Annotated in this window: 368 protein-coding genes, 4 tRNA genes, 3 rRNA genes, 1 other RNA gene and 13 pseudogenes (1 of these 389 running past the window's edge); 250 read left to right on the forward strand and 139 right to left on the reverse strand. The window is 71.2% G+C overall.

The annotated features are described in order from the left end of the window. Positions 1–93: 93 nt before the first annotated feature. Positions 94–417 (reverse strand): plasmid stabilization protein, encoded by a 324-nt coding sequence (locus tag OHB04_RS24140; RefSeq protein WP_326689744.1) that lies wholly within the window; start codon positions 415–417, stop codon positions 94–96. 779 nt (positions 418–1,196) lie between these two features. Here OHB04_RS24140 and OHB04_RS24145 point away from each other — a divergent pair. The 12 genes and pseudogenes from OHB04_RS24145 (at position 1,197) to OHB04_RS24200 (ending at position 13,723) form a co-directional block, all read left to right on the forward strand. Then, positions 1,197–2,381 carry an FUSC family protein gene (locus tag OHB04_RS24145; protein ID WP_326808285.1) on the forward strand — a complete coding sequence of 395 codons (1,185 nt, stop codon included), beginning with the start codon at positions 1,197–1,199 and terminating at the stop codon, positions 2,379–2,381. A 208-nt stretch (positions 2,382–2,589) separates the two neighbouring features. Next, positions 2,590–4,080: an aminotransferase class I/II-fold pyridoxal phosphate-dependent enzyme gene (locus tag OHB04_RS24150; protein WP_326808286.1), complete on the forward strand. Its 1,491-nt coding sequence runs from the start codon at positions 2,590–2,592 to the stop codon at positions 4,078–4,080. A gap of 58 nt (positions 4,081–4,138) precedes the next feature. After that, positions 4,139–4,813 carry an HAD family hydrolase gene (locus OHB04_RS24155; RefSeq protein WP_326689748.1) on the forward strand — a complete coding sequence of 225 codons (675 nt, stop codon included), beginning with the start codon at positions 4,139–4,141 and terminating at the stop codon, positions 4,811–4,813. Positions 4,814–4,930: 117 nt separating this feature from the next. Then, on the forward strand, positions 4,931–5,599 hold the full coding sequence (locus OHB04_RS24160) for a hypothetical protein (RefSeq protein WP_326689749.1): 669 nt from the start codon (positions 4,931–4,933) through the stop codon (positions 5,597–5,599). A 757-nt stretch (positions 5,600–6,356) separates the two neighbouring features. Continuing rightward, complete coding sequence (locus tag OHB04_RS24165) at positions 6,357–6,485, forward strand: LPFR motif small protein (protein WP_326689751.1); 129 nt, start codon at positions 6,357–6,359, stop codon at positions 6,483–6,485. A gap of 78 nt (positions 6,486–6,563) precedes the next feature. Further along, positions 6,564–6,777 (forward strand): annotated as a pseudogene (locus OHB04_RS24170) (SDR family oxidoreductase); the annotation flags it as partial. Between the two features lie 199 nt (positions 6,778–6,976). After that, the gene (locus OHB04_RS24175; RefSeq protein ID WP_326808287.1) at positions 6,977–7,723 is read left to right on the forward strand and encodes a maleate cis-trans isomerase family protein; all 747 of its coding nucleotides are present in this window, start codon (positions 6,977–6,979) and stop codon (positions 7,721–7,723) included. A gap of 383 nt (positions 7,724–8,106) precedes the next feature. Then, positions 8,107–10,617, forward strand: a complete 2,511-nt coding sequence (locus tag OHB04_RS24180; RefSeq protein WP_326808288.1) for an FAD-binding and (Fe-S)-binding domain-containing protein — start codon at positions 8,107–8,109, stop codon at positions 10,615–10,617. Positions 10,618–10,773: 156 nt separating this feature from the next. Next, on the forward strand, positions 10,774–12,588 hold the full coding sequence (locus tag OHB04_RS24185; protein WP_326809507.1) for a thiamine pyrophosphate-requiring protein: 1,815 nt from the start codon (positions 10,774–10,776) through the stop codon (positions 12,586–12,588). A gap of 244 nt (positions 12,589–12,832) precedes the next feature. Then, on the forward strand, positions 12,833–13,150 hold the full coding sequence (locus OHB04_RS24190; protein WP_326692873.1) for a hypothetical protein: 318 nt from the start codon (positions 12,833–12,835) through the stop codon (positions 13,148–13,150). Further along, positions 13,102–13,395, forward strand: a pseudogene (locus tag OHB04_RS24195) (enolase C-terminal domain-like protein); the annotation flags it as partial. The gene OHB04_RS24190 and the pseudogene OHB04_RS24195, both read left to right, overlap by 49 nt. A gap of 25 nt (positions 13,396–13,420) precedes the next feature. Further along, positions 13,421–13,723, forward strand: coding sequence for a tyrosine-type recombinase/integrase (locus tag OHB04_RS24200; protein ID WP_405804107.1), 303 nt, complete (start codon positions 13,421–13,423; stop codon positions 13,721–13,723). 1,598 nt (positions 13,724–15,321) lie between these two features. On the opposite strand, the gene OHB04_RS24205 is transcribed toward OHB04_RS24200, so the two are convergent. Together OHB04_RS24205 and OHB04_RS24210 are read right to left on the reverse strand one after the other, a co-directional pair. After that, on the reverse strand, positions 15,322–15,795 hold the full coding sequence (locus OHB04_RS24205; protein WP_326808289.1) for an ATP-binding protein: 474 nt from the start codon (positions 15,793–15,795) through the stop codon (positions 15,322–15,324). 45 nt (positions 15,796–15,840) lie between these two features. Then, positions 15,841–16,248: an NUDIX hydrolase gene (locus tag OHB04_RS24210; protein WP_326692874.1), complete on the reverse strand. Its 408-nt coding sequence runs from the start codon at positions 16,246–16,248 to the stop codon at positions 15,841–15,843. Between the two features lie 114 nt (positions 16,249–16,362). Between OHB04_RS24210 and OHB04_RS24215 the strand changes: the two genes are divergently transcribed. From OHB04_RS24215 to OHB04_RS24265, 11 genes and pseudogenes are all read left to right on the forward strand, one after another. After that, positions 16,363–17,151 carry a GntR family transcriptional regulator gene (locus tag OHB04_RS24215; RefSeq protein WP_326808290.1) on the forward strand — a complete coding sequence of 263 codons (789 nt, stop codon included), beginning with the start codon at positions 16,363–16,365 and terminating at the stop codon, positions 17,149–17,151. 204 nt (positions 17,152–17,355) lie between these two features. Beyond that, on the forward strand, positions 17,356–17,706 hold the full coding sequence (locus OHB04_RS24220) for an SCO3933 family regulatory protein (RefSeq protein ID WP_326808291.1): 351 nt from the start codon (positions 17,356–17,358) through the stop codon (positions 17,704–17,706). Between the two features lie 2 nt (positions 17,707–17,708). Then, positions 17,709–19,052, forward strand: coding sequence for an FtsK/SpoIIIE domain-containing protein (locus OHB04_RS24225; protein ID WP_326808292.1), 1,344 nt, complete (start codon positions 17,709–17,711; stop codon positions 19,050–19,052). An 84-nt stretch (positions 19,053–19,136) separates the two neighbouring features. Next, positions 19,137–19,775 carry a DUF2637 domain-containing protein gene (locus OHB04_RS24230; RefSeq protein WP_326808293.1) on the forward strand — a complete coding sequence of 213 codons (639 nt, stop codon included), beginning with the start codon at positions 19,137–19,139 and terminating at the stop codon, positions 19,773–19,775. 19 nt (positions 19,776–19,794) lie between these two features. Next, positions 19,795–19,980 carry a hypothetical protein gene (locus OHB04_RS24235; protein WP_326808294.1) on the forward strand — a complete coding sequence of 62 codons (186 nt, stop codon included), beginning with the start codon at positions 19,795–19,797 and terminating at the stop codon, positions 19,978–19,980. Continuing rightward, the gene (locus tag OHB04_RS24240; RefSeq protein WP_326808295.1) at positions 19,980–20,171 is read left to right on the forward strand and encodes a mobile element transfer protein; all 192 of its coding nucleotides are present in this window, start codon (positions 19,980–19,982) and stop codon (positions 20,169–20,171) included. Before OHB04_RS24235 ends, OHB04_RS24240 begins: the two co-directional genes overlap by 1 nt. Positions 20,172–20,184: 13 nt before the next feature. Next, the gene (locus tag OHB04_RS24245) at positions 20,185–20,379 is read left to right on the forward strand and encodes a hypothetical protein (RefSeq protein ID WP_326808296.1); all 195 of its coding nucleotides are present in this window, start codon (positions 20,185–20,187) and stop codon (positions 20,377–20,379) included. 14 nt (positions 20,380–20,393) lie between these two features. Further along, positions 20,394–20,705: a SpdD protein gene (locus OHB04_RS24250; RefSeq protein WP_442814934.1), complete on the forward strand. Its 312-nt coding sequence runs from the start codon at positions 20,394–20,396 to the stop codon at positions 20,703–20,705. Between the two features lie 154 nt (positions 20,706–20,859). After that, on the forward strand, positions 20,860–22,191 hold the full coding sequence (locus OHB04_RS24255; RefSeq protein ID WP_326809509.1) for a replication initiator: 1,332 nt from the start codon (positions 20,860–20,862) through the stop codon (positions 22,189–22,191). Beyond that, positions 22,184–22,363 carry a helix-turn-helix domain-containing protein gene (locus OHB04_RS24260; RefSeq protein ID WP_326808297.1) on the forward strand — a complete coding sequence of 60 codons (180 nt, stop codon included), beginning with the start codon at positions 22,184–22,186 and terminating at the stop codon, positions 22,361–22,363. The genes OHB04_RS24255 and OHB04_RS24260 overlap by 8 nt, the downstream gene beginning before the upstream one ends. Then, a pseudogene (locus tag OHB04_RS24265) lies at positions 22,363–23,509 on the forward strand (tyrosine-type recombinase/integrase). The gene OHB04_RS24260 and the pseudogene OHB04_RS24265 overlap by 1 nt, the downstream one beginning before the upstream one ends. A gap of 1,484 nt (positions 23,510–24,993) precedes the next feature. Here OHB04_RS24265 and OHB04_RS24270 read toward each other — a convergent pair. The 3 genes from OHB04_RS24270 to OHB04_RS24280 all read right to left on the reverse strand — a co-directional run bounded on the left by OHB04_RS24270 (position 24,994) and on the right by OHB04_RS24280 (position 27,720). Continuing rightward, positions 24,994–25,069: transfer RNA gene (locus OHB04_RS24270), tRNA-Arg, on the reverse strand. 318 nt (positions 25,070–25,387) lie between these two features. Beyond that, on the reverse strand, positions 25,388–26,335 hold the full coding sequence (locus OHB04_RS24275; RefSeq protein ID WP_326808298.1) for a hypothetical protein: 948 nt from the start codon (positions 26,333–26,335) through the stop codon (positions 25,388–25,390). 545 nt (positions 26,336–26,880) lie between these two features. Then, on the reverse strand, positions 26,881–27,720 hold the full coding sequence (locus OHB04_RS24280) for an SDR family oxidoreductase (RefSeq protein WP_326808299.1): 840 nt from the start codon (positions 27,718–27,720) through the stop codon (positions 26,881–26,883). Between the two features lie 91 nt (positions 27,721–27,811). On the opposite strand from OHB04_RS24280, the gene OHB04_RS24285 reads away from it, so the two are divergent. Further along, positions 27,812–28,183: a winged helix-turn-helix transcriptional regulator gene (locus OHB04_RS24285; RefSeq protein WP_326689769.1), complete on the forward strand. Its 372-nt coding sequence runs from the start codon at positions 27,812–27,814 to the stop codon at positions 28,181–28,183. A gap of 118 nt (positions 28,184–28,301) precedes the next feature. Here the strand turns inward: OHB04_RS24285 and OHB04_RS41905 are convergent. Together OHB04_RS41905 and OHB04_RS24290 are read right to left on the reverse strand one after the other, a co-directional pair. Further along, positions 28,302–28,552: pseudogene (locus OHB04_RS41905) on the reverse strand (Tn3 family transposase); the annotation flags it as partial. 112 nt (positions 28,553–28,664) lie between these two features. After that, positions 28,665–29,108 carry a DUF6228 family protein gene (locus OHB04_RS24290; RefSeq protein WP_326689770.1) on the reverse strand — a complete coding sequence of 148 codons (444 nt, stop codon included), beginning with the start codon at positions 29,106–29,108 and terminating at the stop codon, positions 28,665–28,667. Positions 29,109–29,318: 210 nt separating this feature from the next. Here OHB04_RS24290 and OHB04_RS24295 point away from each other — a divergent pair, with 210 nt between their 5' ends. Beyond that, positions 29,319–29,468, forward strand: coding sequence for a hypothetical protein (locus tag OHB04_RS24295; protein ID WP_326689771.1), 150 nt, complete (start codon positions 29,319–29,321; stop codon positions 29,466–29,468). A gap of 298 nt (positions 29,469–29,766) precedes the next feature. Here the strand turns inward: OHB04_RS24295 and OHB04_RS24300 are convergent, their stop codons facing one another. The 3 genes from OHB04_RS24300 to wrbA all read right to left on the reverse strand — a co-directional run bounded on the left by OHB04_RS24300 (position 29,767) and on the right by wrbA (position 34,078). After that, positions 29,767–30,648, reverse strand: coding sequence for a S1 family peptidase (locus OHB04_RS24300; RefSeq protein ID WP_326689772.1), 882 nt, complete (start codon positions 30,646–30,648; stop codon positions 29,767–29,769). 763 nt (positions 30,649–31,411) lie between these two features. After that, the gene (locus OHB04_RS24305) at positions 31,412–33,238 is read right to left on the reverse strand and encodes a glycoside hydrolase family 3 protein (RefSeq protein WP_326689773.1); all 1,827 of its coding nucleotides are present in this window, start codon (positions 33,236–33,238) and stop codon (positions 31,412–31,414) included. 171 nt (positions 33,239–33,409) lie between these two features. Further along, positions 33,410–34,078, reverse strand: a complete 669-nt coding sequence (gene wrbA, locus OHB04_RS24310) for an NAD(P)H:quinone oxidoreductase (RefSeq protein ID WP_405804100.1) — start codon at positions 34,076–34,078, stop codon at positions 33,410–33,412. 265 nt (positions 34,079–34,343) lie between these two features. On the opposite strand from wrbA, the gene OHB04_RS24315 reads away from it, so the two are divergent. The 6 genes from OHB04_RS24315 to OHB04_RS24340 all read left to right on the forward strand — a co-directional run bounded on the left by OHB04_RS24315 (position 34,344) and on the right by OHB04_RS24340 (position 42,829). After that, the gene (locus OHB04_RS24315; RefSeq protein ID WP_326808300.1) at positions 34,344–35,015 is read left to right on the forward strand and encodes a TetR/AcrR family transcriptional regulator; all 672 of its coding nucleotides are present in this window, start codon (positions 34,344–34,346) and stop codon (positions 35,013–35,015) included. Between the two features lie 450 nt (positions 35,016–35,465). Continuing rightward, the gene (locus tag OHB04_RS24320) at positions 35,466–37,016 is read left to right on the forward strand and encodes an MFS transporter (RefSeq protein WP_326689775.1); all 1,551 of its coding nucleotides are present in this window, start codon (positions 35,466–35,468) and stop codon (positions 37,014–37,016) included. A gap of 565 nt (positions 37,017–37,581) precedes the next feature. After that, positions 37,582–38,598, forward strand: a complete 1,017-nt coding sequence (locus OHB04_RS24325) for a sigma-70 family RNA polymerase sigma factor (RefSeq protein ID WP_326808301.1) — start codon at positions 37,582–37,584, stop codon at positions 38,596–38,598. Positions 38,599–38,877: 279 nt separating this feature from the next. After that, the gene (locus OHB04_RS24330; RefSeq protein WP_326689777.1) at positions 38,878–39,639 is read left to right on the forward strand and encodes a DeoR/GlpR family DNA-binding transcription regulator; all 762 of its coding nucleotides are present in this window, start codon (positions 38,878–38,880) and stop codon (positions 39,637–39,639) included. 104 nt (positions 39,640–39,743) lie between these two features. Next, on the forward strand, positions 39,744–40,712 hold the full coding sequence (pfkB, locus tag OHB04_RS24335; protein ID WP_326808302.1) for a 1-phosphofructokinase: 969 nt from the start codon (positions 39,744–39,746) through the stop codon (positions 40,710–40,712). Beyond that, on the forward strand, positions 40,709–42,829 hold the full coding sequence (locus OHB04_RS24340) for a PTS fructose transporter subunit IIABC (protein WP_326689779.1): 2,121 nt from the start codon (positions 40,709–40,711) through the stop codon (positions 42,827–42,829). Before pfkB ends, OHB04_RS24340 begins: the two co-directional genes overlap by 4 nt. Positions 42,830–42,966: 137 nt before the next feature. On the opposite strand, the gene OHB04_RS24345 is transcribed toward OHB04_RS24340, so the two are convergent. Beyond that, positions 42,967–44,085, reverse strand: coding sequence for a P1 family peptidase (locus tag OHB04_RS24345; protein WP_326689780.1), 1,119 nt, complete (start codon positions 44,083–44,085; stop codon positions 42,967–42,969). 47 nt (positions 44,086–44,132) lie between these two features. On the opposite strand from OHB04_RS24345, the gene OHB04_RS24350 reads away from it, so the two are divergent. After that, the gene (locus OHB04_RS24350) at positions 44,133–44,330 is read left to right on the forward strand and encodes a hypothetical protein (protein WP_326808303.1); all 198 of its coding nucleotides are present in this window, start codon (positions 44,133–44,135) and stop codon (positions 44,328–44,330) included. A 274-nt stretch (positions 44,331–44,604) separates the two neighbouring features. Here OHB04_RS24350 and mscL read toward each other — a convergent pair whose 3' ends face one another. The 6 genes from mscL to OHB04_RS24380 form a co-directional block, all read right to left on the reverse strand. Continuing rightward, entirely contained in the window at positions 44,605–45,171 is a 567-nt protein-coding gene (gene mscL, locus OHB04_RS24355) for a large conductance mechanosensitive channel protein MscL (protein ID WP_326689782.1), read from the reverse strand. Positions 45,172–45,318: 147 nt separating this feature from the next. Continuing rightward, positions 45,319–45,885: an RcpC/CpaB family pilus assembly protein gene (locus OHB04_RS24360; RefSeq protein WP_326808304.1), complete on the reverse strand. Its 567-nt coding sequence runs from the start codon at positions 45,883–45,885 to the stop codon at positions 45,319–45,321. Between the two features lie 341 nt (positions 45,886–46,226). Then, complete coding sequence (locus tag OHB04_RS24365; RefSeq protein ID WP_326689784.1) at positions 46,227–47,063, reverse strand: S-methyl-5'-thioadenosine phosphorylase; 837 nt, start codon at positions 47,061–47,063, stop codon at positions 46,227–46,229. 66 nt (positions 47,064–47,129) lie between these two features. Beyond that, entirely contained in the window at positions 47,130–47,453 is a 324-nt protein-coding gene (locus OHB04_RS24370; RefSeq protein ID WP_326692877.1) for an FmdB family zinc ribbon protein, read from the reverse strand. Between the two features lie 118 nt (positions 47,454–47,571). Continuing rightward, positions 47,572–48,951, reverse strand: coding sequence for an MFS transporter (locus tag OHB04_RS24375; RefSeq protein ID WP_326808305.1), 1,380 nt, complete (start codon positions 48,949–48,951; stop codon positions 47,572–47,574). A gap of 322 nt (positions 48,952–49,273) precedes the next feature. Further along, entirely contained in the window at positions 49,274–50,782 is a 1,509-nt protein-coding gene (locus tag OHB04_RS24380; RefSeq protein WP_326809510.1) for a potassium/proton antiporter, read from the reverse strand. A 464-nt stretch (positions 50,783–51,246) separates the two neighbouring features. Here OHB04_RS24380 and OHB04_RS24385 point away from each other — a divergent pair, with 464 nt between their 5' ends. Further along, positions 51,247–54,072, forward strand: a complete 2,826-nt coding sequence (locus OHB04_RS24385) for a penicillin acylase family protein (RefSeq protein WP_326808306.1) — start codon at positions 51,247–51,249, stop codon at positions 54,070–54,072. 46 nt (positions 54,073–54,118) lie between these two features. Here OHB04_RS24385 and OHB04_RS24390 read toward each other — a convergent pair whose 3' ends face one another. Beyond that, on the reverse strand, positions 54,119–54,733 hold the full coding sequence (locus OHB04_RS24390) for a 5-formyltetrahydrofolate cyclo-ligase (RefSeq protein WP_326808307.1): 615 nt from the start codon (positions 54,731–54,733) through the stop codon (positions 54,119–54,121). Between the two features lie 91 nt (positions 54,734–54,824). Here OHB04_RS24390 and galU point away from each other — a divergent pair, with 91 nt between their 5' ends. The 7 genes from galU (at position 54,825) to OHB04_RS24425 (ending at position 60,925) form a co-directional block, all read left to right on the forward strand. Next, on the forward strand, positions 54,825–55,727 hold the full coding sequence (galU, locus tag OHB04_RS24395; RefSeq protein WP_326689788.1) for a UTP--glucose-1-phosphate uridylyltransferase GalU: 903 nt from the start codon (positions 54,825–54,827) through the stop codon (positions 55,725–55,727). 3 nt (positions 55,728–55,730) lie between these two features. Further along, entirely contained in the window at positions 55,731–57,071 is a 1,341-nt protein-coding gene (gene glp, locus OHB04_RS24400; protein WP_326689789.1) for a molybdotransferase-like divisome protein Glp, read from the forward strand. Between the two features lie 66 nt (positions 57,072–57,137). Beyond that, the gene (gene moaC, locus OHB04_RS24405; RefSeq protein ID WP_326689790.1) at positions 57,138–57,647 is read left to right on the forward strand and encodes a cyclic pyranopterin monophosphate synthase MoaC; all 510 of its coding nucleotides are present in this window, start codon (positions 57,138–57,140) and stop codon (positions 57,645–57,647) included. Continuing rightward, positions 57,644–58,318 carry a MogA/MoaB family molybdenum cofactor biosynthesis protein gene (locus OHB04_RS24410; RefSeq protein WP_405804089.1) on the forward strand — a complete coding sequence of 225 codons (675 nt, stop codon included), beginning with the start codon at positions 57,644–57,646 and terminating at the stop codon, positions 58,316–58,318. The genes moaC and OHB04_RS24410 overlap by 4 nt, the downstream gene beginning before the upstream one ends. Continuing rightward, on the forward strand, positions 58,315–58,944 hold the full coding sequence (locus OHB04_RS24415; RefSeq protein ID WP_326692880.1) for a GNAT family N-acetyltransferase: 630 nt from the start codon (positions 58,315–58,317) through the stop codon (positions 58,942–58,944). Before OHB04_RS24410 ends, OHB04_RS24415 begins: the two co-directional genes overlap by 4 nt. A gap of 166 nt (positions 58,945–59,110) precedes the next feature. Then, on the forward strand, positions 59,111–60,778 hold the full coding sequence (locus OHB04_RS24420; RefSeq protein WP_442814937.1) for a hypothetical protein: 1,668 nt from the start codon (positions 59,111–59,113) through the stop codon (positions 60,776–60,778). A gap of 73 nt (positions 60,779–60,851) precedes the next feature. Further along, positions 60,852–60,925: transfer RNA gene (locus tag OHB04_RS24425), tRNA-Ala, on the forward strand. A gap of 790 nt (positions 60,926–61,715) precedes the next feature. On the opposite strand, the gene OHB04_RS24430 is transcribed toward OHB04_RS24425, so the two are convergent. Continuing rightward, the gene (locus OHB04_RS24430) at positions 61,716–62,405 is read right to left on the reverse strand and encodes a hypothetical protein (protein WP_326808309.1); all 690 of its coding nucleotides are present in this window, start codon (positions 62,403–62,405) and stop codon (positions 61,716–61,718) included. A gap of 230 nt (positions 62,406–62,635) precedes the next feature. Between OHB04_RS24430 and OHB04_RS24435 the strand changes: the two are divergent. Then, positions 62,636–62,968 (forward strand): annotated as a pseudogene (locus OHB04_RS24435) (transposase); the annotation flags it as partial. A 3-nt stretch (positions 62,969–62,971) separates the two neighbouring features. After that, positions 62,972–63,877: pseudogene (locus tag OHB04_RS24440) on the forward strand (IS5 family transposase). A gap of 7 nt (positions 63,878–63,884) precedes the next feature. Here OHB04_RS24440 and OHB04_RS24445 read toward each other — a convergent pair. Beyond that, positions 63,885–64,652, reverse strand: coding sequence for an SDR family NAD(P)-dependent oxidoreductase (locus OHB04_RS24445; RefSeq protein WP_326689793.1), 768 nt, complete (start codon positions 64,650–64,652; stop codon positions 63,885–63,887). A gap of 140 nt (positions 64,653–64,792) precedes the next feature. Here OHB04_RS24445 and OHB04_RS24450 point away from each other — a divergent pair, with 140 nt between their 5' ends. The 4 genes from OHB04_RS24450 (at position 64,793) to OHB04_RS24465 (ending at position 68,071) form a co-directional block, all read left to right on the forward strand. Then, entirely contained in the window at positions 64,793–65,389 is a 597-nt protein-coding gene (locus OHB04_RS24450; RefSeq protein WP_326808310.1) for a TetR/AcrR family transcriptional regulator, read from the forward strand. Between the two features lie 550 nt (positions 65,390–65,939). After that, positions 65,940–67,172 (forward strand): sulfotransferase family protein, encoded by a 1,233-nt coding sequence (locus tag OHB04_RS24455; RefSeq protein WP_326808311.1) that lies wholly within the window; start codon positions 65,940–65,942, stop codon positions 67,170–67,172. Between the two features lie 366 nt (positions 67,173–67,538). Next, entirely contained in the window at positions 67,539–67,712 is a 174-nt protein-coding gene (locus OHB04_RS24460; protein WP_326689796.1) for a hypothetical protein, read from the forward strand. Further along, entirely contained in the window at positions 67,709–68,071 is a 363-nt protein-coding gene (locus tag OHB04_RS24465) for a DoxX family protein (protein WP_326689797.1), read from the forward strand. The genes OHB04_RS24460 and OHB04_RS24465 overlap by 4 nt, the downstream gene beginning before the upstream one ends. A 315-nt stretch (positions 68,072–68,386) precedes the next feature. On the opposite strand, the gene OHB04_RS24470 is transcribed toward OHB04_RS24465, so the two are convergent. Then, positions 68,387–69,199, reverse strand: coding sequence for a DUF2637 domain-containing protein (locus OHB04_RS24470; protein WP_326689798.1), 813 nt, complete (start codon positions 69,197–69,199; stop codon positions 68,387–68,389). Between the two features lie 541 nt (positions 69,200–69,740). Here OHB04_RS24470 and OHB04_RS24475 point away from each other — a divergent pair. Then, a complete protein-coding gene (locus OHB04_RS24475) occupies positions 69,741–70,946 on the forward strand; it encodes a macrolide family glycosyltransferase (RefSeq protein ID WP_326808312.1) in 1,206 nt (401 codons plus the stop codon). Positions 70,947–71,056: 110 nt separating this feature from the next. Here the strand turns inward: OHB04_RS24475 and OHB04_RS24480 are convergent, their stop codons facing one another. Then, positions 71,057–71,362: a hypothetical protein gene (locus OHB04_RS24480; RefSeq protein ID WP_326689800.1), complete on the reverse strand. Its 306-nt coding sequence runs from the start codon at positions 71,360–71,362 to the stop codon at positions 71,057–71,059. Continuing rightward, the gene (locus tag OHB04_RS24485; protein ID WP_326689801.1) at positions 71,359–72,324 is read right to left on the reverse strand and encodes a LysR family transcriptional regulator; all 966 of its coding nucleotides are present in this window, start codon (positions 72,322–72,324) and stop codon (positions 71,359–71,361) included. The genes OHB04_RS24480 and OHB04_RS24485 overlap by 4 nt, the downstream gene beginning before the upstream one ends. A gap of 114 nt (positions 72,325–72,438) precedes the next feature. Between OHB04_RS24485 and OHB04_RS24490 the strand changes: the two genes are divergently transcribed. Both OHB04_RS24490 and OHB04_RS24495 read left to right on the forward strand, forming a co-directional pair. Next, positions 72,439–73,083, forward strand: coding sequence for a maleylpyruvate isomerase family mycothiol-dependent enzyme (locus OHB04_RS24490; RefSeq protein WP_326689802.1), 645 nt, complete (start codon positions 72,439–72,441; stop codon positions 73,081–73,083). A 53-nt stretch (positions 73,084–73,136) separates the two neighbouring features. Beyond that, positions 73,137–74,018 (forward strand): putative RNA methyltransferase, encoded by an 882-nt coding sequence (locus OHB04_RS24495; protein WP_326689803.1) that lies wholly within the window; start codon positions 73,137–73,139, stop codon positions 74,016–74,018. On the opposite strand, the gene OHB04_RS24500 is transcribed toward OHB04_RS24495, so the two are convergent. Further along, positions 74,002–74,373, reverse strand: coding sequence for a MerR family transcriptional regulator (locus OHB04_RS24500; protein WP_326689804.1), 372 nt, complete (start codon positions 74,371–74,373; stop codon positions 74,002–74,004). The two genes, OHB04_RS24495 and OHB04_RS24500, sit on opposite strands and share 17 nt — an antisense overlap. 67 nt (positions 74,374–74,440) lie before the next feature. Between OHB04_RS24500 and OHB04_RS24505 the strand changes: the two genes are divergently transcribed. Next, positions 74,441–75,244, forward strand: a complete 804-nt coding sequence (locus OHB04_RS24505; protein WP_326808313.1) for an alpha/beta fold hydrolase — start codon at positions 74,441–74,443, stop codon at positions 75,242–75,244. Positions 75,245–75,340: 96 nt separating this feature from the next. On the opposite strand, the gene OHB04_RS24510 is transcribed toward OHB04_RS24505, so the two are convergent. From OHB04_RS24510 to OHB04_RS24520, 3 genes are all read right to left on the reverse strand, one after another. Next, entirely contained in the window at positions 75,341–75,889 is a 549-nt protein-coding gene (locus OHB04_RS24510; protein WP_326808314.1) for a hypothetical protein, read from the reverse strand. A 96-nt stretch (positions 75,890–75,985) separates the two neighbouring features. Further along, positions 75,986–76,828 carry a D-Ala-D-Ala carboxypeptidase family metallohydrolase gene (locus OHB04_RS24515; RefSeq protein ID WP_326808315.1) on the reverse strand — a complete coding sequence of 281 codons (843 nt, stop codon included), beginning with the start codon at positions 76,826–76,828 and terminating at the stop codon, positions 75,986–75,988. Between the two features lie 196 nt (positions 76,829–77,024). After that, positions 77,025–77,315 carry a helix-turn-helix transcriptional regulator gene (locus OHB04_RS24520; RefSeq protein ID WP_326808316.1) on the reverse strand — a complete coding sequence of 97 codons (291 nt, stop codon included), beginning with the start codon at positions 77,313–77,315 and terminating at the stop codon, positions 77,025–77,027. A gap of 77 nt (positions 77,316–77,392) precedes the next feature. Here OHB04_RS24520 and OHB04_RS24525 point away from each other — a divergent pair, with 77 nt between their 5' ends. Next, positions 77,393–77,965: a class I SAM-dependent methyltransferase gene (locus tag OHB04_RS24525; RefSeq protein WP_326808317.1), complete on the forward strand. Its 573-nt coding sequence runs from the start codon at positions 77,393–77,395 to the stop codon at positions 77,963–77,965. Between the two features lie 52 nt (positions 77,966–78,017). On the opposite strand, the gene OHB04_RS24530 is transcribed toward OHB04_RS24525, so the two are convergent. The 3 genes from OHB04_RS24530 to OHB04_RS24540 all read right to left on the reverse strand — a co-directional run bounded on the left by OHB04_RS24530 (position 78,018) and on the right by OHB04_RS24540 (position 80,938). Continuing rightward, complete coding sequence (locus tag OHB04_RS24530; RefSeq protein ID WP_326689810.1) at positions 78,018–78,689, reverse strand: response regulator transcription factor; 672 nt, start codon at positions 78,687–78,689, stop codon at positions 78,018–78,020. Further along, a complete protein-coding gene (locus tag OHB04_RS24535; protein ID WP_326689811.1) occupies positions 78,686–80,092 on the reverse strand; it encodes a sensor histidine kinase in 1,407 nt (468 codons plus the stop codon). The genes OHB04_RS24530 and OHB04_RS24535 overlap by 4 nt, the downstream gene beginning before the upstream one ends. Positions 80,093–80,419: 327 nt before the next feature. Next, positions 80,420–80,938 (reverse strand): DUF1269 domain-containing protein, encoded by a 519-nt coding sequence (locus tag OHB04_RS24540; RefSeq protein ID WP_326689812.1) that lies wholly within the window; start codon positions 80,936–80,938, stop codon positions 80,420–80,422. A 183-nt stretch (positions 80,939–81,121) separates the two neighbouring features. On the opposite strand from OHB04_RS24540, the gene OHB04_RS24545 reads away from it, so the two are divergent. After that, positions 81,122–81,865 carry an ACP S-malonyltransferase gene (locus OHB04_RS24545; RefSeq protein ID WP_326689813.1) on the forward strand — a complete coding sequence of 248 codons (744 nt, stop codon included), beginning with the start codon at positions 81,122–81,124 and terminating at the stop codon, positions 81,863–81,865. A 39-nt stretch (positions 81,866–81,904) separates the two neighbouring features. Here OHB04_RS24545 and OHB04_RS24550 read toward each other — a convergent pair whose 3' ends face one another. Continuing rightward, on the reverse strand, positions 81,905–82,390 hold the full coding sequence (locus tag OHB04_RS24550) for a GNAT family N-acetyltransferase (RefSeq protein ID WP_326689814.1): 486 nt from the start codon (positions 82,388–82,390) through the stop codon (positions 81,905–81,907). A gap of 22 nt (positions 82,391–82,412) precedes the next feature. On the opposite strand from OHB04_RS24550, the gene OHB04_RS24555 reads away from it, so the two are divergent. The 4 genes from OHB04_RS24555 (at position 82,413) to OHB04_RS24570 (ending at position 86,665) form a co-directional block, all read left to right on the forward strand. Then, entirely contained in the window at positions 82,413–83,213 is an 801-nt protein-coding gene (locus tag OHB04_RS24555; RefSeq protein WP_326689815.1) for an exodeoxyribonuclease III, read from the forward strand. A gap of 200 nt (positions 83,214–83,413) precedes the next feature. Continuing rightward, a complete protein-coding gene (locus OHB04_RS24560) occupies positions 83,414–84,214 on the forward strand; it encodes an alpha/beta fold hydrolase (RefSeq protein WP_326808318.1) in 801 nt (266 codons plus the stop codon). After that, positions 84,211–85,578: a cytochrome P450 gene (locus OHB04_RS24565; RefSeq protein WP_326808319.1), complete on the forward strand. Its 1,368-nt coding sequence runs from the start codon at positions 84,211–84,213 to the stop codon at positions 85,576–85,578. The genes OHB04_RS24560 and OHB04_RS24565 overlap by 4 nt, the downstream gene beginning before the upstream one ends. 391 nt (positions 85,579–85,969) lie before the next feature. After that, positions 85,970–86,665 carry a hypothetical protein gene (locus OHB04_RS24570; protein ID WP_326808320.1) on the forward strand — a complete coding sequence of 232 codons (696 nt, stop codon included), beginning with the start codon at positions 85,970–85,972 and terminating at the stop codon, positions 86,663–86,665. Positions 86,666–87,171: 506 nt separating this feature from the next. On the opposite strand, the gene OHB04_RS24575 is transcribed toward OHB04_RS24570, so the two are convergent. After that, positions 87,172–88,068, reverse strand: a complete 897-nt coding sequence (locus tag OHB04_RS24575) for a MerR family transcriptional regulator (protein WP_442814938.1) — start codon at positions 88,066–88,068, stop codon at positions 87,172–87,174. 347 nt (positions 88,069–88,415) lie between these two features. On the opposite strand from OHB04_RS24575, the gene OHB04_RS24580 reads away from it, so the two are divergent. The 3 genes from OHB04_RS24580 to OHB04_RS24590 are packed head-to-tail and all read left to right on the forward strand — an operon-like array spanning position 88,416 to position 91,929. Next, on the forward strand, positions 88,416–90,005 hold the full coding sequence (locus OHB04_RS24580; RefSeq protein WP_326689820.1) for a flavin-containing monooxygenase: 1,590 nt from the start codon (positions 88,416–88,418) through the stop codon (positions 90,003–90,005). Next, complete coding sequence (locus OHB04_RS24585; RefSeq protein ID WP_326808321.1) at positions 90,002–91,045, forward strand: alpha/beta fold hydrolase; 1,044 nt, start codon at positions 90,002–90,004, stop codon at positions 91,043–91,045. The genes OHB04_RS24580 and OHB04_RS24585 overlap by 4 nt, the downstream gene beginning before the upstream one ends. Then, positions 91,042–91,929 (forward strand): SDR family oxidoreductase, encoded by an 888-nt coding sequence (locus OHB04_RS24590; RefSeq protein ID WP_326689822.1) that lies wholly within the window; start codon positions 91,042–91,044, stop codon positions 91,927–91,929. Before OHB04_RS24585 ends, OHB04_RS24590 begins: the two co-directional genes overlap by 4 nt. A 238-nt stretch (positions 91,930–92,167) precedes the next feature. On the opposite strand, the gene OHB04_RS24595 is transcribed toward OHB04_RS24590, so the two are convergent. Together OHB04_RS24595 and OHB04_RS24600 are read right to left on the reverse strand one after the other, a co-directional pair. Then, positions 92,168–92,341 carry a hypothetical protein gene (locus OHB04_RS24595; RefSeq protein WP_326689823.1) on the reverse strand — a complete coding sequence of 58 codons (174 nt, stop codon included), beginning with the start codon at positions 92,339–92,341 and terminating at the stop codon, positions 92,168–92,170. Between the two features lie 96 nt (positions 92,342–92,437). After that, positions 92,438–96,022: a S41 family peptidase gene (locus OHB04_RS24600; RefSeq protein WP_442814939.1), complete on the reverse strand. Its 3,585-nt coding sequence runs from the start codon at positions 96,020–96,022 to the stop codon at positions 92,438–92,440. 229 nt (positions 96,023–96,251) lie between these two features. On the opposite strand from OHB04_RS24600, the gene OHB04_RS24605 reads away from it, so the two are divergent. After that, the gene (locus OHB04_RS24605; RefSeq protein WP_326808322.1) at positions 96,252–98,495 is read left to right on the forward strand and encodes an MMPL family transporter; all 2,244 of its coding nucleotides are present in this window, start codon (positions 96,252–96,254) and stop codon (positions 98,493–98,495) included. A 127-nt stretch (positions 98,496–98,622) separates the two neighbouring features. On the opposite strand, the gene OHB04_RS24610 is transcribed toward OHB04_RS24605, so the two are convergent. Next, positions 98,623–99,036 (reverse strand): SsgA family sporulation/cell division regulator, encoded by a 414-nt coding sequence (locus OHB04_RS24610; protein WP_326689826.1) that lies wholly within the window; start codon positions 99,034–99,036, stop codon positions 98,623–98,625. 491 nt (positions 99,037–99,527) lie between these two features. Between OHB04_RS24610 and OHB04_RS24615 the strand changes: the two genes are divergently transcribed. The 6 genes from OHB04_RS24615 to OHB04_RS24640 all read left to right on the forward strand — a co-directional run bounded on the left by OHB04_RS24615 (position 99,528) and on the right by OHB04_RS24640 (position 105,537). Next, the gene (locus OHB04_RS24615) at positions 99,528–100,850 is read left to right on the forward strand and encodes an energy-coupling factor ABC transporter permease (protein ID WP_326808323.1); all 1,323 of its coding nucleotides are present in this window, start codon (positions 99,528–99,530) and stop codon (positions 100,848–100,850) included. Between the two features lie 12 nt (positions 100,851–100,862). After that, entirely contained in the window at positions 100,863–101,627 is a 765-nt protein-coding gene (gene cbiQ, locus OHB04_RS24620) for a cobalt ECF transporter T component CbiQ (protein WP_326689828.1), read from the forward strand. Continuing rightward, positions 101,615–102,415, forward strand: a complete 801-nt coding sequence (locus tag OHB04_RS24625) for an energy-coupling factor ABC transporter ATP-binding protein (RefSeq protein ID WP_326808324.1) — start codon at positions 101,615–101,617, stop codon at positions 102,413–102,415. Before cbiQ ends, OHB04_RS24625 begins: the two co-directional genes overlap by 13 nt. 80 nt (positions 102,416–102,495) lie before the next feature. Next, positions 102,496–103,752: a serine hydrolase domain-containing protein gene (locus tag OHB04_RS24630; protein WP_326808325.1), complete on the forward strand. Its 1,257-nt coding sequence runs from the start codon at positions 102,496–102,498 to the stop codon at positions 103,750–103,752. Positions 103,753–103,846: 94 nt separating this feature from the next. Beyond that, positions 103,847–104,518 carry a hypothetical protein gene (locus tag OHB04_RS24635; RefSeq protein ID WP_326808326.1) on the forward strand — a complete coding sequence of 224 codons (672 nt, stop codon included), beginning with the start codon at positions 103,847–103,849 and terminating at the stop codon, positions 104,516–104,518. Then, a complete protein-coding gene (locus tag OHB04_RS24640; protein WP_326808327.1) occupies positions 104,515–105,537 on the forward strand; it encodes a hypothetical protein in 1,023 nt (340 codons plus the stop codon). The genes OHB04_RS24635 and OHB04_RS24640 overlap by 4 nt, the downstream gene beginning before the upstream one ends. Before the next feature lie 57 nt (positions 105,538–105,594). On the opposite strand, the gene OHB04_RS24645 is transcribed toward OHB04_RS24640, so the two are convergent. From OHB04_RS24645 to rsmI, 6 genes are all read right to left on the reverse strand, one after another. Continuing rightward, positions 105,595–106,536 (reverse strand): 4-(cytidine 5'-diphospho)-2-C-methyl-D-erythritol kinase, encoded by a 942-nt coding sequence (locus tag OHB04_RS24645; RefSeq protein ID WP_326689833.1) that lies wholly within the window; start codon positions 106,534–106,536, stop codon positions 105,595–105,597. Between the two features lie 31 nt (positions 106,537–106,567). Further along, positions 106,568–107,491 (reverse strand): 16S rRNA (adenine(1518)-N(6)/adenine(1519)-N(6))-dimethyltransferase RsmA, encoded by a 924-nt coding sequence (gene rsmA, locus OHB04_RS24650; RefSeq protein ID WP_326692881.1) that lies wholly within the window; start codon positions 107,489–107,491, stop codon positions 106,568–106,570. 152 nt (positions 107,492–107,643) lie between these two features. Next, positions 107,644–109,215 (reverse strand): ubiquitin-like domain-containing protein, encoded by a 1,572-nt coding sequence (locus tag OHB04_RS24655; protein ID WP_326809513.1) that lies wholly within the window; start codon positions 109,213–109,215, stop codon positions 107,644–107,646. 137 nt (positions 109,216–109,352) lie between these two features. Then, on the reverse strand, positions 109,353–110,306 hold the full coding sequence (locus OHB04_RS24660) for a TatD family hydrolase (protein WP_405804020.1): 954 nt from the start codon (positions 110,304–110,306) through the stop codon (positions 109,353–109,355). 126 nt (positions 110,307–110,432) lie between these two features. Continuing rightward, positions 110,433–110,720: a hypothetical protein gene (locus tag OHB04_RS24665; protein WP_326689835.1), complete on the reverse strand. Its 288-nt coding sequence runs from the start codon at positions 110,718–110,720 to the stop codon at positions 110,433–110,435. Positions 110,721–110,967: 247 nt separating this feature from the next. Then, on the reverse strand, positions 110,968–111,816 hold the full coding sequence (rsmI, locus tag OHB04_RS24670; RefSeq protein ID WP_326808328.1) for a 16S rRNA (cytidine(1402)-2'-O)-methyltransferase: 849 nt from the start codon (positions 111,814–111,816) through the stop codon (positions 110,968–110,970). A gap of 60 nt (positions 111,817–111,876) precedes the next feature. Between rsmI and OHB04_RS24675 the strand changes: the two genes are divergently transcribed. The 7 genes from OHB04_RS24675 (at position 111,877) to OHB04_RS24705 (ending at position 123,622) form a co-directional block, all read left to right on the forward strand. Then, complete coding sequence (locus tag OHB04_RS24675) at positions 111,877–113,631, forward strand: dolichyl-phosphate-mannose--protein mannosyltransferase (protein WP_326808329.1); 1,755 nt, start codon at positions 111,877–111,879, stop codon at positions 113,629–113,631. Positions 113,632–113,961: 330 nt separating this feature from the next. Continuing rightward, positions 113,962–115,602, forward strand: a complete 1,641-nt coding sequence (locus tag OHB04_RS24680; protein WP_326689838.1) for a penicillin-binding transpeptidase domain-containing protein — start codon at positions 113,962–113,964, stop codon at positions 115,600–115,602. A 239-nt stretch (positions 115,603–115,841) separates the two neighbouring features. Beyond that, positions 115,842–116,702, forward strand: a complete 861-nt coding sequence (locus tag OHB04_RS24685) for a DMT family transporter (protein WP_326689839.1) — start codon at positions 115,842–115,844, stop codon at positions 116,700–116,702. 153 nt (positions 116,703–116,855) lie between these two features. Then, positions 116,856–118,709, forward strand: coding sequence for an ABC-F family ATP-binding cassette domain-containing protein (locus tag OHB04_RS24690; RefSeq protein WP_326689840.1), 1,854 nt, complete (start codon positions 116,856–116,858; stop codon positions 118,707–118,709). Between the two features lie 136 nt (positions 118,710–118,845). After that, entirely contained in the window at positions 118,846–120,459 is a 1,614-nt protein-coding gene (locus tag OHB04_RS24695) for an outer membrane protein assembly factor BamB family protein (protein WP_326689841.1), read from the forward strand. Between the two features lie 317 nt (positions 120,460–120,776). Further along, positions 120,777–122,540: an outer membrane protein assembly factor BamB family protein gene (locus OHB04_RS24700; protein WP_326689842.1), complete on the forward strand. Its 1,764-nt coding sequence runs from the start codon at positions 120,777–120,779 to the stop codon at positions 122,538–122,540. A 398-nt stretch (positions 122,541–122,938) separates the two neighbouring features. Further along, positions 122,939–123,622, forward strand: a complete 684-nt coding sequence (locus tag OHB04_RS24705) for a LuxR C-terminal-related transcriptional regulator (protein WP_326689843.1) — start codon at positions 122,939–122,941, stop codon at positions 123,620–123,622. 18 nt (positions 123,623–123,640) lie between these two features. Here OHB04_RS24705 and OHB04_RS24710 read toward each other — a convergent pair whose 3' ends face one another. Both OHB04_RS24710 and OHB04_RS24715 read right to left on the reverse strand, forming a co-directional pair. Continuing rightward, positions 123,641–123,982 (reverse strand): hypothetical protein, encoded by a 342-nt coding sequence (locus tag OHB04_RS24710; RefSeq protein WP_326689844.1) that lies wholly within the window; start codon positions 123,980–123,982, stop codon positions 123,641–123,643. Positions 123,983–124,005: 23 nt separating this feature from the next. Next, the gene (locus OHB04_RS24715) at positions 124,006–125,676 is read right to left on the reverse strand and encodes a sodium:solute symporter family protein (RefSeq protein WP_326689845.1); all 1,671 of its coding nucleotides are present in this window, start codon (positions 125,674–125,676) and stop codon (positions 124,006–124,008) included. A 527-nt stretch (positions 125,677–126,203) separates the two neighbouring features. Between OHB04_RS24715 and galT the strand changes: the two genes are divergently transcribed. From galT to OHB04_RS24735, 4 genes are all read left to right on the forward strand, one after another. Continuing rightward, on the forward strand, positions 126,204–127,340 hold the full coding sequence (gene galT, locus OHB04_RS24720) for a galactose-1-phosphate uridylyltransferase (protein ID WP_326808330.1): 1,137 nt from the start codon (positions 126,204–126,206) through the stop codon (positions 127,338–127,340). Then, the gene (gene galE / locus OHB04_RS24725) at positions 127,337–128,314 is read left to right on the forward strand and encodes a UDP-glucose 4-epimerase GalE (protein WP_326689847.1); all 978 of its coding nucleotides are present in this window, start codon (positions 127,337–127,339) and stop codon (positions 128,312–128,314) included. Before galT ends, galE begins: the two co-directional genes overlap by 4 nt. Beyond that, positions 128,311–129,441 (forward strand): galactokinase, encoded by a 1,131-nt coding sequence (gene galK, locus OHB04_RS24730; RefSeq protein WP_326689848.1) that lies wholly within the window; start codon positions 128,311–128,313, stop codon positions 129,439–129,441. The genes galE and galK overlap by 4 nt, the downstream gene beginning before the upstream one ends. 215 nt (positions 129,442–129,656) lie before the next feature. Continuing rightward, entirely contained in the window at positions 129,657–130,472 is an 816-nt protein-coding gene (locus OHB04_RS24735; RefSeq protein ID WP_326689849.1) for a response regulator transcription factor, read from the forward strand. Positions 130,473–130,577: 105 nt separating this feature from the next. Here OHB04_RS24735 and OHB04_RS24740 read toward each other — a convergent pair whose 3' ends face one another. Together OHB04_RS24740 and OHB04_RS24745 are read right to left on the reverse strand one after the other, a co-directional pair. After that, positions 130,578–131,333: an SDR family NAD(P)-dependent oxidoreductase gene (locus OHB04_RS24740; RefSeq protein WP_326809514.1), complete on the reverse strand. Its 756-nt coding sequence runs from the start codon at positions 131,331–131,333 to the stop codon at positions 130,578–130,580. 149 nt (positions 131,334–131,482) lie between these two features. After that, positions 131,483–131,980 (reverse strand): MarR family winged helix-turn-helix transcriptional regulator, encoded by a 498-nt coding sequence (locus tag OHB04_RS24745; RefSeq protein WP_326689850.1) that lies wholly within the window; start codon positions 131,978–131,980, stop codon positions 131,483–131,485. Between the two features lie 73 nt (positions 131,981–132,053). On the opposite strand from OHB04_RS24745, the gene OHB04_RS24750 reads away from it, so the two are divergent. From OHB04_RS24750 to OHB04_RS24760, 3 genes are read left to right on the forward strand one after another with little or no spacing between them, the layout of a single operon-like run. Then, positions 132,054–132,890, forward strand: coding sequence for a methyltransferase domain-containing protein (locus tag OHB04_RS24750; RefSeq protein ID WP_326808331.1), 837 nt, complete (start codon positions 132,054–132,056; stop codon positions 132,888–132,890). Between the two features lie 47 nt (positions 132,891–132,937). Next, a complete protein-coding gene (locus tag OHB04_RS24755; RefSeq protein ID WP_326692884.1) occupies positions 132,938–133,327 on the forward strand; it encodes a VOC family protein in 390 nt (129 codons plus the stop codon). 52 nt (positions 133,328–133,379) lie between these two features. Then, the gene (locus OHB04_RS24760; protein ID WP_326808332.1) at positions 133,380–136,130 is read left to right on the forward strand and encodes an outer membrane protein assembly factor BamB family protein; all 2,751 of its coding nucleotides are present in this window, start codon (positions 133,380–133,382) and stop codon (positions 136,128–136,130) included. Here the strand turns inward: OHB04_RS24760 and OHB04_RS24765 are convergent. After that, positions 136,108–136,467, reverse strand: a complete 360-nt coding sequence (locus OHB04_RS24765; RefSeq protein ID WP_326808333.1) for a hypothetical protein — start codon at positions 136,465–136,467, stop codon at positions 136,108–136,110. The two genes, OHB04_RS24760 and OHB04_RS24765, sit on opposite strands and share 23 nt — an antisense overlap. A 407-nt stretch (positions 136,468–136,874) precedes the next feature. On the opposite strand from OHB04_RS24765, the gene OHB04_RS24770 reads away from it, so the two are divergent. The 5 genes from OHB04_RS24770 to OHB04_RS24790 all read left to right on the forward strand — a co-directional run bounded on the left by OHB04_RS24770 (position 136,875) and on the right by OHB04_RS24790 (position 139,629). Further along, entirely contained in the window at positions 136,875–137,726 is an 852-nt protein-coding gene (locus tag OHB04_RS24770) for a helix-turn-helix domain-containing protein (protein ID WP_326808334.1), read from the forward strand. Then, positions 137,702–137,905: a DUF397 domain-containing protein gene (locus OHB04_RS24775; RefSeq protein WP_326689855.1), complete on the forward strand. Its 204-nt coding sequence runs from the start codon at positions 137,702–137,704 to the stop codon at positions 137,903–137,905. Before OHB04_RS24770 ends, OHB04_RS24775 begins: the two co-directional genes overlap by 25 nt. Beyond that, positions 137,902–138,090, forward strand: coding sequence for a DUF397 domain-containing protein (locus OHB04_RS24780; RefSeq protein WP_326808335.1), 189 nt, complete (start codon positions 137,902–137,904; stop codon positions 138,088–138,090). The genes OHB04_RS24775 and OHB04_RS24780 overlap by 4 nt, the downstream gene beginning before the upstream one ends. Next, positions 138,087–138,731 carry a GNAT family N-acetyltransferase gene (locus OHB04_RS24785; protein ID WP_326808336.1) on the forward strand — a complete coding sequence of 215 codons (645 nt, stop codon included), beginning with the start codon at positions 138,087–138,089 and terminating at the stop codon, positions 138,729–138,731. The genes OHB04_RS24780 and OHB04_RS24785 overlap by 4 nt, the downstream gene beginning before the upstream one ends. A gap of 256 nt (positions 138,732–138,987) precedes the next feature. Further along, on the forward strand, positions 138,988–139,629 hold the full coding sequence (locus OHB04_RS24790) for a class I SAM-dependent methyltransferase (RefSeq protein WP_326689858.1): 642 nt from the start codon (positions 138,988–138,990) through the stop codon (positions 139,627–139,629). Positions 139,630–139,667: 38 nt separating this feature from the next. On the opposite strand, the gene OHB04_RS24795 is transcribed toward OHB04_RS24790, so the two are convergent. After that, complete coding sequence (locus OHB04_RS24795; RefSeq protein WP_326808337.1) at positions 139,668–139,928, reverse strand: hypothetical protein; 261 nt, start codon at positions 139,926–139,928, stop codon at positions 139,668–139,670. Positions 139,929–139,975: 47 nt separating this feature from the next. Beyond that, positions 139,976–141,472: a MocR-like pyridoxine biosynthesis transcription factor PdxR gene (gene pdxR, locus OHB04_RS24800; protein WP_326808338.1), complete on the reverse strand. Its 1,497-nt coding sequence runs from the start codon at positions 141,470–141,472 to the stop codon at positions 139,976–139,978. 112 nt (positions 141,473–141,584) lie between these two features. Between pdxR and OHB04_RS24805 the strand changes: the two genes are divergently transcribed. The 5 genes and pseudogenes from OHB04_RS24805 (at position 141,585) to OHB04_RS24825 (ending at position 146,290) form a co-directional block, all read left to right on the forward strand. Beyond that, positions 141,585–142,202 (forward strand): mycothiol-dependent nitroreductase Rv2466c family protein, encoded by a 618-nt coding sequence (locus OHB04_RS24805; protein ID WP_326808339.1) that lies wholly within the window; start codon positions 141,585–141,587, stop codon positions 142,200–142,202. Between the two features lie 16 nt (positions 142,203–142,218). After that, positions 142,219–143,565 carry an MFS transporter gene (locus OHB04_RS24810; protein ID WP_326808340.1) on the forward strand — a complete coding sequence of 449 codons (1,347 nt, stop codon included), beginning with the start codon at positions 142,219–142,221 and terminating at the stop codon, positions 143,563–143,565. A 100-nt stretch (positions 143,566–143,665) separates the two neighbouring features. After that, positions 143,666–143,889 (forward strand): annotated as a pseudogene (locus tag OHB04_RS24815) (IS5 family transposase); the annotation flags it as partial. Positions 143,890–144,013: 124 nt separating this feature from the next. Continuing rightward, a complete protein-coding gene (locus tag OHB04_RS24820; RefSeq protein ID WP_326689863.1) occupies positions 144,014–146,029 on the forward strand; it encodes a hypothetical protein in 2,016 nt (671 codons plus the stop codon). Between the two features lie 48 nt (positions 146,030–146,077). After that, positions 146,078–146,290: a hypothetical protein gene (locus OHB04_RS24825; RefSeq protein ID WP_326808341.1), complete on the forward strand. Its 213-nt coding sequence runs from the start codon at positions 146,078–146,080 to the stop codon at positions 146,288–146,290. 481 nt (positions 146,291–146,771) lie between these two features. Here OHB04_RS24825 and OHB04_RS24830 read toward each other — a convergent pair whose 3' ends face one another. Further along, entirely contained in the window at positions 146,772–147,374 is a 603-nt protein-coding gene (locus OHB04_RS24830; RefSeq protein WP_405807387.1) for a TetR/AcrR family transcriptional regulator, read from the reverse strand. Positions 147,375–147,540: 166 nt separating this feature from the next. After that, positions 147,541–148,713: an acyl-CoA desaturase gene (locus tag OHB04_RS24835; RefSeq protein ID WP_326808342.1), complete on the reverse strand. Its 1,173-nt coding sequence runs from the start codon at positions 148,711–148,713 to the stop codon at positions 147,541–147,543. Between the two features lie 328 nt (positions 148,714–149,041). Here OHB04_RS24835 and ppc point away from each other — a divergent pair, with 328 nt between their 5' ends. Further along, positions 149,042–151,891: a phosphoenolpyruvate carboxylase gene (ppc, locus tag OHB04_RS24840; RefSeq protein ID WP_442814941.1), complete on the forward strand. Its 2,850-nt coding sequence runs from the start codon at positions 149,042–149,044 to the stop codon at positions 151,889–151,891. A 162-nt stretch (positions 151,892–152,053) separates the two neighbouring features. Here ppc and OHB04_RS24845 read toward each other — a convergent pair whose 3' ends face one another. The 7 genes from OHB04_RS24845 to OHB04_RS24875 form a co-directional block, all read right to left on the reverse strand. Continuing rightward, on the reverse strand, positions 152,054–152,575 hold the full coding sequence (locus tag OHB04_RS24845; protein WP_326808343.1) for a hypothetical protein: 522 nt from the start codon (positions 152,573–152,575) through the stop codon (positions 152,054–152,056). 96 nt (positions 152,576–152,671) lie between these two features. Then, entirely contained in the window at positions 152,672–153,268 is a 597-nt protein-coding gene (gene pth / locus OHB04_RS24850; RefSeq protein WP_326808344.1) for an aminoacyl-tRNA hydrolase, read from the reverse strand. Positions 153,269–153,388: 120 nt separating this feature from the next. Then, positions 153,389–153,988, reverse strand: coding sequence for a 50S ribosomal protein L25/general stress protein Ctc (locus OHB04_RS24855; RefSeq protein ID WP_326689869.1), 600 nt, complete (start codon positions 153,986–153,988; stop codon positions 153,389–153,391). Positions 153,989–154,223: 235 nt separating this feature from the next. Further along, positions 154,224–155,201, reverse strand: coding sequence for a ribose-phosphate diphosphokinase (locus OHB04_RS24860; protein ID WP_326689870.1), 978 nt, complete (start codon positions 155,199–155,201; stop codon positions 154,224–154,226). A 123-nt stretch (positions 155,202–155,324) separates the two neighbouring features. Beyond that, positions 155,325–156,803: a bifunctional UDP-N-acetylglucosamine diphosphorylase/glucosamine-1-phosphate N-acetyltransferase GlmU gene (gene glmU, locus OHB04_RS24865; protein WP_326808345.1), complete on the reverse strand. Its 1,479-nt coding sequence runs from the start codon at positions 156,801–156,803 to the stop codon at positions 155,325–155,327. Between the two features lie 114 nt (positions 156,804–156,917). Then, positions 156,918–156,988: transfer RNA gene (locus OHB04_RS24870), tRNA-Gln, on the reverse strand. Between the two features lie 5 nt (positions 156,989–156,993). Beyond that, complete coding sequence (locus OHB04_RS24875) at positions 156,994–157,881, reverse strand: hypothetical protein (protein ID WP_326808346.1); 888 nt, start codon at positions 157,879–157,881, stop codon at positions 156,994–156,996. Between the two features lie 178 nt (positions 157,882–158,059). Between OHB04_RS24875 and OHB04_RS24880 the strand changes: the two genes are divergently transcribed. Further along, on the forward strand, positions 158,060–159,661 hold the full coding sequence (locus OHB04_RS24880) for a sensor histidine kinase (RefSeq protein ID WP_326808347.1): 1,602 nt from the start codon (positions 158,060–158,062) through the stop codon (positions 159,659–159,661). Positions 159,662–159,954: 293 nt separating this feature from the next. Here the strand turns inward: OHB04_RS24880 and OHB04_RS24885 are convergent. Next, positions 159,955–160,425 (reverse strand): annotated as a pseudogene (locus OHB04_RS24885) (SUKH-3 domain-containing protein); the annotation flags it as partial. Next, complete coding sequence (locus tag OHB04_RS24890; protein ID WP_326808348.1) at positions 160,422–161,117, reverse strand: YwqJ-related putative deaminase; 696 nt, start codon at positions 161,115–161,117, stop codon at positions 160,422–160,424. The gene OHB04_RS24890 and the pseudogene OHB04_RS24885, both read right to left, overlap by 4 nt. A 221-nt stretch (positions 161,118–161,338) precedes the next feature. Between OHB04_RS24890 and OHB04_RS24895 the strand changes: the two genes are divergently transcribed. From OHB04_RS24895 to OHB04_RS25005, 23 genes and pseudogenes are all read left to right on the forward strand, one after another. Then, positions 161,339–162,241: a hypothetical protein gene (locus OHB04_RS24895; protein ID WP_326808349.1), complete on the forward strand. Its 903-nt coding sequence runs from the start codon at positions 161,339–161,341 to the stop codon at positions 162,239–162,241. 79 nt (positions 162,242–162,320) lie between these two features. Next, positions 162,321–163,331, forward strand: coding sequence for an SMI1/KNR4 family protein (locus OHB04_RS24900; RefSeq protein ID WP_326689877.1), 1,011 nt, complete (start codon positions 162,321–162,323; stop codon positions 163,329–163,331). Positions 163,332–163,338: 7 nt separating this feature from the next. After that, complete coding sequence (locus OHB04_RS24905) at positions 163,339–166,029, forward strand: SUKH-4 family immunity protein (RefSeq protein WP_326808350.1); 2,691 nt, start codon at positions 163,339–163,341, stop codon at positions 166,027–166,029. Positions 166,030–166,142: 113 nt separating this feature from the next. Beyond that, entirely contained in the window at positions 166,143–167,174 is a 1,032-nt protein-coding gene (locus OHB04_RS24910) for an LCP family protein (RefSeq protein ID WP_326808351.1), read from the forward strand. Positions 167,175–167,266: 92 nt separating this feature from the next. Continuing rightward, the gene (locus tag OHB04_RS24915) at positions 167,267–168,190 is read left to right on the forward strand and encodes a cellulose-binding protein (RefSeq protein ID WP_326808352.1); all 924 of its coding nucleotides are present in this window, start codon (positions 167,267–167,269) and stop codon (positions 168,188–168,190) included. Positions 168,191–168,539: 349 nt separating this feature from the next. Beyond that, entirely contained in the window at positions 168,540–169,364 is an 825-nt protein-coding gene (locus tag OHB04_RS24920) for an ABC transporter ATP-binding protein (protein ID WP_326808353.1), read from the forward strand. Then, positions 169,361–171,949 (forward strand): ABC transporter permease, encoded by a 2,589-nt coding sequence (locus tag OHB04_RS24925; protein ID WP_326808354.1) that lies wholly within the window; start codon positions 169,361–169,363, stop codon positions 171,947–171,949. Before OHB04_RS24920 ends, OHB04_RS24925 begins: the two co-directional genes overlap by 4 nt. A 462-nt stretch (positions 171,950–172,411) precedes the next feature. Beyond that, on the forward strand, positions 172,412–175,951 hold the full coding sequence (gene mfd, locus OHB04_RS24930; protein ID WP_326808355.1) for a transcription-repair coupling factor: 3,540 nt from the start codon (positions 172,412–172,414) through the stop codon (positions 175,949–175,951). Between the two features lie 162 nt (positions 175,952–176,113). Continuing rightward, the gene (locus OHB04_RS24935; protein WP_442814943.1) at positions 176,114–176,914 is read left to right on the forward strand and encodes an HNH endonuclease family protein; all 801 of its coding nucleotides are present in this window, start codon (positions 176,114–176,116) and stop codon (positions 176,912–176,914) included. Positions 176,915–177,232: 318 nt separating this feature from the next. Beyond that, positions 177,233–177,895, forward strand: coding sequence for a SurA N-terminal domain-containing protein (locus tag OHB04_RS24940; RefSeq protein WP_326689884.1), 663 nt, complete (start codon positions 177,233–177,235; stop codon positions 177,893–177,895). A 143-nt stretch (positions 177,896–178,038) separates the two neighbouring features. After that, the gene (locus OHB04_RS24945) at positions 178,039–179,097 is read left to right on the forward strand and encodes a nucleoside triphosphate pyrophosphohydrolase (RefSeq protein WP_326808356.1); all 1,059 of its coding nucleotides are present in this window, start codon (positions 178,039–178,041) and stop codon (positions 179,095–179,097) included. A 557-nt stretch (positions 179,098–179,654) separates the two neighbouring features. Beyond that, on the forward strand, positions 179,655–180,464 hold the full coding sequence (locus tag OHB04_RS24950) for a lysoplasmalogenase (RefSeq protein ID WP_326689886.1): 810 nt from the start codon (positions 179,655–179,657) through the stop codon (positions 180,462–180,464). Positions 180,465–180,513: 49 nt separating this feature from the next. Next, positions 180,514–181,770 carry a cytochrome P450 family protein gene (locus OHB04_RS24955; RefSeq protein WP_326809516.1) on the forward strand — a complete coding sequence of 419 codons (1,257 nt, stop codon included), beginning with the start codon at positions 180,514–180,516 and terminating at the stop codon, positions 181,768–181,770. A 127-nt stretch (positions 181,771–181,897) separates the two neighbouring features. Next, entirely contained in the window at positions 181,898–182,824 is a 927-nt protein-coding gene (locus tag OHB04_RS24960) for a transglycosylase family protein (RefSeq protein WP_326808357.1), read from the forward strand. 288 nt (positions 182,825–183,112) lie between these two features. After that, positions 183,113–183,442 carry an SH3 domain-containing protein gene (locus OHB04_RS24965; RefSeq protein ID WP_326689888.1) on the forward strand — a complete coding sequence of 110 codons (330 nt, stop codon included), beginning with the start codon at positions 183,113–183,115 and terminating at the stop codon, positions 183,440–183,442. Positions 183,443–183,710: 268 nt separating this feature from the next. Further along, on the forward strand, positions 183,711–184,991 hold the full coding sequence (gene eno, locus OHB04_RS24970; RefSeq protein WP_326689889.1) for a phosphopyruvate hydratase: 1,281 nt from the start codon (positions 183,711–183,713) through the stop codon (positions 184,989–184,991). 176 nt (positions 184,992–185,167) lie between these two features. Further along, positions 185,168–185,683: an FtsB family cell division protein gene (locus tag OHB04_RS24975; RefSeq protein ID WP_326689890.1), complete on the forward strand. Its 516-nt coding sequence runs from the start codon at positions 185,168–185,170 to the stop codon at positions 185,681–185,683. A gap of 141 nt (positions 185,684–185,824) precedes the next feature. Beyond that, a complete protein-coding gene (locus tag OHB04_RS24980; protein WP_326689891.1) occupies positions 185,825–186,370 on the forward strand; it encodes a DUF501 domain-containing protein in 546 nt (181 codons plus the stop codon). Further along, positions 186,367–187,329, forward strand: a complete 963-nt coding sequence (locus OHB04_RS24985; RefSeq protein ID WP_326808358.1) for a Ppx/GppA phosphatase family protein — start codon at positions 186,367–186,369, stop codon at positions 187,327–187,329. The genes OHB04_RS24980 and OHB04_RS24985 overlap by 4 nt, the downstream gene beginning before the upstream one ends. A gap of 215 nt (positions 187,330–187,544) precedes the next feature. Beyond that, positions 187,545–187,891, forward strand: a pseudogene (locus tag OHB04_RS24990) (helix-turn-helix domain-containing protein); the annotation flags it as partial. A 359-nt stretch (positions 187,892–188,250) separates the two neighbouring features. Then, positions 188,251–188,772, forward strand: coding sequence for a hypothetical protein (locus OHB04_RS24995; protein WP_326808359.1), 522 nt, complete (start codon positions 188,251–188,253; stop codon positions 188,770–188,772). Next, positions 188,772–193,337, forward strand: a complete 4,566-nt coding sequence (locus OHB04_RS25000; RefSeq protein WP_326808360.1) for a putative T7SS-secreted protein — start codon at positions 188,772–188,774, stop codon at positions 193,335–193,337. The genes OHB04_RS24995 and OHB04_RS25000 overlap by 1 nt, the downstream gene beginning before the upstream one ends. Positions 193,338–193,360: 23 nt before the next feature. Beyond that, positions 193,361–194,293, forward strand: coding sequence for a hypothetical protein (locus OHB04_RS25005; protein WP_326808361.1), 933 nt, complete (start codon positions 193,361–193,363; stop codon positions 194,291–194,293). 101 nt (positions 194,294–194,394) lie between these two features. On the opposite strand, the pseudogene OHB04_RS25010 reads toward OHB04_RS25005, so the two are convergent. Then, positions 194,395–194,626: pseudogene (locus OHB04_RS25010) on the reverse strand (transposase); the annotation flags it as partial. Here OHB04_RS25010 and OHB04_RS25015 point away from each other — a divergent pair. Next, positions 194,607–195,134: a hypothetical protein gene (locus tag OHB04_RS25015; protein ID WP_326809616.1), complete on the forward strand. Its 528-nt coding sequence runs from the start codon at positions 194,607–194,609 to the stop codon at positions 195,132–195,134. The pseudogene OHB04_RS25010 and the gene OHB04_RS25015 overlap by 20 nt on opposite strands. A 278-nt stretch (positions 195,135–195,412) precedes the next feature. Here OHB04_RS25015 and OHB04_RS25020 read toward each other — a convergent pair whose 3' ends face one another. Next, on the reverse strand, positions 195,413–196,378 hold the full coding sequence (locus OHB04_RS25020) for a hypothetical protein (RefSeq protein WP_326808362.1): 966 nt from the start codon (positions 196,376–196,378) through the stop codon (positions 195,413–195,415). 815 nt (positions 196,379–197,193) lie between these two features. On the opposite strand from OHB04_RS25020, the gene OHB04_RS25025 reads away from it, so the two are divergent. Both OHB04_RS25025 and OHB04_RS25030 read left to right on the forward strand, forming a co-directional pair. Continuing rightward, positions 197,194–197,334, forward strand: a complete 141-nt coding sequence (locus OHB04_RS25025; protein WP_326689897.1) for a hypothetical protein — start codon at positions 197,194–197,196, stop codon at positions 197,332–197,334. Continuing rightward, on the forward strand, positions 197,331–197,627 hold the full coding sequence (locus OHB04_RS25030) for a hypothetical protein (RefSeq protein ID WP_326808363.1): 297 nt from the start codon (positions 197,331–197,333) through the stop codon (positions 197,625–197,627). The genes OHB04_RS25025 and OHB04_RS25030 overlap by 4 nt, the downstream gene beginning before the upstream one ends. A gap of 61 nt (positions 197,628–197,688) precedes the next feature. Here OHB04_RS25030 and OHB04_RS25035 read toward each other — a convergent pair whose 3' ends face one another. Continuing rightward, positions 197,689–198,288 carry a TetR/AcrR family transcriptional regulator gene (locus OHB04_RS25035; protein WP_326689899.1) on the reverse strand — a complete coding sequence of 200 codons (600 nt, stop codon included), beginning with the start codon at positions 198,286–198,288 and terminating at the stop codon, positions 197,689–197,691. A gap of 115 nt (positions 198,289–198,403) precedes the next feature. Between OHB04_RS25035 and OHB04_RS25040 the strand changes: the two genes are divergently transcribed. The 4 genes from OHB04_RS25040 (at position 198,404) to OHB04_RS25055 (ending at position 202,874) form a co-directional block, all read left to right on the forward strand. Then, positions 198,404–199,225, forward strand: coding sequence for an SDR family NAD(P)-dependent oxidoreductase (locus OHB04_RS25040; protein ID WP_326808364.1), 822 nt, complete (start codon positions 198,404–198,406; stop codon positions 199,223–199,225). Between the two features lie 56 nt (positions 199,226–199,281). Next, a complete protein-coding gene (locus tag OHB04_RS25045) occupies positions 199,282–199,467 on the forward strand; it encodes a hypothetical protein (RefSeq protein ID WP_326689901.1) in 186 nt (61 codons plus the stop codon). Positions 199,468–199,888: 421 nt separating this feature from the next. Beyond that, positions 199,889–201,379: an NAD(P)/FAD-dependent oxidoreductase gene (locus OHB04_RS25050; RefSeq protein WP_326689902.1), complete on the forward strand. Its 1,491-nt coding sequence runs from the start codon at positions 199,889–199,891 to the stop codon at positions 201,377–201,379. A 178-nt stretch (positions 201,380–201,557) separates the two neighbouring features. After that, positions 201,558–202,874, forward strand: coding sequence for a cyclopropane-fatty-acyl-phospholipid synthase family protein (locus OHB04_RS25055; protein ID WP_326808365.1), 1,317 nt, complete (start codon positions 201,558–201,560; stop codon positions 202,872–202,874). Positions 202,875–202,967: 93 nt separating this feature from the next. Here the strand turns inward: OHB04_RS25055 and OHB04_RS25060 are convergent, their stop codons facing one another. Together OHB04_RS25060 and OHB04_RS25065 are read right to left on the reverse strand one after the other, a co-directional pair. After that, the gene (locus tag OHB04_RS25060) at positions 202,968–205,505 is read right to left on the reverse strand and encodes an ABC transporter permease (RefSeq protein ID WP_326689904.1); all 2,538 of its coding nucleotides are present in this window, start codon (positions 205,503–205,505) and stop codon (positions 202,968–202,970) included. 108 nt (positions 205,506–205,613) lie between these two features. Continuing rightward, positions 205,614–206,327 carry an ABC transporter ATP-binding protein gene (locus tag OHB04_RS25065; RefSeq protein ID WP_326692888.1) on the reverse strand — a complete coding sequence of 238 codons (714 nt, stop codon included), beginning with the start codon at positions 206,325–206,327 and terminating at the stop codon, positions 205,614–205,616. 549 nt (positions 206,328–206,876) lie between these two features. Here OHB04_RS25065 and OHB04_RS25070 point away from each other — a divergent pair. The 3 genes from OHB04_RS25070 (at position 206,877) to OHB04_RS25080 (ending at position 211,242) form a co-directional block, all read left to right on the forward strand. Further along, positions 206,877–206,958 (forward strand) — tRNA-Leu (locus tag OHB04_RS25070). Positions 206,959–207,275: 317 nt separating this feature from the next. After that, positions 207,276–208,244 carry a WD40 repeat domain-containing protein gene (locus OHB04_RS25075; RefSeq protein WP_326808366.1) on the forward strand — a complete coding sequence of 323 codons (969 nt, stop codon included), beginning with the start codon at positions 207,276–207,278 and terminating at the stop codon, positions 208,242–208,244. 2,059 nt (positions 208,245–210,303) lie between these two features. Then, complete coding sequence (locus tag OHB04_RS25080; RefSeq protein ID WP_326689907.1) at positions 210,304–211,242, forward strand: aminoglycoside phosphotransferase family protein; 939 nt, start codon at positions 210,304–210,306, stop codon at positions 211,240–211,242. Positions 211,243–211,422: 180 nt separating this feature from the next. Here the strand turns inward: OHB04_RS25080 and OHB04_RS25085 are convergent, their stop codons facing one another. Further along, a complete protein-coding gene (locus OHB04_RS25085) occupies positions 211,423–212,601 on the reverse strand; it encodes a UDP-N-acetylglucosamine--N-acetylmuramyl-(pentapeptide) pyrophosphoryl-undecaprenol N-acetylglucosamine transferase (protein ID WP_326689908.1) in 1,179 nt (392 codons plus the stop codon). Between the two features lie 154 nt (positions 212,602–212,755). On the opposite strand from OHB04_RS25085, the gene OHB04_RS25090 reads away from it, so the two are divergent. Both OHB04_RS25090 and OHB04_RS25095 read left to right on the forward strand, forming a co-directional pair. After that, on the forward strand, positions 212,756–213,532 hold the full coding sequence (locus OHB04_RS25090) for a class I SAM-dependent methyltransferase (protein ID WP_326689909.1): 777 nt from the start codon (positions 212,756–212,758) through the stop codon (positions 213,530–213,532). Positions 213,533–213,679: 147 nt separating this feature from the next. After that, a complete protein-coding gene (locus tag OHB04_RS25095) occupies positions 213,680–214,258 on the forward strand; it encodes a dihydrofolate reductase family protein (protein WP_326808367.1) in 579 nt (192 codons plus the stop codon). 135 nt (positions 214,259–214,393) lie between these two features. On the opposite strand, the gene OHB04_RS25100 is transcribed toward OHB04_RS25095, so the two are convergent. Then, positions 214,394–214,753, reverse strand: a complete 360-nt coding sequence (locus OHB04_RS25100; protein ID WP_326689911.1) for a hypothetical protein — start codon at positions 214,751–214,753, stop codon at positions 214,394–214,396. A 29-nt stretch (positions 214,754–214,782) separates the two neighbouring features. Further along, entirely contained in the window at positions 214,783–215,400 is a 618-nt protein-coding gene (locus OHB04_RS25105; protein ID WP_326689912.1) for a DUF3662 domain-containing protein, read from the reverse strand. 402 nt (positions 215,401–215,802) lie between these two features. Here OHB04_RS25105 and OHB04_RS25110 point away from each other — a divergent pair, with 402 nt between their 5' ends. Beyond that, on the forward strand, positions 215,803–217,074 hold the full coding sequence (locus OHB04_RS25110) for an aminotransferase-like domain-containing protein (protein ID WP_326808368.1): 1,272 nt from the start codon (positions 215,803–215,805) through the stop codon (positions 217,072–217,074). A 263-nt stretch (positions 217,075–217,337) separates the two neighbouring features. On the opposite strand, the gene OHB04_RS25115 is transcribed toward OHB04_RS25110, so the two are convergent. Then, entirely contained in the window at positions 217,338–217,793 is a 456-nt protein-coding gene (locus OHB04_RS25115; protein ID WP_326808369.1) for a MarR family winged helix-turn-helix transcriptional regulator, read from the reverse strand. A gap of 103 nt (positions 217,794–217,896) precedes the next feature. Here OHB04_RS25115 and OHB04_RS25120 point away from each other — a divergent pair, with 103 nt between their 5' ends. The 4 genes from OHB04_RS25120 (at position 217,897) to OHB04_RS25135 (ending at position 223,099) form a co-directional block, all read left to right on the forward strand. After that, positions 217,897–218,472 carry a DoxX family membrane protein gene (locus OHB04_RS25120; RefSeq protein ID WP_326689915.1) on the forward strand — a complete coding sequence of 192 codons (576 nt, stop codon included), beginning with the start codon at positions 217,897–217,899 and terminating at the stop codon, positions 218,470–218,472. A 166-nt stretch (positions 218,473–218,638) separates the two neighbouring features. Continuing rightward, the gene (locus tag OHB04_RS25125; protein WP_326809517.1) at positions 218,639–219,424 is read left to right on the forward strand and encodes a dioxygenase family protein; all 786 of its coding nucleotides are present in this window, start codon (positions 218,639–218,641) and stop codon (positions 219,422–219,424) included. A gap of 177 nt (positions 219,425–219,601) precedes the next feature. After that, positions 219,602–222,124 carry an ATP-binding protein gene (locus tag OHB04_RS25130; protein ID WP_326808370.1) on the forward strand — a complete coding sequence of 841 codons (2,523 nt, stop codon included), beginning with the start codon at positions 219,602–219,604 and terminating at the stop codon, positions 222,122–222,124. Positions 222,125–222,238: 114 nt separating this feature from the next. Next, positions 222,239–223,099 carry a Bax inhibitor-1/YccA family protein gene (locus OHB04_RS25135; protein WP_326808371.1) on the forward strand — a complete coding sequence of 287 codons (861 nt, stop codon included), beginning with the start codon at positions 222,239–222,241 and terminating at the stop codon, positions 223,097–223,099. Positions 223,100–223,229: 130 nt separating this feature from the next. Here OHB04_RS25135 and OHB04_RS25140 read toward each other — a convergent pair whose 3' ends face one another. Further along, a complete protein-coding gene (locus OHB04_RS25140) occupies positions 223,230–223,457 on the reverse strand; it encodes a DUF4287 domain-containing protein (RefSeq protein ID WP_326689918.1) in 228 nt (75 codons plus the stop codon). Positions 223,458–223,555: 98 nt separating this feature from the next. Here OHB04_RS25140 and OHB04_RS25145 point away from each other — a divergent pair, with 98 nt between their 5' ends. Then, positions 223,556–223,888: a hypothetical protein gene (locus OHB04_RS25145; RefSeq protein ID WP_326689919.1), complete on the forward strand. Its 333-nt coding sequence runs from the start codon at positions 223,556–223,558 to the stop codon at positions 223,886–223,888. A gap of 100 nt (positions 223,889–223,988) precedes the next feature. Here the strand turns inward: OHB04_RS25145 and OHB04_RS25150 are convergent, their stop codons facing one another. From OHB04_RS25150 to OHB04_RS25160, 3 genes are all read right to left on the reverse strand, one after another. After that, a complete protein-coding gene (locus OHB04_RS25150; protein ID WP_326808372.1) occupies positions 223,989–224,987 on the reverse strand; it encodes a hypothetical protein in 999 nt (332 codons plus the stop codon). A gap of 240 nt (positions 224,988–225,227) precedes the next feature. After that, positions 225,228–226,448, reverse strand: coding sequence for an acetyl-CoA C-acetyltransferase (locus tag OHB04_RS25155; protein WP_326808373.1), 1,221 nt, complete (start codon positions 226,446–226,448; stop codon positions 225,228–225,230). Between the two features lie 137 nt (positions 226,449–226,585). Beyond that, complete coding sequence (locus OHB04_RS25160; RefSeq protein WP_326689922.1) at positions 226,586–227,677, reverse strand: SGNH/GDSL hydrolase family protein; 1,092 nt, start codon at positions 227,675–227,677, stop codon at positions 226,586–226,588. A 243-nt stretch (positions 227,678–227,920) separates the two neighbouring features. On the opposite strand from OHB04_RS25160, the gene OHB04_RS25165 reads away from it, so the two are divergent. Next, the gene (locus OHB04_RS25165) at positions 227,921–229,309 is read left to right on the forward strand and encodes a cystathionine beta-synthase (protein WP_326692890.1); all 1,389 of its coding nucleotides are present in this window, start codon (positions 227,921–227,923) and stop codon (positions 229,307–229,309) included. Between the two features lie 468 nt (positions 229,310–229,777). Here the strand turns inward: OHB04_RS25165 and OHB04_RS25170 are convergent, their stop codons facing one another. After that, positions 229,778–230,218 carry a hypothetical protein gene (locus OHB04_RS25170; protein WP_326689923.1) on the reverse strand — a complete coding sequence of 147 codons (441 nt, stop codon included), beginning with the start codon at positions 230,216–230,218 and terminating at the stop codon, positions 229,778–229,780. Positions 230,219–230,622: 404 nt separating this feature from the next. On the opposite strand from OHB04_RS25170, the gene OHB04_RS25175 reads away from it, so the two are divergent. From OHB04_RS25175 to OHB04_RS25185, 3 genes are all read left to right on the forward strand, one after another. Then, positions 230,623–231,855, forward strand: a complete 1,233-nt coding sequence (locus tag OHB04_RS25175) for a Gfo/Idh/MocA family protein (RefSeq protein WP_326808374.1) — start codon at positions 230,623–230,625, stop codon at positions 231,853–231,855. 148 nt (positions 231,856–232,003) lie between these two features. Further along, positions 232,004–232,849 (forward strand): MurR/RpiR family transcriptional regulator, encoded by an 846-nt coding sequence (locus OHB04_RS25180; protein WP_326689925.1) that lies wholly within the window; start codon positions 232,004–232,006, stop codon positions 232,847–232,849. A gap of 212 nt (positions 232,850–233,061) precedes the next feature. Continuing rightward, positions 233,062–233,715: a GNAT family N-acetyltransferase gene (locus OHB04_RS25185; RefSeq protein WP_326689926.1), complete on the forward strand. Its 654-nt coding sequence runs from the start codon at positions 233,062–233,064 to the stop codon at positions 233,713–233,715. Positions 233,716–233,737: 22 nt separating this feature from the next. Here the strand turns inward: OHB04_RS25185 and OHB04_RS25190 are convergent, their stop codons facing one another. Then, a complete protein-coding gene (locus OHB04_RS25190) occupies positions 233,738–234,520 on the reverse strand; it encodes a TIGR03086 family metal-binding protein (RefSeq protein WP_326808375.1) in 783 nt (260 codons plus the stop codon). A 4-nt stretch (positions 234,521–234,524) separates the two neighbouring features. Next, a complete protein-coding gene (locus OHB04_RS25195; protein WP_326808376.1) occupies positions 234,525–234,935 on the reverse strand; it encodes a VOC family protein in 411 nt (136 codons plus the stop codon). Between the two features lie 198 nt (positions 234,936–235,133). Between OHB04_RS25195 and OHB04_RS25200 the strand changes: the two genes are divergently transcribed. Next, on the forward strand, positions 235,134–235,643 hold the full coding sequence (locus tag OHB04_RS25200) for a pyridoxamine 5'-phosphate oxidase family protein (RefSeq protein ID WP_326689929.1): 510 nt from the start codon (positions 235,134–235,136) through the stop codon (positions 235,641–235,643). A 216-nt stretch (positions 235,644–235,859) separates the two neighbouring features. Continuing rightward, the gene (locus OHB04_RS25205) at positions 235,860–236,297 is read left to right on the forward strand and encodes a hypothetical protein (protein ID WP_326808377.1); all 438 of its coding nucleotides are present in this window, start codon (positions 235,860–235,862) and stop codon (positions 236,295–236,297) included. Here the strand turns inward: OHB04_RS25205 and OHB04_RS25210 are convergent. Continuing rightward, positions 236,248–236,892, reverse strand: coding sequence for a TetR/AcrR family transcriptional regulator (locus tag OHB04_RS25210; RefSeq protein WP_326809518.1), 645 nt, complete (start codon positions 236,890–236,892; stop codon positions 236,248–236,250). The genes OHB04_RS25205 and OHB04_RS25210 overlap by 50 nt on opposite strands. On the opposite strand from OHB04_RS25210, the gene OHB04_RS25215 reads away from it, so the two are divergent. Beyond that, positions 236,782–237,447 carry an aldo/keto reductase gene (locus OHB04_RS25215; protein ID WP_326689930.1) on the forward strand — a complete coding sequence of 222 codons (666 nt, stop codon included), beginning with the start codon at positions 236,782–236,784 and terminating at the stop codon, positions 237,445–237,447. The two genes, OHB04_RS25210 and OHB04_RS25215, sit on opposite strands and share 111 nt — an antisense overlap. 156 nt (positions 237,448–237,603) lie before the next feature. On the opposite strand, the gene OHB04_RS25220 is transcribed toward OHB04_RS25215, so the two are convergent. The 5 genes from OHB04_RS25220 to OHB04_RS25240 form a co-directional block, all read right to left on the reverse strand. Then, positions 237,604–238,524, reverse strand: a complete 921-nt coding sequence (locus tag OHB04_RS25220; protein ID WP_326808378.1) for a carbohydrate ABC transporter permease — start codon at positions 238,522–238,524, stop codon at positions 237,604–237,606. After that, positions 238,521–239,453 carry a carbohydrate ABC transporter permease gene (locus OHB04_RS25225; RefSeq protein ID WP_326689932.1) on the reverse strand — a complete coding sequence of 311 codons (933 nt, stop codon included), beginning with the start codon at positions 239,451–239,453 and terminating at the stop codon, positions 238,521–238,523. The genes OHB04_RS25220 and OHB04_RS25225 overlap by 4 nt, the downstream gene beginning before the upstream one ends. Then, positions 239,450–240,901, reverse strand: a complete 1,452-nt coding sequence (locus tag OHB04_RS25230; RefSeq protein ID WP_326808379.1) for an ABC transporter substrate-binding protein — start codon at positions 240,899–240,901, stop codon at positions 239,450–239,452. The genes OHB04_RS25225 and OHB04_RS25230 overlap by 4 nt, the downstream gene beginning before the upstream one ends. Before the next feature lie 104 nt (positions 240,902–241,005). Then, the gene (locus tag OHB04_RS25235) at positions 241,006–241,878 is read right to left on the reverse strand and encodes an aldo/keto reductase (protein WP_326689934.1); all 873 of its coding nucleotides are present in this window, start codon (positions 241,876–241,878) and stop codon (positions 241,006–241,008) included. A 310-nt stretch (positions 241,879–242,188) separates the two neighbouring features. Further along, entirely contained in the window at positions 242,189–242,902 is a 714-nt protein-coding gene (locus OHB04_RS25240) for a type 1 glutamine amidotransferase domain-containing protein (protein ID WP_326808380.1), read from the reverse strand. A 360-nt stretch (positions 242,903–243,262) separates the two neighbouring features. Here OHB04_RS25240 and OHB04_RS25245 point away from each other — a divergent pair, with 360 nt between their 5' ends. After that, positions 243,263–244,213 carry a LysR family transcriptional regulator gene (locus tag OHB04_RS25245; RefSeq protein ID WP_326689936.1) on the forward strand — a complete coding sequence of 317 codons (951 nt, stop codon included), beginning with the start codon at positions 243,263–243,265 and terminating at the stop codon, positions 244,211–244,213. Positions 244,214–244,327: 114 nt separating this feature from the next. On the opposite strand, the gene OHB04_RS25250 is transcribed toward OHB04_RS25245, so the two are convergent. After that, on the reverse strand, positions 244,328–245,707 hold the full coding sequence (locus OHB04_RS25250) for a diaminopimelate decarboxylase (protein ID WP_326808381.1): 1,380 nt from the start codon (positions 245,705–245,707) through the stop codon (positions 244,328–244,330). A 157-nt stretch (positions 245,708–245,864) separates the two neighbouring features. Between OHB04_RS25250 and hutU the strand changes: the two genes are divergently transcribed. The 4 genes from hutU (at position 245,865) to hutI (ending at position 251,455) form a co-directional block, all read left to right on the forward strand. Continuing rightward, positions 245,865–247,553 carry a urocanate hydratase gene (gene hutU / locus OHB04_RS25255; protein WP_326689938.1) on the forward strand — a complete coding sequence of 563 codons (1,689 nt, stop codon included), beginning with the start codon at positions 245,865–245,867 and terminating at the stop codon, positions 247,551–247,553. A 95-nt stretch (positions 247,554–247,648) separates the two neighbouring features. Continuing rightward, positions 247,649–248,827 carry an allantoate amidohydrolase gene (locus OHB04_RS25260; RefSeq protein ID WP_326808382.1) on the forward strand — a complete coding sequence of 393 codons (1,179 nt, stop codon included), beginning with the start codon at positions 247,649–247,651 and terminating at the stop codon, positions 248,825–248,827. 83 nt (positions 248,828–248,910) lie between these two features. Continuing rightward, positions 248,911–250,266: a formimidoylglutamate deiminase gene (locus tag OHB04_RS25265; RefSeq protein WP_326692892.1), complete on the forward strand. Its 1,356-nt coding sequence runs from the start codon at positions 248,911–248,913 to the stop codon at positions 250,264–250,266. A gap of 10 nt (positions 250,267–250,276) precedes the next feature. Next, entirely contained in the window at positions 250,277–251,455 is a 1,179-nt protein-coding gene (gene hutI, locus OHB04_RS25270) for an imidazolonepropionase (RefSeq protein ID WP_326689940.1), read from the forward strand. 40 nt (positions 251,456–251,495) lie between these two features. Here the strand turns inward: hutI and OHB04_RS25275 are convergent, their stop codons facing one another. Next, complete coding sequence (locus OHB04_RS25275; RefSeq protein WP_326689941.1) at positions 251,496–252,677, reverse strand: serine hydrolase domain-containing protein; 1,182 nt, start codon at positions 252,675–252,677, stop codon at positions 251,496–251,498. Positions 252,678–253,046: 369 nt separating this feature from the next. On the opposite strand from OHB04_RS25275, the gene OHB04_RS25280 reads away from it, so the two are divergent. Further along, entirely contained in the window at positions 253,047–254,612 is a 1,566-nt protein-coding gene (locus OHB04_RS25280) for an MFS transporter (RefSeq protein ID WP_326808383.1), read from the forward strand. After that, entirely contained in the window at positions 254,609–255,136 is a 528-nt protein-coding gene (locus OHB04_RS25285; protein WP_326808384.1) for a MarR family winged helix-turn-helix transcriptional regulator, read from the forward strand. Before OHB04_RS25280 ends, OHB04_RS25285 begins: the two co-directional genes overlap by 4 nt. A gap of 147 nt (positions 255,137–255,283) precedes the next feature. Here the strand turns inward: OHB04_RS25285 and OHB04_RS25290 are convergent, their stop codons facing one another. Both OHB04_RS25290 and OHB04_RS25295 read right to left on the reverse strand, forming a co-directional pair. After that, positions 255,284–255,682: a nuclear transport factor 2 family protein gene (locus tag OHB04_RS25290; RefSeq protein WP_326689944.1), complete on the reverse strand. Its 399-nt coding sequence runs from the start codon at positions 255,680–255,682 to the stop codon at positions 255,284–255,286. 92 nt (positions 255,683–255,774) lie between these two features. Beyond that, positions 255,775–256,224: a winged helix-turn-helix transcriptional regulator gene (locus OHB04_RS25295; protein ID WP_326808385.1), complete on the reverse strand. Its 450-nt coding sequence runs from the start codon at positions 256,222–256,224 to the stop codon at positions 255,775–255,777. Between the two features lie 458 nt (positions 256,225–256,682). Between OHB04_RS25295 and OHB04_RS25300 the strand changes: the two genes are divergently transcribed. Further along, on the forward strand, positions 256,683–257,552 hold the full coding sequence (locus OHB04_RS25300) for a MerR family transcriptional regulator (protein WP_326808386.1): 870 nt from the start codon (positions 256,683–256,685) through the stop codon (positions 257,550–257,552). After that, positions 257,549–258,799, forward strand: coding sequence for a glycosyltransferase (locus OHB04_RS25305; protein WP_326808387.1), 1,251 nt, complete (start codon positions 257,549–257,551; stop codon positions 258,797–258,799). The genes OHB04_RS25300 and OHB04_RS25305 overlap by 4 nt, the downstream gene beginning before the upstream one ends. Positions 258,800–259,020: 221 nt before the next feature. On the opposite strand, the gene OHB04_RS25310 is transcribed toward OHB04_RS25305, so the two are convergent. Beyond that, the gene (locus OHB04_RS25310) at positions 259,021–260,019 is read right to left on the reverse strand and encodes an RNA polymerase sigma factor SigF (protein WP_326689948.1); all 999 of its coding nucleotides are present in this window, start codon (positions 260,017–260,019) and stop codon (positions 259,021–259,023) included. Between the two features lie 259 nt (positions 260,020–260,278). On the opposite strand from OHB04_RS25310, the gene OHB04_RS25315 reads away from it, so the two are divergent. The 5 genes from OHB04_RS25315 (at position 260,279) to OHB04_RS25335 (ending at position 264,899) form a co-directional block, all read left to right on the forward strand. Beyond that, on the forward strand, positions 260,279–260,659 hold the full coding sequence (locus OHB04_RS25315; protein ID WP_326689949.1) for an STAS domain-containing protein: 381 nt from the start codon (positions 260,279–260,281) through the stop codon (positions 260,657–260,659). A gap of 196 nt (positions 260,660–260,855) precedes the next feature. Next, positions 260,856–261,509, forward strand: coding sequence for an ATP-binding protein (locus OHB04_RS41910; protein WP_405803937.1), 654 nt, complete (start codon positions 260,856–260,858; stop codon positions 261,507–261,509). Between the two features lie 259 nt (positions 261,510–261,768). Continuing rightward, complete coding sequence (locus OHB04_RS25325; protein ID WP_326689950.1) at positions 261,769–262,533, forward strand: LPXTG cell wall anchor domain-containing protein; 765 nt, start codon at positions 261,769–261,771, stop codon at positions 262,531–262,533. A 216-nt stretch (positions 262,534–262,749) separates the two neighbouring features. Continuing rightward, positions 262,750–263,826: a COG1470 family protein gene (locus tag OHB04_RS25330; protein ID WP_405803935.1), complete on the forward strand. Its 1,077-nt coding sequence runs from the start codon at positions 262,750–262,752 to the stop codon at positions 263,824–263,826. Beyond that, positions 263,823–264,899 (forward strand): hypothetical protein, encoded by a 1,077-nt coding sequence (locus OHB04_RS25335; protein ID WP_405803933.1) that lies wholly within the window; start codon positions 263,823–263,825, stop codon positions 264,897–264,899. Before OHB04_RS25330 ends, OHB04_RS25335 begins: the two co-directional genes overlap by 4 nt. 133 nt (positions 264,900–265,032) lie before the next feature. On the opposite strand, the gene OHB04_RS25340 is transcribed toward OHB04_RS25335, so the two are convergent. Beyond that, positions 265,033–266,559 carry a peptide MFS transporter gene (locus OHB04_RS25340; protein WP_326808388.1) on the reverse strand — a complete coding sequence of 509 codons (1,527 nt, stop codon included), beginning with the start codon at positions 266,557–266,559 and terminating at the stop codon, positions 265,033–265,035. A 294-nt stretch (positions 266,560–266,853) separates the two neighbouring features. On the opposite strand from OHB04_RS25340, the gene OHB04_RS25345 reads away from it, so the two are divergent. Next, the gene (locus OHB04_RS25345; RefSeq protein ID WP_326689952.1) at positions 266,854–267,534 is read left to right on the forward strand and encodes a response regulator transcription factor; all 681 of its coding nucleotides are present in this window, start codon (positions 266,854–266,856) and stop codon (positions 267,532–267,534) included. A gap of 12 nt (positions 267,535–267,546) precedes the next feature. Further along, complete coding sequence (locus OHB04_RS25350) at positions 267,547–268,827, forward strand: ATP-binding protein (RefSeq protein ID WP_326689953.1); 1,281 nt, start codon at positions 267,547–267,549, stop codon at positions 268,825–268,827. On the opposite strand, the gene OHB04_RS25355 is transcribed toward OHB04_RS25350, so the two are convergent. Next, positions 268,747–269,349 carry a GtrA family protein gene (locus tag OHB04_RS25355; RefSeq protein WP_326692896.1) on the reverse strand — a complete coding sequence of 201 codons (603 nt, stop codon included), beginning with the start codon at positions 269,347–269,349 and terminating at the stop codon, positions 268,747–268,749. The two genes, OHB04_RS25350 and OHB04_RS25355, sit on opposite strands and share 81 nt — an antisense overlap. A 392-nt stretch (positions 269,350–269,741) precedes the next feature. On the opposite strand from OHB04_RS25355, the gene OHB04_RS25360 reads away from it, so the two are divergent. The 4 genes from OHB04_RS25360 to OHB04_RS25375 all read left to right on the forward strand — a co-directional run bounded on the left by OHB04_RS25360 (position 269,742) and on the right by OHB04_RS25375 (position 276,501). Beyond that, positions 269,742–270,887, forward strand: a complete 1,146-nt coding sequence (locus OHB04_RS25360) for a 5-(carboxyamino)imidazole ribonucleotide synthase (protein WP_326689954.1) — start codon at positions 269,742–269,744, stop codon at positions 270,885–270,887. 203 nt (positions 270,888–271,090) lie between these two features. Next, positions 271,091–271,645, forward strand: coding sequence for a 5-(carboxyamino)imidazole ribonucleotide mutase (gene purE / locus OHB04_RS25365; protein ID WP_326689955.1), 555 nt, complete (start codon positions 271,091–271,093; stop codon positions 271,643–271,645). Continuing rightward, a complete protein-coding gene (locus OHB04_RS25370) occupies positions 271,642–272,865 on the forward strand; it encodes a dipeptidase (RefSeq protein WP_326808389.1) in 1,224 nt (407 codons plus the stop codon). The genes purE and OHB04_RS25370 overlap by 4 nt, the downstream gene beginning before the upstream one ends. A gap of 378 nt (positions 272,866–273,243) precedes the next feature. Beyond that, entirely contained in the window at positions 273,244–276,501 is a 3,258-nt protein-coding gene (locus tag OHB04_RS25375) for an amidohydrolase family protein (protein WP_442815106.1), read from the forward strand. Between the two features lie 184 nt (positions 276,502–276,685). Here the strand turns inward: OHB04_RS25375 and OHB04_RS25380 are convergent. Both OHB04_RS25380 and OHB04_RS25385 read right to left on the reverse strand, forming a co-directional pair. Next, positions 276,686–277,495 (reverse strand): annotated as a pseudogene (locus OHB04_RS25380) (glycoside hydrolase family 16 protein); the annotation flags it as partial. Between the two features lie 410 nt (positions 277,496–277,905). Continuing rightward, positions 277,906–279,072 (reverse strand): acyl-CoA dehydrogenase, encoded by a 1,167-nt coding sequence (locus OHB04_RS25385; RefSeq protein WP_326689957.1) that lies wholly within the window; start codon positions 279,070–279,072, stop codon positions 277,906–277,908. Positions 279,073–279,232: 160 nt separating this feature from the next. Here OHB04_RS25385 and OHB04_RS25390 point away from each other — a divergent pair, with 160 nt between their 5' ends. Beyond that, positions 279,233–280,576, forward strand: a complete 1,344-nt coding sequence (locus OHB04_RS25390) for a UDP-glucose dehydrogenase family protein (RefSeq protein ID WP_326808390.1) — start codon at positions 279,233–279,235, stop codon at positions 280,574–280,576. Positions 280,577–280,843: 267 nt separating this feature from the next. Here the strand turns inward: OHB04_RS25390 and OHB04_RS25395 are convergent, their stop codons facing one another. Next, positions 280,844–281,389 (reverse strand): CGNR zinc finger domain-containing protein, encoded by a 546-nt coding sequence (locus tag OHB04_RS25395; RefSeq protein ID WP_326689959.1) that lies wholly within the window; start codon positions 281,387–281,389, stop codon positions 280,844–280,846. Between the two features lie 152 nt (positions 281,390–281,541). Between OHB04_RS25395 and OHB04_RS25400 the strand changes: the two genes are divergently transcribed. After that, positions 281,542–281,928 (forward strand): VOC family protein, encoded by a 387-nt coding sequence (locus OHB04_RS25400; RefSeq protein ID WP_326689960.1) that lies wholly within the window; start codon positions 281,542–281,544, stop codon positions 281,926–281,928. A gap of 98 nt (positions 281,929–282,026) precedes the next feature. Here the strand turns inward: OHB04_RS25400 and OHB04_RS25405 are convergent, their stop codons facing one another. Further along, complete coding sequence (locus OHB04_RS25405) at positions 282,027–283,271, reverse strand: LCP family protein (RefSeq protein ID WP_326689961.1); 1,245 nt, start codon at positions 283,269–283,271, stop codon at positions 282,027–282,029. Between the two features lie 355 nt (positions 283,272–283,626). Here OHB04_RS25405 and OHB04_RS25410 point away from each other — a divergent pair, with 355 nt between their 5' ends. Next, positions 283,627–284,166 carry an acyl-CoA thioesterase gene (locus OHB04_RS25410; protein WP_326689962.1) on the forward strand — a complete coding sequence of 180 codons (540 nt, stop codon included), beginning with the start codon at positions 283,627–283,629 and terminating at the stop codon, positions 284,164–284,166. Between the two features lie 43 nt (positions 284,167–284,209). On the opposite strand, the gene OHB04_RS25415 is transcribed toward OHB04_RS25410, so the two are convergent. Continuing rightward, entirely contained in the window at positions 284,210–285,730 is a 1,521-nt protein-coding gene (locus OHB04_RS25415; RefSeq protein WP_326808391.1) for an LCP family protein, read from the reverse strand. A 199-nt stretch (positions 285,731–285,929) separates the two neighbouring features. Between OHB04_RS25415 and OHB04_RS25420 the strand changes: the two genes are divergently transcribed. Beyond that, complete coding sequence (locus tag OHB04_RS25420; protein WP_405807378.1) at positions 285,930–286,985, forward strand: glycosyltransferase family 2 protein; 1,056 nt, start codon at positions 285,930–285,932, stop codon at positions 286,983–286,985. Positions 286,986–287,107: 122 nt separating this feature from the next. On the opposite strand, the gene OHB04_RS25425 is transcribed toward OHB04_RS25420, so the two are convergent. The 4 genes from OHB04_RS25425 to OHB04_RS25440 form a co-directional block, all read right to left on the reverse strand. Then, the gene (locus OHB04_RS25425) at positions 287,108–288,850 is read right to left on the reverse strand and encodes an LCP family protein (RefSeq protein WP_326689965.1); all 1,743 of its coding nucleotides are present in this window, start codon (positions 288,848–288,850) and stop codon (positions 287,108–287,110) included. 70 nt (positions 288,851–288,920) lie between these two features. Then, positions 288,921–290,684, reverse strand: coding sequence for an LCP family protein (locus OHB04_RS25430; RefSeq protein WP_326689966.1), 1,764 nt, complete (start codon positions 290,682–290,684; stop codon positions 288,921–288,923). A 124-nt stretch (positions 290,685–290,808) separates the two neighbouring features. Further along, complete coding sequence (locus OHB04_RS25435; protein ID WP_326689967.1) at positions 290,809–292,113, reverse strand: LCP family protein; 1,305 nt, start codon at positions 292,111–292,113, stop codon at positions 290,809–290,811. Positions 292,114–292,283: 170 nt separating this feature from the next. Beyond that, positions 292,284–293,039 (reverse strand): TIGR03089 family protein, encoded by a 756-nt coding sequence (locus tag OHB04_RS25440; protein WP_326689968.1) that lies wholly within the window; start codon positions 293,037–293,039, stop codon positions 292,284–292,286. A 147-nt stretch (positions 293,040–293,186) separates the two neighbouring features. On the opposite strand from OHB04_RS25440, the gene OHB04_RS25445 reads away from it, so the two are divergent. From OHB04_RS25445 to OHB04_RS25455, 3 genes are all read left to right on the forward strand, one after another. Beyond that, positions 293,187–294,743 (forward strand): peptidoglycan recognition protein family protein, encoded by a 1,557-nt coding sequence (locus tag OHB04_RS25445; RefSeq protein ID WP_326689969.1) that lies wholly within the window; start codon positions 293,187–293,189, stop codon positions 294,741–294,743. A gap of 151 nt (positions 294,744–294,894) precedes the next feature. Next, complete coding sequence (locus OHB04_RS25450; RefSeq protein ID WP_326689970.1) at positions 294,895–295,977, forward strand: NDP-sugar synthase; 1,083 nt, start codon at positions 294,895–294,897, stop codon at positions 295,975–295,977. 158 nt (positions 295,978–296,135) lie between these two features. Continuing rightward, positions 296,136–297,041, forward strand: a complete 906-nt coding sequence (locus OHB04_RS25455; RefSeq protein ID WP_326808392.1) for a DNA-3-methyladenine glycosylase family protein — start codon at positions 296,136–296,138, stop codon at positions 297,039–297,041. Between the two features lie 86 nt (positions 297,042–297,127). Here OHB04_RS25455 and OHB04_RS25460 read toward each other — a convergent pair whose 3' ends face one another. From OHB04_RS25460 to OHB04_RS25470, 3 genes are read right to left on the reverse strand one after another with little or no spacing between them, the layout of a single operon-like run. Continuing rightward, positions 297,128–298,528 carry a coenzyme F420-0:L-glutamate ligase gene (locus tag OHB04_RS25460; RefSeq protein WP_326809522.1) on the reverse strand — a complete coding sequence of 467 codons (1,401 nt, stop codon included), beginning with the start codon at positions 298,526–298,528 and terminating at the stop codon, positions 297,128–297,130. A gap of 11 nt (positions 298,529–298,539) precedes the next feature. After that, on the reverse strand, positions 298,540–299,508 hold the full coding sequence (gene cofD / locus OHB04_RS25465) for a 2-phospho-L-lactate transferase (protein ID WP_326689972.1): 969 nt from the start codon (positions 299,506–299,508) through the stop codon (positions 298,540–298,542). A gap of 34 nt (positions 299,509–299,542) precedes the next feature. Further along, positions 299,543–300,034: a cysteine dioxygenase gene (locus OHB04_RS25470; RefSeq protein ID WP_326689973.1), complete on the reverse strand. Its 492-nt coding sequence runs from the start codon at positions 300,032–300,034 to the stop codon at positions 299,543–299,545. Positions 300,035–300,680: 646 nt separating this feature from the next. On the opposite strand from OHB04_RS25470, the gene OHB04_RS25475 reads away from it, so the two are divergent. The 3 genes from OHB04_RS25475 to OHB04_RS25485 all read left to right on the forward strand — a co-directional run bounded on the left by OHB04_RS25475 (position 300,681) and on the right by OHB04_RS25485 (position 306,701). Then, on the forward strand, positions 300,681–300,944 hold the full coding sequence (locus OHB04_RS25475) for a WhiB family transcriptional regulator (protein WP_004952403.1): 264 nt from the start codon (positions 300,681–300,683) through the stop codon (positions 300,942–300,944). A 235-nt stretch (positions 300,945–301,179) separates the two neighbouring features. Then, positions 301,180–305,046, forward strand: coding sequence for a glycosyltransferase (locus OHB04_RS25480; protein ID WP_326689975.1), 3,867 nt, complete (start codon positions 301,180–301,182; stop codon positions 305,044–305,046). Beyond that, the gene (locus OHB04_RS25485) at positions 305,043–306,701 is read left to right on the forward strand and encodes a DUF5719 family protein (RefSeq protein ID WP_326689976.1); all 1,659 of its coding nucleotides are present in this window, start codon (positions 305,043–305,045) and stop codon (positions 306,699–306,701) included. The genes OHB04_RS25480 and OHB04_RS25485 overlap by 4 nt, the downstream gene beginning before the upstream one ends. 85 nt (positions 306,702–306,786) lie before the next feature. On the opposite strand, the gene OHB04_RS25490 is transcribed toward OHB04_RS25485, so the two are convergent. Further along, positions 306,787–307,236 (reverse strand): metallopeptidase family protein, encoded by a 450-nt coding sequence (locus OHB04_RS25490; protein ID WP_326689977.1) that lies wholly within the window; start codon positions 307,234–307,236, stop codon positions 306,787–306,789. 363 nt (positions 307,237–307,599) lie between these two features. Between OHB04_RS25490 and OHB04_RS25495 the strand changes: the two genes are divergently transcribed. From OHB04_RS25495 to OHB04_RS25520, 6 genes are all read left to right on the forward strand, one after another. Continuing rightward, positions 307,600–308,049: a DUF3499 domain-containing protein gene (locus tag OHB04_RS25495; RefSeq protein WP_326689978.1), complete on the forward strand. Its 450-nt coding sequence runs from the start codon at positions 307,600–307,602 to the stop codon at positions 308,047–308,049. An 87-nt stretch (positions 308,050–308,136) separates the two neighbouring features. Further along, complete coding sequence (locus OHB04_RS25500; RefSeq protein WP_326808393.1) at positions 308,137–309,495, forward strand: phosphomannomutase/phosphoglucomutase; 1,359 nt, start codon at positions 308,137–308,139, stop codon at positions 309,493–309,495. Between the two features lie 200 nt (positions 309,496–309,695). Then, positions 309,696–309,869: a Trm112 family protein gene (locus tag OHB04_RS25505; RefSeq protein ID WP_326689980.1), complete on the forward strand. Its 174-nt coding sequence runs from the start codon at positions 309,696–309,698 to the stop codon at positions 309,867–309,869. Between the two features lie 88 nt (positions 309,870–309,957). Continuing rightward, entirely contained in the window at positions 309,958–311,253 is a 1,296-nt protein-coding gene (locus tag OHB04_RS25510) for an SIS domain-containing protein (protein ID WP_326808394.1), read from the forward strand. A gap of 106 nt (positions 311,254–311,359) precedes the next feature. Then, positions 311,360–312,607 carry a mannose-6-phosphate isomerase, class I gene (gene manA / locus OHB04_RS25515; RefSeq protein WP_326689982.1) on the forward strand — a complete coding sequence of 416 codons (1,248 nt, stop codon included), beginning with the start codon at positions 311,360–311,362 and terminating at the stop codon, positions 312,605–312,607. A 38-nt stretch (positions 312,608–312,645) separates the two neighbouring features. Beyond that, positions 312,646–313,602, forward strand: a complete 957-nt coding sequence (locus tag OHB04_RS25520; protein WP_326689983.1) for a cation diffusion facilitator family transporter — start codon at positions 312,646–312,648, stop codon at positions 313,600–313,602. A gap of 98 nt (positions 313,603–313,700) precedes the next feature. On the opposite strand, the gene OHB04_RS25525 is transcribed toward OHB04_RS25520, so the two are convergent. Then, positions 313,701–315,917 (reverse strand): fructose-specific PTS transporter subunit EIIC, encoded by a 2,217-nt coding sequence (locus OHB04_RS25525; RefSeq protein ID WP_326808395.1) that lies wholly within the window; start codon positions 315,915–315,917, stop codon positions 313,701–313,703. A 403-nt stretch (positions 315,918–316,320) separates the two neighbouring features. On the opposite strand from OHB04_RS25525, the gene ahcY reads away from it, so the two are divergent. Both ahcY and OHB04_RS25535 read left to right on the forward strand, forming a co-directional pair. Continuing rightward, entirely contained in the window at positions 316,321–317,781 is a 1,461-nt protein-coding gene (ahcY, locus tag OHB04_RS25530; RefSeq protein ID WP_326689985.1) for an adenosylhomocysteinase, read from the forward strand. 192 nt (positions 317,782–317,973) lie between these two features. Next, the gene (locus tag OHB04_RS25535; protein WP_326689986.1) at positions 317,974–318,588 is read left to right on the forward strand and encodes a hypothetical protein; all 615 of its coding nucleotides are present in this window, start codon (positions 317,974–317,976) and stop codon (positions 318,586–318,588) included. Positions 318,589–318,601: 13 nt separating this feature from the next. On the opposite strand, the gene OHB04_RS25540 is transcribed toward OHB04_RS25535, so the two are convergent. Then, positions 318,602–319,624: an RDD family protein gene (locus OHB04_RS25540; protein WP_326808396.1), complete on the reverse strand. Its 1,023-nt coding sequence runs from the start codon at positions 319,622–319,624 to the stop codon at positions 318,602–318,604. Positions 319,625–319,731: 107 nt separating this feature from the next. Between OHB04_RS25540 and OHB04_RS25545 the strand changes: the two genes are divergently transcribed. The 4 genes from OHB04_RS25545 (at position 319,732) to rrf (ending at position 326,383) form a co-directional block, all read left to right on the forward strand. Continuing rightward, positions 319,732–320,739: a stage II sporulation protein M gene (locus tag OHB04_RS25545; RefSeq protein WP_326689988.1), complete on the forward strand. Its 1,008-nt coding sequence runs from the start codon at positions 319,732–319,734 to the stop codon at positions 320,737–320,739. Between the two features lie 474 nt (positions 320,740–321,213). Beyond that, positions 321,214–322,742, forward strand: a 16S ribosomal RNA gene (locus OHB04_RS25550). Between the two features lie 302 nt (positions 322,743–323,044). Beyond that, positions 323,045–326,167, forward strand: a 23S ribosomal RNA gene (locus tag OHB04_RS25555). Positions 326,168–326,266: 99 nt separating this feature from the next. Further along, positions 326,267–326,383: ribosomal RNA gene (rrf, locus tag OHB04_RS25560) — 5S ribosomal RNA — on the forward strand. Together the 16S, 23S and 5S rRNA genes form the textbook arrangement of a ribosomal RNA operon. Positions 326,384–326,529: 146 nt before the next feature. On the opposite strand, the gene OHB04_RS25565 is transcribed toward rrf, so the two are convergent. From OHB04_RS25565 to OHB04_RS25585, 5 genes are read right to left on the reverse strand one after another with little or no spacing between them, the layout of a single operon-like run. Then, positions 326,530–327,840 carry a DUF58 domain-containing protein gene (locus tag OHB04_RS25565; RefSeq protein ID WP_326808397.1) on the reverse strand — a complete coding sequence of 437 codons (1,311 nt, stop codon included), beginning with the start codon at positions 327,838–327,840 and terminating at the stop codon, positions 326,530–326,532. An 18-nt stretch (positions 327,841–327,858) separates the two neighbouring features. Further along, entirely contained in the window at positions 327,859–328,824 is a 966-nt protein-coding gene (locus OHB04_RS25570; RefSeq protein WP_326689990.1) for an AAA family ATPase, read from the reverse strand. Then, the gene (locus OHB04_RS25575) at positions 328,821–330,077 is read right to left on the reverse strand and encodes a DUF4350 domain-containing protein (protein WP_326808398.1); all 1,257 of its coding nucleotides are present in this window, start codon (positions 330,075–330,077) and stop codon (positions 328,821–328,823) included. Before OHB04_RS25575 ends, OHB04_RS25570 begins: the two co-directional genes overlap by 4 nt. Continuing rightward, complete coding sequence (locus OHB04_RS25580) at positions 330,074–330,811, reverse strand: DUF4129 domain-containing protein (protein WP_326808399.1); 738 nt, start codon at positions 330,809–330,811, stop codon at positions 330,074–330,076. The genes OHB04_RS25575 and OHB04_RS25580 overlap by 4 nt, the downstream gene beginning before the upstream one ends. 4 nt (positions 330,812–330,815) lie before the next feature. Then, the gene (locus OHB04_RS25585) at positions 330,816–332,129 is read right to left on the reverse strand and encodes a DUF7544 domain-containing protein (RefSeq protein ID WP_326808400.1); all 1,314 of its coding nucleotides are present in this window, start codon (positions 332,127–332,129) and stop codon (positions 330,816–330,818) included. 138 nt (positions 332,130–332,267) lie between these two features. On the opposite strand from OHB04_RS25585, the gene mtnA reads away from it, so the two are divergent. The 7 genes from mtnA (at position 332,268) to OHB04_RS25620 (ending at position 340,894) form a co-directional block, all read left to right on the forward strand. Next, complete coding sequence (gene mtnA / locus OHB04_RS25590; RefSeq protein ID WP_326808401.1) at positions 332,268–333,407, forward strand: S-methyl-5-thioribose-1-phosphate isomerase; 1,140 nt, start codon at positions 332,268–332,270, stop codon at positions 333,405–333,407. Beyond that, on the forward strand, positions 333,404–334,081 hold the full coding sequence (gene mtrA / locus OHB04_RS25595; protein ID WP_326689995.1) for a two-component system response regulator MtrA: 678 nt from the start codon (positions 333,404–333,406) through the stop codon (positions 334,079–334,081). The genes mtnA and mtrA overlap by 4 nt, the downstream gene beginning before the upstream one ends. 1 nt (position 334,082) lies before the next feature. Then, positions 334,083–336,140 carry an MtrAB system histidine kinase MtrB gene (mtrB, locus tag OHB04_RS25600; RefSeq protein WP_326808402.1) on the forward strand — a complete coding sequence of 686 codons (2,058 nt, stop codon included), beginning with the start codon at positions 334,083–334,085 and terminating at the stop codon, positions 336,138–336,140. Then, entirely contained in the window at positions 336,130–337,977 is a 1,848-nt protein-coding gene (locus tag OHB04_RS25605; protein ID WP_326689997.1) for an LpqB family beta-propeller domain-containing protein, read from the forward strand. Before mtrB ends, OHB04_RS25605 begins: the two co-directional genes overlap by 11 nt. A gap of 414 nt (positions 337,978–338,391) precedes the next feature. Continuing rightward, on the forward strand, positions 338,392–338,973 hold the full coding sequence (locus OHB04_RS25610; protein ID WP_326689998.1) for a ComF family protein: 582 nt from the start codon (positions 338,392–338,394) through the stop codon (positions 338,971–338,973). Positions 338,974–339,295: 322 nt separating this feature from the next. Further along, positions 339,296–339,994: a ribosome hibernation-promoting factor, HPF/YfiA family gene (hpf, locus tag OHB04_RS25615; RefSeq protein WP_326689999.1), complete on the forward strand. Its 699-nt coding sequence runs from the start codon at positions 339,296–339,298 to the stop codon at positions 339,992–339,994. A 153-nt stretch (positions 339,995–340,147) separates the two neighbouring features. After that, a complete protein-coding gene (locus OHB04_RS25620; protein WP_405803899.1) occupies positions 340,148–340,894 on the forward strand; it encodes a response regulator in 747 nt (248 codons plus the stop codon). Between the two features lie 332 nt (positions 340,895–341,226). Here the strand turns inward: OHB04_RS25620 and OHB04_RS25625 are convergent, their stop codons facing one another. Further along, complete coding sequence (locus OHB04_RS25625; protein WP_326690000.1) at positions 341,227–342,417, reverse strand: winged helix-turn-helix domain-containing protein; 1,191 nt, start codon at positions 342,415–342,417, stop codon at positions 341,227–341,229. A 154-nt stretch (positions 342,418–342,571) separates the two neighbouring features. Then, the gene (locus OHB04_RS25630) at positions 342,572–343,159 is read right to left on the reverse strand and encodes a GNAT family N-acetyltransferase (RefSeq protein ID WP_326808403.1); all 588 of its coding nucleotides are present in this window, start codon (positions 343,157–343,159) and stop codon (positions 342,572–342,574) included. 184 nt (positions 343,160–343,343) lie between these two features. On the opposite strand from OHB04_RS25630, the gene secA reads away from it, so the two are divergent. Further along, on the forward strand, positions 343,344–346,187 hold the full coding sequence (secA, locus tag OHB04_RS25635; RefSeq protein WP_326690002.1) for a preprotein translocase subunit SecA: 2,844 nt from the start codon (positions 343,344–343,346) through the stop codon (positions 346,185–346,187). A 467-nt stretch (positions 346,188–346,654) separates the two neighbouring features. On the opposite strand, the gene OHB04_RS25640 is transcribed toward secA, so the two are convergent. Next, entirely contained in the window at positions 346,655–347,128 is a 474-nt protein-coding gene (locus OHB04_RS25640; protein WP_326690003.1) for an Rv3235 family protein, read from the reverse strand. A 287-nt stretch (positions 347,129–347,415) separates the two neighbouring features. On the opposite strand from OHB04_RS25640, the gene OHB04_RS25645 reads away from it, so the two are divergent. After that, positions 347,416–347,970, forward strand: coding sequence for a DUF6912 family protein (locus tag OHB04_RS25645; RefSeq protein ID WP_326808404.1), 555 nt, complete (start codon positions 347,416–347,418; stop codon positions 347,968–347,970). 112 nt (positions 347,971–348,082) lie between these two features. After that, positions 348,083–348,826, forward strand: a complete 744-nt coding sequence (locus OHB04_RS25650) for an HAD family hydrolase (protein ID WP_326808405.1) — start codon at positions 348,083–348,085, stop codon at positions 348,824–348,826. A gap of 86 nt (positions 348,827–348,912) precedes the next feature. Here OHB04_RS25650 and OHB04_RS41915 read toward each other — a convergent pair. After that, positions 348,913–349,234 (reverse strand): annotated as a pseudogene (locus OHB04_RS41915) (DJ-1/PfpI family protein); the annotation flags it as partial. A 379-nt stretch (positions 349,235–349,613) separates the two neighbouring features. Here OHB04_RS41915 and OHB04_RS25660 point away from each other — a divergent pair. Both OHB04_RS25660 and OHB04_RS25665 read left to right on the forward strand, forming a co-directional pair. Beyond that, on the forward strand, positions 349,614–354,686 hold the full coding sequence (locus OHB04_RS25660) for an NAD-glutamate dehydrogenase (protein WP_326808406.1): 5,073 nt from the start codon (positions 349,614–349,616) through the stop codon (positions 354,684–354,686). Between the two features lie 201 nt (positions 354,687–354,887). Beyond that, on the forward strand, positions 354,888–357,047 hold the full coding sequence (locus OHB04_RS25665; RefSeq protein ID WP_326690007.1) for a hypothetical protein: 2,160 nt from the start codon (positions 354,888–354,890) through the stop codon (positions 357,045–357,047). Here OHB04_RS25665 and OHB04_RS25670 read toward each other — a convergent pair. Beyond that, a complete protein-coding gene (locus OHB04_RS25670; protein WP_326808407.1) occupies positions 357,005–359,644 on the reverse strand; it encodes a glycosyltransferase in 2,640 nt (879 codons plus the stop codon). The two genes, OHB04_RS25665 and OHB04_RS25670, sit on opposite strands and share 43 nt — an antisense overlap. A gap of 261 nt (positions 359,645–359,905) precedes the next feature. Between OHB04_RS25670 and OHB04_RS25675 the strand changes: the two genes are divergently transcribed. The 3 genes from OHB04_RS25675 (at position 359,906) to OHB04_RS25685 (ending at position 363,785) form a co-directional block, all read left to right on the forward strand. After that, positions 359,906–361,204 (forward strand): acyltransferase family protein, encoded by a 1,299-nt coding sequence (locus OHB04_RS25675; RefSeq protein WP_326690009.1) that lies wholly within the window; start codon positions 359,906–359,908, stop codon positions 361,202–361,204. Further along, positions 361,204–362,595, forward strand: coding sequence for an acyltransferase family protein (locus tag OHB04_RS25680; RefSeq protein WP_326690010.1), 1,392 nt, complete (start codon positions 361,204–361,206; stop codon positions 362,593–362,595). Before OHB04_RS25675 ends, OHB04_RS25680 begins: the two co-directional genes overlap by 1 nt. A 263-nt stretch (positions 362,596–362,858) precedes the next feature. After that, positions 362,859–363,785, forward strand: coding sequence for a class I SAM-dependent methyltransferase (locus tag OHB04_RS25685; protein ID WP_326690011.1), 927 nt, complete (start codon positions 362,859–362,861; stop codon positions 363,783–363,785). Between the two features lie 67 nt (positions 363,786–363,852). Here the strand turns inward: OHB04_RS25685 and OHB04_RS25690 are convergent, their stop codons facing one another. Continuing rightward, complete coding sequence (locus OHB04_RS25690) at positions 363,853–365,823, reverse strand: hypothetical protein (RefSeq protein ID WP_326808408.1); 1,971 nt, start codon at positions 365,821–365,823, stop codon at positions 363,853–363,855. Positions 365,824–366,157: 334 nt separating this feature from the next. On the opposite strand from OHB04_RS25690, the gene OHB04_RS25695 reads away from it, so the two are divergent. The 8 genes from OHB04_RS25695 to OHB04_RS25730 all read left to right on the forward strand — a co-directional run bounded on the left by OHB04_RS25695 (position 366,158) and on the right by OHB04_RS25730 (position 379,243). Beyond that, complete coding sequence (locus tag OHB04_RS25695; RefSeq protein ID WP_326692899.1) at positions 366,158–366,772, forward strand: acyltransferase; 615 nt, start codon at positions 366,158–366,160, stop codon at positions 366,770–366,772. Positions 366,773–366,925: 153 nt separating this feature from the next. After that, positions 366,926–368,041 carry a DegT/DnrJ/EryC1/StrS family aminotransferase gene (locus OHB04_RS25700; RefSeq protein WP_442814946.1) on the forward strand — a complete coding sequence of 372 codons (1,116 nt, stop codon included), beginning with the start codon at positions 366,926–366,928 and terminating at the stop codon, positions 368,039–368,041. Further along, complete coding sequence (locus OHB04_RS25705; protein ID WP_326690014.1) at positions 368,038–369,168, forward strand: Gfo/Idh/MocA family oxidoreductase; 1,131 nt, start codon at positions 368,038–368,040, stop codon at positions 369,166–369,168. Before OHB04_RS25700 ends, OHB04_RS25705 begins: the two co-directional genes overlap by 4 nt. Further along, positions 369,165–371,945, forward strand: coding sequence for a glycosyltransferase family 4 protein (locus tag OHB04_RS25710; RefSeq protein ID WP_326808409.1), 2,781 nt, complete (start codon positions 369,165–369,167; stop codon positions 371,943–371,945). Before OHB04_RS25705 ends, OHB04_RS25710 begins: the two co-directional genes overlap by 4 nt. A gap of 140 nt (positions 371,946–372,085) precedes the next feature. Beyond that, a complete protein-coding gene (locus tag OHB04_RS25715) occupies positions 372,086–374,797 on the forward strand; it encodes a glycosyltransferase (protein WP_326808410.1) in 2,712 nt (903 codons plus the stop codon). A gap of 354 nt (positions 374,798–375,151) precedes the next feature. Further along, positions 375,152–376,990, forward strand: a complete 1,839-nt coding sequence (locus tag OHB04_RS25720) for a glycosyltransferase family 4 protein (RefSeq protein WP_326809523.1) — start codon at positions 375,152–375,154, stop codon at positions 376,988–376,990. Next, entirely contained in the window at positions 376,893–378,140 is a 1,248-nt protein-coding gene (locus OHB04_RS25725) for a nucleotide sugar dehydrogenase (protein ID WP_326809524.1), read from the forward strand. Before OHB04_RS25720 ends, OHB04_RS25725 begins: the two co-directional genes overlap by 98 nt. Beyond that, the gene (locus tag OHB04_RS25730) at positions 378,137–379,243 is read left to right on the forward strand and encodes a glycosyltransferase family 2 protein (protein WP_326690017.1); all 1,107 of its coding nucleotides are present in this window, start codon (positions 378,137–378,139) and stop codon (positions 379,241–379,243) included. The genes OHB04_RS25725 and OHB04_RS25730 overlap by 4 nt, the downstream gene beginning before the upstream one ends. Before the next feature lie 114 nt (positions 379,244–379,357). Here the strand turns inward: OHB04_RS25730 and OHB04_RS25735 are convergent, their stop codons facing one another. The 4 genes from OHB04_RS25735 to OHB04_RS25750 form a co-directional block, all read right to left on the reverse strand. Then, entirely contained in the window at positions 379,358–381,679 is a 2,322-nt protein-coding gene (locus tag OHB04_RS25735; RefSeq protein WP_326808411.1) for a bifunctional glycosyltransferase/CDP-glycerol:glycerophosphate glycerophosphotransferase, read from the reverse strand. A gap of 54 nt (positions 381,680–381,733) precedes the next feature. Continuing rightward, positions 381,734–384,085 carry a bifunctional glycosyltransferase/CDP-glycerol:glycerophosphate glycerophosphotransferase gene (locus OHB04_RS25740; protein ID WP_326808412.1) on the reverse strand — a complete coding sequence of 784 codons (2,352 nt, stop codon included), beginning with the start codon at positions 384,083–384,085 and terminating at the stop codon, positions 381,734–381,736. 139 nt (positions 384,086–384,224) lie between these two features. Beyond that, positions 384,225–384,998: a decaprenylphospho-beta-D-erythro-pentofuranosid-2-ulose 2-reductase gene (locus OHB04_RS25745; RefSeq protein ID WP_326690020.1), complete on the reverse strand. Its 774-nt coding sequence runs from the start codon at positions 384,996–384,998 to the stop codon at positions 384,225–384,227. A 134-nt stretch (positions 384,999–385,132) separates the two neighbouring features. Then, positions 385,133–386,521 (reverse strand): FAD-binding oxidoreductase, encoded by a 1,389-nt coding sequence (locus OHB04_RS25750; RefSeq protein ID WP_326690021.1) that lies wholly within the window; start codon positions 386,519–386,521, stop codon positions 385,133–385,135. 146 nt (positions 386,522–386,667) lie between these two features. Between OHB04_RS25750 and OHB04_RS25755 the strand changes: the two genes are divergently transcribed. From OHB04_RS25755 to OHB04_RS25765, 3 genes are read left to right on the forward strand one after another with little or no spacing between them, the layout of a single operon-like run. After that, positions 386,668–387,174 (forward strand): phosphatase PAP2 family protein, encoded by a 507-nt coding sequence (locus tag OHB04_RS25755; protein ID WP_326692902.1) that lies wholly within the window; start codon positions 386,668–386,670, stop codon positions 387,172–387,174. Next, the gene (locus tag OHB04_RS25760) at positions 387,167–388,153 is read left to right on the forward strand and encodes a decaprenyl-phosphate phosphoribosyltransferase (RefSeq protein ID WP_326690022.1); all 987 of its coding nucleotides are present in this window, start codon (positions 387,167–387,169) and stop codon (positions 388,151–388,153) included. The genes OHB04_RS25755 and OHB04_RS25760 overlap by 8 nt, the downstream gene beginning before the upstream one ends. Positions 388,154–388,160: 7 nt before the next feature. Next, positions 388,161–388,616: a GtrA family protein gene (locus OHB04_RS25765; protein ID WP_326808413.1), complete on the forward strand. Its 456-nt coding sequence runs from the start codon at positions 388,161–388,163 to the stop codon at positions 388,614–388,616. Positions 388,617–388,676: 60 nt separating this feature from the next. On the opposite strand, the gene OHB04_RS25770 is transcribed toward OHB04_RS25765, so the two are convergent. From OHB04_RS25770 to OHB04_RS25785, 4 genes are all read right to left on the reverse strand, one after another. Next, complete coding sequence (locus OHB04_RS25770; RefSeq protein ID WP_326690024.1) at positions 388,677–389,630, reverse strand: carbohydrate ABC transporter permease; 954 nt, start codon at positions 389,628–389,630, stop codon at positions 388,677–388,679. Beyond that, entirely contained in the window at positions 389,627–391,096 is a 1,470-nt protein-coding gene (locus OHB04_RS25775) for a carbohydrate ABC transporter permease (protein WP_442815108.1), read from the reverse strand. Before OHB04_RS25775 ends, OHB04_RS25770 begins: the two co-directional genes overlap by 4 nt. 334 nt (positions 391,097–391,430) lie before the next feature. Further along, the gene (locus OHB04_RS25780; RefSeq protein ID WP_326690025.1) at positions 391,431–392,780 is read right to left on the reverse strand and encodes an ABC transporter substrate-binding protein; all 1,350 of its coding nucleotides are present in this window, start codon (positions 392,778–392,780) and stop codon (positions 391,431–391,433) included. A gap of 260 nt (positions 392,781–393,040) precedes the next feature. Further along, on the reverse strand, positions 393,041–397,375 hold the full coding sequence (locus OHB04_RS25785) for an FHA domain-containing protein (RefSeq protein WP_326808414.1): 4,335 nt from the start codon (positions 397,373–397,375) through the stop codon (positions 393,041–393,043). Positions 397,376–397,956: 581 nt separating this feature from the next. Between OHB04_RS25785 and OHB04_RS25790 the strand changes: the two genes are divergently transcribed. The 4 genes from OHB04_RS25790 to OHB04_RS25805 all read left to right on the forward strand — a co-directional run bounded on the left by OHB04_RS25790 (position 397,957) and on the right by OHB04_RS25805 (position 403,351). Further along, entirely contained in the window at positions 397,957–399,696 is a 1,740-nt protein-coding gene (locus tag OHB04_RS25790; protein WP_326808415.1) for a serine/threonine-protein kinase, read from the forward strand. 111 nt (positions 399,697–399,807) lie between these two features. Then, the gene (locus tag OHB04_RS25795) at positions 399,808–401,046 is read left to right on the forward strand and encodes a serine/threonine-protein kinase (RefSeq protein ID WP_326690028.1); all 1,239 of its coding nucleotides are present in this window, start codon (positions 399,808–399,810) and stop codon (positions 401,044–401,046) included. 110 nt (positions 401,047–401,156) lie between these two features. Continuing rightward, entirely contained in the window at positions 401,157–402,272 is a 1,116-nt protein-coding gene (gene prfB / locus OHB04_RS25800) for a peptide chain release factor 2 (protein ID WP_326808416.1), read from the forward strand. Positions 402,273–402,553: 281 nt separating this feature from the next. Beyond that, positions 402,554–403,351, forward strand: a complete 798-nt coding sequence (locus OHB04_RS25805) for an LPXTG cell wall anchor domain-containing protein (protein ID WP_326690030.1) — start codon at positions 402,554–402,556, stop codon at positions 403,349–403,351. Positions 403,352–403,458: 107 nt separating this feature from the next. Here the strand turns inward: OHB04_RS25805 and OHB04_RS25810 are convergent, their stop codons facing one another. Then, positions 403,459–403,653: a hypothetical protein gene (locus OHB04_RS25810; RefSeq protein WP_326690031.1), complete on the reverse strand. Its 195-nt coding sequence runs from the start codon at positions 403,651–403,653 to the stop codon at positions 403,459–403,461. 346 nt (positions 403,654–403,999) lie between these two features. On the opposite strand from OHB04_RS25810, the gene ftsE reads away from it, so the two are divergent. The 6 genes from ftsE to OHB04_RS25840 all read left to right on the forward strand — a co-directional run bounded on the left by ftsE (position 404,000) and on the right by OHB04_RS25840 (position 409,281). Further along, positions 404,000–404,689 (forward strand): cell division ATP-binding protein FtsE, encoded by a 690-nt coding sequence (ftsE, locus tag OHB04_RS25815; RefSeq protein WP_326690032.1) that lies wholly within the window; start codon positions 404,000–404,002, stop codon positions 404,687–404,689. Positions 404,690–404,783: 94 nt separating this feature from the next. Next, on the forward strand, positions 404,784–405,695 hold the full coding sequence (gene ftsX / locus OHB04_RS25820; protein WP_326690033.1) for a permease-like cell division protein FtsX: 912 nt from the start codon (positions 404,784–404,786) through the stop codon (positions 405,693–405,695). A 67-nt stretch (positions 405,696–405,762) separates the two neighbouring features. Continuing rightward, positions 405,763–407,058, forward strand: a complete 1,296-nt coding sequence (locus tag OHB04_RS25825; RefSeq protein ID WP_326690034.1) for a S41 family peptidase — start codon at positions 405,763–405,765, stop codon at positions 407,056–407,058. A gap of 27 nt (positions 407,059–407,085) precedes the next feature. After that, the gene (gene smpB, locus OHB04_RS25830) at positions 407,086–407,601 is read left to right on the forward strand and encodes an SsrA-binding protein SmpB (RefSeq protein ID WP_405803877.1); all 516 of its coding nucleotides are present in this window, start codon (positions 407,086–407,088) and stop codon (positions 407,599–407,601) included. A gap of 119 nt (positions 407,602–407,720) precedes the next feature. Then, positions 407,721–408,092: a transfer-messenger RNA gene (gene ssrA, locus OHB04_RS25835) on the forward strand. Positions 408,093–408,360: 268 nt separating this feature from the next. Next, a complete protein-coding gene (locus OHB04_RS25840; protein ID WP_326809526.1) occupies positions 408,361–409,281 on the forward strand; it encodes an oxygenase MpaB family protein in 921 nt (306 codons plus the stop codon). Here the strand turns inward: OHB04_RS25840 and OHB04_RS25845 are convergent. Beyond that, a complete protein-coding gene (locus OHB04_RS25845) occupies positions 409,263–410,597 on the reverse strand; it encodes an MFS transporter (protein ID WP_326808417.1) in 1,335 nt (444 codons plus the stop codon). The genes OHB04_RS25840 and OHB04_RS25845 overlap by 19 nt on opposite strands. A 340-nt stretch (positions 410,598–410,937) precedes the next feature. On the opposite strand from OHB04_RS25845, the gene OHB04_RS25850 reads away from it, so the two are divergent. Then, complete coding sequence (locus OHB04_RS25850; protein ID WP_326808418.1) at positions 410,938–411,918, forward strand: LysR family transcriptional regulator; 981 nt, start codon at positions 410,938–410,940, stop codon at positions 411,916–411,918. Between the two features lie 503 nt (positions 411,919–412,421). Here OHB04_RS25850 and OHB04_RS25855 read toward each other — a convergent pair. Continuing rightward, complete coding sequence (locus OHB04_RS25855; RefSeq protein WP_326690039.1) at positions 412,422–413,192, reverse strand: SDR family NAD(P)-dependent oxidoreductase; 771 nt, start codon at positions 413,190–413,192, stop codon at positions 412,422–412,424. Between the two features lie 104 nt (positions 413,193–413,296). Between OHB04_RS25855 and OHB04_RS25860 the strand changes: the two genes are divergently transcribed. Beyond that, positions 413,297–413,905: a TetR/AcrR family transcriptional regulator gene (locus OHB04_RS25860; protein WP_326690040.1), complete on the forward strand. Its 609-nt coding sequence runs from the start codon at positions 413,297–413,299 to the stop codon at positions 413,903–413,905. Positions 413,906–413,981: 76 nt separating this feature from the next. On the opposite strand, the gene OHB04_RS25865 is transcribed toward OHB04_RS25860, so the two are convergent. Further along, complete coding sequence (locus OHB04_RS25865; RefSeq protein ID WP_326690041.1) at positions 413,982–414,881, reverse strand: aminoglycoside phosphotransferase; 900 nt, start codon at positions 414,879–414,881, stop codon at positions 413,982–413,984. 436 nt (positions 414,882–415,317) lie between these two features. On the opposite strand from OHB04_RS25865, the gene OHB04_RS25870 reads away from it, so the two are divergent. Further along, positions 415,318–415,524, forward strand: a complete 207-nt coding sequence (locus OHB04_RS25870) for a hypothetical protein (protein ID WP_326690042.1) — start codon at positions 415,318–415,320, stop codon at positions 415,522–415,524. Here the strand turns inward: OHB04_RS25870 and OHB04_RS25875 are convergent. Beyond that, entirely contained in the window at positions 415,515–416,066 is a 552-nt protein-coding gene (locus OHB04_RS25875; RefSeq protein ID WP_326690043.1) for a hypothetical protein, read from the reverse strand. The two genes, OHB04_RS25870 and OHB04_RS25875, sit on opposite strands and share 10 nt — an antisense overlap. A gap of 333 nt (positions 416,067–416,399) precedes the next feature. Then, positions 416,400–417,956: an MFS transporter gene (locus OHB04_RS25880; RefSeq protein ID WP_326690044.1), complete on the reverse strand. Its 1,557-nt coding sequence runs from the start codon at positions 417,954–417,956 to the stop codon at positions 416,400–416,402. Positions 417,957–418,076: 120 nt separating this feature from the next. Between OHB04_RS25880 and OHB04_RS25885 the strand changes: the two genes are divergently transcribed. Both OHB04_RS25885 and OHB04_RS25890 read left to right on the forward strand, forming a co-directional pair. Next, a complete protein-coding gene (locus tag OHB04_RS25885) occupies positions 418,077–419,024 on the forward strand; it encodes a helix-turn-helix transcriptional regulator (RefSeq protein WP_326809527.1) in 948 nt (315 codons plus the stop codon). 187 nt (positions 419,025–419,211) lie between these two features. Next, positions 419,212–421,524 carry a HelD family protein gene (locus tag OHB04_RS25890; RefSeq protein WP_326808419.1) on the forward strand — a complete coding sequence of 771 codons (2,313 nt, stop codon included), beginning with the start codon at positions 419,212–419,214 and terminating at the stop codon, positions 421,522–421,524. Positions 421,525–421,760: 236 nt separating this feature from the next. Here the strand turns inward: OHB04_RS25890 and OHB04_RS25895 are convergent, their stop codons facing one another. After that, entirely contained in the window at positions 421,761–421,967 is a 207-nt protein-coding gene (locus OHB04_RS25895; protein ID WP_326690046.1) for a cold-shock protein, read from the reverse strand. Between the two features lie 288 nt (positions 421,968–422,255). Between OHB04_RS25895 and OHB04_RS25900 the strand changes: the two genes are divergently transcribed. Further along, entirely contained in the window at positions 422,256–423,698 is a 1,443-nt protein-coding gene (locus OHB04_RS25900) for an NAD-dependent malic enzyme (RefSeq protein ID WP_326808420.1), read from the forward strand. 307 nt (positions 423,699–424,005) lie between these two features. After that, positions 424,006–424,287: an HU family DNA-binding protein gene (locus OHB04_RS25905; RefSeq protein WP_326690048.1), complete on the forward strand. Its 282-nt coding sequence runs from the start codon at positions 424,006–424,008 to the stop codon at positions 424,285–424,287. 126 nt (positions 424,288–424,413) lie between these two features. Here OHB04_RS25905 and OHB04_RS25910 read toward each other — a convergent pair whose 3' ends face one another. Both OHB04_RS25910 and OHB04_RS25915 read right to left on the reverse strand, forming a co-directional pair. Continuing rightward, entirely contained in the window at positions 424,414–425,073 is a 660-nt protein-coding gene (locus tag OHB04_RS25910; RefSeq protein WP_326690049.1) for an HAD family hydrolase, read from the reverse strand. A gap of 67 nt (positions 425,074–425,140) precedes the next feature. Then, the gene (locus OHB04_RS25915) at positions 425,141–425,920 is read right to left on the reverse strand and encodes a GntR family transcriptional regulator (protein ID WP_326808421.1); all 780 of its coding nucleotides are present in this window, start codon (positions 425,918–425,920) and stop codon (positions 425,141–425,143) included. Positions 425,921–426,291: 371 nt separating this feature from the next. On the opposite strand from OHB04_RS25915, the gene OHB04_RS25920 reads away from it, so the two are divergent. The 4 genes from OHB04_RS25920 to OHB04_RS25935 all read left to right on the forward strand — a co-directional run bounded on the left by OHB04_RS25920 (position 426,292) and on the right by OHB04_RS25935 (position 428,558). Then, positions 426,292–426,807, forward strand: coding sequence for a methylated-DNA--[protein]-cysteine S-methyltransferase (locus OHB04_RS25920; RefSeq protein WP_326690051.1), 516 nt, complete (start codon positions 426,292–426,294; stop codon positions 426,805–426,807). A 25-nt stretch (positions 426,808–426,832) separates the two neighbouring features. Beyond that, a complete protein-coding gene (locus OHB04_RS25925) occupies positions 426,833–427,570 on the forward strand; it encodes a 2OG-Fe(II) oxygenase (RefSeq protein WP_326692905.1) in 738 nt (245 codons plus the stop codon). A gap of 65 nt (positions 427,571–427,635) precedes the next feature. After that, a complete protein-coding gene (locus OHB04_RS25930; protein WP_326690052.1) occupies positions 427,636–427,962 on the forward strand; it encodes an Ada metal-binding domain-containing protein in 327 nt (108 codons plus the stop codon). Continuing rightward, positions 427,959–428,558 carry a hypothetical protein gene (locus OHB04_RS25935; RefSeq protein WP_326690053.1) on the forward strand — a complete coding sequence of 200 codons (600 nt, stop codon included), beginning with the start codon at positions 427,959–427,961 and terminating at the stop codon, positions 428,556–428,558. Before OHB04_RS25930 ends, OHB04_RS25935 begins: the two co-directional genes overlap by 4 nt. Positions 428,559–428,736: 178 nt before the next feature. On the opposite strand, the gene murA is transcribed toward OHB04_RS25935, so the two are convergent. Beyond that, on the reverse strand, positions 428,737–430,065 hold the full coding sequence (gene murA / locus OHB04_RS25940; RefSeq protein ID WP_326690054.1) for a UDP-N-acetylglucosamine 1-carboxyvinyltransferase: 1,329 nt from the start codon (positions 430,063–430,065) through the stop codon (positions 428,737–428,739). Positions 430,066–430,354: 289 nt separating this feature from the next. Here murA and OHB04_RS25945 point away from each other — a divergent pair, with 289 nt between their 5' ends. Both OHB04_RS25945 and OHB04_RS25950 read left to right on the forward strand, forming a co-directional pair. Next, complete coding sequence (locus OHB04_RS25945) at positions 430,355–431,176, forward strand: YqgE/AlgH family protein (protein WP_326690055.1); 822 nt, start codon at positions 430,355–430,357, stop codon at positions 431,174–431,176. A 172-nt stretch (positions 431,177–431,348) separates the two neighbouring features. Next, positions 431,349–431,651, forward strand: coding sequence for a DUF3039 domain-containing protein (locus OHB04_RS25950; RefSeq protein ID WP_326690056.1), 303 nt, complete (start codon positions 431,349–431,351; stop codon positions 431,649–431,651). Positions 431,652–431,765: 114 nt separating this feature from the next. On the opposite strand, the gene OHB04_RS25955 is transcribed toward OHB04_RS25950, so the two are convergent. Continuing rightward, positions 431,766–432,617: an alpha/beta hydrolase gene (locus OHB04_RS25955; protein ID WP_326690057.1), complete on the reverse strand. Its 852-nt coding sequence runs from the start codon at positions 432,615–432,617 to the stop codon at positions 431,766–431,768. 242 nt (positions 432,618–432,859) lie between these two features. Between OHB04_RS25955 and OHB04_RS25960 the strand changes: the two genes are divergently transcribed. The 3 genes from OHB04_RS25960 to OHB04_RS25970 all read left to right on the forward strand — a co-directional run bounded on the left by OHB04_RS25960 (position 432,860) and on the right by OHB04_RS25970 (position 434,369). Continuing rightward, a complete protein-coding gene (locus OHB04_RS25960; RefSeq protein WP_326808422.1) occupies positions 432,860–433,363 on the forward strand; it encodes a hypothetical protein in 504 nt (167 codons plus the stop codon). Then, positions 433,360–433,803, forward strand: a complete 444-nt coding sequence (locus tag OHB04_RS25965; RefSeq protein ID WP_326690059.1) for a MerR family transcriptional regulator — start codon at positions 433,360–433,362, stop codon at positions 433,801–433,803. Before OHB04_RS25960 ends, OHB04_RS25965 begins: the two co-directional genes overlap by 4 nt. A 176-nt stretch (positions 433,804–433,979) precedes the next feature. After that, entirely contained in the window at positions 433,980–434,369 is a 390-nt protein-coding gene (locus OHB04_RS25970) for a hypothetical protein (RefSeq protein ID WP_326808423.1), read from the forward strand. Positions 434,370–434,386: 17 nt separating this feature from the next. Here the strand turns inward: OHB04_RS25970 and OHB04_RS25975 are convergent, their stop codons facing one another. Continuing rightward, on the reverse strand, positions 434,387–434,581 hold the full coding sequence (locus OHB04_RS25975; RefSeq protein ID WP_326808424.1) for a hypothetical protein: 195 nt from the start codon (positions 434,579–434,581) through the stop codon (positions 434,387–434,389). Positions 434,582–435,081: 500 nt separating this feature from the next. On the opposite strand from OHB04_RS25975, the gene OHB04_RS25980 reads away from it, so the two are divergent. From OHB04_RS25980 to OHB04_RS25990, 3 genes are all read left to right on the forward strand, one after another. Next, a complete protein-coding gene (locus tag OHB04_RS25980) occupies positions 435,082–436,434 on the forward strand; it encodes a DUF1266 domain-containing protein (protein WP_326808425.1) in 1,353 nt (450 codons plus the stop codon). 173 nt (positions 436,435–436,607) lie between these two features. Further along, a complete protein-coding gene (locus OHB04_RS25985) occupies positions 436,608–437,312 on the forward strand; it encodes a hypothetical protein (protein ID WP_326808426.1) in 705 nt (234 codons plus the stop codon). Between the two features lie 44 nt (positions 437,313–437,356). After that, complete coding sequence (locus tag OHB04_RS25990) at positions 437,357–438,355, forward strand: hypothetical protein (protein WP_326808427.1); 999 nt, start codon at positions 437,357–437,359, stop codon at positions 438,353–438,355. Between the two features lie 210 nt (positions 438,356–438,565). On the opposite strand, the gene OHB04_RS25995 is transcribed toward OHB04_RS25990, so the two are convergent. The 3 genes from OHB04_RS25995 to OHB04_RS26005 all read right to left on the reverse strand — a co-directional run bounded on the left by OHB04_RS25995 (position 438,566) and on the right by OHB04_RS26005 (position 441,237). Then, positions 438,566–439,414, reverse strand: coding sequence for a M55 family metallopeptidase (locus tag OHB04_RS25995; RefSeq protein ID WP_326808428.1), 849 nt, complete (start codon positions 439,412–439,414; stop codon positions 438,566–438,568). A 201-nt stretch (positions 439,415–439,615) separates the two neighbouring features. After that, entirely contained in the window at positions 439,616–440,530 is a 915-nt protein-coding gene (locus tag OHB04_RS26000; RefSeq protein WP_326692906.1) for a GlxA family transcriptional regulator, read from the reverse strand. Between the two features lie 68 nt (positions 440,531–440,598). Beyond that, the gene (locus OHB04_RS26005) at positions 440,599–441,237 is read right to left on the reverse strand and encodes a cysteine hydrolase family protein (RefSeq protein ID WP_326808429.1); all 639 of its coding nucleotides are present in this window, start codon (positions 441,235–441,237) and stop codon (positions 440,599–440,601) included. 267 nt (positions 441,238–441,504) lie between these two features. Here OHB04_RS26005 and OHB04_RS26010 point away from each other — a divergent pair, with 267 nt between their 5' ends. From OHB04_RS26010 to OHB04_RS26025, 4 genes are all read left to right on the forward strand, one after another. Next, positions 441,505–443,181 (forward strand): beta-N-acetylhexosaminidase, encoded by a 1,677-nt coding sequence (locus OHB04_RS26010; protein WP_326692907.1) that lies wholly within the window; start codon positions 441,505–441,507, stop codon positions 443,179–443,181. Between the two features lie 243 nt (positions 443,182–443,424). Continuing rightward, positions 443,425–444,360, forward strand: a complete 936-nt coding sequence (locus OHB04_RS26015) for an FAD binding domain-containing protein (RefSeq protein WP_405803866.1) — start codon at positions 443,425–443,427, stop codon at positions 444,358–444,360. After that, a complete protein-coding gene (locus OHB04_RS26020; RefSeq protein ID WP_326690066.1) occupies positions 444,357–447,398 on the forward strand; it encodes a 2Fe-2S iron-sulfur cluster-binding protein in 3,042 nt (1,013 codons plus the stop codon). Before OHB04_RS26015 ends, OHB04_RS26020 begins: the two co-directional genes overlap by 4 nt. 145 nt (positions 447,399–447,543) lie before the next feature. After that, a complete protein-coding gene (locus OHB04_RS26025) occupies positions 447,544–449,907 on the forward strand; it encodes a xanthine dehydrogenase family protein molybdopterin-binding subunit (RefSeq protein WP_326690067.1) in 2,364 nt (787 codons plus the stop codon). 80 nt (positions 449,908–449,987) lie between these two features. Here the strand turns inward: OHB04_RS26025 and OHB04_RS26030 are convergent, their stop codons facing one another. Further along, positions 449,988–450,884, reverse strand: coding sequence for an alpha/beta fold hydrolase (locus OHB04_RS26030; protein WP_326690068.1), 897 nt, complete (start codon positions 450,882–450,884; stop codon positions 449,988–449,990). Between the two features lie 183 nt (positions 450,885–451,067). On the opposite strand from OHB04_RS26030, the gene OHB04_RS26035 reads away from it, so the two are divergent. The 9 genes and pseudogenes from OHB04_RS26035 to OHB04_RS26075 form a co-directional block, all read left to right on the forward strand. Next, entirely contained in the window at positions 451,068–452,546 is a 1,479-nt protein-coding gene (locus tag OHB04_RS26035) for an FG-GAP and VCBS repeat-containing protein (protein ID WP_326690069.1), read from the forward strand. A 547-nt stretch (positions 452,547–453,093) separates the two neighbouring features. Next, positions 453,094–454,197 (forward strand): annotated as a pseudogene (locus OHB04_RS26040) (N-acetylmuramoyl-L-alanine amidase); the annotation flags it as partial. A gap of 229 nt (positions 454,198–454,426) precedes the next feature. Next, positions 454,427–455,119, forward strand: coding sequence for an HAD family hydrolase (locus OHB04_RS26045; RefSeq protein ID WP_326690070.1), 693 nt, complete (start codon positions 454,427–454,429; stop codon positions 455,117–455,119). A gap of 59 nt (positions 455,120–455,178) precedes the next feature. Beyond that, positions 455,179–455,697, forward strand: coding sequence for an NUDIX domain-containing protein (locus tag OHB04_RS26050; RefSeq protein WP_326690071.1), 519 nt, complete (start codon positions 455,179–455,181; stop codon positions 455,695–455,697). Positions 455,698–455,882: 185 nt separating this feature from the next. Beyond that, on the forward strand, positions 455,883–457,700 hold the full coding sequence (locus tag OHB04_RS26055; protein WP_326808430.1) for a serine/threonine-protein kinase: 1,818 nt from the start codon (positions 455,883–455,885) through the stop codon (positions 457,698–457,700). A gap of 148 nt (positions 457,701–457,848) precedes the next feature. Continuing rightward, entirely contained in the window at positions 457,849–459,387 is a 1,539-nt protein-coding gene (locus tag OHB04_RS26060; RefSeq protein WP_326808431.1) for an MFS transporter, read from the forward strand. A gap of 59 nt (positions 459,388–459,446) precedes the next feature. Continuing rightward, complete coding sequence (locus OHB04_RS26065; protein ID WP_326690074.1) at positions 459,447–460,352, forward strand: LysR family transcriptional regulator; 906 nt, start codon at positions 459,447–459,449, stop codon at positions 460,350–460,352. A 261-nt stretch (positions 460,353–460,613) separates the two neighbouring features. Continuing rightward, complete coding sequence (locus tag OHB04_RS26070; RefSeq protein WP_326690075.1) at positions 460,614–461,198, forward strand: cysteine dioxygenase family protein; 585 nt, start codon at positions 460,614–460,616, stop codon at positions 461,196–461,198. After that, positions 461,198–461,373, forward strand: the 5' portion of a protein-coding gene (locus OHB04_RS26075) for a YeiH family protein (RefSeq protein WP_326690076.1). The gene runs 940 nt beyond the window's last position; 176 of the gene's 1,116 nt are visible here — the first part of the coding sequence; it begins with the start codon at positions 461,198–461,200; the stop codon falls past the right edge of the window. The genes OHB04_RS26070 and OHB04_RS26075 overlap by 1 nt, the downstream gene beginning before the upstream one ends.

The following is a 461,373-nucleotide window of genomic DNA, read 5'->3' on the forward strand; positions in this document are numbered from 1 at the left end:
AGAGCCCGTCAATACGCGCATCCGGTGACGGAAAACGGCCGACCGTCTGCCCTGCCGGGCTTAGCGGCTGGGTGCCGCAGCGCCGTGGCGGGGTCAGCGGCCCAAGGCGCGCTGTAGCTGCTTCTTGTTCATCCGGGAGCGGCCCTTGACGCCCCGTTGGCGTGCCTCGTTGTAGAGCTGCTCGCGGGTGGGGCCCTGAGGGCCGGTGTGCGAACGTTCGCCGCCCCTCTTGGGTGCCGGCTTGTCCCGGACCGAGGTCCGGCTCGCGCTCTTGGCCTCGCCGGTCTGGGCCCGTTCCTTGTTCACCGTCCGCGAGGCGATCTCCTTCGCCCTTCGCGTGGACGTGCCCTGCTCCTCAGCGCCCTTCTTGATGTGCTCGTACTGCCGCTCGCGCTTCGCATTGGAACCCGCAGGCATGATCCCTCCTCATCGCTCCATTTGTCCTGATTCTCAATATTTGCGTATCGGATTCGGATCGGCGACCGCTGTTTCCAGGGTGTGGGGCCTACGGGTGCCACAGCTGTTCGCCGTTACGCGCAACATGTCGTCTTCACCGACGCCGACCAGGGCAGGAGTGGTCAGCGTGCGCAGCGCCGCTGTTCCTTCGCCGAGCGGGTCCGCCGCCGGTGACGGCTCGCCGTGGACGAGCTGTCAGCTGGCCGCGGAGCATACGGGCCGCGTGCGCGCGTACTTCGCCGGTCGTGCCGGCCGAGGTCCATGCCCCGACGCCCGCTGTGCACACGTGCGCCCCCTACTGGCGCTGGACGACCACACACGCCCCCGTCCCCGGCTCTTGGCATCGTCAGCTCCCCGCGCCCAGGGCAGTCCTACCGGGCCACCATGCGGGTCCTGCCTCTTGCCGCCACCGACGAGAGGTTCGTCGGCCGGTGAACTTCGACTGCGACCGTGCCGACACCGACGCGCTGACGAAACTTTCCGGACCCGCATCTTCACAGCCTGACTCCGGGCGGGGTCGCGTGCCGTGAGCCTGCCGGTATGGAACCGAGGTGCTTCCCGCTCTTTCGTGAAAAGTGGGGCACTCGGACATGCCATCGATAAATCCCGGGGTGGACCTGTGGCCCGGGGAGGGCATCCGGTCGCGGGACTCGGGCAGGAGAAGTGGAGGAGCGGGCGTGTCTCAGGACGACGGTCGGAGGACGGCGTCGCGCGGCCGGTGGACGCGGGCGCGAGGATGGGTGCGGCGTGCGAAGGGGGCCGGGGGGCTTGAGCGGCAGACCGTCGAGCTGATCGGCAAGAGCGCCCTGGCGGCCAGCGTCTGCTGGTACATCGCTCACGACCTCATGGGGGCGCTGACGCCGGCGTTCGCGCCGTTCTCGGCCGTGCTGATCATGCAGGTGACCGTCTACCAGTCGCTGCTGCAGGCCCTGCGGTACGGGGCGGCCGTCTGCGCGGGAGTGTTCGTCCAGGCCGGCTTGGGCTTCCTGGCCGGGCCCGACCTTCTGACGTTCGTCCTGGTAGCCCTGATCGCCCTGGTCATCAGCCGTTGGCGGCGCCTGGGCTCCCAGGGCGTCCAGGTGGCGACCGCGGCGTTCTTCGCGTTCTCCACCTACACCTCCTCGACCGGGAACCTGCAACGCGTCGAACAGCTCAGCCAGATCCTCGCCCTCGTGGGGATCGGCTGTGGAATCGGTGTGCTGATCAATCTCACCATTCTGCCCCCGGTCCGCTACCGCAGCGCGGAGAACGGTATCCGGACCCTGTCGCACTCCCTGTGCGACCTGCTCAGCGACATCCCGCCGGTCCTGCGGGAGGGCGACCTGGGCGAAGAGAACACCGAGGGCTGGCGGCAGCGGGCCGCAGCTTTGGGCACCACCGTCGGCCACAGCCGCTCGGCCCTCCTCACGGCGTGGGAGAGCCGGCACTACAACCCCCGCCGGCATCTGCCCGGGCCTTTGCGGGACCAGGACTTCTCCGGCTACCAGGAGGTGGCCGACGCCCTTGAACGCGTCACCTACCAGGTGGCGTCGATGACACGCACGCTTCACCAGTGGCCGCAGGAGGAGGACGGCGAAGAGTGCCGCGAATTCCTGGCGCACTACGCAGACATGCTGGACGCACTCGCCCAGATCATTCGCCGGTTCAGCGAGATCGACCTCAAGCGTCTCGCCCGGCAGACGGCCCAGGCGTGCGCCTGTGCCGAGGCCGCACGGGACAAGCACAGGCAGCTGCTCGAACGGGCCCGGGACACCGCACTCCCGCTGGGCGATCCTTCCAGGCCGTACGGCATCCTCCTCGTTGAAGCGACCCGGCTGATGGACGAAGCCCAGCACTCCTGCGATGTCCTCCACCACTCCGCCCGCGAAACAGAGCAGCGCGAAACAGAACAGTCTGCGCGCACCGCGCGTGAACAGGCACGATGAAGACCGGACGGCGCCGCATCCGGCGACGGGGTACCGACTGACCGGCAAGTCCTCCTCCCGCTGTGTACTGGCCGCCGGTACGAGCACGCCAAGCTGCTCGCGCCGCGCGCGGGGCCGGATGAGCGGGCGCCCGGGAAGGCCGATGGGCGCGGCGGCCGGATAGGAAAAGGCTGGTTCCTTTCCGCTGTGCCGGGGCACCCCGGGACACATGGATCACGATGCCGCACCGGTGCTGGAGGCGCTGGCCCGATATCAGAAGGCGGGAGAGCTGCCGTTCACGCCGCCGGGACACAAGCAGGCGAGGGGCGCCGATCCGCGCGTGCGCCAGGTGCTGGGCGACGCCGTCTTCCACGGCGACGTACTGGCCTCCGGCGGGCTGGATGACCGGCGCACCCGCGGCGGCGTCCTCCAGCGCGCCGAACACCTGATGGCCGACGCTGTCCACGCCGAGCACACCTTTTTCTCCACCTGCGGCAGCTCCCTGTCGGTGAAGTCCGCGATGCTCGCGGTCGCGGGCCCGCACGAGAAGCTGCTGGTCGGCAGGGACGCGCACAAGGCCGTGGTCTCCGGGCTCGTCCTGTCCGGCATCCGCCCGGTGTGGGTCGAGCCCCAGTGGGACGACGAGCGGAAGCTCGCGCACGCCCCCTCCGCCGCGTCCTTCGAGGCGGCGTTCGCCGAGCATCCGGACGCACGCGGCGCGCTGGTCACCAGCCCCACCCCCTACGGCACCTGCGCCGACCTGTCCGGCATCGCCGAGGTCTGCCACCGCAGGGGCAGGCCCGTCATCGTCGACGAGGCATGGGGCGCGCACCTGCCCTTCCATCCCGACCTGCCCACCTGGGCCATGGACGCGGGCGCCGACGTGTGCGTCACCAGCATCCACAAGATGGGCAGCGGACTGGAGCAGGGCTCCGTCTTCCACCTCCAGGGCCCGCACATCGACCCCGCCGTCCTCGCCCAGCGTGCCGACCTGCTGGGCACCACCAGCCCCAGCGTGCTCCTCTACGCGGGCATGGACGGCTGGCGCCGCCAGATGGCGCTGCACGGCCGCGAACTGCTGGGGCACGCACTGGAACTGGCGGCCGAGGTCAGGGAGCGGCTTGAGGCCGTGGAAGGCGTCCACGTCAACGGCCGCGAGGACTTCACCGGCGAGGGCAGGGCCGCCGACCTGGACCCGCTGCCCATCGTCATGGACCTCTCCCAGCTGCCGGTCACCGGCTATCAGGCCGCCGACTGGATGCGCGAGCACCACCACATCGACGTGCATATCAGCGACCACCGCAGGATCAACACCCAGCTCACACACGCCGACGATCAGGAAACGGCGGGTGTGCTCATCGACGCCGTACGCGAACTGGCCGCCCGCGCCCATGAGTTCCCCAAGGCCCCCACCATTTCCCTGCCCGCCTCCTCGGCGCTGCGCATGGAGCAGGCGTGCCTGCCCCGGGACGCCTACTTCGGGGGCGTCGAGGACGTCCCCGCGAGCGAGGCGACCGGGCGGATCGCCGCCGAGATGATCACCCCTTACCCGCCCGGCATCCCGGTCGTGCTCCCGGGCGAGCGCCTCACCGACACGGTCGTACGCTATCTGCGCAGCGGGGTGGAGGCGGGCATGAACCTCCCGGACGCCGCCTCCACCGACCTGGACACCATCCGGGTGCTCATCGAGGACCGACCGGTCCCGCCGGCGGACGACTGACCGCGAGGCTGTCACTTCCGGATTCCGCTGGGCCAGCACCGAGGAGGAAGGAGACTCCATGCCGCGCGCCGCGCTCTTCGACGTCGACGGAACTCTCACCGACACCACCTATCTGCACGTGAACGCCTGGTGGGAGGCGTTGCGGCAGGCCGGACACACGGTGCCGACAGCGGCGCTCCACGGCGCCGTGGGGCTCGGCGCCGGTGACCTGCTCGACCACGTGCTCGGCACCGGGCGCGACCACAGCCGGGACGCGTCGATCAGCGCCGCGCACAAGACGCTGTACGGCACCTGTCACGAGCGGCTGAGCGCGCTGGAGGGCGCCCGCGACCTGCTGTATACGTTGCACGGTCGCGGCTGGCGGATCGTACTGGCCACCTCGGCCCAGGGCTCCGAGCTGGAGGCACTGCGCCGGGCGCTTGACGCGGACGCCGTCATCTCCGGCACTTCGAGCGCCGACGACGTCTCCGAGGGCAAGCCCGCGCCCGGCCCCGTCGACCAGGCCAGGCAGCTGGCCGGGGCGGCGCGGGAACAGACCGTGTTCGTCGGCGACGCCGTGTGGGACATGCGCGCCGCCTCCCGCGCCGGGGTCACGCCCCTGGCGGTCCTCTCCGGCGGCATCCCCCGCGCCGATCTGGAGGAGGCGGGTGCCCAGCAGGTGTACGCGAACCCCGCCGACCTGCTGGCCGGTCTCGACGGGAGCGCCTTCGCCCGGCTGGAGCGGGAGGGCTGAGCGCGAGCCGAATGCTTCGGTCGAAGTTCTGTCCGGGCGGGCGGTTACCACCGGGGATCACTGCGTACGGGCCGCGCCCCCTGGGTACCCGGCGGCCCGAAGCGAGAGGAGGCCCCCATGACGGGAGAGAGCGGCGACGACCTGCGCGCCCAGGACGCCGAGGACTCGCGCGGTACCGGGGACGTCAGCACCGATGACGCCGCGGAGCTGGGCGAGGGCCCTGTGGAGGGCGCCGAGCCCGGTGAGCGGGTGGCGCGGGGTCCTTGGACGCCGCCTGTGGAGGTGGATCCGCCGCCGCGTGTGGGGGGCGTGGAGGGCGAGGGTCCGGACAGCTCTTTTGTGGCTCCTGTCCCGGAGGGCGCGAGTGGGTGGGCGGGGCCTTCCGATCCGGGCGGGGATCCCGAGGAGGAGGGCATTCCCGATCTTCAGGACGGTACGCCCGAGCAGGAGCGCTCCAGCGACCCGCAGCAGCAACCGGTCCCCGGTGACAGTCCCACAGCGCCCACTCTGGCCGCGCCGACCCCCGCCGAACTGCACGAGGGCGAGTCCCTGGAGGAGCGGCTCGCCGAGGAGGAGCCGGAGGAGACGGTGGCCGAGGCGGTCTCCGGCACTCCCAGTGAACCGGCGGGGCGGCTGCACGAGGACGTCGAGCCGATGCCCCCGCGCCGCCAGGACGTGTACGGCCGCCAGACCGGCACGGGAGGACTCTCCGCCGAAGAAGAGGCCATCCGGAACGTGGGCGAGGGCGAGGGCGAGGGCGGGAACGTGGACGAGGGCGAGGCGTAAGGCCGCACGGGCGGCCGACGACCGCGCTGAACGGCTCACGGTGGACAGCTCACCGTCCACCGGGTGTGCGCCGTCCACCGGGTCTACGCCGCAGCCCCGTGGCCTCTCCCCGGAACGGCGCCCGAAGTTCCCACATGAGTGAGCCCCTCGCGACGGCGTCGAAGTCCTCCCACACCAGCCGGCCGGAGCGCTCGCACTCGCCGAGCGGCTGCGCGACCTCCTCGCGCACGACGCCGGTCAGCCGGCCGGCAGCCCGTGCAGCGGCTGGGGGGGGTCTCCAGTACCTTCTCGGCGAACTCCCGGTGCCACTCGCGCTCCCGGCCGCCGGAGAGGAGCACCCCGTGCGGCTGGAACTGGCCCAGCGCGCCGCGCTTTTCCAGCGTGGCGGGGGAGAAGGGCTCGGGCGTCTCGCACAGGATGCGGTGCGCGTCCCCGGGATCGAGGACCAGCGCGTACGCGCGTCCCCGTACCGTCAGCGGCAGTGGCGTCGCGTGCGTCGTTCACGAGAGACCCGCGGTGCCCGTCGGACCCCGTGGCGAAACGACGTGCCCCTCCCGCGCCCGGGGGCGCAGGCGGGGTGGTCTGCTGAGCAGATCGATGCCGGTACGGATATGCGGTCCGTGCCAACGAGGACCTCGTGACGTCGAAGACGTCCGGGTGTTTCGGGCCGGGGCGCCGGGACACCCGGCTGATCCCCTACGGGAGGGCTGGTGAGCGTGAGCCCTCCCGCTGTCGCGTACTCAAGAGAGGTGCAGCCATGCTCAAAGCCATCGCTGACATATTGCGCTCGATCGGCGGAGCCGTCGCCACCGTCGTCACTCTGCCCTTCCACGCCATTGCCCGCCTCTTTGGCGGAGCTTCCGACAGCGCGCACGGGCGGCACTGAGCCCCCGGGGCGTGTTCACGTCGGCCGCTGCTGCCCGCTCCTGCCCCGGCCGACCGCCGGGCGGTCGCCCTCGCGTGCGACACCACCGCCGTGGAGGCATACCAGCCCGAGCCGCCCCTGCTGGACTACGCCATGACCAAGGGCGCGAGCGTCACCTTCATCCAGGGGCTGGCCCGCGTTCTCGCCGAGCGGGGCATCCGCGTCAACGCCGTCGCCCCCGGGCCGGTGTGGACCCCGCTGACCCCCGCCGACCCTCCCCGACACCACACAATTCGGCAGCGGCACCCCTGTCCGGGAACTGCGAACCAGGTGACGCTCTCAGGCCCGACAAGAACGCTCAGGAGCGGACGTATGGTGAAGCACCCGGCTGAATTCCTGCGCCTCGGCGCGGCGACGGTGGCTGCTCGGATGCTCGGCTCTGCCGGGGGCGGCCCATGGGCGGCGGGGGCCGCCGAGCGGCTGTGAGGCCGGCCGCTCCGTCCACCGGCGCCATGCGTCTGCGCGGCCCGGGCACCGCGACGAGGCGGCACGTGGGCGTGGTCGCTTCGTTCGACTTCCTGCGCGAGGAGGAACTGCGCCGGTGGTTCCCGCCGGAGGTGCGGTGCACGCTGACCTTTACGGAGGAGGTCGCTTACAGCAGCAATGAGGAACTCGTCTCACGCCTGGGTGAGCCGGGTCTGCTGCGAGGGCCGGTCCACGAACTCCTGGAGCGCGGGGCAGAGGCTGTGGCGTACCTGTGCACCGCGTGCACCTTCGCCGGTGGCGAGGCGGGGGAGTGGGCGTTGCGGGAGGCGATGGCCTCGTACGGCGCGCGGCAGGCGCTGACGACCAGCGGCGCGGTCCGTGACGCCTTGCGTGCCGTCGGCGCTCGTCGCCCCGCCGTCGTGCACCCTTACCAAAGGCCGGTCGACAGTCTGCTGTCCGCGTACTTGGAGACCTGCGGTTTCGACGTCGTGGCGCTCACGTCGCTGGGCCTCGACGCGGTTGAGGACGTGTACACCGTCGACGAGCAGCGGGTGCTGGACCGCGTCGCCGACGGAGATCGTCCCGGGGCCGACGCCGTGTTCATCAGCTGCACCGCGCTCCCCACCTACGACGCACTTCCCCGCCTCGAAGACCGGCTCGGCAAACCCGTGATCAGCGCCAACCAAGCCACGGCCTGGGCTCTGCTGGGCGCCGTGGGGCGACGCGCCCGCGGCCCGGGGCAGCGGCTCCTCTCCGCCGGACCGCACACCTAACCCGTTCGGGCGGGGAGCGGGCGGGACGGGACAGGCGGGGAGGCCAAGACCAGCGCGCAAGGCCGCGCCGACGCCGGGACGCGCCGCCTGTCCTGTATTCCGCGCCTCTTTGCCCCCCGCGACGAGCGGCACGGGAGCGGGAGCACTCGTGAGGACCGAAGCCATTTCTCTTCGTGGATATGTTGCTTATTGTCTGAATTGGCCGGTGGTTTCCTCGCGAGTACCGCCTCGGGAGTACCGACCCCTTGGCCCTCCCCCAGGCCCGCAGGCCGACGGCTCTGGAGCGGAGCGGCCCGGGGCCCACAGCGGGGCGGTACCTGGCGGCATAACCGGGCCGCATAAAGGGGTGGCTGCGGAGCACTCGCGGTGGGAGGAGGCAGCGCATGAAGACCGATGGCAGGGTGCGACGGGCCCGGGACGACGGAGCCGAGCGCGGTGAGATCGACCTCGCCGCTCTGGAGGCGCGGCTTCGCGAGCGGGTGCGGGGCGAGGTGCGTTTCGACGCGGGCAGCCGGGGTGCCTACTCCACCGACGGTTCGAACTACCGTCAGGTCCCGATCGGCGTGGTCGTGCCCTACGACGTGGAGGCGGGGGCCGAGGCCGTCGCGGTGTGCGCGGAGTTCGGCGCTCCTCTGCTCTCGCGCGGGGGCGGTACGAGCCTGGGTGGGCAGGGGACCAACGCGGCCGTGGTCCTCGACTGGACGAAGTACTGCCACGGGCTCGTCTGCGTCGATGCCGAGGCGCGGACGTGTGTGGTGGAGCCGGGCATCGTGCTGGATGAACTGAACCGGCAGTTGTCCGGCCATCGGCTCATGTTCGGGCCGAAGCCGTCGACGCACAGTCACTGTTCGCTGGGCGGCATGATCGGTAACAACTCCTGTGGCGGGTCGGCCCAGGCTTACGGTAAGACGGTCGATAACGTCCGGCGGCTGGAGATCCTGACCTACGACGGGATGCGCTGCTGGGTCGGGCCGACCTCCGAGACCGAGCTGGTCGAGATCGTCGCGGGAGGTGGCCGCAAGGCCGCGGTGTACCAGGGGCTGCGTGAGCTCGCCTCGCGCTACCTGGGCGATATCCGGCGGGGCTTTCCGCGCATTCCACGGCGGGTGTCGGGCTACAACTTGGACTCCCTCCTGCCGGAGAACGGCTTCGACCTGGCCCGGGCCTTGGTGGGCAGCGAGGGCACTCTGGTCACGGTGCTGCGCGCCGAGCTGGACCTGGTGCCGGTGCCGCCGTACGAGGCCCTGGTCGTGCTCGGGCACGAGGACATCTGCGCGGCGGCCGACGAGGTACCGAAGATCCTTCAGCACAGCGCCCCGGAGCAGCTGGAGGCCCTGGTCGGAGCGTTCGGCGAGGTCAAAGCGCTGTTCGACCCCTGGGACAGGATGAATCCGGGGAAACTGGTGGCGCCCGCCCGGGTGGACCAGCACCTACGTCTCGGCGCGTCGTGGCGGCCGGAGGGCCACGAGACCCACTTCGGCTACCCGGACGACGAGGGTTCCTTCACCCGGGCGGTGACGCGGTGCGTCGGCATCGGGAACTGCCGCAGCCACAGCGGCGGAGTCATGTGCCCCTCGTATCGGGCGACCGGTGAGGAGGAGCACTCCACACGCGGCCGGGCCCGGCTGCTGTTCGAGCTGCTGAACGGACACGCTGACTGCGTCGTCACCGACGGCTGGCGCTCCACCGAGGTCAGGGACGCTCTCGATCTGTGTCTGGCCTGCAAGGGCTGCAAGAGCGACTGTCCGGTCGGGGTGGACATGGCCACCTACAAGGCGGAGTTCCTCTCCCACCACTACGCCGGCCGGCTGCGCCCGGTCGCGCACTACTCGCTGGGCTGGCTTCCCCTGTGGGCGCGGCTGTCGCGGTCGGCCCCCCGCGCGGTGAACGCGCTCCTGCACGCCCCCGGGCTCGCCCGGGCGGGCAAAGCGCTGGCGGGTGTGGCCCGGGAACGAGACGCGCCGGTCTTCACACGTCAGTCCTTCCTCCAGTGGTGGACCGCACGACGGGTGCCCGAACCCGACCCGGCCGATCCCAGGACGGTGGTGCTGTGGCCGGACACCTTCAACACCTACTTCCATCCCAGCGTCGCGAAGTCCGCCGTCCGGGTTCTGGAGGACGCCGGTTTCCAGGTGGCGGTGCCCACGCGGGCGGTGTGCTGCGGGCTGACGTGGATCTCCACCGGCCAGCTCGACACCGCCAAACGCGTACTGCGCCGCACCGTCGAGGTGCTGCGCCCCTGGATCGAGGCCGGCACTCCGGTGGTGGGCCTGGAGCCGTCGTGCACGGCTGTCTTCCGCTCGGACGCGCCTGAGCTGCTGCCCGAGAACGAGGACGTACAGCGACTCTCCGGGCAGTTCCGCACCTTCTCCGAGCTGCTGCTCAACGAGGCACCGGACGACTGGCGTCCGCCCTCGCTGACCCGGGCGGCGACTGTCCAGACGCACTGTCACCAGCATGCGGTGATGCGGTACGACGCCGACCGTGAGCTGATGCGACGCGCGGGGATCGACGCCGATGTGCTGGATGCCGGGTGCTGCGGTCTGGCAGGCAACTTCGGCTTCGAACGGGAACACCACGAGGTATCCATGGCGGTGGGAGAACAGGGCGTCCTCCCCGCGGTGCGGGAGGCCCCGCCCGGCGCCGTGGTCCTCGCGGACGGCTTCAGCTGCCGGACGCAGATCGAGCAGGGCGGCACCGGACGCCGCGCCCTGCATCTGGCCGAGGCGCTGGCCCTGGGGCTGGACGGCACCCTGCCGGCCGACCACCCTGAGAAGCTGGCCGAACGCCCGGCGTCCTCCCCGCGCGCCGCCCGTCTGGCCACCGCGGCCGTGCTCGGCACCGGGATCACGGTGGCCGCCGCCCTGGCCTCCGTACTACGGCGCCGCATATGACGTGCGGTCAGGGCGGCTAACCCAAAGAGGCCACCTCCACCCCGAAATCGAGTGGCGTGCCCTTCGGCCCGGCGTCGTTCTCCTACCGTCCGCCGCAGGACGCATCAGGGCCACGAGAGCTGCGGATCCCCATGAGGAAAGGAATCACCCGTGTCGATGAAGGTCTCCGACTACATTCTCCAGCGGCTGCGCGAGTGGGAGGTCGAGCACGTCTTCTCCTACGCCGGCGACGGCATCAACGGCCTGCTGGCCGCCTGGGAGCGCGCGGGCAACGAGCCCCGGTTCATCCAGGCCCGGCACGAGGAGATGGCCGCCTTCGAAGCGGTCGGATACGCCAAGTTCACCGGCAAGGTGGGCGTGTGCGCCGCGACCTCGGGGCCGGGCGCCATCCACCTGCTGAACGGCCTCTACGACGCCAAGCTCGACCGCGTCCCCGTGGTGGCGATCGTCGGGCAGACCAACCGCAGTGCCATGGGCGGCTCTTACCAGCAGGAGGTCGATCTGGCGAGCCTCTACAAGGATGTCGCCTCGGACTTCTGCGAGACCGTCACCGTCCCCGAGCAGCTGCCCAACGTCCTCGACCGCGCCATGCGCACCGCCTACGGGCGGCGCACCGTCACCGCCGTCATCATCCCCGCGGACGTGCAGGAACTGGACTACAGCCCGCCGACGCACGCGTTCAAGATGGTGCCCTCCAGCCTCGGCATGGCCCACTACGCTCCGGTCCCCCAGGAGGACGAGATCGCGCGGGCGGCGCAGGTGATCAACGAGGGTGAGAAGGTCGCGGTCCTGCTCGGTCAGGGTGCGCGGGGCGCCAGGGCGCAGGTCGAGGAGCTGGCCGACATGCTGGGCGCGGGGGTCGCCAAGGCCCTGCTCGGCAAGGATGTACTGCCCGACGACCTGCCGTATGTCACCGGCTCCATCGGGCTGCTCGGCAGCCGCCCCTCCTACGAGCTGATGCAGGGCTGCGACACTCTGCTGGTAATCGGCTCCAGCTTCCCCTACACCCAGTTCCTGCCGGAGCTGGACCAGGCGCGCGCGGTGCAGATCGATATCGACCCGCACCTGGTCGGCATGCGCTACCCGTTCGAGGTCAACCTCGTCGGGGACGCGGCCGAGACGCTCAAGCGGCTGCTTCCCATGCTGGAGCGCAAGAAGCACGGCGCCTGGCGCGAGAAGATCGAGAAGGATGTCGGCCGCTGGTGGGAGGTGATGGAGCGGCGCGCCAGGGTGGAGGCCGATCCCATCAACCCCGAGTACGTCGCCCACGCCCTGGACGCGCTGCTGCCCGAGGACGTGATCCTCGCCGCGGATTCCGGTTCGGCGGCGAACTGGTACGCCCGCCACCTGCGCATCCGGGGGACGATGCGCGGCTCCCTGTCCGGCACCCTGGCCACCATGGGCCCGGGTGTGCCCTATGTGATCGGCGCGAAGTTCGCCCACCCCGAGCGGCCGGCGCTGGCGCTGGTGGGGGACGGGGCCATGCAGATGAACGGCATGGCCGAGCTGATCACCGTCGCGAAGTACTGGTCGGAATGGCAGGACCCGCGGCTGATCGTGGCGGTGTTCAACAACCATGACCTCAACCAGGTCACCTGGGAGATGCGGGCCATGTCCGGAGCCCCGCAGTTCCTGCCCTCCCAGGCCCTGCCGGACGTGCCCTACGCGGACTTCGCCCGGTCCATCGGCCTGGACGGCGTCCGCGTGGACCAGCCCGACGACGTCGAGGACGCCTGGCACCGGGCGCTGGCCGCCGACCGGCCCTTCGTGATCGACTTCCGCACCGACCCGGACGTCCCGCCCATCCCGCCGCACGCCACCCTCGACCAGATCGAGGCCGCCGCGGCCTCGATCATCAAGGGCGACAGCAGCCGGACGGGCGTGCTCAAGCAGGGCTTCAAGGCCAAGGTGCAAGAGGCCCTGCCGGGCAAGGGCAGCGGCAAGAACCAGCCGGGCAAGCAGGAGGGCTGATGCCCGCCGCCTCGGACATCCGCGCGGGCCCGGTCGTCGAAGGGATCGAGACGGTTGTCTACACCGTCCCCACCGACACCGCCGAAGGTGACGGCACCCTGGCCTGGGACTCCACCACCCTCGTCCTGGACCGTGTGCGCAGCGGCAACACGACAGGGATCGGTTTCACCTACGGCCCCCGGCCACCGCGCAGGTCATCGACCAGCTGCTGGCCGGGCAGGTCACCGGACGGTCCGCGTGGGATGTGCCCGCGGCCAACGAGGCGATGCACCGGGCGGTCCGCAATGCGGGCCGCCCCGGTCTCATCGCCGGCGTCCTCTCCGCCGTGGACATCGCCCTGTGGGACCTCAAAGTACGCCTCGTCGGCCTCCCGCTCGCCCGTCTACTGGGCGCATGCCGTCCGGAGGTTCCTGTCTACGGCAGCGGAGGCTTACCCCCTATACGGCGCGGCAGCAAGATCGCCAACTACGCGACTGGACCCAGGAACTGGGCATTCACAGGATCAAGATCAAGATCGGAGAGGACTGGGCCCAAAACGAGCCCCGCGACTGCGAACGCGTAGCTCACGCCCGGGCCGGCATCGGCGACGACGCTGAACTGTATGTCGACGCCAACGGCGCCTACAGCGCCAAACAGGCCATCCGCCTCGCCCCACGGCCGGCCGACCAAGGCGTGACCTGGTTCGAGGAACCCGTCTCCTCCGACGACCTCACCGGCCTCGCGCAGGTCCGTACCGCTGTGGCCACGGACGTGGCCGCAGGCGAGTACGGCTACGTACTCCCCTACTTCTGGCACATGATCAGCGCCGGAGCCGTGGACTGCCTGCAGGCCGATGTCACCCGCTGCGGAGGGCGGACAGCTGCGGCGCAGCAATTTCCGGGCCACCTGGGTCAAGGCGCTGAAGGCGGCCGGCCTTCCGGCCGAGGTCCATTTTCACGACCTGCGGCACACCGGGAACACGCTGGCGTCCAACACCGGAGCCAGCACGCGGGAGCTGATGACCAGGATGGGGCACAGCACCTCGCGGGCCGCGCTGATCTACCAGCACATGACCGGCGACCGTGACCGGGCCATCGCGGACGGGCTCGGGGCCATGATCCGGCAGAGCCGCGAGGAGGACGACGACCCCGCGTAGTGGCACGGGTGTGGCACGACCCCAAAAACGATGAAGGGCCAGCTCCGGCGGATAACCCCGCTGAGCTGGCCCTTCGTCGTGTGCCCCCGGCAGGATTCGAACCTGCGACACCCGCTTTAGGAGTTCGATCCGCGCCCGCTCCGGCTGCTGCCGTCGACTGGCGCGACAGCCGGACAGAGGTACTGGTGTACGTCCCTGTCCGGCATCGTTGATGTCAGCCGTTGATGTCAGGAACCTTCTGATCCGTAGCTATAGATGGGTCGGTCATTTTCGGTCATGCGGGCCGGACAATGGCATGCAGCGTCCAGGTGTGGGCGCTGGTGATTGCTGTGGTTGCTGTACTTCGCTGCTGTACGCCTCTGTGTCGTAGAGCTGGGTGCTAGGTCAGTGGAGTCTTAACGCCCGAGTCAATCCTTCGGGATGCTGGTCTCTTCTTCCCATCCCCACTCGTGGCGACAGTCGGCGCAGGTGAGATAGGTGGGTAGGGACTCTGTGGTGCTGTGCGTGATGCGGAAGAGTTCCTGCTCGTCTGTGGTGGTCGGCACGATCACGGTCAGGACGCGGTCTGTTGCTGCCCCGCAGCTGGGGCATGGTGTTGGCGGATGAGAGCGTGGACGCATGGATCACCTGCGCGGTCGGTTTAGCGCCAAGGTAGTCAATGCTGGTGCGCACTGGGGGTGATCGGGGTTTCGTTCCTGGGTCAGGACGCTCTGGTTGTCGCTGTTCTTGTTTGCTCCGGGCAACGAGGCTTCGAGGCGGAACGGCCATGGACTGTCCAGCGAGTGACACTGATGCTTCAAGTGGGGAAAGTCAGCCACGACGGCGGGACAGACGCCTGAGCACCTGCACGTGGTCTCCTCAGCCATCCACCGGCATCAGCCACGCTTCCCGCTTTTGGTCTTTGACCCGCAGACGCCTCCGCGAAGCCTCGGCCGGCCACTTTGGGATGGCAGGACCGGCCCGCAGACCGCGACGAGACCGGGCGCCGCGGGACGAGCCTTCCCGGTGTTCTATGACCGGTGGTGCAGGGTCATCGGCGTCGTGCTCCTGGTCATGCTCGTGCTGGTATGCCGAACCGTGGAATCCCAGGTGTTCAGGAGCTACCTTGCAGACCATGCGGGTTGCTGCGTTGGGCTGCGCGCTGAGCGGTCCGGGGCCGTCGCGAGCGGGGCGGAGACATGAGCGGGCGGCGGCCCCGGACCGCTCAGCGCGCGCGGCCCGCGTCAGCGGGCCGCCTTGAAGTCGTAGAGAAAGTTGTTACGCACGAGTCTGATGCGCTGTTGTCGTACTCGGGCGCAGAGGCAGGTAGATGACTGGCCTCGTGGTCCAAGTGACCTGTGTGGTGCGTTGCTTGAGTGTGAGGGTGTGTGGCCGGCCTTCGGTGAGGAGTTGGGCGGCTTGCTCCTGGTCATGGTCGAGCCATCGTCGGGCTCGGCGGTAGGGCCCCTCGTCCAGTGTCCTCACGATCATCATCAGGCTGGTTCGGATCCAGTGCAGGGCCTCGTGAGGGCTGTAGGCGTCGAAGATGCCGAGTCGGCGTTCGTTGATGTAGCACTCGCAGTAGAAGCCCCGTTGCGGTACGAGGGACCTGGTGGAGGTCATGGCGTTCGCCGCTGTGTGGGCAGCGTGCAGTGCCCGGCTGGTGGTGACTGTGGCTCTAGCTCTTCGGTCTTGTCGTTCATCTCGACGGTGACTGTCCGGCCGTAGTCGTCTCCGCTGACCTTCACCCGGCTGGCCAGAGTCGTCACCAGTCCCAGGCCACGGCCGTGGATCTCCTCGTCGTTCGGCGTCTCCACGTGTGGCTTCGTCGGGCTTCCGCCGGTGTCGGTCACCGCCAGGACCACCACCCCGGGGGAGCGGTGCAGTGAGACGTGGAGGGTCCCGTTCGTCGTGCCGCTTGCCGAGTGCAGCAGTGCGTTCGATCCCAGCTCGCTCACGATCAGTGCGGCGTCGTCCGCGTGGGGGCTGTCGCGCAGCACGTCGCGGGTCCAGCGGCGGACTCGGCTGACCTCTTCGGGGAGTCCTGGACAGGTGAGTTCCCAGATCCGCTCCGTACTCATATACTCGTGCATACAAGTTCCTTCGTGCTGGTGGCCGCTATGGGTAGTGGGTGTGTGCTAGACGAGTCGTACGCCGTCGTGGGCACGCACGGCTGGCGGGGATGTCCCGTCGAGCGCGTCCAGGACGCGGATCGCGTATGCCTCGTCGGCGAGCTGGGTGACCTCTTCGCGGGTGGCCCAGCGAAGGGCGTAGGTCTCATCCCCGGTGGTCGGGGAGCCGTCGGCCGCTTCGCAGCGGAAGACCATGGAGACGATCAGGCCGGTCATGTTCTTGTAGACGCCGGTCAGGGTCGCGGGGAGAGCGATCTTGTATCCGGTCTCTTCGAGTACTTCGCGTTGGAGCGCGTCCGGCAGCGTCTCGCCGGGCTCGACGACGCCGCCGGGCGGCTCCCACTGGCCGTTGTCGCGGCGCTGGATGAGCAGCGCTCGGCCCGCGTCGTCAACGATGACCCCTGCGACGCTCACGGAGTGGGGGCGCTCTACGGTGCTCACGTTCCTCGGTCCCCTCAGATGGCTAGGCTTCTCCACCGTAGCAACGGCACTCAGCATCTCGTCTAGATATCCAAAGGAGTACCCGCTATGGCAGCACTCCCGTCCGGCATCCTCGGTGCGCTCGACCCGACCAGCGACCGCGCGGTCTTCCGCCAGATCGCCGACCAGATCCGCGAGGCCATCGACCGGGGCCGCTTCAAGGAGGGCTCCAAGCTGCCCTCTGAGTCTGAGCTGGTTGAGCACTTCGGGGTATCCCGGATGACCGTCCGCAACGCCCTGTCCATCCTCCAGAGTGAAGGGCTGGCCTCCTCCGAGCATGGCAGGGGTGTCTTCGTGCGGCCTCGGCCTCCTGTGCGGCGGCTGGCCTCCGACCGGTTCGCGCGGCGCCACCGCGATCAGGGAAAGTCGGCCTTCACGGTCGAGGCGGAAGCCGCGGGAAGCAAACCCGAGGTGGACAGCCTGGAGGTCAGGGAAGAGAAGCCCGCACCTGACATCTCCGCACGGCTCGGCTCGCCACGTAAGGTCCTGGCTCGTCGGCGCCGGTATCTGCTGGATGGTCGCCCGGTCGAGTCTGCTGTGTCGTATCTGCCTCTGGACCTGGCGCGCGGTACCCAGATCGCCGAACCGAACCCGGGGCCTGGTGGCATCTACGCCCGTCTGGAGGAGCTGGGTCACCGGCTCGACCACTTCGACGAAGAGGTACGCGCCCGGATGCCCTCGCCGACCGAGGTCAAGTCGCTGCGGCTCTCCTCCGGTGTCCCCGTCATCAGCCTCATCCGGACCGCCTACGACACTGAGGGGCGCGCCGTGGAGGTCTGTGACACCGTCATGGCCGCTGACGCCTACGTACTGGCCTACCAACTCCCCGCCAACTGAGAGCCCTTGCGGCTCTCGTTGTGGCGGTGCGGGGTCGTTCTTTGTGGACTCGTACACACCAAGAGGCATACTCGTATAGACGAGTAGCCGTGAGGTGTGGCAGAGTATCCGCATCCCCAAAGAAGCAAGCCGGGGCAGTTCATCGCAGTTCTTGTATAGATGAGTAGCTGAGATGGTTCCGGCGTACGAACAAGGAGAACGACCTTGCGCACCATTCGAGTTGAGACCTCCACCGCCACTGTCTTGTTGACCGAGGCGCCTGAGCCGAAGGTTCGGGACCGTCAGACCGGTGAGATCGCCAAGGATGCGACCAGCGGTGAGACGTTGATGAAGGTCGGCGTGGTCTACATCGATGAGGGTGAGTCCTCGCTGATCCACGTCACCGTTCCGGAGAGCGGCGTGACGGAGGGCCTGGCGCTTGGGTCGGCGGTTTCGTTGCCGGGGTTGGTGGCGCGGCCGTGGGATTCGGTGTTGGGCGGGCAGCAGCGGCACGGCATCGCCTACCGCGCCGCCGCCGTCGCGCCGGGCGCCCTTCCGACGGGCGGGCAGGGCTGATCATGCCCGACCTGATGACCCTGATGGAGGTGGGCGGTCCGGTTGCCGCACTGGGTGGCGGGGCCGCCTACCTCCGGGCCAAGCACCCCGCCGCGTACTGGTCCACGGTCGGCATGCCGGCCTCGGCCGCCCGCTTGCTGGGTTCGTACGGGTCGGTCATGGACTCGTGCGGGCTGACCGTCCCGCCGTCCCGGCTGCGGGCCTTGGCCGTGCACGCGACCACCCGGCGTGAAGTGCGGCCGGTGCCTCCGCGTCGTGGCCTGCTGCGGCCGACCTCGACCGGGATGCGGATACGGCTGTGGCTGGCTCCGGGGCAGGAACCCGCTGACATAGCGGCGTCCGCTGAACGTCTGCGGCATGCCTGGGGCGTTCACGGTGTCTACGTCGAGCCGGTGAAACCTGGTGTGGTCGAGGTGCGGCTTGTGGGCTTCGATGTGCTGCGGCGGGTCCGGATGCCGCGCAAGGCGGGTGGTGGGTTTCTGCGGGTGCCGGTGGCGCTGCGGGAGGACGCGACCGCGTTCATACGTGACTACCGGGCCATACCGCATGAGCTGGTGCTTGGTGCCACGTTGTCGGGCAAGTCGATGTACCTGCGGCACCTGATCACCGGGCTTGCGGGACAGCCGGTCGCACTGGCGGGTATCGACTGCAAGCGCGGGGTGGAGCTGGCCCCGTTCGCTTCTCGGCTGTCGGCGCTGGCGACTGATCCGGGGCAGGCGGCTGAGCTGCTGCCCGCACTGGTCCAGGAGATGGAGGACCGCTACGACCTCATCCGCGCCCGTCAGGGCATCGCCCCCACCACACCGGATGAAGAGATCACCTCCGACGTAGGGGGCCTGCCCGAGAGCGAACGCCCGGTACCGATCGTGCTGTTCGTCGACGAGGTGGCCGAACTCTTCCTCGTCGCCTCCCGTAAGGACGAGGAGCGGCGGGATGAGATGGTCACCCAGCTCATCCGTCTCGCCCAGCTCGGCCGCGCCGCCGGAATCTACCTGGAGGTGTGCGGACAGCGGTTCGGGGCCGAGCTGGGCAAAGGCGCCACCATGCTGCGGGCCCAGCTCTCCGGCCGCGTCTGCCACCGCGTCAACGACGAAGCCTCGGCCAAGATGGCGCTCGGCGACATCGCCCCCGAAGCGGTCGGGGCCGCCTGCAGCATCGCCCCGGAACGGCCCGGCCTCGCGGTCGTCGGGGATACCTCCGGCGGCTGGTCCCGCATCCGCACCCCGTACCTCTCCCTGGCTGACGCTGCCGCGCGTTGCGCCGAGTCCGCGCACCTGGTGCCCGAGCTGCCCGCGCTCAAGCCCTTCCGGCCCACCGTTCCGGCTCCCCGGCCTCTGACCGGCTGACTCTCACTCTCCGATTCGGCCGGCGCGTCCGCCTCGCGCCACCTCCCTACCCCTGCCATGCCAAATCCCGGAAGGAGACAGCCCGTGCGCGCCTACCTGGCCCGTGTCGATGCCGTGCTCGTCCAAGCGGTCATCGCTGCCGCGCTGTCCTTCGCGCACCTGCACGACCTGGCCTCGGCCGCCGGACAAGACGGCTGGAAAGCCTGGGCCTACCCGGTCTCCGTCGATCTGCTGCTGGTGGCGGCCTGGCGTCGCTTGCGGACCGGCCGGGACAAGGCGGCGGGCTGGTGCTGGTTCCTCGTCGCCCTGACCGCTTCCCTCGGTGCCAACATCGCCACCGCCGGGCTCCTCGACCTGGACGACGTTCCCGACTGGCTGCGCATCCTTGTCGCCGGATGGCCCGCCCTCGCCTTCCTCGGCGGAACCCTCCTCGCACACGGAAGCGGGGAGCCCTCGTCACCGGCTGTCCCCGATGGCGCGGAGCCCGTGCCCTTCGTCGAGCATTCAGCGCCGGAGCCGGAGCCCGCACAGGCAATGCCTTTGGCCCCTGAACTGCCGCTCTCGGACGCTCCTCCCATACCGGCCGCCCTGGTCGAGCACGCCCGCAAGATCGCCGACGCACACCAGGCCCGCACCGGCGCCCCCATCGACACCGCCACTCTCCGTGCCCGCCTCGGCGTCCCCGCACCCCTCGCCGAGCAGATCGCCGCTCAACTCACCTGACCGAACTGGAGGACCCGCCATGGCTGGACGTATGCCGGACGGCTTCGACTACCTCGACGCGGCCTATGAGATGGCCGCCACCGGCCGCCCCACCCTGGCCCGGCTGCTCGCCGAAGAAGCCGCCGCACTCACCACCGACCCCGACGAAGCCGCCCACATCCTGCGCGACTTCCCCGACAACTCCCTGCGACTGAAGGACTGCTGATGCCACTCAACCGCCGCTTCCGCGCCGTGACCCGCATCGGCCCCGTGCAGGTCGGAACCGCCCACGACGGCCGGGGACGTGAGAAGCACACCGCCGCTTGCACGGCCCCGCGCTGCGGCTTCTCCGCCGACTACGACTCACGCGCCGCCGCCGAACTGGCCGCCCGTACCCACCGTTGCCCCGCCCGCTGAAAGGAGTTCCTACGTGTCCGTGAACCTGCCCCTGGTCGTCGTCCTGGGCCTGCTCGTGTGGGGCGCTGTGAAGTTCCTCGGCGTCCGCGTCTGGCTCGTCGTCGTGATCGCCCTGTTCGGCTTCTACCTCGCCGACACCTTCCTTGCCCCCGCCATCGACAACGGCACCCGCAACGGAGTCGAAACCGTCAACGGCACCCACGACTGAAAGGAGACCCCGCCATGCTCTTCCGCCCCCAACTCCCGCCCAGCCCCACCGCAACACACCACCCGGCCGTGACGACGCAGCACGCACACCAGATGGCATGCGCCTGCCAGCACGCCCAGCCGGCCCCGCCCATGGCCCCTGCACGTCGCGCGCTGCCTTCGATCAGCACGGGAGCGGTGGCCGTGGTCCTGGTGGGCGGCGTCGTCCTGACCGTGTTGCTGACCGCTGTCGCCGTCTCGGCCATCTCCGTTGCCGTGGTCGCCGTCGTCCTGCGCTCGCTCCTCGGCTCCGGCGGCTCCACCAACTTCCGGCACCGCCGCCGCTGAGCGGCTACCGGGGCGGTCTCGATACCGCCAAGCATCCACCGCCCCGGCAGCCCAACCCCCTCCCGACCGAAGCCTGAGAAGGAGAAGCACCATCATCACCCGCACCACCCCCGCTCCGCTCACAGAGCTGGGAAACCTCGCCGCGACCGGGACCCTGCCCGGTATCCTCCGCCAGCTCTCCGGCCTGGGCGGCTGCACTCACCCCGTCCGCCTGGCCGGACAACGGACCGAACACCGCGTAGACACCGCAACCGGCGAAATCGGCCCGGCCCTGCGCCGTCTCGACTCCAACGACCTGCCTGCCGGTGACCTCCTGGTCCGCTGCGGCAACCGCCGCACCACCCGCTGCCCGGCCTGCGCCGAGACCTACCGCCGCGACACCTTTCACCTCATCACCGCCGGACTACGCGGCGGCAAAGGCACCCCGGAAGCGGTCACCACCCACCCCCGGGTCTTCGCGACGTTCACCGCTCCGAGCTTCGGCCCGGTCCACAACCGCCCCGGCACCCGCCCCTGCCGCTGCGGACGCCACCACCCCCCCGACGAACCCGCCCTCGGCACTCCGCTCAACCCCGGCCGCTACGACTACGAAACCGCGGTGCTCTGGAACGCCCACGCGGGCATGCTCTGGCGCCGCTTCACCATCCACCTCCGCCGCGAAATCGCCCACCGCGCGGGCCTGACCCAGCGGGAGCTCCCGGAGCGTGCCCGCGTCTCGTTCGCCAAGGTCGCCGAGTACCAGAAGCGCGGCGCCGTCCACTTCCACGCCGTCATCCGCCTCGACGGCCCCGCAGGCGGCCAGTCCCGGCCCCCGCACTGGGCCTCCGCCGAGCTGCTGACCGACGCCATCCGCGCCGCCGCATCCCGCGCGGTCGTGCCCGGCCCGGTCCTCGACGGCCGAACGCACACCTTCGCCTTCGGCCGCCAGCTCGACATCCGCACCATCCACGGCCCCGACCTCAACGGCGCCCAAGCCCTCACCGACCGCGCGGTCGCCGCCTACATCGCCAAGTACGCCACCAAAGGCGCCGAGACAGCCACCGGCACCCTCGACCGCCGTCTGCGCTTCATCGCCGAGCTGGCGGGCATGGACCTGCCCGCGCACGCCGAACGCCTCATCCGCACCGCCTGGGCCCTCGGCGCGCGCAAAGACCTCGCCCATCTCCGACTGCGCGCCTGGGCACACATGCTCGGCTTCCGGGGCCACTTCTCCACCAAAACCCGCCGCTACTCCACCACCCTCGGCGCCCTCCGCACCGCCCGCGCCGAATGGCAACGGCTCCAAGTCGCCATCCAACGCGGCGACGATCCCCACCCTGTGGACGCCGACGACGTCGACGAGACAACTCTCGTCCTCGCTCACTGGACCTACGCCGGAAGCGGCCTCACCCCCACCGAGCAATGGCTATCCGCCTCCCTCTCCGACACCTCAACCACCCCAACCAGCCCCACCACAGCCCCGGAAGGAGCGACCACCCATGGCTGACGAACTGCTCACCGTCACGGACGTGATGGCGCGGCTCAAGCTCGGCCGCTCCACCGTCTACGACCTCATCCGCTCCCACCGCTTGCCCTCGATCACCATCGGGCGGTCGCGGCGCATCCCTGCGGCGGCCGTAGGGGACTTCATCCGCAACCAGCTTGCAGAGGCGGCGTGATGGCTCAGCAGAGGAAGCGGAACCCCAACGGCGCTGGCACCATCACCAAGCGCAAGGACGGGCGCTTTCAGGCGGCCGTTTACGTGATGCAGCCGGACGGAACACGCGCACGGAAGTTCGCCTACGGCAAGACGTGGACCGAGTGCGACACGAAGCGCCGTGAGCTGCTGGCCAAGGTGGACCAGGGTGTGCCCGTGCCCACGCGGTCGGCGAAGCTCTCGGAGTGGTTGCCCTACTGGCTGGAGAACGTCATACGGCCGCGCCGGAAGCTGAGCACCTACGACAAGTACGAGGCGCACGTACGGCTCTACCTCACTCCGCGCATCGGCACGAAGCGGCTGGAGTCCCTGGGCGTCGCCGACGTTCGGCGCTTCCTGGCCCGACTGGAGCGGGAGACCACGGCGGCCACTGCCAAGGAGACGCACCGCGTGCTGCGCTCGGCGCTCTCCGCTGCCTGCCGGGAAGAGCTGCTGACGCGGAACGTCGCCAGCCTGGTCGAGCCGCCCCGCGTCACCTCCCGGGAGCTGAGTCCCTGGACGCTGGACGAGACGCTGACGTTCCTGGGCGCCGCCCGTAAAGATCGGCTCTACGCGGCGTTCGTCCTGGCCGTCACGATGGGTCTGCGGCGGGGCGAGATCGTGGGGCTCCGCTGGTCGGATGTGGACCTGGAGAACCGTGTCCTGTACGTCCGCCAGCAGACCCAGCGCAGGCGCGGCCAGCTCTACCAGGACGACCCCAAGGGGCGCCGTCGTCGCGCTGTCCCGCTGCCCGCCATGTGCGTCGCCCCTCTCCGCTGGCACCGTCTGCGGCAGGCCGCTGCCAAGCAGAAGGCGGGGGAGCGGTGGCAGGAGAGCGCGTACGTCTTCACCACACGCACCGGGCGTCCGGTCGAGCCGCGCAACGTGTACCGCTCCTTCACCCCGCGTCGCCGAGTCGGCCGGCCTCCGCGTGACCCGGCCGCACGACGCCCGGCACGGCTGCGCCACGCTCCTCGTCGCAGCCGGGGTCGCTCCCCGCGTCGTGATGGAGATCCTCGGGCACAGCCAGATCAGCATCACGATGGACGTGTACACGCACGTGGTGCAGGACACCCAGCGGGAGGCCATCAGCCACATGGACCGGCTGCTCAGGAGGCGCTGGCGTTAGTAACCGCCAGATGACAAAGGGGAAGCCCCCAGCCTTTTCAGGCTGGGGGCTTCCGCTGGTGCTGGTGAGGCTCAGACTCATCACCCGTAGCACAACAACTGTGGCTGGACGATCAGCGAACGGACCAGATCCCCGTACCTAGTGTCAAAGCCGATGCGCTGCTGATGAGCGCCAGCAGTCCGTACGGGATGCGCTCCACAGTCACACGAACACCACCGCAGCGGAGATCGAAGATGGGCCCTGTTGGGGTGGTTGCATCAGAGCTCGGCTCCCGCCTATTGGTTGTCGTCACTTGGCGCTCGTCTACGCAGCTGGCCACGAGACCTCCTCTTGATCGAAACGCATGATTAGAGCAGCACCCAAGTGGGTGGTGCTCCTCTGGTGCGCCGACTTTGAGGGAGGGGCTACTTAGCCGCGCAAGTCGGTTCACGGATCAGCGCCACTTGTTCCAACAGGGGGATGAGGCTGAACCATGGAGCGATACCTGCCTGACCTGCGGCTATACGCCTCTTCCCTGTAGTTAGAAGAGAGGAGGCGACTAGCAAGCAGTTGCGGGAGTGCGATCACTCCTTCCGAACTGACAACCCTGGTTACCGTCAAGCGACAACTATGGTTGTCGCTGTGAAGCAACAGGAATCCGTTGGTACCGATGCGTCGGCAGGTGATGCCGCACGGCTGCGTAGCCCAGCCTGGCGCGAACCTGACGATCTTGAAATCGCCGAACTATGTGACCAGATGCGATCCGCGGCCAAGACTCTGGCGCGAAGAATCTCTGCGCGGAGTCGAGAGTGCATGGGCAACGGCCACACTGCTCCGGCTAGCGTGACTCAATACGCCGACTGGCAGCTCGCTCACCTGCGTGTGCTGCGGTACATGCAAGAAGCTGTGCAGGACATTGCAGCCGACACGACGCAGGCCGCTGGCGAAATGGGGGCTAGCTACAGTCAGGTTGGACTCGCCTGGGGGATCTCCCGGCAGGCTGCTCGGAAGAAATGGCCCCAAGCGGGTGGCGTCGGGGAATACTTGACGGAGACGTTTTCCATAGAGAGGTATGGAGGGAGCGCGGAAGTCAGCCGCGTACCGGGGCAATCCACGTGGACGTGGACGGGGCGCGGTTGCGATGGCGCCGACCAGCAGGCAGCGCAGAGCTGCGACAGCCCATGGGCGGCCCTGGCCGCAGCTGACGCTTTTCTGCGAGACCACTTCGTGGCGCTTGGGTGGCGTGATGGCGTCGACGTGCCGTTCGTCCTGTCGGTCCCTGATCGCGAGTCTTGCTGGTGTGCCAACATCGACGACTGATGCTTGCCATGAGTGACATGGGCGACTCGGCTTCAAGCTGGTCTGGGGTCGGTAGCGCGCAGCGCGGGTCATGAGCCGGGTGGGTCGGCTCTTGCTGGGAGCCCAGGTCGTCTGTCTCCGCTCGCGTTGATGTCAGATGTGGATGTCAAAGACCCCGGACCATGATCGGTCCGGGGTCTTTCCGCTGGTGCCCCCGGCAGGATTCGAACCTGCGACACCCGCTTTAGGAGAGCGGTGCTCTATCCCCTGAGCTACGGAGGCGGGGCGGGGCTTGCTGGAGGGCTTGGAAACTCCACGCCGGCCGGCAAGCGCCTGGGCGCCCCTGAAGGACCGCCCAGGACAGGTTAGCGGATAGACGAGGATCATGGCGCGGGACCGGGGTGAGGCGGCGCTGTCTCCGGGGGGAGCTGTCCCGGGCCGGTGACGCGAGGCGGCGGAGCCGGGGTGTGGGGGCCATTCCCAGGGGCTCTTGGCGGTGCTGCAACGCAGAGCACCGGCACGGCACTTCAGTGGCCACCGAGGGGTAGCCCCATGAGCATGCTCGTGATCAAGCATGAGCATGCTCGTGATCAAGGGGGACTACCGGGTCGTCGGGGCGAGCCCCGACGGGGATTGGTCCGGTTCTATCCCGACAACCCGGAGCTGTGGAAGCGGGTGCCAGGCGAATACGTCACAACCGTGTTCGTCGATCTGCGTGAGGAACTGACCGGGGCGGCGGGCGCGGCAAAAAGGGGGGAAGGGGTTGTGGCCCGTGGACGTCAGTGAGGCGGGCGGCAAGATCCAGGGAGTGGAGTCGCTCACCGACGACGTGGTGATCCTGCCGAAGCTCTTCCGTCGGCTCGCCGACCACGGCCTCGGGGAACATCGGTACAGCGGTTGGCGCTGAGAACGATCACGGTCCGATCGGCGCGTGGGTGCTGACGCGGTTCTCGTACTCGCGACGGGCCTTGCGCTGGGCCGGAACAGCCGGGACACCCTGGCCGCCGTCGAGCGCGGCCCGCTCGGCGGGCTCCAGGCCGGCCGCGCGGAGGACGTCGGCGACCTTGCCGGGCATGCGAGGGTGACCGGCAGCTCCGGGGCGGGGGCGTCCTCCTTGATGGCGGTGTGGTCGGGCATGAGGTCGGCGACGGCTGTGCGGATGGCGCCGCGGCTGACGCCGTGTTCGCGGGCGAGGGCGGCGATGGAGCGGCCTTCCAGGTACGTGGTGCGTACGGTGTCGGTCTTCGCAGTCGCCACGGCGGGGCGGCGTCCGTCCTTGCTGCCCTTGGTCTCGGCGGCCCGTAGTCCGTCGTAGGTGAGTTCACGCTGGAGGTCGCGCTGGAGTTGGCCGGCGGCGGCGAGGGTCTGCACCGTGAACTTCACGGTGGGCAGGAGTTCGCCGGTGCGCGGGTGGCGGGTGGTGAGGTCCATCGCGGAGAGCGCGCCGTCGTGGATGCGCGGGGCGAGGCGGTCGCGGTGGAGGACGTCGAGCACGTCGAGGATGTGGCCGGTGCCGCGTACGAGTCGGAACATCTCGGAGATGTGCACGGTGTCGGCCGGCCGCGCGTAGGTGAGCAGTTCGCCGAACTTCGGGCGCTGGAGGGAGAGAGAGGCGGCTGGAGGTGCCGGTGTCCTCCTCGAAGACGACCGGGTCCTCGATCCCGGCCTCGTGAAGGACGAGGCTCTGCCGGGCGGTCGACTGCTGGTCGGTCGAGACCCGCTTGTAGACCAGGTTCGCCACCGAAGGGCCCCTTCCGTACGGAGGATCGGACCCTGTCTGTCGTCAAACCCTGTCAGCGATCACCATCGGATCTGCTTGGATTCGAGCCGCCGCGAACCCCCCGGATCGCACGGGTTCATCGGACACGCCGCCCATCTGTCGGCAAACGATCGTTTGCCGACAGGACGGGGTTGATCGGAATGTTCCTGGGCTCGCAGGGCCAACGGGTTTGGCTGCCCGTCGTTCGCTGCGGCTGCGGCTGCGGCTGCGGCTCGGCTGGGGGCCATGTCAGCGTCTCAGCTTCGGGTCAGGTCCCTCGGCTGTCAGCAGTGGATCGCCGAGCGCGAAAGCAGTTCCGGCGGCGTGACCAGTCTCAGCGGAACGCGGCGACATTGCGGGTGGCCCAGTCGGCGAAGGGGTGCGGGGCGCGGCCGAGGACCTGCTGGACGTCCGGGCTGACGCGCAGTTCGGCCGGGCTCGGGGATCCGAGGATGTCCAGAGTGTCGTCGGCGAGCTCCGCCGGCATGCTCTGGGTCATGGCGGCCTTGGCCTCGTCGCGGGTGAGCTCGTGAAACCTCACCGGCGAGCCCAGCGCGGCGGCGATGGCCTCCGCCTGCTGGCGCGGAGTGATCACGTCCGGGCCGGTCAGCTCGTAGACGCCGCCGGTGTGCCGGTCATCCAGCAGGCAGGCTGCCGCGACCGCGGCGATGTCCGCCGGGTCGATGATCGGCACCCCGACGTCGCCGAAGGGCGCGGCGACGACCTGTTGCGCGCGGACGGACTCGGCCCACCACAGGGCGTTGGAGGCGAAGCCGCCCGGCCGCAGGATGGTCCACTCCAGGCCGGACTCCCGCAGCATGTCCTCCAGTGCGCGCATCGCGATCCGCGTTTGGCCGGAGGGCCTGGTCACCACGCCCAGCGTGGAGAGCAGGACGACCCGGCGGACCCCGCTGGCCTCAGCTTCGCTGATGATGTCGGCAGGGTTGGCTCCAGTGGCGTGCAGGTCGCCGGACAGCAGCAGGAACAGCGCCTTCGTCCCGGCCATCGCGGGCTTGAGGCTGGCCGGCTTGGCCAGGTCGGCCGTCACGTGGCGGACGCCGTTCGGTACCGCCGCCGTGTGCCGTGACACCGCCGTCACCTGGTGGCCCGTCTCAGCCAGTGCCTGCGTCAACGGCCGGCCGATATTCCCGGTAGCTCCGGTCACTACGATCATGATCAGCTCCTTGTCGGATGTCCTCTGTGGCCTTCACGCTAGGAGCGGGGCTAACTCTTGGTAAGGACATACCTTGAGGTAAGCTCATGTCATGGTGGGAAGCGTGCAGCACAGGCAGCCCGCGACGGGGAAGCCGTATGACGTGTTTCACACCGACTGCCCCGCGCGCGACATGGTCGACCACGTGACCAGCAGGTGGGGCGTCTGGGTGCTGATCTCGTTGCGGAGCAATGACCTCCGGTTCTACGAGCTGCGCGAGAGCATCCAGGGCATCAGCGAGAAGATGCTCGCCCAGACCCTGCGGGCGCTGGTCCAGGACGGCCTGGTCTGGCGGGAGGTCGAGCCGACGACGCCGCCCCAGGTCACCTACGGGCTGACCGAGTTCGGCCGGGACGTCGGCGAGCCGCTGACGGAGCTGTTCGACCGGATCACACTGCGACTGTCGCCGCGCAGCACGGGATAGCGTGATAGCGGCTGGCGCACATTCGCGACGCGATGGACGCCCTGCTGAACCAGATCTTCGCCCTGATCCCATAGCGCCCTCTGGTCACCCTGAACGCGCTGCGTGACCTCCAGGCCGACTCGTCCTCGTCCTGGTCCAGTTCGGGCGCGTCCGGGTCACGCAGCGGGTGCAGGGCGCAGGGCGCCGGCGGCCGGGGTGGAGGCGGGGAAGCTGTAGCGGCCGAGCAGGTTCAGGTTGCGGTGCTTGTGCGGGGGCAGGCGGGCGACGGTCCTCGTCGGGGATCTCGTGGCCCTCCGCCTGGAGCTGTTCGACGGCGGCGTCGGTGTATTTCGTCGTCCAGAGCACGGTGGCGTTGAGGACCAGGCCGACAAGGTCACCAACAGGCTGGGTTCCTCGGGGAAGCAGCGACAGTTGAATAAGAGCCCACAGGTTCTGAGGGCTTGAGAGCGCGTGAGTGCTTGCTTCAGGGGCGCTGGGACGACTACCCCTGGCGGAAGAATTCCTGCATGTCGGCAGCGACAGTCGTCAGCTCTTCGCCAGCCTCAATCACGGTCGTCACAGTGCACTCCCAGCCGCTGGAGAAGACCCCAGCTCGCAGGGTCCAGCTCAGGTGCACGTGACCACCCGAACCGAACGTCGCTGCCACGACCAGCTCGTTGTTGACCCAAGACCGCTCGCCCTCCCAACCGGTGAAGTCGCGCGCAAGACCGTCGAGAAACTCGGTCAGGTATCCCGCACCGTCCCAGGCAGACACGGTCACGGCCCCGATTCGTGCGCGCAGGCCGTCATCGACAGCCTCCACGGCGAATACGACCTCGAACTCATCTGTCCGCGACCAGTCGAACAACCGGATAGAGGGTGCTTGCGACCCCACCCCCCGAACGACGAGCTCGACCTGCCCAGGAACCACCTCGATCAGACTCACCAACCGAGGATAAGGACGCCAACACGGCCCGGCCATCGCCATTTACGACGCGGTGCTACGTCCCGCCGTCGTTGGGGGCTCCACCCCCAGATCCCCACCAGGAGCATCACGGTCGGTAGTGATTCCGGAGCCAGATTGATCAACTGGCGACACTTGAATACGCGAGCTCACCAGTACCGAGGCCGGACTACTTCGCGCTGAACGACGGCGATGCCGGTCTCCGGATTCCCCGACTACCTGGAGAAGCGCGAGGACCGGCTGTTCATCTCCAACGGCCAGTCGACCGGTTTCGGGACCGTCGTGGACGTCACGAAGCAGCACCGTTCGGATGAACCGGCCCTCTACGGACCTGGTGTTTGAAGAGAAGTAACGACAGAAGGGGGAGGGGAGTGTGGGCCGTGGGCCGTGAGGGCCCGCCGTGGGGCGTGGGGGCTTCGGAGTGCTGGAGTGCGTGACAGGTGGATGTCACGCACTCCGTCCTCATGGGGGGCACGTGTGACGGCACGTGTGACGGCACGTGTGACGGCACGCTCGCCGTCCGTGCGCCGTTGTCCGGGCGCTCGCCGTCTGTGCGCTCGCCGTTCGTGCGCGCCGTTCGTGCGCCGCCGTACGCGTGTCGGGGCGTCGGAGTCAGCGTGCCGGCGTCAGCGTGCCGGCGTCAGCCGATCTGGCTCTTGATCCACTTGTAGTAGGCGCCGACGCCGGTGGAGATGTCGGCGCTGGTGCCGCAGTCGCCCACGCCTCGGCTGTTGAGACCGGTGGCCTGCCAGCGGCCCTTCACCTTCTGGACGACCGGAGTGCCGGAGTCGCCGCCGCAGCTGCCGCCGGTGCTGCCCTCGTCCCCGCAGAAGTCGCCTTCCTGGATGCCGAAGGAGTCATCGCCCTGCTCGTCCTTGTGGCATTTCTGCGTGGAGGGGTCAAGTACCTTGAGGTCGATTTCGCGCAGCTTCTTGGGAAGTTGCTTCGGGTCGTTGTCGGTGGGCTTGGTGTAGCCCCAGCCAATGGTCTTCACTGTACTGCCGACGGAGGGCAGCTTGGTGGCCATCGGAGCCGGCTTGTTGGACACCTTCTTGGAGAGCTGGACGAGTGCGATGTCCCGTCCGTCATTGCGGTCCCAGGTGGTGAATTTCCATTTTGGGTGAACCTTGAACTGTTTCACCTTCGCGACGGTTCCACCTGAGGTGCGGTCGTTGGAGCCGATCCGGGTGTGGACCGTGGCGGGATCCATGAGCTTGTACGGCTCGCCGTTCTCGCCCGGGTCGGTGACGCAGTGCGCGGCCGTCACGATCCAGTCGGGGGCGATGAGCGTGCCCCCGCAGAGGTGGCTGTTGGGGTCGCCGTCACGTTCCCACTGGAGGGAGGCGGCGAAGGAGTAGTTCTCGGTCGACTCGACGCCGCCGATTATCTTGGCGTGGTTCCCGCCACGGGCCCCGCTCCCGTCCTCGTTCCCGGAGGCGGCGGGCGGCGCGGTGATCTCGGTGGCCGAGGCGTAGGTGCCCGCGGCGGTCGCCACGAGTCCCAGGGTCAGCGCGGCGACCATGCCGGAGCGTACGCCCGCACCTTTCCATGTGCGACGAGTGCGATGTCCGTTCCTGGCACTGTTCAACGTGTTAATGGACTTTTTCCTCTCAGGACTTCATCCCGGATACAGCGCTGCATTGCGCGGCGGAGTCAGGTGGTGGCAGGCCGCGAATGCGCCCACCGATCAGCACACGGCTTCTGCTCTCTTTGTCTGTAACGCACTTGAGCGCTTGCTGGCCGGGTGCCGGTGAGGCGTAGAGGACACTATTGGCTCAATAGAGCGAACTCAAGGAGTATTTGACCTCAACGAAAGCTGTGGACCTGCGAGTTGACATGACGTCGCCCCGTCGTCGCTTCGGCCCTGTCGGAGCTCCGTTCCGCCCTCGCTCCGTTCCGCCGGTCAGGCGACCGCCTCACCCGCCGCCGCGGAGGGCAACGTGCTCCAGTGCGGCACCCGCATCGCCGACGGCCTCGCCTGGGGTCGCTTCCACAATCCGGGCATGCAGACGCGCGCAGACGCGCGCAGACGCGCGCGGACGCACGCAGAGGCACGCGGACGTGCTCAGAGGCACGCAGAGGCACGCGGACGACGCGGGCTGCCGCGAAGCTGGGAGCGGTTGCTCTGCCACCGGCGGAGCCTGCCAGGGGTGCGAACGTTGAGTATCTGACTCACGGCCCGCCCACCCCGCGAGACCGCAAGACTCTGCCCAGGCATCCGGTTGCGCGATTGAGGGCGCCCCGCTGAGGCGGCGCGCCCTTGGTACGCAGGTTTCGGGGTACGGCTAGTACCGCAGCCCATGACCGAAGCGGTACAGGACCCGGTCCGGGTCGTCCAGAGCCGCGACGGCGACGGGGAGCCGTCCGCCCGGATTGAGGTCTCCGTACAGCGCCTCGGAGAGCGCCGTCATGGAGGGTGCGCCGTAGGAGTACGTCGCCAGGTAGGCCGGCACGTCGGGGTAGCGCTGGATGTCGTACGGGTTGCGTACGGCGGCCACCACCAGGCGCGTGCCGGTGGCGTGCAGAGCCTGGATCAGCTTCGCTTGGGCCGCGCCCTTGTCGGTGGGGGCCGCGGCGGCGTTCGCGAGGACGACCGTCACCTCGTGGTCGCGTGCCGCCGAGACGGCCTCGGCGATCTTCGCGGCGTCGGGTGCGAGACCGGTCTCCAGGGTGGTCGCCGACTGCCCGCGCCGCTCGTTGATCGCACGGGTGAGGGCTGCGAGGGGTGCGGTGCCCCATCCGGTGACCAGGACCTCGCGCGGGGCGCCGGACAGCGGAAGAGCACCGCTCTCGTTCCGGATCAGCGTCACGGTCCGCTCGGTGATCGCGCGTGCCTGCGACCGGTGCCGCCTGCTGCCGACCACACGGGCGGCCCGCCGCTCGTTCACGTACGGGGAGGGGAACAGCCGCCTGCGCAGCTTGTGTTCGAGGATGCGGGTCACCGAGGCGTCCAGCCGCTTCTGTGAGATCTTCCCCGAACGCACGGCGGACAGCACCGCCGCGAACGCCGTGTCCAGCTTCGGTGCCAGCACCAACTGGTCGCAGCCGGCCTCGAAGGCGCGCACGGGCGCCACATCCGGCGGGAAGTCCCCGGTGGCTCCTCCCATGTCCAGTGCGTCCGTCGCGATGACGCCTTGGAAGCCCAGCTCCTCGCGCAGCAGCCCGGTCACGATCGGCTGCGACATCGTCGCGGGGACCAGCGAGGCATCCAGGGACGGCACGACGATGTGCGCTGTCATGATCGTGTCGACGCCGCGCCGGATGGCGGCACGGAACGGCGGCAGGTCGATGCGGTCCAGTTCCTCGCGGGTGTGGGTGATCTTCGGCAATCCGGTGTGGCTGTCGACATCCGTGTCGCCATGGCCGGGGAAGTGTTTGCCCGCGCTGGCGACTCCGCCGTGGTGGTAGCCGCGTACGGCGGCCGAGACGAAGTCCGCGCACAGCCGGGTGTCCGACCCGAACGAGCGAACGCCGATGACCGGGTTGGCCGGGTTGATGTTGACGTCGGCCACGGGCGCGTAGTTCTGATTGATGCCGACGGCGGTCAGTTCGGTGCCGATGATGTCGGCCGAGTCGTAGACATCCTGGGCGGAGCGTGACGCGGCCAGCGCCATGTTGCCCGGGAGCTGGGTGGCCGGCTCCAGCATCCGGTAGACGACGCTTCCGCCCTCCTGGTCGATGGAGACGAGGAGCGGGATGCGGGCGCCGCCGTGCAGGGCCGCGCGCTGGAGCCCGTTGGACAGCCGGGCGATCTGGCGCGGTTCGCGGACGTTGTCGGGGCCGCGGCGGGCGTCGAAGTAGATGACGCCGCCCGGTCGGTACTTGGCGATGACCTGGGCCGGTGTGGAGACGCCGTACAGCTCGCGGTTCTTGGCGTGCTCCGTGTCGGCCGTCTGTCCGTAGATCTCGACGACGAAGAGCTGCCCGACCTTCTGTTCGAGGCTCAGTCGGCCCAGGAGCGAGGCGGCACGGGCGCGTACGGCCGCCGACGTGGTTGTGGACGACGGCGCGGTGGACGGCTCGGCTGCCGCCGTCCGGCCCGCGACACCGATCGCCGCCGCGGCACCTGCCGCGGCGGCGATCACATGTCTGCGGGATGTGGGCTGCTGCATCGGAACGCTCCTCACATGTGCGGGGTGTTGCTGCACGTGGTGCATGTGGGGGACATCGCTGGATGCGCATCGTCGCAGCGGGGACACCGGCCCTACCAGACGGCACGCGGAACTTCATGGGTCCAGTCCAGTGGCGCCACCGGAGGATGCCGGAAAAGGGCGACGCTGACGTCAGCTCGCTGCGAGGCCGGAGGTGAGGGCCTGGGAGATACGGATGACCCGCTCGCACTGCACCCGTGCGGCCTTCAGCGTGGTGCCGTCGACCGGACTCTGGCCCTGTGCGTCGACGTGCGAGGTGCCGTAGGGGTTGCCGTCCACGAACTTCGACGGGTCCGTGTATCCGGGAGCCACGACGATGCCGCCGAAGTGGTGGACGGTGTTGTAGAGCGCCAGCAGGGTGCTCTCCTGACCGCCGTGCAGCGTCGCGGAAGAGGTGAAGCCGCTGTAGACCTTGTCGGCCAGCTTGCCCTCCTGCCAGAGGGGGCCGAGCGTGTCCAGATACTGCTTGAGCTGCGAGGTGACGTTCCCGTAGCGCGTCGGGGACCCGAAGAGGACGGCGTCGGCCCAGGCGATGTCGTCCGGGGTGGCCTCCGGGAGGTCGGCCGTGGCGCGGGCGTTCTCGGCCCAGGCGGGGTTCGAGTCGACGGCCTCTTGCGGGGCCAACTCCCGTACGCGGCACAGCCGTACGTCGGCGCCCGCCCTCTTCGCCGTCTCAGTCATCTCCTTGGCGATCGTGGCGACGGTTCCGGTCGCCGAGTAGTAGATGACGGCGAGCTTCACGGGTGCGGACGGGGAGGTGGGTGTGGCCATGGTGACTCCGTTCTCGATGTGCGGTGGCATCGCCTGGTGTCTGGTTGAACTTTAAAAGTTTTCGCTGACGGCGCTCCGATATCCCGGAATCGGATCAGGATCTTACGGGTGACGTGAGTCACACGAGGCAGGGAAATAACCGGGGATCGCGTCCCCGTTTACATAGGCGTCTCCACGAAACGGGGACACGGTCCCCGGATGGGGGATGGCACAGCACGACCCACGTACAAGCCACGTACGACCCAGGCACCACAACCGGCGGGACACGCCGGACGACGACCACGAGGAGCGCAGCATGAGCAGCGCGAGCGCCACCATCGCCGCCAAGCGGGGCACCGCGACCGGTGCCGCGCCCAAGGCGCGTGCCGACGCCGCCCGCAACCGCGAGCGCATCCTCAACGCCGCACGCGAGGCTTTCGTCGTCCACGGGGCGGACGCGTCCCTGGATGAGATCGCACGCACGGCGGGCGTCGGCAACGCCACCCTCTACCGCCACTTCCCGGACCGCGACACGCTGATCCACGGAGTCATGCACTTCGTCACCGAGCGGATCGCGAACCGGGCGGAGGAAGCGCTGGCCCAAGAGGATGACCCCTTCGAGGCCCTGCGCAGCTACGTCTTCGGGGCGGCGGCAGAGCGCATCGGCGCGCTCTGTCCCATGCTCTCCGGTCGCTTCGACCCCTCGGATCCCGAGTGCCTGGCGGCACGCGTAAAGGTCGAGAAGCTGACCAAGGACCTCATCCGCCGGGCGCAGCGCGCCGGTGCGGTGCGCGACGACATCGACGTCGGCGACATCATGATCACCCTCAGTCAGCTCACCCGTCCGCTCCCAGGCGTCGGATGCCAGGGGATCGAACGCTTCGTCGAGCGCCATGTGCAGCTCTTCCTCGACGGGCTGCGCGCACCCGCCAAATCCGAACTCCCCGGCCACGCCGCGACCCTGGAGGAACTGCGACAAGAGAACTGACCGGCGGGCAGCCGCCCCGCTGAGGGCGAAGCAGCGGCCGAGCGCTCGACGGGTGCGCGACCTCGCACCGTCGAGTGGCTGAAGCGGACGGCCACCGGATGGTGGCCGCGAAGCAGGGCAGGCCGCGAAAACAGCGACCGGAGGATGCAGGCCGGAGGAAACGACCGGAGGAAGCCGGAAAAGCAGCCAGTGGCCGGGCGGGGGACGCTCACCATCTGGCTCGGCGACCGGGTCTTCAGCCCACCACAGCCCGAGACCTCCGGCTCACGGGCTGGGACCTCCAGGCACTTCGACACCTCTGTCACTTCAGTCACTCCATTTACCTACGTACACGTTGCTACGCATTCGTACGAGCACAGGGGGCTCGTACGCATCTGTAGGCGCACATATCCATAAACAGACCCACAGCAGTCCGTTTTTCCTAATCCGCACCGTGAGGTAGACACACCCATGCCAGAAGCACCCTCCCCAGCCGCCACACAGGCCGGGCCCGATCCCCGGAGATGGAAGGCCCTCGCCTTCATCGCCATCGCGCAGCTCATGGTCGTCCTGGACGCGACGATCGTGAACATCGCGCTCCCCTCCGCCCAGACCGACCTGGGTATATCCGACGCCAACCGGCAGTGGGTCATCACCGCCTACGCCCTCGCCTTCGGCGGACTGCTGCTCTTCGGCGGCCGGATCGCCGACATGTGGGGCCGTAAGCAGGCCTTCGTCACCGGGCTCATCGGCTTCGCGGCGGCCTCGGCGATCGGCGGCGCCGCCACCAACGAGGCCCTGCTGCTGGGCGCACGCGCGCTCCAGGGCGCCTTCGGCGCACTGCTCGCGCCGGCTGCCCTGTCCCTGCTCGCCGTGATGTTCACCGACGGCAAGGAGCGGGCCAAGGCATTCGGCATCTACGGCGCCATCGCCGGCGGTGGCGGCGCCATCGGCCTGATCCTGGGCGGCGTCCTCACCGAGTACATGAACTGGCGCTGGACGTTCTACGTGAACATCCCGTTCGCCGTGATCGCCGCCGTCGGCGCCGTACTGGTCGTCCGCGAGCCCAAGGCCGCGCGCAACCGCTCGGCACTCGACATCCCCGGCGTCGTCCTCTCCACGCTCGGCCTGGTCTCCCTCGTCTACGGATTCACCCGCGCCGAGTCGGAAGGCTGGAGCGAGGGCGGCACGATCGGCATGTTCGTGGCCTCTGCCGTGCTGCTGAGCGCCTTCGCGCTCGTCGAGTCCAAGGTCAGGGCGCCGCTGCTGCCGCTGCGCGTGGTCACCGACCGCAACCGTGGCGGGGTCTTCCTGTCGCTGGGCCTGGCCACCATCGCGATGTTCGGGCTGTTCCTCTTCCTGACGTACTACCTCCAGATCGTCAAGGACTACTCACCGGTCCGCACCGGTGTGGCCTTCCTCCCGATGGTCGCCGGAATGATCGCCGGATCCACGCAGATCGGCGCCCGCCTGATGACGCGGGTCCCGCCGCGCATGCTGATGATGCCCGGCTTCCTGGTCGCGGCGCTGGGCATGCTGCTGCTGACCCAGCTGGAGGTGGACAGCTCCTACCCGGCGCTGATCCTGCCCGCAGAGGTCCTGCTCGGCCTGGGCCTGGGTACGGCCTTCATGCCCGCGATGTCACTGGCCACGCACGGGGTGCGATCGACCGACGCCGGTGTGGCGTCCGCGATGGTCAACACTTCGCAGCAGGTGGGCGGCGCCATCGGCACCGCGCTCCTGAACACCATCGCGGCGAGCGCCACCACCGCGTACGTCACCTCGCACGTCGCGGGGGCCACCACCAAGCCGGCACAGCAGATGCTGAAGCTGGAGGCCATGGTGCACGGCTACACCTCGGCGATCTGGTGGGCGGTCGGCATCCTGCTCGTCTCCGCCGCCATCGTCGCGGTCTTCGTGAACACGCGGAGCCAGGGCGGCGCCGTGGAGAAGGCTTCCGACGGTGAGGCACCGGCCGACGGTTCCGGCGAACCGGAGCCCGTGCTGGTGGCGATGCACTGAGCGACGGTCGAGCGGCGTCCGGGCGCTTCCGTCTCCAACCCTGTTCCAGGCGACTGGAGGGGGCGCCAGGACGTCTGTGGCCCTCATCCAGACCCTCGGATATCGAGGGCTCCGGCTGAGGGCTGAGCGAGCCGGAGCGGCCCGAGGATGGGGCCGGACCGCGTCACCCACTGAGGCGGCCCCCGCACCACGCGTGCGGGGGCCGCCTCAGTGCTGTCCGGCCGCAGACGCGGTGACCATGAGGTGACCTTGTGGACGCCACGCAACCAAGAGGGGGCTTCCGCCGTCTACACAGGTGAACGGACGGCCGAAAGCGACGTCCCTCCAGGGTTCCAGGCCCCGAACGTGGGCGGCCTCGATGCCGCTCCGACCAGCGCATTAGCGCGCTCTGTCACCGTCGAGCCCGCATGAGTGGTCGCACAGGGTACTGCATGATCCGAAAAATGATGCGCGAGTTGGGAATTTAGTCCGGATTCCAGCCGTTGACATCTACGCAGGACGGGCACTCGGGGAGTGTCCAACAAGCCACCAGGCCAAGCTTTAGACCACTCGCAAGGGAGCACGCATGGCAACCCGTGCCGTCGCCCGTCGTCAGGAGCGCGCGACCGGTGTCTCTGACACGGCAGGCAGTGTTCGCGCCGCCGGCAGCGAAGTCGCGGACCGCGACCTGGTCGGCATGTATCTCGACGAGATCGCCCGGACGCCGCTGCTGGACGCCGCGAAGGAAGTCGAGCTGTCGCTCGGGATAGAGGCGGGCGTCTACGCCCAGAGGATCCTGGACGGCCTCGAGGAGCCCCTCGCGGGTGACTCGCCCAGCGCGAAGGCGAGCCGCGAAGAGCTGGAAGGGGTCGTCGCCGAGGGAGAGCGCGCCAAGGATGTGTTCATCCGGTCCAACCTCCGTCTTGTCGTCGCCGTCGCCCGCCGCTACCCACGCAGCGGCCTGCCCCTGCTGGACCTGATCCAGGAGGGCAACGCGGGCCTCGTCCGCGCCGTGGAGAAGTTCGACTACACCAAGGGCTTCAAGTTCTCCACCTACGCGACGTGGTGGATCCGCCAGGCCATCACCCGCTCGATCGCCGACCAGTCCCGCACCATCCGGCTCCCCGTCCACCTTGTGGAGGAGCTGGGCCGGATACGGCGAGTGCAGCGCGAATTCAATCGCGAGCACGGCCGCGATCCGGAGCCGGCAGAGATCGCCCAGGAGCTCAGCTCCACCCCCGAGCGCGTCACCGATGTCCTCGACTGGGCCCGAGACCCGGTCAGCCTGAACATGTCGGTCGACGACGAGGGTGAGACCCAGTTCGGTGATCTGCTGGAGGACACCTCCGCGGCCTCGCCCGAACAGTCGGTGCTCACCGTGCTGCGACGGGAAGAGCTGGACGAGCTCATAGGCAGGCTCGATGACCGTACGGCCTCGATCATCAAGGCCCGCTACGGAATGGTCGACGGCCGCGAGCGCACACTGACCGAGGTCGGCAAGCAGCACGGCCTGACGCGTGAGCGCATCCGCCAGATCGAGAAGCACGCCCTGCTGGAGCTGAAGAAGATGGCCCACGACACGGGTTTCGACGCGGCGGCGTAACCCACAGCCCCCGTCCCACAGACGAGCCCCGGTGCCTTCCCCCGAGCGCCGGGGCTCTTTCCTGTCCGCTTCCCCTCCCCGGGCCCCCGCCCCCCGCCCACCTCCACCCTCACCACCCGACCCCTCGCCGCCACCCGCTCGGAGCCCCAGCCCTCCCGTGGCGCCCCCGGATGTTGGTCCGTGCCCGGGTGAATGCCCGAGTGTGTTTACTTTGCGCCAAGCTCGCCGTAACCTCGCCGATAAGTCACATGAGCGGGCATAGAACGGACCTGAATCCACATGTACGCACCGGAGCGTCAGCAGGCCATCCTCCGAATCGCGCGGGAGAACGGCCGGGTCGACGTGCTCTCGCTGGCCACCGAGTTCGATGTCACTGCCGAGACGGTGCGCCGCGATCTCAAGGCCCTCGACCGGGCCGGCCTCGTCCGCCGTGTGCACGGGGGTGCCATCCCCGCCGGGCAGCTCGACTTCGAGCCCGACCTGGCGGCCCGCGAGTCCGCCGCCACCGACGAGAAGGAGCGCATCGCGCAGACTGCCGTCGAGGAGCTGCCCGCCGAGGGGAGCGTGGTGCTCGACGCGGGCACCACCACCTCCCGGCTGGCGACGGCCATCCCCCTGGACGCCGCGCTCACAGTCGTCACCCACGCTCTCCCCACGGCGGCCCGGCTCGCCGATCACCCCCGGATCGAGCTGCATATCGTCGGCGGACGGGTCCGGCACCGCACCCGGGCCGCTGTCGACGCGTGGGCCTTGCGGAACTATGGCGAGATCAAGGCAGATGTACTATTTCTTGCCACCAACGGCTTCTCCCTCGACGGCGGGCTCACCACCCCCGACCTCGCCGAGGCCGCCGTCAAGCGCACGATCATGGCCGCGGCGCGGCGCGTGGTCCTCCTGGCGGACTCCACCAAAGCGGGCCAGGAACATTTCGCCCGTTTCGGCGACCTCTCACAAGTCGACCTCCTCATCACCGATACCGGCCTGGGCCCCGACGACGCGCGTCTGATCGAGGCGCAGGGCACCTGCGTCAAGCGGGTGTGAGCCGTGGCCGTCATCACCCCCTTTGCCTCCACATCCCTCTGTTCCCTCCATCCCGCTCACGCCCCTTCTCCCGCACCGCCGAGACCACTGACTGGAACTCCCGTATGACCGTCCTCACCGTTACCCCGAACCCCAGCCTGGACCGCACGTACGAGATACCGGTCCTCGGCCGGGGGAATGTGCTGCGGGCCGGCGGCGACCGGGTGGACCCCGGCGGCAAGGGCGTCAACGTGTCCCGCGCGGTGGCCGCCGCCGGGCACCGCACGGTCGCGGTGCTCCCGCTCGGCGGTCCCGAAGGAGCCCTCCTGGCCCAGCTCCTCGGTGACCTCGGGATCGACGTGGCCGGGGTACCCGTCCGCGGTTCGACCAGGGTGAACATTTCTCTCGCCGAGCCGGACGGAACCCTCACCAAGATCAACGCGGCCGGCCCCGACCTCGACGGCGACGAGTCCCGGGCCCTGCTGGACACCGTCGCCGCCGAGGCACTCAGCCACCACGCGTCCTGGCTCGTGTGCTGCGGCAGTCTCCCCCGCGGCCTCGACGACCAGTGGTACGCGGCCCTCGTCACCCGAGCCCGCTCGGCAGGCGTGCGCGTGGCCCTCGACACCTCGGGCCCACCGCTCCGTGCGGCCCTCGCCGCACGGCCCGATGTCGTCAAGCCCAACACCGACGAACTCGCCGAGGCCGTCGGCCGCCCCCTCGCCACCGTCGGCGACGCGATCAAGGCGGCCGAGGACCTGCGGGAGGCAGGCGCGGGGGCGGTGCTGGCCAGCCTCGGTGCCACGGGACAACTCCTCGTCGACACCACCGGCGCCTACTTCGCCACCGCCCCCGTCGCCTCCGTCCGCAGCGATGTCGGCGCGGGCGACGCCTCGCTCGCGGGCTTCCTCGCAGCGGGCGGAGCCCGCGCCGAAGCACTGGTCTCCGCCGTCGCACACGGTGCGGCAGCGGTGCAGCTGCCAGGCAGCCAGATGCCGAGCCCGGACGACGTCCGTCCGGAAACGGTCACCCTCACCACCCACGTCCCCCTGGACCTCCCCCTGTCCCACAACGTCAACGGAGCCGTTCGATGAGCCAGTTGATAACCGCGGAGCTGGTCGATCTCGATCTTTCCGCACCTACCAAGGACGAAGCAGCACGCTCGCTCGCGGAGCGGATGGTGGCACTCGGCCGTGTCACAGACCTCGACGGCTTCCTCGCCGACGTCGCCGCACGCGAGGCCCAGATGCCGACCGGTCTCGAAGGGGGCATCGGCATCCCGCACTGCCGCAGCGCCCATGTCACCGAGCCCACCCTGGGCTTCGGGCGAGCGCCCGCGCCCATCGACTTCGGGGCCACCGACGGGCCGGCCGATCTCATCTTCCTGATCGCCGCACCGGACGGCGCCGACAGCGACCACCTCAGCATCCTGTCCTCGCTGGCGCGGCACCTCGCGGACCCTGACTTCACCGCCGCCCTGCGCGCCGTCACCGACCCGGACCGCGCCGCCGCACTCATACGCGGCGAAGCCCCCGCCGCCACCCCTGCCCCGGAACCGACAGCCGAGGCCACCGAGCCCACTCCGTCGGCCGACACGTCGCAGGAGACCGACGAGACTCCGCCCCGCTCTCCGGCACCGGAAAACGGCCGGCCGGAACCATCGGACCAGCACGCCGGGGCATCGGAGACCCAGGCCCAGGACACCTCCGGGACCGCCGCTCCTTTCCGGATCGTCGCCGTCACCTCCTGCCCCACGGGCATCGCCCACACCTACATGGCCGCCGAATCCCTGGAGCGTGCGGCCGAGGAGAGCGGCCGAGGGGTCGAGATCACCGTCGAGACTCAGGGCTCCGCGGGCTTCGAACGGCTTGCCCCGGGCCTCATCTCCGCCGCCGACGCTGTGATCTTCGCTCATGATGTGGAAGTACGGGAGCGCGACCGCTTCGCGGGCAAGCCCACCGTCGACGTCGGTGTGAAGGCTGCCATCAACCGCCCCGCCGAACTCATCGCCGAAGCCCGTGCCAAGGCCGAGCGGGGCGACGTCACCGCCGCCGTTTCGACCACCGCACCCATGGACAGCGGCGGGGCACCAGGAGACAGCTTCGGTACCCGGCTGCGCACCTGGCTGATGACCGGCGTCAGCTACATGGTGCCGTTCGTCGCGGCCGGCGGACTGCTGATCGCGCTCTCCTTCGCCATCGGCGGCTACGAGATCGCCGACGCCAAGTCCGTCGCCGACCACTTCGTGTGGACCGAGGTCCACAGCTGGGCCGCGCTCCTCAACCAGGTCGGCGGGCTCGCCTTCAGCTTCCTCGTGCCTGTCCTCGCCGGATACATCGCCTACGGCATGGCGGACCGGCCCGGGCTGGTGCCCGGCTTCGTGGGCGGCGCGGTCGCCGTGCAGATCGAAGCGGGCTTCCTCGGCGGCCTGGTGGCCGGACTGCTCGCCGGTGCACTGGTCATGGCCATCCAGAAGGTCAGCATCCCGCCCGTGCTGCGCGGCATCATGCCGGTCGTCGTCATCCCCCTGATCTCCTCGGCGATCGTCGGGGCGCTGATGTTCGTCGTGATCGGCAAGCCCATCGCCACCGCGCAGAAGGCCATGACCGACTGGCTCGGCGGGCTCACCGGCACCAACGCCATCCTGCTGGGTCTGCTGATCGGCCTGATGATGTGCTTCGACCTGGGCGGCCCGGTCAACAAGGTCGCCTATGCCTTCGCCACCGGCGGCATCGCCAGCGCCGACCCCGGCAACGGCAGCCTGATGGTGATGGCAGCCGCCATGGGCGCCGGAATGGTGCCGCCCCTGGGCATGGCCCTCGCCACGACAGTGCGCGGCGGGCTCTTCACCAAGACCGAGCGGGAGAACGGCAAGGCCGCCTGGGTGTTGGGCGCCTCCTTCATCACCGAGGGCGCCATCCCGTTCGCCGCCGCCGACCCGCTGCGCGTCATCCCTGCCTCCATGGCGGGCGGCGCGGTCACCGGTGCGCTCTCGATGGCTTTCGGAAGCACGCTCAGGGCCCCGCACGGCGGCATCTTCGTGGTGCCGCTGATCGGCTCCCCGCTGCTCTACCTCGTCGCCATCGCCGCCGGGACCATCGTCACCGCCGGTCTGACCGTGCTGCTCAAGGGCGCCCGCAAAACGGCTGCCAAGCCACAGGGCACAGCCTCTGAGAAGAGCGAAGAGACACGCGTTCCCACGGCGGCCTGAACCGTCGTCCCCGCCCGGCCCGCCTGGTGGCGGCCCCGTCCTGCGAGTACGGGGCGTCGCCAGGCCCGCCCGCGCGGACGACCGGCACACCGGCGGGCATCCGCGCCGAACTGGCCGGCCCAGCAGGCCTGCCGAGGTCAGTCGGCCGGGCCGTCCTCCGGGAAGTCCTCGGCGTAAGGATCCGGCGGCACCTCGCCGTAAAGGTCGCGGTACGAGGGGAAGACGCCGCCCGGCCCGTCCACGCCCTCCGCCGCGCGGACTGCCTTCACCACCGCCCGGGTCACCACGTCGGCCCCCGCCGCCAGCACGTCGTTGAACTCCCCCTCGACCGGTTGCCGTTCCCCCGTCGACAGCGCGAAGACGGCGTCCCCGTCGTGCATCAGATGGATCGGACGCACCGCCCGGGCCAGCCCGTCGTGCGCGCTGCCCGCCAGGCGCTGCGCCTGCGGGCGGGTGAGGGACGCGTCGGTCGCCACCACCGCCAGCGTCGTGTTGAGGGTCGGCCGCAGCGATCCCGCCGTCCGCCGGCCGGTCTCCTCCCGCGCCTCCGCCAGCAGCATTTCCGCCTCGGCGTGCTCGTCCTCCGTCGGGATCCGCGGAACGCCACCCGTCAGTTCGCCGTAGAGGGCGCCCGTGGCGGGATCTGTCGCCGAGCCCGCGGCGTTGAGTGCGACCAGGACGCCGACGACCGCGCCGGAGGGCAGTGTCGTGCTGGCGGTGCCGATTCCGCCCTTGAGCCCGCCGACGACCGCCCCCGTCCCGGCACCCACACAGCCTTCCGCCACCGGTGCCCCGGGTGCGGTGGCCGCCGCCTCCTCCACCGCTTTCCTGCCCAGACTCGCGTCCGGCCTTGCTTTCCAGCGGCCCCCGCGCCCCAGATCGAAGATGACCGCCGCCGGCACCACCGGCACCACCTGCGAGGGGTCCGGGCCGACCCGTACGCCGCGGCTCTGTTCCTCCAGCCAGGCCATCACACCTGAGGCCGCGTCGAGACCGAACGCGCTTCCGCCGCTGAGGACGACGGCGTGGATCCGCTCCACTATGTTCTTCGGATCCAGGGCGTCGGTCTCGCGGGTGCCCGGCGCCCCACCCCGGGCGTCCACCCCTGCGACGGCGCCGTTCTCGGGGGTCAGCACCACTGTCGTGCCCGTCAGCCAACCGTCGTCCGTCCGCTGCGCGTGACCCACGCGCAGACCGGGCACGTCGGTCAGCGCGTCCCTCGGAGCACGCGTTCCCTGAGCGTCGTGAGTATCCATGAAGCATGGATACCAGGCAGTCGGTTCGGTGGTCGTACGCTTGAGGCATGAGCGTCGATCCGCAGTCCCCCGGCAGGCAGAAGCGGCGGCGGGACGCTGCCGCCTCGCTGGATTTCGACGACCCGCTGAGCCGGCCGTCATCCGACGACACCGACCAGGGCTGGGGCGAGGGAACGGGCGGCGCCGGGGGCGAGGAGTCGGACCTCGCGCGCTTTCTCGCCGAGAAGCCGCCCCACCACATCTGAACCCGGCGCCACGGCAAAGCCTTGCAGCCCCTGCGGCCCCAGGGCCACCGCGCAGCACCATCCACCACCCGAAAGCGGCACACCGCCCGGCTCGGACTCAGGCGTGCCACCCGGCTCCGGGGCGCCGCCCCGTGCAGGATTCCCACCCGGCTCAGCCGCCGCCTCGCCGTCCTCATGAGCCACTCCCACACGGCCCCGAGGCGTGAATACACGGCCGCGACAACCCCGCTCCGCCTGCCGCCTGGCGCTCCGGAGGCCCTCGGGCGCCCTCGCGCTACTTGTCCGTACTGACGCCCCCGTCGCGCTGCCGTGCCACCGACGCGTCCGAGCCGCTCTCGGGCGAGGCGGAGGCCGGTGCGGAGGCCGGTGTGGAGCCATCGCTCCCGGGCTCGCCGGTGCGCTGCGCGACCAGCACGTCGCGGATCTCCGTGAGCAGCTCGATCTCGGTCTTGGGGACCTCGACCGGGCCTGCCTTGGCGGCTTGCCGCTCCTTGTACTTGTTCATGGGCAGGATCATGAGGAAGTAGACGACAGCCGCCGTGATCATGAACGTCAGCGTGGCGCTGAGGACCGGGCCCCAGTTCAGTACGACGCCCTTTGCCTCGCCGCTGCTGTCGATCGAGCACGGGCCCTTGAGACACGAGTTGTACTTGTCCAGGTCCTGTGTGCCGACGGCCCCCACCAACGGGTTGATGAACCCCTTGACGACGGCATCCACGATCTTGCTGAAGGCCGTTCCTACGACAACGGCAACGGCCAGCTCGACCACGTTGCCGCGCATCAGGAACTCCCTGAACCCGGTCAGGATGCCGTTTTTCTCGGGGGTTTTCTCGTTGCTCAACGAACTGCCTCTTCCACAACCTGACGGTGCTGACGACGACGGGCGGGAAGCGGGTGGCACGCACACCGTGGAACGTGTGCGAACGGCGCTGACGGCATGCGCACCCCCGAGAACAGGGGCCACAAGGAGGTCGGGAGCGGTCACGGCTCAGCACAGCGTCACCGCCAGCCGGGATTCCGCCGCGGCACCCGCGAGGGCCGTCGCCGTCCGCCGGGTCACGGCAACCACGATCAGCGCACCATCGGCTTCATCGCCCGTGACAGTGTCGCTGGACTTCGGCACCTGGACCACTCGGACACTTCTGGCCACCATCCGTGCCGAAGCGTTCTTGGATTCGCTCGCCAGCACATCGATCCGGTCGCCAGGGCTCAGCAGACGGACCGTGGCCGCGTCGGAGATCCGGACCGGGGCGGATACCGCAGCCGGATCCGACGGTTGAGGCGTGACAGATCTCTCACTGGCAGGCCCGCGCCCGTCCGCCCGCCGGGGCTCGCTCTCCCGCGCCGTGCCGCTGTCGGGGACGGCGACCGCGATTCCCGCGGCACAGACCGCCAGCCCGGCTGACAGCACCCGCCGCCGGGGGGCCGGCGCGCCTCGGCGGCGCGACCTGCGGCTGCCCCGTCCCGCCCGCACGGGCGGGAACCCGGGGACAGGCGCGGAGAGGGACGTACGGGACGGAAAAGAGCTTCGGGATCGGGGCACAGCGCTCACCACCAGCCATCACAGGTGAAGTACCGCCTGGTCACGGCCTTCTGTGGCTAGATTGCCCTCGCCTGCGAAATCCCGCTGACGGGCCCTGAGATCTGTGGACGGCGTGGCTTTTGTGGATAACCCCGCCACCCGAACGTGTCCCTCCGCACCCCAGAATGGCCGCTCCACGCCCCACGGGCCCCACGCCTCACCACGGGCCCCCACGCCCCACGGGCCCCCACGCCCCGCGGGCTTCCGCCCCATGGACCCCCGCGGTTCACCGCAGCCCGGCCCCCGGCGGCTCGCGAGCCCAGGCCCCAGGCCGCAGGCCCAAGCGCCCTCAAGCCCCCGACGTCCTGAGAGTCTCAGGGCAGTGTGAAGCCCGGCTCCTGCCCGCCCAGTGCCGCACCGCAGGCGCACTTGCGTTCGTCGGCGGTGGGCAGTTCGCGCACCGCGTCGAAGAGGACATCGCGCAGGCGGCCCACGTTCTCGCCGAAGACCCGCAGCACCTCCTCGTGGGAGACGCCCTCGCCGGTCTCCGCCCCCGCGTCCAGATCCGTGACCAGCGCCAGCGAGGAGTAGCACAGCTCCAGCTCCCGGGCCAGGATCGCCTCGGGGTGGCCCGTCATGCCCACCACCGACCAGCCCTGCGCGGCATGCCAGAGCGACTCGGCGCGCGTGGAGAAGCGAGGGCCCTCGATCACACACATCGCGCCCCCGTCGACCGCTTCCCAGCCCTGTCCCCGCGCCGCACGCAGGGCAGCCTGGCGGCCCGTCTCGCAGTACGGATCGGCGAAGGTGACGTGGATGACCTGGGGCACGCTGCCGTCGGGCAGCGGCTCGCCGTCGAAGTAGGTCTGGACCCGCGACTTCGTGCGGTCCACGAGTTGGTCGGGGATCACAAGCGTGCCTGGTCCGTACTGGGGCCGGAGGCCGCCGACAGCGCAGGGCGCGACGACCTGGCGTACTCCCACGGAGCGCAGCGCCCACAGGTTGGCGCGGTAGTTGATGCGGTTGGGCGGCAGGTGGTGGCCGCGCCCGTGCCGGGGGAGGAAGGCCACCCGCCGGCCGCCGGTCTCACCAAGGAAGAGGGAGTCGCTCGGAGGTCCGTACGGCGTTTCTACTGTGACCTCGGTCACGTCGTCGAGGAAGGAGTAGAAGCCGGATCCGCCGATGACGCCGATCTCTGCCTGTTCGCTCATGCCGTCACCCTAAAGGGGCGCGTAGGCCCCCCTGGCAGGGGGCCGTGAGGGGCGTCAGGGCCGGTCTCAGGCCGACGTGCTCGCCTTCGGAGTGCTCTTGCTCTCACTCTTCCCCGAGGACTTCGACTCCGAAGAGGAGGAGCTGGACGAGGACGAGTCCGAGGTGGACGAGGAGGACGAGGAATCCGAGCCCTTGGAGTCGCTGTTCTTGGCGGACGAGTCCGAGGAGGAGCCGGCCGGGGCAGGGCTGCTGCTCGATGAGGAGCTGCGGCTGTCGTTGCGGTAGAAGCCGGAGCCCTTGAAGACGATGCCGACGGCCGAGAAGACCTTCTTGAGGCGCCCCTCGCAGTTCGGGCACACGGTCAGCGAGTCGTCCGTGAACTTCTGCACCACTTCGAGGCCCTCGCGGCACTCGGTGCACTGGTACTGGTACGTCGGCACGTTCTTCCTCCTGGCACTCTCACTCGTTGAGTGCTAACGACGGTCCATAGTGCAGTATTCCCGCGCGTCAGTCCACCGGGACCGCCGTTCGGTGACCCAGCCCACGCGCCGCCACCCGCCCGCTGTCCGGGGAACGGAGCGCCTTCCGGAAGGCCAGCAGCACAAGGAGCGCCAAGCCTGTTCCGGCGAAAGGGGCGAGGAATCCGGTGACGGCTCCCGCACGGTCCGCCAATTGGCCCGCCACCGTCGAACCGGCGGCCTGGCCCAGCGCGATGGCTCCGGTCAGCCAGGTGAACGCCTCGGTACGCGCTCCTGCGGGCACCAGCGTCTCGATCAGCGTGAAACAGGTGATCATGCACGGCGCCACACACAGTCCGGTCAGCATTCCGAGCGCGCCCAGCAGCGCCGTCCACGGCCCCAGCTGCGACGCCACCGCCATCAGCGCCGCTGCCGCCACGAGAGCGGGGTAGGCAATCAGCAGCCGGGATTGCGGCCCGCGCTTCCACCGGATGGTGCCCACGGCGACCGCCGCCAGCATGTTGCCCGCAGCGAAGACGCCGTACATGACGCCGTTGATGCCCGGCTGCCCTGTCGACTCGGTGAACGCCGTCAGGGAGACCTGCATTCCGCCGAAGACCATTCCGATGCCGAGTACGGCGGCGATCAGCACCCGCGTACCGGGCACGGCCAGCGCGGACGCCGGAGAACCGGCTTCATCCGGTGCGACGGAACCCTTCGCCCCCTTGAGGTCTTCGCCGTCCTCGCCGGGTCCCCGACGCCGGGCGAGGCCGGCCCGGGCCGGGACGGGCTGGGTACGGCGCTGCGCGGCGAAGACCAGCCCTCCCAGGAGGGAGACCGTGGCCTCCGCGATCAGTCCGGCAGCCGGATGAACCCCGGTGCACAGCGCTGTCGCCAGCACCGGTCCGACGACGAACGTGAACTCGTCCGTCACCGACTCGAAGGCCGCAGCCGTGTTCATCAGGGGCGAGCCCCGCAGGCGCGCCGCCCAGCGGGACCGCACCATGGGACTGATCTGCGGCGCGGTGGCTCCGGCGGGGACGGTTGCCGCGAACAAGACCCACAGGGGGGCGTCCAGGAGCGCCACCGTGATCAGAACGCCGACGGCAAGCGCGTGCAGGAACACCTGCGGCACCAGCACCGCGCCCTGGCCGAAGCGGTCGGCGAGCTTGCCGCTCTGCGGCGCGATGAGGGCCATGGAAATGCCGGCCGTGGCCGACACGGCCCCGGCCAGCCCGAACGAGCCGGAGGTGTGTTCCACCAGCAGGACGATGCCGATGGTGAGCATCGCGAAGGGCTGTCTGGCCAGAAAACCGGGAAGGAGGAAGGACCAGGCGCCTTCTGTGCGCAGGAGGTGTCCGTATCCGGGGCGTTCGGGGGAGCGCCGGTCGGGGCGCGCGTCGTCAGTCGTGGTGGCCGGGGCTTCCACGGCCGGGCCTTTCTGCCGCCTGGTGGCGCGTGTCACGGTGACGCGCCGAGAGCTGTCCTCTCGCGCATGACCGGGGTAGATACCCGGTCCGTTGCGGGGTGGGCAGTCGGACCGTGGCCGCCGAGCGGTCGCGCCAGCTCTGCTTCAGACAGAGTTGGGGTGAATCTTTCCGTTATGAGGATAACCGCTCTGGTCAGGCTTGGGTAAAGCGAGCCGGAGGGCCCGGGACGGCGGCCCGGCAGGGCCTGAGCCACACCGGACCACCCCGGGCCACGCCGGACCACTCCACTCCACTCCGGGCCGCCCCGCCTCGACCCGGCAGCTACCCCCGCAGAGCCGTACTCCCGCCCGTGCCCAGCCATCCGGCGAGCTTGCCGCCCCGGCTGACCGACAGCAGGCGGCGCTCCGCGGCGTCCCGGACCTCGTTCGTCGCGACCACCAGCAGTTCGTCGCCGTGGCGCAGCACTGTTGTGGGCGAGGGGACGAAGCTCGTCCCGCCGCGTACCACCAGGGTGACGGCCGCACCCGTGGGAAGGCGCAGTTCGGCCACTTCTACGCCGTGCATCCGGGAGGACTCCGGGATGGAGACGGACAGCAGATGGCCCCGCAGCCGCTCCAGGGGCGCCGATTCGATGTCGACGTCCTCCGCCTCGTCCGCCTCGTTCAGCCGCAGCTTCTGCGCGAGCCAGGGCAGGCTGGGGCCCTGGAGGACGGTGAAGACGACGACCAGCACGAAGACGATGTTGAAAATGCGCTGGCTTCCGGAGACATCGGCGACCATCGGGATGGTCGCCAGCACGATGGGCACCGCGCCGCGCAGCCCTGCCCAGGACAGCAGCACCTTGTCCTGCCAGGAGATGCGGAACCGCTCCAGGCAGAGGAAGACCGAAAGCGGGCGCGCGACCAGGGTCAGTGCCAGCCCGATCAGCATGGCCGGCCAGAAGTCCTTCCACAGGTCGTGCGGAGTGACGAGCAGGCCCAGCAGGACGAACAGTCCGATCTGCGCTATCCAGGCCATGCCGTCCGCGAAGCCGCGCACCGCGGGACGGTGCGGCAGTTTTCCGTTGCCGAGGATGAGCGCCGCGACGTAGACCGCCAGGAATCCGGATCCGTGCGCCAGGGCGCCCCCGGCGTACGCGAGCACGCACAGCGCCAGTACGGCGATCGGGTAGAGGCCGGAGGCGGGCAGTGCCACATGGCGCATTCCCAACTCACCCAGCTTGCCCACAACCAGTCCCACCAGGAGGCCGATGGCCAGTTCCATGACGATCTCGCCGGCCAGGAAGTACCAGGGGTGGTGCAGGGCGTCGAGCGAGGAGAAGGTGACGACCAGGAGCACGACGGGTGCGTCGTTGAAGCCGGACTCGGCCTCCAGCACTCCGGTGAGCCGCCGGGGGAGTGGCACCTTGCGCAGCACTGAGAAGACCGCCGCGGCGTCCGTCGAGGAGACCACGGCGCCCATCAGGAGCGACGCCTGCCAGTGAAGCCCTACCAGGTAGTGGGCCGCGAGGGCGGTGACGGTGACGCTCACGCCGACGCCGAACGTCGACAGCACGGCAGCCGCCGGGACAGAAGGTCGGATGTCGCGCCATTTCGTACTGAGCCCGCCCTCGGCGAGGATCACCACAAGGGCGGCGTATCCGAGAACCTGGGTCAGCTCGGCATCCGAGAAGCCGAATCCGATTCCGTCCTGCCCTATGGCCACGCCTATCCCGAGGTAGATCAGCAGGCTGGGGAGCCCGCTGCGGGAGGAGAGGCGGACGGCCGCGACGGCGACGAGCAGGACGAGGGCGCTGAAGAGCAGTAGTTGGTTGAGGCTGTCGACGGTCAGGGCGCGGTCCTCTCTTCCGGGGGCTTCTCTCCTCGGTGCACGGCCGGTGTCTGGTGGGCGCGGTCCGTGCGGTTCGGCGTGTATCCGGTGTGCTCTTGGGAGTTGGCCGTGGGCCGGTCCGCCATAGGGCTGCGTCCGGGTGGGGCGGACGGGGAACCCGGTGGCGGGCACGTGGGGTACGGCGGCGGCGGTGCGGGTCGTTCTGACGGCCTCCTGATGTCTTCCTAACGGATTCTTAACGCCCTGCCCATGGCTGACCCACCGCTTCCGGACAGTTGTCCCCGAACCTCTAGTTCGTTTGGGTAGCTAACAATTTACCATCGCTTGAATATGCCCACCCCGGAGATCCGCAGTTGGCGACTCGCTGTCCGGGCGCGCCGAAGGTCGTCCTATGGTTGCTCCGTACGGATCGATCCCGTCCGCCACCCAGCCCAAGGTCCGCCCTGCCCCCTCGAAGGACAGCGATGCCCGCCAAGAAGACCTCGCGACGCGCCCGTCTGATCGTGATCGCAGTCGTGCTGCTGCTTGTGGCAGGCATCGGAGGCGGGACCTACTGGGGCGTCAGTACCGTCCGCGACTCCTTCCCGCAGACGACGGGCTCGCTCAAACTCAAGGGCCTCGCCGCCCCGGTGAGCGTGAAGCGGGACGGAAGCGGAATCCCCCAGATCTACGCGGACAAGGCCGAGGACCTCTTCCTGGCTCAGGGTTATGTCCAGGCCCAGGACCGCTTCTGGGAGATGGACGTACGCCGCCACATGACCGCCGGGCGTCTGTCGGAGATGTTCGGCGACAGCCAGGTGGAGACCGACGCCTTCTTGCGCACGCTCGGATGGCGCGAGGTCGCGGAGAAGGAGTACAAGCAACTCCCGGCCAAGACCAGGGACTTCCTCAAGGCCTACTCGGCGGGTGTCAACGCCTACCTCAAGAACCACAAGGGCTCGGCGCTCTCCGCCGAGTACGCGGCACTCGACCTGGAGGGCGACGGCTACAAGCCGCACTCCTGGACACCGGTCGACTCCGTGGCCTGGCTCAAGGCGATGGCCTGGGACCTGCGCGGCAACATGTCGGACGAGACCGACAGAGCGCTGATGTCCAGCCGGCTGACCAAGAAGCAGATCGAGGATCTGTACCCGAGCTACCCCTACGACCGGAACAAGCCCGTCGTCGACAAGGGCGCGGTGGACCCGGCCACCAAGAAGTTCGACCCGAAGGCCAAGGACACTCCCGGCTCCCGGGGCGGGGCAGGAGGGACTGGGGGACCCGGCGCCCCCCGGTCCCGCACAGGCTCGCAGGGGCCCTCCACGGGCACCGGGGGGGACGCCCCGGCTCCCGGGGCCCGGAGTGCCGGGAACGGCGCTCAGGGCGCCGGACAAGCCGCTCAGGGTGCCGGCACCCAACTCGACACCGTCGCCAAGAAGCTGGACGAGATCCCCGGTCTGCTCGGGCCCAACGGCAGCGGGATCGGCTCCAACTCCTGGGTGGTCTCCGGGAAATACACGACCACCGGCAAGCCTCTGCTCGCCAACGACCCGCACCTGGCGCCGCAACTGCCCTCGGTCTGGTACCAGATGGGCCTGCACTGCCGCACCGTCGACGCCTCCTGCCCCTACGACGCCTCCGGTTTCACCTTCTCCGGCATGCCGGGAGTCGTCATCGGCCACAACCGGGACATCTCCTGGGGTCTGACCAACCTCGGCGCCGACGTGACCGACCTGTACCTGGAGAAGGTCAAGGACGGCAAGTACCTGTACGACGGCAAGGAAGTGCCCTACCGCACCCGGCAGGAGACCATCAAGGTCGCCGGCGGCAAGAGCCGCAAGATCACCGTGCGGGAGACCAACAACGGGCCGATCGTCTCCGACCGCGACAAGGAACTGCGCAAGGTCGGTGACGAGGCCCCCGTCGGCAACGCGGCACCCGACAGGGGCGACGGCTACGCGGTGTCGCTGAGATGGACGGCCCTGGAGCCCTCCAAGACCATGGACTCCGTCTTCAAGCTCAACAAGGCGAGCAACTTCAAGGAGTTCCGCGAGGCCGCCAGCGGCTTCGCCGTCCCCTCGCAGAACCTCATCTACGCCGACACCAAGGGCAACATCGGATACCAGGCACCCGGCCGCATCCCGGTGCGCGGCGCCGGCGACGGGCGCTACCCCGCACCCGGCTGGGACAGGCGCTACCGGTGGAAGGGGTACATCCCGCAGCGCTCCCTGCCCTGGGAGTACAACCCGTCGCGCGGCTACATCGTGACCGCCAACCAGGCCGTCGTGGACCGCGAGAAATACCCCTACCTGCTGACGGACGACTGGGGCTACGGGGCGCGCAGCCAGCGGATCAACGACCTCATCCAGTCGAAGATCAAGGACGGCGGCAAGATCTCCATGGGCGACATGGAGACGATGCAGATGGACAACAGCAGCGAGATCGCCAAGCTGCTGGTGCCCTACCTGTTGAAGATCGAGGTCGACGACAAGTACGTACGCGAGGCGCAGGAACTGCTGGAGGGCTGGGACTACACCCAGGACTCCGACTCGGCCCCCGCCGCCTACTTCAACGCGGTATGGCGCAACCTCCTCATGCTCGCCTTCGGCAACAAGCTCCCCAAGGAGCTGCGCGTCAAGGGCGACTGCCTGAACGTGGCACCCTCCGACGAGTCCGGTCCGCTCGACGACCTGGACGGCAACGCCCGCCTGGTGCGCGAGTGCGGGCAGCGCCCGGCCGACACGGCGCAGCCGGACGGCGGCGACCGCTGGTTCGAGGTGGTTCGCAAACTGGTGAAGCATCCGGACAGCGAGTGGTGGAAGACCCAGGGCACCCTGCGGCGCGACGGCGACAAGAACCGTGACGACCTGCTGGCGCACGCCATGAAGGACGCCCGCTGGGAGCTGACCTCCAAGCTCGGCAAGGACATCAACACCTGGAGCTGGGGCAGGCTGCACCGGCTGATGCTGAAGCATCAGACGATCGGCACCTCGGGCCCCGGCTACATGCAGTGGGTCTTCAACCGGGGCCCCTGGGACCTCGGCGGGGGCGAGGCCGCCGTCAACGCCACCGGATGGAACGCGGCAGGCGGATACGACGTCACCTGGGTGCCCTCGATGCGGATGGTCGTCGACCTGAACGACCTGGACAACTCCCGGTGGATCAACCTCACCGGAGCATCCGGTCACGCCTATCACGAGCACTACACGGACCAGACCGACAAATGGGCCAAGGGTGAACTCCTGAAGTGGCCCTACGGCGAGAAGGCCGTCAACAAGGCCACCGAGGACCAGATGGCCCTCACGCCCTGAGGCCGCACTCCGGAGAGTCCCTCGGAGGCCGCCCTTTGAGGGACTCTCAGGCCGGGTCGCCCCCGAAGCGGTGCACGCCGCCGGGGGTGACCGCCAGTCCGACAGGGCGGTCGTGCGCCTCGCCGGGCACGTGGTCGAGCAGTTCGCCCTCGTAGAGCAGCACCGCGCGCACAGGCCCCGCCCCGGAAGCCGCCAGCCGGGCCAGGACACGGTCGTAGCATCCGGCGCCACGCCCCAGACGCAGCCCGCGCCGGTCGGCCGCCAGGCCGGGCAGCAGCACCACGTCGACCCCGGTCACGGCGTCCGGGCCGAGCCTCGGCCCGGAGGGCTCCAGCAGCCCGCGTTCGGCCCGTACGAGCGTCTCAGGGCCCTCGTACGGCGCCCAGTCCAGGTCGTTGTCCGGTAGCAGCAGCGGAAGCAGCACGGACACGCCGCGGTCGCGCAGCGCCTCCAGGAGCGGCCCGGTGCCGGGTTCCGTACCGACCGAGACGTAGGCGGCGACCGAAGTGACGTGTGCCAGCTCCGGCAGCTCCAGCACGTGCCGCGCCAGGGAGCGCGCCGACTCCTGTACGTCATCCGCGGTCAAGGCGGCCCTCACCGCGAGGACACCGCGCCGCAACTCCCGCTTACTACGCTGGTCCGAGGAAGCCGACTGGCTCATCTGGTACTAAAACCCTCTCTTGTTCGCATACAGCAACAAACTTGGTGGGCGCTTACCTTCCAGGTACAAGTCAGCGGTTATCGTGCGGGATATGACTACTACCCGTACTCGGATCACCAAAGCTGTCATCCCGGCGGCGGGCCTGGGCACCCGCTTTCTGCCAGCCACCAAGGCCACGCCGAAAGAGATGCTCCCTGTCGTCGACAAGCCCGCGATCCAGTATGTGGTGGAAGAGGCCGCGACAGCCGGTCTCTCGGACGTCTTGATGGTCACAGGCCGCAACAAGCGCCCTCTTGAGGACCACTTCGACCGCAACTACGAGCTGGAGCAGGTGCTCCGCGACAAGGGAGACGCCGCCAAGCTCGACCGTGTCCAGGAATCCAGCGACCTGGCCACCATGCACTACGTGCGTCAGGGCGACCCGCGCGGCCTCGGCCACGCGGTCCTGTGCGCGGCCCCGCACGTGGGCGACCAGCCCTTCGCGGTGCTGCTCGGAGACGATCTCATCGACCCCCGCGACCCTCTCCTCGCCAAGATGATCGAGGTCCAGGAGGAGCACGGCGGCAGTGTGATCGCGCTCATGGAGGTCGAGCCCGAGAGCATCCACCTCTACGGTGCCGCCGCGGCCCACCCCACCTCGGACCAGGACGTTGTCCGGGTCTCCGATCTCGTGGAGAAGCCCTCGGCGGACGAGGCCCCCAGCAACCTCGCGATCATCGGCCGCTACGTCCTCGACCCCGGCGTCTTCGAGGTCCTGCGCAAGACCCAGCCGGGGCGCGGCGGCGAGATCCAGCTCACCGACGCCCTCCAGTCCCTCGCCTCTGACACCTCGCTCGGCGGCCCCGTACACGGAGTCGTCTTCCGCGGCCGTCGCTACGACACCGGTGACCGGGGCGACTATCTGCGTGCCATCGTCAGGCTCGCGTGCGAACGTGAGGACCTGGGCCCGGACTTCCGGGACTGGCTGCGCAGTTACGTCAGCGAGGAGATGTAAGTCTTGAGCAAGACCTGGTCGGTCGATGAGCATCTGGAGGACATCCTCCGCAGCATCCGTCCCCTGGACCCCATCGAGCTGAAGCTCCTCGACGCGCAAGGGTGCGTCCTGGTCGAGGACGTCATCGTGCCGGCGGCCCTCCCGCCCTTCGACAACAGTTCCATGGACGGCTACGCCGTACGCATCGCCGATGTCCAGGGCGCCAGCGAGGATTTCCCCGCCGTGCTCACCGTCATCGGCGACATCGCGGCGGGCAGCGCGGACCTGCCGTCGATCTCCTCGGGCCAGGCAGCCCGCATCATGACCGGCGCCCCCCTGCCTCCGGGCGCCGAGGCCGTCGTCCCCGTCGAGTGGACCGACGGCGGCACTGGAGAAGGCCCGGCCGATGCCATGCGGGCGCGCAGCGACGCACCGGAGGATGCATCGGGCGAGGTCCGCGTGCACCGCCCCGTCATCCCGCACCAGCATGTGCGCACCAAGGGAAGCGACGTGAAGGCCGGCACGGTCGCACTCACCGCGGACACGGTCCTCGGGCCCCCGCAGATCGGCCTGCTCGCGGCCATCGGACGCGGCGCGGTCAAGGTCCGGCCGCGCCCCCGGGTGGTCGTCCTGTCCACCGGGAGCGAACTGGTCGCTCCCGGGGAGTCGTTGGGCCCCGGCCAGATCCACGACTCCAACAGCTTCGTGCTGACCTCGGCGGCGCAGGACGCGGGCGCCATCGCCTACCGCGTCGGCGCCGTCGCCGACGACGCCGAGACCCTGCGCTTCACCCTGGAGGACCAGCTCATCCGGGCCGACCTCGTCGTCACCAGCGGAGGCGTCAGCGTCGGCGCCTACGACGTCGTCAAGGAAGCACTCTCCCGCGTCGACGCCTTCGGCGGCGGCGAGGACGAGGAGGGCCAGGACGGCGCGAGTGACGGCGTGGAGTTCCGGCGCCTGGCCATGCAGCCCGGCAAGCCCCAGGGCTTCGGCCTGATCGGCCCCGACCGCACGCCGATCCTCACTCTTCCCGGCAATCCGGTGAGCGCCTACGTCTCCTTCGAACTGTTCGTACGCCCGGCGCTGCGCGCCCTCATGGGGTACGAGCCCGTCCGGCGCCGGACCGTAAACGCCCGCCTGGAGACCGAGACCGCGCTGACCTCCCCGGAGGGGAAGCGGCAGTTCCTGCGCGGCGACTACACCCCGCCCCAGGACAGCGGCGAAATGGGCACCGTACGGCCCGTCGGCGGCGCGAGCTCCCACCTGATCGCCTCCCTGGCGCAGGCCAACGCGCTGATCGACATCCCCGAGAAGACGGCCGAAGCCGCCTCCGGCGAGGAAGTGACCGTCATCCCCCTCGACTGAGGCAGCGGGTCCGGCTCTTGCCCGTGCCGGTACCGTGTCTGGGCACAGCACCGGACCGGGAGAACGATGAGCAGCCCCCAGCAGCAGCACCTCACGCACGTCGACGCGTCCGGGGCTGCCCGGATGGTCGATGTTTCCGCCAAGGACGTGACGGCGAGGACAGCCCGGGCCACGGGACGCGTGCTGGTGTCGTCCCACGTCATCGAGCTGCTCAGGGGCGAGGGGATGCCCAAGGGGGACGCGCTCGCCACCGCCAGGATCGCCGGGATCATGGGCGCCAAGAAGACGCCCGAACTGATCCCCCTGTGCCATCCCCTCGCGGTATCCGGTGCGAAGGTCGACCTCGCGGTTGCCGACGACGCCGTGGAGATCACCGCCCAGGTGAAGACCACCGACCGCACCGGCGTCGAAATGGAAGCCCTCACGGCGGTTACGGTCGCCGCTTTGACGGTCATCGACATGGTGAAGGCCGTCGACAAGTCGGCGACCATCACGGATGTACGAGTGGAGGAGAAGACCGGCGGGAAGTCGGGAGACTGGACACGGGAACTCCCGGCGGACGAGGAGGACGCGTGAGCGGTCCCGACCAGCACCAGCCCGATCGGCGCCAGCCCCGCCACGACGGCCACGGGCAGCCGCAGGCCGGTCACGGCGAGCAGGGGCGGCGCCTGCCCGTGGCCGCCGCACACCGCGCCTTGGCCGTCACCGCCTCCAACCGCGCCTCCGCCGGCGTCTACGCGGACAAAGGCGGCCCTCTTCTTGTCGAAGGTCTGACAGAGATGGGCTTCGTCGCGGAGGGCCCAACGGTCGTACCGGATGGTGAGCCGGTCCAAAAGGCGCTCCGGGAGGCGGTCGAGGCCGGATACGCCGTCGTCCTCACCACAGGCGGCACCGGAATCTCGCCCACCGACCGCACTCCCGAGATGACCCGCGCCGTCCTGGACTATGAGATCCCCGGAATTCCGGAGGCCATCCGGGCACAGGGCCTCGCCAAGGTGCCCACGGCCGCACTCTCCCGCGGCACGGCAGGCGTGGCGGGCCGCACTCTCATCGTCAATCTGCCCGGCTCCACGGGCGGCGTCCGCGATGGACTGGCCGTTCTGGCACGCCTGTTGCGGCACGCCGTCGACCAGATCCACGGCGGCGACCATCCGGCTGAACCGAGCCGCTCCGCCGGGCCAAGGCATCCGGTTGAGCCGAGCGCTCCCCTGGAGCCCGGCGAACCCAGAGGGGACGACCCCCGCTGAACGCACCGTGGCCTGCCGAGCTGGCGGACGGCCCCACAGCCCTCCGTCCTATAAGGCTGCGCGACCAGCGTGCCTGGCGCGACGTCAATCAGCGCAACCGCGACTGGCTGCGCCCCTGGGAGGCCACGATCCCGCCGACCCCGCCCGGCCAGCTGCCCCCGCGGCGCCCCACCTACCGCCAGATGGTCCGCCATCTGCGCGGCGAGGCACAGGCCGGCCGGATGCTGCCCTTTGTCATCGAGTACGAGGGGCAGCTGGCCGGCCAGCTGACGGTCGCCGGAATCACCTGGGGATCGATGTGTTCGGGCCATATCGGATACTGGATCGACCGCGCCGTCGCCGGCCGGGGCGTCATGCCGACGGCTGTCGCGCTCGCCGTCGACCACTGTTTCCGCTCCGTCGGGCTGCACCGTATCGAGATCTGTATCCGCCCGGAGAACGCTCCGAGCCGTCGCGTCGTGGAGAAACTCGGCTTCAGGGAAGAGGGCACCCGCCCGCGTTATCTCCACATCGACGGTGCCTGGCGCGACCACCTGGTGTTCGCCCTCACGGCGGAGGAAGTACCGGAAGGGCTGCTTACGCGCTGGCACAGGGCGAGTCCCGGACGCTCAACGGAAATAAAATAAATGTTCGATATTGAGCACTGAACGGTCTCACCCCGGCCATTAATCGGCCACATTTCGCGTTGTGTAGCTCAGCAATCACAAAAAAAGTTGGAGAGATCAGCCAGATCGTGCGACACACCGCAGTATTTGGCAGATGGGCTCATGCAATCCCCTCTACCGTGTGAGGGTGAGCAGCAGTGGCCTCATCTACGCAGTCATCGTCGGGGCCTGGGCCGCCTACTTGGTGCCGATGTGGCTTCGCCGGCAGGACGAGTTGAACGAAGCCCGTCCGACGGAACGCTTCAGCACCGCTATCCGGCTGTTGTCCGGCAAGGCCGGGATGGAGCGTCGGTACGCGAAGGACGCGGAGCGGCGCGAGGCGCGCGAAGCGCGTGAGACCGACGACCCGCCCGCGCCGGGAGCGCACGCCGGGTCCGGAGCCGGACGGAGCGGACCGGCCGAGCCCGACGGCTACGACGATGACGCGCACCGGAGAGACCCGGACGCCGCCGAGGAGGCAGTGGACGTCCGGGGATTCGCCGACCCCAAGACCATGGTCAGCGCGCTCGGCTCCGAGATGCCGACCGAGGTACGCGCATACCGCCCGGTCGAACGTCACGGCCGCGCTGCCGAGCCCGGCGCGGGTGACTCGCGGGGACAGCAGCGCCGCCAGGAGGTGCGTGAGCGCGGGGACGTGGCCGAGCGCCGCTCCGCGCGGGGGCAGCGCGAGGCACGGGATCAGCGCAGGCCGCACGACCCGCACGGCGAGTACGGCTCGCATGCGGAACGCGGCGATGTGCGGAGAGCGCCGGACGGGTCGCACGGCTCGTACGCGTCTCCGGACGGGGCGCACGGCGCCTACGAAGAGCCCGGCGCCGGGCAGGGCCAGCTGGGGCGCGAGCAGGCCGCCCCGGGTGCTGTCCGTGACCAGGCGCCCTCCGGAGCGGAAGCGCGCGCTGCGGCGCTGGACGCCAAGCGTGCCAAGCAGGCCAAGCGCGCCAGACTGCTGGCCCGGCGGCGGCGCACGACCATGCTCCTCTTCCTGGGCTTCACCGCCGGTGCCGTCGTCGCGGCCGTCGGCGGACTCGCGCTGCTGTGGGTGCCCGCCGTGCCCGCGGTGCTGCTGAGCGCCTACATCGCCCATCTCCGGGGCCAGGAACGCCGTCGGTTCGCCTTCACCATGGACCGTCAGCGCGCCGAGGCCGCGGCCCGCCTGCTGCGCGAGCGCAGACCCCCAGGCGGCGGAGCACCGGCCCCCTCCGGCCGACGCCAGGCCCCGCAGTACGAGGTGGAGGCCGGCCCGGAAACCGAGCCCGGCAGAGACGGACACGTCGTACGGACCGGCCGGGGCGAGGCCCGGGACGCTCGTGACGGCTTTGTCGCACCGGATGAAGCATCGAATGCCCGGCAAGGCCCGCACGGAGAGGCCCGTCGTGAGGCTGCTCCGGATGAAGCACAAGAACGGCGGGCCCGCGCCAGGGCCGAGGAGCAGGAGGCCGCCGAGCGGCGCGCGCTCGTAGAGCAGACCGACCACGCCGAGTGGGTCGACCAGCAGCGCGCACGGGACCGTGAGAACGCGGAGGGCGAGGGCTGGGAGCCCGTTCCCGTGCCCCTGCCGACCTATGTGAGCGCCCCGGTCGCGCCCCGCACCACCCGCGGAGTCGACCTGGAGGCCCCGGACGCGTGGAGCTCGGCCCGCTCCAGCACCGTCCCGGCGGCCGAGCAGTCGCCCACCACCCCTGACCAGACCGAATCCGAGCAGGCCCACCGCCCCCGCCGCACCCGCGACCGGAGCCGGACCCCCCTCTTCGACCAGTACGAGGAAGAGGACCGCCCCCGCGCCGCCAACGAGTGATCGCCCCTGTGACCAGCACAGGAACGGATTTCCTCACGGCCCGACCAGGATGCTAAGGTTTCACACGTCGCAAGGGCCTGTGGCGCAGTCCGGTAGCGCATCTCGTTCGCAACGAGAGGGTCAGGGGTTCAAATCCCCTCAGGTCCACCGCACGACCGTTCTTGAGTTCGCTCGGGAGCGGTTCACGAGATCCCGCTGATCTTCATGATCGGTCGGGATCTTCGTCGTTTCCGGGGTCTGTTCGACGGCGTTCGGGGTGGGAGATGAGGTCCGTCGAGGGTCTGGTCGGCCCGGCCCGGCCGGGGCGGTGCAGGGTGTTGTGCGCATCGCAAGGTGCCCCGGGGGCCCGGGGCTGGTGGTGGCGGTCTGCGGTTGTTGTGTCTGCTCAGGGTTTGGCGGGTTGCCGTGGGGGTGGCAGTCCGGCTGGGACGACCGGTGCGGCTTCGGCGGGCGGCGTGTGGCGGGGCGTCGATACGGGAAGACACCGAGTCCCCAGGGCCGGTGCCACCCCAGCGGAGCGATCCGCTGGCGTTCCACACGCGCACACGACCGGGCACTGAATCCGCAAAGCCGACCTGAACATGCAGGTTGGAACGAGCCCGGCCTCCACGCGCACGGAACGGTCGACCCGTTGAACGGGCGCCCGCCCCCGTAGACATGCCCGGCCCCCGCGCGCACGGAACGGTCGCGGCCTACCGTCAGAGCAGGTCCAGGAGGCCGGTTACGCCTGGCCCCCCACAGGCACGGAACGGTCGCAGGCTCCACTCTTCGGGGATCGCGCTTTGCCGGAAGGTTCGAGGGTCCGGTGGACTCTTCAGCCATGAGGCTGCTCCGCGCCGCCTACGGCACCTCGTTCAAGACCTTGGGCGCTGCCTGAACGCCGCAGGGGGTCAATCCGGGGTCCGCCCTGAGGAGGGCCGTGGGACCACCCGACGGATCAGGTGCGGGGGTCTGCGTCCGGCTCGGCCGCGTCGCTGTCCGCCACCAGCGGTCCGTCGCCATCACCGCTTGGCGGTGCGTCGTCGCTACCACTGTCCGGCCTGCGGCGGTGGGCACTCCGTAGAAAGAAGAGTCCGGCCGCGCCGAAAACCACCACGCAGGCGGCGATCTTCCCGACGAGCCACCACAACCGGTGCGGGTCGGTGTGACCGGACAGAGTCACGAGGTCGACGTCTTTCTTGTCGATGGAGGTGATGTCGCGCGGCACAACGATCTTGTCGTCTTCAGTGAGCAGCTCGTTGTTGGCCCGGAAGTCGTCGATTCCCCCGGTGTAGACCTTGCCGTCCGGGTCGATCAGCGCAGTGGGCTCGCCCGGCTTGCGGACCACAACCAGGGCCATCCACTCCATCTTGTCGTTGCTGCGCTCGACCAGGATCCTGCGCGCGTAGAACTTCCCGTCGCGGCCCGCGTACTCCTTGGCAGCCTTCACCTGGTCATCGACATCGTCCGACCCCGACGAACCCACAGCCGACGGCCCCAGGGCAGATGCTGATGCCGACGCGTATCCGGCACCGCCCAGCACCAGAGCCAAGGACATCACGACGGTCGCCACAGCAGAGCGGATGATCCAGACCCTCCGCACCGTCCCGGCCCCTCCGCCCGACACCTCTCCCACCGAGAGTCCCACCCGAACCGCCCCTTCCCCCGTCGAACTCGCTGCGGGGACACGCGAATTCACGCACAGTAATTCGCGCGCAGTATTCCACCTGCCGGTATTCCCTGACGATCCGCGAACACCCGACCGAGAAGGGGCGCGCGGTGGCAACGGTGGGTCTCGCGCACGTCGTTGAGGGTGTGCGCGGCGGAGTTCATCACGGGCAGACTGCTGGCTCCCACGGGCAGACTGCTGGCTCCCAGGCCGTCCTTGACCAGCGGAAGCCGCTGGCCGTGCGGATCGAGGAACTCCTGGAGGCTCCCCCTCTTTCGAAGGTCCTGACCTCGATGCCGGGAGTCGGCGTCAGGACCGGAGCCCGCGTCCTGACCGAGGTCGGCGACGGCAGCACCTTCCCGACCGCCGGCCATCGCCGCCTACGCCGGTCTCACCCCGGCGACCCGGAGCTCGGGCTCATCGATCCGCGGTGAACAGCCCTCCCGGCGGGGAAACAAGCAGCTCAAACGGCCTTCTTCTGCTCCGCATTCGCTGCCCTGGGCGACCCGGCATCGCGGGCCTACTACGACAAGAAGATCGCCTGTCTGATAATTGATCTTGTGATGGGTCGTGGTGAGCTGACGGATGTGGCATGGGAGCGGATAGCGCCTTTGCTGCCTGGCGTTGATGGTCGTGGGCGGCCGTGGCGGGATCACCGGCAGGTGATCAATGGGGTGCTGTGGCGGTTGCGGACCGGTGCTCCGTGGCGTGACCTGCCGGAACGCTATGGGCCGTGGCAGACGGTCTATGAGCGGTTCGCCCGCTGGGAGGCGGACGGGGCCTGGGCCCGTCTGCTCGAACAGGCCCAGGCCCGGGACGACGCAGTCAGAGCCGTGGAGTGGACGGCGTCGGTCGACTCCACGATCAGCCGGGCCCATCAGCACGCCGCAGTCGCCCATAAAAGGGGGCGGAGGCGGGGGACGGACTGGAAGATCCGGCGCGCGCGGCGGCTCGCCAGGCGCTGGGCCGGTCCCGCGGGGGACTGACCACCAAGGTCCATCTCGCGTGCGACGGCCGGGGCCTGCCCCTGGCCGTCGTCCTCACGCCGGGCAACGTCAACGACTCCACCGTTTCGACACCGTCATGGGCGAGTTGCGGGTGCCCCGCCGGGGAGCCGGACATCCCCGTCGCAGACCTGATGCGGTCCTCGCGGACAAGGCGTATTCATCACGGGCGATCCGCCGCGGCCTTCGCAGGCGGGGTATTCGGGCCGTGATACCCGAGCGGGCCGACCAGAAGGCCAACCGTCGGCGACGCGGCGGGCCGGCGGCAGACCGCCGGTCTTCGACCGAGAGCTCTACAAGGCCCGCAACGTGGTCGAACGCTGCTTCAACCGTCTCAAGCAGTTCCGTGCGATCGCGACCCGCTTCGACGAACTGGCCGCCCACTACAAGGCCGGACTCCAGCTCGCCTCACTCACCCTCCGGCTCCGCGAACCCGCCCAAGATTAGACAGAACCTAGCGCACGGTGAGCCCGCCGTCGACGGTGAGGACGGTGCCGGTGGTCCAGCGTGCGGCTGCCAGGTAAGCGGCTGCCTCGGCGACGTCCCCTGGGGTGCCGATGCGGCCCAGCGGATAGGCGGCCTGGATGCCGGAATCGTGCGCCGCGCGCTGGCGCGGCGTCATCGGGTCGAGGTAGGAGTGCTGGTAGGTGGGGGTGTGGACGGCGCCCGGCGCGAGAGCGTTGACCCGCACGCCGTCGGCGCCGAGTTCGTTGGCCAGGGCCATGGTCAGGGAGTCGATGGCTCCGCGGGTCGCGGAGTAGGCGGCCGAGGCGCGGCCGGCCGTCATCCTGCGCGCCCAGTAGCTGCTGATGTTGATGATGCCGCCCTGGGCCCTTGTGAGTTCCGCGAGGAGCGCCCGGCTGAGCAGCAGTGGCACCTTGACGTTGAGGTGCAGCATGGCATCGATCATGTCCGGCGTGGTTTCCGCGAGAGGCGCGAAGTGCGCGGCGCCCACGTTGTTGACGAGCGTGTCAACGCGATCAGTCAGTGCGTGGACGGCCTCGCCGACCGCTTCTGCGGCGCCGGGCCCGGCGAGGTCGGCGGGCACGGTGTGGATGGCGGTGCCGTGCCCGAGGAGGGTTTCGCGGGCGCGGCCGAGTCTGTGCGGATCGCGTCCTACGAGGATCAGGTCGGCGCCCTGTGTGGCCAGCGCTCCGGCGATGGCGTAGCCCAGGCCGTCACTTCCGCCGGTGACGACCGCGGTGTTCCCGCGAGACGGCATGTCGCTTTCCTCTCGGGGAGCCGGTGAGGGCGAGGTCATGGCTACCGCCTCTTTCTTCCATCGAAACGGACAGAACCTGTCCGTTTCATCAGACTAACGGAAGCGGACGGAACCTGTCCATTTCTGTGTACGGTGACATCATGAACGCACGACGACAGGCAGCGACCAGCGACGCGTCGGACCGGAAGACGCCCCGCGCCGATGCCCAGCGCAACGCCGCGCTCGTCCTGGCCGGGGCGCGGCGCGCTGTCGCCTCCAAGGGCCTGGACGTCAGCTACCACGAGATCGCCCGCGAAGCGGGGGTGGGCGTCGGCACGGTCTACCGCCGCTTCCCGGAACGCGACCAACTCATGGCGGCCGTGCTGCGCGACATCCTGAACGAACTGATCCGGACCGCCGAGACCTCTCTGGAGTGCGCGGACCCGTGGGAAGGCTTCACCCGGCTGTTCGGCGATCTGGCCACCCGCACGGCGGAGAACGCGGGCCTGTCCGGAACACTCGACGCACACGGCGGCCCCGGCATCGTCGCGCTGCGCCACCGCCTCCTGGATCTCATCCGGCAAGCCACCGAGCGCGCCCAGCAGGCCGGCGTGCTCCGGGACGACGTGGACTGGCAGGACATCCCGTTCCTGACCCAGGCAGCGGTCACGCCCGGATGCTTCCTGGGCCTACCCGCGGACCCCGCCCGGGGGCCGCGCACGCTCCGCGTCATCCTCGACGGGCTGCACGGCTCCTGAGACAGTCCCGACTCTCCGCCAGTCGGTCGGCGACCTGTGGACTATCCGGAGCGCATGACGTGAGACGGCGGCCGAGGAGGCGAAGAGAAAGAGGGAACGGTCGTGTGCCTCTCGCCGAACAGCCCTACGCGATCCGCCTCGGCGGGACGGGCGCGGCAGACTCGCCGCACGTCACCGAGCCGGACTCCAGCTCGCCTCACTCACCCTCTGACTCCGCGAACCGGCCAAGTTCAACTATCAGACAAGCTCAAGCGGCCTCAAGCCGCTGGTCGTAGTCAGGTGCGAACAGCTCAGGAAGCGCTTTGTCCAGCGTTCCGGCGATTCGATGTATCGGTGCCCACACCGCCGGAACACATAGGCGCCCCCGCCCAAGACAAGGCCCGGGAGAACCCCGGCGGGTGGCAGCTGCAGCCACCCGCCGGGGCCGAGAACACGCAATGGAACTCGCGGGCGTGGGAGCATGATTGAAAAGCGCCACGTCACACCAGCAGACCACCCCGCCCACCTGCCGCGCCTTGGTCCACCCGCCCCGTAGAAGGTCGCAGCCGCTGTGTCTTCCGATTCCTCTGAAGCCTCTGGAGCCGCTGACTTCCGTCAGCCGCTGGCTCGCGTCCTGGCGAACGTCGCGTCGCGTCCCGTTTTCGGCTCCCGGCGTGATCCGGACCGCGTCTTCGACCGGCTCCTGGCCGATGCGGGAAGACTCGGCGAATTCCCGGGTGACGACGAGTTCATCGACGGGTTCCGGCCCCTGCTGCGCGAGTGGGCGGCGGTGCCCGACATGGCACCGTTCGGATGGCAGCAGGCGCAGGGCCACGTCAGGCGGCATCTCACCAACCGTGCCCAGGTCGAGCACCTCATCGCCGAGATCCCCGCGATCGAGCAGGAGCCGATCGAGCGGCCGGTGTTCGTCGTCGGGCTGCCGCGTACGGCCACCACCCTCACCCACTCGCTCCTGTCCCTATCGGAGCAGCACCGATCACCGCTGCTGTGGGAACTGATGACGCCCGGCTTGGCGCCGACACCGAAGGAGCGCCGCCGAGCGGTGCTGGCGGCACGCCGCATGGAGCGCGCCATCAACCTCCTGATACCACGCTTCCGGGACATCCACCCGATCTTCGCGGAGGGCCCCGAGGAGTGCACCTTCGCACTGCCGCACGCGCTGCAGCCGCTCACCCAGGCTCATATGCCCGGGTACCTGGACTGGCACCTGGGGCACGACATGCGCCCCGACTACCGCTACCTCAAGCGGTTCTACCAAGTCCTCCAGTACGGCCGCCCACGCCGCCGATGGATGTTCAAGTCACCCATGCACCTCGGGCAACTCGATGCGCTGCGCGAGGTGTTCCCCGATGCCACGCTGGTGTGGACCCACCGCGATCCGGTCACCGTCGTGGCCTCGTACTGCAGCCTCATCGAGACCGGTATGGGCGTCGGCCTGAGCCGCACCGATCCGCACACCATCGGCCAGGACTGGCTGCGGCTGCTCGGCGAGACCATGGCGCGGGCGCTGCGGGCCCGATCCGCCATGCCGCCCGACGCGATCGTGGACGTGCCCTACTCCTGGCTCGGCACCACCCCGGAGGTCGGGGCCCCGAAGCTGTACGAGGCGATCGGCGCGCACTGGACGGCCGCGGAGGCCGCCCGCCTCCCCGAGGCGGCGGGACGCCCCCGCGGCGCGCGCCGCCACACCTACGACCTGGCCCGGTACGGCCTGAACCGCGAGGCCGTCGAGATGGCGTTCGCGGACTACAACGCGCTGCGCGCAGAGGTCGAACGGGTGTAGGTGCCGTCCACCTCGGCTGTGACAAGCACGATTCGGCAGGCAAGGACCGCGGCAACTCCCGCAAGCCCTACTACCGGTACACAGGACTCCATCTCGAGCTCCACGAGGACGCCCCGCCGTCCGCACGCCGGCCGGCTGGATGGGCTCCGTCGCACGACCCAGAGGTGCTGATCTCCCGCATGGACGGCCTGGTCCCCGTCTGTGTCCTCGGCGCGATCACGGACCAGCAGCGAAACGACCTGCAAGAAGCACTCGACCGATACGGTCCTCCTTCGACCCCGGGACCCGCGTAGAGAGTCTCGGCGGGGCAGAGCAACCACGCAGAGCCCACCGCACGTCGGAGCCCCTGTCGGAGAGATCCGGCAGGTGCTCTCCCGAACGGGGCACGACGAGGACCATGCGGGCAGGGCAGCCCGGTCGATCTGCTTCGCCTGCCTCGGCATCCTGATGACGGTGTCGAACGGGGCGCTTCCCGATGACGTCGGGCGCGAGCAGTTTCGCGACGTCGTCAGCCTCATCGTGAACCGGCCGGAGGAATGAGGTTCCACGTCCCGGGTCTTTGGTGGCCCACGGCACTGCTTGCCCTCGCCCTGTTCGTCGACGCGCTGCTGTCGATCCGTCCACCTGCCTTCATCCGAGGCTGCCTCGACGGGGCAGGCCTGGCCCGTGAATGGTGGTGGGCACTCATCGTGATCAAGCTGCTCGCCACGGCGGGCCTTGTCGCCGGACTGGCGTACGACGGGATCGGTCTCGCGGCGAACATCGGGGCCGTCGCCTACTTCCTGTGCGCCGTCTGCGCCCACATCCGGGCACGGTTCCTCCGGCAGGAGTTCTGGCTGAACTGCCTGGGGATGCTCTCCCTCGCCGGCGCCGTCCTGACCGTCTCGTACGTCGTGTGAGAACGACGGTGAACAGCCCGCGTACTCGCGCGGTCGCTGATGGTGGCCGCGTCGACGCCGCACCCGCGCCGGTCGAACACCGGGTCTGTCAGGGCGTCCCGCAGATCCGCGTGAACTTCGTCGCGGCGTGTTGTCGTAGGTGAGCTGGGTGAGCTCGGTGCTGTCGCCGTGCGTGCTGACCCTGGCCCGGCAGTCCCCGTCGAGCTGCTCGGCGTTTTCGGCCGCCAGGGAGAGCGCATGCGCGTACGAGCGAAGCCACGTGGCTCCTCGGCGGACTGACCCTCGCCCCGGCGGACCGACGCCCTGCGGAGGGCCTCAGCGGACCGGGCGGTGGCGGTGGGTTCCGCGAGCCGGGCGTGCGTGGCGGGAGGCTGTCGGCGGGACGGCCGTCAGGTCGAGCTGGCGGACGAGCTGGTGGAAGCAGAGCAGGGCTGTTACGGGTGGCAGGCCCGCCACGGCGACGCCGGCCGGGGTGGCGGGAGCGGCGGCGACGCACAGCAGCGAGGCCACGGCGGCGAAGAAGAGCACGACCAGCCAGGAGTGCACGCTGCGGCGCCGGTAGGCGCGGGTGCGCAGGATGGAGAGCGTGGCGGCGAGCCAGGGTGCGTAGATGAGCAGCGGCCAGGCGTGGGCGACTCCCGGCGGCGCGGTGTCCCTGGCGAGGTCGTAGAGCGGCGGGTAGGAAGCCTGGGCGCCCAGCAGGCTGACGAGCACCACGATCAGGGCTGTCAGGGTCACCGCGAAGGCGCTGAGGGCGCGCCGCCACGACAAGTCGACCGGATGCTGCTTGATTCGCTCCAAAGGGCGGTCCTTGCGATGACGCGCACCGGTGAAACCGCCCTGGGGGTCGGCGTAGAGGGGCTGCTCGACCGTGTCGAGGAAATAGGCGATCTCGGCCTCCAGGTCGGCGTGTTCGCCGTCCGGAAGCCGCTCCGGATGGCCGTCCGCGAGGCCGGTGAACCTGGTGTCGGGGGCGTCGGTGAGCCCCGAGAGGTCGTCGGGGGCGGTGACCCGGCTCGCGGCCGAGGGGGAGTCCAGGTCCGGTTCAAACGACTTCCTCGAACCGGGCAGACCGGTGTCGGGGTCTCGAGGCACGTAGGACGAGTACGTGTGAGAAGTCTCGGTCAAGACTGAACTCTCTTCTCTGAGGGCAGGTTCAGACGAGTTGTGTCGAGACCGGTCCCACCCGCGCATGGCCTTGCTGATCAATGGCCAATAACCCATAAATATGTGTTGTCTATGACGAGATCAGTGTTATGGGGAAGATGCCTGGGATGACCGTCTCGGCGACAAACCGTCAACGAATGCCCCAGCTAGCGGAAACCCCTGTTCGCAGTACTCAGACTTATGAGCATGCGGTTTTCAGCATGGTGCTGATTCTTTCGGAACGATGGTCTTAGCGCTGCTGGCGGGCCATGAACTCGCCTCCGTGGAGGCCGGCCCCCGAACTCGGGCCGCAGACTCGCGCCGTGGGGCCGGATCGCGAATCCATGCCTCGCCGTCCGCTTCTGATCGTTTAAGGTGCGGGTATGTATTTCCATCAGATCTACGGCTGACACGGGCGGGGCGATCGCCCCGCGCCGCTTCTCGCGCACCGGATGCCCGACGACACGGCACTCCGGTCCGCTGCGTGTGTCTCCGTCCGCAGATCTGAATCGAGTGATCATTCATGTCCCGTACACCCTGCCCGTCGCGCCGTCGTGCACATATCGCGATGATCGGTATTCCCATCGTCAGCCACGTCCTGCCCAGCCTGGAGCTCATCCGGGAGCTGGTGGCCCGGGGACACCGGGTGACCTACGCCAACGACCCCGCCGTGGCCGGGCTCGTCGAGTCCTCCGGGGCGCGGCTCGTGCCGTACAAGTCGGGTCTGCCCGTCGCGGACAACGACTGGCCCGAGGACCCCGTCGCGGCCATGGACCTCTTCCTGGACGAGGCCGTCGCCGTGCTGCCCCAACTGCGGGCCGCCTACGCGGAGGACCGCCCGGATCTGTGTCTGTACGACATCGGCGCCATGGCCGCCCGCGCGCTGGCCGAGGAGCAGGGCCGGCCCCTGATGCAGCTCTCGCCCACCTATGTGGCGTGGGAGGGCTACCAGGAGGACGTGGGAGCGCAGCTGTGGGGCCTGCCGGGGGCGGATGCCTTCCGAGCCAAGTTCGCCTCGTGGCTGACCTCCTGCGGGGCCACAACGACAGACGTCGACACGTTCATGGGCCTTCCCCCGCGAGTGCTGGCGATGATCCCGCGCGCCATGCAGCCGCGGGCCGAGAGCGTCGACGCGGACCGCGTCACCTTCGTCGGCTCGTGCTTCGGCGAGCCCGGCCACCGGGGCACCTGGGAGCGGCCCCCGGGTGCCGAACACGTGCTGCTCGTCTCGCTGGGCTCCGCCTACACCAAGCAGGCCGCGTTCTACCGGCGCTGCGTCGCCGCCTTCGGCGGGCTGCCCGGATGGCACGTCGTTCTCCAGATCGGCAAGTACACCGACCCCGGGGAGCTGGGAGAGGTTCCCGGAAACGTGGAAGTGCGCTCCTGGGTACCGCAGTTGGCGATCCTTGAAGAGGCCGACGCCTTCGTCACCCACGCCGGTATGGGCGGCAGCGCCGAGGGGCTGTTCACGGGAACGCCGATGATCGCGGTGCCGCAGGGAGCCGAGCAGTTCGGCAACGCGGACCTCCTGGCCGGTCTCGGTGTCGCCCGGCGTATCGACACCGAGGAGGCCACTCCCGAGCGGCTGCGCGAGGCGCTGACGGCGCTCACCAGCGACCCGGAGGTGGCCCGCCGCTGTGCGCGGCTGAAGGCCGAGTCCCGTTCGGAGGGTGGTACTTCGCGTGCGGCCGACCTGGTGGAGGAGTACGGGGGCTTCGCGGGGGCCTGATCCGGGTGCCGGCCGGAGAGAGCGGGCGGCCGATGAGAGCGGGCGGGCGGTGGACGGGGTGACGGCCTTTGGCGGCGGGTCCGCGCTGTCCTCCGCCCGTCATCCGCCTGTCAGCGACGCCAGGGAAGGCGCTCTATCCGGTCGGTCTCCCCGGCGGCCAGGAGTGTGAAGAGCCGCAGGGTCTCCTCCTGCGGCACGTCGCGCAGCTCGCCGGGGGCCCAGCGGTCGTCCTCGGGGTTCTCCCAGATCAGGCGGCCGTCCTGGAAGGCGGTGAGCGACCATCCGGACGTGTGGGAGAGCGACACGTCCGGATGCTCGTCGTCAGCCTGCGCGAGGCTCTTCAAGACCGCGCGGACGGTGTCCGGCCCGGGGTCGTCAACCACGCCGCCCATCAGGTCGTACATGAAGCAGCTCATGCGCTTCTCTCCTCCTGGTCGTCCTTGTTGTCCTGGCCTCCGGTGGGCCCCGGCACGTCATGAGTGGTCTCGAACGAGGCGCGCAGGCGGGCCAGCAGGGCGCGGGCGGCCGGGGTGGTGGGGCCTCCGGCGCGCCAGGTGAGACCGATGCGGCCCCGCAGCCGGGGAGGCAGCCGCAGGGTGTGCAGCCCGAGGGCGGGGCCGGCCGCGGGTGTGGCTGCCGGGAGCACCGCCGCTCCCAGCCCGCGCGCGGCCAGTTGTGCCAGCAGGTGCGGGGCCGCGGCCTCGAAGGTGACGCGCGGCCGGAACCCGGCCTCGGCGCAGGACCGCTCCAGTACCCCGCGAAGCCCGGTCCCGCGCGGCAGGCTGATCAGCGCGCGGTCGCGCAGTTCTTCGAGCCGGATGCCGGTGCGGTTCCCGTCGGCGGCCAGGGGATCGCCGGCCGCCACGGCGACGACCAGCGGCTCGTCGACCACGATCTGGGTGGCGGTTCCCGGCGGCGGCTCCTCGTCCGTGAGGCCCAGCAGGGCGATGTCCAGCTCGCCCTGGCGCAGTGCGCGCAGCATCCGTTCCGAGGAGTCCTCGGTGAGGGCGATGTCGACGTGCGGGTGGGCGTCGTGGAAGTCGGCCAGCACGGACGCGACGTCGAAGCCGCCTGTGGCGCCGGAGACGAGTCCGATGGCGACGTGGCCGCGCAGCAGGCCGGTGAACGAGTCGGCGGTCTGCCGTACGCCCTCCACGGCCTCCAGAGCCGTTCTCGCGTAGGGCAGGACGGCCTCGCCGGCCTGGGTGAGGGTCACGGAGCGGCCGGTGCGGTCGAGGAGCGGCTGGCCCAGCTCACGTTCCAGCTGCCGGATCCGGGCGCTGATGCCCGGCTGGGCCAGGTGCAGCCGCTCGGCGGCCCGCGTGAAGCTGCCCTCCTCGACGACGGCGACGAGGTACCGAAGCTGCCGCAGATCCATGAGCGGGAGCTTATAACTGGCGCTTCTGACATCGAGAAGCACTGGGTCTTGGACTTATGAGCGGCCCGGTGGCCACCCTGGAGGGACCTGCCGCCGATCGATCAGGGAGCAGCGATGGACATCAAGAGCGCGATCGCGGCTGAACGCGGTGAGTTCGCCGAAGTACTGGACGGACTGGCGGCCGAGGACTGGGACGCGCCGTCGCTGTGTGCCGGATGGCGGGTGCGGGAGGTCGCCGCGCATATGTCGCTCGGATTCCGCTGTCCGCTGCCCCGGATGATGCGGGAACTGCTCGTTGCCCGCGGCAGTCTGCACCGGATGACGGACCAGTGTGCCCGCAAGGACGCCGCCCGGATGACCACCGGTGAGATGGCCTCGGCCCTCAGGGACAACGCCCGCCATCCCTGGAAGCCTCCGGTGGGTGGGATCACCGCCGCGCTCGGCCACGACGTGGTGCACGGGCTGGACATCACCGTCGCACTCGGCCACGAGCGCGAGGTCCCCCAGGAGCGGGTGGCGGCCCTCCTGGCGGTCGTGACGCCCAAGACGGTCAAGTTCTTCGGCGCCGACCTCGGCGGCGTCGAGCTGTACGCCGAGGACCTCGGCTGGTCCTACGGGACGGGCTCGCGGCTCTCCGGGTCGGCGCAGGATCTCCTGCTGCTCACCTATGGGCGCAAACTGCCGCCGGGGCGGCTGCGCGGGGAGGCCGCCGAGCGCTTCGCGCTGCGGCTCCCGGAGCCCACCGGCTCTGACGGCTGACGGCTGACGGGTGCGCCGGCTGCACGGGCACGCGGGTAATCTGCGGAAACACCATGTCCGAACCGCACCCCATGCGCCGCGAACCGTGGCGCACACTGTTGACCGTCATCCGGTGCCCGCTGTGCCGGGCGAGGCTCGAACCGGATGAGCGCTCACTTCGCTGCCCGCGACGCCACACCTTCGACATCGCCAAGCACGGCTATGTGAGCCTGCTGAGCGGCGGGCGGCGCGGGGCGAGCGCCGATACCGCCGCGATGGTCCAGGCCCGCACTGACTTCCTGGAGGCCGGACACTACGCGCCGCTGGCCCGCACGCTGGCCCGGACGGTCGCCTCCCTCGGACCGGAGGACGGCACCCTGCTGGACGCCGGCGCGGGCACCGGCTACTACCTCGCCGCCGCCCTGGAGGCGCTGCCGGGAGCCACGGGCCTCGGGCTGGACGCTTCGCCGTACGCGCTGCGGCGGGCCGCGCGGGCACATCCGCGGGCAGGGGCGGCCAGTTGGGACGTGTGGAAGCCCTTCCCGGTCCAGGACGGCGGCATCGACACCGTGCTGAACGTCTTCGCACCGCGCAACGGCGCCGAGTTCCACCGGGTCCTGCGGCCCGGGGGCGCACTGGCCGTCGTCACGCCCACCGGCAGGCACCTGGGCGAGCTGCGGCGGGAAGTGGGGCTGCTGGAGGTCGATCCCGACAAGGAGGAGCGCCTTGAGCGCACCTTGGCGGCGCACTTCGAGCGGGAGCGGACCGAGCCCCTGGAGTACACCGTCGAGCTGTCCGGACGCGATGTGGAGAACCTCGCCTCCATGGGGCCCGCCGCACGCCATGTCCGTCCGGAGGAACTGCGCGAGCGGGTCGCGGCACTGGGAGACCGCGTGAGCGTCACGGCGTCGTTCGGCGTCTCCGTGTACCGGAGGGCCGCTACCGCGCCGCGGTGAGTTCCGCCGGGGCCGCGTCGAGAACCGCGTCCAGAAGGCCGCGTGAGGTGCTCAGCGCCTCCATTCGGGCGGTCATCCGGTCGCGCTGTTCGCGCAGCTGGGCGAGCAGGTCGGGGCAGGTGGGCACCAGACGGTCGTCCTCGTCGCGCAGGCAGGGCAGGATCTGTGCGATCGCCGCCGTCGGCAGCCCCGCCGCCAGCAGACAGCGCACCCTGCGGACCGTATCTACGTCCGCCTCGCTGTAGACGCGGTATCCGCTGGGGAGCCGCTCCGGGTGCAGGAGCCCCTGCTGTTCGTAGTAGCGCAGCAGCCGCTCGTTCACCCCGGTGCGCCGCACCATCTCCTTCATGCGCATCCGGATGCTCCTCGATTCTGAATGCTCCTTGACTCTGACATTGATGTCGGAGTTTAGCTTCGGCCGCATGACCAATGAACACCCGACAGCAGCCCCGCTCGCCTCCGTGATGGACGTACGCGTGCACGGCACCGGCCCGGCACTGCTGCTGGCGCACGGAGCGGGCGGCGGGATCGAGGGCAATTTCGGGCTCGTGCTCGACGACCTCGCCTCGGACCACACCCTCATAGGCCCGCACTATCCGGGCGCGGGGAACACTCCGGCCGCCGCGACGCCGCTCGACCTCGACGAACTGGCCGACGCGGTCGTGGAGTCGGCCGTCTCGCGCGGGCACGAGCGCTTCGTCGTCATGGGGGAGTCGCTGGGCTCGGCCGTCGCCGTCCGGGCGGCGACGCGGCATCCGGAGCGGGTCCGCGCGCTCGTACTGACCGCGGGCTTCCCCGTCGCGGATCCCGCGTTGGCGCTCGCGGCGCGGCTCGTCACCACGCTGGGGAAGGCCGGGGAATGGGACGCTGTCGCCCGCTTCGCCTGCCTGTCGTGCCTCACGGACCGGGACCTGGCCGAGATGCCCGAGGAGGCGCTGGAAGCGGCTGTGGCGGCCACCCGTGCGAGCCTGCCGGCGGGGATGGTGGACCACTTCGCGCTGTTGCCCGAGATCGACGTGCGCGGCGACCTCGCCGGGATCTCGGTGCCCGTCCTGGTGCTGGCGCCCACCGGCGACCGTCTCGTCCTGCCCGACAGCTCCCGCCGCCTCGCCCGGGGCATTCCCGGGGCCACGCTCGTGGAGATCCCGGGCGGTGCGCACGTCCTGAACGAGGCGGACCGTGCGGTGTGGCTGAAGCACGTGAGGGGCCTCCTGGGCGGGCTGTGAGGCGGGGCCCTCGCGGGGCAGGGACTCTGGCAGCCGGGGCCCGACGGCCCTGGCGGGCGGGACGGGGGCCCCGGCGGCCAGGACCTGACCGGATGGTCAGCAGCCGCCGCAGTTGTAGTACGTCACGTCCCAGTGGTTGCCCTCGCGGTAGTAGACGTTGCCCGAGGCGGACTTCCATTTGGAGCCGCCTATGGAGGTGAAGGTTCCGGTGATGTAGTTGTCCAGGCAGCTGGAGAGGGACATGTCGAGCTTGTAGCCGTTCCAGTGGCTGTACGTACCGGAGGCGTGGCCCGTCTCCGTGCCGCCGGTGAGGCGGATGGCGCAGCCTGAGGCGCTCTTGAGGGTGACGGCGCCGTCGGCAGTCGCGGAGTTGAGCTGGTCGAAGGACGTACAGCTGGGGTTGTTGCGGTCCGAACAGCCGCCGCTGGACGTCCAGGTGATGCCCGCGGAACGGAACTTGGCCGTCGACTGCGCGTGGGTGAGTTTCGCGAGAATCCGGTGGCCGCTTCCGGCGGTCGACGCCGCGCTCACCGGATGGGACGAGGTGTTCACCGGGACGGCCTGGGCGGGCGTTCCGGCCAGCGCGAGGCCGGTGGCGGCCACGGTGCCGAGCAGGGCGGTGAGCACACGGCGGGTAGGTCTCATATGGGGCTCCTGCCTCTGTGGGGTTCTCTGGAGTTCCAGGGGGCCTGTGGGGGATGGGGGAACGGGGGCGGCCGACCTCGCGGGGCGGCGTGGTGGTCAGCCGATGCCGCAGTTCGGCGCCGACCAGAAGCGGCTGCCGCGGTGGTCCACGTGTGTGTGGTCGCCGTGGCCCGGGTAGCCGGGCCCGAGGATCCCGTTGAAGCCGCGGTTCCGGGCCTCCTGCGCGAGCGAGCACAGGGTGTGCGGGCCCGACGCGAGGTCGGCGGCGTCGCCGTACAGGTGGCGGCTGGAGGGCGCTCCGCCGACCTGGTCATTGCACGCCTTGGAGCGGAAGCCGCTGGTGACGGTGATCGGCTTGTCGCCGAGCGCGTGCCGGAGGGCCTCCAGCTTCCACATGGTGCGCAGCGCGTTGGACTTGGCCTGGGCAGCGCTGACGGCTCCGCCGCTCCAGTCGGAGTTGCAGTCGTTCAGCTCGTCGAAGTCGAAGTGCGCCGGGGAGCAGTCGTCGTCCTGGAGGGCGTAGAGCTTCTCGTAGGTCGCGCTGTTCGCCGTGCCGCTCGCGGGCAGCCCGTACGCCTGCTGGAAGCGGGTGACGGCGGCCTTGGTGGCGGGGCCGAAGTCGCCGTCCATGGTGAGCACCTCGCCGGGTGCCGGGTATCCGGCGACGCGGATCTGCAACTGCGTGACGTCCTCGCCCTTGGCGCCCTCGGACAGGTCCCGCTGCCAGCTGTAGCAGCCGTCGGCGGCCCTCCCCGCCACTGTCGCCCTCGCGCTCTCCGGCGGCGCCGAGGCGGTGGCCGTGACCGTACCGGTGAGCACGGCGGCTGCCAGGAGCGCGAGGGAGAGGGCGAGCCCGCCCAGGCTGCGGCGGGCACGGACTCCGAAGCGGCGGGCACGACTGCTGAAGGGGGGCGTGCTGTCTCTTGGGGGTGTGCGCATGGCATCTCCGTACGGTGGGGGCCGGGTTGCGCGACGCGCGGAGAGAACGGGGACGGGGCCGGGCGGCGTGTGGGCGTCAACGTAGTGGGGTGACAGGGTCATGTAAACAATGCGCAAAGGTGGTCCGACCATTGGTGGCGGCGAGGCAGAAACCCCTTGCTGGAGACCGGTGTTGAGGAGCCGCCCCGGACTCCGGTCAGCGGAAGAACTGGCCCGGTGTGAGCCCTACCGTGCGCCGGAAGGCGGCGATGAAGGCGCCGGCCGAGGCGTAGCCGACTCTGCGGGCCACCGATTCCACCGGCCCTCTCTCGGCCAGCAGCGACATCGCCTCCTGCATGCGGAGGTGTTCGCGCCAGCGGCCGAAGCCGAGCCGGGTCTCGGCGGTGAAGAGGCGGGCCAGGGTGCGGGAACTGGCGCCCGCCACGGTGGCCCAGGCGGCGAGGGGACGCCCGTCGGCGGGGTCGTCGCGCAGCGCTTCAGCGACCATCCGGGCACGCGGATCGACGGGCCACTTGGCAGCGTAGGCCGTGGCGGACACTCCGGGCGCGGCCTAGCGTCGGTCTCATGCCGATGAACAGAGCGCACCGGAGACTGTGCAGTTCGGAGAAGTGGGCGGCCGGAGTACGGGACCGGCTGCTGCCGTGGGCCCTGGACGGGGTCGAACTGGGCGAGGACATCGTCGAGATCGGACCGGGCTACGGCGCGAATCTGCGTGTCCTGATCGAGCAGGTGCCAAATGTGACCGCCGTGGAGATCGACGCCGGCACGGTGGACCTGCTGCGCGCCAAGTGGGGCGATCGCGCGCGCGTTCTGCACGCCGACGGGGCACAGTTGCCGCTGCCGGACGAAACGTACTCCGCCGTCGTGTGCTTCACGATGCTCCACCACGTGCCGACCGCTGAACACCAGGACCGGATCTTCGCCGAGGCGTTCCGTGTGCTGCGCCCCGGCGGCACGTTCGCCGGCGCCGACAGCCAGCCGAACTTCCGCTTCCGGCTGCTGCACATCGGCGACACCATGAACACCCTCGACCCGGCGAAGCTGCCCGCGCGGCTGTCCCGCGCGGGGTTCACCCGCGTGTCCACCTCGCTTCATCCGGAGAGCGGCGGGCTGCGCTTCAGCGCCAGGCGGCCGTGAGAGGCCCCAGGTCGTGTCGTCGAAGTCCCGTCTGCCCGGCGGGCGGACGACGCTACTTTGAAGACACTCCCCAGCCGCCCGGTCGCACCAGACCTCGCTCGTACGCGAAGACGGCCGCCTGGGTGCGGTCGCGCAGCCCCAGCTTCACCAGGACGCGGCCCACGTGTGTCTTGACCGTGGAGTCGGCGACGACCAGACGCTCGGCGATCTCGTTGTTGGACAGGCCCTGGGCGACCAGCACGAGCACCTCGGTCTCCCGTTCGGTGAGGTCGCCGATGCGTTCGGCGACCGGGCGCGGCGCTCCCAGCTTGGAGAACTCCGTGATCAGCCGCTTTGTGATCGTCGGCGCGAGCAGGGCCTCCCCGGCCGCCACGACCCGGACGCCCTCCGCCAGTTGGCCGACCGAGGCGTCCTTGAGCAGGAAGCCGCTCGCTCCTGCGCGCAACGCCTGGTAAACGTACTCGTCCAGATCGAAGGTGGTCAGGACCAGCACCTTGGTCTCCGTACCACCGGCGACGATTTCCCGGGTGGCCTCCAGACCGTTCATGCCGGGCATCCGGACGTCCATCAGGACGACGTCGGGGCTGAGCGCGGCGACCTTCTCCACCGCCTCCTCGCCATTGACGGCCTCGCCGACGACCTCGATGTCCGGCATCGCGCCCAACAGCACCGAGAAGCCCTCGCGGACCAGCTCCTGGTCGTCGACGAGCAGTACGCGAATCACGCCGCCCCCTCTCCCCACGCCGGGTTCCCTTCGTGCCGTGCCGTGTGCTCTTCGCCCCGCGCCGGGTTCCCCTCGGACGCCGGGGCCGGAGCATCCGGTGTGACGGGAACGAAGGCCAGCACCTCGAAGCCGCCCTCCTCCGTCGGATCGGCCGTCATCTCCCCGCCCAGCAACTGCACCCGCTCCCGCATGCCCAGCAGGCCGTGTCCCGAGCCGGGGGACGGCGTGACCGGGCGCTCCGGCCTGCCGTTGACGACGCGCAGTCCCAGGCCGCCCAGGACGTAGGAGATCTCGACGCGGGTCTTGGCCCCGGGAGAGTGCCGCAGCGCGTTGCTGAGGGCCTCCTGGACGAGCCGGTAGGCCGACAGCTCGACGCCCTGCGGGAACGTCCGGGGCGCGCCGGTGATCACCGCGTCCACCTCCAGGCCCGCCTCCCGCACCCCCTCCAGGAGCGTATCGAGGGCGGCCAGGGTGGGCTGTGGAGCCTCCGGGCCGGTGACGGCGAACGTGTCCGGGTCGTCGGCCCGTACGAGGCCCAGGATGCGGCGCAGCTCGGTCAGCGCGGCGACGGCGTTCTCCCGGATGGTGGTGAAGGCGCCCGCCAGCTCCGGCGGGGTGTCCTTGACGCGGAAAGGGGCGGCTTCGGCCTGGATGGCGATGACGGACATGTGGTGCGCCACCACGTCGTGCAGCTCGCGGGCGATGAGGGCGCGCTCTTCCAGCAGCGTGCGGTGGGCGCGCTCCTTGGCGGTGACGGTCTCCGTCTCCACGACGTGCCGGCGCTCCTCGTGCCAGGCCCGCCCGGCGGCGGCGGCCACCAGGACGACGGCGGAGAAGAGCGCGACGAAGGGCAGGTTCCCGTCGATGTCGTCGGCGAAGGCCGAGAGGAAGGTCGCGGGGACGATCGTCAGCAGCCACATCTCCGGTGCCGTGCGCGGCCGGGTCCGCAGCACGACCGACACCATCACGATCAGGTGGCACACCGGCGCCAGGTCCGCCCAGGGGGAGCCCTCTCCGGTGGGCAGCGCGACCAAGAACCCCGCGAGCGAGATCCAGAAGGCTCCCACCGGACGGAAGAGGACCAGGGCGATCGGCGCGGTCAGCAGCAGGCACAGGATCAGCGCGAGGAGGGTATCCGGCGGGCCGATGCCGACCGCCTCGGGCATGGCGACGAGGAAAATCAGGGCGGCGCCTCCTCCGAGGACCCAGTGCCGGATCCACCGGAGGCCCTGCCGGATACCGGCGGGCACGCGCCGGAGCGCGCTGGAGGGGCCTGCTTCCGGCAGGGGCGGGAGCGGCCGGGAGGCGAACGCGCCGGTGAACAGGTCCTGCCGGAGCCCCGACAGCATGCCGCGGGCGGATCCCGCCTCGGCGTGCGGGGCGGCCATGGATGTCTGGGTCATGGGGTCAACGCTAGGCAGTGTGGCGGGCGCTGGCGTCCCCACCAGTGAGGATCCCCGGTGTTCTCCTCTGGTACGACGTGCCGTGCGCCAGGGGTCCGTGCCGTGCCGTGCGCCCAGGGGTTCGCGCCGTGCGCCAGGGTCCGTCCCGTGCGCCACGGGCCACAAAGGCACGGCGCCACGGGCCACCGGGGGCACGCGCTCAGTGGATGAGCTTCAGCCCGACCACCCCGACACGATCAGCACACCCCAGGCCAGAGCCATCGGAACGTCCTCCGTTCACCCTTCGGTTCCGTTCCTCCTTCGGACCCGTTCACCCTTCGGTTCCGTTCACCCTTCGGACCGGGATTCGGGAGTATCCGGTGCTGAGAGTGCCGCCTTCAGCTCCTTGCGGACCTGGGAGGCCGCGTAGCGCCGGATGCTCGGGCCCAGTACCTTGTCCGCCGGACCGGGAGCGTCTTCGTCGACCTCGGCGACCAGGACCGTGCTGCCCGGCGGGATCTGCGAGGTCAGCTCCTCCAGCGCGGCGTTGGTCTCCGTCACCCGGCGCACGTCGTGGCCACCGCCGATCAGCCCGCCGGCGCCGAAGCCGATCATGGCTCCCACCGGCCCTCCCACCAGGCCGACCAGCGCGCCGACGAGCCCTCCCACGGCGAAGCCCGCGGAGCTGTTGGTGTGGTCCACCTCGCCGGGGATTTCGACGTTGCCCTCGGGATCGCGGCCGATCACCCGTGCCTCGCGCAGCTTGAGCTTCCCCTCGGTATGGGCGCCGGCCAGATCGTCCAGCGCCCCCAGGGCCGCCTGGGTGCCACGGTCGGTGAAGTCCGCGAACAAGATGTTTTCCGGCATACGCCCACCATCAAGGCTCAAGGGGCGCACGGCATCCGCAGGGGCGCAGCGGCGCGCCCCTTCCGCGCATGGCACCGCCTGCCCGCACTCGGCGCACCCCCTCCGCACGCGGCGCACCGGCGGACGCCGCCGCTGGGTGGACGCCACTGGCGCAGGCCGGGCCCGACGGGTGAGGGTGATCCCATGAACGTCGCGTTCCTCTTCCCCGGCCTGGGCTCGCAGCGGCCTGGAATGCTGCACAGGCTGCCCGACACCTCGGCCTCGGCGACCGTGCTCGCCGAGGCCGAGTGGAGCCACCCGGGAGGGATCGCCGAGCTGGACACCGCGCAGGCGCTGGAGGAGTCGGAGGTGGCCCGGCACGTATGCCTGCTGATCGCCGGGGTGGCCGGGGCGGGCGCGCTCATGGAGGACGAGGAGATCTCCCCCGCGCTCCTCGCGGGCCACGGGCTCGGAGGCTACGCGGCTGCCGTCGTCGCCGGGCTGCTCACGTTCGCGGAGGCGCTGCGTGCCGTACGGCTGCGGGCTGAGCTGCTGGAGCGCGCGGAGGAGTCGGAGCACGACATCGGCATCCGGATGGCGCAGCATCTCGCCACGATCAAGCGCCGCTCGTTCAGGCTGCCGTATGTGACGAGCACGGAGGGCCGCTGTCTGCGCGGTGCCACCAACGCGGTCTTCGACGACCTGGCCAGGTCGGTGGCGCTGCCGGTGCGCTGGAAGGAGATGACGATGACGCTGATCGAGGCAGGAGCGGACTGCCTGGTGGAGCTGCCGCCCGGGCGGGTGCTGACCCGGCGGCTGGCCGAGGAGCTGCCCGGGATGCGGGCCGTCTCCGTGGAGGAGCGCGGGATCGCGGACGCGGCCGACTTCGCACGCGGGACGGCGGAGGGCGGCGAGTGGGGGGCCTACGGGGCCGGGACCCGGGCCTGAGAACCGGCTCGGGGGCCTGGGGCCTGCTGGGCCCGGGGCTCAGCGGAGAGGCTTGACGTAGCAGCGGCTCTCGTCGTGGAAGCGGTAGTGGCCGAACTTGGCCTTGGCGGGCTCGTACCCGGACGAGGTGTACAGCGCGATGGCCTCGGGCTGTTCGATTCCCGTTTCCAGCACCATCCGGACGCGGCCCGCGGCCCGCGCGTCGTCTTCCAAAAGCGCGAGTATCCGGCGGGCCAGCCCCAGGCCGCGGGCCTCGGGCATGACGAACATGCGCTTCAACTCGGCGTCGCCGTCCGTGTAGTTCTCCTCGCTCGCGTCCATGGAACGCCAGCCGCCCGTGGCGACGGGCCGCCCTTCGTCGTCATGGGCGAGCAGATAGAGACCGCGCGGCGGCTGGAACATGGCGGCATCGAGCGGAGTCGCGTCGCCCTCCGTGTTGCCGTAGCGCTCGACGTACTCCTGAAGCACGATCTCGTTGAGCTTCCGGACGTCCGGATGGTCGAAATGGGCGGGAACGATCTCCATTCCGGCATCGTAAGGTGCACTGATGCGCAAGGTCACCACAGTTAATGTCAACGGCCTCCGGGCTGCCGCCAAGAAGGGCTACGCGGAGTGGCTGGCGACCACCGAAGCGGAGGTGATCTGCTTGCAGGAAGTCCGCGCGGAGCCGGAACAGCTCCCCGAGGCGGTGCGGTATCCGGAGGGCTGGCACGCCTTCTACGCCCCCTCCTCGGCCAAGGGCAGGGCGGGCGTCGCGCTGCTCACCCGGCGCGAGCCCGACAGCGTGCGTGTGGGATTCGGCACAGCCGAGTTCGAGACCTCGGGCCGCTACGTCGAGGCGGAACTGCCAGGGCTGACCGTCGCCAGCCTGTACCTGCCCTCCGGTGAGGTCGGCACCGAGCGGCAGGAGGAGAAGGAGCGCTTCATGGCGGCGTTCTTGCCCTACCTGTGCGACCTGCGCGAGCGGTCGGCAGCCGCCGGACGCGAGGTGCTGGTCTGCGGTGACTGGAACATCGCCCACCAGGAGGCCGACCTGAAGAACTGGCGCGGCAACCGCAAGAACGCCGGTTTCCTGCCCGAGGAGCGCGCCTGGCTCTCCCGTGTCCTGGACCCGTCCGACGGGGGCTACACCGACGTGGTCCGCTCGCTCCATCCGGATGCCGAGGGACCGTACTCGTGGTGGTCGTACCGGGGGCGCGCCTTCGACAACGACACGGGGTGGCGCATCGATTACCACATGTCCACCCCGGGCCTCGCCGCGCGCGCGGTCAAGGCGTACGTGGAGCGAGCCGCCACGCACGAGCTGCGCTGGAGCGACCACGCGCCCGTGACGGTCGACTTCGACTGACCTCGGCCTGTGACCGCGCCCCGGGCGGGCGTGAGAGGCGCTGCGCAGCGCAGCGCCGCCGGAGCTCCCGCGGCGCCGCCTGGCTCTCCGCGGTCTTGTGCCGCTCTCCGGGGGCGGTCAGTGTGGGGCGGGTCACTGAGGGGTGGGCGCGCGGGGCGAGGGCGCTCCGTCGGCTCGTCATCCGTGGGGAGGGCTCTGTCATGGCCGCTGCTGGTGTCGCTTCATCCGGACCGGTCGTCCTGCCGTGCACGCGGGTGGGTGAGGGCCCGCACCATGTGATCGCCGTGCACGGCTGGTTCGCCGACCGGGGCGCCTACGGCCCGGTGCTCGACATCCTCGACCGGGAGGCGTTCAGCTACGCCGTGCCCGATCTGCGCGGCTACGGCGAGGCCCGAGAGGTCTCCGGAGCCTGCTCCACCAGCGAGGCGGCAGGCGACATACTCGCGCTCGCCGACTCCCTCGGCTGGGACCGCTTCTCGCTCGTGGGGCACTCCATGGGCGGCTCCGTCATCCAGCGCGTACTGGTGGCGGCGCCGGAGCGGGTGCGCCGGATGGTGGGACTCGCGCCGGTGCCCGCCGCGGGTGTGCCCCTCCAGGGCGAACAGTGGGAGCTGTTCGCCGGCGCCGCCGAAAGTCCCGCCGGCCGCAAGATGATCATCGACTTCAGCACGGGGGGCCGCAGACCGGATGCCTGGGTCGACCTCATGGTCGAGCGCTCCTTGGCGTGCGTCGCCCCCGAGGCGTTCCGCTCTTGGCTGGACTCGTGGGCCCTGGAGGACTTCCACGAGCAGGTGCGGGGAGCGAAGGTGCCGGTGCGGGTCGTGGTCGGGGACGGCGATCCGTCGCTGTCGGCCGAGCGGATGCGGGAGACCTGGCTCCAGTGGTATCCGGCCGCCGAACTCGTCGAACTGCCCGGTGCCGGGCACTATCCGGTGGACGAGACGCCGCTGGAGACGGTGCGCGTCATCGAGGACTTCCTGCACGCGGACGTCGGCCGGTGAGCGGTCCGGTCACCGGCGTCCCCGATGTGTTCGACCCGCGCCGCTACGCCGCCGGTATCCCGCACGAGGCGTTCCGCGCGCTGCGGGAGGAGCATCCGGTCGCGTGGCAGGAGGAGTACGAGCTGCTCGGCTGGCCCGCCGGACCCGGCTTCTGGGCCGTGACGCGCCACGCCGACGTGCTGCGCGTCCTGCGCTCGCCCGGGGACTTCTCGTCCTGGGAGGGCGCCACCCAGATCCGCGACCCGGAGCCGGAGGATCTTCCGTTCATCCGGAGGATGATGCTCAACCAGGATCCGCCCGCGCACAAGCGGCTGCGCACCCTGGTCAGCAGGGCTTTCACCCCGCGCCGTGTGGAGCGCTTCGAGGCGGAGGTGAGGGCGCGGGCGCGCCGCTCGCTCACCGCGGCGCGCGAGGAGATGCGGGAGCGGGGGAGCTGCGACCTGGTAGCCGCCGTCACCGACGACTTCGCCCTCTTGAACCTCGCCGACCTGCTCGGCGTCCCTCCGGAGGATCGCGGACTGCTCCTGGAGTGGACCGAGCGCGTCATCGGATACCAGGACCCCGAGCAGGCCGTCACCGCGCTGGGGCCGGACGGCCGGCCCGCCAACCCCCGTTCCCCCGCCATGCTGCGGGAGATGTTCGACTACGCCGGGGAACTCGCCGCCCACAAGCGCGAGCATCCGGCCGACGACGTGATGACCGCGCTCGCCCACGAACTGACCGGGCCCGAGCTGGAGATGTTCTTCTTCCTGCTGACGGTCGCGGGCAACGACACGGTGCGCAGCGCCGCGCCCGGCGGACTGCTGGCACTCGCGGAGCATCCGGTGGCCCAAAAGCGGCTGCGCGCCCTGGTCCCTCTTGGCACGTCCGACCGGCCACAGGCCGGAACGTCCGACCCGCCGCCACCCCGTACGCCGGACCGGCGCCGCCCCGGACCGGCCAGCACACCCGGAACGCCTCCCACCCTCGCCACCGCCCTCGAAGAGCTGCTGCGCTGGCACACCCCCGTGCTGAGCTTCCGCCGCACCGCCGTCCGCGACACCGAACTGGCCGGGCGGCGCATCAGGGCGGGCGAGAAGGTCGTGGTCTTCCACGCCTCGGCAAACTACGACGAGCGGGTCTTCCCCTCGCCGCACACCCTGGACCTGTCCCGCAGCCCGAACCCCCACCTGGCGTTCGGCGAAGGCCCGCACGTCTGCCTCGGCGCCCACTTCGCCCGCCTCCAACTGCGCGCCCTCCACGAGGAGTCGGCCCGCCTCCTGCCGCCCTACGAACGCGTCCCGGGCCCCGGCGGCGAAGTGCGCCGTCTGGTCTCCAATTTCATCCACGGGGTGAAGTGTCTGCCTCTCCGCCTTGCTCAGTAGCGGCGCGGGGCAGAAGCCCGGAGGCCGGGGGAGAGCCAGATCACGGCTCGCCGTGCGGCGATCGATCAAAGGCGCGAGTAAGGGTCGTCCCTATGTACGGGTGCCGCTTACGCACTGACGAGGTCGGCACTGACAGGGCCCGGAGGGACACGTGCGAGGGCACAGGCGCGGCGACCACAACGAGCTGACCGGGACCGTGCGCGGGTCCGCCGTGCAGACGGGGACAGCGCACGGCGGGATCCACATCCATGCGAAGACGCCCCGGCCCCAGGACCCGGACCCGCCCTGGCAGTCATCGCCTGCCATGCGCATGACGGACCGAGTCGGGGAGCCGGCCAGGCTGGAGAAGCAGCGCGAGTCAGCCCCGCGGCTCAACCAAGGAGGACAGCAGATGACCAGCGACAACTCTCGCGCGGATGGTGAGGTCTGGGACCCCTTCGGCACATTGCACCGCGCGTTGTGGATCGGAGGCGGCCAATGGGCCGGCAAGTCGACCGTCGCCCGGCTGCTGGCCGTTCAATACGGCGTCACCGCCTACCACTACGACTACCACGACGCCCGCGGTCACAACGATCGCAGGATCGCCCGCCGCGTCGCTCTTGGCGAGCCCGCCACCGAGCCTGACCTGGACAGGACTTGGGTCCACACCACCCCGGAGGAGATGGCCGCCGAGACCTTGGCCGGCTTCCCGGAGCGGTTCCAATGGGCTCTCGACGACCTGCGCGCGCTCGTGTCCGGCCTCCCGATCATCGCCGAAGGCTGGGGACTTCGACCCGAACTCGTCGCACCCGTCATCGACTCACCGCGCCGGATGATCGTGATGGTGCCCGCGCCCGAGTTCCGCGACCAGCAGGTCCGCGAACTACCCCGAGCCGCCTCATTCGGGCACCGCGTCAGCGACCCCGCCCGGGCACAGGCCAACCGCCTGGCCCGCGACCGACTCGTCGCCGAGGACGCGGTCCGCCAGGCCCACCAGCTCGGCATCCGCGTGATCGCAATTGATGGTTCCCGCGATGCCGCAGCGATTGCGGAGATTGTCGCTGATCACTTCGGCCCCTGTCTCCGAGAGCGAGATCGCAACTCTTGATCACCGGAGGCATTCAGGGAGTTCCAACATCCGATGTCACCGTTGAAGCGCGTGGACGTGCACCGGATCTGCCGGGCCGCCTGGGAGAAGACGTCGAGGCGGCCCGGGCCGGACTCGCCTGGCGGGACGGATCCAGCCGGCCCGCTTCGAGGACGATGTGTAGCTGCTGGTGGGCTGGGCCGGTACAGCGGTTATCGGTGAGAACGCCCATGCATCCGGCCACGGAGCCTCCGCGAAAACTCGTCGGCGGACCACGCGACCATTGCTGCTTTTCCGGAGGCCGTGCGAGAGAACGAGGAGGTGGTACCCGTGAACGCAGTATCGGCATGGGTGCTTCCCTCCGGGGTCACGGTCGGGCGAAAGGTCGTCCGGGAGTGCCGTCTTTGAGCACTCCCGAAAGGCACGACCATGCAATTCACTTCCGAACAGCGCCTCGACGACGGTGTCCGAACCGTGCCTGTGGACCACTCGTATGGGACGAGGGCATCCGCACAAGGGGAGGCACCTCACGGCGCGGAGGACTCACCCGCGCCCGGGGTCTCACCCGCGTCCGGGGCGTCCGGGGCCTCGCTCCCGCCCTCGCTCTCATCCCCGCTCGCGCAGCGCCCGCTCAGCCACTCCTCCAGTTCCGCCCGCACGCGGCGGTCCAGGGCCAGGCCCAGTTCCGCTTCCACGACCTGTTTGGCGATGGGGCCCACGCGAGCGAGGAGGTCGTTGAGTTCGGTGGGGTCGGTGGTGTTCTGGAGGGGGAGGAGGTGGGTGCGGAACAGGCGGGCGAAGAGGGCGGCGATCTCGTCCGTTGTGGAGCGCAGTTCGCGGCCGGCTTCGAGGACGGCGGCCAGCGGGATGCCCTTGGCGACCAGTTCGGCCGAGCCCTCCAGCAGGCGGCGGCTGGTGTGGACGAACTCGTCCCCGTCGATGGCGACATAGCCGATGTCCAGCGAGGCGGCGAGGTTGTCGACGGTCACCTCGCCCTGGAAGTAGTCGGCCAGCTCTTCCGGGGTCAGCCGCACGGGGGTCTCGTCGGAGAACGGGGTGGCCAGGGCGCCGTCCAGGCCCATGACCTCGGCCGCCGTGCGTGCGTCGCGGCCCTTTTCGAAGGCGTCCATCAGGTCGGCGATGCCGCCGAGGGTGTGGCCGCGCGCGAGCAGCGCCGTGATGCTGCGCAGCCGCGCGAGGTGGTGCTCGTCGTACCAGGCGATACGGCCCTCGCGGCGGGGCGGCGGCAGCAGTTTGCGTTCGCGGTAGAAGCGCAGGGTGCGCGTGGTGATACCCGCCGCTTCGGCCAGCTCGGCCGCGCGGAACTCCCGCTGCCCATCGGCCGCGCGGAACTCCCGCTTCCCGTCGGCGGGTCGGGGCGCGGGCGCCGAGGCTGGCGGGGCTGACGGGGACGCTGGGGCCACCGGACCTGGCGAGGGCGCCGGACCTGGCGAGGTCGCCGGGGCCGCCTGCCCCTCCTGCCCCGTCTGTCCCTCCTGCCCTGCCCGTCCCCTCTGCCTCGCCCGCGTAGGCGAGGCAGGCGCGGCGGCCTCGTCGGCCGTCCCGTCGCCGTCCGCCTGGGGTTGCTCGTTCGCGCTCGCCACGGACTCAGCCTATGCGGCGGGATCCGGCGGGAGGGTGGGTGCGACCGCCGGTAACTTTCCCCCGCGCCGACCCCTACCCACGAGTATCCGACTGTCCTACTCTCAAAAAGGCGCCAGTAATCACTGGCGCGGTCTGAGTCCACTGCGGATCTCCGGGAGGCGGCGGCATGGCGGCCGAGCACGAGCAGGAGCACGTACGGGTGGCGGTGATCGGATCCGGATTCGGCGGCCTGGGGGCCGCCGTCCGTCTGCGCCGCGCGGGAACGACGGACTTCGTCGTCCTGGAGCGCAGGGAGTCCGTCGGCGGGACCTGGCACGACAACACATATCCCGGGTGCGCGTGCGACATCCCCTCGCACCTGTACTCGTTCTCGTTCGCGCCCAACGCCGAGTGGCCGCGCGCCTTCTCGCCCCAGCCGGACATCCAGGCCTATCTGGACCGGGTGGCCGACACGTTCGGCATACGTCAGCACATCCGCTTCGGTACCGAAGTCCAGCGGATGAGCTGGGACGCCGAAGAGCTGCACTGGCGCGTGGAGACCTCGACCGGGACGCTGACCGCCGACGTGGTCGTCTCCGCCACGGGCCCCCTCTCCGAGCCGAAGCTGCCGGCCATCCCGGGGCTGGACTCCTTCGAGGGAAAGGTCTTCCACTCCTCCACCTGGGACCACTCCTGCGACCTGCGCGGCAAGCGCGTCGCCGTCATCGGGACCGGAGCCTCCGCCATCCAGATCATCCCGGCCATCCAGCCGGTCGCCGGCGAGCTGACCGTCTTCCAGCGCACCCCCGCCTGGGTACTCCCGCGCAACGACCGCCGTATCACCAGGATCGAACAGAAGGTGCACGCCAAGCTGCCCGTCACCCAGAAGCTGCGCCGCTTCGTGCTGTGGGGCGTACGGGAGCTGGAGACGCAGGTGTTCGCCAACTACCCGGGGCTGCTGCCCGCGGTGGAGAAGGTGGCCACCGCGCACATGAGGCGCGCGGTCAAGGACCCCGCGCTGCGCCGCAAGCTGTCCCCCGACTACCGCGTCGGCTGCAAGCGCACCCTGCTGTCCAACGACTACTATCCGGCGCTCGCCCGGCCCAACGCGCACGTCATCGACTCGGGTCTCAAGGAGATCCGCGGAAACACGCTCGTGTCCGCCGACGGCCGGGAGGCCGAGGTCGACGCCATCGTCTTTTGCAGCGGCTTCCACGTCTCCGACATGCCCGTCGCCCACCTCGTCAAGGGCGTCAACGGCGAGACGCTGGCCGAGTCCTGGGCCGAGGACGGCATGAACGCGCTGCGCGGGACGACCAGTAGCGGCTTCCCCAACTTCCTGTTCGTCATCGGCCCCAACACGGGCCTGGGCACCAGCTCGATGATCCTGATCATCGAGGCCCAGCTGAACTACATGGTCGACTACCTGCGCAAACTCGACACCCTCGGCGGCGGTGACAAGGCCGCGCTGGACGTACGGCCCATCGCCCAGCACGCCTACAACGCCAAGCTGCGCGAGCGCATCGGGTCCAGCGTGTGGGAATCCGGCTGCACCAGTTGGTATCTGGACGCGCGGGGGCGGCCGGTCGCGGTGTGGCCGGGTACGACGGCGGAGTTCCGCAAGGTCACCCGCGAGGTGTGGCTGGAGGAGTACGAGGTGCTGCGCGCGCCGCGCACGGGCGGGCAGGGCGCGCGGCGCAAGGCCCCGCTGCTGGCGGGCAGCGTCAGCAGGGGCGCGGCCACCGACGCCTTCCACACGGCGGAGGACGGACGATGAGCGCGTTCGCCCGAAGGGGTACCAAGTCCGCGTCCGCGCACGCCGTCGGCCGTACCGGCCCTACTGGCCTCACCGGCCTCACCGGCCGCAATGGCCGTGTGAACCTCCCCGGCCGTTACGCGCCGCCCGAACCGGCGCGCGAGCTGAGCGCGCGCTCCGGGGACGGGGTGCGCCTGCCCGTCGAGGTGCACGGTCGCGACCACGACCCCGCCGTCGTCCTCGCCCACGGCTGGACGTGCAGCACCGTGTTCTGGGCGCCGGTGATCCGCGAACTGACCGCGAGCGGCCACCGCGTGATCGTCTACGACCAGCGCGGCCACGGCCGCAGCCCCGCGGCGGCTACGCCCCAGGCGTACAGCACGGCCATGCTCGCCGACGACCTGTGCGCCGTCCTCGACGCAGCCCTGGAGCCGGGCGAGCGGGCCGTCGTCGGCGGGCACTCCATGGGCGGCATGACGGTCATGGCAGCGGCCGGACGCCCTGAACTGCGGGAGCACGGCGCCGCGTTGATGCTGTGCAGCACCGGGGCGCAGCACCTCACGGGGGAGGCGCGCGTACTGCCCTTCCGCTCCGAGCGCGTGCGCGCCACCGCGCACAAGCTGCTGCTGGGCGCCCACGCCCCGCTGGGGCCCGTCACCCCGCTGACGCGGAAGGCGCTGGCCTACGGAACGCTGGGAACGGCGCCGGCGCCGGACACCGTCGAGGCGACGGCGCGCATCGTGCACGCCTGCCCCACCGGAGTGCGCTCCGCGTGGGGCGGGGTGCTGGCCGGGCTCGACCTCTCGGCGAAGGTGCCGCGCCTGGACGCGCCCACCGCCGTCGTCATCGGCACCCACGACCGCCTCACCCCCCTCCCCCACGCGCGCCGCCTCGCGGCACTGCTGCCGCGCTGCACCGGGGTCCACGAGCTGGCCGGGCGCGGCCACATGACACCGCTGGAGGAGCCGGAGACGGTCGCCGACGTGCTCGCGGGCCTCGTCAGGGACCACCTCACGACCGCGGTCACCACCACAGTCGCCACCACCGAGGAGAGCGTATGAGCCGGGTCGGTCTGGAGGGGCAGGTCGCCGTCATCACAGGTGCCGCCCGGGGCGTGGGCGCGCTGCTCGCGCGCAAGATGGCGGCGCGCGGCGCGCGGATCGCGCTGGTCGGGCTGGAGCCCGGCGAACTGAAGCGGGTCGGCGAATCGCTGTACACCGACTCCGCGTACTGGCACGCGGACGTCACCGACCACGAGGCGATGGCGCGCGTCGCCCGCGAGGTCAAGGACCACTTCGGGAAGGTGGACATCGCCGTCGCCAACGCCGGGGTGGCCGCCGGCGGACCGTTCATGGACTCCGATCCCGTCGCCTGGCGGCGCGTGATCGAGGTCAACCTCATCGGCGGCGCCGTCACCGGACGCGCCTTCTTGCCCGTCCTGTGCGAGTCGCGCGGCTACTTCCTCCAGATCGCCTCGCTGGCCGCCATCACCCCGGCCCCGATGATGACGGCGTACTGCGCCTCCAAGTCCGGCGTCGAAGCGTTCGCGCACAGCCTGCGCGCGGAGGTCGCCCACAAGGGCGTGAAGGTCGGCGTCGGCTACCTGAGCTGGACCGACACGGACATGGTGCGCGGCGCCGACGAGGACGAGGTCCTGCGCGACGTACGGCAGCGGCTGCCGTGGCCCACCAACAAGACCTATCCGCTCGGCCCCGCCGTCGACCGCCTGGTCGCCGGCATCGAACGCCGCTCCCCGCACGTCTACGGGCAGTGGTGGCTGCGCGGCATGCAGGGCATCCGCGGCTACCTCCCGCCGGTCATCGGCGGGCCCCTCGGCCGGCGCGAGATCAGGGCCATCGCGCCGAGGCTGGACGCCAAGGGCGTGTCCACGGGGCTGGTCGGCGCGGGCGGCCAAGCCGATGAGAAGGCGCGCGCTTCGCGCTAGACCGCCACCTGTCCTGGCCTTGGCTGAGGCCCGCCGCCCTCTTTCCCGCCGCGAACGACCTGTTCGCGCCCGGGAGGGGGGCGGCTTCCTTTCCGCCGCGACGGCGAGAAGCCTCGTATCGGTGTGCGGCGGTGCCCGCCGGGGTGCGCGCCGTCGCGGCGGGAAGAAGGGGGGCGTTGGAGCCAGGGTGCGGGCTTGCGGCCCGCACCCTTGGGGGAACGGCTCCCCGCGAGGGGGGTCAGCGGTCCCTGTCGGGCATGTCCTGGCCCTTGTCCTTGTCCTTGGCCTTGTTCTTCATCTCCCGGGTCCGGTCGTCCTGGTGGGCGGAGCCCTTGGAGTCGTCGTCCTTCTTGCCCTTGGCCTTGTTCTGAAGCTGCTCGGCCTTGGTCTTGAACTGGTCTGCCAGGCCCATCGTCACTCCTCGGGGTGTGGGTACTCACGGGTCCCTCCAGCCTGGCATGCCGTGGCATAGCTCGCATTCCGCAGTAAAAGGTGCAAGAGGGTGCCGTCAGTGCCGGGGTGGGAGCGGCGGGCGGGAGCGGTCGGGGGTCTCGCTGTAGTCGGGCGGGACGTGCGCGGGGTGCCGCTCCAGCAGGTCGAGCGCGGTGCGGACGGCCGTCTCCAGTACCGAGTGGCGGCCCTCGGCCCAGTCCAGCGGGGTGCGCAGGGCCTCGATGTCCGGGTCCACGCCGCGGTTTTCGACCGACCATCCGTAGCCGTCGAACCATGCCGCGTTCATCGGCACGGTGATCACCGTGCCGTCCCCGAGCTGGTGGCGGCCGGTCATGCCGACGACCCCGCCCCAGGTGCGCGCGCCGATCACGGGGCCGAGACCGAGCAGCCGGAACGCGGCGATGATCATGTCGCCGTCGGAGGCGGTCGCCTCGTCGGCCACCGCGACCACCGGGCCGCGCGGCGCGTTGCTCGCGTAGCTGACCGGCTGTGCGTTCCGCGTCAGGTCCCAGCCGAGGATCGTGCGGGTCAGCTTCTCCAGGACGAGTTCGCTGATGTGGCCGCCCGCGTTGCCCCGTACGTCCACGATCAAGGCCGGGCGCGAGACCTCCATGCGCAGGTCGCGGTTGAACTGTGCCCAGCCGGAGCCGCCCATGTCCGGGATGTGCAGGTAGCCGCAGCTGCCGCCGCTCAGTTCGCGGACGAGGTCGCGACGCCGGGAGACCCAGTCCTGGTAGCGCAGCGGGCGCTCGTCGATCAGCGGTACGGCGGCCACCCGGCGTGGGCCCGCCTGCTGGAGGGTCAGCTCGACGGTCGTCCCCCCGGCGGCGGCCAGCAGCGGACCGGGCCCGGCGACGGGGTCGACGGGCCGCGCGTCGATGTGCGTGAGCAGCGCGCCCTCGCGCACGGGGGCGCCCGCCAGGGGTGAACGCGCCCGGGAGTCGGAGGAGTTGCCCGGCAAAATGCGCGCGAGCTGCCACGCGCCCTGCGGCGTGTGGATCAGGTCGGCGCCCAGGAAGCCGATGGGCCGCTGGTAGTGCGAGGGCCCCTCGTCGCGCCGGGCCGGGGTCACATAGGCGTGCGAGGTGCCCAGCTCGCCCAGGGCCTCGCGGATCAGGTCGGCGAACTCGTCCGGCGAGGCGACCCGTTCGACCAGCGGGCGGTATTGCGCGAGCACCGCTTCCCAGTCGACCCCGCTCATCCCCGGGTCCCAGAAGTAGGCGCGGATCAGCCGTCCCGCCTCCTCGAACGACTGCCGCCACTCCGCCGCCGGGTCGACGTCGTGGAGGATGCGGCGCAGGTCGATGTAGGTGGTCGAGTCCGCGTCGGCCTCCTGGTCGGCGGGGACCACCCGCAGCTCGCCCTCGTCGTTGACGACCAGCCGCGAGCCGTCGCCACTGAGCGCGAACCCGTCGATTTCGCTGGTCAGTTCGGTGCGCTTGGCCATGATGAGGTCGAAGTGTTCGAGGGTGGGACGGCCGGTCGTGTCGGCCGGGTTCACGAACGTCTCACCCAGCGCGCCCGAGATCGGATACCGCAGCCAGATGAGGCCGCCGCCCGCGACGGGGTACAGCGCGGCGTACTTCGAGGCGGTGACCGGGAACGGCGTCACCCGGCTCGCCAGCCCCTCCGCCTCCACCAGCACCGTGACCTCGGGCCCCTCCTCGGCCCCTGCCCCGCTCTCGTCCGCCCGGTCCTGCGGATCGAGCCCGCCGGCGGCGGGTCGGCCCTCGGGCGTCAGTGCGAACGGCGACAGCGTCGCGGAGGAGAGCGGCACCAGGTACGGGCGACAGCCCAGCGGGAAGGACAGGTCCCCGGTGTGCACGTCGTACACGGGGTCGAAGCCGCGCCAGGACAGGAACGCGAGGTAGCGCCCGTCGCGGGTGAAGACCGGCTGCTCGTCCTCGAACCGGCCGTCCGTCACGTCCAGGGCCGTGCGCTCCGCCTCCGGTCCGCCGACCTTCGCGATCTTGATCTGGGACAGTGAGCGCCCGATCCCGGGGTGGGCCCACGCGAGCCACCGCGAGTCCGGCGAGAACGCCAGATCGTGCACGGGCCCGTTCGCGGAGCGGATGACCTCGGTGATCTCCGCAGCCGCCCCGCTCTTGGCAGCCGTCCCGTTCTCGGCCGCCGTCCCGCTCTTGGCAGCCGTCCCGTTCTCCGCAGCCGCCCCGCTCTTCGGGCCGGCCCCCTCGCCCGGCCCGCCACCATCGGTTCCGGCGCCGGACGGCGGCTCCTCCCCGGGGTCGGGAACCGTGTCGGGGACGTCGATGAGCAGCAGCCGCCCGTCGTGCGAGGCGACCGCCACCCGCTCGCCGTCCGGCGAGGACACCAGCTCCAGCGCCCGCCCCAGGCGTCCGGCGGCCAGCCGGCGCGGGGGCCTGGGCCCGCTCGCGCGCGGCAGGTCGGTGATCTCGATCGCGTCCTCGCCCTCCGCGTCGGTGATGTAGGCGATGCGCCCGGTGTCGCCCAGCATCTCCGGCAGCCGCACCCGCACGCCCGGCCGGTCGGCCAGCGCCCGCGCGGGCCCGTCCCGGTGCGTGAGCCAGTACAGGCTCCCGCGTACGCCCACCGCGCTCGCCCGGCCCGTCGGGTCGACGGCCAGCGCGTCCAGGTGTGCCGCCGCCGGCACCTGGTAGGGGCGCCGACCGGCGCGCGGGCCGCCGAGCCGGACGGCGAGCCGCCTGGGCCGGGCGTGGTGCGCGAAGTCGTCCACGAGCCACAGCTCGCCCGCGCACTGGTAGACCACCCGCCGCCCGTCGGTGGCCGCGTGCCGGGCGTAGAAGGCGTCGTGATCGGTGTGCCGCCGCAGGTCGGAGCCGTCGGGGCGGCAGGAGTAGAGGTTGCCGATGCCCTCGTGGTCGGAGAGGAAGGCCACCCGCCCGCCGACGAACATCACCGAGTCCAGATGCCCCTCCAGGTCCGGCAGCAGCCGCTCGCCGTGCAGCCACAGCCGACCCGTCGCGCCACCCCGGTAGCGCTTCCACGAGGCGGGCTCGTGCGGGGGCGTGCCGGTCAGCAGCAGCGTGCGCCGCTCGCCGTCCTGCTCGGCGACGGCGATGTCGGAGACGGGTCCCCAGGGCAGCCTGCTGCCGGGGCAGGGCGCCTCGGGCCGCTCCCGCGGCGGGCCGTCGGGCCCGGCCACCGGCACGCGGTAGGACCACGAGTAGTGCGCGAACGGCTGCCCGTGCGAGGCCACGGCCAGTACGTCCCCCTCGGGGGTCCAGCCGCGGACGCGGGTGTCGGTCGCGCCCCAGTACGTCAGCCGCCGGGCCGACCCACCCTCGACCGGGACGAGGTAGATCTCGGGGTCGAGCGTGCGCCAGTTCGTGTAGGCGATCAGCCGCCCGTCGGGGGAGAAGCGGGGGTGGCTGAGGCGGGTGCGGTCCACGGTCAGCCGCCAGGCCCGGCCCGGCAGCGCCACATCGGCGCCGGCACCCGCACCGGCTCCGGCACCCGCACCGGCTCCAGCGCCGCCACCCGCACCCGCACCGGCTCCGCCACCCGCACCGGCTCCAGCACCGGCGCCGGAGACGGAGCTCTCAGGCAGCGGGGCGACCCACAGGTCGTCCTCGGCGGCGAAGGACAGGAGTCCGCCGTGCAGGTGGGGAAAGCGGAGATAGGCGCCGTCGTCGGTCACCTATCCCATGGTTCGTGGGGAATTGAGGCCCGGCAAGTTGTGACGTACCCCTCATTTCCTGTCCTGGAGTCATCCTCCGGCTGGGAGAAAGCGTCGATTGACATGAGCTGTCATTAGTGCCGCGACCGGGCAAAGCCTGCCGGGAAGGGCACCAGCTTCGCCCGCTCTCGGCGCCCGCTCCACCGCGTGCGTCCGTGCCCTGTCCTATTCCGACCGGAGACCAGCACCCGTGGCCACCTTCCTGTACAAGCTCGGCAGGCTCGCCTTCCGGCGCCGCCGCATCGTCGCCCTCATATGGGTGGCGCTGCTGGTCGCGGCCGGAGTGGGAGCGTCCACCGCCTCGACCCCGCCTGACGACGACTTCGCGCTGCCCGGCACACAGGCCCAGAAGGCCTTCGACGTGCTGGAAGAGCGCTTCCCCGACGCCAACGCCGAGGGCGCCACCGCCCGGATGGTCTTCCGCGCCCCGACGGGCGAGAAGATCACGGCGACCGACAACAAGGCTGCCGTCAAGAAGACCATCGGCGAGCTGAGCGGCGGCCAGGCCGCCGCCGTCTCCGACCCCTTCGCCAAGGGGAGCGGGGCGATCAGCAAGGACGGCAGCATCGCCTACACCTCCGCCACCTACAAGGTCCCGGCGCAGGACATCACCGAGAAGACCCGCGAGGGCATCGAGGACGCCGCGAAGGAGTCGCGCAGCGCGGGCCTGACGGTGGAGACGGGCGGTGACGCGCTCCTCGTGGAGCCCGAGATGGGCAATGCGGAGATCATCGGCATCGCCATCGCGGCCATCGTGCTCCTGCTGACCTTCGGCTCGCTGCTGGCGGCCGGACTGCCACTGATCACGGCGCTGATCGGCGTGATGATCGGCATCTCGTCGATCACAGCGCTGGGCGCCACCCTGGGCCTGTCCGCCAACACCACGACCCTCGCCATGATGATCGGCCTCGCGGTCGGCATCGACTACGCGCTGTTCATCGCCTCCCGCTACCGCGCCGAGCTGACCGAGGGCAGAGACCGCGAGGACGCGGTGGGCCGCGCCGTGGGAACGGCCGGCTCCGCCGTGGTCTTCGCGGGCCTGACGGTCGTGATCGCGCTCGTCGGGCTGTCGGTGGTCAACATCCCGGTGCTCACCAAGATGGGCATGGCGGCAGCCGGCACCGTCGTGATCGCCGTACTGGTCGCGCTGACGCTCGTGCCCGCGGCGCTCGGCATGGCGGGCAAGCGGATCTTCGGCCGCCGCGTGCGCAAGGCCAACCCGGAGACCGGCGTGCCGCCGGCCGCCGACGCGGTGGGCCAGCGCCCGAAGATGGGTGTGCGCTGGGCCTCCTTCGTCCTGCGCCGCCCCGTGATCGTCCTGGTCACGGCGGTGCTGGCGCTGGGTGCCCTGGCGCTGCCCGTCAGCGCGATGAAGCTCGGCCTGCCCGACGAGGGCAACCAGCCGACGGACACCACCCAGCGCAAGGCCTACGACCTGCTCTCGGACGGCTTCGGCGCCGGGTTCAACGGCCCGCTGATGACCGTGGTCGACACCCGCGGGGCCGACAACCCCGAGGCCGCGGCGGCCGAGGTCGAAAAGCGGCTGAAGAAGGTCGACGGCGTGACCGCGGTGACGCCCCCGGTCTTCAACAAGGGCGGCGACACCGCCACGCTGAGCGCCGTGCCCGACTACGGCCCCAGCGACTCGCGCACCGAGGACGTCGTCCACGACATCCGCGACCAGGCGGGCGACATCAAGCGGGGGACCGGCGCCACGATGCTCGTCACCGGCTCGACGGCGGTGGCCATCGACTTCTCGCAGGTGATGAACGACGCGCTGGTGCCCTACCTCGCGCTGGTCGTGGGCCTGGCCTTCGTCCTGCTGATGCTCGTCTTCCGCTCGGTGCTGGTGCCGCTGAAGGCCGCGCTCGGCTTCCTGCTCTCGGTGCTCGCCGCGCTGGGCGCCGTGGTGGCCGTCTTCCAGTGGGGCTGGCTCGCGGGGCTGATCGGGGTGGAGCAGACCGGTCCGATCATGAGCATGATGCCGATCTTCATGATCGGCGTGATCTTCGGCCTCGCCATGGACTACGAGGTCTTCCTGGTCACGCGCATGCGTGAGGCATACGTCCACGGGGAGGGCCCGGGTCAGGCCATCGTCAGCGGCTTCCGGCTGGGTGCGCGCGTGGTGACGGCCGCGGCGGTCATCATGATCAGCGTCTTCGCCGGGTTCATCGGGGCCTCCGAAGCGATGATCAAGATGATGGGCTTCGGGCTGGCCATCGCCATCCTCTTCGACGCGTTCATCGTCCGGATGGCGATCGTCCCGGCCGTCCTGGCCCTGCTGGGCCGGCACGCGTGGTGGCTGCCGCGCTGGCTGGACCGGGCGCTGCCGAACGTGGACGTCGAGGGCGAACGCCTCCGGAAGACGCTTCGGTCCGAGGAGGCGACGCCCACCATTCCGCACCAGCGCGAGCCGGAGGGCACGAAGGTGTAGGGCTGCGGCCCGCCCCGTCGGCGCATCGCGCTGAGGTGCCCCCGGACGGGCTGGAATTCAGCCCGCCGGGGGCACTTCGCTGCCGGAGACCGGGGGAGGGGCGGAGCGGGGGAGGAGCAGGGCTTGCTCACACGCCGCGCAGCAGGGCGGTGAGCCCCTCCTCCAGGTCGAGGCGCGCGCTTTCGCTGCCCGCGCCGACCAAGTCGTATGTGCAGCGGAGGAAACCCCACAGGTCCGCGCTGCGGAACTCAAGGACGGCCACCCCCTCCCCGGCGTGCAACTCGATCACTGTCTGCTCCACCCCGCAGGGCCACACATGGACATCGCCCTCGCCGGCCGGCCCCCGCAGGCCGGCATCCAGCAGGTCCCTGGAGAAGGCCCAGACGACTTCGCCCCCGTCGAGGGAGATGTCGGAGGGGAACACGATGTGCACGGCGAGCGGATCGTCCTGGTCATAGCGGAGGGCAGGCGAGAGGGGCCGGGTCGCTGGGGGCCTGGTGATCAGTTGGGCCTGCACGGTGTGGTTGATGACCTTGGACACATCTGCTCCTCTGGGTCGGGGACACCCGTTCCGCTCACAGCTCGGGACGGGTTGCCCCTTCGTCCTGTCAGACGCGTAGCGCGCCGGGACAGTCACCCAGGGAGCCAGGTGAGCTGTACCACAGATTGCAAAAATGTGACCTACGTCACTCATATTTCGGGCATTCCGGCCGCATTGCGCTGCCCTCGGCGCGACACGTACGACGCTGGAGTCACAGAGGCAAGCGAGAGCCTCGGCGGTATCACTCGCCCCGACTGTCCCGAATTTCCCATTGGCCCCCGGTGTGCGTCGCCGCGCGGGGCGGTGCGCTCACGTGGCCGACCGCCTGGGGCGCGTGGCGCTCGTGGACGCTCTGGTGAGCGCTCCCGCGGAGGCCCTCTTGCGAGCCCTTTGCAGTTGACCGCTATTCTCAAATGGCTGGATTCCGCCGAACCAGCCCAGGCTCGGCCGGGCCGAGCCGCGAGAAGCAGCCGCGAGAGGCGGAGCGCGTCATGCATGTGCCCGACGGATTCATCAACGCACCCGTCTCAGCGGGGACGGGCGCTGTGGCGGCCGTCGCCGTCGCGGTCTCGCTGCGCGGGGCGCGGCGCGAGCTGAGCGGCGGTCCGGGCGAGGCGGGCGAGCGGACGGCACCGCTGGCCGGGCTGGTCGCCGCCTTCATCTTCGCCGTCCAGATGCTCAACTTCCCCGTGGCCGCCGGCACCAGCGGCCATCTGCTCGGCGGTGCGCTCGCCGCGATCCTCGTCGGCCCGTACACGGGTGTGCTGTGCGTATCCGTCGTCCTGCTCCTTCAGGGCGTGCTGTTCGCCGACGGCGGGCTGACCGCGCTGGGCGTGAACATCACGGACATGGGCGTGGTCACCGTCCTCGTCGCCTACGGCATCTTCCGGGGGCTGCTGCGGCTGCTTCCCCGCGCACGGAGCTCGGTGACCATCGCCTCCTTCGTGGCCGCACTGGTCTCCGTGCCCGCCGCCGCCACGGCCTTCACCGGCATCTACGCACTCGGCGGCACGACGGACGTCGCCCTCGGCAAGGTCTTCGCCGCGATGGTCGGCGTACACGTACTGATCGGCATCGGCGAGGCCGCGATCACCGCGCTGACGGTGGGCGCGGTGGTGGCCGTACGCCCCGACCTCGTGTACGCGGCGCGCGACCGCCTCGCCGTGCGCCTCGAACTGCGCACCTCCCCGCTCGCGACCCCCGGCGCGGCTGCCCGAGCCGCTTCCGGGCCCGCTCCTGAGCCCGCATCCGCCCCGGAATCCGAGTCCGCCCCCGAATCCGCCCCGGCATCCGAGTCCGCCCCCGAACCCGCCCAGGAACCCGAATCCGCCCCCGGAGCCGGACCCGCCCCCGGGCCCGCTGCCGGCGCTTCGCCGCGCCGCCGGTCGGTCCGGCCGCTGTGGATCACCGGGATCATCGTCACCGTGCTGTGCGCGGGCGGGCTCAGCTTCTACGCCTCGGCCAGCCCCGACGGGCTGGAGAAGGTCGCCGCCGACAACGGCATCGACGAGAAGGCGAAGGACCACTCCGCCAAGGACTCCCCGCTCGCCGACTACGGGGTCAAGGACATCTCCAGCGCCCGGCTGTCCGGCGGCCTGGCGGGAGTCATCGGCGCGGGCGCCACCTTGGCGCTCGGCTCGGGCGTCTTCGTCGTCCTGCGCCGCCGCCGCGCGGAGCCCTCGTCCCGGGAGGAAGCCCCGTCCCGGGCGGAGGCCCCCTCCCGGGCGGAGCCCTCGTCCCGCGCCACGGCTCAGGATCCGGCCCGCCCGTCGGACGGGTCCGGGGCCTCCGAGCCCTCCGGCGCCGAGCGGTAGGCGGGGGCCACGATGGGAGCGGGGCACTCGCACACGCTGTACCGGCACAGGCACTCACCCGTGCACGCGCTGCCCGCGCACTGCAAGCTGGCCGCGGTCTTCTGCTTCGTCCTGCTCGTCGTCGCCACCCCGCGCGAGGCGGTGTGGGCCTTCGGCGCGTACGCGCTGCTGCTGGCCGTGGTCGCCGTCGTCGCGCGGGTGCCGGCGCGGCACGTGCTGACGCGGATGCTGATCGAGGTGCCGTTCGTGGCCTTCGCCGTGCTGCTGCCCTTCGTGGCGGAGGGGCAGCGGATCACGGTGTGGGGGCTGTCCCTGTCCGAGTCCGGCCTGTGGGGCGCATGGAACGTGCTGGCCAAGGGAACGCTCGGAGTCGCCGCCTCGGTGCTGCTGGCCACCACGACCAGGCTCGACGAACTCCTGCTGGGGCTGGCACGGCTGAAGCTCCCGCCACTGCTGTGCCAGATCGCGACGTTCATGGTCCGCTACGGCGACGTCATCGCCGACGAGCTGCGCCGCATGCGCACAGCGCGCCTCTCGCGCGGCTTCGAGGCCCGGGGCCCGCGCCACTGGGGTGTGCTGGCCAAGTCGGCCGGCGCGCTGTTCATCCGCTCCTACGAGCGCGGCGAACGAGTCCACCTCGCGATGCTCAGCAGGGGCTACACGGGCAGCATGCCGCCCGCCCTCGGTGACGGGCCCGCCGGCCGTGCCGTGTGGGCCCGCTCGGCCGCGCTGCCGCTCACCGCCCTCGTGATCTGCCTGTTGGGATGGACCCTGTGACACGCTCCGCCGACGATGCGCCCCAGCCCTCCGCCGAGGTCCCCTCGCTCCAGGTGAGCGGCCTCGCCTATGCCTACCCGGACGGGCACCAGGCGCTGTTCGGCGTCGACCTGACCGTCCCGCGCGGCCAGCGCCTCGCGCTGCTGGGCCCCAACGGCGCGGGCAAGACCACGCTGGTGCTGCACCTCAACGGCATCCTCACGGCCGGCGCCGGCAGTGTGACGGTCGGGGGCCTGCCGGTGGAGCGCGCGCAGCTGGCGGAGATCAGGCGCCGCGTCGGGATCGTCTTCCAGGACCCCGACGACCAGCTGTTCATGCCGACGGTCCGGGAGGACGTCGCCTTCGGCCCGGCCGCCGCCGGGATGCGGGGTGCCGAGTTGGAGGAGCGGGTGCGCGAGGCGCTGGAGCGGGTCGGCATGGCCGAGCACGCCGACCGGGCGCCGCACCACCTCTCCTTCGGGCAGCGCCGCCGGGTCGCGGTGGCCACGGTGCTGGCCGGCCGCCCGGAGATCCTCGTCCTGGACGAGCCCTCCTCCAACCTCGATCCCGCCGCACGCCGCGAACTCGCCGACCTCATCCGTTCCCTCGACCTGACCGTGCTGATGGTCACCCACGACCTGCCCTACGCGCTGGAGCTGTGCCCCCGCGCGGTCGTACTCAGCGACGGGGTGCTCGTCGCCGACGGCACCACCCAGGACCTGCTCTCCGACGATGAGCTGATGCGTGCCCACCGCCTCGAACTCCCCTTCGGCTTCGACCCCCGCTCCGTGAGTGTCCCCGTCGCGTAGCACCATGGAAGGCGCGGCGGAGGCGAAGCCGTATAAAGGCGGCTCAAAAGCGCCATGAAGGCGACAGGAGCGAAACAAGCGTGACAGAGGTCGTTCAGGGGACGGTTGCGGACGGATACGAGGCCGTCAGGGACGCCTTCATACGCAATTTCGAGGAACGCGGCGAGCGCGGCGCGGCCCTCACCGTGCACCGCCACGGCCGCACGGTCGTCGACCTGTGGGGCGGCACCACCGACCCCGCCGACCCCGAGGCCCCGCCCTGGACGGCGGACACCGCCGTCGTCATCCGCTCCGCCACCAAAGGGCTGGCGGCGGCCGTGCCGCACCTGCTGCACCAGCGCGGCCAGCTCGATCTGGACGCCCCGGTCGGCACGTACTGGCCCCAGTTCAAGGCGGCCGGCAAGGAGCGCGTCCTCGTACGGCATCTCCTCTCGCACCGCGCGGGGCTGCCCGCGCTCCCGGAGCCGCTGACCCCCGAGCAGGCCCTCGACGGCGTCACAGGGCCCCGCACGCTGGCCGCGCAGGCCCCCGCCTGGCAGCCGGGCACCGCGCACGGCTACCACGCGCACACCTACGGCTGGCTGCTGGCAGAGCTGGTGGGGCGCGCGAGCGGCGGTCGCAGCCTGGGGCGCTGGTTCGCCGAGGAGATAGCCACACCCCTCGGGCTCGACCTGTGGATCGGCCTGCCGCCGCACCTCGCCGCGGCGGACGCGCCCGGGGGAACGCAACGCGTGGCCCGGGTCGCGGAGATGACGGCCCCCGCCCCGGAGCCCGGGGCGCTGCGGCTGCGGCCCAAGCGCGCGGTGACCGACGCCTACGCCGACCCGCGCTCCCTCACCCGCCGCGCCTTCGACGCGCTGACGCCGCGCCCCGACGAGAACGACCCCGCCTACCGCGCGGCGGAGCTGCCGGCCGCGAACGGCATCGGCACGGCCCGCTCCCTGTCCGCCTTCTACGCGGCACTCATCGGCACGGGTGCGGGCACGGACACGGGTGCCGGTGCCGGTGCCGGCACCCGCGCCGGCGTGAGCAGGGGCGCCCGGCGGCTGTTCACTCCCGCCACGCTCACCCAGGCCCGCTCGGAGGAGTCCGGCGGGCCCGACCGGGTGCTGATAGTCAACACCAGCTTCGGACTGGGCTACATGCTGCACGGCTCGGCCTGCCCCCTGCTCGGTCCCGGCTCCTTCGGCCATCCCGGCCGGGGCGGTTCGCTGGGCTTCGCCGACCCGGAATCGGGCACCTCGTTCGGCTATGTGACCAACACCCTGCACCGCTCCGTCACCAGCGACCCCCGCACCCAGGCGTTGGTCCGCACCCTGCGCACCGTGGTGCGCTGAGTACCGCTGCGGGGTGGCAGGGGTCGCCCTGTTGTTCACGTGACTGGCTGACTACTCTCGGAACACTGATGTCGTTATCGGGAGTTGGCACAGGATGAGCAAGCGGACCACCTGCCGTACCGCCGCCGCGCTGGCGCTCGCCGGCACGCTTTCCGTCGGTCTGTCCGCCTGTGGCGGGGGCAGCGACGATTCCGGCTCGGGGGAGAAGGAAAAGATCGCGGGCGCGGGCAAGGGCGGCGACGACTCCTCCAAGTCGCCCTCGCCGGGCGAGGGTTCGGAACCGGGCGCGCCGACGTTCGACCTGCCCAGTGATGTCACGTTGAAGTTCGACGTGCCCAAGACCGGCGAGAAGGCGAAGGACGAAGTCCTGCGGGACGTGGTGTATTCGACCCGAGCGAGCCAGGAGGCGTACGGCAAGGGGAGCCCAGGCACGGCGAACATGATCCGTTACTGGAAGCACCCGGCCTTGTCCACCGTTGGCAAGGACGTCAAGCGGGTCCATGACGAGGGGCTGACTATCACCGGCAGATACCTCTACTACGATTTCAAGGTCGCCGACCTTGCGTCGAAAGAGGCCTGGGTGACGTTCTGTGAATCCCAGCGCAACGGATACGGGAAGGAAATCAAGGGCGGGGAGGTCCTTAAGACCAAGCCCACCAAGAAGGATTTCGTGCTCCACACCCTTGGAATTGTGAAGAACGGCAAGGGGGACTGGCAGGCCGTTCAGGTCAAGACCGAGAAGGGGGTGGCGAGATGCGCCCGGTGAGGACCTCGCGACCCGGTGTGGTCGTCGCAGTGCTGGCGGCGTTACTGATCATTCCCCTGGGTGAGGCGCACGGCGGCGACCCCCAGGGCTCGCTCGATTCCACTGAGCGGAAGCCGGACGTCAGTCCGGGCGGCGGTGCCGTCGGTGCCGGTGCCGGGGTCCGGATATCGACGAACGCGCCCGAGGCGGGAAAACCGATGGCACCGGCGCGCGATGTCGCGTGGGAGCCGCCGGCATGCTGGTACAAGCCGATGTGGAAGCCGAAGGAGTACAAGGAAGCGCTGGAATCCTCCAGCCCGCCGGGAGCGGTTCTGGGGGACTATGCGGATGAGTTCTACGCGTACAAGGAGAAGCGGAAGAAGCAGAAGTACAACGTCGGCAAGAAGGGCACCTGGTGGGCGCTCTTCCACGACGGGGACCGTGATCTGAAGGCGGCGGGCTGTCTGGATCTGGAGCCCGATCTGTGGGTGCCGGAGGGCGAGAAGCCGGACGATCCGCATGCACTCAACCCGAAGATCCTCGCCATGATCGCGTACAAGAAGACGCGGCTGCCCGCGCCGCCGGTGAAGCTGAGCCCGGCCACGGACCGGCAGGTCGTCAATCTGGACACCCACGTGTCGTTCAAGGCGCCGCTGGATCGCGTGTGGGTGACCGCGAGCATCGACTATCCGGGTATGGATGTCGCTGCCACCACCGTCGCGACGCCGGCGTCCTTGAAGGTCGACGCCGGAACGGCGGACGCGGATCCGCGCACCTGTACCTATGACCTCACCAAGGCCGACGGCAAGGACGGCTACCGGGTGGACTCGAAGAGCGCGGACTGCAACATCACCTACAAGCGCGCCACCGCCAAGGGGGCGCCGCACACCTTCACCGCGTCCCTGGTCTGGGACGTCACCTGGACCGACTCGGCCGATCCGGACGGCGCGCCCGTCGGTGAACCGGCCCTGCCCGACGGGCAGTCCACCTATGAGCAGCCCGTCACGGTCAAGGAAGTCCAGTCCATCGTCCGCGACTGACGGGCCTGTCCGACGGGCCCCCTCCGCGACTGACGGCCCCGGGCCGCCGAAGGCGGCTCAGGCCGCCGTCACTGTCGCCCCCGGCGCCGGACCCGTGGTGGGGCGGGCGGTGCGGCAGGTGCCGGAGGCCAGCAGCGCCTGTGCCGTACGGGTCGCCGAGTCCGCGTCGTTCATCAAGAACGCGCAGGTCGGGCCCGAGCCGGACACCAGCCCCGCCAGCGCGCCCGCCGCGATGCCCGCCTCCAGGGTCTCGGCCAGTTCGGGCCGCAGGGAGACGGCAGCGGGCTGAAGGTCGTTGTGCAGCGCGGCGGCCAGCGCGTCCGCGTCCCCGGCGCGCAGCGCCTCCAGGAGTTCCTGCGACGGCTCGGGCTCCGGCACGCTCGCGGCGCCGGAGCCCGTACCCGCGGCCTCCCGCAGCCGGTCGCACTCGCGGTAGACCTCGGGCGTCGACAGCCCCCCGTCGGCGACCGCGAAGACCCAGTGGAAGGCGCCGTTCACCTCCAGCGGCGTGAGGATCTCGCCCCGGCCCCGGCCCAGCGCGGCCCCGCCCAGCAGGCTGAAGGGCACGTCGGAGCCCAACTCGGCGCACAGCTCCAGCAGTTCCTCCTTGGGTGTACGCGTCCCCCACAGCGCGTCACACGCCAGCAGGGCGCCCGCCGCGTCCGCGCTGCCGCCCGCCATGCCGCCGGCGACGGGGATGTCCTTGGCGATGTGCAGGTGCACGTCCGGCGCCAGGCCGTGCCGCTGCGCCAGCAGCCGTGCCGCGCGCACCGCGAGGTTGCTGTCGTCCAGCGGGATCTGTGCGGCATCCGGCCCGGAGACCGTCAGACGGGGTGCCTCGGCGCGGGTGGCGCTGACCGAGTCGTAGAGGCCGACGGCCAAGAAGACGTTGGCCAGGCCGTGGAAGCCGTCGGGCCGTACGCCGCCCACCGAGAGCTGGACGTTGACCTTGGCCGGTACGCGGACGGCGACGGTGCTGGTCGCGGCGGGCTGGGTCACGGGGTGTGCTCCTCCTGTGCGGCGGGCTGCGTCACGGGGCGTGACCTTCCTGTGCGGCGGCTGCGGACCGCGGGGCCCGGGCCGCGGATCGCGGGTCCTGGGCTTCCGGGGAGCCCGCGCGGCGCGGGCCCCGCTCGGCGATGGCGGCGAACTCCGCGACCGTCAGCGACTCGCCGCGCGCCTTGGGGGAGACGCCCGCCGCGAGCAGCGCCTCCTCGGCCGCCGCGCCCGACCCGGCCCACCCGGCGAGCGCGGCGCGCAGCGTCTTGCGCCGCTGTGCGAAGGCCGCGTCCACGACGGCGAAGACCTCCTCGCGGCTCGCGCCGGTCTCGGGCGGACGGGGCCTGCGCACCAGCGAGACCAGCCCGGAGTCGACGTTCGGCGCGGGCCAGAAGACGTTCCGTCCGATGGCGCCGGCGCGCTTGACCTCGCAGTACCAGGCGGCCTTCACCGAGGGCACGCCGTACACCTTCGAGCCCGGCGGCGCCGCCAGCCGGTCGGCGACCTCCGACTGCACCATCACCAGCGTGCGCTCGATGCTGGGGAACGTCGCCAGCATGTGCAGCAGCACCGGAACGGCCACGTTGTAGGGGAGGTTGGCCACCAGCGCGGTCGGCGCCTGCCCCGGCAGCCGCGTCACCCGGAGGGCGTCCTCGTGCACGAGTGAGAACCGCCCGGCGCGCTCGGGCACGCGGGCCTCGACCGTCGCGGGCAGCGCGGCGGCGAGGACGTCGTCGATCTCCACGGCGGTCACCCGCTCCGCGGTCTCCAGCAGCGCCAGTGTGAGCGAGCCCAGCCCGGGACCGATCTCCAGCACGACGTCGTCGGGCCGGACCCCGGCCGTGCGCACGATCCTGCGCACCGTGTTGGGGTCGATGACGAAGTTCTGGCCGCGCTGCTTGGTGGGGCGCACCCCCAGGGCTCCGGCCAGCTCACGGACGTCGGCGGGTCCCAGAAGGGCACCGGTGCCGGCGGATCCGGCGGCGGCCGAGGGGTCGGAAGGGAGCTCGGAAGGGAGCTCGGAGGAGGGCCCGGAAAGGGACTCGGAGGACAGATCGGACGACGGATCGGAAGGTGGGTCGGGAGGTTGCTCGGAAGGGGCGGGGCTCACCGCGACAGTTTACGGCCGCACACCGGCCACGGACTCGCCCCCCGCTTCACGTAGAGCTTCTTCGCGCGCAGCGTCTGCTCCCCGGCCGGTGCGTCCTGCGGGCGCCCGCTCCCGCCGAGGCTGTGCCAGGTGTGGGTGTCGAACTGGTACAGCCCTCCGTAGGTGCCCGTCGAGTCCACCGCGCCGGGCCTGCCGCCGGACTCGCACTGCGCCAGGTCCTGCCAGTTGAGCCCCTCGGCGCCCCGCACGGCCTCGGGCAGCTTCTTGGTGCCGACCTTGATGATCTGCGTCTGCGGCGCGCGGATCAGCTCGCTGCCGGTCCTGCGCGGGTGCTGCTCGACGCCGTTGACGGTGCGCAGCTCGAAGGTGACCTTCCGCAGGCCCGTCCTGCCCTGCCGCGCGACGACCTCCGTGCCCTCCTGGAGGTCCGGGTCATCACGGCGCACCGTGCGGAAGGGGATGCGCTCCTCGCGGGTCTGCTCGCTGCCCGTGATGCGCATGACCGTGATGGTCTGCCCGTCGCGCGGAAAGCTGGGGAGGGGCACGGAGGCGGTGTCCTCGTCGCGCAGCTCGATCCCGGCGTCGTCGAGCGCGTCCCCGACGGTCGCCGCGTTGGTGCGCACCTGCTGCTCACGGCTGTCGACCAGGAACGTGAGGGTCCGCTCCGTCCACACCTCCAGCTGCCTGCCGCTGCGGGGGATCGGCGCGGAGCGCGGAGTGGAGATCCGCGCGCCCTCGGCGCGTACCCCCAGCTCGCGCAGCGCGCCGCCCACCGTGTCCGCCGTCGCCCACACCTGGCGGCGGTGCCCGTCGAGGGTGAGCGCGAGCGGGCGCCCGTAGCGGACGGCGACCTCGTCGCCGTGGGTCAGCCGCGCGGCCCTGCCCGGCAGCACCGTGTCATGGCCGCCCAGCCGCACGCCCTCGTCCTCCAGCAGCTCCGTCACATCGCCCGCGAAGGTGTGCAGGGTGCGCCGCTGGCCGTCCACCTCCAGCTCAACAGCCTTGTCGTAGGCGACAAAAGCCGAGGTGCCGCCCGCGAGGAACGCCACCACCAGCGCCTGGGGCAGCAGTTTGCGCAGCAGGTCGCCCTGCCCGCCCCTCCTGCGCCGCCGCCGCGCGGCGGCCCGCCGCCCCGGGGACCGCCGCGCGGCGGCCCGCCCCCCGCGCTGCTCGGGCACCCACGCGGGGGGCTGCGCGACCACGGGGGTCTCATACGCCACGGGCTTGCCGTACGCGCCGGGCTCCCCGTACGCGGCCGGCTCCCCATATGCCGCCGGCTCCCCGTACGCGGCGGGTTCCCCATATGTGGGGGATCCGTCGTACGCGGCGGGTCCCCCGTACGTGGCGGCCTCCCCGTACGTGACGGGAACGTCGTAGCGCGTATCGCCCCCGTAAGTCCCGTCTCCGTAAGTCCCGCCCCCATGAGTCCCGTGCGGCTCGTACCCGTATGGCTCGTACCCGTATGGCTCATACCCGTACTGCTCATACCCGTACGGGGCCTGCGAAGGAAAAGGCGAAGAGGGTGAAGGGGGTTGCGCCGTCGGCGACTGGCTCACACGTACTCCCAGCGGTCCGGCCTGAGTGAGCCTGTAGGACAGGCCCGCCGGGCGGGGACTGTAGCGGAGCTTTCGTCACTCTCCCAAGCCGGTCGACCACGCTGTGTCGCGGCGGCTACCCGGCGCGCGGGGCGCGGTGGCCGGAAGCCTCAGTAGCCGAACGCGCGCGCCGTGTTGGCGGCCACGTGCCTGGCCAGCGACTCCTCCGTCATGCCCTTGGTCTCGGCCATCGCGCGCAACGTGACCGGAATCAGATAGGGCGCGTTGGGCCGACCGCGGTAGGGCGCGGGCGTCAGGAACGGCGCGTCGGTCTCCACGAGCACCAGCTCCGGCGGCGCGACCGAGAGCGCGTCGCGCAGCGGCTGGGCGTTCTTGAACGTGACGTTCCCCGCGAAGGACATGAACCAGCCCTTCGCCGCGCACAGTTGTGCCATCTCCGCGTCGCCCGAATAGCAGTGGAAGACGGTCCGTTCGGGCGCGCCTTCCTCCTCCAGGACGCGCAGCACGTCCTCGTGCGCCTCCCGGTCGTGGATGACCAGCGCCTTGTCCAGCCGCTTGGCCAGCTCGATGTGCGCGCGGAACGAGCGCTGCTGGGCCTCGACGCCCTCGGGCCCGGTGCGGAAGTAGTCCAGGCCGCTCTCGCCGACGGCCAGCACCTGGGGCAGCGCGGCGAGCTTCTCGATGCCGGCCAGCGCCTCGTCCAGCAGACCGGCGCCGCCCTCGGCGGCCAGCCGCGGTGCCTCGTTCGGGTGCAGCGCGACCGCCGCCCACACGTTCTCGTGGTCGGCGGCCACCTGCGCGGCCCAGCGCGAGCGCTCCAGGTCGCAGCCGACCTGGACGACCGTCGTCACCCCCACGGAGGAGGCCGCGGCCAGCGCCTCGGCGACGGAGGGCTCCTGCATGTCGAGATGGGTGTGGGAGTCCGCGACCGGCACCGCGAGCGGCTCGGGCAGCGGGGGCGCCACCTCGGCGCGCGCCCGCCGCTCGATCCGCTCCGGCCTGTGGGGCCGTTCGGGCTCGGCGGGCCCGTCGGACCTGTCGGCCCTGGCGGGCTCGTCGGGCTGGCGGGACCCGTCGGGCCCCTCGGTCGCGGAAGTCGGCATGCCCGCGATGATAAATCGCGGCCAGGAGCCGTTACGCCGCGCCCCTTGCGCGACGCCTTTGCACTGCGCCCTCGTATGGCGCCCGGTATCCCGCTCGTACCGCGCTCATAACGCCGCGCCGGTTATTCAGTGGTGCGGAAGGGCGGCCGTCGCCGTGGAGACGGAGCCGGAGCGCATGATCCGCACCGCGTGCCCGTCGCAATAGTCACAGGTGGGCCTGGTGAGGGGGGAGGGGACGCGTTCACCGTTCGCGTAATACACGACCAACGGCTTGCCGTCGGCATATTCGCGGTGCGCTATCTCGTATTCCTGCTCCCACCCGTGCCCGCACTTCATGCAGGCGAAGGAATATGCCTCGTGGACCGTGTTCTGGGTGGTCCCGGCGTTCGTGCTCATGCCGCTGTCGTGCTTCATCGCAGCTCCTTTCCCTGGGCGAGGACGCCCACTGACAGTGGACTCCTCCGCCACGGGAAACGCAGCAGCTGTTCCCTGCTGTTGAGGGAGATTTTGTTCCGGCGTCAACCTGGAGGCCGTCAGCGAGGCCTTCTCTTTGCCTTTTCGCGTGACTCCTTTACCCGGCCGATACTGGATCGGGAGATACGCGGGCCGGGCCCGGCGGGATACTCTCGAGCCCTCCGGATGCGCACCCGTCAAGAAGGCGTTAAGAATTCGCTTTCTTTCCGGCTACAACGGCGTCGAATACCTCCCGCTTGGGCACCGACGCCTCCCGCGCGACCTCCGCGATGGCCTCCTTGCGGCGCTCGCCCGCCTCCTCGCGTACCGCGACCCGGCGCGCCAGCTCCGCCGCGTCCAGCTCGCCCGGATCCGGCGCGTCGGCGCCCCGCACGACGACGGTGATCTCGCCGCGCACCCCCTCGGCGGCCCACACCGCCAGCTCCTGGAGAGGGCCGCGCTTGACCTGTTCGTAGGTCTTGGTCAGCTCCCGGCACACCGCTGCCTCGCGTCCCGGGCCGAAGGCCTCGGCCATCGCGAGCAGCGCGGCCTCCAGGCGGTGCGGCGACTCGAAGTACACCAGCGTGCGCCGCTCGCCGGCCGCCTCGCGCAGCCTGCTGAGGCGCTCGCCCTGTTTGCGCGGCAAGAAGCCCTCGAAGCAGAAGCGGTCCACGGGCAGCCCGGAGACCGCTAGAGCCGTCAGCACCGCCGAGGGCCCCGGCACCGCCGTGACCCGCACCCCGCGCTCCACGGCGGCGGCCACCAGCCGGTAGCCGGGGTCCGAGACGGACGGCATGCCCGCGTCGGTCACCAGCACCACGCGCGCGCCGCCCGCCAGCGCCTCGGCCAGCTCCGGGGTGCGCGCCGACTCGTTGCCCTCGAAGTACGACACGATCCGGCCCGGGGGCTCGACGCCCAGCGCCTGCGTCAGACGGCGCAGCCGACGCGTGTCCTCGGCCGCGACGAGGTCCGCCGCGGCCAGTTCGGCCGCGAGCCGCGGCGGGGCGTCGGAGGGGTCGCCGATGGGTGTCCCGGCCAAAACGAGCGTTCCAGTCACCCGCCCATCCTCGCAGCGGCGGCCGGGCGTCCGCGCACGGCGCCCCCCGCTATCCCTACGATGTCCCGCGTGACGACCAGTGACACCGTGGTGGACGCCCGGCAACCGCAAGGCGGCCCAGACAGCCTGCCCACATGGCAGGTCCGCCTGCGTCGGTTCGGGTATGCGCCCAGGCGCCGCCCGGGCCTGCGGGAGCGGCTCGTACCGCCCTTCCCCAAGCCGGAGCCCCGTCTGGCGGCGGTCTTCGGGCTGGGCCCCGAGACGGCGGCGCGGCTCGCCCGCTGGGCCGCGTGGGGCGGGCCCCTGCTGGTCGCGCTGGTCGCCGGGGTGCTGCGCTTCTGGCAACTGGGTTCGCCGCACGCCGTGATATTCGATGAGACGTACTACGCCAAGGACGCCTGGTCGCTGCTCCACCAGGGATACGAGGGCACCTGGCCGGACAAGGCCAACGACCGGATCCTCGCCGACCCGCAGCACATCCCCCTGTCCGAGCGGGGCTCGTACGTCGTCCACCCGCCCGTCGGAAAGTGGATCATCGCGCTCGGCGAGGGGCTGTTCGGGCTGCACCCCTTCGGCTGGCGGTTCATGATGGCCGTGCTCGGCACCCTGTCGGTGCTGATGCTGTGCCGTATCGGCCGCCGGCTCTTCCGTTCGACGGCGCTGGGCTGCCTGGCGGGCGGTCTGATGGCCGTCGACGGGCTGCACTTCGTGATGAGCCGCACGGCGCTGCTGGACCTGGCGTTGATGTTCTGGGTGCTGGCGGCCTTCGGCGCTCTGCTCGTGGACCGCGACAAGACCCGCGCCCGGCTGGCCGCCAGACTGCCCCGCCGGGACACCGAAGCGGGGCCCGGCACCGGCGACGTGCTGACCGACGCCCTCGTCGGGGACCGCGCCGGACTGGGCTGGCGCCCCTGGCGGCTGCTGGCCGGGCTGTGCCTGGGCCTGGGCTTCGCCACCAAGTGGAACGGCCTGTACATGCTGGCCGCCTTCGGCATCCTCACCGTCTTGTGGGACATGGGCGCACGCCGTACCGCCGGAGCCGCACGCCCCTTCGTCGCCGTGCTCCGCAAGGACGCGCTGCCCGCCTTCGTCTCCTTGCCGATCGTGGCGCTCGGCACCTATGTGGCGTCCTGGAGCGGCTGGTTCGCCACCTCCGGCGGCTACTTCAGGGACTGGGCGGACAAACAGGGCGCCGCGGGCTCCTGGGCCGCCTGGCTGCCGGGACCGCTGCGCAGCCTGTGGCACTACGAGCACGAGGTCTACGAGTTCCACGTCAACCTCACCTCGGGGCACACCTACCAGTCCAACCCGTGGAGCTGGCTGGTCCTGGGCCGTCCCGTCTCCTACTTCTACGAGTCGCCCAAGGTGGGCAAGGACGGCTGCACCGACCAGGCCGAGGGCTGCGCGCGCGAAGTGCTCGCGCTGGGCACCCCGTTGCTGTGGTGGGTCGGCTGTCTGGCGCTGCTCTACGTCCTCTACCGCTGGTTCTTCCGCCGCGACTGGCGCGCCGGCGGGATCCTGTGCGGGGTGGCGGCGGGCTATCTGCCCTGGTTCATGTACCAGGAGCGGACCATCTTCCTGTTCTACGCCGTGGTGTTCCTCCCGTTCGTATGTCTCGCCCTGGCGATGGCGGCCGGAGCGCTCGCCGGGCCACCGGGCTCCAGCGACAGACGGCGCATGGTGGGCGTGGTCGCGGTGGGGGTCGTCGGGCTGCTCATCGTGTGGAACTTCATCTATTTCTGGCCCATTTACACCGGCCAGACGATCCCGATGTCCGAGTGGCGGCACCGGATGTGGTTCGACACCTGGATCTGAAGGCCCGGGTCCGCCACCGGGATTCGAGGCGCGGCGCCCCGCTCCCACCGGCCCTCAAGATCGCGTTTCGGACACAAAGCCGGATTCTGGAACCGTTCGTACCGCGCGGTTCGTCTGCCCCTTAAGCCACAGGAGTCCGGCTACCGCACCCGAGCGGTTCCACTCCTGGGCTCAAACCCCCAAAACCGGTGAATCCTGGATTCCTCATCTCCGGAAAAGGGGGCTCAACGGGCATACCGGGACACGGGTCATCAGGGTCGTGCTCTAGGGTGCCTCGCAACAGGACCTCGGCCCGCATCGGGCGAGGCGGGGTGGAGGGGCAGAATTCGGATGCGCGACTCTCAGAAGATGGCCGTGATCGGCGGGGTGGCCGCCGTCGTCGTCGGGCTCACCGGCGTCGGCGTCTACGCCCTCGTCGGCAGCGACGACGACAAGGGCGACGGCAGCGTCACCGCGGCCGGGGAGGGCAAGGCGCCGAGCCAGATCAAGAAGGGCCCGCTCAGCGCGGCCGAAGTCCGCACGGCCGGCAAGCAGTTCCTCGGCGCCTGGTCCGGCGGCGACACGAAGAAGGCCGCCCGCCTCACGGACGACGCCGACGCCGCGGCCAAGGCCCTCGCCGGCTTCCGTTCCAAGGGCCACATGAAAAAGGTCGCCCTCACCCCGCACGCCGCCGAGGGCGAGAAGGTGCCCTTCGCCCTCACCGCTCGGATCGCCTACAAGCAGAAGAGCTCCGCCCTGTCCTACGCCTCCTCGATGGAGATCGTGCGCGACAAGAAGACCGGCGAGCCGGTCGTCGACTGGAAGCCCTCCGTGCTGCACCCCAAGCTCAAGGCCGGGCAGACCATCAAGACCGACCAGTCGGGCACCCCGCCCATCAAGGCGGTCGACCGCGACGGCACCCCGATCAGCAAGGCCGACCACCCCTCGCTGGCCGGCGTCATGGCCGACGTGGGCAAGCGCTACGGCGACAAGACCGACGGCTCCTCCGGTGTGCAGACCCGCATCGTCGACGCCAAGGGCAAGAACCAGGCGATACTGCGCCAGTTGTCCAAGCCGACCCCCGGCGAGCTGAAGACCACCATCGACAGCAAGGTGCAGACGGCGGCCGAGGCAGCCGTGCGCGGCAAGCCGAAGGCGTCGGTCGTCGCCGTCAAGCCCAGCACCGGCGAGATCCTCGCCATCGCCAACTCCCCGTCGAGCGGCTTCAACAGCGCGCTGCAAGGCTCCCTCGCCCCCGGCTCCACCATGAAGGTGATCACCGGCGCGATGCTGCTGGACAAGGGCCTGGCCTCGCCCGGCAGGGCGCACCCGTGCCCGAAGTACTTCACGCACGGCGGCTTCAAGTTCCAGAACGACGACAAGTTCGACATCAAGGGCGGCACCTTCTCGCAGAGCTTCGCGCGCTCCTGCAACACCGCGTTCATCTCCCAGGCCCCCAAGCTGAAGAACGACGACCTCACCAAGGAGGCGCGGGACGTCTTCGGCATCGGCCTGAACTGGAAGTCCGGCATGGGCACGTTCGACGGCAGTGTGCCGGTGCAGTCCGGCGCGCAGATGGGGGCCTCGCTCATCGGCCAGGGGGCCGTGCGGATGAACCCGCTCACCATGGCGTCCGTTTCCGCGACGGTGCAGAGCGGCAGCTTCAAGCAGCCGGTGCTCGTGCCCGCCTCGCTGGACGACCGCAAGCTGGCCAAGGCCTCGCGCACGATGAAGCCGCAGGTCAACAAGGACCTCAAGTCCCTGATGAAGACCACGTCGATCAGCGGCACCGCGGTCGAGGCCATGAAGGGGCTCAGCGGCGACTTCGGCGCCAAGACCGGCTCGGCGGAGGTCGACGGCCAGAAGAAGCCGAACGCCTGGTTCACCGCGTACCACGGTGATCTCGCCTCGGCGGCTGTCGTCCCGGCGTCGGGTCACGGCGCCGACAACGCGGGCCCGGTCGTCCGCAAGGTGCTCGACGCCGCGGGCTGAGCCCGCTTCTCGCTCCTTTCGGGGGCGTCTCCCGGCTTCGGCCGGGAGGCGCCCCCGACGCGATCGCCCGAACGGGAGCGTGAGCAGGGGCACAGCCCCACGGGTTCACCGGGCGGTAGCGTCCCGTTCATGACACAACCCACCACCGCCCGCCCCCGCTTCGCGGAAGCCCCCGTCGCTCCCGGGCCCGACGGCGGCACCCTCGTGGAGATGCGGGAGGCGACCGCCTCCGGTGCCCGGTGACCCCCATAGTCGTCGCCGCGGTCCTGGTCGCGGCGCTCACCCACGCGAGCTGGAACGCCGTCGCGCACGGCATACGGGACCAACTGCTCGCCTTCACCCTCGTCGGGGGCGGCGGCACCCTCTGCGGGGCGCTCCTGGCCTGCTTCGCGCCCCTGCCCGCCGCCGGGGCCTGGCCCGCGCTGCTGGCCTCTGTGGTGCTGCACATCGTCTACCAGATGCTGCTCATGCGCTCCTTCCAGATGGGGGAGTTCGGGCAGATGTATCCGATCGCGCGGGGTACGGCGCCGCTCGTCGTCACCGTGCTGGCCGCCGTCTTCGTGCACGAGATGCCCGACGTCTGGCAGCTCGCGGGCGTGCTGCTGAGCTCCGCCGGGCTCGTGGGCGTCGCGCTGTGGGGGCTGCGCGGACGGCGGGAGAGCGGCGGGCCCTCGCAGGCGCCCGCGCTGATCGCCGCCGTGTGCACCGGGCTCGCCATCGCCTCGTACACCGTCGTGGACGGAGTGGGCGTACGGGCCTCGGGCACCCCGCTCGGCTACATCGCGTGGCTGATGATCCTGGAGGGGCTCGCCATTCCCGGCTACGCGCTCGCCACCCGGCGCGGTGAGCTGGTGGCCCAGCTGCGGCCCATCGCCGTGCGGGGCCTGCTGGGGGGCGCGCTGTCGGTGGTGGCCTACGGGCTCGTGCTGTGGGCGCAGACCCGCGCGCCGCTCGCGCCGGTGGCGGCGCTGCGGGAGTCCTCGATCATCGCGGGGGCCGCCATAGGCGCGCTCTTCTTCAAGGAGCGCTTCGGCTGGCCGCGTACGGCGGCCTCGGTGCTCATGGTCGGGGGCATCGCGCTGATGCTCCACGGCGGCTGAGCCCCGCCGCACGGCAGCCGAGGCCCGCCGCACGGCGCGGAGCCGTCCCGTGGGGAGCCCGCCCGGGAACGCCTGGGAGCCCGGGGGAACCCCGTGGGAAACGGGCCCCTCCGCACGGGGCTACCCTGGGAGGCTGCCCCCTACAGGAGTGAGATGGCTGTCAATCTCGTCAATCTGGAAGCCGTCGACAAGGTGCACGGCACCCGCGCTCTTCTCGACGCCGTCTCGCTCGGCGTCAGCGAAGGCGACAGGATCGGCGTCGTGGGCCGGAACGGCGACGGCAAGACCACGCTCATCCAGGTCCTGTCCCGCCTGGAGGAGCCGGACAAGGGCCGGGTGACGCACGCGGGCGGCCTGCGCCTGGCGGTGCTGGCCCAGCACGACGCGCTCGACCCGACGGCGACCGTCCGGCACGAGGTCATCGGCGACATGGCCGACCACGAGTGGGCGGGCAACGCCAAGATCCGCGACGTGCTCACCGGGCTGTTCGGCGGCCTGGAGCTGCCCGGCTTCCCGCAGGGCCTGGACACCGTGATCGGCCCCCTCTCCGGAGGGGAGCGCCGCCGTATCGCGCTGGCCAAGCTGCTGATCGGCGAGCAGGACCTGATCGTGCTGGACGAGCCGACCAACCACCTCGACGTCGAGGGGATCTCCTGGCTCGCCGGTCATCTGCGCACCCGCCGCTCGGCGCTGGTGTGCGTGACGCACGACCGCTGGTTCCTGGACCAGGTGGCGACCCGGATGTGGGACGTGCAGCGCGGCGCGGTGCACGAGTACGAGGGCGGCTACTCCGACTACGTCTTCGCGCGCGCCGAGCGCGAGCGCATCGCAGCGCAGGAGGAGTCCAAGCGGCAGAACCTCATGCGCAAGGAGCTGGCCTGGCTGCGGCGCGGCGCCCCGGCGCGGACGAGCAAGCCGCGCTTCCGTATCGAGGCGGCGAACGAGCTGATCGAGGGCGAGCCGCCGCCGCGCGACACCGCCGAGCTGATGGCGTTCGCCAACTCGCGCCTGGGCAAGACCGTCTTCGACCTGGAGGACGTGACAGTACGGGCCGGTACGAAGGACTTGCTCAAGCACCTGACGTGGCAGCTCGGTCCGGGTGACCGCGTCGCCCTCGTCGGGGTCAACGGCGCGGGCAAGACCTCGCTGCTGCGGGCCCTGGCCGATACCGCGCGCACCGGCGGCGAGGTGGCCTCACCGCTGGTGACCGCCGGACGCGTCAAGGTCGGCAAGACGGTGAAGCTCGCCTACCTCTCGCAGGAGGTCGCCGAACTGAAGCCGACGCTGCGCGTGCTGGAGGCGGTCGAGGCCGTGCGCTCGCGGGTCGACCTGGGCAAGGGGCGCGAGATGACGGCCTCACAGCTGTGCGAGAAGTTCGGCTTCGTCAAGGAGAAGCAGTGGACGCCGGTCGGCGACCTGTCGGGCGGTGAGCGGCGGCGGCTACAGATCCTGCGGCTGCTGATGGACGAGCCGAACGTGCTGTTCCTGGACGAGCCCACCAACGACCTGGACATCGAGACCCTGACCCAGCTGGAGGACCTGCTGGACGGCTGGGCCGGATCGCTGGTGGTCATCTCGCACGACCGGTACTTCGTGGAGCGCACCACCGACCAGGCCTACGCGCTGCTGGGCGACGCCACGCTGCGGATGCTGCCGCGCGGCATCGACGAGTATCTGGAGCGCAGGGCGCGGGTGGCGGCCCGCGAGCAGGCCCCGGCGCGCGCGGCGTCGCCGTCGGCCTCGGCCTCGTCGTCCGCCCCCTCCGCTCCCTCTTCGCCGGCCTCGGGCTCCTCGCTGTCGCGGGCCGCGCAGAAGGAGATGCAGCGCATCGAGCGCCAGTTGGAGAAGGCCGAGCAGCGCGAGGCCGGGCTGCACTCCCAAATGGCCGAGCACGCCACGGACTTCGAGCGGGTGGCCGAACTGGACGCCGAACTGCGCGAGGTGCGCGGGCGCCGGGAGGAGTTGGAGCTGCGCTGGCTGGAGCTGGCCGAGGCGGACGGGGCCTGAGAGGACAGCGGGGGCCGGTGGTAGAAAGAGCCGCACGGAACTCGTTCGATGGCGGTCTGCATGTCCGGTTCGGTTGACCCTGTGGAGGTTCAGCAGCGGGCGCCTGGCCCGCCCTCTCCCACCCCCAGGGGATCCCATGTCGCAGCCTCCGCCCCCACCGCCGCCGAACCAGCCCCCAGGCCCGCCGCCGAACCAGCCGCCGGGCCCCCAGGGTGGCGGTTTCCCGCCCCCGCCGCCCCAGGCTCCGCCCCCGCAGTCCCCGCCCCCGGGTCCGTACGGCCCAGGACCGTATGGACCCGGGCCCTACGGGCAACCCTCGTACGGGCAGCCCCCCTACGGCCCGCCCCCGCAGGCGCCCGGCGGCAGCGGAGGCAGCGGGGGCGGTGGCGGCCAGGGCCCCAACACCCGGGTCCTGGGCATCATCGCCGCCGTTGTCGCCGTCGTGCTGGTGGCGGGCGGCATATGGATGTTCAGCGGTGACGACGACAACGGCGGCGGAGGCGGAGGCAAGGGCGGCGGCGCCGTGGCCGGGGGCAAGCCCGCCAAGCAGCTGTTCAAGCTGGACCCGCCCGAGACCCACGTCAAGGACACCCAGATCGCGGACGGCAGCTGGGCCACCGGGAAGATCTACGCGAAGTCCACGATCAACGCCGTCGCGGGGCACACCGTCACCAGTGGCAAGGAAGCGTGGCGCCTCCCCCTGGACGGCCCGGTGTGTGCCGCCTCGCCGCACATGACCAGCGCCCACCTCACGGCCGTCGCCTACGAGAAGGGCAGCGGCGGCTGCAACACCGTCGCCGTCTTCGACGTCGACACGGGCGACAAGGTGTGGAGCAAGCCGATCCCCAAGGGCGAGCAGATCTTCGGCGGCGGCATGACGAACCTGACCGTCGCCGAGGACACCGTCGCCATCTCCTGGAACGGCGGCTATGTCGCCTACAACATCAAGGGCGGTCCGCCGCTGTGGAAGAGCAAGGAGACCGGCGAGACCTGCGAGCACGGCAGATACGGCGGCGGCGCGAAGCTGATGACCGTCCTGGAGTGCGGCGAGGGCCGCGCGCTGAGCGTCAACCGGCTCGACCCCAAGACCGGCCAGTCCACCTGGGACGTCAAGCTGCCCAGGGAGATCGAAGGCGCGCGGGACGTGCGGATCGTCGACACCGACCCGGTGGTGCTGGTGCTCGGTACCGATGACTCCTCGGCGTCGGAGATCATGACCGTCGACGACCAGGGGAAGATCGCGGCCACCATCAGCCTCGGCAAGCGCTACGAGCCCGGCTGCGGGTTCGGCGGCATAGGCAGCGAAGCGTGCTTCCACGTCCTGGCGACCGACGACCAGGTGTTCATCGCCACCGAGCGACGGCCCGGCTCGGACTCGGCCATCGGCGAGACCAACGACGTCATGGCCTTCGACTTCCACACCGGCAAGACCAAGTGGAAGTCGAGCGTGGCCGACGGGCGCGAGATCTACCCCATCGCGATCGAGGGCGACAAGCCGGTGGCCTATCTGCCGCCCACCTTCGACAAGGGCGGCGAGGTCGTCAGCCTGGATCCGGCCAACGGGAAGCAGCACGGGCTGCTCAAGCTGCCGGACGAGACGGCCAAGGCACAGGACGACTTCCTCTTGCCGAGCAGCGGCTGGAGCCCGACGGTGCTCTACGACCGCGGCCGACTCTTCCTCCAGGAGGGCCTGCTGAACGGCAAGGGCGACACGGGCGGGGCTTTCGTCATGGCGTTCGGGCCGCGCTGAGGACCGAGCTCAGGACCAGAGCTCAGGACCGAGCCGAGCTCTGGTCCGAGGGCTGGACCAGGAGCGTGGAGGAGTGCTCACCGGGGGTCCGGGGCCGGTCGGGTTCCGGTCCGGGGCCGCCGAGAGGCGCGCGGCGGTTCCGGTCCGGCTTCGACTTGGTGACCCGGCGGGAACCGGGACCGGGTTCGTTCGTGTCCGATGGTAGAAAGAACTTCCGCTCAGTTGTCTGCCATTGGCAGGCCATATGTCCGATTCGCTCGACCCTACGGGGGTTTGAGGGTCAGGGCGTCCGGTCTGCCCATACCGAGGGATCGTTCATGTCGCAGCCTCCTCCGCCGCCTAGCCAGCCGCCATCCGGAGGCTACGGCGCCCCGCAGGAACCGCCCCAGGGCCAGCCGTCCTACGGGTACCCCGCGCAGCCGGGCCAGACGCCGCCTCCGCCCCCGCAGGCCCCCGGCACGCCCCCGCCCGCTCCCGGCACCCCGCCGCCCGGACCCTACGGCCAGCAGCAGCCCCCGGCCGGGTACGGATACCCGCAGGGCCAGCAGCAGCCCGGGTACGGCTACCCGCAGACGCCGGCGCCGCAGGCCCCCACCCAGACCGCTTTCGGCGCCGTCCAGCCGCCCTCGCCGCCCGGCGGCCCCTACGGGCAGCAGCAGCCCGGCGCCTACCCGTACGGCAACGCGGCGGGCCCGGTGCCCGGCGGCGGTGGCGGCGGGAACAACTCCAAGGTCATCGGGATCGTCGCCGCCGTGGTCGCGGTGGTGCTGGTGGCCGGCCTCGGCGTCTTCTTCCTGACGAAGGACGACGGCAAGGAGGACGAGGCCAAGAAGGACGACAAGAAGTCCTCCCAGGCCGACCCCAACGCCAAGCCCAAGAACACCAGTGGCAAGCAGATCGTCGACATGAAGGCGCCGGAGGTCAACGACGTCACGACCGTCACGGGCGCCTGGGCGACGGACAAGGTGTACGCCAAGTCCTCGGTCCGGAACATCATCGTCCAGGACCTGAAGACCAAGCAGCAGTCCAAGATCCCGCTCAAGGGCAACGTGTGCGCGGCCTCCAACGGCATGACGAAGGACCACAAGGTGGCCGTCGTCGTGCAGGAGACCATCTCCAACAGCGCGGACTGCACCCGCATGGTGATCGTCGACCTGGACAAGAAGGCTGTCGCCTGGGACAAGACGATGCCCAACTCCGACACCCGCAGCAACGAGAACGTCGCCATCAGCGGGGACACGGTGGCCTCGGCGTGGATCGGCGGCTCGGTCGGCTACAAGATCTCGACCAAGAAGAAGCTGTGGGAGGCCCAGCCCAGCAACTGCCGGGACACCGGCTACCAGGGCGGCAAGTCGCTGGTCGTGGTCGTCGAGTGCGGCAACGACCTGGACAACCCGGAGGTCTCGGTCCAGAAGCTGGACCCGAACACCGGCAAGGCGAAGTGGAAGTACGAGCCCCCCAAGGGCATCAAGAACGTCCGGGTGGCCTCCACCGACCCGATGGTGCTGGTCGCCGGCGCGGGTGACGAACTGGCCAGCGACGTCCTCACCGTCGGCGACGACAAGAAGCTGAAGGCCAAGATCTCCCTGGGCAAGCGCTACAACAAGCCCTGCGAGCTGGAGGTCGACGGCTGCTACGGCATGGCGGTCGGCCCCGACACGGTCTACCTGTCCACGGCCGAGCACCCGGGCGCGTCCGAGTACGGCGACACCAACGAGATCATGGCCTTCGACTTCAACACCGGCAAGACCAAGTGGAAGGCCGCGGCCGGCGAGAAGCGGACGATCGTCCCCTTCAAGATGCAGGGCCAGAACGTCCTCGGCTACAAGCCGCCCTCCTACGACTCCGGCGGCCAGGTCGTCACGATCGAGCCGAAGGGGGGCAAGCAGACGAAGCTCCTCCAGATGCCCGTCTCCGACATCGGAAAGGGCGAGCAGGCGTTCTCCGTGGACACCTACTCGGTGGACACGCAGATCATCTTCGAGCACAACAGGCTCTTCCTCGACGACAAGCTGATCTCCGAGCGCAGGGCCAGCCAGGAGGAGATTCCGAGGCTCGCCGTCGGCTTCGGCGCGGAGTAGCGCTCCGCGCGGGGTGCGGTGAAGTGCGGGAAGTGCCGGGGAGCTGCCGTCGTTTGTCCGCGGGCGCTCCCCCAAGCTCTTCGAGCAGGGAGGTACCCCCGGTTGAGCGCGCCCACGCGGCGGAGCCGCATCTGACGCTGCCCCGCGCCCCTTCGGGGCCCGCACGAAATCGGCCCGCCACGGACCCCCGTGGCGGGCCGAGTGCCGTTTCCGGACGGGTCGAATGCGCCTTCCGGAGGGTGAGTTCCGTTCCCGGGTGGCGCGTTCCGGCCCTCCCTTGGGGATTTCGCCTCGTAAGGGGCGCGGAACGGCGAGTGAGCGTGTAGCTTCCCGGAGCAGGAGAGGGGTTGCGCCTGGGGGGTGCCGGCCCTCAAGGCGTGTGTGTGGGGGGAGCTTCTATGAGCGTACGGCTCATGGTGGTCGACGACCATCGGCTGCTCGCCGAGGCCCTTGCCTCGGCGCTCAAGCTGCGGGGCCATCGCGTGCTGGCTGCTGCCGCACCCAGTGGCGGGGCCGCCGAGCTGGTGATCAGCAGGGCACCCGAGGTGTGCCTGCTGGGGACGGCGACACCGGCGGAGCCGGGCGCCTTCGACCCGGTGGTGCGGATCAAGAGGGAGAAGCCGCAGATCGCGGTGGTCGTGCTCGGGCCGGTGCCCAGCCCGCGCGGCATCGCCGCCGCCTTCGCGGCGGGCGCTTCCGGCTATGTGCGGCACGACGAGCGGATCGAGGGGGTGGAGCGGGCCATGGTCAAGGCCCGCGCCGGGGAGGCGGCGGTCGCGCCGCAGCTTCTCCAGCAGTCCTTCGCCGAACTGCTCAACCCGGCCGCCGAGCCGGACGACGAGGGAGCGCGGCTGTTGCAGATGCTGACGCCGCGCGAGGTGGAGGTGCTCGTGCGGGTCGCGGAGGGGGAGGACACCCGGCTCATAGCCGCGGGTATGGGAATCGCCCCGAGCACCGCGCGCACCCATGTGCAGCGCGTGCTCATGAAGCTGGGCGTCGGGTCGCGGCTGGAGGCCGCCGCGCTGGCCGCCCGTACGGGGCTGCTGGATCGCGCGGCGGGGGCCGGGGGCGCGCGCGAGTAGCGCACCCCCGGCGGCGGTTCACTCCCGGGCGCCCGCTTCCGCCTCCGCTTCCTCCGGTGCCGGGGGCGGGATCGTCGGGCTCAGCCGCAGCCACAGAAGGAAGGCCAGGCCGAGGATCAGCATGGCGATGCCGGTCCACAGGTTGATGTTGATGTCCTGTGCCTTCTTCAGGTCCGCGTCGGAGGCGAAGATCCCCGCGATCGTGATGATCACGCCGTAGACCACGAACAGGCCGCCGATGATGCGGCGTACGTCGAACAGGCGGGCTGCGGTGTTGGAGCGCCGCTCCAGGTCCTCGACCTCGCGGGCCATCCGCTGGGCCGCGGACTCGCTCTCTTGCGGGTTGTTCTTGTCGCTCATAGCGCTTCAGCTTCCTTCGCTGTTCAGAAGGAGAAGGGGATGTAGCAGATGGCGGCCAGGACGATGGCACCCCAGCCCAGCAGGGCCGGCTTGCGGTACCACGCGTCGTCGCCCTCGGCGGGCGGCTCCTGGAGGCCGGGCGAGACCGTGCCGTAGACCAGTCCGGCCAGCTGCTCGACCGGTTTGGGCTTGGTGATCATCGTGACGACGACCATCACGACGGCGCCGACGACGAAGGCCACGATCGAGGAGACGAAGTTGGCTCCCTGGTCGCTGGGGATCGAGATGATGCCCTGCTTGTAGAACCAGAAGTAGTTGACCATCGCCGCGACGGTGCCGGACAGCAGACCCCAGAAGCCGGCCGCCGGGGTGGTCCGCTTCCAGAACATGCCGATGATGAAGACCACGAACAGCGGGACGTTGAAGAAGGAGAACAGCGTCTGGAGGTAGTTCATGATGTTGCTGAACGAGGAAGCGATGAAAGCGGTCCCCATGCCGATCAGCACGCCGATGACGGTGACCACGCGGGCCGTCTTCACATAGTGGGCGTCCGGCTGGTCCTTCTTCAGATACGCCGCCCAGATGTCGTTGGTGAAGACGGTGTTGAAGGAGGAGATGTTCGCCGCCATGCCCGCCATGAACGCGGCGAGCAGACCGGTGACGGCGATGCCCAGCACGCCGTTGGGCAGCAGGTCGCGCATCAGCACGGGGATGGCGTGGTTGTAGTCCAGGCCGCTGCCCGGCTTGCCCAGGGTCGGCTCCATCACCAGCGCGATCAGGCCGGGCACGACCACGACCGCCGGGATGAGGATCTTGGGGAAGGCGGCGATCAGCGGGGTGCGCTTGGCGGCGGAGAGGTTCTTGGCCGACAGGGCGCGCTGGACCTCGGCGAAGTTCGTCGTCCAGTAGCCGAAGCTCATCACGAAGCCCAGCCCGAGCACGATCGTCAGCCAGTTGGCGCCCAGCGGGTTGGAGTCGCCGATGCCGGTGCCCTCCCACGCGGTCATGAAGGAGCCGCCGTGCTTGCCGGTGAGGCTGTCGCTCATGCCGCCCCAGCCGCCGACCCGCTTGAGGCCGACGATGGTCAGCGGGATGAGGGCCGCCAGGATCACGAAGAACTGGAGCACCTCGGTGTAGATCGCCGAGGAGAGGCCGCCGAGGGTGATGTAGGCGAGCACGAACAGGCCCGCGACCACGATCGAGACCCACAACTGCCAGCCCAGCAGCGCCTCCAGGACGATGGCGAGCGCGTAGAGGTTCACGCCCGCGATCAGTACGGCGGAGACGGCGAAGATGACCGAGCTGAGCAGGTGGGAGGAGGGTCCGAAGCGGTGCAGCAGGAACTCGGGGACCGACCGGACCTTCGAGCCGTAGTAGAACGGCATCATCACCAGGCCGAGGAAGACCATGGCGGGCACGGCGCCGATCCAGTACCAGTGCACGGTGTAGGCGCCGTACTGGGCGCCGTTGGCGGCCATGCCCAGGATCTCGGTGGCGCCGAGGTTGGCGGCGACGAAGGCCAGACCAGTGATCCACGCGGGGAGGGACCGGCCGGAGAGGAAGAAGTCGAGACTGGTCTTCACGCTGCGCCGGGCGGCGAAGCCGATCCCGAGCACGACCGCGAAGTAGATGCCAAGGATTGTGTAATCGAGTCCGTTGGTGGGGAGCCGTAGCCCTTCGGCCAGGTGCAACATGGGTCACTCGCTTCATTGCGCGATCGGAACGGTCGGAAAGCTACCCGCAATCGTTCATGTTCTGAAAGGACATGTTGCTGGAGTTTGTTTGATTGTGATGATTACGGGTTGCCATCGCCGGTAATATGCCCAAGATGTCGCGCTTGTGGCTTTAGGATCGCGATTCCTGCGGCAGCGTCTCGTCTGTTGGCTCGTGATTTTTTGTGTGTGATTATGTTGAGCTCCAGGAGTGAGGAGCCCACCCGGCGCTGCGTTCCCGGGGCCCCGGACCCCTCAGTGAAAGACCGGCTCAGTCGTCATGGGCGGAAAGACTCTGCGAGGAGCACCCGAGTGCTGTGTTCTCCCGGGGGCAACCCCCGGACCCCCGGCCGGAAGACCAAGGCCGGCTCAGTCGTCACGGCCGGCAAGACCCTGCGAGGAGCACCCGAGTGCTGTGTTCTCCCGGGAGCAACCCCCGGACCCCCGGCCGGGAAGACCAAGGCCGGCTCAGTCGTCACGGCCGGCAAGACCCTGCGAGGAGCACCCGAGTGAGGAAGACCTCAAACCGTCTTGCCGACGGCCGCGAGATCATCTACTACGACCTTCGCGCTGCCGCCGACAAGGGCGCCCGCACCGCTGTTGACGAGCGCCCCCTGCCCTCCACGGGAGCGCACTCGGAGATCCGCCACGACCCGCTGCTGGACGAGTGGGTCGGCATAACGGCCCACCGCAACGCCCGCACCTACCACCCGCCGGCCGACGAGTGCCCGCTGTGCCCCTCTCGCGAGGGGCGGCTGAGCGAGATCCCGGAACCCGACTACGACGTCGCGGTGTTCGAGAACCGCTTCCCCTCCTTCCGGGGCGCCCCCGGCAAGGAGGAGAGCGGATGCGACAGGCAAGCCGCCGGGCTCTTCGGGCACGCGCCCGGCGCCGGGCGCTGCGAGGTCGTCAGCTTCACCTCCGACCACAACGCCTCCTTCGCCGACCTCACCGAGGAGCAGGCCCGGCTCGTCCTGGACGTGTGGACCGACCGCACGGCCGACCTGTCCCAGGAGCCCGGTGTCGAGCAGGTGTACTGCTTCGAGAACCGGGGCGAGGAGATCGGGGTGACCCTCTCCCACCCGCACGGCCAGATCTACGGCTATCCGTTCACCACCCCACGCACCGACCGGATGCTGCGCTCTTTGGCCGCGTACGGCTCGGGCCCCGGCGGCGACAACCTCTTCGACGACCTGGTCGCCGCCGAACTCGCCGCCGGCGAGCGGGTCGTGATCGACGGCGAGCACTGGACCGCGTTCGTGCCCTACGCCGCGCACTGGCCCTACGAGGTGCACCTGTACCCCAAGTCGCGGGTGCCCGACCTGCTCGCACTGGGTGAGGAGGCACGCGCGGAATTCCCCGGCATCTACCTGGAGCTGCTGCGCCGCTTCGACCGGCTCTTCGGCGCGGGCGAGCCGCGCACTCCCTACATCGCCGCCTGGCACCAGGCGCCCTTCGTACGCGACCAGCGGACCGGGCGCGCCCCGCGGGAGGAGTTCGCGCTGCATCTGGAGCTTTTCACCATCCGACGTGCTCCAGGCAAGCTGAAGTTCCTCGCGGGTTCCGAGTCCGGCATGAACGTGTTCATCAACGACGTGCCGCCGGAGACCGCGGCAGAACGACTGCGAGAGGTGGCAACCCCATGAGCAAGTACCTGGTGACCGGCGGCGCCGGATATGTCGGCAGCGTCGTGGCGGCGCACCTGCTGGAGGCCGGGCACACGGTGACCGTGCTCGACGACCTCGACACCGGCTTCGCCGAGGGTGTGCCCGGCGGCGCGGAGTTCGTCGACGGGCGCATCCAGGACGCGGGCCGCGTCCTGGACAGCTCCTACGACGGGGTGCTGCACTTCGCCGCGCACTCCAAGGTCGGCGAATCCGTGGAGCATCCGGAGAAGTACTGGCGCAACAACGTCGGCGGCACCATCGAGCTGCTCGCCGCCATGCGCGAGGCCGGGGTGCGCAAGCTCGTCTTCTCCTCCACGGCCGCCGTCTACGGCGAGCCCGAGCGCACCCCCATCACCGAGACCGACCCCACCGCGCCCACCAGCCCCTACGGCGCCTCCAAGCTCGCCGTCGACCACATGCTCGGCGGCGAGTGCGCGGCCCACGGGCTGGCCGCGGCCTCCCTGCGCTACTTCAACGTCGCCGGCGCCTACTTCGCCGCCGACGGGAGCGCCTACGGCGAGCGCCACGATCCGGAGTCGCACCTGATCCCGCTCGTCCTCCAGGTCGCCCAGGGCAGGCGCGAGGCCATCTCCGTCTACGGGGACGACTACCCCACCCCCGACGGCACCTGCGTACGCGACTACATCCACGTCGCCGACCTCGCCCGTGCCCACCTGCTCGCCCTGGAGGCCGCCACCCCCGGCGAGCACCTGATCTGCAACCTCGGCAACGGCAACGGCTTCTCCGTCCGCGAGGTCATCGAGACCGTCCGCAAGGTCACCGGGCACCCCGTGCCCGAGACCGTCGCCCCGCGCCGGGGCGGCGACCCGGCCGTGCTGGTGGCCTCCGCCGAGCGCGCCCGGCAGCGGCTGGGCTGGCGGCCCGAGCGCGACGCGCTCTCCGGCATCGTCGAGGACGCCTGGCGCTTCGCACAGACGGCGGGTGCCCGATGAGCTTCCGCGAGATCTACGGCACCGAGCCCGAGGGCACCTGGGAGGCCCCGGGCCGCGTCAACCTCATCGGTGAACACACCGACTACAACGAGGGGTTCGTCATGCCCCTCGCACTCCCGCACACCTGCCGGGTGGAGGCCGCACGCCGCGACGACGGAGTGCTGCGGCTGCACTCGGCCGACGTCGAGGAGGGCGTGGTCCAGCTCAGGACCGAGGAGCTGGCACCGGGCGCGCCCGAGGGCAACTGGGCCGCGTACCCGGCGGGTGTCGTATGGGCGATGCGCGAGGCGGGCCTCCCCGTCAGCGGCGCCGACCTGCACTTCACCTCCACCGTCCCCGTCGGCGCCGGGCTCTCCTCCTCGGCGGCGCTGGAGGTCGCCACGGCGAGCGCGCTGGATGGCCTGTACGGACTGGGCCTGAGCCCCGAGCGGATGGCCCGGCTGAGCCAGCGCGCCGAGAACGGGTTCGTGGGCGTCCCCAGCGGGATCATGGACCAGATGGCCTCCGCCTGCTGCACCGAGGGCCACGCCCTCCACCTCGACACCCGCGACCTCACCCAGCGCCAGGTCCCCTTCGACCTGGCCTCCCAGGGGCTGCGGCTGCTCGTGGTGGACACCCGCGTCAAGCACGCGCTCGGCGACGGCGCGTACGCCGAGCGCCGCGCCGGCTGCGAGGAGGGGGCGCGCACGCTGGGTGTGCCCGCGCTGCGCGACATCCCCTACGCCGATCTGCCCGGCGCGCTGGAGCGCGTCGAGGATCCGGTCGTGCGCCGCTACGTGCGGCATGTGGTCACCGAGGACCAGCGGGTCGAGCGCGTCATCGCGCTGCTGGACGCCGGGGAGACCCGCGCCGTCGGGCCCGTGCTGACCGAGGGCCACGTCTCCCTGCGCGACGACTTCCAGGTCTCCAGCCCCGAACTCGACCTGGCCGTCGCGACGGCCGACGAGGCCGGGGCGCTGGGCGCCAGGATGACCGGCGGCGGCTTCGGCGGCTCGGCGATCGTCCTGCTGGACGAATCGCGGCTCAAGGACGTCGAAGAGGCCCTGAACTCGGCTTTCGAGGCGGCGGATTACCTGCCGCCGCACCTGTTCGAGGCGACGCCAGGCGCCGGAGCGCGACGAGTCTGAGACGCTGCGTCAAAAGAGTTTCGCCATTTGCCTTCCCTTGACAGACCCCAGCCGTACTCTGAATGTGACGCACAGCACCGGTGGGGGCCGGTGCTGATCAGGGGGCGAGACAGCCGGGTACGTCGCCCGGGGGCGGGGTAAGCAGCCAACACGACAGTGGTCGTGTGGCTGTGTGACCCGCGCCGGGCGACGTACCCGCTTTGCCAGGGGGTGCCATGCAACGAATTCGCGTGCTGGTGGTCGACGATCACCGAATTTTCGCCGAGTCCTTGGCCGCCGCGCTCGCGGCGGAACAGGACGTCGAAGTGGGCGCCGCGGGGAGCGGCGCCGCGGCGATGCGCCATCTTGAGCGCGGCGCCGCCGAAGGGCGCCGCTTCGATGTCCTGCTGGTCGACGCCGATCTGGGCGCGCCCCTGCACGCACCGGTCGCTGTCGGCCCGCCGTCCGCCGGCAGCGTGAACGGTGAGGCGCTGGGCTCCGGCAAGCCGGCCGGCGCGCTGGAGGACGCGGCGCCGGCTGCCGCCGTCGACCCCACCGGGGGCCTGCCCCTGGTGGCGCGCGTCCGCGCCGACTACCCGCAGGTGCGCACCGTCGTCCTCGCCGAGCGCGACGACCCCCGGCACGCGGCGGCGGCCCTCCAGGCGGGCGCGGGCGGCTGGGTCGCCAAGGACTGCTCCCTCTCCCGCCTCCTCCAGGTCATCCGCGGGGTCCTCAAGGACGAGACGCATCTGCCGCCCGCGCTGCTGACCGGCGTGCTCAAGGAGCTGACCGCCACCCGCAAGCACCGCACCGAGAGCGAGCGGCTCGTGGAGTCGCTGACCCCGCGCGAGCGGGAGGTCCTGCGGTGCATGGTCGCGGGGCTGGGCCGCAAGGCCGTGGCGGAGCGGCTGTATCTGTCCCCGCACACGGTGCGGACGCATATGCAGAACGTGCTGGGCAAGCTCGGCGTCCACTCCACGCTGGCCGCCGTCGCGTTAGCCCGCCGTGCGGGGGTGGGCCCCGCCGAGCTGGAGACCGCGGGAGCCCGCTGAGTCGGAGCCGGCTGACCTGACGGGAGCCGGGAGTCAAGTGCCCGTTCCCGTGCCCGCGTCCATGCCCGCGCAGGTGTCCGTGCCCGCGCCGGTGTCCGTGCCCGGTCAGGAAGACTGCTTGTAGACGCTCCAGCCGCCGTCCACGACCAGGCTGCTGCCGGTGATGAACGAGGCGTCGTCGGAGAGCAGGAAGGCGACCGTGGCCGCGACCTCGTCGGGGCGCCCATGCCTGCCGACGACGGTCTCCTGCGCGGTCTGCCTGCGCTCCTCCTCCGGAAGCTCGTCCCAGGCCCGCGTCATGATCGGGCCCGGCAGGACCGAGTTGACCCGCACGTGCGGGCCGTAGTCGACGGCGAGCTGGCGGCCGAGCCCGGCCAGGCCCGCCTTGGTCGCCGCGTAGGCCGGGCGGCCCGGCAGCCCGACGAGCGCCTGTACGGAGGAGGTCAGCACGATCGCGCCCTGCTGCTCGCGCAGGTCCGCGATGCAGGCCCGGACTCCGAGGAACGCGCCGGTCAGGTTGACCCCGAGCTGGGCCTCCCACTCGCCCAGGGTGATCGAGTCGGCGGGGCCGTGGCGGACGAAGGCCGCGTTGCTGACCAGCCCGTCCACAGGTCCGAAGCCCTCGCGCGCCGTGCGCACGGCGCGCTCCCAGGCGGGCTCGTCGGTGACGTCCCCGAGTACGAAGGCGGCGCGCCCGCCGGACGCGGTGATCTCCCGTGCCGTGCGGTGGGCTCCCGCCTCCTCGTTGTCGAGGATGACCACCGCGGCTCCCTCGTCCGCCAGCCGGTGTGCGGTGGCGGCGCCTATCCCGGCACCACCGCCGGTGACGAGGACCGTACGTCCCTCGAAGCGTGCGCCCATGGTCATGCGCGCGATGGTACGGGGGAGACGGGCACGCGGGTAGAGCGCTCGGGACGCTCAGGCCGGGAGGCCGGCGAGGCTCAGGCCGAGGTGTCGGCGAAGCTCAGGCCAGGAAGTCGGCGAATCTCAGGCCGGGGTGTCGGCGAGGCTCAGGTCGGGATGTTGTCGAACGGCGCCGTCAACTGGCGCAGCAGCGAGGCGAGTTCGCCGCGCTGCAAGGGTGACAGCTCCGCGAGGATCGCCCGCTCCTGGTCGAGCAGACCGGCCAGCGCGCTGTCTCCTCGGTCGCGGCCCTCCGGGGTGAGCCGGACCAGGACGCCCCGCCGGTCGCTGGGGTCGGGAAGGCGCTCGACCAGGCCCTTCTTGGCGAGCCGGTCGATGCGGTTGGTCATCGTCCCGGAGGTGACGAGCGTCTGGGTCAGCAACTGCCCGGGGGAGAGCTGGTAGGGCGTACCGGCCCTGCGCAGCGCGGTCAGCACGTCGAACTCCCACGGCTCCAGGCCGTGCTCGGAGAAGGCGATGCGCCGCGCCCGGTCCAGATGCCGGGCCAGCCTGCTGACCCGGCTGAGCACCTCCAGGGGCTCAACGTCGAGGTCAGGGCGCTCGCGGCGCCATGCTGTCACCAAACGGTCGACCTCGTCCTCCATAGAGATCAGTGTAGAGGTTGTGTCGACGTGAAGTCTCTTGACGTCAAGAGATAACGCCGGGCAGGCTGCTCCCATGTGGGATCCGCAGCAGTACCTCCGTCACGCCGGCCATCGCCTGCGCCCTGTCCTCGACCTTCTCGCCCATGTGCCGGACGAGCTGCCCCGGCCGCCGAAAGCCCCTGCCGCCGTGCCCCGTATCGCCGATCTCGGCTGCGGCCCCGGCGGCCCCAGCGCACCGCTCGCCGTCCGCTGGCCGGACGCGCACATCACCGGTTACGACAACTCCCCCGCCATGCTGGCCGAGGCGCGGCCCCACGCCCGGGAGGGCGGACCGGCGGGCGAGGGGCGCCTGGACTTCGCCCACGCCGACCTCGCCGGATGGCAGCCGGACCCGGGGGATGGCTTCGGGCTCCTGTTCTCCAACGCCGCGCTCCAGTGGGTGCCCGGTCACACCGCCGCGTTCCCCGGCTGGATCGACGCGCTGCCCACCGGCGGCGCCCTCGCCTTCCAGGTCCCCGGCAACTTCGCCTCGCCCAGCCACGCCCTCCTCGCCGAACTGTGCGACACCCCGCGCTGGCGCGACCGCGTCCAGGCCCCGCACCGCACCGGCGCGGTCCTGGATCCGGCCGGCTACGCGGACGTCCTCCGCCCGCTCGGCCCCCACGGCTGCGACGTCGACACCTGGGAGACCACCTACCTCCATCTGTTCACCGGCCCCGCCCCCGTCCTGGACTGGACCAAGGGCACCACGCTGCGCCCCGTACTCGCCCGCCTGGAGGACGACCCCGAGGCCCGCGACGCCTTCCTCGCCGAGTACGCGGAACTGCTGCGCGACGCGTACCCGCCGGCCGCCGACGGCACGACGGCGTTCCCGTTCCGCCGGGTGTTCGTGGTGGCGGTCAAACGGTGAGCGCGGGAGACGGGGGAGCCGGGGGAGAGCTGAGCGGGCCCGGCGCCATCCCTGGGCCCGGGGGTCCGCCTTTCGTCGCGGGCTTCGACCACGTCCAGCTCGCCCTCCCGCCCGGCGGCGAGGAGCGGGCGCGGGCCTTCTACGGCGCGGTGCTCGGCATGACCGAGCTGCCCAAACCGCCCGCGCTGGCGGCGCGCGGCGGCTGCTGGTTCGCGAGCGGTGACGCCGTCCTCCACCTGGGCGTCGAGCAGGATTTCCGCCCCGCCCGGAAGGCTCACCCCGGCCTGCGGGTGGCCCACGGAGCACTGGACGCCCTGGCCGCCCGCCTCACCGAGGCCGGGGCGCCGGTCCGGTGGGACGAGGCGGTTCCGGATGTACGGCGCTTCCACTCGGCGGACCCCTTCGGGAACCGGCTGGAGTTCCTGCGGCCTCTATAGGCCATACGGGACCGCTCGGGGGACGGGTCCTGTCGGGGGACGGGGGAAGGGCATGCGAACGGGCACGTGGGTACGCGTACCGGTGACCCGAGCCGCGCGGTGGGGCGCGGTGGGAACGGCGGGGGTGGTCGTCGCCCTGGCGATCGCGCTGATCGCCGTCGCCTGTACGGGCGATCCGGGGACACCGGCCGCGCTGCCGGAGGGAGACCGGCCCGTACGCCCTGTCTCCCTCACCGGGCGAGCGCTGTGGGACTCCCGGGATCTGGGCCTGGGGAAGGTCGCGGGGGCCGAATTCCGGGGTGGTACGGCACTGGTGCTCGGTTCCGGTGCGGGCCGTGGCCCGGATACCCGGCTGGCGGCGGCCGACGCCGACACCGGCCGGCCCCGCTGGATGGTGGACGCGGGCATGCCGCTGGTGAGCCGCCGCACCACCCGCTCCGGCCCCGTCACCGACCGCGCGGCCACCGGCAAGCCCGTACTCGCCGACGGCGGATACCTCGCGCGGGGCCAGAGCGGCACCGACGGCAAGCCGCTCGTGGTGGACGGCGGCAACGGCGACCCGGGCAGTGGCTCGAAGGCCGCGGAGGGCTGGAGCGTGCTCGTCCGCTACGTCGTCGAGAAGGCACCCGGCACCGAGAGCGAACACGGCGTCGCGGCGCTCTCCGGCAAGGACGGCAGCCTGCGCTGGAAGACGAAGCTGCCACTGGGCGGCGAGCTGCGGCTGCTGAGCACCGAGGGCGACACCGCGCTGGCGGCCGTCGCCGACCAGCAGGGCGGCCAGGTCACCAGCTACGCGCTCGACACCGCCGACGGCGACGTGCGCTGGCGGCACCATGGCGACATCATCCACAGCCTCGCCGGGGACACCGCGCTGGGCGAGCACCCGGGCGAGACCGGCTGGTGGCCAGGGCCGGGCGACAGCAACCGGGACGGCTGGGTCGTCGCGCTCGACGCCGACACGGGCGAGAAGAGGTGGAGCCTGGAGCACAAGTACCGCGAATCCGTACTGGAAGGCGCGGTTCGCGGCAACGCCGTCGTCCGCACCGAGAACAGCTCCTCGCTCAGCAAGGCACTCGTCCTGGACACCGCCACCGGGCGCGGGACCCACACGCTCGACGAGGGCTTCCACACCTGTGCCCGGCCGGTGGACGGCCTGCTGGCCTGCGCGGAGCTGAGCGAACCGCGGCTGGTGACCCTCCGCGCGGGCCGGCGGGACGAGCCGGTCCGCTCGACGCGCGAGATCCTCGACGGCGGCACGCTGTCCGGGGTGAGGGTCGGCGCCGTGGACGGTGGCCGCGTCTATGTGAGCGGCACCAGCGACGACACCGAGCGGGACGACGAAGCCGAGCGGGACAGGGCCGACGGCAGCCTCGCCGCCGACGCGCGCCGCGCCGCCGTCGTCGACCGGGCCGGCAACACCCTGCGCGAGGACCTGCCCGGCGAACCGGTCGCCGCCTCGGCGCGGTACGCGGCGTTCCGGGTCACCGTCCGGCACGGCTCGGGCGCGAGGGCGACGAGCAGCGAGCACGTCGCCGTCCACCGTGCCGCCGACGGGGCCCGGCGCCCCGCCGGGCCCGGCCCGGAAGGCCCGTCCGAGGCCCGGCCGGTCTCCTACGACCAGCAGCCCTTGTGGTCCGCCGCCGCCGGTCACGGCCGCCTGCCGGAGACGGACACGCAGTCCGACGCACGTGCCCGGGAGACCGGACTGGAACGGCTCCAGTCCGTCGACCTGGTGGGCGACACCCTCCTGTACGCGGGCCAGACCGACGACCACGGCACCCGCTACGTCGGCGTCGACGCCAACACGGGCAAGGTCCGCTGGCGGATCGGGGGCCGGGGCTTCGGCGACGGGGCCCGGCCCGCGAGCCAGGGCCTGTACCAACTGGCAGGCGCGAAGCGCCGGACGCTGCTCGCCACGTACGAAAGGGAGGCCACCGGGGAGCAGGGCGTGGCGGCCGTCTCCGTACGCGACGGCAAGGTGCTGTGGAAGCAGCCCGTCACCTACGACAAGGACGAGTACGTCCTCCTGCGCGACGCGGACGCCAAGCGGTTCGTCGTCCGGACTTCGGCCTACGGCGCGGGATCGTCGGACGAGGGCCGCACCATGGTCTACGACCTGGCCGGCCACAACCGCCGGGCCCAGGTGAAGAACACCGGCGACGACGCGTTCCTGGCGGGCGGCACCCTGCTCACCGAGGTCCCTGCCCGGCCGGGCAGGGCGTGGGCGGACCGGACCAACAGCGACGTGGCCGCCTACGATGCCGACTCCGGCAAGCGCAAGTGGCGCCTCCGTGACCGTTACGACGACGCGGCCCTCCTGGCCGTCGGCGGCGAGCGGGCCGCCGTCATCACCCACGAAGGCGGCGGCGCCGTCCTCGACCCCGTCACCGGCAAGCGGCTGGCCACCACCCGCGCACCCCTCCACCTCTGCACGGGCGAGGCCGATCCGCTCCTGGTCTGCCGGTCGGGCTCCGGCGACACGGCGGACGGCACCCACCCCGTCACCGTGCGGACGGGGGGCCACGCGGGCTCCCGTACGGCGACCCTGCGCGAACTCCCAGCGCTCGGCAACCGGAGCGACTACCTCACCCTGGGTGGCCGTTTCTTCGCCGGGACCGGCCCTGCGGGACCCCACTCGCGCGGCGCCTTCACGACGATGGACGACCACGGCCGCCGCCCGGCCCGAAGCTCCCTGCCCGGCATGCCTCGCGCCGTCACCGACGACCATGTGGTGCTGGTGAACGGTCAGTTGGGCGAGGGCTCCCTCCTCGGTGCCCGGATCACCGTCCACCGCCGGAAGTGAGCGCTCCTTCCCGCCCTCCCTCCTGTCCCAGCCGTCCACCCCGGCTCTCGGCGACCCGGACCGCGTCCCGCAGCGCCGCACACAGCCGGACGGCGAAGGTGTGGACCTGTACGACGCTGTTGTCCGGCCGCTGGGTCAGCGCGGAGCGGGCGACCAGCAGCAGTTCGGTGGCCTCGTCCAGCTGCCGTTCCTCCAACTGGTCGGCGAGTTCCGAGATGAGACCGTCGCCGTCCGGATCGGCGGACAGATAGCAGGGCTTGCCCTCGGGCGTACTCCAGGGCAGGAGGCGCAGTTCGGTATTCGACCCGGGGTTGGACGGCGTGGCGCTTGATGGCATGGGGGCTCCTCAACGGTCAGGGGACGCAGGCCGGAGATCGCGGACGGACGCCCACCACGGGAGGGAGCCCCGGCTCGGGGACAGGGGCCGCAACAGAGCTCGTACGGAGGGCTGTTGCGCACGCGTGCTGGTCAGCGTCCCGCTCCCGTCGAGGAGGAGCTGGACGACGCCCGTACGGCGAGCTGCGGAATCGTAGGCGCATACCCCGACCGCGAGCTCTTTCGCAACACTTGTCGCCATAACGGGTGCTCCTCGACCGTACTTCCGTATGAGGCACGCCAGTTGGACTACCGTGCGTGTTCCGGCAACTACGACGATGCACCAGATCGCGCCACGGAAAGCCGCTGACCAGCGTCGCTTCCCCGCCGAACGGCGCATGTTCAACACCTTCCACGGAGGAGGCCGTGATGCCCGCACGACGACCCGTCACCGGCAGGAGCCGAGAGCCCCGTAAGCGGTTCGCGGAGGAGTTGCGCGCCAGAAGGGCCGACAACGGCGAGAGCCTGCGCCGCCTGGCCGAGCGGATGGGCTGGGACTACTCGCTCTTCGGCAAGATGGAGAGCGGAGTCACCATCGGCAGCCCCGAAGTGGTCCAGGCACTGGACGAGCACTACGGCACGGGCGACCTGTTGCTGACGTTGTGGGAGCTGGCGTCAGCCGATACGAGCCAGTTCCGCGAGCAGTACCGGGAATTCATGGGCCTGGAATCCAAGGCCATAAGCATCCAAAAGTTCGCACCCAGTGTGGTGCCTGGCCTGCTCCAGACGGAGGCGTACGCGAGGGAGCTGCTGCTCCTGGGCGGTCTGCCTCCTGGGGACGAACTGGATCAGCAGGTCGCCGCCCGAGTGAGCCGCCGAGGGCTTCTGTCCCGCGAGGGCGCCCCCAATCTGCGTGCCATCCTGGACGAGGCCGTTCTGCATCATGCACTGCCTGACCACCAGGAATGGCGCGAGCAGCTTACGAATCTCCTCGTGATGGGGGAGCGGCGGAACGTGAACATCCAGGTCCTTCCGTTCGCGGCACACCTGCGCGAGATGATGAACACGGAGACGTCATTTCTGGTCTCGCCGGATTGCCATACGGTCGCCTGGGTGGAGACTGGTTACGATGGGCAACTGGTCACGCACACATCCGGAGTTGACGAGCTCCAGGGCCGTTACGATCGATTGCGCGACTATGCGTTGTCCCCGCGTGAGTCGGCTGAGTTCATCGCGCACATTCTGGAGGAAGTCCCATGCCCGTCTCCCGAGTCGACCTGAGCGCTGCTAGGTGGCGGAAGTCGAGATACAGCAACCACAACGGCGGTGATTGCGTCGAGGTCGCCGACAACATCCCCGGTGTGGTCCCGGTCCGGGACAGCAAGGTGTCTGAGGGCCCGGTGCTCGTTTTCGGGGCCGCCGCATGGTCCGGGTTCGTCGCGCAGGTCGCGAAGCGATGAGCGCCGCGCGCTGGCGCAAGTCGAGCTACAGCAATCAGGACGGCGGTGATTGCGTCGAGGTCGCCGACAACATCCCCGGTGTGGTCCCGGTCCGGGACAGCAAGGTCCCCGAGGGGCCCGTCCTGCTCGTCGGTTCGCGTGCTTGGGCGGGGTTCATCGGCATGATGCGGCGTGAAGGGGCGTGACGCGCACCCTGGTGGTGGCGGCGACGGACTCCCACGTTGAGTTGCGGCTGCGGCCCTGGCAGGCGGGCGACGCGGAGGCGCTCATGCTCGCGCACCGCGATCCGGTGCTGCGCCGCTGGCTGACGGATCCGCTGGACAGCGCGGCTGAGGCGCGGGCGTGGATCGGCCGGCAAGCCGAGGGCTGGGCCGCGGGTACTCGCCTCGGCTTCGTCGTGCTGGAGGGTGAGCGGCTGACGGGGCAGGTGGTGGTCAGGCGAGGGGCCGAGTCGACGGTTGCCCAGCCGGAGGTCGGCTACTGGGTCGCGGCGTCGGCGCGAGGCCGTGGCGTCGCGACGCGCGCGCTGGAGGCGGTCACCACGTGGGCGCTGGATCCGGCGGGCCCGCTGGCCGAGGACAGCCTGGCGCTGGTGCACTCCGTGGAGAACGATGCCTCCTGCCGCGTGGCCGAGAGGTGCCGCTACCCCTTGAGTACCGTGCTCCCGCCCGCGCCCCCGGCCTATCCGGCCGAAGGCCACCTGCATATGAGGCGGCGGGAGCTCCGCGTGCAAAGCCCCCGCCCTCAACGGCGGGACCTGCCGTCCTCGTCCAACTCGTCGGCCGTGGGCGGTATGGGCGCAGGAGCACGGACTGACGCACGGTGACGTACCCCCGAGGCACCTGGGGCTATGTTCCGACGTCCTGTGTATGGGCCGGCCAGGCGTAACCCGCCCCGCGCGCAGCGGCCCTCCCCGGGCTTGCGGGTGCGTGCACCGCCCCCCTCCCACCCTCCCCATTTTGTCGTCACCCCCTGAGCAGGTGACGACAAAAAATGACCCCCCTGCCGACGGCGCCCCGCCCCAGGGCCGTCCGATGAGTCGCGTCGGCGGCGCGTCAGGAGAGGCTCTAGTGTCTTCGCTCGTGACTGAACCCTCCTCCCTCCTCGGCGCGACAGCGGATGCCTACGATGCCGTCGCTGTCCGCTACGCCGAACTCGCCCGCAATGAGCTTGACGCTCTTCCGCTGGATCGCGCGGTGCTCGCTGCGTTCGCCGAGCTCGCACGGAGCACCGATGCCGGGCCCGTCGCCGAGCTGGGATGTGGACCTGGACGTGTTACCGCGCACTTGCGGGACTTGGGGCTGGATGTCTTCGGCGTCGACCTGTCCCCTGTGATGATCGAGCTCGCCCGCGAGACATACCCGGACCTGCGGTTCGAGGTCGGTTCCATGGATGCCATGGATCTGGCCGACGGGAAGCTGAACGGCATCGTGTCCTGGTATTCGGTCATTCACACCCCACCGCAGGACATGCCCTCGTACTTCGCCGAGTTCCGGCGGATACTCGCGCCTGGTGGTCACCTCTTGCTCGGCTTCTTCGAGTCAGAGGGGGAGGCGGTTACGCCGTTCGACCACAAGGTGGCGACCGCCTACCGGTGGCCGATCGACGATCTCGCGGGGCTGGCCGGTGAAGCCGGGTTCGTCGAAGTCGGCCGGATGCTGCGTGAGCCGCGCGAGGAGGAACGGTACCGCCGGGGGCACCTGCTGATGCGCCTGGGCAAGTAACTCAGGTGATCGCGTGCCCGTGAAGGGCTGCCGGGCAGTCACGAGTGGAGCCAAAGGCGTATGGCGGCGTCCAGCACCTCGCCCTGCGCGAAGTTGCCGGCCGTGAGGAAGTAGGCGGGCCTGTGCGGAGTGAATTCCAAAGTCGTGCCGGGCCGTGCCTGTACCGCGCAGAACGGGGAGTTGCTCATGCCGAGGCCGACCGAGGCGGTATTGGCGGGCACGGTGGGCAGCGACCTGATGTAGAGGGAACCCAGCTGGGGGGTGGGAGTGGCGGTGACTGGGACGGCGACAGGGCGCACGAGCAGCCCGGCAGCTCCCGGCAGTTGCCGGCAGCTCCCGGCCGTGATCAGCGCGGCGGGCGTCCGGCGAAGTGACGGGCGAGCAGTTCGAGGCCCTCGGTGACATGGGCGGTGGCGATGGCTCCGTAGCCGAGGGCCAGGCCGGGCTGTGGCCGGTCACCGGCCGTGTAGGCCGCCAGGCTCTCTACCGCGATGCCCGAGGCACCCGCCCGGTCCAAGACGGCGGCGAGGTCGACGGCCGCGTCCGGCCTGAGCCGGGCGGACAGGTGCAGGCCGGCGGCGGAGGGCACCGGGTCGAGCCAGTCGGCGAAGCCCGCACGCAGCGCCGTCATGACGTGTTCGTGCCGCTCGGCGTAGACCCGGGTGGCCCTGCGGACGTGCCGGGACAGTTCGCCCGAGTCGATGAAACGGGCGAGCGCGGCCTGCCCGACGAGGTCGCCGTGCCAGTCGGTGAGCTGCTTGGCAGCGCGCAGCGCCGGTCGCAGCGAGGCCGGGGCGATGAGGAATCCGAGCCGCAGCATCGGCAGCAGCGTTTTGGAGAACGTGCCCACGTAGACGACCCGGCCGGTGCGATCGAGGCTCTGTAGCGGCTCCAGCGGGCGCTCGCCGAAGCGGAACTCGCTGTCGTAGTCGTCCTCGACGATCACGGCACCGTGACGCGACGCCCACGCGAGCAGCGCCGCCCTCCTGGCCGGGGACATCGGCATGCCCATCGGGAACTGGTGGGAGGGCGTGACGTACACCAGGCGGGCAGTGGCCGGGAGGGCGCTCACGAGCAGGCCCTCGTCGTCCACCGGTACCCCGATGACCCTGGCGCCCAGTGAGCGGAACAGCTGCCGCGCCGCCGGATAGCCGGGATCCTCGACGGCGACGTGGTCGCCCGGTTCGATCAGGATCCGGCCGATGAGGTCGAGGGCCTGCTGGGCGCCCTGGGTGACCAGGACGTCCTCGGCGTCGGCCCGGACCGACCGGGAGACCCCGACGTGCCGGGCGACGGCCTCGCGCAGCCCGGCGTGTCCGGCGGGATCGGCGTATCCGGAGGCCGACCGGAGGACCGAGGCCCGCAGTTCCCCGGCGACCAGGCGCCGCCAGGTGGCGAAGGGGAACAGGCCGGGGTCCGGCCTCCCGACGCGGAAGTCGTGGACGGGCGGCGAGGTGGCGGCGGCCGGCTCGGTGGCGGGCGCGAGGCCGTCCCACAGGGGCCGGGGGCGGACGCCACGCCCCGTCGGCGCCGTACGGGAGCCGGAACCGGAACCGGAACCGGAGCCGGAACCGGATCGGGCGTGGGCGGCGGGTGGCGTGACCGGCCCGGTCCCCACGAAGGTGCCGGCCCCGACGCGGGCGACGACGAACTCCTCGGCCGCCAGCCGCTCGTAGGCCACGGCGACCGTGTTGCGGGCGACGGCGAGCCTGCCGGCGAGCTCCCGGGTGGGCGGCAGGCGTTCCCCCGGGCGCAGCCGGCCGTCCAGGATCGCGTCGAGCAGCTGGCGGTAGATGCGGGAGGTGAGGTCGCCGGGACCCGAGAGCGAGACATGAACGTCCACGGCAGGACCCTACATTGGCCCAATCAGACTGATGGGAATTGGCACTTCTCAGGGCCAATTCCGGGCCGTTGAATGTTCCTCGCTTGAGAAATCGGCGACCGAGGAGCCCCCTGTGACCACCGCAGACATATGGTTCGATCCGAAATGCCCCTGGGCGTGGAACACTTCCCGCTGGCTGCTCGAGGTGGAGCGGGTCCGCGACATCGAGGTGCGTTTCCACGTCATGAGCCTGTGGCTGCTCAACGAGGGCCGGCAGGGGCTTGAGGAGTGGTACGAGCGCTGGCTGTCCGACACGCTGGGCCCGGTCCGGGTGCTCATCGCCGCGGAACGTGAGTATGGCACCGAGGTCCTGCGGGACCTTTACACCGCCTTCGGCGACCGGATCCACCGGAACAAGACACCCATCGGCCGCGAGCTGTACACCGGGGCGCTGGCGGAGCTGGGCCTGACCGGGAAACTGGCCGACGCCGCGGAGGACACCGCCCACGACGAAGCCCTCCGGAGCAGCCACCGGGCCGGCCTCGACCCGGTCGGCGAGGACCTCGGCACTCCGGCCCTCCACGTCACGGGAGCGGACGGAACGCTCAACGCGTTCTTCGGCCCGGTGGTGAGCCCCGTGCCCCGCGCCGAAGCGGCCGGCCGGCTCTGGGACGGCGTCCTCGGCGTCTCCGCCACGCCGGGATTCTTCGAGCTCAAGCGCGGGCGCACCGAGTCCCCCCGCGTCGACTGATGTCCGGGGGCGACTGATGTCCAGGATCGTGCCGGCCCCCGGTCCGCTGCGGGTCCTGGCCCTGGCGCAGCTGGCCAACTCCCTCGGTGACGGTGCCTTCTACGCCTCCTCGGCGCTGTTCTTCACCCGCCTCGTAGGGCTCTCCCCGGCCCAGGTGGGGCTCGCGCTGACGTTCGGATGGACGACGGCCGTCCTGGCCGGACTACCGCTCGGCTACCTCACCGACCGGTGGGGGCCGCGCCGCACCGCGGTGGTGCTTTCCGTGGCGACCGCCACGACCCTGAGCGCCTTCCTCGTCGTGCGGACCTTCCCGCTCGTCCTGCTCGTCGTCTGCGGATACGCCTGCTGCCAGGCGGGCCTGGCCTCGGCCCGGCAGGCGCTGTTGGCCGCGCTGGTGGCCCCGGCCGAGCGGACCCGGGCGCGGGCACAGTTGCAGGCCACGCTCAACGCGGGCCTGGCAACCGGCGCCGGACTGGGCGCACTGGCCCTCGCCCTGGGCACCCGGCCGGCATACCTGACGGTCTTCGCCCTCGACGCGGCGAGCTTCCTGGCCGCCGCACTCGTACTGAGCCGCCTGCCCCGCACGCGGACCGCCGCCCGCACGCGGACCGCCGCCCGCACGCGGACCGCCGCCCGAACGCGGACCGCCGCCCGAACGCTGACCGCCGCCCGCACGCTGACCGCGCGGAAGGCGCTGGCCACCGCACCCCGTCCGACCGTGCTCCGCGACCGGCCGTACACACTGATCACGCTGCTCAACGCGGTCATGTGCCTGAACATGCCGCTGCTCAGCCTGGGCCTGCCGATGTGGACCGTGCAGCGGACCGACGCGCCCGCGGCGATGGCCGCGGTGTTGCTGGTGGTCAACATGCTGGGCGTGGTCGCCTTCCAGGTGCGCGTGGCCCGACGGGTGACCGACCTGCGCACCGCCACCCGGGCGACCAAGCACGCCGGCTGGCTGATGCTCGCCGCCTGCGCGGTGTACGCACTGTCCGGAGCAGGCATCGGGGCCGGGGCGGCGACGGTCGCCCTGATCGTCGCCGCAGTGATCCAGGTGTTCGGCGAGATGCTGCACGGGGCGGGCAGCTGGGAGATCGGTTTCGGCCTGGCGCAGCCCGACCGGCAGGGTCAGTACCAGGGCTTCTTCGGCATGGGCCCGCAGCTCGCCCGGATGCTCGGCCCGGTCCTCCTGACCACGCTCCTGGTGACCTGGGGCATCCCCGGCTGGCTGGTACTCGGCGGCCTGTTCCTGGCCGCCGGAGCCGCCTTCGGCCCAACCGTGCGCCACGCCGAGCCCGGCCGATCCGGACCGCTCGGCCCACGACACGACGCCGAAGCCGCACCCGGACCAACGGCCGGCTGATCCGCCCCCTGCTCATTGCCGTCGGCGGACGTCACCCCGGCGCCCACACCCTGCTGGCGCAACCCCCGCTCCCGACGGAGACGTCAGCAGAAAGCTCGTCGGCAAAAAGCTCGTGGGCAGGAAGCGATCCGTCGTGATCGACACCAGCGGCTTCCTGCTGCCCGTCCTGGTCACCGCAGCGAGCGTCCAGGACTCCTCGTCGACCACGCTGCTCGGCTCGGCATCGCCCGTCGCACGCCCGGCACTCGCGGCTTCTCCGTACTCCCGCGCAGGTGGGCGGTAGAGCGCACTCTCGGGCACGCACCAATGTCACACCGGCACGTCATAATGTTCGAATACGGCTTCTTCTTCGCGCCGTGGAGCAGGAAAATGCCGTAGAGATCAGCTGTGGGGCATTCGGCGCAGCACACATCGTGCCGTCGGCCGCAACCAGGGGGAGTAAACGGGGATGAGTGAGTTCACCGGAGTCGACCCACTTCGGCTACGTGAGTTGGCCAACGCGCTGCAAGGCCTGGCGGACGCGCTCGACGCGGACGGCACCACCATTCGTAACCTCTTCTCGAAGTGGGAGGGGACGCTCGGCCAGTCCGTCCTGACGCAGCAGACCACGCAGGTCGGCGACGACGCACACAACATGGCGCTGCGGGCCTCTCTTGCCTACAGCCTCTTGCTCCAGCCCCGGTTCACCTCGGCGAACAGCCCGCATTCGAACTGGGTCAACATCCAGTGGGACGTCTCGCAGATCGACACCGCGTTGGAGGGGCAGCGGGAGGCCATGAGCCTGCTGGAGGCGTTGGACGATCCCGACGATCCACAGTCGCGCGCCACCATCCAGATGCTGTCCCAGTCACTCGAAGACCACGCGGACGACCCGGCGTATCTCCAGGCGTTCATGAACTCCGGTGGCCTGGACGCCTCGGTGCGCGCGGCACGGTTCCTGCACGACCAGGACGGCACCCACGGCAGCACCGTGCTCTCCTCCGACTCGCAGGAGATCCTCGCCAGCTTCGGGCTTGCCGTGCAGTCCGCGACCAGCCTCGCCGAGCAGGGAGAGATTCAGCTTCCGGCCAACTACCTGGACAAGCTGACGAGCCCCCCGAACGGGGACATGTGGTCGGTCGGCATGCTCTTCCAGTACGGGCCGAACGGCGACAAGTGGGACCCGAAGGTGTTGTCCACGGTCGGCGGCGCGATGCTGGATTGGCGATCGGGGCAAGAGATGCGCCCCAACTACTCCGAACCCACCATCCTGGGCACCGGATACGTCCCGGGCGGTTACGTCGAGTCGGACAATCCCTGGTACGACAACCTGGGCCTGGACGTCTCATACCTCACTGTGGGCGCCGACGACGCCGCCGACCGCATCCAGGCCATCGCCGCCAACGACCCGTCGGTCATCCTCATGCAGAGCGTCAGCGAGAACCCGGACGCCTCCCGCCTGCTGCTGACCGGTCCTGACGGCGACGATCACGCCAAAGTGCTGGTCGACGAGAAGTGGCACACGCCTGGCCCCCAGTCGTTCAACGAGGCCCAGTGGCCGGCCGCCGTCATCACCGCCGCCACTTCGGACCGGACCGGTCACCCGACGGAATCGGTGGAGGCCGCGGCCAACGTCATCAACGCGGGAGCGGCCGAATACGGCGACGAAAAGAACAAGAGCGAATACGACAAGTCGCAGTATCCGGTCCCGGGACAGATCACTCACGCGTTGGCGCAGGTGTTCGCGACCTATGTGCCTGACTTCGCCCAGTCCCACGGCATGCCCGAGGGCCAGGCGGCAGCGCCGGCTACCGGAGCGGACAATGCCGGCATGCTGATCGTCGGACACGAGACAGCGCTGAATTTCATCAGCATGATCGCGCAGAACAGCGGCGACGCCGGACACCTGGTCAACTCCGTCAACGCGCAGATCTCCCTGACGGCCGCGACGGGAATGGAATCTCCCGAGGTGCAGACCTACCTGAACAACCTGGCCGAGCTGCAAGGCGTGGTGACCGCCGGCGCCCATCAGACCGGTCTCGACGCGGAGAAGCTGACAGACGAGGCGAACAAGACGACCGTGCTGTGGGTGGACTCCGTCGGTGGCGCCATCACCTCCATTCCGGGGCTGCCGCCCGGGGCCGAGTGGGTCCAGACATTGATCACCGCCGGCCTGCCCGCCGTGAAGGAGAGTTTCTCCACGGACAACGCCCAGAAGTACCAGGAGGGCGCCGGGTCGAAGTTCTACGACGACCAGTCCTCCATGCGACTGCCACTGGTACAGGGCCTGGTCCTCAGCGGACAGATCGAGCCTCCTGAGAACCACCCGGAATGGGCGAACGGGCAGATCACGCTCGACGACGCAGGCGACCGGACGGACTTCAACAGCTGGTGGCAGCAGCTCGCGGGTCAGCCGGACCTCCATCTGGACGACTTCGACGACGAGATGCGGGACGCCTTCGAACGGGGAAACAGCGCCAACTGACGAGGGGGAGAAATGGGCCAGTCACCAGCCGATCTGTGCAGACAGGACATGGGAACGATCGAGACCGCGGTGACCAATATCCGCACCGCCGTGCAAAAGGTGACCGAGCTGATGGGCTCGGACACCTGGGCGGGTCCCACTGCGGACAGCTGGGCCGAAGACTTCAACGGCCGTATGAGTTCGCTGAACTACCTCTTCGACTCCTACCCGGCAGAGGAGCAGCAGCTCATCGCCAAGGCCGGGGAGCTGGAGCCGAAGTAGGACGTTCGCGCACAGCCGTCCACGACATCGGCTGAGTCGCCGGGAGGTCCCGGCGGCTCAGCTTTTTCTCGTCGTAGCGGGTGGCGGGGAGGAGGTAGCCGTCCCGGCGGTCTTCGGGGGAAGTCGAGCCAGTCGGGGCCGTCGTCCTCGCGGACGGCAAAGCATCCGCATACGACGCGGTGGCCGTTCGGCAGAAGGACTGTTCCTCGCAGGTGGCCGAACTCCGCGAGGGACGCGACGGTGCGGGCGACCTCGCGCTGTTCGCCGGGCTCGCGGTCCCGGCGGCCGTAACAGCCATCGATTCCCGCGGCTTTCCACAGGGCTGTGAGAGCGAGTTGGAGCTGTTGATCGTCGGTGTCGCCGAGTTCTACGGCGAGTTCGTCGAACCCGCCGTGCCAGTTCTCGTCATCCGTGAACGACGCCGGATCGCGCATACGAGCCCCCCTCCTCGACGTCGCCGGGCCGGGCGCCGGGCCGCCCGTCAGCTCCGTCGGTGGCCTATGAGGCGCGGCTTCTGCTCCAGCCCGTCGAGGCCGTGCCAGGCGAGGTTGACCAGGTGGGCCGCCACCTCGGACTTCTTCGGCTTACGGACGTTCAGCCACCACTGGCCGGTGAGCGCGACCATGCCGACCAGCGCCTGGGCATAGAGAGGGGAGAGCTTCGCGTCGAAGCCGCGGGACTTGAACTCGCGGCCGAGGATGTCCTCGACCTGGGTGGCGATGTCCGAGATCAGCGAGGCGAAGGTGCCCGTGGACTGGGGGAGCGGGGAGTCCCGCACCAGGATGCGGAAGCCGTCGGTGTACTGCTCGATGTAGTCGAGCAGCGCGAACGCGGCCTGCTCCAGCAGTTCGCGGGGGTGGCCGCCGGTCAGCGCGCCGGTGACCATGTCCAGCAGGCGCCGCATCTCCCGGTCGACCACCACCGCGTACAGGCCCTCCTTGCCGCCGAAGTGCTCGTAGACCACCGGCTTGGAGACCCCGGCCTTGTGCGCGATCTCCTCCACCGAGGTGCCCTCGAAGCCGCGTTCGGCGAAGAGCGTGCGGCCGATGTCCAGCAGTTGCTCGCGGCGCTCCTTGCCGGTCATCCGGCGGCGGGCGGCTCGCTTTTTGGGGCTGCTGGACGGCGTCGCTCCGCCGAACGCGGCCGGAGTCTCGTCGGTGGGCACGGGGTGTGGGGCCTTCCCTGTTGTGTGGCTGTCTTGTTGGGGCCCGGGGGACGGCCCCCGGGTCGTCAACGTCGTCAAGACAGCATCATGCCGCTTCGGCTGTCCGCTCCTCGCGGCGGCCGGACTCCTCGCGGCCGGAATCCTCCCGGCGGCCGGATTCCGCACCGTCCCCGGCACCGGCGACCTCTTCCTCGCCCTTCTTGCCCTGGACCTCGCCCGCAGCCTCGTCCTCGCTCTTGCCCTTGCCCTTGGCGTCGTCGTTCCGGCGCGAGGCCAGCCGCTCCTCCTTGGGCCAGCGCACGTCGTATGCCCAGCCGGCCATCTCGAACCAGCGGATGATCCGCGCGCTGGAGTCGATCTGTCCGCGCTGCACCCCGTGCCGCGCGCAGGTCGGGTCCGCGTGGTGCAGGTTGTGCCAGGACTCGCCGCACGAGAGGACGGCCAGCCACCACACGTTGCCCGAGCGGTCCCGCGACTTGAACGGGCGCTTGCCGACCGCGTGGCAGATGGAGTTGATCGACCACGTCACGTGGTGCAGCAGCGCGACCCGGACCAGCGAGCCCCAGAAGAAGGCGGTCACCGCGCCCTGCCACGACCAGGTGGCCAGGCCGCCGATCAGCGGCGGGATCATCAGCGAGATGACCGTCCACAGCACGAACTGGCGCGAGATGGTGCGCAGCGCCGGGTCCTTGATCAGGTCCGGCGCGTACTTGTGCTGCGGCGTCTGCTCCTCGTCGAACATCCACGCCATGTGGGCCCACCACAGGCCCTTCATCAGGGCGGGGACCGTCTCGCCGTAGCGCCACGGGGAGTGCGGGTCACCCTCGGCGTCGGAGAACTTGTGGTGCTTGCGGTGGTCGGCCACCCAGCGCACCAGCGGGCCCTCGACGGCCACTGAACCCATGATCGCCAGCGCGATCCGCAACGGCCGCTTCGCCTTGAACGAGCCGTGCGTGAAGTACCGGTGGAAGCCGATCGTGATGCCGTGGCAGCCGATGTAATACATCACGACCAACAGCCCCAGATCCAGCCAGCTCACCCCCCAGCCCCAGGCCAGCGGCACCGCGGCCACCAGCGCGACGAACGGGAGAGTGATGAACAGCAGCAGCGCGATCTGCTCCACCGACCGCCGCTTCTCGCCACCCAGCGTCGCGGAGGGGAGAGGAGTGACGGAGTCGGGGGATTCCGCGCCCGCTGCCGTGCGAGCAGCAGTATCAGCCTTCGGCGAACTGTCGAGAACGTCGGGGCTAGTCGTCATAAAGGTCCCTCATTGGAACTCGGCTTGGCTACGGTTCCGTAACCTACGGCATCGTAAGTATGGCAGCCGTCCGGCATGGGACAAGAGGAGAACGGCCCGTGCCGGGGCCCTCGCGCAGGGCCACCAGCGGGCCCGGTGAGCCCCCGGGGCCCGCCTCACCAGGCACGCCGGTCCGCTTCCCGGGCGAGCCGGAATGCCTCACCGGCGCGCCGGAATGCCCACCCATCGGACTGAGTGCGGTACCGCGGAAGCGCCGACCTATCCTTGTCACGTCGGACAGCGCGGTCCGCCACCTGCCCAGAAGCAAAGCCGCAAGGGAGCCGCACCTGTGAGCAGCGCCGACAGCAACCAGCACCGGCCGGAAACCGCTGAGAAGATCTCCGCCGCGGGGAAGACCTCTCCCGAGGAGAGGACCTCCGAGGAGAAGACCTCCCCCGCCGAGGCGGCCGAGGCCGAGGCCGCCGACGCGTCCTCCGCGCTCCGCGCCGACATCCGCAGGCTCGGCGACCTGCTCGGCGAGACGCTGGTACGCCAGGAAGGCGCCGAGCTCCTCGACCTCGTCGAGCGCGTCCGCGCTCTGACCCGCAGCGACGGCGAAGCAGCAGCGGCCCTCCTGGGCAGAACCGACCTGGAGACCGCGACCAAGCTGGTGCGCGCCTTCTCCACCTACTTCCACCTGGCAAACGTCACCGAGCAGGTCCACCGGGGCCGCGAGCTGCGCGTCCGCCGCGCCAGCGACGGCGGCAACCTCTCCCGCACGGCCGACATGCTCAAGGACGCCGACCCCGCGCACCTGGCCGAAACCGCGCGCAACCTCTCGGTGCGCCCCGTCTTCACCGCGCACCCCACCGAGGCGGCCCGCCGCTCCGTGCTGACGAAGCTGCGCAAGATCGCGGAGCTGCTGGAAGAGGCCGAGTCCCAGCCCGGCGGCGCCGAGCGCCGCCGCACCGACCTGCGGCTGGCCGAGAACGTCGACCTCATCTGGCAGACCGACGAGCTGCGCGTCGCTCGCCCCGAGCCCGCCGACGAGGCCCGCAACGCCATCTACTACCTCGACGAGCTGCACCGCGGCGCCGTCGGCGACGTCCTCGAAGACCTCACCGCCGAGCTGGAGCGCGCCGGAGCGCCGCTGCCCGAGGACGCCAGGCCCCTCACCTTCGGCACCTGGATCGGCGGCGACCGCGACGGCAACCCCAACGTCACCCCCGAGGTCACCTGGGACGTCCTGCTCCTCCAGCACGAGCACGGCATCACCGACGCCCTCACCCACGTGGACGAGCTGCGCGGCGCCCTCTCCAACTCCATCCGCAACTGCGGCGCCACCCAGCCCCTGCTCGACTCACTCGAAAGAGACCTCGTCCGCCTCCCCGAGATCAGCCCCCGCTACAAGCGGCTGAACGCGGAAGAGCCCTACCGGCTCAAGGCGACCTGCATCCGGCAGAAGCTGCTCAACACCCGCACCCGCCTCGCCGAAGGCGTCCCCCACAACGACGGCTGGGACTACCTCGGCACCGGCGAGCTCCTCGACGACCTCGCCCTCATCCAGCAGTCCCTGCGCGAACACCGCGGCGGCCTCGTCGCCGACGGCCGCCTGGCCCGCGCGCTGCGCACCGTCGCCGCCTTCGGCCTCCAGCTGGCCACCATGGACGTACGCGAGCACGCCGAGGCCCACCACCACGCCCTCGGCCAGCTCTTCGACCGCCTCGGCGAGGAGTCCTGGCGCTACGCCGACATGCCCCGCGACTACCGCCAGCGCCTCCTCACCAAGGAGCTGCGCTCGCGCCGCCCGCTCTCCCCCCGGCCCGCGCCGCTGGACACCGCCGGCGCCAAGACCCTCGGCGTCTTCGCGACGATCCGCAAGGCCCTGGAGACCTTCGGGCCCGAGGTCATCGAGTCCTACATCATCTCCATGTGCCAGGGCGCCGACGACGTCTTCGCCGCCGCCGTCCTCGCCCGCGAGGCAGGACTCATCGACCTGCACGGCGGCTGGGCGAAGATCGGCATCGTCCCCCTCCTGGAGACCACCGACGAGCTGAAGATCGCCGACGAGCTCCTCGACGCGATGCTCTCCGACCCCTCGTACCGCAAGCTGGTCTCGCTCCGCGGCGACCTCCAGGAGGTCATGCTCGGATACAGCGACTCCTCCAAGTTCGGCGGCATCACCACCAGCCAGTGGGAGATCCACCGCGCCCAGCGCCGCCTGCGCGACGTCGCCCACCGGCACGGAGTGCGGCTGCGCCTCTTCCACGGCCGCGGCGGCACCGTCGGCCGAGGCGGCGGCCCCACCCACGACGCGATCCTCGCCCAGCCCTGGGGCACCCTGGAAGGCGAGATCAAGGTCACCGAGCAGGGCGAGGTCATCTCCGACAAGTACCTCGTCCCCTCCCTGGCCAGGGAAAACCTGGAGCTGACGGTCTCCGCCACCCTCCAGGCATCGGCGCTGCACACCGCACCCCGCCAGTCCGACGAGGCGCTCGCCCGCTGGGACGCGGCCATGGACACCGTCTCCGACGCAGCGCACCACGCCTACCGGCGGCTCGTCGAGGACCCGGACCTGCCCGCCTACTTCTTCGCCTCCACCCCCGTCGACCAGCTCGCCGAACTCCACCTCGGCTCCCGCCCCTCCCGCCGCCCCGACACCGGAGCTGGCCTGGACGGGCTGCGCGCCATCCCCTGGGTCTTCGGCTGGACCCAGTCCCGGCAGATCGTCCCCGGCTGGTTCGGCGTCGGCACCGGCCTCAAGGCCGCCCGCGAGGCCGGACTCGACAGCGTGCTCGAAGAGGCCCACACCCACTGGCACTTCTTCCGCAACTTCCTGTCCAACGTCGAGATGACACTGGCCAAGACCGACCTGCGGATCGCCCGCCACTACATCGACACCCTCGTCCCCGACGAGCTGAAGCACGTCTTCGCCACCATCGAGGCCGAACACGCCCTCACCGTCGAAGAAGTGCTGCGTATAACGGGCGAGAGCGAACTGCTGGAGGCCAACCCCGTCCTCAAGCAGACCCTCAAGATCCGCGACGCCTACCTCGACCCGATCTCCTACCTCCAGGTCTCCCTCCTCCACCGGCAGCGCCAGGCCGCCGCCGAGGGCCAGGAGCCCGACGAGGACCTCGGCCGCGCTCTGCTGCTGACGGTCAACGGAGTCGCCGCCGGCCTGCGCAACACCGGCTGATCCCGGCCGTCATCCGGATCCGGGCCCGAGCCCGGCTCCGGAGCTCGGGTCCGGAGTTCGGGGCCCGGACGTGGAGCCGGGAGCCCGGAGCCCGGAGCCCGGAGTCCGGAGCTCGGACGTGGAGCCCGGGGCGTGAAGCCTGACATGGGGCCTGGGCGCTGCTCAGAACGTGAGCAGCGCCCAGGCCCCACCCATGACCAGCGCCCCGCACAACCCCATCGCCACCGCCGTACGCCGCATCCGCAGCCCGCCCGCCACCACCAGCGACGCCAGCAGCAGCGCCCCGCCCAACGGCACCCAGGCATAAAGAATCCCGGCAGGACCCGTCCTGACGACATGGTCCGTGCCGGGCTTCACCGCGACTTCGAGCCGCTCACCAGTGTCCCCGGACACCGATCTCGCGACCGTCACCTTCTCCGGCTTCCCACCCGAACCGGCCGGTTTGAAAACCCCCGCGCACTCCTCGTCCCCGCACGCGGAGACCGTGACCGTCCCCCGCTCCTCAGCGGCCATCGCCGGCTCCGCCGTCCCCCACGACGTCCACACCCCCGCCACCAATAACACCCCGGCGATCAGCGCCATCAACCCCGACCGCGCCAGCAACAACACCCCGAAGGCGCTTTCCCCCAACCGACGGGTACGACTGCGCTTGGTGTCCTGGCTGCGAAATGCCTTGGCTGACATGGCCGTGATACTTGGCCACGAAACGATGCCGGTCAACCTACGTGCCCGGCATGCGCCCTTTAAGGGCAGGCGCGCCCTTTAGGAGTTGTACGCGCTTCAGGAGTTGTACGCGCTCTGCGCCCGCTCCAGTCCGTCCACGAGCAGAGACTCCGCCGCGTCCGCCGCACGGTCCACGAAGTAGTCCAGCTCCTTCCGCTCGGCCGTCGAGAAGTCCTTCAGCACGTAGTCCGCGACCTGCATACGCCCCGGCGGGCGGCCCACCCCGAAACGCACCCGGTGATAGTCGGAGCCCAGCGTCTTCGTGAGCGACTTCAGGCCGTTGTGGCCGTTGTCGCCGCCGCCGAACTTCAGCCGCAGCGTTCCGTAGTCGATGTCCAGCTCGTCATGCACCACGACCAGCCGCTCCACCGGAACCCCGTAGAAATCCAGCAGCGCCTTGACCGGACCACCGGACACATTCATGAACGACATCGGCTTCGCGAGCACCACCCGCGTGCTGTCCACACCCGGCGTCCCCACCCGCCCCTCCAGCACCTGCGCACGGCCCGCCTTGTGGGACTTGAAACCGGCCCCCATACGGGAAGCCAGAAGATCGGCCACCATGAAGCCGACATTGTGCCGGTTACCGGCATAACCCGGCCCCGGATTGCCGAGCCCGGCGATGAGCCAGGGGCCACTGGCGCTGGCCGACATGCTGAATCCTCCGGTCGTCACGAGTCTGCCCAGGGCCCCCACGGGGCACCCTGCCCACAAACGCCGGGCAGGCCGGAACCGGCCTGCCCGGCGTCTACGGGCACAAGAGATGCAGCGCGATTACTCCGCGGCCGGAGCCTCGGCGCCCTCGCCCTCGGCACCCTCCGCCGCCGGCTCCTCCGCCTGCGCGGACAGCACCTGGATGACGGTCTCGTCCTCCTCGATGGCCAGCGAGGTCCCACGCGGCAGCTGGATGTCCTTCGCCGCCACCGAGTCACCCGCCGACAGACCGTCGATGGAGACGGTCACCGACTCCGGAATGTGCGTGGCCTCTGCCTCGACCGGCAGCGAGTTGTACACGTGCTCCAGCAGGTGCTGCCCCGGCGCCAGCTCACCCTCGATGTGGATCGGGACCTCGACCTGGACCTTCTCGCCGCGCTTGACCGTCAGCAGGTCGATGTGGACCAGGAAGCCACGGATGGCCTCACGCTGGACGGCCTTCGGGATCACCAGCTCCTTCTTGCCCTCGACATCCAGGTGGATCAGGACGTTCGAGTTCTTCAGAGCCATCATCATGTCGTAGCTGGGCAGCGCCACGTGGACCGTCTCGGCGCCGTGCCCGTAGATGACCGCGGGAACCTTCTCCTCGCGGCGGAGACGGCGGGCCGCACCCTTGCCGAACTCCCTGCGGACCGTGGCGGAAACATTGACGTCAGCCATGCTGCGCTCCTCGTCATCAAAAGTGGAACAGAAAACTGCGATGCCACTCGGTCCCGACGGACCTGCTACGAAGAGCGCACGTCGATAACGGAGCACGACCGCCGACACACAGCGGACCGGCCTCCCTCGCCGAGCGACTCGCAGAGTCTACGCGGCAAAAGAGGCCGGCCAAAAATCGATCAACGAGAACGGACGTCACCACCGCCCCACAGGCGGCTAGGCCACCCCGCAGGCGCTACGCCTGCTCGTCGAAGAGGCTCGTCACCGAACCGTCCTCGAACACCTCACGCACCGCACGGGCGATCGTCGGCGCCATCGACAACACCGTGATCTTGTCCAGCTCCAGCTCACCCGGCGTCGGCAGCGTATTCGTGAACACGAATTCACTCACCTTGGAATTCTTCAGCCGATCAGCAGCCGGACCCGACAGCACCCCGTGCGTCGCCGTCACGATCACATCCGCCGCACCGTTCGCGAACAGCGCGTCCGCAGCCGCACAAATCGTGCCACCCGTGTCGATCATGTCGTCGACCAGCACACACACCCGGTCCTTGACCTCACCGACAACCTCGTGCACCGTCACCTGATTCGCCACGTCCGGATCCCGGCGCTTGTGCACGATCGCCAGCGGCGCACCCAGCCGATCCGCCCAACGGTCCGCCACCCGCACCCGGCCCGCATCCGGCGACACAATCGTCAGCTTGTCCCGGTCCACTTTCGCGCCCACATAATCCGCCAGCAACGGCAGCGCGAAAAGATGGTCAACAGGACCGTCGAAGAAACCCTGAATCTGATCGGTGTGCAGATCCACCGTAAGAATGCGGTCCGCACCCGCGGTCTTGAACATGTCCGCCATCAACCGCGCCGAAATCGGCTCACGGCCACGGTGCTTCTTGTCCTGCCGCGCGTACCCGTAGAACGGAACGATCACCGTGATGCTCCGCGCCGAGGCCCGCTTCAGCGCGTCGATCATGATGAGCTGCTCCATGACCCACTTGTTGATCGGAGCCGTGTGGCTCTGCATCAAGAAGCAGTCGGCACCACGAGCGGACTCCTGGAAGCGGACGTAGATCTCGCCATTGGCGAAGTCGAAAGCCTTGGTCGGGACCACGCCGATGCCGAGCTGCTTGGCGACCTCTTCGGCGAGTTCGGGGTGGGCGCGGCCGGAGAAGAGCATGAGCTTCTTCTCGCCGGTCGTCTTGATCCCGGTCACTGCTGTTGTCTCCCTGTGTGGTGCGCCGCACAGCGGCTCGTCGGCGGCTCGTCGGTTTTCGGCCGCATGGCCAAACCGGCTCGACCCAACCGTACGCCTCACGCCATACAGCCGGATACCCGGTCAGCCCGCCGCCGCCGAGCCCTCTCCGGTACCCTCCGGCCCCTCACCGGCGTCCTCGGCCGCCAACGCCGCCGCACTCCCCGGACGCTTCCGCGCCACCCAGCCCGCGATGTTGCGCTGCTGGCCCCGCGCCACCGCCAACGACCCCGCAGGCACATCCTTCGTGATCACCGAGCCCGCCGCCGTATAAGCACCGTCCCCCACCGTGACCGGCGCCACGAACATGTTGTCCGCACCCGTACGGCAATGAGACCCCACCGTCGTACGGTGCTTGCTCTCCCCGTCGTAATTCACAAAGACACTCGCCGCACCGATATTGCTGTGCTCACCGATCTCCGCATCCCCCACATACGACAGATGCGGCACCTTCGTCCCCTCACCCACCTGCGCGTTCTTCATCTCCACGAAGCTGCCGGCCTTCACCTTGCCGCCCAACCGCGTCCCCGGCCGCAAATAGGTGTACGGACCCACCGACGCGCCCTCACCGATCTCCGCCCCCTGCGCCACCGTGTTGCTCACCGCCGCACCCGCGCCGACACGCGTGTCCGTCAGCCGCGAATTCGGACCCACCTCGCACTCCCCGCCCAGATGCGTCGCACCCAGCAGCTGCGTCCCCGGATGCACCGTCGCATCCGGCTCGTACGTCACCGTCACATCCATCCACGTCGTCGCCGGATCGATCACCGTGACGCCCGCCAGCATCGCGTCCTCCACCAGCCGGCCATTCAGCATCCGCCGCGCCTGGGACAGCTGCACCCGGTTGTTGATCCCCGCGATCTCCCGGTGATCACCCGCCACCGCAGCCCCCACCCGGTGCCCGCCCTCCCGCAGGATCCCGAGCACATCCGTGAGGTACTCCTCACCCTGGCTGTTGTCCGTACGGACCTTCCCCAGCGCCTCACTCAGCAGACGGCCGTCGAACGCGAACACCCCCGAATTGATCTCGCGGATCGCCCGCTGCGCCTCGGTCGCGTCCTTGTGCTCCACGATCGCGGTGACCGCGCCGCCGTCCGGATCCCGCACGATGCGGCCGTACCCCGTCGCGTCGGGGACCTCGGCGGTCAGCACGGTGACGGCGTTGCCGTCGGCGCTGTGGGTGTCGGCCAGCCGCTGGAGCGTCGCGCCGGTCAGCAGCGGGGTGTCCCCACAGGTGACCAGCACCGTCCCCTTCACCGTCACTCCGGCCCCGGCCAGCTCCTCCAGCCCCATACGCACGGCGTGTCCCGTGCCGTTCTGCTCGTGCTGCACGGCGGTGGTGGCGTTCGCGCCCGTCTCGGTCAGGTGCGCGGTCACCTTCTCGCGCGCGTGTCCGACGACCACGACCAGATGCTCCGGATCCAGCACCCGCGCGGCGCTGACCACATGGCCGACCAGCGACCTTCCGCAGATCTCGTGCAGAACCTTGGGGGTAGCCGACTTCATGCGGGTGCCCTCACCCGCTGCGAGAACGACGACGGCTGCCGGGCGATTGGCGCTCACGGGTGTGCCCTTCGGCTTCGGGGGTGGGTGCTGCCCCGCAGAATACCGGTGAGTTCGGCCGCCGGAACGAGGACGGGTCCTGACCTTGGGTCAGGACCCGAACTTGGGACGATGCTCCCGGGGGAGGATTCGAACCCCCATCAACAGAACCAAAATCTGTGGACTTGCCCTTAGTCGACCCGGGATTACCTTATGTCCGATTCGCCTCACCGGCTGATCGGGCACCCCATACTATGCCGCACCACCAGCCTTCGATGCGACGGTACAAGCGAGCGCTGCTCGTGAGGCGGATGGAGAGGCACCCGTGGTGTTCCGGGCCCCTGTTCATCCGGCTGCTGACATTCGTCTTGAGCCAGGGCTTGCAGAAGCGCTCGCCGGGGATCCCGACCACGTCCGACCAGAAGCGCGTGGCTGCGGCCAGGTCAGATGTGGCGTGGATGCTCACCGCGCAGCGCCAGTGGGACCTGTCGATCTCCAGGAGTTCCAGCCAGCGTACGAAGAGCCGGATCATGTCCGGGTCGCTGTTGATGAGGGAAACGCATTCGCGGCGCGCGTACGGCTTGCTCTTGTTGCCCTCCGCCCAGTACAAGGCGGTGCCGATCAACAGCAACTCCCGGTCGCTGATGGAGCCGATTTCCGAGCGTGCTTCGTCGGTCAGTCTTTGGCGCTCACTGTCCTGCTCCAGCCGCTGACGCGCCCGTCCCACTGCCATACGTTCCATGCGCCCTGTGTCGCTCCAGCGTGGCTCGGGGCGGGGAAGATCTCTCACCCATGCCGAGATGGAACTCTTGGACACTCCCAGCTCGGCCTTGATCCGGTCGTACGTCCAGCCCTGGCGGCGCAGCTCGCGGGCGCGGGTGCGGAGGGCGTCTTTGGCGCGGGGACGGCGGGTCCAGGCCGGTGGGGGTTCGCCGGTGACGAGGCGGTTGAGGAGGTCGTTGTTGGAGACCTTGAGGCGGTCGCGGATCTGGCGGCGGCTGAGGCCCTCGCGGCGGAGGGCGAGGGCCTGGGTGCGGAGCCGTTCGTAGCTGTCGTCGGGGGTGTCCCGTGTGTCTTCTGGGTCTTCCGTGCCGTTCATGGCCGTCAGTCTTCGCGAGAGGCGGAGCTGTGTGCGGGGAAATGCTTTGCCATTCAACAGTTCGAGTGAAAGCCGTCTGTTCGTCTGTGAAAACATCCGGTCACCGACCGATGTCCGGAATGGGGAGTTCCGGGGATCGGCCGGAAATCGGGTTACAGGCGGTCGTAGGCTGGGCGGTATGACCGAGACGGGGGAAAATCGCGCGAGGGGCGCGCCATGGTGGTGGGGGCGCCCCAGAAGTGCGGTGTTGGACATCGCGCTCGCTGCGGCGTCCGCCGCGGAGTGTGCGGTGCAGGGGGAAGGGTTCGCCCGTGAGGTGGGGGTTCCCGCTGTTGTCGTGATCGCGCTGGCCGTGATCGCGGGTGGCACGCTGGTGCTGCGCCGGCGCTGGCCGATCGCCGTGGTGCTGGTGGCCATCGCCGTCATACCGGCCGAGATGGGCATGCTGCTCAGCGTCGTCGGCCTCTATACCCTCGCGGCCACCGAGGTACCGCGCCGGATCACGGCGTTGCTGGCCGGGATGGCCGCCGTCGGGACGCTCGTGATGACCATGGTCCGGCTCCAGCAGAACGTGGGCCAGGACCCGGACTTCAATCCTTCGGCCTGGTTCGTGCCGCTCGTGTCGGTCCTGATGTCGATCGGGCTGACGGCTCCGCCGGTGCTGCTCGGGCTGTATGTGGGGGCGCGCAGGCGGCTGGTGGAGTCGCTGCGGGAGCGTGCCGACGGTCTGGAGCGTGAGCTGTCGCTGCTCGCCGACCGGGCGGAGGAGCGCGCGGAGTGGGCGCGTAATGAGGAGCGCACGCGTATCGCGCGCGAGATGCACGACGTCGTCGCGCACCGGGTGAGCCTGATGGTGGTACACGCCGCCGCGCTCCAGGCGGTGGCGCTCAAGGATCCGGAGAAGGCCGCGAAGAACGCCGCTCTGGTGGGTGACATGGGTCGCCGGGCCCTCGATGAGCTGCGCACGATGCTGGGGGTGCTGCGGTCGGGGGAGCCGGACAAGCCGTCGTCCACGTCGACGGCGGGGGCAGGGACGGGGGCGGGTGGTGCGGCGGGCCAGGCTCTTCCCGCCGCCGGGGAGGGTTCCCGGGCTGCTGTCACTACGGCTGGCGCCACTGCTGAGGCTGATGGGTCGGGGTCCGCTTCCGCCGCTGCCTCCGTGTCCGTTCCTTCCGTATCTTCCGTTCCTTCTGTGCCCGCTCCTGCCGCGTCGTCCTCTTCCGCGTCGGCTCCTGCCGGGTCGTCCGCCGGGTCGTCCGGTGCTGCCGCCGAGGTGCCGGCGCGGCTTGCGGAGTTCGCTTCGGCCGCGGTCGAGCTCGCCGCCTCGGGCGGGCAGTCGCCGGACGGGGGCAGGGGGAGAACCTCCGGGGCGGGGAGGGCGGCGCCTTCGCTCGCGGAGCTGGACGCGCTCGTGGGACAGTCGCGGGCCGCGGGCATGGCGGTGGAGCTGAGTGTGGAGGGCAGTCCGGCGAGGGGCTGCCCGCCGCCGGTGGAGCAGACCGCCTACCGCGTGGTGCAGGAGGCGCTGACCAACGTCCACAAGCACGCGGCGGGTGCGAACACGCGGGTGCGGGTCGCACACCGTGAGGCGGAGGTGGCGCTTCAGGTGGAGAACGAGCCGGCTGCCGACGGTGCCGCCGACGCGGGGCTGCCCAGTGGTGGGAACGGGCTGGTGGGGATGCGGGAGCGGGTGACCGCGCTGGGTGGCGGCTTCGTGTCGGGGCCGACGGACGCCGGGGGCTTCCGGGTCTCGGCGATCATTCCGTACGCGCGTTCGTGAAGCGGTGAGGCGGTCCGTGAAGCGGTGAGGCGGTCCGTGAGAAGCGGTGAGGCGGTCCGTGAAGCCGCACGCGCGTCCGTGAGGCCGACTGTGGCTCAGCCCTGTGTGGCTCAGTCCCGGTGGCCGTTCGTGCGGCGGTCGGTGGCTCAGGCCGTGTAGCGGTCCGTGGCTCAGTTTCGGTAGCCGTCCGTTATTTCCGCTGTCCCTTCCGCGGATCCTGCCGGGCCGTCGGCCTGCGCGCCGTCGGCCGCTTCCGTGTCCTGGGCCGGAGTGCCGGAGTGGGGGCTCGTGTTGGCGCTGAGCCGGGCGGGGACGAGGCCCATCAGGAGTGCGGAGAGCGCGGCGTCGAAGCCGGGGCCCAGGTACCAGTCGCCGGTGGGGTCGAGGCTGTAGACGCGGCGCTGGGCGTCGATCACGAGCAGTGCCTCGCCCTCACCCTCGGTACCGAGGGGGCAGATCTGGGTGTCGAGCGCCCGGCCGAGGTCGGAGAGGGTGCGGGCCGCGTGCAGTCCGGGGAGCGGGTCGATCAGCACGGGGGCGGGTGCGAGGTGGCGGCCGGGCCCGGTGGGGACGATGTTGAGGGCGCCGAATTCGGCCCAGACCTCGACGGCGGCGGGGAAGACCGCGTGGCGGTGTCCGCCGGGGGAGGTGTGGCCGCGCAGGGTGTCGGCCCACCGTTCGGCCTGCCGGATGTCCCAACGCCCGGGCTCCCAGCCCGCGTTGCGCAAGGGGTCGTCGACGGCGACGGGGAAGCGGGTCGTCACTGGCTGTGCTCCTGTGCGGGGTCGACGGCGCGCACCCCGAAGTGGGACAGCAGCGCGCCGCACGAGCGGCATGGGGGTGCGTAGCTGCCGTGCAGGGGGTCGCCGTCCTCGCGGATACGGCGGGCGGTGAGTTTGGCGTGCTTGAGGGCGCGCTTGGCCTCGCTGAGGGTGAGTGGCTTGGGGGGTTTGGCCGGGCGGGGTGCCTTGGTGGCTTTGGCGGGGGCGGCCTTGCCGTTCTTGGCGGGCCTGCGTGCGGTGCGCTTGCCGGCGCGCGCGGTCTCGGTCGCGGTCAGGAAGCGGGACAGGAGGACGGCTTCGGGGCAGCGGCCGGTGTGGCGTGCGCGGCGCTCGGTGGTGAGGGTGTCGAGGAAGTCCTGTACGAGGGGGTGGTGGGTGGGCGGCCGGTCGCCTCTGCTGCCCGTACAGGTGAGGGTTTCGCCGCGGATGGACAGTGCGGCGGCGACGGCGGGGAGGATGCCGTCGCGGCGCTGGAGCAGGACGGGGGCGGTGGCGTTGATGGAGTCCGTCGCCGTGGTCCAGCCGACGCGCGGGTCGTTCTGGCCGTGCTGGTCGTGCTGCCCGGGTGTGTGCTGTGCGTGCTGCTCGTACTGTGCGGGTGTGTGCTGCGTGTGCTGGGGCTGCGCATGTCCCGGGTGCGCTGGTTGGGTGTGCGCCTGTTGTGCGGTGTGCATGATGGAGCTTCCTCCCCGTGCGTCCCCTCTGTGCCGGGGATCCGCGCCAAGTATGCAGTGTCATACATGAGTCGATCATTCCGCCGGTCATGTCATGGCCTTGTGACGGTTCGGGGGATGGGGCGCGATGGGGGTGGTCGGTTCCGGAGGAGGCGGCGAGCATCGGACAGCAGTGCGGGTGAAAGATTTTGAACGGCCGTTTCAACGAGGAGACATATCTGATGCGTGCTCACTCTCCGCGCCGGGCCCTGGCGGCGGCCTCTCCGCGCCGTGCTCTGGCGGCGGCGGTACTGGTGCCGGCGCTGCTGGTACCGCTCGCGGCGTGCGGCGACAAGGACAACGGCGGCGGTGGTTCGAGCAGCGAGGGCTCGGACGGTGGCAAGGGCGGCAAGAAGGGCGGGTCCGAGCAGGACACCGGGGGCGGCGCCGGGGATGACGGCGGTGGCTCAGGGGAGGACGGCAAGGGCGGCGACAGCGGCAAAGACGGCGAGGGGGATAAGGGGGACAAGGGCGGCGACAGCGGCCTCAAGCCCCTGACCAAGCCGCAGCTGAGCGAGGCGCTGCTCAAGACCGCCGATGTGCCCGGATACCGCGTACAGGCAAGCGATGACGCGCTCGGCGAGGACGACAAGGGCACTCCGAAGACAGGGCCGGAGTGCCGGCCGCTCATCGACGTGTTCAGCCTGGACTCGAAGCAGAAGCGTTCCGCCTGGGTGGCCGAGACTCTCCTCAAGGGCGGCAAGGGGGAGATGAACACGCAGAGCAGCATGCATCAGGTGCTGCTCGCCGCGTACGGCTCCGGGGGTGCGGAGACGTTCGTGAACGAGCTGAAGGGTGCGGTGGAGACGTGCCACGAGATCACGGACCCGGAGGAGGAGGGGGAGAAGGTGACGGTTGCCGCGCGTCCCTCCCCTGGGCTCGGTGACGACTCCGTCCAGTTTGTCATGGGAAGTTCGGACATGAGGAGTATTAAGGTCTTGATAACGGTTGTGCGTTCCGGCGCCAACACCACGACCTTCATGACCACTTCCTTGTCCGGGAAGCAGGAAGCGCAGCCGAAGGCGCTGCTGGACAAGCAGCTGGCGAAGCTGGCGGCGGCGGGCCAGGGGGCCGGCCAGGGCTGATCGACAGGGGCGGTGTCTGCCTCTCGTCGTACCGCATAGGCTGTTCGGTACCAGCCAGAAGCAGCAGGGGGCTAACGCCATGACGACAGGTCGGCTCGGGCTGGGGGCACCTCCCGGCCCCCAAGGCCGCGGGAACGCCGCGCCACCGAACCGGGCGTACGCCGGGCAGGTTGTGAACTTCCCGGATCCGGTCAGGGCGGCTCGCCACCCCCAGGGGGTGCGGGTCGGCCAGGACGGTTTCCCGGATTTCTCGGCCTACGCCCGCGCGGCGGCCGAGATCGCCGAGCCTCCGGAGGGCTTCGGCGCGGACGAACTGCGCCTGACGGACTACGTGTCGGCCAACGCGGCCTTGCACGCGGCGGGGCACGAGCTGTGGGCCGACCTGCCCGCCGTCGCCACCCCGCACGGCTGGACGTGGCACCACGTGGCGTACAGCCGCCGGATGGAGCTGGTGCCCGTCGAGGTCAAGGCGCTGCTGCGGCACCACGGCGGGCTGGCGACGGCCGCCGTCGACCATGCCAAGACCGGCACCCGCCCGCTCCAGGAGACCCGCCCCGCGCACTTCCAGGTGCCGCACGGGCCGGAGCCCGCGGTGGGTGAGCAGCAGGTCGCGGACGTCGAGGAGAAGCTGGGCTATCGCCTGCCCGGCGCCTACCGCACCTTCTTGAAGGCCGCGGGCGGCTGCGCGCCGAGCGGTGTGGCGCTGGATGCCGAGCTGGGGCTGCTGGTGGACCAGCCGTTCTTCACGGTGCGCGACGAGGCGGCCGTGAACGACCTCGTCTACATGAACAAGTGCCTGCGCGACCACCTGACCAAGGACTATCTCGGCGTCGGCTTCGTCCAGGGCGGGCTGATCGCGGTGCGGGTGAAGGGCGAGGCGGCCGGGTCCGTGTGGTTCTGCGCCTACGACGACGCGCGGGACGAGGACGGGCTGCCGGTGCAGGAGCGGGTGGAGCGCCTGCTGCGGCCGTGCGGAGCCGATTTCGACGAGTTCTTGCTGCGGCTGGCCGGCAGCCCGCCGGAGCTGGAGACCGTGGCGAACCTGATGGTGGACGGCGGCTTCGCACGTGACGTCCCTGTGGAGAGGTGAGAGCGCGATGGTGACCTTCGCGCAGGCCCAGGAGCGCGCCGAGCGCTGGGTGAACGGCGACATGCCCGGATACCAGCACCGCGAGGTGCAAGTACGCGAGTTCGACCTCGGCTTTGTGGCCTGGTCGGAGGACCGCGAGGGCGGGCCCGCCTCCGACGGCGGCAACTCCCGGCTGGTCATCGCGCGCGACAGCGGTGAGACGACGCTGTGGCCCGCGCTGCCGGTGGGCGAGGTGATCCGGCGCTACGAGGAGGAGTACGGCGTGGCCTCGGAGCCCGCGCCCGCCCAGGCGCCGCAGCAGCGGCTCGATCTGGAGGCGACCTCGTTCCTGCTGACGCCGCCGGAGTGGCTCCAGCAGGCGGCCGACCAGAGGGGCATTCCCGACCACCGTACGGACACCCCCGCGCCCGCCGCGCCACCGGCTCCGTCCATGCCTTCGCCCTCTCCTGTCCCGGGTGCGGACGCGTCCTCGGGCGCCGGTACGCCGGGCGTCAGCCCCTGGGCGGGTGCGGATACGGGTAATTCCTCCAGCGGCGAGGCGCAGCGCCCGCCCGCGACGGTCTTCGCGCCGCCGATCAGCGGCAGTGACGAGGACGGAACCCCGCCGCCCCCGAGCGCCCGTTCGGAAGCGCGTACGACGCTGCTGCCGGAGGGCAGTGCCCTGCCGCAGACGGCGATCGCCCCCGCGGTGAAAGGCCCCGGAGCCGGCGGACCGGAGGGTGCACAGCCGCCGCTTCCCCAGCCGGGCCAGCCCCCGCAGCCTGCCCATGGGCAGCCCCCGCAGCCCCAGCAGGGCGGGCCGAACGACCCGCAAGCGCAGCAGCAGGGCCCGAACGGGCCGGGTGGGCAGGACAGCGGGGCCGGCGCCGGTCCCGGGTCCGGCCCCGGCGCACCAGGTGGCACGGGCGGCGGTGGTGGCGTCCACCATGCCGCGACGATGCTGGCCGATCCCTCGCAAGGCGGCCTCCAGATGCCTCAGCCGCCGGGCTCGCCCGCCTCGCCGGGCGCCGGTGACATCGCGGACGCCGCCACCAGCCGGGCCGAGCGCGGCTCGGCTCCGGCCCGCCCTGCCCGTCACTCGCGGGGTTCGGGCCCCTCCGTACCGCCGCCGCCCGGGGCGCCAGGCACCCCCGGCGCGCGCTCCGGCCCCAGCACTCCCGCGCCGGGCACTCCCTCGCAGGGCGGCGTGCCCTCGACACCGCCTCCGGCAGCCCCTGGTGCCCCCGGGGCGCCCGGCGCCCCCGGTGGCGGCTATGTGCCGACGCAGATGGTGTCGGCGGACGACCTCGCCGAGCAGATCAGCCAGAGCGGCCAGACCCCCAAGATCGACGTCCCGAGTGAGCCTGACGGCCCCGGTGCCTCCGGGGCTCAAGGGGCCCCAGGTGCGCCCGGCGCTCCCCCTGCCCCTGGTGGCACGGGCAGCGGTGGTGGCCCGGGTGCGCCCGGCGGGCCCGGTGCGGGCGGCCCTGGCGGCGGCGTGCACCAGGCGGCCACCATGCTGGCCAGCCCCGGCCCCGGAGGCCTCGGTGGTCCCGGCGGTGGCGGGCCGTCCACGCCCGCGCCCCCCGGCGCGCCCCCGCCCGCGCCGGGCGCACCCGGGCCGGGCATGCCCGGCGCGCCGGTGCCCGGTGCGCCGCAGGCCGGAGCCTCGTACGGCTTCCCGCAGCCTCAGCCCCAGCAGCCCGCCTACGGCTATCCGCAGGCGCAGGGTCAGCCGACGGTCGGCCCCGGCTACATGGCGGTGCTCCGCTACCGCGCTCCGGACGGGTCCGAGCAGCAGCTCATCCGCCGTTCGGCGCCCGGCACCCCGCATCCCGAGTGGCAGCTGCTGCACGAGCTGCGCGGCATGAACATCCCGCCGCAGCAGGTCGTGGAGCTGCACACGGAGCTGGAGTCCTGCGACCTGCCGGGCGGCTACTGCACGCGCATGGTCCGCGAGAACTGGCCCCAGGTGCGGATCAGCCACACCGCCTCGTACGGCACCGACCACGCCTCGCGGCAGCAGGGCATGCGGCATCTGATCGAGCACCAGGGCGAGCTGCATCAGGTCGCCGACGGGCCGGCGCGTCCGGCGCCGAACCGGGTGCCGCTGCCGCCGCCGCACCAGATTCAGCCGACGCCGCCCGTTCCGCCCGACGCCATCGGGCAGGAGCTCATGCAGGCGTTCGGGCCGCAGGGCGTCTTCCGCTTCGACCAGCGGGCGGTCTCGCGCCAGGGCGTGCCGGACATCGTGGCGCAGACCCTGGTGTGGGCGGGTGTCCCGATCGATGTCACCCCGTTCTTCTGGGGCCAGGCCCAGTCGGGCCGGCCGGTGCCGACCCTGGCGGAGCTGGCCCAGGAGCGGGGGGTTCAGCCGGCATCGGATGCCGGGTCGTATCTGGTGATGGGCACCGACTTCGGACGGCAGCTGTGTGTGCAGTACGGCACGGCGCACATCGTCGCGGTCCCGCTGGAGGCAGGGCCGGGCGGGCAGCCGGGCGCGCCGCAGTTCGTGAACACCGGGCTTCCCGAGTTCGTGCGCTGCATGGCGATGCTGGGGCGGATGTGGCGCCTGCGGTACGGGCTGACGCCGGAGCAGGCGGGCCGCTGGACCGTCGACTTCCAGTCACAGCTCGCCGCGCTGGACGCCGCCGCGCTGTCCTCGCCGGAGAACTGGTGGTCCGTGCTCCTTGAGCAGATGTGGGACGGCCTGTTCTAGCCCCGGCCGGGTTCTCGGGTGCTGCTCGATTCCCGTAAGGGCTGCCCGTTTCCCGTAACGGAGATGGAGCAGTCCGGCGCGCGCGGTCGAGGCATCCGGTGGACTCTCGGTGCATGGACGGCGAGAGCACCAGCACGCTCTACCGCGCGGGCCGCAGGGGCCGTGCGGGTCGTGGGAAGAAGAGGCGCAGGTGGGGGCGGGTTGCCGCCCTCACCCTCCTCGTCGTCGTGCTCCTTGTCGCCGCGGCGCTGGGGGCCACCTACCTGTGGGCGGGCAGCCGTTTGCAGGAGACGGGGGCGCTGGCCGGATACTCGGGCCGGCCGGCGGCGGGCAAGGGCACCAACTGGCTGATCGTCGGCTCCGACACGCGCTCCGGCCTCACCGGCAAGGAGCGCGAGGAGCTGCACGTGGGCGGCGGCGGCCGGCGCAACACCGACACGGTGATGGTGCTGCATCACGGGGAAGCGGGCCCGTATCTGGTGAGCATCCCGCGCGACTCCTACGTCGCCGTCCCGGGCCACGGGCGTGGCAAGGTCAACTCCGCCTACGCGCTGGGCGGTCCGAAGCTGCTCTCCCGCACCGTCGAACAGGCCGCCGGGCTGCGCCTGGACCGCTACGCGGAGGTCGACTTCCTCGGCTTCACCCATGTCGTCGACGCGCTGGACGGGGTGCGGGTCTGTCTGGGCAAGCCGCTGCGCGACAAGAAGGCGGGCGCGGATCTGCGCGCCGGATGCCAGGCCCTGAACGGCAAGCAGGCCCTGGCGTTCGTACGGGCGCGCTACAGCGACCCGGAAGGTGATCTCGGACGGGTGAAGCGGCAGCGCGAGCTGTTGAGCGCGCTGGTGCGGGAGGGCACGGGCGCGTCGGCCGTGCTCGACCCGTTCCGGCTCCATTCGTTCCTCGGCGCGGCCCTGGACGCGGTCACCGTCGACCACGGGAGCGGCGTCATGTCACTCACACGGATGGCCTGGGAGGTCAGGGGGCTGACGGGTGGCGAGGGGGGTACGACGACCGTTCCGGTGAAGAACGCGGGGCTCAGCGTGCCGGGAGCCGGTGACGTGGTGGCCTGGGACGCCCGGGAGGCGCGGGAGCTTTTTAATCAGTTGCGCCGGGATGTGCCGATTACGGCAACCACGGTGAAGTAGCGCATCCTGGGGTACTGGCTCGGGCGGAGTGTGGCGGTATGGCCCGTTCGCTCGGATTCCCTCGAATGTGTCGCTGATGTTAGGGGCTCGATATGAGTGCGTCGTCGCCGCACGGCTTCGTTGTCGTCCGAGGCCGCGGGTACCGGCCCGAACAGGTCGACGGGCGCGTGACCGACCTCGGTCAGGAGCGGGACGCCGCCTGGGAGCGCGCGGCGCAGCTCACGGTGCTCGCAAGGGAGATGGGCGAGGACGCGGAGCGGCTGCGCGGTGTGGTGGCCGCACTGCCCTCGCAGACCTACGAGATCCTCGGCGCCCGCGCCCAGGGCCTGCTGGCCACGGCGGAGGCCGAGGCGCAGGACATGCGCGCCGCCGGCGACGCCGAGGCCCAGGGGCTGGGGGCGCGCGCCGAGGCCGAGGCGCGTGATCTCAAGGACGGGGCGCGGGAGGCGGCGGCGCGGCTGCGCGCCGAGGCGGAGGCGGCGGCCGTACGGACCGTGGAGGCGGCGCAGCGGCACGCCGACGGGCTGCGCGGCGAGGCCAGGGCGCAGGCCGAGAGGACCAGCAGGGAGGCGGCCGAGGCGCTCACGGAGATGTCCCGCAGGTGCGCCTCGCTGCTCGCCGAGCAGGAGAAGGAGCAGGCGGCCGAGGCGGAGGCCGCCGAGCGCGAACTGGCGCAGCAGGAGGCCGCGATGGACGCGCGTGCGGCCGGGATGGAGGAGCGCGGCGCGCGGATCATGGCCGAGGCGAAGCGGGCGCACGCGCAGGTCGAGGAGGAGGCGCGGCACCGCAAGGAGGACGCCCGCGCACAGGGCGAGGAACTGCTCGCGCAGGCCAGGGTCCGCGAGGAGGGCATCCAGCGGGAGACCGAGCGGGTGCTGCGTGAGCACGCGGAGCGGGCCGACGAGTTGAAGCAGCACATGGCGCATGTGCGCTCCTCGCTGGCGGCCCTGACGGGCCGTACCGCCGAGGAAGCCGTGCCGTCGGCGGTCCAGCCGGCGGCGCACGCGCAGGAGTGACCCTTACACCGCCCGCGCGATGAGGGGCTGTCCCCCTAGGGGTGGGCCCCGACTTCTTCCAGGTCCAGGGTCGTTCCGGCGCAGGACGGCTCCTTGGAGGCGCGCTTCGTACTGTGCTGTTCAGTAACCGGCGGTGGGGTTAGCACTACCTCGCAGAGTCGGACCAGCACCATCGCGGCGGCGTCCGCGATCCGCGAAGCTTTTGCGTACAGGGCGCGGAACGGGCGCTTTGTGCGCAGGGAGTGGATCGCGCGTATTTGCGTACTGGGGGGGGGGAGCTCCCGCGTACGTCACGCGACGCGATGCGGCACGCACGCACCTTCACTGAGCCATGCAGAGGAGAAGCACCGTGACAACGGCTGTAGCGAATCCCAGGACCGGGGGCAATGGGGCACTTACGGCTGTTGCCGCATCGGCCCGCCAAGTCGTCAAGGCATACGGTTCGGGCGAGACTCGCGTCGTCGCACTGGACCGGGTGGACGTCGACATCGCCCGGGGCGCCTTCACCGCGATCATGGGCCCGTCCGGGTCCGGCAAGTCGACTCTGATGCACTGCCTCGCCGGTCTGGACGCCGTGAGCGAGGGCCGCATCTGGATAGGCGAGCAGGAGGTCACCGGCCTCAAGGACAAGAAGCTCACGCAGCTGCGCCGGGACCGGATCGGCTTCATCTTCCAGGCGTTCAACCTGCTGCCCACGCTGAACGCGATCGAGAACATCACGCTGCCGATGGACATCGCGGGCCGCAAGCCCGAACCCGAGTGGGTCGACCGCGTGATCCGGACGGTCGGCCTGGCCGACCGGCTCAAGCACCGGCCCAACCAGCTCTCCGGCGGCCAGCAGCAGCGCGTGGCCGTGGCCCGCGCCCTCGCCGCCCGGCCGGAGATCATCTTCGGTGACGAGCCGACGGGGAACCTCGACTCCCGTGCGGGCGCCGAGGTCCTCGGCTTCCTGCGCCGCTCCGTGGACGAGCTGGGCCAGACCATCGTGTTGGTCACCCACGACCCCGTCGCGGCCTCCTACGCCGACCGCGTGCTCTACCTCGCGGACGGCCGGCTGGTGGACGAGATGCACCGGCCCAGCGCCGAGCAGGTCCTCGACCGGATGCGGCGCTTCGTGGGAGAAACCTCCCAGGCGCCCGGTGATGACCTCGCCGCCTTCGGGAGCGCGTCGTGACCATCGTCAAGACCTCCCTGCGCAGCTTCTTCGCCCACAAGGGCCGGATGGCGCTCAGCGCCGTCGCCGTCATGCTGTCGGTCGCCTTCGTCTGCGGAACCCTCGTGTTCACCGACACCATGAGCGCCACCTTCGACAAGCTGTTCGCCGCCACCTCCGCCGATGTGACGGTCTCGCCCAAGGACGCCAAGGACTCGGACACCCCGCAGACCGGCAGGCCCGAAACGCTGCCGGCCTCCGCGCTGGAGACCGCCCGCAAGACCGAAGGGGTGCGCAAGGCGGAGGGCCTCGTCGTCAGCAGCAGCGTCACCGTGGTCGACCGCGACAACAAGAACGTCGGCGCCACCACCGGCGCCCCGACCATCGCGGGCAACTGGACCTCCAACGAGCACAAGTCGATGGACATCACCTCCGGGCACCAGCCCCGCGGCCCCACGGAGATGATGGTCGACGCCGACACCGCCGACAAACACCACCTCAAGCTGGGCGACGAACTGCGCACCGTCACCGCCTTGGGCGACATCCGCGCGAAGATCTCCGGCATCGCCACCTTCCAGGTCACCAACCCCGGTGCGGCCATCATCTACTTCGACACGGCCACCGCCCAGCGTGAACTGCTGGGCGCGCGGGGCGTGTTCACCAGCCTGGCGCTGACCGCCGACTCCGGTGTGACCGACGCCCTGCTGAAGAAGAACGTGGCCGCCTCGTTCTCGGACTCGGCACTCAAGGGCACCGCTCTCAAGTACCAGACGCAGAAAGAGGCGGCCGACTCCAGCCGCGAGGAGATGAGTTCGTTCCTCGGGGTCATGAAGTACGCGATGCTCGGCTTCGCCGGGATCGCCTTCCTCGTCGGTGTCTTCCTGATCGTCAACACCTTCTCGATGCTGGTCGCCCAGCGCACCCGGGAGATCGGGCTGATGCGGGCCATCGGCTCCAGCCGCAAGCAGGTCAACAGATCGGTGCTGATAGAGGCCTTGCTCCTGGGCGTTGTCGGCTCCGTCCTCGGTGTCGCCGCCGGGGTCGGGCTGGCCGTGGGGCTGATGAAGCTCATGGGCACCATGGGCATGAACCTCGACACCTCCGAGCTGACCGTCGCCTGGAGCACGCCGGTGCTCGGCCTGGCCCTCGGCATCGTCGTCACCGTGATCGCCGCCTGGGCACCCGCCCGGCGCGCGGGGCGGGTCTCGCCAATGGCGGCGCTGCGCGAGTCCGGGATGCCCGCCGACACCAAGGCCGGGGTGGTGCGCGCCGTTATCGGCCTCGTCCTCACCGCGGCCGGTGCCGGCTGCCTGTACGCGGCCTCGCAGGTGGAGCAGGCCAGTGACGGCTCGACGCTGCTGGGCGGCGGCGTCCTGCTGAGCCTGCTGGGCTTCGTGGCCATCGGCCCGGCGCTGGCCGGGATCCTGGTGCGGGCCCTGTCCCTGGTGATAGCCCGGCCCTTCGGCAGGATCGGCCGGCTCTCGGAGCGCAACGCGCTGCGCAACCCGCGCCGCACCGGCGCCACGGGTGCCGCGCTCATGATCGGACTGGCGCTCGTCGCCTCGCTGTCGGTCGTCGGCTCCTCGATGGTGGCCTCGGTCACCGACCAGCTGGACAAATCGGTGGGCGCGGACTTCATCGTCCAGTCCGACACCGGCCAGCCGCTCACCCCGCAGGTGAGCAAGAAGGTGGAGGCCGCACACCGGCTGGAGACCGTCACCTCCTACAAGCAGGTGAAGGCCAAGCTCACCGCACCCGGCGGCAAGCGCACCGAGACCAGGCTGTCGGCGACCGAGCCCTCCTACGTGAAGGACCTGCACCGCGAGACCTCCTCCGGCGAGCTGAAGAACGCCTACGCCCGGGACGCCGTCTCGGTGGGCGACGGCTACGCCAAGGACTACGGCGTCAAGGTCGGCGACACCCTCACCGCAGCCTTCGAGCACGGCCGCACGGCCAAGCTGAAGGTGGCGGCGATCACCAAGGACGACACGGCTGTGGACAACGGCGCGATGTACCTCAGCATCGCCACCGTCCAGCGCTATCTGCCGGCCGACCGGATGCCGCTCGACGGGATCATGTTCGGCACCGCCAAGGACGGTCAGGAGAAGCAGGCGTACGCGGCGCTGAAGAAGACGCTGGAGCCCTATCCCCAGTTCAAGGTCCGCGACCAGGCCGACTTCAAGCAGACGCTCAAGGACCAGGTGAGCCAGATGCTCAACATGGTCTACGGGCTGCTCGGGCTGGCGATCATCGTGGCGGTCCTGGGCGTGGTGAACACCCTGGCCCTGTCGGTGGTCGAGCGCACCAGGGAGATCGGCCTCATGCGGGCCATCGGCCTCTCCCGGCGCCAGATGCGGCGGATGATCCGCCTGGAGTCGGTGGTCATCGCCGTCTTCGGCGCCCTGCTCGGCCTCGGTCTGGGCATGGGCTGGGGCGCCACGGCGCAGCGGCTGCTGGCCATGGAAGGGCTGAACGTCCTGAAGATCCCCTGGCCCACGATCATCGCCGTCTTCGCCGGCGCCGCGGTGGTCGGGCTGATAGCCGCGCTGGTCCCGGCGTTCCGTGCGGGCCGGATGAACGTCCTGAAGGCGATAGCGACGGACTGAGCCACCGCCGGGCCCCGGTCCGAGGCGCCCCGTCCGAAGGGCGCCGGTGCTGACCGGGGGTCCGGGGCGGGCCCGCACCACGGGGGCGGGCCCGCTCGCGGGGCGGTCCACCGTACGGCGGGTGGGCGGCCCCGCGCAGGGCCGGAACGGAGGCGGGGCGGCACAGGGGGCCGCCCCGCCTCCACCTCCGAGCCCCCTCTCGCCCCTCCGGGCCAGCTCCCTTTTGGGCTGGCGTCCCTCCGGGCCAGCTCCTCTCCGCCCCGGCCCTCTCCGACCCGACGCCCCCCGAGCTCGCCCCTCGCCACGGGCCCCCGCCCCGGGCCCCCGCCCCGGACCCCCGCCGGGAGGCGTATTCGTCGGGCGGTACTGGTGTCGGTGGTGCGGCGTACGCTGGAAAGGTTCCCCCGGCCCATGAGCGTGCCGGGTTCTTCGTCGTGCCCATACCTGGACGGAAAGCCCCCCATGAGCCTGCACGGTCTGCTTGATGCCGTCACCAAGGACCCCGCGCTGGAGGAGGCCGTCAAGGCCGCCGCCGACGGTCACCGCCACCACGTCGACCTCGTGGGTCCGGCCGCGGCCCGCCCCTTCGCCGTCGCGGCGCTGGCCCGTTCCGCGCAGCGGCCCGTGCTCGCGGTGACCGCCACGGGGCGGGAGGCCGAGGATCTGGCGGCGGCGCTGCGCTCCCTGCTTCCCGAAGAGGGCATCGTCGAGTACCCCTCGTGGGAGACGCTGCCGCACGAGCGGCTCAGCCCGCGCTCGGACACCGTCGGGCGCCGGCTGGCCGTGCTGCGCAGGCTGGCGCACCCCGACCCCTCCGACCCGGCCACCGGACCGGTCTCCGTCGTGGTCGCGCCCATCCGCTCCGTGCTCCAGCCGCAGGTCAAGGGACTGGGCGAGCTGGTGCCCGTGGCGCTGCGGCAGGGCCAGAGCGTCGATCTGGAAGAGACCGTGGACGCGCTGGCCGGTGCCGCGTACGCCCGTGTGGAGCTGGTGGAGAAGCGCGGCGACTTCGCCGTGCGCGGCGGCATCCTCGATGTCTTCCCGCCCACCGAGGAGCACCCCTTGCGGGTGGAGTTCTGGGGCGACGAGGTGGAGGAGATCCGCTATTTCCGGGTCGCCGACCAGCGTTCCCTGGAGATCGCCGAGCACGGGCTGTGGGCGCCGCCGTGCCGTGAGCTGCTGCTGACCCAGGACGTGCGCGAGCGGGCCGCAGCGCTCGTCGAGGAGCACCCCGAGCTGCACGAGCTGCTGGGCAAGATCGCCGAGGGCATCGCGGTGGACGGTATGGAGTCCCTCGCTCCGGTCCTGGTGGACGAGATGGAGCTGCTGCTGGACGTGCTGCCGACCGGGAGCATGTCGGTGGTGTGCGACCCGGAGCGGGTGCGTACGCGCGCCGCCGACCTGGTGGCCACCAGCCAGGAGTTCCTCCAGGCGTCCTGGGCGGCGACGGCCGGCGGGGGCGAGGCACCCATCGACGTGGGCGCCGCCTCGCTGCGCGGACTGGCCGAGGTGCGTGAGCACGCGCAGGAGCTGGGGATGATGTGGTGGACGGTCAGCCAGTTCGCCGCCGATGTGGAGCTGGAGCTCGAGGAGGACACCCTCCAGCTGGGCATGCAGGCCCCCGAGACCTACCGGGGCGACACCGCGCGGGCCCTGGCCGACACCAAGGGCTGGCTGTCCGAGGGCTGGCGCTGCGTGTACGTCACAGAGGGGCACGGCCCCGCGGCGCGCACGGTGGAGGTCCTGGGCGGCGAGGGTGTGGCCGCGCGGCTGGACGGGCAGGGCCTGGCGAGCATCGAGCCGGGCCTCGTCCATGTGGCCTGCGGCTCGATCGACCACGGCTTCGTCGACCCCGGGCTCAAGCTGGCCGTGCTGACCGAGACCGATCTGTCCGGTCAGAAGGCGGCGGGCAAGGAGGCGGCCCGCATGCCCGCGCGGCGCCGCAAGCAGGTCGACCCGCTCACCCTCCAGGCGGGCGACTACATCGTGCACGAGCAGCACGGCGTGGGCCGCTACATCGAGATGGTGCAGCGCACCGTCCAGGGCGCCACCCGCGAGTACCTCCTCGTCGAGTACGCCCCCGCCAAGCGCGGCCAGCCCGGCGACCGGCTGTTCGTGCCGACCGACCAGCTGGAGCAGATCACCAAGTACGTCGGCGGCGAGCAGCCCACCTTGCACCGGCTGGGCGGCGCCGACTGGACGAAGACCAAGGCGCGCGCGAAGAAGGCCGTCAAGGAGATCGCCGCCGACCTGATCAAGCTCTACAGCGCCCGGATGGCAGCGCCCGGCCATGCCTTCGGCGCGGACACCCCCTGGCAGCGGGAGCTGGAGGACGCGTTCCCGTACGTGGAGACCCCCGATCAGCTCACCACGATCGGCGAGGTCAAGGAGGACATGGAGAAGTCGGTCCCGATGGACAGGCTGATCTGCGGCGACGTCGGCTACGGCAAAACTGAGATTGCCGTGAGAGCTGCCTTCAAGGCGGTGCAGGACGGCAAGCAGGTCGCGGTCCTGGTGCCGACGACACTGCTGGTCCAGCAGCACTACGGCACCTTCACCGAGCGCTACGGCCAGTTCCCCGTCAATGTGCGGGCGCTCTCCCGCTTCCAGAGCGAGGCCGACTCCCGCGCGACGCTGGACGGGCTGCGCGAGGGCACCATCGACATCGTCATCGGCACCCACCGGCTCTTCTCCTCGGAGACGAAGTTCAAGGAGCTGGGCCTGGTCATCGTCGACGAGGAACAGCGCTTCGGCGTCGAGCACAAGGAGCAGCTGAAGAAGCTGCGCGCCAACGTGGACGTGCTGACGATGTCCGCGACGCCCATCCCGCGCACCCTGGAGATGGCGGTCACCGGCATCCGCGAGATGTCGACGATCACCACCCCGCCCGAGGAGCGGCACCCCGTGCTGACCTTCGTCGGGCCGTACGAGGAGCGGCAGATCGGTGCCGCCATCCGGCGCGAACTGCTGCGCGAGGGGCAGGTCTTCTACATCCACAACCGCGTCGAGTCCATCGACCGTGCGGCGGCCAGGCTGCGGCAGATCGTGCCGGAGGCCCGTATCGCCACCGCGCACGGGCAGATGTCGGAGCAGGCCCTGGAGCAGGTGGTGGTGGACTTCTGGGAGAAGAAGTCCGACGTGCTGGTCGCCACGACGATCGTGGAGTCGGGCATCGACATCGCCAACGCCAACACACTCATCGTCGAGCGCGGCGACAACTTCGGCCTCAGCCAGCTGCACCAGCTGCGCGGCCGGGTGGGCCGCAGCCGCGAGCGGGGCTACGCGTACTTCCTCTACCCGCCGGAGAAGCCGCTGACGGAGACCGCGCACGAGCGCCTGGCGACCATCGCGCAGCACACCGAGATGGGCGCGGGCATGTACGTCGCCATGAAGGACTTGGAGATCCGCGGCGCGGGCAACCTGCTCGGCGGCGAGCAGTCCGGGCACATCGCGGGCGTCGGCTTCGACCTGTACGTCCGCATGGTCGGGGAGGCCGTCGCCGACTACCGCGCCGCGCTGGAGTCCGGCGAGGAGGTCGAGGAGGCCCCGCTGGAGGTCAAGATCGAGCTGCCCGTCGACGCGCACGTCCCGCACGACTACGCGCCCGGCGAGCGGCTGCGGCTCCAGGCGTACCGCGCGATCGCCTCGGCGAACTCGGAGGAGGACATCACCGCCGTCCGCGAGGAGCTGACCGACCGCTACGGCCCGCTGCCCGAGCCGGTCGAGAACCTCCTGCTGGTGGCGGGCCTGCGCATGCTGGCCCGTACGACGGGCGTCACCGACATCACCCTCCAGGGCAACAACATCCGCTTCAGCCCCCTGGAGCTGCGCGAGTCCCAGGAGTTGCGCCTCAAGCGGCTCTACCCGGGGGCCCTGGTCAAGGCGTCCACCCACCAGATCCTCATTCCCCGCCCCAAGCCCAAGACGCTGGGGGCGAAGCCGCTGTCCGGCCGCGAACTGCTGGCCTGGGTGGGCGAGTTCCTGACGACGATCCCGGCCTGACGACGATCCCCGGCCTGACGAGGGGCCTGGCTTGACGAGGGTCCTGGCCTGACGACGGTTCCGGTCCGAGGTGCGGTGGCGGCCTCAGAGGCCGGGACCGGACGGGGCCGGCCGGGGCCGGACGGGGCCGTGTCGTCCACCGCACCTGCGTACGATCGCGCGGTGACCCATACCGCCGTGGCCTCCGGCTTCCGCCCGTCTCGTGCCCGCATATCCGCCGGTGTCGGCGCCGTCGGCGCCCTCTGCGCCGTGGTGCTGCTGGCCGGCTGCGACGGCCTCCAGCAGCAGGGGGAGGACAAGAAGGACCCGGCCCCCGCTCAGGGGGCGGGCAAGGCCGTGAGCCCGTTCGAGAACCCGGAGGGGACCAAGCCGGGGCTCGCCCCGGTGACCGGCGAGGGGGAGAAGGCGAAGGCGCGGACCCTCATCGACGGGCTGCGCACCAAGGGGCGCGGGCCCAGAACGGGTTACGCACGCGAGAAGTTCGGCTACGCGTGGATGGACACGGCCGACGGGGTGCCGCTGGCCCGCAACGGCTGCGACACCCGCAACGACCTCCTCGCCAGGGACGGCACCGCGCTGCGTCACCGCTCGGGCTCCGACTGCGTCATCGAGTCCATGACGCTGGAGGACCCCTACACCGGCAAGCGCATCGAGTGGACCAAGCGCCGGGCGATCGAGGTGCAGGTCGACCACATCATGCCCCTGTCGTACGACTGGCAGATGGGCGCGGCCCGGTGGAACGAGTCCAAGCGCAAGCAGATCGCCAACGACCCGCTCAACCTCCTCCCCGTCGACGGCCCCCCCAACTCCGGCAAGCGCGACTCGGGGCCCGCCTCCTGGCTGCCGCCGGACAAGAAGATCCGCTGCGCCTACTCCGTCCGCTTCGCGCAGGTGGCGAAGAAGTACGACCTGGCGGTCACGGCCCCGGACAAGCGGACGATGCTCGCGCAGTGCGGCGGCTGAGCCCGGTCCCGCACCTCCGTACCGGGCCCGTACGCGCCTCCCTGCGGGCCCGGGCCCGTACGCGCCTCCCCCTGCGGGCCCGTACGCACCTCCGTGCGGGCAGTACGCACACCTCCGTACGGGCAGTACGCACCTCCGCGCGGGCCGGCACAGGTCCGCACATTTGACCGGCGGCAGGCGTCGTGCGACTCAACTGCCCCCGAATCGTTGGTCGATTTGGCGTCGAAGCAGTGGTCATGGGCCCCTTCGACTCCTTACCATCGATCACCGCACAGGTCTTGCAACGATGCACGACCCTCGCCGCCGCCGGGAGGCCCCATGGAAAGCCGTCGCCGCAGGTCCGCGCTCACCCTCTCCGCCATCGCCGCGCTCGTCGTGGCGGCCCCGCTGCTCACCGCGTGCGGCAACGACGCGCATCCCGGTGCCGCGGCGATCGTGAAGGGCGACCGGATCAGCACGGCGCAGCTCCAGTCGCGGGTGGGTGCCGTGCGCGACGCGCAGCGCGGGGCCCCCCAGGGCGAGCAGATGATCAAGCAGAGCGGTCAGCTGACCCGCGCCACGCTGGACGGCATGATCCGCGACCGCATCGTCCAGCAGGCCGCGAAGGACTCCGGCGTGCACCTCACCCGCCGCGACGTCGAGCGCGCCCGCTCCCAGATCGAGCGCCAGGCAGGCGGTCGCAAGCAGCTGGAGGCCACGCTGCTGCGCCAGCAGGCCATCGCGCCCGACGAGATCGACAGCCGGATCCGCATGCAGCTGCGCGTCGAGAAGCTCGCGGCGGCCAAGGGCATCGACCCCGCCTCGCCGCAGGGCAACCAGCAGCTCAACGCCGTACTGGCCAAGACCTCCAAGGCCATGAAGATCAATGTGAACCCGCGCTACGGCGCCTGGAACGCGGGCAAGTCCACGCTTGCCGGTGCCAAGACGCCCTGGCTGCGTGACCTCTCCGGCGCCGCGGCGGACCGCAAGCAGCAGATGTGAGGCAGCGGCGCTCCTGGCGCCACCCGGCAGCACAGCAGGGGTGCCCCGCGACAGCAGGGGTGCCCCGCGACAGCAGAGGTGCCCCGCGACAGCAGAGGTGAGGCCGCGGCGGCCGAGGTGAGGCCGCACGTTACGTTCGTAGGGTGAACGAGATCCCCGAGACCGGCCGCATCGTCCTGCTCACCACCACGCACCGAGTGGCGCCCGGGCTGCTGTCCTGGCCCGCCTGGGAGGCGCTGCGCACCGCCGACCGCGTCCTGTGCGCCGACCCGGCACACCCCCAGCTCCCCTACGTGCGGGACGCCGGAATCGAGGCGGAGGCCGGGGTCGTGCTGGACGCGCACGCGCTGGTGGACGAGTGCGCCGAGGGACCCCGCACGATCGTGGTGGTCGCGAGCGCCGAGGGCGAGCCCGCGCTCACCGACGGCCTCGCCCGGCTCGCGGGCTCCGGCCGCCGTTCCATGCCCGAGCTGGAGCTGCTGCCCGGCTCCTACGACCTGCCCGGCGCCCGCCTCCTGGACGTCGTCCAGGTCATGGACCGCATCCGCCGCGAGTGCCCCTGGAGCGCCCCGCGCACCCACGAGGACCTGCTCAAGTACGGCGTCGAGGAGGTCTACGAGCTGATCGACGCGATCGAGCGCGGCGACCGGGCCGAACTGCGCGAGGAGTTGGGGGACGTACTGCTCCAGGTCGTCTTCCACGCGCGGATCGCGCAGGACGACGAGAGCGAGCCGTTCGGCATCGACGATGTGGCCGGGACGCTGGTGGACAAACTGGTGCACCGGCATCCGCACGTCTTCGGGGACGACGTCGCCGAGACGGCCGAGGACGTCAAGGCGCACTGGATGCGGCGCAAGGCGGCCGAGAAGCACGAGCGCACCTCGGTGACCGAAGGGGTGCCCCTGGGCCAGCCCGCGCTGTCGCTCGCCGCGAAGCTCGCCGGAAGGGCACGCGCCGCGGGCCTCACCGTCCCGGTGAACGCCCCCGAAGGCGCGGGTGACGCGGGTGGCAGGGGTGGCACGGGTGGCACGGGTGGCGACGGCGGGACGCACGGCACGGGCGGGGTGGGGTACGCGCTGCTCGCCCTCGCTGTCGAGGCCGAGCGGGAGGGCATCGACCCCGAGGCCGCGCTGCGCGCCGCGGCCCGCGCCTACCGCGAGACCATCCAGGAGCGGGAGCGCGAGGCCCCCCGCGGCAGCTGAGCCCGAGTCGTAGACAGCCGACCGCGGCCTCGCGCCGGGGCTGTGCATATCCGGGCACAGCGGGGATAGTCGGGGACACGTTTCGGGGTTCCGGACGGCGGCACCCCGAAGCGGCGGCCCGCCGCTGCTGATACCGGCGGCGGGCCGTCAGCGGTCTGGGGCGCGACAGGCTCCCCCCCCGGTGCCCCAGACCACCCCGCTTCCCTCCTCGCCAGAGGCACGGCGGGAGGGGCCTGCCGGAGCGCTGTCGGCTGATGCCGGGAAGACACGCTCCGTCCGCGGGATCCGGGTCGTGCGCGCCCGGTGACGTCACGGGCCTGGCTCACCAGGGACCGGAGCGAACCGTTCACCAGAGTAGAAGGAGAAGCGGCCCGCATCCATAGGGCCTCTGGGGCCGCCCCCTGGTACGTCCGCCACCGCGCGAGGGCCGACGCGGGCACCGGCGTGAGGATGGACGCGGGGGCCGACGTGGGAGCGACGCGAGGACTGACGCTGGGGTTGGCGCGGGGGTTGACGCGGGGGTTGACGCGGACGTACCCGCTGGTAACACTGCCGGGATGGTGACCATCCGGGGCGGGCGGAAGAAGCAGCCCTCAAGCGGGCAGAGCCAGCCCCCAAGCGGGCGGAAGCGGCACCCCGGCGGGGAAGCGCGGCACCGCGGCGGGCGGGATCAGCGCCCCGACGGGCGGGATCAGCGCCCCGGCGCGAGCACGCGGCACCCCTACAGCGCCCTCGCGGCCTTCGGCGCCCTCGCGGCGGCCGACCTGTACGCGACGGCGAAAGCGCCGCGGGGCCCGGCCCGTGCGGCGAAGCCCCTCCTCATGCCCGCGCTGGCCACCTACGCGCACCGCACCGCACGCCGCTCCGCGCCCGGCGCCCGGCCGCCCAAGGCCCTCCTCGCTGGCCTGGCCTGCGCCACGGCGGGCGACACGGCCCTCCTGTGGGACCGCGACGAGCGCGCCTTCCTCGCGGGCATGGCCGCCTTCCTCGGCACCCAGCTCAGCTACACGGCGGGCATGACGGTCCGCCTCGGCGCCCTGCGGGGACTGCGCGTCAGGCCGAAGCGGGCCGCCGCCGTCCTCGCCGGCTGGGCGGCCGTCAACGCGGTGCTCGCCCCCGGGCTGGAGCGCCGTCTGCGGCTGCCCGTCGCGGGATACAGCCTCGCTCTCGCCGCGATGGGCGCGGCGGCGCTCGGTGTCGGCGGGAAGGTGGCCGTCGGCGGTGCCGCCTTCGTGGCCTCGGACGCGCTGATCGGGCTCCAGGCGGCCGGGCGGGAGTTTCCCGGGCAGGAAGTGCTGATCATGGCGGGCTACCTGCTGGGCCAGTACCTCATCGCGGACGGCTGGCTGGAGCGCATACCGTCGTAGGGTGCACGACGCGACCCGCCCCACTTCGCCCCCGTCCCCGCCACCCGGTATGCCGCCGCTGTTCGACTGGGAGTTCGCGGCCGACCCGTATCCCGCCTACGCCTGGCTGCGCGAGCACGCGCCGGTGCGGAAGACGGAGCTGCCCAGCGGGGTGGAGGCGTGGCTGGTCACGCGGTACGCGGATGCCCGGCAGGCGCTGGCCGACCCGCGGCTGAGCAAGAACCCGCACCACCACAGCGAACAGGGCGCCCACGGCAAGGGCAAGGTCGGCATTCCGGGCGAGCGCGGCGCCAATTTGATGACGCACCTGCTCAACATCGACCCGCCCGACCACACCCGTCTGCGCCGCCTGGTCTCCAAGGCGTTCACCCCGCGCCGGGTGGCGGCCTTCGAGCCGCGCGTACGGGAGTTGGCCGACAGCCTCATCGACGGCTTCGCGGCGCGCGGTGAGGCCGACCTCATCCACGAGTTCGCCTTCCCGCTGCCGATCTACGCCATTTGCGACATGCTCGGCGTACCGCGCGAGGACCAGGAGGACTTCCGGGCCTGGGCGGGAATGATGATCCACCAGCCCGGCAGTCCGCGCGGCGGCGTCGGGCGCGCGGTCAAGCGGATGCGCCGCTATCTCGCCGAGCTGATCCACCGTAAGCGGGCCGAGCTGGCGGCCGGAGGCGAGGCCGACGACCTCATCTCCGGCCTCATCCGCGCCTCCGACCACGGCGAGCACCTCACCGAGCACCTCACCGAGAACGAAGTCGCGGCGATGGCCTTCATCCTGCTGTTCGCCGGCTTCGAGACCACCGTCAACCTCATCGGGAACGGCACGTACGCGCTGCTGCGCCACCCCGCCCAGCGCGTGGTCCTCCAGCGCGCGGTCGCCGAGGGGGACACGGCGCTGCTGGAGGCCGCCGTCGAGGAACTGCTGCGCTACGACGGCCCGGTGGAGCTGGCGACCTGGCGCTTCGCGACCCGCCCGCTGACGATCGGCGGCCAGGCGGTCGCGGAGGGTGACCCGGTGCTGGTCGTGCTCGCCGCGGCCGACCGCGACCCGGAGAAGTTCGAGGCGCCCGACACCCTCGACCTCACCCGCCGTGACAATCAGCACTTGGGATACGGGCACGGCATCCACTACTGTCTCGGCGCGCCGCTCGCCCGGCTGGAGGGGCGTACGGCACTGACCGTGTTGCTGGGCCGCCTCCCCGACCTGCGGCTGGCGGCCGATCCCGCCGAACTGCGGTGGCGCGGCGGCCTCATCATGCGCGGACTGCGCACGCTGCCTGTGGAGTTCACGCCGGGAAAAGGGTGACACGTCGTCACATGTGTGACCGGGACGTGATGTCCGTGACATTGGCTTGTGATGATCGCGATTCGCGGCTACGTTCGGTCGCCAACTTCGCTTTTCCCTATTCGCTTGTCCCTACGAGAGGTCCACCATGCGCTCCGGGAACGGTCGGCATCGCCGCCCCCGCCAGGCCCCCGCTCTTTTCGTCGCCGCGGGGGTGACCGGCGCGGGTATCGCCATTCCGCTGCTGGGCGCCACCGGCGCACACGCCGCCGACGCCACGGTCTGGGACAAGGTCGCCCAGTGCGAGAGCGTCGGCGTATGGAACGCGAAGGGAGCGGGCGGACACTACGGCGGGCTCCAGCTGACCCAGGAGATGTGGAAGAAGTACGGCGGCACCGCGTACGCCGAGCGGCCCGACCTGGCCAGCCGCAGCCAGCAGATAGCCGTCGGCGAGGAGATCCTCGCGGCGCAGGGTGTCGAGGCGTTCTCCGACTGCGGGGAGAGCGCGGGGCTCGGTGACGCGAAGGGCGATCCCGACGTCGACCCCGGGGACGAGCCCGGCTCCGGCCGCAGCGGCGGCTACCCCGCGCCGGCGCCCTCGCCGTCGGACGACCAGTCCGACGACGACTCCTCCGACAAGGGCGACGACGACTCTGCCGGCAAGGGCTCCTCCGACCGCGAGGACTCCCCCTCGAAGAAGCCGGGCGACGCCCCCTCGGACAAGCTGCCGTCCGACCCCTCCGAGGGCCCCGTGAAGCCGGAGAACCCCGACGAGGCCCCGAAGCCGTCCGACTCCGCGAAGCCGTCCGAGCCGGGCAAGGGCAAGCACCGTGGCGAGCCGGGCGACCGGGCCCCGCACGGCGAGCGCCCCTCCGACGGCGAGCGCCCGTCCCGAGGCGGCGACCGCGAACGCGGCACCACCGCCAAGCACCGCGTCCAGCCCGGCGACTCCCTCTCCCAGATCGCCGCCGACGAGGACGTCCGCGGCGGCTGGCCGGAGCTGTACGAACGCAACAAGGACGAGGTGGGCACCAACCCGGACCTCATCCACCCCGGCCAAGACCTCCGCCTCTGACGTACTCCTCGCTTCGCGGGGCGAAGTGGGCTCGCGTCGGCTCCACGTCGGCGCGGCGGCCTTCCGGGCCAACAGGCCGAAGCAGCCGACGACTTCGCGCCGCTACCACGCGAGGCGGGCCGGCGGGCACCCTCTCCGTGATGACTTCTTGATCGTTCTGTCGGCCGATGTTCGCGCAACCGGTGGGTAACAGGGTGGGGGATGCGGGTGATCAAGGTTCCAGGGCAGCAACGGAGCCTGCGAAGAACCACCCGCGCCCAGATCGATGACCTTCAGGGGAGTGTTCCAATGAGCAAGTTCACGGGGAAAGCGCTCGCGGTAGCCGGGGCGGGGATAGCACTGGCGGCGGTACTGTCGCCGGTGGCCCACGCGGAAGGCCACGCGCCGGTCGCCAAGGCGGGCCTCACCGAGTTGCAGGCGTTCGAGCCGGCTCCCGTCTACAAGGGGGCCAGCTCCTCCTCCGAGAGGGCGGGCACCGTCCAGCGGGGCGAGACCGTCAAGGTCTTCTGCTACCTCCACACCTCGGGCGGCAACTGGTACTCCATCCAGGACGTCGGCGGCGCGCTGTGGACGCACTCGAGCCACTACTCGTCCTCGGGTGCCATCAAGAAGTGCTGACCACCTGATCAGTGACCTCTGGCGGCCCCGTCGCTTCCCTCACGGGCAGCGGCGGGGCCGCTCGGCGCTCCGCACACCCCGCCGAGGGCGCCCGCCGGAGCGGCGGGAAGAGGGGCGTCCGGGGGTGCCGGAGAGCCGGTGCGGAGGAGGGGCGGCACAGGGGCGGGATCATCGCGCGGGAGCGCTCATCGTGCGCCGGGGCATGGGTGCGGGGGGCGGACGGTTAGGCTCGGGTCCGAGAAAGCCGTCCCATACGAAGGAGAACCTCGTGCCGTCCATCGACGTCGTCGTAGCCCGCGAGATCCTCGACTCGCGAGGCAACCCCACGGTCGAGGTCGAGGTCGGCCTCGACGACGGCAGCACCGGCCGTGCTGCCGTACCGTCCGGCGCCTCCACCGGCGCCTTCGAAGCCCTCGAACTGCGCGACGGCGACGCCGCGCGCTACGGCGGCAAGGGCGTGGAGAAGGCCGTCCTCGCCGTCATCGAGCAGGTCGGCCCGGAGCTGGTCGGCTACGACGCCACCGAGCAGCGTCTGATCGACCAGGCGATGTTCGACCTGGACGCGACCGCCGACAAGTCCTCGCTCGGCGCCAACGCCATTCTCGGCGTCTCCCTGGCCGTCGCGCACGCCGCCTCCGAGGCGTCCGACCTGCCGCTCTTCCGCTACCTCGGCGGTCCGAACGCGCACCAGCTGCCGGTGCCGATGATGAACATCCTGAACGGCGGCTCGCACGCCGACTCGAATGTGGACATCCAGGAGTTCATGATCGCGCCGATCGGCGCCGAGTCGTTCTCCGAGGCCCTGCGCTGGGGCGCGGAGGTCTACCACGCGCTCAAGGGCGTCCTCAAGGAGCGCGGCCTGGCCACCGGCCTGGGCGACGAGGGCGGCTTCGCTCCGAACCTCGGCTCCAACCGTGAGGCCCTCGACCTGATCATCGAGGCCATCCAGAAGGCCGGCTACACGGCCGGCCAGGACATCGCGCTGGCCCTGGACGTGGCCGCGTCCGAGTTCTACGAGGACGGCGTCTACGCGTTCGAGGGCCAGAAGCGCTCGGCCGCCGAGATGACCGAGTACTACGAGCAGCTCGTCGCTGACTACCCGCTGGTCTCCATCGAGGACCCGCTGTTCGAGGACGACTGGGCGGGCTGGAAGACCATCACCGACAAGCTGGGCGACAAGGTGCAGCTCGTCGGCGACGACCTGTTCGTCACCAACCCGGAGCGGCTGGCCCGCGGCATCGAGGAGGGCGCGGCCAACGCGCTGCTCGTCAAGGTCAACCAGATCGGCTCGCTGACCGAGACCCTCGACGCCGTCGAGCTGGCCCAGCGCAACGGCTTCAAGTGCATGATGTCCCACCGCTCCGGTGAGACCGAGGACGTGACGATCGCGGACCTGGCCGTAGCGGTCAACTGCGGCCAGATCAAGTCGGGCGCCCCGGCCCGCTCGGAGCGCGTGGCGAAGTACAACCAGCTGCTGCGTATCGAGGAGATCCTGGACGACGCGGCGGTCTACGCCGGCCGCTCGGCCTTCCCGCGCTACAAGCGCTGACCACCCCGTCCGGTGGTGCCGTACTCCCCGACGTCCCCGACGTTCCGGGCGGGTCCGGCACCGCCGTACGGCACGGCGCACCCAGCGCCCACAGCGCACCAGGCGCACACCGCATCCGGCGCACACCGCACCAAGCGCAACCGCAGGCCGGCAGGCTCACCCGGGCAGGGAGAACAATGGGAGCGGACCGGGACCGTTTCTCCACGTCGACACGGCTCAAAGCGCTGAGCGCCCAGGCCGCCGAGCGCGTGTACCGCGCGCAGGGCTGGGGGTACCGCCCGGCCGAAGGCTGGGGGCGCGTTCGCGCCCCGCGCAAGGGCCGGCTCACGGGCAGGGCCGCGCTGCTCGCGCTCGTGCTGTGCTCCCTCGTGGTGGCGCTGGCGTATCCCACGCGGCAGTACGTCACCCAGCGCTCGGAGATCGCCGACCAGCGCCGTCAGGCCGAGCGGGCGCGCGCCGAGGTGCACAAGCTGCGCGAGCTGCGGGCGCGCTGGCAGGATCCCGCGTACGTCGAGCAGCAGGCGCGCGAGCACCTGCACTTCGTACGGCCGGACGAGACGGGGTACACGATGCGGGACGGCACCGCGGACGCGCGCAGGCCCGTCGACCAGGGGCCCGCCAACCGTGCCTGGTACGAGAACATGTGGGACGGCGTCGACACCGCCGACCAGGCATCAGCCTCCACCCGCTGACGCCCCCACCCGCTGACGCCCCGAACCGCCTGCCGCCCTCCACCCGCCGATGCCCGGGGCCCGACCGGACTCCGGCCCGACCGGACTCCCGCGCCCGCCGCGGGTCTTCCTACGAACCAGAAGCGACGAGCACCCGTACTCATGGACACTCCACCGCCACAGACCGAGCCGACTCCGCCGACGGAGGCGGACATCCGCGCCTTCCAGCAGCAGCTGGGACGCCCCCCGCGCGGCCTGCGCGCCATCGCGCACCGTTGCCCGTGCGGGCTGCCCGACGTGGTGGAGACCGCGCCCCGGCTGGAGGACGGCACACCGTTCCCCACCACGTACTACCTGACCTGCCCGCGCGCCGCCTCCGCGATCGGCACGCTGGAGGCGGGCGGCGTGATGAAGGAGATGACGGCCCGCCTCCAGGAGGACGAGGAGCTGGCCGCCGCCTACCGCAGGGCGCACGAGGACTACCTCGCGCGCCGCGACGCCATCGAGGAGCTGGTCGGCTTCCCCAGCGCGGGCGGCATGCCCGACCGCGTCAAGTGTCTGCATGTGCTGGTCGCGCACTCGCTGGTCGCCGGTCCCGGCGTCAACCCGCTGGGCGACGAGGCGTTGGCGCTGCTGCCCGAGTGGTGGCGCAAGGGCCCGTGCGTGGACGTGAACGCGAACGAGGACACGAAGGGCGTGGAGGCATGACGGCACAGCGCGTCGCGGCGGTCGACTGCGGCACCAACTCGATCCGCCTGCTGGTGGCGGATGTGGACCCGGAGACGGGGGACCTCCACGAGCTGGACCGCCGGATGAAGATCGTCCGCCTGGGCCAGGACGTGGACCGCACGGGACGGCTGGCGCCGGAGGCGCTGGAGCGGACGTTCGCCGCGTGCCGCGAGTACGCCTCGGTGGTACGGGAGTTCGGCGTACCGCCCGAGCGCGTCCGCTTCGTGGCGACGTCGGCCTCGCGGGACGCGGACAACCGCGAGGAGTTCGTACGCGGCGTCGTGGACATCCTCGGTGTCGAACCCGAGGTGATCACGGGCGACCAGGAGGCGGAGTTCTCCTTCACGGGCGCCACCAAGGAGCTGAGCCCCGGCGACTTCGCTCCGCCGTATCTGGTGGTCGACCTCGGCGGCGGCTCGACCGAGTTCGTTCTGGGCGCGGAGGAGGTGGAGGCTGCCCGCAGCGTCGACATCGGTTGCGTACGGCTCACCGAGCGCCACTTCGTCGAGGACGGCGCGATCATCGCCACCCCGGACCGCGCCAGGACGGAGGCGCTGCGCGCCGATGTGGATGCCGCCCTCGACGAGGTCGAACGCGCGGTCCCCCTCGCTCGCGCCCGCACCCTGGTCGGCCTGGCAGGAACGGTCACGACGCTGGGCGCCCTCGCGCTGGAGCTGGAGACCTATGACCCGGCCCGCACCCACCACACCCGTGTCTCCCTCACCCAGGTCCGCGACCTCACCACCCGCCTCGTGTCCGCCACCCACGACGAGCGCGCGGCGCTCCCCGCCATGCACGAGGGCCGCGTCGACGTCATCAGCGCCGGCGCGCTGGTCCTCCTCGCCGTCATGGAACGCACCGGCGCCCAGGAGGTGGTCGTGAGCGAACACGACATCCTCGACGGCATCGCTTTCAGTTGCGCCTCAGCGGGGCGTTGAGCCTGACCAGGAAGAGCGAGGGTGCCCCCGGCGGTTCGTCGTCGGGGGCGCTGTCGTACGTGGCCAGTGTTGGCCAGTGCACAGCGGGCACGACCCGTAGGACGGGGCAGGTCATGGCAGCGGCAGGCGCCACGCCATTCACCGCGGGCCGTCACCCGCGCGGCCCTACCATCGGAAGCGAAGCCACCACGCCGGAAACCCGCTGAGGTGTACACGTGAGCAACTGGGCTGATCTGACGACTGGCAGCGCATCAAGGCCCTTCGGGGCTCCGATCTCACACAGCAGGGCCTGGCCGAAGCGGCGGGCGTCTCGTACGCGCTCATTCAGAAGGCCGAGGAGGACCGCGGCCAGTTGTGCGTGGGCTCCCTGCTCAAGCTCGCAGCGGCGCTCCGTACCGATGTGAGCGTGATCCTGGGCCGGCAGGCGCCGCGTCGCGGCATGAGCAGGGACACCCGGATTGCTGTCCGACGGCTTTCCGACGCGGTACACGACAGTGCGCTTGGCGGGTGGGAAGGCGTTGAGGACCCGAGTTCGCCCGGCGAACTGTCGAGGGCTCATGACGGCGCGTGAGTGTTCTGCCTATGGCGGGTCACGGTGCCAACTCCTGAAGCACAGTGCTGGGTTCGGTGAACTGTCTTTCGGTAAGGTGGCATGTCCTTCCGTGGTGCCGGGATTTGCTCATGCGATCGGGGGAACGTGTGGTGTCGTTGGTCGGGGAGAGAGCCGCGACGCGTGCCGGAACCGGGGACTCCGGTGCGCTGCTGGGTGAGTTCCGGCGCACGGCGGTGCTCGTGCCCAGGATGGGCGAGGACCAGCTGCTGACGCGGAGCTTCGGCGGGGGTGCGCTGGATCCTCGCGTTCACGGACGAGGCGGCGCTGGCGCGGTTCGCCCGCCAGAGCGGGGGCGCACCGGACGAGCCGTGGAGTTCCTGACCGGGATGGAGATGGGGCACGGTGGTCTGGCGGGCGACTTCGAGGACTTCAGCGAGAAGTGGGAGTGGGGCGTACGTGCCCTGGTGCAGAACGCCAACGGGCTGGCCGAGCGGCTCGGGCTGTCGGCGGGCATGGCGCACGAGGAGGACCAGTACGCCGCGGGGACGGTGAAGGTGGCCCTGAACTCCGTCTCGTACACCGGCAACCCGCACGCCACCGAAGAAGAGGTCGCCGAGCAGGGTTACGGCGACATCATGATGCCGGACGCGCCGGACTGGAGCGGGGAGTCCTGGGACAAGGCGGGCGACCAGATGTCCCAGGACTGGAAGGACACCGGCCGGGAGCTGACCACCGAGGGCCGCGGCGGTATGTACATGGACATGGCCCAGGACGCCACCGGTTTCAGCGACGAGCAGGTCGAGGCCGCGCAGGACCGGGCCTTCGGCCCGTCACCGGAGGAGCGGGCGGCAGCGGCGCAGCAAAGCGGAGACAACGGGGGGCAGGGCTGATGGGCATCGGCGATTTCATACCGGACCCCCTTGAGGACGCGGCCGAAAAGGTCACCGAAGGCGCAGGCAACGTCGTCGAAGGCACGGGCAACTTCACCGCCGACCGTTTGGACGACGTCGGCTGGGAGAGCGGCGGCACATGGGTACGGGGCAACTCCCGCTCACTCGCCAACCAGCTTGGCGCCGAGACCGACGAGTTCCAGCTGGACGAGACCGACGAGCCCACGAAGCTGGTCTACGGCAGCCCCAGCAAGATCCGCTCGACGGCGAAGCACCTTACCGACTTCAAGAAGGCGTTCAACAACGTCGCCAACGGGCTGAAGCGTCTGGACAAGGGGAATCTGAAGGGGAAGGCAGCCGACGCCTTCTGGGAGAAGGTCGGCCTGGAGCCGGCCAAGTGGGTCAAGGCCGCCGGCGCCTGCGAAAAGGCTGCCGATGCGCTGGAGAACTTCGCGGGGACCGTCGAATGGGCCCAGGGCCAGGCCCGCGAGGCGGTCACGAAGTACAAGGACGACAAGAAGAAGGAGGCCGAGGAGCAGCTGTCCGAGGCCCGCTCCCAGCGCGACACAGCCGCCGGCATCGCCCAGACCGCAGTCAAGGCCGCGCGTGACGCGGCCCCGCCCAAGCCTGACTACTGGGACCAGGCCGGCGACGGACTGAAGGGACTCCAACTCGACGCCACCCACGTCACCGGAGGTGTCATCAAGGGCGTCGCTGGGCTCAACAACTTCGTCCGGGGCATCAACCCCCTCGACCCGTACAACATCACCCACCCCGCCGAGTACGTCACCAACCTCAACTCCACCGTCACCGGAATCGTCCGCGTCGCCAACGACCCCGTCGGCACCGGCAAACAAATGTGGGACACCTTTCAGAAGGATCCCTCAGAAGGCGTCGGCCGCCTCCTCCCGGAACTGATCGGCACCAAGGGCATCGGCCTGGCGACGAAGGCGGGCCGGGCGGGGAAGCTGGCGAAGGAGACGGCGGAAGCGCGCAGGCTGCTCGACGAGAAGGGGCCGGGCCAGGCCGCCAGGCAGGGCGACGAGATCCCCTACGGCCGGACCGACCCGGTCGACCTCGCCACGGGCAGGATGTACCTTCCGCAGACCGATCTGTCCCTGCCCGGCTCCCTGCCGCTGACGTTCACCCGCCGCGTCGAGTCCGGCTACCGGCTCGGCCGCTGGTTCGGCCCCTCGTGGTCGTCGACGGTGGACCAGCGGCTGGGGGTCGACCCGGAGGGCGTCGTCTTCATCGCCGAGGACGGCCGCCTGCTGTCGTACCCGCACCCGGCCCCCGGCGTGCCCACCCTCCCGTCGGCGGGCTCGGCCCGCATGCCGCTGGAGCGCACCCCGGACGGCGGCTACACGCTGACGGACCCGGTGTCGGGGCGGGTGCGGCACTTCGCTCCCCCGCAGGGCGGCGCTTCCGAGGACGGGATTGCCCGGCTCGAACAGATTACGGACCGCAGCGGCCACAGCATCACGTTCGAGTACGACGAGCAGTCGGGCGCGCCCACGCGCTTGGTCCACAGCGGCGGCTATGTGGTGAAGCTGACCGTCGAGGACGACCGCGTCACGGCACTGACCCTCGCGGGAGCCGACGCCGACCGGACGGTGCTGCGCTACGGCTACACGGAAGGCAACCTGACGGAGGTCACCAACTCCTCCGGCCTGCCGTTACGCTTCGAGTACGACGACGAGAACCGCGTCATCTCCTGGACCGACACCAACGACAGCCGTTTCGACTACGTCTACGACGACCGGGGCCGGGTCATCGCCGAAGGCGGCGCCGGCGGGCACTTCCAGCTCCGCCTGTCCTACGACGACATCGATCAGGTCACTGGCCGCAACGTCACGACGCTGACCACCGCGGACGGCCACGTCACCCGCCACCAGTTCGACGACTCCGCCCGGATTGTCGCCATCACCGACTCCCTGGGCCATACCACCCGCACTGAATACGACGACAGCCATCAGGTCACGGCGGTCGTCGACCCGCTGGGGCGTACGACCCGCTACACCTACGACGAGCAGGGCCGATGCATCGCAGTGACGCGGCCCGATGGACGGCAGACACGCGCTGAGTACAACGAGCTCGGCCTGCCCGTCGAATTCGTCGCGGCCGACGGCGCCCGCTGGCGGCAGGAATTCGACGAACGCGGCCTGCGCACAACCGTGACCGACCCGGCAGGCCGGATCACCAGCTACGGCTACGACGCTGCCGGCCATCTGGCGTCGAAAGCCGACACGTTGGGAAACACGACGACGGTGCGCTGCAACGCCGCAGGGCTGCCGGTCGAGATCACCGACCCCCTGGGCGCGGTGACCTGCCACGAGCGCGACCCCTTCGGCCGGGTGGTGGCCACCACGGACCCCTCGGGTGCGGCCACCCGCCTGGAATGGACAGCCGAAGGCAAACTCGCCCGACGCGTCGCACCGGACGGTGCCACCACGTCCTGGACGTACGACGGCGAAGGCAACTGCCTCACGCAGGCGGACGCGACCGGCGCGGTGACCCGCTACGAGTACACGCACTTCGACCTCATCGCAGCGCGCGTCGAGCCCGACGGCACCCGCTACGAGTTCGAACACGATCGAGAGCTGCGTCTGACCCAGGTCACCGGCCCGACCGGGCTCACGTGGGACTACACCTACGACGCAGCTGGGCGGCTGGTGGCGGAGTCGGACTTCGACGGCCGCGAGGCGACCTACCGGCTGGATGCGGTCGGCCGGCTGGCCGAGAGGGTGACGCCGCTGGGCGAGGTGGTCGCTTTCGAGCGGGACGAGCTGGGCCGGGTGACGGCCAAGGACGCCGCCGGCCAGATCACCCGGTTCGACTACGACCCAGCGGGACGGCTGCTGTCGGCGACCGGCCCGGATGCCGAGCTGATCTACCAGCGCGACAGACTCGGCCGTATCAAGACCGAGATGGTCAACGGCCGCGTGACCACCTTCACCTACGACGCGCTGGGCCGACGCACCCGCCGGGTCACGCCGACCGGGGCAGTGACCACCTACGGCTACGACGCAGCGGGCTACCGCAGCAACCTGACCACAGCAGGCCGCCACCTGACCTTCACCCGGGACATGGCGGGACGCGAAACCTCCCGCCGCATCGGTGACACGCTGGAGATCTCGGCGGAGAGGGACGCGTCAGGCCGGCTGTCGGCTCAGACTCTGACCGCCGGCCCTGAAGCCCGCCTGTTGCAGCAGCGCCGCTACCACTACCGCGAGGACGGCTACCTCACCGGCCTGGACGATCATCTCAACGGCGCGTACCGCTTCGACCTCGATCCGGTGGGCCGGGTGACACAGGTTTCGGCGCACGAATGGAGCGAGTCGTACGCGTACGACGAACTCGGCAACCAGGTTTCGGCTCACTGGCCGCAACCGTTCCCGTCGGAGTTGGAGGGCGAACGTGGGTATGCCGGCACGCGCATCCAGCGCGCCGGTGCCGCGCGTTACGAGCACGACCGGGCAGGCCGCCTGGTCGTTCGCAGGCACAAGCGCCTGTCCAGGCGCCCGGACATCTGGCACTTCGCCCACGACGCGGAAGACCACCTGACAGGGGTCACGACCCCGGACGGCACCCGGTGGCGATACCGCTACGATCCGCTGGGCCGCCGCATTGCCAAGGAACGCCTGACGAAGGACTGTGAAAGGCTGGCGGAGCGGGTGGAATTCACCTGGGACGGGCCTCTCCTCATCGAACAGACCGCCACCGGTGACGCACTGCCCCAACCGGTGGCCACCACCTGGGACCACGACGGCCTGAGTCCCCTGTCGCAGACCGAGCGGATACTCGACAGCGTCACTCGGACGGAGACGGACGCCCGCTTCTACGCCATCGTCACCGACCTCGTCGGCACGCCACGCGAACTGGTCACCCCCGAGGGCGAGATAGCGTGGCGCACGCGGATCACCCTGTGGGGCAACACGGCGACTCACCGCTCCAGCATCGCATCCACGCCGCTGCGCTTTCCCGGCCAATATCACGATCCCGAAACCGGCCTGCACTACAATTTCCACCGGTATTACGATCCCGACACCGCCCGGTACACTACCCCCGACCCCCTGGGGCTCGCCCCGGCGCCCAACCCTGATACTTACGTCAACAACCCGCACATCTGGGCTGACCCGTATGGCCTTGCACCGGACTATCCGCCCCGCAGAGAGGCGGCCTCGGCAAGTGACATAACCGGAGACCCCGACGTCAACTACATTTATCGCGGAGTCTCGACAGAGCATCCGGGTTACGCGGACGCTCTCGAAGGCGCAGCACACCCCCGTGGCGGACCCGCAGGAATTGTTGAGCATCACGGCGGTAATACACGAAGTGAGTACACTTCGTGGGATACCAGTCGAGAAACGGCGATGCGATATGCGCGGGGAGCTTCTGAAGGTCGCAATGACCTCGGAGGGGTCGTTCTCCAACGCGCGCTTCCCCTTGGGCAACCTCTTCATCCTACCTGGCTCTACCTTGATGACGTTTTTGAAGTCAGTGAGCATTTGGTCGAGGGACCGGTTTCCGGGGCGACTGTGTGGCATGTCCCACCCCCGGGGTGAGCGAGGAAAGAGGGAGTTCTGCAGTGGTGACCCGAGCCAATCGAAGTATTCTTCTCAGCGATGCCTTGCAGCTGTGCACGCAACTGGCCGAGGCTAACTGGGAGTCGGCCGGTATTGCCATTGACGCACTCGGTGTCGGCAGCGACATGATTCCGGTCTCCGAAGCTGAGGCAAACTACCTGGCTGGAATCTATGAGGCCAAGTTTCAGGGGCTTGAGGATGCCGCCGGCCAGACCCTTGATTCCGATCGGTTCTTTCCCGTTCTGCGGAGCGTTGGCCGACGACAGGTCTCGTTCTTTGTCACGCGGACATCCGGCTGGGAGTGTCTCGTTGTGATCGAGAGCGACCTGCGTGCTCCCCTGGCGGTTCTCGGATGGAAACGCAAGACGAATGTGCTGACTGTGCACATTGGCGATTTCGAAGTCGCAATGCAGAAGTATGACGAGAGGGCTCGCCTCGAATTCTCTCGGTCACTTCGGGGCAGCAGGCCGGCGGATTCTGCGATCGCTCCGTCCTCGACAAGTATGCGATGGCTCACGGAAGTCAGGCGGACGGGTGCGGAGGGTGTCATCGAGTCACTGCTGGTCGGTGGCTCCTACATGCCCGGAGAGCTCGGTCCTCTGGAATTCAAAGTGCCCTATCAGGAGCCCGAGGAACAGCAGCCTGAAGAACACACGGCCGACGCCAGTTGCCTCAGCCTGTTTGACCAGACTCAACTCGCCGTCGGGCTCTCCCCGAGCGGCGCCGACAGCGCTATGGAAAGCTTGCTGAGGGAGCCGCCGCGAGTCCCTTCTGGCCTGGTGCAATTGGACAGTTTCGCCAGCATCCCTGCTGCGCCACTCCCGACATCAATTTCTCGTGCAGTCAATTGTTGGGGTGTCGTGATTACTGCAGTGCACGATGGTGCACTGATCGAGGCGCAACTGCGTCAGCTCATGCGCGGCTGGGTTGGCTGAGAACCTCTGGTGCCGCGCGGTGTGTTCGACAAAACGGTCCCTGCCCAAGTGTTGTCCCTTAAATGATCTACGGCGTGTTCGCTGGCCTGCTTGTTCCTTCGCTACCCGGCATGGGTGAGGTTGTGCAAGGCGGGCGATACCGAGCGTGGCGTGGTGAACGCCGTCGCCTTTCAGCCGGCAGTCGCGGAGGCTCTTCCAGGTCTTCATGCGGGCGAAGGCGTGCTCGACGCGGGCGCGGACCTTGCGGTGGGAGGTGTTGTGTTCCTCTTTCCAGGCGGGGAGCTCGGCCTGGCCGCGCTCGCGTCGGTGCGGGATGACCACTCCGATGCCGGGCGGCGTCGCCATGGGCCCGTTCGTCGCCTCGTCCGCGTTCATGCGCCCGCGCGACCAGCGCGACCGGTTCCCGGCGACGAGGACGTTCCCGGGCGCGGCCGACTGGCCGGGCGAGGGGGAGCGGCGCACGACGCGGCTCTCGCCCGACGACGTGGGCGACTGGCATCACATGTTCACGCTCGGCGTGCGGGTGCCCGACCTGTTCTGCCGCGTCGAGTGGGGCAAGGAGGGTGCCTATCGACTGTGGCTGGAGATGTCGGGGCGGTCGTGGGCGACGGCGGACCAGGAGAAGGGCCGCACCGAGTACGAGGTCGTCGAGTCCGGACCGCGCCGGCTGTGGGCCGAGGCGGAGGCCGTCATGACCTGGTGGCGCGAGCAGGGCGAACCGCGGTTCGACCGGTACGGGCTGACGGTGGCGCTGCGGGGTTGGGGACGCCTCCCGGCCGGAAGCCGGGGGAGGGTGTGGCTGGACCACCCGGACAACCCGGTACCCGTACGGGTGCCGTAGGACTCCGTCACGTCCCGTACCCCTGGTGCGGCAAAGGAGCGGGCGATGCCGTCGAGCAGATCTGTCGATGGGTTCACGAAGGTGGCCCGCTGCCTATCCTGATCGGATGCCTCACCAACGAACCGCGATTCCTGCCGAGTTGAAGCGATCGGGGGCTCAGGCCCAAGGAAGCAGACAGGGTGACGGGGACTGGGCGGGTTCGCATTTATGAAGGTATGTGGTGGACCGTCTCGAACCTTCTCGACGACGGGCTGATCGAGGCCAATACGACAACGCCCTTATTTCCTCCGAAAATGAGGGCGCTCCACTTCATGGTTCCGCCTGTTCCAGCTTGATGGCGCGGACGCGGCAGCATCTGGGAGCCTTCCAACCGCAGGCTGCATTCTCGCCGCAGCCCCTGCGGTTCGGTGCTCGACGACAGACAGGTTCGAATTTTGGGCAAGCGTGCGGCCGATTGTCGGCGTAGGTGCCTGACGGGCTGAAAGGGGCCCACCGAGCGCTTGATACAGATTCCATTGATCCCTTGTGATTACGCCTTTGAATGTCACGGCGGTGAACGTTTCGGCAACGAACTCGTTTGGATTTCTCGCACCATATTCGCTCACCTCGCCAGCGGTGCGCTCGTACTGTCGAGCGAGTCTGGTGTGAAATAGGTCGCTGTAGGACTCCGGGGCCTGCGCGAAGTGCAGACAGTGACCGATCTCGTGCACTATGGGTGCGGATGCATTTTTGAGTCTCAACGCCACCGAATCGGGCGCGTTCGGCGGTATAAACGTACGGAGAAGTTCGGGAGAAAGCATGATCCTGTTCGGGGCGTAAAATTCCGCGAGTGAATTCCATGAATTATCCACTTTCAGGCTGGGGAGATGAATGCCCCTGGTGTACTTAGGGAGGTAAAATTGCATGGGTGAGGGAATTTTGAAACCTGCATCGTGCACACGGGATACCGCGTCCGTAATCTGCATGACGCGCTGCTCCTGTAGGTTGGCCGGCTCGGCGGGGTCGGCGTATATCTCTACCTGTGTAGCGCCGATATTCATCGATATCTTGACGGCCATCCGAGGGTCCGAATTGGTGTCGTAAGGATTGTTCTTGTCGGATCGCGCAAGAAACGACCGGATTTCTGGAAATTCGTCACCCAGTGCTGCGGCGTGCGGCCTATGGCTGCCCTCTTCGTCAAAAACTCCCCCTTGTTGTTGGATGTTTTCCATGTGTTCGGAAAATAAAACATCAGCTTGCTCCACCCCAATTCTTTTTGCGTGCTTCAGAGTGCCGTCCTGGTGTCGACTGTGTAGATATGCCCGAGATATTGGGCGCTGGAGATCGAGTCGTCTTGGGGTTTTCCGGGTCGCGTACGGTGCGAGGTCAGGGCTTATGGTCTCGAACGACCTGACTTGCTCTGGCGTTAGCATAGAGTTCCCCAAGCCGGTGATATTGACATTCCTGGAGTATCCTAGGTCGCTACTCCGGCCGTCAGTACTACATTTGCGGGATTCGGCATAGTCACTGCCTGCTTTATGAGTGTTTGCCTGAGATCCCGGCTTGTTGTTGACCGAGGGGCGTTTTCGGGCCGTGCTGCTGCGCGGTGATCTCGGTCTGGGACACGGGCAGGGCTTGCGGGGACTGTGGCCGGGGGTGGTGGTGCGGTCGACGTTGGGCGGGTCCCGGTCGCCCGGATGACCGGGCCGGCCCGGTACGGGCCGGCCTCGAAGGCGCCGACGCTGAAGCGGTTGGAGGTCACGAGGCAGACCGCCACCCTTCTGGCGGCCGTGCGGCACCTTGAGACCGCGACGGTGGACGACGCGCTCGATCTGCCGCACGCGCTGATGGCCACCAAGTTGCTGGCGAAGGCCGAGCGGATGGGCAACGACGCCAAGCTCAAGGCCCTGCCGCAGCTGAGGAAGGCGGCGAAGAAGGTCGCCGCGGCGGTCGACGCGCTGATGACGACCACGCCGGCGACCGAGTCAGGCGAGATGGTCTCAGTCGTGGACGCGGGTCGGCGATCGAGGAGGTCGTTCCGCGCGAGCAGCTGGCCGCGGCGCTTGCCGCCATCGCCTCGGTGGTCCCGGACACTGACGGGGACGACGACGCGGAGTGGCGGGCCGAACTGGTCGCCCGCTACGGCACGGTGCGCAGCTTCATCCGCCTTCTGGCCGAGGTCATCGACTTCGGCGCGGTCGAGGCCGCGCTCCGGTCGTGAAGGCGCTGGGGCAGTTGCCGGACCTGATCGGCCGGAAGATGGTCGGCGCTGAAGAGGTCTCCACGGAGCTGGTGACCGGTTCGTGGCAGCGGCCGGTGTTCGCCAACCCCAACCTGCCGCACGGCCTGGTCGACAAGGCCGTGTACTCGTTCTGCGTCCTGGAGCAGCTGCACCGCTCGCTGCGTCGGCCCGATGTGTTCGCCAGGGACGCCGACCGCTGGGGCGACCCCTGGGCGAAGCTGCTGGCCGGGGAGAAGTGGACGGCCGCCGAGCCGAAGGTGCCCGCTCGATGACGGGCGTTCAGGGGGCAGGAGCCGACCGGGCCGAGCTCTGCGGGTGTGGATTCACTCCTGTTCAGGGGCCGAAAGCTCTGAGGGTCGCGTCGACAAGTGAGTCGGCGTACGCGGCGGTCAGCGGACCACTGCGGTGCAGCCACCGTCGGAAGAGGGGGGCGTAGAGCACTTCGAGGACCAGGTCGAGGTCGGCGTCGGGGCCGAGCTGGCCGGCTTCCTGGGCGCTGCGCAAGCGTGCCTTCTTCGCTTCTTCCAGCGGCTGAGCCAGCTTCTCGCGGTACTCGGCCGCCAGCGCGGCATCGTTGGCGATCTCGGTGTTGAGGGCCCGGATCAGCCTGTCGAAGGACGGGTCGGCGAACTCCTCCGCCGTGGCACGCATAACAAGCTTGAGGTCTGCCCGAAGGTCGCCGGTGTCCGGCAGCGCGACCGACTGCCCGTCCGCATCCTCACTCAGAGCCAGAAGGGCGGCGAAGACGACCGCGCTCTTCGACGGCCACCGCCGATAGATCGTCTGCTTGCCGACGCCGGCACGGGCAGCGATGGCTTCGACAGTGACCTTCTCGTACGCCTCCTCTGCGACCAGGGCGCGGGTAGCCGCGAAGATCGCCTGCCGCGACCGTTCCTTGCGCCGGGAGTGGTCCGGCCCCTTCTCGTTGGACATGCGTTCAGCCTACCCCTAAACGAAACGAGACGAACCGTATTGACGGACTTCGAGCGATGCCCTAGATTCGAAGCGAATCGAGACGAATCGTTTTGTTTACTGAGAGTGAGGCGTCGTGACGAATCCAAGAGTCTGGCTCATCACCGGTGCATCCCGCGGCTTGGGCAGAGCTTTCGCCGAGGCCGCCTTGGCGGGCGGCGACCGGGTAGTGGCCGCCGCCCGCAACGTCGGGCCCTTGGCGGAACTGGCCGAGAAGTACCCCGACCACCTGCTCCCGCTTTCGCTGGATGTCGCCGACCGTCAGGGCGTGTTCGACGGAGTGGAGCGGGCGGCAGCTGCGTTCGGCGGACTGGACGTTGTCGTCAACAACGCAGGCGGAATGCTCTACGGCATGGTGGAGGAAGCCACGGAGGAACAGATCCGAGCGCATATGGATGTGAACTTCTTCGGCGCTGTGTGGGTGGCCCAGGCGGTCCTTCCTCACTTGCGCGCCCAAGGCGGGGGACGGCTCCTCCAGGTCACCTCGATGGGCAGCGGCGGCGGCATGGCCACCGTCGGCCTCTACGGCGCAGGCAAGGCCGCGCTGGACTCGGTCAGCGAGGCACTGGCGATGGAGGTCGAAGGGTTCGGCGTCAAGGTCACCAACGTGCAGATGGGCGGCTACAACACCGGCCTGTTCACCGCCGGCATCGCGACCACCGAACCCCTGGAGCAGTATCAGCCCCTGCGCACCGAGATGGAGGCGATGTGGGGCGACGCGGTCGGCCCGGAGCCGGAAACCGCTGCCCCGGTCATCATGGAGCTGGCCGCATTGCCGGACCCGCCCCGACGGCTGATAGTCGGCAGCCAGTCCTTTGACCAGGTCTTGGAGATGGACCGGGCCCGAGCGGATCTGTACCGGTCCTGGGAGCGCCTTAGCCGTATCGCCCCTGGCTGACCGGGTCCCGCGCCACGACATTCCCGTCCCCGTCCCGCTGTACAGCCGTCACGCTTGTGGCGACGGTCGTCGTCCCCCGTCAGCTCCTGGACGACACGGACCCGGTCGGCGGGCGGGAGGCTCGCCGTGACCTTCGCGGCGACCTCGTCCTCGCGGGCCGGATCGGTGACGGCCCCGCCCCTTCTCCCTCCACCGTCACCGCTTCCGGGCGCGCGGACGGGGACACCGGGGGCCCGTGGTGAGGTGAGGGCGCGACGCTCTCACTTGAGCATCGGGTCTCTCTCCTGATAGGTCTTAGGGCGGTCTCCAGGGCTCCTCCCGCAGGGTCTCCCGAAGAGTTTTGTGAAACTCTTCACATGAGAAAGTGCCCGGTGAGGGCTGTTTTCCGGGGTGGAATGAAGAGTTCCGGGGGGCGGGGCCACGATGTGGACCCTCAGCGGTCCGTTACGAGCCTGTCACTCCTAGGTGAACGGCCGAATGGTTCATCCGCGAGGCCGACGATCTCCGCAGCTCATGAGGCGCGTCAACGGCTCGGAGGCGGCAGTGGTTCCGTGACACTCCTGTGGGGTCGATCACGGGGCGGCGGAGTGTAGCAGAGGGTCGGGCAGTGCTTGTGAAGGCCCTCACGAAGTCACCCCCACCACTGGGTGGATACTCGATTTCATGAGCACCACGGAGCGTCCCCGAATCCTCGTAGTGGGTGGCGGGTACGTCGGTCTGTACGCAGCGCGGCGCATTCTGAAGAAGATGCGCTACGGCGAGGCGACCGTGACGGTCGTCGACCCCCGCTCGTACATGACGTACCAGCCCTTCCTGCCCGAAGCCGCCGCCGGCAACATCTCCCCTCGCCACGTCGTGGTCCCTCTGCGACGTGTGCTCCCCAAGGCCGAGGTTCTGACCGGCCGCGTCACCACCATCGACCAGGACCGCAAGGTCGCCTCGATCACGCCGCTGGTCGGCGAGGCGTACGAGCTGCCCTTCGACTACCTGGTCATCGCGATGGGCGCGGTCTCCCGTACCTTCCCCGTGCCGGGTCTCGCGGAGAACGGCATCGGCATGAAGGGCGTGGAAGAGGCGATCGGCCTGCGCAACCACGTACTTGAGCAGCTCGACAAGGCGGACTCCACGCACGACGAGGACGTTCGGCGCAAGGCCCTCACCTTCGTCTTCATCGGCGGCGGCTTCGCCGGTGCCGAGACGATCGGCGAGGTCGAGGACATGGCGCGCGACGCCGCCAAGTACTACCCGAACGTGAAGCGCGAGGACATGCGCTTCGTGCTCGTCGACGCGGCCCCCGGAATCCTTCCCGAGGTCGGCCCCAAGCTCGGCGAGTGGGGTCTTGAGCACCTCAAGAAGCGCGGTATCGAGGTCTACCTCGGCACCTCCATGGACTCCTGCGTCGATGGCCACGTGGTCCTCAAGAACGGGTTGGAGGTCGACTCCAGCACCATCGTGTGGACCGCCGGCGTCAAGCCCAACCCGGTGCTGGCCCGCTTCGGCCTGCCGCTGGGCCCCAAGGGCCATGTCGACGTGGACGCCTCGATGCAGATCAAGGGCCTCGACTACGCCTGGGCCGCCGGCGACAACGCGCAGGTCCCGGACCTGGCCGCCGGCAAGGAGGGCGCGTTCTGCCCGCCCAACGCCCAGCACGCGCTGCGCCAGTCCAAGGTGCTCGGCGACAACGTCATCTCCGGCATGCGCGGCTTCCCGCAGGGCAAGTACAAGCACGCCAACAAGGGCGCCGTCGCGGGTCTCGGCCTGCACAAGGGCGTCGCGATGATCGTCTTCGGCAAGACGAAGATCAAGCTCAAGGGCCGGCTCGCCTGGTACTTCCACCGTGCGTACCACGGCATGGCGGTGCCGACCTGGAACCGCAAGATCCGGGTCTTCGCCGACTGGACGCTCGGCATGTTCCTCAAGCGTGAGGTCGTCTCGCTGGGCGCCATGGAGCGCCCGCGCGGCGAGTTCTACGAGGCCGCGGCGCCGGTGACGGCAGCCGCAGCCGTCAAGGCGGAGGCGCAGTCCGAGCCCGCCCCCGGCGGAAAGCGCGAGGACCAGGCGCAGACCGCCGACAGTGCGCCGGACAGCCGGGTCGACACGGCCGACAGCGCCGACCGGGCCGACAGCAAGGGGGAGAAGGCCGCCGCCTCCTGAGTCGCGTCCTTCCCCGTACGCCTTGAAGGGGCGTGAGCCATCCGTGGGGCTCACGCCCCTTCGGCATGCCCGGCGCCGAACGCGGATCCTGATTTTTGGGCACAGTGGGCATACAACACCCCCGCACCGTGTTACGTGTAGGGGGAATCCACCCCTTCATTTCACGGAGGTGTGCTCAATGGCCGGTGCAGCGCAACGGATCGTCGCGCTCGCGGAAAAGGCGCTGGGGGCCCCGCTCCCGGTCAGGATCCGTACCTGGGACCGCAGCGAAGCGGGGCCGCCCGGCGCCCCGGTGCTGGTCATCCGCAACCGCAGGGCACTGCGCCGCGTCCTGTGGCGGCCGGGCGAGCTGGGGCTGGCCCGCGCCTGGGTCGCCGGTGACCTGGACATAGAGGGCGACCTCTACGCGGCTCTCGACCTGCTCGCCGAGCTGATCTGGGAGAAGGGCGACGACAGACAGCCGGCCCGCTCGGCCCTGGCCCTCGCCCGCGACCCGGACGTGCGCGAGGCGGCCCTGGAACTGGTGAAGCTGGCGGGCCCCGGGCTGCCGCCCGCGCCACCCGCCGAGGAGGCCCGCCGCCGCACCGGACTGCGCCACACCCTGCGCCGGGACCGCAAGGCCATCAGTCACCACTACGACGTCGGCAACGACTTCTACGAGCTCGTGCTCGGCCCCAGCATGGTCTACTCCTGCGCCTACTGGCAGCCGGACGGGACCCTGGAGGAGGCCCAGCGCGACAAGCTCGACCTCATCTGCCGCAAGCTCGGCCTGCGCGAGGGCGGGCGGCTGCTGGACGTCGGCGGCGGCTGGGGCTCGCTGGTGCTGCACGCGGCGCGCGAATACGGCGTCCACGCCGTGGCGGTCACCCTCTCCCGCGAGCAGGCCGCCTACGGGCGCAAGCGGGTCGCGGAGGAGGGGCTGACCGACCGGATCGAGATCCGCGTCCAGGACTACCGCGAGGTCGACGACGGTCCGTACGACGCGATCTCCTCGGTCGGCATGGCCGAGCACGTCGGCTCGGCCCGCTACCGCGAGTACGCCGATGACCTGTACGCCCTCCTCAAGCCCGGCGGGCGGCTGCTCAACCACCAGATCGCCCGCCGCCCGCTGAGCGACGAAGAGGCCTACGAGGTCGACGAGTTCATCGACGCCTATGTCTTCCCCGACGGCGAACTGGCGCCGGTGGGGCGTACCGCCGGGCAGCTGGAGGAGGCGGGCTTCGAGGTGCGCGACGTGGAGGCCCTGCGCGAGCACTACGCGCTGACGCTGCGGGCCTGGGTCGCCAACCTGGAGTCCGACTTCGCCCGCGCGGCCCGGCTCACCTCCCCGGGCCGCGCCCGTATCTGGCGCCTGTACATGGCCGCCTCGGCGCTCGCCTTCGAGCGCAACCGCATCGGCGTCAACCAGATCCTCGCGGTCAAGACACCCGAAGGCGGCGCCTCGGGGCTGCCGCTGCGGTCCCGCGAGTGGACGGCGGACCGGAAGCGGAAGTGACACGAGGGCCCCGCCTCCCTGTCGCAGGGGGGCGGGGCCCTCGACGTGCCGGACGGAGCAGCCCGGACGAGGGCTGCTCCGTCCTGGTGGCGGCTACTCCGTCTTGATCGCCGTCAGCATGTTGAGCTTGGCGGCGCGGCGCGCGGGCCACAGGGCCGCCAGGACGCCGACGAACGCGGCCATGGCGAGGAAGATGCCCAGCCGGTCCCAGGGGAGCACCAGCGCGTAGGTGTCCAGGCCCGCGCCCGCGATCAGCTCGCCCGCGGCCCAGCCGAAGAAGACGCCCAGGCCGATGCCGAGGACTCCGCCGAAGAGCGAGATGACCAGCGACTCCAGCCGCACCATCCGCTTGATGCCCTTGCGGTCCAGGCCGATGGCGCGCAGCATGCCGATCTCCTGGCCGCGTTCGAAGACCGACATGGCCAAGGTGTTGATCACCCCGAGCACGGCGACGATGACGGCCATGGCGAGCAGCCCGTAGAGCATGTTCAGCAGGACGTTGATCATCTTCGCGATGCCCTCGGAGACGTCCTTCTTGTCCTCGACCTTGACCGCGGGGTTGTCGCCGAGCTGCTTCTTGAGGGACTCCTTGACCTCGTCGGTCGCGCCGTCCTTGGTCTTGGCGAGCACCTGCATGTCCGTGACCTTGGACATGTGAGGGGTCACGGTCTTGTTGTCGACCATGATGCCCTTGATCATCTGGTTGCCCTTGTAGAGCCCCGCGACCGAGAGCTGCCCCTTCTTGCCGTCCTCGTAGGCGACCTGGAAGGTCGAGCCGATCTTCCAGCCCTTGTTCTCGGCGGTCTTGGTGTCGACGACGACCTTGTCGCCGCCGCTGATGCCGGACCAGCCGCCCTTGGTGAAGTCGAGCGAGGTGAGCTTGGCGATGGAGCCGCCGTTGACGCCCGTCAGGTACTCGGTGTCCCCGCCGATCTTGGCCTGCGCGTTGCGCAGCGGGGAGCTGTCGGTGACCTGGTCCGAGTGGGCCAGCTGCTTTTCCACATCGGGCGACAGGGGGCTGAAGTTGGCCATCGAGATGGTGTAGTCGGCCTTGAGGGAGTCCGACGCCATCTTGTCGATGGCCTTCTGCACGCCGCCGGCGATCACGGTGAGGCCGGTGATCAGCGTCAGGCCGATCATCAGCGCCGAGGCGGTGGCCGCCGTACGGCGCGGGTTGCGCACCGCGTTCTGGCGGGCCAGCTTGCCGCTCACGTTGAACAGCCGCAGCACCGGCGCGGCAGCCGCGATCATCGGGCGGGCCAGCAGCGGCGTCAGCACGAACACGCCGATCAGCAGCAGCCCGGCGCCCAGCCCCATCTGGGCCTTGCCGTCGTCCGCCGTGGTCGCCATCAGCACCAGCGCGGCACCGGCGGCGGAGAAGAGCGCGCCGATCGTGTTGCGCACCACCAGCGAGCGGGTCGTCGCCGGGGCGTGGACGCTGCCCATCGCGGCGACCGGCGGGATCTTGGCGGCGCGGCGCGCGGGCAGCCAGGCGGCCAGCACGGTGATGACGACGCCGACGACCAGCGAGACGATGAAGGTGTTCGGCTCGACCACCAGCGGGCCCGAGGGCATGGTGCCCATGTTGCCGACCACGGCGCGCAGTCCGGCGGCGATACCGATGCCCGCCGCCATGCCGGCGATACCGGCGACGAAGCCCACGGCGAGCGCCTCGATCAGCACCGAGCGCGTCACCTGGCGGCGGCTGGCGCCGACGGCGCGCAGCAGCGCCAGCTCCTTGGTGCGCTGGGCGACGAGCATGGTGAAGGTGTTGGCGATGATGAAGATGCCGACGAACAGCGCGATGCCGGCGAAGGCCAGCATGCTGGTCTGCATGCCGGACATGCCGCTCTTGATCTGCTCGGACTCGTCGTCGGCGAGCTTCTTGCCGGTGACGGCCTCGGTGTGCGCGGGCAGGACCTTCTCGGCCTGCTGCTTGAGCGCGGTCTGGGAGACGCCGGAGTCGGCCCGCAGCGAGATCTCGGTGTACTCACCGGGCTTGGCGAACAGCTTCTGGGCCGTGGTGTTGTCGAAGAGGACGAGGCTGCCGCCGGCGGCGACGTTGCCGTCTTCGGTGGTGTAGATGCCGGTGACCTTCTCGGTGCGCACGGGGCCGTCGACGGACATGCGGACGGTGTCGCCGACCTTGTACCCGGTGCGCTCTGCGGTCTTGGAATCCAGCGCGATCTGGCCCGGCGCGCGGGGCGCGGCGCCGTCCTTCATCGGGTAGCGGGGATCGGCGCCCTTGCCGGCGGGGCCGCCGTAGTAGTTGGCGCCCTTGGTGGAGAAGCCGTCACCGACGAGCTTGCCGTCCTTGTCGGAGAGCGCGGCGAAGCCGGAGACCACGCCGGTGGCCGACTTGGCGCCGGGCAGCGCCGAGGCCTTCTCCAAGGTGCGCTGGCTCAGGGGCGATACGGAGCCGCGGCCCTGGGGCGCGCCCTTGTCGTCCTGCTTGATGGAGACGTCTACGTGGGAGTAGCCCTTCTCCGAGCTCTTCTGGAAGGCGTTCGAGATGGTCGAGGTGAAGACCAGGGTGCCGGAGACGAAGGCGACGCCGAGCAGCACGGCGAGCATGGTCATCAGCAGCCGGGCCTTGTGCGCGAAGACGTTGCGCAAGGCTGTACGGAGCATGAGGGTTCCTGACGGTCCTGAGAGTCCTGGGCGGGGCTTGGGCGCGGCCGGGCACACCGCGTAGGCACCGCGCGCGGGGCGCGGCGCACACTGGGCGCGGCAGTCGGCTCAGCTCGTACGGGCCTTGGTGTCGAAGGACTTCATCCGCTCCAGCACGCTGTCGGCCGTCGGTCCTGCCAGGTCGTCGACGATGCGGCCGTCGGCGAGGAAGACGACGCGGTCGGCGTAGGCGGCTGCCACCGGGTCGTGGGTGACCATGACGACGGTCTGGCCCAGCTCGCGTACCGAGTTGCGCAGGAAGCCGAGGACTTCGGCGCCGGAGCGCGAGTCGAGGTTTCCGGTCGGCTCGTCACCGAAGATGATCTCCGGCTTGGAGGCGAGGGCGCGGGCCACGGCGACGCGCTGCTGCTGGCCGCCGGAGAGCTGGTTGGGCCGGTGCTTGAGCCGGTCGGCGAGGCCGACCGTCTGGATGACGCGATCCAGCCACGCCTTGTCCGGCTTGGTGCCCGCGATGTCCATGGGGAGCGTGATGTTCTCGATCGCGTTCAGGGTGGGCAGCAGGTTGAACGCCTGGAAGATGAAGCCGATCCGGTCCCGGCGCAGCTGCGTGAGCTTCTTGTCCTTGAGCGAGGTCAACTCGGTGTCCCCGATGCGGGCGCTGCCGCTGGAGACCGAGTCGAGGCCCGCCATGCAGTGCATGAGCGTCGACTTGCCGGAGCCGGAAGGGCCCATGATCGCGGTGAACTCGGCCTGCCGGAACTCCACCGATATCCGGTCCAGGGCGACGACTTGGGTCTCACCCGTGCCGTAGACCTTGGACAGGTCGGTGGACCGTGCCGCTGCGACACCGGTGGCTCCATGCTGGGTGGGGGCTCCGGGGTACGGGCCTCCCGCGGGGTGATGGGGGCGGGTGCTGGTCGTCACGGCGCGGTGCTCCTGTCGGACGGTGATGAAGATCGGAACTTTCCTTGCACCTCCATCGTTCCGTCTCGTCACGGGCCGGGGATCAGCCCCCGCTCTGGTTTTCAGGGGAGCCCTGGGAGGTAGTCCAAGACACTTTGGTCCTCCTTGGGTATGAGAGCCGCCCCTGCGGCCGGATGACGGAGGCTCAGGCCCGTACGGTAGGGACCGGACGTGTGACCGAACGGCGACTTTCCGTCATTCCTCCCGAGCCGGACACTCGGGGGGCACGGCTCCGAAGTGGTACGCGGCAGTACGCGGGGCGCTGATGCTCCGTCAGTTGCCAATAAAATAAGACAACATCGGTCTGTCGATCCGCTGTTCGGGGGATGACCCTGGATAGGCTCATCCCTATGCCCTGGGGGAGGGCCGCGTGTGCTGAGCGGTACGCGACGCGGTCCGGGAGCCGGTGCCCGGATGGTGGAATGCAGACACGACGAGCTTAAACCTCGTTGGCCTTCGGGCCGTGCCGGTTCAAGTCCGGCTCCGGGCACTACCGCCCTAGTGTCTTCTCACCTGCGGGAACGGCTGATTCGCACGCTCGGGCTCGGTGAATGGGCGCACCGTGGGCGCACGGTGCGCTTATTCACACGCCATGACGTACACAGCATGACGTGCACAGCGAGACGGAAGAACAAGACCGGCGAGGTCACGAGCCGACAGGTGAAGTGGCGATCAGGCGGGTCACGTTCGTCACCGTTCAAGACGGAGCACCTCCGGGCGGCCCGCCCTCAAGGAGCCTCCGGCAAAGAGCGTTTCTCGCCCGGCGGAACATGGGCGGGCAGCGTGGCGGAGCACTAGGCTCCCGGCGTGATCATCGGAACGGCCCCCCAGGGGCTCATCGACTTCGACACCGTCGTCCTCAACGGGCGCATGCTCGTGGTGGGCACAGACGGCGGCAGGATCTTCACCTGGGACTCGCTGAACGACAGGTGGACGACGCACGGGTTCGCCCCCGGGGACGAACAGACGGGGCCCAGGGACATAACGGCGATCGCCGCCGCGGCCGTCGACGGCCGGATCGTGCTCGGCGGAGGCGAATACCTGCTGGCCTTCGCCCAATGGGAGCTCGACGGCAGGCTTCGTCGCGGCCCACGCGGTCAGGACGGCGGGGTGAGCGCGGTGTCCACCGTGGAGCACGGTGACCGGACGCTCTTCGTCAGCGGTGGTACTGGTCCCTCGGTGCACCTGTGGGACGCGCGGACGACTGAGCCCTACGCCGCCATCTGGCACGAACTGGAGGAATGTGGCCGCGTCGCGGTGGGCACCTGGAGGGACCGGCTGGTCGTGGCTGGTACCAAGGACAACCGGTTCCGGATCTGGGACGTCGACGCGGGAGGCTCACTCGCGGAGTTCGACTCTCCCGAGTCGCAGTTCTGTGATCACCCCGATGACGAGGTCGCGGAGCACTTCGCCGATCCGGAGGAAGGCCTGACCTACTTCGGCCTCGCGACGTATCTGGTGGCGGCCGGGGATCAGGCGTTCGTGATCCGCGACCTCGACGCGGACGGGTGGTACGAGCCGCTCACCATTCCGGGCGGCACCGTCACATGCCTGGACGCGGGCCATGTGGACGGGCGTCCCGTCGCGGTGACCGGCGGCGACGACGGCACGGTGTGCGTGTGGGACCTGGAGAATCGGCATCTCCTGAGCGAGCCCTTCACCGACCACCTGGAGGAGGTGAGCGCGGTCCGGCTGGCGAGACTGGAGGGGCGGCCCGTCGCCGTCAGCGCGAGTGCGGACGCCACGGTTCGGGTCAGAGAGCTCGCGTGGGAGTAGCGATGCCCTTGCTGAGGACGTCGGCCACGTGTTCTGCCGTGATCTTGACCCCTCGCTCGGCGAGTTGCGTCCGTTCGCCACGGTGACGCCTTTCCGAAAGCGTCTCCGCCGTCTCCCCGCCCCGCCCGGTACACCACCGGACGACCTCCACGCCGCGGTGCGCCAGGTACGCGGCCTCCGCGCCTTCCCCCGGCCCCAGCTCCAGCGCGGTATTGCACGGGCCGAGGAGGCCGGCGCCGGGCCCGTGGCCGGGCTGCGGTGTCCAGCCGAAGGTGTCGCACGGCGGGGCGGGCTGCTCCCCGTCTCCCTTGTGCGGCTTGTACTTGTCCCAGCATTCGGGGAGTGAGGTGGGCGCGTGGGGCGTGGGGCTCCTCGTGTGATGCCGGCTCAGGTCGGCTTCCGGCACTACCGCCCTCTTCGCTCACGCACGCCGCTCGGCAAAGTCGGCAAAGAGAGCGAAAGAGAGGAGGCGCCTCGTGTCGACGCGCCTCAGCCTCTGGCCGTATTCCTGCGCCTCGTCGCATTGCGACGACCCAGGAACTGCGGGGGCACCTGGGCCGTCCCAGCAGGATTCGGGGTCGTGCTCGCCCTCGAAGGGGGAGAGTAGGCGGGCTGGTGGACGAGCGCGGCGTTGCCGAGAGGGTTTTGGGTGTCGCCATTCCCCGCAGCGTTGGCCCCACCCCTGTGCGGAGGGGCGACAGCGTTGGAGATCTGTTGCAAGGGGGAGGGTGTCCCGAGGCCGCGCTCAGTGGTGACAGGGGGCCCTTGGCCCGCGTGGTTCGCAGCGGCGTGGTTGAGTCCGATGACGTCCGCGGGCGTGTACGGGTCGGGGGACGGCGGGCGGACCCATGGGGCGTCGGCGCTGGCGGAGCCGGCCTGTTGGCGTTGTGACTGGGCGTTCTGCTCGGCTGCCCTGAACGCGTGTGCGTCCACGGACGTGTGCGGGCCCGTGGACTGCGAGGCGATCCATGGGGCCGATTGGGTGCGGGTGGGTGGTCGTGGTGTGAAGGTGTAGCTGTTCGCGTATTCGGCTTCCAGGAATGCTTCTTGGGCCGCTTGCAGGGAGGGGCCGGGGGGAGCCGTTGGGTTGGGCTGGGCCGGTGTTTCCGGTGCTGATCGGTCTGCTGGTGTGTTTCGCGGGAATTCCGCTTGGTTCGTGTGCCAGGTGGGGTCGACGGTAGCCGCCGAGTTGGTTCGGGTGGGCGGTTGTGGTGGGAATGTTGGGCCGTTCGCGTATTCGGCTTCCAGGAATGCCTCTTGGCCCGTTTGCAAGGGGGAGGTGACGGGAGCCGCCGCCGGGCGTGGAGGTTGGTTTCCCACGGCTTGTGCGTACGAGGGAAGCATCACGTGGGCCCCTGCGGCGTTGACAGGGGAAGTTGGCGGCATGGCCGCAGCTTGCTGGAACGCGTACGCGTCCCCCACGTTGCCCGGCCCCAGGGCGTTGGCCGTCAGCGACGGGCGGCGCTGTGACTGGGGCTGTGACTGGTCCGGCACGTTGTCGTACGACGTGGGCGGCATGTTCTGTCGCCGGTCGTAGTCATTCTGGTCGATGAGGGCGCTCTGTTGGTGCGCGTCGTCATCGCGGCTGGGCCGGGTCGGGCCTTCGTAGGGTGACCAGCTTGCCGTGGGGTCGGTCGGAGACCAACTGGACGAGCGGCGGCGACCGCTCTCGGCTGCGGATGGTGGCATCGCTGGTTCCTCCCCCGTGTGCTGAGGCATTGGGTGCGCTCCAGAAGGATCACGTAAGGCCGCTGCGAGTGGTTCAATGGGGGCTTTTCTCTGCCGGTGCACGGAACGTCCTGTTCCGGGACGTCATCCCCGTTCGACGCCGCCCCCGTTCACCGAGCGGGGCTGCCACCACCGGCTAGGAGCGGTGCTCGGCGCCGAAGCGGACCGGCCGGGCGAGGCCCGACGCCACGTCACAACCGTGATACGCGACGTCCGGGCCCTCCTCGTGGCGCGATCCAGCGGCGCGCAGCGCTCCCGTGGCTCGGCCCGGTCGCAAATACGTCGCGCCGTTCCGCCGCCACGTGGCACCATCGCCGGCATGCCAGGAGTCATGACGCCGGATCAGCTCGCCGCTCGCAGGTCGCGTGCTCTGGACGCGGCCGTCGCCGCGGGGCGCGATCTCGGGCTCGCGGTGACCGACGCGACCGTCCTCCATGACGTGTTTTCCGTCGTCGTGCACCTCGCGCCGGCGCCTGTGGTGGTCCGGGTGCCCACCGTTTTGCCGTCGTACGCCGACCCCGACACCCAGTCGGCGCGACAGCGGGCAGAACTCGATGTGGTGACGTGGCTCGCGGAGCAGGGCAGTCCGGTGATTCCGCCGAGTCCGCTCGTGCCGGCCGAACCCGTGCGGCGCGACGGATTCTCCATGACGTTCTGGCAGTTCGTGGAGCAGGACAACAGCGTCGAGCCTGACTTCGTGCACAATTCCCGTCTGGTCGTCGACCTGCACGCCGCACTGCGCGAATACCCGGGGGATCTCCCGTTCCTTTCGGCGGCCGAACCGAGGTTCGTCACAGAGGGGCTTGCCGCCCTCGAAGCGCGTCCCGACCTCATCGACCCGGCCGATCTCGACCGCGCGCTGCGGGAGTGGGAGATCCTGGAGCCCGTCGTCCGCTCGCGCGCGGTATTCGAGGCGGAGTTCCCCGGAATCGACTTCCAGCCGATCCATGGGGACGCGCCCGCGGTCAACATCGTCGCCGCTTCGCATGGCCGGCTGTACTCCGACTTCGAATTGGTCACGCTCGGGCCGGTCGAATGGGACGTGGCGGCCCTCGGCCCCGAATGCGAGGCCGCGTACAACTCCGCCGCGCGGCAACGAGGCCTGCGTCAGCTGGATGAGCGTGTGCTGCGCTTCGTCAACGCCGTAGGCATGTCCCGGTCGGTGGCGTGCCTCGCGCTCGTGCCGCAGTTGCCCATGCTCGCGGAGGCGGTGGAACCCGCCATCGAGCAATGGCGGACGACACCGTTTGCCGGTGGCCTGCGCGACTGAGCGACCGCTGTACGCGTACGCGGCACCGTAGGCAGTCGGACGGAGGCTCGCCCACCTGACAGCCGTCAGGGTCACACTTGTCCTTTGCCTCTTGCCCTTTGCTCCTTGCGCCTTGAGGGCACGGTGCCGGGTCACGGCACCGGGGGCCCGCCCGGGTCCCGGGCGGGCCCCCGGCCGGGGTCAGCCCGTCGCGGCGGACAGCAGTACGTCCACGAGCCTCTCGGCCGCGTCCGGCCGCCCGTGTGCCCGGGCCGCCTCCGCCATCGCCTCACGCCGCGCCGGATCGGTGAGGAGCGGGTCGACGGCCTCCCGCAGCCGCGCCGCACTCACCTCACCCTCCAGGGTGACGGCCGCGCCCGTCTTCTCCAGGTGCTGGGCGTTGTGCGCCTGCTCGTTGCCCGCAGAGGACGCGAGCGGCACGAACACCGCCGGCTTGCCGAGGGCGGTCAGCTCCGCGAGGGTACCGGCGCCGCTGCGGGAGACCACGACGTCGGCGAGCGCCAGGACGTCGGGGAGTTCGGGGCCGACGAACCCGGCGAGGTAGTAGCGGCCCGCGAGCTCGGCGGGCAGGGCTGCCGCGTTCCCGCGCAGCGCCTCGGCGTTCGCCGGCCCGCACTGGTGGATGACGTTCGCGCGCTCCAGCAGCCACGGCAGCGCGTCCCGGACCACGTCGTTGATCTGCTGCGCGCCCTGGGCGCCGCCGGTGACGTAGAGGGTCGGGAGCCGCCGGTCGAAGCCGTGCAGTCCCAGCGCCGCGACGGCCTTGTCCGCGTGCCCCGACAGCACCTCCGGTCGCACGGGGTTGCCGGTGACCACCGCGGAGGAGCGCACCGACTCCGGCAGGAGCGGCAGCGTCGACTCGGACGACACGGCGATGCGCGCGGCGGAGCCCGCCAGCTTCCGGTTGGCCAGCCCCAGTTTCACGGTCTGCTCATGCAGGACCAGCGGGCGGCGGCACATCCGCGCGGCGAGCCCGGCCGGGACCGCGACGTACCCGCCTGTGGCGAGGACCACGTCCGGCCCGAACTCCGCGATGACCTTCCGGGCTTGCGCGACACCGAGCGGCACCCGCGCCATGTCCCGTACATTCGCCGGGCTGACCATCTTGAGCGGGTTCGCGGACCGGCGGATCTTGCCCGTCGCGACCGTCGTGAAGGCGATGCCCTCGTCCGGGGCGACGCGGGCCTCCAGCCCGTGGGGGGTACCGATCCACAGGACGTCCAGGGTGCCGCCGTCAGCGGCCAGCCGGGCCTGTAGCGTCCGGATCGCGGTCAGTGCGGGATACGTGTGGCCGCCGGTTCCTCCCCCTGTGACGATCAGGCGGAAGGAGCGGGGGGCAGGGGAAGCAGCTTCGTTCACGCGGCGCACCTTACTGGCTCGCCCGCGGCATTGAGACAGTTTCCGGGCAGGGGGCGCATCCGCAGCAGCGATGCGCCCTTCGGCCCGCCCGCGTCTACGGTCCCCTACCGCCCCTGGGGGAGCGGCTGTTGACAACGCGGGGTAAGTTTGTGTCGTGACGGAACAAAGAGTGGACGGCAGCGTGGGAGACGCCGACTACGGCCGGATCGGCGCCGGATACAGCGCCTACCGCAAACCGGATCCGCGGATCGCGTCGGCCGTCCTCGCTGCCCTTGGTGACGCCGGCACCGTGGTCAACGTCGGGGCCGGCTCCGGATCGTACGAGTCCAGGAGCCTGCTGGTCACCGCCGTGGAGCCCTCGCAGTCCATGCGGGTCCAGCGTCCGGCCCACCTGGCTCCGGCCGTTGACGCCACGGCCGAGCATCTTCCGTTCCCCGACGGTGTCTTCGACGCGGCGATGACCACCTTCAGCGTGCACCAGTGGAGCGACATCAAGGCCGGGCTGCGCGAGATGCGGCGGGTGGCGCGCGGCCCCGTCGTCATCCTCACCTGCGACCCTGACCTCGTACGCGACTTCTGGCTGTACGACTACGCGCCCCTCGTCCTGGAGACCGAGGCCCGCCGCTATCCCGCCGTCGCCGATCTCACCGAGACCCTTGGCGGCCGGGTCACGGTGGAGCGGGTCCCGGTCCCCGCCGACTGCACCGACGGCTTCAACGAGGCGTACTACGCGCGCCCCGAACGCCTGCTGGAGCCCGGCGCCCGCCAGGCGTGCTCGGCGTGGAGCTTCGTGGAGCCGGAGGTGCGCGCGGAGTACGTCGGGCGGCTGCGCGACGATCTCGACTCGGGCCGCTGGGACGAGCGCTACGGCGCCCTGCGCCGGCAGCCCACGCTGGACGGCTCCCTCATCCTGATCCGCGCCCTGCCCTGATGAGGCCCATCCTCATCCGCGCTCGGCTCCTCACCCGCGCTCGGCTCTGAGGACGGCGCTCGCGCGCTCCGGAGGCGGCGATGAGTCCGGTCGGTCACCCTGGTCTCACCAGGAAGGCGGGAAGAGCCGACCATGGAGGGCCGGAGCATGCGGGACCTGGTGATCACGGAGAACATCACGCTGGATGGCGTCATCGACGCCGCCGGAGGCTGGTTCGCCCCGGCCGACGCCGCCGGGGCCGACTCGGCGCAGCCCGACACCTCCGATCTGACGGCCGCGCTGGGCGAGCAGATGGCGGGCGCCGACGCCTTCTTGGTGGGCCGCAGGACGTTCGAGGACATGCGCGGCTACTGGCCCCGGCAGACGGACGACACGACCGGCGTCGCCGACTACCTCAGTACGGTTCGCAAATACGTGGTCTCCCGCACCCTGGGCGACCCCGGCTGGCAGAACACGACGGTGCTGCCGGGCGACCCGGGCGAGGAGATCGCGGCGCTGAAGAGGGCTCCCGGCGGGGACATCGTCACGACCGGAAGCATCACGCTGGTCCACGAGCTGATCGCGGCCGGACTGGTCGACGAGTTCCGGCTGTTCGTATACCCGGTCGTCATCGGCCCCGGTGCCCGGCTGTTCACCGACCGGACCAAGGGACCGGGCACGCTGCGCCTGGTGGAGACCAGGCCCTTCGTCTCAGGGGTCGTGCTGCTGCGCTACCGCACGGCGTAGCGGGCCTTCGCATGGGGCGCGCCCTCGTATGGAGCGCGCCCTCGTACGAGGAGAGGGCACGGCCGACGCGCCGTGCCCCCTCGCCCTCTCCTGCCTCCTGCTCGCATGCCACCCGGCAGCCGCGCACCGGATGCTTCAGCGGCTCTCCAGCCGTAGCCGCAGCTGCGTTTCCTGGTCGCCTGCCACATGCAGCTCCTCGCGCACCGTGAAGGCGTCGTCCAGCACCCGGAGGAGCTTGTCCACGGCTGTGGGCGGCCCCTGGAGTTCGGCCGCGACGGGGGTGGCCAGTGCCACGGGCTCCGGCCGCCGGCCGGTGCCCTGCGCGATGTCGAACTGCGCCATCCACACATCGGCCTTCCGCCGCTCGGCCCCGGACTTCCAGTCCGAGGGGAACAGCGCGTCCAGAACTTCGAACACCACTTCGGCATCCGCACCGCCGCACTCGCTCAGCTGCACGGAGACTTCCCTGTCCCCACCGGACATGTCCGCCACCATTCCGGGCCTCCCTTTCTCGCGAATTGTCTTCAGGCCCAATATCGGCCCGTGGGTACCCGCGAGACGTGATCACAACCGGCGATTCGCGCTTCGTCTCCAGGCCGGGACGGCCCGCACAGTTCGCAGGCCCCCGACGACCCCGACGGTCCCGATGCCCCCGAGGGCCCGGACGCTCCGGATGGCCCGGGCGGTCCGGACGGCTCGAACAGCGGGAGCGGCAGCAGCTGGGTCAGGTCGTCGCCATGGCCCCCACCGGCCGGAGCGGGCGCGGTGGGGGCCACATGGCTGTGGACGCGGTAGCGGGTGACCGGATGCTGGGCGGAACGCGGCGCCTCCAGCCGGACCGTGACGGGGCCCGCGAAGGTGTAGCGGCGCTCGGCCGCGTAGCTGCGGACCAGCGCGGCCAGCTGGGGTGCCAGCTCGCCGCTGTGCGCGTCGAGCCGCTCGTGGACGTCCTGGGGCAGCTCGATGCTGAAGTGGTTGGGGACCAGGGTTCGGCCGTGGCCCAGGATCATGGCGTTCTCGTCGCACTCCTTGTAGAGCACCGTCACGATCTCGGCGGGCTTGCTGCGCGGCCTGCGTACCAGCGCCCACGCTGCCGAGATCCAGCGCTCCAGTGCCCGTTCGAAATCCCCGATCCTTCCCATGGCCGTCCGCCACCCGCCTCTCGCCCGCTCGCTCGTCGCCCGTTCACTGCCCCGCTAACGCCCGGAGCGGCGGGACGGGCACGCCCGGCGCACCGGATGGCGCACGCCCTGGCCGGGCGGTGACGCCGGCCCCGCACGCACCTCCGGGCGCCCCGCACGCGCGTCCGGCCGACGCGTGCGGCCGACGCCTCCTGGTCCGGCGGTCCGGCGGTCCGGCGGTCCGGACGTACGGCCCGGGGGTGCGCGGTGTGTGCCGTGGCGTGGCGCACCCGAGCGCGATGGCGCGCGGCAACCGGTCAACCCGTCCGTGCGGCCCGTGCCGGGCTCGGTCCGGAACGGCGGCGGCTGCCCACATTCCGGATGGGGGCGGGGCGGGCCGGGGCGCGTTCGTAGGCTGCGGGTATGACCCCCAGCACCACCGCGGGCTCTGCTCCCGCGCCCGCCCCGGGAGCCGCCCGCACAGCGGGCGCACCGGATGCCGCGTCAAATGCCGCGCCCGCGCCCCCGCTCGCCTCCCGTGCCGCCTCGGTCGGCTCCTCTCCCGTGCGCGAGATCCTCGCGCTGACGGAGCGCCCCGAGGTGATCTCCTTCGCGGGCGGGCTGCCCGCGCCCGAGCTGTTCGACGCGGAGGGGATACGGGCCGCCTACGACCAGGTGCTCACCGAGGAGCCGCGCCGCGCGCTCCAGTACTCCACGACGGAGGGCGACCCCGCGCTGCGCGCCGCCGTCGCCGCGCGGCTCGGCGCCCGGGGCCTGCCCACCTCGCCGGACGACCTGCTGGTGACCACCGGCTCCCAGCAGGGCCTCACGCTGCTGGCGACGGCGCTGCTGGAGCCCGGCGACACCGTGCTGGTGGAGGACCCGACGTATCTCGCGGCCCTCCAGTGCTTCGGATTCGCGGGCGCGCGCGTCGTCCCCGTGCGTTCGGACGAGAACGGCCTCGACCCCGCGGCGCTGGCCGATGCCGTGGTGCGCGAGCGGCCCAAACTGCTCTACACGGTGCCGACGTTCCAGAACCCGACCGGCCGCACCCTCCCGGCCGCGCGGCGGCAGGCCGTCGCCGCGGTCGCGGCGCGGCACGGGCTGTGGATAGCCGAGGACGACCCGTACGGCGAACTGCGCTACGAGGGCGAGCGGGTGCCCCACCTCGCCTCCCTGGAGGCCGCCGCCGACCGCACGGTGCTGCTGGGCAGCTTCTCCAAGGTCATGGCGCCCGGACTGCGGCTGGGCTGGCTGCGCGCCCCCGCCGCGCTGCGCCGCGCCTGCGTCGTCGCCAAACAGTCCTTCGACCTGCACTGCTCGACCGTCGACCAGGCCGCCACCGCCCGCTACCTCGCGGACGCCGACCTGGACGCGCACCTCGAACGGCTGTGCGTGGCCTACCGGCTGCGCCGGGACGCCCTGCTCGACGGGCTGCCCGCCGCGCTGCCCGAGGGGAGCGAGTGGAACAGGCCGGAGGGCGGCATGTTCGTCTGGGCCCGGCTGCCGGCGGGCCACGACGCGACGGAGCTGCTCCGTGCTGCGGTCGCCCGCGATGTGGCCTACGTCCCCGGGGCGCCGTTCTTCGCCGGTCCACCGGACCCGGGCGCGCTGCGGCTGTCGTTCACCACGCACACCCCCGAGGAGATCGCGGAGGGACTGCGGCGCCTCGCCGGGGTGTTCGAGGCCCGGTAGGCGCGTGCGCTCCCTTCACGTGCCACGGGAGTTGACGAGGTGCCGGACCGCGGCTTCACCGGCTCCGTCGACCACCGGGCGAAGGTGTCCGGGCGGAGGAGCAGGGCGCGCTCCCCGCTCTGGCGCGCCGGCACCCGCACCTGGCGCCGGCGATCGACCGGCCGCGCGAGGAGCACCGTACGGCGGACAGGCTGCGGGCCGGTCCGGAGCGACTGCTCGACGGGGCCGCCACCGCCGGCCCCGGCCGCTTCCTGACCGCTCCGTCAGGGGCGGAGGCGGGCGCCGACGCGGCCCAGCGCCTCGGCCATCGCGTCCAGCTCGTCGGGGCGCAGGACGTCGATGAGGGCCTCGCGTACGGCGGCGACGTGTCCGGGGGCCGCGGCGCGCAGCGTGTCGCGGCCCTCGGTGGTGAGGACGGCCAGGACGCCGCGTACGTCCGTGGGGCAGGAGCGGCGGCGCACCAGGCCGCGCTTCTCCAGCTGGCTCACCTGGTAGGTCAGCCCGCTCTTGGAGGTGAAGAGGCCCTCCGCCAGCTCGGTCATCCGGATCTCGCCGTCCGGCGCGGCCCCGAGTCGTACGAGGATCTCGTACTGCGTGTGGGAGAGCCCCGCGTCGTCCTTGAGCTGTTGCTCAAGGTGACGGGAGACCCGGCTGGTCGCTTCCAGGAAGCCCTGCCAGGCCGCCATCTCCCGCTCGTCGAGCCACCTGGTCTCTGCCATGCGTGTCATTCTACGCGGTTGTTCAAATTCGAACTGTCTTGTACGGTCGCCCCGAGAACGAGGTTCGAATTTGAACCACACGTCCCGCAGGAGGCTCCCGCTCATGTCGTCCCCCCACGCCACAACCCTCTCCCCGGATGCCGGGCCGGACACCGCCCGGACGGGCGGCACCGACGCCGCCGTTTCCGCGCCCGCCCAGCCCGGCTACGACGCGGGCCTGCTCGTGCTGCGGCTCGCCCTCGGCCTGACGATGGCGGCGCACGGCTCTCAGAAGCTCTTCGGATGGTTCAACGGCGGCGGGCTCGACGGCACCGCCGGGTTCTTCACCTCGGTCGGATACCCCTCGGGCAAGACCATGGCCGTCGTCGCCGGCCTCAGCGAGACCCTGGGCGGTCTCGGGCTGGCCCTCGGCCTGCTCACCCCGCTCGCGGGCGCCGCCCTCTTCGGCACCATGCTCAACGTCCTCGCCGTGAAGTGGGGCAGCTTCTTCGCGCCGAAGGGCGTGGAGTACGAACTCCTCCTGGCCGTGGCCGCCGCCGCGCTCACCCTCACCGGGCCCGGCAGGCTGGCCGCCGACCGCGCGCTGCCCGTCCTGCGCGCCCACCGCCTCACCCACGGCGCCGCGGCACTCGTCCTGGGCGCGGTCCTGGCCGGGATCGTCCTCCTCGTACGGAACTGATCCGCCCCGCCCGACCTCTCGGAAGCACTGCCCAGGGAGTGCTGCCCGGGGAGCACTCCCCGGGCAGCACCGGACCGAAGCACCTGGAAGCACTCGCCCGGAAGGGGGCGCCATGAGCCGCTCGGACACCCCGCACGGCGGCGACAGCGACGGCGACGCCGGCGGCATGTCCTGGGACGGCGGCCGGATGCCCGTGCTGTACCTCAGTCATGGCGCCCCGCCGCTCGCCGACGACGCGCTGTGGACCTTCCAGCTCGCCTCCTGGGCGCGTGAACTGCCGCGCCCGCGCGCCGTCCTGATGGTCTCGGCGCACTGGGAGTCGCGCCCCGTCACCCTCTCCGCGACCCGTACGGTGCCGCTGGTCCACGACTTCTCCGGGTTCCCCGAGCACTACTACCGGGTGCGCTACCCCGCGCCCGGAGCGCCCGCCCTGGCCGCGCGCGTACGGGCCCTGCTGGGCGGCGGCGACCAGGTCGCCGCCGCGCCGGAGCGGGGCCTGGACCACGGGGCCTATGTACCGCTCGTCGAGATGTATCCGGACGCCGGCATCCCCGTCCTCCAGCTTTCCCTGCCGACCCTGGACCCCACGCGGCTGATGGCGCTGGGCCGCAGGCTGGCGCCGCTGCGCGAGGAGGGCACGCTGATCGTCGGCAGCGGCTTCTTCACCCACAACCTCAGCGGCTTCAGCTGGGGCGCCGGGGCGGACGAAACCCCGGCCTGGTCCCGGGAGTTCGACGCGTGGGGGCGCGAGGCGCTGGCGGGCCAGGACATCGACGCGCTGCTCGACTTCACCCACCGCGCCCCGGCGGGCCGTATCGCGCACCCGCGCACGGAACACTTCGCGCCCCTGTTCGTCACCCTGGGCGCCGGCGAAGACGAGCTGGCCGGACAGCGCACCGTCATCGACGGTTTCTGGTACGGCCTGGCCAAGCGCTCCGTCCAACTGGGCTGACCACCTGCGCCTTTCACGACCCGCTGCCCTCCCCCGCCCGGCGCCCCCGCTCCTCCCGGAGGCCTTCCAGGGGCCTGCCACGGGCCTGCCGCGGCCTTCCGTGGGTCACTCCCGCGGTTCCTCCCGCTCGCCCATGCGGCTGGTCCCCGCTCACCCCTGTTCGCACAGGGTGACGGGATGAGTACCCTGACGTGCGAAATGCGTACGTCACAGCTTTCGGGTGGGGGTGACATGGGCTTCGGCTTCAAGCGGCGGAGCTCGGCCCTCCCCGCGGAGGTCACCAGCTTCGTCGGACGCCAGGAGGAACTCGCGTGCGTCGACGCCCTGTTGTGCCGCGCCCGGCTGGTCTCCCTGGTGGGCCCCGGCGGCGTGGGCAAGACCCGGCTCGCGCTGCGCGCCGCAGCCGCCGTCAAGGACAGCTACCCCGACGGGCTGTGCCTGGCCGAGCTGACCGAGCTGCGCGAGGCCGAACTGCTGCCCGCCGGGCTCGCCGCGCTGCTGGGCCTGCCGGACCAGAGCGGCCGTGAACCTCTCGACCTGCTGGTCGAGCACCTGCGCGGACTGCGCAAGCTGCTGATCCTCGACACTTGCGAACACCTCGTCGACGCGTGCGCCGCCTTCGCCGACCTCGTGCTGCGCGAGGCGCCCGAGGTGACCTTGCTGGTCACCAGCCGCCAGCCGCTGGACGTGCCCGGCGAACACACCTTCGTCGTCCCACCGCTGGCCGTCGAGGAGCGCGACGGCAGCGGCGCCCGCACCGACGGCAGCGCCGTGGCCCTCTTCGCGCAGCGCGCCGCCGCCGTCGTACCGGGCTTCCGCGTCACCGCCGCCAACCGCGAGGAGGTCGTCGCCCTGTGCCGCCGGCTGGACGGCATACCGCTGGCCATCGAGCTGGCGACCGTACGGCTGCGCGCCCTCTCGCTCACCCAGCTCGCCGCGCGCCTGGAGGACCGCTTCCGGGTACTGACCGGTGACCGGCGTACCGCCTTGCCCCGGCATCAGACGCTGCGTACCACGATCGGCTGGAGCCACGAGCTGTGCTCGGCCGAGGAGCGGCTGCTGTGGGCCCGGCTGTCGGTGTTCGCCGGGGCCTTCGACATCGGGGCCGCCGAAACAGTGTGCGCGGGCGGCGCGCTGCGGCCGGAGGCGGTGGTGGAGCACCTGGTGGCGCTCGTGGACAAGTCGGTGGTCCTGCGCGTGGACGATGAGGATCTGCCGCGCTACCGGCTGCTGGACACCATCCGCGAGTACGGCGCCGAGTGGCTGGCGAGCACCGGTGAGGAGCGGGCGTGCGCCGAGCGGCACCTGGCGTGGTTCCGGGGCGCGGCCGAGCACTTCCGTGAGCACGGCACGGGCCCCGCACAGCAACGGCTGAGCCAGGACATCACGCGGGACCTGGCCAACTTCCGGCTGGCGCTCGAATACGCGCACGGGCCGGGCGAGCGGCCCCAGGACGGGCCGGCGCTCGCGGTCGCGCTGGCGCCGTACTGGACGTTCCGCTCCTCCTTCGCCGAGTCCCGCCACTGGCTGCGGCGCGGCCTGGAACTCCTGTCGGGCCCGTGCCCCGAGCGGGCCGAGGCGCTGTGCGGCCTCGCGCACCACACGGCCGTCCAGGGGCGCACGGAGGCGGCCATGCCGTACGCCGAGGAAGCGTGGGAGATCGCCGAGGCGCTCGGCGACGAGCGGCTGCGGGGGATGGCCACGCACTTCGTCGGCTTCGTGCACCTGATGAGCGGTGAAGCGGAGACGGCCGGCCCCTTCATCGCGCGCTCCCGTCCGCTGCTGGAGGCGGCCGGCGACCGCTACCACCTTGCGCTCAACTTCATGCACGAGGCGGTGCGCTCGGCCCTGCTCGGCAGGAGCGAGCAGTCGCTGCGCAACGAACGGGCTTTCGAGCTGGCGCTCGGCGACGGCCCGCACGGCGGCGGCGAGCGGGCGGAGGGCGAGCACGGCCTGAGCGAGCACGGCCTGAGCGAGCAAAGCGGCGGCGAGCGGGGGGAGGGGGAAAGCGGCGGGCCCGGGGACGAAGAGCGCGAGGTCTTCTTCCGGGGCTTCATCCGGTACTTCCACGGCCTCGCGCTGTGGAACGAGGGACGGCGCGCGGAGTGCGCCGCGCCGCTGCGGGAGGCCGTACGGCTCAAGGCCGCCATGGAGGAGCCGGACGGCACCGCCGTATGCCTGGAGACCCTGGCCTGGCAGGCGGCCCAGGCCGGGCGCTCCGTGCGGGCCGCCTGGCTGCTGGGGGCCGCCGACGCCTACTGGCGGCAGGACCTCGCCCTGATGTGGGGCATCGAGAGTCTCATCGCCTGCCACCACGAGGCGCTGGACCGGGTGACGTCGGCGCTGGGGGAGACCCGGGCGCACAACCTGATGCGGCGCGGGCGGGCGCTGCCGGCCGCCGAGGCGGTGGAGTTGGCCGCCTCCGACCGCGAGCACCCGAAGGCTCCCGCGCCGGGGGTGGGCGCGCGGCGCGAGGGTCCGTCCGCCCGGGGCGGCGGCCTCGGCGTGCTCACCGGCCGGGAGCGGGAGGTGGCCGGGCTGGTGGCCCAGGGGCTGACGAACCGGGAGATCGCCGAGCGCCTCGTCATCTCCAAGCGCACGGCGGACGCGCACGTCGAGCACATCCTCAGCAAGCTGGGCTGTTCGGGCCGCGCGGAGATCGCCCCGCTCCTCGAACGGCCCACAGCGACCGCGGGCTGACCTCCCGGAACATTCGGTGGCTTTTCTTCGTTCTTGACTCTGCACTAGCGTGCTGTTTTTACTAGCGCATTACGCTGGACGCAAGGCCGTGCCGTGCGGCCATGGAGGAGTGAGATGAGGAGCAGCAACCCGGTCTTCTCGCGTCGGGGGTTCAGCCGCGACAACGGCTACGCCGGTTTCAATGCCCAGCAGCAGCAGCCGCCGCAGGCCGGGAACCCCTACGCGACGAACCCGTACGCACAGCAGCCCAACCCCTATGCCCAGCAGACGCAGACCGCCGGGCACCCTTACACCGCGCCGCCGGCGGCCCCGCCGCAGGCCGGCCGGATGACGATGGACGATGTCGTCGCCCGTACGGGTATGACCCTGGGCCTCGTCGTCGTCACCGCGGCCGTGGCCTGGATCACGGACATGTCGCTGGTTCTCGCCATCGGCGCCGGGCTCGTCGCGATGGTGCTGTCGCTGGTCCAGGCGTTCAAGCGCAAGGCGTCGCCCCCGCTGATCCTGGCGTACGCCGCCTTCGAGGGCCTCTTCCTGGGCGCGCTGAGCAACTTCGTCAACGGGTATGTGAACGGCGCCGCGATGCAGGCGGTGCTGGGGACGATGGCGGTGTTCACCGCCGTCCTCGTGCTCTACAAGACACGGATCATCCGGGTCACCCAGCGGTTCTACCGCTTCGTGATGGCGGCGGCGATCGGCTTCGTGCTGCTCATGGCCGTCAATCTGCTGTTCGCGGTCTTCGGCGGCGGTGACGGCCTCGGCTTCCGCAGCGGCGGCATGGGCATCCTGTTCGGCGTCATCGGCGTCGTGCTGGGTGCGCTCTTCCTCGCGCTGGACTTCAAGCAGGTCGAGGACGGCATCGCCTACGGCGCACCCAAGGAGGAGTCGTGGCTGGCGGCCTTCGGGCTGACGCTGACCCTGGTGTGGATCTACCTGGAGTTCCTCCGGCTGATCGCCATCATCCAGGGTGACTAGCGCGGGACGCGCGGCGGAAGCCGCCGGCACGTCCAGCAGCGGCGCCACAGAGCGATGAGAGGGCCCGGAAGGCATCGCCTTCCGGGCCCTCTCGCGTCTGTGTGGGGTCGGGGGACAGATCGGCAGCCGTCTAGAGGTGGCGCGCGGCGCGCCGCAGGTCGTGTTCGTGGATGATCGCTTTGGCGTGGCCGTAGGCGAGGTTGTGTTCGCCCCGCAGCCAGCTCACCTTCTCCTCGAATCGGAAGAGGGATGGGCCTTCGTCGACCGTGCGGAGCCAGTCGGAGACTTCACGACCGGTGCAGTGAGGGATGCGCGAGAGCAGGTTCCGGTGGGTCTCTTCGGAGAAGATTTGGGACATCGGCGCCTCCGGACGCTTTCTTAGTGAGTCCTTGACGCCACGTTGCCTGAGCGTTGGGTTGTTGGCAACAGTCCGGAGGCGGCGCATAGGCTTGCGAAGTGCCTTCCGTTGATACGACTCCGCTGATCACTGCCGTGGACCAGCTCGCCGACCGGCTCCGTGCGCTGCCGCAGAGCACCTTGCGGCGGGGTGCGGCTCAAGAAGGACTCGCCTTGGCGCGGTCGCTTTCCGAGCGCGCTCAACGGCTGGAATTCGGCCCCCCGATGGAGCCCCGGGTGATGCCCGACGCGGGCGTCTTCGCCGTCGGCGACCAAGTGTCGGTCGCGGGCCACGACATGGCCCTGGCTCTGGCCGAGGGTCCCGCTTCGGCCCCGGACGCGCTGGCGGAGGCGCTGCGCGAGGTGCGGACCGCCGCGGCCCGCGTGGGCTGACCGCCACGGCCGGCTGCGGGCCGGACCTGCAACGACGGCGGTTGAACCGGACCAACAGCGTCGGCGGTGGGGCCGGACCAACAGCGTTGCCGGGCCGGGCCTACCGCGAGGCGATGACGCGGTCGGCCAGGAGGTAGGCCGTATCGCCGTTGGGGAAGCCGAAGGTGAGGGCGTAGGAGCCCGCGATGCCGGAGCCGCCCAACAGCACGGGAGACTCGCCCAGGCGCAGCGCTTCGCCGAGCGCCTCGCTGGTGGCGCGGTGGCCGGGTGAGAGACAGACCGTCGTGCCGTCCTCGAACACGTACACATCCAGCGTGCCCAGCGGGCCGGGCCGCACATCGGCCAGCGGGGTGCGGGCGATCGCCAGTTCGGCCAGCCGCTCCACCGTGCGCTCGTGGTCGGCGACCGTCGGCGCCGTGGACGGTGCGGGGGAGGGGATGACGGGGTCGCCGTTGAGGTTGTAGTCCGGGTGCGAGGGGTGGCGGCGGCGCGCGGCGGCCAGGTCGGGCGACTCGGCCCGCGGTGTCTCGGCCTCGGCCTCGGGCTCGCCCGCGTCGGCCGGGTCGCTCCGGTCCCGCTGCCCGGCACCGGGGGCGGGCGGTGCGCTCTCCCCGTCGCCGTCCTCGGGCCCGTTCTGGCGGGGGATGAAGATCTCTCCGGCGTCGGCCTCGGGGTCGAGGTCCAAGAGCGCGTCGAGGTGGTCGGCGAGGGCGCCCGGCGCCACCTCGTACTCGGTGCCGTGCCCGGCCAGCAGCGAGCCGTTGTCCGGCTCGCAGTCCCGCGCCTCCTGGGCGGCCCAGAAGGCGCGTGCCTCGGCCAGTTCACGCTCGCGCTCGTCGGCGAGCGCCTCGGCGACGGCGGTGCGGATCTCCTCGGCGAAGCCGCCCTCGCGCGCGCGGGGAACCGCACCGGAGGCGGCAGCGGCCGGTGCGGTGTGCTGTGCGTCCGCGTGCTGTGCGGTTTCGCCGCGCTGGGCGTCGAGCTGGGCACGCAGCGCGGTCAGCTGGCGGCGCAGCCCCTGTGCGGTGTGCAGTGCGGCACCGCCCAGCGCGGTGGCCGTGGCCGCCGTGCACAGCAGGATGAGGGATATGGCGCTCACTGACGTACTCCCGGTTCCGGTTCGATCCCCCTGAATTCCTACAACAGCGTTGCGAGGAAAGCTCTTCGACCGTAGTGCAAAACGCCCGGAAGTGGACAGGGGGAAGGTTGAGCGTTGACGTACCGTACCGCCCTGACCTGTACGAACGAAGCGCCCCCAGGGCGTATATCACATCCTGGGGGCGCTTCGGTCTCGCTGTTGTATAGGTGCCGCCGCCGCTTCTCGGGGTGCTGTCGGGGCTCAGCTGAGGCGTTCGAGGACCATCGCCATGCCCTGGCCGCCGCCCACGCACATGGTCTCCAGCGCGAACTGTTTGTCGTGCCACTGGAGCGAGTTGAGCAGCGTGGTGGTGATGCGCGCGCCGGTCATGCCGAAGGGGTGGCCGACGGCGATGGCGCCGCCGTTGACGTTGAGCTTGTCCAGGTCGATGCCCAGGTCCTGGTAGGAGGGGATCACCTGCGCGGCGAACGCCTCGTTGATCTCGACCAGGTCGATGTCGCCGATCGACAGGCCCGCGCGGGCCAGCGCCTGCTTGCTGGCCTCGACGGGGCCGTGGCCCATGATCTCGGGGGAGAGCGCGGAGACTCCGGTGGAGACGATCCGCGCCAGCGGGGTCAGGCCCAGCTCGCGGGCCTTGGTGTCGGACATGATCACCAGCGCCGCCGCACCGTCGTTGAGCGCGCAGCAGTTGCCCGCCGTGATCCGGCCGTCGGGCCGGAAGACCGGCTTGAGGCCCTCGACTCCCTCCAGGGTGACCCCGGCGCGCGGCCCGTCGTCCTTGGCGACGACCGTCCCGTCCGGTGTCGTGACGGGGGTGATCTCCCGCTCCCAGAAGCCGTCCGCCAGGGCCTTCTCGGCGAGGTTCTGGGACCGCACGCCGAACTCGTCCATCTCACGGCGTGTGATGCCCTTGTGACGCGCGAGGTTCTCGGCGGTCTGGCCCATGGCGATGTAGACGTCCGGGACCTGGCCGCCCTCGCGGGGGTCGGTCCAGCCGTCCCCTCCCTGCTCGGCGCGGGCCGCGGTGCGCGCCTCGGCGTCGGCGAAGAGCGGGTTGTGGGTGCCGGGCATGCCGTCGGAGGAGCCGTTGACCTGGCGGGAGACCGTCTCGACACCGGCCGAGATGAACACGTCGCCCTCGCCCGCCTTGATGGCGTGCAGCGCCATGCGGGAGGTCTGGAGCGAGGAGGAACAGTAGCGGGTGATGGTGCAGCCCGGCAGGTGGTCCATGCCCATCTGGACGGCGACCACCCGGCCCAGGTTGTGCCCCTGCTCACCGCCCGGGAGGCCGCAGCCCAGCATGAGGTCGTCGATCTGGGCCGGGTCCAGCTCCGGCACCTTGTCGAGGGCCGCCTGGATGATGCCGGCCGTGAGGTCGTCGGGACGTACGTCCTTGAGCGAACCCTTCATGGCGCGGCCGATGGGGGAGCGGGCGGCAGAGACGATCACTGCTTCGGGCATCACGGCTCCTGGGAGAGGGGGTCTGTCGCTGTCCACGCTGCGGAAGCGCTGACGTGCCGCGCGAGCGCGGCCTGCTGCGGAAGCTACCCGCCCGTAGTCGACAGGTCACTGTTTGGAGGATGTGATGCGGGCCTCTTCTAAGCGCTTGCTTGGTCACCTCCCCGGTCCCTGCCCCCGCCGAGCGCCGGCCGGGCCGCCCGCGAGGACGCCGCCTGCGACTCGGGGCCTGTCTCATCCGGGGGCGGCAGCCGCCTGCGGCGGCGGTGCTTGAGCAGCGCCCAGGGGCCGCGCATCCCCGCGACCTCCGTACCGCCCTCGGCCGCGGCCTCGGCCGCCGCCCTGGCCACCGGCAAGATGCCCTCGCGCCGCCGCGCGTCGGGCCGTTCGTCCTCGGTCGGCCACAGGCCCAGCGCCGCGCACAAGGTGGGCAGCACGGCCATCGCCGCCGTCGCGTACCCCTCGGCCGAGGGGTGGTAGTTGTCGGGTCCGAACAGCTCGCGCGGATGGGCGGAGAACTCGGGCCCCAGCAGGTCGCCCAGCGAGACCGTACGGCCGCCCTCCTCGACGACCGCGATGGTCTGTGCCGCGGCCAGCTGACGACTCAGCCGCCGCGCTATCCAGCGCAGCGGCTGCCCCACGGGCTCGACACTGCCCAGGTCGGGGCAGGTGCCCACCACCACCTCACAACCCGCCGTGCGCAGCCGCGCCACCGCGTCGGACAGATAGCGGACCGACCGTGCGGGCGGCGTCCGGTGGGTGACGTCGTTGGCGCCGATCATGATGACGCACACGTCGGGGGACCCGGACGAGTCCCGCTCGCTCAGCAGCTGCGTGACCTGGCGCTCCAGGTCGTCGGACTGCGCTCCGGACAGCGCGACGTTGCGCAGCTCCACCGGGCGTTCGGCCACCGCGGCGAGCGCGGAGGCCAGCAGCGCTCCGGGCGTCTGGCGTGGCCGGTGGACGCCCTGGCCCGCCGCGGTCGAGTCGCCGAGGAAGGCCAGCCGCAGCGGCCGTCCCGGATACAGTCGGCCGAAGGCGGTGCCGTAGCTGCCGTCGGCCGCGGGTGGCTCGTCGGCCGAGCCACCGACCTTGCGTTTGGCGAGTTGGATCTCGGTGAAGAGAAGCCCGATCGCCGCCCCGCCGAGCAGGCCGATCCCACCGCCCCCATAGGCGGCTGCGGTCGCGATCCGCCGGGCCACTCTCGCGCTCGACGCCTTCGACATCGGCATTGTGCTGTCTCCGCCTCCTGCGAATTCGTGTTACGGATGGTGAGGGCCACGGGCCGTGGGCGACCGGGTGTTGAGCACCACGGTGGTGCGGAACAGATTTCGTGCGCCGGGTTCGCGCCCTCATGACTGTGTTGCCCCGCGCAGCCCGGAGTGCAACGCGCCCCCAGCGTGCGCATGTTGCCCAATATGGTGGCGGCACGGGCTCGCAACCACGCGGCCCTACGACTACGCGCGGAGACCACGGTGCAGTATCACGAGTCGATGATCGAGCTTGTCGGCAACACCCCGCTGCTCAAGCTGAACAGTGTCACGGACGGCATCCAGGCCACCGTCCTTGCCAAGGTCGAGTACTTCAACCCCGGCGGTTCGGTGAAGGACCGGATCGCCCTGCGGATGATCGAGGCCGCCGAGGAGTCCGGCGAGCTGCGCCCTGGCGGTGTGATCGTGGAACCCACGTCCGGGAACACCGGTGTCGGCCTGGCCATCGTGGCGCAGCAGAAGGGCTACCGCTGCCTCTTCGTCTGCCCCGACAAGGTCTCCATGGACAAGATCAATGTGCTGCGCGCCTACGGCGCCGAGGTCGTGGTGTGCCCGACAGCCGTCGATCCCGACCATCCCGACTCTTACTACAACGTTTCCGACAGGCTGGTGCGCGAAACGCCGGGCGCCTGGAAGCCGGACCAGTACAGCAATCCCAACAACCCCCGCTCCCACTACGAGACGACCGGCCCCGAGCTGTGGGAGCAGACGGGCGGTCGCCTCACGCACTTCGTGGCGGGCATCGGCACCGGCGGCACCATCAGCGGCACGGGCCGCTATCTGAAGGAGGTCAGCGGCGGCTCCGTACAGGTCGTCGGCGCCGACCCGGAAGGCTCCGTCTACTCCGGCGGTGCGGGACGCCCCTACCTGGTGGAGGGCGTCGGTGAGGACTTCTGGCCCGACGCCTACGACCGCACCGTCACCGACGAGATCGTGGCCGTCTCCGACAAGGACTCCTTCCAGATGACGCGGCGGCTGGCCAAGGAGGAGGGCCTGCTGGTCGGCGGCTCGTGCGGAATGGCCGTCGTGGGCGCTCTGGAGGTGGCCAAGCGGCTCGGCCCCGACGACGTGGTGGTCGTCCTGCTGCCCGACAGCGGGCGCGGCTACCTCAGCAAGATCTTCAACGACGAGTGGATGAACGACTACGGCTTCCTGGAGGAGAGCGGCAGCGCCGGCTCCCGCGTGGGCGACGTGCTGCGCTTCAAGGAGGGCCCGATGCCCTCGCTGGTCCACATGCACCCGGAGGAGAGGGTCGGCGAGGCCATCGACGTGCTGCGCGAATACGGCGTCTCGCAGATGCCCGTCGTCAAGCGGGGGGCCGGGCACCCGGATGTGATGGCGGCCGAGGTCATCGGCTCCGTCGTCGAGCGGGAGCTGCTGGACGCGCTGTTCGCGCAGCGTGCCTCGCTGGGCGACGCGCTGGACAAGCACATGAGCGCGCCGCTGCCGCACGTCGGCTCGGGGGAGACCGTCGCCGATCTGATGGCGGTGCTGGAGGGCGCCGACGCGGCGATCGTGCTGGACGAGGGCAAGCCCTCGGGGGTGGTCAGCAGGCAGGACCTGCTGGCGTTCCTGGCGAACGAGGTTCGCTAGTGCCGTGACCGGCAATGTTTGCCCGGAAGGAGCGTGCGTGCCGGGCGGCGCGAGGGGGCCAAGCTTGCCGGGAGGGGCACCAGCCCCTGTCGTCGCGGGGCGGACGGGAAGGTGACGACAGGGCCTGGGTGCTCCCGCGCCCCTTTTCGGAGCGCCCGGTCCCCCGCCCCGTCGCGCGAAAGTGGTGGCCAAGTGTCACGGGGAGGAAAGCCGGGGTTAACACCCGGCGCGCACAGTGGGGTGTGTGGGCGTCACGGACCTCCGGAGCGGCTCCCGGACCGGTGGCGTCCCCACACGCGGCGGCAGGGCCTTGACCGCGCGCGTGCCCGGTGGGGGACCGCCGTCGTCCCGCCCCTTGCGCCTGTGCGCGGGGGTGCGGCGGTCCCCTTCTTTTTCTCCGCGCGGCTCCATGGCGGACCTGTCCCGTACCGGCACCGGGTCCGGACCAGCACCGGCCCCGGTGCCGGCTCAGTCCCAGTCTCCGGCCGGCTTCCGGCGCTCCGTGCCCTCGCTCCCGGAGAACCAGGAGCGGCTCGCCTGGAGGCCGTTGACCGCGACGATGCCCGCCCAGCACGAGATCAGCCCGATCAGCCCCGCGTTGACCACGGCGATGGCCGACAGCGGGATGGCCAGCACCAGGGAGGCCACCGCCAGGCCGAGGCGCGCGCCCAGGCCGTCCGGATAGAGGTGCGGCTGCGCCTGCTGGGGGCGGGTGCTGCCGCGGGCCACCACCATCTGCTGCTCGGCCATCTGGCGGCGCACGCGCTTGTCGACGACGCTGTCCAGCCGCTGCTCGACCTTCTCCATGAAGGAGTCGATCAGCTCGTCCTCGTATTCGGGACCCAGCTCCCTGCGCGTGTGCAGGGTCGCGTCGAGTTCCTTCTTCAGCTCAGGGTCGGGACCGCTCATGCTCGCCACGTTACGGCGCGGGCGCGGGGACGGCAGTGGGGCTAGCCCCCTGAAATCCCCGGGAGGTTTCGCGAACTCCCACCGGTTTCTCACCGAGGGCGGAGCCCGGATCCGCGGGCCCGCGCGTCCGGCCCCGTCGCCTCACCAGCCGCCGTGCGCGGGTGCGGTGTTGGGCTTCCGGGGGGCCGTCCGGAAGAGGGCGCGAGGGGGCGCCCCACCGGGGTTCGCGAGCTCCGCGACTGCGCAAAGATGATTCAAAGGGCCATTGACTCGTCAATTTTGAGCAAATAGCGTCCGGGGGATGTTCCCCGCCTCCGGCACGTTCTCGCCGCGGCAGTTCTTCATGGGGCTGCCCGAGGAGCCGGCGGAGGCGGCGCGGCTCCGGCATGAAGGGCTGAGCACACATGACTGACACCTCCATCCCCTCCGCGGCGCCGACGGGCAGCAGTGCGCACACCCGCGACCTGCGCCTGGGCGTCATCGGGCTCGGCCAGCGCGCCTACCTCGCGCAGGAGGCCCACCACCCGGGCGAGGGCTCGGCGGTGGTGGCCGCCGCCGACACCGCGCCGGGCATGGCCGGGCGGGCCCGCGAGTGGTTCGGGGACGACGTCCGCGGCTACGCCGGCCACCGGGAGATGCTGGCCGCCGAGGAGCTGGACGCGGTCTTCGTCATCACCCCCGACCACACGCACGAGGACCTCGCCGTCGAGCTGCTGGAGGCGGGCGTCGCCGTCTTCGCCGAGAAGCCGCTCGCCATCACCACCGAGGGCTGCGACCGTGTCCTGGAGGCCGCGCGCGCGGGCGGCGCCCGGCTGTACGTGGGCCACAACATGCGCCACATGCCGGTGGTGCGCACCATGCGCGACCTGATCCGGCGCGGCGAGATCGGCGAGGTCAAGGCCGTGTGGTGCCGCCACTTCGTCGGCCACGGCGGTGACTTCTACTTCAAGGACTGGCACGCCGACCGCCGCAACACCACCAGCCTGCTCCTCCAGAAGGGTGCCCACGACCTGGACGTCATCCACTGGCTCGCGGGCGCGTACACCGAGCGTGTCACCGCGCTCGGCGGGCTCACGGTCTACGGCGAGATCGCCGACCGCTCGGGCCAGGCCCCCGGCGCGGTGATGCCCGACTGGTACGACGAGGACAACTGGCCGCCGCTGTCGAACACCGGCCTCAACCCGGTCGTCGACGTCGAGGACCTGTCGATGATGGTCATGCGGCTGGAGGGCGGCGTGCACGCCAGCTACCAGCAGTGCCACTACACGCCGGACTACTGGCGCAACTACACGGTCATCGGCACCGAGGGCCGCCTGGAGAACTTCGGTGACCAGGGGGAGACCGCGGAGGTGCGGGTGTGGAAGCGGCGCGGCGACTACCGCGCCGACGCGGATTCCGTCGTCCCTGTGCCGTCGCCCGGTGAGGGCGGACACGGGGGCGCCGACCCGATGCTGGTGGCCGAGTTCCTGCGCTTTGTCCGCTCCGGCGGCGTGACCGACACCAGCCCGGTCGCGGCCCGGGAAGCCGTGGCGGCGGGGGTCGCCGCGACCGAGTCGCTGCGCGCGGACGGCCGCCCGGTCACGGTCTCCCGGGTCGACCCCGGCCTGGCCGCCTGGTTCGCCGCCGGTCAGCCTTGACGCCTCCGCCGCTCCTCCTTCCGCCGCGACGGCGCGTACCCCGGGCGGGAAGAGGGGCGGCGGCAGGAGGGGGCCGCACATCTTGCTCGTCGGCCGCTCTCTGCATAGAGTTATGCAAGGGAGGAGTGGGCTGAATGAGAGGGATGGGATGGGTGCGAGCGGGCGGCTGCTTCAGCTTTTCGAGGGGCACCGGCTGACGCCGACGCAGCGCCGCATCGCGCACTGCATGGTGCGCCGCGCCGCCGACGCCCCGTTTCTCTCCAGCGTCGAGCTGGCCGAACTCGCGGGGGTGAGCCAGCCGTCGGTCACCCGGTTCGCCGTCGCGCTCGGCTTCGACGGCTACCCCGCGCTGCGCCGCCATCTGCGCGAGAACACGCCGCCGGAGGGCGCCGAGGGCGGGGACGGTGCCGAGAGCGAGGGCGGCAACGAGTACCAGCAGGCCGTGTACGCCGAGATCGAGAACCTGCGTCGGACCGCCGCGCTGCTGAGCGACCCCGCGCCGGTCGAGCGGGCCGGCGCGCTGCTGGCGGCCTCGCGCCCGCTGCCGGTGCTCGGGCTGCGGGCAGCCGCCGCGCAGGCGGGCGGCTTCGCGTACTTCGCCGCCAAGGTCCACCCCGACGTCCGGCTGCTGACCGAGGGCGGCTCCATGCTCGTCGACCGGCTCGACGGCTGCGTACGGGCCGGGGCCGGCACACTGCTGTGCTTCGCGCTGCCCCGCCACCCCCGCGAGACCGTCGAGGCCCTCGCGCACGCGCGGGAGGCGGGGCTGTCGGTCGTCACGGTCGCGGACGGCGCGTTCGCGCCGGTCGCGCACCCGGACGACCTCTTGTTGCCCGCCCCTGTCGGCACCGGCCTCTCCTTCGACACCGCCTGCGCGCCCATGCTCCTGGGCCGGATGCTTCTGGAGGCCATGTGCGACGGCTTGCCCGACGCGCAGGCCCGGCTGGAGGACTTCGACACGCGCGCCGGGGAGCGCGGGCTCTTCGCCGAGTGAGCCCGCTGTGCTGTTGTGCTGTTGCGCTGTTGTGCCGTTGTGCCGTTGTGCCGTTGTGCCGTGTGAGCCCGCGACAAGCCCCGTGAACGGTCCGGTGGTCGCCCCGCGAACGTCCCGGTAGCCGGCCCGCGCGGAAAAGGGAGTGCCCGGCCCGCCGCCGTGACGTAATGTGCGCGGTCGGTCTGCGGCTCTTACGCGGGGGTGTGTGCTTCGTGATTCCGGATCTCGTCAGAACCTGGGTGGCGGGCTGGTCCGTGTCCCGGAACACGCCCCGGCCCGTCGAGCACCCGTGGGGCCACTACATCGAGGTGGGCAGGCCGGAGCTGGTGGGACGGCATGTGCTGCCGCACGCCTCGCAGGCCATGGTGCGCGAGGCCGCCGCCTCGGTGACCGTGCCGTACACCTGGCTGCTGCTGCCCGCCGAACCGGACGAGGCCGAGGGCTGGCTCCCCGCCGGCTGGTCGGTCGACCGGGAGGAGACCGGCCACCTCATGACCCTCGATCTGCGGACCACCCGCCCGGTGGCGCCCGACGGCTACACCGCGACGGTCGCGACCCGTGACGGCGTCACCCACGTGCGGGTGTGGGACGCGGCGGGCGAGAGCGCGGCGCAGGGGCAGATGGCCCTGCTGGGCCGGGACACCGTCGTCGACCGCGTCATCACCGACGAGCGGCACCGCCGCCGGGGCCTGGGGAGTTTCGTGATGCGCGCCCTCGGCGATCTCGCGGTCGCCGAAGGTGCGGCCCTCGGTGTGCTGGGCGCCACCGACCAGGGCCGGGCGCTCTACGAGACCCTGGGCTGGAAGGCGCACACCTCGCTGGCGGAGTGCGTCTACCGCCCGGGGGAGTGTGCCTGCCACTCCTGAGAGCGTCACGTGGCCCCTGTCGTCACCGCGTGGGAACGCGCCCCAGAAACGCGAGCAGCCGGGCGTCCGGCGGCGCCCCCGGCGGGAGGGGGACCTCGGGCGCGAACAGCGGGGGACGTGCCCCCTCGTACGGGACCAGCTGGTGCGCGACCGGGAGCAGGTCGGCGGCCAGCGCCGCCGGAAGGGGCCGGTCGTGCTCTCCCGTGGCCCGCGTGATGTCCCAGCCGTGTACGGCCAGCTCCACCGCGCCGGTCAGCCCGAGGGCGACCGCCGTCAGCGGGGAGTCGGCGACGGCGATCAGCCGGTGGCCGGACCCGGCCGCCGCCCAGGCCCCCAGCAGCCGGGCGGCCCGACGCCGGAAGAGGGCGGCGGGATCGGCCTCTGTGCCGGTCTCCGCTCCGGCGTCCGCTGCGGCCTCCACGCCCGGAGCGCTGTCCCGCCGGTGTGGCCCTTCCCTCGGCCGGAGGGCGACGACTCCGTCCGTGATGCCCTCGTGCAGCGCCGCGAGGGAGTCGTCGACGTGGGCCATCAGGCGGCCCAGGTTCCACGCCGCGCACGGGGTGGGACGGCCGAGCAGGGCCGGGGTGACGGACTGGGCCGCGCCCAGCGCGTAGCCGACCGCCCGCCGCAACAGTTCGGCGGCCTCGGCCTCGGCCTCGGCCTCGGCCGTGCGCGTGGGCGCGCGGCCCCCCGTGGTGTCGTGCGCGCGGCCCCCGGTGGTGTCACGCGCGCAAGCCCCCGTGGTGCGGTGCGCACCGTCCTGGGCGCGGATTCCGCCGTCGCCGTCGCCGTCGCCGCGGTACACGGCTCTACTCGCCCGTGCCCGCGCCGTCGCCGGTCATCTCGATGATCTGGACGTAGTTGCCGTCCGGGTCCTCCAGGGTGCCCAGCAGGACGTTCTCGTCGACGTTCTCGATCTCGCGCACCCAGCGGGCGTTGAGGTCGGTCGTCAGGTGCTTCTCCAGGCCCCGGATGTTCTCGACCTCGAAGTTCACCAGCAGGCGGCCCGGCTCGACCGACTTGCGGCCCACGTCGTCGCGGCTCTCGAAGATCAGATAGGTGCCGCCGAGTTCCAGGCCCAGCGTCGGGTCCCCGGCCCCGGTCTCTTCCGTCTTCTCGGATTGCGGCGCGAAAGCGGCGCGATACCACTCCCACAGCCTCGCCGGATCCGTGCTGCCCAACACGATGCCTCCCACTCGCGGACGCTTCTTCTCTGCCATGACGCTCTTCTCCTTCTGCCGCCGAGGCCTGCCGCCGACCCCGTCGCCGGGTTCTGCCGCCGGGTCTTCACGGGGGTTGACCCGGCGGGGCGCGGAAACTCATCGCAGGGCGTGCGATGAGTCCCGGACCGGGCGATGGTCGGAGAGAGGAGAAATACCGAGGGCAGGTACGTGATCCGTGGAAAGGGCCGAGCTGTCATGAACGCACGCATGCCGGAGACCGCGCTGGATCGCCGCTACAGCGAGCCGGAGGCCGAGGCGGTTCCCTGGCCGCAGGCCGAGAAGGCGCTGGCGGAGGCCGAGCTGTACTGGTGCACGACCGTACGGCCGGACGGCCGTCCGCACATGACCCCGCTCATCGGGATCTGGGGCGACGGCGCGCTCCACTTCACCACCGGCCCCGAAGAGCGCAAGGCGCGCAATCTCGCGCGGAACCCGCACTGCGTGCTGGCCGTCGGCGACGGCCGCTACGGTGCGGGCCTCGACCTCGCCGTGGAGGGCGAGGCCGTACGGGTCACGGACCTCGCGCGCCTGGCGGCCCTGGCCGAGGCATGGGTGGCCAAGTACGGCGAGGAATGGCGCTTCGCCGTTCGTGACGAGGCGTTCTGGCACGAGGGGGGCGGTCACGCCCACGTCTTCGCCGTCGCCCCTGATGCCGTCTTCGGCTTCGGCAAGTCCCCCTTCAGCCAGACCCGCTGGCGCTTTTGACTCGTTCCTCGCCGCGCAGGGGTGAGCGTCGAAGCGGTCGCGGTGAACCAACAGCCGTTGGCGGACGTTGAATTGATCGATTGCCGGACCCGTCCGTCAATCGGCTGTCGGACCCGCCTGTCAAGGTCCTCAGTGTCAGTCACTCCGGCCGGAGACCACGGTCGGGCCGCTGGAGCGAAACCGTCCTGCGACTCATGCGACTCACTGGAGCACGCCATGCACCCCCGGACCGGCCCCCGCGCGACCGCGTCCCGCAGACGCTCCTTCGGCGCCCCGGTGCTCGCTTACGACACCGAGGTGTGTGAGGAAGGACGGTGGGAGGCAGCCCCGCAGCTGCTGGTCCACCTCGACCGGGGGGAACCGGCCGACGTGGCGGAGCTGGCCTGGCGGTCCGAGGGCGGGGCGGAGGCCACGATCGCGTTCGACGGCGGGATGAAGGCCTTCCACGGGCACCGGCGCGCGATCGACGGCTCGGTGCGGCAGTACCGCGGTGCAGCCGCCGGGAGCCGGCCGGCGCCCGAGGAGATACCGGACTGCCGGGTGCGCACCTTCGCCACCGAGGAGGACGGTGACAGCGCGGGGCGGTCAGCGGGGTGCGCCCGGGTCACGGCGCGGACCGTTCCATGCCTCCGCGCCAGCCGTCCGCGCGGGTGATGCCGTCCATCAGCAGGTCGAGCAGCCGCTCGGCCTGCGCGCGCTGGTGGACAGCCCCGGCCACGAGGGTGACGCCCGCCGGGGTCATCAGGATGCCGGGCGAAGGCACGTCCTCGCGGAGCACTCCCTGGGTGATCCCGGCGAGACGGAACTCCTCGACGGCTCCGGTCAGTTGCTCGCGCGTCTGCGAGCTCAGCTGCTCGTCGCTCCGCAGCAGGGTCTTGAGCGTGTCGGACATGCCGTGCTTGGCGGCGAGGTAGTCCAGCACCTGGGACATCCACGCCCGCAGGGCCCGGTCGGCGGGCAGCTTGCGCAGGAGGCCCGGGGCCTGGGCGGAGAGCCGGGCCGTCTCGTAGCGGTAGGTGGCGTCGTCGAGCTGCTCTCGGGTCGGGAAGCGCCGGTACAGGGTGGCGATCCCGACGCCCGCGTCCTTCGCGATCTGCTTGAGGGGCGTCCCGACCCCGCCACCGACCTCGACGAGACCTTGGGCGCGCTCTCCGATCTCGTCCGCGCGGGCAAGATCCGCTACGCGGGGTCCTCGACGTTCGCCCCCTCGGCGATCGTCCGGGCGCAGTGGACCGCCGAGCGACGGCAGCGCGAGCGCTTCGTCTGCGAACAGCCGCCCTACTCCCTCCTGGTGCGGGGTGTCGAGGCCGACGTGCTGCCCACCTGCCAGGAGCACCGGATGGGGGTACTCGCCTGGAGTCCGCTGGCCGGAGGCCGGCTGTCCGGCCGCTGGCACCGCGACGCGGTCGCCCTGTCCAGCCACCGCACGCGGACGATGCCCTTCCGCACCACGCTCTCCCACTACGACATGGACGTGCCGGGCAACCAGGCCAAGCTCGACGCCGCCACCGAACTCGCCGGCATCGCCGACGAAGCGGGACAGACGCTGATCCAGCTGGCGCCGGCGTTCGTCACCACGCACCCCGCGATCTCCGCGGCGATCATCGGTCCGCGCACCGCCGGGCATCTGCGAGACCAGCTGAGCGCCGCGGACATCGTCCTGGAACCCGCCGTGCTGGACCGCATCGACCGCGTCGTGGCGCCCGGCGTCGATCTCAACCCCGATGACGCGGGCTACGGCGCGGCCGTCCTGGCCGACCCGAAGCGCCGCCGCCGCGCGGTCGCTCCCGCCGTCGTTCGGTGAACCGGGCGCGCCGCCCTTACGGCTTGGGTCCAGCTCGCGGGCGAGCCCTCTTGGGTCCAGCTCGCGGGCGAGCCCTTGGTCAGAGAGCCCTTGGTCAGCGCGTCCTTGGTCAGCGCGTCCGTGAGGAGGTCGAGGAGCCGGCGGGCCCGGAGGAAGTCACCCCTTGACGGCGCCGGAGAGCATCCCGCTGATGAACTTGCGTTGCAGCAGGACGTAGCCGATGAGGACGGGCAGTGCGACGAGCACAGCGGCGGCGGAGGTGACGCCGGGGTCGCTGTTGCGGCGGTCGCTGGTGAAGAAGGACAGCGCGAGCGGCGCGGTCCGGACGTCGGGATTGTTGGGCACGAGGACCAGCGCGAGCAAGAACTCGTTCCAGGCGTAGAGGAACAGCAAGGCGGCCAGGGCGGTGATGGCCGGGGCGGCGAGCGGCAGCATGATCTTGCGGAGCGTCTGGAAGCGCGTCGCGCCGTCGATCTCCGCCGCCTCGCGCAGCGAACCGGGCACCCCCGCGAAGAAGTTGCGCATCCAGAAGGTGCCCAGCGCCAGCGAGAGGCCCACCTGCGGGAGGATCAGCGCCCAGTAGGTGTCGAGGAGGCCCCACGCCTTCAGCTGGTAGTAGAGCGGGATCACCGTCGCCTCGTACGGCAGTACGAGCCCGATCAGCAGGATGCCCATCAGGGGGCCCTTGAGCGGGAACGTGAAGGAAGCGAACGCGTAGCCGGCCGGCACCGAGACGAGCAGGGTCAGCACCACCACGCACACGGCCACCAGCAGGCTGGAGACCAGCGCGCTGGAGAAGAGGCCCTTGTGCCAGGCGGTGGCGAAGTTGTCGAAGTGGAGCGAGGAGGGGACCGAGAAGCCCGTCACCCGCGCGCCCGGCTCGTGCAGCGCCACCAGCAGGATCTGTGCGAACGGATACAGCGCCACGAGCGAGGCGATGACCAGCAGCGCATGGCTGACCACCGACTCGCGGCGCCCGCCGTCCATCGTCGAGCGCCGGGGGCGTACGGGGATGCGGGGGCGGTCCGAACGGCCCGTCGTGCGAGGGCTGTCCACTGTTCGCGCCACGTCACTCATGAGCCCTCCTCGCGCAGCGCCCGCATGATGACGCCGCAGACGAGCAGCGTCAGCACGGTCAGCGCGATGCCGACGGCGGCGGCGCTGCCGACGTGCCGGGTGACGAACGCGCCCTGGTAGATGAAGACACTGGGCACCGTCGTGCTGGTGCCGGGGCCGCCGGTGGTGGTGTTCCAGACGATGTCGAAGTTGCGCAGCGCCTGGGTCACGGTGAGCACCAGCGCGATGCTGATCTCCCCGCGCAGCGCGGGCAGGATCACCGTGAAGAACTCCCGCACGGGCCCCGCGCCATCCAGCCGCGCGGCCTCGAACAGCTCGCGGGGGATCTTCATGGCGCCGGTCAGGAACAGCACCATGCACAGCCCGTACATGATCCACGAGCCGATCAGCCCGACCGAGGGCAGCGCCGTGCCGTAGTCGCCGAGCCAGGAGCGGGCCGCTCCGTCCAGGCCGACGGCGTGCAGCAGCCCGTTGACCGGGCCGTCCGAGTCGTAGATCCAGCGCCAGGACACGGCGATGACGACGGTCGAGAGCACCTGCGGGACGAACAGCAGCGAGCGGAAGACGGCCAGGCCCCGGATGCGGATACGGACCATCAGCCCGGTGAGCAGCAGCCCGGCGGCGACCGGTAGCAGCGCGTAGAAGACGATGAACACCAGCGAGTGCAGCAGCGAGGAGCGCAGTGCCGGGTCGCTCAGCAGCGCCGTGTAGTTGTCCAGGCCCGTCCAGGTGCCGAGGGTGAGCCCGTCCCAGTCGAACAGGGAGATCCACGCGGTGGTGAAGAGCGGGCGCAGCACGAACAGGATGTAGAACGCGGCGCCGGGCAGCAGATACAGGTATGCGGGCCAGTACTGCCGCCGGGCCCAGGCCCGCACCCGCCGCTCCCCTCCACGGGCGGCGGCCCGCTCCGGCGTGGTGGCCGCGCTCATGAGCCGGACCCCTGCTTCTCGGCCTGCCTCTCGGCCTTCTTCTCCTGGTCGGCGCGGAAGGACTTCCAGTCGGCCTGCACCTTTCTCAGGTAGGTGTCCACGTCCTCGCGGCCGGTCAGCAGGTCCTGGGTGGCCGAACCGATGGTCGTCAGCATCGAGTTGCTGGCCCAGTCGAAGTAGAAGGTCTGCCCGTCGTCGTCCAGCAGTCGTTCACCGGTCGCGGCCTGCTGGCGGGACAGCGCGTCGGGCATCCTCACACCTTCGGTGACCACCGGGAGGCGCCCCGCGTCGGCCATGGCCTGGGCTCCGGTCCTGCTCTGCATCATGCCGAGGAAGGCGACGGCCGCGTCGGTCTTGTCGGTCTTCGCCGAGATGTGCCAGGGCAGTCCGAGCGCGCCTGTCGCGACGGTGCGGCCGTCCGCGGTGCGCGGGATGTCGAAGCCCGCGTCGTCGCCGAGCTTCTTGCCGATGGCCGGGGCGTTCCAGGACCCGGCGACGAGGAAGGCACCCTTGCCGCCGGTGAACTTGGTGACCGCGTCGTCCGAGCTGACGCCGTTGTAACCGGAGCCGAGGTAGCCCTTCTTGGCCCAGTCGCGGAGCGTCTTGGCGGCCTCGCGGTTGCCCCGGGTGGCGAACGTGGTGCCGGGGACGCCGTTGATCCAGGCGCGGCTCTCGTTGACCGGGACCTTCTGCGCCTGGATGGTGCCGAGGAGCTGTTCGGCGGGGTATTGGTCGGAGTTGCCCAGCATGATGGGCTGCTCGCCGGATGCCTTGACCTTCTTCAGCGCCTTGGTGAAGTCCGACCAGGTCTCGGGCGGGTCGATGCCGCGCTCGCCGATGCCGGCGAGCTTCTTCTTGTTGTAGAAGACGCCGACGTATTCGTTGCTCTGGCCGGTGCCGTAGAGGTTGCCGGAGCCGAAGATCGCGCCGTCCTGGCTCCAGCGCAGCTGGCTGGTGGCGCCGGTGGGGAAGTCGAGGTCCCAGCCGTAGGCGTGCGAGACGTCGTCCAGGGGGCGCAGCAGTCCGCTTTGTACGAGCAGCCCGTCGACTCCGTAGCCCTGGTTGCCCTGTATGAGGTCGGGCGGGTGGGAGCCGGACATCGTGTTCACGATCGTCTTGAAGAAGTCGGCGGACGCCTTGGTCTCCACCTTGACGTCCACGTTCGGGTACTTCTTCTCGTACAGCGGCACGAACCGCTTCAGGAATTCCTGTTCGCCCGAGTCCGCGAGCAGCCGCAGCTCCGTCTTGCCGTGTGCCGCGACCTTCGCCCGGGTGACCGGTTCGGTGATCCGGCCGCCCGTCAGCTCCTGCGCCGGGCCCCCGCCGCCGGCCCCCGGCACGCTGCACCCGGTGAGGGCGAGGGCGGTGGCGGCGGCGGCGAGCGCCGGGCCGAGGGCGGCAGCGCGGGGGCGGGGGCGGCTGTGGCGCGGGGTGGATGTGTGGTCCATGGTCCACTCCCTAGCCGCCCGTACGAGGGTTGTCGATACCGGGCGCACCGGCGGGGGCCGGGGGCGGAGCGGGAGGCGGCGGCGGAGGCGCTGCCTTGGGTGGGTCAGACCGCGTCGGCCAGCGCCTGGAACTCCCCGTCGCTCAGCGTGATCCGCGCGGCCTCGGCGTTCTCCTCCAGGTGCGCCACCCGTGAGGTGCCGGGGATCGGCAGCATCACCGGCGAACGGCGCAGCAGCCAGGCCAGCGCGAGCTGGGAGGGCGAGGAGCTGTGCTCCTTGGCGGCGGCGTCCAGCGGGCCGCCCGGCCGCGCCAGCTCGCCGGTGGCCATCGGGAACCACGGAATGAACGCGAGGTTCTCCTGCTCCGCGTACTCCAGTACATCCTCCGCGCTCCGGTTGGCGAGGTTGTAGAGGTTCTGCACGGAGACGATCTCCGCCAGCTCCCTGGCCTCCTTCACCTGCGCGACCGTCACCTCGGACAGTCCGATGTGGCGGATCTTGCCCTCCTGCTGGAGCAGCACCAGCTCGCCGAGCTGGTCGGCGAGCGGCACCTGCGCGTCGATGCGGTGGAGCTGGTACAGGCCGATGCGCTCGACGCCGAGGTGACGCAGGCTCAGCTCGGTCTGCTGCCGCAGGTACTCGGGCCGCCCCACGGGAAGCCACTCATCGGGCCCCGGACGGGTCAGGCCACCCTTGGTGGCGATGACCAGGTCGTCCGAGTAGGGGTGCAGGGCCTCGCGGATCAGCCGCTCGCTGACGAAGGGGCCGTAGGAGTCGGCCGTGTCGATGAAGTTGACGCCCAGCTCGACGGCGCGGCGCAGCACCCGTATCGCCTCGTCCGGGTCCTTGGGCTCACCCCAGATGCCGGGCCCCGTGAGCTGCATCGCGCCGTAACCGAGCCGGTTGACGGGCAGGTCCCCGCCGAGGGCGAAGGTGCCGGAGGCGTCGGCGGGGCGGGTGGGGGAGGTCGTGCTCATGACTGTTTCCTTTCGATGGGCGGCCGGGAGGGTGCCCGTGACGCCGTGACTGCTGAGATGCGCTGAGTCTGTCGAGACCGCTGATGACTCTTGGTGTGGTGAACGCCCCCGAACGGGCGCGTCTTCCCGATGACGGGTCCGGTCGTCGGCTCCCGGGCCCTGGCCAGGGGCAGGGCCCGGGAGCGCGGGCGTGTGTGGCTGTGCGGGCATGGGGCCGTGCGGTGGGATGCGAGTGGTGCGGCGGCGGAAGGCGGGGGCGGGCCGGAGGGCCGGGGCGGCCCAGTCGGCCGGGTCGGGGCAGCTGTTCAGGTCAGGGCAGCTGTTTGAGGAGCTGCTCGGCGACCGGGGCGGCGGAGGCCGGGTTCTGGCCGGTGACCAGGTTGCGGTCCACGACCACGTGCGGGGACCACGGCTGGCCCTCCTGGAAGTCGGCGCCGATCTCGGCCAGGCGGTCCTGGAGCAGCCACTTCGCGTTGTCGGCCAGACCCGCCTGGCGTTCCTCGTCGTTGGTGAACCCGGTCAGCCGGTATCCGGCGAACGCGTTGCCGCCCTCCTGGGCGTGGGCGGCCAGGAGGGCGGCGGGCGCGTGGCACACCAGCCCGAGCGGCTTGCCCGAGGCCAGCGTTCGCACCAGCAGCGTGCCCGAGTCGGTGTCCTCGGCCAGGTCCTCCATGGGCCCGTGGCCGCCGGGGTAGAAGACCGCTTCGTAGCCGGCGGGGCCGCCGGAGGCGTCGAGCCGTACGTCTTCGATGCTGAACGGCTTCTGCAATTCGGTGAAGGACTCCAGACCGGCCGCGATACGGTCCGCGTTCTCCTGGCCGCCGTTGACGTCGGCGGCGAGGCTGCCCTGGTCGACGGTGGGGACGACGCCGCCGGGTGTGGCCACGGCGATCTGGTGGCCCGCCGCCTTGAACACCTCGTACGGCGCGAACGCCTCCTCCGCCCAGAAGCCGGTGGGGTGCCGGGTGCCGTCGGCGAGCGTCCAGTGGTCGGCGCCAGTCATCACGAAAAGGATCTGCGACATGTCGTTCTCCGGAGCGTCGAGGGCTTGTTCCCTGTTCCCGCAGGGTCACACGCTGACGATCCGTACGTAGGACGTCAGCTCGCCGCGTGTCCGACCGTAGGTCGGCGAGCCATCGAAATCCAATAGGCTGGTCTCTGTCAGACATAGGGATTCCTATGAGACTCGCGGTTCGGATCATGAGGGGCCGGGGGAGCGCGTACGGGGAGGAGAGGCGCGGTGGGCAGCGGTGAGGGCCCGGAGGCGGGGACGTCCAGGAGGGCGGGGGCACCACGGCCGTCAGAGTCCGTACGGTCGACCGGGCCCTCCCGTTCGTCCGAGCCCCCACGGCCGACCGGGACACCGGTGTCGCCCGGCTCGCCCGTGCCAGAAGGCGCTGGGCCGCCCCCGCCAAGTTCCGGGCCGCAGGATCTGAACCTGCTGCGTACCTTCCTGGCCGTCCACCGCGCCGGTTCGTTCACCGCCGCCGCGCGGTTGCTGGGCCTGTCCCAGCCGACCGTCACCGCGCAGATCCGCGCTCTGGAGCGGCAGACGGGGCGCGAGCTGTTCGCGCGGCTGTCGCGCGGGGTCGCCCCGGCGCCGTACGCCGACGAGCTGGCGGCCCGCGTCGTCGGCCCGCTGGACGCGCTGGCGGAGCTGGCGGCCGGGCCGGGGCCGGGCTCCGGTGACGGGCCCGCGTCCGGCGAGCCCGTCCATCTGGCGGGGCCCGCCGAGCTGCTGAGCCTGCGCGCGCTGCCCGCGCTGGCACCTCTCGTCGACCAGGGGGTGCGGCTGCGCGTCGTCACCGGGCTGACCGACCCGCTCCTGGAGGGGCTGCGGGTCGGCCGCCACGACCTGGTCCTTGCGACGACCCGGCCCCGGGAGCGGGCGCTGAGCACCGTGCCGCTGATGGACGAGGAGTTCGTCCTCGTCGCCGCGCCCGGCACCGCCGCCCGCGTCGGCGGCCGGCAGCGGGTCTCCGCCGAGGGCCCCGCCGCGCTGCACGGCCTCCCGCTGGTCACCTACGCCGAGGACCTGCCCATCACCCGCCGCTACTGGCGCCACGTCTTCGGCCGCCGCCTCACCACCAGGGCCGCCGTCACCGTCCCGGACCTGCGCGGAGTGCTGGCGGCGGTCGTCGCGGGCGCGGGCTTCGCGGTCCTCCCGCGCTACCTGTGCGCCCCGGAACTGGACACCGGCCGCCTCGCCCTGCTCCACGCCCCCGAGGACCCCCCGCTCAACACCACCTACCTCGCCCGCCGCCCCGGCACGGCGGAGAACCCGGACGTGGCCCGCGTCAGCACCCGCCTCCGTCAGGCGGCGGGGGAGTGGTGAGAGCGGACGCGCCGTCCCGATCGTGGAGGGCTGTCCCTGTCCGGCCACGGTCGACATCGCATGACAAGCCCGGCAGCCGCGCCGCCGGTCCGGTGAACCGGTGCGGTCGCCGGATCAGCCGCGCAGCGCGTCGCGGTGTGCGGCCCCCGACTCCGTGACGATCGAGGCGAGGGACTGCGGCTCACGGACGGTCGCGAACGAGACCTCGTCGCCGTCGCGCTCCCCGTTCTCGGCGATCGTGAAGCCGTAAACCCCCGGCCGGGGCAGGGAGTTGTAGCCGAAGGGGGTGGAGAAATAGTACGCGCCGGTGTCCAGGAGGGCCGCGTGGTCGTCCTCGTCCAGCGGGGGGAGGGGTCGCTCGCGGGCGACCAGGTCGCCCGCGAAGCAGCAGGGGCCCGCCACGTCCTGCACGACGGGCGCGTCCGTCTTGGGGAGGCCCTTGGTGTCGTAGGCGGCGACGCGCAGGGGCCAGGAGTCGGGGACGAAGACGGTGCGCACGGCCAGCTGGGCTCCCGCGTGGGTGACGGCGATACGCCGGCCGCCCGCGCTCTTCGTGTACTCGACGCGCGCCACCACCGTGCCCGCCTTGGCCAGCAGCGCGCGGCCGAACTCGGTGACCAGGCCGTACGTGCCGGAGAAGAGCCCCGGCACGGTCTCGGCCAGCAGCCGTGCGTAGGCGGCGAAGGTGGGGGCCATCTCGTCGGAGTCGAAGTTGACGGGGAGGCCGCCGCCCAGGTCGAGGGTGTCGATCTGGCGCCTGCCCACCGCCGCGTTGATCTCCTCGGCCAGCTCGTACACGGCGGCGATCCCGCGCGCCATCAGCTCCAGCGGGATGCCCTGGGAGCCGACGTGCGCATGCAGCCGGGTGAGCCAGGGGCGGGTGCGGAACGCCTCGGTCAGCCACTCGCGCGCGCCCGGGTCGCGCAGCGGGAAGCCGAACTTGGAGGTGGCGGTCGCGGTGCTCATGGCGCCGATGGCGCCGCCGCCGACCTGGGGGTTTATCCGCAGCCCGATCGCGGCCGTCCCCGCCGGGCCACCTTCCCGGGCCCGGCCCCCGTCCTCGGCCATCAGCGCGTCGAGGCGGGCCAGTTCCCGCGGGTTGTCCGCGTTGAGCGCGATGCCTTCGACGAGGGCCTCGCGCAGCTCGGTGCGGGTCTTGGCGGGGGAGTCCAGCACGGTGTGCGCGGCGTCCACCCCGGCGGCGCGGGCGAGCGCCAGCTCGCCGGGGCTCGCGACCTCGCAGCCCAGCCCCTCGTCGGCGAGCAGCCGCAGCACCGGCACCAGCGAGGAGGCCTTGACGGCGAAGGTGTGCAGCACGGGCTGGTCCGGGGCGGCCACCTCGCGGAACGCGGCGTGCAGCGCGCGGGCCGACTCCCGTACGGCGGCGACGTCCAGCAGCCCTACGACCGGCGCGTGGTCGTCGGCCAGCAGTCCGCGCTCGACGGCGGCGCGTACGGCGAGGTCGCGGCGGTGGTTCAGGGGATCAGCACTCATGAGGCCAGCCAAACACGGCCGACCGGTGACAAGCACCCCATTGACTAAAAGTATTCAGTGAATAAGCTGGCTGAATATTTGCGCTACACGCGGTGCGCGCTCCGTGCCCCGTGTGGCCGTCAGCACACAACCGTCACCAGTCGAGGGAGGCAGGCCCATGGCCGGCACCGCAGGACCGCGCCCTGTAAGGGCACCGCGCGGCAGCGAACTGAGCGCGCTCGGATGGCAGCAGGAAGCCGCGCTGCGGATGCTCCAGAACAACCTCGACCCCGAGGTCGCCGAGCACCCCGACAAGCTCGTCGTCTACGGCGGCACGGGCAAGGCGGCCCGCGACTGGAACTCGTTCGACGCGATGATCCGCACCCTGCGCACGCTGCGCGACGACGAGACGATGCTCGTCCAGTCCGGCCGCCCCGTCGGCGTGATGACCACCCACGAGTGGGCGCCGCGCGTGCTGATCGCCAACTCCAACCTGGTGGGCGACTGGGCCAACTGGGAGGAGTTCCGCCGCCTGGAGCACCTCGGCCTGACCATGTACGGCCAGATGACGGCCGGTTCGTGGATCTACATCGGCACCCAGGGCATCCTCCAGGGCACGTACGAGACGTTCGCCGCCGTCGCCGCGAAGCTCGCCTCCCAGAAGGGGGACGACAGCGGCACCCTCGCCGGGACGATCACCCTCACCGCCGGGCTCGGCGGCATGGGCGGCGCGCAGCCGCTCGCCGTCACCATGAACGACGGCGTCGCGATCGTCGTCGAATGCGACCCCTCGCGCATCGAACGCCGTATCGAGCACGGCTATCTCGATGTACGCGCCGAGAGCGTGGCCGAGGCGCTGCGCCTCGCCGTCGAGGCGCGGGACGCCCGCCGCCCCCTCTCGATCGGGCTGCTCGGCAACGCCGCCGAGGTGCTGCCGCGCATGCTCGCGGACGGCGCGCCCATCGACATCGTCACCGACCAGACCTCGGCCCACGACCCCCTCGCCTACCTGCCCGTCGGTGTCGACTTCGCCGACATGGCGGCCTTCGCCGCCGAGAAGCCCGCCGACTTCACGCTGCGCGCCCGCGAGTCGATGGCCGCGCACGTGGAGGCCATGGTCGGCTTCAAGGACGCGGGCGCCGAGGTCTTCGACTACGGCAACTCCATCCGGGGCGAGGCCCAACTCGCCGGATACGCCCGCGCGTTCGACTTCCCCGGCTTCGTGCCCGCCTACATCCGCCCCCTCTTCTGCGAGGGCAAGGGCCCCTTCCGCTGGGCGGCGCTCTCCGGCGACCCGAAGGACATCGCGGCCACCGACCGCGCGCTCCTCGACCTGTTCCCCGAGAACGAGTCCCTCGCCCGCTGGCTGCGCCTCGCGGGCGAACGCGTGCACTACCAGGGACTGCCCGCGCGGATCTGCTGGCTCGGCCACGGGGACCGGGCCGCGGCCGGCGAACGCTTCAACGACATGGTCGCCTCGGGTGAGATCGCCGCGCCGCTCGTGCTGGGGCGCGACCACCTCGACTGCGGCTCGGTGGCCTCGCCGTACCGCGAGACCGAGGCCATGCGCGACGGGTCCGACGCCATCGCGGACTGGCCCATGCTGAACGCCATGGTCAACGTCGCCTCCGGCGCGACCTGGGTCTCCCTCCACCACGGCGGCGGCGTCGGCATGGGCCGCTCCCTGCACGCCGGCCAGGTCACGGTCGCCGACGGGACGGCGCTGGCGGGCGAGAAGCTGCGCCGCGTGCTGACGAACGACCCCGGGATGGGGGTCATCCGGCACGTCGACGCGGGCTACCCCGAGGCGGAGACGGTCGCCGCGGAGCGCGGGGTACGCGTGCCGATGCGGGAGGGCGACCGCTGATGTCGACGGATCCCACTGGTTGTGGGCAATCGGGCCGCCCGAGGGGCCCCCACGCCCCGCGGAACGATTGCCCACAACCGGCGTCCTTCCACAGCATGTGGAAAGACCTGCACCCGCTAGGTCGGCACAGCGGCGGCGGATACCGCCGCTACGCGTGGACGCCGGCTGACCGCGAGTGCCGGGAATGGTTCCGCGCCCAAGCGGAAAGCCGGGGCCTCGACTACGAGGTGGACCGGAACGGCAACCAATGGGCATGGCACGGCGACAGTGCCGGGAACGACGCAGTCGTGACCGGCTCGCACCTGGACTCCGTCCCGGACGGCGGCGCGTACGACGGCCCGCTGGGCGTCATCTCCGCGTTCGCCGCGTACGACGAACTCCGCGCCAGGAACGTGGGGTTCACCCGCCCCTTCGCCGTCGTCAACTTCGCCGACGAGGAGGGTGCCCGCTTCGGCCTGGCCTGCGTGGGCTCCCGCCTCGCCTCGGGCACGCTGAGCCGCGAGGCGGCCCACGCGCTGCGCGACGCGGACGGGATCACGCTGCCGCGGGCGATGGAGGCGGCGGGCCACGACCCGGCCGCGCTCGGCGCCGACCCCGAACGGATCGCCCGTATCGGCGCGTTCGTCGAGCTGCACATCGAGCAGGGCCGCGCGCTGGCGGAGACGTCCCACCCCGTGGCTGTCGCCTCCGCGATCTGGCCGCACGGCCGCTGGCGGTTCGACTTCCACGGCGAGGCCAACCACGCGGGCACCACCCGCCTGGAGGATCGCCGCGACCCGATGCTCACCTACGCCAACACCGTGCTCGCGGCCCGCAAGAAGGCCCGGCTGGCGGGGGCGCTGGCGACCTTCGGCAAGGTGGCGGTCGAGCCGAACGGCGTCAACGCCATCCCGTCCCTGGTCAGCGGCTGGCTCGACTCGCGTGCGCCCGATGAGGAGACCCTCGCCGGTGTCGTCGCCGAGATCGAGCGCGCCGCCGGGGAGCGGGGCGGTCGCGACGGGGTGGCGGTGCGGGTCACCCGCGAGTCGGCGACGCCGCTGGTGGAGTTCGACCACGCCCTTCGCGACACGCTCGCCGCGCGCCTGGGCGGGGTGCCCGTGCTGCCGACGGGCGCGGGACACGACGCGGGTATTTTGTCCGCTTCGGTCCCCACCGCCATGCTGTACGTCCGTAACCCCACCGGCGTCTCGCACTCACCCGCCGAGTCCGCCGGGGAGGACGACTGTGCGGCGGGTGTCACCGCGCTCGCCGACGTACTGGAAGGTCTCGTGTGACGACGACGAACGCGACAGCCGGTGACGGTGCGACAGCCGGTGGCGGCGCGGCAGCCGGTGGCGGCACGACGGGCGGCGCCGCCGTGGAGAAGACGTACTGGTGCGAGAGAGCCTGGCTCAACGGGACCGTGGAGCCGGGCGTCGCTTTGGAGACGACCTCCGACGGGCGCCTCGGCGCCGTCCGTACCGGCGTCGGGACCGCACCGCCCGGCGCCGTCCCGCTGCGCGGCCTCACCCTCCCCGGGATGGCGAACGCGCACTCGCACGCCTTCCACCGCGCCCTGCGCGGCACCGTCCAGGTCGGCTCCGGCACCTTCTGGACCTGGCGGGACGCCATGTACCAGACGGCGGCCCAGCTGACCCCCGACAGCTACTTCGCGCTGGCGAAGGCCGCGTACGCGGAGATGGCGCTGGCCGGGATCACCTGCGTGGGCGAGTTCCACTACCTGCACCACGCGCCGGGCGGGGAGCGCTACGACGACCCCAACGCCATGAGCCACGCGCTGGTCGCCGCCGCCGCCGAGGCGGGCATCCGCATCACGCTCCTGGACACCGTCTACCTGGCCTCCGGCATCGGCAGACGGGGCCGGGGCGAGGCCCCCACCCACAAGCAGCGGCGCTTCTCGGACGGTACGGCCGAGGCGTGGGCCGAACGGGTCTCCGCGTTCCGGCCCGAGGGTGCGCATGCGCGGGTCGGCGCGGCCATCCACTCCGTGCGGGCCGTCCCGGCGGCGGAGCTGGAGACCGTCGCCGCGTGGTCCGAGGAGCGGGGCGCGCCGCTGCACGTTCACCTGTCCGAGCAGACGGCCGAGAACGACGCCTGCGAACAGGCGCACGGGCTGACCCCGACCGGGCTGCTGGCCGAGCACGGCGTGCTCGGCCCCCGGACGACCGCCGTACACGCCACCCACCTGACGGATGACGACATCCGCCGCATCGGCACCTCCAGCACCGGTGTGTGCATGTGTCCCACCACCGAACGCGACCTGGCCGACGGCATCGGCCCCGCGCCCGCCCTCGACCACGCCGGGTCCGCGCTGTCGCTGGGCAGTGACAGCCACGCCGTCATCGACCTGTTCGAGGAGGCCCGCGCCATGGAACTCGACGAGCGCCTCCGCAGCCGGACACGGGGTCACTGGACGGCGGACCAGCTGCTGCGGGCGGCCACCGAGAACGGGCACCTCGCGCTGGGCTGGCCCGAGACGGGCCGCCTGGAGACGGGCATGCTGGCCGATTTCACGACCGTCGCGCTGGATTCCGTCCGGACGGCGGGTCCCGTCCCGCGCCTCGCAGGGGAGACGGTGGTCTTCGCGGCGAGCGCGGCGGATGTCCGGCACACGGTGGTGGGGGGCCGACACGTGGTACGGGACGGTGCCCACGCGACGGTCGAATCCGTCCCGTCAGCCCTGACCGAAGCCATCGCCGCCCTCCGCCCGTAAAGGACGCCACATGCCGCCCGCCACCACAGCGATCACGAACATCAAGTCCCTGGTCACCAACGACCCCACCCAGGGCGACGAGTCGCCCCTGGGCATCATCGAGGACGCCACCCTCATCATCGAGGCCGGCGAAGTGACCTGGGCCGGCCCCACCCACAAGGCACCGGCCGCCGACACGGCTCACGACGCCCGTGGCAGGGCCGCGATCCCCGGCTTCGTCGACAGCCACTCCCACCTCCTGTTCGCAGGCGACAGAACCGCCGAGTTCAACGCCCGCATGTCCGGCCGCCCCTACACCGCCGGCGGCATCCGCACCACCGTGCGGGCGACCCGCGAGGCGAGCGAAGAGGCGCTGGCGGCCACCCTCACCGCGCACCTGCGCGAAATGCTGGCGCAGGGCACGACGACGGTGGAGACCAAGTCCGGCTACGGGCTGACGACCGACGACGAGGCCCGCGCCCTGCGCGTCGCCGCCGCGCACACGGAGGAGGTCACCTACCTCGGCGCGCACATCGTCGCCCCCGAGTACGCCGACGACCCCGACGCGTACACCGCCCTGGTGGCGGGCGAGATGCTCGACGCGTGCGCCCCGTACGCCCGCTGGGTGGACGTGTTCTGCGAGGAGGGTGCCTTCGGCGCCGACCAGGCGCGGGCCATCCTCACGGCGGGCAAGGCCAAGGGCCTGACCCCGCGCGTGCACGCCAACCAGCTCTCCTACGGGCCCGGCGTCCAGCTCGCCGTCGAACTGGGGGCCGCGTCCGCCGATCACTGCACCCACCTGACGGACGCCGACGTGGACGCGCTGGCGCAGGGCGGGACGGTCGCCACGCTGCTGCCCGGCTGCGAGTTCTCCACGCGCGCGGTCTACCCGGACGCGCGCCGGCTGCTGGACGCCGGGGCCACGGTCGCGCTGTCCACGGACTGCAACCCGGGCTCGTCCTTCACCTCGTCCGTGCCGTTCTGCGTCGCCATCGCCGTACGCGAGATGAACATGACCCCCGACGAGGCCCTGTGGTCCGCGACGGCGGGCGGCGCCCAGGCCCTCCGACGCACCGACATCGGCCGCCTGAGCCCGGGAGCCCGCGCCGACCTCGCCCTGCTGGACGCCCCCTCACATGTGCACCTCGCGTACCGCCCCGGCGTGCCGCTGGTGGCGGAGGTCTGGCGCCGGGGGGTACGCGAGGTGTGAGACGGGGCGCGCGACGCGCGGGGTGTCAGCGCGCGCCGCGTCAGCGATCGCTGTCGGCGCTCGGCGAGAAGGTCGCCTCCACGAGCCGTTCCCCGACCGGGTTCGTCTCCGTGGCCTTGGCCTCGGTCGAGTTGAGGGAGTAGACGAGCGTGCGGGACAGGTTCCTGGTCGCGGCGATCAGCGTGTTGTAGCCGGGCCGGGCGCCCGTCTTGGCCCAGACGATCCGCCCGCCGCCGGCGTCGTAGCGCTGGAGCCCGGCGCTGAATTGGGCGCCCTCCGCGTCGGGCAGGGTGAACATCTCCCTCTCCAGCAGCGGCTGCGGCACGATCTTGCCCTTGAACAGGGTGAACAGGAGCTTCTCCAGGTCCTCGGTGGTGGAGATCATGTCGCCCGCCGCCCACCGGTCGGACATGTTCCACTCCGTGGCGTCCACCAGCCTGCCGTCCTTGAGCTTCTGGTAGCCGCGGTTGTGCGGGCCGTGGATGCGCGGGTCGGGGCCGCCGGGGAAGGAGGTGTTCTCCATCCCCGCCGGACGCAGCACCTTCACCTCGGCCTGGTGCTCGTAGGAGTCGTCGGTGACCTTCTCGACGAGCATGCCGAGCACGGTGTAGTCGATGTTCGCGTACCGCTGCTTCTTGCCCGGCCCCTCGCCCTCCCCCTTGTAGGGTCCCTTGGCGACGGAGGCGGCGACGACGGCCTCGGGAGTGAGCGTCTTGAACCGGTTCTCGTACCCTTCCCCGTTCTCCGGCCCGAGGGTCGAGCCCGGCTGGAGCCCGCTGGTGAAGGTCAGCAGCTGCCGTACGGTGATCGGGTCGAACTCGTCCGTGAGCAGCCCCGGCAAGTAGTGCTGCACCGTCCCGTCGAGGTCGATGAGCCCCTCGGAGGCGAGCCGCAGTACGAGCGCCGAGGTGACGACCTTCGTGGTGGACCCCGCCCGGAACCGCGCCTCCGCCAGCGCAGGCCGCTGCGTACGCAGGTCGTGCACCCCGGCGCTCCTCCGCCAGTGCCCGATCCCGCCGACCCGCACCAGTGCCGCCGTGGTCTTCTCGTCCGGTACCCCCCGAAGGGCCTTCTTAAGGGCGCCCCGGTCCGGCCCCTCCTGGTGCTCCGCGACGGCGGGGTGCCGAGGCCCCTCCTCTGCGACGGCGACCCCGGCCCCCACGGGTCCCGCGGTAATGCCGAGGACGAGGACGGCGGCCACACCACGTATACGCGCTCTCAAAACATCCTCCAGAGGACTCACTCGAATGTCCCCTGATCCTCCCGACCCAGCACCCCCACCGAATCCTCCCCAGGCGCCCCTCGCCCCTGAAGCGACCCTGGCCCAACTGCCGGGCAGAGCAGGGAAGTTGTGAGGGTTGTCCCGTAGGGCCTGGCCCCCGGCCGCCCGGCCGTCCCGTCCCTGGCCGCCCGGCCCGGTACGCGTCGTGCGTCAGTAACGGCGGGTCGGCGCCCTGGGGTTGGGGCAGGGGCGGGGCCGACCCGGTGGGGTGGAAGCGGCGCAGTAGTTGTATGCTCACAATAGTTAGATGTACACAACTATTAAGTTTGGCGTACACAACTGTTCCTGGAAGCTGAAAGGGGCCGCCCCATGGGGGACGAACGGGGGGACATCGGGCTCACGCCGCGCCGGCGGATGCTGGTGCTGGCGATCTGCTGCATGTCACTGCTGATGGTCAGCCTCGACGTCACCGCGCTCAATGTGGCGCTGCCCGACATCCGCGAGGACCTGGACACCTCGGTGTCCGGTCTCCAATGGGTGGTCGACGCGTACACCCTCGTGCTGGCCGCGCTGCTGATGGCGGCCGGGTCGACGGCGGACCGGATCGGGCGGCGGCGGGTCTTCCGCTGGGGGCTCGCCATCTTCGTGGCCGGCTCCCTGCTGTGCAGCCTCGCGCCCAGCCTCGGCTGGCTGGTGGCGGCGCGCGCCCTCCAGGCGGTGGGCGGGTCCATGCTCAATCCCGTGGCGATGTCGATCATCACCAACACCTTCACCGAGCCCCGCGAACGCGCCCGCGCGATAGGCGTATGGGGCGGCGTCGTCGGTGTCAGCATGGCCGCCGGGCCCATCCTCGGCGGACTGCTCGTGGACGTCAGCGGCTGGCAGGCGATCTTCTGGGTGAACGTCCCCGTCGGCCTGGTGGCGCTGCTGCTCACCACCTTCTACGTCCCCGAGTCCCGTGCGCCCAGGGCCCGTCGCGTGGACCCCGTCGGCCAGGTGCTGATGATCGTCATGCTCGGCTCGCTGACCTACGGCATCATCGAGAGCCCGCACAGCGGGCTGACCTCGCCGCTGGTCCTCGGCTGCGGAGCGCTCGCGCTGGTGTCCCTCGTGGCGCTGCTCACCTACGAGTCGCGCCGCACCGAGCCGCTGATCGACCTGCGCTTCTTCCGCAGCGTGCCCTTCGCGGGGGCGACCGTCATCGCGGTGTGCGCCTTCGCCTCGCTGGGCGGCTTCCTGTTCCTGACGGCGCTCTACCTCCAGGACGTACGGGGCATGAGCGCGCTGCGCGCCGGTCTGTGCATGCTGCCGATGGCCCTCATGACGCTGGTCTTCGCACCGCTGTCCGGCCGCCTGGTCGGCTCGCGCGGACCGCGGCTGCCGCTGCTCGTCGCGGGGGCGGGCATGACGGCGGCCGGAGTGCTGTTCGCCTGCACCGCCTCGGCGGACCAGTCGCTGTGGGTGCTGTTCGGCGGCTACGTCGTCTTCGGGATCGGCTTCGGCCTGGTCAACGCGCCGATCACCAACACCGCCGTCTCCGGCATGCCCCGTGCGCAGGCGGGGGTGGCCGCCGCTGTCGCCTCCACCAGCCGCCAGGTCGGCTCCTCCCTCGGCGTCGCCGTCATCGGTGCCGTCATGGCCGCCTCCGCCACGGGCGACTCAAGCGCGGGCTTCCAGGGTGCCGAGCGCACCGCCTGGTGGATCATGTCCGGCTGCGGCCTGGCCGTCCTCGCCCTCGGCGCCCTCACCACGGGGGGCTGGGCACGGACGACGGCGGCCCGCGTGGCCGAGGACCTGGACGAGCCGCAGCCCGAGCCCGAGCCCGAGCCCGAGGCCGAGGCCGAGGCCGAGGCCGAGACCGGGCTGGTTGGCGGGGCGGGGAACGGGGGAGATAAGCGCGGAGCGTACCCGCGCGGCGAGGTGACGCCGAGATGAGTGACCAGACCGCCGTACAGGAGCCGAACGGGGACGCGGACGTGGACGCGAGCGTGAACGTGATCGCGGAGGCGGACCCGGGCGTGAACGCGGAAGCAGACCCGGGCGAGGAGACGGACGCCGCCGTGCGTGCGTGGCGCGGGCTGCGGACGCTGGTGCTGGAGACCGCCGACGTCCGGGCCAAGGTCACCGAGGCGTTGGGCATGAGCCACTTCCGGGCCAAGGCGCTCCGCCACATCGCCGTCGAGGGCCCCCTCACGCTCAGCGCGCTGGCCGCCGGGCTCTTCGCCGACGCGCCGCACACGACGGTCACCGTCGAACACCTCGTCCGGCGCGGCCTGGTCACCCGCGACCCCAACCCCGCAGACCGCCGCTCCAAGCTGGTCGCGGTCACGGCCGAGGGCGCGGCAGCCGCCGCCGAGATGACGCGCCTGACCGACACCCCACCGCCCGCGCTGCGCGACCTGCCCGCCGAGGACCTGGCGGCCCTGGAGCGCATCGTCAGCACGCTGACCCGTCCATGACCTTTCCGCGTCCGCCGGTGCTGTGACACAGGTGCTGTGACGGGAAGCCTGCCGGGCTGCCGGGCTGCCGGTCGAGCCGGGCGTGGAGGCGGCCGACGCGGGGGTTCGGGGCACCCGGTGCCCCGCGCCCGGTGTTCCGGTGCCGGTTTACAGGACGGCGTCCGTCTGTAGTGGTCCGGCGGTGATGCGCAGTGTCCTGACGCGCGCGGGATGCCCCTCGTCGAGGTAGTAGATGTGCATGAACGGGGCACGCACGACGTTGCCGGGTTCGGTCTTCTTCGCCATGGTGGCCTCGCCGCGCAGGAAGCAGACACCGTCCGCCGTGGTCCAGAACTCAAGGACCTCGTGGGTGATGTCCAGCGGCTCGTCGATCTTGACGAAGAACGCCTTGATGGCCTCTGCCCCGACCACATGGGCGGTTCCGAAGTACATCTCGGTCTCGTCGGTCAGGTGCGCGAACCCTTCTCCGAAGGAGAGCGTGTCGATCTCGCTCATGATCTGCGACACCCATTCCGGGGGTGCTGCCGGGGTCGCGGTGTGCGGCATCGTGCGTTCCTTTCGCGAGGTGGGCGAGCGGGATTGCGCTTGCCGTAACTAGTATCGTTTCACTACTAGTAGCAGAGTGCAACTATGCTCGTCTACGCTTCCGCGTCGAGCGGCACGAGAGTGGAGGCCTCGACGGGCTGATGGCAACCGCTGCACGCGAGATACGGCTCGGTCCTGTTCCCGCACGCCGTGTGCAGCAGTGGCCGGTCGTCGAGTTCCTGGCCGCCGGCCCGGACCTCCGCCCATCGGGTGACCGCCACGACGGCCGGCACGACCAGCTCGCGAGCGGCCTCGGTGAGCCGGTACTCGTACCAGGGCTTGTCGGACCGGTACGCCCGCTTTTCCAGCAGCCCCATCCCGGTCAGGTCGTTGAGCCGCGCGGTGAGGATGTTCGCCGAGATCCCCAGTGCGCGCTTGAGCTCCCCGAACCGGCGCACGCCGAAGAAGATCTCCCGCAGGATCCGGTAGTTCCAGCGTTCGGAGATCGCAGCCAGAAACGCCTGGCCGTGCTGGAAGGTGACGCGCTCGTCACTCTTGCCCACAAGGCACCCCTATTGGTATCGATTCGCAACTAGTGTAATTCTAGTACCACGGGGGCGCAGGGGGGAGGTGGGCATGACTGGCCGCCTGCGCCACCGAACCCGGGCGTACGTCGCGTGCTCGACGTGCCTTCCGCGACGGCACCCCAGGGGCGCGCGGCTTGGCCACGCGGGCGTGGCGGGCGGCCTTGTACGTCTCCGGCAGGAAGCGGTGCTCGACCGCCGTGCGGTTGCGATGTCGCCCTGATGTCCCGCAGCCAGGACAAGGTCGCGACCGGGCCGAGCACTTGGTCAACCCCTGACCCCCGCCGACAGGGGTTGACCCTCACGCGACGTCAGGCCGCACTCTTGGCGCGGTGCCCGCCCCGACGGGGGGCGTTGGGCACCGGACCACATGGCCGGACGCACAGGGCCGGACCGCACAGGGCCGGACCGGCACAGGAGAAGGGCGGCACGCGGGGATGTACTCAGTAGGACAGGTATCCGGCTTCGCCGGGGTGACGGTGCGCACGCTGCACCACTACGACCGGGCGGGCCTGCTCTCGCCCGGGGCCCGCAGCGCGGCCGGATACCGCCTCTACACCGACGCGGACCTGGCGTGTCTCCAGCAGATCCTCTTCTACCGCGAACTGGGCTTCCCCCTCGACGAGATCGCCGTGCTCGTCAAGGACCCGGAGACCGACGTCCTGAAGCATCTGCGAGGCCGCCACCGGCTGCTGACCGAGCAGTTCGCCAAGCTCGGGCGCCTGATCGAGGTCGCCGAGCGGGCCATGGAGGTGCGCGGCACCGGCGTGGAGCTCACGCCCGAGGAGCGGTTCGAGGTGTTCGGCGAGATTACCTTCGACCTCAGCTACGCCACCGAAGCCCACCTCAAGTGGGAGCACAGCGAGGGCCATCAGCGGTCCATGGCCAGCGCGGCCCGGCACACCAAGGAGGACTGGGCGCAGGTCATGGCCGAGGCCGCGCGCTGGCGGGAGCGGTTGCTGGCCGTCTTCGACGCGGGCGGGCCGCCGGACGGCGAAGCCGCCATGGATGTGGCAGAGGAGCACCGCGAGCACCTGACCCGCTGGTTCACCCCGTGCCCCGTCGACATGCACGGCAGGATCGCGGACGACTTCGCCGCCGACCCGCGCGCCTTCGCGCTGCTGGTGCCGCCCTCGGAGCAGCGCCCGGGGCTGGCCGGTTTCCTGCGTACGGCCATCTACGCGAACGCCGTACGGCAGGAACCGGATCCCGGCCCGGCCCCGGAGGAGGACCAGGTCGCGGCCGGGCCCCAGGAACCGGGCCGCGAGGAGGACCAGGACGCGGCCGGATCCCGGGAGCAGGCGTGAAGATCCTCATCGCCGCCGCCGGCTCCTACGGTGACATCGCCCCCTACACCGGCCTCGGTGCCCGCCTGCGGGAGGCCGGACACGAGGTGGCCGTCACCGCGCACGACACCCACACCGCCCTCATCCGGAACGCCGGACTGGAGCCGCGCCCCCTCCCCGCCGACCCGCGCGGGCACGGCGCGGCGAACCTGCGCGCCGCAGCCGCCTTCCTCAAGGACCTGGCCCCCGGCCTGATCCGGGCCACCGAAGCGGACGCTCCCGATCTGCTCCTGCTCTCCACCACGACGGCTCCGCTCGGCGCGCACCTTGCCGAGGCGCTGGGCGTCCCCGCGCTCGGCGTCCCGCTCCAACCCACCGAGCCCACCGGCGACTTCGCGCCACCGGCGGGCGGCGCCCGCTCCCTGGGGCGGCGCGGCAACCTGTGGGCCGGCCGCCTCTCGCAGCGCGTGGTCGACCGGCTCTACCGCGAGCCCGTACGCCTGCTCCGCGCCGGGCTGGGGCTGCCGCCGCTCACCGCGCGGGACGTGCGGCGCCGCAGGCGGGCGGCGGACGGGCCCGTCGTGCACGGCTTCAGCCCCGCGCTGCTCGCCCGTCCCGCCGACTGGCGCCCGGGGCTGACGGTCGCCGGCAACTGGTGGCCCCATCTCCCCCCGGACGCGCGCCTGCCCGCCGGCCTGGCGGACTTCCTCGCGTCGGGCCCGCCCCCGGTCTTCGTCGGCTTCGGCAGCATGTCCGCGGGAGAGCGTGGGGGAGAGCGGCTGGGCTCCGTCGTCGTACGTGCCCTGCGCCGTGCCGGTGTACGCGGCGTCCTCCAGGCGGGCGCGGCCGGGCTCTCACCGGGTGAGCACCTGGCGGACGGCGACATGCTGGCCGTCGGCCAGGTCCCGCACGAGCTGCTCTTTCCCCACCTCGCCGCCGTGGTGCACCACGCGGGCGCGGGCACCACGGCCGCGGCGCTGCGGGCGGGAGTGCCGGCCGTGCCCGTTCCCGTCACGGCCGACCAGCCGTTCTGGGCCGCGCGCCTGGCCGCCGTCGGCGCGGGCACGCCGCCCGTGCCGTTCGCGGCGCTGTCCGGGGCGGACGTGGACGCCGTGGACCGGCTCGCCGCCCCGGTCGAGCGCGCCGCCCAGGACCCGGCGCTGCGCGCGGCAGCCGCGCGGGTGGCCCGCCGCATGGCGGGGGAGGACGGCGCGGCCGAGGTCCTGCGCCAGGCGGAGTCCCTGGCCGAGCGCCCCCCGGCCACCTGAGCGAAGGGCGCTCCGGCCCGCACCGAGGGCGCTCCGGCCCGCACCGAGGACGCACGCTCCGGCCCGCACTGAGGGCGCTCGCCCGCACTGAGGGCGCTGACGCGCACCGAGGGCGCTTACGCGCACCGAGGGCCCGGTCGGACAGCCTTTACGGCGTCCGGCCGGGCCCTCGGCACGCGGATCCATACCGCCGACGGCTTCGGCAGCAGTACGGGCTCGCGTCACTCGTCGATCATCAGCCCCTTGCGGAGCTTGCCCAGCGTGCGGGACAGGAGGCGGGACACATGCATCTGTGAGATGCCCAGCTCCTCGCCGATCTCCGACTGGGTCATGTTGGCCACGAAACGCAGCGAGAGGATTCTGCGGTCGCGCGGGGGGAGTTCCGCGATCAAGGGCTTCAGGGACTCGACGTACTCGATGCCCTCAAGTCCGTGGTCCTCGTAGCCGATGCGGTCGGCCAGCGCGCCTTCGGTGTCGTCCTCTTCCGGCTGCGCGTCCAGTGAGCTGGCGGTGTAGGCGTTGCTCGCCGCCATCCCCTCGACGACCTCCTCCGTGGAGAGGTTCAGCCGCTTGGCCAGCTCCTCGACGGTGGGTGCGCGATCCAGGCGCTGGGCGAGTTCGTCGCCGGCCTTGGCCAGGTCCAGGCGCAGTTCCTGGAGGCGGCGGGGTACGCGTACCGACCAGGAGGTGTCGCGGAAGAAGCGCTTGATCTCGCCGACGATCGTCGGCATGGCAAAAGTGGGGAACTCGACGCCGCGGTCCAGCTCGAAGCGGTCGATCGCCTTGATCAGACCGATCGTGCCGACCTGGACGATGTCCTCCATGGGCTCGCTGCGCGAGCGGAAGCGGGAGGCCGCGAACTTCACCAGCGCGAGGTTGAGTTCGACGAGGGTGTTGCGCACGTAAGCGAATTCGTGCGTGCCCTCTTCGAGGTTCTCAAGCCGCTCGAAGAGCGTCTTGGACAGGGCCCGTGCGTCCAGCGGCCCCACCTCGTCGTACGGTGGGATCTCCGGGAGCTGGAGCTGGTCGATGAGGTCGGCTTCCGCTTCCTCGGCGACCTGCTCGGCGGCATCCTCGGCGGCCTGGTCGTGGACAAGAGAATCGTGGGTGGCGGGTCGGTCCGGCAGCCGGTCCGGGCGATGCTGCTCCGGGACGGCGGGAGCGTGCTGGACCAGCGCGTCGGCGCTGTCCGGTATCCCGTTGTCGAGCCGGGGTGACATGGCTGTCCTCCATTGTTTCTCGGCATATGGCTGCCGAAGCCGTGACGTGCACTACGGGGTGCGGCGCCTCCGAAGCCGACGTGGTTCTGTATGCCTACTAGACCTACCTGCTTCTCTACAGCCATAGCAAGTTCCTTTTGTCTGTATTTACCCCAAAACATAGGGTGTTCGGCTACCGGTAGTGCCGTGGAAGGCGTAGGGTTCGAACCGCTCGATGGGGGAAGCAGTGAGGACCCTTACGCGACCAGAAGGGGTGTGCATGGACCGCGGGATGCCCGGCAGCACCAGCCGGGGCCGGCTGACGGTCGACGTGCGGCACGTGGGAAACAGTGCCGTGGTGACTCCCGAGGGTGAGCTCGATCACCACACCGCTGATCTGTTGCGCGAGCCGTTGGAGCAGAGCGTCGAGGACGGATACAGCCGCCTGGTCGTGGACTGCTCACGGCTCCAGTTCTGCGACTCGACGGGGCTGAACGTCCTGCTCGGTGCCCGCCTCAAGGCGGAGGCCGAAGGTGGCGGTGTCCACTTGGCGGGCATGCTGCCCGTCGTGGCGCGGGTCTTCGAGATCACGGGTGCCAACGCGGTGTTCACCGTGCACGACGACCTCGAAGCGGCGCTCCGTCATCTGTCCGGGGCGTAACACCGGTGGTTCAGCGCGTCACCAGTGCGTTACGCGCGTCACACCGGTCCGTCCGAATCCGTGGGTGTTCTCACGGTGCGGCCGGGCAGGAGACCCTTCGAATCTGTCAGGCATTCGTGTACGGCGCGTACGGTCCGTGAGGGCTGTCGCGGGACGGCGAATAGGTAAAACCGGTGATCGGTGAGGTGAACCACTGATGAGCACCACCCGGCCGCACCCGGCGGGCGACTGCGGTCCGGAGCCCGAGGGCACCGCGTCGGCCGCCGCCGGGGGCGGGGGAGGTGACGCGGAGGTGCGGGCCGGTACGGATACGGGGAGCGGACCGACAGCCGGAGCCACCAACTCCGCTTCAGCGTCCGAACCCGAAAGGGGAAGTGGCGCCATGGGGACCGCTGCGGAGAGTGCCGCTTCTGTGGCCGCGCGGCAGACGGGCCAGTCCATGCGGCAGGTCCGCAGGCTGCGGCTCGTCGGCGCCAGCGGCGCCGTACCGCGCGCACGTGATTTCACCCGCCAGGCGCTCCAGGACTGGGGCTGGCTGCCCGCCGCCACCGCCGACCAGCGCGCCGCCGCAGAGGACGTCCTCCTCGTCGTCTCGGAGCTGGTCACCAACGCCTGCCTGCACGCCAGCGGGCCCGAGGAGCTGAGGGTCGGCGCCAGCTCGAAGGTGCTGCGCCTGGAGATCGTCGACCTCGGCAGCGGCTCGCCGGCCCCCAGGACCCCGCACCGCGCGGGCCGCCCCGGCGGGCACGGGATGTTCATAGTCCAGCGCCTGTGCCTCGACTGGGGCGTGGTGCGCAACGCCGAGGGCCCCGGCAAGACGGTCTGGGCCGAGCTGGCGGCGCCCAGCTGACGCACGCTCACCCGCGCACGCGCAACGGCACGGCGCGCACCCGGCGTACGGCACGCACAACGGCACAGCACCCCGATGACATACGGGCAGGGCCCGGCGGAGCGGATTCCGCCGGGCCCTGCCCATATGCCTTCTTGTGGGAACGGGGCGGCACTTGGGGCGCGGGATCCCTTCCATCGGTAAGACGGCGGGCGTACTGTCAGCGCCCGATCTGATGTGTCGTCAGTAACTTGCGAACAAGGATGAAGGGGGAACCCCGGTGTCCCACAGCAAGAAACGCCACACCCGCAACGCCGCAGCCACGGCGGTCGCGGCCCTCGTCGCCGGATCAGCGGTGCTGCTGTCGGCTCCGGCCGCGAGCGCCGAGACGGTCGACGTCGACTACCAGTGCAAGACGCCCATCGGCGACAAGAGCGCCGTCTCGCCGATCGACATCAAGGGCACCAAGAGCGGCAGCGGCTACAAGCTGTCCATGTCCTTCGAGAAGGGTGTCTCCTCCAGCCCCGTCGAGCTGGGCAAGGGCGCCATGAAGCCCAGCGCGCTGGTCAAGCTCGGCGGCGCCGAGACCGGCAACGTCTCCATGAGCGGGCCGGCCAACGACAAGGCCATCCCCGCCAACACACCCATCAAGATCTCGACCCTGTCCGGCACGTACACCCCGAAGAAGAGCGGCAAGGTCACCTTCACCGCCAGCACCCTCACCATCAAGGCGCTGGGCACCACCACCACCTGCAACCCCAAGAACAACCCCAAGCCCTCCCTCACCCTCGACGTGGAGGCGGCGGCCAGCAGTGGCGGTGGTTCCACGGGCGGTGACACGGGCGGCGACACCGGCGGCAGCACGGCCAGCGGTGGCGCGGCGGCGAGCGGCGGCAGCCAGTCGGCGCCCAGCGGTGGCGAACTGCCCAAGACCGGCCCCGCGGACTCCGCGGTCGCGCTCGGCACGCTCGGCGGCACGGTGCTCCTCGCCGGAGTGGCCGGAACCCTGTGGGTGACGCGGCGCAGGGCCGCGGTGCGGCACTAGGCCGTGGGGGGCCGTACAGCGCACGGCCGAGGCGTACGTCCGACGGCGGACCGCCGGGCTGTCCCCACGACAGCCCGTCCGGCTTCCGCACGCGGTACGTCCGCACGCCGCGCGCCCTCCGCACCGCCCTCCGCCCCCCGCACACCCGCGCCCCGGGAGGCGGAGGGTGCCCCACCACCCCCACCGAGCGAGAGACCGTCTTCGTCCGAACTGCCGGTGTTGTCCGTGCTGTCGGTGCTCTTCGCCGTCGTGGTGGCCGTCTGCGCGGCCGGGAGCCCGGCGGGCGCCGCCGAGCCCGGTGGCAAGGGCGGCGACAAGGGCGGGGCCACGACGTCGGCCCGGTGGAAAGCCGCGCCGTTGCCGCCCCAGGGGGCGCCCACCAAGGACGCGCGGGCGTACTTCTACCTGGAGGGCGCCCCCGGCACCGTCCTCAAGGACACCCTCGCGCTCACCAACGACAGCGGGAAGACCCGCACTTTCCGGCTGCGCGGGGCCGACGCGTACAACGAGCGCGGCGGTGGCTTCGCCGTGCGCGGCGAAGGCCGGAGCAAGGGGCCGGGCACCTGGCTGGCCCCGGCCCAGGAGAGCGTCGAGGTGCCGCCGCACACCCGGGCCGAGGTGCCCTTCGCTGTGACCGTCCCCGAGGGCGCCGTCCCCGGCGACCATCCGGCGGCCGTCGTCGTCAGCGACGGCAAGCGGAAGGCGGGTGTTCGGCTTCACCTGCGGGTGAGCGGGCCCACTCTGGCGGCGCTCAGCGTCGAGAACGTGTCCGTCGACGAGCGCGACGGCGGCGGCGCGAGCGCGACGTACACGCTGGTCAACCGGGGTAACACCGCGTTGCGGCCCCGGCTCGCCATCCGGGCCGGCGGGCTCTTCGGGCCGCTGCCTTCTCCCGAGGCCCGCACCCTGCCCGTCGAACTGCTGCCCGGACAGCGCGTCACCCGCCACGAGAGCTGGCCGCAGGCACCCGCCGCCGACCTCGCGGACGTCCGGCTGGCCGTCACCGCCGAGGGCGGCGCGCGGGATACCGCCACGGCCTCGTACACCGCCGTGCCCTGGGGGTGGGCCGCCGCACTCGGCGCGCTCCTGGCTCTCGCCGGGGGCGGCGCGGGCTGGTACGTACTCAGAAGACGGCGCGCGTCCGACGGCCGGGAGCGGGGCGCCGGCCAAGGCGATGACGCCGACGAGGATGCCGACAAGGACGACGACGAAGGGGACGGCCGGAACGGCACCGACGGCGGCGACGGCCGGAACAGCGGTGGGCAGCGCGAGTTGACGGGAGCGGCGAAGTGAGCACGAGCATCCGGAGGAGGGCGCGCACGGCACTGCGCCGCGCTGTTGACGCGCTGGGCGCGACGGTGCTGGTGGCGCTGCTGGCCGTGCTGGTCACGGACCCGGCGAGCGCGTTGACGTCGGCCTCGGCACCGGCTGCCGTCTCGGCACCGGCCGCCGAGGAGGACCCCGGGATCACCGTCTCGAAGAAGGAGGCGGGCACCGGCAGCGGCGTCACCGTACGCGGCACGGGCTGGCGCCCCCGTACCCTGCTCACCCTGCTGATCTGCGGCCAGAACGCCATCGGCGGCACCAACGCCTGCGCCAACGCGGAAGGGCGTGCCGTCACCACCGGCAAGGACGGCGGCTTCCGCAAGAAGATCCCGGTCACCGAGCCGCCCGAGGCGTGCCCGTGCGTCGTACGGGCGACGACGGTGACGGGCGCGTACGCGGCGGCCGACGCGAAGTTCAAGGTCGCCGGGCACCCCGTCAAGCCGCTGCCCGAGGAGCGCACCGCGGGTCGGCTGACCGTGCTGGCCGCACGGCTGGAGGGCGACAGCGGGCTGCTCAACTGGTTCGGCGCGCCCGAGCAGCGCAAGCTCGTCCTGACGGTCGGCAACCTGGGCGCCGACCGCGCCAAGGACCCCGTCTTCGAGGTGGGGACCGCGCACGGGGTCCTGGCCCCCGGCTGGGAGCGCCAGCAGTGGCGCGGCACCGTGGATCCGGGCAAGAAGGCGCAGGTCACGCTGCCTGTGGAGCTGTCGTCGGGGTCGCACGGGGACTATACGGTCGCCGCGAAGTACGGCGAGAAGGTGCTGACGGAGCAGCCCTGGGACGTGGGCCGTCCCTGGGGGGTGACCCTCTTCTGGCTCCTGCTGTGCGTGGTCGTGCCGCTGGCCCTCTTCCGCCTCGGCATGGCGGTCGTGGACCGCACCCGCCCCCGCCGCCCCGGCCAGGTCGTCACGGACCGCCCCCGGTGGAAGCCCCGCCTGCGCGTGCCGTCCTCCCGGACGCCGGCGCCCGAGGAAGAGCGACCCCCCACGAAACCCCTCCCGTGGTTCACCCCCGACACGGTCCCGCCTCCCGACCCCTGACCTGGCCCCGTCCTCCCGCGACTGACCCGGCCCCGTCTTCCCGCGACGGCGGGAAGGAGGCAAGGGAACGCCCCCTGACTCGGGCCAGAGGCCGAAGAAGGGGGCGGACCAATTGGGGCTGAGCGAGGGCGGGCTATTTCACTTCGCTCATCGTCGATGTGATCTGGCGGCGGTACATGAACACCGCGACGCCCGCGAGGGCGGCGAGGGCCGCTTCGACGGCGACGACCCCCGTCGTGCTCAGGTCGGCGCCGCCGATCGCCAGCAGGCCGGTGACGCTGTCCCCGGCGGTGACGGCGAGGAACCAGACACCCATGAGCTGGCTGGCGTACTTCGCGGGAGCCAGCTTCGTGGTGACGGAGAGACCGACCGGGGACAGGCACAGCTCGGCGATGGTGTGCATCAGGAAGATCAGCACCAGCCACATCGGGCTGACCTTCGTGCCGCCGGTGGCCATGCCCATCGGGATGACGAAGACGAAGAAGGACAGCCCCGTCACCACCAGCGCGAAGGCGAACTTCCCGGTGGTCGACGGCTCCTTGCCGCGCCGGGCGAGCGCCAGCCACAGCGAGGCGAAGAGCGGCGCGAGCAGGATGATGAACAGCGGGTTGATCGACTGGAACCACGTCGAGGGGAAGTGCCAGCCCAGGATCGACGTCGAGGTCTTCGCGTCGCCGAACGCCTGCACCGTCGACGCGCCCTGGTCGTAGATCATCCAGAAGATCGCGGCTGCCGCGAAGAACCAGATGTAGCCGGTCATCCGGCCCTGTTCGGCCTGGGTGAGGTCCTTGTCGCGCTTGATCCGTACCAGCACCCCCACCGGGATGATCAGTCCGAGGACGGTGAGCGGGATCATCGCCCAGTTGAGGGTGAAGGTCCCGGTCGCGACGACTATGCCGTAGAAGACGACGGCGATGATCAGCCACATCAGCGACTTGCGCAGCACCCCGGAGCGCTCCCGCTCGGACAGCGGCGAGGGAATCTGGCTGCTGCGGGGGTCCAGGTGGCGCGAGCCGTACAGGAACTGGATCAGGCCCAGGGCCATGCCGGCGGCGGCGAGGGCGAAGCCCAGGTGCCAGTTGACGGTCTGTCCGACGGTGCCGATCACGAACGGCGCGAAGAACGAGCCGATGTTGATGCCCATGTAGAAGACCGTGAAGCCGCCGTCGCGGCGCGGGTCGTCGGGGCCGTTGTACAGGTCGCCGACCATCTTGGAGATGTTGGCCTTGAGCAGGCCGGAGCCGGTGGCGACGAAGGCGAGGCCGATGAAGAACGACGCCTCGCCGGGAATCGCCAGCGTGAGGTGGCCGAGCATGATGATGCCGGCGCCGACCGCCACGGTCTTGCGGGGGCCCCAGACGCGGTCGCCGAACCAGCCGCCGGGCATGGTCAGCAGGTAGACCATCGCGTTGTAGACGGAGTAGATCGCCGTCGCGGTCGCCAGGTCCATGGCGAGGCCGCCGCCTTGGTGCCCGGCTCCGCCCTCGCCCGCGTCGGGTCCGCCCGCCACGAGGTAGACGACGAGCAGAGCGCGAAGGCCGTAGAAGCTGAAGCGCTCCCACATCTCCGTCATGAAGAGCGTGGCCAGACCTCGTGGGTGGCCGAGGAAGGTCTTGCCGCCGGTGTCGCCGGGGCGGTCCTTCGTCAGGCTGGGCGCCATATGCGTGTTCCTTGCCTTGCGCTACGGGAAGCGTGGGGGACCCGTGCACGTAAAAGGACCCCTGGCCGGTGTGCTGTGCGCCAGGAGTCCTAGACGTTCACTACTTGTATGCACTCACCATATGTCACACTCGTCGCCCCTACGGAAGCGCTTGCGACATACATCACAGGTGAAGTCCGCAACCTTCCCGCCTATTCGATGGTGACATACCCATCCCACCCGGTAATCACCAGGTGACCCAGGGGAGCGCACCGTCTGCCCCTTACGCTCGGCCACGCGGACTACCATCGGTACATGACTCGTGTACTGCTCGCCGAGGATGACGCATCGATCTCGGAACCGCTCGCACGCGCTCTGCGCCGCGAGGGCTACGAGGTCGAGGTGCGCGAGGACGGCCCCACCGCGCTCGACGCCGGGCTGCGGGAGGGCATCGACCTGGTCGTGCTCGACCTGGGACTTCCCGGCATGGACGGGCTGGAGGTCTGCCGCCGGCTGCGCAACGAGGGCCACACCTTTCCCGTCCTCGTCCTGACGGCGCGCGCCGACGAGGTGGACACCGTCGTCGGCCTGGACGCCGGCGCCGACGACTACGTCACCAAGCCCTTCCGGCTGGCCGAGCTGCTCGCGCGGGTGCGGGCCCTGCTGCGCCGGGGCACCCCCGCCGAGCCCACCCCGCCGCCCGCCACCCACGGGGTACGGATCGACGTCGAGTCCCACCGCGCCTGGATGGGCGAGGAGGAGCTCCAGCTCACCGCGAAGGAGTTCGACCTGCTGCGGGTCCTGGTACGCGACGCGGGCCGGGTCGTCACCCGCGACCAGCTGATGCGCGAGGTGTGGGACACCACCTGGTGGTCCTCGACCAAGACGCTGGACATGCACATCTCCTGGCTGCGCAAGAAGCTCGGCGACGACGCGGCCAACCCGCGCTACATCGCCACCGTTCGCGGCGTCGGCTTCCGCTTCGAGAAGAGCTAGGAAAGCCGGCACGTGCGCCGTCGGCTCATCCTGTCCACCCTTGCCGTCGTCCTGGTCGTCGTCGCGGTCTTCGGGGTCTCGCTCGTCATCGTCGAGTCCCGCACGATCGAGAACAGCACCCGGGAGAACGTCCGCTCCGAGGCCGTGCGCCTCGTCTCCACCGTCGAGAGCCGGGTCGTGGCGGGGGAGCGGGTGACGCCCGAGTCGATCGGGGTCACCGCGTCCGGAGACCGCTACGTCCGCGTCGAGATGCCGGGCCGCCGGGCCCCGATCGAGGTGGGCGGCAAGCCGTCCGGCGACGTCGTCCAGGCCCGGGAGACCGGCGCGCACGGTGAGCGCGTCACCGTGCAGGAGCCCCGTTCGACGGTGCGCGCCGAGGTCGGCCGCACCCTGCTGATCATCATGGCCGTCGCGGTGCTCGCGGTGATCTCCGCCGCCGTGCTGGCCGTGCGCCAGGCCCACCGGGTGGCGGCGCCGCTGACCGATCTGGCCGAGACCGCCGAGCGCCTCGGCTCGGGCGACCCGCGCCCCCGGCACCGCCGGTACGGGGTGCCCGAGCTGGACCGGGTGGCCGATGTGCTGGACGCCAGTGCCGACCGGATCGGGCGGATGCTCACCGCCGAGCGGCGGCTGGCCGCCGATGCCTCCCACCAGCTGCGTACGCCGCTGACCGCGCTGTCCATGCGGCTGGAGGAGATCATCGCGACCGCCGACACCGACGACCCGGAGGACCGGGCCACGGTCAAGGAGGAGGCGACCATCGCGCTCGCACAGGTCGAGCGGCTCACCGACGTGGTGCAGCGGCTGCTGACCAACTCCCGCGACCCGCGCTCGGGCTCGGCCGTCAGCTTCGACCTGGACGAGGTCGTCAAGCAGCAGATAGAGGAGTGGAAGCCCGCCTACCGCAGCGAGGGCCGGGCCATAGTGCGCTCCGGCAAGACGGGGCTGCGCGCGGTGGGCACCCCGGGTGCGGTGGCGCAGGTGCTGGCCACCTTGATCGAGAACTCGCTGATGCACGGTGACGGCACGGTCGCGCTGCGCACCCGCGTCATCGGCAACCAGGTGGTGGTGGAGGTCACGGACCAGGGCCCCGGCGTGGACGAGGCACTCGGCTCGCGGGTCTTCGAGCGGACCGTCAGCGGCCACAACTCCACCGGGCTCGGCCTCGCCGTCGCCCGCGACCTGGCCGAGGCCGACGGCGGGCGGCTGGAGCTACTTCAGCAGTTGCCGCCGGTCTTCGCGCTGTTCCTCAGCCGCGAGGCCGCCGACATCGACCCGGCGTCCACGTCCTGAAGCGCGCGCCCCGCTGCCCGTCACGCGCTTGGTGCGCTGGCCGGGCCGCGCCTCCTGCTGGGCTGCCGCGTCCTCCTCGGCGTGGAACGCCGCCACCCGGAAGACCCAGGTGCGGTAGGACCAGAAGCGGAAGACGGTGCCGATGCCGAGCCCGATGACGTTCTTGGCGATGTTGTCGGCGAGCGTCGAGGTGTACCCGAAGCCGTAGTGCGAGAGGGCGAGGATGCCGTTCTCCAGCACCAGCGCGATCCCGCTGAAGAGGAAGAAGAGCGAAGTCTCACGGTGGACCCGGCTCTTGTCGATGTGCCGGTAGGTCCAGTACCGGTTGCCCACGTAGTTCGTGCCGATGGCGACGACCTGGGAGATGACGCCGGAGCGGATCGGAGCGAGCTGGAACGTGTGGATGCACAGATTGAAGATCGCGACGTTCACCAGGAAGCCCAGCGCTCCGACGGCGCCGAACTTGGCCAGTTCGCGCACGATGCGTTCAAGTCGCGGGCGCACTGAGCGCCATTCACCCATAGTGATGCTGAGCCCCGTTCCGGTCGACGTCGTCCGTTGCCCCATGCTAGCCAGCGGGAGAAACGTTCCGTAGGGCGATTGCCGCAGCCGCTGTGCCCCAGCCGGGCGCGCCATCGTCTCACCGGCCCCGCCGCCGCGCACACGGGCCCCCTGGGCCGGCCTGCGGGCCCCGGCGTCCGGGCAGGTCAGCCGGTGACGGCGATACGGAACGTGACATCCGTCGCGGGAGGGTCCGCGTCGGTCCGCTCGTGCTCGGTGCCGCGGCGGAAACCCTCGTGCCGCCCGACCAGGGGGTCTCGTCAGGCGCACCTCACACCTGGCGGCTGCCGGGGACAGGGAGGGCGGCCCGACCGCGCCGCAGCGGCCCCGCCTCGCCCCGTACCCTGGTGACCGTGACATTTCCGGTAGTCGGCATGGTCGGCGGCGGCCAGCTCGCCCGTATGACCCACGAGGCGGGCATCCCCCTCGGCATCAGATTCAAGCTCCTTTCAGACACTCCGCAGGACTCCGCGGCGCAGGTGGTGGGCGACGTCGTCGTCGGTGACTACCGCGACCTGGAGACGCTGCGGAGTTTCGCACGCGGCTGTGACGTGATCACTTTCGATCACGAACATGTGCCGACCGAGCACCTGCGGGCGCTGGAGGCGGACGGCATCCCCGTACGCCCCGGGCCCGACGCGCTCGTGCACGCCCAGGACAAGGGCGTCATGCGCGACCGCCTCGCCCGCATGGGCGTCCCCGTGCCCCGCAACCGCCTCGTGCGCGACCAGGCGGACGTCGCCGCCTTCGCCACGGAGGGCACGGGCTTCCCGGTCGTACTGAAGACGGTGCGCGGCGGCTACGACGGCAAGGGTGTGTGGGTCGTACGCGACGCGGACGACCCGTCCGCCGCCGAGCCCTTCAAAGCGGGCGTGCCCGTGCTCGCCGAGGAGAAGGTCGACTTCGCCAGGGAGCTGGCCGCAGGCGTTGTCCGCTCCCCGCACGGCCAGGCCGTCGCCTACCCCGTCGTCGAGTCCATCCAGACCGACGGCGTGTGCGACACCGTGATCGCGCCGGCGCCCGGCCTCCCGGAGGCGGCGGCGGTGCACGCGCAGGAGCTGGCGCTGCGGATCGCGCACGAGCTGGGCGTGGTCGGACACCTGGCCGTCGAGCTGTTCGAGACGCGGGACGGCGCGGTGCTCGTCAACGAGCTGGCCATGCGCCCCCACAACTCCGGGCACTGGACGCAGGACGGCGCGGTCACCTCGCAGTTCGCCAACCATGTGCGCGCCGTGCTGGACCTCCCGCTCGGTGACCCGCGCTCGCGCGCGCCGTGGACCGTCATGGCCAACGTGCTCGGTGGCGACTACCCCGACATGTACTCCGCGTACCTGCACTGCATGGCCCGTGACCCGCAGCTGAAGATCCACATGTACGGCAAGACGGTGAAGCCGGGGCGCAAGGTGGGCCATGTGAACGTGTACGGCGACGATCTCGCCGACGTCCGCGCCCGCGCCGCCCACGCGGCGGCGTACCTGCGCGGCACGGTCGTGGAGTGAGCGCGCTCTTACCCGCCGGCCCGCCCCTTGCCCTGAGACGTGCCGGTGCGGCGCGGCGCTCTCCGGTCGCGCTTGTGCCCGTCCTCGGGTGCGTTGCGGCCCCGCTGTCCCCTCCCGTCCACCCACCCGTTGCCCTGGTTCCCGTCCGATGCCCCCGTTGTCCGGCGCCGCGCCGCCGGGCGTTCTCTCACTCAAGGAGACGTATGAGCAGTTCAAGCAGTGCCAGTCCGCTTGTCGGGGTGGTCATGGGGTCCGATTCGGACTGGTCGGTCATGGAGGAGGCGGCCAAGGCGCTGGGGGAGTTCGGGGTCGAGTACGAGGTCGACGTCGTTTCCGCGCACCGGATGCCGCGCGAAATGCTCGCGTACGGCGAGGACGCCGCCGACCGGGGACTCAAGACGATCATCGCCGGGGCCGGCGGTGCGGCACACCTGCCGGGCATGCTCGCCTCGGTCACCCCGCTGCCGGTGATCGGCGTCCCGGTGCCTTTGAAGTACCTGGACGGCATGGACTCCCTGCTCTCCATCGTGCAGATGCCGGCGGGCGTCCCCGTCGCCGCCGTCTCCGTCGCGGGCGCCCGTAACGCGGGCCTGCTCGCCGTCCGGATGCTCGCCGCGCACGACAGCGGGCTGCGGGAGAAGATGCGCGACTTCCAGCAGGACCTGAACGAGCAGGCCGCCGAGAAGGGCAAGCGGCTGCGCGGCAAGGTGTCGGGCGACACCGGCTTCGGCTTCGGTCACCCGGGAGGCATCCGATGACGCCCGGCCCCGCGCCCGGCCCCCGTTCGGAAGCCGGCCCCCACCTGGAGGCCGCCCGCGAGCTGCTGGCCGCCCACCCCGTCGTGGACGGGCACAACGACCTGCCGTGGGCGCTGCGCGAGCAGGTGCGCTACGACCTCGACCGGCTCGACCTGGCCGCCGACCAGAGCGACAGGCTGCACACCGACCTCCCCCGGCTGCGGGCGGGCGGCGTGGGCGCGCAGTTCTGGTCCGTCTACGTGCCGGGCAAGCTGACCGGCGACCACGCGGTGAGCGCCACCCTGGAGCAGATCGACGTCGTACGGGCCTTCGTGGCGCGCTTCGGCGACGACCTCCAGCTCGCCTTCAGCGCCGAGGACATGGAGGCGGCACGCGCGCAGGGCCGTATCGCCTCGCTGATGGGCGCCGAGGGCGGGCACTCCATCGACAACTCCCTCGCCACCTTGCGCGCCCTGCACCAGCTGGGCGTGCGCTATATGACGCTCACGCACAACAACTCGCTCGCCTGGGCCGACTCGGCCACCGACGAGCCCCGCGCCGACGGGCTCTCCCGCTTCGGTGAGGAGGTCGTGCGCGAGATGAACCGGCTGGGCATGCTCGTCGACCTCTCCCACGTCGCCGCCTCCACGATGCGCGACGCGCTGCGCGTCACCGAGGCGCCGGTGATCTTCTCGCACTCCTCGGCGCGCGCCGTGTGCGATCACCCGCGCAACATCCCCGACGACGTGCTGGCGCTGCTGCCGGACAACGGCGGGGTGGCGATGGTGACGTTCGTGCCGAAGTTCGTCCTGAACGAGGCCGCGACCTGGAACGAGGCCGCCGACGCGAACATGACCGCGCACGGCCTCAGCCCTCTGGAGATGGGCGAGGAGGGCCGGAAGGTGCAGCGGGACTTCGAGCGGGACAACCCCCGCCCGGTCCCGGACGCCTCGACCGTCGCCGATCACCTGGACCACATGCGGGAGGTCGCCGGGATCGATCACCTCGGCATCGGCGGCGACTTCGACGGCACGCCCTTCACCCCCGCCCAGCTGGAGGACGTGGCCGGATACCCGCATCTGGTGGCCGAACTCCTCGGCAGGAAGTGGTCGGAGGCGGACCTGGCCAAGCTCACCTGGGGCAACGCCGTCCGGGTGCTGCGCGAAGCGCAGGCCGTGGCCCGCGGCATCCAGGCCCGGCGCGGCCCGTCGATCGCCACCCTCGAGCAGCTCGACGGCTGACCCTCCCCGGCCGGCATCCCGTACGGGTTCGTTGCGCGTCCTGGCGCGCGTTCCGTACGCGGTTCCTGTACGCGGCTCCTGTACGTGTTCCTGTACGCGTTCCTTCCGGACGGCGTGGCGCCTTTGCGGCGGTTCCCCGAGGGCGAAGCGGTCTTGACCGCGCCCCTCGGGGCCCGCGAGCATCAGGCGCCCCCCCACGCCCGTGTCCAGGGAGGACTGTTGGCCACCTCGGAAGCATCCGGTTCACGTCCCGCTCAGGCCCCCGCCCCCGCACCCGTCACCGATTCGGCGCCCGATTCCCCGCCCCCCACGGTGTCCACGCCCGCCGCCGCTCCGGGGCCGGAGGCCGTCACGGCGCCGGGTCCGGAGCGCGTCGCCGTGCCGGAGACCGCTACCGTGCGGGAGACCGCCACCGTGCCGGAGAGCGGCGTCCTCGCCCGGCGGCGGCTCCTCCAGGCCGGTGCCGTCGCGGGTGGCGCCCTCGCCACCGGCGCCCTCACCGCCCCGTCCCCCGCCGCCGCTGCGGCCCCAGCGGCTCCGGCGGCCCCCGCGCCCGCCGCGGCGCGCGCCCGGACCCTGTCCTTCTCGGCGGCCACCAACGGTGCCGCCACCCTCGTGCCCAAGGCCGGGACGCTGATCGCCGAGATGCAGAACATCCTCTGGTCCGTCCCCCGTTCGGGGGGCAAGGCCAAGCCGATCAGCGCGCCGGGGCTGGAGCCCACCCGCCCCGTGCTGGCCCCCGACGGCAAGACGCTGGCCGTGTGCGCCTACCGCGACGGCGGCTTCCACCTGTGGACCCTGCGCCCGGACGGCTCCGGGCTGCGGCAGCGCACCGACGGGCCGTGGGACGACCGGGGGCCCGCCTGGTCGCCCGACGGCACCCGGCTGGCCTTCGCCTCCGAGCGCGGCGGCGACCCCGTCAAGGGCAGCCCGTACCGCGTATGGGTCCTGGATGTGCGCAGCGGCGAGCTGGCCCGGCTCACCGGCAAGGAGGGCCAGGAGGGGCCGCTCCAGGACGGCGCCTGGGAGGACTTCGACCCCACCTGGTCCCCGGACGGCGAGCGCGTGCTGTGCGTGCGCGGCAAGGTCGTCAGCGCAGAGGCGGGGCCCGTCCTCCAGGCCCGTACGGTCGTGTCGGTGGCCGCCGACGGCAGCGGGGACGTACGCGAGGAGCACACCGATCCCACCGAGGGCGTCTCGGTGATGACACCCGCCGTCTCGCCCTCCGGCAAGCTCGCCTACCTGCGCACGACCCCGGCCCCGAAGGCGTCGTGCACCCTGGTCGTGGACGGGAAGGCGGTGGAGACCGAGGGCGATCTGGAGCCCGCGCCGCCGCGCTGGACGGACCGCGAGACGCTGCTGCTCACCGTCTCCGGCACCTTCCGGCTGCTGCGCCCCTCGCGCCCCGAGGCCGGTGAGCGCATCCCCTTCGAGGCCGAACTCCCCGTGGAGCGGCCCCGCTACCAGGTCAAGGACTACGGCTTCGAGGCGCCCGGCAGCCATCCGGTGCGCGGCATCCAGCAGCCCGTGCTGTCCCCGGACGGCGAGCACGCCGCGTTCGTCGCCGTCAACGCGCTCTGGCTGGCCCGCACCGACGGCAAGGGCCGCCCCCGCAAGCTGGTGCAGGCGGCGGCGACCCGCTACGTGTGCGCGCCCTCCTTCAGCCGGGACGGCAAGGCGCTGCTCTACAGCGACGACCGCGACGGGCTGCTGGCCGTACGGCGAAGAGAGCTGGACTCGGGCAAGGAAACGGTGCTGGCCGCCGGAGGCCGGGTCTACCCCGCGCTCTCCCCGGACGGCACCCGGCTGGCCTGCCTGGACATGGCGGGCAACCTCCTCGTCAAAGACCTCAAGGGCGGCGAGGAGCGCACCTTGGCCAAGCCGCTGGGCGGCGGCGGCATCCCGGGCCCGCCCACCTGGTCGGCCGACGGGCGCCACATCGCGCTGTGCGACCGCAACAGGCTCAACTACCGCTTCCGCGAGGGCTACAACCTCATCCGCGTCCTCGACGCCGGGAGCGGGAAGGACGCGCTGCACCCGCTGGCCTCGCACGCCTCGCTCTCGGACCGCTACTCCTCGGGCCCCGTCTGGTCCCCCGACGGGCGCTGGATCGCCGCCGTCAGCGAGTCCGCGCTGTGGGTGCTGCCGGTGCGCGCCGACGGCACCCCCGACGGCGAGGCGCGCAAACTGTCCGACGAGAGCGCGGACCACCCCTCCTGGTCGGGCGATTCGCGCTCGCTGTTGTACGTGTCGGCCGGCAAGCTGCGGCTGCGGTCCGTGGCGGACGGCGGCGGCAAGGCCCGCACCGTGCGCCTGGACCTGAACTGGCGGCGCCCGGCGCCCAAGCAGACCGTCGTGCACGCCGGACGGCTGTGGGACGGCACGGGCCCGGGGGTGCGCGAGGACGTCGACCTCGTCCTGCGGGACGGGCGCATCGCCGAGGTGGCACCGCACCGCGCGGGCCGCCGCGCCGAGCGCCGGGTGGACGCCTCGGAGCTGACCGTGCTGCCGGGCCTGTGGGACTGCCACACCCACCCCTGGCAGACGACCTACGGCGGCAGGCAGACCGTCGCGCAGCTCGCCTACGGCATCACCACCGCCGTCTCGCTCGGCGGCTTCGCCTACGAACAGGCCCGGCTGCGCGAGGCGGTGGCGGCCGGCAAGCTCGCCGGGCCCCGGCTGCTGGCCACCGGCGAACTGCTGGACGGGCCGCGTGTCGCCTACAGCATGGGCAGGGCACACCGCACCGAGGCGGGGCTGCGCCGCTCCCTGGAGCGGGCCGGCGCGCTGGACTGGGACTTCGTCAAGACGTACGTGCGGGCGCCCGCCTCGATGATGCGGGAGGCCGCAGAGTACGCGCACGAGAAGCTGGGCGTGCGCTCCGGCAGCCATCTGTGCACCCCCGGCGTGCAGATCGGCCAGGACGTGACGACCCATCTCCAGGCCACCCAGCGGCTGGAGTTCGGCCACGCCACCTCGGCGACCGGGCACAGCTACGAGGACGTCATCGGCATCTACACCACCCCAGGAGACTTCCACCTCATCGCGACGCCGTTCACCGCGGCGCCGCTCGTGGGCGCGCATCCCGAGCTGGCCGAGGACCGCAGGGTCACCAAGCTCATGCCCCCGTGGGACGTGACCGCGGTCAAGCAGCTGGCGGGCACCCCGCCCACCGAGGCGGACCTGGCCACCCTCGATGTGGAGACGGACGTCTACCGCCGCGTCCTGGCCGCCGGCGGATCCGTCGCGCTGGGCACCGACCAGCCGCTGGTGCCGGTCGGGCTGCATCTGCACATGGCACTGCGCGCCCTGCACCGGGCCGGGCTGAAGCCGCACGAGGTGCTGCGGACGGCGACGTCGATGGCCGCGAAGGTCTTCGGTGCCGAGCGCGAGCTGGGCACGGTCGAGGAGGGCAAGCTGGCCGACCTGACGCTGGTGGACGGCGACCCGCTGACGGACTTCGACTCGCTGATCCGTACGGTCACGGCGGTGCGCGGCGGAGTGCCCTACGAACAGGCCGAGCTGATCGACGCCTACAGCACCTCGGGCACCCGCGCGCACGAGGCGCGGGAGGAGCACTGGGAGCACGTGAGCCGCCAGCTGCGCCGCGACAGCTGCTGCGACCTGGGGCACTGAGGGCCTGACGTGCGGGGCCGGGCCCGGTGTGTCAGGGCCCGGCCCCGCGTGCTGCGGTGGCTGTCGCGCGCCGGGGCCCTACCGGGCGCTACGGAGTACTCGAAGGCGGGCCGGCGCACTCACGACAGCGCACTCACGACAGCGCACCCACGACAGCGCCCCGACAGCACACAGCACTGCTTCACTACTTCGCCGCCGGGACCGTGTCCGTGAAACGAGTGCCCGACTTCCGGTATCCGTCCACCTTTTCCCGCACCTGGGCCGGCGTCAGCACCTGGTCCTTGACGTGGAGGGTGTAGTCGACCTTCTCGTCGTAGCCGCGGTCCTGGGTCTCCGGCTGGCCCTCGAGGTCGATCAGCCACTGGTTGAAGCTGATCGACATCGGCTGCTCCGGCAGATAGTCCGCCCCGTGCCGGCTGACCTGCTTGCCGTCGACGTAGTACGTGATGTTCTTGTCGTCGATGGTCAGCACCAGGTCGTGCCAGCCGTCGAAGCTCTGCCGGGCCGTGGAGTGGGTGTTGACGGCTTCATAGGGGTCGGGGCGGTAGGTCTCCCAGGACGTGGTGAAGAGGGTGGGCTCCGTCTCCCCCCAGCCGCCGTTGGGCAGATACTCGAAGTCGTACTCCCCGTAGCCGTCGTCCATCGGCGCCTTGAGCTCGTTGATGGTGAAGAACGACTGCACCAGGCGGTCACCGTCGGGACCGGAGCCGGGGGCGTCGGCGAAGCGGACCCGGGCGGCGTAGGTGCCGTTCTTGAACTTCATGTCCTTGGTGGACACTTCGCTCTGCTTGGTGCTCTCGGGCGTTCCGGCCGAGGTGGTGCGCAGATTCATCACGCTGTTGCCGGCGTCGGCCTCGAAGGTGACGTTCTCCGCCGCCCAGGTCGCCCCCGGGACGCCGGGGCCACCCTCGCCCGAGCGCGCGGTCCATCCGTTCTCGGCGAGCTTCGGGTCCGCGTGATCCTTGTAGTTGAAGTCGTCGAACAAAACCTCGCCGGCGGCCGACGCGGACTTCACGGTGTCGTCCTCGACCCCTCCGGCGTCGGCCTGGAAGGCGAGAGCGGTGAGGGCGAGACCTGTCGCCGCCGCGGTCGCCACTGCGGTGCGCGTTCTGCCGCTTAAGCGGTACTTTCCGGGCACTTGTCATCTCCTTGTGGGGGGAAACCACTGGGGAACCACCAGCGGTCAACTGAACGGAGCGTAGACGGAATCGGTTCAACCCACTTAGGAGTCAAGGGCGTTGACGCCGGAGAGAGCCTCCCTGCGAAGGAACGCCCCTGCCATTCCCGGCAGGGGCGTTCCTCGTTGTCTTCGACCGGCCGGAGCACCGCCCGGACGGCGTTGGCCGCGAGCGGACCCGGCACCTGGACTCGGGCCAGGGCGGTTGGCGAAGCCGTGCCTACGGCCTACGGCAGGTTGCGCGCCATGACGATGCGCTGGACCTGGTTGGTGCCCTCGTAGATCTGCGTGATCTTCGCGTCCCGCATCATCCGCTCGACCGGGTAGTCGCGGGTGTAGCCGTAGCCGCCGAGGAGCTGGACGGCGTCCGTGGTGATCTCCATGGCCGCGTCGGAGGCGTAGCACTTGGCTGCGGCGCCGAAGAAGGTGAGGTCTTCCTTCTCGTTGCCCTGGGAGACCCGCTCGGAGCGGGCCGCCGCCGCGTAGGTGAGCTGGCGGGCCGCCTCGATCTTCATCGCCATGTCGGCCAGCATGAACTGCACGCCCTGGAAGTCGCCGATGGGCTTGCCGAACTGCTTGCGTTCCTGGACATAGCCCTTGGCGTAGTCGAGGGCGCCCTGCGCGATACCGAGGGCCTGGGCCGCGATGGTGATGCGGGTGTGGTCGAGGGTCTTCATGGCGGTGGCGAAGCCGCTGCCCTCGGCGCCGATGATCCGGTCCGCCGGGATGCGGACGTTGTCCAGGTAGACCTCGCGGGTCGGGCTGCCCTTGATGCCGAGCTTCTTCTCCGGGGCGCCGAAGGAGACGCCCGCGTCGTCCTTCTCCACGACGAAGGCGGAGATGCCCTTGGTGCGCTTGTCCGGGTCGGTGACGGCCATCACCGTGTAGTAGTCCGAGACGCCCGCGTTGGTGATCCAGCGCTTGACGCCGTTGAGGACCCAGCTGTCGCCGTCCCGTACGGCCTTGGTCTTCATGCCGCCCGCGTCCGAACCGGCGTCCGGCTCGCTCAGACAGTAGGAGAACATCGCCTCGCCCTTGGCCAGCGGCGTCAGGTAGCGCTTCTTCAGCTCGTCCGAGGCGGAGAGCATCACCGGCAGCGAGCCCAGCTTGTTGACGGCGGGGATCAGCGAGGAGGAGCCGCACACCCGGGCGACCTCCTCGATGACGATGACCGTGGCCAGCGCGTCAGCCCCGGCGCCGCCGTACTCCTCGGGGACGTGCACGGCGTGCAGATCGTTGGCCACCAGCGCGTCCAGCGCCTCCTGCGGGAACCGCGCCTCCTCGTCCACCTCGGCGGCGTGCGGAGCGATCTTCGCCTCGGCGAGCCCACGCACCGAGTCGCGGAGCATGTCGTGTTCCTCGGACGGCCGGTAGAGGTCGAAATCAGACGCCAAGGGGTCTCACTCCTTAAGAGAGCGTGCCAGCGGATTGCTAATTACCGTTAAGTAACTCGATTTTAGTGGGGGAGACGCCCCCAGGGGTACGTGAGGTTCGCGACAGGAGAGGCCCCGTTATGCTCGCGGGCAGCGTTCTGCCGTCCCAAGGAGCACCCGTATGGCCTCGCCCAAGATCACCGTGATTGGCCTCGGCTACCTCGGCGCCACCCATGCCGCCGCCATGGCCGAGCTGGGCTTCGAGGTGCTGGGCCTCGATGTGGTGCCGGAGAAGATCCGCAAGCTGGAACAGGGCACCGCACCGATGTTCGAGCCCGGCCTCGAAGAACTGCTGCGCAAGCACGTCGTCGGGGTCGAGGGCTCCAGCGGCAGGCTGCGCTTCACCGACTCCTGGCAGGAGATCGGCGAGTTCGGCGATGTCCACTTCGTCTGCGTCAACACCCCGCAGAAGCACGGCGAGTACGCCTGCGACATGTCCTACGTCGACAGCGCGATGGACTCCCTCGCCCCGCATCTGACGCACCCCGCCCTCGTCGTCGGCAAGTCCACCGTCCCGGTCGGCAGCGCCGAGCGGCTCGCAGCCCGGATCGCGGCGGCGGCCCCGGCGGGCGAGGACGCGGAGCTGGCCTGGAACCCCGAGTTCCTGCGCGAGGGCTTCGCGGTGAAGGACACCCTCCACCCCGACCGCATCGTGGTCGGCGTCCGCGGCCCGCGCGCGGAAGAACTGCTGCGCCAGGTCTACGCAACCCCCATCGCCGAGGGCTCGCCCTTCCTGGTGGCCGACTACCCGACCTCCGAACTGGTCAAGACCTCCGCCAACTCCTTCCTGGCCACGAAGATCTCCTTCATCAACGCCATGGCCGAGGTCTGCGAGGCCGCGGGCGGCGACGTGGTCAAGCTGGCCGAGGCCATCGGGCACGACGACCGGATCGGCCGCAAGTTCCTGCGCGCCGGCATCGGCTTCGGCGGGGGCTGTCTGCCCAAGGACATCCGCGCCTTCATGGCCCGCGCGGGCGAGCTGGGCGCCTCCGAGGCGCTGTCCTTCCTGCGCGAGGTCGACTCCATCAACATGCGACGCAGGGCCCAGATGGTCGAGCTGACCCGCGAGGCGGTGGGCGGGGCGCTGCTGGGCAAGCGCATCGCCGTCCTGGGCGCCACCTTCAAGCCCGACTCGGACGACGTACGCGACTCCCCGGCCCTCAACGTCGCGGGCCAGCTCCATCTCCAGGGCGCGCAGGTCACGGTCTACGACCCGAAGGGCATGGACAACGCGCGCGCCATCTTCCCCACCCTGGGCTACGCGGACACGGCGGGAGCGGCCGTACGCGGCGCGGACGTGGTGCTGCACCTGACGGAGTGGAACGAGTTCAAGGAGCTGGACCCGGCGGTTCTGGCCGAGGCGGTGGCCACCCCCCACATCCTCGACGGCCGCAACACCCTGGACCCCGCCACCTGGCGCAAGGCCGGCTGGACCTTCCGCGCCCTGGGCCGCCCGACAGCCTGAAACCACCCCCTTCCCACCCCGCCGCCGGCAACCGTCCAGGGGGTGCCGCCCTCATCTTTTTCCGCCGCGAGGGCGAGCACTCCCGACGAGCGGCCCGGCGGTGCCGGAACAAGCGGCCCCGCTCGCAGGGGGCGACGCGCGCTCCCCCTCCGGCGGAGGCCAAACGGGCCGGGGGCCGGAGCGCCGGACGGCACACAAGGCTCCCCGCGGCCGGCGGGGCTCACAGGACACCCGCGAAGAAGGACCTGTGGGGGCACCCGTACGTGCCTATCGGGCGCGCCGCGCCCGATAGGTGCGCATTTTGGCGCGACTCCCGCACACCGCCATGTCGCACCACCGCCGCCGCCCCGCGGGGCTGCGGTCGTAGAACGCCCACACGCAATCCCGTGCCTCGCACGCCTTGAGCCGCTGCCAGTTCCCCTCGCCCGCCGCGGTGGCGATCCCCGCCGCGAGATGAGCCGTCAGCGCCGTGAGCCCGCTCGGTCCGGGCGCCGGCCGTAGCGCCGTCTCACCGTCGGCGGCGATGGCCAAGGTGAGCGGGGCGGCGGAGAGCCGCAGCTCCAGGGTCCGCGCCGCTTCCGGCGGCATCGGGACACCCGCGTGCGCCAGACAGGCGGCACGCAGCGCCTCCCGTAGTTCACGCAGCCCCGGAAGGTCGCGTTCCCGCAGGCCCAACGCGGGCAGCCGGTGCTCGCGGAGGAACGCGGCGAGCCCCTCGGCGTCGGCGAGGCCGTCGGCGCCGGTCTCGACGTCGAGGGTGTTCACCAGCTCCTGCACCAAGAGGAGGGAATCCGGCGTCGCTCTGTCTCCCACCCTTGTCACGTTACCGCCGCCCGGCCATCATGAGGTAACGGGCTCGTTACCGGATAACGGCGTACTGCGGTAACGCCCGACGCAAGACGCCGACGCGAGACGCACGCCGCAGAGACAAGGCAGACGCGCGAGACCGACGAGAGGAAAGCACGATGGCCATCGCCAAGATGGGTGTTGTCGTCCTGGACTGTCCCGACCCCAAGAGCCTCGCGGAGTTCTACGCCGCGGTGCTGGGCTGGAAGGTCGAGGAGTCCGAGGACGAGCAGGACTGGGTGGAGGTGCTGAGCCCGGACTCGGGCAGGCAGCTCGCCTTCCAGGAGTCGCCGGGCTACATCCCGCCGCAGTGGCCGAGCCTGGAGCACGGGCAGCAGTTCCACCTCGACTTCGACGTCCCCAAGGCCGGGATCGAGGAGGCCGAGCGCGAGGTGCTCGCGCTGGGCGCCCGCCTCGTGCAGGGCGACGGCGACGGCGCGCGCGGCTTCCGCGTCTACCTCGACCCCGTGGGGCACCCCTTCTGCCTGTGCATGACCGACCGCTGAGGCGCCTCCGGACACGGACGGCGCGGCAGACACACGTGTGGCCGGGCCCCGAGGCCCGGCCACACGGTGCGCGAAAGAGGTGAAAGACGCGGAGGGGGTCAGCGGTCGGAGGAGACGGTGACCTTCTCGTCGTTGTTGAGCTGTTCGACGAGCTGCTTGACCTTCGTCTTGTCCCACGCGAGGTTGCCCCCGGGCGCCGGGCCCGAGATCGGCATGTTCATCGACTTGCCGTCCCCGCCGGAGACGCCCTTCATCGCCCAGAACATCGAGGCGACGTTCCACAGGCTCATGTCCTTGTCGACCTTGAGCGTGTCCAGGCCCGCGCCCATCGTCGGGTAGAGCTTGAACGGGTTGAGGACGGTGCTGGGGGTCGCCGTCTGGTTCGCGAGCGCCGAGAGGAACTTCTGCTGGTTCTTGGTGCGGTCCAGGTCGCTGCCGGGCAGCGCATAGCGGGTACGCACGAACGCCAGCGCGTCCTTGCCGTCCAGCGTCTGCTTGCCCTTCTTGAAGTCGGCGCCCGACTTGTTGTCGTGGATGTCGCGCGGGATGTCCATCTCCACGCCGCCGACCGAGTCCACGATCTTCGCGAAGCCGCCGAAGCCGATCTCCGCGTAGTGGTCGATCTTCAACCCGGTGTTGTGCTCGACCGTACGGACGAGCAGTTCGGGGCCGTCCGTCGCGTAGGTCGCGTTGATCTTGGTGTGCTTGCCCTGGGCGGGGAAGTGCTTGCCCGACTCGGATCCGGTGAAGGACGGGACCACGACATCGGAGTCGCGCGGCAGCGAGATCATCGTGTTGCCGTTGTCGCCGACGTGCAAGATCATGATCGAGTCGGTGCGGCCCTCGTCGGTGGGGCCTCCGGTGTGCAGGTCGTTCTTCTCCTGCTTGGACATGCCCTCGCGGCTGTCCGAGCCGACGATCAGATAGTTGGTGCCATCGCCCGCCTCGGGGCGGTCCTCGACGATGCTGAGGTCCACCTCGCGGCGCAGCTTGGAGTCGGCCCAGAAGTAGGTGGCCACCGACCAGACCAGCGTCACCACGACCAGCGTGATGGCGGTCCACTTGATCCGTTTGCGCCAGTCGGGCCGCGGGCGGCTGTCGTAGGACCCGTAGCCGTCGTCGTCCCGGCCGTCCCCGCGACCGCCTCGGCCGCCGCCGTAGACCTGGCCCTCGCTGTAGCCCTGGTCGTAGCCCGGTCCTTGGTCGTACTGGCCCCGGGACTGGGGCGGGACACTGGGGTTCGATGTGTGGGGCATGACACGTGTGGGGTCGGGATGCGCGTCGCTGCCACGACCCTCCCGGCCCCCGGGGCGGTCAGTCCAACCGTCGGGCCACTGATTCATGCAGGGAAGTGTGCCTGGCCCAGGGGGCGCGAACACAGGGCGGGTACCACTTCGGGGAGATGCTGTAGCAGTTCTGATGCAAATACTCAGGTCGGAGCCCTGGCATCTGCGGTCATATGGTGGCGGACATGACCCACCAGGCACTCACGGCGGAATGCAAGGTTCCGGACACTTGGCGTCCGCATCCTGAGACGAGGTGATCTCCCTTGGGTCCCTCGGGGCGGGCGCCCCGACGCACGGTTGCTCCTCCTGTGGAAGGAACGCGCTGACCAGCGGAAACGCCGGGTGGAGCGCTGTCGGGCGGCCCCGGCGTCGGCGGAGCACGGTGCCGGGGCTGTCCGCTTATGGTGGTGTCATGACTGATCAGGGCCCCATACCGGCAGGGGACGACCTTCCCGGAAAGCCGACCTCCGCGTCACGCACCACGCTGTCGCACATCATGACGGCGGGTGACACCAACCTGTACGGAACGGTGCACGGGGGCGTGATCATGAAGCTGGCCGACGACGCGGCCGGAGCGGTCGCGAGCCGGCACTCTGGCGGGCCCGCCGTGACGGCGTCCATGGACGAAATGGCGTTCCTCTCCCCGGTCCGCGTAGGCGATCTCGTTCATGTGCACGCACAGTGCAATTGGACGGGACGGACATCCTTGGAGGTCGGCGTACGCGTCATGGCCGAGCGCTGGAACGAGTCGACGCCCGCGCAGCAGGTCGGGTCGGCGTACCTGGTGTTCGCGGCGGTCGACGAGGACGGGAAGCCGCGCACCGTGCCGCCGGTGATCCCGGAGACGGACCGCGACGAGCGGCGCTTCCAGGAGGCCCAGATCCGACGCACCCACCGGCTCGCCCGCCGCCGCGCCATCAAGGACCTCCGCGCCGCACGCGCCGCCTCCTGACGGCCGGACCGGGCCCGGCCCGGTCCGCCCCCAAGGCCGGTCCTCATCCGCAGCCGACCCTGTCCCCCCGCACCGGGGCGCCCCCCGGAGCGCTGGCCAGCGCGGGGGCGCGTACGCGCCGTACGCGCTGGTCCGGGGCGCCCACCGTGACCTTCATCCGGGGGCCCTGGCCCTTGGCCGCCACCATCTCGACGCCGGGCAGCGCCGCCGCCAGCGAGCGCGCCGAGCGGTCCCAGCGCGGGTCGTAGGTGAGGGTCGTCCGCGAGTCCTGGGCCCGCGGCGCGTTCGCGGGGGTCCGGGTCGTGGCGAAGCCGCTGGCCCGCAGCTCCCGGTCGACGCGTGCGCCCAGGCCCGTCTTGCCCGTGGCGTTGCGCACCTCGACGCGGATGTTGCGCGGCGGGACCTCCACCTGTGCCGGTCCGCTGCGCCTGGCAGGCTGCTTGTCGACCGACAGCGGGCGGTCCGAGCGGAGCGCGGTGAACAGCTCTTCCGCCTTCTTCTGGTCCCACCGCACCGTTGAACCCAGCTTCGGCGCCCGGAAGTCGGTCTCGGACAGCGGCACCGAGGCGAACTCGGAGGAGGACGGGCGAAAGCCGCGCATGGCCTGTCCGAGCGCCATCATCTGGCCGCTGCCGAAGCCGTGGTCCGCGCGCACGGACCGCAGCAGGGTGCGGGCGACCTGGTTGAAGCGGACGGGGTTCATCAGTACCCCGTTGTCCGTGGCCCGCGAGATCACCGAGGCGAGGAAGCGCTGCTGGCGCTTCATCCGGCCGAGGTCGGAGCCCCCGTCCAGGTGCCGGGCCCGGACGTACTGGAGCGCCTGGCCCCCGTCGAGGCGCGTGGTGCCCTTGGGGAGACTCAGTCCGGAGTAGCTGTCCTTGAGCGGTTTCTCCGTGCACACCGGCACTCCGCCCAGGACGTCCACGGTGCTCATGAAGCTGGTGAAGTCGACCTCCAGGTAGTGGTCGACGTGCACGTTCGTCATTTTTTCGACCGTACGTACGGTCAGCGCCGGGCCGCCCGCCGTGTAGGCGGCGTTGAGTTTGGCCGGGCGGGCGGGCAGGACCTTGCCGGTGGCGCGGTCCTGGTGCGCCGGCAGCTCCGTGTACGAGTCGCGCGGCAGGCTCACCACGCTGGCGCGCTTCCGGTCGGCGGACAGGTGCACCAGCATCAGAGTGTCCGTGCACTCACAGGCCGCGCCGCCCAGTTTGTACTTCTTCTTCTGCTCCGTCGAGATCTTGTCGCGCCGGTCGGTGCCGACGACGAGGACGTTGGAGCCGTCGGTGTCCCGCGGCCGGTCCGTGAGTCCGTGGAAGGGGTCGACCCTGCGGACGTCCGAGTTCAGCTCCTTCACCATGGCGTGCCCCACCCCGCTCGCGGTCAGCAGCAGCAGGGAGGTCGCGATGGTGATCCGTCTGCCCCAGCGTGGACGGCCCTTCTCCCGGCCCCGCCCGCCGGGGCCGGCGCCCGGGTCGCCGCCCGGACCACCCCCGCCGCCGGTGCGGCTGCGGGGTGCCGCAGCCGCGGGGCCGGGGGGACCGGGGGACTGGCCACGCTCGGGCAAAAGAGGTCCACCTTCCCGGACGGGGACCTACCGGACTGTGCGTGCGGTGACGTCCCGATTACGTATGGTCTCCGAACGGTAAGCCGATACGATCTCCGGATCGCGCACACACGCCGTTCGGCCGCAGGTCGGTACTCGCGCGGCGTCGGGCCGTACGGAGCGTTCCCCCGATCGCGGTAACGTGAGGCCCGTGACTCGCGTGACTCAAAGCCCGTCTGCGGGCTCCTCCCCCGACGCCGCCCCGGCCCCCGTATCCGTGATCATGCCGGTCCTCAACGAGGAACGGCACCTGCGCAGCTCCGTGGAGCACATCCTGGAGCAGCGCTACGACGGGGAGCTGGAGGTCGTCATCGCGCTGGGTCCCTCCACGGACCGCACGGACGAGATCGCCGCCGAGCTGACCGCCGAGGACCCGCGCGTGCGCACCGTGCCGAACCCCACGGGGCGCACCCCGGCCGGGCTCAACGCCGCGATCAAGGCTTCCCGGCATCCGGTCGTCGTCCGGGTCGACGGCCACGGCATGCTCTCCGGTGACTACATCGCCACCGCCGTGCGGCTCCTCGAGGAGACCGGCGCCGCCAATGTCGGCGGTGTCATGCACGCCGAGGGGGAGAACGCCTGGGAGCACGCCGTCGCCGCCGCCATGACCTCGAAGATCGGCGTGGGCAACGCAGCCTTCCACACCGGCGGCGCGGCGAGCGAGGCCGAGACGGTCTACCTGGGCGTCTTCCGCCGCGAGGTGCTGGAGCAGCAGGACGGCTACAACGAGGAGTTCATCCGCGCCCAGGACTGGGAGCTGAACTTCCGCATCCGCGAGGCCGGGGGTCTGGTCTGGTTCTCGCCCGACCTGCGGGTCTCCTACCGCCCCCGGCCGAGCGTCCGGGCGCTGGCCAAGCAGTACCGGAACTACGGCCGTTGGCGCCATGTCGTGGCCCGCTACCACTCGGGCTCGATCAACATGCGCTACCTCGCCCCGCCGGTCGCCGTGTGCGCCATCGCCGCGGGCCTCGTGGTGGGCGCCGCCGTCACTCCGTGGGGCTTCGTGGTGCCCGGCGCCTATCTGGCGGCCATCACCGCCGGCTCGCTGCCCGCGGGAAAGGGGCTGCCGCTGAAGGCGCGGGCGCAGATCCCGGTGGCGCTGGCGACCATGCACATGTCGTGGGGCTGGGGTTTCCTGACGAGCCCGAAGAAGCTGGCCAGGAAGGTCATCGCGAGCCGCCGCGAGCCGGTGCGGGCCGCCCCGGCCACCCAGTAGGTTCAGCTGCCTCTTCCAAGGCCGTGGCAAGGGGCACCGGTAAGGCACATGCGTAAGGGGCGCCCTCTCAGGAGGGCGCCCCTTACGCATGCGCGGATTCCGTCAGACCGGCTGCCGCCAGGTCACCAGGTGGAGTTCGGGTTGACCTTCATGCACGCCTTCTTGTCGTTCCCGTTCAGCGCGTCGGCACTGTCCGGAGTCTTGTCGCTCTCCTGGTCCCCGCCCTTGCCGGCGCCCTTGTCGCCCTTCGGGTAGACATCGCCCTCGCGCCAGTCGGTGCCCACGACGAGGGTGACCTGATCGACGCCCGAGGAGTGCTTGACCAGCCGTTCGGGGATGCCCAGGCTCTTGGCCACGGCCAGCGCGTCGCCCCGCTGCTGCTCGGTCGGGTACGTGATCGTCGAGTCCGCCTGCGACTTGGGCGTGCTGTCGGTCGCCGCCTGGCTGAAGCCCTTGCGCGTGAGCACCCCGGCGACGGCGCCCGCGCGTCCGGTGACGGGGCGCTGGAGCGAGGTGCCGGTGCCGTTCATCACGCGGATGGGGATCTGCGCCTTGGGCTGAGAGGGCTCCGTCGGCTGGGGCGACTTGCCGGCCCCGGGCTTCTTCTTGTCCTTGCCGTCCAGCGCCACGTCCCGGCGCATCAGCGAGAAGACCTGGTCGGAGTCGCCTTCCTTGGGCACGACGTAGGCGCCGCCCTGGCTGTACTCCCAGGGCATCGTCGTCATGGTGATGCGCTTGGTCGGCACGCGCTTGAGGTCGTTGCCCAGGTCGTAGAGCTTCTTGACCGTGCCGATGCCGTTGTCGACGGTCAGCGCCTTGGTGGCCGCCTCCGCCAGGCCGCGCATCTTGCCCGGGTCGGTGAGCTTGGTACCCGCCTTGAGCTGGCGGACCATCGAGTTCATGTACATGTGCTGGGCCTTGGCGCGGCCGATGTCGGTGCCGTCGCCGAAGCCGTGCCGGGTGCGCAGCCAGCTGAGGGCCTGCTTGCCCTGGATGGTGGAGGACCCTTTTTTCAGCTTCAGCTTCGAGCGCGGGTCGTACACGTTGCTGTTCACACACACCGGTACGCCGCCGACGGCGTCGGCCATCGAGACCACACCCGCGAAGTCGATCATCATGAAATGGTCGACCGGGATGCCCGTCATCTCCTCCCAGGTCGCCACGGTGCAGCCGGGGCCGCCGTGCTGGAGACTGGTGTTGATGCGGTCGGTGGTCTTCGGGTACACCTTCCCGTCGTCCGGGTCGGTGCACTTGGGGATCGTCGTCTTGGTGTCACGCGGAACGGAGATGACCGACATGTTGCTGCGGTCGGCCGAGACGTGCAGCAGCATCTGGACGTCCGCCAGCGGTGGCCGCTCGCGGTCCCCCTTGGAGCCGCCGAGTTCCACGTTCGCCTTGGAGGCGCGCGAGTCGGAGCCCAGCAGGAGGATGTTCATCGGGGTCTGCCCGGCGGCGTTGGGGTCCGACTTGTCGAGCTTCTGGTCGCCCAGGTTCAGCTCGTCCTTGCCGAGGTTGTCGTTCAGGTGCCGGTAGTAGAGGTAGCCTGCTCCCGCGGTTCCCAGTATCAGCAGCGCCAGAATGATGACGAACCAACGCAGAACGCGCCGCTTGCGCCGGGGGCGCCTGCGGCGTCCCCTTTCGTCCACCACGTTCTTGTTCCCGTTCTGTTCGTCCCCGCCGTCCGGGGAACTGTCCTGGCTGACGGCTCGACGAACAGCGTCGGCGCCCGGCCCGTGCGGGCCCTGGCTCTCATCTCCCTGACGCGGTGGGTGGCCCTCGTAGAGGCTCTCGTCCCATCCCCGTTCAGCGGCGGAGGGAGCGCCTCTTCGCGCTCCCCTGCCACCGCGGGTGCCGTTGTGCCGCACGGGACCTCCCCGAGTTCCTCAGGTTGTGCATCCTCCGGCCGTCTGGCGGGACGTGCCGGAGGGGTCGATGTCACTTGGCGCACACGTTCTTGTCGTTCGCGTTGACCTTCTCCACTCCGGATGGTGCCTTGTCCGGCGCCTCGATCGGCTCGCCGGCTCCGGAGAAGTCCTCGCCGAGCGTCAACTTCATGCTCTTGCCCGAGCCGCCGTCCGCGGACTTCTTGAGCGCCGAGGCGGGCAGGCCCATCATGTCCGCGAGCCGCGCCGCCTGGCCTTCCTGCGAGGGCGCGAACTCCAGTTTGGTCTCCTTCAGCTGGGGCGCGTTGCCCCCGGCCGTGGCCTTGCCCGCACCCTTGTTCGTGAGCCAGTCGACGGTCTCGCTCGCGGCGCCGGTGGTGCCGCCGCCGTTCAAGACTTCCACGTTCACCTGTGAGACCGGCGCCTTCTTGGCCTTCGCGGGGGACTTGCCCTTGTTCTTCTTCTTCACCTTGGTCATGGACTTGTCTTCCCTGACCATCTTGAAGAGCGGCTTGGCCTTCGCCTCGTTGAGCACGACGGTCGCCGGGTCGTCGGGGTTGTCGACGACGGGCGCGGTGGCGAAGGTGATGTTCTTGACGTTCACTCGCTTCAAGTCCTGCGCCAGGCTCATCAGCTTCTTCACGCTGCCGATGCCGGTGTCGACGGTCAGCGCCTTGGTCGCCACGTCGCTCAGGTCCAGCAGCTTGGAGGGGCTGGTGAGCGTGTCACCGGACTTCATCTTGCGGATCATCGAGCTGAGGAACTGCTGCTGGAGCTTGATGCGGTCCAGGTCGCTGCCGAAGCCGATGGCGTGCCGGGTGCGGACGAAAGCGAGCGCCTGTTCGCCCTTGACGGTGTGTTTGCCGGCCTTCAGCTTCAGATGCGACTTGGGGTCGTTGATGGGCTTGGCCGCGCAGACCTCGACCCCGCCGACCGCGTTGGACAGCTCCTTGACGGCGTTGAAGTCGGCCATCATGAAGTGGTTGATCTTCACGCCGGTCAGCTTCTCCACGGTCCGCCAGGTGCAGCCCGGGTCCCGGCCCGACTGGCCCAGGCTGGTGTTGAACCGCTGGCTCTGCTGGCCGGGGATGTTCTTCTTGGAGCCGTCCTTCTGCTTGGTGGGGCAGTTGGGGATGTCGGTGATCATGTCGCGCGGGATGGACAGCGCGGTGGCGTTGGTGCGGTCCTCGGAGACGTGGAAGAGGAACGTCGTGTCCGCGTGCCCGACGCTGCCCATGTCGCCGTAGCCCGTGTTGCCCTTGCCCGAGCGGGCGTCGGTCCCGATCACCAGGATGTTGACCGGGCCGTCGGTGACGGCGGCGTTGTTCATGCCGACGTCGACCTTGTTGATGTTGCCGTTGAGCCGCTGGTAGAAGACGTAACCGCCCACGCAGCTCGCGATCACGACCAGCCCTACGATGCCGCCGCCCCAGCGCAACGCCTTCTGCTTGCCCGAGAGCCTGCGTTTGGCCTTCCTGCGGCCGTGGCCTCCGCCCCTGCCCTCCGCGTGCCCGGACTTCTCGGCGGCACGTGAGCGTCGCTGTGCGGGCAGCCGGGGCTCGCCGTGGCGCCTGCCGCGCGGTTCGTGGCCCTCGTCGGCGGACGGTTCGGAGGAGGCCGGTTCGGAGGGGGCCGCAGGGTCGGCGCGGGAGGATCGTCTCTGGCGCGGGGCGTTGGGGCGACTGTTGCCGTACTGACTCGGGGAGTCGTCGGCAACCGGGTTCAGTCGCAGCTCATAGCTGCCGGTGCTCGGGTTGAACACCCACTGATCAGCGGGATCGATATCACCCGCGTGCCCACGGCCTTGCGCGTCCACGATTGCGAAAGTCCTCCAATAACCGGCTGCTGTTGCCGCTCCAGGGCTGACCGGAGCGCTCACACTATCCGGCAGGTTCGGCGGCTAGCGACGCCGGTGACAAATTCCACGCGACCCGAAACGGTCAATTCGGCTCATTCTCAGCCTCATTCGGGGAACAGATGTCCCGGGCCGCTGTCGTTCCTCGGTATGTCTGGCCTGCCGGGTCCTTCTCGGCTCCGTCGTCCGGCGTCTCTTCGCCGGTCTTGTTCTTGTCGTTGTTCTTGTCCTTGTCGTTCTTGTCCTCGTCCTTGTGGCCGCCGGATTTCCCGCCTTTCTGCGCTGCGTCACCTGACGGGGACTCCGCGTCAGTGGCGGCCTGTTCGTCGCGCACCCGCACGGTCCGGTCGTGGCGCAGCGTCGCGAACAGCTGCTGGGCCGCGGGCTGCACCAGTTCATCGCGATTGATGTCCAGTTCGTACGACTGTCTGGGCACCGTAAGAAAGCGCACGCCGTCTTCCGGGATATCGCGCACGCTCCGCACGAGTTCGTACAGCTCGGTGAGGGAATCGAGTCCGGAATCGGCGGTCAGCGACGACGTCGCGGCATCCAGGACCGGATAGGCCTTCCCCGGATTCAGCAGTACGCCGTTGCTGCGCATCTTCTTCACAAGAGATCCAAGAAACTGCTGCTGGCGGTCGATGCGTTCCGTATCGCTGCCGTTGCCGAGGCCGTGCCGGGCGCGTACGTAGCCGAGCGCGTCCTCCCCGCCCAGGGTCTGCCGTCCGGCGTCGAGATCCAGCTTGGCTTCCCTGTCGTGCACCGGGCCGGCCAGACAGACATCGACGCCGTCGACGGCGTCCACCAGCTTCTTGAACCCCTGGAAGTCGACGACGAGATGGTGGTCGACCCGGATGTCCGTCATCTTCTCGACCGTCCGGATGGCGCATGCCGTGCCGCCGGTCTGAAAGGCCCAGTTGAACTGCGCGAACCGCTGCTCGCTGGAAGAGCCGTCCTTCTCCTTGCAACTCGGGATGTCCACCATCAGGTCGCGCGGAATGGACACCCCGGTCGCGCTGCGCCGGTCGGCCGCCACGTGCAGCAGGATGGCCGTGTCCGAGCGCTCGCTGCCCTCGTCCCGGCCGTAGGCGCCGTTGCCCCCGCCGCGGTTGTCCGAGCCCAGCAGCAGGATGTTCTGCGCGGTGCTCGCCGCTTCGACCTGCGCGGGGCGCTCCTTCTCGTGCTGGGCCAGCTCGTCGGCCGTGTCGTAGTCGGTGCGGATGTTGCCGTCGAGCTTCTTGTAGAGGGCCCAGCCGGTACCGGAGGCGGCCAGCACGAGAACCGAGGCCAGGAGAGCGGCCCAGCGCAACCAGCGCCGACGGTGGGGACGGGAGGCAGGGGTGGTGCCGGTGGTGCCTGAGTCCTCGTCGGTGGTGCCCGGATCGGTCACGGCTGCGTTGTCCCTCGCGTCTTGGCGGCGACTGGGCGTACGTACAGACGTGCGGGCGCGCCGGTTACGTAGACAGACGCAGGAAACGCCCGCATGGTTGTACGCATTGCCGATCAAGAGTGCGGGTAGTACGCACGGCCGCCGTCGGACGCCGTGCGGCCCGGCCGCCGTCAGCCGGTGGTGTGGGTGATGCGCTCGCTCTCCTTGCGCTTGTCGAGGGACGCGCCGTCCAGCAGCTCCAGTCGGGGCGCCAGCACCACCGAGCCCCCGGCGGCGAGCGGCGCGAGCAGCCCGGCGCTGACGCCCTCCCAGCTGTCGAAGGGCAGCGCCGACAGCAGCCGCGATCCGGCGGCCAGCCCGCGTTCCCCGGCGTCTGCCCGCGCCCGCTCGACCACCTGCGCCCCGGTCAGCCCGGTGCCGTCGGGCAGCGCGAGCGCGGGGGCTTCCGGGTCGACGGGCACGTAGGGCGTGAAACGGTCGCCCTGCCCCGGCACCTCGACGGCGTAGTCGGCGAACCCCTCGGGCGGCTGCGGGAAGCGACCGCCGAGCGGGCGCAGGGCGAGCGCCACCCGCTCGCCCGTGCACGCCCGCGCCGTTTGAAGGGTGTCGGGCCCGCTCACCACGAGGTCGGTGCCCGCGGCGTCCCCGCTCAGGTCGACGAGGACGCCGGCCGAGGAACAGGCGAGCAGCCACACCGCCGTCTGCCAGTGCGCGGGCAGCAGCAGCGCGAGCCGGTCGCCGGGCTCGGCGCCGAGGTCGTCCTGGAGGAGGTTCGCGGTCTTCGCCACCCAATTGGCGAAGGTGGCGACGGAGAGTTCGACGCGCTCCCCTGTGGCGTCGTCGTAGAAGGTCACCAGGGGGCGGGAGGGATCGTCGGCCAGCGCGGTGCGCAGCAGGTCGGCGGGGGTGCGGTCGGAGGCGTTCATTCGCGCAAGCGTACGCCGGAGACGTGGCTGGCGGGGCGTCAGCAAGGTGCCGGAGAAGCCGGTCTGAGGCTCTGTGAGTACCTGAGGGGAGTAGTGAATCCGTTCCTGAATAGACAGAAATGATCAGTTGTGTCCACGATCATTGGTATGCGAGCGAAACGTGCAACCTCGATCGGTGTCGTCAGCGCGGCCCTGCTACTGCCGCTCGTCTCCGTCGCCCCGGCGGCAGGCGCTCCCCCGGCAGGCGCCCCGGCGGCAGGCGCCTCCGCGGAGCAGGCGTCCCGGGCCGCGGAATCGGTGCCCCGGGCCAGGAACAACGACCAGGTCTCCCAGGGCCGGGTCGCCGGTGGCACCCAGTCGCTGCCCTTCGCCCCCGGACCGGCCACCAGGGTCGCCGGCGGCAACAGCGCCGGCAGCCGCGAGATCGGCGCCCGCACGGTGCGCCCCTACTCGCTGCTCGGCGTCGTATGGGAACACGCGAGCGACCAGCTCAACGGCCACGTCCAGGTCCGCACCCGCGACGCCGCCACCAAGCGCTGGTCCGAATGGCGGGAGTTGGACTCCCATCCCGGCGACGTGCCGGGCGGGGAGGTGCCCGAGTCGGCCGACGGCGAAATGCGCGGCGCCACCACCCCGTTGTGGGTCGGCGCGTCGGACGGCGTACAGGCGCGGGTGCTCCTGGGGCACGAGTCCGGCGGGCAGCAGAACGCGCAGGGGCTGTCCGCGTCGGCACAGCCCGACGGGCTGCGGCTGGACCTGATCGACCCCGGCCCCGAGCCCACGCGGGCCCCCGCCCCGGGCCACTCCGCCAAGGGGCGCGACTCGGCGCCGGGCCCGGTGGCCTCGTCGGACGGGAGCGCCTCCCCGGCCGGCCACCCCCCGACGGGCGGAAGCACCGGCTCCGACGGGCGCGGCGAACAGGGCGCGGGCGCGGGCCACAAGCCCGAGCCGGGCCGTGCGCCCGATTCCGGCCAGGCGCCCGGCCCGGGCGCGGGCAGCGCCGGGGAGTCGGCCGCGGCGGCCAAGGCTTCCGGCGGCGCGGCCCTCCCGGCCCTCACCAGGGAAGCGACCCGGACCGAATACCGCCTCAAGGCCCGCCCCTACATCGGCCCCAGGCCGCGCATCGTCACCCGCAAGGGCTGGGGCGCGAACGAGAGGCTCCGGGAGTCCAAGCTCGGGTACACCAAGTCCGTCAAGGTCGCCTTCGTGCACCACACGGCCATGAGCAACGACTACACGTGCAGCCAGTCCCCCTCGATCATCCGGGCCATGTACCGCTACCACGTCAAGAGCAGCAAGTGGCGGGACATCGGCTACAACTTCCTCGTCGACAAGTGCGGCACCGTCTACGAAGGCCGCGCCGGGGGTGTGGCCAAGCCCGTCATGGGAGCTCACACTTACGGCTTCAACACCAACAGCACAGGCATCGCGGTTCTCGGCTCCTTCGAGAGGAGGAGACCCCCGGCGGCGGCCATCGACGCCGTCTCACGGCTCACCGCGTGGAAGCTCGGCCTGTTCGGCCGCGACCCGAAAGGCAAGGTCTGGATGACCTCGGGCGGCGGCAAGTACAAGAAGGGGAAGAAGGTCAGGCTCCGCACGATCTCCGGACACCGGGACGGGTTCACCACCGCGTGTCCCGGCGCCCGCCTCTACGGCAAGCTCGGGGCGACCCGCGCTTCGGCGGCCCGTATGCAGGGCCGCTGAGGGCTCCCCTCGCGGCGCTGACCAGCGCCGCGAGGCCACCTGCCGGGGTGCGCGCACGGGGGCGCCCGCGTGTTCGTACGCGTCTGCATACACTGGCCGCCGGCCACGGAAGGACTGGCCGGCGGACCCCGGCAGGAAGCAGAGACAACACGTGACAGAAGCGATCCTTCTGGTCGGGGGCAAGGGCACCCGGCTGCGTCCGCTGACCGTGAACACCCCCAAACCGATGGTCCCCGCCGCGGGTGTGCCCTTCCTCACCCACCAGTTGGCCCGCGCGCGTGCCGCGGGCGTCGACCACGTGGTGATGGCCACCTCCTACCTCGCCGAGGTCTTCGAGCCCCACTTCGGCGACGGCTCCCAGCTCGGGCTGCACCTGGAGTACGTCACCGAGGAGGAGCCGCTGGGCACCGGCGGCGCCATCCGCAACGTCGCCTCCCGGCTGCACTCGCGCCCCGAGGAGCCGGTGCTCATCTTCAACGGCGACATCCTCTCCGGCCTCGACATCCGCGCCCTGGTCGGCCGGCACACCGCCGCCGGCGCCGACGTCTCGCTCCATCTGACGCGCGTGACCGACCCGCGCGCCTTCGGGCTCGTCCCCACCGACAGCGGGGGCCGGGTCACCGCCTTCCTGGAGAAGCCGCAGACCCCCGAGGAGATCGTCACCGACCAGATCAACGCGGGCGCCTACGTCTTCAAGCGCTCCGTCATCGACACCATCCCCGCCGGGCGCCCCGTCTCGGTCGAGCGCGAGACCTTCCCCGGCCTGCTCGCGGCCGGCGCACACCTGCACGGAATGGTCGACTCCACCTACTGGCTCGACCTCGGCACTCCGCAGTCCTTTGTCCGCGGCTCCGCCGACCTCGTCCTGGGCCGTGCCCCCTCGCCCGCCGTCCCCGGCCGGTGCGGGGAGCGGCTGATACTGGAGACGGCGGACGTGGCCGGCGACGCCAAGCTCACCGGAGGCTCGGTCGCGGGCGCCCGCGCCGAGGTCGGCTCCGGCGCGCGCATCGACGGCAGCGCGCTGCTGGACGGCGCCGTGATCGCCCCCGGCGCCCGCATCCGCGACTCCCTGATCGGAGCGGGAGCACGCATCGGCGCCCACACGGTCCTGGACGGCGCGGTCATCGGGGACGGTGCGGTCATCGGCGAGGACAACGAACTGCGCGGCGGCATACGCGTCTGGTGCGACGCCCGGATCCCCGCGGGCGCCGTCCGCTTCTCCTCGGACCGGTGACCCGCGTCTCCTTCGCGCGGGAAGACCTACTGCCGAGGCGGCGAGCCTGACGACGGAGGCCCCGGCCCCGGAGCCAGGGACGGACCCCAGGCCCCGGCCCCGGCCCGGCCCAAAACCCGGCCCCGGGGCTGTCAGTCCCGGGGCCTACGCTTGCGGCCGTGTCACTCACCCGCTCCTGGACCCCGCCGGGCCCGTACGACCTGCGCCGCAGCCTGGGCGTGCTGCGCCGTGGTCCGTACGACCCGACGTTCCGTGCGGAGGACGGCACCCTCTGGCGCGGCACCCGCACCCCGCTCGGGCCCGCCACCCTCCGCCTCTTCGCGCGCGCGGGCGGCCAGGTGTGCGCCGAGGCATGGGGACCGGGCGCCGAGTGGGTGCTCGACGGGCTGCCCGCGCTGCTGGGAGCCGAGGACGACCCCGGCGCCTTCGTCCCGCACCACGAGCTGACCCGCGAGGCACACCGCCGTCATCCGGGGCTGCGCCTCATCCGTACGGGTCGCGTCCTGGAGTCGCTGATCCCCTCCGTGCTGGAGCAGAAGATCACGGCCGAAGAGGCGTACCGCGCCTGGCGGTTGCTCGTGCGCCGCTTCGGCGAGCGCGCCCCCGGGCCGCACCCCGGCCTGTGGGTGATGCCGGCGCCGCGCGACTGGCTGCGCGTCCCCTCATGGGAGTGGCACCGCGCGGGGGTCGACCAGAAGCGCTCCGCGGCGATCATCCGCGCCGTCCAGCGGACGGGCCGCATGGAGGAGGCGGCCCGGATGGATCTCCCGGCCGCGCTCGCCCGGCTCCAGGCGATCCCCGGCATCGGCCCGTGGACGGCGGCCGAGGCACTCCAGCGCAGCAACGGCGAGCCGGACGCTCTCACCGTCGGAGACCTGCATCTGCCCCGCCAGGTCGGCCACGCGCTCACCGGGGCGCGCGACACCGACGACGAGGGCATGCTCGCGCTCCTCGCCCCCTACGAGGGCCAGCGGCACCGCGCCTCGCGCCTCATCCTGCTCGCGGGCCCGCGCATGCCACGCAGACAGCCCCGCTTCCCGGTGGGTGACATAGCCCGGCTATGAGGTGCGAGCCGGGGGCCGACGGCCTCCGGGGGTGTCGTCACAGCGGAACGACCAGGGGCGTCGTCACAGCGGAACGACGGCTCCGCTCACAGGCTGACGATGAAGGACTCGGCCGTCCGCGCGGGCCGCTGCCGGGGTGCGCCCGCGGCGTGCCCGACAGCGACGGCGCCCATCGGGTCCCAGCCCTGCGGCAGCCCCAGCACCTCGCGCACCACGTCGCGGCAGAACATGGTGGAGGAGACCCAGGCCGACCCCAGCCCCTCTCCGGCCAGCGCCACGAGAAAGTTCTGGATGCCCGCGCCGTTGGCGACCACGAACATCTCCCGCTCGGCAGCGGCCCTGCGCGCGTCCGGATACTCGTGGGAGCCGTCCATCACCAGGCAGGGCACGGCCAGATAGGGCGCCGCGCGCAGCACATCGCCGCGCCGCACCCGCTTGGTGATGCTCTGCTCGCTCTTGCCGTCCCGCCGCAGGTCGGCGATCCACGCGTCCCGCATGGCATCCAGCAGCCGGACGCGGATCTCTTCCGTCTCCAGCAGCACGAACCGCCACGGCGTCGTGTGGTGCGGCGCCGGCGCGGTCACGGCGGCGGCGACAGCGCGCCGCACGGCCGCACCGTCGACCGCGTCACCGGTGAACTCCCGTACGGTGCGCCGCAGCGTCACCGCCTCGCGCACGGCCTCCGAAGTGCCCAGCCGGAACATGTCGTTGGCCGCGTCCCGCACAAGCGCCCGCGCGGTCTCCCCGTAGCCGGACGCCGCTTCGGTGCCGGGCCGGTCCGGGCCGGGCCGGTCCGCGCCGGGCCGCGCCTCCTCGCCCGGTGCGGGCAGCACGTACCGGGACAGGCCGCGTACCACCGCCACCGGCAGCCCGGCGGCCTTGCCCTTCACCAGCTCGCCCGCGCCCGCCAGCTCGTCCCCGACGGCGGTGACGGTCACGCCGAGCGGGTTGCCGTACATGTCGACGCCGCCGCGCAGGTCCTCCAGGACCTGCACGCCCGCCGCGCCGATCGCCACGTCCGTCTGCCCCTCGCGCCAGGGCCGCCCGAAGGTGTCGGTGATCACCACGCCGACGGTGACCCCGAGGACCTCCCGCACGCCCTCGCGCAGCCGCCGCGCCGTACCGTCCGGATCCTCCGGCAGCAACAGCACGGTGCCCTTGGGGGTGTTGGAGGCGTCGACCCCGGCAGCCGCCATGACGAAGCCGTGCCGCGACTCCACGATCCTGGCGGGCCCGCGGCGTGCGACGACCCGCACGGTCTCCGCGTCGATCGCCGCCTCCCGGTCGTCCGCCTCGACGATCCGGCCCTCGGCCTTGCTCACGATCTTCGACGTCACGATGAGCACATCGCCGTCCGTGAGCCCGCGCCCGTCCGCCGTGCCGGCGGCCTCGGCGATCAGCCTGACCAGGTCGTCGCCCGGCTGCACCTCGGGGATGCCGGGCAGTGCCCACACCTCGTAGGCGGGGCCCGTCCCTTCGGCCTCCATGACCGCAGCCGTCACGGCCGTACCTCCTCGGCCAGCTGAAGCGCCTGCCGCGCCATCGTCGCCGTGGCCTCTTCGTCACTCATCATCAGCGGCACGGCGCGGCACCGGATGCCCGCTTCCTCCACCGCGTCCACCGAGCCCGCGTCCACGGTGTCGACCAGCCACCCGTCGAGCAGCCCCGAGCCGTAGTGCGCGGCGACGGCGGCTGCGGTGCTCTCGACACCCACGGCGGCCAGCACCTTGTCCGCCATCCCGCGCACCGGCGCGTCGCCGACGATGGGGGAGAGGCCGACGACGGGCACGTCCGCGTCGGCGATCGCCTCCCGTATGCCGGGCACCGCGAGGATCGTGCCGATGCTGACGACGGGGTTGGACGGCGGGAAGACGATGATGTCCGCCTCGGCGATGGCCTCCAGCACCCCGGGCGCCGGCTTGGCCGCGTCCGCGCCCACGGGCACCACCGCGTGCGCGTCCACCGAGGCGCGCAGGCGCACCCAGTACTCCTGGAAGTGCACGGCCCTGCGGCCACCCTCGGCCTCGGGATCGTCGATCAGCACGTGGGTCTCGACCCGGTCGTCCGTCATCGGCAGCAGCCGCACCCCCGGCTGCCACCGCGCGCACAGCGCCTCGGTGACGGCGCTGAGCGGATAGCCGGCGGCGGTCATCTGGGTGCGGACGATGTGGGTGGCGAAGTCGCGGTCGCCCAGCCCGAACCACTCGGGGCCCACGCCGTAGGCGGCCAGCTCCTCCTTGACGGCGAAGGTCTCCCCGGCCCGCCCCCAGCCCTGCTCCTCGTGGATGCCACCGCCGAGGGTGTACATCACGGTGTCGAGGTCGGGGCAGACCTTCAGGCCGAACAGATGGATGTCGTCGCCGGTGTTCCCGATGACGGTGATGTCCGCGTCAGGCACCGCGGACCTGAGCCCGCGAAGGAAGCGGGCACCGCCGATGCCCCCGGCCAGAACCACAATGCGCTGCATGGGCAACAGTCTCGCAGCCCACGCCCCGGCCCTGTCACCAGGCCAGGGCATCACGCGCGGTGGCGGGCGCCAGTGAGCAGTGCATCGGCATCTCCGTCAGTCCCGGGGAGTAGACGTGCACGCTCACGGCGGGTTCGAGACCGTCGTTGACCACCTCGTGCACATAGCCGGGTGCGAAGACCCGCACCGTGCCCGCGCCGAGCGCGCGCGAGCCGCGCCCGTGCTCGGTCAACTCCCCTTCGAGTACGCCGAACACGCCGGCGGAGGGCCCGTGGCCGTGCCGCCCGCTGCCCTGGCCCGGCAGCCAGCTCAGCAGCCACACCTCATAGCCGGGGCCGGTCCGCAGCCGGTGGTACCAGCGCACGGTCGGGTCGTACCGCACGAGCGGTGCCCAGGCGGCGCGGTCGGCGGCGAGCTGACGGATGAGCCCGGCGAAGCCCGAGACCGTGGAGGGGTGCGCGGGGACGGGAGGGAGAAGATGTGCGATCGCGAGCGGATCGCCCGCGATTTCGACGTCGCTGTTCACGTGCGTGAATGCCTTCGGTGAAGAGGGAGGAGCCCTACGGGAGGGCGCTGGGCATGTCGGAGTGGAGAACTCAACAACAGCGACAGCGACAGGACTCCAGGACACCCGAAACCGCGCGGGCACCACGGCCCGCGGCGGGCTGCACGGCGAGCGGGCCGCGAGCCATGGGGAAGTCGGAGATCACTGGCATAGGTACCAGGAGAACGTTTCGATGCCCAGGTGTCAACTGGATGTCGGGTTTGTGGCCAATGTTTCACCGCATCCGGTTGCCCGGAGTGCCGAAAGGTTTGTGTAGTGCGATCCCGGAGAGACGGCGCCCCGGTCGCCCCGAGTGCGCCGTTGCGTTTTCGTGATCGCAGCGTGATCAGGGCCATCCAGGCGGTGGTGCGGAACGTGCCCGCAGGCCACCGCGTTCTGAATGAGGGAGCGGGGCAAAACGACCACGTGTCCGGCAGGTATGTCATAGTTCGTGGTGATTTGAACACTTACTGCGAAAGCTTGGTTCCGCCGAGTGAATAACGGGCTCAATAGCAGATCTCGGCTTGACTGCCCCGGATCGGCACACTTGTAATTTCACTCGTGTCGTTCAAGTGGGTTCGATAACGACAGCATCACGGGGCCGTAAAGACGGACGAGGGGCGCGCACATGACCGAGCTGTTCCAGCAACTGCTGGTCGAAGAGGCGGACGAAGAGCTGGGCTGGCAGGAGCGCGCGTTGTGCGCGCAGACCGATCCCGAATCGTTCTTCCCCGAGAAGGGCGGATCCACGCGGGAGGCGAAAAAGGTCTGCCTCGCCTGTGAAGTCCGGTCGGAATGCCTTGAATACGCCCTCGCCAATGACGAGCGTTTCGGTATTTGGGGCGGACTGTCCGAGCGTGAACGGCGCCGCCTGAAGAAAGCAGCTGTGTGACCTAGCCGTCCGGCATATACGGCACGGGTCACGCGGGCGGCACGGAGCCCGCCCGGGACAGTTGCACGGAGGCGCGGGACGGGCACGGACGAGCCGTTAGTGTGGGGCCGTCCGAGACACACCACCCCATGAGGGGCGGGTGCGTCCATCGCTCCGATACGCGTCTTCCGGGGGCTTGCAGCCTTACGCGGCACCGCCGCGAGGCCCCGGCACCCCGGGGAGGGCCCCTACCTCGATGTCCGTGCACAGCCATATGGCGGCCCACTACGAGGCGGCCACAGCAGGGTTGGCCAGCTCCACACCGCCCGAGTTCCCCCGGCACGTCGTCACGGCTGTGCTCGTCGCACACGACGGCGCACGCTGGCTCCCTGACGCTCTCTCAGGTCTGCTCGGACAAGAACGGCCGGTGCAGAACGTCGTCGCGGCCGACACCGGCAGCGCCGACGACTCCGCCCGGCTGCTGGCCGAGGCCCTCGGCGCCGAGCGCGTCCTGCACATGGCACGGCGCACCGGATTCGGCACCGCCGTCGAAGAGGCCGTTCGCACCGCGCCGGTGCTCACCCCCGAGGACCTCCCGTATCTGAAGCGGCCGAGCGGCTGGGACCCGGTCAGCCGTACTTGGCGCGACGACGCCTACGACATGCCCGAACTCCCCTACGGCGAGCCCGTGCAGTGGCTGTGGCTGCTGCACGACGACTGCGCGCCGGAGGCGGACACGCTGGCTCAGCTGCTGCGCGTCGTCGACGCCGACTCCTCCGTCGCCGTCACGGGCCCCAAGCTGCGCAGCTGGTACGACCGCAGGCAGCTGCTGGAGGCCGGTGTCTCCATCGCCCACAGCGGCCGGCGCTGGACCGGCGTGGAGCGGCGCGAGCAGGACCAGGGCCAGCACGACCAGGTGCGGCCCGTGCTGTCCGTCTCCTCCGCCGGCATGCTCATCCGGCGCGATGTCTTCGAGCAGCTGGGCGGCTTCGACCGCGGGCTGCCGCTGATGCGGGACGACGTCGACCTGTGCTGGCGCGCCCAGGCGGCCGGGCACCGCGTCTTCGTCGCACCGGATGCCGTGATGCGGCACGCCGAGGCGGCCTCGCGTGAGCGCCGCCCGGTCGACTGTGTCGGGCGGGCCAGCCGCGGGGCCAGCCCGCACCGCGTCGACAAGGCGGGCGCCGTCTACACGCTGCTCGCGAACGCGCCCGGCGCGCTCCTTCCGTGGATCATGCTGCGGCTCGTCCTCGGTACCTTGCTGCGCACCCTGGCGTATCTGGTCGGCAAGGTGCCGGGACAGGCGCTGGACGAGGTGGCGGGTCTTTCCGGCACGCTGCTGCGCGGCGGACGCGTCATGGGGGCACGCCGCAGACGGGGCAGGCCCGCCGTTTCGCACAAGGAACTGCGCCCCCTCTTCCCGCCGCCGGGCGCCACCTTGCGCGCGACGGCCGAGCAGGTCGCCAGCAACTTCGGTGGCCGCTCCGAGCCGGAACTCACCTCCGGAGGGCGGCACGGCGCCGTCGAGACCGGGCCGGGCGACGACGACGCCGATTTCCTTGAGGTCGAGCAGTTCGCGCGCCTCAAGCGGCTCGCGCAAAAGCCGGGCCCCGTCCTCTTCGCCGTCCTGCTCATCGTCTCCCTGGTGGCCTGTCGCGCGCTGCTGGGCGGCGGGGCGCTGGCGGGCGGCGCGCTGCTGCCGGCCCCCGACGGGGTCTCCGGACTGTGGTCGCGCTATCTGGACGGCTGGCACCAGGTCGGCACCGGGGGCACTCAGTCGGCGCCTCCGTACCTCGCGATCGTCGCCACGTTCGCCACCCTCCTGTTCGGCAGCACCGGCTTCGCGCTGACGCTGCTGCTCGTGTGCTCCGTCCCCCTGGCCGGGCTCACCGCCTACTTCGTCTCCCGGCCGCTCGTCGACTCCCGCCTCGTCCGCGCCTGGGGGAGCGTCGCCTACGCCTTCTTGCCCGCGGCCACCGGGGCGCTCGCCCAGGGCCGCATCGGCACCGCCGTCCTCGCCATCCTGCTGCCCCTGCTGGCCCGCGCCGGAGTATCGGCCCACGGGCTGCGCGGCAGGCCGGGCTGGCGCGCCGTGTGGGCGTACGCGCTGCTGCTGACCCTCGCCACCGCCTTCACGCCCGTCGTGTGGCCGATCGCGCTGGTGCTCGCCGTCGCCGCGCTCGCGCTGCGCCGGGGAGGGGGTGACTCGCTCGGAGCGGGCGCTGTCCGGAGCGTCGTCGCGCTCGTGAGCCCGATGCTGCTGCTGGCCCCCTGGTCGCTGACCCTGCTGACCAGCCCGAAGCAGTTCCTCACCGAGGCCGGCCTCGGCTACGGCACCGGCGCCGCCACCCCGGTGGACCTTCTGACGCTCTCTCCGGGCGGCCCCGGCGCCACCAACGGGCTGTTCCTCGTCGGCCTGGTGCTGGCCGGGCTGGCCGCACTGCTGCGCGCCGGGCGGCAGCTGGCGGTACGCGCCGCCTGGATCGCGGCCCTGGCCGGGCTGCTCTTCGCGGGGCTCTCCAACGGCTCGGCCTGGGCGGGCCCCGCCACGCTCGTCTACGGCCTGGCGCTGCTGAGCGCCGCCGTGGTCGGCGCGGAGGGCGCCAAGGAGCGCGTCGCGACACAGAGCTTCGGATGGCGCCAGCCGCTCGCCGTGCTGGTCGCCGCCGCGGCTGTGGCGGCCCCGCTGCTCGCCGCCGTCGGCTGGATGATCGGAGGCGCGGACGGGCCCCTCTCGCGGCGCGACCCCGTGCAGGTGCCCGCCTTCGTCGCCGAGGAGAGCAGCACCGAGGACCAGGCCCGCACGCTGGTGCTGGACGGCGGCGAGGCAGCATCCGGTGTGACGTACACGCTGGTGCGCGGCTCCGGGGCCCGGCTGGGCGACGCCGATCTCGCGGCGGCCGACGGGGGCGACACGCGCCTGGACGGCATCGTCTCCCATCTCGTCGCCGGTTCCGGTGCCGATCAGACCAGCCAGCTCGGCGGCTTCGCCGTGCGCTACGTCCTCCTGCGCGACGGTGCCTCCCACCGGATGAGCCGCGTTCTGGACGCGACGCCCGGCCTGACCCGGCTCAGCCAGGAGGACGGCAGCGCGCTGTGGCGCGTCGACCGGCAGGTCTCGCGGGTCTCGATCGTCCCGGGGAAGACGGAGAACGGCGCGGCCGGAGCGGTGACCGCACCCGTCCCCGTCGCCGCGGGCCCCGTCGAGTCGCACGCCACGCTGCCCTCCGGACCCTCCGGACGCGTGCTGCGGCTCGCCGACACCGCCGACAGCGGCTGGCAGGCCACGCTCGACGGCAGCCCGCTCAAGAGCGTCACCGTCGACGGCTGGGCACAGGGATTCGAACTCCCCACCAACGGCGGCAAGCTGGAGCTGACCCATCAGACCCCCCTCACGCACACCGTCTGGGTCTGGGCACAGGGTTTCCTGCTGCTGGTCGTTCTCGTCCTCGCGCTGCCGGGCCGCCGCCGCGACGTGGACGACGACCTGCCGGAGGAGGAGCACGTAGCCGAGCAGCCCGTGACGGGCGAGGGCCGCAGGGCCCGCAGGCTGCGCGCGGCAGCGGCGGCGGAGGGACAGGACGGCGCGCAGGGCTTCGAGGGCGCAGAGGCCGTTCATCCGGGCGGCGGCGAAAACACGGAGCATCCGGGCGCGGGAAACCCGCCTCCTCCGCCGCCCCCGCAGGGCCCGCCCGCCGTGCCCGGACAGCCGCAATACGACCCCGGATACGCCGACCCGTACGAGCAGCAGCAGCCCTATGTGCCGCGGCAGACGCCGTACGGCGAGGCGCCCTACGAGCAGCAGCCCTACGACCCGTCCGGCTACGACCAGTCGTCCGGCTATGGGCAGCAGCCCTATGAGCAGCCGTACCAGGGCTCTTACGAGCAGCAGCCGTACGGTCAGCAGGCTCCGTACGAGCAGCAGGCCCCCTACGAGCAGCCTTATGAGCAGCCGTACGGGCAGGCTCAGCAGGACCAAGTCCCCTACGAGGAGTGGCAGGCGCAGCAGTACGCGGCACCGCAGGCCGCACCCGCCGCCGACCCGTACGGATACCAGCAGGACGGCTACGACGGCACGCGCGGCTATGACAACCGGTACGGGAACGGGAGCGAGCAGCAGTGAACCGCACCATCCTCAGCTTCGGGGGCGCCGTCGTCGCGCTCGCCGCCGTGACCGGGGTCGCGGCCCTCACGCCCGCTGACGAGGGCTCACAAGGCGCTGAGACGGCCTCGGAGGCCGCTCACAAGCCCGTGGAGCGCTCCACCCTGGTGTGCCCGCAGCCGAGCAGCTCGGACGTCGCGGAGACCTCCTACACGGCCTTCACCCCCAAGGGCCCCGGCGGCAAGAAGGGCGGCGCCGAACTCCATCCGGCCGAACTCGCCGACCCGGAGGACTCCGCCGACCCTGGCACCGAGGACGGCAAGAAGGACGGCAAGAAGGGGAAGGACGACAAGGGCGACAAGGGCGACAAGGACAGCAAGAAGGACGACAAGGCCGGTAAGGGTGAAAAGGCCGACAAGGAGAAGGGCGGCAGTCCGAAGCAGGGCGCCGCAGCATCCGGTCAAAAGCCCGTCGTACCCCTCACCTCACCCGGCGCCCCCGTCACAGCCGGCACGGACGACCCCGAAGCCCCGGCCCTGGTCGGCACGGCCGACGGCCCCTTCGCGCCGGGCTGGACCGTTCAGCAGACGACGAGCATCGGCGCGGGTGCCGGGCGTGGCCTGCACGGCGCGTCCTGCACGGCGCCCGACACCTCCTTGTGGTTCCCCGGCGCCAGCACGGCGGCCGACCGCCAGGACTACGCGCATCTCACCAACCCGGACAGCACCAGCGCCGTCGTCGACCTGGAGCTGTACGGAAAGAACGGCAAGGAGAAGGGCGGCGCCGGCACGGGCGAGGGCGTCACCATCCCGCCCCGCTCCACCGTCCCGGTGCTGCTGTCCACGCTGACGGCGAAGCCGGTCACCAACGTCACGCTGCACGTCACCGCGCGCACCGGCCGGGTGGGCGCACAAGTGCAGGCGTCCGACACGAAATTGGGCGGCGACTGGCTGGCGCCCGCGGGGGACCCGAACCCGACCGCCGTCCTGCCCGGCATCCCCAAGGACGCGACCTCCGTACGGCTCGTCGTCTTCGCGCGCGGCGGGAAGGACGCCGACCTCAAGGTCCGGCTGGCGGGCGCCTCCAGTCTCATCAGCCCCGCCGGATACGAAACCCTGCATGTGAAGGGCGGTATGACCACCGCCGTCGACCTGAAGGAGCTCACCAAGGGCGAGGCGGGCTCCCTGGTGCTCTCGCCCGCCGAGGACGGCTCGGATGCCGCCCCCGTCGCCGCCGCCGTACGCGTCACCCGGGGCAAGGGCGCCAAGCAGGAGACCGCCTTCATCCCGTCGACGGCCCCCGTCGGCAAGCGCGCCACCGCGGCCGGCAACGGGTCCGGGGACGCCACCTTGGCGCTGACCGCGCCGGAGAAGGACGCCAGGGTCCGGGTGACCGCCTCAGCGGGCAGCGGCGGCGGCAGCGCCAAGAGCACCACGCTCACGGTCAAGGCCCACACCACCAAGTCGCTGGCCCCGCCTCGCCCCCAGGGCGGCAAGGGCACCTACGCGGTGACGGTCGAGCGGCTCTCCGGCGGACAGGTTCACGCGTCCCGGATGCTCACGCGAAAGCAGGACGGCGTCCCGGCCTTCACCGTCCAGACCCTCCCGGACGACGGCAGCACCGTCGCCGTGCCGCGGTCCTCGCAGGACTTGTCGGTGCTCAACGACGGCAAGTGACGCGACGGCAGGCGACGCGACGGCAGGTGACGGGGAGGGAGGGGGTGCCCTGGGCGCCCTCACATGGTCCTTCCCCGGGCCGTGACTAGTCCTGCCCGTAGCGGGGGTCGACCGACTCCGGGGCGAGGCCGAGCAGTTCGGCCACCTGTTCCACGACGACCTCGTGGACGAGCAGGGCACGCTCGTCCCGGCTCCTTGTGCGGATCTCCACCGGCCGCCGGTAGACGATCACCCGGTCCGGGCGGTCGCCGTTGGCCTCGGTGATGCGGCCGAGCGGAACGGTCTCGTCCCCCTCGCGCACCTCGCCGTTGTCCGACCGCGGCACTTCCTGGACGGCGAACTCGACGCTCGCCAGCTGCGGCCAGTGCCGTTCGAGCCGGCTCACCGAGTCGCGCACGAGGTCGTCGAACGCCTCGGCCCTGCTGACGGCGAGCGGTACTTGGGGCGGCGCCACCGGTCCGCGCATGCCGCGGCCGTGTCGGTCTCGGCTGCGGGGCCGCGAATCGGACCGGCGCGGCGGTACGGGGCTGTTCATCACCTCCGAGCCTAGCCCGCCCGGCGCCCCACGCGAGGTCCGACGGGCCTCGGCCGCCGTGCCGCGTCAGCGGGACCGTGGCGCGGGAGCCCGGGGCCCCTGTCCCCTTGCCGTCGTTTCCGCCTCCTTCCGGGCACCCTCCGCCGCCTTCCTGTCACCTTTATGACGGAACGTGGCACGAAATTTTTCGCAGGAAGACCAAAGGGGGCCGACCTGTGACCGGAGTGCACCGCTTCGCGCTTCTCCCCGGGCCTCCGGGTGCCCGTCGTGAGGCGCTCGCGACCGCCGCGCCACAGGGCCGAGGGTGTCTTTCAGCAGATCAGGCGTTTCCGGCGAACCCGGACGACACGGCAGAGTGACCTGATGGCGAGTCGTCGCAGCCCGCTCAAGAGTGCGGTACGGTCCAACGTCGTGAGCCCTGTACGTCGCTGTTCGCGCACCGCTTGCGGTCGTCCCGCCGTCGCGACGCTGACGTACGTCTACGCGGACTCCACCGCCGTTCTGGGCCCCCTCGCCACCTACGCCGAGCCGCACTGCTACGACCTGTGCGCGGAGCACTCGGAGCGGCTCACCGCGCCGCGTGGCTGGGAGGTCGTCCGCCTGGCCATCGACGCCGCCTCGGCCCGCCCCAGCGGCGACGACCTCGAAGCGCTCGCCAACGCGGTGCGCGAGGCCGCCCGTACGCCGCCGCGCCAGGAGCAGCCGTCCCGGACCGCCACCGACGCGCTCGGCGGTCCCGACGGGCGCGACGCAGACCCCATGGAGGTCGCACGGCGCGGCCATCTGAGGGTCCTGCGCTCCCCGGAGCCGTAGCGGCCCCCGGCGCCGCGACGCCGGGCTCACCCTCTTGGGTAGATTTGGGGCTCGTTGACGACTGACAACCCCAGGAGAGGGCTGGCCGTGGCTGATCTGTCCCAGATCGTAAAGGCGTACGACGTGCGCGGAGTCGTGCCGGACCAGTGGGACGAGGCGCTCGCCGGGCTGTTCGGCGCCGCCTTCGTGCACGTCACCGGCGCTTCCGCCATCGTCGTCGGACACGACATGCGCCCGTCCTCGCCCGGACTCGCGCGGGCGTTCGGGCGCGGCGCGGCCGGACAGGGCGCCGATGTCACCGAGGTCGGCCTGTGCTCGACCGACCAGCTCTACTTCGCCAGCGGGTATCTCGACCTGCCGGGCGCCATGTTCACGGCCAGCCACAACCCCGCCCGCTACAACGGCATCAAGATGTGCCGCGCGGGCGCCACTCCGGTGGGCCAGGACACCGGCCTCGGCGAGATCCGCGCCCTCGTGGAGGAGTGGTCGGACGCGGGAGCCCCGGCAGCCGACGGCCCCCAAGGCACCCTGACGCAGCGGGACATACTGCGGGACTACGCGGAGTATCTGCGCAACCTGGTGGACCTGTCCGGCATCCGGCGGCTCAAGACCGTCGTGGACGCGGGCAACGGCATGGGCGGCCACACCGTCCCCACGGTCTTCGAAGGGCTGCCGCTCGAACTCGACGACCTGTACTTCGAACTGGACGGCACGTTCCCCAACCACGAGGCCAATCCGCTCGATCCGAAGAACCTGGTCGACCTCCAGCACCGCGTCCGCGAGACCGGCGCCGACATCGGCCTCGCGTTCGACGGCGACGCCGACCGCTGCTTCGTGGTGGACGAGAACGGCGACCCCGTTCCGCCTTCGGCGATCACCGCGCTGGTCGCCTCCCGCGAACTGGCCAGGGTCCCGGGCTCCACCGTGATCCACAACCTCATCACCTCCTGGTCGGTCCCCGAGGTCGTCAAGGAGAGCGGCGGCACCCCCGTCCGCACCCGGGTCGGCCACTCCTTCATCAAGCAGGAGATGGCCGAGACCGGCGCGATCTTCGGCGGCGAGCACTCGGCGCACTACTACTTCCGCGACTTCTGGAACGCCGACACCGGCATGCTCGCCGCCCTGCACGTCCTGGCAGCCCTGGGCGAACAGGACGGCCCCCTCTCCCAGCTCGTCGCCCGCTACGACCGCTACGCCGCCTCCGGCGAGATCAACAGCACCGTCGACGACCAGACAGCCCGCGCCGCCGCCGTCAAGGAGGCGTACACGGGCCGCGAGGGCGTGGAGCTCGACGAGCTGGACGGCCTGACCGTCACGGCCGGTGACTGGTGGTTCAACCTCCGTCCCTCCAACACGGAGCCGCTGCTGCGGCTGAACGTGGAGGCTCGGGACGCGGCCACGGTCGAACGGGTCCGCGACGAGGTCCTGTCCATCGTCCGGGTCTGAGGGCCGGGAGCCGGCGCGGCGGAGCGGGGCGATCGGGGGCGGGGCGCGACCGCGGCCCGGTTCTGCCCGCCACACCCGCCCCGCCGGCCACAGTCCGTCCGGGCCGGAACGGGCTCAGGGAGCGCCTCCTCGATGGCACTGTCCCCAGCACCCGGCGGTACCCTGACCGCACAGTCAGCCGCTCGCCCAGGAGGAACCACATGCCGCTCGAAGCCGGACTCCTTGAGATCCTCGCCTGTCCGGCGTGCCACGCGCCGCTGCGTGAGGAGGGCGACGAGTTGATCTGCACCGGGGAAGCGGAGTGCGGCCTCGTGTATCCGGTACGTGACGGCATCCCCGTGCTCCTGGTGGACGAGGCCCGCCGGCCCGCCTGACCCCAGGCGCCGACCGGCTTACTGCCTTACCAGGAGACGCTGCCTTACCAGGAGACGCTGCCGAGGCAGCGATCGGAGGCTACGGAAGATGCTCGACGAGTCCCTCCTCGACGCTCCCGAGGCGCTGGCCCGGGCCGATGTACGGGGTCTGCTGCGCGGCTCGGCCCAGGCCGGGGCCCGCGTCCGTACAGCACTGCGTCAGGCCACCGAAGCGGGCCTTGGCAAGCTCCAGCCCGACGGCCGCCCCCGCGCGCTTCTCGTGGCCGGTCCCGGGCCCGCGACCGCCTGTATCGCCGACGTGCTCGGTGCCCTCACGGGCGGCGCCGTCCCGGTCAGCCGGCTGCGCCCCTCCGGCGCGCTGGCCGCCTCCGGGGCGCTGCGCTGGTCGCTGCCCGGCTGGGCGGGCCCGCTCGACCTGCTGCTGCTCGTCACGCCTGACGGCACCGAGCCCGGCCTGACCGCGCTGATCGAGCAGGCATACCGCCGGGGCTGCACCGTCGTGGCCGTCACGCCCGGCGGTGCCCCGCTGGCCGACGCCGTCGGGGAGACCAGGGGCCTGGCCGTTCCGCTGGCCCCCGGCCCCCACGCGATCTACGAGTCTCCGGACCTCCCGCCCCACCCCGTGGAACCCGCGGGACCGGATGCCGCGGATGTTCCGGGCGCACCGGATGCCGCCCCGGACGACCGGCCGAGTGGCTCGGGTGACCGGCCGAGCGGGGAGGACACGCAGCCGTCGGCTCAGTCCGCGGAAGGGCAGCCGAGTGCGGCACCCGGCACGTTCTGGGCGCTGCTCACCCCGCTGCTTCTGCTCACCGACCGGCTCGGCCTGGCACAGAGCGGGCCGCCCGCCATCGAGGCGCTCGCCGACCGCCTCGACGAGGTCGCCGAGCGCTGCGGCCCCGCCATCGCCCCCTACAGCAACCCGGGCAAGACGCTGGCCGCCGAACTCGCCGGTGCCCTCCCACTGCTGTGGAGCGAGGGTGATATCGCCGCCGCCGCGGCGCGTCACTGGGTCGCCGCCTTCGGCGCGCTTCCCGGCAGGCCCGCGCTGGCCGCCGAACTGCCCGAGGCCATGACCTCGCACGGGGCGCTGCTGTCCGGAGCCTTCTCGGCGGGCTCCAACGGAGACGACTTCTTCCGCGACCGGGTGGACGAGCCAGAGGCCCTGCACGCCCGCGTCGTCCTGATGCGCGACTCCCCGACCACGGCCGACTCCTCGGCCGTCGCCGCGCGCGACCTCACCTACGCCCACGACACCCCGCTGAGCGAACTGGAGCCGGCCGAGGGCAGCAGCGTGCTGGAGGCGGCGGCCGAACTGATCGCCACCGCCGATTTCGCCGCCGTTTACCTCACGATCGCCGACAGCCACTCCCCTTGGTCGTGACCGCCCGCGGGCGTGACCGCGCCCCGGCGGCACCGCCCTTGGGCGGCACGCCCCCACGCTCCCACGCCCGCTGAACGCCCCGCGAGCAGGACAGGAACGCACATCCATGGACCGTCTGGAGAACACCGTCAGGCCGTACGCCTGGGGCTCCACCACCGCCATCCCCGAACTCCTCGGCGAGGAGCCCACCGGCGAGCCCCGCGCGGAGCTGTGGATGGGCGCACACCCCGGAGCCCCCTCCCGCATCGACAGGGGTGCGGGCAGCACGCCGCTCTCCGAGGTCATCGCCGCCGCTCCGGAAGAGGAACTGGGCGCCGCCAGTGTGCGCGCCCACGGGCCCCGGCTGCCGTTCCTGCTCAAACTGCTCGCCGCCGCCGCGCCCCTCTCGCTCCAGGTGCACCCCGACAACACGCAGGCTGCCGAGGGGTACGCCGACGAGGAAGCCCGCGGGGTTCCCCTTGATTCCCCGGAGCGCAACTACAAGGACGCCAGCCACAAGCCCGAACTGATCTGCGCCCTCACCCCGTTCGAGGGTCTGTGCGGCTTCCGGCAGCCCCACGAGGCGGCCGAACTCCTTGAGGGCCTCGGCGTGAACGGCCTCAAGCCCTACGCCGACATCCTGCGCGCCCGGCCGGGAACGGAGGCGCTGCGCGAGGTGCTGACCGCCATCCTCTCGGCCGAGAAGGGCGAGATGGCCGAGACGGTCGCCGAGGCAGCCGAAGCGGCGGCCCGGATGGCGGCCGTTCCGGCCGTTCCCTCCGGTTCTTCCGGGCGGTCCGGAGAGGCCGAAGAGGAGGGCCTCCGGCGCGAGTACGCCGCGTACGCGGACATCGCCCACCACTACCCGGGCGACCCCGGAGTCCTCGCCGCCATGCTCCTCAACCATGTGAGCCTGCGCCCGGGGGAGGCCCTCTTCCTGTCAGCGGGCGTCCCGCACGCCTACCTCAGCGGGCTCGGCGTGGAGATCATGGCCAACTCCGACAACGTGCTGCGCTGCGGCCTGACCCCCAAGCACGTGGATGTGTCCGAACTCCTCCGCGTCGTCCGGTTCGAGCCGACCGACCCCGGCATCCTGCGCCCCGAAGCCGACGACACCGGCGGTGAGGAAATCTACGACACTCCGGTCGGCGAGTTCCGGCTCTCACGCTTCACGCCGGTATCCGGTGCCGCCCCGCACACCCTTCAGGGCCCGGCGGCACAGATCCTCCTGTGCACCGGGGGAGAGGCAGTGCTCCAAGGGGACGAGAGCGACGAAATCACCCTCGCCCCGGGCCGGTCCGCGTATGTTCCGGCAGGCGAACGAGTCCGGATCTCGGGTGACGGTACGCTCTTCCGCGCCACAGTGGCCGTCTGACGTAGCGGCTGACCACAGCAGGAAGGGACCTCCAACTCGTGAGTGCATCAGGCGGTACGAAGGCGATCGTCGCGGCGCTGGGCGCCAACTTGGCCATCGCGGTGGCCAAGTTCGTGGCTGCGGCCTTCAGCGGCTCGGCCTCGATGCTGGCGGAAGGCGTCCACTCGGTCGCCGACTCCGGAAACCAGGGCCTCCTGCTGCTCGGCGGCAAGAAGGCCAAGAAGGAAGCCAGCGAGGAGCATCCGTTCGGATACGGCCGCGAGCGCTACATCTACGGCTTCCTGGTCTCCATCGTCCTGTTCACCATCGGCGGCGTTTTCGCGCTCTACGAGGGCTACGAAAAGATCCGCCACCCCCACGAGGTCGAACACTGGTACTGGCCAGTGGGCGTGCTCGTGTTCGCGATCATCGCGGAGTCGTTCTCCTTCCGCACGGCCATCCGGGAGTCCAACGAGGTCCGCGGCAAGCTCGGCTGGGGCCAGTTCATCCGCCGCGCCAAGGCGCCGGAGCTGCCCGTCGTCCTGCTGGAGGACCTCGGCGCCCTCGTCGGCCTCGTCCTGGCCCTCGCCGGTGTCGGCCTGGCCCTGCTGACGGGCAACGGCGTCTGGGACGGCGTGGGCACCGTGTGCATCGGCGTGCTCCTCGTCATCATCGCCATCGTGCTGGCGGCCGAGACCAAGTCGCTGCTGCTGGGCGAGTCCGCCGACCCGGCCGAGCGGGACCGCATCCAAGAGGCCCTCGTGGACGGCGAGACGGTCACCAGCCTCATCCACATGCGCACCCTGCACCTCGGCCCCGAGGAGCTGCTGGTGGCCGCCAAGGTGGCCGTACAGCACGACGACACGGCCGAGGAGGTCGCCAACGCGATCAACGCCGCGGAACTGCGCATCCGCGAGGCCGTGCCGATCGCCCGGGTGATCTACCTGGAGCCCGACATCCTCCGCACCTCGGGTGCGGAGCCCGCCGCGGCATCCGGTACCTCGGAAAGCCACTGAGGTCCGTCCGCCCGTCAGCTCTGGCCTGCTCCGCGCTTCGTGCGGGGCAGGCCAGAGCCTTTCGTCGGGGGTGACGGCCTTCAGGAGGCCGTCACCCGTCAGTGGATTTCAGCGAGTATCCGGAGCACCGAATCCTTGTCGGCCGCCTCTAGCAGCCGTGCCCGGAAGCCGGAGTCCATCAGCTTCCGTGACAGCAGCGCCAGGATCCGCAGATGCTCGTCCCCCGCCGCGGCCTCCGGTACCGCGATCATGAACACCAGCCGCGCTTCGGTGCCGTCCAGAGCACCCCACTCGATGCCTTCCGGTGACCGTGCGAACCCGACCACCGGCGCGCTCACCGCGTCCGTCTTCGCGTGCGGGACGGCGATCTCCTCGCCGAGCCCCGTCGTGCCCTGCTCCTCCCGGGCCAGCGCCGCCCGGACGAGCGCCTCGCTGTCCGTCACCTTGCCGCTGCGGCCGAGCACCGCCGCCATCTCCCGGATGGCCGCCTCCTTGCTCTCGGCGGCCAGCCGCTCCTCGACGGTCCGTGCCGTCAGATACCCGGAGAGCACCTCGGGCTCCTTTGACGGGGCGGGGGAGCCGTCCTCGTCACGCGCCGCGTCGCCGGCTTCCATAGCCGCTCCGGTTTTGGCTCCCGCCTTGGCCTTGGCCTCGGCTTCGGCTCCGGGTATGGGCTCGGCCTTCGTCCCGGCGCCCGCCTTGACCGTCGGCCGGGCCGGAGCGCTGCTCGCCGCCGCGACAGCGACCGACGGCGCTGCCTCGGCCTCCGGCACCGCGCCATCCGGAGCGCGACCCGTGCGCCGCTCTCCGACGGTCATCAGCCCCGCCGTGGTCAGACCGGTCACGGCCGTACCGACGACGACGGCGACGAAGAAGAGCGCCACACCGTCGATCGCCCCGAGCACCGCGACGATGGGCCCGCCATGCGGCACGTTGTCCCCGACCGAGGCCAGCCCGGCGATACCGCCCGCGACGGCTCCGCCGAGCATGTTCGCCGGGATGACCCGCGCGGGCCGTGCCGCCGCGAACGGGATGGCGCCCTCGGTGATGCCGAAGAAGCCCATGAACAGCGCCGCGTAACCCGTCTCGCGCTCCTGGTCGGTGAACAGCCTGCGGCGCACCAGGGTCGCGAGCCCCTGCCCCAGCGGCGGCACCGGAATGGCCGCCGCGCACATGCCCATCACCTCGGGGCTCTTGGAGACCAGCCCGGTCCCGAACAAGAACGCCGTCTTGTTCACCGGCCCGCCCATGTCGAACGCGATCATCAGCCCCAGCACGACGCCCAGCAGCGCGGCACTGGCGCCGGTCATGCTGCCCAGGAACTCGGTCAGGTTCTCGAAGACCCAGGAGATCGGCCGCCCGATGACGTAGATGAAGAACAGCCCGAGAGCCGAAGTGGCCACAATCGGGATCACGATGATCGGCATGATCGGCCGCACGAACCGCGAGACCGGCACGAGCTTGATCCAGCGGACCAGATACCCGGCGAGGAATCCGGTCACGATCGCGCCGATGAAGCCCGCCCCCGACTTGGAGTCGTACAGCTCACCGGTGTTGGCGATCCAGCCGCCGATCATCCCCGGCACGAGCGCGGGCCGGTCCCCGATCGCGTAGGCGATGTAGCCGGACAGGATCGGCACCATGAGCTGGAAGCCGACCGTGCCGATGTCGTTCACGTGCTTCCAGAAGCTGCCGTCCGGGATCACCAGCCCGCCATCGGCCTGCGGATGGCCGCCGACAGCGAGCGAGACGGCTATCAGCAGCCCGCCCACGACCACGAACGGGATCATGTACGACACGCCGTTCATCAGCGCCTTGTAGCCTACGCTGCGCTCCCGGCCCTTGGCCCCGGCAGGCCCGGACGCCCCAGCCGCCGCCCCACCGTCACTGCCGCCGCCCTGACCGTCCCCGGCTCCCGCGGCCGAGGCGGAGGAGCCGGAGGAGCCGGAGCTCCGGTGGACAGGCGCCTCGCGCACTCTGTCGATCAGCCCTCCCGGATCGCTGATGCCTTCCGAAACGCCGGTGACCAGCAGTCGCTTGCCCTCGAACCTGCTGCGGTCCACATCCTTGTCCGCGGCGATGATGATGCCGTCAGCGGTTCTGACATCGTTGTCAGTCAAGACATTCTCGGCCCCGATGGATCCCTGGGTCTCCACCTTCATGGCGATGCCCCGCGCCTCGGCGGCCTGGGTCAGTTTCTCCGCCGCCATGTACGTATGAGCGATGCCCGTGGGGCAGGCGGTGACGGCGAGCAGTTTCAGCCCCGGCTCGGGCGGGGGCGCCGCCTCGTCGTGGGGGTCGACAGGACTGGTCACGTGATAACTCCTTGCTCGGCCAGTGGGGTGGGGGATGTGATCTGTGTTTCATACGAGCCGGTAGCGGCATCGAATCAGCCGGTGACAGCACCGAATCAGCCGCGCGGACCGACGCGCAAGCGGCCGAAAACCGCCCCAGTGTCGCCCTTGCTGTGACCCGAGGCAATCCGTTCGACTGGACGGGCGGTGTAGATTCGTAGAGCCAGACGTCGCTGCTGATGGCGGTCGGGCGGTCCGCCCAGCGGGCCACCGAGGGAGAGAGGGCCTCCGACGGACTGAGCTGCGAGCAGGGGACGAGTGTGCCCGGAGACGATGCGCGCCTCCGCGCGACCGGTCACCACACCGTCCCGCGCCGTAGCACGGACCAGTCAGCCACACTCTCGACATCGAGGAGCAGCTCGCAATGACGACGACCTCCACGACCGGCCAGGACTTCAAGGTCGCGGACCTCTCCCTGGCGGCCTTCGGCCGCAAGGAGATCACGCTGGCCGAGCATGAGATGCCCGGTCTGATGGCGATCCGCAAGGAATACGCTGCGCAGCAGCCCCTTGCCGGCGCGCGCGTCACAGGATCCCTGCATATGACAGTGCAGACGGCCGTGCTCATCGAAACCCTCGTCGCCCTGGGCGCCGAGGTCCGCTGGGCCTCCTGCAACATCTTCTCCACCCAGGACCACGCCGCGGCTGCCGTCGCCGTCGGCCCCACCGGCACCCCGGAAAACCCCCAGGGCGTCCCGGTCTTCGCCTGGAAGGGCGAGACCCTGGATGAGTACTGGTGGTGCACCGAGCAGGCCCTCACCTGGCCCAACACCGCCACCGGCGGCCCGAACATGATCCTGGACGACGGCGGCGACGCCACCCTCCTCGTCCACAAGGGCGTCGAGTACGAAAAGGCCGGCGCGGCCCCCGCGGTCGGCACAGCCGAGAACGACGAGCACCGAGTCATCCTCGAACTCCTCAACCGCACCCTGCGCGAGAGCCCCCAGAAGTGGACGCAGCTCGCCTCCGAGATCCGCGGCGTCACGGAGGAGACCACCACAGGCGTCCACCGCCTCTATGAGATGCACCAGGCGGGCTCGCTGCTCTTCCCGGCGATCAACGTCAACGACGCCGTCACCAAGTCGAAGTTCGACAACAAGTACGGCTGCCGCCACTCCCTGATCGACGGCATCAACCGCGCCACCGACGTCCTCATCGGCGGCAAGACCGCCCTGGTCTGCGGCTACGGCGATGTCGGCAAGGGCTGCGCCGAGTCCCTCCGGGGCCAGGGCGCACGCGTCCTGATCACCGAGGTCGACCCGATCTGCGCGCTCCAGGCGGCCATGGACGGCTACCAGGTCGCGAGGCTGGACGACGTGGTCGAGACGATCGACATCTTCGTCACCACCACCGGTAACAAGGACATCATCATGGCCTCGGACATGGCCAAGATGAAGCACCAGGCCATCGTCGGGAACATCGGCCACTTCGACAACGAGATCGACATGGCCGGTCTCGCGGCGATCGACGGCATCGTCAAGGACGAGGTCAAGCCGCAGGTGCACACGTGGACCTGGCCGGACGGCAAGACCCTCATCGTCCTGTCCGAGGGCCGCCTGCTGAACCTGGGCAACGCCACGGGACACCCCTCGTTCGTGATGTCCAACAGCTTCGCGGACCAGACGATCGCCCAGATCGAGCTGTTCACCAAGCCCGAGTCCTACCCGACCGACGTCTACGTGCTGCCGAAGCACCTGGACGAGAAGGTCGCCCGCCTCCACCTCGACGCGCTCGGCGCCAAGCTGACCGAGCTCCGCCCGGAGCAGGCTTCCTACATCGGCGTCCCGGTCGAGGGCCCCTACAAGCCCGACCACTACCGGTACTGACCCGCCAGGCCCAGCGGCACTGAGCCACACCAGGCTCAGCAGCCGTCAGCCGATCGGTTCGCAGGCCCCCGCCTCCGGGCGGGGGCCTCTCCGTCCCCCGGCTCCGGCAAGCATCCGCCCCACCGCACCGGACCTCAGCCCCACCGAACCTGGCTCGACCTCAGCCCACCGCACCGATCCCGGACACCCCTCATGCCCCGCGGCCGATATTCGCTTCATGATCCGCACGATCACACCCCTCTTGGCGAAGAGCACTTCCACTGCGCCACCGGCCCCTCCGGCTGGCGCTACGTCTCCCAACTCACCACCCCCACAGGCGAACACGCCGGCTCCGTCGACCTCACCCTCGACGAACTGGGACGCCCTCTCCGGCTCGAACTGCACGCCGCCAGCTGGCAGGTTCGCGGCGCTGCGCTGGAGGGCGTCACCTGGGTGCGCACAGACCCCACGGGCGAGCATGCCCAGGAGGGCAACGTCGCCGCCCACTCCTTCACCGGGGCTTCCCCCGCGTTTCTCGTCGCGACATCCCGGCTGTTGCGCCCGGCTCCCGGTGACAGAGCCACACGCATCCGCCTCGTCGCCCTCACACCCCCCGTCCTCGCTCCCCGCACTCTCGACCAGTCCTGGGCGCTGCTGAACAGCGAAGCACACGCCACTGACAACGGCCCCCTCGTCGTGGAGAATTACCAGGTCAACGACCTGGAGACAGGCGAGCAGCACGCCGTGCACCTGGCCGGTGACGTCGTCCTCGCGGCCCCCGGCATCGAGCTGGAGGACCTCGAGACCCCGCCCTCGACCTTCACATGACGCCAGGCTCTGCCTACGCCGGCGGCACGAACCCCGTACGAGGCGGCCCGGCCTCTTCGTCCGGCGTGCCCCGCCCCGCCCCGGGCCCGGACGCCGCAGACGGACGAGAGGCAGACGAGACACCGTGCCCCTGGGATCGAGACCGGGCAGCGGCCGTCTCCGCTTCGGCACCCGACGGGGCCAGCCACCCGCCGGCACGCCGTACGCCGTCCCCGACAGCGCCCGTCGCACGGCCGCCCTCGAGGGCCTCCGCCCACGATTCCGTGCCGACTGAGGCCTTCGCCGCCCCGGCGAAGGCCCGCCGTGCGTCCCTCGCCTGCCGCTCGGCCACGACCCCGGACAGATACTCCGCAGCGGACACCTCCCGTGGAGACGGAGTGCCCGTCCACGCCGTGACGTCGTCGGCAAGCAGCTCCGCCATGGACTGGCTCACAGCACTGTCCAACTGCCCGGCCCGCATCAAGTACTGCCGTACGGCCAGCCACAGACCGTCCGGTACCCGTGAAAGGTCCAGCTCGCCCAGCCGACCCGCAAGCCACGGCGGGGGAGGCGGCACCGGCGCTCTTCCCCGCGGCACCGGAATACGTTCCCGTACCACCAGCGTCCCCGCGAACACGTCCCCCAGCCGACGCCCCCGCGTCGACACCAGCGAAGCGATACACGCGACGACCCCGAACAAGAGCTGGATCTCCACGACCCCCAGGGCCCCACGCACCAGAGCATGCCGAAACCGGATCGGCCCCCCGTCCTCACGCACGACCCGCAATCCGGCCGCCAGCTTCCCCAAGGACCGCCCACCGCTCAGTGTCTCGATCGCGATCGGCACCCCGACAAGGACGAGCAGGAACAACCCCACCTGCACCGCGGCGAACGCCGCCTCGTCCAGCGAAGCAGTGGCCAGCAGCAGAGCCATCGTCAGCGACAGATAGAGGGTCCAGGCGAGCAGGAGATCTATGACGACAGCCAGCGCCCTGCTCGGCAGCCGGGCCGTACGCAGCCCGAGCACGACAGCATCGCCCGTGACCAGTTCGCTCACCACGCGCCCCCTCTTCATCCGGTCGGCCCGTCGGACTCCCTGCCCCGGCCCAGTCTCGCAGCACCGCAGCCTCTTCCCCCTGCCTGCAAACCTGCCAAGCTCTTCCCATGGACCTGGATGTCTTCGCCTCGGCCCACCGCGCCGAGTGGGACCGGCTGGACGACCTGCTGCGCCGTCACCGCCGCCTCACAGGTGCCGAGGCCGACGAGCTGGTCACGCTCTACCAGCGCGCCGCCACTCACCTGTCCCAGGTCCAATCCAGCGCTCCCGACCCGGCCGTCACCGGCCACCTCACCAGCCTCGTCGCCCGAGCCCGCAGCGCGGTCACAGGTGCACGCACAGCGTCCTGGCGTGACGCGGTCCGCTTCTTCACCGCCGGATTCCCGGCGGCGGTCTACCGCTCACGCCAGTGGTGGGTCCCTACCGCGCTGCTCTGCACGGTGGTGGCCGCGCTCATCGGATGGTGGGTAGGCACCCACCCAGAAGTCCGCTCAACCATCGGAGCCCCTGAACATCTCCGAGAGATGACCCGTCCCGGAGGCCAGTACGAGGCGTACTACTCCAGCCATCCGGCAACCTCCTTCGCGGCCCAGGTCTGGACGAACAACGCCCAAGCCGCCGCGATCTGCCTGGTGTTCGGTGCCTTCTTGGGCCTTCCGGTGCTGTGGGTGCTCTTCCAGAACGTGCTCAGCCTCGGGATCGGCCTTGGTCTCATGGAGTCGGCAGGCCGCCTCGACACCTTCCTGGGCCTGCTGCTCCCCCACGGCCTCCTGGAGCTGACCGCGGTCTTTGTGGCCGCCGGCACTGGTCTGCGACTCGGATGGACGGTCATCGACCCGGGCCCGCGCAGCCGCAGAACGGCACTGGCGGAGGAGGGCCGCTCAGCGGTCGGCATGGCCATCGGCCTGGCGGCCGTGCTGTTCGTCTCCGGTGCCATCGAAGCCTTCGTCACCCCTTCCGGCCTGCCGACCTGGGCTCGTCTCCTCATCGGAGCAGCCGCCGAAGCAGCCTTCCTGATCTACGTCTATGTCCTCGGCCGACGAGCGGCGAGGGCCGGAGAAACAGGAGACATAGCCGCATCGGACCGGCCCGCCGGGGTACCCGCAGCCTCCTGATGTGCGGAGGACCGCAGCAACCTGCTACTGTCCTATCCGCCCCAGAAAACCGTTGACACGGCAGACTGCGGGTAGTAGATTCGAACAGTTGCCTAGAGCTGGACGAGCTCGGCAGCAACAGTTAGTGTCTCTCTTGCTTCGAAACGAAAGAAACCGGCAACGGTATTTCGCGAAAGAAGCACCCCGATCTTCTAGTAGATTCGATCTGGTAGAGTCGGAAACACCGAAAGGGAAGCGCCCGGAGAAACCGGTGAAATGGTTTCGAAGGAAGCGTCCGTTCCTTGAGAACTCAACAGCGTGCCAAAAGTCAACGCCAGATATGTTGATACCCCGACCTACCGGGTTTCCGGTGGGTTGAGGTTCCTTTGAAGAAACACACAGCGAGGACGCTGTGAACCGGGGGATTATTCCTCTCCTGGTTCCGCTCTCGTGGTGTTGTACCGGTGGTGGATTCGTCTGCTGGCCGAGTAAACATTCACGGAGAGTTTGATCCTGGCTCAGGACGAACGCTGGCGGCGTGCTTAACACATGCAAGTCGAACGATGAAGCCTTTCGGGGTGGATTAGTGGCGAACGGGTGAGTAACACGTGGGCAATCTGCCCTGCACTCTGGGACAAGCCCTGGAAACGGGGTCTAATACCGGATATGACATCCTCCCGCATGGGAAGGGTGTGGAAAGCTCCGGCGGTGCAGGATGAGCCCGCGGCCTATCAGCTTGTTGGTGGGGTGATGGCCTACCAAGGCGACGACGGGTAGCCGGCCTGAGAGGGCGACCGGCCACACTGGGACTGAGACACGGCCCAGACTCCTACGGGAGGCAGCAGTGGGGAATATTGCACAATGGGCGAAAGCCTGATGCAGCGACGCCGCGTGAGGGATGACGGCCTTCGGGTTGTAAACCTCTTTCAGCAGGGAAGAAGCGAGAGTGACGGTACCTGCAGAAGAAGCACCGGCTAACTACGTGCCAGCAGCCGCGGTAATACGTAGGGTGCGAGCGTTGTCCGGAATTATTGGGCGTAAAGAGCTCGTAGGCGGCTTGTCACGTCGGATGTGAAAGCCCGGGGCTTAACCCCGGGTCTGCATTCGATACGGGCAGGCTAGAGTTCGGTAGGGGAGATCGGAATTCCTGGTGTAGCGGTGAAATGCGCAGATATCAGGAGGAACACCGGTGGCGAAGGCGGATCTCTGGGCCGATACTGACGCTGAGGAGCGAAAGCATGGGGAGCGAACAGGATTAGATACCCTGGTAGTCCATGCCGTAAACGTTGGGAACTAGGTGTTGGCGACATTCCACGTCGTCGGTGCCGCAGCTAACGCATTAAGTTCCCCGCCTGGGGAGTACGGCCGCAAGGCTAAAACTCAAAGGAATTGACGGGGGCCCGCACAAGCAGCGGAGCATGTGGCTTAATTCGACGCAACGCGAAGAACCTTACCAAGGCTTGACATATGCCGGAAAACCCTGGAGACAGGGTCCCCCTTTGGGTCGGTGTACAGGTGGTGCATGGCTGTCGTCAGCTCGTGTCGTGAGATGTTGGGTTAAGTCCCGCAACGAGCGCAACCCTCATTCTGTGTTGCCAGCGTGCCTTTCGGGGTGACGGGGACTCACAGGAGACTGCCGGGGTCAACTCGGAGGAAGGTGGGGACGACGTCAAGTCATCATGCCCCTTATGTCTTGGGCTGCACACGTGCTACAATGGCCGGTACAATGAGCTGCGAAGCCGTGAGGTGGAGCGAATCTCAAAAAGCCGGTCTCAGTTCGGATTGGGGTCTGCAACTCGACCCCATGAAGTCGGAGTTGCTAGTAATCGCAGATCAGCATTGCTGCGGTGAATACGTTCCCGGGCCTTGTACACACCGCCCGTCACGTCACGAAAGTCGGTAACACCCGAAGCCGGTGGCCCAACCCCCTTGTGGGGAGGGAATCGTCGAAGGTGGGACTGGCGATTGGGACGAAGTCGTAACAAGGTAGCCGTACCGGAAGGTGCGGCTGGATCACCTCCTTTCTAAGGAGCATCTTGCTGCCGCAAGGCAGTCAGGGGCCACAACGTCAGCGAGTGTCTGACGGTGGTTGCTCATGGGTGGAACGTTGACTATTCGGCACGGTTCAACTGTTTGCGCTGGTACTGCTCTTCGGAGTGTGGAAGGTGTGGGTGGGGGAGTCGTGCCGGGCGCGCTGTTGGGTGTCTGAGGGCATGGCCGCTTGGCTGGGTCTTCGGTGCCGGTCCCGGTGAACTCGCACGTATGTGGCGGGGTGGTGGGTGGCTGGTTGTTGTTTGAGAACTGCACAGTGGACGCGAGCATCTGTGGCCAAGTTTTTAAGGGCGCACGGTGGATGCCTTGGCACCAGGAACCGATGAAGGACGTGGGAGGCCGCGATAGGCCCCGGGGAGCTGTCAACCGAGCTGTGATCCGGGGGTGTCCGAATGGGGAAACCCGGCAGTCGTCATGGGCTGTCACCCGCCGCTGAATGTATAGGCGGTGTGGAGGGAACGCGGGGAAGTGAAACATCTCAGTACCCGTAGGAAGAGAAAACAACCGTGATTCCGGGAGTAGTGGTGAGCGAAACCGGAGGAGGCTAAACCGTATGTGTGTGAGACCCGGCAGGGGTTGCGCATGCGGGGTTGTGGGAGCTTTCTTGATCGGTCTGCCGGCCGGTCGGTGAGTCAGAAACCGTAGTGGTAGGCGAAGGGCATGCGAAAGGCCCGGCGTAGAGGGTAAGACCCCCGTAGCTGAAATCATTGCGGCTCACTTGAGAGCCACCCAAGTAGCATGGGGCCCGAGAAATCCTGTGTGAATCTGGCGGGACCACCCGTCAAGCCTAAATATTCCCTGGTGACCGATAGCGGATAGTACCGTGAGGGAATGGTGAAAAGTACCGCGGGAGCGGAGTGAAATAGTACCTGAAACCGTGTGCCTACAAGCCGTGGGAGCGTCGCATCAAGTGCTTGCACTTGGTGTCGTGACTGCGTGCCTTTTGAAGAATGAGCCTGCGAGTTTGCGGCATGTTGCGAGGTTAACCCGTGTGGGGGAGCCGTAGCGAAAGCGAGTCCGAATAGGGCGTTGAGTAGCGTGTTCAAGACCCGAAGCGGAGTGATCTAGCCATGGGCAGGGTGAAGCGGCTGTAAGAGGTCGTGGAGGCCCGAACCCACCAGGGTTGAAAACCTGGGGGATGACCTGTGGTTAGGGGTGAAAGGCCAATCAAACTCCGTGATAGCTGGTTCTCCCCGAAATGCATTTAGGTGCAGCGTCGTGTGTTTCTTGCCGGAGGTAGAGCACTGGATAGGCGATGGGCCCTACCGGGTTACTGACCTTAGCCAAACTCCGAATGCCGGTAAGTGAGAGCGCGGCAGTGAGACTGTGGGGGATAAGCTCCATGGTCGAGAGGGAAACAGCCCAGAGCATCGACTAAGGCCCCTAAGCGTGTGCTAAGTGGGAAAGGATGTGGAGTCGCAGAGACAACCAGGAGGTTGGCTTAGAAGCAGCCATCCTTGAAAGAGTGCGTAATAGCTCACTGGTCAAGTGATTCCGCGCCGATAATGTAGCGGGGCTCAAGCACACCGCCGACGTCGTGTCATTGCAGCATGAAGCCTTAACGGGTGTTGTGATGGGTAGGGGAGCGTCGTGTGCCGGGTGAAGCAGCCGTGGAAACGAGTTGTGGACGGTTCACGAGTGAGAATGCAGGCATGAGTAGCGATACATGCGTGAGAAACGTGTGCGCCGATTGACTAAGGGTTCCTGGGTCAAGCTGATCTGCCCAGGGTAAGTCGGGACCTAAGGCGAGGCCGACAGGCGTAGTCGATGGAGAACCGGTTGATATTCCGGTACCCGCTTTGAAGCGTCAAACATTGAATCAGGTGATGCTAAGTCCGTGAAGCCGCCCTGAGCTCTTCGGAGTGTAGGGGAGTGGTGGAGCCGACGGTCCAAGCTTGTAGTAGGTGAGTGATGGGGTGACGCAGTGAGGTAGTCCAGCCCGGGCGGTGGTTGTCCCGGGGTAAGGGTGTAGCCCGTTGTGTAGGTAAATCCGCGCAACTTTTGGGGTGAGACCTGATGCCGAGCCGATTGTGGTGAAGTGGATGATCCTGTGCTGTCGAGAAAAGCCTCTAGCGAGTTTCATGGCGGCCCGTACCCTAAACCGACTCAGGTGGTCTGGTAGAGAATACCGAGGCGTTCGGGTGAACTATGGTTAAGGAACTCGGCAAAATGCCCCCGTAACTTCGGGAGAAGGGGGCCACGCCTGGTGATGGGATTTACTCCTTGAGCTGGGGGTGGCCGCAGAGACCAGCGAGAAGCGACTGTTTACTAAAAACACAGGTCCGTGCGAAGCCGTAAGGCGAGGTATACGGACTGACGCCTGCCCGGTGCTGGAACGTTAAGGGGACCGGTTAGTCACATTTCGGTGTGGTGAAGCTGAGAACTTAAGCGCCAGTAAACGGCGGTGGTAACTATAACCATCCTAAGGTAGCGAAATTCCTTGTCGGGTAAGTTCCGACCTGCACGAATGGCGTAACGACTTCTTGACTGTCTCAACCATAGGCCCGGTGAAATTGCATTACGAGTAAAGATGCTCGTTTCGCGCAGCAGGACGGAAAGACCCCGGGACCTTTACTATAGCTTGATATTGGTGTTCGGTTCGGCTTGTGTAGGATAGGTGGGAGACTGTGAAGCGGACACGCCAGTGTTCGTGGAGTCGTTGTTGAAATACCACTCTGGTCGTGCTGGATGTCTAACCCGGGTCCGTGATCCGGATCGGGGACAGTGTCTGGTGGGTAGTTTAACTGGGGCGGTTGCCTCCTAAATGGTAACGGAGGCGCCCAAAGGTTCCCTCAGCCTGGTTGGTAATCAGGTGGTGAGTGTAAGTGCACAAGGGAGCTTGACTGTGAGACTGACGGGTCGAGCAGGGACGAAAGTCGGGACTAGTGATCCGGCGGTGGCTTGTGGAAGCGCCGTCGCTCAACGGATAAAAGGTACCCCGGGGATAACAGGCTGATCTTCCCCAAGAGTCCATATCGACGGGATGGTTTGGCACCTCGATGTCGGCTCGTCGCATCCTGGGGCTGGAGTCGGTCCCAAGGGTTGGGCTGTTCGCCCATTAAAGCGGTACGCGAGCTGGGTTTAGAACGTCGTGAGACAGTTCGGTCCCTATCCGCTGCGCGCGTAGGAGTCTTGAGAAGGGCTGTCCCTAGTACGAGAGGACCGGGACGGACGGACCTCTGGTGTGCCAGTTGTTCTGCCAAGGGCATGGCTGGTTGGCTACGTTCGGGAAGGATAACCGCTGAAAGCATCTAAGCGGGAAGCCTGCTTCGAGATGAGGACTCCCACCAACTTGATTGGTTAAGGCTCCCTGGAGATGACGGGGTTGATAGGCCGGATCTGGAAGCCCAGTAATGGGTGGAGGTGACCGGTACTAATAGGCCGAGGGCTTGTCCATAGAGGCTCGCGTCCACTGTGTAGGTTCTGAGACAGCAACCACGAGCACCCGCCCCCACTTTGTGGGGGTTGGTTGTGCCGGTTGTGTGTTTCATTGTGTTTCGGTGGTCATAGCGTGAGGGAAACGCCCGGTCTCATTCCGAACCCGGAAGCTAAGCCTTACAGCGCCGATGGTACTGCATGCGGGAGCGTGTGGGAGAGTAGGACACCGCCGAACTTTCTTTAGGAATAGCCCTGTTGGCTCCGGCCGGCAGGGCTATTTTTTTATGCCCAAAAACGGTTCGCCTGGAAATCTCGGAATCAAGACCCCATGAGTCGAGACGTTGCCGGCCCGCGAATGTTGTTTGGTGGCTGTATCCGGAATCAGAGGCGCCCGGATGTCTTGAGCGTCAGATACGCATCAGCGAGTGAGGGAGCCAGATCCGCAGGGGCAGCGTCCACGACGGTTACGCCGTATTGGCGTAGGCGTTGGGCTGTTTCCTGGCGTTCCTTCTGTGCCTGTGAGGCTGCTGCCGCGTTGTAGACGGCATCGAGCGTTCCTCTTGCTCGGGCCATTTCCTGGATCCGCGGGTCTGCGACTGAGGCGACGAGCATGTTGTGCCGTTGCGTAAGAAGAGGGAGCACCGGCATGAGTCCCTCTTCCACGGGTGCGCGGTCGAGCCCTGTCAGAAGGACGAGCAGAGACTGGTTCGGTGCCATGCGCATGGCTTCTGTGGCGAGTCCCAGTGTGTCGGATTCGACCAGTGCGGATTCGACGGGGGCCATCGCGTCGACCAGGGCGGGGAGGACCTGGCGGCCGGTGCGGCCCTTCACGCTGGCGCGGACGGTCCGGTCGTAGGCGAGCAGGTCCACCCTGTCGCCGGCGCGCGAGGCCAAGGTAGCGAGCAGGAGCGCTGCGTCCATGGCCACGTCGAGGCGGGGGACGTCACCGACCCGCCCCGCTGAGGTGCGGCCTGTGTCCAGGACCAGGAGAACTCTGCGATCGCGCTCCGGGCGCCAGGTGCGGACGGCAACATTGGACTGCCGTGCTGTCGCGCGCCAGTCGATGGAGCGGGTGTCATCCCCGGCGACATAGTTGCGGAGGCTGTCGAATTCGGTGCCTTCGCCCCGGGTGAGGATGCTTGTGCGGCCGTCGAGTTCACGGAGGCGGGCCAGCTTGCCGGGCAGGTGCTTGCGGCTGGTGAAAGGGGGGAGGACACGCACGGTCCAGGGCAGGGCGTGGTGGCCTTGACGGGCAGCGAGGCCAAGAGGGCCGTAGGAGCGCACCGTGACGCGGGACGCTTTCCGGTCGCCGCGGCGAGTTGGCTGGAGGGGCGTGGTGAGGCGTTGGCGTTCCCCCGCCGGGACTATGACGTAGTGACGACTCGCCTGAGGCATTGCGTCGTGAGACCAGCTGCTTGGTGGCCAGGCATCGCGGATGCGCGCGCGCAGGATGCGCCTGCTGGGGTTGGCGACAGCAAGTGAGACGGATACCTGTTCGCCTAGTCGAACTGAGGTATCACCGCTTCGAGTGAACAGCAGCCGATTGACTGGTGCGGCGCGTGCGAGGTCATAGAGGATTGCGAGCAGCAGGGGAAGTTCGACGGCGAGCAGGCCGGTCCAGCCGGGCAGAAGTAGGCCGACAAGAAGCGCTCCGAGAGCGGCGACAAGTGCTGTTCGTCCGGTGAGGGCCATGGAACTGGTTCCGATCTCTCAGCGGGGGACCGGGACATGGGCGAGGATCGAGCTGATCACACTGTCGGGGGTGACGCCCTCCATCTCTGCCTCGGGGCGGAGCTGGATGCGGTGTCGGAGCGTGGGCAGGGCGAAGGTCTTGATGTCGTCAGGGATGACATAGTCGCGGCCGGTGAGCCAGGCCCAGGCGCGGGAGGTGGACAGCAGGGCGGTGGCGCCTCGGGGTGAGACGCCGAGGGAGAGCGAGGGGGAATCGCGAGTGGCACGGCAGATATCAACGATGTAGCCGGTGACCTGGTCGGCTACGGAGACCTTGGCAACGGCGGCTCGTGCTGCCTCGATTTCGGCGGAGCCGGCGACAGCCTGGACGCCGGTCGCTTTGAGGTCTCTCGGGTCGAAACCTTCGGCGTGACGGGTGAGCACGTCGATCTCGTCGTCGCGGGAGGGCAGGGGGACGTTCAGCTTCAGCAAGAAGCGATCGAGCTGGGCTTCGGGGAGGGGGTAGGTGCCCTCGTATTCGACTGGGTTCTGGGTGGCCGCGACCAGGAAGGGCTCCGGCAGGGCGCGGGGCGTGCCGTCGACCGATACCTGCTGTTCCTCCATGGCTTCCAAGAGGGAGGACTGTGTCTTGGGCGGGGTGCGGTTGATCTCGTCCGCGAGAAGAAGGTGAGTGAAGACCGGCCCGGGCTGGAAGGAGAACTCGGCTGTACGGGCGTCGTAGACCAGCGAGCCGGTGACATCGCTGGGCATGAGATCGGGGGTGAACTGAAGGCGCTTCGTGTCGAGGTTGAGAGCGGTGGCCAGGGTCCGGACAAGGAGGGTCTTCGCGACGCCGGGGACGCCCTCCAGCAGCACATGGCCTCGGCACAGCAGGGCTACGACGAGCCCGGTGACGGCGGCGTCCTGGCCGACGACGGCTTTGGAGATCTCCAGGCGGAGCGCCTCAAGGGCGCTGCGGGCGCTGTCTGCGGAGGGGGCGCTCACGAGAGGTGATCCTTGTCTGTGGGTGATGAGGCAGAGGTGTGGGATATGCGGTCCTTCTCGAACCGGTCCAGATCGTCGGCGAGTTGAACGAGGTCGTCGTCGTTCTGTGGGGGCGGGCCGAAGAGGAGGGCGTGGACAGCTGGCCCGTCCGGCGCTGGGGCGTCGGGAAGGGGTGGGGCCGGCGAGTGGCCGGTCAGGGCGGGAATCAGTATTTCGGGGATGTGTGCCTGGGGATGGGGGACGCCGACCAGGGCGGCGAGGCGTGAACGGCTGGCGGTTCTGAGGGCTTCGGCCGCGTGTCCTCGGGCGTTGGCCCTGCGGTAGAGGCGGGCTCTTCCTTCGGTGGCCTCGGCGGCTGGGACGGCCACGGGGAGTTGCTCGTGGACGAGCGGGCCCAGGCGGCGTGCGCGCCACAGGACGGCGAGCGCGGCGGCGACAGCTAGTTGGAACGCTCCCCAGGTCCAGCCGGAGGGGATTAGACCGAAGAAGCTTCGCTGCTCCGCTTCGGGAGGAGCGGTGTCGGAAGCGGAGGGGAGATACCAGAGGAGCTGCGAGCGGGCGCCGAGGAGCTGGAGGGCGAGGGAGGCGTTGCCGTGCTGGTCGAGACGCTCGTTGTAGAGAGGATCGGGCGCGCCCAGTAGGACGGTGTCGGTGGAGGCGGCGCCGTCGGAGGCCGGGGCGGGGAAGTGGAGGAGGGAGGCGTGGCCTTGGTTGTGATAGCAGGAGTCGGCCTGCTTGGTGTTGGCCGAATAGCGGAAGCCGCCTAGCTCCGTGTCGCCGGCACGGCGAGCCGCAGGGAAGTCGCAGTCGGGGGAGGCCGGCTGGACCGGAGTTGGGGGAAAGGTGCGTACGCCGGAGGTGAGGGCGGTGGTGGCCTTGGGGCCGGGAGCGAGGAGCACGGTGCGTCCGCTGCGGCGTGCGGCTTGGTGGATCTCTTTGCGCTGGCGGCTGTTGAGGGAGTCGGGGAAGGGGACGAGGAGGGTGGTGCCCGGATCTGTCTGGGCAAGGACCTCGGCGGAGCTGGTAAGGATTTTGGTGCTCACGCCGTGGTGGGAGAGGAGTCTGGAGACGGCTTTGCTGCCATTGGGCGCGGGGGAGCGAGGGTCGAGGACGCCGTCTTCGCCGCCTGAGCGAAGGGCGGCAAGCGTGAGGCCGGCCACGGCCAGAATCGCGGCGGCCAGGAGAAGTCCTCGGGCGCGGCGCCACACCTGTTGAGCGGTGGGGGAGGTGGAGGTAGGGGCGGAGGTGCTCAAGCGCTTCCTCCGCGTGGGGTTGCGGCGGTATCGGGAGCGCTGGATTCGAGGTGAGGGGCGGTGCGCTGGAGAGTGGTGTCCAGGTCGGCAACGCGGGTGTAGGTGTGCTGGTCGGCGGGGCGGTCGGCGTAGGTGACCTCGTCGAAGGCGTGGGCCGCGGCGCGGAGGTCGGCGGCGTGGCCAGGGAGGGCGTGGCCCGCTTCGAATGCTGCCTCGTCGGAGGTGCGGCCGGGTCGGGGGTCGAGGAGGGCGCGCTCTTCGAGGGAGCGGACTATGGCGCGCATCCGTTCCTGAAGGGCTTGGCTCCAGCGGGCCTCGGCGGCGTGGGCCTCGGCGGCGGCGCGGTGTTCGGCGGCGCTGCGGGGACCGTCGGCGAAGAGAAAGCTGCGGGCGGAAGTCGGCTCGGCGCGCAGCTTGCCCAGGCGTAGGCGGAGAGCGACGACGAGGAGGATGAGCACGACGGCTACGGCGGTGAGGCCGACCCAGCCGCCAGGGGCGGCTCCTGCGGCGGTGCTGAGGAGATCGCCGACGCGGTCCCACAGCCAGTCGATGGTGCGCTGAAAGAGACCAGGATCGTGCTCGTGGTATTCGGGCTTGGACAGCTCGCGTTCGGCGTCTTCGCGGGCGGGCAGCCGAGGGGTGGTGACCGGCACGTCGCCGTCTCCACCCTGAGCCGTCGCCTGGTGCAGCACGGCGGCGGGGCGGGTCAGGGTGCCGGCGAGTCCTCCCGTCATCGCATCAGCTGCCCGGGGCGGACTGGGCGGAGCTGCCGGGCTCCTCGCGACCGTAGCCGGGGACGCCTGCGGCGCGGGCCAGTTCGAGGTCGAGGGCCTCGCGACGGATGCGCTGGTCGAGGTAGAGGAGCGCGGTGATGCCGGCGCTGAGGGGGAGGGCGATGGTTGAGGCGAGGACGGAGCCGATGCCGTTGATGATCAAGGAGGGCCAGCTGGTGGCGGCAGACACGCTGGTGAGTCCGCCACCGTCGCCGACGAGCGTGGCGATGACGGTGGTCGGCAGCTGAACGACCGAGGAGATGACGATGACCAGCAGGAAGGCGAGGAGCTGAATGCCCAGGATGCGCCACCAACTGCCGCGAACGAGCTTGGCGGAGCGGCGCATCGAGGAGAGGACGCCCTGCTTCTCCAGCATCAGCGCCGGGGCGGAGAGGCAGAAGCGCACCCAGATCCAGGCCCCCGCGACGATGCCGCCGATGATGCCGAGGAAGAGAAGGGCGAGCCCCGCGCCTGCCGAGCCGGCGAGGGCGGCCAGGATGCCCGGCAGCACACAGAGGAACATGACGGCCGAGACGAGGAGGGGGATGAGGACCAACAGGCCGAGCAGACGCAGCAGCTGAGGTCGCGAGTCGCGCCAGGCTTCGCCGATGGTGATCTGGTGGCCCAGGACCGCGCGGCTGACGACGACGGTGAGCATGGCTGTGGCGATCACGCTGCCGAGCATGCTGACGAGGACGGCGACGGAGAGGCCGCCGAGGGCGCCGGTGAGGGCGCGGTCGATGTCTTCGAGGCTGGGGCTGTCGTTGTCGGCGAGGGCGGCGAGTTCGTTGTCGTCGCTGAACCAGATGCCCATGGTGACGGCCGAGACCAGTTCGGTGATGACGGCGACCGCCAGGGAGATGCCCAGGGCGGTGCGCCAGTGGGCGCGCATGGTGCTCACCGAGCCGTCGAGGATCTCGCCGATTCCCAGCGGGCGCAGCGGGATGACGCCTGGCTTGGCGACCTGCGGTGGCTGGTTCCGGCCGGCGCTCCAGCCCTTGTTGTTCCAGCCGCCCGCGCCGGGGCCGGCGTTCGGGGGCGGTGGGGCGGCTCCCCAGCCCTGTGCTCCGCCTTGCCGGGGGGCGGCGGGGGGTTGGCTGGCGGCCCAGCTGCGGGGGGCTTCGTCGGAGGTGGGCCGGGGCTGGTCATGAGGTGTCGCCTCGGAGGTCGTGCGCTCCTTGTCGTCGCCCGGGGCCCCTTGGCCCTTTCCGGAGCTGCCGGAGGAGTCGGGATCGGACGAAGAGTGTCCGGGCGAAGCCCAGCCCGGGGAATCGTTCACGTGAGATCACCTCGTGGTGTAGGGGTAGTCCCCGTCGCCTGATTGGCTGCCCATCGTCCCACGGGACGGTGCAATCGCGGCCAGTCGGGAGCTACGGCTGCCTTCATGCGGGCCCAGGCGGGAAGGCAGACTGTGCGGATGGCTGAAGAGAGTGTGCCGGTGCTCTGTTACGAAGAGCGCCCCGAGGGGCCGGTGGTGGTGCTCCTCGACCAGACGCGGTTGCCTGCCCGGGAGGTCGAGCGGGTGTGCACGGATGTGCCCGCGCTGGTGGAGGCGATCCGGTCGTTGGCCGTGCGGGGTGCGCCGTTGCTGGGGCTCGCCGGGGGGTACGGGGTGGCGTTGGCGGCGGCTCGCGGGTTCGATGTGGCGGACGCGGCGGAGCAGTTGGCGCAGGCGCGGCCGACGGCGGTGAACCTGGCGTACGGAGCACGGCGCGTGCAGGCGGCGTATCGGGCTGCCACCCGCGCCGGCGCCGGGCCGGAGGCTGCTGCCGTGCGCGCGCTGGCGGAGGCAAGGGCGCTGCACCGCGAGGACGCCGAGGCGAGTGACCGGATAGCGGAGTACGGGAGTGCGCTGCTGGATGAGCTGGTGCCGGGTGGTGGGCTGCGGATCTTGACTCACTGCAACACCGGCTCGCTGGTCTCCGGGGGGAAGGGTACGGCTTTGGGCATCGTCAAAGCTGTGCACAGGGCGGGAGAGCTGCGGCGGCTGTGGGTGGATGAGACGCGGCCTCTGTTGCAGGGGGTGCGGCTGACGGCGTACGAGGCGGCCAGGGAGGGGATGGCCTACAGCGTGCTGGTGGACGGCGCTGCCGGGTCGCTGTTCGCAGCGGGTGAGGTGGACGCGGTGCTCGTGGGCGCCGACCGGATCGCGGCGGACGGCTCGGTGGCGAACAAGGTGGGTACGTATCCGCTTGCGGTGCTCGCGCAGTACCACGGGGTGCCGTTTGTGGTGGCGGCTCCGGTGACGACGGTGGACCTGGAGACGGAGGCGGGGGGCGACATCGAGGTGGAGCAGCGCCCGGGTCACGAGGTCACGGAAATTCCCTGGGTGCGTGAGCCGGGCACGGGACCGGAATCCGGGGGCGGGCCCTCGCTGGCTCCTGTGGGGGCGCAGGCGTACAACCCGGCTTTCGATGTGACGCCGTCTTCGCTGGTCACAGCGGTTGTGACCGACCAGGGGGTGGCCTCTCCCGTCACGGCTGAGAGTATGGCCGCGTTGTGTTCCACGTCACGAAAGAGAACTTCCGGATCGGCTAATGGGATGATGAACGCATGAAAGGACGCGTCCTTGTCGTCGATGACGACACCGCACTGGCAGAGATGCTTGGCATTGTGCTGCGCGGAGAAGGTTTTGAACCGTCGTTCGTCGCGGACGGCGACAAGGCGCTTGCCGCCTTCCGTGAGACCAAGCCGGACCTGGTGCTGCTCGATCTGATGCTGCCCGGACGGGACGGCATCGAGGTGTGCCGTCTGATCCGGGCGGAATCCGGGGTTCCCGTGGTCATGCTGACCGCCAAGACCGACACGGTGGATGTGGTGGTCGGGCTGGAGTCGGGGGCCGACGACTACATCGTCAAGCCGTTCAAGCCGAAGGAGCTGGTGGCGCGGATCAGGGCGCGGCTGCGGCGTTCGGAGGAGCCGGCGCCGGAGCAGCTTGCCATTGGTGACCTGGTGATCGATGTGGCCGGGCACTCGGTGAAACGGGAGGGGCAGTCGATAGCCCTGACCCCGTTGGAATTCGATCTTCTGGTCGCGCTGGCGCGCAAGCCCTGGCAGGTGTTTACGCGTGAGGTGCTGCTGGAGCAGGTGTGGGGGTACCGGCACGCGGCCGACACCCGGTTGGTCAACGTCCATGTGCAGCGTCTGCGTTCCAAGGTGGAGAGGGATCCGGAGCGGCCGGAGATCGTGGTGACCGTGCGCGGCGTGGGCTACAAGGCCGGGCCCAGCTGACATGAGCCGGAACGGCCCGGCCCCGCACCGCACCGGCGGGGGGCGGAGCGCGGGGCGTGAGTCCGATATATCCAAATTCGGGCGCCTGTGGAGAAGTGGCGTGCTCTTCTCCGACGGTCTGTTGCCAGAGGGCGCGACCGGGCCAGGTGCGCGCCCCATGGTGCGCTTCTTCGTACGGTGGGTGCGCAGGCCGCTGCTGCCGGTGATGCGGCTGTGGCGGCGCAACATCCAGCTGCGGGTCGTCGCCGCGACGCTGCTGCTCTCGTTGGGCGTGGTGCTGCTGCTCGGCATCGTCGTCATCGGGCAGGTCCGTAACGGCCTCCTGGAGGCCAAGGAGAAGACCGCCCAGAGCCAGGCGTCCGGAGGGTTCGCGGCGGCCCAGCAGATGGCCGACAGCGCGGGCGGCGGGCGCAGCGGCACCGACGACAGCGTGCGCGGCAGCAGGGGCGTCCAGAACTCGGGCACGTGGCTGAACAACCTGGTGGAGCAGCTGGCCAGCGGCGGCCAGGGTGTCTACTCGGTGGTGGCGCTCGGCTCGAACAACAACGAGGCGCCGTTCATCGGCAGCAACAACATAGGCACCCGTGGTCCTCGCTCCTCCGGTGACATCCGCCCGGAGGAGAGCGTTCCGGCGGACCTGCGCAAGGCGCTGGATGAGCAGCCCGGCACGCACCGCCGCTACGCGCGGGTCTACCGGCAAGACCACGGCAGCGATCCCGCGCTGATCGTCGGCAAGCGGCTCAACGACGCGCGCGGCAACCCGTACCAGCTCTACTACGTCTTCCCCTTCACGCAGGAAGAGGAGTCGTTGAGCCTGGTCAAGGGCACTTTGGCGACAGCTGGGGTGTTCGTCGTGGTGCTCTTGGGCGCCATCGCGTGGCTGGTGGTGCGGCAGGTCGTCACCCCGGTCCGGATGGCAGCGGGTATCTCCGAACGGCTGGCCGCCGGACGGCTCCAGGAGCGGATGAAGGTCACCGGCGAGGACGACATCGCACGCCTGGGCGAGTCCTTCAACAAGATGGCGCAGAATCTTCAGGTCAAGATCTTGCAGTTGGAAGAGCTGTCCCGGATGCAGCGCCGATTCGTCTCCGACGTCTCGCACGAGCTGCGTACGCCCCTGACGACGGTCCGGATGGCGGCGGACGTCATCCATGAGGCGCGCGAGGACTTCGACCCGGTGACGGCGCGCTCCGCCGAACTGCTGCTCGGGCAGCTCGACCGGTTCGAGTTCCTGCTGGCCGACCTGCTGGAGATCAGCCGTTTCGACGCAGGCGCCGCCAACCTGGAAGCGGCCCCGACCGACCTGCGGGACGTGGTCCACCGCGTGGTCGAGGGCGCGGAGCCGCTCGCCGACCGCAAGGGCAGCCGGATTCTCGTACGGGGCGACGAACAGCCCATGATCGCGGAGGTGGACGGCCGCAGGATCGAGCGGGTGCTGCGCAATCTGGTCGGGAACGCCGTCGAGCACGGCGAGGGCCGTGACGTGGCCGTCCGGCTCGCGACCGGCGGCGGTGCGGTCGCGGTGGCCGTACGCGACTACGGCGTCGGCCTCAAGGAGGGCGAGGCGGAGCGCGTCTTCAACCGCTTCTGGCGGGCCGACCCGGCGCGTGCCCGTACCACCGGCGGCACCGGTCTCGGCCTCTCGATCGCCCTTGAGGACGCCCGGCTGCACGGCGGGTGGCTGCGCGCGTGGGGCGAGCCGGGGGACGGCTCGCAGTTCCTGCTGGTGCTCCCGTGCACGGCCGGAGAGCCGCTGCGCGGGTCCCCGCTGCGGCTGGAGCCCGCTGACTCGCGACGCAAGAGAGGGCTGGCCACTTCGGTGCCCAGGAGCAGGCGTGCGGAGGACCCGGCGTCCGGGAGCGGCACGGGGTCCGGGCGCGACGACCCCGGGGATGGCGGCTCGGCGCCCTCCGCGTCGTCCACCGCTGCGGCAGCGTCACCGGATGCCTTGTCACCACACTCCCCGTCGGCCGCCTCGTACTCAGCTGCCCCTTCGTCGGCCGCACCGACGAGAAGGGCTGGTCGGTTCGGTCAGGAGGGGAGCGGGGATGGAAAGTGAGCACCGGATGAAGCGTCAAAAGCGGCTGCGCGCACTGCTGGTGCTCGCGGCGTGCGGAACGCTGCTCGCCGGCTGCGCGTCGATGCCGGATGACGGGAGCGTCGACCACGTCAACTCCTCGCACCGCGCCGAGGCCGACTCCCAGGTGCGCGTCTACGGCGTCAGCCCTCAAAAAGGCGAGGCGCCGCAGCAGATCGTGCGCGGCTTCCTGGAGGCGACCACCAGCGACGAGGCCACCTTCCCCACGGCCCGCGAGTACCTGACGCGCCGGATGGCGCGCGCCTGGGATCCCTTCGCCGGTACGACGGTGCTGTCGAACGGCCCGACTGCGCGTAAGGCACCCCGTACGCGCACGGTGGCCAAGGGCAGCTACTCGGTGGAGGTATCCGGTAGCCGGATGGCGGATGTCGACGACAAGCATGCCTACTCGCCTGCCAAGGGCAACTACAGCGTGGTGTTCCACCTGGCCAAGGTGGACGGCGAGTGGCGCATCGACCGGATGCCGGACGGGCTCGTGCTCGGAGAGTCGGACTTCCAGCGCATCTACCGGCCGATCAATACCTACTACTACGCGCAGCTTGGACACGACGCGGAATCGATCACGGATGGGCAGAACGTGCTCGTGGCCGATCCCGTGTACCTGCGTCGTCGTATCAACCCGGTCACCGAGACGGTCTCCGCGCTGCTCCAGGGGCCGTCGGGGTGGATCGACCCCGTCGTCACCTCGTCGTTCCCACGCGGCACCCGTTTGATGCGGGGTCAGCATCTCTCCCTCGACGATTCGGGCGTGCTGCGGGTGCGGCTGAACGCCAAGGGAGCGAAAGCCGGTGGCAAGCAGTGCGTCCGGATGGCGGCGCAGGTGCTGCACACTGTGCAGGATCAGGCGTCCGCCAAGGTCAGCAGGGTCGAGCTGGCGGGTCCCAAGGATCGCGAACTGTGCGCACAGACGCGCGAACAGGTCGACATCTACCAGCCCGGACGTCTCAACGGCAGCGCGAGGCGGGCGTACTTCATCGACGGGAACCACAGGGTCGCCGCCTTCCAGCGCAAGAATGAGAAGCCCTACCTTGTCGAAGGACCGCTGGGCACCGGGCAGGTGGAGATGGGCGCCGTGGCCGTCAACCGGATGGAGAGCGAGGCGGCGGCCGTCTCGCGTGGGCGCCGCTCCTTGTACGTCGCCTCCTTGGAGGGCACCGCCTCCACCTCGATGGATGCCCCGGTGCTCATGAGCAAGGCAAAGAATGAGAACGACCGGCTGACCGCGCCGAGCTGGGACGGGCTGGGCGATCTGTGGGTGGCCGACCGCGACCCGGAGAATCCGCGGCTGCTGCGACTGCGCGGCGGCAAGGAGAAGCCCGAGGAGGTACGCGTCCCCGACCTGGACAAGGACCAGCGCATCGAGTCGCTGCGGATCGCCTCGGACGGGGTACGGATCGCGCTGCGCGTGCGCGAGGCCGACGGACACGTATCGCTCCAGCTCGGCCGGGTGGTGCGCGGCGGCACGGAGCACAAGCCCGAGGTGACGGTCGAACAACTGCGGCCGGTGGCACCCCAGTTGGAGAACGTCGCCGCAGCCTCGTGGGCGGGCGGCAGCCGGCTCGTGGTGGTGGGGCGCGAGTCCGGGAGCGTGCAGCAACTCCAGTACATGGAGACCGACGGCTCCGTCTCCGACCAGCCCACGCTGCCCGGTATCAACGATGTGACGGGCGTCGCCGCCTCGGAGGACGAGACCAAGGCTCTGCTGGCCGACTCGGAGGACGGGATCGTGCGGCTGCCTCCCGACGCGAACTGGAAGACGTTGACGGAGAGCGGGTCGGCGCCGGTCTACCCCGGCTGAGGCGCTGCGGAGAGGCTCGGGAAGGGGCCCTGAAGGGCGTCGGCGGACAGCTCCGGCGGAGAGCTCCGGCGGACGGCTCCGGCGGGCGGGCAGGGGTGTGCGGCGTGCTATCCCAGGCTGCAACGTGCCTTGCCCGTAAGGGTGTTCGAGCCGCTCGGGCTCTCGGTCGGCGGCTGCTGCGGAAGTTATCCACAGGGGTGGTGGCGCCTTCCCCCGCCTGCCACAGTGGAGGACATGCGGGAGTTGTGGCAGGGACTCCAGCAGGAAATCGCAGGTCTGGTGCTTCCCATGGGGTGTGCCGGTTGCGGCCGTCCGCGGGTGCGGGGCCGCTTGTGCGACGAGTGCAGCAGCGTGCTGGAAGGCGCGGTGCCGCGGCGGGTATGGCCGTCGCAGGTGCCGTCCGGGCTGCCTCGGGTGTACGGAGCACTTACGTACGCCGACGAGGCTCGGGCCGCGCTGCTCGCTCACAAGGAGCGTGGCGCCCTGCGGCTGGCCGCGCCCCTGGGCGCGGCGCTCGCGGGCGCCGTCCGGATGGCGTCGCACTTATCCGGCACCACTCCCGTGCTCACCGCTCCCCTTCGGCGCGGGCCGCTCTCCTGGCGCGGCCCGTCCCCCGGGCGCGGGGCCCCGGTCACGTTGGTGCCGGTGCCCTCGGCGCGCCGGGCAGTCGCGGGGCGGGGGCATGATCCGGTGCGGCGGCTGGCGCTGGGCGCCGCGCGGACGCTCAGGCGGGACGGAGTGCCCGCCCGGGTGCTGGCCGTGCTGCGGCAGCGACGGCGAGTAGCGGATCAGTCGGGGCTGACCGCAGCGCAGCGGGCGGCGAATCTTGACGGAGCGCTTGAGGTGACGCCAGGCGGAGAGAGGCTGCTGGGGTGTGCGGGAGAGGTGGTGCTGGTGGACGATGTGATGACAACGGGCGCGTCGCTCGCGGAGGCCGCGCGGGCCCTGGGAGGCGTGCGGGGAGCGGCTGTCCTCGCGGTTCGCTCCGGTGGGTGACGAAGCGGTTCCGGAGCTGACCGGAGTCGCGGGAGGCGGTCTCGGGGATGAGCTCCGGAACTACCAGGGAGCCCGCATCGTTGCAGGTGGTACGAGGAAAGCGGCCACTGAATGGAGGTACGTGCCAGTAGGGGGTGCCGAGCCTCCCCCACTGGAGGTACGTTCGGATTGGGTGGCGATCTTCCCTTCGGGGGAGAAGGAGGTGAAACTCGCAAGCCGACCTTGTGCCGGAGTGCAGTAGGCAGAGGCCGAGCCTCCGGCGTCAGTGCACCAAGGACGCTCCGCACCGATACCTGCGGAGGGTCCGGGAACGGAGTTCTGCGTGGACATCGTCGTCAAGGGCCGAAAGACAGAGGTGCCCGACCGGTTCCGCAAGCACGTGGCCGAAAAGCTGGAGAAGATCAAGAAGCTCGACGGCAAGGTGATCAACCTTGATGTCGAGGTGTGCAAGGAGCACAACCCCCGGCAGGCCGACCGTTCCGACAGGGTGGAGATCACCCTGCGCACCCGCGGACCGGTCATTCGTGCGGAGGCTGCGGCCTCCGACCCCTACGCGGCACTGGACATGGCATCCAGCAAGCTGGAGGCGCGCCTGCGTAAGCAGGCCGACAAGCGCCGCGTCCACCGTGGAGGAACCCGCGCACCGATCAGCGTGGCGGCGGCAACCGCCCACCTCGCGTCGGAACTCAACGGAGAACTCGACGCGGCCGCCGCTCCGGCCGCTCGCCAGGAGGCTGACGGGCAGCCGGTGGTCACCAGGATGGGATCGCTGGAGGTTCAGGGCGAAGGGCCGCTCGTTGTCAGGGAGAAGACCCACGCGGCTGCGCCCATGTCGCTTGACCAGGCGCTCTACGAAATGGAGTTGGTGGGACACGACTTCTACTTGTTCGTCGACTCCGAGACCAAGCAGCCCAGTGTCGTCTACCGGCGGCACGGCTACGACTACGGCGTGATTCATCTGGAGTCGGACCCGCTCATCGCGGAGGCCCCGCCCGGTGCGGGCGGAGCACTCAAGGGCTGACCGAGCCCTTTGAGCCACCGGCTTGATGTTCGCGCCCCCGGCAGGATCTGGCACCCGGCCGGGGGCGCCAGCATGAGTAACATCATGACTCGCACCAACCGCCTTTCTCCGTTGCGGGGTTGGGGCGCGGAATAAGGTGCAGGGGGAGGAACGATGGTGGAGAGCTTCGGGCCGGCGATGCCCACGCCCGCTGCACACCCGAGCCCGGCGGCCGAGGAGGAGCCGCGGGAGCGGCGCGCGGAACCGATCCGGGTACTGGTGGTCGACGACCATGCGCTGTTCCGGCGGGGGCTGGAGATCGTCCTGGCGCAGGAGGAGGACATCCAGGTCATCGGGGAGGCAGGGGACGGTGCCGAGGCCGTGGACAAGGCGGCGGACCTGTTGCCGGACATCGTGCTGATGGACGTGCGGATGCCCAAGAGGGGCGGGATCGAGGCGTGCACCTCCATCAAGGAGGTCGCCCCCAGCGCCAAGATCATCATGTTGACCATCAGTGACGAGGAGGCCGACCTCTACGACGCCATCAAGGCGGGCGCCACCGGATACCTCCTCAAGGAGATCTCCACGGACGAGGTCTCCACCGCGATCCGGGCGGTGGCCGACGGGCAGTCGCAGATCAGCCCGTCGATGGCGGCGAAGCTGCTCACCGAGTTCAAGTCGATGATCCAGCGCACCGACGAGAGCAAGCTGGTGCCGGCGCCCAAGCTCACGGACCGCGAGCTGGAGGTGCTCAAGCTGGTGGCGACCGGGATGAACAACCGGGACATCGCCAAGGAGTTGTTCATCAGCGAGAACACTGTGAAGAACCACGTACGCAACATCCTGGAGAAGCTCCAGCTCCACTCCCGGATGGAGGCCGTGGTCTACGCGATGCGGGAGAAGATCCTGGAGATTCGCTGAGGATCCAGCCGGGGATCCGGGGGAGCAGCGGACGTCTCTAGTGCCCCTCCCGGCAAGCTTTGCCCTGTCGCGTCGTCCGGCACGCACTCCCCCAAGCTCTTCGAGCAGGGGTGCCCCCAGCGGTGTTGGCGAAAAGCCCTGGTAGCTCCTTCCCCAAGCTCTCAACTTCTCCCCCGGCGTTCGGCCGGGAGGTGCTCCCAGAGCAGGGGAGGCCCCGATCAAGGGCTTCCGGCCGCCTTGCGATCGCACGCTCCCCCACGCTCGGCTCCGCTCGCGCGGGCGGTGCCCCCACGACGACGCTCCTTGACGGGCAAACATTGCCGGTCACGGCACTAGGCGCCGAGGCCGGTCAGGGCCGCCTGGAGCGGAGTGCGCAGGGGTTCGGGGTCGCAGCGCTCCACGCGCACCGCGTCGCAGCCCACCCACTCGGCCGCCTCGCGCAGCGCCTCCGCCATCGGCTCCACCGCCTTGGCGTCCCGCATGGAGAGCTGGCGGGCGACCAGCGTCGTGCCCTCGCGGGCCGGGTCGACGCGTCCGCACAGCCTGCCACCCGCGAGCAGCGGCATCACGAAGTATCCGTGGACCCGCTTCGGCTTGGGGACGTACGCCTCCAGGCGGTGGGTGAAGCCGAAGACACGTTCGGTGCGGGGGCGGTCCCAGATCAGCGAGTCGAAGGGCGAGAGCAGCGTGGTGCGGTGCCGTCCGCGCGGGGGGCTTGCCAGCGCCGCCGGGTCGGCCCAGGCGGGCTTGCCCCAGCCCTGGACCTCGACCGGCACCAGGCCGGTGTCCGGCAGGACGGCGTTCACCTGGTCGCCCTTGAGGCGGTGGTAGTCGGCCAGGTCGGCGCGGGTCGCGACCCCGAGCGCGGCGCCCGCCTGGGTGACCAGGCGCCGCAGGCACTCGTGGTCGTCGATGTCGTCGTGCAGCAGTGCTTCGGGGACGGCGCGCTCGGCGAGGTCGTAGACGCGCTTCCAGCCGCGGCGCTCGGTGACCACGACCTCGCCGGTGTCCAGCAGCCACTCCACTGCGATCTTGCTCTCGGACCAGTCCCACCACTCGCCGCCGTTGCGACCGCCGCCCAGGCCGGCCGTGGTCAGCGGGCCCTCGGACTTCAGCCGGTCGCGAACGGCGGCACAGGAGGCCTCGCGGTCCTTCATCTGGTGCCAGCGGTGGCCCCGCTCGCGGAATGCCCGCCTGCGGAAGGCGAAGTGCGGCCACTCCTCGATCGGCAGCACACAGGCGGCATGCGACCAGTACTCGAAGCTGTGCTCTCCCGACCAGTAGGCCGACTCCACCGCCTGCCGGCCGATCGCGCCCAGGCGGGCGTAGGGCACCAGTTCGTGTGAACGGGCCAGCACCGAGATGGTGTCGAGCTGTACGGCGCCCAGGTGCCGCAGCACTCCGCGCGCTCCCGTGCGGCGGTCAGGGGCGCCAAGCAGCCCCTGGGCCCGCAGCGCGATCCGGCGCGCCTCATCGGCAGTGAGCGTGACATCGGGGGCGGGGAGGGAGTTGCCGGAGGTCATGGCGCACACCATAAGTGGAGCCACTGACAGCGGACTTCGGACGCCCACGGAGGGCCGATGCCCCGAGGAGGGCCCTATGCCCCAGGGAGGGCTGAAGCCCCACGAGGGTTCGACCCCTCATGAGGGTCCGACGCCCCATGAGGGTGCCGAAGCCCTACGAGCGCTCCGAGGGAAGGTACGGCGTCTCCTGGGCGCGTCCCCAGTCGGAGGGCAGCAGGGCCGCGATGCGGGCGTCGCGGCGCGTTCCCCTGTGCACGATGCGGGCCCGCTGGATGCCCTCCTCGACGAAGCCGATGCGCAGCGCGACAGCCCGTGACCCCTCGTTCTCCGCCTGGGCCACCCACTCCAGCCGCTCCACGCCGAGCGAGTCGAAGGCCCAGTCGACGACGGCCCGGCCCGCCTCGGCCGTGTAGCCGCGGCGGCGGTGCCCCCGGGCCGTCCAGAAGCCCAGTTCGGCCTGGCGGTCGGCGGTGCGCAGGTGTGCGACGCGTACGAGTCCCATCGAGCCGACCAGCTCGCCGCTGTGGGTGAAGACGCCGAAGTTGTACATCGTGTCCTCGCGCCAGCCCGCCGGGCTCGCCCCGCGCACGAATTCCACCGCGTCCTTGAGCGTGTACGGCTCGGGCACCGGCACGAAGCGCTGGATGTCGGGATCGTCACAGGCAGTGGCGACAGCCTCCACGTCCCGCTCTTCGAAAGGACGGAGTATCAGCCGCTCTGTGCGCAGTGTGAGGGGTTCCATGCCCCGATTGTGCCGCTCGCCCCTCCGGCACCTTCAGGGGCTCCGGCACGTTGGGGGTACAGGGGCAGTCGTCCCTCGCATACGATGGCCGGTGCGGCAAAGGCCCTCAGCAAGGAGAGGACCACGCGTCCGCGCACCGACCGTGCAGACCGTGCCAGGCCCGACCGGCAAGGAGCCACCCTAAGTGTCCGTCTTCGGCAAGCTCATGCGTGCAGGTGAAGGGAAGATCCTGCGCAAGCTGGACCGCATCGCGCGGCAGGTGAATTCCATCGAAGAGGACTTCGTCGACCTGTCGGACGCCGAGCTGCGAGCCCTCACGGACGAGTACAAGGAGCGGTACGCCGAGGGCGAGAGCCTTGACGACCTGATGCCGGAAGCCTTCGCGACCGTGCGCGAGGCCGCCAAGCGGGTGCTGGGTGAGCGGCACTACGACGTGCAGCTGATGGGCGGCGGAGCGCTGCACCTCGGCTATGTCGCCGAGATGAAGACCGGTGAGGGCAAGACGCTGGTCGGCACCCTTCCCGCCTATCTGAACGCCATCTCGGGCAAGGGCGTCCACATCGTCACGGTCAACGACTACCTGGCGCAGCGTGACTCGGAGTGGATGGGCCGCGTCCACCGCTTCCTCGGGCTCACCGTCGGCTGCATCGTCGCGAACATGACGCCGGCCGAGCGCCGCGAGCAGTACGCGTCCGACATCACCTACGGCACGAACAACGAGTTCGGATTCGACTATCTGCGCGACAACATGGCGTGGTCGAAGGACGAACTGGTGCAGCGGGGTCACAACTTCGCCATCGTCGACGAGGTCGACTCGATCCTGGTCGACGAGGCCCGTACGCCGCTGATCATCTCCGGCCCCGCCGACCAGGCCACGAAGTGGTACAGCGACTTCTCCAAGCTCGTGAAGCGCCTGGAGAAGGGCGAGGCGGGCGACCCGCGCACCCAGAAGCCGGAGACCGGCGACTACGAGATCGACGAGAAGAAGCGCACCGTCGCCATCCACGAGGCCGGCGTCGCCAAGGTCGAGGACTGGCTGGGGATCGACAACCTCTACGAGTCGGTCAACACCCCGCTGGTCGGCTACCTCAACAACGCGATCAAGGCCAAGGAGCTCTACAAGAACGACAAGGACTACGTCGTCATGGACGGCGAAGTCATGATCGTCGATGAGCACACCGGCCGTATCCTCGCTGGCCGCCGCTACAACGAGGGCATGCACCAGGCGATCGAGGCCAAGGAGGGGGTGGAGATCAAGGACGAGAACCAGACGCTCGCCACGATCACCCTCCAGAACTTCTTCCGCCTCTACAACACCCTTTCGGGTATGACCGGTACGGCGATGACCGAGGCGGCGGAGTTCCACCAGATCTACAAGCTCGGCGTGGTGCCCATCCCCACCAACCGGCCGCTGGCCCGTGCCGACCAGGCCGACCTGATCTACCGCACCGAGGTCTCCAAGTTCGACGCGGTCGTCGACGACATCGCGGAGAAGCACAAGAAGGGCCAGCCGATCCTCGTCGGCACCACCTCCGTCGAGAAGTCGGAGTACCTCTCCAAGCAGCTCACCAAGCGCGGTGTCCCGCACCAGGTGCTGAACGCGAAGAACCACGAGCGCGAGGCGCTGATCGTCGCCGAGGCCGGCCGTAAGGGCGCGGTCACCGTCGCGACGAACATGGCGGGCCGTGGTACGGACATCAAGCTCGGCGGCAACGCCGAGGGCATGGCCGAGAACGAGCTGCGCGCCCGAGGCCTGGACCCGAACGAGCACGTCGAGGAGTGGGCCTCGGCGCTGCCCACCGCGCTGGAGAAGGCCGAGAAGTCGGTCAAGACGGCGGTGGACGAGGTCAAGGAGCTGGGCGGCCTCTACGTCCTGGGCACCGAGCGGCACGAGTCCCGCCGGATCGACAACCAGCTGCGAGGCCGCTCCGGCCGTCAGGGGGACCCGGGCGAGTCCCGCTTCTACCTGTCGCTGGGCGACGACCTGATGCGGCTGTTCAAGGCGCAGATGGTCGAGCGCGTGATGTCGATGGCGAACGTCCCCGACGACGTCCCGATCGAGAACAAGATGGTGACCAGGGCCATCGCCTCCGCCCAGTCCCAGGTCGAGCAGCAGAACTTCGAAATCCGTAAGAACGTCCTCAAGTACGACGAGGTTCTCAACAGGCAGCGCGAGGTCATCTACGGCGAGCGCCGCCGCGTCCTGGAGGGCGAGGACCTGCACGAGCAGGTGCGCCACTTCATGGACGACACCATCGAGGCGTACGTTCAGGCCGAGACGGTCGAGGGCTTCGCCGAGGAGTGGGACCTGGACCGGCTGTGGAGCGCCTTCAAGCAGCTGTATCCGGTGAAGGTCACGGTCGAGGAGCTGGAGGAGGCCGCGGGCGACCGCGAGGGCATCACGGCCGACTTCATCATCGACTCCATCAAGGACGACATCCACGAGCAGTACGACGCCCGCGAGGCGGAGCTGGGCGCCGACATCATGCGCGAGCTGGAGCGGCGCGTGGTGCTGTCCGTACTGGACCGCAAGTGGCGTGAGCACCTCTACGAGATGGACTACCTCCAGGAGGGCATCGGCCTGCGCGCCATGGCCCAGAAGGACCCGCTGGTCGAGTACCAGCGGGAGGGCTACGACATGTTCCAGGCCATGATGGAAGGCATCAAGGAGGAGTCGGTCGGCTATCTGTTCAACCTGGAGGTCCAGGTCGAGCAGCAGGTCGAGGAGGTGCCGGTCGAGGACGCGGCGCCGGCGGCGTCCGCGCCGTCGCTGGACAAGGAGACCGTGCCCGCCGGCGCGGGTTCCGGCCCCGCGCCCGCGATCCGTGCCAAGGGCCTGGACCAGCCGCAGCGTCCGGACCGCCTGCATTTCTCCGCGCCGACCGCCGAGGGCGGGGTCGTCGAGGGCGAGATGGACACTGGCTCCGCCACCGACGGCGACGAGTCCGGCCCGGTCCGTTCCCAGGCCGACGGCCTGACCCGCGCCGAGCGGCGCAAGGCCCAGAAGGGCCGCAAGAAGCGGAAGTGACTCGGGGGTGCACGCACCCCGACGACACGGCCGAGGGCCGGGCACCTGATGAGGGTGCCCGGCCCTCGGCCGTGCGCCCGACGGCTGATGCCTCGGGGGCTTGGCCCCTTGGTGCCTTGGTGCCTCAGCGCCTCAGCGCCTTTGCCCCTTGGTGCCTTTGCCCCTCGGTGCCTGGAGGGCCGCCTGCGGGCGATCGGGTCTGACGGTGCTGCGAGGCCGGATGCCGGCCGTCCGGCTGGGTCCCCGGCCGGGGTCCCCGGTTCCTGATGGGGCTACGCGGGCTGGGCGCCGCATCAGGGGCTTGCTGGGGCCTGTGCGGCCCCTCCCACCCGATCCGAGTCGGTCCGAGGCCGGTGTGCGCCGGATCAGGCTCGGTCCCGGCCAGAGCGGTCCCACACCGGCGGGGTGGGCCGCCCCCGCCCCCTGGCCGGGCTCAGCCAGGAGGCGAGGGGCGCCCCTGCAAAGGCTCAGCGCGTGGTGTCGAGTTCGATCGCGGTGCAGCGCCAGCGGTTGTCGGGGCAGAGTTCCAGGCGGAAGGCCATGGCGCGTTGGCGGGCGCCGGTGGCGATGCGGGCGAAGGCTTCGATGACACCGTCGCGGGGCTGGGTGCCCCGGGCCTCCAGGACGGCGGGGGTCGTGCGGTCCGTGCCGCGGGGGCGGAGCGGCGCTTCGGGGGCGAGGGCGCTGAGGCGGTCGTAGGCCGGGCCGCGGGCGTGGGCGAGGAGGGTGTGGACGGGGCACTGGCCGCTGAGGACGAGCAGCAGGCGGCGGGCGAACCAGAACGGTGGCTGGCGCTCACGCGCGAGGTGGGCCGCCGCGCGCAGCGCCGAGTCGGCAGGGCGGCGGCTGTCGCGCCTGCCCGGTGGGCGGGTCGGGGCGTTGCGTGGGCCGCGCCTGCGCGGCTGGCGGCCGGGTGCCGAGGAGGTGGTGCTCGTGGTCATGGGTTGGTGGTCCCCCGTGGAAGTGCCGGGCCCGGCGGGCTGACTACCGGGCGGTAACTGGACGGCTGGGAACGGTTCTAGCCGCGCCGTGCTCCCGGCCGCAACGGGCGGGGGTGCGCCCCGGGGAGGCCCGGAACGGTTCACCTATCTGGATTACCTCGGCGTCATGCGTTGCCGTCGCACCGCGTCCACCTGCGGGTTTGTGCGGCGTCCGGCGGCGGTGCAGACGAGAGGCGGCCCGTATGCTGGCAGCACGGACGGTCCGGCGATACACGAAAGCGGCAGACATGCGTGTCTATCTCCCCTCGACCCTGCCCGCTCTGAGCCAGGCGCACGGCGCCGGCGAGCTGGGGCCGGGCCCCCTTGAGGCGTACGCCGTGACCCCCGGGCTGCGTGCGTGGTGTGCCTCCGACGACGAGGAGGAGCTGGAGTACGCGGCGCTGGGCCGGGCGGCACGGGCCTCGTTGCGGCTGCTCGCCGAGGCCTCCCGGAGCGAGGCCGTCCCCGGGCGCCGGGTTGTCATCGCCGTCGAGGTGCCGGACGCCGACGTCGCGGCGGACCCGGACGGCGCGGCTGACAGCGGCGCGGCTGACAGCGCGGTCGGCGGCGGTGCCGAGGACGAGGCCGTCGGCAGGGTGCGTCTCGCCGCCGCCGTTCCTCTGGCCAAGGCGGCGGCCGTACACGTGGACGCCGACGACGCGGAGGCGGACGTGGCCGCGGCGGCGGACGCGCTGACGGCGGCGGCCGGCTCGGAGGAGGCCGCACGGTTCGCGGTGGACGGCGCCGAGGACCACGAGCTGCTGTGGTTCGCCACCCAGGAGATTCCCGCCCTCCTGGGCTGAGTCCCCGACTCTTCCCCATGTGCCCGCTGACCTGCGGATTCCTTCCCATGCGGCCTCGATGCCGGCGAAATCGGGTGTCGCGCTGTCACACCCGGGTCGTACCGTCGGAGGCATGGTCTTGGGGCAGGAGAGAGCGGGAAGCGCGCAGAGCTCGGACGACGGGAGCGGCGTCCGGAGTGGCCGGTCCGCCCACCTTGTGTGGGATTGGAACGGGACGCTGCTGCATGACATCCATACGGTCATCGAGGCGACGAACGCGGCGTTCAAGGAGCTGGGGCTCCCGGCGATCACGCTGGAGCGGTACCGGGAGCTGTACTGCGTGCCGGTGCCGCGCTTCTACGAGCGGCTGATGGGCCGGATGCCCACCGGCAGCGAGTGGGAGGTCATGGACGAGACCTTCCACCGGCACTACTGGCAGCTCGTCCCGGCCGCGGGGCTCGCCGAGGGCGCGGCCGAGCTGCTGGTGGCCCAGGGAGCGGCGGGGGGTACGCAGTCGCTGTGCTCGCTGGCGCCGCACGACCGGCTGCTGCCGCTGGTGCGAGGCTATGGGATCGAGCGTCACTTCATACGGGTCGACGGTGCGGTCGGGCGCTCCGGGGGCGGCAAGGCGGCCCAGATGGTGCGCCATCTCGCGGCGCTCCAGGGGGTCACCCCGGCCAGGACCGTAGTGATCGGGGACGCGGTGGACGACGCCCTGGCGGCGGCGCACGCGGGAGCCCGGGCGGTGCTGTTCACGGGCGGCTCCCACAGCAGGAGAAGCCTGGAGGAGGTGGGAGTGCCTGTGGTCGACAGCCTGCCGGAGGCCGTGGAGACCGCCGAGCGTCTCGTGGCGGAGAGCCCCGACGACGCCGCCTGAGCCGCGGCCCCGGCCCCCGGCCCCCGGCCGAGGCTGGCCCGGGGGGCGGCCGGGGTGGTCCGCCTGGGGCGGAGCGACGCCGTGTCTCAGCCCGTGGGGGCTTTCGCGCGCAGCACCGTGAGGAATCCGCGCATCCAGCCGGAGTGGTCCGGCCAGGCGCGGGAGGAGACGAGGGTGCCGTCGACGACGACCTCCGCGTCCTGGAACTCGGCGCCGGCTGCCCGCATGTCGGTCTCCAGCGCCGGATACGACGTCGCCCGTCGCCCGTCGCCCGTCGCCCGTCGCCCGTCGCCCGTCGCCCGCCGCCCTCCGCCCGCCGCCCGCTGAGCGCGCCGACGGCGGCGGCCGTCAGCAGCGGCCGGGGCAGGTCTGGGCGACGGGCTTGCCGGCGTCGAAGAACGCCTTCACGGAACCGCCTTCGGCGCCGGTACCGTCTCAGTCAACGTGCCTCCGAAGAACCGCTTTGCCAAGGGTGTGACCCCGCCGCTGTCGCGGGTGGCCGAAACGGCGCAGATCTTCTCTCATTGTTGTACACATGGCACGCATAAGGCCCATGCCGCTCGCGGGGGCCGGGGAGATAGCCTTGCTCCCGTGACCAGCGCGATATCCACCGGAGAGTCCGCCGTCGGGCGAGCCTCCGCTCAGCGCCCTCCGCGTGACAGCGTGCGGGGCGCCGCTGGTCGTATCTCCCGGCACCGCGGCGGACCCGAGCGGAGACCCCGCGTCCCGACGCCGTGCCTTCACCACCCCAACGTCACGCAACGGCGCGCGACAGGAGCCAGAGGACATGCAGACCAAGCTGGATGAAGCAAAAGCCGAGCGGCTGGCAGAGGCCGCGCGGATGGCTGACCATAGCCCGGCCGGGGGACATCACCCGGTACGAGGGCTTGAGCACGACGCCCTTGGTGCGTATCTCCAGCGGTACTACCTGCACACGGCGCCGGAGGACCTGGCCGACCGCGATCCGGTCGACATTCTCGGGGCCGCTCTCGCCCACTACCGACTCGCGCAGGACAGGCCGCAGGGTACGGCGAACGTCCGGGTGTACTCCCCCTCGATCGACGAGAACGGCTGGTCGAACACCCACACCGTCGTCGAGGTCGTCACGGACGACATGCCGTTCCTGGTCGATTCGGTGACCAACGAGCTGACCCGGCAGGGCCGCGGCATCCACGCGGTGATCCACCCGCAGATGGTGGTGCGCAGGGACCTGACGGGGAAGCTGCTGGAGGTGCTCGCCGCCGGGCGGGACGACCCCGCGACGCAGGCGGGGACGTCGAACGGGCGTGAGGAGCTGCCGCACGACGCGCTCGTCGAGTCCTGGATTCACGTCGAGATCGACCGCGAGACCGACCGCGACGACCTCAAGCAGATCAATACCGATCTTCTGCGGACACTCTCGGACGTACGGGAGGCCGTCGAGGACTGGCAGAAGATGAAGGGCGCGGCGCTCCGCATCGCCGACGACCTGGCGGACGAGCCCACCGACGATCTGCCGGAGCAGGAGATCGAGGAGGCCCGCGAGCTGCTGCGCTGGCTGTCCGACGACCACTTCACCTTCCTCGGATACCGCGAGTACGAGCTGGGCGCCGGGGAAGAGCCGCAGGGCGGCAAGGCCGGCGGCGGCACCGGAGCGAAGAGCGGCGAGGCCACCAAGGGCGGCAAGAGCGCCAAGGCATCCGGTGGGAAGGCGGGCACCGACGGCAAGGAGGGCGAGGAGCTGAGCCTCACCCCCGTGCCGGGCACGGGCCTGGGCATCCTGCGCTCCGACCCGCACCACAGCTCCGTGGACGGGCATCCGGTCTCCCCCTCGTTCAACCGCCTCCCGGCGGACGCGCGGGCCAAGGCGCGCGAGCACCGGCTGCTGGTGCTCACGAAGGCGAACAGCCGCGCGACGGTGCACCGTTCCTCGTACCTCGACTACGTGGGCGTCAAGAAGTTCGACACCGAGGGCAACGTCATCGGGGAGCGGCGCTTCCTGGGGCTGTTCTCCTCCGCCGCCTACACCGAGTCGGTGCGCCGCGTCCCCGTCATCCGGCGCAAGGTCGCCGAGGTGCTGGAGGGCGCGGGCTTCACGCCGGACAGCCACGCGGGCCGTGACCTGCTCCAGATCCTGGAGACCTACCCGCGCGACGAGCTGTTCCAGACCTCGGCCGACGAGCTGCGCGACATCGTCACCTCCGTCCTCTACCTCCAAGAGCGCCGCAAGCTGCGCCTCTACCTGCGCAAGGACGAGTACGGGCGCTACTACTCCGCGCTGGTCTACCTCCCGCGCGACCGCTACACCACCGGGGTCAGGCTGCGGCTGACGGACATCCTCACCGAGGAACTCAACGGCACAAGCGTCGACTTCACCGCCTGGAACACCGAATCGGTCCTCTCCCGGCTCCACTTCGTCATCCGGGTGCGGCCCGGCGCCGAGCTGGCGGAGCTGACCGACAGCGAGACCGACCGCATCGAGGCGCGGCTGGCGGAGGCGGCGCGCTCCTGGGCCGACGGCTTCAACGAGGCCCTGGTCGCCGAGTGCGGCGAGGAGCGCGCGGCCGAGCTGGCGCAGAAGTTCGCCCACGCCTTCCCCGAGGGCTACAAGGCGGACTTCTCGCCGCGCGCCGCCGTCGCCGACCTCCAGCACATCGAGCAGCTGGCGCGCGGCGGCGACGAGAGCGACTTCTCGCTGAGCCTGTACGAGCCGGTGGGGGCCGCGCGGGGCGAGCGGCGGCTCAAGATCTACCGCACGGGCCGCCCCGTCTCCCTCTCGGCGGTGCTGCCGGGCATCCAGGCCATGGGCGTGGAGGTCGTGGACGAACGGCCGTACGAGCTGCGCTGCGCCGACCGGTCGCACGCGTGGATCTACGACTTCGGGCTGCGGATGCCCGAGGGCAAGCAGGGCCCCGAGGAGGAGACCCGCGAGCGCTTCCAGGAGGCCTTCTCCGCGGTCTGGATGGGCCGTGCCGAGAACGACGGGCTGAACTCGCTCGTGCTGTCCGCTGGGCTGACCTGGCGACAGGCGATGGTGCTGCGCGCCTACGCGAAGTACCTGCGGCAGGCCGGCGCCACCTTCAGCCAGTCCTACATCGAGGACACCCTGCGCGGGAACGTGCACACCACGCGGCTGCTGGTCAATCTGTTCGAGGCCCGGCTGGACCCGGCGCGCAGGCGCGCGGGGCACGAGCTGACGGACGGCATCCTGGAGGAACTGAACGGCGCGCTGGACCAGGTCGCCAGCCTGGACGAGGACCGCATCCTGCGCTCCTTCCTCACGGTCATCAAGGCCACCTTGCGCACCAATTACTTCCAGTCGGCGAGCGACGGCCAGCCGCACACCTACGTGTCCATGAAGCTGGACCCGCAGGCCATCCCGGACCTGCCGGCCCCCCGCCCGCAGTACGAGGTGTGGGTCTACTCGCCCCGCGTCGAGGGCGTGCACCTGCGCTTCGGGAAGGTCGCGCGCGGTGGTCTGCGCTGGTCGGACCGGCGCGAGGACTTCCGTACGGAGATCCTGGGCCTGGTCAAGGCGCAGGAGGTCAAGAACACCGTCATCGTGCCGGTGGGCGCCAAGGGCGGCTTCGTCGGCAAGCAGCTGCCCGACCCGGCCATCGACCGCGACGCCTGGCAGGCCGAGGGCATCGCCTGCTACAAGACGTTCATCTCCGGCCTGCTCGACATCACCGACAACCTGGTCGGCGGCGAGGTCGTGCATCCGGAGAACGTGGTGCGGCACGACGGCGACGACACCTACCTGGTGGTGGCCGCCGACAAGGGCACTGCCACCTTCTCCGACATCGCCAACGAGGTGGCCGAGTCCTACGGCTTCTGGCTCGGTGACGCCTTCGCCTCCGGCGGCTCGGCGGGCTACGACCACAAGGGCATGGGCATCACCGCCAAGGGCGCCTGGGAGTCCGTCAAGCGGCACTTCCGGGAGCTGGGCCACGACACCCAGAGCCAGGACTTCACGGTCGTCGGCGTCGGCGACATGTCCGGCGACGTGTTCGGCAACGGCATGCTGCTCTCGGAGCACATCCAGCTCGTCGCGGCCTTCGACCACCGGCACATCTTCCTCGACCCGAACCCGGACGCCGCCACCTCCTACGCCGAGCGGCGCAGGATGTTCGAGCTGCCCCGCTCCTCGTGGGCGGACTACAACACCGAGCTGATCTCGGCGGGTGGGGGCATCCACCCGCGCGGCGCGAAGTCCGTGCCGATCACCGCGCAGGTGCGGGCCGCGCTCGGCATCGAGTCCGGCGTCAGCAAGATGACCCCGGCGGAGCTGATGCGCGCCATCCTGAGCGCGCCCGTCGACCTGCTGTGGAACGGCGGCATCGGCACCTACGTCAAGGCGTCGGCCGAGTCGAACGCCGACGCGGGCGACAAGGCCAACGACGCCATCCGGGTGGACGGCCAGGACCTGCGGGTCAAGGTCGTCGGCGAGGGCGGCAACCTCGGCTGCACCCAGCTCGGGAGGATCGAGTTCGCCCGTGACGGCGGCCGGATCAACACCGACGCGATCGACAACAGCGCCGGGGTGGACACCTCCGACCACGAGGTGAACATCAAGATCCTTCTGAACGCGGTCGTCGCCGAGGGCGACATGACCGTCAAGCAGCGCAACTCCCTGCTGGCGGAGATGACCGACGAGGTCGGCGAGCTGGTGCTGCGCAACAACTACGCGCAGAACGCGGCCCTGGCCAACTCCATGGCCCAGGCCCCCAGCCTGCTGCTGGCCAACCAGCGGCAGATGCGCCGGCTGTCCAAGGAGGGCAAGCTCGACCGGAGCCTGGAGTTCCTGCCCAGCGACCGGCAGATCCGCGAGCGCCTCTCGGCCGGGCAGGGGCTGTCCCAGCCCGAGCTGGCCGTGATGCTCGCCTACACCAAGATCACGGTCACCGACGAGCTGATCGGGACACCGCTGCCGGATGACGGCTATCTCCAGCGGCTGGCCTACGCCTACTTCCCCAAGGCGCTGCGCGAGCGCTTCAGCCAGCAGATCGACTCGCACGCGCTGCGGCGGGAGATCGTGACGACCGTGCTGGTCAACGACACGGTGAACACCGCCGGCTCGACTTTCGTGCACCGGATGAAGGAAGAATCCGGCGCCTCGACCGAGGAGATCGTGCGCGCCCACACGGCGGCCCGCGCCATCTTCCGGCTGGGCGACATCTGGGACGAGGCCGAGGCGCTCGACAACAAGGTCGACGCCGACGTTCTCACCGGCATCCGGCTGCGCTCGCGGCAGCTCGTCGAGCGCGGCACCCGCTGGCTGCTCAACAACCGCCCGCAGCCGCTGTTGCTGGCCGACACGATCGAGCTGTTCGCCGAGCGGGTGGAGACGGTCTGGGCCGAGCTGCCCAAGCTGCTCAAGGGCGACGACCTCAAGTGGCACCAGAAGGTCTACGACCAGCTCGCGGGCGCCGGGGTGCCCTCGGACCTCGCGCTGCGCCTGGCCGGTTCCTCGGCGGCGTTCTCGGCGCTGGACGTGGTGGCCGTCGCGGGGCGCACCGGCAAGGACCTGATGGCGGTCGCCGAGGTCTACTTCGACCTGGCCGACCGGCTCGGCATCACCCAGCTCCAGGGGCGCGTCAGCGAGCTGCCGCGCGCCGACCGCTGGCAGTCCATGGCCCGCTCCTCCATCCGTGAGGACCTCTACGCCGCGCACCAGCTGTTGACGGCGGACGTCCTCGCGTCCGTGAACGGCGCCTCCTCGGCCGAACAGCGGTACGAGGCGTGGGAGGAGAAGAACCGCGCGATCCTCGTGCGGGCCCGGGCGACGCTGGATGAGATCCAGGCCTCGGAGACCTTCGACCTGGCCAACTTGTCGGTGGCCATGAGGACGATGAGGACGCTGCTGCGCAGCAACCGCTGACCATCCGGTCCGGTGGCGGCCACGCCACCGGATGAAGACACGGACAGCCGCCGGCCGTCGTGGAGGAGAGCGCGCTCTTCGCCACGGCGGCCGGCGCGCGTTCGGCTCCTCGATCGCCGCGTGCGTGTGGAGGCGCGCGCGTTTGGGGGTGTGCAGCGCGACGGGCCCACGGGGGCGCGCTTACGGTGAAGTGTGGGTGCGGTGGTGAAGAGCGCGGACGAGGGCCGGTCCGGCGCGCGGTCGGCGCGCAGGACCGCCGAGTCCTGCGCTGCGCTGGCCCTGCTGGCTGCCGGATACGTGCTCCAGGTTCTCGGCGCTCTGGGAAAGAGCGCGTCCCTCGTCATCGCCGGCGCGGTCTTGGGGGTCCTGGCCGACATCCTGGTACTGCGCCGCGAGCGGGCCCTGGCGCGGCGGCTGGCGCGGGCCCAGTGCACGGCCGCCGTGCGGCAGATGGTGCGGGACGCGCTGCTGCTGGGCGGCCTGGCCGGGCTGGATGTCCTGCGCCCAGGAGGTCGGGGCGGCCTGCTGCTGCCGGCTGTGCTGGCCTGCTGGGTGCTGCACTTCCTGTGCCAGGCCGTGGCGGGCGCGGTGCGCACCAGGCGGCGGCTGCCCGTCGTCACCCGCAACATCGACGCGTCCGGCCTGCGCCCGAGCGCGGGCCCGCCCGGGCTGTTCGTACGCCGGGGGCCGCTGCGGCTCGCCGTCGTCGGAGTGCTGGTGACCGCGGCGATGGCCGTGTCCGCCGGGACGGGGGAGCCGCTGTGGGCCGAGAGCGTAGCGGTCTGCTGCGGGGCCGTGCTGCTGGCCGGGACGGCGTATCTGGCCACCTGGCTGCTCCCGGGCAAGCGGGTGGCGAGCGAGGAGGAGGCGCTGGCCTGGCTGGAGGGCTGGCTGGCCGGATACCGCCCGACGGTGGGCCTGTACTTCTCCGGCGGCAACGCCTCCGCCTACCAGGCGAACATGTGGCTGACCACGCTCTCCGAGCTGGACGGCCGGCCGCTGATCGTGCTGCGTGAGCGGTTCATGGTGCAGAAGATCGAGGCCACCGACGTGCCGATCCTGTGCGTGCCCAAGGTCGCCCATCTGATGCGGCTGGAGCACTCCACGCTCAAGGTGCTGCTCCATCCGGCGAACTCGGGAAAGACCTCTCAGGTTCTGCGTATCCCCACTCTCAAACATGCCTTCATCAACCACGGCGAGAGCGACAAGCTCTCCTCCTGCAACCCCTACGCCAAGGCGTACGACCAGGTGTGGGTCGCGGGCGAGGCGGCCCGCGAGCGGTACGCGCAGGCCGACATCGGAGTGGAGGACAAGGACGTGGTCGAGGTCGGCCGCCCCCAGCTGGCCCCCATCGAGCCCGCCCCGGCGCGCGAAGGGGCGTACCGGCGCGCGTATCTGACGGTGCTGTACGCGCCCACCTGGGAGGGCTGGACCGACGACCCCGGCAACACCTCCGTGCTGCTCGCGGGCGAGGCGATCGTCTCGGCGCTGCTGGCCGACCCCGGCGTGCGGCTGCTCTACAAGCCGCACCCGATGACCGGCTCGGTCGACCCCCGCGCGGGCGCCGCCGACCGTCGCATCCGCGCCCTGATCGCGCACGCGGATGCCGAGCGGGCACGGGAACACGCGCGCGAACCCCACGGCGGCCGGGCAGGGCGCGAGGCCGTCGCCGCACTGGATGAGGCGACCCGGCGGCTGGACGAGCTGACCCGCTCCGCCTTCCGTCCGGATGCCGACGAGGTGGAACGGATGCTGCGTCAGCCCGCTCCGGAACCCGGCCGCGCCCTGGCGGTCGCCGAGGCGACGCGGGCGTGGGAGGCGGCCTTCTGGGCGTCGCTCCCCGCCTGGGAGCACCAGGTCGTCACGGGAGGGCGCCCGACGATCTTCAGCTGCTTCAACGAGGCGGACCTGCTCGTCTCCGACGTGTCCTCCGTCGTCTCGGACTACCTCAGCAGCGAGAAGCCCTACGCCGTCGTCAACACCGGCGGCCTGGACGAGGAGGGCTTCCGCACCGCCAACCCGACCGTCCGCGCCGCCACGATCCTGGGACCGGACGGCGCGGGCGTCCCCGAACTGCTGGCGGCCGTGCGGCTCCCGGAGGAGGACCGGCTGGCCCCGGCCCGCGCCGCGCTGAAGGTACGGCTGCTCGGCCCGGCCGAGCCCCCCTCACTCGTGCGCTTCAACCGCGCGGTGCACGCCCTCGCCGCCGAGGCCGAGGCCCGCGAGGAGCGGGCGCAGCGGGTGGCGGAGCGGGCCGCCGAGCTGCGCCCGGTGGACGCGGACGCCGAGGTCGAGACGGAGCGTGAGCTGACCCGCTCTCAGGCGCTGGTCGAGGAGCTGGGCGACTCCGAAGGGTTCTGAGCCCCGGCGGCGTCGGCCTGCCGCTCCCCGGCGGTGCCTTCGTGCGCGGTGGCGGGCTCCTGGCGGACGGGCCGGAGGATGAGGACGAGGTTGTTGTTCAGCGAGAAGTACAGCTGCACGGCCAGGTCGCTGCCGCCCAGCCGGGCGCGCGGGGAGATGTCGGTCTGCTTGCGGTCCGCCAGGTCGCCGAGCAGCCGCCCGAGCCGTACCGGCGCGCGGCCCTCGGCCGGGCGCAGCCACAGGTCCCACACGTCCTCGGCGGCGCCGTCGGCGAAGGCGGCGGGCAGCTCGTAGGGCAGTTCGACGGTGACCGTGTGCGGGCCGTCCGGCTCCTGCTCGCTGCCGCCGTCGGTGCCGGGGGTGGTGCTGGTGTTCGTGCGCGTGCTTGTGCCAGGGCTGGTGTGGGTGCGGCGTGTTGCGGGGCCGTCGGCTCCGGGGCCGCCCAGCAGGCCGTTGTCCGCGTTCAGTTCGCCGGGGAGGCCGTTGTCCGGGCCGAGCCTGGCCGGAAACTCGAAGGCGTGGTCCGGATTCCGGCGCGGAACGGCCACCAGGACAGGGCCGGCGCCCTCCTGGCCCTCGCCGGCCGGACCGTGTGCCGCCTCGCCGTAGAGCCTCGCCCGGAGGGTGAAGCCCTCGGGATCCAGCGCGATCGAGGTGACCTCCGCGTGCCCGGCGCGATGCCAGGCGCGTACGGCGAGATATCCGTCGCCCGTGGTGTACGGGATCCACGGGGCGAACGCCCCGTCCTGGTCCAGCGGCGGGGGCAGCGTCAGCAGCCGCGCGGTCTCGACCATGGCGGCCTGGACCCGCTTGCGCTTGCCGTCCGAGCCGCGCTCCACATACGCGTCCCAGCGTGCCTCGGACAACTTCTCGGCGGCGCGCGAGACGCGGACCCCGACCCAGCCGTCGGCGTCGGCGTGGACGCGCGCGGGCAGCGGCATGCGCAGCGGCTCCTCCGCGTCCCGCCGTCGGGGACGCAGCACGAAGGCCGCCGGTCCCGAGGGGAGCTTGTCGGCGCGCAGCCGCACCAGCAGCGAGCCGTCCCGCTCGACCCGCACCCGCGCCACCGGACGCCGGAGGCGCTTGGGGGTCCCCTGCTTCGGCTTGCGGACTCTGCGCAACAGGGGACGCAGAACCCGGGCGAGGAGACGGCGCGGGGTGAGCGGGCGCCGGGACCCGGCCGAAGGCGCGGTGCGACGAGCGGCCCGGGCCGCGGGCTCGGACGGAGCGCCGGCATCCGGTGCGGCCTTGCCCGTGGGTTCCGTGTTTCCCGCGCTGTTCGCGCTGCCAGTGCTGCCCGCGTTGCCCGTACCGCTCGGGTCCGATCTGCCTTCGCCCTCGGACGTCGCGTCCGGGCTGGGCGTGCCCGGGCTGAGCGTGCCCGCGATGTCGGACTCGCTCAGGTTGCCGACGGCCGCGTGGGCACCCCGGCGCTTCGTCAGGAGCTGTTCGATGAGGCGTTCGTACTCGCCGGCGATGCGCTGCGGCGCGTAGCGGGCCGCCTTCTGGAGCGCGGCCCGGCTCATCCGGGCGCGCAGGTCCGGGTCTTCGATGAGCTGGAGGAGCGCGTCGGCGTAGGCGCGCACCGTGAGATCCTCGCTCTCGCCCAGGGGGGAGAGCAGGCCGTCCTTGCCGTTGGCGATGATCTCGCCCGGCCCGTAGCGGCAGTCGGTGCTGACGACCGGGACGCCGCAGTGCATCGCCTCCACCAGCGTCATGCCGAAGGATTCCGCGTCGGAGGAGACCGCGGCGATCGAGCCCTTGGCCCACTCGGTCTCGATGGGGGAGTGGGCGCCCATCAAGAAGGCACGGTCGTAGAGGCCGAGTTCGTTGATGAGGCCGCGGAGGGGGGCGTGCTGCTTGCCCCGGCCGTACAGGCGCAGCGACCAGTCCGGATGCTTCTGCGAAACGAGGGCGAAGGCGCCCAGCAGCCGGTCGTAGCGCTTGACCTTGATGAGGCGGCCGGCGGCGACGATCAGCTTGGCCTGTCCGTCGGAGGGCTCCACACCGGTGGCCGGCACGGCGTTGGGGATGCAGACGATCTGCGCGGGGGTGCCGGGGAGGGCGCCCCGGTAGTCGGCGGCGTCCGCGTAGGAGACGGTGACGAACGCGTCCAGTTGTGCGATCGACGCGTCCTGGTGGGTGCGGATGTGGTCGCTGTGCATCGCGTGCGTCAGGTGTTCCTGGCCGATGCGCAGGTAGCGGTCGGTGCCGTATCCGGCGAGATAGTCGTTGATCTTCGGCCGGGTGCCGATCACGACGTCCGCTTCCAGGTCCGCGAGCAGCTCTTCGAGACGGACGTCGCCGAGGCGGGTGGAGATGCCGCGCTCGAAGTGGTCGTGGCCCTCGACGAAGCGTTCGCTGGGCTGACGGTAGAGCGGGTGGTCCCCGTCGTAGGCGTCCGAGGAGCGGCGCAGGTCGATCAGGGAGGTCTGGGTGACCCGGGGGTCGAACGTGAGCGCGGGCTCATCGCGTGTCCTGCGCAGGCTGACGACCTCGACCTGATGCCGCTCGGCCAGCGCCCCGGAGAGGTTCACCGTCGACCTGATCGTCCCGCCGATTCCATAGGCGTTGTCCAGCAGGAACACGATCTTCATCCTGGGCTCCGCTTTCTGTTGCGTGCGGTGGTGCGGGTGTGAGGGCGCGTACCGAAGGTGACGCGGGGGGTCTCCGGTGCACGCGTGGAGCTGTCTGGGCGACAGTTAGCCCGTGTTGCGCCATTATTCCCTTCAATCATTAGAGGCGCGATATGCAGGATTTGAGTGCTAGTGAGCTCTTAACACTCCTCTGTCCCTCATTCGGCCCTGAAGCGGCATGCCGCGGCGGGGAGTCACAAAACCGCGCTTACTGTCTGATCAATGGCCCCCGAGATCATCGACCCGGACGGGCCGGGCGGCGCCGACGGCCGCCCGGCCGCTTCAGCCCTGCCCGGCGAGGCGCCGGGCCTGTCCGACGAAGCGGCTTCGTCCCGTGAAGCGCCGGTTCTCTCCGACGAGTTGCCGGCCCTGTGCGATGGGGCGGCCCTGTCCCGCGAGGTGGCTCGGTCCGGCGAGGCGGTTCCGTCCGGCGAGGCGGCCAAGGCCGGGGAATCCGGCACGGTGGAAGTGGGCGCCCCGGCTCCGGAACGGGATGCCTTTCTCGACAATGCGAAATTCCTGCTCATCGTTTTGGTGGTCGTCGGACACACCTGGCCGATGGGGCTGATCGAGGGGTCCCGCAGCGTCAAGACCGCCTACTTGTGGATCACGGTCTTCCACATGCCGGCCTTCGTGCTGCTCAGTGGCTATTTCTCCCGGAGCTTCACCGGCCGCCCCGCGCAGCTGCGCAGGCTGGTGGCGGGGGTTCTGGTGCCTTACCTGATCTTCGAGGTCCTGTACGCCGGGCTGGAGTCCGTCGTCTGGGACAAGCCGTTCCGGCTCACGCCGACCGAGCCGACGTTCCTGTGCTGGTTCCTGGCGGCGCTGTTCGTATGGCGGCTGACGGTGCCCCTGTGGCGGGTGGTGCCGTGGGCGGTGCCCGTCACGGTGCTGGTCTCGCTCGCCGCCGGCACCACCACCATGGGCTACGACCTGGCGCTGCCGAGGGTGCTGATGTTCCTGCCGTGGTTCGTGCTGGGCCTGCGGCTGCGGCCCGTGCACCTCACCCGGCTGCGCGACAGCGTCTGGGCCCGGCGGTGCGCGCCGCTGGTGCTGGGCGCGGGCGTGGCCGCGGCGTACGCGCTGGCGCCCGGCACGGATGTGCACTGGCTGTGGATGAGCTACGGCCAGGACGCGCTGGGGGTCGGTCTTGTGCCGTATCTGCTGGTCAGGGTGGCGCTGTTCGCGGCCACCGGACTGATGACGGCCGCCTTCCTCGCGCTGGTGCCGCGCCGTACGTCGTGGCTGACCGCGCTGGGGGCCGTGACGCTGTACCCGTATCTGCTGCACGGACTGCTGATGATGGCGGCCCACGCCTACAGCTGGGACGCGCCGCTGCGTCCGCTGGGACCCTCCGGGGCCGCCCTGCTGACCGCGTGCGGGGCCGCCACCGCCGTGCTGCTGTCGACCGCGCCCGTACGACGGCTCGCGCGGCCCCTGATCGAGCCGCGTGTGCCCGGCCTGAACCGGCCACGGCACGGGCGGCGCTCGCCCGGAACGAGTGAGCCAAGGACGGCGTGATGGCCTGGGAATCTTTCACCGACATCCGCGCGGCACGTGGCACCGCCGCCGCCGCGCTCTCCGACGTGTACCCCGCCCGCCCCTTCCCCTCGCCTGCCGAGGGCGGAGGGCCGCCGGGGCCGCCGCCACCGGGACCGGCGCTGCCCGCGCCCACACCCGGCGCGACGGGTACGAGCGGCCACCCCACGGGCTCGCGCGGCCGTCCCACAGGCACGAGGGACCGCGCGGCGGGCACCGACGGCCCCTCCGCCCCGGCGGAGGTGGTGCGCGAGGCCGCGCGCGTCCCCGGCCCGGACAGCAGGGCGGACCGTACCCGGGGGCGCGCGCCCAACGGTGCCTTGGTGGCGAGCAGCGTGAACGGGCGCGACCCGTTCCTGGACAACGCCAAGTTCCTGCTGGTCGTCCTGGTGGTGCTCGGGCACAACTGGAGTCCGGTCGCCGACGGCATGCGCGAGGTGAAGGCCGCCTGGCTGCTGGTGTACGCCTTCCACGTGCCCGCGCTCGTGCTGCTGTGCGGCTACTTCTCGCGCGGCTTCACCGGCCGCCCCGAGCAGATCCGCAGGCTGCTGGTGCGGTTGCTGGTGCCCTACCTGCTCTTCGAGACGGCCTACAGCGGCGTCTACACGCTGTGCTGGAACCGGCCGTTCATCGTCACGCCCACTGAACCGAGCTACCTGTGCTGGTTCCTCGTCGCCCTGTTCGTGTGGCGGCTGACCGCTCTGCTGTGGCGCGCGGTGCGCTGGCCCGTCGCGTTCGCGGCGCTGGTGTCGGTGCTGGCCGGTTTCACCGAGCTGGGGCCCGAGCTGGCCCTGCCGCAGACGCTGATGTACCTGCCGTGGTTCGTGCTCGGGCTGCGGCTGCGGCCGGAGCACCTGCGTCCGCTGCGCAACCCGGCGGCCCGCCGGTGGGCGCTGCCGGTGATGGTGGCGGGAGCGGCGGGGGCCTGGTGGGCGGCGCCCCGGGTGGGCCGCGGCTGGCTGCTGATGGAGCTCAGCTACGAGCGGCTGGGCGTGCCGGTGCTCCAGTACGTCGGGGTGCGGGTGGCGCTGTTCGGGATCGGCGCTGTCCTGGTGGCGGCCTTCCTGGCGCTGGCGCCCTCGCGCCGCACCGGGTTCACGGCGCTGGGGGCGTGCTCGCTCTACCCGTTCCTGCTGCACGGGCTGGTCATCAAGGCCGTCGAGGGATTCGGGTGGTACCAGGCGGTGGTCGCCGGAGGGCTGCTCGCGGTGGCCGGGACCACGGTCGTGGCGGGTCTCCTCGCCGCCTTGCTGAGCGCGCCGCAGCTGCGGCGCGTCCTGCGGCCCCTTACCGAGCCGCCCTTCCCGGGCTGGCTGTGTCCGGGGCGGGGTGCCGAGGGCGGGTCGCTGACATGCACCGGAACGGCACGCTGAGGCGCCCCGGGGCCGGACCGCCGACCCGCTCCCGGCGTGGCCCGCCCACCCGGACCGGCGGGCCCGGTGACCAGCGGGTCACGGCCCGGTGACCGGCCCGGCGGGGCACGTAACGCCGGCTGAATGGCGAGTGGCCGGTGGGCGGCGGCGTGCGGAAGCTCTGCCGACCGCCCCCTCAGAGGCGTGCGCCGCCTCCCACCGGCCCCCTATACAGGGCCACAGGCCCCTCGCACGCCCCCGTCACCAGAGGAGACCCGCTCCCCATGACCACCGCAGCCACGTCCACCCCCAGCGCGGCGCAGCCCGGTCAGAACCTGCCCGAGCCGCCCCGCTCCTTCTACGACGTACCCGGATGGTTCTACCGCACCGACGTCATCCTCTTCGACTGGTTCCTGCGCAGGCAGCGGCAGCTGCGGCAGCGCGGCGACCTGCTGGAGATGGGCGCCTACATGGGCAAGAGCGCGGTGATGATGCGGGCTTATCTGGAGCATCCGGACGAGCGGTTCACCGTCTGTGACCTCTTCGACTCCGACGCACCGGATGAAGCCAACGGGCGCGAGATGCGGGGCTCCTACGCGACGCTCACCCGGCGCGCCTTCGAGGCGAACTTCCTGTCCTTCCACGACGAACTGCCCCGCATCGTGCAGGCCCCGACGACGGTCGTGCCGCAGGAGGTCGACGCGGACAGCTGTCGCTTCGTGCACGTCGACGCCTCACATCTGTACGAGCACGTGTACGGCGACATCCAGGCGGCGCGGCGGGTGCTGCGCCCCGACGGGCTCGTCGTCCTGGACGACTACCGCTCCGAGCACACCCCCGGGGTCGCCTGCGCGACCTGGCAGGCGGTGGTGGAGGGCGGGCTGCGGCCGGTGTGCGTCTCCGGGCACAAGTTCTACGGGACGTGGGGGGACGCCGAGCCCTGGCAGGACGCGCTGCACGAGGCGCTCACCGCGCGCGGCAAGTGCTGGTTGCAGTGGCAGGAGGTGGCGGGGCGGCGGCTGCTACTGGTGGGGGCGAAGAAGGCCGACGCGCCCGGTGTTCCGGTCTCGCGGCACGCACAGGGAGAGGGGGCGCGCACGGGGAGGGCTCCGCGCCGGCTGTCCCGGCGCGTGGCCGCCGATCTCCTGCCCCCTGTGCTGACCCGCGCTCTGCTCCGCGCCCGCGCGACCCGCACGGGACGCGCCCGCTGAGGACGAGCGCGTTCGCTGGAAAGAGTGCACCGGGACTTCGCTCAAGGTGCCGCTCGTCCGGATGCCCTCATTTTCCGGCGCCGCACACCGCGCGTTCGGCGTCCAGGGGGTCGGCGGGGATCCGCAGATGGGTGCGCTCCCAGGCGCCCGCCAGGTTGTCCAGGAAGCGGGCCGGGGTCAGCGGCGCCCGGGTGGAGGCCCGAAGTTCGGGCAGGGGGCCGCAGGTCAGGGCGTGGCGGGCGGCGGCCACCCGGCGGGGGTCGACACCGTAGGGGACGGGCGCCCCCGGCGCTGTCAGGTCGGCCAGGACCCACGCGCGGTCCAGCGGCTTCTCGTGGCCCGCCTTGCGGTCCTTCGTCGGCAGTGTGTGCGCGCCCAGCGGGTTGGCCAGGCCCAGGAGGTCGATGGCCCAGCCGTTGAGCGGCAGCACGGCCCCCGCGTTGCCCAGCCGTGCCTCGGCCCCGGCGAGCGGCGCTTCGACGTGCGGGGCCAGCGGGATGACCGGATACCCCGCGCCGCGCGGCAGCCGCAGCACCAGCCCGTGCAGCCGGGCGCGTGCGGTGCTGTGTACGACGTGGGTGAAGGGCCGGGGGTGCTCGGTGTGCGCGGCCTGCGTGACCGGATGCGGCTGTCCGAGGCCGTGGACGTAGACAGTGTGCGAGTCGTAGACGATCCGCTCGTCGGGGCTGTCCAGCGGTGGCCGCCACAGCGCGAGGCAGGCGGCGCCCCATACGCCGACGCTCACCGTGAGGACGGCGACGGCGCGGGTACAGGGCAGCAGCAAGACCGGGAGCAGCACCAGGAAGAGCGCGGGCAGCACCATCCGGCCGTGCATGAAGTCACCGCCGATCTTCACCACGAAGAACGCGGACAGCAGCCCCGCCAGCACCGGAGCCCCCCTCAAAACGGCGTCGGGCCCGCGCTCCCGGCCGGATGCCGGCGTCTCACGCCACAGGTCCGTGCGTTCCTTCAGGAGCATCCGGAGGACGCCCGCGCCCACGGCGAAGACGGCGAGCAGGGCGAGCGGCACCCACAGGCGGTACGGGCCCACGGTGTTGAGCAGGTAGTCCCAGCCGAACCGCCACTGCGTACCGGATGCTTCCTTGGCGAGGGCGGGAAGGGGGACGAGTACGCCGTAATAGCCCGCGCGGAAGATCTCGTACGCCACCGGCAGCCCGGCCGCCGCGCCGGCCCAGCGGAGCGTCATGCGCAGCGGGGGCCGCCACAACAGCAGCAGCGCCACCAGGAACACCCCGCTGACCAGGGCGAGATCGGGCCGTACGAGCGGCCCCAGGCCGAGCGCGAACGCCGTCCGGGTCAGCCCCCGGCCGTGCGGGTCCCACCCGTCCGGGCCCCGGCCGCGCGAGTCGGGTCCGGACTGCGCCTGCCCGGGGTGCGCCTGGCCGGAATGGGCCCGCCCGGGGAGGGACAGTCCGGGCAGGTCCCGGCCGGCGAGCGTCGAGTGGGACCGCGCCGTCTCCTGTCCGAGGCAGGCGCGGGCGCGCACGAGCAGCCACCAGCTGCCGCCCAGGTAGCCGAACGTCAGTCCGGTCTCCAGCCCCGAGGTCGCGTAGTCCCAGGTCGCGCACAGCGGCAGCAGCACCAGCACGCCCACGGGAAGCAGCGCTCCGGAGGGCCGGGCCACCCGGATCATCCGGCGCGTGCCGTCCAGGGCGAGTACGAAGCCCGCCACGGTCAGCAGCAGCCCCAGCACCACGGCCAGCCGCAGCGGGTCGTCCACGGCGGGGAGGGCGCTCCCGGCCGCGAGCAGCCACTGCCACAGCGTCCCGGTGGAGCTCTCGGCCCGCTCGCCCACGTTGTAGACGGGGCCGTTCCCGGCGAGGATCTGGCGGACCGCGCGGGTGTAGATGAGCGCGTCGTCGTTCGTCCAGCGATGTTGGTATCCGAGCACCAGGACGGTCGCGCCGCAGGCGGTGACGGCCAGCGCGTTCCAGCGCTGGGCCAGCGTGCCGGGCAGGCCGAAAGCCCGCGTTCCCCGAGCGGATTGGGGGACGGTGATCTCATCGGAACGGGACATGACGCCACCTTCGCCCGCTCCGGCCGGGCCCCTCGCCCACGGCACGCCGCCCGCGCCCGCCTCACCCGTGCGGCCCAGGCGCGCACCCGTGCGGCCCATGCGCGTACCCGGGCGGGCGCGCCGGGCGGGCCCGCGGCCGGAGGCGCGGTCATCCTCGGCCTCAGCACCGCCCCCAGTTGTTCGGCGAGGAGAGCCGGTCTTGAGTACAGAGAGCCGGTCTCCGGACAGAGAGCCGTTCTTCGGCACAGAGAGCGAGCCAGGCATGACCACCACCGACACCAGCTCGGAATCCGCCGCCTCCCGGCCCCGGCGCGACCAGCGCGCTCCGCGCACGATGCCCGGCGCGCAGGTGGCCGAGGACGCCGTCGTGGGCGACGGCACGACCGTGTGGGAGCTGGCACAGATCCGCGAGGGCGCGGTGCTCGGCGAGGACTGCGTCGTCGGCCGGGGCGCCTACGTTGGCCCCGGCGTGCGGATCGGGGCCCGCAGCAAGCTCCAGAACCACGCCCTGGTCTACGAGCCCGCCGAGCTGGGCGAGGGCGTCTTCGTCGGGCCCGCCGTCGTCCTCACCAACGACCGCACCCCGCGCTCCGTGGACACCGGCGGGGCGCTCAAGCGGGCGGGGGACTGGGAGGCGGTGGGGGTGACCGTCGCCGACGGTGCCTCGCTCGGTGCCCGTTCGGTGTGCGTGGCCCCCGTCCGGGTCGGGCGGTGGGCGATGGTGGCGGCCGGCGCGGTGGTCACCGCCGACGTGCCCGACTTCGCGCTGGTCGTGGGCGTGCCCGCGCGCCGGGTCGGCTGGGTGGGCCGGGCCGGGGCGCGGCTGCTCCCCGATCCGGGGATGCCCGGGCTGTGGGAGTGCCCGGAGACGGGCGAGCGCTACGAGGAGCGGGTGGCGAGCGACGGGTCCGCCGTGCTCACGCTCAGCGAGGCTGATCCCATGGCATAACGCTGTGTCTCCATGGCGGCCTCATCGTTCCCCCGTTCAGGCGCACGGGCGTGCGCTGAACGGGTGATTAGTAGGCCCGGTGTGCAACAACGCCCCCCGATGCGGGTCCACATAGGGCGAATCTGCCGGGGGTCTCCGGAGGGGCACACCGCCATGCAAGGGTCGCGAAAAGACATGATTCCGGCTGCCAAGCCAGTGATCGGTGACGAGGAGGTCGCCGCCGCCGTGCGCGTGCTGCGCGGCGGCCGTGTGGTGCAGGGGCCGGAGGTGGCGGCGTTCGAGGAGGAGTTCGGCGCGCTGGTCGAGGGCCGCGCGTGCGTCGCCGTCAACTCCGGCACCTCGGCGCTCCACCTGGCGCTGCTGGCGCTGGACATCGGGCCGGGTGACGAGGTGATCGTCCCCTCGTTCTCGTTCGCCGCGAGCGCCAACGCCGTACGGCTGGCCGGCGCCGAGCCCGTCTTCGCCGAGATCGACCCGGACACCTTCTGCCTCGATCCGGATGCCGTGGCAGAAGCGGTGGGGCCGCGCACCGCCGCGCTGATGCCCGTGCACCTGTACGGGCATCCGGCGCCGATGGGCAGACTCACCCAGCTCGCGCAGCGGCACGGGCTCGCCCTGGTCGAGGACGCCTGCCAGGCGCACGCGGCGGCGCTGCACGGGCGGCCCGTGGGCACGTTCGGCGACGCGGCCTGCTTCAGCTTCTACCCGACCAAGAACATGCACGCCCTGGAGGGCGGCATGGTCGTCGTACCGGATGAAGCACTGGGCCGCACCCTCCGGCTGCTGCGCAACCAGGGCATGGAGCAGCGCTACGAGAACGAGATCGTCGGCGCCAACATGCGGATGACCGACGTGTCCGCCGCCATCGGCCGCGTCCAGCTCGCGCGCCTGGAGGGCTGGACCGAACGGCGCCGCGCGAACGCCAAGGCCCTGGACGAGGGCCTCACCGGGCTGGCCGCACCAACCGTCGCCGACGGCGCCCGGCACGTCTACCACCAGTACACGGTGCGCGTCCCCGGCGGTGCCGAGGCGCGGGACGCGGTGCAGCGGGAGCTGGAGGCGGGCGGCGTGGGCTGCGCCGTCTACTATCCGACGCCCATTCACCGGCTGAAGCCCTACGCGCACCTGGGGGCCGATCTCCCGGTGACCGACGCGGCGGCGGCCGAGGTGCTCTCCTTGCCGGTGCACCCGCAGCTCACCGCCGACGACCTGGAACAGATCGTGGAGGCCGCCAACAGCGCGGCACGGAGCGTGGGGGTGGCCCGATGACGGCGACGACGACAGCGGCGCAGACCGGCACCGGAAAGGCGGCCAGGACGCTGCGCGCGGGACTGATCGGCCTGGGCGCCATGGGCCGCAACCACGCGCGGATCCTCTCCTCGCTCGACGGCGTCGAGCTGGTCGGCGCCGTCGACCCCGCCGGGGACCCGCACGGCAGCCTGCACGGCGCCCCGGTGCTGGCGGACGTGGCGGAGCTGCTGGAGCGCGGGGTCGACTACGCGGTGGTCGCCTGCCCCACGGCGATGCACGAACAAGTAGGCCTCCAGCTGGCGGAGGGCGGCGTGTGCGCCCTCATCGAGAAGCCGCTCGCCCACACGACCGAGGCGGCGCGGCGGCTCGTGGAGGCGTTCGAGGAGCGCGGCCTGGTCGCCGGAGTCGGCCACATCGAGCGCTTCAACCCCGCGCTCCAGCAGCTGCGGCAGCGGCTGGAGGCCGGGGAGCTGGGCGAGGTCTTCCAGGTCGTCACGCGCCGTCAGGGACCCTTCCCGCACCGGATCGCCGATGTCGGCGTGGTCAAGGACCTGGCCACCCACGACATCGACCTCACCAGCTGGATCACCGGGCAGGAGTACGCGTCCTTGTCGGCCCGCACGCTCTCCAAGAGCGGCCGGGACCACGAGGACATGGTCGCGGTGGTCGGCTCGCTGGCCGACGGCACCATGGTGAGCCACCTGGTGAACTGGCTCAGTCCGCTCAAGGAGCGGTTCGCCGCGGTCACGGGCGAGCGCGGCTGCTTCGTCGCCGACACGCTCACCGCCGACCTGACCTTCCACGCCAACGGCGCCGTGGCCACCGAGTGGGAGGCGCTGCGCGCCTTCCGGGGCGTCGCCGAGGGCGACACCGTGCGCTATGCCTTCCCCAAGAGGGAACCGCTGGTCGTCGAGCACGAACGGTTCCGGGACGCGGTCAGGGGCGAGAGCGGCGGGATCGTCACGGCCCGGGAGGGGCTGCGCACGGTCGAGGTCTCCGCCGCCGTGCTGGACTCCGCGCGCCGGATGACCGGAGTGCTGGGCACCACCACGCCCCTTGAGGTCGCCTCCGCCGTGATCACCTCGGGCTCGCCCCCGGCGCCGGAGGACCACGGGCTGGTCCCCCTCGCGGAGCCCACGGCATGACCGGGGCGGGGAGCGGGGCGGGAAGCGCGGCAGGGAAGGCGACCGAGCCCGGCGCCGGCACGAGTGCCGGGACCGAACAGCCGGAAACGGGGCCCGTACCGGGGCCGGGGCGGCTGCGTGCCGACCGGCCGCGGCTGGCCGTCATCGTGGGGAACTCCATCACCGGCGACTCCCGCGTCCAGAAGACCGCCGTCGCCGCGGCGCGGGCGGGCTGGGACGTGACGCTGGTGGGCCGCAGCCCCTCCAAGCGCCGCGAGCAGTCCGTGCTGGGCCCGGTCACCGTGCTCAAGGTGCCCGTCAACTCGCACATGCGCACGATCGCCGGTGCCGCGCGCCGCCGCCCGCGCCTGCGCAACCAGCTCACCCAGTGGGGCCTGCCGGACGAAGGCGCCTGGCTGCGCGTCCGCTCCTCGCACGCCGCGTGGGTGCGCGAGCACACGGCCCGCATCGGCTGGCTCGAACAGGCGGCGGACGACCCGCGTGCCGCGCTCGCCAAGAAGGCGCTCAAGAGCTGGGTTCGGCTGCGCCGGTACGCCCACAAGGGCCGCGGCAAGCTCTACCACTGGGAGCGCCGCCGCACCGAGGGCCCCATCGAGCCGCGCGCCGACTGGCGCGCCGACTGGCCCGAACTGGTCGACCTCGACCTGGCGTTCGGCCCCGTCATCGAGGAGATCGAGCCGGACGTCATCCACGCCAACGACGTCACCATGATCGCGGTGGGTGCGCGCAGCGCGGCCCGGCTGCGGGCCCGTGGCCGGCACACCTCCTGGCTCTACGACGCGCACGAGTACGTGCGCGGCATCGAGTGGCCCGACGCGGTGCGCCGCTCGGCCTTCCCCGGCGTGGAGGAGGCGTTCATCCGGCGGGCCGACGCGGTGGTCACCGTCTCGGGTGAACTCGCCGGCATCCTGCGCGAGGCCTACGCGCTGCCCGAGGAGCCGCTGGTCGTCGCCAACGCGCCCGTGCGCGAGGCCGTCAGCGCCTCGGCGGGCGAGCGGGCCTCCGTACGCGACGCGTGCGAACTCGGCCCCGATGTGCCGCTGCTGGTGTACGCCGGATGGATCGGGCCCGAGCGGGGCCTGGCCACCGCCGTGGAGGGCCTGGCCGAACTCCCGCACGCGCATCTGGCCCTGGTGGCGGGGCCCAAGCCGAACGCCACCCTCCAGGGGCTGCTCGCGCGGGCCGAGGAGCTGGGCGTGCGCGAGCGGGTGCATGTGGTGCCGTACGTGCCGCAGGAACAGGTGCCCGACTACCTTTCCTCGGCCGACCTCGGGCTGATCTGCTTCCGGCACGTGCCCAACTGCGAGATCTCCTTGCCCACCAAGGCAGCCGAGTACCTGCACGCGGGCCTGCCGATGATCACCAGCTCGGTGCGGACCCTGCGCAACTTCGTCGAGCGCACGGGCGTCGGCGAGGTGTTCGTCACCGAGGATCCGGAGTCCTTCGTCGCCGCCGTGCAGCGCGGGCTGGCCCGCCGCGGGGAGCTGGCCGCGCGGATCACCGAGCCGCTGCTGCGCGAGCTGTCCTGGGAGCAGCAGTCGGCCGGACTGCTCGGCCTCTACGAGCGGCTCGCGGGCCCCGGCACGGCGGCGCGGCTCGCCCCCAGCGAGGTGCCCTGGTCGGTGACCGAGCAGCCCGGCGTGGGCAAGCCCGGTCAGCCGCAGGCCGGCAGCGGGAACGGAACCGGAAACGGCCCGGCATCCGGTGCGCCGCAAGCGCTGCCCGGATGGCGCTCCCTGGAGGGCACACCCGTGCGCCTCGGCATGGGCTGCGCCAACTCCGCCGGACAGCTGGCGGGGTTCGCGCGGGCCCTGTGCGAGCGCCGCGAGGACCTGTCGGCCGAGGTCGTGATGCACACCCACGACCAGAGCGTCATCTATCCCGCCGACATCTACGCCGTCGGGGAGCGCACCGGCGACCTGGGCTTCCAGCTGGACCGGGCCCGGCGCGTCCTGGGCTCGTACACCCACTACCTCGCCGACTCCTTCACCCCCGCGCTCGGCCGACTCAACGGCGGCCACATCCAGGACGACCTGCCCTCCTTGCGCGCGGCCGGGATCAAGGTGGCGCTGCTGGCCCACGGCAGCGACGTACGCGACCCCGAGCGGCACATGAGCCGCTACGAGCACTCGCACTTCCACGCCGCCGACGAGGCCATCTTGTCGGCGCTCGCGAAGAAGAGCGCCCGCAACAGGCGCGTCGCCGCCAAGAGCGGGCTGCCCCAGTTCGTGACGACGCCGGACCTGCTGGACGACCTGCCGGGGGCGCGCTGGGCGCCGCTGGTGGTCGATGTCGAGGGCTGGGCCGGCGAGCGGCCGGCGATGGAGCGCAGGCGCCCCGTGGTGGTGCACGCGCCGTCCAAGCGCTGGACGAAGGGCACCGAACGGGTGGTGCCGGTGCTGGAGGAGCTGGAGCGCGCCGGCGCGATCGAGTTCCGGATGGCGACCGGGGTGCCCTGGGCGCGGGTGCGGGAACTGGTGCTGGAGGCCGACATCGTCATCGACCAGTTCGCCGTCGGCACCTACGGGACGTTCGCCTGCGAGGGCATGGCGGCGGGGCGGCCCGTCGTCGCCTTCCTGGACGAGCGGGTCCACCAGAACGTCGGCATCCGGCCCCCCGTCGTCAACGCCACACCCGGCACTTTGCATTCGGCGCTGGAATCCCTGCTGGACGACCGTGAATTCGCGATCCGTACCGCAAGGGAATCCGTTGAATATGTGCGCACCTATCACGACGGCACCTATACGGCGGGTGTGCTGGAAGGATTTCTGAGCTGAGCGACGGATTTATGAGCCTGAGCGGAGGTGTCGGCGGAGGCGTTCCTTCCGCTGCCCTGCCCCGCGTGCCAAGGTGATTTCTCCAGAATGAGTCAGTGGCGCGGACAGCGGGCCGCGCGGCGAGTCCAGGAGATTTCCCCATGGCGAATTCCGTCACCCGTCCGCGCCTGGCCGTCATCAGCTCAGGCGGAGTCAGCGGGGATTCCCGCGCGGAGAAGACCGCGGCAGCCGCGGCGCGCGCCGGATGGGACGTCACCCTCATCGGCCGCTCGGCCTCCACCCGGCGTGAGACCCACACCCGCGGCGGGGTCACCGTCATCAGGGTGCCGGTCGCCGCCGACATGCAGGAGCGCTCCTGGGCGCGCCGCACCCCGCGCGGACCGCGCGCCCGGCTCGCTCACTGGGGCCTGCCCGACGACCGCGCGCTGGCTCGCGCCCGCTCCGCACACGCCGCCTGGGTGCGCGAGCGCACCGCGCTGGTCGGCTGGCTCGGCGGATCCCCGGGCGACCCCGCCAACCCCGCGGCGCGGGTGCGGGCACAGGCGCTCAAAGGCTGGGTACGGCTGCGCAGACAGGCACACCAGGGCCGGGTGAGGCTCTACCGCATGGAGCGCGCACGCGGGGCGGCGGCGGTGCCCGGACCCGTCGGTGACTGGCGTGCGGACTGGCCCGCGCTGCTGGACTGGGACCTGGCGTTCGGCCCCGTCATCGAGGAGGTCGGGCCCGACGTCATCCACGCGGGAGGTGTCACCACCATCGCCGTGGGCGCGCGCAGCGCGGCCCGCCTGCGGGCCCGCGGCCTGCGGACCGCGTGGCTCTACGACGCGCACGAGCACGTGGCCGGGGTCCTGTGGCCGGACCGGGCGCGGGCCAGCGCCTGCCCGGCCGTGGAGGAGGAGTTCATCGGCAGGGCCGACGCGGTGACCGCCACCTCGGGCGGCCTGGCCCGCCTGCTGCAAGAGCGCTACGGGCTGTCCCGTACGCCCCTCACCGTCGGCGACGCGCCGGTGGCCCAGGCCGCGCGGGTCGCGCGCGCTGACCGGGACGGGCCCTCGGTGCGTGCGGTCTGCGGGCTGGAGCCCGAGGTTCCGCTGCTCGTGCACACCGGCAGGATCGCCCCCGACCGGGGCCTGACGACCGCGGTGGAGGCGCTCACCGAACTCCCCGGGACGCACCTGGCGCTGGTCTTCGACGGCGAACGCGGCCCGGACCTGCGGGCCGTGCTCGACAGCGCGGCGCGCGCCGGGGTGCGCGAGCGCGTGCATGTGCTGCCGTACGTGCCGCAGGCCCAGGTGCCCGGCTATCTCGCCTCAGCGGACCTGGGCCTGGTGTGCCGGCGCGCGACGCCGGACGGGGAGGTGGCGCTGCCCGCGAAGGTCGGCGAGTACCTGCATGCCGGACTGCCCGTGGTCACCACCGAAGTGCGGGCCGTACGGGCGCTCGTGCACCGGCACGGCGTCGGCACCGTCTGCCCCGCCGGGGACGCGCCGGCGCTGGCCGAGGCGGTCCGCGACGCACTGGAGCACCGGGGGGCGCTCGCACGGAACATCAGCGCCGCCCTCTTGGAAGAGCTGTCCTGGGAGCGGCAGTCGGCCGGGCTGCTGGAGCTGTACGCGACACTCGCCGGGCTGCCCACCGTGCCGGAGGACGGCAGTGGCCACGCGGCTCGGACCGGGGACGACCGCCCGGTCCTCACGCCCCGCGACCTGCCCTGGCCCGGCACCGGAAAGCGCGAGCGTCCCCGCAAGGCCGACCCGGAGGCCGGGATCTCGGTGCCCGACTGGCGGCCCGTCCCGCCCCAGGGCCAGCCGGGACAGCCGCGCGTACGGCTCGGCCTGGGCTGCGCCAACTACGCGGGCCAGCTGTCCGGGTTCGCCCGCGCCGTGTGCCGGGCCAGGTCCGACGTGGCGGCCGAGGTGACGATGCACACCACCGCCAGCCCGCTGACCGGATACCCGGCCAACGTCCGCATCCCCCGCGGCCAGCTGGGCGGGCGCGAGGTCAAGCTCGACCGCGTGAACAGGGTGCTCGGCGCCTATACGCACTACCTCGCGGACGCCTTCACCCCCGCGTTCGGATGGCTGAACGGACAGCACATCGAGGACGATCTGCCCGCGCTGCGCGGCGCCGGGATCGAGGTGGCGCTCCTGGCGCACGGCAGTGATGTGCGCGACCCCGAGCGCCACATGGAGCGCTACGCGCACTCCCTCTTCCACGCGGCGCCCGAGGACGTCCTGGCCGTACTGATCCGCAACAGCGCGCGCAACCGGAGGGTGGCGGCCGAGAGCGGACTGCCGCTGTTCGCGACCACGCCCGACCTGCTGGACGACCTGCCGGGCGCGAGCTGGGCCCCGCTGGTGGTCGACGTCGAGGGCTGGGCCTGCGAGCGGCCCGTGATGGAGCGCGAGCGGCCCGTCGTCGTGCACGCGCCCTCCAGGCGCTGGACCAAGGGCACCGAGCGGGTGATGCCGGTGCTGGAGGAGCTGGACCGCAGCGGCGCCATCGAATTCCGGCTGGCGGAGGGGATGCCGTGGTCGGTGATGCGGAAGCTGGTCAAGGACGCGGACATCGTCGTCGACCAGTTCGCCATCGGGACCTATGGGACGTTCGCCTGCGAGGGCATGGCGGCGGGCAAACCGGTCGTGGCGTTCACGGACGAGCGCGTGCACAAGGCCGTCGGCGCCGTCCCGCCCATCGTCAACGCGACCCCGGACACGCTCCGTACGGCGCTGGAATCCCTGCTGGACGACCGCGCCCTGGCGGCCCGTACGGGGGAGGAGTCGGTGGCGTACGTACGGACCTATCACGACGGGCGCTACACGGCCGGCGTGCTCGACGGCTTCTTGAGCTGAGGCGGCTTCTTGAGTTGCGGCGGCTTCTTGAGTTGCGGCGGCTTCCTGAGCCGAGGCAGCTTCCTGGGCTGAGGCGGCTTCCCGCACCGACCGGGGCCCGCCTTCCGGGCCGCCTCGAATTCCCGTGGGCGGAAACACGGGCGCGAAACACGGGTGCGGTGGTGAAAAGGCGTGCTGGATTCCCTTGCACTGTCGCCCGGGTTCCGCATCACCTCAAAGGCTCAATGGGTGAATAAGTCTTCTCGGCAGTACGGGCTCCACAAGGCGCGGATAGGCTCTTTCAGGGGCGAGAGAAAGGGGTGGCCCGTGGAGTTCGACACCGACCCCGAGGCCTTCGAAGCCGATCCGCCGGATATGCCGTCCGGCGGAAAGCGAGGCCGCATTGTGATGCTCGTGTGCAACGGAGTGGTCGCCGACTCCCGGGTGCAGAAGACCGCGCGCTCGGCGGCCGAGGCCGGGTGGGAGGTGACCTTGCTGGGCATGGCGCCCAACGGGAGGTCCACCTCCTGGCGCATCGGAGGGGCCGAGGTCCGGCTGCTGGCGGTGCCCACGCCGCTCGCCCATCCGCCGCGCGAGTCCCGCCGCCCCCTGCTGACCAGGCCGCTGGCCTACAAGCCGGGCACGACGGCCGGATACCGGCTCCAGCGGGTCAAGGCGTGGCGCGACGAACTGCACACGCGCCGGGCCGCCCTCGTGGCCGCGGCAGCCCCCACCCCCACACCGTCCGCCCCGCACGCCGAGCCCGGCGCGGACAGCGAACCCGGCCCGCAGGCCGCGCCCGGCAGCCCTCCCGCCGGCGCCCCGGGCGGCACCCCGGGCGGCACCCCGGGGCGGGTCTACGGCACCGCCCGGCTGGCGCTCCCCCGTGCGGCGGCGCGGCTCGCGAACGGGTGGGTGCGCTTCCGCAAGCGGCAGCTCGACGAGGGCCTCAAGGCGCGCGGCTCCGGCACCCTGCTGGACCGGGCGGGGGTCGCGTTCTGGCAGCGCGCCATGGGTGACCGGGCCTGGCGCAGGCTGTGGCCGAGCCTCTACGACTTCGAGCTGGCCTACGGGCCGGTCGTGGACGAGCTGCGCCCCGACCTCATCCACGCCAACGACTTCCGGATGCTGGGCGTCGGGGCGCGCGCCAAGACCCGAGCGCTGGCCGCGGGCCGGCCCGTGAAGCTGGTGTGGGACGCGCACGAGTTCCTGCCCGGGGTGCGGCCCTGGCTGGATGACGCGCGCTGGCTGCCCGCGCACATCGCGCACGAGCGCGAGTACGCGCCCTGCGCCGACGCGGCCGTCACCGTCTCCGACACGCTGGCCACCCTCCTGCGCGACACCCACGGGCTGCCCCGCGATCCCACCGTCGTCCTCAACGCCCCCGACGCCCACAGCACCGGGCGCTTCTCGCCGGAGGAGGACGGGGAGGTCCCCAGCCTGCGCGAGCTGTGCGGCATCGGCCCCGGCACCCCCCTCGTCGTCTACAGCGGCGGCGCCGCACCCCAGCGGGGGCTGGCCACCATGGTCGAGGCGCTGCCCTCGCTGCCCGGCGTGCACACCGCGCTGGTCGTCAACCGGCCCGGGTCCTGGTACGTGCGGCAGCTGCGCGAGCGGGCCGCCGCGCTCGGCGCCGGGGACCGGCTGCACGTCCTGCCGTACGTGCCCTACCGGCAGGTCGTCCCCTTCCTGTCGGAGGCGGACGCCGGCGCGATCCCCATCCACCACTGGACCAACCACGAGATCGCCCTGATCACCAAGTTCTTCGAGTACGCGCACGCCCGGCTGCCGCTGGTGGTCAGCGACGTGCGCACCATGGCCGCCACCACCCGTGAGACCGGCCAGGGCGAGGTCTTCCGAGCGGAGGACACCGCCGACTACGTGCGCGCAATACAGGCCGTGCTCGCCGACCCCGGCCGCTACCGCGCGGCGTACGAGGCGCCGGGACTCCTGGAGCGCTGGACCTGGGAGACACAGGCCCGAAGGCTCGACGAGGTCTACAGCGGGCTGCTGCGCGCCGCACCCCAGCAGGAACCGGACCAACGGGATCACCCAGAAGGAGACGGGAATGCGGATCTGTGTGGTGGCGCTCGGGAAGATCGGGCTGCCGCTGGCCGTGCAGTTCGCGGCCAAGGGGCACCGGGTGACGGGAGCCGACGTGAACCCGCGCGTGGTCGCGAGCGTCAACGACGGGGTGACGCCCTTCCCGGGTGAGGCGGGCCTGGACGAGCGGCTTCGTGAGGCGGTCTCGGCCGGGCGGCTGTCCGCGACCACCGACACGACCGAGGCCGTCTCGCGCGCGGAGGCCGTGGTGCTGGTCGTCCCGCTGTTCGTGGACGAGCGCGGCGCCCCCGACTTCGGCTGGCTGGACGGCGCCACCCGTGCCGTCGCCGCCGGGATGCGCCCCGGCACCCTCGTCAGCTACGAGACGACCCTGCCCGTGGGCACCACCCGCGAGCGCTGGGCGCCCCTGCTGGAGGAGGGCTCGGGGCTGGCGGCCGAGCGGGACTTCTCCCTCGTCTTCAGCCCCGAACGGGTGCTGACCGGGCGGGTGTTCGCGGACCTGCGCCGCTACCCCAAGCTCGTCGGCGGCATCGGCCCGGCCTCCGCCAAGGACGGGGTGCGCTTCTATGAGTCGGTGCTCGACTTCGACGTGCGCGAGGACCTGCCGCGCCCCAACGGCGTGTGGGACCTGGGCTCGGCGGAGGCGGCCGAGCTGGCCAAGCTGGCGGAGACCACCTACCGCGACGTGAACATCGCGCTCGCCAACCAGTTCGCCCGCTTCGCCGACCGGGCCGGTGTCGACGTCGAGGCCGTCATCGACGCCTGCAACACCCAGCCCTACAGCCACATCCACCGCCCCGGCATCGCCGTCGGCGGGCACTGCATCCCCGTCTATCCGCGCATGTACCTGTGGAACGACCCCGAGGCGGCCGTCGTGCGCAGCGCGCGCGAGACCAACGAGGGCATGCCCGACCACGCCGTCGAACTCCTCGCGGACGCCTACGGCGACCTGATGGGCGCCGAGGTGCTGGTGCTGGGCGCCGCCTACCGGGGCGGGGTGAAGGAGACCGCGTTCTCCGGGGTCTTCCCCACGGTCGCCGCGCTGCGCGAGCGGGGCGCCCGGCCGTATGTGTCCGATCCGATGTACGAGCCGGGCGAGCTGGCCGACCTGGGGCTGACCCCGCACACGGACCAGCCGGTGACCGCCGCCGTCGTCCAGGCCGACCACGCCGCCTACCGGGAACTGGCCGCCGACCACCTGCCGCACGTCCGGGTCCTGGTGGACGGCCGCCGCGTCACCGACCCCGCGCTGTGGGCCGGGGTACGGCGCCTGGTGATCGGGAACGGAGCGCTGCGATGAGCGAGGTGCCCGACGTCAGCGTCGTCGTCGCCGTCTACAACACCATGCCCTACCTCACCAGCTGTCTGGCCTCGCTCGGCGCGCAGACCCTCGACGAGCGGCGGATGGAGGTCATCGTCGTCGACGACGGCTCCACCGACGGGGGAACCGCCGAGATCGAGCGGTTCGCGGCCCGTCACCCCGGGCTGGTGGTCACCGTGTGGCAGCCCAACTCCGGCGGCCCCGCGGCCCCCAGCAACCGGGGCCTGGAGCTGGCGAGGGGGCGCTACGTCTTCTTCCTCGGCGCCGATGACCACCTCGCGCCCGAGGCACTGGAGCGCATGGTCATCACGGCCGACCGCTGCCGCTCCGACGTGCTGCTGTGCAAGATGGCCGCCGTGGGCGAGCGCACGGTGCCCACCGGCGTGTTCGCCCGCAGCTCGCCCGCCATCCGGCTGGTGGGCGACGGGCTGCCCTGGGCGCTGTCCAACACCAAGCTGTTCCGCCGCTCCCTGATCGAACGGCACGGCATCCGGTACGACGAGACGATGCCCGCCTTCAGCGACCAGCCGTTCGTGCTGGAGGCGTGCTTCCGCGCGGGCCGCATCTCCGTACTGGCCGACCAAGTCCACTACTTCGCCGTACGCCGCTCCGACTCCAGCAACATCACCTACCGGGCCGGGCCCGAGGTGCGGCTGCGCTGCGTGGAGCGGATCTTCGAGACGACCTGCCGCTTCCTGGACCCCGGGCCGCTGCGCGACGCCTTCCACCGGCGGCACTTCCACGTCGAGCTGTTCCAGCTGTTCGGCCCCGACTTCCCCGGGCTCGACCAGGGCGCGCGACAGAGGGTGTGCACGGGCGCGGCCCGGCTGATCGGGGCGCACGGCGACGGGGTGCTGGAGCGGCTCGACCTGCGCCGCCGCCGGACCCTGGAGCTGGCCTGGCGCGGCGATGTGGCCGCGCTGTGCGCCGAGATCGCCGCCGACCCGGAGCGCTCCCCGCGCAGCCCGGCCGCCGACAGCCGCTTCGCGCTGGTCCGCTGGCTGATGTCGCCCGTCCGCAGCAGCCGGCCCGTACGCAGCGGCCGGGCCGCGCACGGCGACGGCCGCCAGCCGGTGAGCTGACGCCGCACGGCCGGCTGACGCCGGCCGGTGGGCTGCCGGTCAGCGGGTGAGGATGAGCTGCCGATCGGCCGGTGAACTGCCCCGGCCGATCGGCTGATGCCTGTCGTCGGCCGGTCAGTTGAGCGGTTCGGGCGCCGACGTCTCACCGGGTGTGGTGTGCGGGTCGTCGATGACGACGGTCTCCGGAGCGGTCTCCGGCGTGGAGGCGTCCTGCGCGGAGGCGTCCGGCGCCGGGGCCGGGCGCCGCTCTGCCAGTGGCACCACGGGCGGGAGCGCCTCGGCGGGCTCGTCCAGCAGCACCCGCCGCACCACCCTTTCGGCCGCCCGCCCGTCGTCGTACGCGCAAAACCGCTCGCGGAACGCGGCGCGCAGCGCCCGGGACCCGGCATCGCGCCAGGTGCCGTCCCGGAAGACGGCCGTCAGCTCCTCCTCGGTGCGGGTGACCGGGCCCGGGGTCTCGCCGGGGCGGCCGGAGAGCAGGTCGAAGTAGACGCCGCGCGAGTCGCGGTAGCTGTCCCAGTCCGGGGCGTGGATGACGATCGGCCGGTCGAGGTTGGCGTAGTCGAACATCACGGACGAGTAGTCGGTGATCAGCGCGTCCGCCGCCAGGCACAGGTCCTCCATCGAGGGGTGCCGCGACACGTCGCGCACCAGCCCCCGCGCGTGCAGCTCCCGCAGCCCGGTGTCCCTGCCGTAGAAGTAGTGGGTGCGCACCAGCAGCACGTACTCCTCGCCCAGCTCCGCGCTCAGCCGCTCCAGGTCGAGGCAGGGCACATAGTCCTTGCGGTAGTCGCGCATCGTCGGCGCGTACAGCAGCGCGACGCGGCCCGGCGGGATGCCCAGACGGTCGCGTACGGCGGCGATCTCCTCCGAGGTGGCCGTCGCGAAGCGGTCGTTGCGCGGGTACCCGGCCGGCAGATCCTCGTACGAACAGGGGAAGACGCGGTCCCATACCTCCGCCGAGTGCGGGTTGGAGGTGACGCTGACGTCCCAGCGGCTCGCGCGCCGCAGCAGCTTGCGGAAGCTCATCCGGGCCGCCGCCGGGTACGGCTGCTGGTCCAGGCCCATGGTCTTGAGCGGGGTGCCGTGGTGCGTCATGACGTGCCGCTGGCCGGGCCGTTTGACCACGTGGTCGTGGAAGTTGACGTTGTTGACGAAGAACTTCGCGCGGGCCAGCACCTGCCAGTACCGGGGCGAGTGCGGGACGACGTGGTCGGTGCCCGGCGGCAGCGAGGCGACCGCGCCGCGCCGCACGATCCACACCGCCTTCAGGTGCGGGGCCAGCTCGCGCGCCTTGGCCTCGATCGCGGCCGGATTGCAGGCCACCCCCCGGTGCCAGTACGCGGAGTAGACGGCCAGGTCCTCGCGCAGCGGCAGCCTGCGCTGGAGCGCGTAGTAGCCGCGGTAGCCCACCTTGCCCACCGTGCCGCGCGCCCGCCGCGTCCGCCGCCGCGTCGCGCCCGCCGTGCGGCGCACCAGCTCGCGGGAGGCGAACAGCGTGTAGGAGCGCCGGGCCAGCAGCCCGAAGTCGCGGGCCGCGCGGCGCGGCGGGCGGAAGCCGGGCGGCCGGTGGGCGCGGTAGTGGCGGGCCGCCTGCCGGAAGTAGGCGCGCCGGTCGGCGGGCCGGACCCGGTCGCGGCGCCGGACGCAGAACAGGTAGTGCGACACCATCCGCTCGAAGAGCACCTTGCGGTAGGCCTCCAGCGCGGGGCGGCGGGCCACGAAGGCGAACAGGGAGGAGTACTGCGGGAAGATGTCGAAGTGCTTGCGGCCGGGGGAGCGGGTGATCGCCCCCTGGTAGCGCTGGCGGTAGTCGACGCAGACGCGGGAGAGGCAGCCGATGGAGCGCGCGCACACCATCGCCTCGTTGGACAGCGGCGCGTCCTCGTACAGACCCGGCTCGAAGCTGAAGCCCTCGCGCAGGTAGAACGCGCGGCGGTACGCCTTGTTCCAGGCGACGTGGAAGAGCGTGAGCAGCTCGGGGTGGTCGGCCACCGTGGAGGTCTGGGCTCCGGGCCCCGCCAGCTGTTCGCCGAACACGCTGGGCTCGACCTTGCCCCACCAGTAGGAGCGCTGGTGGTCGAAGACCAGCAGGTCCGGATCGCCGCAGGCGCGCAGCTGCCGGTCGATGGCGGCCAGCGCGCCGGGCAGGTAGCTGTCGTCGCTGTCCAGGAAGAGCAGATAGTCGCCGCGCGCCAGCTCCACCCCCGTGTTGCGGGCCCGCCCGAGCCCGCCGTTGACGGGCAGGTGCAGCACGCGGACCCGCTCGTCGCGGGCCGCGTACTCGTCCAGGATCCGGCCGCTGCCGTCGGGGGAGTGGTCGTCGACGCCTATGACCTCCAGATCCGTGAACGACTGGGAGAGCACCGAGTCCAGGCACTCGCGCACGAATCCCTGGACCTTGAAGACGGGGACGACGACGCTGAAGCGGGGCATGAACACCAGTCCTTCGTGGTGAGGGCCTTCGTGGCGAGGGCGTGGGGACGGATCTCAGCTCGCGGGTACGGGATGGGCGGAGGGCGGCTCCGGCTCCGGCGGCCTGCGGGTGTGCGCGCCCGCCGGCCCGGTGGCCGCGCGGCGACAGGCGGCGGGCGAGGGCGCGGGACGCCGCTCGGCGGGCGGGAGCACGGGCGGCAGCGCGGCGAGCGGCTCGCCCAGGAAGACGTGCCGCACCACGCGCTCGGCGGCGCGCCCGTCGTCGTAGGGGCAGAAGCGGGCGCGGAAGGCGGCCCGCAGCTCGCGTGCGTGGGGGGCGTCGTGGGCGCCGGTGGCCAGGATGTCGGTCAGCTCGTCCTCGCCGTACGCCACGAGACCCGGCGGCGCTGCCGTCACATCGAAGTAGGTGCCGCGCGCGGCCCGGTACGCCTCCCGGTCGGGGATGTGCAGCACGAGGGGCCGGTCGAGGTTGGCGTAGTCGAACATCAGGGAGGAGAAGTCGGTGACCAGCACGTCCGAGGCCAGGCACAGCTCCTCGACCGAGGGGTGCGCCGAGACGTCCAGCACGCTCTCGGGCAGTGGCTGCGGCTGCCCGTCGTGACTGTGCTGTCCGCCGTGACTGTGCTGTCCGTCATGGAAATAGTGCGGGCGCACCAGCAGGGCGAAGCCGGGGCCGAGCGTGGTGGCCAGCCGGGCGAGGTCCAGGGGCGGGTGCCAGCCGTCGTGGTAGTCGCGGTGCGTGGGCGCGTACAGCACGGCGGTGACACCCTCGGGTATCCCCAGTTCGGCGCGTATTCGCGTCACGTCGTCGGCCGTGGCGGTGTGGAAGACGTCGTTGCGGGGATAGCCGAACTCCAGCGTCGTGTACGGCGCCGGATAGGCGCGCTCCCACACCGCCGAGGAGTGCGGGTTGGCCGAGAGGCTGAAGTCCCAGCGGTCGACGCGCTCCAGGAGCTTGCCGAAGTCCATGCCCGCCGCGCTCGCCGGGTAGGGCCGCAGGTCCAGGCCCATGTGCTTGAGCGGGGTGCCGTGGTGGGTCTGGAGATGGGTCTGGCCAGGGCGTTTGCGGTAGGTGTGGGGGAGGTTGACGTTGCTGACGAGGAAGCGGGCGCGGGCGAGCGCGCTCCAGTACGCGGCCGAGCCCGGGTGCAGCCGCAGCACGCCGGGCGGCAGGGTGTGGGCGTGTTCGGGCATACAGATCCAGGCCGTGCGCAGGTGCGGGGCCAGCTCGCGGACGGTGGCCTCGATCGCGGCGGGGTTGCAGGCGTAGCCGCGGTTCCAGTAGGCGCCGAAGACGGCGAGGCCCGGGTCCAGTGGGCGGCGGCGCTGGAGCGCGTAGTGGGCGCGCAGCACCGCCTTGCGGGCGAGCGCGCGCAGGCCGCGCAGCCGGGTGCGGACCGCCGTACGCAGCCTGCTGGCGTGGGAGAGCAGCCGGAAGGTGCGGTGGCTGCCCAGCCGCACCAGCAGCCGCCGCAGCCGCAGCCGGAGCGGCTGGCGGAGGAAGGCCTCGGAGGAGGCGGGTCGGTAGCGGCGGCAGTGCTGACGGCCGCGCCGCAGGAACTCCGCGCGGGCCGAACGCGGCAGCCGCCCGCCGCTGCTGTGGATGACGGCGAAGTGGTCGGCCATCCGCCGGTACAGCTCGGGCCGCCAGCGCTCCAGTTCGGGGCGCCGGTCCAGGAAGGCGAACAGCCGGTCGTACTGCGCGAAGACGTCGAAGTGCCCCCGGCCGGTGGTCGACAGGATGCTGCCCGTGCGCCGCTGCCGGTAGTGCACGCACACCCGGTCGAGGGTGGCTATGCCGCGCGCGGTCAGCAACGCGGGGAAGGTCCAGGGGGTGTCCTCGTAGCAGCCCGGGGGGAAGCTGAGCCCCTCGCGCTGGAGGAAGTCGCGGCGGTACGCCTTGTTCCAGGCGACGGCCATCAGCCGCAGCAGCCCGGGGCGCTCGGCCAGGGTGGCGACGGCGGGCGCCGATTCCTGGCCGATGGCCTGGTCGAGCAGGTCGGCGCGGGTGTCGCGGACGGTGGTGCCGTCCCAGTAGGTGCGGGCGAAGTCGAACACCAGCACGTCGGGGTCGCCGGTGGCGGCCAGCCGGTCGGCGACGGCGCGCAGGGCGCCGGGCGTGAGGGTGTCGTCGCTGTCGAGGTAGAGGACGTAGTCCCCGCGGGCCCGGCGGGTGCCGGCGTTGCGTGCCGGGCCCATGCCCCCGTTCTGCGCCAGATGGATGACGCTCACGCGCGGGTCGGCCTCGGCGTAGGCGTCCAGTATCGCGCCGCAGCCGTCGGGGGAGTGGTCGTCGACGGCTATCAGTTCGAAGTCGGTGAAGGACTGGGTCAGGACGGAGTCCAGGCACTCGTGCACATACGCCTGCACCTTGTGGACGGGGACGATCACGCTGAGAAGAGGCACGGCAGATCCACGGGGTCGACGTGACAGGTCAGGAGACCACGGACGATTAATCCGATTTATCCCACAAGTGTCGCGTCGGCACATCCGTGCCCGTCTCGCCCGGGTGCCGCCCCGGGTGCCGCCCCGGGTGCCGGCCCGCTCAGCCCGGCAGCCTCCTGAAGAGCGGACGGGGCAGATGGCGCAGCGCCGTCATCACCGGGCCCAGAACGCCCGGCACCCACACCGTCCGCGCCCTGCGGCGCACCCCGTGGGCGATCGCCTCGGCGACGGCGCCCGGCGTGGTGGCGAACGGCGCGGGGCGCAGACCCGCCGTCATCCGGGTGCGGACGAAGCCGGGCCTGACCACCATCACGTGGACGCCCGAGCCGTGCAGCGCGTCGCCGAGCCCCTGCGCGAAGGCGTCCAGACCGGCCTTGCTGGAGCCGTAGACGAAGTTGGCGCGGCGGGCGCGCTCGGCGGCGACCGAGGAGAGGACCACCAGCGAGCCATGGCCCTGGGTACGCAGGGCGTTGGCGCACACCAGGCCGGCGGAGACCGCGCCGGTGTAGTTCGTCCGGGTGACCCGCACGGCCGACAGGGGGTGCTGTTCGTCGTGCCGCTGGTCGCCCAGCACGCCGAAGGCGAGGAGGACGAGGTCGATGTCGCCCTCGGCGAAGACCTTGCCGAGCACCTCCTCGTGCGTCTCGGGTGCGAGCGCGTCGAAGGGCGCGGTGCGGACGCTCACCTCGATGCCGTGCGCCGCCGCCTCCTCGCGCAGCCCGGCCGCCGCCGCGTCCAGCCCGGGTCCGGGCCGCCCGGCCAGCCAGACGGTGCGGGCGCGACGGGCCATGAAGCGGCGCGCTGTGGCGAGCGCGATCTCGGAGGTGCCGCCGAGAACGAGCAGGGACTGCGGGGTGCCGAAGGCGTCCTTCATACGGGGCTCCTCGAACGGAAGGGGGATCCTGGCGGTCTTACGGGAAGGCGCGGCCCACGGCCGCCGGGCCACGGTCACCGGGCCGTCCGTTACAGGGCGGGCCGTCACGGGGCCGTCCGTCACCGGGCGGGCCGTCACAGGCCCAGCCGGCGGGCCAGGTCCGAGGTGAAGACCCCGCGCGGGTCCAGCTCGGCGCGCAGCGCGCGGAAGTCGGCCAGCCTCGGATACATCGCGGACAGCAGTTCGGGTCGCATCCGCGCGTCCTTGGCGAGGTACAGCCGGCCGCCCGCCTCGGCGACCTCGCCGTCCAGCTGGTCGAGGAACTCCGCGAGCCCCGGCAGCCCGGCGGGGATGTCCAGCGCCAGCGTCCAGCCCTCGGCGGGGAAGGACAGCCAGCCGGGGTCGCCCGCGCCGAACCGTTTGAGGACGGCGAGGAAGCTGGGGCACGAGCGCCGCGAGATGAGCCGCACGATGCGGCGCAGCGCGTCGTCGTGCTCGTGGCCCACCACGCACTGCCACTGCACGAAGCCCGCGCTGCCGTAGACCCGGTTCCAGTGCGGCAGCCCGTCCAGCGGGTGGAAGAAGGAGGCCAGCTTCTGCACCTCGCCCCGCCGCCTGCGGGGCGCCTTGTGGTACCAGAGCTTGTTGAACACGCCGACGGTGCTGCCGCGCAGCAGCCCGCTGGGCAGCGCGCGCGGCGCGGATGGCAGCCGCCCGGGGCGGAAGGCGAGCGGCGCGGTACGCAGCCGCGGGGGCAGCGCCTCCAGCGGGGCGTGGTCCCCCCGGGTGAGGACGGCGCGCCCGGTCGCCGTGCCGCGCGCCAGCAGGTCGACCCAGGCCACCGAGTAGCGGTAGCGGTGGTCGGTGGCGGCGAGCGTGGCCAGCAGCGAGTCGAGGTCGGGCAGCCGTTCGGTGTCCACGGTCATCAGCGACGTCTCCACCGGAAGCAGCTGGAGCGTCGCGCTCAGCACGACCCCTGTCAGGCCCATGCCGCCCGAGGTCGCGTCGAACAGGTCTGTGCCGGGGGTGAGGACCCGCACCTCGCCGTCGGCCGTCAGCAGCTCCATGGCGCGCACGTGCCGGGTGAAGGAGCCGGAGACGTGGTGGTTCTTGCCGTGGATGTCCGCGCCGATCGCCCCGCCCACCGTCACATAGCGGGTCCCGGGGGTGACCGGCACGAACCAGCCCAGCGGCAGCAGCACCTCCATCAGCCGGTGCAGGCTGACCCCCGCCTCGCAGGTCACCGATCCGGCGCGGGCGTCGATCTCGCGCACCCGGTCCAGGCCCGTGGTGTCCAGGACGGTGCCGCCCGCGTTCTGCGCCGCGTCGCCGTACGCCCTGCCCAGGCCGCGCGCGATGCTGCCGCGCGCCCCGCACCCGCGCACGACCGCCACGGCCTCCTCCACGGTGCGGGGGTGCGAGACCGTCGCGCCGGTGGGGGCTGTCCTGCCCCAGCCGGTGAGGAGCCGTGCGGGGCGGAGGGGCGGCGGGGGCTGCGCGGGCAGCGGAGGCTGAACGGGCATGGAGGCGACCGTATCGCCCCTGAATGCGAGTATCTGGAGGCTGCGCCGCGTATGTCGCTGAAAGAGTGAAAGGCGGAGTGTCGGATCGTATGGTCACGCGGCGGCGGGGGCGGTCCGGTGAGAGTCGGGATGTGGCTGCGAGAGCGATGCGACGGTGGGAACGGCGGCTGCTGTGCGCCCTGGGCGACTGCGCGGCGGACGCACGGGTGGCCGGTGCGGCACGCGCGCTGTCCTGGAGCGGAGAGCACGCCGCCGTCTGGCTCCTGACCGGGCTCGCCGGTGCCGCCACAGACCGTACGCAGCGGGAGCGCTGGCTGCGGGGCACGGCGCTCGTGGGCGCCGCGCACCTGGCCAGCATGGGGATCAAGCGGGTCGTGCGCCGCCCGCGCCCCGTTCTGGACGGCCGCGCCCCGCTCGTGCGGACCTGGGGTCAGCACTCCTTCCCCAGCTCCCACGCGGCCTCGGCCGGCGCCGCCGCGCTCGCGCTCGGCGGACTGCGGCCCCGGACCTCGGTGGCCGTCGGTATCGGCTCGCTGGCGACGCTGACCTGCCTCTCCCGGCTGGTCGTCGGCGTCCACTACCCCTCGGACGTGCTCGCCGGAGCCGCGCTGGGCGCGCTGACCGTACGGCTGGGACGGGGGCGCCATGGCTGAGCGGACCACGCTGGTCCACGCGCGGGGCGGCGAGGAGCCGGCCGGGCCCGACCTTGGCGCCCCGGCTCTGTCCTCCCCTGCCCCGGAGGCCGGGCCGGGGGGCTTCGCCGGGTGCGTGTACGGGCTGCTGCTGACCGCGCGGCCCCGGCAGTGGATCAAGAACCTCCTGGTCGTCGCCGCGCCCGCCGCCGCAGGACAGCTCGCCTCGGTCGCCACGGCGGCCCGGCTCGCGCTGGTCTTCGCCCTGTTCACCGCGGCGGCCTCGGCCGTCTACCTCCTCAACGACGCGCGGGACGCCGAGGCCGACCGGGCGCACCCTGACAAGTGCCGCCGCCCCGTCGCCGCCGGGACCGTGCCGGTGGGGCTGGCGTACGCGGCGGGCGGCGTGCTCGCGCCGGCCTCGGCCGCGTCGGCGGCGCTGCTGTGCAACACGGCGACCGCGGCGCTGCTGGCCGGCTATGTGGCCATGCAGGTCGCCTACTGTCTGCTGCTCAAGCGGATCCTGGTCGTCGATCTGGCCGTGGTGACCGCCGGGTTCGTGATGCGCGCGATGTGCGGCGGGCTCGCGCTGGGCATTCCGCTGTCGCGCTGGTTCCTGATCACGGCCGGGTTCGGGGCGCTGTTCATGGTCGCCGCCAAGCGCTACTCGGAGGCGCTGCTGGTCGGCGAGGGCGAGGGGGAGACCAGGGCGCTGCTGCGGGAGTACACCGTCGGCTATCTGCGCTTCGTGTGGCAGCTCGCCGCCGGTGCCGCCGTGCTGGCCTACTGCCTGTGGGCGCTGGAGTCCGACGGGGGAGGGTCCTCGCTGTGGCGGCAGCTGTCGATGGTGCCGCTGATCCTGGCGGTGCTGCGGTACGCCGTCTTCGCCGACCGTGGCGCGGCCGGCTCCCCCGAGGACGTGCTGCTGCGCGACCGTCCGCTGGGCGTCACGGGCCTGTGCTGGGGTCTGCTGTACGGGCTGTCGGTCGCGGGGCTGTGAGCGGCGTGTGACCGGTGCTCCCCGACTGCCCGCGCGGGCCCGCTCCTTCGGGGCCGAGCTGGGCGGGTTCGCGACCGTCGGCGTCTTCGCCTTCGCCGCCGACGTGGGTGCATTCCTGTGGCTGCGCGGCCCCGTCGGGCTCGACCCGCTGCTGGCCAAGGCGGTTTCGTTCGTCGCGGGCTGCTCGGTCGCCTATGCGGGGAACGCGCTGGGCCCCTACCGGCTGCGGGGGCGCGTCGGGGCGGGCCGATGGCGGCGCTTCGGGATCTTCGTGCTGGTCAACGTGGCGGGCGCGGCGGTGCAGTTGGCGTGCCTGTGGACCTCCCGCTACGGCCTCGGCTGCACCTCGGTGCGCGCCGATCTGGTGGCGGGCGCGGGGGTGGGGATGGTGCTGGCGACCGCGGTGCGGTTCTGGGGGACCCGCACCCTGGTCTTCCGCGCCACCCGCACCCCCGCGCCCTGAGAGGCTTCGCGTCCCCTCAAGGGCCGCTTCGCCCTTGAGGGCCGCTTCACCTCTGAGGGGCTACTTCACCGCGCCGGCCATCACGCCGGAGACGAACTGCTTCTGGAAGGCGAAGAAGACCGCCAGCGGGACGAGCATCGAGATGAAGGCGCCGGGCGCCAGCACGTCGATGTTGTTGCCGAACTGCCGTACCTGCTGCTGGAGGGCGACCGTGACCGGCGGGTTCGTGGAGTCGGCGAAGATCAGCGCGACCAGCATGTCGTTCCACACCCACAGGAACTGGAAGATGCCCAGCGAGGCGATGGCCGGCCCGCCCAGCGGCAGGATCACCCGGGTGAACAGCCGGATCTCTCCCGCCCCGTCCAGCCGCGCGGCCTCCAGCAGTTCGCGGGGGATCTCCGCGAAGAAGTTGCGCAGCAGGAAGATGGCGAAGGGCAGGCCGAAGGCGGTGTGGAAGAGGATCACACCCGGCGTCGTCTCGAAGAGGCCCAGCGTGCCGAACAGCTTGGCCACCGGGATCAGCGCCACCTGTACGGGCACCACCAGCAGCCCGACGACTCCCATGAACCACCAGTCGCGGCCGGGGAAGTCCATCCACGCGAAGGCGTAACCCGCCAGCGCGCCGAAGATCACGACCAGCGCGGTGGCCGGGACGGTGATCAGGACCGTGGTGAGCAGGGAGTCCATCACCTGCTCGTTGGCGAACAGCGCGTCGTAGTTGGACCAGGTCAGCTGCCCGCTGTCGATGATCCACGGGAAGCTGCCGTTGAAGTCGAAGATCTTCCACCAGCCGGATATGGAGATCTCCGCCGGGTCGCGCAGCGAGGAGCTGAGCAGCCCGGCCGTCGGCATCAGCCAGAACAGGCCGATGACGACGAGTGCGAACCGTACCGCCCAGTGCCCGGTGGCCGAGGCCACCCGGGCGGCGAGCGGGGTCTTGGGCCGGGCGCCGGCCGAAGCCGGGGCCGGGGCGGGTGTCTCGGAAGAGCCGCCCTTCGCGGTCACCGTGGTCATCGGCGCGACTCCCTCCGAAGGCGGCGGATATTGAGAACCATCACAGGCACCACCAGCAGCAGCAGGATCACCGCGAGCGCGCTGCCCACACCCTGGTTGGCGCCGCCTCCGAAGGACTTCAGATAGAGCTGGAGTGCCAGGACGTTGGCGTCCCGTTGGGAGGCCCCTGGCGAGATGATGTAGACGAGGTCGAAGATCTTGAGCACGTTGATCATGAGGGTGACGGTCACGACACCGAGTACCGGGGCCAGCAACGGCACCGTTATCTTCCGGAAGACCTTCCACTCGTTCGCGCCGTCCACCCGCGCCTGCTCCAGCAGTTCGCGGGGCACCCCGGCGAGTCCGGCCGCTATCAGCACCATCGCGAAGCCCGCCCACATCCAGATGTAGGAGCCGATGATGGCGGGCGTCACCAGCGTGGGGCCCAGCCAGTCGACGCCGTTGTAGGGCGCGGCGAAGTTGGTGGCGGGCAGCTTGAGCCGGGCGCCGTCGGCGGCGGCCGGAAGCGTGAAGGTGCCGTCCTCAGCCGTGGTCGCCTCGGCGACCTTGTGGCCGTCCTTGACCGCCTGCACCTTGATGCCGGCGAGCGCCTTCTCGCTCTGGTCGACCTTGCCGTGCTCGCTGCGCCCGCCCTTGACGAAGTCGAGCCAGACGGTGCCGGTGACCTTCCCGTCCCCGCTCTTGGCGGGCACCTTGGCGGGCACGGCGTCCGCCGCCTCCTTGGGCGGGATACCGACCAGCGGCAGGGAGGCGGGGCTCGTGGTGTCGACGGTGCCCTTGGTGGTGTAGGCGCCGCCGCCCGAGGCGGTCAGCGGCGCGTCGTTGCGGGGGCGCGCGTCCGGCCAGGGCGAGGTGTCGGCGAACGTGTCGTGCACGGAGGTCCACATGGCGTTGGCGACGCCGCGGGCCGGGTCCTGCTCGTAGACGAGCCGGAAGATGATGCCCGAGGCCAGCATCGAGATGGCCATCGGCATGAAGATCAGCAGCTTGAACGCCGTGCCCCAGCGCACCCGTTCGGTCAGCACCGCGAAGATGAGGCCGAGCGCCGTACACAGCGCGGGCGCGACGATGACCCATATGAGGTTGTTGCGGAACGCGGTCAGCGTGGTGTCGTCGGTGAAGACCTCATGGAAGTTGTCCACCCCGGCGAAGGACGAGCCGTCCGCGCTCATGAAGCTGCGGAAGACCGAGTAGACGATGGGGTAGGCCACCAGCGCGCCGAGCAGCACCAGCGCGGGAAGCAGGAACGCCACCGAGATCCAGGGCCGCCGCCGCATCACCGAGATGCGCCGGCCGGAGCCGGTGGAGCCGGTGGAGCCGGTGGAGCCGGTGGAGCTTGAAGCGCCGGACGGGGCGGACGGGGCGGGCGAGGCGGAAGTGCCGCCTACGCCCGGTGCCTTGGCCGACCCGGAGGTCGCGGCCGACTCACCCTCGTGGGTGGCGGTGCCCGCCGCGGCCTGGGTCATGGCGGCGTCCCGCTCCGCCTTTCGTTCCGCCCGCTCTTCCGTCTGCTGTTCTGCTTGCCGTTCTTCCGCTCGTTGGTCCGCTCGGCGCTGTTCCGCCTTCTGCTCTGCTCGCTGTTCCGGCTCACGGCCGGGTGTCTTCTCGGGCTCCGGCTGCTCCGGGCGTTCCGGGTGTTCCGGCTGTGGTGCGGCGTCGTCCGGTCCGCCCGGTTCCGGGGGATTGCTCGGGGTCGGCATGGCGGTGGTCTCCCCTGTCCTGATCCGTCAGAGAGGCTTCGCGGGTGCGTAAGGCGTACGGGTCACGTCGGTGACGTCGCTGTCGCGGTCCCGGCGCGCTTCACTTCTCGTACGCCTTGGCGGCGGCCTTCTCCAGGGCCTGCTGCGTGCCCTTCACGTCCTTGGGGTTCTTCAGGAAGTCCTGGAGGGCCTTCCACTCGCCCTCGCCCTTGGTGCCGCCGAACGCGGCGGGGGCCTGGTCGGACATGTCGAAGCGGAAGTCGTTGCCCGCGCCGGTCAGCGCCTTGGCGATCTCGCGCTGCGGCGCGTTGGGATAGGCGGCCAGATCCAGCTCCTTGTTGGGCGAGATGTATCCGCCCTCGGCGGCCCAGATACCGGCCGCGTCCTGGGAGGCGAGGAAGGTGGCGAGCGCCTGCGCGCCCTTGCCCTGCTTGAGCACGGCAGCCGCGTCGCCGCCCGTGACCACCGGCGACTGGTCCCCGACCTTCGGGAACGGGTAGACCTGCGCGTCCTTGCCGATGCGGGCCTTGGTGTCGCCCTCGATGTTGACGCCGACGAAGTCCGCCTCGAAGACGAGCGCGGCGTCCGGCGAGGCGATGTCCCCGTAGGCCTGGGTCACCGACTTGGGGAAGTCGGTCTGGAGCGCGCCCTGGTTGCCGCCCGCCAGCAGATGGCTCTGGCCGAAGAGCTCGCCGAGGGTCTCCAGGGCCCGGGTGACGCTGGGGTCCGTCCACTTGATCTTGTGCTCGGCGAGCTGGTCGTACTTCTCCGGGCCCGCCTGCGAGAGATAGACGTTCTCGAACCAGTCGGTGAGCGTCCAGCCGTCGGCGCCGCCGACCGACACCGGGTCGACGCCCGAGTCGGAGAGGGTCTGCGCGTCCTTGACGAAGGACTTCCAGGTCTTGGCCTCCTTGACGCCCGCGTCGTCGAAGGCCGTGGTGTTGTACCAGATCAGGGACTTGTTGGCGGCCTTGTAGTAGACGCCGTACTGCTTGCCCTTGTACGAGCCCAGATCCCGCCAGCCCTTGCTGAAGTTCTTCTTCGACTCGGCGAGGGCCTCCTTGCCGAGCGGCTTGAGCCAGCCCTTCTCGGCGAACTGCCGCAACACGCCCACCTGCGGCATCATCGCCACATCCGGCGGGGAGCCGCCCTCGACCTTGGAGCCTATGTAGGTGGCGACGTTGTCGCCCGTGGGCACGAACTCCACCTTGGCGCCGGTGCGCCGCTCGAACTCGTCGAGCACCTTGCGGAAGTTCTTCTCCTCGTCGCCCGTCCACACGGCCGCGACCTGGAGCTTTTGGCCCTTGAGCTTGGGCAGGTCCACGGTCGGCTTGTGCGAATCGGCCCACGCGCTGCCCTCGTCCTCGGCCGCGCAGCCGGCGGCTGCCAGCGTCAGGGCTGCCGCGGAGGCGAGTGCGAGAGCCGTGCGTGGCGTGCGTGAGTTACGCATGGTCACCGCCGTCCCTTCCCCCACAGCCGATCGGCATGGGAATTCGCGCAGGGCGCGACCTGCCCTGGAGGCATCCGCGCCGTACCGTCTGTGCGGAAGTTTGTACGCCCGGACCAGGGCACCTGGCAACACTGTGCGGGCCCGTGCGGCTATCTTGATCAGTCCGTGACCTCGGGGACCGGACCAATGCACGCAGCAGCGGCGAACTCCTGTGCAGAGATGGGGAGTTGGTGCGGGGGAATCGTGCTCCCCCGCACCAACTAGGAGGGCTGCGAAGCCTGTTGTGCGGCGCGCTCCATGGCGCTGGCGAGCAGTGCGAGATCGGTCGGACCGTTGCCCAGCTCCCGCACCGGGCGGCGGGCCGGGGGATCGCCCGTCCGCGCCCAGTCCAGCGGCACGACCGTGGGCCGCAGCGTCGCCGTACGGGGAATACGCCCCGTGACGCGCCCCGCCTGGAAGGCGATGGGCGGCGCGGCGATGCCGGGCCCTTCCCCGGAAGCCCCGCTTGCGGCGGTATTGGCCGTGTTGGTGGTGTTGGCGGTGTTGGCCGTATTGCCGTGTTCGGGCCCTTGTGGCTGGGCCGGGACGGGGGCCCGGCGCTGGGTGAAGGTGAGGATGCCACGGCCGCGCGGGGCGCTGTCCGTGCCGCCCTCGGCTCCGGCCAGCTCCACCTGGAGCGCGGCGCCCTGGGCCACGGCGGTGGCGGCCGTACGCTCCGGGCGGCCGGTCGCCGCGATCAGGTGTACGCCCAGCCGTCCGCCGAGCCGGGCCACCGCCTCCAGCGCGCGGACGACCGAACCGGCGGCGGGGCGGCCCGGGTTGCCGAGCGCCGGGTCCACCAGCGTGTCGAAGTCGTCGACCAGCACGGCCAGCCGGGGCAGCACCCCTTCGGGCCCGCCCCGCACCGCGAACGCCGCGGGCAGATCGGCGGCGCGGCCTGCCGCAGCCGCTCCCGGGCCCGCACCGGCCCGCTCTCCGTCGCGGGTGCGCAGCCGCATGGTGCGGCGCGTGACGTCCGGCTCCGGCGCCTGTTCCCCGCCCGTGCCGTCGCCCGCGCCCGCGCCCCCGGCCCCGCTTCCCGCCCCGCTTCCGGACCCGCTCCTGGGGCCTTCGGCCGGTGCGGGGCCCTGCGTGTGACGGCGCCGCTCCTGCGGCTGTGCCGGTGCGGGCCCGGACTCCGCCGCGCGGGACGCGGTCTGCGGCGGGAGCGTGTCCAGCGCGCCTGGGCCCTCGGCCACGGGCCGTTCCTCCGTGCGGACGCCGCCTTGGCGCGCGGGTTGCCCGGAGGCCAGCTCGGCGCGCTCTTGCGGCGGTTCGCCCTCCGCGGGCGACGTCCCCGCGCCGTACGTGTCCGCCGCCGGTGTGTCGGCCACGCCCGGCCCGCCCGCCACCTGCGCGTGGGCCGGTGCGCGCTCCGACGACTGCCGCTGCGCGACCACCCGGCCGCCGGGGCGGGCCGCGAGCCGTACGTACTCCTCGTAGCCGCGCTGATCCCCGATCAGCTCGGCGCGGCGCTTCAGCTCGGCGCTCAGTGCCTGCGCGAACTCCCGCATCCGCACCGGGTCACCGGCCGCCAGATGGCCCGTCACATGGGGCAGCTCGGCACAGGCACGCAGCCCGTCACCGGCCCCGGCACCCGCGCCGTCCACCAGCACGAGCGCCAGCCTGTCCGGCCGCTCACCGGCGGCGAGCGAGGCCGACAAGGAGCGCAGCAGCTCCGTCTTGCCCGTGCCCGGCCCCCCGCTGATCAGCGCGTGCCCCGGGAGCCCGGCGCCGAGGCGCTGGCCCTCACCGGACGCGGGGGTGCGCACGGCCGGTGCGGCCAGCGGGGAGAGATCGGCGAGGTCGGCCTCCAGCGGGCCGTGCGGACCGGCGCCGAAGACCAGCGGGGCCCGCCCCGAGGTGCCCCCGCCAGGTGCCGCCTCCGACCAGCGGGCCAGCAGCGCGGCGGGCGTCGCCCGGGCCAGGCCCAGCTCGTCCAGCAGCCGGCAGCTCGACGGGAGCGTCACGGCCGGGCGCGCACTGCCCACGGGTGTTCCGGAGCCCTCCGGCTCCCGCAGCGGCGCCAGGGCGCGCGCGAACCGCTCGGCCCAGGCGCCGGAGACGGCGTCGACGGTCGCGACAGGACCGGCCGGCGCGGTGAAGGCGGCAGCCTCCGATCCGTGCGGCTCGTCCGGGTCGGTCGAGCTGTGCGTGCCGTACGACCTGTGCGTGCCGTACGCGTCGTACGAGCCGTGGGGCCCGGCGGGGCCGGATGCCGTCTCCCGCGGTCCGTGCCCGTCCCCGTCCCCGCCCCCGTATCCGTGGGGCGGGCGGGGGGCGCGGTGCAGCACCCGCACCGCCGTGGCCACATCGCCGCTCAGCAGCGCGAGCGTGCCGCACTCGGAGAAGGCAGGGCACGCCGCGCTCGCCGCCTCGACAGTGGCCGCCACCGGCGAGGCCGGGCTCGCGGCGGGCGTCTCGGCGAGGCACAGCAGATGGATGCCCGCGCCCGCGCCCTCCCTGGCCAGCCGCGTCATGCTCTCGCGCAGTGTGGCGGAGCCCGGGTCGCCGTCCACGACGACCAGCACGGCGCTGCTCGGCGGCCCGCCACCGGGCGCGGAGGCGTGGGCCTCCAGCCGCCGTGTCAGCTCCGCCGTGCGCGCGGCGGCCTGCTCGCGGTCGTAGGCCGTCAGCAGCGCGCAGTCCTGGCCGTGCGAGGGCCGCAGATGGGGCAGCCAGCCGAGCCAGGACCACTCCTCGGCGCGCGCTGCCGCGCTGCGCGCACGGTCGGCCGACAGCAGGACGACCTCCAGGGCGCTGGGCCCGTGCAGGGCCGTGAGCTGCGCCAGCACCGCCCGCGTCAGCCCCGCCAGCCGGGCGCGCGGACCCGCCAGGCCCAGCGAACCGGCCTGCCGGAGATCGACGGTGACCGGCTCGCCGTGCCCGTCGCTCCGGTGGGCGACGCCGAGCCGTACGGTCAGCGCGTCCGGATGCGCGGCCGTGCGCTCCCACAGCCGGGGGCCGGGGCCGAGCGCGCTGAGCAGCACGGCGGCGGGGTCGGGCCAGCGCGCGTCCCACTCGTGCGGCGCCAGCCGCGCCCCGTGACCCGCACCGGCCCACGTCTCCAGGGCTCCCCCCGGCGCGCGCCGCGCCGCGAAGCCTTCCGGGCCTTCCGGAGCGGGGTGCGCGACCCCGCCCTCGCCGCCGCGCGAGTGCGCCGGATGCGGCGGGTGTGAAGCATCCGGTGCGTACCGGAAGTTCGGCCCGTGGGCAGCCGCCGGGTCGTACGGGGAGTCCGGGTCGTACGGAGCGGCAGGGGCCGCCGGATCGTACGGGCGGCCCGCTGAGGCCGGGCCCTCGGGCCCGGCGCCGGGCCCGGCCGCCTCGCCGCGCCCGCCCGCGAAACGCCGCGCCCACGCGCCCAGCCCGCGCGCCCTGCGCCGGTCGCCCTCGGAGCTCTGCCCGGCCGGCGGATACCCGCCCTCCCGGCCGGCGGCCGACGGGGGCGGGAAGCCCGCGCCGTGGGTGCCCTCGGCGTTGGGGAAGGGCCCGCCCGGTGCGTACGCGTGACCGCCGGGGCCGCCTCGGCCTCTGTCACGCGTCCCTGGGCCTCCGACACGCGTCCCTGGGCCGGCCGCGGCTCCCGGGGGCGGCGGCTCGGCGTGAGGGCTCGGGGCAGGGCCCGCGCCACTCCCGGCTCCCGGCGCTCCGGGGCTTTCCGTACCGCCCTGGTCCGCTTCCTGCTCGATGCTCTCGCGCACCACGCGCAGCCGCCCCTCGCTGTCCGGCGCGGTCGGCAGCGCCAGTGGGGGCAGGGCCGACGTGGATACAGCCGTCTCGTGCCCCGGCGCTCCCGCGGCCTCCAGACGGATGGCGGTCTCACCGATGCGCAGGGTCGAGCCCGGCCGGAACAGGACGGGCCGGCCGCCGACCGGGGCGCCGTCGATGGAGGTGCCGTTGGTCGAGCCCACATCGGTGACCGTGACCGCGCCGCCGTCGGTGACCGTGACCGCGCAGTGCAGCCGGGAGACATCAGGGTCGTCCAGCGGAACGTCCGCCTCCGCCGAGCGGCCCAGATGGACCTTGCCGCCCTGGAGCAGATGGATGCCCCCGGCGTCCGGGCCCGCCACGACATGGAGCCGGGCCTTCGCCGAGCCGTAGGCGGTGACCGCCGCGCCGTGTGCGGGCAGCGCTGCGGGGGTCACCGGCGCGTGCAGGGAGATCATGGCGCCGTCCAGCAGCGGCGGCTCTCCGATGATCTGCCGGTGCGGATCCAGCCGCCGCGTCCCGGCATAGACCACCACCGGCTCCTGCGACTTCTCCTCGGCGCCCTGCGCGGCGGGGGAGACCTCCGGACCCGGCCTGGATCCCGGCCCGGACCCCGGCGCGTGCGATGCGGACGAGGCAGCCGACGACGCCGACAGCGCTGCCGCCGCGGAGGTCGCCAGCGCGCTCGTCACCGCGGCGAGCACTGTGCCGGTCGGGGCTGTGACCAGCACGTTCGCAGAGCCGGACGGCTGTGCCTGTGGCGTCCTCGCCGCACCCGCGCCCCCGGTGTCCCCCGTGCCCCGGACGCCGCGCGGCGCCACGGCGACAGTCAGCCGGATCTGCATCGGCCCCTCCAGGTCCCGTCCGCGCCGGGTGCGCGGCGGGCCGCCCACCCGCCGCGCTCCCGCGCCGGCACACTCGCTTGTCCACTGCTGCTGCGTTGGTGCTGCTGTGTTGATGCTGGATGCATACTCGCACCCGTGACTGACAACACGTCCCGTTGACGCCACCCTAATGATCTTGGTGAGCCGTCCGGTTCCGCAAGAGGGCCAGCTCGGGGTGCCTGTCAGGGATTTTCTCCCGATCCTGGGGCAACCGGCGCTGTCCGTGAGCGCTTCCCGACCGTCCGTCAGGTGCTGAGGAATTCGTCCCGGCCGGCCATGGAGTGACCGAAGACGGGCATGAGAGACCGAACAGAACCTGTCGGCCGCCACATACCGCCCGTTCCGCGCCCCTTATGGAGCGCTTTTGAACGGTGGCTTCCGCCACGGAAGCGCACACCGCAACCATGAGTACCGGGTGTGCGTCTTCCCGGGGAGCCGCCCCGGCTCCTCGCGTGCCCGGAGCGCGTGCGTGGTCGGGCCTCGCCTTCCGTGGCGGCACTATTGTGGGCGGGATAGCAGTACGAGACCAGGGAGCGCATGACGTGCGGCCGGTAGGCAGCAAGTATCTGCTCGAAGAGCCGCTGGGACGCGGCGCCACGGGCACCGTCTGGCGAGCCAGCCAGCGTGAGACGGCGGGGGCCGAGGCGGCGGTGGCCGGCCAGCCCGGCGAGACCGTCGCGATCAAGGTCCTCAAGGAGGAGCTGGCGAACGACCCGGATGTGGTGATGCGCTTCCTGAGAGAGCGCTCCGTCCTCCTCCGGCTGACGCATCACAACATCGTCAGAACCCGGGACCTGGTCGTGGAGGGCGACCTGCTTGCGCTGGTCATGGACCTGATCGAAGGTCCGGACCTGCACCGCTACCTGCGGGACAACGGCCCGTTCTCGCCCATCGCCGCCTCGCTGGTCACCGCCCAGGTCGCCGACGCGCTCGCCGCCAGCCACGCCGACGGGGTCGTCCACCGCGACCTGAAGCCGGCCAACGTGCTGCTGACCGAGGACGAGAACGGCATGCGGCCGATGCTCACCGACTTCGGCATCGCACGCCTGGCCGACTCACCGGGCCTGACCCGCACCCAGGAGTTCGTCGGCACTCCCGCCTACGTCGCTCCCGAGTCCGCCGAAGGCCGCCCGCAGACCTCCGCCGTCGACATCTACGGCGCGGGCATCATGCTGTACGAGCTGGTCAGCGGCCGTCCGCCGTTCAACGGCGACAGCGCGCTCGCCGTACTGCACCAGCACCTGGCCCAGGACCCCGAGCGCCCGGCGGGCCTCCCGGACCCGCTGTGGACGGTCATAGAGCACTGTCTGCGCAAGCAGCCCGAGGAGCGGCCCAGCGCCATCAGCCTCGCCCGTGCCCTGCGTACGGTCGCGGGCGGCATCAGCGCCCATGCCACGCCGGAGGCCGCCGGCGCCGCGATGGGCGTCGCCGCGCTGCTGGCGCCGGACCTGGCACCGGCACCGGTCCCCGAGACCGGCGCCCACGGCCCCGGAGGCGGCGAAGCCGACCCGACCCAGGTGCTGCCGAACAGGGGCGCCGCGGCTGCCGGCGTGGCCGGTGCGGCGGCGGGAGCGGCGGCGGCGAACGCCGCGGGCGGCTACGACCCCTCGGCCGAGACCAACGTCATGCCGCACACCTCCGGCCAGCAGGGCCCCGGCGCCCCCGGCGGCCAGGGTTCGGATCCCACGCAGGTCATGCCCCCGGTCCCCGGCGGCCCGCCCCAGGGCGAGCCGCAGCAGCCCGAAGGGCCGCATCCGTGGGAGAGCCAGATGCGCGCGGCGCGCGACCGCAACGAGCAGACCCAGGTCCAGCCCGTGGACCCCGGTCTCGACCCGCTGCGCCGCCGCCCCCAGCGCCGTCCGGCCCCCCAGGCGCCGCCGCCTCCGCAGCAGGCCCCCTACGGCCAGCAGCAGTACGGCCAGCAGCAGTACGGACAGCAGCCCGCGCAGCGCTACGAGCCGCAGGCACCGCCCCGGCGTGAGCCCAGGCAGCAGCAGCGTGAGCCGAGGCAGCGTGAGCCGAGGCAGCGTGAGCCGAGGCCGCCGCGTGAGCCCAGGCCGCCGCGTGAGCCCAGGCAGCGCAGCGCCAACCCCATGCGCATCCCGGGCCTGGGCTGCCTGAAGGGCTGTCTGTTCATCATCGTGATCCTCGTCGTAATCATCGTTCTCGTTTGGAACTTCACGGACGCGCCCCGCTGGTGGGCCGAGGGGCAGAGCTTCTGGGAGGCGACGAAGGATGTCTTCAACAAGATCGGGGACTTGATCGACAACGTCAGCAACTAAGCGGTGGCCTCGGTGATTTGTCGACTTCTAGTGGGGGATTTCCCCCACAGAAGCGACGGTTAACGGCATCCGGGGCTCCCAACCCGTGCCACGCCGCGTAGTTTTGTCGGCATGGCACGGAAGATCGGCAGTCGCTACACCGCACACCAGATCCTGGGACGCGGCAGCGCCGGCACGGTGTGGCTCGGCGAAGGGCCCGAGGGGCCCGTCGCCGTCAAGCTGCTGCGCGAGGACCTGGCCTCCGACCAGGATCTGGTCGAGCGGTTCGTGCAGGAGCGCAGCGCCCTGCTCTGCCTCGACCACCCGCGCGTCGTGGGCGTACGCGACCTCGTCGTGGACGGCAACGACCTCGCACTCGTGATGGACCTCGTCCGCGGCACCGACCTGCGCACCAGGCTGGAGCACGAGCGCAGGCTCGCGCCCCAGGCATCGGCCGCCATCGCGGCCGACATCGCCGACGGGCTCGCCGCGGCCCACGCCGCGGGCATCGTGCACCGCGACGTGAAGCCGGAGAACGTCCTGCTGGACGCGCTCGCGGCCGAGGGGCCCGGCGGGGCGCCGCCCGCGCTGCTCACCGACTTCGGTGTGGCCAAGCTCATCGACTCCCCGCGCAGGACCCGCGCGACCTCCATCATCGGCACGCCCGACTACCTCGCGCCCGAGATCGTCGAGGGCCTGCCGCCGCGCGCCTCCGTCGACATCTACGCGCTGGCCACGGTGCTCTACGAGCTGCTCGCGGGCTTCACGCCCTTCGGCGGCGGGCATCCGGGCGCCGTGCTGCGCCGCCATGTGACCGAGACGGTCGCGCCGCTGCCCGGTATCCCCGACGAGCTGTGGCAGCTCATCCACCAGTGCCTGGCCAAGGCGCCCGCCTCCCGCCTGCGCGCCGTCGAACTGGCATCCCGGCTGCGCGAGCTGCTGCCCGCGCTCGAAGGGCTGCCGCCGCTCGACATCGACGAGCAGAGCGAGGAGCTGTACGAGGACGAGCCGGCGTCCGATCCGCATGCCTCGGCCGCCTCCGCCGTCCCGACACCGGGCGGCGGCGCGGTCCCGCTCGTGCACAGCGGCGCGGGCCCCGACTCGAACCGGGACACCCATACGAGCATGCGCGTGCCCGGCGCGGACGAGCTGGCGGGCGGAGCGCACGGCACGGCGCGCACGCCTCGGGCCGTCGGGGAGGCGCGCGCCGGGTCGGCACGGCACCGGATCGCCGAGCGCCGCCGGCGGCTCAAGCTGGGGGCCGCGGCGCTGCTGGCGGCCGTCGTCCTCGCTGTCGGTGGCTGGCTGGCCACGTCCGATGACGACACGGGCTCGGCGCACGCGCCGTCCGCCGGATACTCCACGGAATAGCCGTCCGCCGGATGCTCCACGGAACAGGAGACTCCTCCCGCCGGGCCGTCGTGGCCTGACGCCCAAGTGGGCTAGGGATGGGGTGGCGGCTTGCGGTTAGGGTGGGAGGCGTGGCAGTCGTCGATGTATCCGAAGACCTGAAGTCCCTCTCCTCCACCATGGAGTCGATCGAGGCCGTCCTTGACCTGGGCAAGATGCGGTCCGACATCGCCGCGCTGGAGGAGCAGGCAGCGGCTCCGGACCTGTGGGACGACCTGGAGCACGCGCAGAAGGTGACGAGCAAGCTGTCCTACCTTCAGGGCCAGCTGCGCAGGGTCGAGGAGCTGCGCGGCCGGATCGACGACATCGGGGTGCTCCTGGAGCTGGCCGAGAGCGAGGACGACGCGGACACGCGGTCCGAGGCCGAGCGCGAGCTGACGTCGGTCCGCAAGGTCGTGGACGAGCTGGAGGTCCGCACGCTGCTCTCGGGCGAGTACGACCCGCGCGAGGCGGTCGTGAACGTCCGGGCCGAGGCCGGCGGGGTGGACGCCGCCGACTTCGCCGAGCAGCTCATGCGCATGTACCTGCGCTGGGCCGAGCGCCGCGGCTACCCCACGGAGGTCTTCGACACCTCCTACGCGGAGGAGGCGGGCATCAAGTCCGCGACCTTCACCGTGAAGGCCCCGTACGCCTACGGCACGCTCTCCGTCGAGCAGGGCACGCACCGGATGGTGCGCATTTCGCCGTTCGACAACCAGGGCCGCCGCCAGACCTCGTTCGCCGGGGTCGAGGTGCTGCCCGTGGTCGAGCAGGTCGACCACATCGACATTCCGGAGAACGAGCTGCGGATCGACGTCTTCCGCTCCTCCGGTCCCGGTGGCCAGTCGGTGAACACCACCGACTCGGCGGTCCGCATGACGCACCTGCCGACCGGCATCGTCGTCTCCTGTCAGAACGAGAAGTCCCAGATCCAGAACCGCGCCGCCGCCATGCGCGTGATGCAGTCCAGGCTGCTGGCCCACCGCAGGCAGGAGGAGCAGGCCAAGATGGATGCCCTCAAGGGCGACGGCGGCAACTCGTGGGGCAGCCAGATGCGTTCGTATGTGCTGCACCCCTACCAGATGGTCAAGGACCTGCGTACGGAGCACGAGGTCGGCAACCCCCAGGGCGTACTCGACGGCGACATCGACGGCTTCCTGGAGGCCGGAATCCGGTGGCGCAAGCAGCAGGAGCAGACGCAGGACTGACGGCGTCGGGGCCCTGCCCGGCGGGCGCTGCGCGTGAACTCACAGTGCTGACCGGACATTTCGCACCGTCTTCGCTTGACGGGTGTGTGAAAGCTGGGGAAAGCTGTTCACTTGGCATACCTGTGCCAGGGGCGCACGTACGGGGCGGAAGATCGCCCCGGTGAGGAAAACGGCGGCAGCCCGGGGTGGCAACGAGTTCGCCTCGAAGGAAAGCCCGGTGCGGTTGCGTCCCGTGCACGGCTGCCCCATCGACGAGTACAGCTACTGGGGGTAGTTGGAAAATGAGCAAATCGAAGACCCGGCTGAGGGTTGCGCGGATAGCCGCCGCGGCGGTATTCGCCGCCGGGGCATCGCTCACCGCCGCCGGCGCCGCGCAAGCCGCGGGGCTGGGTGACACGGACACCAAGAGCGACGTCTCCTCGAAGGCCGGGAACGACGGCGGGGGCTTCCTCGGCGGCATCATCGGCGGCGGCGACAGTGGAGGTGACGGCGGCTCCGACGGCGGCAGTGACGACGGCGGCGTCAGCGGCACCGTCACCATTGGCGGCGAGGACGACGGCGGTGCGGCCGACAACGGCGGCAACGGGAACGGCGGGAACGGCGACGTCGGCAACGGCGGCAACGGGAACGGCGGGAACGGTGACGTCGGCAACGGCGGCAATGGCAACGGCGGGAACGGTGACGTCGGCAACGGCGGCAACGGGAACGGCGGCAACGGCAACGGTGGGAACGGCGGCGACGCCGGGAACAACGGTGGCAACGGCAACGGCGGGAACGGCGGCAACGGTGGGAACGGCGGTGGCGGCGAGGAGCCGGCAACCATCGGCGGCTCCGGCGGTGGCGACGACACCTGCGAGCTGGACGACTCCAATGTGAACTGCGAGGGCGGCACCAACCCGGACAGCGCGGGCAGCCAGCCCGTGCAGGACAGCAAGCCGCAGGCACCGAAGGACGAGCTGGCCGAGACCGGTTCGGCCGAGACGACCTTCCTGCTGGTCGGCGCCGCGACGATGATCGCCGGTGGTATCGGCTTCCGCCTGATGCCGCGGCTCGCTTCGCGTCGTACTCCGGCTGCGTAAGCGCGTGTAGCGCGAGAGTCACAAAAGCGCCGGGTCCGGTGGTCGTGAGACCGCCGGACCCGGCGCCTTTTGGTTCCCGCTGCTGCGGCTGCGGCCGGTGGTGGGCTTTACGCCGTGGCCACCCGCTGTGCCAGCAGCGCCACGGTGATCAGGGCGACCAGCAGCGCGATCAGCGCTGTCGGTGAGAGGGCGGCGAACGGGCTCTCCCGGTGCAGGCGCTCACGGTGCGCGCGGCATACCGCGCAGCGGCCCTCGCTCACGGGCCCCGCGCAGTTGGCACACACCAGTCGGTCGCATGTCATGCGAGATCCTCCTCAGTCCCGCCAACGCCACCCGTGAGTGATTCGTTCCCCATGGGTGCTGTTCTCCACTCTGCCAGGTGAGAGACCATCCCGCAGAAACAGCCAGGTGGAGCACGGTGAAGGGGAGCGCCCGGGGGCGTGGACGCGCATGCCGGATGACTGGTTTATACGCAAAAGAGCTGTGTATAAAACCACCGACACCGGACCAACGGCGGTGCCCGACTGCGCGGCACGCGCCGCTTCGCGTAGGGTCGCCACACCGCTCCCCCAGCTCGCGCTGGGAGGCACCCCCAGGGGGCCGCACCGCGGCTTCCGTTGCCCCTACCCAGGTCGACGTGGTGTATCCGTGATCCGATTCGACAGCGTCTCCAAGTCCTACCCCAAGCAGAACCGTCCAGCGCTCCGCGACGTCTCGCTGGAGATCGAGCGCGGCGAGTTCGTCTTCCTGGTGGGCTCCTCCGGCTCCGGCAAGTCCACCTTTCTGCGGCTGATCCTCCGCGAGGAGCGCACCAGCCATGGTCAGGTGCACGTCCTCGGGAAGGACCTGGCCCGGCTGTCCAACTGGAAGGTGCCGCACATGCGGCGCCAGCTCGGCACCGTCTTCCAGGACTTCCGGCTGCTGGGCAACAAGACCGTCGGCGAGAACGTGGCGTTCGCGCTGGAGGTCATCGGCAAGTCCCGGGGCCAGATCCGCAAGACCGTGCCCGAGGTCCTCGACCTCGTCGGCCTCGGCGGCAAGGAGAGCCGGATGCCCGGCGAACTCTCCGGTGGTGAGCAGCAGCGCGTGGCCATCGCCCGTGCGTTCGCCAACCGCCCCATGCTGCTGATCGCCGACGAGCCGACGGGCAACCTCGACCCGCAGACGTCCGTGGGCATCATGAAGCTGCTCGACCGCATCAACCGCACCGGGACCACGGTCGTGATGGCCACCCACGACCAGCAGATCGTCGACCAGATGCGCAAGCGCGTCGTCGAACTGGAGCTGGGCCGCCTCGTGCGCGACCAGTCGCGCGGCGTCTACGGCTACCAGCACTGAGCCGTTTCCACGCCGGGCCGCCCCAGGCGGGCCCGCACGGCCACCCCGAGCGCGGCGGTCGCCCCACCCCCTTGTGCAGAGCAGAAAGGACGCCATGCGCGCCCAGTTCGTCCTGTCGGAGATCGGCGTCGGTCTCCGTCGTAATCTCACGATGACCTTCGCGGTGATCGTCTCGGTCGCCCTGTCGCTCGCGCTGGCGGGCGGCTCGCTGCTCGCGCGCGAGCAGGTGAGCACCATGAAGGGATTCTGGTACGACAAGGTCCAGGTCTCCATCTACCTGTGCAACAAGAACGACGCCTCCTCGGACCCCAACTGCGCCAAGGGCGCCGTCACCGAGCAGCAGAAGCAGGAGATCAAGGGCGACCTGAGCAAGCTCGGCGTCGTCGAGAAGGTCTACTACGAGTCCTCCGACCAGGCGTACAAGCACTACAAGGAGCAGTTCAAGGACTCCCCGCTGGCCGACTCGCTGACGCCGGACCAGATGCAGGAGTCCTATCGGGTCAAGCTCAAGGACCCGACCAAGTACCAAGTGCTCCAGACCGCGTTCTCCGGCAGACAGGGCGTGCAGGAGGTACAGGATCAGCGAAGTCTGTTGGAGAACCTCTTCAACCTGCTGAACGGAATGAACATCGCGGCGCTGTGCGTGATGGCGCTGATGCTGGTCGTCGCGCTGCTGCTGATCGTCAACACCGTGCGGGTGTCGGCGTTCAGCAGGCGCAGGGAGACCGGCATCATGCGGCTGGTGGGCGCATCCAGCTTCTACATCCAGATGCCGTTCATCCTGGAGGCCGCCATCGCGGGCCTGATCGGCGCCGGGTTCGCGTGTGTACTCCTCGTCGGCGGCAAGTACTTCCTGATCAACAACTGGCTCCAGGAGAAGATCGTTCTGATCAACTTCATCGGCTGGGACGCGGTGATCAAGGTGCTGCCGTTCATCGTCGCCGTCGGCGTGCTGATGCCCGCCGTCGCCGCCTTCTTCACGCTGCGCAAGTACCTGAAGGTGTGACGCAGGACGCTGAAGCTGTACGCCCAACACCCCGTACGGCACCGCGCACTGCCCTACACTCCGGACCATGCCGGGCTCGTGGTTCACCGATACGCGCCCGCGCCGACGGCGGCGCGGCGCAGCCCTGACATTGGTCTTCGCCGGCGTCCTGGCGACCGGCGCCGCCACCGGAGCCTTCGGCGGCGAGCTGACCGAGCGGGGCACCGCACCCCCGGGGACGCCCGACGGGGGCACGGCGCGCGACGCACCGGGCGGCGCGGCCCACCGCACCGATGACGCCAAGGGCGGTCCGGCGCCGCGCCACGGGCGGCAGACCGGGGCCGGAGAGAAGGACTCGGCCGACGCGCTCGTCAGCCGCAGCGGCGACCGCTGGTCCGCCGCGTACTCGGCGCGGGAGTACGCGGGACTCAAACGGGCGCTCGACGGCTCCTACGTAGGCGTCGGCGTCTCCGTACGCCAGGCCGGCGGCGGACCGGGCCGCGGCCCGGGACCCGCCGTCGAGGTGGACAGGGTCCAGCGCGGCAGCCCCGCCGAACGCGCCGGAATCCGGCCGGGCGACCGGCTGCGCTCGGTGGACGGGACGCGTACCACCGGGATGCCGGTGACCGACGTCGTCGCCCTGCTGCGCGGCTCCGGGCCCGGCTCGCGCTCGGGCGCCGCCGCCGAGCCGGGCACGCGGGTACGGCTCCACCTGACCCGCGTGAGCGCGGGCGGCCCCGACGGCCGTGCGGACGGCACCACCGAGGAACGGCACGTCACGCTGCGGCGCACCCGGCTCGACACCGAGACCGTGAGCGTCGACCGGCTCCGGGCCGACGTGACCCGGATCAAGGTCAGCTCCTTCACCAAGGGCTCGGGCGACCGTGTCCGGGACGCGGTACGCGAGAAGGTGCCCGGCGGCTCGGGGATACTCCTGGACCTGCGCGGCAACTCCGGCGGCCTCGTCCGCGAGGCGGTCACGGCGGCCTCGGCCTTCCTCGACGGCGGGCTCGTCGCCACGTACGACGACAACGGCACCCAGCGCGCGCTGTACGCAAGGCGCGACGGCGGGGATGCCGCGCGCCCCGTCGTGGTCCTGGTGGACGGCGGCACCATGAGCGCCGCGGAGCTGCTCGCCGGCGCACTCCAGGACCGGTCACGCGCCGTGGTCGTCGGCTCCCGCACCTTCGGCAAGGGCTCCGTACAGGTACCCAGGCGGCAGGACGACGGCTCGGTGGCGGAACTGACCGTCGGTCACTACACCACCCCGTCGGGTCGCGACGTGGAGGGGGAGGGCCTGACCCCCGACCTGGCGGTGGACCCGGCGGCGGAGGCCACGGAGCGGGCGACGAAAGTATTGAGTGGCCTCGGGCCCCGGTCCTAGTGGGAGAATGACCAGGCTATGGCGAAGATGAAGACGACACGGACCAAGGCCAAGGCCAAGGACGACAAGGACGCCCGGAAGCTCATCGCGCAGAACAAGAAGGCGCGGCACGACTACCAGGTCCTGGACACGTTCGAGTGCGGCCTCGTACTCACGGGCACCGAGGTCAAGTCGCTGCGGCAGGGCCGTGCCTCCCTGGTGGACGGCTTCGCCCAGATCGACAACGGCGAGGTGTGGCTGCACAACGTGCACATCCCCGAGTACGCGCAGGGCACGTGGACCAACCACGCCGCCCGGCGCAAGCGGAAGCTGCTCCTGCACCGGACCGAGATCGACAAGCTCACCGGCAAGCTTCAGGAGACCGGCTACACGCTGGTGCCGCTCCAGCTCTACTTCTACCGGGGCCGCGCGAAGGTCGAGATCGCGCTGGCCAGGGGAAAGAAGGAGTACGACAAGCGGCAGACGCTCCGCGAGCACCAGGACCGCAGGGAGGCGGACCGCGCCGTGTCGGCGGCTCGCCGCCGCCAGCGCGGCGACCACTAGGCCGACCCGGGCCCACCGGGAATACCCGGGGGCCCTAAAGGGTTGGCACGTGTACGGCATGGTCACGTACCATGAGCGAAGCAGGGCCCGGCAGGGCTTGCGATTTGTTAACTCAACATGGGGATGATCGGTTTCGACAGCGAACGTCGAAGCAGGTGAAGCGAGCCGAGGAACGCGGCAATGATCTCGTTAACCATGTGCCGCAAAAAAATAATCGCCAATCAGAAGCGCGATTCCTTCGCGCTTGCTGCCTAAGCAGCAAGTGTGAAGTGTCAGCCCGGGTGCGTTCCCGACCCGGATCCTGGCATCAGCTAGGGAACTCACCGAGTAGACCCGGTCACGGGGTCTGCACGGGACATTAAACAGTGACTGGGCCCGTCGGAGACTTGTCCGCGTGATCTCCGGGGCCGAGAAAATCGCAGCGGACTGCGCTCGGAGAAGCCCTCCTTCCACTTCGTTGGACGCGGGTTCGATTCCCGCCATCTCCACGAATGCGATAGGCGAGGTGTGCCCACGGAATGCGTGGGCCGCCTCGCCTTCGTTGTTTTGCGCGGCTTCGCCACCCGCACCCCCCTTTGCCACGGGCGGGGTGGTCGCGGAATGTGTGGGCCGCCTCGCCTTCGTTGTTTTGCGCGGCTTCGCCGCGCGGGGCGGGGGCTTCGCCACCCGCACCCCCTTTGCCACGGGCGGGGTGGTCGCGGAATGCGTGGGCCGCGGCAAGGCGAGCAGCGGCAGGGTGGGCAGTACAAGGAGGAGTGGATGGCCTCGGTGGAGCCCTTGGGGCCCGACTCGCTGACCTGGAAGTACTTCGGTGACTGGCGCGCGCTGCTGCTGGCACCCTGGGCGGGTGCCATGCAGAACATGCATCCCCACCTCGGCGCGGGCGTCGCCGAGCACTCCCGCTTCTTCGAGGAGCGCTGGCAGCGGTTGTTCCGTTCCCTCTATCCGATAGGCGGCGTGGTCTACGACGGGCCGCGCGCCGCCGGGACGGCACGGCAGGTGCGTGGATACCACAACGGGATAAAGGGAGTTGACCGCCATGGCCGTCCATACCACGCCCTCGACCCGGACACCTTCTACTGGGCGCACTCCACGTTCTTCATGCTGACGCTGCTGGTCGCCGACCGGCTTGGGCCGGGCCTGAGCGAGGCGGACAAGCGGCGGCTGTTCGACGAGCACGTGGTGTGGTGGCGGCTGTACGGAATGAGCATGCGGCCGGTGCCGGACAGCTGGGAGGACTTCCAGGACTACTGGGAGCGGATGGCGGGCGAGGTGCTGGAGGACAACCGGCCCACGCGCGATGTGCTGGACCTGACGCTGCTCGCCAAGCCGCCCGCGCTGCGCCTGCTCCCGGATGTGGTGTGGCGTGCGGTACGGGCGCCGCAGGCGCGGGTTTCGGTGTGGTTCACAGTCGGCTTCTTCCCGCCCGCCGTACGGCGCCGCCTCGGGTACGTGTGGACCGCGCGCGACGAGCGAAGGCTGCGCAGGATCGGGCGGCTGATCCACTGGAGCTGGAAGCTGGTGCCGCCCTCGCGCCGCTACCACCCCAGGGCCAAGGCAGGCTGGGAGCGGGCGCGGGGACGGCGGGACGCCGGGGCGCCCCTGGTAGAGACGCCCGCGCGGAATCTTCCGTTGCCCGAGGAACGGGACTGGCCCCAGCACTATTCGCCTCGGATGTGAGGACCCGCGGCTCGGCCGGAGCGGGCGACGTTGTTCGCGGCTTCGCCTGTGGCTTCGTGTGCGAGGTCGACGTGGGGGGTGTGGGCGGTGTGGGCGCTGTCAGGGGTGGGGGTGGTGCGGGTGGTGTGGGCTCTGCGGGCGGTGAGGGCGGCGAGAGTGGCGGCCACGGTGGCGGCTGCCGTCGGTACGGCGTAGGCCCAGCCGTCGTTGCCCAGCGCCTCGACGGCCCAGCCGCCGGTGGCCGAGCCCGTCGCGATGCCGCCCAGCAGCGCGGTGACGGCCAGCGTCATGCCCTCGTTGAGCCGCCCGGCCGGGGTGCGGCGCTGCACGAGGGTCATGCCGGTGACCATCGTCGGGGCCGTCGCCATCCCTGCGACCAGCAGTGCGAGGGCCAGCAACGGCAGACTGCCGGTGCGGGCTGCCAGTAGCGGCAGGGTGCTCAGCGCCGCCATCGCGGCGACGCACCCGGCGAAAGTACGGTCGGCGGCGCCGCGCGGGCGCAGCGCGCCGAAGACGAGCCCGGCCACCGCCGATCCCGCCGCCTGGAAGGCGAGTACGGCGCCGGCCGCTGCCTTGTGGCCCTGCCCGTCGGCGTAGGCGAGGGTCACCACCTCCAGGGCGCCGAAGACCGCGCCGGTGGCGAGGAAGACCAGCAGCAGGGCTGGGACTCCCGGTTGGCGCAGGGGCGCCGGCGCACGGTCGGCGCTCGCCCGGGGTGGTGCGGGCGGCGGCTCGGTCGACCGCTGGGCGGTGAACAGCAGCATCCCGGTCAGCAGCAGCCCGCACCCGGTGAGGGTCCCCGCTTCGGGGAAGAATCCGGTGCACAAGAACGTCGCGAGGATGGGGCCGAGCAGGAAACACAGCTCGTCCACGGCCTGTTCGAACGAGTTGGCGGTGTGCCGGGCCGCCGGGTCCGCGCGGAAGAGGTGAGCCCAGCGGGCGCGGGACATGCCGCCGGTGTTGGGCGTCGTCGCGGTGGCCGCGTAGGAGGCGAACAGCGTCCAGTCCGGGGCGCCCGTACGCACGCACAGGACGAGCGCGAGGGAGCCGAGCAGCGCGACGAAGGTGGCGGGCAGGGCGACCCGGGCCTGCCCGTACCGGTCGACCAGCCGCGCGATGAACGGGGCGGCCAGCGCCGTCGCCGCCAGCCCCGCCGCGGTGACCCCGCCCGCCAGCGCGTACGAGCCCCGCTCCCCGGCGATCATCAGGACGGCGCCGACCGTGAACATCCCCATGGGGAGGCGCGCGAGGAGGTTGCCGAGCGTGAACGCGGTGGTGCCGCGCGGTCCGAAGAGGCGGGCGTAGGGGGCGGTCATCCGGCGGAGGGGATTTTCGCGCACCGGATGAAGCGAGTTCTTCCCTTCCACCGGATGCCGCGTGGATACGGTGGCCGGCCGCGGCTGGATCACGACCAGCGTGCTGCCGTGCACGGCGTACAACGGGGCTGCGGGGGACGGGCGTGGGCGCCGGTGCGGGAGCTGGTGGAGTTGCCGGCCTGGGTGTTGGTTTGAGCGTCGGCGTCGGTGTGGGCCCGGGGAGTGGTGGAGGGGCATGGCCTCAGCGTCGTCGCAGGTGGGGGGCGGGGTCCAACACTCTTCTCGGACCCATTCACGCAGCTGTGTTGTGAATGCCGGGGGCGCGTCCTAGGGTCGCCGGATGCCCAGTGACCTCCCGCCGCGCCTGCTGCGGTCGTTCGTCGCCGTCGCGGAAGAGCTGCACTTCACGCGCGCCGCAGCGCGGCTGTTCGTGGCACAGCAGGCGCTCAGCAGGGACGTCCGGGCGCTGGAACGGGAAGTGCGAGCCGTCCTGTTCGTCCGCAGCACCCGGCGGGTGGCGCTCACTCCGGAGGGTGAGCGGCTGCTGCCGTACGCACGCCGGGTCCTGGCCGCCCACGACGAACTGGCCGCGGCCTTCGTACGGGGCGACGCCGCCGGAGTCCGCCCGTTGGCCGTCGATGTGGCCGCGCCCGTCTCCACCGGGCAGCGGGTACTGGATGCCGCCCGGGAGGCGGCGCCCGACGTGGAGTTCGTCGCCCGCTACTACAGCGGACTCACCGGTGCCGCCGCGGATCTCCTCGCGGGGCGGCTCGACGTCGCGTTCGGGCGGGTCGCCGGGCTGCCCCGCGAGGTGCTCTCCGGTGTGGAGCACCGGCTGGTGCGCCTGGAGCGGGTCGCGGTGGTGCTGCCCGCCGCGCATCACCTCGCGGGTCTGCCGGAGGTGCCGTTGGCGGCGCTCGCCGGGGAGACGCTGTACGCGGGCGCCGGGAACCCCGGCACGGTGGAGTGGACGGACTACGCGCGTGCCCTCTTCGCGGGGCGCGGCATCGAACTGGCCGCGCCCTTCCCGAAGATCGAGGGCGAACGTGAGTTCGCGCGGGTGGTGCGGGGGAGGGGCTGGTCGGTGCTGGCGACCGAGGTGTTCATCGGCATCGAGGACATGGTGCTCCGCCCCCTGACCGACCCCGTCCCCCTCTCACCGGTCTCCATGGTCTGGCGCCGCGGCCTCCACCACGCGGGCCTGTCGGCCCTCCTTGGAGCGGCCGACGCCCTGGCGGAAGCGGGCCATTGGCGAGAGCGCCCCCCGGAAACCTGGCTCCCACAGGAGGACGAGCCTCTACCCCGCGCCCGACGGGTTTGAGCCTGCCACCCCGCGCCCGACGGGTTTGAGCCTGCCACCCCGCGCCCGCCGGGTTTGAGCCTGCCACCCCGCTCCTGGCGGGGGCTGGGCCCCCCGGTCACCTCTGCTCGCCGCGATGGCGGGCCCGGGGGGCCACCGCCTCCGCCGGAGGCGAGGTTGTCGGGGCGGCAGGGTGCCCCAACCCTCTTCTCGCCGCAACGGCGCCCCGCCACAACGGCGAGTGTCCGGCGAAATCCCCGACGGCCAGCACGGCCAAGGCTCCAAGCGGCCAAGGCTCCAGGGCCGGGGGCCGAGGATCCAGGGCCGAGGGGCCGAGGGGCCGAGGCACCCGGGTTCCCGGGGCGCGGGCCGCACCGGCCCCCGAGCTCTCACAGGGATCGGGCCCCACCGAACGGGGCCCACCGAACGGGGCCCACCGAATGGGGCCCACCGAATGGGGCCCACCGAATGGGGCCCACCGAATGGGGGCGAACCATTGGGGGCGAGGGTCCGCCACGCGGGCGTTACGCGTTCGCTCCGCCGTCCACCGTGATCGCCGCCCCCGTGACGTTCCCCGCGTCCCCACTCGCGAGGTGTGCGACTGTCGCGGCGATGCCCTCGGGGGTGCCGTAGTGGCCCAGGGCCGTCCGGGCGCGCTGCGCGTCGGCGTTGTCTCCGCTGTCGCCGGGGTTCATGTCGGTGTCCGTCGAGCCGGGGTGCACCAGGTTCGCCGTGATGCCGCGCGGGCCCAGGTCGCGGGCGAGCCCGCGGGTGAGGCCGCCGAGGGCCGACTTGGAGGCGGCGTAGAGCGTGATGCCCGCCTGCGGCACGCGGTCGGCGAAGCCGCTGCCGATGCTGATGATGCGCCCGCCCTCCCGCATGTGTGCCGCCGCGGCCTGCGAGGAGAGCAGCGTGGCACGGACGTGGATGGCCAGCGTGCGGTCTATCTCCTCGACCGTGATGTCTTCCAGGGGGCCGTGGGGGAAGATGCCCGCGTTGTTGACCAGGATGTCCAGCCGCCCGAACTCCTCCGCCGCGCGGTGCACGGCGGAGGCCGGCGCCTGCGCGTCCGCGCTGTCGGCCTGGACGATCAGCGCCCTGCGCCCCAGTGCGCGGATGTCCTCGGCGACTTCCTTGGCCCTGCCCTCCGCGCTGACGTAGGTCAGCGCGACATCGGCGCCGTCCGCTGCGAGGCGCCTGGCGATGGCGGCGCCGATGCCCCGGCTTCCACCGGTCACAAGGGCCACCTTGCCGGTGAGCGTCGTCGCCGGTCCGGAGGTCTGCGTCGTGGGCATGTGCTCGTCCTCATTTCTGTAGTGACTGCTCCGTAAATAATTCATTGAGTACCCTCGGGCGTCAAGAGCTTTCAGTAGTGGACGCTAAAGAAAGGAGTCCGGCGATGGCAGCACGCGGCCGGCCTCGCAGCTTCGACAGGGAGGCCGTGCTCCAGAAGGCGATGCGAACGTTCTGGGAGCAGGGGTACGAAGCGACCTCCATGACCGAACTGACCGCGGCCATGGGCATCAGTCCCCCCAGCCTCTACGCCGCCTTCGGCTCCAAGGAGGGCCTCTTCCGCGAGGCCGTCGAGCTGTACGGCCGCACCGAGGCCGTGACCGACCTCGCCCTGCGGGAGGGGGCGACGGCGCGCGAGGCGGTGGACGGCATGCTGCGCGGCAACGCCGTCGTCTACACCGACCCCGCCAAGCCGACCGGCTGCATGGTCGTACTCGCCGCCACCAACTGCACGGCGGAGAACGAAGGGGTGCGTGAGCTGCTGGCCGAGGGCCGCCGCGCGACGCGGCGTTCGGTGCGGGAGCGCCTGGAGCGCGGCATCACCGAGGGCGACCTGCCGCCCGGCACCGACACCCACGCGCTGGCCGGGTTCTGCACAACCGTCCTGTACGGCATGTCCGTCCAGGCGAGGGACGGGGCCTCCCGCCGCGAACTGCTCGATGTCGTGGACTCCTCGATGTCGGCATGGGACGGACTGACGGCGACGACACCCTGAGCCCGGGAGCCCTCAGATCCCGAGACCCGAGACCTCAGACCCCCAGACCTCAGACCCCCAGACCCAGGTCCCCTCATCAGGCGCGGTGGGCCGCCCAGTCGGCTGTTGCGGCGCGGAGGCGGTGGGACATCGCGTTGGGGTACCGGCGGGCGGCGTCACGCCACCGGCGGGCCTGGGCGGTGGCGAACAGGTCGAGGTCGCGGGGCTCGGCCTGGGACCAGGCGGGGATCTTGGCCGCCCACTGCTCGGCGTCGCAGGGGGAGTTGCCCGCCAGCACCAGCCAGATCACCCAGCACGCGGGGTCGATCCATCCGGCGCCGCGCGTCGCCCCCGCCCAGTCGAGCAGCCGGGCGGCGACCAGGTCGGGGACGGCCGCCGTTCCCTCCGCTGTGCCGGTGAACAGCACATTGGTGTGGTGCCAGTCCGTGTGCAGCAGCGCGCTGCCCTCGAAGCAGGCGGCGTCGGCGGGGTCGTCCAGGTAGTCGGCCCAGCGGGACACCGCCTCCTGCACCGGTACGTCGGTCGGACAGCTCAGCTCGCCCAGCGCCGTCATCGCGTCGGCAACCAGCGGTAGGTCGCCGCCGTGCGGGCCGTATTCGGCGGCGCGTCCGGTCAGGTGCTCGAAGCCGAGCAGGTCCCAGCCGCCGCGCGTCACCCGCCACAGGAGGCGCGGGCCGAGCGGGAGGATGTGCGGGTTGACGGCGGCCTCGCACTCCTGGGCCCAGGCGCGCCGGTGGTCCGTGGGCATGCCCTTGACGAAGACGCGGCCCGCTTCCGTGTGCAGGGTGACAGTGACCCTGCTGCCATGGCCCTCGGCCGCGGGTTCGACCCGGTGGATGTCGCCCGTGTGCGGGAGGACGCCGGTGCGGACATCCTGCGGGAGCGCGTCCCAGCCTCGATTGCATCTGGGGCGGTCGCGTCTGTCACCGGGGTTGTCGCTGGGTTTGTCACTGTTGCTGGAGCTGTTGTTCGACACGGCGAGGAGTCTAAGCGGGCGTGCGGCGGGGGCGGTTGGGCCGTCGTGGGGACGTGTCGTCGTCGACTGGCGGGACGGAGGGCCGACGGCCCCCGGGCTCGCATTTGTGCTCGACCGGCGCAGGCGGCCGGTGGCATCATGCGGTGCATGACCGCATATCGGAAGGCCGATGCCGCGTAGACGGCCCGGCGGCCTGCGTGCCGCCCGACAGCCTGTGCCCCGCCGTGCGTGGAAGCAGCCTCCTCCCAGTCGTCGTCCGTATCTGTCGTGGCGAGCCACCCTCGCGGTGCATGAGATCGAGAGCCTGGCGGAGGAGCCCGACCTGCCGCCCGGCGCCACTGATCTCGCTCTGCGGCGGTACGGGGAGTTCCTCGGCGGTTCGCGGCGAGGCGCGCTCTATCCACAGCGCGCTGACTGCACGTGCCGGTGGTGCGAAATGGATGACGTGACGCAGGCGCGGGATGTGCTCGACATCGTCATGGGGTGCCTGCCGCCAAGAGCCCGTGGTGAACTGCGTGCGCTCGTCGCCCCGTTGGATGTCCGCTACCGGCTGCGCACGCTGCCCGATCCGTTCCTGGAGCGGCGGTATTGGTGCCCCGAAGCGTGGTGGCATCACCGGCTCTTCGAGAGCCACTACACCTGATGGGCCCAGGCGTTGATGAGCAGGACCGCCATGACCATGAGGGCTGCTGACAGGGGTATTCGCCACCAGGGGCGCGGGGCTCCAGGGGTGGCGGCCCGCTCGTTGACCCGGTCGACGGCGACCAGTCCGCGGAGGATGCCAAGCGTGGCCAGCACGACGGGTATCGCGACGGCGGCGTGCACCACCCAGGCGCCCACCAGCGTCGGGCCGCCCCAGGAGTGCTGGTAGTCGTGCGCGTCGAGGAGGGGGTAGAGCAGGCCGTTGGCGGTGGCCTGGCCCGCGAACAGCGCCACGACCCAGCCGAACAGCCCCAGCGGTATTCCGCAGATGGTCCGCACCGTGCGGGCGCCGCGTGCCTCGCTCGTGCCGGCGCCGGTGCCTGCGCCGGGGGAGGCTCTGCCGCCGGGGGCCGGCCGCCGGAGCGCGGCCGGGAGAAGCAGCAGCCCTCTGCCCGCCGCCGCCCACGCCGTGGGGCCGATGAGGTGGTCGAGGAGAGAGACGGTGGTCGTCCGCGGTGCGGCGTGATGCCGAGTGGTTTCCATGCCTCAAGCCAATCCTCTGGCCGTGCCTCGGCGCGATCGTGCTGCTACGAGAATCGGGGGTTGGGTTTACCCCACCCCCATCGCTAGCCCCGGTCCTGCCCCCGTGAGTCCGGGGGCTGTTGTGAAGGCTTCGTCCTTGGCGGGGCGGAGCTGCGGGTGCGAGTGGCTGGGCGCAGCTGTCGTCCATGGCTGAGCGGATGACTCTCGGGGAGTTCGGGACCCACGCCCTCCCTCCCCCCGTCCCGCCGCAGCGTGTCGGGTGACCTCGCCCGGTCCTCAGCGCTCGGTCCTCAACGTCGGAGCCCGGTACGCGACGCCGGCGTCCGGCGGTCCTCAGCGTCGGCGCCCGATGCCGGCGGCCTCGTCCAAGGGCTTCGTTCCGGGATCGCCAGCGTGTGTGGTGGGGCCGGGACCGCCGTCGCCGGTGGTGGGGAGGGTTCTCGGCGTCCAGCGCGTGGTCAGGATGCCGAGGGCGCCGTGGAGGACGCTCGCGGTGAGGGCGGCGGCGTGCAGACCGGTGACGAAGGCGGCCTTCGCGTCGCCGGTCACCGCGGGCGCGAGGTCGGGGATCTGGAGGGTCTCGTCGAGGGTGTCGGCGAGGTCAGGTCCCTGGAGCCGGAAGAGCAGTGCGGCGAGGGAGCCGAGGAGCGCGATGCCGAGGGCGTTGCCGATCTCGTTGCTCGTTTCGGCGATCGCGGCTGCGGACCCGGCGCGTTCCGCGGGTACCGCGGCGACCGCGGTGTCGGCGACGACGCTGAAGGAGATGCCGTAGCCGACGCCGGCGATGACGGTGGAGGCGAGATACCAGCCGGCCCCGCCGGAGACGCCGGTGGGCAGCAGCAGGAGCAGACCTGTCGCGATGCAGAAGTGGCAGGTGATGAGCGCGGCTCGGGTGCCCACGCGTGCGACGAGCGCCGGGGTGACGACGCAGGTGACGGTGAGCACGGCGGCGCCCGGGAGCGCGACGAGAGCCGCGTCCAGGACGGGCAGCCCCAGGACGGACTGAAGGTAGATGCCGCCGAGGTAGGCCACCGCGGACCACGCGGCCAGGGGCAGAAGTCCGGTGATGATCGCGATGGTGAACATCCGGTCGCGAAAGAGGCGGAAGTCGATCAGCGGGTGTTCGAGGCGGAGTTGGCGGCGGGCGAACCACCCCAGCGTGACGAGGCCGGCGATGCCGGTGGCCACCGAGGTCACCGTCAGCCCCTCCGCCGCGGCGTGCTTGATCCCGTAGACGGTCAGCAGGATGCCCCCGGCGGAGAGCAGCACGCTCAAGGCGTCGACGCGGCCGGTCCCGGCGGCCCGGACCTCGCGGAGCAGGACCGGAGCCAGCAGGAGGAACAGCAGGACGACGGGCAGATTGATCAGGAAGACCGATCCCCACCAGAAACTGCTCAACAGCTGTCCGCCGACGACCGGGCCGATGGCGAACCCGGCGGCGAAGGTGGCGGCGAAGATCCCGATCGCTCTGGCCCGATGGCGTGGGTCGGTGAAGAGTTCGCTGAGCACCGCCAGCGCCGACGGCAGCAGCGTGGCCCCGGCCACGCCCATCAGCGTCCGGAAGGCGATCAGCAGTTCCGGGCTGGGCGCGAACGCCGCGCCCGCCGAGCCGACACCGAACGCCGCTGCGCCGCTCACCAGCAGCTTGAGCCGCCCGTACCGGTCTCCGATGTTGCCGAACGCGATGAGCAACGACCCGACCGCGAAGCCATAGCTGTCCAGGATCCACAAGGACTGATCGGCGGTCGGCGACAGGGCCTCGGTGACCTTGGGCATCGCCAGGAACAGGACCGAACCGTCCATCGCCACCAGCAGTACGGGCCCGGAGATCACCAGCAGACCGAGCCACGCCCGCAGACCGGGGGAGTGAGAAACAGGCTGTTCATTCATGCCCCGACCGTGCGGCGTCGTCCAGGCGGCAACCAGATACGCGTCATGGGTACACCTGACAGGTACACCCGGACGCCGGCCGTGCCGCCTAGGCTCGGAGCCATGGAAAATGCCGGAACCATGGAGCTGGAGAGCCTCGGCGCGTATCTCAGGACCCGCCGCGCCCGGATCACGCCCGCCGACGCCGGCCTGCGCGCCTACGGCAACACGCGCCGCGTACCGGGGCTGCGCCGGGAGGAGCTCTCCCAGCTCGCCGGTATGAGCGCCGGCTACTACACCCGCCTGGAACAGGGCCAGGCCGGTACCGCGTCCCAGCAGGTCCTCGAGGCGCTCGCCCGAGTGCTCCAGCTCGACGCGGTCGAGACAGCCCACCTGCACAATCTCGCCCGTCAGCCCGCCACATCGCGCCTCGTCCGCCCCCGGCCTGAAGAACCGCACCCACGCGTGCTGACGCTCCTGGCGTCCCTGGGCGAGACCACCCCGGCCGTCGTGCTCGGACGCCGCGGTGACGTGCTGGCCTGGAACCGCGCCGGACACGCCCTCGTGGCCGAACACGTCGACTTCGACGCACCCCACGATGTCGCGCGACAGCCGTCCGTCCCCCGGATGTTCTTTCTCGACCCCCTCACCCGCGACCTGCACCGGAACTGGAACGAACTCGCCCGGATCCACGTCGCCTACCTGCGGCTCACCGCGGGCCGCTATCCCACCGACGCCCGGCTGGCTGAACTGATCGGCGAACTCGCCATGCGCAGCGCCGACTTCGCCACGCTGTGGGCCACGGGTGACGTCGCGGACTGCACGGTGGGCACCATGCGGCTGCGACACCCGACCGTCGGCAGGGTCAACGTCGACTACCAGGTGTGGCTCCAGCCCGACAGCCCCGACCACCGGCTTGAGGTCTACACACCCAACGACACCCCCTCGGCCGACGCGCTGCGGCTGCTGTCGGACCAGAGCCAGGTGGCGCACCGCGCGGACCGGGAGACGGAAGCGGCTCCGCTCGGCCCCGGCCCGGCCGGGACCCGGCGGGACCTTGCGGGACGGCGTCACCGCCCAGGGCGGTGACGCGGTTGTGACTCGGGGGCCAACACCGACCCCGGCCCCAACCCCGCCCCCCGTACGGTGCGGGGCGCGTAGCAAGAGCGGCGCGCCGGGCAACAAGCGCCCCGCTCTTCACGTCGGGCTGAGCCCACGCGGCGAAATCGCGTACGGTAGACGGCTGCCCTACGGCCAGCAGAAGGGGGCCGCCGCGTTGGGAGCGCAGCACAACAGCGTCCGGGACCGGGAGATCCACTCGGAGCAACAGCACCTCGACCAGGTCTACCGGCGGCTGGAGGAGAAAATCCATGAGGCGGAGTTCCTCATGGACGACGCTTCCAAGCGCGCCCAGGTAGGCACGCCTGGCGCCCTCGCCGAGCGCGACGCGCAAGTCTTCCGCGCCGGCATCCACCTCAACCGGCTCAACAGCGAGTTCGAGGACTTCCTCTTCGGCCGCATCGACCTGCTGGAGGGCAAGGACGGCACCCGTGGCCCCGACGGCGCGTACACCTCAGTGGAGCCCGCCGACGGCGCCGTACGCGACGACAAGAGCGCCGACATCGCCGAGACGCTCCACATCGGCCGCCTCGGCGTCCTGGACGCCGACTTCTCTCCGCTGGTCATCGACTGGCGCGCGCCGGCGGCGGCGCCGTTCTACCGCTCCACCCCCGTGGCCCCCGGCCGGGTCGTGCGCCGCCGCGTCATCCGCAGCAAGGGCCGTCAGGTCCTGGGGGTCGAGGACGACCTGCTGCGTCCCGAGCTGAAGACCCGGCTGGACGGCGACGAGCTGCCGGTCGTGGGCGACGGTGCGCTGATGGCGGCGCTGGGCCGGGCCCGGAGCCACTCCATGCGGGACATCGTCTCCTCCATCCAGGCGGAGCAGGACATGGTGATCCGCGCGCCCGCCGCCTCCGTCACGGAGGTCGAGGGCGGGCCGGGGACGGGGAAGACGGCGGTGGCGCTGCACCGCGCCGCCTACCTCCTGTACCAGGACAGACGCCGCTACGCGGGCGGCATCCTGATCGTGTCCCCGACCCCGCTGCTCGTCTCGTACACCGAGGGTGTGCTGCCGTCGCTGGGCGAGGAGGGCCAGGTCGCCATCCGCGCGCTGGGCTCGCTGGCCGAGGAGACGGTGGGCGCGGTGGCGACGACGTACGACACGCAGAGCGTGGCCCGGGTCAAGGGCTCGGCACGGATGCTGAAGGTGCTGCGCAAGGCGGCCAGGGGGGCGCTGGAGACGGGGCTGCGCGCGCCCCTGCCCGAGCGGCTGCGCGTGGTCGCGCAGGGTGCGCGCTTCGAGCTGGACGCCGAGGAACTGCGCGCCGTACGCGAGCAGGTGCTCGGCGGCACGGCGCCGGTCAACCTGATGCGCCCGCGTGCCCGCAAGCTGCTGCTGGACGCGCTGTGGAGCAAGACCGGCGGCCCGCGCCGCTACCTGGGCGACCCGGAGCTGGCGGCCGAGGCCCGTGAGGGTTTCGACGAGGACATCTCGACCGAGGACAGCTTCCTGACGTTCCTGGAGGCCTGGTGGCCCGAGCTGAGCCCCCGCGAGGTGCTGGGCGCCATGGCCGACGAGGGCCGCCTCGCCCGCTGGGCGCGCCGCGTCCTGCGGCACGGCGAGATCCGCACCCTGTCCCGCGCCCTGCACGCCCGCCTCACCCCGGACGGGCAGGGCCCGCTCTCGGTGCACGACATCGCGCTGCTGGACGAGCTGCGCGCCCTGCTGGGCGCGCCGTCGCGCCCCAAGAAGCGGGAGGCGGGCCCGCTGGACCACCTCACGGGCCTGGAGGAGCTGACGACGGCCGCCGACCGCAACGCCGCGCGCCGGGAGCGCGCCGAGCGGCTGGCCGAGGAGCGTTCGGAGTACGCACACGTCATCGTCGACGAGGCGCAGGACCTCACGCCGATGCAGTGGCGCATGGTGGGGCGGCGCGGGCGCCACGCGACCTGGACGGTGGTGGGCGACCCCGCGCAGTCCTCCTGGTCGGATCCGGACGAGGCCGCCGAGGCGCGCGACGAGGCCCTCGGCAAGCGCCCGCGCCGCCGCTTCGAGCTGACCGTCAACTACCGCAATCCCGCCGAGCTGGCCGTTCTCGCGGACCGCGTGCTCGCGCTGGCGATGCCCGGTTCTGAGCCGCCGCGCGCGGTGCGCTCCACCGGCGTCGAACCGGCATTCGCCGTCGCGGGACCCGACCTGGGAGCTTCGGTACGGGAGGCAGCCGCGCGGCTGCTGGAGGAGGTCGAGGGCACGCTCGGCGTGGTCGTCGCCATGGCGCGGCGTCAGGAGGCCCGTGAGTGGCTGGCGCCGCTGGGGGAGCGGGTCGTCGCGCTCGGCAGCCTGGAGGCCAAGGGACTTGAGTACGACGCCACGTTGGTGGTCTCCCCCGCGGAGATCGCCGATGAGTCGCCGGCGGGTCTGCGGGTGCTGTACGTGGCGCTGACGCGGGCCACCCAGCGGCTGACGGTGCTGGCCGGCGCCCGCGATCTGCCGGACGCCGAGGGGGTCCCTGACCTGCTGCGCGAATGAGCGCGGCCGAGGGGATTCACTGGCGGAGGTGGTTTGTTAGCCTTGGTCTTGGCACCGGCCCGATCCATGCCCCCGGGCCCAACCATAGGCGCTTCGAGCGCCCACTTGCCGCGAGGCGAGCTGGCGGGTCGGTGTCACTGGCTTGATCACGGAAGAGGCCCCCGCCATCGGCGGGGGCCTCTTCCGTGCCGGTCACCTGCCGGTCACCTGCCGGTCACCTGCCGGGGCGGCCGGCGTCAGCCCACGACACGGACCCCGTCGGCCTGGGGACCCTTGCGGCCCTGGGTGATCTCGAACTCGACGCGCTGGGCGTCCTCCAAACTGCGGTACCCCTCACTGTCGATCGAGCTGTAGTGCACGAAGACGTCCGGTCCGCCGCTCTCCTGAGCGATGAAGCCGTAGCCCTTCTCAGCGTTGAACCACTTGACCGTGCCCTGAGCCATGTTCCGGATCTCCCACTATGTGCATGAGCAGTGTGCTGGGTGATCTTAGGACGATTCGATCCGTTTCGTGGATATTGGTGGCGGTTTTATGGGAAGGAGTTGGGGTTCCGTGCGGACAGCCAGCTCTCGTATGGTGAAATCTGCATTCCACGAGGGGGGACGCGTTACCGCGTACCGGGGGGTAGGTGGGACGATCTGTTGACGTGCCGCGTCCCAGGCCGTAAGAACTGCGGCCATGCGGGCAGGTGCGCGCACAACGTGACAAGGGAAAGCAGAGGGAAGTCGCCCATGGCGCCAAGCGTCTCCTACTCGATGACGGTCCGTCTGGAGGTCCCCGCAGGCGGGACGGCGGTCAGTCAGATCACCACCGTCGTGGAGTCGTCGGGCGGTTCCGTGACTGCCCTCGACGTCACGGCCTCCGGCCACGAGCGGCTGCGGATCGACGTGACGATCGCGGCCAGCTCCACGTCGCACGCCGACGAGATCGTGGACGAGCTGCGCTCGATCGACGGCGTGACACTCGGCAAGGTCTCCGACCGGACCTTCCTGATGCACCTCGGCGGCAAGATCGAAATGTCGTCGAAGCACCCCATTCGCAACCGCGACGATCTCTCCATGATCTACACCCCGGGTGTGGCCCGCGTCTGCACCCAGATCGCCGAGCACCCCGAGGACGCGCGGCGCCTCACCATCAAGCGCAACAGCGTCGCCGTGGTGACCGACGGATCCGCCGTGCTCGGGCTGGGCAACATCGGCCCGCAGGCGGCACTGCCCGTCATGGAGGGCAAGGCGGCGCTCTTCAAGCGCTTCGCCGGCATCGACGCCTGGCCGATCTGCCTGGACACCCAGGACACCGACGCCATCGTGGAGATCGTCAAGGCCATCGCCCCCGGCTTCGCGGGCGTCAACCTGGAAGACATCTCCGCGCCCCGCTGCTTCGAGATCGAGGCCCGCCTGCGCGAGGCCGTCGACATCCCCGTCTTCCACGACGACCAGCACGGAACGGCCATCGTGGTGCTCTCCGCGCTCTACAACGCGCTGCGCGTGGTGGACAAGCGGATCGAGGACATCCGCGTCGTCATGTCCGGCGCGGGCGCCGCCGGCACGGCCATCTTGAAGCTGCTGCTGGAGGCCGGCGTCAAGCACGCCGTCGTCGCCGACATCCACGGCGTGGTGCACTCGGGCCGCAAGGACCTCGCGGACGCGGCGCCGGACTCCCCGATGCGCTGGGTCGCCGACAACACCAACCCCGAGGGGCACACCGGCACCCTCAAGGAGGCGGTCGTCGGCGCCGACGTCTTCATCGGTGTCTCGGCCCCGAACGTGCTCGACGGCAGCGACGTGGCCAAGATGGCCGAGGGCGCCATCGTGTTCGCGCTCGCCAACCCCGACCCCGAGGTGGACCCGGCCGCGGCGCGCGAGTCGGCCTCCGTCGTGGCCACGGGCCGCTCCGACTTCCCGAACCAGATCAACAACGTGCTGGTCTTCCCGGGCGTCTTCCGCGGCCTGCTGGACGCGCACTCGCGCACCGTGGACGACACGATGATGCTCGCCGCGGCGCGCGCCCTGGCCGACGTGGTCGGCGAGGACGAGCTGAACGCGAACTACATCGTGCCGAGCGTCTTCAACGAGAAGGTCTCCGGAGCCGTCGCCGACGCCGTGCGCGGCGCGGCCCAGGCCGAGGCGCGGGGCACGGCGCCCACGCCCGCGAAGGACGCCGCACACGCCTAGGAAGGACGCCGCACACGCCTAGGACGGGCCCTCGGGCCCGGCGCGTCGGGTGACGGCTCACCCGGGCGGTCCCCTTAGTGTGGCGGGCAGCCAAAGGCCATGGAACGTCACCACAGCGAGGACACCGGATTGGCTTTCCCGCCGCAGGTAGGGGCAGGATGCTTTCCCAAGGGCCTTGTCCAGGGGGACACCCCACGGGGCGCGAGGGTCTGAAGGCGGACCCGGGTCCGGGGACTGTCCGAGGGCCCTGGCAGCATCGGCTTCGATCTCACGCCTCATCGGCAAGAAAAACACGGGAGTACGAATTATGAACCGCAGTGAGCTGGTGGCCGCTCTGTCCGAGCGCGCCGAGGTGACCCGTAAGGACGCCGACGCGATCCTGGCGGCCTTCGCCGAGACCGTCGGCGAGGTCGTCGCCAAGGGCGACGAGAAGGTCACCATCCCCGGCTTCCTCACCTTTGAGCGCACCCACCGTGCCGCTCGCACCGCGCGCAACCCGCAGACCGGCGACCCGATCCAGATCCCCGCCGGGTACAGCGTCAAGGTTTCGGCGGGCTCCAAGCTGAAGGAAGCCGCCAAGGGCAAGTAAGCCCCCAGCGAAAAGGGCGGCTACCCCGACAGGGGTGGCCGCCCTTCGCCATGTCCGGGGCAGCGCCGCGCCCCGCCACGACGGCGAGGCGGAGAGGGGCGGGAGTCCCCAGGTGTGGCGTGGCTCTCAGGCCCGCAGGGCCGCGAGGTCCACCTCTTCCAGGGTGGGGTACAGGAGCGTGCGGGGGCCCTCGGGGATGCCGGCCATGCTGGGGACGGCCAGGACGCGACAGCCCGCTGCCAGGGCCGAGGCGGTGCCCGTGGGCGTGTCCTCGACGGCCAGGCAGCGCTCCGGGGGGACGTCCAGGAGGCGGGCCGCGATCAGATACGGGTCCGGGTGCGGCTTGCCGCGCGGGGTCTCGTCGTCGGCGACCGAGCAGCTGAACCGGTGCGCGCCCAGGGTGCGGAGTACCAGGTCGGCGACCGCGCGCTCGGATGCCGTGACAAGTGCCACAGGAATCCCCAGTCCCCGGGCGCTGTCGAGCAGCGACAGCGCCCCCGGCTGGATGGTCACCCCGGCCCGTACGCGCGCGACGAACGCCTCCCCGAGCACCTCGGTGACCCGCTCGGCCGCCAGCCCCGCGCGTTCGGACACCAGTGCCGCCGCGCCGTCGACGGGGAGCCCCGCGAAGGGGGCGAGCGCTGCCTCGTCGGCGGCGGCCCCGTGCGCGGTGAGCAGTTCGGCGAGGGTGGCCAGCCAGTCGCGTTCGGTGTCGACGAGGGTGCCGTCCATGTCGCAGAGCAGGGCGGCGGGCAGGGGAGGGCGCAATGCGGGCTCGCTGTTCATCGGGTCGGCGGGTCGGCGGGCTGGTCGTCCGGCGGGTCATGGGCGGGTGGGCCGTGCGCCGGAGCACTCACGCGCGGGTGCGCGTGAGCGGGTTGGTCTGGGTGGAGTTGCGGACCGTGAAGACGACCGAGCCCGGCCGGTAGCGGTCGTCCGAGGTCTCCACGGGCCGGCCTTCCGCCGTCGTCGTGGTGCGGCGTACGCGCAGCAGCGGGCTGCCCCGGCGCACCCGCAGCTGCTCGGCGTCGGCCGTGCCGGCGGCGACCGCGTCGATGTGGTGCTCGCCGTGGGCGAAGACCAGCCCGGTGTCGTCGTAGAGCCGCTGGGTGACCGACTCGCAGTCCTCGGGCAGCGCTTCGACGGCGGGCGCGATCCATTCCGCGTAGACCGTGCGCTCCAGCAGTACGGGCTTCTCGTCGAGCGTGCGCAGCCGCAGGACGCGCAGGACGGACGCGCCCTGCGGGACCTGGAGCAGGCCCGCCTCGTCGGTGTGCGCGGTGTCCCAGGAGGAGGAGAGGACGAGGCCGCCCGCCGTCCGCCCGCCGGCCCGCGCCCACTGGGCGAAGCTGCGCAGCTCGGTGAAGCTCTGGCTGGGCGTGGTGGACAGCACCACGCGCCGCGCGCCCTGGCGGGAGCTGACGAGGCCCTCGGCGAGCAGCGCGGAGACGGCCTGGCGGACGGTGCCGCGCGAGGCGCCGTGCGCGGCGGCGAGCTCGGCCTCGGAGGGCAGCGTGGCGCCGGCCGGGTAGCGGCCCTCGGCGATGGCGCGGCGCAGCTCGTCGGCGATCCGCTCGTGGCGGCTCTCCGGTCGGTCCGGGCGGTCCTCGCGGCGGTCCTCGCGTCCGGGCATGAGTGGCTCCTCTGTGTGCTGCGGGCTCGGCCTGATCATGTCACCTGTGCGCAGTGACGCGCATCTTCACGAAGGGCGGCAGCTGTGTACAGCCGTTGCTCGGGGCTTGAGCCTGCTCGCAAGTAATGCTTTGACCTGGACACTCGTGAGCTTTGAAGCTTTGGGAAGGGAGTTGTGCGCTGTTGGCTTGCCATGGCTCAATCGATCGAGCTTGTCCATACAGGTTACTGAGGAAGGAGGCGCGCCGGTCTGAGATGGAGGCGGTCTGAGACCGTGGGAACGCGATGTCCGAATCACGCCAGCTTCCGGCGTCCGAAAACCGCAGACTCGACAGCGGAGAAGGACGGAAAGCAACGGAAGGGAGCAGGACGATGACGGTCTGCACGACCATCGACAGCCCGCTCGGCGAGCTGCTGCTGGTGGGCGAGGCGTCCCCCGGCGCACCCGGCGGCACGGCGCTGACCTCGGTGTCGGCACCGGGCCAGAAGACGGCCCCCACGGTGGACGTCGCGTGGCGCCGCGACGACGAGGCGTTCGCCGAGGTACGCCGCCAGCTCACCGCGTACTTCGCCGGTGAGCTGACCGACTTCGCGCTGGAATTCACCGGGGAGACCGGCACCGCGTTCCAGCGGCGGGTGTGGCAGGCGCTGGAGGAGATCCCGTACGGCACGACCACGACGTACGGGGAGATCGCCCGCAAGCTGGACGTCTCCCGCCAGGAGACCCGCGCCGTGGGCGCCGCGATCGGCGCCAACCCGCTGCTGGTCGTCCGCCCCTGCCACCGGGTGATCGGCGCGGACGGCAGCATGCGGGGGTTCGCGGCGGGCATCGAGCGCAAGGTCGAACTCCTCACCCGCGAGGGCGCGCTTCAGCCCACGCTCATCTGAGGGCCGTCACATGACGACTCTTCCGATGACGGAGATCCCCACGAGCGCCGTCCGGCGGCGGATCCAGCGGCGAACCGAGGCCGCCGACTGGACGGCGCTCGCCCGGGAACTGGACACCTACGGCTGCGCCCGCACCCCGCCCCTGCTCACCCCCGACGAGTGCGCGGGCCTCACGGAGCTGTACGAGCGTCCCGAGCTGTTCCGTACCACGATCGACATGGCGCGGTACCGCTTCGGCTCGGGGGAGTACCGCTACTTCACACACGACCTGCCCGAGCCGGTCGCCGCGCTGCGCGCCGCGCTCTACCCCCGGCTGCTGACCGTCGCCCGGGACTGGGCGGCCCGCCTGGGCCGTCCCGCCCCATGGCCCGACACTCTTCAGGAGTGGCTGGCGATGTGCCACGAGGCGGGCCAGTCCCGCTCGGCGCAGATCCTGTTGCGCTACGGCGAGGGCGACTGGAACGCGCTGCACAGGGACGTCTTCGGCGAGATGCTCTTCCCGCTCCAGGTCGTCATCGGCCTCGACCGCTACGGCACGGACTACACCGGCGGCGAGTTCCTGCTCGTGGAGCAGCGCCCCCGCGCCCAGTCGCGCGGCACCACCAACATCCTCGAACAGGGCCACGGCCTGATCTTCACGACCCGCGACCGCCCCGTGGCGAGCAAACGCGGCTGGTCGACGGGCGCGATGCGGCACGGCGTCAGCGTGGTCCGCTCGGGCCGCCGCCACGCGCTCGGCCTCGTCTTCCACGACGCGGCATGAACGGGCGCCTCGCGGCGGGCCCGGGTGACGGCGCTGTGAGCGGGTGCACCCCGGCGGACGGGCACATGGCGGATGGGCACCCGGCGGAGGCCCGCTCGCCGGAGGGCCGTTCGCTGGAGGCCCCCTCGCCGGAGGGCCGCTACGTACTGCTGGGCGCGGACGGCCGTCCCTACCGCGCCGAGCGCCCCGGCACGCTGGGCGGCTACCGTCGCGGCCGGCTCAGGATCTACGGCCGCCTCGACTGTCCCTCGGCGCTCCGCGCCCTGGCGGCCGGCGGCTACCGCCGAAACCGGGTCTTCTTCGCCGACGAGCCCACGGCGATCGCCGCCGGATACCGCCCGTGCGCGGTGTGCCTGCCGGTGCGGTACACGCGCTGGAAGGAGGAGTCATGAGCACAAGCCCGAGGCTGAGGAATCCGAGCCTGAGCGGGAGGGAGAGTACGGGGTCACCCCTGGCGGCCCCGGAGGAACTGACAGCGTACGGAGAGCTGTCGGCCCCCGCCCCGCACACGGAGGCGGAGCTGGCGACGGTCCTGCGGCTGCTGTCCGGTGCGGAGACCGTCACGGTCGGCCGCGGCAGGGACGGCGCGTCCCGCACGGCGGCGGAGGCGTTCGCCACCGCGTGGCAGGCCCGGGGCGGCACCGTCCTGGCCACCGTCGACTGGCCCGAGACGGCCGCCTCCTGGCTACGCCCGGCGCGGCGCCTGACGGCGCCGTCCCCCGACGCCTGGGTCCTCGCCGCCGCCCCCCGGGGCTTCATCCAGCTGGCCCGCCGCCTCCATCACAGCACCCCCTGGGACCCCACCCGCACCGTCGCCTTCGCCTCGTTGGGCGACTCCCGCCTCCCCGCGCCGGCAGGCCCCCGGACCTTGAACGGCCTGAGCGGCGCCACAAGCGAGGGCCACCCCTGGCACTTCCAAGGCCCCTGGCTGAGAGAGGGATCCCCCTCACGCGGCACTGGTCGGGGCAATGGGCGGGCGGGTGGGTGACAGGGCGCAAGCCCAAGCGGCGGGCAAGCCGACAACCCGGGTGCGCCCGCACGCCGCATGGTCCCGCCGCAACGGAACGGGGCAACGGGCGGGTGGGCGGGTGAGGCAGGCACGCAAGCCCCCACAGCGGTAAGCCGACAACCCAGCGGCAGGGTCCCCCGAAGCCAGGTCGTACGCCCTACGGGCGTTCGACCTTCGCTCCGAGCTCCACCAGCTTCTGCTGGAAGTTCTCGTAGCCGCGGTTGATGAGGTCGATCCCGTGCACGCGCGATGTCCCCTGCGCGGCCAACGCCGCGATCAGGTACGAGAATCCGCCCCGCAGGTCAGGGATGACCAGGTCCGCCCCCTGCAACTTGGTCGGCCCTGAAACCACCGCCGAGTGGAGGAAGTTGCGCTGTCCGAAGCGGCACGGCATGCCGCCGAGGCACTCGCGGTAGAGCTGGATGTGCGCGCCCATCTGGTTGAGCGCCGAGGTGAATCCGAGGCGCGACTCATAGACCGTCTCGTGGACGATCGAGAGCCCGGACGCCTGCGTCAGGGCGACGACCAGCGGCTGTTGCCAGTCGGTCTGGAAGCCGGGGTGCACGTCCGTCTCCAGCGCGATCGCGTTGAGCGGGCCGCCCGGGTGCCAGAAGCGGATGCCCTCGTCGCCGATCTCGAAGGCGCCACCCACCTTCCGGTAGGTGTTGAGGAAGGTCATCATCGACTTCTGAAGCGCGCCGCGCACGTACACGCTGCCCTCGGTGGCGAGCGCCGCGCTCGCCCAGGACGCGGCTTCGAGCCGGTCGGGGAGTGCGCTGTGGTTGTACCCGCCGAGGCTGTCGACACCGGTGATCCGGATCGTCCGGTCCGTGTCCATCGAGATGATCGCGCCCATTTTCTGCAGGACGCAGATCAGGTCCTCGATCTCCGGCTCGACCGCCGCGTTCGCCAACTCGGTGACGCCGTCGGCCAGGACCGCCGTCAGCAGCACCTGCTCCGTCGACCCGACGGAGGGGTAGGGCAGCCGGATCTTGGTGCCGCGCAGCCGCTGCGGAGCCTCCAGGTACTGACCGTCGGCCCGCTTCTCGATCGTCGCGCCGAACTGCCGCAGCACGTCGAAGTGGAAGTCGACAGGCCGGCCGCCGATGTCGCAGCCGCCCAGGCCGGGAATGAAGGCATGGCCCAGACGGTGCAGCAGCGGGCCGCAGAAGAGGATCGGGATCCGGGACGAGCCCGCGTGCGCGTCGATGTCCGCGACGTTGGCGCTCTCCACGTGCGAGGGGTCGAGCACCAGCTCGCCCGACTCGTCGCCCGAGCGGACCGTGACGCCGTGCAGCTGGAGCAGGCCGCGTACGACCCGTACGTCCCGGATGTCGGGCACATTGCGCAGGCGGCTCGGCGCACTGCCCAGCAGGGCGGCGACCATGGCCTTGGGCACGAGGTTCTTCGCACCACGGACACGGATCTCCCCCTCCAGCGGGGCGCCACCATGGACGAGAAGTACGTCGGCAGGGCTGTCGGTCATGGATCTCCGCGATTCTTGGAGAAGGCTGGGCCTGGAGAAGGCTGGGGACAAAAGGTAAGGGTAATGGCCCCCGGAGTTCCCTACGTAGGGGTGAGGGGGGTCCTGGACTGTCACAGGTGGGCAATAACACGCTCCGTGCGCGGTGAGTCACCGAGGGGTGACCGTAGCGGTGGCGGGAGCGCCACACGGCGTGGCCAGGGAGTCCGGCGATATGGCCGGGGAGGCGGGGCGGGGAGCGGATCTGGCGGTTGGGTCCCCGCGAGCGGCCCGGGTGCGGGATCATTGCCCTATGACCGAGGTGTCCTCGCTCACCGGGCGACTGCTGGTCGCCACACCGGTGCTGGCCGACCCGAACTTCGACCGCGCGGTGGTGCTCCTCCTCGACCACGACGAGGAGGGCTCACTCGGCGTGGTCCTCAACCGCCCCACCCCCGTGGATGTCAGCGACATCCTGGAGCCGTGGGCGGCGCTCGCCGGTGAGCCCGGCGTCGTCTTCCAGGGCGGGCCCGTCTCTTTGGACGCGGCGCTCGGCGTGGCCGTCGTCCCCTCGGGCGGCGTGGGCCGGGCCAGAGCCGTGGCCCCCGGGCGGGAGGGGGCCGACGGGAAGGGCGCCCCGGCGGCGGGCTCCGCGCCGTCGAAGGGCTCGCCGGATTCGCGGAGCTCGAGGGGTTCGCGGGGCTCGCGGGGCGAGGCCGAGAGCGGAGACGAGCCGCCGAAGCGGGACACGGCCCCGGGTGTGGCGCCGGGCACGGACGGATCCCCGGACGACGTCGATGACGACGCCACGCTGGGCGGCGACTCCGTCCTGGGGTCGGACGGCCCGCTGGGCTGGCGCCGCGTGCACGGCGCCATCGGCCTGGTCGACCTGGAGGCACCGCCGGAGCTGCTCGCCGCCGAGCTGGGGTCCCTGCGGATCTTCGCGGGCTACGCGGGCTGGGGTCCGGGCCAGCTGGAGGACGAACTGTCCGAGGGCGCCTGGTACGTCGTCGAGTCCGAGCCCGGTGACGTGTCCTCGCCCGCGCCCGAGGGGCTGTGGCGGTCCGTACTGCGCAGACAGCGCAGCGAGTTGGCGCTTGTCGCCACGTACCCGGACGACCCGTCGCTGAACTGATCCGCAGGTGCCCCGCACGCCCCGCACCTGAGCCGTACGGCCCTCCGCACGGCCTTCCGTACGGTCTCCCACACGGCCTCCCGCACAGCCTTCCGGGCCCGGTCCCGAAGGGGTGACGTAGGCCACCGCCCATGCCTGACGTGTCCCCGGCGCATGAGTACCCTTGGATTGCATGAGCACTCTTGAGCCCGAGCGCGGGGCGGGCACCGGCACACTCGTCGAGCCGACCCCGCAGACATCACACGGTGACGGCGACCACGAGCGGTTCGCCCACTACGTCCAGAAGGACAAGATCATGGCGAGCGCCATGGAGGGTACGCCCGTGGTCGCGCTCTGCGGGAAGGTCTGGGTCCCGGGCCGCGACCCGAAGAAGTACCCGGTCTGTCCCATGTGCAAGGAGATCTACGAGACGATGGGCGCCGACGGCGGCAAGAACAACGGCAAGGACGGCGGCAAGGGCGGCGACAAGAAGTAGCCCACGGGCTCCCGGGGCCCGCCCCACCGGGCCGCTCGCCGCTCGCCGGCCCCGCGCGCTCATACACCGCGCCCCGGCCCGCCCCTGAGAGGGCGGGCCGGGGCGCGTCGTGCGTCACTGGCGCCCGGCCAGCTCCGCCAGGATGGTGGCCGCCTGTTGGGGGCGGATCAGGAACCCGACGTGGCTGCTGTCGATCGAGTGCACGTCGAAGGGGTTGTCCGGGGTGAGGGCGTCGCCTTCCTTGATGAAGCGGTCCTGAAGCGCAAGCGGTATGGACCTGTCCTGGGTCAGCCGGAGGTAGCTGCGAGGAATCCGGCCCCAGGTGTCGGCGTGGGCACGGTCGGTCGCGGTTCCGGCATCCAGGCTCTCGTCGGGTTCGAGGGTGTTGAGATAGCTGAGGAACTCCTGGTCGGTGCCGTCCGCGTGTATCGCGGACTTCAGCGCGGAGAGCAGTTCGGGATCGGCGGTGCGCCAGTTCATCCGGAGCACGCCGAGTTCGGCGGGGTTGCCGACCAGCACTCCCGCGGTCTCGTTGAGGGCGCTGGCCGCGTACTCGGGTGTCTGCATGTATTCGGCCGGGGTCAGGTCCACGCAGCACCAGGAGGATATGTAGACGATCCGGTCGATCAGGTCGGGGATCGCGTTGCCGACTCCAGTGAGGGTGAATCCGCCTCGGCTGTGCCCGACGAGGATCACCGGCCCGTGCTCGGCGGCTCGACGCACGATGCCGACCACGTGCTCGACGGCGTCGGAGAGCGTGACGCCGGTGAGCGCAGCCGGTGCGGCGGTCAGCGCGGCGAGGTCTTGAGGTGCTTGGTAAGAGGCGGAGAACGCCGCGCCGAAACCATGTCCGGGCAGATCGACGGCGAGCGTGCGATGCCCGAGCAGGGCGAGTTCGCGCTGGAGCGGTGCCCAGGTGAAAGAGTTGCTGTTCGAGCCGTGTACGAACACGAAGGTGGGAGTCACGTCGCCATCCTGGCACCGGCGTTGGGAATCCACGCGGAGTTTCCAGCTGTCGCCGGCAGCCGTCGGCCGGTCGGCCGTGGGCGGCCGGACCCTCTCAAGCTCCCGTTCCAGCTGCGCGAACCGGGCCCCGCTGAGCCTGGACAGCGACGCCGGGCCGCCGGGCAGGCCGTCCCGGACGGCCGCTCGCGCACACCCCTGCGGGCTTGACCCTGCACCACGGTGCAGGGTGCACCGTTGCCGCCATGACGCACCCGACGCGCCTGACGCACCCGACCCGGCCGACGTCCCCGACACGGGCGGCGCCCCCGAACCGCCGTCTGAGGACCGACCCCGTCCGGATCGGCGCCCTGTACGACCTCGCCGTCGCGCCCGTGTTCGCGACCCCCTGGACCGCCGGGCTCGCCATTGACGGGGTCCGCTCCCTGCACACCGCCCTTGGCCTGCCGGGGCGCGCCCCCGGCGAGTTCGCGCCTGAGCACCTGTTGTTCGTCACTTTCTTCGGCGTCCTGGTGACGATGTGGGCGGTGGTGCGCCTGATGCGTGGCGACGCGGTCACCGCCGCCGCCGACACCGCTGGACGGGCGGCCTTCGCCTTGCTGATGATGTGTGCCCTGGCCGCCGGTGCGACACCCGTGCTGGTGGTCTTCCTCGTGGTCGAGGTCGGCTTCCTGCTTGCGCAGGGATGGCAGCTGATCCGGGCACGGCGAGCAAGCGACCTCAGCCCCCGGGAGACTGTGACCTCATGACACCGATCGAGGCCGCCCGCGCCGCCGGCGTGCCGGTGAGCACGCTGCGCTATTACGAGCGGCGTGGGTTTCTCTCCCCCGAGCGGGAGCCATGCTCCGGCTACCGCCGCTACGCGGAGGGCGACGTCCGCCGCGTCCGCTTTGTGCAGCGGGCGCAGCGGCTGGGGTTCGGCATGGGGGACGTCGCGGCCTTCCTGGCGCTTTCGGAGGAGGGCCTCGTCCCGTCCTCGCGCCTGCGCACCGTCGTCGACGCCAAGCTCGCGGACCTCGACGCGCGCATCGCCGGCCTTACGCGGATGCGCGCGGCCCTCGCGGCGCTGGCCGACGAGGACGCGGATGCCGCCGCGGACGGCGGCTGCGCATGCCCCGTCGAGGCGGCGCTGGTCGGGGCGGGACCGGGGACCGAGTCCGACCCGGCCGGTGACCACGGCGTGCTGTGAGGCGGCCCCTGGGACGAACCGTTCGGGTAGGACGAACCGTTCGCGCCGAAGCCGCCCGCAGCGCGCGGCACGGCGCGAGCGGCCCCTGTGGCGTTGCCTGCCGGTACGGTCGTCGGGTGGAGCCGAAGAGGTCGAACGAGTGCCCGTTGCACGGTGCCGGTGAGCGTCCTGACCACTTGGTCGGGCGGCGCCTTGAGCGGGTGGTCGCTGCGTGGCATCGCCTTGGTACGGAGGCGCCGTCCGGGCCGCTGGACGTGTGGCTGATCGACAGCGAGGCGGTTGCCACGCACGTCACAACCGGTTCGGACTGGTGCTTGATCGTGGAGACTTCGGCCCCCTTCGAGGGATACGACATGGCGGAGTCCGGCCGCGTCGAGGTGGCGCCGATCAGCGGCGAGACGGCGTTCGCGGATCACCTCGGCGAGGCGATTCTGGCGGTCAGGGAAGAGGGAACCCCGGATACCCCGGGCAGCGGACGGCGCGCGCTGGAGATCACCTTCGAATCCGGACGCGTTCGATGTGAGACCTGGTCCGGAGACCTTTGCCTTTCGCCTTCCCCGGACTGACACCGTCGGCCGCGGCGTCAGCCGTGGGCCAGCAGCTCCCGTAGCGCCGTCCCGATGAAAGCGGCTGAATCCGGCTCGGCCCCGCTGTTGGCGACGTGGCCCCGGATGCCGGGGACGGTGCTCTCGCCCCATGGGGTCCACCCCGCGACCGGTTCCGCCGGCAGGTGACGGAGGTTCCAGCCGTGGAACTTCGACGCGGGCGGTCCTGGCATGGCGTGACGTCGGGCCGCCGCGGGCACTTCCGGACCTGGTGCGGCATGAGCATGGCGCTAGCATGCCTCGTGCGTCCTGGTGCGTCTTGGCGCCTCTCAGCGCGGCTCGTGCGTCTCAGCGCGCCGCGCTACGTCTCGGCGTCTTCCGCGTGTCCGATGCCGTCCGATGCCCGTCCCCCTCTCTTGGAGAAAGCCGACTGATGTCCAAACTGCTGCGCCGTGCTCGTAGGCTGCCGGTTCCGCCGGCGAATCCCTATGGGGCGCATCCCGGCGCGGGGTGGGCTCCGCCACCGCCGTTGGCGGGTGCGCGGCCCCGCAAGGGGATGAGCACAGGAGGGCGGGTCTTCGGCACGCTCGCGCTCAGTTTTCTGGTCTATGCGTTCGTCGGCGCCCCGGTTCTCCGCTGGCTGTTTTGAGCCTTCCGCAGAACCGGCGGGCGGTCCGGCAGCACGAAATTCGCCATCACGAAATTCACATCACGAAAGGCGCGAGGTCAACGGATGGGGCACGGGGCGGGGGCGGGCGAGCCTGTGACGACGGGTGAGACCGAGGGAGCGGACCCGGTGGAGGAGCAGGCGGCACCCGGACAGGCACCAGGACAAGGACCCGGACAGGGGCCTGGGCAAGGGCCGAGGCAGGAGCCCTGGCAAGCGCCCAGCGAGGTCGAACAGCGGCTCTACGAGGCGAAGTCGCGCATGGACTGGGCCGCGTACATGGACGTGCTGGCCGGTGAATACCTCTACCACGCCGCCTCCCGCCCGTGGCTGGACGCCAACCCGGGCAGGGTCCGCCTCACCGCCGTCTGGCGCCCGGAGATACAGGCCCTGTGCGCGGCCGTGTTCACCACGGCCATGCTCCCGGCGCCGCTCGAAGACCCGGTGTTCTTCTCCGAGGACCTGGGCTGGTACGCCCGGCAGTGGCAGCCGTCCGACCCGCCGTGGCTGGCCGTCAATCCGGGCTCGCCGTGCGAGGCGTACTTCCCGGCGGGCCGCGTGTACTGCGACCTGTGGCGGCAGCACGCGGACCGTGTGTCCCTCAACAGCGACCTGATGTCGCTGCGCACCCTGCGGCTCGGCGGCCCGCGCACCGGCGCCGTCGCGCACGGGCTGGCCTGCGGCGCCCTGCTGCGCGTACGGAACGGCATGTACTGGAACGCCATGGCGTGCCACGCCATGGGCTATACAGACGCGAAGCAGTCCCTGGGCCGGTGGTGGAGCATCACCACCCGCGAGCAGTGGCGCGAGTCCCAGGAGGAGCTGCTGCGCAACGAGATGTCCAGCCCCGTATGGGACTTCGCGTTCCGTGTCCGCCGCGGCCTCTTCCACGACTTCGGCGGCCCGGTGCCCGCGGAGCACTGGCGGGAGGCCGCCGAACGGGTGCTGCGGCGCCAGGCCGCCACCACCATCACGCTCTCCCCCGACGGTGTGACCCGCTCCGAGGGAGCGGGCGAAGCCGAGCTGGAGCACCAGGTGGCGGGCGTGAAGCGGCTGATCGGGCGCGTGACCCGCTACGAGGCCCGCTTCCGCGCCGACGGGCTGCTGGCTGAGGGCCGCTGCGTCACCTCGGTCGCGGCCTGGGACTACGGCCGCGCCCCGAACGTCGCCCGCTCCGCGCTCGGCGCGCGCCTGTGCACCCTGGAGGAGGCGGAAGCGGCCGTCGTCCGCGCGGGGCGGGTGAGCGCGGTCGAGTACAAGACATGGGAGGACTTCTCCGCCGCGCTCATCCTCGGACGCTGTCTCCACTTCGACGACGAGGAGTTCGGCTCCTGGTATCAGGAGGCACTCGAAGCGCACCGCATCCTCACGACGGACCCCACGAGCCCCTGGCGCACCATCCCCTTCCGTGCCGCGTGACACGGAAGTGACCTTCAGAGCCAATTCAAGGCTGCCCTCTACCGGTGAGATCACGAATCCGCACTTTGAGCATTAAGGCGCCCAAGGCACCCCGGACAAAAGCTCGTCTCTATCCGCAACCACGCTGCTACGGTCAGGTGTACGACAGTCACCTGCCCCACAGGGAGCGCGCCGTGCAACTCGCCCGCCATGCCGTCTCGTTGGCTGCCCTCGCGGCCGTCTCCTCACTGGTGCTCACCGGGTGCGGCGGAGGTGACGACGGTGGCGGCAAGGACGACAAGATCGAGGGTGCGGGGTCCCCGAAGGGGAAGCAGAAGCCGAGCGACGGCGAGCAGGCGGGCGCCGGTTCCGGCGCCAAGGACAGGCCGGGTGACTTCCGCACCTCCGACATCAAGCTCCCGTCCGATCTCGACCTCGTCTTCGACTGGCAAAAGCCCTCCGATCCGGACAAGGCCGCCGCGCTGGACGGCGCCGCGGACTATATGCGGGCGCTGATGCACGGCACGGTGAAGCAGGACCCGAAGGATCCGGTGTTGGGGGAGCACACCGTGCCGTTGCAGAGTGCGCAGGAATACGCGAGCGGCATGGTTGAGGAGAGCAGTAAGCGCGGTTACTCCTTGACAGGGCAGGAGCGGTACTACAAAGAGCAGGTCGGTGAAGTGGCGAAGGGGAAGCTCGCCGAGGTCTCCTACTGTGCGAACCAGGCCAAGCTATTCAGTAAGAAAGTCAAAACGGGCAAGGTGGTGCGCAACAGTCCGTCGGACAACAGCTACCTGCTCTTCGAACTGGTCATGCAGAAACCGTCCACGCCGGGCGGACCGTGGAAAGCACGAACGGTCGAGGTGACAGAGGGGGCGGTGGAAAAGTGCGGAGGCTGAAGGCCAGGGCACTCTTAATCTCCGGGGGCCTTGCAACGGCCATCGTGTCGGGGACAACGCCGATCGCGTACGCCGACGTCGACTTCGGCCGAGGCTCCCAGAAGGGTGAGCTGAAGGACCAGAAACTCGGTGCGGGCGCGTCGCAAGAAATCCGATTCTCCGGCGGCGCAAAAGCCAAAGGACCCCGTGGTGGCGGCAACCTCAGAGTCGGGGGCGGCGACTGGTCGCCGCCCCCGTGCTGGTACGCGCCCACGTACACCCCCAAGCAGCTCAAGAAGAAGGTCGCCGACTCCCCCTACTCGCTGACCGGGCGGGCCCCGGACAATGGGCGGAAGAAGCAGGAGATCGACGAGTCGATCAGGGATCGCTACACCTCCGGCGAGTACAAGGACTTCAACCTCAAGAAACAGGACGAGGGCACCTTCTGGGCCGCCGTGCCCAACCCCGACGAAAAGGACGCCGCGAAGCGCGAATCCTGCACGGATCTGCCGTTCTGGGTCAAGAAAGGCGAAAGGCCCACGAGGCCGGACGCGATCAGCCCCAAAATCCTGGCAGGACTCGCCTACGAGGCGATCCGCGTACCCGACACCAGAGTCGAGCTGAACCCGAAACAGCGCCAGACGGTCAACCTGCCCACCTGGGCCTGGCTCGACAAAGGCACCTTCACTCCGCTGTCGGTCACCGCATCCGTCGACCTGGGTGCCGGAGAGGAAATCTCCGCGACGACAACGGCGAAACCCGACACGCTCCGCCTCCAGCCCGGCACCGACGACGCCACTCTCCACCCCGCATCAGGCGAATGCCCCCGCAACAGCAAAGGCGGCATCGGTACCCCTTACACCAAGGGCAATGCCAAAAACACCCCACCCTGCGGAGTGACCTACCAACGCGCCACCCACGACAACGGCACCTACCCCCTCAAGGCCACGCTCTCCTGGAAAGCCTCCTGGCACGGTACCGACGACACCGGCGCCACCCTCCCCGACGGCGAATTCGGCACCCAGCGCAACATCACCGTCCACGAAGTCCAATCCATCAACTGAGAAGCGGACAATCGCCGAGGCGCAGAGGTCTCGGCACACAAGGCACAGGCACAGGCACAGGCGCAGGATTCTTCCCGACGGCCAGGAGGGCGCGAAGTGCGCGGCGAGGTGATGTCCGGTAGCTCGGTGGGCGCCGGGCGCTGGGCCTTCATCGTCCACACCTATCCCGAGCCGTACGCGCCCTGAGCCGTAGGCGCCATGGCGCGGGGCTCAGCAGTACGGGGCCTGGCCTGTCAGGGCGTAGGCGACGCTCATGAAGACGCCGAAGAGGCGGAAGAGGGTGGGGAGGTCGGCCGTGGTCCGGATCGTGCGGTCGTCCTCGGCGGAGGGGGCGCGGGTGACGCCGGGGATGCCGGACAGCTGGGAGGCGACGGAGGCCGACTGCCAGCGGACGGCGAGGGTGTGGGGCGTGGTGTCGGTGGTCCTGGGGGAGTGGGGGGACACGGCGCGTACGCCCTCCGTCACCGCCTCCTCGATCGCGGCGCGGGCCTCCTCCGCCGGACGCAGTCGCGCGGCGAAGCGGTCCCGGGCGTATTTCACGGGGGCCGTACGCAGCTCCGGGTCCCACTCGCGGGCCTCGGCGCAGGCCACGTCGTCGCCGGTCAGCGCCACCACGGGGACGCCGAGTGCGGTGGCTGTCGCGTAGGCGAAGCCGATCTCGCCCATGGGGCGGTCATCGAGCCACATGTCCTCGATCTCGTGGCCCATGAAGCTGTGGCTGAGGACGCCGAGCGCGCCGGCGCGGGAGTGGTAGCCGACGAACGCGACAGCGTCGAAGCCGGCGTCGAGGTCCTGGAGCATGATCATCGGCTTGGGCCTGCCGCGCACCAGCTCGACGCCGGGGTGGAGGTGTTCGACCAGGAGGTTGCGCATCGAGCTGTGCGTGTCGTTGACGACGACCTCGCTCGCACCGCCCGCGAACGCGCCGCGTACGGCGGCGTTGACGTCCTCGGTCATCATCACCCGGCCGCGCTCGTAGTCCCGGCCGCCCATCTGCACGTCGTCGGCGCCGACCAGACCGGTGACGCCCTCCATGTCCGCACTGACGTAAACGCGCACGCCACCCGCCTCCGTTCTCGCCCGTCGCGCCCCCTACGGACGCTTACGCCTTACGGGCATCACAGATAGCTTCTCACCCCATCCATTTCGCCCTCCGTCCGGCAAGGGACTACGCCCTCCGTCCGGCAAGGGACTACGCCCTCCGTCCGGCAAGGGACTACGCCATCCGTCCGGCAAGGGGCTACTGGGCACCGCGCCGCCTCAGTGGGGGCGGCTGCGGAGACGGCGCAGCATGCGGGGGTCCTCGAAGCCGACCTCGCGTGCCGCCGTCTCCGTGGTCGCGCCGTGGCCGATCAGGTGCTCGGCCCGCTCCAGGCGAAGGGTCTGCTGGTAGCGCAGCGGGGTGAGTCCGCTGGTGGCGCGGGCGAAGAGCCGGGTGAGGGTGCGGGGGCTGACGCCCGCGCCGGCGGCGAGGTGGGCGAGGGGAAGCGGCTCGGCGAAGCGGCTGTCGATGAGGTCCTGCACCCGGTGGACGGTGTCGTCCAGGTGCGAGCGGTGCCGCAGCATGGCGCTGGCCTGGGGCTCGTCGCCGTTGCGGCGGGCGTAGACGACCATGCTGCGCGCCACGCGCGCTGCCAGTGCCGGGCCGTGCCGTATGGCGAGCAGGTGCAGCGCGAGGTCGATGCCGCTGGCGATGCCTGCCGAGGTGACGACCCGGTCGTCGGTGGTGAACAGCACGTCCCGTACGACGTGGGCACGCGGGTGGCGGGCCGCCAGCTCGTCCTGGAGCTCGTGGTGGGTGGTGAAGTGGCGCCCGTCCAGCAGTCCGGCCCGGCCCAGGGCCGCCGCGCCGGAGCACACGCTCGCGACGGTGCCGCCCGCGGCGTGGTGCGCGCGCAGCCGCTGTTCGGTCCGCGCGCCCAGCCGGGGGCCGCCTCCGCGCACCGCCGGGGTCCGCCAGCCGGGCACGATCACCAGGTCCTCGGCGGACGGATCCGGCCAGCGGGTGAGGGCCGTCAGGGGAAGGCCCTGGGCGCTGAGGATCTGCTCCTGCTCGGCGAAGTAGCTGAGCCGGTAGGGCCGCCCGAAACCCGCCGCGGTGCTGAAGACCTGTGCCGGTCCTGCCAGGTCGAGCAGGTGGATGCCGGGCAGCAGGACGAAGACGACGTGGTTCACGGGCGGCGCGTCGCCGCCGTTCACGGGTGCGTCGTCGTTCGCGGGCGTGCGGGTCTCGGGTACGTGGTTCACGGGTGCGCGGCCACCGCGGCTTCCGTGCCGGACCCCGGTCCGGCCTCCGCTGCCCTCTCGGCCTCCGCCGCCCCTTCCGCCTCGGCCTCCGCTTCCGCCTCCAGCTCCAGCTCCAGCTCCGCCACGCTCCCGATCCGCGCGAACCGGCCGCGCAGGACCGCCTCCGTGCGCTCGATGACCGCCTCGGGCGGCAGCCCCGTGGCGCGGTCGGTCGTCGTCGCGTCGGTGACGAAGACGATGCCGTAGCCCAGGTCACTGCCGACGCGGGCCGTCGTCTCGACGCACTGTTCGGTGCGGATGCCGCACAGCACCAGCTCGCGTACGCCCGCCCTGGTCAGCAGCTGCTGGAGGTGGGTGGTGGTGAAGGCGTTGTGGGCCGTCTTGCGGAGTACGGGCTCGCCGGGTACCGGCTGTTCGAGCTCTTCCAGCAGCCGGACGTGCCCCTGCTCGGGGTCGAACGCGTTCCCACTGCCCGGCTCGGTGTGCAGCACCCAGATGACCTGGTCACCGCGTGAGCGGGCGAGGCGTACGAGGCGGCTGACGGGCTCGGCTATGCGCTGGTTGGCCATGTCCTCCCAGTGCGGGCGGGCACGGAAGGACTCTTGGACGTCGATCACAAGCAGGGCTCGGTTCATGTGCCCAGTCTGTACGGGTCGGCGCCCGTGCGGCAGACACGGACCGGGCCACCACCGGAACGATCTGGTCACAGGCAAGGCAGGGGAAGACGACCTGCCGTGCCCGCACGGCGACGGGATTGGTCGAGACCTATTGCCGTGGACGGGGTGTGCTCGTAGCCTCCTGCGGAAGTTGTGCACCGCGAAACCACCGTTGTGCACCCTGCAACGCACGGCACGCTGCCCGTGCCCGTGCCCCGTGCCCGTGCCGGTTCCGGAGAGGAGCACCTGGTGAGCTGGTCCGGACTCGTTCCGCGCCCTTCCGACGTCCAAGAGCGCGCGGGTGCGCCGTTCGTGTGGGGGAGCGGCACCGCGCTCCTCGCCCGCCCCGGCACGCACTCCGTCGCGCGCTGGCTGCGCGGCCAGGCCGCCCTCCCTTTCCGGGAGGGCGCGGACAACGACGCCGACCCGCCCCGCCGTGAGGAGGACCGACCCCGCCGTGAGGAGGACCGACCCCGCAGCGAGGAGGACCGACCCCGCAACACCGTCGAGCTGCGCCTCGACCGCGAACTGCCCGCCGGGTCCTACCGGCTGGACGTCACCGCCGAGCGCGCCCTGATCGAGGGCGGCGACGAGGCCGGGGTCTTCTGGGGCGTCCAGACCCTGCGCCAGGCACTCCCGCCCGGCGCGCTGCGCCGCGCGTCCACCGCGGCGGAATGGCACCTGGCCCCGGCCCGCGTCCAGGACGCGCCCCGCTTCGTCTGGCGCGGCCTCATGCTGGATGTGGCGCGGCACTTCATGCCGAAGGACGGGGTGCTGAGCGTCCTCGACCTGCTCGCCGCGCACAAGCTGAACGTCCTCCACCTCCACCTGACCGACGACCAGGGCTGGCGCGTCCAGATCCGCCGCTATCCGGCGCTGACCGAGGTCGGCGGCTGGCGGCCCCGCACGCGGGTGGGGCACCGCGCCTCCCCGCTGTGGGACGAGCGCCCGCACGGCGGCCACTACACCCAAGGCGACCTGCGCGAGATCGTCGCGTACGCCGCCGAGCGGCACATCACCGTCGTCCCCGAGATCGAGCTGCCCGGCCACTCGCAGGCCGCCATCGCCGCCTACCCCGAACTGGGCAACACCGACGTGGTCGACACCGCCGCGCTCGGCGTGTGGACCGACTGGGGTGTCAGCCCCCATCTGCTGGCCCCCACCGACGACACCCTCCGCTTCTACGAACACGTCCTGGAAGAGGTCCTCGACCTCTTCCCCTCCCCCTTCATCCACATCGGCGGCGACGAGACCCCCAAGGAGCAGTGGCGCGCCTCCGCCGTCGCGCAGGCGCGCCTCGCACAGGAGGGGCTCGTCGACGAGGACGCCCTCCAGGCGTGGATGGTGCGGCACTTCGACCGCTGGCTCGCCGCGCGCGGACGCCGCCTCACCGGCTGGGACGAGATCCTGGAGGGCGGCACCCTGGCCGACGGGCTCACACCCGGCGCCGTCGTCTCCTCCTGGCGGGGCTACGAGGGCGGCATCACGGCCGCCAAGTCCGGCCACGACGTGGTGATGTGCCCCGAGCACCAGGTGTACCTCGACCGCCGCCAGGCGCCGGGCGAGAGCGAGCCGATGCCGCTTGGGTACGTCGCGACCCTGCGCGACGTCCACGGCTTCGAGCCGGTGCCGCCGGAGCTGGCCGGCACGGAGCACGCCCGGCATGTGCTCGGCATCCAGGCCAACATGTGGACGGAGTGCGCGGAGAGCGCGCAGCGCGTCGACTACCAGGTCTTTCCGCGGCTCGCCGCGCTGTCCGAGGTGGCGTGGTCGGCGGAGGCGGGGGAGTACGCGGACTTCGAGCGGCGTATGGACGAGGCCCACTACGCCCGCCTCGACGCCCTCGGCGTCAATTATCGCCCCCCGGCCGGTCCCCACCCCTGGCACCGCCGCCCGGGCATCCCCGGCAGGCCCCTGGAATGAGCCCTTGCCCCTCCGCTGGATTGAGCCCCTGCCCCGCCGCCCGTCTCTCGCGGAGGCCGGTGGAGATCCCGGTCCCGGGCGCGTGGACCGAGCCCCTGTAATACAGCGGGCAAATGCGACGGGAGCCGCCCTCGTGTCGTGCCTCGGCCGAGATGTGCCAGAGTTGCCTAGTCCGGGCTGTGAGCACGTACCGTACGGCAGTGCAGCCGGGAGCCCGGGGATGTCGGGGAAGGGGCAGCTAGGTTGAGCACGCACGTACGGCACGCACCACACGGCGGCCAGGCCGCGCAGGCTGTGCCGTCTGTCATGCTGCCGACCACCCTCGACGAGGCCGTGTCGGCGCTCGCCACCGTGCCCGCCGCCGTTCCCGTGGCGGGCGGCACCGACCTGATGGCCGACGTCAACTCCGGCCAGCTCCGCCCCGCCGCGCTCGTCGGCCTCGGGCGGATCAGCGAGATCCGCGGCTGGTCGTACCAGGACGGGCACGGCGTGCTGGGCGCCGGACTGACCCACGCCCGCATGGGCCGCCCCGACTTCGCCGCGCTCATCCCCGCGCTGGCCGCCGCGGCCCGCGCCGCCGGGCCCCCGCAGATCCGGAACGCCGGGACCCTCGGCGGCAACATCGTCAGCGCCTCGCCCACCGGTGACACGCTGCCCGTGCTGGCCGCGCTGGAGGCCACGCTCTCCATCGCCGGGCCCGAGGGAGCGCGCCGCGAGCTGCCGGTGAGCCATCTGCTCGCGGGCATGGACATGCTTCAGCCCAGCGAGGTCGTCGGCTATGTGCGGGTGCCGCTGCTGCACGCGCCGCAGACCTTCCTCAAGGCCACGAGCAGGACGGGGCCCAGCCGCGCGCTCGCCTCGGTCGCCGTCGTGCTCGACCCGATGCGGCGCGGGGTGCGCTGCGCGGTCGGCGCCGTCGCGCCGATGCCGCTGCGCCCGCTGGAGGCCGAGCGCTGGATCGCCTCGCTCATCGACTGGGACGGCGAACGGGGGCTCGCCCCCGAGGCGCTGACTGCTTTCGGGGAGTATGTCGCGATGGCGTGCATCCCCGACCCGGTGCCGGAGGAGGGGCCCGACGGTACCCCTGGGCCCGTATCCGAGCTTCCGCCCGCGGCGCTGCACTTGCGGCGTACCGTGGCGACACTGGCCCGCCGTGGACTCGGGAGGGCTCTCGCATGAGCGGCACACCACACGACAACGGGAACGGGAACCGGAACGGGGGCGCGGACCCGCACTCAGGCGCGGGACCGCACGCGAACGTGAACGCGCACACGGACGAGAACGGATACCCGTACCCGGACGGGGACGGCTACCCGGGCGGGGGTGCGTACCCCGCCGGGGACGGTTACCAAAGCGGGGACGCGTACCAGGGCCAGGACGGCTACCCGGAGGCTCAGGGCGGCTACCCGGAGGCTTACGGGACGAACGCCGACCCTTATGCCCGGTATGACTCCTACGCGGAACAGGTCCCGTACGGGCAGCATGTGCCCAGGAGTTGGGGCGGCGGCGAGTACGACGCGGACGCGACCGGGTTCGTGCAGCTGCCCGCGGGCGGTTTCCCCGAGAGCGGCGTACCGCTCGCCGCGCCCGGCACGGGCCAGGGCGGCTACACCCCGCCGTCCATCGACCCCTCCGAACCGGGCGCGGGCAGTGCGCCCTTGACCCCGGCCGCGAGCACGGACCCCTCGGACACCGGCCAGTGGGTGATGCCTTTCGCGCCGGAGACGGCGCAGCCCGGTGCGGAGTTCGCCCAGAACTACGGCCAGAACCAGGGCCAGAACCAGGGCCAGAACCAGGGCTACGGCCAGGGCTATGGCGGGGACCCCGGTGCGGGCCGGCATGAACCGGAGGGCGAAGCGGAGCCCGGCCAGGGCGCCGGTCCCGGTCCCGGTCCGGATCCTGCCGCCGGTCTCGGCTCGGGCTCTTCGGCCGCCTCCGTGCTCGGGCAGGGCGCCGCGGCGGCGCTCGCCGGATCGCACGAGGCCCGCACCCAGCGCCGCCCGCTCGGTGCGGGCCCCGGCACGGGGGCGGGCGCCGCGCCAGGGACCGAGGGCACGGGCACGGGAACGGGCACGCCTGGTTCGGCCGCCGCGATCGGCGGGACCGACGGCGGACAGAGGCAAGGACAGGGACAGGGCGCCGCGCAGGGCCCGGGGGGCACGCTCGGCGCCGGCCGGCCGCTCGCCGAGGAGCCCGCCGTTGACGGGGGTTACACCCCGCCCTCGTCCGCCGCGCCGGTGCCCGCGCCAGGGCACCTGCCCGCCGCCAGCGAGTCGCCCGGACCCTGGAGCCCGACCCCGCCGCCCCCCGCGCCGCACTGGGGCGAGGCATCGGCGCACGCACCGCATCCGCACCCGGGGCCGGAAAGCCCCGACGCCTTCACCGGTCCTGGCCCGTTGCCGCCGCAACAGCCGGGCATGGTCTGGCCGTTCACGCCTTCGGAAGGCGGCCCCGCCGTCGGCTCCCTCGGCGCGCTCGACTCCACCGCACACCCTCAGACCCCCGGCGGGCCTGGCGTACCCGGAGCCTCCGGCGGGAACGCGCCCGCCCCGGCCGAGCTGCCGGAACAGCGCGACCGTTCGGCCGCCCCGCCCGAGCAGGACGTCCAGGGACCCTCGGGTGTCCAAGGCCCCCCGGAGGGACCTGGCTTCCCGGAGGGACCGGGATCCCCGGATGTCCAGCACCCCTCGGATGTCCAGCACTCCTCGGACGCCGAGGCCACGGACGAGAAGCTCGGTGCGGCCCCCCGGCCCGCCGAGTCGGCGCCCGCCCCTTCGGCGCCCACCGGGCTGCCGCCCGAGCGCGAGCAGCCGACTGCGGAGCCGCAGCCGACGGCGCAGGCCGAGCCGGGTGCGGACGGCCCCGTGGGTGGGCGCGTGGACGGCCCGGTGGGCGGGCCCAGGCCGGGCCTGATTCCCACGACGGCCTCCACTCCCGGCAGCGCGCAGCCTGTCGCGCAGCCGCCCTCCCCGGAGCCCGAGCCCGCGCCCGAGCCCGCGCCTGTCTCCGTCCCGGCAGCGGACGCCACCGGATCGGACGCCACCGGGTCGGACGCCGCCGAGGGGGCAGCCGGGTCCGGGACGGACGTCGGCCCCCAGGCCCCTGACGGGCCCGCAGAGGCGGACGCGGCCACGGACACCGAGGCGGACGCCGACGCGCAGGAGGAGGGGAAACCCGACGTCCCCGATGCGAACGCCGTTGCCGACGCGGAGGCGGACGCCGACACCGGAGAGGCCGACGCAGAAGAGGCCGGCTCCCACGAGGCGGACTCCCAAGAGGAGGACGCGTCGGCCGGTGACGAACACCCCCAGGTCTCCTACGTCCTGCACGTCAACGGGGTCGACCGGCCGGTCACCGGCGCGTGGATCGGCGAGTCGCTGCTGTATGTGCTGCGGGAGCGGCTCGGGCTGGCGGGCGCCAAGGACGGGTGCGCGCAGGGCGAGTGCGGCGCGTGCTCGGTGCAGGTGGACGGCCGGCTCGTGGCCGCCTGCCTGGTGCCCGCGGCCACCGCGGCGGGCAGCGAGGTACGCACCGTCGAGGGCCTCGCGACGGACGGCGTGCCCTCCGACGTTCAGTGCGCGCTGGCCGAAAGCGGCTCCGTGCAGTGCGGGTTCTGCGTGCCCGGTCTGGCCATGACCGTGCACGATCTGCTGGAGGGCAACCACGCCCCCAGCGACCTGGAGACCCGCAAGGCGATCAGCGGCAACCTGTGCCGCTGCTCCGGATACCGGGGCGTGCTCGACGCCGTCCGCACCGTCGTCTCCGAACGCGCCGCGAAGGCCGAGCGGGAGACGGCCGAGGCCGAGGCGCAAGCCCAGACCCAGGCCCAGGGGGCGGCGGCCGGCACCCCCGGCGCACCCGGCCCGCATCCGGAACACGCCAACGGCGTGTTCGGCAACGGCAACGCCGACAACGGCGGCAACGCCAACGGTGGTTACGAGACCGGCGCGTACCCCCGCGAGGCGTACCCGAACGGCGAGTACGGCGAGGCCCCGCACGAGGGCGGCCAGTACGGCACCGAGCAGTACGGCCAGGGCCAGTACGGCAACGAGCAGTACGGCGCCGACCAGTACGGCCAGGACCAGTACGGCCAGGACCAGTACGGCGGCAACGAGCAGTACCGCGGCAACGACCAGTACGGCGGTGCCGAGTACGGCAACGGCACCTACGGGGCGGACATCCCCCAGCAGACACGCCACCCGGACAGGGGCGCGTGATGCCGGCCGGACCCCCTCACCCCGCACCCACCCGGGCAACCGGCGTCAGCCCGAGCCCCACCCGCGTGAACCAGCCCCGCCCGCGTGACCGCGCCACCGCGCGCGTCCGAAAGGGCGGCGGGCACCAGCACAGAAAGGCGGCGGTATGACGGAGACGGCTGACGGCCACCCCGGCGCCGGCCCCGGCACGGGCTCCGGCGCCGCCTCGGCGACCCCCGCCGGAGGCGCCCCGCTGCCCCCGGGTTCGCGGAGCGCGCCCGAGCCGCACGGGCTCGGAGCCTCTGTCATGCCCACCGACGTCTACGCCAAGGCGCAGGGCACCTTCCCCTACGCGGCCGACCTGTGGGCCGAGGGGCTGTTGTGGGCCGCGGTGCACCGCTCCTCGTACCCGCGCGCCCGGATCGTGTCCATCGACACCGAACAGGCCGCCGCCATGCCGGGCGTGCACGCCGTCGTGACGCACGAGGACGTGCCCGGGGACTCGTCGCACGGCCGGAAGGTCGCCGACCAGCCCGCCTTCGCGCGCGATGAGGTGCGCTACTTCGGCGAGCCGATCGCGGCCGTCGCCGCCGACCATCCGGACACCGCGCGGCTTGCCGCCGCCGCCATCGCCGTCGAGTACGAGGTGCTGGAGCCGGTCAGCGACCCGGAGAAGTCCTTCGAGTCCGAGCCGCTGCACCCCGACGGCAACCTGCTGCGCCACATCCCGCTGCGCTACGGCGACCCGGACGCCACCGGCGAGGTCGTCGTCGAGGGCCTGTACCGGGTCGGCCGCCAGGACCCCGCGCCGATCGGCGCCGAGGCCGCGCTCGCCGTACCCCGCCCGGACGGGGGCGTGGAGATCTACACCGCCTCCACCGACCCGCACACCGACCGCGACCTGGCCGCGGCCTGCTTCGGGCTGCCGCCCGAGCAGGTCAAGATCGTGGTGACCGGGGTGCCAGGGGCCATGGGCGACCGCGAGGACGCCGCGCTCCAGGTCCCGTTGGGGCTGCTCGCGATGCGCACCGGCTGCCCGGTCAAGATCGCGCTGACCCGCGAGGAGTCCTTCCTCGGCCACGCCCACCGCCACCCCACCCTGCTGCGCTACCGCCACCACGCGGACGGCGAGGGCACGCTGGTGAAGGTCGAGGCACAGATCCTGCTGGACGGCGGCGCCTACGCCGACACCTCCTACGACGCGCTGGCCGCCGCCGTCTCGTTCGCCGCCGGGCCGTACGTCGTGCCGCACGCGGTGATCGACGGCTGGGTGGTGCGCACCAACAACCCGCCCTCGGGCCATGTGCGCGGCGAGGGCGCGATGCAGGTGTGCGCCGCGTACGAGGGCCAGATGGACAAGCTCGCCGAGCGGCTCGGCCTCGACCCGGCCGAGGTGCGGATGCGCAACGTGCTGGCGACCGGCGACCTGCTGCCGACGGGCCAGACCGTCACCTGCCCGGCGCCGGTTGCCGAACTCCTCAGCGCCGTACGCGAGGCGCCGCTGCCCGCGCTGCCCAAGGACGCGCCCGAGTCCGACTGGCTGCTGCCCGGCGGACCGGAGGGCGCGGGCGACCCGGCCGCGGTGCGGCGCGGGGTCGGCTACGCGCTCGGCATGGTGCACATGCTCGGTGCCGAGGGCACCGACGAGGTGTCCACGGCCACCGTCAAGGTCAGCGGGCCCGTCGCCACGGTGATGTGCGCGGCGGTCGAGGCCGGCCAGGGCTTCGACACGCTTGCCCGGCAGATCGTGCAGGAGACCCTCGGTATCGACGAGGTGCACATCGCCTCCGTCGACACCGACCAGCCGCCCTCCGGCGCGAGCGGGCGCGGCCGGCACACCTGGGTGTCGGGCGGCGCGGTCGAGCGCGCGGCGAAGATGGTGCGCACCCAGCTGCTCCAGCCGCTGGCGGCGAAGTTCGGGATGTCCACGGAGCTGCTGTCCATCGCGGACGGCAAGATCACCTCGTACGACGGGGTGCTGTCCACCACCGTCGTGGAGGCGCTGGAGGGCAAGGAGCTGTGGGCGACGGCGCAGTGCCGCCCGCATCCGACCGAGCCGCTGGACGAGTCGGGCCAGGGCGACGCCTTCGTCGGCCTCGCCTTCGCCGCCGTACGCGCGGTGGTGGACGTCGACATCGAGCTGGGCTCCGTCCGCGTGGTCGAGGTCGCCCTCGCGCAGGACGTGGGCCGCGTCCTCAACCCCCGGCAGCTGCGGGCCCGCCTGGAGGCGGGCGTCACCCAGGGCATCGGCACGGCGCTCACGGAGCACCTGCGGGTCGCCAAGGGCGTGGTGCGCCACCCGGACCTGACGGCCTACGCGCTGCCGACCGCGCTGGACACCCCGGACATCCGCATCGTGGAGCTGATCGAAGAGCGCGACGTGGTGGCCCCGTTCGGCGCCAAGGCCGCCTCGTCGGCCCCGGTCGTCACCACCCCGTCGGCAGTGGCGGCAGCGGTGAGAGCCGCCACCGGCCGCCCCGTCAACCGTCTCCCCATCCGCCCCCAGGCGGCGGTGGGCGCGGCGCAATAGGTCCTGCGGGATCTTTCCGCCGCCGCGGCGCGCGACCACATCGGACAGGGCCCGGCGGGAGGCAGGAGCACCGGCCGGGCTCACTCGCTCAGGAAGTCCTCCACGAGCGGGCGCAGCATCTCCGGCTCGTCGATCCACGGGTAGTGGCCCACGCCGTGCAGAGGGCGCAGCCGCGCGTGCGGGAAGCAGGCCGCCACCACCTCGCCCGACTTCATGCCGGTGATGGCGTCCAGGTCGCCCGTGACGACCAGCACGGGGGTGCGCACCGTGCGCAGCCTGCCCAGCAGCGCGAGCCGCTCGTCCTCGCCCACGCCCTGCCAGAACGCGGCGCGCGGCACCGGGTTGAGCTGTTCGCCCTCGTCCGCAGCGTGCTCCTGCTGCGGGAGCTCCCAGCGCCCGTACGCCATCGGTGCCGCGCGCAGCAGGAGCCCGCGGATCTCTGCCAGATCGGTGGCGTGGGTGAGGAGCTGGACGGCGACGTAGGCGTCCTCCCACCAGTCCTCGTCCGCGGCGCGTGACTCGAAGATCTGCCGTGCGTCGTCGGGGAGTTGGCCCTGGAGGCGGGAGCCGGGGTTGAGCAGCACGAGGTGGCTGAGGCGGTCGGCGTAGCGGGCCGCGTACGCCTGCGCGGTGGCCGCCGCCGCGTCGTGCGCGAGGAGCGCGAAGCGGTCCAGGCCCAGGTGCGCGCGCAGCGCCTCGAGGTCCTCGGCGTGCCGGGTGAAGACGTAGGCGCCCAGATCGTCGGCGGGCGGCGAGTCTCCGGTGCCGCGCGCGTCGGGGATCACCAGCGTCCGGTAGGCGCCGAGCCCGCCCAGGTCTCCCAGATAGGCGGCCTCGCGCGCCGGGCCGCCCGCCAGGCAGACCAGAGGCGGTTTGCCGGATGTGCGGTGGGCCCCGGAACCGGCGGTATCGGCGGTGTCGGCGTCCCGGACGCGGTAGGCGAGCTGTGCCCCGTCGTATGAGGTGAAGTGCGGCATAGGTGCAGTTTGCCGCCAGGGATCAGGTTGGTGTGCAACCAATGGTGGTTCTCGTGTGTCTGTTGTGTCGTACGTGCAGAGAGCAGTAGACGTACGCCCATCGCGCGCTCCGGGTTCCGCCGGACGGGCCGACCCCCCGTCACGCGCTGCCGGATTCCCGCGCGTCGACCAGCAGGAGGACAAGTGCGTCAACGGACCAACGCGTCAGCCATCCGCACCGTCGCACGCGCAATAGGCGTGTCGGCGCTGGTGGCGGGCACCACGTTCGCCGCCGTGGCACAGGCGGGCGCCGTGCAGCACGAGGGGAAGACCGCCGCACCCGCGGCGAAGGCTGCCAAGGCGCCCAAGGCCGACTTCAACGGTGACGGCTACGCCGACACCGTCAGCTCAGCGCCCAAGGCGACCGTCGGAGGGAAGGAGGAGGCCGGCTACGTCACCGTCTCCTACGGCTCCGCCAAGGGCGCCAGCACCACCCACCGCCAGCTCTTCAGCGCCAACACCGCGGGCGTGCCCGGCGACGCGTCGGTCAACGGCCGCTTCGGCGAGCAGAGCGCGGCCCGCGACTTCGACGGCGACGGCACCACCGACCTCGCCCTCACGGACGACGGCAAGGTCCTCATCCTGTGGGGCGCCAAGGGGCAGACCCTGAAGGCCGCCGCTGCCGACGACGGCGGCGCCGAGGTGCCCGGCGTCGACTCGGTGCGCACCCTGGCCGCGGGCGACTTCAATGGTGACGGCAAGGCCGACCTGGCCGTCGACGGCAACGACAGCGGCGTGGACCTGCTGTACGGCGGCTTCGGCCGCGACGGCAAGCCCGCCAAGACCGGCAAGGTCGAGCCCGGCCACGACTTCGGGCCGGACAAGGTGATCGCGGGCGACGTGACCGGCGACGGCATCGACGACCTGGTCACCACCCACTCCTTCGAGGAGATGTCCGAGAAGAGCGCCTTCTTCAAGGGCTCCAAGGACGGACTGGTCAGCAAGCCCAAGGCCATCGACGACGCGGAAACCGGCGTGATCGCCGACGTCAACAAGGACGGCTTCGGCGACATCGTCCTCCGTACCGTCCCCGGCGGCGTGGTGGAGAACCTGCCCTACGACCACGGCACCCTGAAGGTCCTCTACGGCACTGCCGACGGGCCCGGCACCAAGACCTCCACGCTCACCCAGAACAGCGCGGGCGTACCCGGTGCCAACGAGGAGGGTGACGAGTTCGGCAAGTCCCTCGCCGCCGGTGACGTCAACGGCGACGGCTACGCCGACATCGCCGTGGGCGCGCCCTACGAGGACATCGGCAGCGGCGCGGCGGGCAAGGACGCGGGCGCCGTCGTCCAGCTCCTGGGCGGCAAGGACGGTCTGACCGGCGCCGGTGCCAAGAACTGGGACCAGGGCTCGGAGGGCGTGCCCGGTGCCGTCGAGGCCGAGGACCGCTTCGGCTCGGCGGTCTCCCTCGGCGACACCGACAACGACGGCCACGACGACCTCGCGATCGGCGCGGACGGCGAGGACGGCGCGGGTGCCGCGGCGAAGGACGCGGGTTCCGTGTGGGTCCTGCGCGGCACCACGAGCGGCCTGACGAGCAAGGGCGTCGTCTCCTACGGCCCCAAGACGCTCGGCGGCCCGGAGGGCAACGCCGCTCTGGGCACCTCCTTCGCCCGCTGAATCTCTGCGTGGGCGGCCCGCTGATCCTTCCGAGGGCGGCATCGGCCGAACCCGCCACGGGCGGCATCCGCTGACCCGCCGTAGCACCGCGGGAAACCTCGTGCCCCCGCCCGCCCCCGAACCGGGGCGGGCGGGGGCACGCTCGTTGCGGGTGCGGGTGCGGGTGCGGGTGCGGGTGCGGGTGCGGGCGTGGGCGCGGGCCGGGGGCCGGGGGCCGGGGAGCGGCGGTGGGTGATCCGGTGCTTGGTGAACGGGTGGGGGTGGGCCGGTGGCCAAGGGGTTTTTCCGGGCGGGCAGTTGGGGTTTCGGCGGGTGGTTCGCGAGGTGTCGACCTGGGGTTCGAGGCCCCCTCGGGGCCGAAAGCCCCCTGGCGCGACTGGTGTTGATGTGGCGTCAGTTATCAACTGAGGGTTCGGACGCGCGTAGATATCATTGTCATGCCCCAACCACATCGCTAGTCTGGCCGGGCTCGTGGCGCCCAGCTCCACCCCATCGGCCGTCGGTGTGCACTCGTCGGCCTGTCCCCCCACCACCCTCGGGAGCAGCCATGTCCTCAGTCACCAGCAAGTGGAAGACCGGCCGGGTACCCGCCGTGGCGGCGGCGCTGGCCGTGCTCGCATCAGGTGCCCTCCTCGTCACCGGTACCTCGGCGACGGCCGGACCGCCCGATTCCGACCCCACGATGAACGATTCCTTCGCCTCCGCGGCCAAGGAATTCGGCGTCCCGCGCGACGTGCTGGCCTCCCTCGGCTACAGCGAGACCCACTTCGACGGCCACGGCGGCAAGCCCAGCCAGGCGAACGGGTACGGAGTGATGCACCTGGTCAGCAACCCCGCACAGCACACGCTGGAGAAGGCGGCGAAGCTCACAGGTGAGCCGGTGGCGCGGCTGCGCAAGAACACGGACGCCAACATCCACGGCGGCGCCGCCGTGCTGCGCGCCTACGCCGACCAGCTCGGCATGGACGCGGCCGAGCGCAGAGACATCGACGCCTGGTACCCGGCCGTCGCGCGCTACAGCGGCGCCAAGGGATCGACGGCGCGGCTGTACGCCGACTCCGTCTACTCCTTCCTCGCGAAGGGCGTACGCGGTCGGGCCCCCGGCGGCGAGCGCGTCTCGGTGCCCGCGCGGCACGTCGCCCCCGACAAGGCGAAGGTCGCGAAGTCCGGGCCCCGGGTGCAGAGCCCGGACTACCCCGACGCGAAGTGGGCCGCCGCCCACGGCAACAACTACGCCTCCGGCCGGAGCGCGAAGCTCAACAAGATCATCATCCATGTGACCCAGGGCTCCTACGCCGGCACCATCAGCTGGTTCCAGAACCCCGACGCGCAGGTCAGCTCCCACTACGTGGTGCGCTCCAAGGACGGCCAGGTCACCCAGATGGTGCGCGACGGGAACACCGCGTACCACGCGCGCAGCGCCAATGCCTCCTCGCTGGGCATCGAGCACGAGGGCTTCGTCGACGACGCGTCCTGGTTCACCGACTCCATGTACCGCTCGTCGGCCAAGCTGACCCGGCACCTGGCCAAGAAGCACGGCATCCCGGTGGACCGCAAGCACATCATCGGTCACAGCGAGGCCCCCGGAAACGACCACACCGACCCCGGCAAGCACTGGAACTGGGACAAGTACATGAAGCTCGTCAAGGGCTGAGGTCCGGTCCGGAACGGGTCGGCGGCGCAGAACCGCGAGAGCGCGGCCCGGGGGACGGACGGCGAGTGCGCCGGTCCGTCCGCCGGGCCGCGTCGCCGTTCCCGGGAGCGCGGTGGACGGTGAGCTGCCCGATCGCCGGAAAGCCCTGCCGGAAAAGCCTTGGTGGAAGGGCGCCCGGAGTGGTTACAGTCCGAGGCTGTCCGTACGGGAGTTCGGGAGGTCCAGGTTGCGGCGCAATGGTCAGGTGCTCGTCTTCGACGCGGACGACACGCTGTGGGAGAACAACGTGCTCTTCGAGCGGGTGATAGCCGACTTCCTGGACTGGCTGGAGCATCCCACCCTCGACAAGCTCCAACTGCGCGCCGTCCTCGACGACATCCAGAGAGCCAACGCCGCCGCCCACGGCTACGGCACCCAGATGCTGTTGCGCAGCCTCGCCGACTGCGTCGAGCGGCTGCGCGACCGGCCCGCCACGGCTGAAGAGAGCGACGCGATAAGGGAATTGGCGGCGCTGCTCATCGACCATCAGGTGGAGCTGATCCCCGGAGTCGCCGAGACCCTCGCGGCGCTCGGCGAGCGCCACGAGCTGCTGATGCTCACCAAGGGGGATCCGGACGAGCAGCGGCGCAAGGTCGACGCCTCCGGGCTCGCGTCCCGTTTCCGGGCGATCGGCATCGTCCGGGAGAAGGACGAGGAGACCTACCGCGCCTTCCTCCAGACCCACGCGCTCACGCCCGTCACCTGTTGGATGATCGGCAACTCGCCGAAGTCGGACATCCTTCCGGCCCGGCGCGCGGGAATGAACGCCGTCTTCGTTCCCCACCCCCACACCTGGGCCCTGGAGCACGGCGAACTCGACCCCGACGACGAGCGGGTGCTGCGGCTGCGGACCTTCCGCGAGCTGCTGGACCACTTCTGACCCCTCCCGGAGGGCGGCGGAGGAGAGCAGCACGTGAACAGCGCCGAGGAGAGCAACACATGAACAGCACCAGCACCAGCACCAGCAGCAGCACCAACACCACCAGCACCAGTCCCGGCACCGCGCCGTCCGAACGTCCCCGGGACCGGGCGCTGACGGCACCCACCGTCTCCTGCGTGTTCGTCTGCCACGACGGCGCGGGGCGGATCCTGCTGGCCCGCCGCAGCGCCGGTGCGCGGGACGAGCCGGGGAGCTGGGACACCGGGGCCGGTGCCCTCGAACACGGAGAGACGTTCGAGGAAGCGGTGCGGCGGGAGGTCCGCGAGGAGTACGCCACCGAGGCCCGCACCATCGAGACCCTCGGCGTCCGCAACATCCTGCGCGGCACCCCCGTCTCCCACTGGGTCGCGGTGGTCTTCGCCGTCGAGGTCGACCCCGGCCGGGTCGCCATCGGCGAGCCTCACAAGTTCGACGCGCTCGGCTGGTTCACCCCGGACGAGCTGCCCGAACCCCCGCATTCGCAGCTCGCGGAGACGCTCGCCCTGCTCCCCGCGCGCGGACGCTGGGCGGGACGCTAGGCGCGGCTCGGAAGAGAGAGACGGGCAGCCCAGGGGCGGGTCCGGGGCCCAACTGGTCGGCCCCAGGCACCTCTTGCCCCCGCCCAACCCCTCGGGCAGGATCGCTGTCGGTGACGGCCCTGCCACGAAATGCCGATGGACGGTGGGGCAGGACGGCCTGGACGGCAAGCGGAGACGGGGGCGCCGTGGGGGACAGGACGCAGGACGGCGCGCAGCCGGGTGACGTGATCGAGGGCCGCTGGCGATTGGTGCGGGTCCTCGGCGAGGGCGGCATGGGCCGTGTCTGGAAGGCGCACGACGCGCGGCTGGACACCCATGTGGCGCTCAAGGAGCTGTGGCTGCCGTCCGGGCTGCCGCCCGGGGAGCGCGAAGAGCGGCTGCGGCGGGCGGAGTTCGAGGCGCTGAGCGCGGTCCGGCTGCGGGATCACCCGCACGTCGTCACGGTGCACGACGTGGTGGTGGTGGACGGGCGGCCGTGGATCGTGATGCAGCTCGTCACCGGCGGCACCCTGCACGAGCGGCTGGCCCGCGGCCCGCTGCCGCCGCGCGCGGCCCGGCGGCTCGCTGTGGCGCTGCTGGACGCGCTGGAGGCCGCGCACCGGCAGAACATCGTGCACCGCGACGTGAAACCGGCCAACGTCATGGTGACCGACGACAAGCGCGTCCTCCTCACGGACTTCGGCATCGCGGCCTCGGGCACGGAGAAGGGCGCGGCCGGGGCCGCGACCGCGGCGGGCGCCGTCCTCGGCTCGGCGCCCTACCTCGCACCCGAGCGTGTCCAGGGCCGAGGGGCGACCGCGGCCAGCGACCTCTTCGCGCTCGGCGCGACGCTGTTCGAGACGGTGGAGGGCACCTCCCCCTTCGCCCGGGACACCTCGGCGGCCTCGCTGCACGCCGCCGCGTACGAGGACCCGCCGCCACTGCGCCGCGCGGGCGCGCTGGCCCCGCTGATCACGGCCCTGCTGGCCAAGGACCCGAAGGCCCGCCCGACGGTGGCGGGTGCCAGAGCGCTGCTCCCGGCGGACACCGCGGACACCGCGGGCCCCGGCGGCGAGGCCGCGGACGGCGAGGAGACGGCGGAGGAGGGCGGCGAGCGCCGCGTAACCCCCAACGGGACCCGGCTGTTGACCTCCGTCCACTCCCCGCCCCCGACAGTCGTCACCACTGCCGTCGTCAAGGTCCGCAACAAGGCGTCGGTGCCTGTCCGCGTGTTCATCGCCGGTCAGGACCGCGGCAAGGTGGCCCCCGAGACGACCGGCAGCTTCCGCGCCCCACCGGGCGTGCACACCGTCCGGACGCGTATCAAGGGCGACGAGTCGGCCCCCCGGACCTTCCGCATGGAGGCGGGCGTCACCCTCCGCCTGGTGGCCCGCCGCCTGGGCGGCAAGCCGGTACTGGAGCGCGCGGACAAGGCGAAGGAGAGGAAGGAGCAGCAGCGGACGCGGGCGAAGCGGCCGGCGCAGGCGAAGCCGGCCCGGCCCAAGCCGCAGGCGCAGGGGAAGCAGCCAGGCGTCAAACAGTCCGCGGCCGTGCCGAAGCCACCGCCGTCCAAGGCGTCCGGCAGCAGCACGCCTGCCGGCAAACCCGCCGGAGCCGACAGTTCGTCCTCCGGGGGCGGCTGCGCCGTGCTCGTGGTGGGGGCCCTGATCCTGGGGCTGCTGCTCTACACCGAGAACGCGGAATTCTCCGGCGACCTCAGCCAGTATCTGAACTCCCCCGCCGAGAAGGCGGACGTCGGCGACTGTCTGCACTACGGCTCCTGGAAGAAGGACGACAAGCCCTGGCACGAGTGGGTCGAGGTCCCCTGCTGGTCGGCGGCGGCCACCTACAAGGTGAGCAGCAGGCTCTACGGCCCGTCCCGCACCAGCACAGGCACCGGCACCAGTTCAGGCACCAGCACCGGCACGGACCTCGGCTCCGGCACGCCGACGGGCTGCGCCCTCACCTCCCAGCGCGTCGAACTCTCCTCCGTCACCCTGTGCGCCACGCGCAAGGTGGGCTAGGCCCTTCTCAAAGAACGCCCCTGGGGAGTGTCGTCGAAGTCCCGCCGGGCAGACGGGACTTCGAAGACACGACCTAGGTCCAGCGGCGGAGGAATACCCCGCCCCCGGGTAGGAGCCAAAGGCGAGTTGTGCCTCTTACCTTGGGGGCATGGCAGCGAACGAGGAGAGGGTCCCGGGGGACGCCCGGGTGGAGGCCGTACCGGTGCCGGGCGCACCACCCGGCCCGGGTGTCACGTCTGTAACGGGCAGCCCTCCCGCATCGGAGGTCACACCGACCGCACCGCCCACGGAGTCGGTGCTGAGCCGCCCCTACCGGGCGCTGACGCTCGGCATCGTCTCCGTCGTGCTGATGATCGCCTTCGAGGCGACGGCCGTGGGGACGGCCATGCCCGTCGCCGCCGACGAGCTGAACGGCATCTCCCTGTACGCGTACGCCTTCTCCGCGTTCTTCACCACCGCCATCGTCGGCATGGTCGGCTCGGGCCAGTGGTGCGACCGGCGCGGTCCGCTGCCGCCGCTGGCGACCGGCATCGTGGGGTTCGCGGCCGGGCTCGTGCTGTCCGGCACCGCCGTGACGATGTGGATCTTCGTACTGGGCCGGGCCGTGCAGGGCGTCGGCGGCGGGCTGGTGATCGTCGCGCTGTACGTCACCGTCAGCCGGGCCTTCCCCGAACGGCTGCGCCCCACCGTCATGGCCGCGTTCGCCGCCTCCTGGGTCGTGCCCTCCGTCATCGGTCCGCTCCTGTCCGGGACCGTCACCCAGCACCTGGGCTGGCGCTGGGTCTTCCTCGGCATACCCGTGCTCGTCCTCCTGCCGCTCGTGGTGATGCTGCCGCCGCTGCGGCGCAAGGCATCCGGGCCGCCCGAGGGCGCCGCGCCGGGGCCCGGTGACGGCCGACGCATCCGGCTCGCCGTCGTCGTGGCGCTGGGCGCCGGGCTGCTCCAGTACGCCGGCCAGGATCTGCGCTGGATCGCCCTGCTGCCCGCCGCGCTCGGGATGGCGCTGCTCGTGCCGTCCGTACGGACGCTGCTGCCGCGCGGCACCGCGCGTGCCGCGCGCGGGCTGCCCGCCGTGATCCTGCTGCGCGGCATGGCGGCCGGGGCGTTCATCGTCGCGGAGAGCTTCGTCCCGCTGATGCTGGTGACCCAGCGCGGGCTGTCGGTCACCATGGCGGGGCTCACGCTCGCGGCGGGGGGTGCCTTCTGGGCGCTGGGCTCCTTCGCGCAGTCGCGGCCCGGCCTGGAGCCGCACCGGGAGCGGCTGGTGCGCACCGGCATGGTGCTGGTCACCTTCGCCATCGCCTATTCGCCGCTGGTGCTGGTCCACTCCGTTCCGGTGTGGACGCTGGCCCTCGCCATGGCCGGCGGCTGCCTCGGGATGGGCCTGGTCATCTCCTCGCTGAGCGTGCTGATGCTGCGGCTGTCGGCGCCCGAGGAGGCGGGCCGCAACTCCGCCGCGCTCCAGCTGTGCGACGGGCTGTCCAACGTGCTGCTGCTCGCCGTGACCGGTGCGCTGTTCGCCGCGCTCGGCGGGGGGTCGGTGAGCGTGGAGGAGGGCGCTCATGGGGCCGCCGTGGACGGCGCCCGGCCGGGCGCGTTCGTCGCTGTCTACGCGGTGTCCGCTGTCGTCGCTCTCATGGGGGTGGGGGTCGCGGGGCGCCTGCGTTCGGCACCGCCGGGAGGGTGATCCAAAAGCTGGGGGAGGGGGCATGTCGTGAGGAGCCAAAATCTGCTTATGGTTCGGGGATGTTCGACTCGCGGCACATCAAGACCTTTCACGAAGTGGTGCGCGCAGGCTCGTACTCCGCCGCCGCGCGGGCCCTCGGCTACACCCAGCCGGCGATCACCCAGCAGATGAAGGCACTCGAACGGTCCGTGGGCTCGCCCCTGTTCGTGCGCGTCGGGCGGCAGATGCGGCTGACCGAGGCGGGCGAGACACTGGCCCGGCACTCGGAAGTGATCCTCGACAGCATCAGCACGGCCCAGCAGCAGATGGCCTCGCTCACCAGGCTGCGGGCGGGGAAGGTCAGCGTCTGCGCCTTTCCCAGCGCCGGCGCCACCCTCGTGCCCGAGGCCCTCGCCCGGCTCGCGGCCGGGCATCCGGGCGTGCGGGTCGAGCTCCAGGAGGGCGAGCCGCCCGAGTCGCTGCGCAAGGTGGTGCGCGGGGAGTGCGACATCACACTCGCCTTCACCTATCCAGGGCTGCACGAACAGGTGCCGCCCGAGCTGGTGGAGTTCCCGCTGCTGGAGGACCAGCTCACCGTGCTGCTGCCGACCGGGCATCCGATGGCCCGGCGCCGCGCCGTCAAACTGGGCGAACTGGCCGACGAGCGCTGGATCGCGGGCTGTCTGCGCTGCCGCGCCAACTTCCTGCACGAGTGCGCCGAACTCGGCTTCGCGCCCGACATCGTCTTCACCACCGACGACAACCTCGTGGTGCAGAGCCTGGTCGCCGAGGGGCTGGGCATCGCGATGATGCCGGGCCTCGTGCTCTCCTTCCTCGTCCACCAGAAGGTCACGGGCCGCGCTCTGGACCCCGCCTCCCGGCGCCAGGTGTCCGCGTACGTCCTGCGCGAGCACCTGGAGATACCCGCGACCGCGCTGGTGCTGGACGCGCTGCGCGCGGTGGCCGAGCGCCGGATCGGCTGCTGAAGGCGGCACGCGGCCGGCCGCCTTCGGCGTGTCCGGCGGATCTTTCTGTTGCCCTGCTTCCTGGTGTGCTGAGCGGGGGCTGCCCCTGGCTGTGTTGTGCAGGGTGCGGGTGGGTCTTGGGCTGGGCGCGCAGTTCCCCGCGCCCCTTCCGGGCGCCCGGGTGCAGGGACGCCCTGGCACACGCAATCCATAAGCACGGGGCGCAGTCAGCCCAACAAACCGTCGTTGGACGTGATATGTGACCGGCGCCACGCTGCCGGTATGGCTGCGACGACCGAGACCTCACCCGCCCCCACGGCGCCCACGACGGGGCGCCTGCGCACCCTCGTCGAGGACGTACGCGAGGCCGTCGGCCGGGGGCTGCCCCCGGATGTGACCGCCTACCTGGTGGGCGAGAAGCTCGCGCCGCACCTGGGCGCCGAGGGGCTGCTCACCCCCGCCCAGCGCGAGCCCGACCCCGAGTGCTACCGCCAGCACCTGCTCCACGCCGAGAGCGACGGCAGCTTCTCCGTCGTGGCGCTGGTCTGGCTGCCGGGTCAGGGCACCTCGATCCACGACCACGTCTCCTGGTGTGTGACCGGCGTCCACCAGGGCGAGGAGCACGAGCGCCGCTACCGGCTGCTGCCCGCCGAGGCCGCCGGCGGGAGCGCGCGGCTCGTCGCCACCGAGGACGTGGTCAACCCGGCCGGCTCGGTATGCGGTTTCGCGCCGCCCGGCGACATCCACCGGGTGTGGAACGGCTGCTACGACGACACCGTCGCCGTCTCGCTGCACCTGTACGGCGCCGACATCTCACGGCTCGGCAGCAGCGTCCGCCGGGTCTACGACCTTCCCGCCGACGCCTGATGGCGCTGCTGGGGGAGCGTGTCCGGTCCTCCCGGGCCACGTCCTCCCGGGCCACGGCGCCCGGCACGGGGCCCGGCGGCGGGCGCGGTAGCGCGAACGGGCCCGTCGGCACGTCCGCGCGCAGACCCAGCAGGCTGCCGGGGCTGGCGCTGGCGGCGCTCGGCGTCGTCGCGGC

The sequence above is a fragment of the Streptomyces sp. NBC_01775 genome (assembly GCF_035917675.1).
Classification (GTDB): Bacteria; Actinomycetota; Actinomycetes; order Streptomycetales; family Streptomycetaceae; genus Streptomyces.

Bases quoted from the DNA above. Each gene is read 5' to 3' on its own strand.
- OHB04_RS24140 (WP_326689744.1), bottom strand. From the start codon at position 417: ATGCCTGCGGGTTCCAATGCGAAGCGCGAGCGGCAGTACGAGCACATC.
- OHB04_RS24150 (WP_326808286.1), top strand. From the start codon at position 2,590: ATGGATCACGATGCCGCACCGGTGCTGGAGGCGCTGGCCCGATATCAG.
- OHB04_RS24155 (WP_326689748.1), top strand. From the start codon at position 4,139: ATGCCGCGCGCCGCGCTCTTCGACGTCGACGGAACTCTCACCGACACC.
- OHB04_RS24160 (WP_326689749.1), top strand. From the start codon at position 4,931: ATGACGGGAGAGAGCGGCGACGACCTGCGCGCCCAGGACGCCGAGGAC.
- OHB04_RS24165 (WP_326689751.1), top strand. From the start codon at position 6,357: ATGCTCAAAGCCATCGCTGACATATTGCGCTCGATCGGCGGAGCCGTC.
- OHB04_RS24175 (WP_326808287.1), top strand. From the start codon at position 6,977: ATGCGTCTGCGCGGCCCGGGCACCGCGACGAGGCGGCACGTGGGCGTG.
- OHB04_RS24180 (WP_326808288.1), top strand. From the start codon at position 8,107: ATGAAGACCGATGGCAGGGTGCGACGGGCCCGGGACGACGGAGCCGAG.
- OHB04_RS24185 (WP_326809507.1), top strand. From the start codon at position 10,774: ATGAAGGTCTCCGACTACATTCTCCAGCGGCTGCGCGAGTGGGAGGTC.
- OHB04_RS24200 (WP_405804107.1), top strand. From the start codon at position 13,421: ATGTCACCCGCTGCGGAGGGCGGACAGCTGCGGCGCAGCAATTTCCGG.
- OHB04_RS24205 (WP_326808289.1), bottom strand. From the start codon at position 15,795: ATGCACGAGTATATGAGTACGGAGCGGATCTGGGAACTCACCTGTCCA.
- OHB04_RS24215 (WP_326808290.1), top strand. From the start codon at position 16,363: ATGGCAGCACTCCCGTCCGGCATCCTCGGTGCGCTCGACCCGACCAGC.
- OHB04_RS24225 (WP_326808292.1), top strand. From the start codon at position 17,709: ATGCCCGACCTGATGACCCTGATGGAGGTGGGCGGTCCGGTTGCCGCA.
- OHB04_RS24235 (WP_326808294.1), top strand. From the start codon at position 19,795: ATGGCTGGACGTATGCCGGACGGCTTCGACTACCTCGACGCGGCCTAT.
- OHB04_RS24240 (WP_326808295.1), top strand. From the start codon at position 19,980: ATGCCACTCAACCGCCGCTTCCGCGCCGTGACCCGCATCGGCCCCGTG.
- OHB04_RS24250 (WP_442814934.1), top strand. From the start codon at position 20,394: ATGCTCTTCCGCCCCCAACTCCCGCCCAGCCCCACCGCAACACACCAC.
- OHB04_RS24260 (WP_326808297.1), top strand. From the start codon at position 22,184: ATGGCTGACGAACTGCTCACCGTCACGGACGTGATGGCGCGGCTCAAG.
- OHB04_RS24280 (WP_326808299.1), bottom strand. From the start codon at position 27,720: ATGATCGTAGTGACCGGAGCTACCGGGAATATCGGCCGGCCGTTGACG.
- OHB04_RS24285 (WP_326689769.1), top strand. From the start codon at position 27,812: ATGGTGGGAAGCGTGCAGCACAGGCAGCCCGCGACGGGGAAGCCGTAT.
- OHB04_RS24295 (WP_326689771.1), top strand. From the start codon at position 29,319: ATGCCGGTCTCCGGATTCCCCGACTACCTGGAGAAGCGCGAGGACCGG.
- OHB04_RS24300 (WP_326689772.1), bottom strand. From the start codon at position 30,648: ATGGTCGCCGCGCTGACCCTGGGACTCGTGGCGACCGCCGCGGGCACC.
- OHB04_RS24305 (WP_326689773.1), bottom strand. From the start codon at position 33,238: ATGCAGCAGCCCACATCCCGCAGACATGTGATCGCCGCCGCGGCAGGT.
- wrbA (WP_405804100.1), bottom strand. From the start codon at position 34,078: ATGCCACCGCACATCGAGAACGGAGTCACCATGGCCACACCCACCTCC.
- OHB04_RS24315 (WP_326808300.1), top strand. From the start codon at position 34,344: ATGAGCAGCGCGAGCGCCACCATCGCCGCCAAGCGGGGCACCGCGACC.
- OHB04_RS24320 (WP_326689775.1), top strand. From the start codon at position 35,466: ATGCCAGAAGCACCCTCCCCAGCCGCCACACAGGCCGGGCCCGATCCC.
- OHB04_RS24325 (WP_326808301.1), top strand. From the start codon at position 37,582: ATGGCAACCCGTGCCGTCGCCCGTCGTCAGGAGCGCGCGACCGGTGTC.
- OHB04_RS24330 (WP_326689777.1), top strand. From the start codon at position 38,878: ATGTACGCACCGGAGCGTCAGCAGGCCATCCTCCGAATCGCGCGGGAG.
- pfkB (WP_326808302.1), top strand. From the start codon at position 39,744: ATGACCGTCCTCACCGTTACCCCGAACCCCAGCCTGGACCGCACGTAC.
- OHB04_RS24340 (WP_326689779.1), top strand. From the start codon at position 40,709: ATGAGCCAGTTGATAACCGCGGAGCTGGTCGATCTCGATCTTTCCGCA.
- OHB04_RS24345 (WP_326689780.1), bottom strand. From the start codon at position 44,085: ATGGATACTCACGACGCTCAGGGAACGCGTGCTCCGAGGGACGCGCTG.
- OHB04_RS24350 (WP_326808303.1), top strand. From the start codon at position 44,133: ATGAGCGTCGATCCGCAGTCCCCCGGCAGGCAGAAGCGGCGGCGGGAC.
- OHB04_RS24365 (WP_326689784.1), bottom strand. From the start codon at position 47,063: ATGAGCGAACAGGCAGAGATCGGCGTCATCGGCGGATCCGGCTTCTAC.
- OHB04_RS24385 (WP_326808306.1), top strand. From the start codon at position 51,247: ATGCCCGCCAAGAAGACCTCGCGACGCGCCCGTCTGATCGTGATCGCA.
- OHB04_RS24390 (WP_326808307.1), bottom strand. From the start codon at position 54,733: ATGAGCCAGTCGGCTTCCTCGGACCAGCGTAGTAAGCGGGAGTTGCGG.
- galU (WP_326689788.1), top strand. From the start codon at position 54,825: ATGACTACTACCCGTACTCGGATCACCAAAGCTGTCATCCCGGCGGCG.
- moaC (WP_326689790.1), top strand. From the start codon at position 57,138: ATGAGCAGCCCCCAGCAGCAGCACCTCACGCACGTCGACGCGTCCGGG.
- OHB04_RS24445 (WP_326689793.1), bottom strand. From the start codon at position 64,652: ATGCCGTCTCGCGGGAACACCGCGGTCGTCACCGGCGGAAGTGACGGC.
- OHB04_RS24450 (WP_326808310.1), top strand. From the start codon at position 64,793: ATGAACGCACGACGACAGGCAGCGACCAGCGACGCGTCGGACCGGAAG.
- OHB04_RS24465 (WP_326689797.1), top strand. From the start codon at position 67,709: ATGAGGTTCCACGTCCCGGGTCTTTGGTGGCCCACGGCACTGCTTGCC.
- OHB04_RS24475 (WP_326808312.1), top strand. From the start codon at position 69,741: ATGTCCCGTACACCCTGCCCGTCGCGCCGTCGTGCACATATCGCGATG.
- OHB04_RS24480 (WP_326689800.1), bottom strand. From the start codon at position 71,362: ATGAGCTGCTTCATGTACGACCTGATGGGCGGCGTGGTTGACGACCCC.
- OHB04_RS24485 (WP_326689801.1), bottom strand. From the start codon at position 72,324: ATGGATCTGCGGCAGCTTCGGTACCTCGTCGCCGTCGTCGAGGAGGGC.
- OHB04_RS24490 (WP_326689802.1), top strand. From the start codon at position 72,439: ATGGACATCAAGAGCGCGATCGCGGCTGAACGCGGTGAGTTCGCCGAA.
- OHB04_RS24495 (WP_326689803.1), top strand. From the start codon at position 73,137: ATGTCCGAACCGCACCCCATGCGCCGCGAACCGTGGCGCACACTGTTG.
- OHB04_RS24500 (WP_326689804.1), bottom strand. From the start codon at position 74,373: ATGCGCATGAAGGAGATGGTGCGGCGCACCGGGGTGAACGAGCGGCTG.
- OHB04_RS24505 (WP_326808313.1), top strand. From the start codon at position 74,441: ATGACCAATGAACACCCGACAGCAGCCCCGCTCGCCTCCGTGATGGAC.
- OHB04_RS24510 (WP_326808314.1), bottom strand. From the start codon at position 75,889: ATGAGACCTACCCGCCGTGTGCTCACCGCCCTGCTCGGCACCGTGGCC.
- OHB04_RS24515 (WP_326808315.1), bottom strand. From the start codon at position 76,828: ATGCGCACACCCCCAAGAGACAGCACGCCCCCCTTCAGCAGTCGTGCC.
- OHB04_RS24520 (WP_326808316.1), bottom strand. From the start codon at position 77,315: ATGGTCGCTGAAGCGCTGCGCGACGACCCCGCCGACGGGCGTCCCCTC.
- OHB04_RS24525 (WP_326808317.1), top strand. From the start codon at position 77,393: ATGCCGATGAACAGAGCGCACCGGAGACTGTGCAGTTCGGAGAAGTGG.
- OHB04_RS24535 (WP_326689811.1), bottom strand. From the start codon at position 80,092: ATGACCCAGACATCCATGGCCGCCCCGCACGCCGAGGCGGGATCCGCC.
- OHB04_RS24540 (WP_326689812.1), bottom strand. From the start codon at position 80,938: ATGCCGGAAAACATCTTGTTCGCGGACTTCACCGACCGTGGCACCCAG.
- OHB04_RS24545 (WP_326689813.1), top strand. From the start codon at position 81,122: ATGAACGTCGCGTTCCTCTTCCCCGGCCTGGGCTCGCAGCGGCCTGGA.
- OHB04_RS24550 (WP_326689814.1), bottom strand. From the start codon at position 82,390: ATGGAGATCGTTCCCGCCCATTTCGACCATCCGGACGTCCGGAAGCTC.
- OHB04_RS24555 (WP_326689815.1), top strand. From the start codon at position 82,413: ATGCGCAAGGTCACCACAGTTAATGTCAACGGCCTCCGGGCTGCCGCC.
- OHB04_RS24560 (WP_326808318.1), top strand. From the start codon at position 83,414: ATGGCCGCTGCTGGTGTCGCTTCATCCGGACCGGTCGTCCTGCCGTGC.
- OHB04_RS24570 (WP_326808320.1), top strand. From the start codon at position 85,970: ATGACCAGCGACAACTCTCGCGCGGATGGTGAGGTCTGGGACCCCTTC.
- OHB04_RS24580 (WP_326689820.1), top strand. From the start codon at position 88,416: ATGGCGGCCGAGCACGAGCAGGAGCACGTACGGGTGGCGGTGATCGGA.
- OHB04_RS24585 (WP_326808321.1), top strand. From the start codon at position 90,002: ATGAGCGCGTTCGCCCGAAGGGGTACCAAGTCCGCGTCCGCGCACGCC.
- OHB04_RS24590 (WP_326689822.1), top strand. From the start codon at position 91,042: ATGAGCCGGGTCGGTCTGGAGGGGCAGGTCGCCGTCATCACAGGTGCC.
- OHB04_RS24595 (WP_326689823.1), bottom strand. From the start codon at position 92,341: ATGGGCCTGGCAGACCAGTTCAAGACCAAGGCCGAGCAGCTTCAGAAC.
- OHB04_RS24615 (WP_326808323.1), top strand. From the start codon at position 99,528: ATGCATGTGCCCGACGGATTCATCAACGCACCCGTCTCAGCGGGGACG.
- cbiQ (WP_326689828.1), top strand. From the start codon at position 100,863: ATGGGAGCGGGGCACTCGCACACGCTGTACCGGCACAGGCACTCACCC.
- OHB04_RS24625 (WP_326808324.1), top strand. From the start codon at position 101,615: ATGGACCCTGTGACACGCTCCGCCGACGATGCGCCCCAGCCCTCCGCC.
- OHB04_RS24635 (WP_326808326.1), top strand. From the start codon at position 103,847: ATGAGCAAGCGGACCACCTGCCGTACCGCCGCCGCGCTGGCGCTCGCC.
- OHB04_RS24660 (WP_405804020.1), bottom strand. From the start codon at position 110,306: ATGCCGACTTCCGCGACCGAGGGGCCCGACGGGTCCCGCCAGCCCGAC.
- OHB04_RS24665 (WP_326689835.1), bottom strand. From the start codon at position 110,720: ATGAAGCACGACAGCGGCATGAGCACGAACGCCGGGACCACCCAGAAC.
- OHB04_RS24675 (WP_326808329.1), top strand. From the start codon at position 111,877: ATGTCCCGCGTGACGACCAGTGACACCGTGGTGGACGCCCGGCAACCG.
- OHB04_RS24680 (WP_326689838.1), top strand. From the start codon at position 113,962: ATGCGCGACTCTCAGAAGATGGCCGTGATCGGCGGGGTGGCCGCCGTC.
- OHB04_RS24690 (WP_326689840.1), top strand. From the start codon at position 116,856: ATGGCTGTCAATCTCGTCAATCTGGAAGCCGTCGACAAGGTGCACGGC.
- OHB04_RS24695 (WP_326689841.1), top strand. From the start codon at position 118,846: ATGTCGCAGCCTCCGCCCCCACCGCCGCCGAACCAGCCCCCAGGCCCG.
- OHB04_RS24700 (WP_326689842.1), top strand. From the start codon at position 120,777: ATGTCGCAGCCTCCTCCGCCGCCTAGCCAGCCGCCATCCGGAGGCTAC.
- OHB04_RS24705 (WP_326689843.1), top strand. From the start codon at position 122,939: ATGAGCGTACGGCTCATGGTGGTCGACGACCATCGGCTGCTCGCCGAG.
- OHB04_RS24710 (WP_326689844.1), bottom strand. From the start codon at position 123,982: ATGAGCGACAAGAACAACCCGCAAGAGAGCGAGTCCGCGGCCCAGCGG.
- OHB04_RS24715 (WP_326689845.1), bottom strand. From the start codon at position 125,676: ATGTTGCACCTGGCCGAAGGGCTACGGCTCCCCACCAACGGACTCGAT.
- galE (WP_326689847.1), top strand. From the start codon at position 127,337: ATGAGCAAGTACCTGGTGACCGGCGGCGCCGGATATGTCGGCAGCGTC.
- galK (WP_326689848.1), top strand. From the start codon at position 128,311: ATGAGCTTCCGCGAGATCTACGGCACCGAGCCCGAGGGCACCTGGGAG.
- OHB04_RS24735 (WP_326689849.1), top strand. From the start codon at position 129,657: ATGCAACGAATTCGCGTGCTGGTGGTCGACGATCACCGAATTTTCGCC.
- OHB04_RS24740 (WP_326809514.1), bottom strand. From the start codon at position 131,333: ATGGGCGCACGCTTCGAGGGACGTACGGTCCTCGTCACCGGCGGTGGT.
- OHB04_RS24745 (WP_326689850.1), bottom strand. From the start codon at position 131,980: ATGGAGGACGAGGTCGACCGTTTGGTGACAGCATGGCGCCGCGAGCGC.
- OHB04_RS24750 (WP_326808331.1), top strand. From the start codon at position 132,054: ATGTGGGATCCGCAGCAGTACCTCCGTCACGCCGGCCATCGCCTGCGC.
- OHB04_RS24760 (WP_326808332.1), top strand. From the start codon at position 133,380: ATGCGAACGGGCACGTGGGTACGCGTACCGGTGACCCGAGCCGCGCGG.
- OHB04_RS24765 (WP_326808333.1), bottom strand. From the start codon at position 136,467: ATGCCATCAAGCGCCACGCCGTCCAACCCCGGGTCGAATACCGAACTG.
- OHB04_RS24770 (WP_326808334.1), top strand. From the start codon at position 136,875: ATGCCCGCACGACGACCCGTCACCGGCAGGAGCCGAGAGCCCCGTAAG.
- OHB04_RS24775 (WP_326689855.1), top strand. From the start codon at position 137,702: ATGCCCGTCTCCCGAGTCGACCTGAGCGCTGCTAGGTGGCGGAAGTCG.
- OHB04_RS24780 (WP_326808335.1), top strand. From the start codon at position 137,902: ATGAGCGCCGCGCGCTGGCGCAAGTCGAGCTACAGCAATCAGGACGGC.
- OHB04_RS24810 (WP_326808340.1), top strand. From the start codon at position 142,219: ATGTCCAGGATCGTGCCGGCCCCCGGTCCGCTGCGGGTCCTGGCCCTG.
- OHB04_RS24820 (WP_326689863.1), top strand. From the start codon at position 144,014: ATGAGTGAGTTCACCGGAGTCGACCCACTTCGGCTACGTGAGTTGGCC.
- OHB04_RS24825 (WP_326808341.1), top strand. From the start codon at position 146,078: ATGGGAACGATCGAGACCGCGGTGACCAATATCCGCACCGCCGTGCAA.
- OHB04_RS24830 (WP_405807387.1), bottom strand. From the start codon at position 147,374: ATGACCGGCAAGGAGCGCCGCGAGCAACTGCTGGACATCGGCCGCACG.
- OHB04_RS24835 (WP_326808342.1), bottom strand. From the start codon at position 148,713: ATGACGACTAGCCCCGACGTTCTCGACAGTTCGCCGAAGGCTGATACT.
- OHB04_RS24845 (WP_326808343.1), bottom strand. From the start codon at position 152,575: ATGTCAGCCAAGGCATTTCGCAGCCAGGACACCAAGCGCAGTCGTACC.
- pth (WP_326808344.1), bottom strand. From the start codon at position 153,268: ATGTCGGCCAGCGCCAGTGGCCCCTGGCTCATCGCCGGGCTCGGCAAT.
- OHB04_RS24855 (WP_326689869.1), bottom strand. From the start codon at position 153,988: ATGGCTGACGTCAATGTTTCCGCCACGGTCCGCAGGGAGTTCGGCAAG.
- OHB04_RS24875 (WP_326808346.1), bottom strand. From the start codon at position 157,881: ATGAACGGCACGGAAGACCCAGAAGACACACGGGACACCCCCGACGAC.
- OHB04_RS24880 (WP_326808347.1), top strand. From the start codon at position 158,060: ATGACCGAGACGGGGGAAAATCGCGCGAGGGGCGCGCCATGGTGGTGG.
- OHB04_RS24890 (WP_326808348.1), bottom strand. From the start codon at position 161,117: ATGCACACCGCACAACAGGCGCACACCCAACCAGCGCACCCGGGACAT.
- OHB04_RS24895 (WP_326808349.1), top strand. From the start codon at position 161,339: ATGCGTGCTCACTCTCCGCGCCGGGCCCTGGCGGCGGCCTCTCCGCGC.
- OHB04_RS24900 (WP_326689877.1), top strand. From the start codon at position 162,321: ATGACGACAGGTCGGCTCGGGCTGGGGGCACCTCCCGGCCCCCAAGGC.
- OHB04_RS24905 (WP_326808350.1), top strand. From the start codon at position 163,339: ATGGTGACCTTCGCGCAGGCCCAGGAGCGCGCCGAGCGCTGGGTGAAC.
- OHB04_RS24910 (WP_326808351.1), top strand. From the start codon at position 166,143: ATGGACGGCGAGAGCACCAGCACGCTCTACCGCGCGGGCCGCAGGGGC.
- OHB04_RS24915 (WP_326808352.1), top strand. From the start codon at position 167,267: ATGAGTGCGTCGTCGCCGCACGGCTTCGTTGTCGTCCGAGGCCGCGGG.
- mfd (WP_326808355.1), top strand. From the start codon at position 172,412: ATGAGCCTGCACGGTCTGCTTGATGCCGTCACCAAGGACCCCGCGCTG.
- OHB04_RS24940 (WP_326689884.1), top strand. From the start codon at position 177,233: ATGGAAAGCCGTCGCCGCAGGTCCGCGCTCACCCTCTCCGCCATCGCC.
- OHB04_RS24950 (WP_326689886.1), top strand. From the start codon at position 179,655: ATGGTGACCATCCGGGGCGGGCGGAAGAAGCAGCCCTCAAGCGGGCAG.
- OHB04_RS24955 (WP_326809516.1), top strand. From the start codon at position 180,514: ATGCCGCCGCTGTTCGACTGGGAGTTCGCGGCCGACCCGTATCCCGCC.
- OHB04_RS24960 (WP_326808357.1), top strand. From the start codon at position 181,898: ATGCGCTCCGGGAACGGTCGGCATCGCCGCCCCCGCCAGGCCCCCGCT.
- OHB04_RS24965 (WP_326689888.1), top strand. From the start codon at position 183,113: ATGAGCAAGTTCACGGGGAAAGCGCTCGCGGTAGCCGGGGCGGGGATA.
- OHB04_RS24975 (WP_326689890.1), top strand. From the start codon at position 185,168: ATGGGAGCGGACCGGGACCGTTTCTCCACGTCGACACGGCTCAAAGCG.
- OHB04_RS24980 (WP_326689891.1), top strand. From the start codon at position 185,825: ATGGACACTCCACCGCCACAGACCGAGCCGACTCCGCCGACGGAGGCG.
- OHB04_RS24985 (WP_326808358.1), top strand. From the start codon at position 186,367: ATGACGGCACAGCGCGTCGCGGCGGTCGACTGCGGCACCAACTCGATC.
- OHB04_RS25000 (WP_326808360.1), top strand. From the start codon at position 188,772: ATGGGCATCGGCGATTTCATACCGGACCCCCTTGAGGACGCGGCCGAA.
- OHB04_RS25015 (WP_326809616.1), top strand. From the start codon at position 194,607: ATGACCACTCCGATGCCGGGCGGCGTCGCCATGGGCCCGTTCGTCGCC.
- OHB04_RS25035 (WP_326689899.1), bottom strand. From the start codon at position 198,288: ATGTCCAACGAGAAGGGGCCGGACCACTCCCGGCGCAAGGAACGGTCG.
- OHB04_RS25050 (WP_326689902.1), top strand. From the start codon at position 199,889: ATGAGCACCACGGAGCGTCCCCGAATCCTCGTAGTGGGTGGCGGGTAC.
- OHB04_RS25055 (WP_326808365.1), top strand. From the start codon at position 201,558: ATGGCCGGTGCAGCGCAACGGATCGTCGCGCTCGCGGAAAAGGCGCTG.
- OHB04_RS25060 (WP_326689904.1), bottom strand. From the start codon at position 205,505: ATGCTCCGTACAGCCTTGCGCAACGTCTTCGCGCACAAGGCCCGGCTG.
- OHB04_RS25080 (WP_326689907.1), top strand. From the start codon at position 210,304: ATGACGCCGGATCAGCTCGCCGCTCGCAGGTCGCGTGCTCTGGACGCG.
- OHB04_RS25095 (WP_326808367.1), top strand. From the start codon at position 213,680: ATGCGGGACCTGGTGATCACGGAGAACATCACGCTGGATGGCGTCATC.
- OHB04_RS25100 (WP_326689911.1), bottom strand. From the start codon at position 214,753: ATGGTGGCGGACATGTCCGGTGGGGACAGGGAAGTCTCCGTGCAGCTG.
- OHB04_RS25105 (WP_326689912.1), bottom strand. From the start codon at position 215,400: ATGGGAAGGATCGGGGATTTCGAACGGGCACTGGAGCGCTGGATCTCG.
- OHB04_RS25110 (WP_326808368.1), top strand. From the start codon at position 215,803: ATGACCCCCAGCACCACCGCGGGCTCTGCTCCCGCGCCCGCCCCGGGA.
- OHB04_RS25115 (WP_326808369.1), bottom strand. From the start codon at position 217,793: ATGGCAGAGACCAGGTGGCTCGACGAGCGGGAGATGGCGGCCTGGCAG.
- OHB04_RS25120 (WP_326689915.1), top strand. From the start codon at position 217,897: ATGTCGTCCCCCCACGCCACAACCCTCTCCCCGGATGCCGGGCCGGAC.
- OHB04_RS25125 (WP_326809517.1), top strand. From the start codon at position 218,639: ATGTCCTGGGACGGCGGCCGGATGCCCGTGCTGTACCTCAGTCATGGC.
- OHB04_RS25130 (WP_326808370.1), top strand. From the start codon at position 219,602: ATGAGTACCCTGACGTGCGAAATGCGTACGTCACAGCTTTCGGGTGGG.
- OHB04_RS25135 (WP_326808371.1), top strand. From the start codon at position 222,239: ATGAGGAGCAGCAACCCGGTCTTCTCGCGTCGGGGGTTCAGCCGCGAC.
- OHB04_RS25140 (WP_326689918.1), bottom strand. From the start codon at position 223,457: ATGTCCCAAATCTTCTCCGAAGAGACCCACCGGAACCTGCTCTCGCGC.
- OHB04_RS25155 (WP_326808373.1), bottom strand. From the start codon at position 226,448: ATGCCCGAAGCAGTGATCGTCTCTGCCGCCCGCTCCCCCATCGGCCGC.
- OHB04_RS25160 (WP_326689922.1), bottom strand. From the start codon at position 227,677: ATGCCGATGTCGAAGGCGTCGAGCGCGAGAGTGGCCCGGCGGATCGCG.
- OHB04_RS25170 (WP_326689923.1), bottom strand. From the start codon at position 230,218: ATGAGCGGTCCCGACCCTGAGCTGAAGAAGGAACTCGACGCGACCCTG.
- OHB04_RS25175 (WP_326808374.1), top strand. From the start codon at position 230,623: ATGACTGACACCTCCATCCCCTCCGCGGCGCCGACGGGCAGCAGTGCG.
- OHB04_RS25180 (WP_326689925.1), top strand. From the start codon at position 232,004: ATGGGTGCGAGCGGGCGGCTGCTTCAGCTTTTCGAGGGGCACCGGCTG.
- OHB04_RS25195 (WP_326808376.1), bottom strand. From the start codon at position 234,935: ATGGCAGAGAAGAAGCGTCCGCGAGTGGGAGGCATCGTGTTGGGCAGC.
- OHB04_RS25200 (WP_326689929.1), top strand. From the start codon at position 235,134: ATGAACGCACGCATGCCGGAGACCGCGCTGGATCGCCGCTACAGCGAG.
- OHB04_RS25205 (WP_326808377.1), top strand. From the start codon at position 235,860: ATGCACCCCCGGACCGGCCCCCGCGCGACCGCGTCCCGCAGACGCTCC.
- OHB04_RS25220 (WP_326808378.1), bottom strand. From the start codon at position 238,524: ATGAGTGACGTGGCGCGAACAGTGGACAGCCCTCGCACGACGGGCCGT.
- OHB04_RS25225 (WP_326689932.1), bottom strand. From the start codon at position 239,453: ATGAGCGCGGCCACCACGCCGGAGCGGGCCGCCGCCCGTGGAGGGGAG.
- OHB04_RS25230 (WP_326808379.1), bottom strand. From the start codon at position 240,901: ATGGACCACACATCCACCCCGCGCCACAGCCGCCCCCGCCCCCGCGCT.
- OHB04_RS25235 (WP_326689934.1), bottom strand. From the start codon at position 241,878: ATGAGCACGACCTCCCCCACCCGCCCCGCCGACGCCTCCGGCACCTTC.
- OHB04_RS25240 (WP_326808380.1), bottom strand. From the start codon at position 242,902: ATGTCGCAGATCCTTTTCGTGATGACTGGCGCCGACCACTGGACGCTC.
- OHB04_RS25250 (WP_326808381.1), bottom strand. From the start codon at position 245,707: ATGAGTGCTGATCCCCTGAACCACCGCCGCGACCTCGCCGTACGCGCC.
- hutU (WP_326689938.1), top strand. From the start codon at position 245,865: ATGGCCGGCACCGCAGGACCGCGCCCTGTAAGGGCACCGCGCGGCAGC.
- OHB04_RS25260 (WP_326808382.1), top strand. From the start codon at position 247,649: ATGTGGAAAGACCTGCACCCGCTAGGTCGGCACAGCGGCGGCGGATAC.
- hutI (WP_326689940.1), top strand. From the start codon at position 250,277: ATGCCGCCCGCCACCACAGCGATCACGAACATCAAGTCCCTGGTCACC.
- OHB04_RS25280 (WP_326808383.1), top strand. From the start codon at position 253,047: ATGGGGGACGAACGGGGGGACATCGGGCTCACGCCGCGCCGGCGGATG.
- OHB04_RS25285 (WP_326808384.1), top strand. From the start codon at position 254,609: ATGAGTGACCAGACCGCCGTACAGGAGCCGAACGGGGACGCGGACGTG.
- OHB04_RS25290 (WP_326689944.1), bottom strand. From the start codon at position 255,682: ATGCCGCACACCGCGACCCCGGCAGCACCCCCGGAATGGGTGTCGCAG.
- OHB04_RS25300 (WP_326808386.1), top strand. From the start codon at position 256,683: ATGTACTCAGTAGGACAGGTATCCGGCTTCGCCGGGGTGACGGTGCGC.
- OHB04_RS25310 (WP_326689948.1), bottom strand. From the start codon at position 260,019: ATGTCACCCCGGCTCGACAACGGGATACCGGACAGCGCCGACGCGCTG.
- OHB04_RS25315 (WP_326689949.1), top strand. From the start codon at position 260,279: ATGGACCGCGGGATGCCCGGCAGCACCAGCCGGGGCCGGCTGACGGTC.
- OHB04_RS41910 (WP_405803937.1), top strand. From the start codon at position 260,856: ATGAGCACCACCCGGCCGCACCCGGCGGGCGACTGCGGTCCGGAGCCC.
- OHB04_RS25340 (WP_326808388.1), bottom strand. From the start codon at position 266,559: ATGGCGCCCAGCCTGACGAAGGACCGCCCCGGCGACACCGGCGGCAAG.
- OHB04_RS25345 (WP_326689952.1), top strand. From the start codon at position 266,854: ATGACTCGTGTACTGCTCGCCGAGGATGACGCATCGATCTCGGAACCG.
- OHB04_RS25355 (WP_326692896.1), bottom strand. From the start codon at position 269,349: ATGGGTGAATGGCGCTCAGTGCGCCCGCGACTTGAACGCATCGTGCGC.
- purE (WP_326689955.1), top strand. From the start codon at position 271,091: ATGAGCAGTTCAAGCAGTGCCAGTCCGCTTGTCGGGGTGGTCATGGGG.
- OHB04_RS25370 (WP_326808389.1), top strand. From the start codon at position 271,642: ATGACGCCCGGCCCCGCGCCCGGCCCCCGTTCGGAAGCCGGCCCCCAC.
- OHB04_RS25390 (WP_326808390.1), top strand. From the start codon at position 279,233: ATGGCCTCGCCCAAGATCACCGTGATTGGCCTCGGCTACCTCGGCGCC.
- OHB04_RS25400 (WP_326689960.1), top strand. From the start codon at position 281,542: ATGGCCATCGCCAAGATGGGTGTTGTCGTCCTGGACTGTCCCGACCCC.
- OHB04_RS25405 (WP_326689961.1), bottom strand. From the start codon at position 283,271: ATGAATCAGTGGCCCGACGGTTGGACTGACCGCCCCGGGGGCCGGGAG.
- OHB04_RS25410 (WP_326689962.1), top strand. From the start codon at position 283,627: ATGACTGATCAGGGCCCCATACCGGCAGGGGACGACCTTCCCGGAAAG.
- OHB04_RS25440 (WP_326689968.1), bottom strand. From the start codon at position 293,039: ATGAACGCCTCCGACCGCACCCCCGCCGACCTGCTGCGCACCGCGCTG.
- OHB04_RS25445 (WP_326689969.1), top strand. From the start codon at position 293,187: ATGCGAGCGAAACGTGCAACCTCGATCGGTGTCGTCAGCGCGGCCCTG.
- OHB04_RS25460 (WP_326809522.1), bottom strand. From the start codon at position 298,528: ATGGAGGCCGAAGGGACGGGCCCCGCCTACGAGGTGTGGGCACTGCCC.
- cofD (WP_326689972.1), bottom strand. From the start codon at position 299,508: ATGCAGCGCATTGTGGTTCTGGCCGGGGGCATCGGCGGTGCCCGCTTC.
- OHB04_RS25475 (WP_004952403.1), top strand. From the start codon at position 300,681: ATGACCGAGCTGTTCCAGCAACTGCTGGTCGAAGAGGCGGACGAAGAG.
- OHB04_RS25480 (WP_326689975.1), top strand. From the start codon at position 301,180: ATGTCCGTGCACAGCCATATGGCGGCCCACTACGAGGCGGCCACAGCA.
- OHB04_RS25490 (WP_326689977.1), bottom strand. From the start codon at position 307,236: ATGAACAGCCCCGTACCGCCGCGCCGGTCCGATTCGCGGCCCCGCAGC.
- OHB04_RS25495 (WP_326689978.1), top strand. From the start codon at position 307,600: ATGGCGAGTCGTCGCAGCCCGCTCAAGAGTGCGGTACGGTCCAACGTC.
- OHB04_RS25505 (WP_326689980.1), top strand. From the start codon at position 309,696: ATGCCGCTCGAAGCCGGACTCCTTGAGATCCTCGCCTGTCCGGCGTGC.
- OHB04_RS25510 (WP_326808394.1), top strand. From the start codon at position 309,958: ATGCTCGACGAGTCCCTCCTCGACGCTCCCGAGGCGCTGGCCCGGGCC.
- manA (WP_326689982.1), top strand. From the start codon at position 311,360: ATGGACCGTCTGGAGAACACCGTCAGGCCGTACGCCTGGGGCTCCACC.
- ahcY (WP_326689985.1), top strand. From the start codon at position 316,321: ATGACGACGACCTCCACGACCGGCCAGGACTTCAAGGTCGCGGACCTC.
- OHB04_RS25535 (WP_326689986.1), top strand. From the start codon at position 317,974: ATGCCCCGCGGCCGATATTCGCTTCATGATCCGCACGATCACACCCCT.
- OHB04_RS25545 (WP_326689988.1), top strand. From the start codon at position 319,732: ATGGACCTGGATGTCTTCGCCTCGGCCCACCGCGCCGAGTGGGACCGG.
- OHB04_RS25565 (WP_326808397.1), bottom strand. From the start codon at position 327,840: ATGGCCCTCACCGGACGAACAGCACTTGTCGCCGCTCTCGGAGCGCTT.
- OHB04_RS25580 (WP_326808399.1), bottom strand. From the start codon at position 330,811: ATGACGGGAGGACTCGCCGGCACCCTGACCCGCCCCGCCGCCGTGCTG.
- mtnA (WP_326808401.1), top strand. From the start codon at position 332,268: ATGGCTGAAGAGAGTGTGCCGGTGCTCTGTTACGAAGAGCGCCCCGAG.
- mtrA (WP_326689995.1), top strand. From the start codon at position 333,404: ATGAAAGGACGCGTCCTTGTCGTCGATGACGACACCGCACTGGCAGAG.
- mtrB (WP_326808402.1), top strand. From the start codon at position 334,083: ATGAGCCGGAACGGCCCGGCCCCGCACCGCACCGGCGGGGGGCGGAGC.
- OHB04_RS25605 (WP_326689997.1), top strand. From the start codon at position 336,130: ATGGAAAGTGAGCACCGGATGAAGCGTCAAAAGCGGCTGCGCGCACTG.
- OHB04_RS25620 (WP_405803899.1), top strand. From the start codon at position 340,148: ATGGTGGAGAGCTTCGGGCCGGCGATGCCCACGCCCGCTGCACACCCG.
- OHB04_RS25625 (WP_326690000.1), bottom strand. From the start codon at position 342,417: ATGACCTCCGGCAACTCCCTCCCCGCCCCCGATGTCACGCTCACTGCC.
- OHB04_RS25630 (WP_326808403.1), bottom strand. From the start codon at position 343,159: ATGGAACCCCTCACACTGCGCACAGAGCGGCTGATACTCCGTCCTTTC.
- OHB04_RS25640 (WP_326690003.1), bottom strand. From the start codon at position 347,128: ATGACCACGAGCACCACCTCCTCGGCACCCGGCCGCCAGCCGCGCAGG.
- OHB04_RS25645 (WP_326808404.1), top strand. From the start codon at position 347,416: ATGCGTGTCTATCTCCCCTCGACCCTGCCCGCTCTGAGCCAGGCGCAC.
- OHB04_RS25650 (WP_326808405.1), top strand. From the start codon at position 348,083: ATGGTCTTGGGGCAGGAGAGAGCGGGAAGCGCGCAGAGCTCGGACGAC.
- OHB04_RS25660 (WP_326808406.1), top strand. From the start codon at position 349,614: ATGCAGACCAAGCTGGATGAAGCAAAAGCCGAGCGGCTGGCAGAGGCC.
- OHB04_RS25670 (WP_326808407.1), bottom strand. From the start codon at position 359,644: ATGAAGATCGTGTTCCTGCTGGACAACGCCTATGGAATCGGCGGGACG.
- OHB04_RS25675 (WP_326690009.1), top strand. From the start codon at position 359,906: ATGGCCCCCGAGATCATCGACCCGGACGGGCCGGGCGGCGCCGACGGC.
- OHB04_RS25680 (WP_326690010.1), top strand. From the start codon at position 361,204: ATGGCCTGGGAATCTTTCACCGACATCCGCGCGGCACGTGGCACCGCC.
- OHB04_RS25685 (WP_326690011.1), top strand. From the start codon at position 362,859: ATGACCACCGCAGCCACGTCCACCCCCAGCGCGGCGCAGCCCGGTCAG.
- OHB04_RS25690 (WP_326808408.1), bottom strand. From the start codon at position 365,823: ATGTCCCGTTCCGATGAGATCACCGTCCCCCAATCCGCTCGGGGAACG.
- OHB04_RS25695 (WP_326692899.1), top strand. From the start codon at position 366,158: ATGCCCGGCGCGCAGGTGGCCGAGGACGCCGTCGTGGGCGACGGCACG.
- OHB04_RS25700 (WP_442814946.1), top strand. From the start codon at position 366,926: ATGCAAGGGTCGCGAAAAGACATGATTCCGGCTGCCAAGCCAGTGATC.
- OHB04_RS25705 (WP_326690014.1), top strand. From the start codon at position 368,038: ATGACGGCGACGACGACAGCGGCGCAGACCGGCACCGGAAAGGCGGCC.
- OHB04_RS25710 (WP_326808409.1), top strand. From the start codon at position 369,165: ATGACCGGGGCGGGGAGCGGGGCGGGAAGCGCGGCAGGGAAGGCGACC.
- OHB04_RS25715 (WP_326808410.1), top strand. From the start codon at position 372,086: ATGGCGAATTCCGTCACCCGTCCGCGCCTGGCCGTCATCAGCTCAGGC.
- OHB04_RS25720 (WP_326809523.1), top strand. From the start codon at position 375,152: ATGCCGTCCGGCGGAAAGCGAGGCCGCATTGTGATGCTCGTGTGCAAC.
- OHB04_RS25730 (WP_326690017.1), top strand. From the start codon at position 378,137: ATGAGCGAGGTGCCCGACGTCAGCGTCGTCGTCGCCGTCTACAACACC.
- OHB04_RS25735 (WP_326808411.1), bottom strand. From the start codon at position 381,679: ATGCCCCGCTTCAGCGTCGTCGTCCCCGTCTTCAAGGTCCAGGGATTC.
- OHB04_RS25745 (WP_326690020.1), bottom strand. From the start codon at position 384,998: ATGAAGGACGCCTTCGGCACCCCGCAGTCCCTGCTCGTTCTCGGCGGC.
- OHB04_RS25750 (WP_326690021.1), bottom strand. From the start codon at position 386,521: ATGCCCGTTCAGCCTCCGCTGCCCGCGCAGCCCCCGCCGCCCCTCCGC.
- OHB04_RS25755 (WP_326692902.1), top strand. From the start codon at position 386,668: ATGCGACGGTGGGAACGGCGGCTGCTGTGCGCCCTGGGCGACTGCGCG.
- OHB04_RS25760 (WP_326690022.1), top strand. From the start codon at position 387,167: ATGGCTGAGCGGACCACGCTGGTCCACGCGCGGGGCGGCGAGGAGCCG.
- OHB04_RS25770 (WP_326690024.1), bottom strand. From the start codon at position 389,630: ATGACCACGGTGACCGCGAAGGGCGGCTCTTCCGAGACACCCGCCCCG.
- OHB04_RS25775 (WP_442815108.1), bottom strand. From the start codon at position 391,096: ATGACCCAGGCCGCGGCGGGCACCGCCACCCACGAGGGTGAGTCGGCC.
- OHB04_RS25780 (WP_326690025.1), bottom strand. From the start codon at position 392,780: ATGCGTAACTCACGCACGCCACGCACGGCTCTCGCACTCGCCTCCGCG.
- OHB04_RS25785 (WP_326808414.1), bottom strand. From the start codon at position 397,375: ATGCAGATCCGGCTGACTGTCGCCGTGGCGCCGCGCGGCGTCCGGGGC.
- OHB04_RS25795 (WP_326690028.1), top strand. From the start codon at position 399,808: ATGGCACGGAAGATCGGCAGTCGCTACACCGCACACCAGATCCTGGGA.
- OHB04_RS25805 (WP_326690030.1), top strand. From the start codon at position 402,554: ATGAGCAAATCGAAGACCCGGCTGAGGGTTGCGCGGATAGCCGCCGCG.
- OHB04_RS25810 (WP_326690031.1), bottom strand. From the start codon at position 403,653: ATGACATGCGACCGACTGGTGTGTGCCAACTGCGCGGGGCCCGTGAGC.
- ftsX (WP_326690033.1), top strand. From the start codon at position 404,784: ATGCGCGCCCAGTTCGTCCTGTCGGAGATCGGCGTCGGTCTCCGTCGT.
- OHB04_RS25825 (WP_326690034.1), top strand. From the start codon at position 405,763: ATGCCGGGCTCGTGGTTCACCGATACGCGCCCGCGCCGACGGCGGCGC.
- smpB (WP_405803877.1), top strand. From the start codon at position 407,086: ATGAAGACGACACGGACCAAGGCCAAGGCCAAGGACGACAAGGACGCC.
- OHB04_RS25840 (WP_326809526.1), top strand. From the start codon at position 408,361: ATGGCCTCGGTGGAGCCCTTGGGGCCCGACTCGCTGACCTGGAAGTAC.
- OHB04_RS25845 (WP_326808417.1), bottom strand. From the start codon at position 410,597: ATGACCGCCCCCTACGCCCGCCTCTTCGGACCGCGCGGCACCACCGCG.
- OHB04_RS25850 (WP_326808418.1), top strand. From the start codon at position 410,938: ATGCCCAGTGACCTCCCGCCGCGCCTGCTGCGGTCGTTCGTCGCCGTC.
- OHB04_RS25855 (WP_326690039.1), bottom strand. From the start codon at position 413,192: ATGCCCACGACGCAGACCTCCGGACCGGCGACGACGCTCACCGGCAAG.
- OHB04_RS25860 (WP_326690040.1), top strand. From the start codon at position 413,297: ATGGCAGCACGCGGCCGGCCTCGCAGCTTCGACAGGGAGGCCGTGCTC.
- OHB04_RS25870 (WP_326690042.1), top strand. From the start codon at position 415,318: ATGGATGACGTGACGCAGGCGCGGGATGTGCTCGACATCGTCATGGGG.
- OHB04_RS25875 (WP_326690043.1), bottom strand. From the start codon at position 416,066: ATGGAAACCACTCGGCATCACGCCGCACCGCGGACGACCACCGTCTCT.
- OHB04_RS25880 (WP_326690044.1), bottom strand. From the start codon at position 417,956: ATGAATGAACAGCCTGTTTCTCACTCCCCCGGTCTGCGGGCGTGGCTC.
- OHB04_RS25885 (WP_326809527.1), top strand. From the start codon at position 418,077: ATGGAGCTGGAGAGCCTCGGCGCGTATCTCAGGACCCGCCGCGCCCGG.
- OHB04_RS25895 (WP_326690046.1), bottom strand. From the start codon at position 421,967: ATGGCTCAGGGCACGGTCAAGTGGTTCAACGCTGAGAAGGGCTACGGC.
- OHB04_RS25900 (WP_326808420.1), top strand. From the start codon at position 422,256: ATGGCGCCAAGCGTCTCCTACTCGATGACGGTCCGTCTGGAGGTCCCC.
- OHB04_RS25905 (WP_326690048.1), top strand. From the start codon at position 424,006: ATGAACCGCAGTGAGCTGGTGGCCGCTCTGTCCGAGCGCGCCGAGGTG.
- OHB04_RS25910 (WP_326690049.1), bottom strand. From the start codon at position 425,073: ATGAACAGCGAGCCCGCATTGCGCCCTCCCCTGCCCGCCGCCCTGCTC.
- OHB04_RS25915 (WP_326808421.1), bottom strand. From the start codon at position 425,920: ATGCCCGGACGCGAGGACCGCCGCGAGGACCGCCCGGACCGACCGGAG.
- OHB04_RS25920 (WP_326690051.1), top strand. From the start codon at position 426,292: ATGACGGTCTGCACGACCATCGACAGCCCGCTCGGCGAGCTGCTGCTG.
- OHB04_RS25925 (WP_326692905.1), top strand. From the start codon at position 426,833: ATGACGGAGATCCCCACGAGCGCCGTCCGGCGGCGGATCCAGCGGCGA.
- OHB04_RS25930 (WP_326690052.1), top strand. From the start codon at position 427,636: ATGGCGGATGGGCACCCGGCGGAGGCCCGCTCGCCGGAGGGCCGTTCG.
- OHB04_RS25935 (WP_326690053.1), top strand. From the start codon at position 427,959: ATGAGCACAAGCCCGAGGCTGAGGAATCCGAGCCTGAGCGGGAGGGAG.
- murA (WP_326690054.1), bottom strand. From the start codon at position 430,065: ATGACCGACAGCCCTGCCGACGTACTTCTCGTCCATGGTGGCGCCCCG.
- OHB04_RS25945 (WP_326690055.1), top strand. From the start codon at position 430,355: ATGACCGAGGTGTCCTCGCTCACCGGGCGACTGCTGGTCGCCACACCG.
- OHB04_RS25950 (WP_326690056.1), top strand. From the start codon at position 431,349: ATGAGCACTCTTGAGCCCGAGCGCGGGGCGGGCACCGGCACACTCGTC.
- OHB04_RS25960 (WP_326808422.1), top strand. From the start codon at position 432,860: ATGACGCACCCGACGCGCCTGACGCACCCGACCCGGCCGACGTCCCCG.
- OHB04_RS25965 (WP_326690059.1), top strand. From the start codon at position 433,360: ATGACACCGATCGAGGCCGCCCGCGCCGCCGGCGTGCCGGTGAGCACG.
- OHB04_RS25975 (WP_326808424.1), bottom strand. From the start codon at position 434,581: ATGCCAGGACCGCCCGCGTCGAAGTTCCACGGCTGGAACCTCCGTCAC.
- OHB04_RS25980 (WP_326808425.1), top strand. From the start codon at position 435,082: ATGGGGCACGGGGCGGGGGCGGGCGAGCCTGTGACGACGGGTGAGACC.
- OHB04_RS26005 (WP_326808429.1), bottom strand. From the start codon at position 441,237: ATGAACCGAGCCCTGCTTGTGATCGACGTCCAAGAGTCCTTCCGTGCC.
- OHB04_RS26020 (WP_326690066.1), top strand. From the start codon at position 444,357: ATGAGCGGCACACCACACGACAACGGGAACGGGAACCGGAACGGGGGC.
- OHB04_RS26025 (WP_326690067.1), top strand. From the start codon at position 447,544: ATGACGGAGACGGCTGACGGCCACCCCGGCGCCGGCCCCGGCACGGGC.
- OHB04_RS26030 (WP_326690068.1), bottom strand. From the start codon at position 450,884: ATGCCGCACTTCACCTCATACGACGGGGCACAGCTCGCCTACCGCGTC.
- OHB04_RS26050 (WP_326690071.1), top strand. From the start codon at position 455,179: ATGAACAGCACCAGCACCAGCACCAGCAGCAGCACCAACACCACCAGC.
- OHB04_RS26060 (WP_326808431.1), top strand. From the start codon at position 457,849: ATGGCAGCGAACGAGGAGAGGGTCCCGGGGGACGCCCGGGTGGAGGCC.
- OHB04_RS26065 (WP_326690074.1), top strand. From the start codon at position 459,447: ATGTTCGACTCGCGGCACATCAAGACCTTTCACGAAGTGGTGCGCGCA.
- OHB04_RS26070 (WP_326690075.1), top strand. From the start codon at position 460,614: ATGGCTGCGACGACCGAGACCTCACCCGCCCCCACGGCGCCCACGACG.